The organism is Kineothrix sp. IPX-CK (genome assembly GCF_039134705.1).
GTDB classification, from domain to species: Bacteria; Bacillota; Clostridia; order Lachnospirales; family Lachnospiraceae; genus Kineothrix; species Kineothrix sedimenti.
In genome coordinates this window covers 2,364,532-2,825,904 of the sequence record NZ_CP146256.1, presented here as the reverse complement: position 1 = coordinate 2,825,904, position 461,373 = coordinate 2,364,532, and the positions used below count along the sequence as shown (strand labels likewise).

The 461,373-nt window shown below is 42.6% G+C and carries 427 protein-coding genes, 5 tRNA genes, 3 rRNA genes, 1 other RNA gene, 8 pseudogenes and 2 other annotated features (2 of these 446 cut by a window edge); of the genes and pseudogenes, 341 read left to right on the top strand and 103 right to left on the bottom strand.

What is annotated here, in order from left to right; translation table 11 throughout:
* From V6984_RS13630 to V6984_RS13620, 3 genes are all read left to right on the top strand, one after another.
* A protein-coding gene (locus V6984_RS13630; protein ID WP_342756167.1) for a 2-isopropylmalate synthase crosses the window boundary here: on the top strand, nt 1-693 show its 3' portion. The gene continues 720 nt to the left of window position 1, outside the view; only the last 693 of its 1,413 coding nucleotides appear in the window; the start codon falls outside the window, past its left edge; it ends in the stop codon at nt 691-693.
* Nucleotides 694-732: 39 nt separating this feature from the next.
* Entirely contained in the window at nt 733-1,428 is a 696-nt protein-coding gene (locus V6984_RS13625; RefSeq protein ID WP_342756166.1) for a GntR family transcriptional regulator, read from the top strand.
* A 120-nt stretch (nt 1,429-1,548) separates the two neighbouring features.
* A complete protein-coding gene (locus tag V6984_RS13620) occupies nt 1,549-2,754 on the top strand; it encodes an NADP-dependent isocitrate dehydrogenase (protein ID WP_342756165.1) in 1,206 nt (401 codons plus the stop codon).
* A gap of 75 nt (nt 2,755-2,829) precedes the next feature.
* Here V6984_RS13620 and V6984_RS13615 read toward each other — a convergent pair whose 3' ends face one another.
* Nucleotides 2,830-4,743 (bottom strand): ABC-F family ATP-binding cassette domain-containing protein, encoded by a 1,914-nt coding sequence (locus tag V6984_RS13615; RefSeq protein ID WP_342756164.1) that lies wholly within the window; start codon nt 4,741-4,743, stop codon nt 2,830-2,832.
* Between the two features lie 281 nt (nt 4,744-5,024).
* Here V6984_RS13615 and V6984_RS13610 point away from each other — a divergent pair, with 281 nt between their 5' ends.
* From V6984_RS13610 to gltA, 17 genes are all read left to right on the top strand, one after another.
* The gene (locus V6984_RS13610; RefSeq protein ID WP_342756163.1) at nt 5,025-5,669 is read left to right on the top strand and encodes a redox-sensing transcriptional repressor Rex; all 645 of its coding nucleotides are present in this window, start codon (nt 5,025-5,027) and stop codon (nt 5,667-5,669) included.
* Between the two features lie 11 nt (nt 5,670-5,680).
* A complete protein-coding gene (locus V6984_RS13605; RefSeq protein WP_342756162.1) occupies nt 5,681-6,373 on the top strand; it encodes a hypothetical protein in 693 nt (230 codons plus the stop codon).
* A gap of 116 nt (nt 6,374-6,489) precedes the next feature.
* On the top strand, nt 6,490-8,055 hold the full coding sequence (locus V6984_RS13600) for an NAD(P)H-hydrate dehydratase (RefSeq protein WP_342756161.1): 1,566 nt from the start codon (nt 6,490-6,492) through the stop codon (nt 8,053-8,055).
* Nucleotides 8,055-9,269, top strand: coding sequence for an alanine racemase (gene alr, locus V6984_RS13595; RefSeq protein ID WP_342760007.1), 1,215 nt, complete (start codon nt 8,055-8,057; stop codon nt 9,267-9,269). Before V6984_RS13600 ends, alr begins: the two co-directional genes overlap by 1 nt.
* An 84-nt stretch (nt 9,270-9,353) precedes the next feature.
* Nucleotides 9,354-9,695, top strand: coding sequence for a type II toxin-antitoxin system PemK/MazF family toxin (locus tag V6984_RS13590; protein ID WP_342756160.1), 342 nt, complete (start codon nt 9,354-9,356; stop codon nt 9,693-9,695).
* An 85-nt stretch (nt 9,696-9,780) separates the two neighbouring features.
* On the top strand, nt 9,781-11,178 hold the full coding sequence (locus V6984_RS13585; protein WP_342756159.1) for a hemolysin family protein: 1,398 nt from the start codon (nt 9,781-9,783) through the stop codon (nt 11,176-11,178).
* On the top strand, nt 11,179-11,907 hold the full coding sequence (locus V6984_RS13580; protein WP_342756158.1) for a YebC/PmpR family DNA-binding transcriptional regulator: 729 nt from the start codon (nt 11,179-11,181) through the stop codon (nt 11,905-11,907).
* A gap of 63 nt (nt 11,908-11,970) precedes the next feature.
* Nucleotides 11,971-12,741 (top strand): CFI-box-CTERM domain-containing protein, encoded by a 771-nt coding sequence (locus V6984_RS13575; protein WP_342756157.1) that lies wholly within the window; start codon nt 11,971-11,973, stop codon nt 12,739-12,741.
* Between the two features lie 25 nt (nt 12,742-12,766).
* Entirely contained in the window at nt 12,767-14,050 is a 1,284-nt protein-coding gene (locus V6984_RS13570) for an O-acetylhomoserine aminocarboxypropyltransferase/cysteine synthase family protein (protein WP_342756156.1), read from the top strand.
* A 58-nt stretch (nt 14,051-14,108) separates the two neighbouring features.
* Nucleotides 14,109-15,737 (top strand): glycosyltransferase family 39 protein, encoded by a 1,629-nt coding sequence (locus V6984_RS13565; protein WP_342756155.1) that lies wholly within the window; start codon nt 14,109-14,111, stop codon nt 15,735-15,737.
* A 209-nt stretch (nt 15,738-15,946) separates the two neighbouring features.
* The gene (locus tag V6984_RS13560) at nt 15,947-16,714 is read left to right on the top strand and encodes a ClpP family protease (RefSeq protein ID WP_342756154.1); all 768 of its coding nucleotides are present in this window, start codon (nt 15,947-15,949) and stop codon (nt 16,712-16,714) included.
* A 73-nt stretch (nt 16,715-16,787) separates the two neighbouring features.
* Nucleotides 16,788-19,412, top strand: coding sequence for a DNA translocase FtsK (locus V6984_RS13555; protein ID WP_342756153.1), 2,625 nt, complete (start codon nt 16,788-16,790; stop codon nt 19,410-19,412).
* A gap of 35 nt (nt 19,413-19,447) precedes the next feature.
* Nucleotides 19,448-21,118 carry a formate--tetrahydrofolate ligase gene (locus V6984_RS13550; RefSeq protein WP_342756152.1) on the top strand — a complete coding sequence of 557 codons (1,671 nt, stop codon included), beginning with the start codon at nt 19,448-19,450 and terminating at the stop codon, nt 21,116-21,118.
* A gap of 43 nt (nt 21,119-21,161) precedes the next feature.
* A complete protein-coding gene (folD, locus tag V6984_RS13545; RefSeq protein ID WP_342756151.1) occupies nt 21,162-22,010 on the top strand; it encodes a bifunctional methylenetetrahydrofolate dehydrogenase/methenyltetrahydrofolate cyclohydrolase FolD in 849 nt (282 codons plus the stop codon).
* Nucleotides 22,011-22,024: 14 nt separating this feature from the next.
* Nucleotides 22,025-23,488: a chitobiase/beta-hexosaminidase C-terminal domain-containing protein gene (locus tag V6984_RS13540; protein WP_342756150.1), complete on the top strand. Its 1,464-nt coding sequence runs from the start codon at nt 22,025-22,027 to the stop codon at nt 23,486-23,488.
* Between the two features lie 81 nt (nt 23,489-23,569).
* Nucleotides 23,570-24,457: a sulfide/dihydroorotate dehydrogenase-like FAD/NAD-binding protein gene (locus tag V6984_RS13535; RefSeq protein ID WP_342756149.1), complete on the top strand. Its 888-nt coding sequence runs from the start codon at nt 23,570-23,572 to the stop codon at nt 24,455-24,457.
* 48 nt (nt 24,458-24,505) lie between these two features.
* The gene (gene gltA / locus V6984_RS13530) at nt 24,506-25,894 is read left to right on the top strand and encodes an NADPH-dependent glutamate synthase (RefSeq protein ID WP_425324261.1); all 1,389 of its coding nucleotides are present in this window, start codon (nt 24,506-24,508) and stop codon (nt 25,892-25,894) included.
* 129 nt (nt 25,895-26,023) lie between these two features.
* On the opposite strand, the gene V6984_RS13525 is transcribed toward gltA, so the two are convergent.
* Together V6984_RS13525 and V6984_RS22350 are read right to left on the bottom strand one after the other, a co-directional pair.
* Nucleotides 26,024-27,160: a sodium ion-translocating decarboxylase subunit beta gene (locus tag V6984_RS13525; protein WP_425324210.1), complete on the bottom strand. Its 1,137-nt coding sequence runs from the start codon at nt 27,158-27,160 to the stop codon at nt 26,024-26,026.
* A gap of 55 nt (nt 27,161-27,215) precedes the next feature.
* Nucleotides 27,216-27,329: an OadG family protein gene (locus V6984_RS22350; RefSeq protein ID WP_425324260.1), complete on the bottom strand. Its 114-nt coding sequence runs from the start codon at nt 27,327-27,329 to the stop codon at nt 27,216-27,218.
* An 89-nt stretch (nt 27,330-27,418) separates the two neighbouring features.
* Nucleotides 27,419-27,471 (bottom strand) — a sequence feature (sodium ion sensor (DUF1646 type); this cis-regulatory element may regulate processes involved in with the transportation of sodium ions).
* A gap of 307 nt (nt 27,472-27,778) precedes the next feature.
* On the opposite strand from V6984_RS22350, the gene V6984_RS13520 reads away from it, so the two are divergent.
* The 17 genes from V6984_RS13520 to V6984_RS13440 all read left to right on the top strand — a co-directional run bounded on the left by V6984_RS13520 (nt 27,779) and on the right by V6984_RS13440 (nt 43,532).
* Nucleotides 27,779-28,054: a Dabb family protein gene (locus V6984_RS13520; RefSeq protein ID WP_342756147.1), complete on the top strand. Its 276-nt coding sequence runs from the start codon at nt 27,779-27,781 to the stop codon at nt 28,052-28,054.
* Between the two features lie 12 nt (nt 28,055-28,066).
* A complete protein-coding gene (locus V6984_RS13515; RefSeq protein WP_342756146.1) occupies nt 28,067-29,134 on the top strand; it encodes a hypothetical protein in 1,068 nt (355 codons plus the stop codon).
* A 36-nt stretch (nt 29,135-29,170) separates the two neighbouring features.
* Nucleotides 29,171-30,004 (top strand): hypothetical protein, encoded by an 834-nt coding sequence (locus V6984_RS13510; RefSeq protein ID WP_342756145.1) that lies wholly within the window; start codon nt 29,171-29,173, stop codon nt 30,002-30,004.
* A 14-nt stretch (nt 30,005-30,018) separates the two neighbouring features.
* Nucleotides 30,019-30,498 carry a 23S rRNA (pseudouridine(1915)-N(3))-methyltransferase RlmH gene (rlmH, locus tag V6984_RS13505; RefSeq protein WP_342756144.1) on the top strand — a complete coding sequence of 160 codons (480 nt, stop codon included), beginning with the start codon at nt 30,019-30,021 and terminating at the stop codon, nt 30,496-30,498.
* 45 nt (nt 30,499-30,543) lie between these two features.
* Nucleotides 30,544-31,848, top strand: coding sequence for a pyrimidine-nucleoside phosphorylase (locus tag V6984_RS13500; protein ID WP_342756143.1), 1,305 nt, complete (start codon nt 30,544-30,546; stop codon nt 31,846-31,848).
* Nucleotides 31,849-31,904: 56 nt separating this feature from the next.
* Nucleotides 31,905-32,177 carry a YabP/YqfC family sporulation protein gene (locus tag V6984_RS13495; RefSeq protein ID WP_035315448.1) on the top strand — a complete coding sequence of 91 codons (273 nt, stop codon included), beginning with the start codon at nt 31,905-31,907 and terminating at the stop codon, nt 32,175-32,177.
* Between the two features lie 52 nt (nt 32,178-32,229).
* Complete coding sequence (locus V6984_RS13490) at nt 32,230-33,492, top strand: sporulation protein YqfD (protein ID WP_342756142.1); 1,263 nt, start codon at nt 32,230-32,232, stop codon at nt 33,490-33,492.
* Nucleotides 33,493-33,517: 25 nt separating this feature from the next.
* Nucleotides 33,518-34,549 (top strand): PhoH family protein, encoded by a 1,032-nt coding sequence (locus V6984_RS13485; RefSeq protein ID WP_342756141.1) that lies wholly within the window; start codon nt 33,518-33,520, stop codon nt 34,547-34,549.
* The gene (locus V6984_RS13480; RefSeq protein WP_342756140.1) at nt 34,536-35,723 is read left to right on the top strand and encodes a hypothetical protein; all 1,188 of its coding nucleotides are present in this window, start codon (nt 34,536-34,538) and stop codon (nt 35,721-35,723) included. The genes V6984_RS13485 and V6984_RS13480 overlap by 14 nt, the downstream gene beginning before the upstream one ends.
* Nucleotides 35,707-36,207, top strand: a complete 501-nt coding sequence (ybeY, locus tag V6984_RS13475) for an rRNA maturation RNase YbeY (RefSeq protein WP_342756139.1) — start codon at nt 35,707-35,709, stop codon at nt 36,205-36,207. The genes V6984_RS13480 and ybeY overlap by 17 nt, the downstream gene beginning before the upstream one ends.
* A gap of 43 nt (nt 36,208-36,250) precedes the next feature.
* Nucleotides 36,251-37,915, top strand: a complete 1,665-nt coding sequence (locus tag V6984_RS13470) for an oligosaccharide flippase family protein (protein ID WP_342756138.1) — start codon at nt 36,251-36,253, stop codon at nt 37,913-37,915.
* 70 nt (nt 37,916-37,985) lie between these two features.
* A complete protein-coding gene (locus V6984_RS13465) occupies nt 37,986-38,618 on the top strand; it encodes a hypothetical protein (RefSeq protein WP_342756137.1) in 633 nt (210 codons plus the stop codon).
* Between the two features lie 193 nt (nt 38,619-38,811).
* Nucleotides 38,812-40,095 (top strand): NAD(P)/FAD-dependent oxidoreductase, encoded by a 1,284-nt coding sequence (locus tag V6984_RS13460; RefSeq protein WP_342756136.1) that lies wholly within the window; start codon nt 38,812-38,814, stop codon nt 40,093-40,095.
* A 9-nt stretch (nt 40,096-40,104) separates the two neighbouring features.
* Nucleotides 40,105-41,730, top strand: coding sequence for an NAD(P)/FAD-dependent oxidoreductase (locus tag V6984_RS13455; protein ID WP_342756135.1), 1,626 nt, complete (start codon nt 40,105-40,107; stop codon nt 41,728-41,730).
* Nucleotides 41,731-41,769: 39 nt separating this feature from the next.
* On the top strand, nt 41,770-42,687 hold the full coding sequence (gene proB, locus V6984_RS13450; RefSeq protein ID WP_342756134.1) for a glutamate 5-kinase: 918 nt from the start codon (nt 41,770-41,772) through the stop codon (nt 42,685-42,687).
* Nucleotides 42,688-42,766: 79 nt separating this feature from the next.
* Nucleotides 42,767-42,985 carry a DUF896 domain-containing protein gene (locus tag V6984_RS13445; RefSeq protein WP_342756133.1) on the top strand — a complete coding sequence of 73 codons (219 nt, stop codon included), beginning with the start codon at nt 42,767-42,769 and terminating at the stop codon, nt 42,983-42,985.
* Nucleotides 42,963-43,532 (top strand): 5-formyltetrahydrofolate cyclo-ligase, encoded by a 570-nt coding sequence (locus tag V6984_RS13440; protein ID WP_342756132.1) that lies wholly within the window; start codon nt 42,963-42,965, stop codon nt 43,530-43,532. The genes V6984_RS13445 and V6984_RS13440 overlap by 23 nt, the downstream gene beginning before the upstream one ends.
* Before the next feature lie 17 nt (nt 43,533-43,549).
* Here the strand turns inward: V6984_RS13440 and V6984_RS13435 are convergent, their stop codons facing one another.
* Nucleotides 43,550-43,906, bottom strand: coding sequence for a helix-turn-helix transcriptional regulator (locus V6984_RS13435; RefSeq protein ID WP_342756131.1), 357 nt, complete (start codon nt 43,904-43,906; stop codon nt 43,550-43,552).
* 268 nt (nt 43,907-44,174) lie between these two features.
* Here V6984_RS13435 and V6984_RS13430 point away from each other — a divergent pair, with 268 nt between their 5' ends.
* The 5 genes from V6984_RS13430 to V6984_RS13410 all read left to right on the top strand — a co-directional run bounded on the left by V6984_RS13430 (nt 44,175) and on the right by V6984_RS13410 (nt 48,003).
* Entirely contained in the window at nt 44,175-45,422 is a 1,248-nt protein-coding gene (locus tag V6984_RS13430) for a glutamate-5-semialdehyde dehydrogenase (protein ID WP_342756130.1), read from the top strand.
* A gap of 38 nt (nt 45,423-45,460) precedes the next feature.
* The gene (locus V6984_RS13425; protein ID WP_342756129.1) at nt 45,461-46,027 is read left to right on the top strand and encodes a flavodoxin family protein; all 567 of its coding nucleotides are present in this window, start codon (nt 45,461-45,463) and stop codon (nt 46,025-46,027) included.
* A gap of 676 nt (nt 46,028-46,703) precedes the next feature.
* Nucleotides 46,704-47,162, top strand: a complete 459-nt coding sequence (locus V6984_RS13420; protein WP_342756128.1) for a GNAT family N-acetyltransferase — start codon at nt 46,704-46,706, stop codon at nt 47,160-47,162.
* 69 nt (nt 47,163-47,231) lie between these two features.
* Nucleotides 47,232-47,717 carry a MerR family transcriptional regulator gene (locus V6984_RS13415; protein ID WP_342756127.1) on the top strand — a complete coding sequence of 162 codons (486 nt, stop codon included), beginning with the start codon at nt 47,232-47,234 and terminating at the stop codon, nt 47,715-47,717.
* 37 nt (nt 47,718-47,754) lie between these two features.
* On the top strand, nt 47,755-48,003 hold the full coding sequence (locus V6984_RS13410) for a GyrI-like domain-containing protein (RefSeq protein WP_342756126.1): 249 nt from the start codon (nt 47,755-47,757) through the stop codon (nt 48,001-48,003).
* Nucleotides 48,004-48,074: 71 nt separating this feature from the next.
* On the opposite strand, the pseudogene V6984_RS13405 reads toward V6984_RS13410, so the two are convergent.
* The 4 genes and pseudogenes from V6984_RS13405 to V6984_RS13390 all read right to left on the bottom strand — a co-directional run.
* A pseudogene (locus V6984_RS13405) lies at nt 48,075-49,743 on the bottom strand (ABC transporter permease); the annotation flags it as partial.
* Between the two features lie 224 nt (nt 49,744-49,967).
* Nucleotides 49,968-50,795: an ABC transporter permease gene (locus V6984_RS13400; RefSeq protein ID WP_342756125.1), complete on the bottom strand. Its 828-nt coding sequence runs from the start codon at nt 50,793-50,795 to the stop codon at nt 49,968-49,970.
* Entirely contained in the window at nt 50,785-51,858 is a 1,074-nt protein-coding gene (locus tag V6984_RS13395; protein WP_342756124.1) for an ABC transporter ATP-binding protein, read from the bottom strand. The genes V6984_RS13400 and V6984_RS13395 overlap by 11 nt, the downstream gene beginning before the upstream one ends.
* Nucleotides 51,859-51,884: 26 nt before the next feature.
* On the bottom strand, nt 51,885-52,427 hold the full coding sequence (locus V6984_RS13390; RefSeq protein WP_342756123.1) for a helix-turn-helix domain-containing protein: 543 nt from the start codon (nt 52,425-52,427) through the stop codon (nt 51,885-51,887).
* 546 nt (nt 52,428-52,973) lie between these two features.
* Here V6984_RS13390 and V6984_RS13385 point away from each other — a divergent pair.
* From V6984_RS13385 to V6984_RS13340, 10 genes are all read left to right on the top strand, one after another.
* Nucleotides 52,974-54,041, top strand: coding sequence for a lactonase family protein (locus V6984_RS13385; RefSeq protein ID WP_342756122.1), 1,068 nt, complete (start codon nt 52,974-52,976; stop codon nt 54,039-54,041).
* A gap of 213 nt (nt 54,042-54,254) precedes the next feature.
* Nucleotides 54,255-55,340 carry a M15 family metallopeptidase gene (locus V6984_RS13380; RefSeq protein WP_342756121.1) on the top strand — a complete coding sequence of 362 codons (1,086 nt, stop codon included), beginning with the start codon at nt 54,255-54,257 and terminating at the stop codon, nt 55,338-55,340.
* Between the two features lie 27 nt (nt 55,341-55,367).
* Nucleotides 55,368-56,498, top strand: a complete 1,131-nt coding sequence (tgt, locus tag V6984_RS13375) for a tRNA guanosine(34) transglycosylase Tgt (protein ID WP_342756120.1) — start codon at nt 55,368-55,370, stop codon at nt 56,496-56,498.
* Nucleotides 56,499-56,678: 180 nt separating this feature from the next.
* Nucleotides 56,679-56,987, top strand: a complete 309-nt coding sequence (gene yajC, locus V6984_RS13370; protein WP_342756119.1) for a preprotein translocase subunit YajC — start codon at nt 56,679-56,681, stop codon at nt 56,985-56,987.
* Nucleotides 56,988-57,199: 212 nt separating this feature from the next.
* Nucleotides 57,200-58,285 (top strand): 3-isopropylmalate dehydrogenase, encoded by a 1,086-nt coding sequence (leuB, locus tag V6984_RS13365; RefSeq protein WP_342756118.1) that lies wholly within the window; start codon nt 57,200-57,202, stop codon nt 58,283-58,285.
* A 63-nt stretch (nt 58,286-58,348) separates the two neighbouring features.
* Entirely contained in the window at nt 58,349-60,019 is a 1,671-nt protein-coding gene (ilvD, locus tag V6984_RS13360) for a dihydroxy-acid dehydratase (protein WP_342756117.1), read from the top strand.
* 26 nt (nt 60,020-60,045) lie between these two features.
* Nucleotides 60,046-61,725: a biosynthetic-type acetolactate synthase large subunit gene (gene ilvB / locus V6984_RS13355; RefSeq protein ID WP_342756116.1), complete on the top strand. Its 1,680-nt coding sequence runs from the start codon at nt 60,046-60,048 to the stop codon at nt 61,723-61,725.
* Nucleotides 61,722-63,137 (top strand): L,D-transpeptidase family protein, encoded by a 1,416-nt coding sequence (locus V6984_RS13350; protein ID WP_342756115.1) that lies wholly within the window; start codon nt 61,722-61,724, stop codon nt 63,135-63,137. The genes ilvB and V6984_RS13350 overlap by 4 nt, the downstream gene beginning before the upstream one ends.
* A 230-nt stretch (nt 63,138-63,367) precedes the next feature.
* The gene (gene serC, locus V6984_RS13345; RefSeq protein ID WP_342756114.1) at nt 63,368-64,453 is read left to right on the top strand and encodes a 3-phosphoserine/phosphohydroxythreonine transaminase; all 1,086 of its coding nucleotides are present in this window, start codon (nt 63,368-63,370) and stop codon (nt 64,451-64,453) included.
* 55 nt (nt 64,454-64,508) lie between these two features.
* A complete protein-coding gene (locus V6984_RS13340; RefSeq protein WP_342756113.1) occupies nt 64,509-65,672 on the top strand; it encodes a phosphoglycerate dehydrogenase in 1,164 nt (387 codons plus the stop codon).
* A gap of 158 nt (nt 65,673-65,830) precedes the next feature.
* On the opposite strand, the gene V6984_RS13335 is transcribed toward V6984_RS13340, so the two are convergent.
* Complete coding sequence (locus tag V6984_RS13335) at nt 65,831-66,115, bottom strand: hypothetical protein (protein ID WP_342756112.1); 285 nt, start codon at nt 66,113-66,115, stop codon at nt 65,831-65,833.
* Between the two features lie 115 nt (nt 66,116-66,230).
* Here V6984_RS13335 and V6984_RS13330 point away from each other — a divergent pair, with 115 nt between their 5' ends.
* The 11 genes from V6984_RS13330 (at nt 66,231) to V6984_RS13280 (ending at nt 79,983) form a co-directional block, all read left to right on the top strand.
* Nucleotides 66,231-67,466, top strand: a complete 1,236-nt coding sequence (locus tag V6984_RS13330) for a DUF1015 domain-containing protein (RefSeq protein ID WP_342756111.1) — start codon at nt 66,231-66,233, stop codon at nt 67,464-67,466.
* Between the two features lie 38 nt (nt 67,467-67,504).
* Nucleotides 67,505-70,009 carry a 1,4-alpha-glucan branching protein GlgB gene (glgB, locus tag V6984_RS13325; RefSeq protein ID WP_342756110.1) on the top strand — a complete coding sequence of 835 codons (2,505 nt, stop codon included), beginning with the start codon at nt 67,505-67,507 and terminating at the stop codon, nt 70,007-70,009.
* A 15-nt stretch (nt 70,010-70,024) separates the two neighbouring features.
* Nucleotides 70,025-70,927, top strand: coding sequence for a mechanosensitive ion channel family protein (locus V6984_RS13320; protein WP_342756109.1), 903 nt, complete (start codon nt 70,025-70,027; stop codon nt 70,925-70,927).
* A 105-nt stretch (nt 70,928-71,032) separates the two neighbouring features.
* A tRNA-Thr gene (locus V6984_RS13315) sits at nt 71,033-71,105 on the top strand.
* A gap of 80 nt (nt 71,106-71,185) precedes the next feature.
* Complete coding sequence (locus V6984_RS13310) at nt 71,186-72,541, top strand: MATE family efflux transporter (RefSeq protein WP_342756108.1); 1,356 nt, start codon at nt 71,186-71,188, stop codon at nt 72,539-72,541.
* A gap of 207 nt (nt 72,542-72,748) precedes the next feature.
* The gene (locus V6984_RS13305; RefSeq protein ID WP_342756107.1) at nt 72,749-73,117 is read left to right on the top strand and encodes a Fur family transcriptional regulator; all 369 of its coding nucleotides are present in this window, start codon (nt 72,749-72,751) and stop codon (nt 73,115-73,117) included.
* A 526-nt stretch (nt 73,118-73,643) separates the two neighbouring features.
* Entirely contained in the window at nt 73,644-74,681 is a 1,038-nt protein-coding gene (locus tag V6984_RS13300) for a metal ABC transporter substrate-binding protein (RefSeq protein WP_342756106.1), read from the top strand.
* 9 nt (nt 74,682-74,690) lie between these two features.
* Complete coding sequence (locus V6984_RS13295) at nt 74,691-75,464, top strand: metal ABC transporter ATP-binding protein (RefSeq protein WP_342756105.1); 774 nt, start codon at nt 74,691-74,693, stop codon at nt 75,462-75,464.
* Complete coding sequence (locus V6984_RS13290; RefSeq protein WP_342756104.1) at nt 75,457-76,302, top strand: metal ABC transporter permease; 846 nt, start codon at nt 75,457-75,459, stop codon at nt 76,300-76,302. Before V6984_RS13295 ends, V6984_RS13290 begins: the two co-directional genes overlap by 8 nt.
* A 28-nt stretch (nt 76,303-76,330) precedes the next feature.
* Complete coding sequence (locus tag V6984_RS13285) at nt 76,331-76,972, top strand: hypothetical protein (protein WP_342756103.1); 642 nt, start codon at nt 76,331-76,333, stop codon at nt 76,970-76,972.
* A gap of 206 nt (nt 76,973-77,178) precedes the next feature.
* The gene (locus V6984_RS13280; protein WP_342756102.1) at nt 77,179-79,983 is read left to right on the top strand and encodes a glycoside hydrolase family 3 protein; all 2,805 of its coding nucleotides are present in this window, start codon (nt 77,179-77,181) and stop codon (nt 79,981-79,983) included.
* A gap of 144 nt (nt 79,984-80,127) precedes the next feature.
* Here V6984_RS13280 and V6984_RS13275 read toward each other — a convergent pair whose 3' ends face one another.
* Nucleotides 80,128-81,306: a cation diffusion facilitator family transporter gene (locus V6984_RS13275; RefSeq protein ID WP_342756101.1), complete on the bottom strand. Its 1,179-nt coding sequence runs from the start codon at nt 81,304-81,306 to the stop codon at nt 80,128-80,130.
* A gap of 395 nt (nt 81,307-81,701) precedes the next feature.
* Here V6984_RS13275 and gpmI point away from each other — a divergent pair, with 395 nt between their 5' ends.
* From gpmI to V6984_RS13175, 20 genes and pseudogenes are all read left to right on the top strand, one after another.
* Nucleotides 81,702-83,246 (top strand): 2,3-bisphosphoglycerate-independent phosphoglycerate mutase, encoded by a 1,545-nt coding sequence (gene gpmI, locus V6984_RS13270; protein ID WP_342756100.1) that lies wholly within the window; start codon nt 81,702-81,704, stop codon nt 83,244-83,246.
* Nucleotides 83,247-83,305: 59 nt separating this feature from the next.
* Entirely contained in the window at nt 83,306-83,989 is a 684-nt protein-coding gene (locus V6984_RS13265; protein WP_342756099.1) for a DUF554 domain-containing protein, read from the top strand.
* A 261-nt stretch (nt 83,990-84,250) separates the two neighbouring features.
* Nucleotides 84,251-84,634, top strand: coding sequence for a GntR family transcriptional regulator (locus V6984_RS13260; RefSeq protein WP_342756098.1), 384 nt, complete (start codon nt 84,251-84,253; stop codon nt 84,632-84,634).
* A gap of 28 nt (nt 84,635-84,662) precedes the next feature.
* Nucleotides 84,663-85,568: an ABC transporter ATP-binding protein gene (locus V6984_RS13255; protein WP_342756097.1), complete on the top strand. Its 906-nt coding sequence runs from the start codon at nt 84,663-84,665 to the stop codon at nt 85,566-85,568.
* Complete coding sequence (locus tag V6984_RS13250) at nt 85,540-87,669, top strand: hypothetical protein (protein ID WP_342756096.1); 2,130 nt, start codon at nt 85,540-85,542, stop codon at nt 87,667-87,669. The genes V6984_RS13255 and V6984_RS13250 overlap by 29 nt, the downstream gene beginning before the upstream one ends.
* 160 nt (nt 87,670-87,829) lie before the next feature.
* Nucleotides 87,830-89,134 carry a phosphopyruvate hydratase gene (gene eno / locus V6984_RS13245; RefSeq protein ID WP_342756095.1) on the top strand — a complete coding sequence of 435 codons (1,305 nt, stop codon included), beginning with the start codon at nt 87,830-87,832 and terminating at the stop codon, nt 89,132-89,134.
* A 146-nt stretch (nt 89,135-89,280) separates the two neighbouring features.
* Nucleotides 89,281-89,802 carry an isochorismatase family cysteine hydrolase gene (locus tag V6984_RS13240; RefSeq protein ID WP_342760005.1) on the top strand — a complete coding sequence of 174 codons (522 nt, stop codon included), beginning with the start codon at nt 89,281-89,283 and terminating at the stop codon, nt 89,800-89,802.
* A gap of 113 nt (nt 89,803-89,915) precedes the next feature.
* Complete coding sequence (gene secG, locus V6984_RS13235) at nt 89,916-90,155, top strand: preprotein translocase subunit SecG (RefSeq protein WP_342756094.1); 240 nt, start codon at nt 89,916-89,918, stop codon at nt 90,153-90,155.
* Nucleotides 90,156-90,332: 177 nt separating this feature from the next.
* Nucleotides 90,333-92,438 carry a ribonuclease R gene (gene rnr / locus V6984_RS13230; protein ID WP_425324259.1) on the top strand — a complete coding sequence of 702 codons (2,106 nt, stop codon included), beginning with the start codon at nt 90,333-90,335 and terminating at the stop codon, nt 92,436-92,438.
* Nucleotides 92,404-92,871 (top strand): SsrA-binding protein SmpB, encoded by a 468-nt coding sequence (smpB, locus tag V6984_RS13225; protein WP_342756092.1) that lies wholly within the window; start codon nt 92,404-92,406, stop codon nt 92,869-92,871. The genes rnr and smpB overlap by 35 nt, the downstream gene beginning before the upstream one ends.
* A 195-nt stretch (nt 92,872-93,066) precedes the next feature.
* Nucleotides 93,067-93,416, top strand: a transfer-messenger RNA (tmRNA) gene (gene ssrA, locus V6984_RS13220).
* 250 nt (nt 93,417-93,666) lie between these two features.
* Nucleotides 93,667-94,962, top strand: a complete 1,296-nt coding sequence (locus V6984_RS13215) for a TrkH family potassium uptake protein (protein WP_342756091.1) — start codon at nt 93,667-93,669, stop codon at nt 94,960-94,962.
* Between the two features lie 10 nt (nt 94,963-94,972).
* A complete protein-coding gene (locus tag V6984_RS13210; protein ID WP_342756090.1) occupies nt 94,973-95,644 on the top strand; it encodes a potassium channel family protein in 672 nt (223 codons plus the stop codon).
* A gap of 303 nt (nt 95,645-95,947) precedes the next feature.
* Nucleotides 95,948-96,727: pseudogene (locus V6984_RS13205) on the top strand (SDR family NAD(P)-dependent oxidoreductase).
* Nucleotides 96,728-96,887: 160 nt separating this feature from the next.
* The gene (locus V6984_RS13200; RefSeq protein WP_342756089.1) at nt 96,888-97,079 is read left to right on the top strand and encodes a hypothetical protein; all 192 of its coding nucleotides are present in this window, start codon (nt 96,888-96,890) and stop codon (nt 97,077-97,079) included.
* A 114-nt stretch (nt 97,080-97,193) separates the two neighbouring features.
* Nucleotides 97,194-98,009, top strand: coding sequence for an alpha/beta hydrolase (locus tag V6984_RS13195; RefSeq protein WP_342756088.1), 816 nt, complete (start codon nt 97,194-97,196; stop codon nt 98,007-98,009).
* 344 nt (nt 98,010-98,353) lie between these two features.
* Nucleotides 98,354-98,554, top strand: a complete 201-nt coding sequence (locus V6984_RS13190) for a cold-shock protein (RefSeq protein ID WP_342756087.1) — start codon at nt 98,354-98,356, stop codon at nt 98,552-98,554.
* 457 nt (nt 98,555-99,011) lie between these two features.
* Complete coding sequence (locus tag V6984_RS13185; RefSeq protein ID WP_342756086.1) at nt 99,012-100,883, top strand: glycoside hydrolase family 3 protein; 1,872 nt, start codon at nt 99,012-99,014, stop codon at nt 100,881-100,883.
* 47 nt (nt 100,884-100,930) lie between these two features.
* Nucleotides 100,931-101,443: a DinB family protein gene (locus V6984_RS13180; RefSeq protein ID WP_342756085.1), complete on the top strand. Its 513-nt coding sequence runs from the start codon at nt 100,931-100,933 to the stop codon at nt 101,441-101,443.
* A gap of 35 nt (nt 101,444-101,478) precedes the next feature.
* Nucleotides 101,479-101,970 carry a GNAT family N-acetyltransferase gene (locus tag V6984_RS13175; RefSeq protein WP_342756084.1) on the top strand — a complete coding sequence of 164 codons (492 nt, stop codon included), beginning with the start codon at nt 101,479-101,481 and terminating at the stop codon, nt 101,968-101,970.
* A gap of 129 nt (nt 101,971-102,099) precedes the next feature.
* On the opposite strand, the gene V6984_RS13170 is transcribed toward V6984_RS13175, so the two are convergent.
* Nucleotides 102,100-103,239: an alpha/beta hydrolase gene (locus tag V6984_RS13170; RefSeq protein ID WP_342756083.1), complete on the bottom strand. Its 1,140-nt coding sequence runs from the start codon at nt 103,237-103,239 to the stop codon at nt 102,100-102,102.
* 195 nt (nt 103,240-103,434) lie between these two features.
* Between V6984_RS13170 and ygiD the strand changes: the two genes are divergently transcribed.
* A complete protein-coding gene (ygiD, locus tag V6984_RS13165; protein WP_342756082.1) occupies nt 103,435-104,196 on the top strand; it encodes a 4,5-DOPA dioxygenase extradiol in 762 nt (253 codons plus the stop codon).
* 95 nt (nt 104,197-104,291) lie between these two features.
* Here the strand turns inward: ygiD and V6984_RS13160 are convergent, their stop codons facing one another.
* The 5 genes from V6984_RS13160 to V6984_RS13140 all read right to left on the bottom strand — a co-directional run bounded on the left by V6984_RS13160 (nt 104,292) and on the right by V6984_RS13140 (nt 108,235).
* The gene (locus V6984_RS13160) at nt 104,292-105,806 is read right to left on the bottom strand and encodes a catalase (protein ID WP_342756081.1); all 1,515 of its coding nucleotides are present in this window, start codon (nt 105,804-105,806) and stop codon (nt 104,292-104,294) included.
* 81 nt (nt 105,807-105,887) lie between these two features.
* Complete coding sequence (locus V6984_RS13155; protein ID WP_342756080.1) at nt 105,888-106,544, bottom strand: hypothetical protein; 657 nt, start codon at nt 106,542-106,544, stop codon at nt 105,888-105,890.
* Nucleotides 106,544-106,918, bottom strand: a complete 375-nt coding sequence (locus tag V6984_RS13150) for a YbaN family protein (RefSeq protein ID WP_342756079.1) — start codon at nt 106,916-106,918, stop codon at nt 106,544-106,546. Before V6984_RS13150 ends, V6984_RS13155 begins: the two co-directional genes overlap by 1 nt.
* A gap of 6 nt (nt 106,919-106,924) precedes the next feature.
* Nucleotides 106,925-107,209: a DUF4491 family protein gene (locus V6984_RS13145; protein ID WP_342756078.1), complete on the bottom strand. Its 285-nt coding sequence runs from the start codon at nt 107,207-107,209 to the stop codon at nt 106,925-106,927.
* Nucleotides 107,210-107,470: 261 nt separating this feature from the next.
* Nucleotides 107,471-108,235 (bottom strand): glucose 1-dehydrogenase, encoded by a 765-nt coding sequence (locus tag V6984_RS13140; RefSeq protein ID WP_342756077.1) that lies wholly within the window; start codon nt 108,233-108,235, stop codon nt 107,471-107,473.
* 243 nt (nt 108,236-108,478) lie between these two features.
* On the opposite strand from V6984_RS13140, the gene V6984_RS13135 reads away from it, so the two are divergent.
* The 28 genes from V6984_RS13135 to V6984_RS13000 all read left to right on the top strand — a co-directional run bounded on the left by V6984_RS13135 (nt 108,479) and on the right by V6984_RS13000 (nt 138,197).
* Nucleotides 108,479-109,162, top strand: a complete 684-nt coding sequence (locus V6984_RS13135; RefSeq protein ID WP_342756076.1) for a response regulator transcription factor — start codon at nt 108,479-108,481, stop codon at nt 109,160-109,162.
* Entirely contained in the window at nt 109,159-110,076 is a 918-nt protein-coding gene (locus V6984_RS13130) for a HAMP domain-containing sensor histidine kinase (RefSeq protein ID WP_342756075.1), read from the top strand. Before V6984_RS13135 ends, V6984_RS13130 begins: the two co-directional genes overlap by 4 nt.
* Nucleotides 110,077-110,548: 472 nt before the next feature.
* Entirely contained in the window at nt 110,549-111,226 is a 678-nt protein-coding gene (locus tag V6984_RS13125) for an ABC transporter ATP-binding protein (RefSeq protein WP_342756074.1), read from the top strand.
* Nucleotides 111,223-113,889 carry an ABC transporter permease gene (locus tag V6984_RS13120; protein ID WP_342756073.1) on the top strand — a complete coding sequence of 889 codons (2,667 nt, stop codon included), beginning with the start codon at nt 111,223-111,225 and terminating at the stop codon, nt 113,887-113,889. The genes V6984_RS13125 and V6984_RS13120 overlap by 4 nt, the downstream gene beginning before the upstream one ends.
* 147 nt (nt 113,890-114,036) lie before the next feature.
* A complete protein-coding gene (locus V6984_RS13115) occupies nt 114,037-114,912 on the top strand; it encodes a hypothetical protein (RefSeq protein WP_342756072.1) in 876 nt (291 codons plus the stop codon).
* Between the two features lie 318 nt (nt 114,913-115,230).
* Entirely contained in the window at nt 115,231-116,964 is a 1,734-nt protein-coding gene (locus tag V6984_RS13110) for a methyl-accepting chemotaxis protein (RefSeq protein ID WP_342756071.1), read from the top strand.
* Nucleotides 116,965-117,107: 143 nt separating this feature from the next.
* Nucleotides 117,108-117,785 carry a response regulator transcription factor gene (locus V6984_RS13105; RefSeq protein WP_342756070.1) on the top strand — a complete coding sequence of 226 codons (678 nt, stop codon included), beginning with the start codon at nt 117,108-117,110 and terminating at the stop codon, nt 117,783-117,785.
* 27 nt (nt 117,786-117,812) lie between these two features.
* On the top strand, nt 117,813-119,279 hold the full coding sequence (locus V6984_RS13100; RefSeq protein WP_342756069.1) for a HAMP domain-containing sensor histidine kinase: 1,467 nt from the start codon (nt 117,813-117,815) through the stop codon (nt 119,277-119,279).
* A gap of 50 nt (nt 119,280-119,329) precedes the next feature.
* Entirely contained in the window at nt 119,330-120,130 is an 801-nt protein-coding gene (locus V6984_RS13095) for a hypothetical protein (RefSeq protein WP_342756068.1), read from the top strand.
* Nucleotides 120,131-120,651: 521 nt separating this feature from the next.
* A 16S ribosomal RNA gene (locus tag V6984_RS13090) occupies nt 120,652-122,183 on the top strand.
* Between the two features lie 282 nt (nt 122,184-122,465).
* Nucleotides 122,466-122,583, top strand: a 5S ribosomal RNA gene (gene rrf / locus V6984_RS13085).
* Nucleotides 122,584-122,690: 107 nt separating this feature from the next.
* A tRNA-Ile gene (locus tag V6984_RS13080) sits at nt 122,691-122,764 on the top strand.
* A gap of 33 nt (nt 122,765-122,797) precedes the next feature.
* Nucleotides 122,798-122,870 (top strand) — tRNA-Ala (locus tag V6984_RS13075).
* A gap of 342 nt (nt 122,871-123,212) precedes the next feature.
* A 23S ribosomal RNA gene (locus V6984_RS13070) occupies nt 123,213-126,131 on the top strand.
* Together the 16S, 23S and 5S rRNA genes with 2 tRNA genes alongside form the textbook arrangement of a ribosomal RNA operon.
* 445 nt (nt 126,132-126,576) lie before the next feature.
* On the top strand, nt 126,577-127,482 hold the full coding sequence (locus V6984_RS13065) for a chemotaxis protein (RefSeq protein ID WP_342756067.1): 906 nt from the start codon (nt 126,577-126,579) through the stop codon (nt 127,480-127,482).
* 151 nt (nt 127,483-127,633) lie between these two features.
* Nucleotides 127,634-128,428 (top strand): hypothetical protein, encoded by a 795-nt coding sequence (locus V6984_RS13060; protein ID WP_342756066.1) that lies wholly within the window; start codon nt 127,634-127,636, stop codon nt 128,426-128,428.
* 79 nt (nt 128,429-128,507) lie between these two features.
* Nucleotides 128,508-130,427 (top strand): hypothetical protein, encoded by a 1,920-nt coding sequence (locus V6984_RS13055; RefSeq protein ID WP_342756065.1) that lies wholly within the window; start codon nt 128,508-128,510, stop codon nt 130,425-130,427.
* 22 nt (nt 130,428-130,449) lie between these two features.
* Nucleotides 130,450-131,070: an imidazole glycerol phosphate synthase subunit HisH gene (gene hisH, locus V6984_RS13050; protein WP_342756064.1), complete on the top strand. Its 621-nt coding sequence runs from the start codon at nt 130,450-130,452 to the stop codon at nt 131,068-131,070.
* The gene (gene hisF, locus V6984_RS13045; RefSeq protein WP_342756063.1) at nt 131,071-131,832 is read left to right on the top strand and encodes an imidazole glycerol phosphate synthase subunit HisF; all 762 of its coding nucleotides are present in this window, start codon (nt 131,071-131,073) and stop codon (nt 131,830-131,832) included.
* Nucleotides 131,833-131,918: 86 nt separating this feature from the next.
* Nucleotides 131,919-132,596 (top strand): uracil-DNA glycosylase, encoded by a 678-nt coding sequence (locus V6984_RS13040; protein ID WP_342756062.1) that lies wholly within the window; start codon nt 131,919-131,921, stop codon nt 132,594-132,596.
* Nucleotides 132,597-132,871: 275 nt separating this feature from the next.
* Complete coding sequence (locus V6984_RS13035; protein ID WP_342756061.1) at nt 132,872-133,588, top strand: TrmB family transcriptional regulator; 717 nt, start codon at nt 132,872-132,874, stop codon at nt 133,586-133,588.
* A complete protein-coding gene (locus V6984_RS13030) occupies nt 133,581-134,858 on the top strand; it encodes a diaminopimelate decarboxylase (RefSeq protein WP_342756060.1) in 1,278 nt (425 codons plus the stop codon). The genes V6984_RS13035 and V6984_RS13030 overlap by 8 nt, the downstream gene beginning before the upstream one ends.
* 67 nt (nt 134,859-134,925) lie before the next feature.
* Nucleotides 134,926-135,008: transfer RNA gene (locus tag V6984_RS13025), tRNA-Leu, on the top strand.
* A 111-nt stretch (nt 135,009-135,119) separates the two neighbouring features.
* Nucleotides 135,120-135,602, top strand: a complete 483-nt coding sequence (locus V6984_RS13020; protein ID WP_342756059.1) for a DUF2975 domain-containing protein — start codon at nt 135,120-135,122, stop codon at nt 135,600-135,602.
* A 10-nt stretch (nt 135,603-135,612) separates the two neighbouring features.
* Nucleotides 135,613-135,819: a helix-turn-helix transcriptional regulator gene (locus V6984_RS13015; protein ID WP_342756058.1), complete on the top strand. Its 207-nt coding sequence runs from the start codon at nt 135,613-135,615 to the stop codon at nt 135,817-135,819.
* Between the two features lie 10 nt (nt 135,820-135,829).
* Nucleotides 135,830-136,318, top strand: coding sequence for a DUF2975 domain-containing protein (locus tag V6984_RS13010; protein ID WP_342756057.1), 489 nt, complete (start codon nt 135,830-135,832; stop codon nt 136,316-136,318).
* 151 nt (nt 136,319-136,469) lie between these two features.
* Nucleotides 136,470-137,312 (top strand): serine protease, encoded by an 843-nt coding sequence (locus V6984_RS13005; RefSeq protein ID WP_342756056.1) that lies wholly within the window; start codon nt 136,470-136,472, stop codon nt 137,310-137,312.
* A gap of 228 nt (nt 137,313-137,540) precedes the next feature.
* The gene (locus tag V6984_RS13000; RefSeq protein ID WP_342756055.1) at nt 137,541-138,197 is read left to right on the top strand and encodes a helix-turn-helix transcriptional regulator; all 657 of its coding nucleotides are present in this window, start codon (nt 137,541-137,543) and stop codon (nt 138,195-138,197) included.
* A gap of 407 nt (nt 138,198-138,604) precedes the next feature.
* Here the strand turns inward: V6984_RS13000 and V6984_RS12995 are convergent, their stop codons facing one another.
* Complete coding sequence (locus V6984_RS12995; protein ID WP_342756054.1) at nt 138,605-139,201, bottom strand: TetR/AcrR family transcriptional regulator; 597 nt, start codon at nt 139,199-139,201, stop codon at nt 138,605-138,607.
* Between the two features lie 148 nt (nt 139,202-139,349).
* Between V6984_RS12995 and V6984_RS12990 the strand changes: the two genes are divergently transcribed.
* From V6984_RS12990 to V6984_RS12960, 7 genes and pseudogenes are all read left to right on the top strand, one after another.
* Entirely contained in the window at nt 139,350-140,156 is an 807-nt protein-coding gene (locus tag V6984_RS12990) for an alpha/beta hydrolase (RefSeq protein ID WP_342756053.1), read from the top strand.
* Between the two features lie 213 nt (nt 140,157-140,369).
* Nucleotides 140,370-140,930, top strand: a complete 561-nt coding sequence (locus tag V6984_RS12985) for a hypothetical protein (protein WP_342756052.1) — start codon at nt 140,370-140,372, stop codon at nt 140,928-140,930.
* 168 nt (nt 140,931-141,098) lie between these two features.
* Nucleotides 141,099-141,651: pseudogene (locus tag V6984_RS12980) on the top strand (sodium/proton-translocating pyrophosphatase).
* Nucleotides 141,642-142,127: a GNAT family N-acetyltransferase gene (locus V6984_RS12975; RefSeq protein WP_342756051.1), complete on the top strand. Its 486-nt coding sequence runs from the start codon at nt 141,642-141,644 to the stop codon at nt 142,125-142,127. The pseudogene V6984_RS12980 and the gene V6984_RS12975 overlap by 10 nt, the downstream one beginning before the upstream one ends.
* A gap of 265 nt (nt 142,128-142,392) precedes the next feature.
* Complete coding sequence (gene ahpC, locus V6984_RS12970) at nt 142,393-142,956, top strand: alkyl hydroperoxide reductase subunit C (RefSeq protein ID WP_342756050.1); 564 nt, start codon at nt 142,393-142,395, stop codon at nt 142,954-142,956.
* An 11-nt stretch (nt 142,957-142,967) separates the two neighbouring features.
* Nucleotides 142,968-144,497: an alkyl hydroperoxide reductase subunit F gene (ahpF, locus tag V6984_RS12965; protein WP_342756049.1), complete on the top strand. Its 1,530-nt coding sequence runs from the start codon at nt 142,968-142,970 to the stop codon at nt 144,495-144,497.
* Between the two features lie 162 nt (nt 144,498-144,659).
* Nucleotides 144,660-145,958: a LysM peptidoglycan-binding domain-containing protein gene (locus V6984_RS12960; protein WP_342756048.1), complete on the top strand. Its 1,299-nt coding sequence runs from the start codon at nt 144,660-144,662 to the stop codon at nt 145,956-145,958.
* A gap of 123 nt (nt 145,959-146,081) precedes the next feature.
* On the opposite strand, the gene V6984_RS12955 is transcribed toward V6984_RS12960, so the two are convergent.
* The gene (locus tag V6984_RS12955; protein ID WP_342756047.1) at nt 146,082-147,929 is read right to left on the bottom strand and encodes an APC family permease; all 1,848 of its coding nucleotides are present in this window, start codon (nt 147,927-147,929) and stop codon (nt 146,082-146,084) included.
* A gap of 567 nt (nt 147,930-148,496) precedes the next feature.
* Here V6984_RS12955 and V6984_RS12950 point away from each other — a divergent pair.
* The 27 genes from V6984_RS12950 (at nt 148,497) to V6984_RS12820 (ending at nt 183,692) form a co-directional block, all read left to right on the top strand.
* Nucleotides 148,497-149,339, top strand: a complete 843-nt coding sequence (locus V6984_RS12950) for a PRD domain-containing protein (protein WP_342756046.1) — start codon at nt 148,497-148,499, stop codon at nt 149,337-149,339.
* 42 nt (nt 149,340-149,381) lie between these two features.
* Nucleotides 149,382-149,864 (top strand): PTS glucose transporter subunit IIA, encoded by a 483-nt coding sequence (locus tag V6984_RS12945; RefSeq protein WP_342756045.1) that lies wholly within the window; start codon nt 149,382-149,384, stop codon nt 149,862-149,864.
* Between the two features lie 69 nt (nt 149,865-149,933).
* Nucleotides 149,934-150,191: an HPr family phosphocarrier protein gene (locus V6984_RS12940; protein ID WP_342756044.1), complete on the top strand. Its 258-nt coding sequence runs from the start codon at nt 149,934-149,936 to the stop codon at nt 150,189-150,191.
* 96 nt (nt 150,192-150,287) lie between these two features.
* A complete protein-coding gene (gene nagE, locus V6984_RS12935) occupies nt 150,288-151,736 on the top strand; it encodes an N-acetylglucosamine-specific PTS transporter subunit IIBC (RefSeq protein WP_342756043.1) in 1,449 nt (482 codons plus the stop codon).
* Nucleotides 151,737-151,994: 258 nt separating this feature from the next.
* Nucleotides 151,995-152,723, top strand: coding sequence for a glucosamine-6-phosphate deaminase (gene nagB, locus V6984_RS12930; protein ID WP_342756042.1), 729 nt, complete (start codon nt 151,995-151,997; stop codon nt 152,721-152,723).
* Between the two features lie 29 nt (nt 152,724-152,752).
* Nucleotides 152,753-153,889 (top strand): N-acetylglucosamine-6-phosphate deacetylase, encoded by a 1,137-nt coding sequence (gene nagA / locus V6984_RS12925; protein ID WP_342756041.1) that lies wholly within the window; start codon nt 152,753-152,755, stop codon nt 153,887-153,889.
* A gap of 194 nt (nt 153,890-154,083) precedes the next feature.
* Nucleotides 154,084-154,407, top strand: a complete 324-nt coding sequence (locus V6984_RS12920; RefSeq protein ID WP_342756040.1) for a zf-HC2 domain-containing protein — start codon at nt 154,084-154,086, stop codon at nt 154,405-154,407.
* 33 nt (nt 154,408-154,440) lie between these two features.
* Nucleotides 154,441-157,089 carry a DNA polymerase I gene (gene polA, locus V6984_RS12915; RefSeq protein ID WP_342756039.1) on the top strand — a complete coding sequence of 883 codons (2,649 nt, stop codon included), beginning with the start codon at nt 154,441-154,443 and terminating at the stop codon, nt 157,087-157,089.
* Complete coding sequence (coaE, locus tag V6984_RS12910) at nt 157,076-157,696, top strand: dephospho-CoA kinase (RefSeq protein WP_342756038.1); 621 nt, start codon at nt 157,076-157,078, stop codon at nt 157,694-157,696. The genes polA and coaE overlap by 14 nt, the downstream gene beginning before the upstream one ends.
* Complete coding sequence (locus V6984_RS12905) at nt 157,693-159,864, top strand: cell division protein FtsA (protein ID WP_342760004.1); 2,172 nt, start codon at nt 157,693-157,695, stop codon at nt 159,862-159,864. The genes coaE and V6984_RS12905 overlap by 4 nt, the downstream gene beginning before the upstream one ends.
* A gap of 70 nt (nt 159,865-159,934) precedes the next feature.
* Entirely contained in the window at nt 159,935-160,732 is a 798-nt protein-coding gene (locus V6984_RS12900) for an MBL fold metallo-hydrolase (protein ID WP_342756037.1), read from the top strand.
* Nucleotides 160,733-160,744: 12 nt separating this feature from the next.
* A complete protein-coding gene (locus V6984_RS12895; RefSeq protein ID WP_342756036.1) occupies nt 160,745-161,017 on the top strand; it encodes an ACT domain-containing protein in 273 nt (90 codons plus the stop codon).
* A gap of 19 nt (nt 161,018-161,036) precedes the next feature.
* Nucleotides 161,037-162,401 carry a PFL family protein gene (locus V6984_RS12890; RefSeq protein ID WP_342756035.1) on the top strand — a complete coding sequence of 455 codons (1,365 nt, stop codon included), beginning with the start codon at nt 161,037-161,039 and terminating at the stop codon, nt 162,399-162,401.
* Between the two features lie 205 nt (nt 162,402-162,606).
* Entirely contained in the window at nt 162,607-164,367 is a 1,761-nt protein-coding gene (locus V6984_RS12885; protein ID WP_342756034.1) for a glycoside hydrolase family 13 protein, read from the top strand.
* Between the two features lie 221 nt (nt 164,368-164,588).
* Nucleotides 164,589-167,126: an ABC transporter substrate-binding protein gene (locus tag V6984_RS12880; RefSeq protein ID WP_342756033.1), complete on the top strand. Its 2,538-nt coding sequence runs from the start codon at nt 164,589-164,591 to the stop codon at nt 167,124-167,126.
* A gap of 30 nt (nt 167,127-167,156) precedes the next feature.
* Complete coding sequence (locus tag V6984_RS12875; protein ID WP_342756032.1) at nt 167,157-169,433, top strand: extracellular solute-binding protein; 2,277 nt, start codon at nt 167,157-167,159, stop codon at nt 169,431-169,433.
* A gap of 14 nt (nt 169,434-169,447) precedes the next feature.
* Nucleotides 169,448-170,371: a sugar ABC transporter permease gene (locus tag V6984_RS12870; RefSeq protein WP_342756031.1), complete on the top strand. Its 924-nt coding sequence runs from the start codon at nt 169,448-169,450 to the stop codon at nt 170,369-170,371.
* Entirely contained in the window at nt 170,368-171,330 is a 963-nt protein-coding gene (locus tag V6984_RS12865) for a carbohydrate ABC transporter permease (RefSeq protein ID WP_342756030.1), read from the top strand. The genes V6984_RS12870 and V6984_RS12865 overlap by 4 nt, the downstream gene beginning before the upstream one ends.
* Before the next feature lie 14 nt (nt 171,331-171,344).
* Nucleotides 171,345-173,333 (top strand): biotin/lipoyl-binding protein, encoded by a 1,989-nt coding sequence (locus tag V6984_RS12860; RefSeq protein WP_342756029.1) that lies wholly within the window; start codon nt 171,345-171,347, stop codon nt 173,331-173,333.
* Nucleotides 173,334-173,369: 36 nt separating this feature from the next.
* Nucleotides 173,370-174,449, top strand: coding sequence for an ABC transporter permease (locus V6984_RS12855; RefSeq protein WP_342756028.1), 1,080 nt, complete (start codon nt 173,370-173,372; stop codon nt 174,447-174,449).
* Nucleotides 174,450-174,484: 35 nt separating this feature from the next.
* Entirely contained in the window at nt 174,485-176,740 is a 2,256-nt protein-coding gene (locus V6984_RS12850; protein ID WP_342756027.1) for an ABC transporter substrate-binding protein, read from the top strand.
* A 33-nt stretch (nt 176,741-176,773) separates the two neighbouring features.
* Nucleotides 176,774-178,549 (top strand): bifunctional homocysteine S-methyltransferase/methylenetetrahydrofolate reductase, encoded by a 1,776-nt coding sequence (locus V6984_RS12845; protein WP_342756026.1) that lies wholly within the window; start codon nt 176,774-176,776, stop codon nt 178,547-178,549.
* Between the two features lie 88 nt (nt 178,550-178,637).
* Nucleotides 178,638-178,877 (top strand): HPr family phosphocarrier protein, encoded by a 240-nt coding sequence (locus tag V6984_RS12840; protein ID WP_342756025.1) that lies wholly within the window; start codon nt 178,638-178,640, stop codon nt 178,875-178,877.
* A gap of 23 nt (nt 178,878-178,900) precedes the next feature.
* A tRNA-Gly gene (locus tag V6984_RS12835) sits at nt 178,901-178,971 on the top strand.
* A 272-nt stretch (nt 178,972-179,243) separates the two neighbouring features.
* Nucleotides 179,244-179,705 carry a MarR family winged helix-turn-helix transcriptional regulator gene (locus V6984_RS12830; RefSeq protein ID WP_342756024.1) on the top strand — a complete coding sequence of 154 codons (462 nt, stop codon included), beginning with the start codon at nt 179,244-179,246 and terminating at the stop codon, nt 179,703-179,705.
* Nucleotides 179,698-181,848, top strand: a complete 2,151-nt coding sequence (locus V6984_RS12825; RefSeq protein WP_342756023.1) for an ABC transporter ATP-binding protein — start codon at nt 179,698-179,700, stop codon at nt 181,846-181,848. Before V6984_RS12830 ends, V6984_RS12825 begins: the two co-directional genes overlap by 8 nt.
* Entirely contained in the window at nt 181,848-183,692 is a 1,845-nt protein-coding gene (locus tag V6984_RS12820) for an ABC transporter ATP-binding protein (protein ID WP_342756022.1), read from the top strand. The genes V6984_RS12825 and V6984_RS12820 overlap by 1 nt, the downstream gene beginning before the upstream one ends.
* 24 nt (nt 183,693-183,716) lie before the next feature.
* On the opposite strand, the gene V6984_RS12815 is transcribed toward V6984_RS12820, so the two are convergent.
* On the bottom strand, nt 183,717-184,970 hold the full coding sequence (locus V6984_RS12815) for a nucleotidyltransferase (RefSeq protein ID WP_342756021.1): 1,254 nt from the start codon (nt 184,968-184,970) through the stop codon (nt 183,717-183,719).
* A gap of 226 nt (nt 184,971-185,196) precedes the next feature.
* Between V6984_RS12815 and pta the strand changes: the two genes are divergently transcribed.
* The 37 genes and pseudogenes from pta (at nt 185,197) to V6984_RS12635 (ending at nt 220,506) form a co-directional block, all read left to right on the top strand.
* Complete coding sequence (pta, locus tag V6984_RS12810) at nt 185,197-186,198, top strand: phosphate acetyltransferase (RefSeq protein WP_342756020.1); 1,002 nt, start codon at nt 185,197-185,199, stop codon at nt 186,196-186,198.
* A gap of 143 nt (nt 186,199-186,341) precedes the next feature.
* A complete protein-coding gene (locus V6984_RS12805; RefSeq protein ID WP_342756019.1) occupies nt 186,342-187,538 on the top strand; it encodes an acetate kinase in 1,197 nt (398 codons plus the stop codon).
* 81 nt (nt 187,539-187,619) lie between these two features.
* Nucleotides 187,620-188,144, top strand: coding sequence for a DUF177 domain-containing protein (locus tag V6984_RS12800; protein WP_342756018.1), 525 nt, complete (start codon nt 187,620-187,622; stop codon nt 188,142-188,144).
* A 2-nt stretch (nt 188,145-188,146) separates the two neighbouring features.
* Nucleotides 188,147-188,326 carry a 50S ribosomal protein L32 gene (gene rpmF, locus V6984_RS12795; RefSeq protein ID WP_031389896.1) on the top strand — a complete coding sequence of 60 codons (180 nt, stop codon included), beginning with the start codon at nt 188,147-188,149 and terminating at the stop codon, nt 188,324-188,326.
* Between the two features lie 188 nt (nt 188,327-188,514).
* Entirely contained in the window at nt 188,515-189,528 is a 1,014-nt protein-coding gene (gene plsX / locus V6984_RS12790; RefSeq protein ID WP_342756017.1) for a phosphate acyltransferase PlsX, read from the top strand.
* Between the two features lie 15 nt (nt 189,529-189,543).
* Entirely contained in the window at nt 189,544-189,774 is a 231-nt protein-coding gene (gene acpP, locus V6984_RS12785; RefSeq protein WP_342756016.1) for an acyl carrier protein, read from the top strand.
* A gap of 63 nt (nt 189,775-189,837) precedes the next feature.
* Nucleotides 189,838-190,527: a ribonuclease III gene (gene rnc / locus V6984_RS12780; RefSeq protein WP_342756015.1), complete on the top strand. Its 690-nt coding sequence runs from the start codon at nt 189,838-189,840 to the stop codon at nt 190,525-190,527.
* A gap of 21 nt (nt 190,528-190,548) precedes the next feature.
* Nucleotides 190,549-194,109 (top strand): chromosome segregation protein SMC, encoded by a 3,561-nt coding sequence (smc, locus tag V6984_RS12775; RefSeq protein WP_342756014.1) that lies wholly within the window; start codon nt 190,549-190,551, stop codon nt 194,107-194,109.
* A gap of 26 nt (nt 194,110-194,135) precedes the next feature.
* Nucleotides 194,136-195,062: a signal recognition particle-docking protein FtsY gene (ftsY, locus tag V6984_RS12770; RefSeq protein ID WP_342756013.1), complete on the top strand. Its 927-nt coding sequence runs from the start codon at nt 194,136-194,138 to the stop codon at nt 195,060-195,062.
* 70 nt (nt 195,063-195,132) lie between these two features.
* The gene (gene ilvA, locus V6984_RS12765; protein WP_342760003.1) at nt 195,133-196,344 is read left to right on the top strand and encodes a threonine ammonia-lyase; all 1,212 of its coding nucleotides are present in this window, start codon (nt 195,133-195,135) and stop codon (nt 196,342-196,344) included.
* A gap of 617 nt (nt 196,345-196,961) precedes the next feature.
* Nucleotides 196,962-197,981 carry a YitT family protein gene (locus tag V6984_RS12760; protein WP_342756012.1) on the top strand — a complete coding sequence of 340 codons (1,020 nt, stop codon included), beginning with the start codon at nt 196,962-196,964 and terminating at the stop codon, nt 197,979-197,981.
* A 148-nt stretch (nt 197,982-198,129) separates the two neighbouring features.
* A complete protein-coding gene (locus V6984_RS12755; RefSeq protein WP_342756011.1) occupies nt 198,130-199,215 on the top strand; it encodes a glycoside hydrolase family 25 protein in 1,086 nt (361 codons plus the stop codon).
* Nucleotides 199,208-200,056: an AraC family transcriptional regulator gene (locus V6984_RS12750; RefSeq protein ID WP_342756010.1), complete on the top strand. Its 849-nt coding sequence runs from the start codon at nt 199,208-199,210 to the stop codon at nt 200,054-200,056. Before V6984_RS12755 ends, V6984_RS12750 begins: the two co-directional genes overlap by 8 nt.
* 98 nt (nt 200,057-200,154) lie before the next feature.
* Nucleotides 200,155-200,496, top strand: coding sequence for a YlxM family DNA-binding protein (ylxM, locus tag V6984_RS12745; protein ID WP_342756009.1), 342 nt, complete (start codon nt 200,155-200,157; stop codon nt 200,494-200,496).
* Between the two features lie 10 nt (nt 200,497-200,506).
* Nucleotides 200,507-201,865, top strand: coding sequence for a signal recognition particle protein (ffh, locus tag V6984_RS12740; protein WP_342756008.1), 1,359 nt, complete (start codon nt 200,507-200,509; stop codon nt 201,863-201,865).
* 33 nt (nt 201,866-201,898) lie between these two features.
* Entirely contained in the window at nt 201,899-202,144 is a 246-nt protein-coding gene (gene rpsP, locus V6984_RS12735) for a 30S ribosomal protein S16 (protein WP_342756007.1), read from the top strand.
* Between the two features lie 25 nt (nt 202,145-202,169).
* On the top strand, nt 202,170-202,397 hold the full coding sequence (locus V6984_RS12730) for a KH domain-containing protein (RefSeq protein WP_342756006.1): 228 nt from the start codon (nt 202,170-202,172) through the stop codon (nt 202,395-202,397).
* A 292-nt stretch (nt 202,398-202,689) separates the two neighbouring features.
* Entirely contained in the window at nt 202,690-203,202 is a 513-nt protein-coding gene (gene rimM, locus V6984_RS12725; protein ID WP_342756005.1) for a ribosome maturation factor RimM, read from the top strand.
* A gap of 59 nt (nt 203,203-203,261) precedes the next feature.
* Nucleotides 203,262-203,987 (top strand): annotated as a pseudogene (gene trmD / locus V6984_RS22345) (tRNA (guanosine(37)-N1)-methyltransferase TrmD); the annotation flags it as partial.
* A 12-nt stretch (nt 203,988-203,999) separates the two neighbouring features.
* Nucleotides 204,000-204,683 carry a GNAT family N-acetyltransferase gene (locus tag V6984_RS22340; protein ID WP_425324258.1) on the top strand — a complete coding sequence of 228 codons (684 nt, stop codon included), beginning with the start codon at nt 204,000-204,002 and terminating at the stop codon, nt 204,681-204,683.
* Nucleotides 204,684-204,877: 194 nt separating this feature from the next.
* Nucleotides 204,878-205,360, top strand: a complete 483-nt coding sequence (locus V6984_RS12715) for an RNA polymerase sigma factor (RefSeq protein ID WP_342756003.1) — start codon at nt 204,878-204,880, stop codon at nt 205,358-205,360.
* Between the two features lie 23 nt (nt 205,361-205,383).
* Nucleotides 205,384-205,896, top strand: coding sequence for a zf-HC2 domain-containing protein (locus V6984_RS12710; protein WP_342756002.1), 513 nt, complete (start codon nt 205,384-205,386; stop codon nt 205,894-205,896).
* A gap of 164 nt (nt 205,897-206,060) precedes the next feature.
* A complete protein-coding gene (gene iorA / locus V6984_RS12705; protein ID WP_342760002.1) occupies nt 206,061-207,800 on the top strand; it encodes an indolepyruvate ferredoxin oxidoreductase subunit alpha in 1,740 nt (579 codons plus the stop codon).
* Between the two features lie 16 nt (nt 207,801-207,816).
* Nucleotides 207,817-208,386 (top strand): indolepyruvate oxidoreductase subunit beta, encoded by a 570-nt coding sequence (locus V6984_RS12700; RefSeq protein ID WP_342756001.1) that lies wholly within the window; start codon nt 207,817-207,819, stop codon nt 208,384-208,386.
* Between the two features lie 34 nt (nt 208,387-208,420).
* Complete coding sequence (locus V6984_RS12695) at nt 208,421-209,719, top strand: phenylacetate--CoA ligase (protein ID WP_342760001.1); 1,299 nt, start codon at nt 208,421-208,423, stop codon at nt 209,717-209,719.
* A gap of 39 nt (nt 209,720-209,758) precedes the next feature.
* A complete protein-coding gene (locus V6984_RS12690; protein ID WP_342756000.1) occupies nt 209,759-210,193 on the top strand; it encodes an amino acid-binding protein in 435 nt (144 codons plus the stop codon).
* Nucleotides 210,194-210,343: 150 nt separating this feature from the next.
* Complete coding sequence (rplS, locus tag V6984_RS12685; protein ID WP_342755999.1) at nt 210,344-210,691, top strand: 50S ribosomal protein L19; 348 nt, start codon at nt 210,344-210,346, stop codon at nt 210,689-210,691.
* 125 nt (nt 210,692-210,816) lie between these two features.
* Nucleotides 210,817-211,398, top strand: a complete 582-nt coding sequence (lepB, locus tag V6984_RS12680; RefSeq protein WP_342755998.1) for a signal peptidase I — start codon at nt 210,817-210,819, stop codon at nt 211,396-211,398.
* A 30-nt stretch (nt 211,399-211,428) separates the two neighbouring features.
* The gene (gene ylqF, locus V6984_RS12675; protein ID WP_342755997.1) at nt 211,429-212,271 is read left to right on the top strand and encodes a ribosome biogenesis GTPase YlqF; all 843 of its coding nucleotides are present in this window, start codon (nt 211,429-211,431) and stop codon (nt 212,269-212,271) included.
* Between the two features lie 64 nt (nt 212,272-212,335).
* The gene (lepB, locus tag V6984_RS12670; RefSeq protein ID WP_342755996.1) at nt 212,336-212,875 is read left to right on the top strand and encodes a signal peptidase I; all 540 of its coding nucleotides are present in this window, start codon (nt 212,336-212,338) and stop codon (nt 212,873-212,875) included.
* Nucleotides 212,876-212,891: 16 nt separating this feature from the next.
* Complete coding sequence (locus V6984_RS12665) at nt 212,892-213,656, top strand: ribonuclease HII (RefSeq protein WP_342755995.1); 765 nt, start codon at nt 212,892-212,894, stop codon at nt 213,654-213,656.
* 33 nt (nt 213,657-213,689) lie between these two features.
* Nucleotides 213,690-215,516: a flagellar hook-length control protein FliK gene (locus V6984_RS12660; protein WP_342755994.1), complete on the top strand. Its 1,827-nt coding sequence runs from the start codon at nt 213,690-213,692 to the stop codon at nt 215,514-215,516.
* Between the two features lie 18 nt (nt 215,517-215,534).
* Nucleotides 215,535-215,840: an EscU/YscU/HrcU family type III secretion system export apparatus switch protein gene (locus V6984_RS12655; protein ID WP_342755993.1), complete on the top strand. Its 306-nt coding sequence runs from the start codon at nt 215,535-215,537 to the stop codon at nt 215,838-215,840.
* Between the two features lie 10 nt (nt 215,841-215,850).
* Nucleotides 215,851-216,219: a YraN family protein gene (locus tag V6984_RS12650; RefSeq protein ID WP_342755992.1), complete on the top strand. Its 369-nt coding sequence runs from the start codon at nt 215,851-215,853 to the stop codon at nt 216,217-216,219.
* 77 nt (nt 216,220-216,296) lie between these two features.
* A complete protein-coding gene (gene pgeF / locus V6984_RS12645) occupies nt 216,297-217,148 on the top strand; it encodes a peptidoglycan editing factor PgeF (RefSeq protein WP_342755991.1) in 852 nt (283 codons plus the stop codon).
* A 73-nt stretch (nt 217,149-217,221) separates the two neighbouring features.
* Complete coding sequence (locus V6984_RS12640; protein WP_342755990.1) at nt 217,222-217,914, top strand: response regulator transcription factor; 693 nt, start codon at nt 217,222-217,224, stop codon at nt 217,912-217,914.
* Nucleotides 217,915-217,986: 72 nt separating this feature from the next.
* The gene (locus V6984_RS12635; protein WP_342755989.1) at nt 217,987-220,506 is read left to right on the top strand and encodes a HAMP domain-containing sensor histidine kinase; all 2,520 of its coding nucleotides are present in this window, start codon (nt 217,987-217,989) and stop codon (nt 220,504-220,506) included.
* An 83-nt stretch (nt 220,507-220,589) separates the two neighbouring features.
* Here V6984_RS12635 and V6984_RS12630 read toward each other — a convergent pair whose 3' ends face one another.
* Nucleotides 220,590-221,777 carry a ribose-phosphate pyrophosphokinase gene (locus V6984_RS12630; protein WP_342755988.1) on the bottom strand — a complete coding sequence of 396 codons (1,188 nt, stop codon included), beginning with the start codon at nt 221,775-221,777 and terminating at the stop codon, nt 220,590-220,592.
* A gap of 111 nt (nt 221,778-221,888) precedes the next feature.
* Here V6984_RS12630 and V6984_RS12625 point away from each other — a divergent pair, with 111 nt between their 5' ends.
* From V6984_RS12625 to V6984_RS12515, 23 genes are all read left to right on the top strand, one after another.
* Nucleotides 221,889-223,220 carry a DUF512 domain-containing protein gene (locus V6984_RS12625; protein WP_342755987.1) on the top strand — a complete coding sequence of 444 codons (1,332 nt, stop codon included), beginning with the start codon at nt 221,889-221,891 and terminating at the stop codon, nt 223,218-223,220.
* Nucleotides 223,221-223,284: 64 nt separating this feature from the next.
* Entirely contained in the window at nt 223,285-224,622 is a 1,338-nt protein-coding gene (gene der, locus V6984_RS12620; RefSeq protein WP_342755986.1) for a ribosome biogenesis GTPase Der, read from the top strand.
* Between the two features lies 1 nt (nt 224,623).
* Nucleotides 224,624-225,265, top strand: a complete 642-nt coding sequence (gene plsY, locus V6984_RS12615) for a glycerol-3-phosphate 1-O-acyltransferase PlsY (protein ID WP_342755985.1) — start codon at nt 224,624-224,626, stop codon at nt 225,263-225,265.
* 21 nt (nt 225,266-225,286) lie between these two features.
* The gene (locus V6984_RS12610; RefSeq protein ID WP_342755984.1) at nt 225,287-226,300 is read left to right on the top strand and encodes an NAD(P)H-dependent glycerol-3-phosphate dehydrogenase; all 1,014 of its coding nucleotides are present in this window, start codon (nt 225,287-225,289) and stop codon (nt 226,298-226,300) included.
* Between the two features lie 3 nt (nt 226,301-226,303).
* Nucleotides 226,304-227,125: a MoxR family ATPase gene (locus tag V6984_RS12605; RefSeq protein WP_342755983.1), complete on the top strand. Its 822-nt coding sequence runs from the start codon at nt 226,304-226,306 to the stop codon at nt 227,123-227,125.
* Nucleotides 227,126-227,177: 52 nt separating this feature from the next.
* Nucleotides 227,178-228,380, top strand: a complete 1,203-nt coding sequence (locus V6984_RS12600; protein WP_342755982.1) for a VWA containing CoxE family protein — start codon at nt 227,178-227,180, stop codon at nt 228,378-228,380.
* 36 nt (nt 228,381-228,416) lie between these two features.
* Nucleotides 228,417-229,814, top strand: coding sequence for a sodium:alanine symporter family protein (locus tag V6984_RS12595; protein WP_342755981.1), 1,398 nt, complete (start codon nt 228,417-228,419; stop codon nt 229,812-229,814).
* A gap of 74 nt (nt 229,815-229,888) precedes the next feature.
* Nucleotides 229,889-230,174, top strand: a binding site (T-box leader).
* Nucleotides 230,175-230,422: 248 nt separating this feature from the next.
* Nucleotides 230,423-231,649 carry a tyrosine--tRNA ligase gene (gene tyrS, locus V6984_RS12590; RefSeq protein ID WP_342755980.1) on the top strand — a complete coding sequence of 409 codons (1,227 nt, stop codon included), beginning with the start codon at nt 230,423-230,425 and terminating at the stop codon, nt 231,647-231,649.
* 66 nt (nt 231,650-231,715) lie between these two features.
* A complete protein-coding gene (spoIVA, locus tag V6984_RS12585; protein WP_342755979.1) occupies nt 231,716-233,197 on the top strand; it encodes a stage IV sporulation protein A in 1,482 nt (493 codons plus the stop codon).
* A 250-nt stretch (nt 233,198-233,447) separates the two neighbouring features.
* Nucleotides 233,448-234,269 (top strand): purine-nucleoside phosphorylase, encoded by an 822-nt coding sequence (locus tag V6984_RS12580; protein WP_342755978.1) that lies wholly within the window; start codon nt 233,448-233,450, stop codon nt 234,267-234,269.
* 60 nt (nt 234,270-234,329) lie between these two features.
* The gene (locus tag V6984_RS12575; protein WP_342760000.1) at nt 234,330-234,740 is read left to right on the top strand and encodes a cytidine deaminase; all 411 of its coding nucleotides are present in this window, start codon (nt 234,330-234,332) and stop codon (nt 234,738-234,740) included.
* Between the two features lie 32 nt (nt 234,741-234,772).
* Nucleotides 234,773-236,071 carry an amidohydrolase gene (locus V6984_RS12570; RefSeq protein ID WP_342755977.1) on the top strand — a complete coding sequence of 433 codons (1,299 nt, stop codon included), beginning with the start codon at nt 234,773-234,775 and terminating at the stop codon, nt 236,069-236,071.
* Nucleotides 236,072-236,112: 41 nt separating this feature from the next.
* A complete protein-coding gene (locus tag V6984_RS12565; RefSeq protein ID WP_342755976.1) occupies nt 236,113-236,838 on the top strand; it encodes an MBL fold metallo-hydrolase in 726 nt (241 codons plus the stop codon).
* The gene (locus V6984_RS12560) at nt 236,826-238,568 is read left to right on the top strand and encodes a MutS-related protein (protein ID WP_342755975.1); all 1,743 of its coding nucleotides are present in this window, start codon (nt 236,826-236,828) and stop codon (nt 238,566-238,568) included. Before V6984_RS12565 ends, V6984_RS12560 begins: the two co-directional genes overlap by 13 nt.
* A gap of 28 nt (nt 238,569-238,596) precedes the next feature.
* Nucleotides 238,597-239,079 carry a ribonuclease HI gene (gene rnhA / locus V6984_RS12555; protein WP_342755974.1) on the top strand — a complete coding sequence of 161 codons (483 nt, stop codon included), beginning with the start codon at nt 238,597-238,599 and terminating at the stop codon, nt 239,077-239,079.
* A gap of 43 nt (nt 239,080-239,122) precedes the next feature.
* Nucleotides 239,123-239,821, top strand: coding sequence for a YjjG family noncanonical pyrimidine nucleotidase (locus tag V6984_RS12550; RefSeq protein ID WP_342755973.1), 699 nt, complete (start codon nt 239,123-239,125; stop codon nt 239,819-239,821).
* 1 nt (nt 239,822) lies between these two features.
* Nucleotides 239,823-240,818 (top strand): WYL domain-containing protein, encoded by a 996-nt coding sequence (locus V6984_RS12545; protein WP_342755972.1) that lies wholly within the window; start codon nt 239,823-239,825, stop codon nt 240,816-240,818.
* Nucleotides 240,819-240,897: 79 nt separating this feature from the next.
* Complete coding sequence (locus V6984_RS12540) at nt 240,898-242,070, top strand: pyridoxal phosphate-dependent aminotransferase (protein WP_342755971.1); 1,173 nt, start codon at nt 240,898-240,900, stop codon at nt 242,068-242,070.
* Nucleotides 242,071-242,347: 277 nt separating this feature from the next.
* Nucleotides 242,348-244,531, top strand: a complete 2,184-nt coding sequence (gene nrdD, locus V6984_RS12535; RefSeq protein ID WP_342755970.1) for an anaerobic ribonucleoside-triphosphate reductase — start codon at nt 242,348-242,350, stop codon at nt 244,529-244,531.
* A gap of 2 nt (nt 244,532-244,533) precedes the next feature.
* Complete coding sequence (gene nrdG, locus V6984_RS12530) at nt 244,534-245,046, top strand: anaerobic ribonucleoside-triphosphate reductase activating protein (RefSeq protein WP_342755969.1); 513 nt, start codon at nt 244,534-244,536, stop codon at nt 245,044-245,046.
* A 40-nt stretch (nt 245,047-245,086) separates the two neighbouring features.
* The gene (locus V6984_RS12525; protein WP_342755968.1) at nt 245,087-245,521 is read left to right on the top strand and encodes a deoxyuridine 5'-triphosphate nucleotidohydrolase; all 435 of its coding nucleotides are present in this window, start codon (nt 245,087-245,089) and stop codon (nt 245,519-245,521) included.
* A gap of 152 nt (nt 245,522-245,673) precedes the next feature.
* Nucleotides 245,674-247,080, top strand: a complete 1,407-nt coding sequence (locus V6984_RS12520; RefSeq protein WP_342759999.1) for a spore germination protein — start codon at nt 245,674-245,676, stop codon at nt 247,078-247,080.
* A 75-nt stretch (nt 247,081-247,155) separates the two neighbouring features.
* A complete protein-coding gene (locus V6984_RS12515; protein WP_342755967.1) occupies nt 247,156-248,025 on the top strand; it encodes a DegV family protein in 870 nt (289 codons plus the stop codon).
* Between the two features lie 85 nt (nt 248,026-248,110).
* Here V6984_RS12515 and V6984_RS12510 read toward each other — a convergent pair whose 3' ends face one another.
* From V6984_RS12510 to V6984_RS12495, 4 genes are all read right to left on the bottom strand, one after another.
* Nucleotides 248,111-249,913: a M56 family metallopeptidase gene (locus V6984_RS12510; RefSeq protein ID WP_342755966.1), complete on the bottom strand. Its 1,803-nt coding sequence runs from the start codon at nt 249,911-249,913 to the stop codon at nt 248,111-248,113.
* A 2-nt stretch (nt 249,914-249,915) separates the two neighbouring features.
* Nucleotides 249,916-250,278: a BlaI/MecI/CopY family transcriptional regulator gene (locus V6984_RS12505; protein ID WP_342755965.1), complete on the bottom strand. Its 363-nt coding sequence runs from the start codon at nt 250,276-250,278 to the stop codon at nt 249,916-249,918.
* A 268-nt stretch (nt 250,279-250,546) separates the two neighbouring features.
* Nucleotides 250,547-251,380, bottom strand: a complete 834-nt coding sequence (locus V6984_RS12500) for a CAP domain-containing protein (protein ID WP_342755964.1) — start codon at nt 251,378-251,380, stop codon at nt 250,547-250,549.
* Nucleotides 251,381-252,036: 656 nt separating this feature from the next.
* Complete coding sequence (locus V6984_RS12495) at nt 252,037-252,225, bottom strand: hypothetical protein (protein WP_342755963.1); 189 nt, start codon at nt 252,223-252,225, stop codon at nt 252,037-252,039.
* A 192-nt stretch (nt 252,226-252,417) separates the two neighbouring features.
* Between V6984_RS12495 and V6984_RS12490 the strand changes: the two genes are divergently transcribed.
* The 8 genes from V6984_RS12490 (at nt 252,418) to V6984_RS12455 (ending at nt 263,904) form a co-directional block, all read left to right on the top strand.
* Nucleotides 252,418-252,933 carry a ferritin gene (locus tag V6984_RS12490; RefSeq protein WP_342755962.1) on the top strand — a complete coding sequence of 172 codons (516 nt, stop codon included), beginning with the start codon at nt 252,418-252,420 and terminating at the stop codon, nt 252,931-252,933.
* A 221-nt stretch (nt 252,934-253,154) separates the two neighbouring features.
* On the top strand, nt 253,155-254,321 hold the full coding sequence (locus tag V6984_RS12485; protein ID WP_342759998.1) for a glycosyl hydrolase family 8: 1,167 nt from the start codon (nt 253,155-253,157) through the stop codon (nt 254,319-254,321).
* Between the two features lie 17 nt (nt 254,322-254,338).
* Nucleotides 254,339-256,111 (top strand): sensor histidine kinase, encoded by a 1,773-nt coding sequence (locus tag V6984_RS12480; RefSeq protein WP_342755961.1) that lies wholly within the window; start codon nt 254,339-254,341, stop codon nt 256,109-256,111.
* A gap of 65 nt (nt 256,112-256,176) precedes the next feature.
* Nucleotides 256,177-257,781: a response regulator gene (locus tag V6984_RS12475; protein ID WP_342755960.1), complete on the top strand. Its 1,605-nt coding sequence runs from the start codon at nt 256,177-256,179 to the stop codon at nt 257,779-257,781.
* 133 nt (nt 257,782-257,914) lie between these two features.
* Entirely contained in the window at nt 257,915-259,630 is a 1,716-nt protein-coding gene (locus V6984_RS12470; RefSeq protein ID WP_342755959.1) for a sugar ABC transporter substrate-binding protein, read from the top strand.
* A gap of 128 nt (nt 259,631-259,758) precedes the next feature.
* Nucleotides 259,759-260,700: an ABC transporter permease gene (locus V6984_RS12465; RefSeq protein WP_342755958.1), complete on the top strand. Its 942-nt coding sequence runs from the start codon at nt 259,759-259,761 to the stop codon at nt 260,698-260,700.
* Nucleotides 260,701-260,712: 12 nt separating this feature from the next.
* A complete protein-coding gene (locus tag V6984_RS12460; protein ID WP_342755957.1) occupies nt 260,713-261,600 on the top strand; it encodes a carbohydrate ABC transporter permease in 888 nt (295 codons plus the stop codon).
* A 507-nt stretch (nt 261,601-262,107) separates the two neighbouring features.
* The gene (locus V6984_RS12455) at nt 262,108-263,904 is read left to right on the top strand and encodes a phosphoenolpyruvate carboxykinase (GTP) (protein WP_342755956.1); all 1,797 of its coding nucleotides are present in this window, start codon (nt 262,108-262,110) and stop codon (nt 263,902-263,904) included.
* Between the two features lie 683 nt (nt 263,905-264,587).
* On the opposite strand, the gene V6984_RS12450 is transcribed toward V6984_RS12455, so the two are convergent.
* The 6 genes from V6984_RS12450 to istA (V6984_RS12425) all read right to left on the bottom strand — a co-directional run bounded on the left by V6984_RS12450 (nt 264,588) and on the right by istA (V6984_RS12425) (nt 270,109).
* A complete protein-coding gene (locus tag V6984_RS12450; protein WP_342755955.1) occupies nt 264,588-264,860 on the bottom strand; it encodes a hypothetical protein in 273 nt (90 codons plus the stop codon).
* A 219-nt stretch (nt 264,861-265,079) separates the two neighbouring features.
* Nucleotides 265,080-265,847: an ATP-binding protein gene (locus V6984_RS12445; protein WP_306720410.1), complete on the bottom strand. Its 768-nt coding sequence runs from the start codon at nt 265,845-265,847 to the stop codon at nt 265,080-265,082.
* Nucleotides 265,848-266,137: 290 nt separating this feature from the next.
* Nucleotides 266,138-266,329 carry a hypothetical protein gene (locus tag V6984_RS12440; RefSeq protein ID WP_342755954.1) on the bottom strand — a complete coding sequence of 64 codons (192 nt, stop codon included), beginning with the start codon at nt 266,327-266,329 and terminating at the stop codon, nt 266,138-266,140.
* A gap of 1 nt (nt 266,330) precedes the next feature.
* Nucleotides 266,331-267,167 carry an IS21-like element helper ATPase IstB gene (gene istB, locus V6984_RS12435; RefSeq protein ID WP_342755953.1) on the bottom strand — a complete coding sequence of 279 codons (837 nt, stop codon included), beginning with the start codon at nt 267,165-267,167 and terminating at the stop codon, nt 266,331-266,333.
* Nucleotides 267,160-268,641: an IS21 family transposase gene (gene istA / locus V6984_RS12430; protein ID WP_425324244.1), complete on the bottom strand. Its 1,482-nt coding sequence runs from the start codon at nt 268,639-268,641 to the stop codon at nt 267,160-267,162. The genes istB and istA (V6984_RS12430) overlap by 8 nt, the downstream gene beginning before the upstream one ends.
* A 139-nt stretch (nt 268,642-268,780) precedes the next feature.
* The gene (istA, locus tag V6984_RS12425; protein ID WP_342755951.1) at nt 268,781-270,109 is read right to left on the bottom strand and encodes an IS21 family transposase; all 1,329 of its coding nucleotides are present in this window, start codon (nt 270,107-270,109) and stop codon (nt 268,781-268,783) included.
* A gap of 275 nt (nt 270,110-270,384) precedes the next feature.
* On the opposite strand from istA (V6984_RS12425), the gene V6984_RS12420 reads away from it, so the two are divergent.
* From V6984_RS12420 to V6984_RS12405, 4 genes are all read left to right on the top strand, one after another.
* Nucleotides 270,385-270,969: a DJ-1/PfpI family protein gene (locus V6984_RS12420; protein ID WP_342755950.1), complete on the top strand. Its 585-nt coding sequence runs from the start codon at nt 270,385-270,387 to the stop codon at nt 270,967-270,969.
* A 201-nt stretch (nt 270,970-271,170) separates the two neighbouring features.
* On the top strand, nt 271,171-271,470 hold the full coding sequence (locus tag V6984_RS12415; protein WP_342755949.1) for a hypothetical protein: 300 nt from the start codon (nt 271,171-271,173) through the stop codon (nt 271,468-271,470).
* A 563-nt stretch (nt 271,471-272,033) separates the two neighbouring features.
* Nucleotides 272,034-272,279 carry a hypothetical protein gene (locus V6984_RS12410; RefSeq protein ID WP_342755948.1) on the top strand — a complete coding sequence of 82 codons (246 nt, stop codon included), beginning with the start codon at nt 272,034-272,036 and terminating at the stop codon, nt 272,277-272,279.
* Between the two features lie 841 nt (nt 272,280-273,120).
* Nucleotides 273,121-273,576 (top strand): GNAT family N-acetyltransferase, encoded by a 456-nt coding sequence (locus tag V6984_RS12405; RefSeq protein WP_342755947.1) that lies wholly within the window; start codon nt 273,121-273,123, stop codon nt 273,574-273,576.
* 367 nt (nt 273,577-273,943) lie between these two features.
* Here the strand turns inward: V6984_RS12405 and V6984_RS12400 are convergent.
* Together V6984_RS12400 and V6984_RS12395 are read right to left on the bottom strand one after the other, a co-directional pair.
* Nucleotides 273,944-274,036: pseudogene (locus V6984_RS12400) on the bottom strand (manganese catalase family protein); the annotation flags it as partial.
* A 626-nt stretch (nt 274,037-274,662) separates the two neighbouring features.
* The gene (locus V6984_RS12395; protein ID WP_342755946.1) at nt 274,663-274,935 is read right to left on the bottom strand and encodes a hypothetical protein; all 273 of its coding nucleotides are present in this window, start codon (nt 274,933-274,935) and stop codon (nt 274,663-274,665) included.
* A 188-nt stretch (nt 274,936-275,123) separates the two neighbouring features.
* On the opposite strand from V6984_RS12395, the gene V6984_RS12390 reads away from it, so the two are divergent.
* From V6984_RS12390 to V6984_RS12365, 6 genes are all read left to right on the top strand, one after another.
* On the top strand, nt 275,124-275,708 hold the full coding sequence (locus V6984_RS12390; protein WP_342755945.1) for a DJ-1/PfpI family protein: 585 nt from the start codon (nt 275,124-275,126) through the stop codon (nt 275,706-275,708).
* A gap of 198 nt (nt 275,709-275,906) precedes the next feature.
* The gene (locus V6984_RS12385) at nt 275,907-276,287 is read left to right on the top strand and encodes a hypothetical protein (RefSeq protein ID WP_425324209.1); all 381 of its coding nucleotides are present in this window, start codon (nt 275,907-275,909) and stop codon (nt 276,285-276,287) included.
* Between the two features lie 189 nt (nt 276,288-276,476).
* Nucleotides 276,477-277,265 (top strand): AAA family ATPase, encoded by a 789-nt coding sequence (locus tag V6984_RS12380; protein WP_342755944.1) that lies wholly within the window; start codon nt 276,477-276,479, stop codon nt 277,263-277,265.
* Nucleotides 277,266-277,272: 7 nt separating this feature from the next.
* Nucleotides 277,273-278,280 (top strand): hypothetical protein, encoded by a 1,008-nt coding sequence (locus V6984_RS12375; protein ID WP_342755943.1) that lies wholly within the window; start codon nt 277,273-277,275, stop codon nt 278,278-278,280.
* Nucleotides 278,281-278,302: 22 nt separating this feature from the next.
* On the top strand, nt 278,303-278,836 hold the full coding sequence (locus tag V6984_RS12370) for a DUF2786 domain-containing protein (RefSeq protein ID WP_342755942.1): 534 nt from the start codon (nt 278,303-278,305) through the stop codon (nt 278,834-278,836).
* A gap of 118 nt (nt 278,837-278,954) precedes the next feature.
* Nucleotides 278,955-279,137, top strand: coding sequence for a hypothetical protein (locus tag V6984_RS12365; RefSeq protein WP_342755941.1), 183 nt, complete (start codon nt 278,955-278,957; stop codon nt 279,135-279,137).
* Between the two features lie 57 nt (nt 279,138-279,194).
* Here V6984_RS12365 and V6984_RS12360 read toward each other — a convergent pair whose 3' ends face one another.
* Nucleotides 279,195-279,374 carry a hypothetical protein gene (locus tag V6984_RS12360; protein ID WP_342755940.1) on the bottom strand — a complete coding sequence of 60 codons (180 nt, stop codon included), beginning with the start codon at nt 279,372-279,374 and terminating at the stop codon, nt 279,195-279,197.
* Nucleotides 279,375-279,456: 82 nt separating this feature from the next.
* Between V6984_RS12360 and V6984_RS12355 the strand changes: the two genes are divergently transcribed.
* A complete protein-coding gene (locus tag V6984_RS12355) occupies nt 279,457-280,167 on the top strand; it encodes a DNA methyltransferase (RefSeq protein WP_342755939.1) in 711 nt (236 codons plus the stop codon).
* Between the two features lie 186 nt (nt 280,168-280,353).
* A complete protein-coding gene (locus V6984_RS12350; protein ID WP_342755938.1) occupies nt 280,354-280,812 on the top strand; it encodes an HNH endonuclease signature motif containing protein in 459 nt (152 codons plus the stop codon).
* Nucleotides 280,813-280,864: 52 nt separating this feature from the next.
* Here the strand turns inward: V6984_RS12350 and V6984_RS12345 are convergent, their stop codons facing one another.
* Nucleotides 280,865-281,329, bottom strand: a complete 465-nt coding sequence (locus V6984_RS12345; RefSeq protein WP_425324208.1) for a TspO/MBR family protein — start codon at nt 281,327-281,329, stop codon at nt 280,865-280,867.
* Between the two features lie 716 nt (nt 281,330-282,045).
* Between V6984_RS12345 and V6984_RS12340 the strand changes: the two genes are divergently transcribed.
* The 36 genes and pseudogenes from V6984_RS12340 to V6984_RS12160 all read left to right on the top strand — a co-directional run bounded on the left by V6984_RS12340 (nt 282,046) and on the right by V6984_RS12160 (nt 325,391).
* Complete coding sequence (locus V6984_RS12340) at nt 282,046-282,240, top strand: hypothetical protein (protein ID WP_342755937.1); 195 nt, start codon at nt 282,046-282,048, stop codon at nt 282,238-282,240.
* A 13-nt stretch (nt 282,241-282,253) separates the two neighbouring features.
* A complete protein-coding gene (locus tag V6984_RS12335; RefSeq protein WP_342755936.1) occupies nt 282,254-282,820 on the top strand; it encodes a hypothetical protein in 567 nt (188 codons plus the stop codon).
* 198 nt (nt 282,821-283,018) lie between these two features.
* The gene (locus V6984_RS12330) at nt 283,019-284,095 is read left to right on the top strand and encodes a replication initiator protein A (protein WP_342755935.1); all 1,077 of its coding nucleotides are present in this window, start codon (nt 283,019-283,021) and stop codon (nt 284,093-284,095) included.
* Between the two features lie 84 nt (nt 284,096-284,179).
* Nucleotides 284,180-284,713 carry a hypothetical protein gene (locus V6984_RS12325; RefSeq protein WP_342755934.1) on the top strand — a complete coding sequence of 178 codons (534 nt, stop codon included), beginning with the start codon at nt 284,180-284,182 and terminating at the stop codon, nt 284,711-284,713.
* A gap of 32 nt (nt 284,714-284,745) precedes the next feature.
* Nucleotides 284,746-285,105, top strand: a complete 360-nt coding sequence (locus tag V6984_RS12320; protein ID WP_342755933.1) for an HNH endonuclease signature motif containing protein — start codon at nt 284,746-284,748, stop codon at nt 285,103-285,105.
* 132 nt (nt 285,106-285,237) lie between these two features.
* Nucleotides 285,238-285,429 (top strand): hypothetical protein, encoded by a 192-nt coding sequence (locus V6984_RS12315; protein ID WP_342755932.1) that lies wholly within the window; start codon nt 285,238-285,240, stop codon nt 285,427-285,429.
* 160 nt (nt 285,430-285,589) lie between these two features.
* Nucleotides 285,590-285,772 carry a hypothetical protein gene (locus V6984_RS12310; RefSeq protein WP_342755931.1) on the top strand — a complete coding sequence of 61 codons (183 nt, stop codon included), beginning with the start codon at nt 285,590-285,592 and terminating at the stop codon, nt 285,770-285,772.
* Between the two features lie 65 nt (nt 285,773-285,837).
* Nucleotides 285,838-286,443, top strand: a complete 606-nt coding sequence (locus V6984_RS12305) for a DUF3801 domain-containing protein (protein WP_342755930.1) — start codon at nt 285,838-285,840, stop codon at nt 286,441-286,443.
* A gap of 161 nt (nt 286,444-286,604) precedes the next feature.
* On the top strand, nt 286,605-288,248 hold the full coding sequence (locus V6984_RS12300; RefSeq protein ID WP_342755929.1) for a VirD4-like conjugal transfer protein, CD1115 family: 1,644 nt from the start codon (nt 286,605-286,607) through the stop codon (nt 288,246-288,248).
* 139 nt (nt 288,249-288,387) lie between these two features.
* Nucleotides 288,388-288,606 (top strand): Maff2 family mobile element protein, encoded by a 219-nt coding sequence (locus V6984_RS12295; protein WP_342755928.1) that lies wholly within the window; start codon nt 288,388-288,390, stop codon nt 288,604-288,606.
* 13 nt (nt 288,607-288,619) lie between these two features.
* Nucleotides 288,620-289,507, top strand: a complete 888-nt coding sequence (locus tag V6984_RS12290) for a VirB6/TrbL-like conjugal transfer protein, CD1112 family (RefSeq protein ID WP_342755927.1) — start codon at nt 288,620-288,622, stop codon at nt 289,505-289,507.
* Nucleotides 289,508-289,552: 45 nt separating this feature from the next.
* Entirely contained in the window at nt 289,553-292,423 is a 2,871-nt protein-coding gene (locus V6984_RS12285) for a VirB4-like conjugal transfer ATPase, CD1110 family (protein WP_342755926.1), read from the top strand.
* A gap of 46 nt (nt 292,424-292,469) precedes the next feature.
* Nucleotides 292,470-294,611, top strand: coding sequence for a CD1108 family mobile element protein (locus V6984_RS12280; RefSeq protein ID WP_342755925.1), 2,142 nt, complete (start codon nt 292,470-292,472; stop codon nt 294,609-294,611).
* Nucleotides 294,612-294,663: 52 nt separating this feature from the next.
* On the top strand, nt 294,664-294,945 hold the full coding sequence (locus V6984_RS12275) for a hypothetical protein (protein WP_342755924.1): 282 nt from the start codon (nt 294,664-294,666) through the stop codon (nt 294,943-294,945).
* Nucleotides 294,935-295,732 (top strand): hypothetical protein, encoded by a 798-nt coding sequence (locus tag V6984_RS12270; protein WP_342755923.1) that lies wholly within the window; start codon nt 294,935-294,937, stop codon nt 295,730-295,732. The genes V6984_RS12275 and V6984_RS12270 overlap by 11 nt, the downstream gene beginning before the upstream one ends.
* A complete protein-coding gene (locus V6984_RS12265; protein WP_342755922.1) occupies nt 295,720-297,120 on the top strand; it encodes a hypothetical protein in 1,401 nt (466 codons plus the stop codon). Before V6984_RS12270 ends, V6984_RS12265 begins: the two co-directional genes overlap by 13 nt.
* A gap of 15 nt (nt 297,121-297,135) precedes the next feature.
* Nucleotides 297,136-298,197: a CD1107 family mobile element protein gene (locus V6984_RS12260; RefSeq protein WP_342755921.1), complete on the top strand. Its 1,062-nt coding sequence runs from the start codon at nt 297,136-297,138 to the stop codon at nt 298,195-298,197.
* Nucleotides 298,194-300,401: a hypothetical protein gene (locus V6984_RS12255; protein ID WP_342755920.1), complete on the top strand. Its 2,208-nt coding sequence runs from the start codon at nt 298,194-298,196 to the stop codon at nt 300,399-300,401. The genes V6984_RS12260 and V6984_RS12255 overlap by 4 nt, the downstream gene beginning before the upstream one ends.
* Nucleotides 300,402-300,445: 44 nt before the next feature.
* The gene (locus V6984_RS12250; protein WP_342755919.1) at nt 300,446-301,267 is read left to right on the top strand and encodes a hypothetical protein; all 822 of its coding nucleotides are present in this window, start codon (nt 300,446-300,448) and stop codon (nt 301,265-301,267) included.
* Nucleotides 301,268-301,461: 194 nt separating this feature from the next.
* Entirely contained in the window at nt 301,462-301,551 is a 90-nt protein-coding gene (locus V6984_RS12245; protein ID WP_342755918.1) for a putative holin-like toxin, read from the top strand.
* Between the two features lie 255 nt (nt 301,552-301,806).
* Nucleotides 301,807-303,525: an AAA family ATPase gene (locus V6984_RS12240; protein WP_342755917.1), complete on the top strand. Its 1,719-nt coding sequence runs from the start codon at nt 301,807-301,809 to the stop codon at nt 303,523-303,525.
* A 115-nt stretch (nt 303,526-303,640) separates the two neighbouring features.
* A complete protein-coding gene (locus V6984_RS12230; protein WP_425324207.1) occupies nt 303,641-310,282 on the top strand; it encodes a DEAD/DEAH box helicase family protein in 6,642 nt (2,213 codons plus the stop codon).
* 56 nt (nt 310,283-310,338) lie between these two features.
* Nucleotides 310,339-310,689: a MobC family plasmid mobilization relaxosome protein gene (locus V6984_RS12225; protein WP_342755915.1), complete on the top strand. Its 351-nt coding sequence runs from the start codon at nt 310,339-310,341 to the stop codon at nt 310,687-310,689.
* 48 nt (nt 310,690-310,737) lie between these two features.
* Nucleotides 310,738-311,136 carry a hypothetical protein gene (locus tag V6984_RS12220; protein WP_342755914.1) on the top strand — a complete coding sequence of 133 codons (399 nt, stop codon included), beginning with the start codon at nt 310,738-310,740 and terminating at the stop codon, nt 311,134-311,136.
* Nucleotides 311,133-311,909 carry a Fic family protein gene (locus tag V6984_RS12215; RefSeq protein ID WP_342755913.1) on the top strand — a complete coding sequence of 259 codons (777 nt, stop codon included), beginning with the start codon at nt 311,133-311,135 and terminating at the stop codon, nt 311,907-311,909. The genes V6984_RS12220 and V6984_RS12215 overlap by 4 nt, the downstream gene beginning before the upstream one ends.
* Nucleotides 311,910-311,982: 73 nt before the next feature.
* Nucleotides 311,983-313,416 (top strand): relaxase/mobilization nuclease domain-containing protein, encoded by a 1,434-nt coding sequence (locus tag V6984_RS12210; protein ID WP_342755912.1) that lies wholly within the window; start codon nt 311,983-311,985, stop codon nt 313,414-313,416.
* Nucleotides 313,417-314,079: 663 nt separating this feature from the next.
* Nucleotides 314,080-316,092 (top strand): hypothetical protein, encoded by a 2,013-nt coding sequence (locus tag V6984_RS12205; RefSeq protein WP_342755911.1) that lies wholly within the window; start codon nt 314,080-314,082, stop codon nt 316,090-316,092.
* 364 nt (nt 316,093-316,456) lie between these two features.
* Entirely contained in the window at nt 316,457-317,455 is a 999-nt protein-coding gene (locus V6984_RS12200; protein WP_342755910.1) for an ATP-binding protein, read from the top strand.
* 18 nt (nt 317,456-317,473) lie between these two features.
* A complete protein-coding gene (locus tag V6984_RS12195) occupies nt 317,474-320,029 on the top strand; it encodes a S8 family peptidase (RefSeq protein ID WP_342755909.1) in 2,556 nt (851 codons plus the stop codon).
* Nucleotides 320,030-320,166: 137 nt separating this feature from the next.
* Nucleotides 320,167-320,535 (top strand): annotated as a pseudogene (locus V6984_RS22335) (DNA polymerase IV); the annotation flags it as partial.
* Nucleotides 320,536-320,961: 426 nt separating this feature from the next.
* Entirely contained in the window at nt 320,962-322,008 is a 1,047-nt protein-coding gene (locus V6984_RS12185) for a toll/interleukin-1 receptor domain-containing protein (RefSeq protein ID WP_342755908.1), read from the top strand.
* On the top strand, nt 321,998-322,450 hold the full coding sequence (locus V6984_RS12180; RefSeq protein ID WP_342755907.1) for a hypothetical protein: 453 nt from the start codon (nt 321,998-322,000) through the stop codon (nt 322,448-322,450). Before V6984_RS12185 ends, V6984_RS12180 begins: the two co-directional genes overlap by 11 nt.
* Nucleotides 322,451-322,528: 78 nt before the next feature.
* Nucleotides 322,529-323,113: an SOS response-associated peptidase gene (locus V6984_RS12175; RefSeq protein WP_342755906.1), complete on the top strand. Its 585-nt coding sequence runs from the start codon at nt 322,529-322,531 to the stop codon at nt 323,111-323,113.
* 141 nt (nt 323,114-323,254) lie between these two features.
* Complete coding sequence (locus V6984_RS12170; RefSeq protein ID WP_342755905.1) at nt 323,255-323,635, top strand: nuclear transport factor 2 family protein; 381 nt, start codon at nt 323,255-323,257, stop codon at nt 323,633-323,635.
* A gap of 169 nt (nt 323,636-323,804) precedes the next feature.
* Nucleotides 323,805-325,067 carry a DNA polymerase IV gene (locus V6984_RS12165; RefSeq protein WP_342755904.1) on the top strand — a complete coding sequence of 421 codons (1,263 nt, stop codon included), beginning with the start codon at nt 323,805-323,807 and terminating at the stop codon, nt 325,065-325,067.
* Nucleotides 325,068-325,079: 12 nt separating this feature from the next.
* Nucleotides 325,080-325,391 (top strand): hypothetical protein, encoded by a 312-nt coding sequence (locus V6984_RS12160; protein WP_342755903.1) that lies wholly within the window; start codon nt 325,080-325,082, stop codon nt 325,389-325,391.
* Nucleotides 325,392-325,444: 53 nt separating this feature from the next.
* On the opposite strand, the gene V6984_RS12155 is transcribed toward V6984_RS12160, so the two are convergent.
* From V6984_RS12155 to V6984_RS12145, 3 genes are all read right to left on the bottom strand, one after another.
* A complete protein-coding gene (locus V6984_RS12155; RefSeq protein ID WP_342755902.1) occupies nt 325,445-326,269 on the bottom strand; it encodes a J domain-containing protein in 825 nt (274 codons plus the stop codon).
* Between the two features lie 17 nt (nt 326,270-326,286).
* Complete coding sequence (locus V6984_RS12150; protein WP_342755901.1) at nt 326,287-326,466, bottom strand: helix-turn-helix domain-containing protein; 180 nt, start codon at nt 326,464-326,466, stop codon at nt 326,287-326,289.
* Between the two features lie 140 nt (nt 326,467-326,606).
* Nucleotides 326,607-326,930 carry a helix-turn-helix transcriptional regulator gene (locus V6984_RS12145; RefSeq protein ID WP_342755900.1) on the bottom strand — a complete coding sequence of 108 codons (324 nt, stop codon included), beginning with the start codon at nt 326,928-326,930 and terminating at the stop codon, nt 326,607-326,609.
* 210 nt (nt 326,931-327,140) lie between these two features.
* Here V6984_RS12145 and V6984_RS12140 point away from each other — a divergent pair, with 210 nt between their 5' ends.
* The 4 genes from V6984_RS12140 to V6984_RS12125 all read left to right on the top strand — a co-directional run bounded on the left by V6984_RS12140 (nt 327,141) and on the right by V6984_RS12125 (nt 329,924).
* Nucleotides 327,141-327,287 carry a helix-turn-helix transcriptional regulator gene (locus tag V6984_RS12140; protein ID WP_342755899.1) on the top strand — a complete coding sequence of 49 codons (147 nt, stop codon included), beginning with the start codon at nt 327,141-327,143 and terminating at the stop codon, nt 327,285-327,287.
* 11 nt (nt 327,288-327,298) lie between these two features.
* Nucleotides 327,299-327,661, top strand: a complete 363-nt coding sequence (locus V6984_RS12135) for a hypothetical protein (RefSeq protein ID WP_342755898.1) — start codon at nt 327,299-327,301, stop codon at nt 327,659-327,661.
* A 517-nt stretch (nt 327,662-328,178) separates the two neighbouring features.
* Nucleotides 328,179-328,343, top strand: a complete 165-nt coding sequence (locus V6984_RS12130) for a hypothetical protein (RefSeq protein ID WP_342755897.1) — start codon at nt 328,179-328,181, stop codon at nt 328,341-328,343.
* A gap of 75 nt (nt 328,344-328,418) precedes the next feature.
* Entirely contained in the window at nt 328,419-329,924 is a 1,506-nt protein-coding gene (locus V6984_RS12125) for a recombinase family protein (protein ID WP_342755896.1), read from the top strand.
* Between the two features lie 42 nt (nt 329,925-329,966).
* Here the strand turns inward: V6984_RS12125 and V6984_RS12120 are convergent.
* The 3 genes and pseudogenes from V6984_RS12120 to V6984_RS12110 all read right to left on the bottom strand — a co-directional run.
* A pseudogene (locus V6984_RS12120) lies at nt 329,967-330,500 on the bottom strand (manganese catalase family protein); the annotation flags it as partial.
* Nucleotides 330,501-330,503: 3 nt separating this feature from the next.
* A complete protein-coding gene (locus V6984_RS12115) occupies nt 330,504-330,773 on the bottom strand; it encodes a spore coat protein CotJB (RefSeq protein ID WP_342755895.1) in 270 nt (89 codons plus the stop codon).
* Nucleotides 330,770-330,940 (bottom strand): spore coat associated protein CotJA, encoded by a 171-nt coding sequence (locus tag V6984_RS12110; protein WP_342755894.1) that lies wholly within the window; start codon nt 330,938-330,940, stop codon nt 330,770-330,772. The genes V6984_RS12115 and V6984_RS12110 overlap by 4 nt, the downstream gene beginning before the upstream one ends.
* Nucleotides 330,941-331,114: 174 nt before the next feature.
* Between V6984_RS12110 and V6984_RS12105 the strand changes: the two genes are divergently transcribed.
* The 5 genes from V6984_RS12105 (at nt 331,115) to V6984_RS12085 (ending at nt 336,204) form a co-directional block, all read left to right on the top strand.
* The gene (locus tag V6984_RS12105) at nt 331,115-332,188 is read left to right on the top strand and encodes an ABC transporter ATP-binding protein (RefSeq protein WP_342755893.1); all 1,074 of its coding nucleotides are present in this window, start codon (nt 331,115-331,117) and stop codon (nt 332,186-332,188) included.
* Nucleotides 332,172-334,280, top strand: a complete 2,109-nt coding sequence (locus tag V6984_RS12100; protein ID WP_342755892.1) for a Gldg family protein — start codon at nt 332,172-332,174, stop codon at nt 334,278-334,280. The genes V6984_RS12105 and V6984_RS12100 overlap by 17 nt, the downstream gene beginning before the upstream one ends.
* A complete protein-coding gene (locus V6984_RS12095) occupies nt 334,256-334,882 on the top strand; it encodes a DUF4340 domain-containing protein (protein WP_342755891.1) in 627 nt (208 codons plus the stop codon). Before V6984_RS12100 ends, V6984_RS12095 begins: the two co-directional genes overlap by 25 nt.
* 247 nt (nt 334,883-335,129) lie before the next feature.
* Nucleotides 335,130-336,041 (top strand): DUF2268 domain-containing protein, encoded by a 912-nt coding sequence (locus V6984_RS12090; protein WP_342755890.1) that lies wholly within the window; start codon nt 335,130-335,132, stop codon nt 336,039-336,041.
* Nucleotides 336,034-336,204, top strand: coding sequence for a hypothetical protein (locus V6984_RS12085; RefSeq protein WP_342755889.1), 171 nt, complete (start codon nt 336,034-336,036; stop codon nt 336,202-336,204). The genes V6984_RS12090 and V6984_RS12085 overlap by 8 nt, the downstream gene beginning before the upstream one ends.
* A 110-nt stretch (nt 336,205-336,314) precedes the next feature.
* Here the strand turns inward: V6984_RS12085 and V6984_RS22330 are convergent, their stop codons facing one another.
* From V6984_RS22330 to V6984_RS22325, 3 genes are all read right to left on the bottom strand, one after another.
* Nucleotides 336,315-336,578, bottom strand: coding sequence for a hypothetical protein (locus V6984_RS22330; RefSeq protein ID WP_425324206.1), 264 nt, complete (start codon nt 336,576-336,578; stop codon nt 336,315-336,317).
* A gap of 51 nt (nt 336,579-336,629) precedes the next feature.
* On the bottom strand, nt 336,630-336,773 hold the full coding sequence (locus V6984_RS12080) for a hypothetical protein (RefSeq protein WP_342755888.1): 144 nt from the start codon (nt 336,771-336,773) through the stop codon (nt 336,630-336,632).
* A gap of 214 nt (nt 336,774-336,987) precedes the next feature.
* Entirely contained in the window at nt 336,988-337,179 is a 192-nt protein-coding gene (locus tag V6984_RS22325; protein ID WP_425324257.1) for a hypothetical protein, read from the bottom strand.
* Between the two features lie 207 nt (nt 337,180-337,386).
* On the opposite strand from V6984_RS22325, the pseudogene V6984_RS12075 reads away from it, so the two are divergent.
* The 4 genes and pseudogenes from V6984_RS12075 to V6984_RS12060 all read left to right on the top strand — a co-directional run bounded on the left by V6984_RS12075 (nt 337,387) and on the right by V6984_RS12060 (nt 342,798).
* Nucleotides 337,387-337,736: pseudogene (locus tag V6984_RS12075) on the top strand (nucleoside recognition domain-containing protein).
* 188 nt (nt 337,737-337,924) lie between these two features.
* Complete coding sequence (locus tag V6984_RS12070) at nt 337,925-339,400, top strand: 4Fe-4S dicluster domain-containing protein (RefSeq protein ID WP_342755887.1); 1,476 nt, start codon at nt 337,925-337,927, stop codon at nt 339,398-339,400.
* 79 nt (nt 339,401-339,479) lie between these two features.
* Nucleotides 339,480-340,934, top strand: coding sequence for a glutamate--tRNA ligase (gene gltX / locus V6984_RS12065; RefSeq protein ID WP_342755886.1), 1,455 nt, complete (start codon nt 339,480-339,482; stop codon nt 340,932-340,934).
* The gene (locus tag V6984_RS12060) at nt 340,927-342,798 is read left to right on the top strand and encodes an ATP-dependent helicase (RefSeq protein WP_342755885.1); all 1,872 of its coding nucleotides are present in this window, start codon (nt 340,927-340,929) and stop codon (nt 342,796-342,798) included. The genes gltX and V6984_RS12060 overlap by 8 nt, the downstream gene beginning before the upstream one ends.
* 65 nt (nt 342,799-342,863) lie before the next feature.
* Here the strand turns inward: V6984_RS12060 and V6984_RS12055 are convergent, their stop codons facing one another.
* Nucleotides 342,864-343,199, bottom strand: coding sequence for a DUF1292 domain-containing protein (locus V6984_RS12055; protein ID WP_342755884.1), 336 nt, complete (start codon nt 343,197-343,199; stop codon nt 342,864-342,866).
* Between the two features lie 185 nt (nt 343,200-343,384).
* On the opposite strand from V6984_RS12055, the gene V6984_RS12050 reads away from it, so the two are divergent.
* From V6984_RS12050 to V6984_RS11885, 35 genes are all read left to right on the top strand, one after another.
* On the top strand, nt 343,385-345,313 hold the full coding sequence (locus V6984_RS12050; RefSeq protein ID WP_342755883.1) for a hypothetical protein: 1,929 nt from the start codon (nt 343,385-343,387) through the stop codon (nt 345,311-345,313).
* A 33-nt stretch (nt 345,314-345,346) separates the two neighbouring features.
* Complete coding sequence (locus V6984_RS12045) at nt 345,347-345,922, top strand: DUF5662 family protein (protein WP_342755882.1); 576 nt, start codon at nt 345,347-345,349, stop codon at nt 345,920-345,922.
* A gap of 64 nt (nt 345,923-345,986) precedes the next feature.
* On the top strand, nt 345,987-346,313 hold the full coding sequence (locus V6984_RS12040; protein ID WP_342755881.1) for a hypothetical protein: 327 nt from the start codon (nt 345,987-345,989) through the stop codon (nt 346,311-346,313).
* Nucleotides 346,314-346,577: 264 nt separating this feature from the next.
* A complete protein-coding gene (locus tag V6984_RS12035) occupies nt 346,578-347,282 on the top strand; it encodes a LytTR family DNA-binding domain-containing protein (protein ID WP_342755880.1) in 705 nt (234 codons plus the stop codon).
* Nucleotides 347,283-347,293: 11 nt separating this feature from the next.
* Nucleotides 347,294-348,613: a sensor histidine kinase gene (locus tag V6984_RS12030; protein WP_342755879.1), complete on the top strand. Its 1,320-nt coding sequence runs from the start codon at nt 347,294-347,296 to the stop codon at nt 348,611-348,613.
* Nucleotides 348,614-349,240: 627 nt separating this feature from the next.
* Entirely contained in the window at nt 349,241-350,245 is a 1,005-nt protein-coding gene (trpS, locus tag V6984_RS12025) for a tryptophan--tRNA ligase (RefSeq protein ID WP_342755878.1), read from the top strand.
* 24 nt (nt 350,246-350,269) lie between these two features.
* On the top strand, nt 350,270-351,016 hold the full coding sequence (locus tag V6984_RS12020) for a hypothetical protein (protein ID WP_342755877.1): 747 nt from the start codon (nt 350,270-350,272) through the stop codon (nt 351,014-351,016).
* 12 nt (nt 351,017-351,028) lie between these two features.
* Nucleotides 351,029-351,640, top strand: a complete 612-nt coding sequence (locus V6984_RS12015; RefSeq protein WP_342755876.1) for a histidine kinase N-terminal 7TM domain-containing protein — start codon at nt 351,029-351,031, stop codon at nt 351,638-351,640.
* A 31-nt stretch (nt 351,641-351,671) separates the two neighbouring features.
* Complete coding sequence (locus V6984_RS12010; protein WP_342755875.1) at nt 351,672-352,046, top strand: sensor histidine kinase; 375 nt, start codon at nt 351,672-351,674, stop codon at nt 352,044-352,046.
* Between the two features lie 5 nt (nt 352,047-352,051).
* Nucleotides 352,052-352,288: a hypothetical protein gene (locus tag V6984_RS12005; RefSeq protein WP_342755874.1), complete on the top strand. Its 237-nt coding sequence runs from the start codon at nt 352,052-352,054 to the stop codon at nt 352,286-352,288.
* A complete protein-coding gene (locus tag V6984_RS22320) occupies nt 352,285-352,461 on the top strand; it encodes a response regulator (RefSeq protein ID WP_425324256.1) in 177 nt (58 codons plus the stop codon). Before V6984_RS12005 ends, V6984_RS22320 begins: the two co-directional genes overlap by 4 nt.
* A gap of 81 nt (nt 352,462-352,542) precedes the next feature.
* Nucleotides 352,543-353,955 (top strand): tRNA (N6-isopentenyl adenosine(37)-C2)-methylthiotransferase MiaB, encoded by a 1,413-nt coding sequence (gene miaB, locus V6984_RS12000; RefSeq protein ID WP_342755873.1) that lies wholly within the window; start codon nt 352,543-352,545, stop codon nt 353,953-353,955.
* Between the two features lie 156 nt (nt 353,956-354,111).
* Nucleotides 354,112-356,757, top strand: coding sequence for a DNA mismatch repair protein MutS (gene mutS / locus V6984_RS11995; protein ID WP_342755872.1), 2,646 nt, complete (start codon nt 354,112-354,114; stop codon nt 356,755-356,757).
* 30 nt (nt 356,758-356,787) lie between these two features.
* Nucleotides 356,788-358,845, top strand: a complete 2,058-nt coding sequence (gene mutL, locus V6984_RS11990; protein ID WP_342755871.1) for a DNA mismatch repair endonuclease MutL — start codon at nt 356,788-356,790, stop codon at nt 358,843-358,845.
* Between the two features lie 39 nt (nt 358,846-358,884).
* A complete protein-coding gene (gene miaA / locus V6984_RS11985) occupies nt 358,885-359,841 on the top strand; it encodes a tRNA (adenosine(37)-N6)-dimethylallyltransferase MiaA (RefSeq protein ID WP_342755870.1) in 957 nt (318 codons plus the stop codon).
* Nucleotides 359,834-361,150, top strand: coding sequence for an aminotransferase class I/II-fold pyridoxal phosphate-dependent enzyme (locus tag V6984_RS11980; RefSeq protein WP_342755869.1), 1,317 nt, complete (start codon nt 359,834-359,836; stop codon nt 361,148-361,150). The genes miaA and V6984_RS11980 overlap by 8 nt, the downstream gene beginning before the upstream one ends.
* Before the next feature lie 156 nt (nt 361,151-361,306).
* Entirely contained in the window at nt 361,307-361,546 is a 240-nt protein-coding gene (locus tag V6984_RS11975; RefSeq protein WP_342755868.1) for a DUF4321 domain-containing protein, read from the top strand.
* 70 nt (nt 361,547-361,616) lie between these two features.
* On the top strand, nt 361,617-362,336 hold the full coding sequence (gene radC, locus V6984_RS11970) for a RadC family protein (protein WP_342755867.1): 720 nt from the start codon (nt 361,617-361,619) through the stop codon (nt 362,334-362,336).
* Between the two features lie 16 nt (nt 362,337-362,352).
* Entirely contained in the window at nt 362,353-363,363 is a 1,011-nt protein-coding gene (gene mreB / locus V6984_RS11965) for a rod shape-determining protein (RefSeq protein ID WP_342755866.1), read from the top strand.
* Nucleotides 363,360-364,226, top strand: coding sequence for a rod shape-determining protein MreC (mreC, locus tag V6984_RS11960; protein WP_342755865.1), 867 nt, complete (start codon nt 363,360-363,362; stop codon nt 364,224-364,226). Before mreB ends, mreC begins: the two co-directional genes overlap by 4 nt.
* Before the next feature lie 36 nt (nt 364,227-364,262).
* A complete protein-coding gene (mreD, locus tag V6984_RS11955; RefSeq protein ID WP_342755864.1) occupies nt 364,263-364,781 on the top strand; it encodes a rod shape-determining protein MreD in 519 nt (172 codons plus the stop codon).
* Between the two features lie 91 nt (nt 364,782-364,872).
* Nucleotides 364,873-367,656 carry a penicillin-binding transpeptidase domain-containing protein gene (locus V6984_RS11950; protein ID WP_342755863.1) on the top strand — a complete coding sequence of 928 codons (2,784 nt, stop codon included), beginning with the start codon at nt 364,873-364,875 and terminating at the stop codon, nt 367,654-367,656.
* 47 nt (nt 367,657-367,703) lie between these two features.
* On the top strand, nt 367,704-368,396 hold the full coding sequence (locus tag V6984_RS11945) for a septum site-determining protein MinC (RefSeq protein WP_342755862.1): 693 nt from the start codon (nt 367,704-367,706) through the stop codon (nt 368,394-368,396).
* A gap of 77 nt (nt 368,397-368,473) precedes the next feature.
* On the top strand, nt 368,474-369,265 hold the full coding sequence (minD, locus tag V6984_RS11940) for a septum site-determining protein MinD (RefSeq protein ID WP_342755861.1): 792 nt from the start codon (nt 368,474-368,476) through the stop codon (nt 369,263-369,265).
* Between the two features lie 12 nt (nt 369,266-369,277).
* A complete protein-coding gene (gene minE, locus V6984_RS11935) occupies nt 369,278-369,541 on the top strand; it encodes a cell division topological specificity factor MinE (RefSeq protein WP_031389990.1) in 264 nt (87 codons plus the stop codon).
* 47 nt (nt 369,542-369,588) lie between these two features.
* Nucleotides 369,589-370,698, top strand: a complete 1,110-nt coding sequence (locus tag V6984_RS11930) for an FtsW/RodA/SpoVE family cell cycle protein (protein ID WP_342755860.1) — start codon at nt 369,589-369,591, stop codon at nt 370,696-370,698.
* Nucleotides 370,699-370,717: 19 nt separating this feature from the next.
* The gene (gene mgsA / locus V6984_RS11925) at nt 370,718-371,113 is read left to right on the top strand and encodes a methylglyoxal synthase (RefSeq protein WP_342755859.1); all 396 of its coding nucleotides are present in this window, start codon (nt 370,718-370,720) and stop codon (nt 371,111-371,113) included.
* Between the two features lie 13 nt (nt 371,114-371,126).
* Complete coding sequence (locus tag V6984_RS11920) at nt 371,127-372,083, top strand: D-alanyl-D-alanine carboxypeptidase family protein (RefSeq protein WP_342755858.1); 957 nt, start codon at nt 371,127-371,129, stop codon at nt 372,081-372,083.
* A 90-nt stretch (nt 372,084-372,173) separates the two neighbouring features.
* Entirely contained in the window at nt 372,174-372,593 is a 420-nt protein-coding gene (locus V6984_RS11915; RefSeq protein WP_342755857.1) for a twitching motility protein PilT, read from the top strand.
* 114 nt (nt 372,594-372,707) lie between these two features.
* The gene (locus V6984_RS11910) at nt 372,708-374,105 is read left to right on the top strand and encodes an HlyD family efflux transporter periplasmic adaptor subunit (RefSeq protein WP_342755856.1); all 1,398 of its coding nucleotides are present in this window, start codon (nt 372,708-372,710) and stop codon (nt 374,103-374,105) included.
* A gap of 84 nt (nt 374,106-374,189) precedes the next feature.
* Nucleotides 374,190-374,936 carry a YggS family pyridoxal phosphate-dependent enzyme gene (locus tag V6984_RS11905; RefSeq protein ID WP_342755855.1) on the top strand — a complete coding sequence of 249 codons (747 nt, stop codon included), beginning with the start codon at nt 374,190-374,192 and terminating at the stop codon, nt 374,934-374,936.
* Between the two features lie 12 nt (nt 374,937-374,948).
* Nucleotides 374,949-375,449 carry a cell division protein SepF gene (locus tag V6984_RS11900; protein ID WP_342755854.1) on the top strand — a complete coding sequence of 167 codons (501 nt, stop codon included), beginning with the start codon at nt 374,949-374,951 and terminating at the stop codon, nt 375,447-375,449.
* Nucleotides 375,450-375,511: 62 nt separating this feature from the next.
* Nucleotides 375,512-376,621: a 3-dehydroquinate synthase gene (aroB, locus tag V6984_RS11895; protein ID WP_342755853.1), complete on the top strand. Its 1,110-nt coding sequence runs from the start codon at nt 375,512-375,514 to the stop codon at nt 376,619-376,621.
* Nucleotides 376,622-376,676: 55 nt separating this feature from the next.
* Nucleotides 376,677-377,204: a signal peptidase II gene (gene lspA / locus V6984_RS11890; protein WP_342755852.1), complete on the top strand. Its 528-nt coding sequence runs from the start codon at nt 376,677-376,679 to the stop codon at nt 377,202-377,204.
* Nucleotides 377,205-378,128: an RluA family pseudouridine synthase gene (locus tag V6984_RS11885; protein WP_342755851.1), complete on the top strand. Its 924-nt coding sequence runs from the start codon at nt 377,205-377,207 to the stop codon at nt 378,126-378,128. It begins immediately after the preceding gene.
* On the opposite strand, the gene V6984_RS11880 is transcribed toward V6984_RS11885, so the two are convergent.
* Both V6984_RS11880 and V6984_RS11875 read right to left on the bottom strand, forming a co-directional pair.
* A complete protein-coding gene (locus tag V6984_RS11880; RefSeq protein ID WP_342755850.1) occupies nt 378,098-379,015 on the bottom strand; it encodes a DMT family transporter in 918 nt (305 codons plus the stop codon). The genes V6984_RS11885 and V6984_RS11880 overlap by 31 nt on opposite strands.
* A gap of 29 nt (nt 379,016-379,044) precedes the next feature.
* A complete protein-coding gene (locus V6984_RS11875) occupies nt 379,045-379,872 on the bottom strand; it encodes an AraC family transcriptional regulator (RefSeq protein ID WP_342759994.1) in 828 nt (275 codons plus the stop codon).
* Between the two features lie 286 nt (nt 379,873-380,158).
* Here V6984_RS11875 and V6984_RS11870 point away from each other — a divergent pair, with 286 nt between their 5' ends.
* Together V6984_RS11870 and V6984_RS11865 are read left to right on the top strand one after the other, a co-directional pair.
* Complete coding sequence (locus V6984_RS11870) at nt 380,159-380,791, top strand: cytidylate kinase-like family protein (protein ID WP_342755849.1); 633 nt, start codon at nt 380,159-380,161, stop codon at nt 380,789-380,791.
* A 284-nt stretch (nt 380,792-381,075) separates the two neighbouring features.
* The gene (locus V6984_RS11865; protein WP_342755848.1) at nt 381,076-381,840 is read left to right on the top strand and encodes a DUF2087 domain-containing protein; all 765 of its coding nucleotides are present in this window, start codon (nt 381,076-381,078) and stop codon (nt 381,838-381,840) included.
* A gap of 40 nt (nt 381,841-381,880) precedes the next feature.
* Here the strand turns inward: V6984_RS11865 and V6984_RS11860 are convergent, their stop codons facing one another.
* From V6984_RS11860 to V6984_RS11850, 3 genes are all read right to left on the bottom strand, one after another.
* Complete coding sequence (locus V6984_RS11860) at nt 381,881-383,653, bottom strand: glycosyltransferase (protein WP_342755847.1); 1,773 nt, start codon at nt 383,651-383,653, stop codon at nt 381,881-381,883.
* A gap of 98 nt (nt 383,654-383,751) precedes the next feature.
* The gene (locus tag V6984_RS11855) at nt 383,752-384,429 is read right to left on the bottom strand and encodes a DUF6385 domain-containing protein (protein WP_342755846.1); all 678 of its coding nucleotides are present in this window, start codon (nt 384,427-384,429) and stop codon (nt 383,752-383,754) included.
* 61 nt (nt 384,430-384,490) lie between these two features.
* A complete protein-coding gene (locus V6984_RS11850; RefSeq protein WP_342755845.1) occupies nt 384,491-385,195 on the bottom strand; it encodes a DUF6385 domain-containing protein in 705 nt (234 codons plus the stop codon).
* 290 nt (nt 385,196-385,485) lie between these two features.
* Here V6984_RS11850 and V6984_RS11845 point away from each other — a divergent pair, with 290 nt between their 5' ends.
* The 17 genes from V6984_RS11845 to V6984_RS11765 all read left to right on the top strand — a co-directional run bounded on the left by V6984_RS11845 (nt 385,486) and on the right by V6984_RS11765 (nt 403,666).
* Nucleotides 385,486-386,952, top strand: a complete 1,467-nt coding sequence (locus V6984_RS11845) for an NADP-dependent glyceraldehyde-3-phosphate dehydrogenase (RefSeq protein WP_342755844.1) — start codon at nt 385,486-385,488, stop codon at nt 386,950-386,952.
* 156 nt (nt 386,953-387,108) lie between these two features.
* Nucleotides 387,109-387,450 (top strand): AraC family transcriptional regulator, encoded by a 342-nt coding sequence (locus V6984_RS11840; protein ID WP_342755843.1) that lies wholly within the window; start codon nt 387,109-387,111, stop codon nt 387,448-387,450.
* A 42-nt stretch (nt 387,451-387,492) separates the two neighbouring features.
* A complete protein-coding gene (locus V6984_RS11835) occupies nt 387,493-388,368 on the top strand; it encodes a methionyl aminopeptidase (RefSeq protein WP_342755842.1) in 876 nt (291 codons plus the stop codon).
* A 14-nt stretch (nt 388,369-388,382) separates the two neighbouring features.
* Complete coding sequence (locus tag V6984_RS11830) at nt 388,383-388,922, top strand: nitroreductase family protein (RefSeq protein WP_342755841.1); 540 nt, start codon at nt 388,383-388,385, stop codon at nt 388,920-388,922.
* Nucleotides 388,923-389,077: 155 nt separating this feature from the next.
* A complete protein-coding gene (locus V6984_RS11825) occupies nt 389,078-389,833 on the top strand; it encodes an AraC family transcriptional regulator (protein ID WP_342755840.1) in 756 nt (251 codons plus the stop codon).
* A 165-nt stretch (nt 389,834-389,998) separates the two neighbouring features.
* A complete protein-coding gene (locus V6984_RS11820) occupies nt 389,999-391,141 on the top strand; it encodes an iron-containing alcohol dehydrogenase (protein ID WP_342755839.1) in 1,143 nt (380 codons plus the stop codon).
* Nucleotides 391,142-391,293: 152 nt separating this feature from the next.
* Complete coding sequence (locus tag V6984_RS11815) at nt 391,294-392,616, top strand: aminotransferase class III-fold pyridoxal phosphate-dependent enzyme (RefSeq protein ID WP_342755838.1); 1,323 nt, start codon at nt 391,294-391,296, stop codon at nt 392,614-392,616.
* A 139-nt stretch (nt 392,617-392,755) separates the two neighbouring features.
* Nucleotides 392,756-393,712 carry a transporter substrate-binding domain-containing protein gene (locus tag V6984_RS11810; RefSeq protein WP_342755837.1) on the top strand — a complete coding sequence of 319 codons (957 nt, stop codon included), beginning with the start codon at nt 392,756-392,758 and terminating at the stop codon, nt 393,710-393,712.
* An 89-nt stretch (nt 393,713-393,801) separates the two neighbouring features.
* Nucleotides 393,802-394,545, top strand: a complete 744-nt coding sequence (locus tag V6984_RS11805; RefSeq protein ID WP_342755836.1) for an amino acid ABC transporter permease — start codon at nt 393,802-393,804, stop codon at nt 394,543-394,545.
* Nucleotides 394,546-394,555: 10 nt separating this feature from the next.
* Entirely contained in the window at nt 394,556-395,308 is a 753-nt protein-coding gene (locus V6984_RS11800) for an amino acid ABC transporter ATP-binding protein (RefSeq protein WP_342755835.1), read from the top strand.
* A 60-nt stretch (nt 395,309-395,368) separates the two neighbouring features.
* Nucleotides 395,369-395,998 carry a cytidylate kinase-like family protein gene (locus tag V6984_RS11795; RefSeq protein ID WP_342755834.1) on the top strand — a complete coding sequence of 210 codons (630 nt, stop codon included), beginning with the start codon at nt 395,369-395,371 and terminating at the stop codon, nt 395,996-395,998.
* Between the two features lie 105 nt (nt 395,999-396,103).
* Complete coding sequence (locus V6984_RS11790) at nt 396,104-396,766, top strand: helix-turn-helix domain-containing protein (protein WP_342755833.1); 663 nt, start codon at nt 396,104-396,106, stop codon at nt 396,764-396,766.
* Between the two features lie 81 nt (nt 396,767-396,847).
* On the top strand, nt 396,848-397,756 hold the full coding sequence (locus tag V6984_RS11785; protein ID WP_342755832.1) for a DUF4097 family beta strand repeat-containing protein: 909 nt from the start codon (nt 396,848-396,850) through the stop codon (nt 397,754-397,756).
* A 36-nt stretch (nt 397,757-397,792) separates the two neighbouring features.
* Complete coding sequence (locus V6984_RS11780) at nt 397,793-399,700, top strand: VTT domain-containing protein (protein ID WP_342755831.1); 1,908 nt, start codon at nt 397,793-397,795, stop codon at nt 399,698-399,700.
* A gap of 214 nt (nt 399,701-399,914) precedes the next feature.
* The gene (locus V6984_RS11775) at nt 399,915-401,132 is read left to right on the top strand and encodes an ABC transporter permease (protein WP_342755830.1); all 1,218 of its coding nucleotides are present in this window, start codon (nt 399,915-399,917) and stop codon (nt 401,130-401,132) included.
* 16 nt (nt 401,133-401,148) lie between these two features.
* Nucleotides 401,149-401,829, top strand: a complete 681-nt coding sequence (locus tag V6984_RS11770; RefSeq protein WP_342755829.1) for an ABC transporter ATP-binding protein — start codon at nt 401,149-401,151, stop codon at nt 401,827-401,829.
* On the top strand, nt 401,822-403,666 hold the full coding sequence (locus V6984_RS11765; protein ID WP_342755828.1) for a hypothetical protein: 1,845 nt from the start codon (nt 401,822-401,824) through the stop codon (nt 403,664-403,666). Before V6984_RS11770 ends, V6984_RS11765 begins: the two co-directional genes overlap by 8 nt.
* Before the next feature lie 21 nt (nt 403,667-403,687).
* On the opposite strand, the gene V6984_RS11760 is transcribed toward V6984_RS11765, so the two are convergent.
* The 3 genes from V6984_RS11760 to V6984_RS11750 are packed head-to-tail and all read right to left on the bottom strand — an operon-like array spanning nt 403,688 to nt 405,428.
* Nucleotides 403,688-404,449: a CPBP family glutamic-type intramembrane protease gene (locus V6984_RS11760; protein WP_342755827.1), complete on the bottom strand. Its 762-nt coding sequence runs from the start codon at nt 404,447-404,449 to the stop codon at nt 403,688-403,690.
* A 48-nt stretch (nt 404,450-404,497) separates the two neighbouring features.
* On the bottom strand, nt 404,498-405,148 hold the full coding sequence (locus tag V6984_RS11755) for an SdpI family protein (RefSeq protein WP_342755826.1): 651 nt from the start codon (nt 405,146-405,148) through the stop codon (nt 404,498-404,500).
* A complete protein-coding gene (locus tag V6984_RS11750; RefSeq protein WP_342755825.1) occupies nt 405,141-405,428 on the bottom strand; it encodes an autorepressor SdpR family transcription factor in 288 nt (95 codons plus the stop codon). Before V6984_RS11750 ends, V6984_RS11755 begins: the two co-directional genes overlap by 8 nt.
* A gap of 287 nt (nt 405,429-405,715) precedes the next feature.
* Here V6984_RS11750 and V6984_RS11745 point away from each other — a divergent pair, with 287 nt between their 5' ends.
* The 4 genes from V6984_RS11745 (at nt 405,716) to V6984_RS11730 (ending at nt 408,987) form a co-directional block, all read left to right on the top strand.
* The gene (locus V6984_RS11745) at nt 405,716-406,210 is read left to right on the top strand and encodes a MarR family transcriptional regulator (RefSeq protein WP_342755824.1); all 495 of its coding nucleotides are present in this window, start codon (nt 405,716-405,718) and stop codon (nt 406,208-406,210) included.
* A 91-nt stretch (nt 406,211-406,301) separates the two neighbouring features.
* Nucleotides 406,302-407,477 (top strand): ArsA family ATPase, encoded by a 1,176-nt coding sequence (locus tag V6984_RS11740; RefSeq protein WP_342755823.1) that lies wholly within the window; start codon nt 406,302-406,304, stop codon nt 407,475-407,477.
* 55 nt (nt 407,478-407,532) lie between these two features.
* Nucleotides 407,533-407,757, top strand: a complete 225-nt coding sequence (locus V6984_RS11735) for a hypothetical protein (protein WP_342755822.1) — start codon at nt 407,533-407,535, stop codon at nt 407,755-407,757.
* Nucleotides 407,758-407,826: 69 nt separating this feature from the next.
* Entirely contained in the window at nt 407,827-408,987 is a 1,161-nt protein-coding gene (locus V6984_RS11730; RefSeq protein ID WP_342755821.1) for an ArsA family ATPase, read from the top strand.
* Nucleotides 408,988-409,047: 60 nt separating this feature from the next.
* On the opposite strand, the gene V6984_RS11725 is transcribed toward V6984_RS11730, so the two are convergent.
* From V6984_RS11725 to V6984_RS11715, 3 genes are read right to left on the bottom strand one after another with little or no spacing between them, the layout of a single operon-like run.
* Nucleotides 409,048-409,281: a hypothetical protein gene (locus V6984_RS11725; protein ID WP_342755820.1), complete on the bottom strand. Its 234-nt coding sequence runs from the start codon at nt 409,279-409,281 to the stop codon at nt 409,048-409,050.
* Nucleotides 409,282-409,313: 32 nt separating this feature from the next.
* Nucleotides 409,314-409,760 carry a D-aminoacyl-tRNA deacylase gene (gene dtd, locus V6984_RS11720; RefSeq protein WP_342755819.1) on the bottom strand — a complete coding sequence of 149 codons (447 nt, stop codon included), beginning with the start codon at nt 409,758-409,760 and terminating at the stop codon, nt 409,314-409,316.
* Between the two features lie 2 nt (nt 409,761-409,762).
* Nucleotides 409,763-411,094 carry an AI-2E family transporter gene (locus tag V6984_RS11715; protein WP_342755818.1) on the bottom strand — a complete coding sequence of 444 codons (1,332 nt, stop codon included), beginning with the start codon at nt 411,092-411,094 and terminating at the stop codon, nt 409,763-409,765.
* Nucleotides 411,095-411,350: 256 nt separating this feature from the next.
* Here V6984_RS11715 and V6984_RS11710 point away from each other — a divergent pair, with 256 nt between their 5' ends.
* Entirely contained in the window at nt 411,351-412,403 is a 1,053-nt protein-coding gene (locus V6984_RS11710) for a tyrosine-type recombinase/integrase (protein WP_342755817.1), read from the top strand.
* A 13-nt stretch (nt 412,404-412,416) separates the two neighbouring features.
* On the opposite strand, the gene V6984_RS11705 is transcribed toward V6984_RS11710, so the two are convergent.
* The 10 genes from V6984_RS11705 to V6984_RS11660 form a co-directional block, all read right to left on the bottom strand.
* Nucleotides 412,417-412,758, bottom strand: a complete 342-nt coding sequence (locus tag V6984_RS11705) for a nitroreductase family protein (RefSeq protein WP_342759993.1) — start codon at nt 412,756-412,758, stop codon at nt 412,417-412,419.
* Between the two features lie 2 nt (nt 412,759-412,760).
* On the bottom strand, nt 412,761-412,904 hold the full coding sequence (locus V6984_RS11700) for a hypothetical protein (protein WP_342755816.1): 144 nt from the start codon (nt 412,902-412,904) through the stop codon (nt 412,761-412,763).
* Nucleotides 412,905-413,107: 203 nt separating this feature from the next.
* On the bottom strand, nt 413,108-413,833 hold the full coding sequence (locus V6984_RS11695) for a pentapeptide repeat-containing protein (RefSeq protein WP_342755815.1): 726 nt from the start codon (nt 413,831-413,833) through the stop codon (nt 413,108-413,110).
* Nucleotides 413,834-413,987: 154 nt separating this feature from the next.
* Nucleotides 413,988-414,506, bottom strand: a complete 519-nt coding sequence (locus tag V6984_RS11690) for a methyltransferase family protein (protein WP_342755814.1) — start codon at nt 414,504-414,506, stop codon at nt 413,988-413,990.
* Between the two features lie 12 nt (nt 414,507-414,518).
* A complete protein-coding gene (locus V6984_RS11685; RefSeq protein ID WP_342755813.1) occupies nt 414,519-415,064 on the bottom strand; it encodes a DUF1697 domain-containing protein in 546 nt (181 codons plus the stop codon).
* 420 nt (nt 415,065-415,484) lie between these two features.
* A complete protein-coding gene (locus V6984_RS11680; RefSeq protein ID WP_342755812.1) occupies nt 415,485-416,201 on the bottom strand; it encodes an ABC transporter permease in 717 nt (238 codons plus the stop codon).
* The gene (locus tag V6984_RS11675) at nt 416,198-417,013 is read right to left on the bottom strand and encodes an ABC transporter ATP-binding protein (protein ID WP_342755811.1); all 816 of its coding nucleotides are present in this window, start codon (nt 417,011-417,013) and stop codon (nt 416,198-416,200) included. The genes V6984_RS11680 and V6984_RS11675 overlap by 4 nt, the downstream gene beginning before the upstream one ends.
* Nucleotides 417,013-417,813, bottom strand: a complete 801-nt coding sequence (locus V6984_RS11670) for a MerR family transcriptional regulator (RefSeq protein WP_342755810.1) — start codon at nt 417,811-417,813, stop codon at nt 417,013-417,015. Before V6984_RS11670 ends, V6984_RS11675 begins: the two co-directional genes overlap by 1 nt.
* 163 nt (nt 417,814-417,976) lie before the next feature.
* Nucleotides 417,977-418,924: a hypothetical protein gene (locus V6984_RS11665; protein ID WP_342755809.1), complete on the bottom strand. Its 948-nt coding sequence runs from the start codon at nt 418,922-418,924 to the stop codon at nt 417,977-417,979.
* A 270-nt stretch (nt 418,925-419,194) separates the two neighbouring features.
* Nucleotides 419,195-419,566 (bottom strand): LysM peptidoglycan-binding domain-containing protein, encoded by a 372-nt coding sequence (locus V6984_RS11660; RefSeq protein ID WP_342755808.1) that lies wholly within the window; start codon nt 419,564-419,566, stop codon nt 419,195-419,197.
* 306 nt (nt 419,567-419,872) lie between these two features.
* Between V6984_RS11660 and lexA the strand changes: the two genes are divergently transcribed.
* Complete coding sequence (gene lexA, locus V6984_RS11655; RefSeq protein ID WP_342755807.1) at nt 419,873-420,490, top strand: transcriptional repressor LexA; 618 nt, start codon at nt 419,873-419,875, stop codon at nt 420,488-420,490.
* A gap of 169 nt (nt 420,491-420,659) precedes the next feature.
* A complete protein-coding gene (locus V6984_RS11650; protein WP_342755806.1) occupies nt 420,660-421,427 on the top strand; it encodes a GNAT family N-acetyltransferase in 768 nt (255 codons plus the stop codon).
* A gap of 64 nt (nt 421,428-421,491) precedes the next feature.
* Here the strand turns inward: V6984_RS11650 and V6984_RS11645 are convergent, their stop codons facing one another.
* The 6 genes from V6984_RS11645 to V6984_RS11620 form a co-directional block, all read right to left on the bottom strand.
* Complete coding sequence (locus V6984_RS11645) at nt 421,492-422,133, bottom strand: cytidylate kinase-like family protein (RefSeq protein ID WP_342755805.1); 642 nt, start codon at nt 422,131-422,133, stop codon at nt 421,492-421,494.
* A 15-nt stretch (nt 422,134-422,148) separates the two neighbouring features.
* Nucleotides 422,149-422,862 carry an ABC transporter ATP-binding protein gene (locus V6984_RS11640; RefSeq protein WP_342755804.1) on the bottom strand — a complete coding sequence of 238 codons (714 nt, stop codon included), beginning with the start codon at nt 422,860-422,862 and terminating at the stop codon, nt 422,149-422,151.
* Nucleotides 422,863-422,877: 15 nt separating this feature from the next.
* A complete protein-coding gene (locus V6984_RS11635; RefSeq protein WP_342755803.1) occupies nt 422,878-423,636 on the bottom strand; it encodes an ABC transporter ATP-binding protein in 759 nt (252 codons plus the stop codon).
* Nucleotides 423,637-423,638: 2 nt separating this feature from the next.
* On the bottom strand, nt 423,639-424,730 hold the full coding sequence (locus V6984_RS11630) for a branched-chain amino acid ABC transporter permease (RefSeq protein WP_342755802.1): 1,092 nt from the start codon (nt 424,728-424,730) through the stop codon (nt 423,639-423,641).
* Nucleotides 424,731-424,739: 9 nt separating this feature from the next.
* On the bottom strand, nt 424,740-425,624 hold the full coding sequence (locus V6984_RS11625; protein WP_342755801.1) for a branched-chain amino acid ABC transporter permease: 885 nt from the start codon (nt 425,622-425,624) through the stop codon (nt 424,740-424,742).
* A 146-nt stretch (nt 425,625-425,770) separates the two neighbouring features.
* Entirely contained in the window at nt 425,771-427,018 is a 1,248-nt protein-coding gene (locus V6984_RS11620; RefSeq protein WP_342755800.1) for an ABC transporter substrate-binding protein, read from the bottom strand.
* Between the two features lie 216 nt (nt 427,019-427,234).
* Here V6984_RS11620 and V6984_RS11615 point away from each other — a divergent pair, with 216 nt between their 5' ends.
* Nucleotides 427,235-427,447 (top strand): DUF378 domain-containing protein, encoded by a 213-nt coding sequence (locus V6984_RS11615; RefSeq protein WP_031390030.1) that lies wholly within the window; start codon nt 427,235-427,237, stop codon nt 427,445-427,447.
* Between the two features lie 66 nt (nt 427,448-427,513).
* Here V6984_RS11615 and V6984_RS11610 read toward each other — a convergent pair whose 3' ends face one another.
* The 15 genes from V6984_RS11610 to V6984_RS11540 all read right to left on the bottom strand — a co-directional run bounded on the left by V6984_RS11610 (nt 427,514) and on the right by V6984_RS11540 (nt 439,090).
* On the bottom strand, nt 427,514-428,899 hold the full coding sequence (locus V6984_RS11610; RefSeq protein ID WP_342755799.1) for an MATE family efflux transporter: 1,386 nt from the start codon (nt 428,897-428,899) through the stop codon (nt 427,514-427,516).
* 26 nt (nt 428,900-428,925) lie between these two features.
* Nucleotides 428,926-429,291 (bottom strand): ribosome silencing factor, encoded by a 366-nt coding sequence (gene rsfS, locus V6984_RS11605; RefSeq protein ID WP_342755798.1) that lies wholly within the window; start codon nt 429,289-429,291, stop codon nt 428,926-428,928.
* Nucleotides 429,284-429,898, bottom strand: a complete 615-nt coding sequence (gene yqeK, locus V6984_RS11600) for a bis(5'-nucleosyl)-tetraphosphatase (symmetrical) YqeK (RefSeq protein WP_342755797.1) — start codon at nt 429,896-429,898, stop codon at nt 429,284-429,286. Before yqeK ends, rsfS begins: the two co-directional genes overlap by 8 nt.
* 41 nt (nt 429,899-429,939) lie before the next feature.
* Nucleotides 429,940-430,557, bottom strand: coding sequence for a nicotinate-nucleotide adenylyltransferase (gene nadD, locus V6984_RS11595; RefSeq protein ID WP_342755796.1), 618 nt, complete (start codon nt 430,555-430,557; stop codon nt 429,940-429,942).
* Between the two features lie 29 nt (nt 430,558-430,586).
* Nucleotides 430,587-430,877, bottom strand: coding sequence for a ribosome assembly RNA-binding protein YhbY (gene yhbY, locus V6984_RS11590; protein WP_342755795.1), 291 nt, complete (start codon nt 430,875-430,877; stop codon nt 430,587-430,589).
* 17 nt (nt 430,878-430,894) lie between these two features.
* Nucleotides 430,895-432,178, bottom strand: a complete 1,284-nt coding sequence (gene obgE / locus V6984_RS11585; RefSeq protein WP_342755794.1) for a GTPase ObgE — start codon at nt 432,176-432,178, stop codon at nt 430,895-430,897.
* Between the two features lie 67 nt (nt 432,179-432,245).
* A complete protein-coding gene (gene rpmA, locus V6984_RS11580; protein WP_031390037.1) occupies nt 432,246-432,530 on the bottom strand; it encodes a 50S ribosomal protein L27 in 285 nt (94 codons plus the stop codon).
* Nucleotides 432,531-432,534: 4 nt separating this feature from the next.
* Nucleotides 432,535-432,864: a ribosomal-processing cysteine protease Prp gene (locus V6984_RS11575; RefSeq protein WP_342755793.1), complete on the bottom strand. Its 330-nt coding sequence runs from the start codon at nt 432,862-432,864 to the stop codon at nt 432,535-432,537.
* A gap of 6 nt (nt 432,865-432,870) precedes the next feature.
* Nucleotides 432,871-433,176: a 50S ribosomal protein L21 gene (gene rplU / locus V6984_RS11570; RefSeq protein ID WP_342755792.1), complete on the bottom strand. Its 306-nt coding sequence runs from the start codon at nt 433,174-433,176 to the stop codon at nt 432,871-432,873.
* 151 nt (nt 433,177-433,327) lie between these two features.
* A complete protein-coding gene (locus V6984_RS11565) occupies nt 433,328-433,894 on the bottom strand; it encodes an NUDIX hydrolase (protein ID WP_342755791.1) in 567 nt (188 codons plus the stop codon).
* Between the two features lie 48 nt (nt 433,895-433,942).
* The gene (locus V6984_RS11560; protein WP_342755790.1) at nt 433,943-435,139 is read right to left on the bottom strand and encodes a ribonuclease E/G; all 1,197 of its coding nucleotides are present in this window, start codon (nt 435,137-435,139) and stop codon (nt 433,943-433,945) included.
* A complete protein-coding gene (locus V6984_RS11555; RefSeq protein WP_342755789.1) occupies nt 435,139-435,855 on the bottom strand; it encodes a TIGR03936 family radical SAM-associated protein in 717 nt (238 codons plus the stop codon). Before V6984_RS11555 ends, V6984_RS11560 begins: the two co-directional genes overlap by 1 nt.
* Nucleotides 435,839-437,710 (bottom strand): TIGR03960 family B12-binding radical SAM protein, encoded by a 1,872-nt coding sequence (locus V6984_RS11550; protein ID WP_342755788.1) that lies wholly within the window; start codon nt 437,708-437,710, stop codon nt 435,839-435,841. The genes V6984_RS11555 and V6984_RS11550 overlap by 17 nt, the downstream gene beginning before the upstream one ends.
* A 61-nt stretch (nt 437,711-437,771) precedes the next feature.
* A complete protein-coding gene (locus tag V6984_RS11545; RefSeq protein WP_342755787.1) occupies nt 437,772-438,119 on the bottom strand; it encodes a hypothetical protein in 348 nt (115 codons plus the stop codon).
* A gap of 155 nt (nt 438,120-438,274) precedes the next feature.
* On the bottom strand, nt 438,275-439,090 hold the full coding sequence (locus V6984_RS11540; RefSeq protein ID WP_342755786.1) for a polysaccharide deacetylase family protein: 816 nt from the start codon (nt 439,088-439,090) through the stop codon (nt 438,275-438,277).
* A gap of 220 nt (nt 439,091-439,310) precedes the next feature.
* Between V6984_RS11540 and V6984_RS11535 the strand changes: the two genes are divergently transcribed.
* Nucleotides 439,311-441,104: a heme NO-binding domain-containing protein gene (locus tag V6984_RS11535; protein WP_342755785.1), complete on the top strand. Its 1,794-nt coding sequence runs from the start codon at nt 439,311-439,313 to the stop codon at nt 441,102-441,104.
* A gap of 273 nt (nt 441,105-441,377) precedes the next feature.
* Entirely contained in the window at nt 441,378-442,796 is a 1,419-nt protein-coding gene (locus V6984_RS11530) for an NCS2 family permease (RefSeq protein WP_342755784.1), read from the top strand.
* 149 nt (nt 442,797-442,945) lie between these two features.
* On the opposite strand, the gene hisIE is transcribed toward V6984_RS11530, so the two are convergent.
* The 9 genes from hisIE to V6984_RS11485 form a co-directional block, all read right to left on the bottom strand.
* Entirely contained in the window at nt 442,946-444,241 is a 1,296-nt protein-coding gene (gene hisIE, locus V6984_RS11525; RefSeq protein WP_342755783.1) for a bifunctional phosphoribosyl-AMP cyclohydrolase/phosphoribosyl-ATP diphosphatase HisIE, read from the bottom strand.
* Between the two features lie 18 nt (nt 444,242-444,259).
* Nucleotides 444,260-444,847, bottom strand: coding sequence for an imidazoleglycerol-phosphate dehydratase HisB (gene hisB / locus V6984_RS11520; RefSeq protein WP_342759992.1), 588 nt, complete (start codon nt 444,845-444,847; stop codon nt 444,260-444,262).
* Between the two features lie 29 nt (nt 444,848-444,876).
* Nucleotides 444,877-446,169 carry a histidinol dehydrogenase gene (gene hisD, locus V6984_RS11515; protein WP_342755782.1) on the bottom strand — a complete coding sequence of 431 codons (1,293 nt, stop codon included), beginning with the start codon at nt 446,167-446,169 and terminating at the stop codon, nt 444,877-444,879.
* Between the two features lie 50 nt (nt 446,170-446,219).
* Nucleotides 446,220-446,876, bottom strand: a complete 657-nt coding sequence (hisG, locus tag V6984_RS11510; protein WP_342755781.1) for an ATP phosphoribosyltransferase — start codon at nt 446,874-446,876, stop codon at nt 446,220-446,222.
* Nucleotides 446,873-448,006 (bottom strand): ATP phosphoribosyltransferase regulatory subunit, encoded by a 1,134-nt coding sequence (gene hisZ, locus V6984_RS11505; RefSeq protein ID WP_342755780.1) that lies wholly within the window; start codon nt 448,004-448,006, stop codon nt 446,873-446,875. The genes hisG and hisZ overlap by 4 nt, the downstream gene beginning before the upstream one ends.
* 116 nt (nt 448,007-448,122) lie before the next feature.
* Complete coding sequence (locus V6984_RS11500) at nt 448,123-448,656, bottom strand: Holliday junction resolvase RecU (protein WP_342755779.1); 534 nt, start codon at nt 448,654-448,656, stop codon at nt 448,123-448,125.
* Nucleotides 448,657-448,687: 31 nt separating this feature from the next.
* Nucleotides 448,688-449,704, bottom strand: a complete 1,017-nt coding sequence (locus V6984_RS11495; RefSeq protein WP_342755778.1) for an RluA family pseudouridine synthase — start codon at nt 449,702-449,704, stop codon at nt 448,688-448,690.
* Nucleotides 449,705-449,778: 74 nt separating this feature from the next.
* Nucleotides 449,779-450,549, bottom strand: a complete 771-nt coding sequence (locus tag V6984_RS11490) for an SDR family NAD(P)-dependent oxidoreductase (RefSeq protein ID WP_342755777.1) — start codon at nt 450,547-450,549, stop codon at nt 449,779-449,781.
* Nucleotides 450,550-450,597: 48 nt separating this feature from the next.
* Nucleotides 450,598-452,568: a YgiQ family radical SAM protein gene (locus tag V6984_RS11485; RefSeq protein ID WP_342759991.1), complete on the bottom strand. Its 1,971-nt coding sequence runs from the start codon at nt 452,566-452,568 to the stop codon at nt 450,598-450,600.
* 300 nt (nt 452,569-452,868) lie between these two features.
* Here V6984_RS11485 and V6984_RS11480 point away from each other — a divergent pair, with 300 nt between their 5' ends.
* Nucleotides 452,869-454,074 carry an IS110 family transposase gene (locus V6984_RS11480; RefSeq protein WP_342759963.1) on the top strand — a complete coding sequence of 402 codons (1,206 nt, stop codon included), beginning with the start codon at nt 452,869-452,871 and terminating at the stop codon, nt 454,072-454,074.
* A gap of 142 nt (nt 454,075-454,216) precedes the next feature.
* Here the strand turns inward: V6984_RS11480 and V6984_RS11475 are convergent, their stop codons facing one another.
* From V6984_RS11475 to V6984_RS11445, 7 genes are all read right to left on the bottom strand, one after another.
* Nucleotides 454,217-454,870 carry an HAD family phosphatase gene (locus V6984_RS11475; protein ID WP_342759990.1) on the bottom strand — a complete coding sequence of 218 codons (654 nt, stop codon included), beginning with the start codon at nt 454,868-454,870 and terminating at the stop codon, nt 454,217-454,219.
* Between the two features lie 212 nt (nt 454,871-455,082).
* Complete coding sequence (cax, locus tag V6984_RS11470) at nt 455,083-456,129, bottom strand: calcium/proton exchanger (protein WP_342755776.1); 1,047 nt, start codon at nt 456,127-456,129, stop codon at nt 455,083-455,085.
* A 348-nt stretch (nt 456,130-456,477) separates the two neighbouring features.
* A complete protein-coding gene (locus V6984_RS11465) occupies nt 456,478-456,897 on the bottom strand; it encodes a transcriptional repressor (RefSeq protein WP_425324255.1) in 420 nt (139 codons plus the stop codon).
* A gap of 85 nt (nt 456,898-456,982) precedes the next feature.
* Nucleotides 456,983-457,123, bottom strand: coding sequence for a FeoB-associated Cys-rich membrane protein (locus V6984_RS11460; RefSeq protein ID WP_342755774.1), 141 nt, complete (start codon nt 457,121-457,123; stop codon nt 456,983-456,985).
* A 65-nt stretch (nt 457,124-457,188) separates the two neighbouring features.
* Nucleotides 457,189-459,372, bottom strand: coding sequence for a ferrous iron transport protein B (gene feoB / locus V6984_RS11455; protein WP_342755773.1), 2,184 nt, complete (start codon nt 459,370-459,372; stop codon nt 457,189-457,191).
* Nucleotides 459,373-459,464: 92 nt separating this feature from the next.
* The gene (locus tag V6984_RS11450; RefSeq protein ID WP_342755772.1) at nt 459,465-459,686 is read right to left on the bottom strand and encodes a ferrous iron transport protein A; all 222 of its coding nucleotides are present in this window, start codon (nt 459,684-459,686) and stop codon (nt 459,465-459,467) included.
* A 35-nt stretch (nt 459,687-459,721) separates the two neighbouring features.
* Nucleotides 459,722-459,934 (bottom strand): FeoA family protein, encoded by a 213-nt coding sequence (locus V6984_RS11445; RefSeq protein WP_031390062.1) that lies wholly within the window; start codon nt 459,932-459,934, stop codon nt 459,722-459,724.
* A gap of 232 nt (nt 459,935-460,166) precedes the next feature.
* On the opposite strand from V6984_RS11445, the gene V6984_RS11440 reads away from it, so the two are divergent.
* Nucleotides 460,167-460,526 carry a metal-dependent transcriptional regulator gene (locus tag V6984_RS11440; RefSeq protein ID WP_342755771.1) on the top strand — a complete coding sequence of 120 codons (360 nt, stop codon included), beginning with the start codon at nt 460,167-460,169 and terminating at the stop codon, nt 460,524-460,526.
* A gap of 113 nt (nt 460,527-460,639) precedes the next feature.
* Here the strand turns inward: V6984_RS11440 and eno (V6984_RS11435) are convergent, their stop codons facing one another.
* On the bottom strand, nt 460,640-461,373 hold the 3' portion of the coding sequence (eno, locus tag V6984_RS11435; RefSeq protein ID WP_342755770.1) for a phosphopyruvate hydratase. The gene runs 550 nt beyond the window's last position; 734 of the gene's 1,284 nt are visible here — the last part of the coding sequence; its start codon lies off the right edge, out of view; its stop codon occupies nt 460,640-460,642.

Sequence of the window (461,373 nt, the reverse complement as noted above, 5' to 3'; positions counted from 1 at the left end):
TATGGTGTAAACTATGCGGGGGCAGTAATACCCAGAAGCGTGCAAGGTATCATCTATGCGATTCATACACATGCGGGCGTTCCGCATGCGCTGATCGAATGGCACGGACACAACGACTTTTATAAAGCGGTAGCAAATTCTACTACAGCATGGCTGTACGGATGTGCGGGCGTGAATACGTCGTTGTTTGGTATTGGCGAGCGTACCGGCAACACTCCGTTAGAAGCGATGGTATTCGAGTATGCACAGCTGAAAGGTACCTTAGACGGCATGGATACAACTGTTATCACGGAACTGGCGGATTATTTCGAGAAAGAAATCGGATACGAGATACCTCCGAGAACGCCGTTTGTCGGTAAGAATTTTAACGTTACCAGAGCAGGCATCCATGCGGACGGTTTACTCAAAAATGAAGAAATATATAATATATTTGATACGGAGAAGTTTTTAAACAGGCCAGTGCTCTGTGCGGTAAGCGATACCTCCGGTCTGGCGGGAATCGCTCACTGGATGAATACGTATTTCAAGCTGCACGATGATAAGCAGGTGGATAAGAACTCCGTGCTGGTGCAGGAAGTGAAGAAGTGGGTGGATGAAGAATATGCCGGCGGACGGATTACGGTGCTGACGGACGAAGAGTTGATCGACCAAATCAATGCGGCATGTGAAAAACTGAACCTTACAATCGGCTGATAAATTGTTTATAAGCTACGAGAAAGGCATGGTTAAAGAATGGCAGGTTATGATGTAAAGCAGGAGGTCACTGATAAGTATTCCTTGAGGGGACGGGTATTCAATAAAATACGGGAAGATATATTAAACGGAAAATATAAAGACCACGAGGAACTTAAAGAAATAGCTATCGGTGAGGAGCTGGGAGTAAGCAGGACTCCGGTGAGGGAGGCGTTCCGCCAGCTGGAGCTGGAGGGACTGATTCAGATTGTACCGAACAAGGGAGCTTACGTTACCGGAATTACTGCTAAGGATGTCCAGGATATTTATATGATTCGTTCTCTTTTGGAGGGGCTTTGCGCCAAATGGGCAACAGAAAACATTACCAAGGAACAGCTTGAGGAGCTGGAGGAGAATGTATATCTGGCCGATTTTCATGCGTCAAAAGGGCATCTGGATCAGATGGCAGATTTAGATAACCGCTTTCATCATATTTTATATGAGGCATGTAACAGCAAGCAGTTAGAACGCTTGCTCGTTGACTTTCACGAATATGTGCTGAGGGTCAGGAAGAAGACGTTGACCAACGGGGGAAGAGGAAAGACCTCCAATAACGAGCACAGGAGCATTATGGAAGCGATTAAGGAGAAGGATAAGGACAAGGCGCAGGAGCTTGCGAACAGGCATATCATCAATGCTTATGACAATATGGTAAAGAACGGACTGTACAATATCTACGGCACCAGTGAAAATTGACGGGACAAGGATGCCGGCAGATAGTAAGATAACAGGTGGAAAGATTAGTGTACCGTCCCGTTCATAATCAGCATAGCTAAAGATGAACTAGACAGCACATTAGATATAAGGAGTGTAGGAATGGACAAGATTAAAATGGTAACTCCCCTTGTAGAAATGGACGGGGACGAGATGACGAGAATCCTCTGGCAGATCATTAAAGAGGAGCTTCTGCTTCCCTTCATCGATTTGAAGACGGAGTACTACGACCTTGGTTTGGAACACCGCAATGAAACAGACGATCAGGTAACGGTGGATTCTGCGGAAGCTACAAAGAAATACGGAGTGGCGGTAAAGTGTGCAACGATTACTCCCAATGCGGCCAGAATGACAGAATACCAGCTGAAAGAAATGTGGAAAAGCCCTAACGGAACGATTCGTTCTATTTTGGATGGTACGGTATTTCGTGCACCTATTGTAGTAAAAGGCATCGAGCCTTGTGTAAAGAACTGGGAGGAGCCCATTACCATAGCGCGTCATGCGTATGGCGATATTTATAAAAATGTAGAAATGAAGATACCGGGAGCAGGTAAAGCGGAGTTAGTCTTTACGGCTGTCGATGGAACGGTAACGAGTGAAGTGATTCATGATTTTAAAGGCGAAGGCGTTTTACAGGGCGTACATAATACGGATGCTTCCATAGCAAGCTTTGCGAAGGCGTGTTTTAACTATGCGCTCGATACGAAACAGGACCTTTGGTTCGGAGCAAAGGATACAATTTCGAAAAAATATGATCATGATTTCAAGGATATTTTTCAGGAAATATATGAAAAGGAATATAAAGAGAAATTTGAATCGGCAGGAATCGAATATTTTTACAGTCTAATTGACGATATCGTAGCCCGCGTTATGAAGGCTAAAGGCGGATTTATATGGGCGTGCAAGAATTATGATGGTGATGTGATGAGCGATATGGTATCCTCGGCATTCGGTTCTCTTGCTATGATGACCTCCGTACTCGTATCTCCAACCGGAGTATACGAATACGAAGCGGCTCACGGTACGGTGCAAAGACATTATTACAAGCATTTAAAGGGGGAAGAGACATCCACCAATTCCGTAGCGACTATTTTCGCATGGACGGGAGCGCTCAGGAAAAGAGGAGAGCTGGACGGAACAAGGGAACTGGTAACTTTTGCAGATAAGCTGGAGAGAGCGACTCTTTCCACCATCGAAGAGGGTAAGATGACGAAGGATCTTGCGCTGATTACGACGCTTAAGGACGTAACGGTGTTAAACAGCGGGGACTTTATCAAAGCGGTTCGAAAGACATACGAAGCTATGTAATTGCAAAAAGGACGATAAAAGCCGGCATGCCTTGTTGTTGAGTGAAGCATGCTGGCTTTTTTATACACGATACAATCAGTCCTCGGACTCAAGTTCCTCCCAGCGGTTCAGCAGGCCTTCGATTTCCGCAGAGATGCTTTCCTTTTCCCTGGAAAGCTCTTGAAGCTTGACTACGTTCGTACAGACATCAGGAAGAACCATGAGCTCATCGATTTCGGCCTCGCGGTTTTCCAAAACCTCAATTCTGTATTCGATGCGTTTCAGCTCGTTTTCTTTTCTGCGCTGCTTCGCCTGCTGTTCTTTTTGCTCCTTCCAATCCTGCTTGGAGACGGAATTGTTCTCCATAGAAGGTGAAGGAGAGACGGCAGCGTATGCGGAGGATAGCTGAGGCTTCTTTTCCAAATAATAGTCGTAGTTTCCCAGATAGTTGATGAGTGTGCCGTTTGCCAGTTCCAGAATACGGGAGGCGGTTCTGTTGATGAAATAACGGTCATGGGATACGTAGAGAACCGTGCCCGTATAGTTATTTATGGCGTCCTCTAAAATCTCCTTGGAAGCAATGTCCAAATGGTTGGTAGGCTCGTCGAGGATGAGGAAATTAGATTCCGAAAGCATTAATTTAGCAAGAGAAACCCGACCTCTTTCTCCGCCGCTCAAGTCACAGATACGCTTGAACACATCATCGCCGGTAAAAAGAAAGGCAGCGAGAGTATTTCGGATTTCCGTATTGTTTAGGGTCGAATAATCGTCGGAAATTTCCTCGAATAAAGTCTTTTCCTTATGCAGCACGTTGTGCTCCTGATCATAATAGCCGATGTGAACGTTGCTGCCGGTTTTAATGGTGCCGGAATCGGCAGGGACCAGACCGTTAATGATTTTCAGGATAGTGGTTTTTCCCGTACCGTTATCGCCGATGACAGCAACATGCTCCCCGCGCTTTATATCGAAACTGATGTCACGAAACAGCGAGAGAGGGCCGAAGGCTTTGGAGAGGTTCTCTCCGTGAAGAACGTCGTTGCCGCTTATATATTTGGGCTCTAAGCGGATGTTCATATCCGTAGGAGCTTCCGTGGGCTTTTCCAGAACCTCGATTTTATCTAACATCTTTTCACGGCTTTCGGCGCGTTTAATGGATTTTTCGCGGTTGAATGACTTTAACTTCTGGATGACTTCCTCCTGGTGCCGGATTTCCTGCTGCTGGTTCATGTAAGCTTTCAGGGCGGCGGTGCGAATCAACTCCTTTTTCACAGCATAATCGCTGTAATTGCCGGAAAATACGGAGGCTTTTGTCTGGTCGATTTCAATGATTTTATTGGAAATACGATCGAGAAAATAGCGGTCGTGGGATACGATGATAACCGCACCTTTATAGTTTAATAGATAAGTTTCCAGCCATGTAATGGAAGACATATCCAAGTGGTTGGTGGGCTCATCCAGCATGATCAAATCCGGCTTTAATAAAAGAAGTTTGCCCAGGGCAACACGTGTCTTCTGTCCTCCGGAGAGGGTGGAGACTGATTTGGTAAAATCGCTTTCCGCAAAGCCTAAGCCTTTTAAGACTCCGATGAGTTCACTGCGATATGCATAGCCGCCGCCCTGCTCGAACTGATGGGTGAGCAGAGAATAGGATTCCATCAACTTTTCCAATTCTGTTCCGGAGGAAGCCTTCATTTGCAGTTCCGTCTGACGGAGCTGTGACTCGATAAGAATCAGCTCCTTTTTGACAGATAAGAGCTCGTCATAAATCGTGCCGCCGCTGTCTACAGACTGATGCTGGGACAGATAGCCGAAGGTTTTATCCTTGGAAAAAACGACAATACCCTCGTCGGCTGTCATTTCTCCGACGATGATCCTAAGAAGCGTGGTTTTTCCTGCTCCGTTAATGCCGACGATTGCGGCCTTATCATAGTCTTCTATGTGAAAGGATATGTTTTTTAATATGCTTTTTTCATTGAATGCTTTGCTAATATTTTGACAAGATAATATCATGTTTATACTCCTCAAACAAAAACTGCCTGATAGAAACGGCAGAATATATTTATTACTGTCCACACAGTAGCTTAACACTTGCTGTTAAGCTGCGTAAGAACGTGGTTCAAGAGATGATTTCTGCTTCGCGAAGCGAATTTAAATGCAGAAATCATGCGTTACTGCGAACGAAGTGAACAGCAACATTTATTTTACATAGGATAAAAGACTCTGTCAATTCATTGACATTATTTTATCAGTTTTATATAATAAGAGATAATTATCGAATAGGGGGAAGTGTAGTGGAAGAAAAAGAAATTTCTCAAGCTGTAATAAGCCGTCTACCCAGATATTTTAGATATCTGAGCGAACTTAAGTATGCGGGAATCGAAAGAGTTTCTTCGCAGGAGCTAAGCGATATCATGAAGGTGACCGCTTCGCAGATTAGACAGGATTTTAATAATTTCGGTGGATTTGGACAGCAGGGATATGGATATAACGTTGAATTTCTCCATAATGAAATCGGAAAAATACTAGGATTGGACAGAACACATCATCTGATTATTATCGGAGCAGGGAATCTTGGACAAGCACTTGCCAATTATGTGAACTTCGAGAGGAGAGGCTTTTTGTTCCGTGGGCTTTTCGACAACAATCCCGATCTTCACGGCAAGAAGATACGAGGGATTGAGGTGCAGCCCATGGAGAGCATGGAGATGTTCGTCAAAGATAACGATATAGATATAGCAGTTCTTACCATACCGAAGACAGAGGCGGTTACGGTGGCGGAGCAGCTTGTGAATTACGGTATCAAGGGTATCTGGAATTTTGCTCATGTGGATTTGAATGTGCCGGAGAATATTCAGGTGGAAAATGTCCATCTGTCGGACAGTCTGATGAAGCTGTCTTATAATATCAGCCGGTTTGAATTGGATAATACGAAATAGGGGTGAAGGGTATGGCACGTTCAGAGGACGTATACAAGGTGGCGTTAGCGGGAAAGGAAATTCCGCTTTTAACGCTGGATAATAAATGGCATCAGCTTTTTACACAAGCGCAGACTGAGATTTCAGGGGAGATCAAGCGCAACGAGGAAAAGCTGAACGAACTGGTCAAGAGGCAGGGCAAGCTGAATACTGAGTCTAAGGAAATCAGACGACTGAAGAAGAAGCTGATGGGAGAGATCATGGAGATGGCAGAGTCATTGGGAGACAATCCCGACGCCAAAACAGAGAAGAAAATGGATGAGAACAGGCGCCTTATCAATGACTGTAATGAGAAGCTGGAGGCTTATCAGGAGGAACTGCGCACTTTGCCCGAAGAAATAAACAATGTAAACTATATGCTCATGCTTGATACTATGGATGTCTGCTATAAGAAAATTGCGCAGAATACAAGGGAAATTGAAGCGATAGGCGAATGGGTGAAGAACGTCCGTGTAGAGATCAAAAAGAATCTCGTCCATAAAGAGGAAAGTGAGAAAGCGAATTTTGATTTATATTCCTATATGCATGATATTTTTGGGGCAGATGTAATCGAGATCTTTGACATGAAATATAATCCGGAAGAAAGAAAAAAGGCTCAGGAAGAACGGGCGGCGAAGAAGGAAGCCGCTTCTCCTAAGACCATTATAGTAGATAAGGGAGAATAAACGGCAAACGAGAATGCGTCAGAACGAATGTTTTTGGCGCATTTATGCTTAATCAGGCAGGTATGTCTGCATATAAAAGGAGCACTGGTATAAGGTTGAAAGGAGCATTGGTATATATGGAAAAAAAGTATTTCGTATCCTCAGCAGAAATGAAAAAATACGACAGAGCCACCATAAATGACTTCCAAGTACCATCTTTAGTGCTTATGGAACGTGCCGCTCTGGAGACGGTAGGAGAAATCGAGAAGAGATTCGGAAAAGGGAGCAGGGTTCTGGTTGTCTCGGGCACGGGAAATAATGGCGGAGACGGTATTGCAGTCGGACGGATTCTTATGCAGCGGGGATATGAGGTGGACTTTGTCCTTATAGGGGCGGAAGAAAAATACAGCGAGGAGACAAGACATCAGTTAGTCATTATCGCAAAATATGGATGTACTTTGAAAAGCAAAATCGAAAGTATGGAATATGATATAATTATAGATGCGTTATTTGGAATCGGATTGTCTAGAAACGTGGAAGGAATATATAAAAAATGTATCGAGACGATGAACAGTATAAGCGGCTTCATCGTCTCTGTAGATATTCCGTCCGGAATAAACGCCGATACGGGTGCAGTGATGAATGCGGCGGTGAAAGCGGATATCACCGTTACCTTCGCGTTTGAAAAACTGGGGCATATCCTGTATCCGGGCTGCGAATACTGTGGTGAAGTGCTTTGTAAGGATATCGGGATTACGAAGGAGAGCTTTCGCGGGGAAGAAGGCCCCCGGGTATATTCCTATGCCGACCGTTATAGGGAGCAGGCGGCGGCACTTATGCCGGCAAGAAGCCGGGGAGGAAATAAGGGAACCTTCGGCAAGGCGTTGGTAATCGCAGGAAGCAGAAATATGAGCGGAGCCTGCGAGCTGTGCGCAAGGAGCGCTTATCGAATCGGTGCAGGCATGGTTAAGGTGGTTACCCCGGAGGAGAATCGGGAAATCATACAGAAAAATCTGCCGGAAGCGCTGCTTTCTACTTACACAGATGCGGAGAAGACTGAGTCATGGAAGGAATTTTTACAGGACTTAAAAGAAAGTATGAAATGGGCGGATTGTATCGTGATCGGGCCGGGAATAGGCAAGAGCGGCACGGCCAGCATACTGTTTAAATATGTTGTGAAGGAATCTGCAAAGCCTCTGGTCATCGATGCGGACGGACTGAATCTTCTGGCTGAGTCGGAAGAGCTGCAGGAGCTCCTGCGGACTTTGTCGCTAAAGGAAAGCAGGCAGATTATCGTAACTCCTCATGTGGCGGAATTCGCCAGGCTTTACGGTTGCAGACCGGAGGAGGTAAAGAAGGATATTATAAGCAAGACCAAAGAACTGGCCGATAGATTATGCTGTACTGTGGTATGCAAGGATGCGAGAACGGCAGTGGCTGATTACATGAAAAGGGATGTTTACTTAAACGCCACGGGCAATGACGGTATGGCTACTGCGGGTTCCGGAGATGTGCTGGCAGGCATTATCGGCGGACTTCTGACACAGGGGGTAAGGTGCAGGGAGGCTGCGGAGGCAGGAGTCTTTCTTCACGGGAGACTGGGCGATCTGGCGGCAGAGAGGACCGGGCGGTACGCGGTGATGGCAGGAGACTTAACGGAGCAGCTAAAGTACATTTTAAGCGATGAAGGGAAACGAAGATGATAGAAAAGTACAGCAGGGTTTATGCGTCAGTGGATCTGGACGCCATACATTCCAACATGAATCATATGAAGGCGAATATTGAGCCTGAGACGAAAATAGTAAGCGTCATCAAAGCGGACGGATACGGTCACGGAGCAGTGCCGATCGCGAGAGAGCTGGAACCGCTTGACTATATCTTTGGATTCGCCACGGCAACGGTGGAAGAGGCTTTGATACTGCGCCACAGCGGGATTACCAAGCCGATTTTAATATTGGGATATACGTTTCCTTATTGCTATGAGGAAATGATAAAAGAAAAAATTACCCCGGCGGTGTTCCGCTGCGATACGTTGGAGGAGCTTTCGCTCAGCGTTCGGAAAATAAAGAAAGAAGCGGAGGAGGCCGGCCGAATACTTGATGATGTTCGCATTAAGATTCATATCAAGGTGGATACCGGAATGTCAAGAATTGGGGTATCTCCTGATGAGGAGGGCCTTATGTTGGTGAAAAAGGCGCTTTCCATGCCGGAGATCGAGGTGGAAGGAATCTTTACACACTTTGCCAGAGCAGACGAAGCCGATAAAACGGCGGCGAAACGGCAAATGAACACGTTCAGGACTTTTGTAGAAAAAGTTAAGAAGGAAACCGGATATCAGATACCGGTATGTCATTGCTCCAACAGTGCGGGAATCATTGGACTAAGGGAAGCAAATATGAATGTTGTCCGTGCCGGGGTGACCACATACGGACTATGGCCGTCGGGCGAGGTGGAAAGGAATATTGTCCGCCTGACACCCGCGATGGAGCTTAAGAGCCGTATCGTATATATCAAGCAGCTGGAAGCTGGAGCGGCGATAAGTTACGGTGGAACCTTTATAACGAAGAGAACAACAAAGGCAGCAACTATACCGGTAGGGTATGGAGATGGTTATCCAAGGGGATTATCCAATAAAGGATATATTTTGGTGCGCGGACAGCGGGCGCCGATTATCGGGCGCATTTGCATGGACCAATTTATGGTGGATGTAACGGATATTCCGGAAGTGACTGAGGGTGACGAGGTGACCTTGATAGGAAGGGACGGAGGGGAGAGCATCACGATGGAGCTTATAGGAGAGCTGTCAGGTAGATTTAACTATGAACTCGCCTGCTTAATCGGCAAAAGAGTACCAAGAATTTATTTGAAAGAGGGAAAGGTCGTGTTAACGAGGGATTATTTTCTCGATTTTGAGTAACAATTGAATACCTTCGGATAAACTGGCAATAATGTAACCTATAAAAGGTTTGCCATATAGAAGTTTAAATGAAGGGTGAGAACTATGAAGCGTGGAGACATATATTATGCGGACTTGCGGCCGGTGATTGGTTCAGAACAGGGCGGAGTGAGACCGGTACTTATCATACAGAACGATATAGGGAATAAGTATAGTCCCACTGTAATCTGTGCGGCGATTACATCCAAGATGAATAAGGCGAAGCTGCCTACACATATTGAACTGAATGCAGAGAGATGTGATATGATGAAAGACTCGGTCATCTTGCTAGAACAGCTAAGGACGATAGACAAGAAAAGACTGAAAGACAAGGTGTGTCATTTGGACGATGAAGTTATGAATAAAGTGAACGAAGGACTTCTTATCAGCCTCGATTTGAATACATAAGAAAGGGCTTAAACTTGACGATAAGAAAGTAAAATGATATAGTTTAGTGTGATATTTTATGAAGTACAAAAGGAGATGGAATGTTATGGATGATGCTGGGCCTACTGCCAGTATAATTATTTTTGTCGTATTATTATTGATCGATATGTTTTTTTATGGATTCGGTTCGGCAATTCACTGTCTGAATATAAAGGATGTGGAAAAGAGAGCGAAAGAGGATAAGGACAAATTGTCCTCTGACAAAAGGGCTAGACGTCTTTGGTCTATTATGGAGGCTCCTGCGAAGTATGTGAACACGGTGCAGCTGGTATCCATATTGATACACATCCTCATGGGAAGTTTTTTCCTGAAAATATGGATACGTGGCATAAGCCGGTTTATGGACGCTTCTCTGGGATTGGAATCGCCGGGGATATATTTGCTTGGAGCAATCTTAATGACGGCAGCTTTGATCTACATATTGCTGACCTTCGGCGTGCTGCTTCCTAAGAGGCTGGGAGCGAGATATCCTGAGAAATGGGCATATTTATGTATCAATCTTGTCTATTATGTGACAGGGGCGCTATCCCCCTTTACAGGTCTGGCAACGGTAACGGCCGATGGTATACTGCGTTTGTTCGGGCTGAAGGCGGATAAGGATGTAAGCGACGTGACGGAAGAAGAAATCATATCCATGGTGAATGAAGGTCACGAACAGGGCGTTCTGCAGGCGACGGAAGCGGAAATGATTACAAATATTTTCGAATTCGGCGATAAAGAGGCGCAGGATATTATGACACACAGAAAGAATATTGTCGCGGTAGAGGGCACTATGTCCTTAAAAGAAGCGATAAGCTTCATGATGGATGCCCATAACAGCAGATTTCCGGTATATGAAGACAATATCGATCATATTATCGGAATCGTTCATATGCGGGATGCGATGAGACTGCATAATTCCCGTGCAAAGGCGAATATTCCAATTAAGGAAATCAAAGGGCTTTTGCGGGCACCGGTATTCATTCCGGGCACGAAAAACATCGACGGGCTGTTTCAGATGATGCAATCCACAAAGACGCAGATGGTCATAATTGTGGACGAGTACGGGCAGACGTCGGGGCTGCTTGCGATGGAGGACATCCTGGAAGAAATCGTGGGGAACATCCTGGATGAATACGACGAGGACGAGGAATATATAGAAGAGACGGACAATGAAGACGAGTACATCATAGACGGGCAGACTCCTTTAGAGGAATTGGAGGATCTGTTCGATATTTCCTTCGAAGAGGAGGAATTCGATACGCTGAACGGCTTTATGATTTCTAAGTTGGACAAGATTCCGGAAGAGGGCGAAGCGTTTGATATAGATGTCGGAGGCTATAATTTTAGAATATTGTCTGTGGAAAGCAAGATGATTTTAAGTGTTCTGGTAACGAAAATAAAGGAGCCGGAGCAGGAAGTTGTTTTTGAAGATGATGAAAAGGGAAAAAAGGAGAAAAGTTAAATGTCAGGACATTCAAAGTTTGCAAATATAAAGCATAAGAAGGAAAAGAACGACGCGGCGAAAGGAAAGATTTTTACCATTCTTGGAAGAGAAATTGCAGTAGCAGTAAAGGAGGGAGGCCCGGACCCGTCGAACAACTTTAAACTGTCGCAGGTTATTGCAAAAGCGAAGGCAAATAATATGCCTAACGATACGATCGACAGAGGAATTAAAAAGGCTGCCGGAGATGTGGGAAATGTAAACTATAAATACGTTACTTATGAAGGCTACGGTCCTAACGGCATTGCGATTATCGTAGATGCCCTCACCGACAACCAGAATCGTACGGCAGCTAATATAAGAAATGCGTTTACGAAGGGGCAGGGAAATATCGGAACACCGGGATGTGTATCATTCATGTTCGATCAAAAGGGACAGATTATTATTGATAAAGAGGAATGTGAGATGGAAGCGGACGATCTCATGATGATTGCCCTCGATGCGGGGGCGGAGGATTTCTCCGAAGAAGAGGACAGTTACGAGATATTGACGGATCCGGACAGTTTCGATGCGGTGAACAAGGCGCTTGCGGAAGCAGGAGTCACAATGATATCCGCTGAAGTGACCATGATACCTCAAAACTATGTGGACCTTACAGATGAAACTGCCCTTAAGAATCTTCAAAAGACCTTGGACCTTCTCGACGAAGACGATGATGTACAGGCTGTTTATCACAACTGGAACGAATAATGTTACAGTTTAGCCAATGGCTGAACTGTTACCGAATAATTGCTGTAAAGAGGATAGAAAAGTATGAATGAAATGCTGAAAAATATAGCACCGCTTTTTGAAGAGATGGAAGTCCAGATCCGTGGATTTAAAAAGGATACATATGGAGATTTGCTGAACACATATCTGGAGAAGAACCATGATTTTTTTGAGGAACTGAATCAGATGCTCGTTTCCGAAGATGAGGAAGATGCCATAGGAAAATTTGCGGATTTTCTCGTTTCCTATGTGGCAGGTGTTCTGGATGAAGAGAAGAATAAGGTCAAAAAAAGCAATCGACAGTTAAACTTTAACATGTTCATGGCGGTTTATTTCATGCCTGCCGTTTTGGAAGGAAAGCAGTTGAAGGCACAGCTCCTTACAGATACCATATGCGAAAGATGGGCAGCCAGGTTCAAAGGAAACAATATAAAGACTGCGGATGCAGCCAGCATTCAAGCGGGCTTTAAGAGCAAGCTATGTTATGTGACTACTGCCGTATGCAGAAGTCTGAACAAGCCGGAGGATTGTTATGAGCTGAATCTTTTAAGAGATTATAGAGACAATTATCTTGCACTGACTGAAAATGGAGAGTCGTTGGTAAACAGATATTATGATATTGCGCCTACCATCGTAAAGAGAATCGACAAATCTGCCGATGCGGAGGGAAAATACCGTTATATATGGGAGAGATATTTAAAACTGTGTATCGCTTATATCGAAATGGGCGAGAAGGAACAGTGCGGCAGAGAATATATAAAAATGATGGAAGAATTGCAGGAACAATATATAATAACGGCGAAAGATAAGAAATAGATGATGCAGTACGGGAGGGTATAAAATGAGCGGCGAATACGCAAAGGAAACGATATGTATCCAATCAGGATGGAAGCCTAAGAACGGAGAGCCCAGAATACTGCCAATCTATCAAAGCACTACATATAAATACGAAAGCTCTGAGCAGATGGGAAGGCTGTTTGATTTGGAGGAAAGTGGTTTCTTCTATTCAAGGCTGCAGAATCCTACCAACGAATTCGTAGCTCAGAAAATCTGCGAGCTGGAAGGCGGTGTAGCGGCTATGCTGACATCCTCCGGCCAGGCGGCGAACTATTATGCGATATTCAATATATGTGAGGCTGGATCTCACATAGTACTTTCTTCCAAGGTTTATGGAGGAACATTTAACCTTTTGACCGTTACCATGAAAAAGATGGGTATCGAATGCACTGTGGTAGATCCCGATGCTTCGGAAGAGGAGTTAAATCAGGCATTTAAGGAGAATACGAGGTGCGTGCTGGCAGAAACGATTGCCAATCCGGCTTTGGTTGTTTTGGACATCGAGAAATTTGCCCGCTTGGCGCATTCTCATCAGGTTCCTTTGATTATAGATAATACATTTGCTACCCCAATTAACTGTAACCCGTTTCAGTGGGGGGCGGATATCGTGACTCATTCCACGACCAAATATATGGATGGACATGCCATGTGCCTGGGCGGGGCGATTGTGGACTCCGGTAATTTCGATTGGAGCAAGTATCCGGACAAATATCCCGGACTCTGTCAGCCGGATGAGTCCTATCACGGTATCACATATACCGAGAAGTTCGGCAAGCTGGCGTATATTACTAAGGCGACTTCGCAGCTCATGCGCGACTTGGGGTCTGCCCAGTCTCCGCAGAACTCCTTTTTACTGAATATAGGGCTGGAAACGCTGCATCTTAGAGTCCCCAGACATTGTGAGAACGCCCGGAAGGTGGCCGAGTACCTGGAAAGGCATGAAAAGGTGGCCTGGGTAAATTATCCGGGACTTAAAGGAAACAAATATTATGAGCTGGCACAGAAGTACATGCCGAAGGGAACCTGCGGCGTCATCTCCTTTGGGCCAAAGGGCGGACGCAGCGCAGCTTCGGGAATGATGGATCACCTGAAGCTGGCAGCTATTGTGACTCATGTGGCGGATGCCAGAACCTGCGTGCTGCATCCTGCCAGTCATACCCATAGACAGATGACGGATGCTCAGCTTGTGGAATCGGGAGTTGCTCCTGATTTGATTCGTTTCTCGGTAGGAATCGAAAATGCGGACGATATTATAGCGGATTTGGAACAGGCGCTTAGGAAAATATAAGGAATACCTTTTTAGCGGAAAGTATAAAATGGTATAAACCGTAAGGAAACGAAAGAACATGAAGATGAAGAAAACATGGTTTAGTTATCTGCTATGGTTGCTTTATATGGCGATAACAGGTGTTTTGCTCGCGACCTGCATAATTACTATAAGCATATATACGTGGGGGATGAGCAATTATTTGGCGGCAGGGTGTGTGTGCCTGCTTTTTGCCGGCGTGGTCGGACTGTGGTTTGCCGGATCAAAGATAGTGGCATATGCGGCCGAAAGGATACCGAAGGATAAGCATTTTGCAAATATGTGGGAATGTTTTCTTGCTATGTGTATATTTGCCGGTGCTGTTTTATATCGTATTTATTATCTGCTGCATGCCGGCGGGACTGTGGAGCGGAATATGTTTTATGAGATGGCGCAGGTGACGGACGGCGGAGGAATCCCCAATATCACTCACGGCGCTTCCTATGTATATACGACGCTTTTGTCCGCTGTATTTTCTTTTATGGGAAATAAGGCGGAGGCAGGAGTGTGGTTACAGCTCGTTTTGCAGCTGCTTTCGATGTTTCTTCTTTATTTTGGGATACGATTGTTGTCGGGCAGGGTAACGGCTCTTTGTGCGGTAGCGTTCATGGCGGTTTCTCCGGCGTTCATGGAGAATATGTTCAGCCTTACCCCTCAAGGTTTATATCTCCTTTTATATGCGGCAGGGCTTTGGCTGACGGGGTTATATATGCGCGGACTGGTAAAGGGCGGCTACACAAAGAAGAGGAGTTATTTCGCTTTTTTGCTGTTAGGAATTTACATAGGAATAATATCCTATCTAGATATTTTGGGAATTACTCTTTTCTTTTTTGCAGGCATGGGCTTCGTGGTGATAAAAGAAACAAGAAGGACTTCGAAGGAAAGAAAAAATATTAGAGTAGGAATACAATTTGCCGTAATCCTTGCATCGGCATTGTTTGCGGCAGCGGGGCTTACCTGGCTGGATGGGATATATTCGGGGCAGAGCTTTATGGATATTGCATCGGCATGGGGTTTACAGTATGGAAATAACATCCGTCCCCGCTATTTAATTCCGGCACCGGATGCTCAGCCGGTGGTCGGCACGGTCATTTGTTTTATTGCGGCGCTTGGTGCAGTAGGATTTTTGATGCGCAAACGTCAACGGCTGGACGCATGGGTACTGTTTCTCGCTGCGCTTACTGCTATAAGCTTTTCCGGAATCGGACGGATGGATTACGGAATTTTTGCAGTCGTTATATGGGGGACATTAGCGGGACTGGGACTTTGCTCTATGGGAGTAGAAGCGGAAGAAAAAGCGGCGGCTTCTCCGGCAGGAAAGATGCAGATTAACGACATAGAGGTTGAAGATATACAGATAGATGATGCGCCGGAAAGTGATACACAAGTACAAGCGGCACAGGCGAAAGATTTACAGAAAAGTGATGTGCAAGCAGAAGCCGTACTGGAAGAAACTGTGCGGGAAAATGACATACTTTTAGGACCTGAAGATGCAAATAAGGAAGTTGTAAGCAGAGAAGAAGTTAAGAAAGAAATAAAATTTATAGAAAATCCGATGCCCCTTCCGAAAAAGCATGTAAAGAAGGATATGGATTATGCCGTAGAGGTTTCACCCGAACAGATGGATTACGATATTTCCGCTAAGGAAAATGATGATTTTGATATTTGATTAATAGTTTTACTGATTTCCAGACCGCTTTTCGTCCCTGGCATATGCCGGATCGAAAGCGGTCTTATTTATTTAATAGGAAAGAACTCCTATTTTGTGCTATCGAAGAGCCTGGCCGCAAGAGTTATGTGAAGAACACTTTTGTTCTATGTATAAAAAAATGAATTCCATGCAAACTAAGGACAGAAATTGTAAAACTGGAGGCAACCATGGGAAATCAAAAGTCAAAGGATATCGAAAAGGAAGAAAAAGATGTGGACAAAAAGGCGGAGAGTGAAAAGCACCGCGATGAAAGGATCGAAAGGAGCGGTCAGCTCACGCTGGATAAAAATGATAAGAAGCATAAGATCCATCTGATTACTATTATTGGAGAAATAGAAGGACATGACAATCTGAACGGCACCTCCAAAACGACCAAATATGAGCACATTTTACCTGAACTGGCAGCAATTGAGGATAGCAACGAAATCGACGGAGTATTAGTTCTGCTCAATACGATGGGAGGAGATGTTGAGGCGGGCTTGGCTATAGCGGAGATGATAGCCTCTTTGAGCAAACCTAGCGTATCTCTGGTCTTGGGAGGAAGTCATTCCATCGGCGTACCGATTTCGGTGAGCACCAATTATTCTTATATAGTTCCCACAGGAACGATGGTCATTCATCCTGTGAGGATGAACGGGATGGTCATCGGCGTGCCTCAAACCTTCGATTATTTCAAACAGATTCAAAACCGGATAACCGGATTCGTATGCAGCCATTGCAGAATCAGCAAATCTAGGTTCGAGGAGCTGATGATGGAGACCGGAGTGCTGACAAAGGATGTAGGGACAATTCTCGTCGGACAGGAAGCGGTGAACGAAGGAATTATCAACGAGGTGGGCGGAGTAAAGGAGGCTATGGAGCATTTGCACAGCATCATTGATAAAGAAAAAAGCAAAAACGCCGATAAGGCCGAGAATAAAAAAAGAAATGTATGAGGATGACAACTTTCATTTTAGATGCTATACTATATAAGTTCAGTAAATTACGCAGGCTTAGGGGGCATATAGTATGGCATCCGGACAAGGAAATAGAAAGGGAAACGCTAAGAAAAGCTATTCCCGCAATACGTCTTCGCGAAAACGAAAGGCGACGAATTCAAAATCCTCCAGACAAAGTGAACCTATGGACAGCGCGATTAAAAATGAAGTAATACTGATAGGTGTGTTTGCGCTGGCAGTCTTTTTATTTTTGTGTAATTTCGGTGTCGTCGGCGTATTCGGAGACTCTATCAGCAGCATGCTGTTCGGTCTCTTCGGGTTGACGGCTTACATAGCGCCGGTGGTGCTGTTCTTAACCGTTGCCTTCGGCATTTCCAATCGGGGAAATAGGATTGCGACGAGAAAATTAGTGGCGGCGGTACTTCTTTTTCTCTTAATCGGTATGTCCTGCGATTTATTCGCAGGAGCATGGACACAGGATTCGCTTTATAACGTAAAGGAAATATATGAAAGATGCAGTGAAAGCAAGAACGGCGGAGGAGTAATAGCGGGAACACTTACCTTTCTTAGCTATCATTTTTTGTCCATGGTGGGCACAGCGCTTATGCTCATTGTGTTGGCAGTAATCTGTCTGGTCATACTTACGGAGAAATCTCTGGTGGGCAGTATGCGAAGCGGCGGGCAGAGAGTATATGAGAGGACGAAGGAAGACGCTTATGTAAGAAAAGCGCGGGTCCAGGAAAGACGGGCCAGGCAGGAAGAGCTGCGAAGGATGAAGGAAGAAGAACGCAGACTTCGTGCGCAGGAGAGCGAGGACGAGAAGATTCTGCGTATGGATAAAAAGGTTACCGGTGTTATGCTGGATACGGCGCTTGCCTCCAAGGAAGAGGAGCTGGAAAAGGAAGGCGCTCTCAGCGACGATATTCATGAAATTACATGGACGGATTTCGATACTAACGATATAAAAGAGGTGGATGTGACCGTGAAGAATTCCGGTGAAAACGTTCACGCCATCGATTTCGACAAAATACATATTACTTCGGCACAGCAAATGGATATGTTCGAGGAAGAGGATGAGGAAGAAATGCCTCCGGAGCCGGTACGGGTTTCGTCTGGTGTGACAGACCCGCTTCGAGCTACGGATTCAGTGAAAAAAGACGACATATCTCAGAATATGGAGAGCATTATAAAGGCGCAGGAAAAGGGCGGCGTGAAAAAGTATGTCTTTCCCCCGCTTAAGCTTCTGCAAAAAGGGGCCTCCAAAGGGACTGCTGATTCCGCCGTCCAATTGAAGGAGACGGCGATGCATTTGCAGCAGACTTTGGCTACCTTCGGCGTAAAGGTTACTATTACCGACATCAGTCAGGGGCCGGCGGTAACCAGATATGAAATGCAGCCCGAGCAGGGCGTAAAGGTAAGCAGAATCGTAGGGCTTTCGGACGACATAAAGCTTAATCTGGCAGCCACGGACATCCGAATCGAGGCACCGATTCCCGGAAAAGCGGCGGTGGGCATAGAAGTGCCTAACAAAGAAAACTCGGCGGTAGCGCTCAGAGATTTATTGGAATCGAAGGAGTTCAAGGAATTCCCCTCTAAGCTGGCATTTGCGGTGGGTAAGGATATCGGCGGCAAGACGGTGGTTGCGGATATCGCGAGGATGCCTCATATGCTTATCGCGGGAGCGACCGGTTCCGGTAAGTCAGTCTGCATCAATACACTTATCATGAGCATTTTATATAAGGCTCATCCCGATGAGGTCAAGCTCATTATGGTGGACCCCAAGGTTGTAGAGCTTAGCGTGTATAACGGGATTCCCCATCTGCTCATTCCGGTGGTGACTGATCCGAAGAAAGCGGCGGCGGCGCTTCACTGGGGTGTTGCGGAGATGACTGAAAGATATAAGCAGTTTGCGGATTACAACGTACGTGATTTAAAGGGCTTTAACAGAGCCGCAGAAGAAAGAAGGGCAAGGGGAGAGGCGGATGCACCTGCTCCAATGCCTCAAATTGTGATTATTGTAGACGAGCTTGCGGATCTTATGATGGTGGCGCCCGGTGAAGTGGAGGAATCTATCTGCCGATTGGCACAGCTTGCGAGGGCGGCGGGTATTCATCTGATCATAGCGACGCAGCGGCCTTCGGTAGACGTTATTACCGGTCTGATTAAAGCGAATATGCCAAGCCGTGTGGCATTTGCTGTATCCAGCGGCGTGGATTCCCGTACTATTTTGGATATGAACGGCGCGGAGAAGCTGTTAGGAAAGGGGGATATGCTCTTTTATCCTCAGGGGTATCCCAAGCCGGCGAGAATACAAGGCGCCTTTGTCTCGGACAAAGAGGTGTCGGATGTGGTGGATTACTTGAAAAATCAGGCGATTGGCAATATTTACAGCGAAGATGTGGAAGAGAAGATACAAAATATGGGTTCGGCAAGCCAGGGTTCTGCCGGCGCAGGAGAAGACGGCACGAGCAGCAGAGATCAATATTTTGTAGAGGCAGGAAGATTTATTATCGACAAGGACAAGGCTTCTATCGGAATGTTGCAAAGAGTTTTTAAAATCGGCTTTAACCGGGCGGCACGCATTATGGATCAACTGTGCGATGCGGGTGTTGTAGGCGAAGAGGAAGGCACCAAGCCGAGGAAAGTGTTGATGAGCATGGAAGAGTTCGAACAGCTTATCGAAGAAGAGATATAGGCGTATGGCTCATAAGGAAAGGATAGGTCATCGGGATGAAAACTGATATTCAAATAGCGCAGGAGGCCGTTATGAAGCCTATCGCAGAGGTGGCGGCAGGATTACATATCGATGCGGAGGAATTGGAACTATACGGAAAATATAAAGCGAAGATTTCCGACGAATACTTGGAAAAGATAAAGGGCAATCCGGACGGAAAGCTCATACTGGTAACAGCAATTAATCCCACGCCTGCGGGGGAAGGAAAGACTACTACCAGCGTAGGATTAGGTCAGGCCTTTGGAAAGCTGGGTGAAAAGGCGATTATCGCCCTTAGAGAGCCGTCTCTAGGCCCCTGCTTCGGAGTAAAAGGCGGCGCCGCAGGCGGCGGTTATGCGCAGGTAGTTCCCATGGAGGATTTAAATCTTCATTTTACGGGAGATTTTCATGCCATAACTTCTGCGAATAATCTTTTGGCGGCGATGCTGGACAACCATATCCAGCAGGGGAATGAACTTGGCATCGACACGAGACAGGTGGTCTGGAAGAGATGTCTGGATATGAACGACAGAGTACTTAGAAATATAGTAGTGGGCCTTGGAAGCAAGGCGGACGGAACGGTGAGAGAGGATCATTTTGTTATTACGGTGGCTTCGGAAATCATGGCGGTGCTCTGCCTTGCGTCCGATATGGAGGATTTAAAGGCGCGGCTTGGAAGAATGGTGGTTGCTTATAACTTTTCGGGTGAGCCGGTGACGGCGGAGGCTTTGCAAGCCACGGGAGCGATGGCAGCTTTGCTTAAGGATGCCCTAAAGCCTAATCTCATTCAGACGTTGGAACATACACCGGCGCTCATTCACGGAGGACCTTTTGCCAATATCGCTCACGGCTGCAATTCTGTAAGAGCTACGAGAGCGGCGCTCAAGATGGCGGATTATGTTATTACGGAAGCGGGGTTCGGAGCGGATTTAGGAGCCGAGAAGTTCTTTGACATTAAATGTAGAATGGCGGGATTAAAGCCGGATGCGGTCGTGCTGGTTGCGACGGTCCGTGCGCTTAAATACAATGGCGGTGTTGCCAAGGCAGATCTGAACGGAGAAAATCTGGCCGCTTTAGAAAAAGGTGTCATCAATTTGGAAAAGCATATAGAGAATCTGCAAAAATACGGAGTGCCTGTAGTGGTGACCCTGAATTCCTTCATTACGGATACTCAGGCGGAGATTTCTTATGTGAAGAGATTTTGTGAAGAGAGGGACTGCGAATTCGCCATTTCCGAAGTATGGGAAAAGGGCGGTGAGGGCGGTGTCGCTCTTGCGAAAAAGGTAATCGAAACCCTGCGCACGAAGGAAAGTAATTTTAAAGTACTGTATGAGGACGAGCTGCCCCTTGAAGGGAAAATCGAAGCAGTGGCAAGGGAGATATACGGTGCGAAGGATGTGAGTTATTCTCCTGCTGCGGTAAAGCAGTTAGAAAAGCTGGGACAGTTGGGTTTCGGAAAGTTTCCGGTATGTATGGCTAAGACCCAGTATTCCTTATCGGACGATCCGGTTCTTCTTGGAAGGCCGGAGGGCTTCACGCTGAATGTGCGTGAGGTCTATGTATCGGCGGGAGCCGGATTCGTGGTAGTACTTACCGGAGCGGTAATGACGATGCCGGGACTGCCGTGTTCACCTGCGGCCTGCCGCATCGATGTGACGAAGGATGGAATGATTACGGGATTGTTCTAAATTAGAAGCTTGGAATTTGGAGAGAAGAAAGGCAAAGATGCATATGACACAGATAATTGATGGAAAATCGATTTCAGCACAGATAAAAGATGAATTAAAAACAAAAGTGGCAGCGATGAAGGCGGGAGGAAAGCAGGTGACTCTGGCAGTCATTCAGGTGGGAAACGATCCCGCTTCCAGTGTCTATGTAGGAAATAAGAAAAAAGCCTGCGAATACATAGGAATTAAATCCCTGGCCTACGAACTGCCGGAGGAAACCTCGGAGAAGGAGTTGCTTTCTCTTATAGACGAGCTTAACAAAAAAGCGGATGTAAACGGCATTCTCGTACAGCTGCCGCTGCCGGAGCATATCGATGAGGATAAGGTGATTTCTGCCATTAGCCCTAAAAAGGATGTAGATGGCTTTCATCCTCAGAGCGTTGGCGCTTTATGTATCGGACAGCCCGGCTTTGTGTCGTGTACGCCGGCGGGAATTATTCAGCTTCTTAAGCGTTCGGGAATTGAAATAGCAGGAAAGGAATGTGTGATAATCGGAAGGAGCAATATTGTGGGAAAGCCCATGGCGATTTTAATGCTTCGCGAAAATGCCACAGTAACGGTAACACATTCCAGGACAAAAGATTTGAAAGAGGTAGCCAAGCGTGCCGATATTTTGATCGTAGCGATTGGAAAGCCGAAGATGATAACAAAGGAATATGTAAAAGAAGGAGCCGTGGTCATCGACGTAGGCATCCACCGCGATGAAAACAATAAATTGTGTGGGGATGTGGACTATGAAGATGTAGCGGCAGTTTGCAGCTGGGTTACGCCTGTTCCGGGAGGAGTGGGACCTATGACGATCGCGATGCTGATGAATAACTGCGTGGAGTCTGCGGAACTAGAGGCGAAGTAGAAAGGTATTTGCTTATGAAATGTCCAAAATGCGGATATGAGCTGGCAGAAGGTTATTTATATTGCGATAATTGCGGGGAAGAAATCAGAATCGTACCAGATTTCGAGCCCGAAATCGAACAAGAAATAAATGAGACTTTATCCACGCTTTTTGTCGAACTGGCAAAAGAAGAAATGCCCGAAATACCAATGGATGAAGATAAGATAAAGGAAAGCAAAAAGGAAGAGCCTTTAGGCGAACTGCAAAATAAGCCGGGACGCGGACGGAAGATAGGTATGTTACTGACAGCGGTCATTGCCAGCCTGATATTGTGTGTGACAGGATATTCCATGTACTGTAGCTATTCGGTTCCTTATCAGTTGGCAAAGGCAAAGGAATATGCGGAGCAGGGGAAATATACGCAGGCAATCGGATATCTGGAGAAGGTACACGATTTGGAAGCGGATAATGCTGATGTCATGTTTCTGATGGCAGATTATTATTATATTCAGGAAAAATATGATTTTGCGGTATATACGCTGCAGCAGATCATAGAAGAAGCGGATTTATACAAGGAAGTAGATTTGGAAGACGCTTACGACAAAATCATATCCATATACAAAACGCAGGAGAATTATCAGGCAATTAACGAATTGCTGCTTTCCTGTCCCGATGAAAATATCGTCAATACGTTTCAAAGGTATATTGCTAAGCCGCCGGAATTCAGCTATGTAGAAGGAAATTACGAGGAGGTCATCCCTCTTAAGCTGAGTGCAAACACTTCCGGGAAGATTTATTATACCCTGGACGGCGAAGAACCGGATGCGGATAGTGACGTATATACGGCCCCGATTTTTCTGGAGACCGGGGATTATACAGTAAAGGCCTATTTTGTCAATGATTACGGAATTAAGAGCGATGTGGTGAGCAACACCTACCGGATTGATCTGGTAGAACCTGCGGCACCGGAGGTTTCGGTTTACAGCGGAGACTATTATGAGCCTAATATGATCGAGGTGAGTGCGGCGGAGGACTGCCGCATCTATTATACTACGGACAGCACGGATCCTACCGAGGACAGTCTGTTGTATACATCGGCGATTCCGATGCCCCTTGGCAAATCTGTGTATAAGTTCATTGCTCTAAGCCCCGAGGGCGTGGCAAGTGATGTCATCATGCGTACATATAAGCTGACGTTGAATACGGAAATATCCACGGATATTGCTATTATGAATGTAGTGCATGCTTTGATGCGTGCGGACGTGCTTTTGGATGAACAGGGAAGTCTGCGCGGAATGAGCGGACATAACGCTTACAAGTTCGGCGCGGTATCGAGAATTGACGGTGGAGATTATTATGTTGTTTATGAGTATTACGAAGATGCTCCGGGGATGCAGACGAAGACTGACAGAATCTATGGAGTGAATATTCAGGACGGAAGTGTTTTCCGTATTACCTATGATGACGCTGGGAAAATTATACTAATACCTTTGGAATAAAAGCATTGCACTTTGTGAGTTTTTCCAGTATCATTATTAAGATAGCTTTCATACAGTAAAGTGCTATACAGGAGGGATAAGATGTACAAGATTTTAGAAGCAAGAGAGCTGACTACCAATATTTATCTCATGGAAGTTGAGGCGAGACGTGTTGCGAAAAGATGTCAGCCGGGACAATTTGTTATTGTCAGAATGGATGCAGAAGGGGAAAGAATACCGCTTACAATTTGCGATTACAACAGAGAAAGAGGGTCGGTCACCATTGTTTTCCAGACTGTGGGAGCAGGCACTAAGAAAATGGGAGAATTGAAAGCAGGAGACAGTCTTCATGATTTTGTGGGACCGTTAGGATGTCCTTCCGAGCTCGTAGATGAGCCGGTTGAGGAACTGAAGGAAAAGAGTATATTGTTCGTTGCCGGAGGCGTGGGAACGGCACCGGTTTATCCTCAGGTGAAATGGCTGCAGAAACGTGGAGTGAATGCGGATGTCATAGTGGGTGCGAAGACGAAAGATATTATTATTTTGGAAAAAGAGATGGAAGCGGTTGCCGGAAATCTCTATATAACGACGGATGACGGGTCTTACGGAAGAAGCGGCATGGTTACGCAGACGATCAAAGATCTGGTAGAGGAAGGAAAGCATTACGACGTATGTATTGCGATCGGACCGATGATTATGATGAAGTTCGTATGCAAGATGACGGAGGAATTAGGCATTCCTACGGTTGTGAGCTTGAACCCTATTATGGTGGACGGTACCGGAATGTGCGGCGCATGCCGTGTGACAGTAGGCGGAGAAGTGAAGTTCGCCTGCGTGGACGGACCGGAATTCGACGGACACAAGGTAGACTTCGATCAGGCGATGAAGCGTCAGCAGCTATATCAGACGATTGAGGGCAGAGCTCTGCTGAAGGAGCAGGAGGGCGCCACTCATCATGGCGGATGCGGTAACTGCACCGACAACAATTAGCAGCAGGTACGTAAGTAGGATTGCGAATAGAGAAATGGAACGGAGGATATTATGGACGTATTGAAGAAGGTTCCTGTACGCGAACAGGATGCAAAGGTGCGCGCGACCAACTTTGAGGAAGTGTGCTTTGGATATAATGAAGAAGAAGCGAGAGAAGAAGCGCTAAGATGTATTAACTGCAAGAATGCGAGATGTATCGTAGGATGTCCCGTATCGATTAATATTCCCGCTTTTATAGAGAAAGTTAAGGATGGGGATGTGGAGGCAGCATACCACATCATCAATGAGTCGTCTTCCCTTCCGGCGGTATGCGGTCGCGTATGCCCGCAGGAGAGTCAGTGTGAAGGCGTATGTATCAGAGGAATCAAGGGTGAGCCCGTATCTATTGGCAAATTGGAGCGTTTTGTTGCGGACTGGGCTTGTGAAAAAGGAGTGAAACCGGAAGCTGCTAAGGAGAAGAACGGTAAAAAGGTAGCGGTCATCGGTTCCGGCCCGGCAGGACTTACCTGCGCAGGAGATTTGGCGAAGTTAGGGTATGATGTCACCATCTTCGAGGCGCTGCACGAGCCGGGCGGCGTGCTCGTATACGGCATTCCTGAATTCCGTCTGCCTAAGGAAAAGGTTGTGGCGAAGGAAATCGAGAACGTAAAATCTCTCGGCGTAAAAATAGAGACCAACGTGGTGGTAGGAAAAGCTGTTACCATTGATGAGCTTATGGATGAAGAGGGATTTGACGCAGTATTTATCGGTTCCGGCGCGGGGCTTCCCAAGTTCATGGGAATTCCGGGCGAGCAAGCCAACGGCGTATTCTCCGCCAATGAATATCTGACGAGAAGCAATTTGATGAAAGCGTTTCAGGAGGACTCTACTACACCGATTATGAAGGGGAATAAGGTGGCAGTAGTAGGCGGCGGAAACGTAGCCATGGACGCAGCCAGAACGGCACTCAGACTGGGTGCCGAGGTACATGTAGTATACAGAAGAAGCGAGGAGGAGCTTCCTGCCAGAGTGGAGGAAGTGCATCACGCGAAGGAGGAAGGAATCATTTTCGACCTTCTGACCAATCCCGTAGAAATTCTTACCAATGAAAAGGGTTGGGTAAACGGTATCAAATGTGTAAAGATGGAGTTGGGTGAGCCCGATGAGTCCGGCAGAAGAAGGCCGGTGGTGAAACCTGATTCCGAATTTATCATTGAGGTTGACACGGTAATCATGTCTCTTGGAACTTCTCCCAATCCGCTTATTTCCTCCACTACAGAAGGTTTGGAGACAAATAAGTGGAAATGTATTGTTGCGGATGAGAATTCCGGCAAGACTACAAAGGAAGGCGTGTACGCAGGCGGTGATGCCGTAACAGGGGCAGCAACCGTTATTCTGGCGATGGGAGCGGGTAAGGCAGCAGCCAAAGGAATCGATGAATATTTAAGAAATAAATAGTTGTGTGTAAGATTGATTAGGCAAAATAAAGCATGAAAGATCCCCGGACCGTGAAAATCGTTGTCCGGGGATTTTTATATAAATCATTTACTTTTATTCAATATATCTGGCTGGTTTAATATTCAAGAATCAGCCGAACAGAGAAAGTAAAATACCAGCAGCCACTGCCGACCCAATTACACCGGAAACATTTGGACCAATGGCGTGCATTAGAAGGAAATTGCTGGGATTGGCTTTTTGGCCTTCCAGCTGAGAAATTCGTGCGGCCATTGGAACTGCTGAAACACCTGCCGATCCAATTAAAGGATTGATTTTTCCCTTTGTCAGAAAGCACATAAGTTTGCCGATTAAGAGTCCGCCTATCGTACTGAAAGCAAAGGCAACCAGACCAAGTGCGATAATTCCCAAGGTTCCAGGTTTTAAAAATTCACTGCCTGTGGCAGTTGCGCCTACGGTAAGACCGAGAAAAATGGTTACTATATTGATCAATGCATTCTGAGCCGTATCGGAAAGCCTATCTACTACACCGGATTCTTTGAAAAGATTTCCAAGCATGAGCATGCCGATTAGCGGGGCAACAGAGGGTAACAACAGAATGCAAAGAACTGATACTAAAATGGGAAAACATACTTTTTCCAGCTTGGATACTTTTCTAAGCTGATCCATCTTGATAACACGTTCTTTTTCTGTGGTAAGAAGTCTCATAAGAGGGGGTTGGATTATAGGGATCAGTGCCATGTAAGAATAGGCGGCAACCGCAATGGGGGCCAAGAGATGAGGCGCTAATCTCGTCGTAAGATAAATTGCTGTAGGGCCGTCCGCGCCTCCGATAATGCCGATAGATGCCGCTTCTGCGGGAGTAAATCCTAAAAGACCTGCGACTACGAAAGCAATCGCAATGCCAAACTGCGCACCTGCTCCGATAAGCATACTGCTCGGTCTTGCAATCAACGGCCCGAAATCCGTCATTGCTCCTATCCCGAGAAAAATTAGGGAAGGATATATTCCCATTTTAACTCCCTGATATAAGTAATAAAGAAGTCCCGCAGTTTCCCCGGTGACAGAGCCATCACTCATAAGGCCGGTCAAAGGCAGATTGGCTAACAGCATACCAAATGCGATTGGGAGCAGCAGAAGCGGCTCAAACTTTTTAGCAATGGCAAGATAAATCAGTATGAATGATACAAGAATCATAATAATCGACTGCCAGGTGAGTGACATAAAACCTGAATCGTTCCATAAATTAATAAGTGAATCTACAAACATAATTTCCTCCTAAATTGATATCCGTATTGGTGTTATATGTAAGGTGAAGCAGGATTCACCTTTCAGGAACATTTACATTATGTGTGGGATTTTGGATTTTTCCGATTATATGGGAAAACAGCGATATCAATCCCCATAATATAAAAAGTACAGAAAATACGAGCACCATGCAGAATAATGCAGTCAATACACTTTGAATAAAAGACATAAATTCACCTCCTTGATATTATAAAGTAAAAAAGGTGGGGAGCTTTGAAAAGCTCTCCACCCAACAAGCTTGATATCTTGAACAGTCTGTTTAACTGCCAACCGGATTCTAATCTATATATTTTTTCGACCAAGTTGATGTTAACATAAGGGGTAGAAGCTGTCAACTATTTTATCTATATTTTGTACATCGGATTATCTATATTATGTACCGGCTAAAATGTTTTCTGTAAAGCATATATTATTCATAATAGATAAAGCCTTATATAATTCTTAATAAACTATTAAAAAAATTATTGCTTACCATTCATTATTACTGTGGTATAATTGCATAGTAGTGTTAGGAAATAAAAACCAAAAGTAAACGGAGGCTGAGACGACAAAATGGTACATCATATTGTATTTTGGAATTTGAATGAAGAATTATCCGAGAAGGAAAAAAAGGAGGCAGCAAAAGCTGTTAAGAAGCAGTTAGAGGGTGTAAAATCCGAGGTGTCGGGAGTACTTTCCCTGGAAGTAGTGATCGATGAACTGCCTTCGAGCAATAGGGATATAGCGTTGATTTCTGCTTTTGAATCGGTGGAGGCCTTGAATGCTTATCAGAAACATCCGGCACATGTTAAAGCGGCTTCGTATGTGGGAAGCGTTACATACAATAGGTCATGTTTTGATTATGAAGAGAGATAAGAGAGGTTAAATGTGAAGGATAGCAGCAATAAAGTGAAGTTAATAACGATAGGAATTGCAGTGGTGCTCATCGTTATCATCTGCGGCATCAGCTTTATCGTACACGAAATCGACAGACGGGAAATGCTGGACACGAACAGTAAGCTTCAGACGGATATTATGGAATATGCCAATAGTACGCAGGGTAAAGATGCGCAGAATATTGATGATTCCGAGATAAAGGAGCAGGAAGAGGAGAGCGAAACGGAAGGCGAAGAAGCAACTGGGGAGCCGGCTGTGGTGATAGAGGAAGATGAGGACATCCCGGAGGAAAGCATTATTGATGAGGAGCAGGCCGCTGGAAGAGACAATGGGAAGACAACCGCGAAATGGCAGAAGGAGGCTTCTGAGAATTTATCCACAGTAGAAATCGATATGTCCAGACAGATGTCTGAAATGAGGGGATATTGGGAAGACGGAAATATGGAGGCGGTGGAGGATCTGGCATATCTGCCCAGATATAGAGCCGCGTCACAGAAGCTTTCCGGCTCCGTTAAGTATTATTATTTCGGAGATACGGATGAAAATAACCGACCAAGCGGTAAAGGACTTGCAATATATGCTGATAATCAGTATTATTATGGTGAGTGGAAAAATGGCGTCAGAAGCGGAGACGGAATGTGGATCAAGTATTATGTGTACGATCAGAACGTAAAAGCGAAGGATAGTTTGTATTTGCAGCATAGCTATTCTGGAAGCTGGAGCAATGACCTGCCGAATGGAGAAGGTGCTGAGCACTATGATTTCATTGTGGAAAACATGGAGGCGAACGTAGGCTACAACCGAAATTTTATAGGCAATTTTAAGGATGGTCTTTATGACGGGGAGATTTATATTACCAATTACTATAAAGACAATAACATCAAAGAGTGGAGCGGTACGGCGAAGAACGGCGTATGGCAGTCCTTGGGCGAGAAAGATAAGAAAGGACAGTATCCGGTAATCGTTGAATTGACAGATAAAGACAACTATCAATGGGTAACCGAAAAAGAGAACGTAAATCAAGGGGTAAACGGATTGATATCCGCGGCGAAACAATAATTTGCCGGACAAAAAAAGAGTGCGGGAGGGGTAACAATGCCTTGGTGTCCGAAATGTAAAAACGAATATAGAGAAGGCGTAACGGTATGCGCCGATTGCGGGGTAGAGCTTAAAGACACGTTAGAAGGAAGTGTGGACGAGCCTCTTACCTTTGGAGAGAAGGAGCAGATGGAGAGGCTGAAAGAATTTCTGCATTTTAACCAGATAAAGTCGGCATATACATCCTTCGATTTGAAAGATGAGGTGTACGAGCTGTTCGTAAGCGGTGAGGAACGGCGTAAAGCGGCGCTTGCAGTCGATGTGTTTTTTAAAGAGGAAAAGGAAAAAGAGAAAGCGGAAGGGGGAGAGCCCGCCGCAGACGGCGATGTGGTGCCGCTTTCCTTAACCGGTCGGGGGAAAGGGGTTTACCAAAATAGTGCCAAGAAGGCGGAGGAGAATCGTTCTTCTGCGTATTTGCTGTTGATTCTGGGAAGCGTTGGGCTGATCGCGATTATCCTGATTTTTGCAGGAATTATTCCGGTATCCATCAATATCATGAACCGGTATATGATCTGCGGTGTGATGGGTGTTCTATTCGTGTTGTTCGTGGTGATGGGAGTCGTATCCATGAAGTCCTCGAAGATACTGGCGCAAAAGGCGGAATCGGAAAACAATCTGACCAGCGAAATCACGAAATGGTGTTCGGAGAACCTGACTGCAGAAAGCGTGGATGCAGGACTTTTTGAGGACGTGGAAGAAGAAAGTGAGGAAAGCCGGTATTTCAAACGGGTGGATAAGATGAAGAAGCAGATCTCCTATCAGTTTATGAATTTGGACGAAGGCTTTTTGGATTCCTTTACCGACGATTATTATCAGAATATTTTCGAATAGGATTCCGAGGATCTATGAAAATAACGATTATAGCAGTAGGAAAAGTAAAAGAGAAATATTATCGGGACGCAGTTTATGAATATGCGAAGCGGCTTAACAAGTACTGCCGTTTTGAAGTGATAGAGGTGGACGACGAGAAAACGCCTGACAAAGCGAGCGAAGCCGTGGAGGAGCAGATCAGGGAGAAGGAATCCGAACGCATTATGAAATATATAAAGGATGATGCATATGTCATTACTTTGGAGATTCGCGGGAACAAATTGGATTCGGTGGCTTTTGCCGATAAGCTGAATAAGCTCGCTGTTTATGGGAGAAGCCATATACAGTTTGTCATAGGCGGCTCGCTCGGACTATATAAGAAAGTATCTGACCGTGCGGATGAGAAACTCAGCTTTTCGGATATGACATTTCCGCATCAGCTCATGCGCGTGATATTGGCGGAGCAGATATATAGGGCTTACCGCATTATAAGCGGGGAACCCTATCATAAATAAAAAGCTATGATACGCTTGGTACGAAAAAGGAGAAGCCGGAAAGCTATGAGAATGTATGATTTGATCATGAAGAAAAGAAACGGGGGCAAGCTGGCCAAAGAGGAAATCGAATATATGGTAGGCGGTTTTACCGATGGGCAGATTCCTGATTACCAAATGTCCGCGATGATGATGGCGATTTACTTTGTAGGTATGGATAAGGAAGAGACCCTGCACCTTACGATGGCAATGGCTAACAGCGGCGATATGCTGGATTTATCCCTAATTGAAGGAATCAAGGTGGATAAGCACAGTACGGGAGGGGTGGGAGACAAGACCTCTCTTGCTTTGACGCCCATGGTTGCGGCTTGCGGCATCAAAGTGGCCAAAATGAGCGGACGGGGTTTAGGACATACCGGAGGGACCATTGACAAGCTGGAGAGTTTTGAAGGATTTTCAACGGGGATTTCGGAGCGTCAGTTTATTGATAATGTGAACAAAATAGGCATCGCTATTATGGGGCAGACTGCAGATCTGGCTCCTGCGGATAAGAAGCTGTATGGCCTTCGGGATGTGACGGCTACGGTGGATAACATGTCCTTGATTGCCAGTTCCATTATGAGCAAGAAGCTGGCATCGGGTGCGGATGCGATCGTGTTGGATGTAAAAACGGGAAGCGGCGCATTTATGAAGGAGGAGAAGGATGCCTTTTCTTTGGCGAAGGAGATGGTGGAGCTCGGCAAAAATGCGGGCAGAAAAGCGGTAGCGGTTGTGTCCGATATGGACCAGCCGCTTGGATATGCGGTGGGAAACTCTCTGGAGGTGAAGGAGGCAATCGATACTCTGAAAGGAAATGGTCCTGCGGATTTCCTGGAGCTATGTCTGACGCTTGGTTCTTATATGGTCGAGCTTGGCGGTCTCGCGGCGGATGAAAAGGATGCAAGGAAGATGCTCGAGCAGACCATCGCAGACGGTTCGGCGCTGAAGAAGCTTGCACAGTTCATAGAGGCACAGGGCGGAGACCCGAAAGCGGTATACGAATCCGATTTACTTCCCAAGGCAGATTTCGTAGAGGAAATTGCTTCTCCCAGAGAAGGATATATTAAAAAAATCGTATGCGATGAAATCGGCATCTGCTCGCTCATTTTAGGAGGGGGCAGAGAGACGAAGGAAAGCGACATCGATTTGGCGGTAGGGCTTGTACTTAAGAAAAAGGCAGGGGATTATGTGAAAGCGGGAGAATCTCTTGCAGTTATTCATGGAAATGACAGGGAGAAGATGGAGGCGGCGAAGGTGCGTTTCATAAACGCCTATTCCTTCTCTGAGAAGCCGGTAGAGAAGCAACCGTTCATTAAAGGTATTATTAGATAAAATGAAACATATATTATTCCATGATGAGAAACCATAAGCAAAGCGGAAAGCAAAAATTGGAAAGAAAAAAAGAAGTCATTGTGGAGTCTCTCAAGCTACCGAAGGATTCTGTGCTTGGAGCTTCCATAGTAACGATAACGGGAAATACGGATGCCTTTGTGGAAAACTACAGAGGCATCTTGGAGTATTCCGAGGAATTGATCCTGTTGCAGGGCAAGACCTGTCAGATCAGCATTATAGGCAAGAGAATGTCCATCGATTATTATACCAATGAAGATATGAAGATAAGCGGATATATCGAATGTATCCGTTACCATAATTCCTACTGACGATGAAACGGCACCGGCGGCAATATAAAAGAATGAGGGAGTTATCGCGTATATGCTTCAGCTGATACAATATTTAAAAGGATATGTCTGTATTAAGGTATGGGGATATTCCCCGGAACGGTTTATGAATTTGTGCAGTAATCACGATATATTTCTATGGAATATCGTAAACCATGGAGATTATTACACGATGTGCATTACCATAAGCGGATTTCGTATGCTGAAATCCATCGTAAAAAAGACAGGAACAAGGGTAGCCATACAAAAGCGTTGTGGACTACCTTTTTTTGTGCCGAAAATGAAGAAAAGAAAGATATTCCTGTTCGGGCTTTTGGGAAGTATCGTCTTTTGGATATGGATGTCCACCTTCATATGGGCAGTAGACCTAAATGGGAATCATACCATTACTGACGACATATTCTTTGACTTTCTGGAAACGAATAATATATACGTTGGCATGAAGCGTAAAAATGTAGACATAGAAGAGCTGGAGAAGAAAATCAGGCAGGACTTTGAAATCGTCACGTGGACCTCTGCTAAAATCGAGGGAACGCGGCTGGAAATTCAGATAAAAGAAAACGAGGTAGATACGAAAGAGAACGATGAGGAGGATGACAACCCGTTCGGTTCGGATCTGGTGGCGGAGAACGATGGTGTCATTGTCAGCATGGTGACGAGAAAGGGTATCCCCAAGGTGGCGGTGCAGACAGAAATTAAAAAAGGAGATGTTCTTGTCTCGGGCAGCGTGCCGGTATATAACGAGGACGCTACTGTTAAGAAATACCAGTATTATAAAGCAGATGCAGATATTTTTATTCAAAGAACGCTGCAGGAAAAGGAAGAGCTGCCCCTCACATATGAACAGAAAAATTATACGGGGGAAATTAAAAAGGAATATTTTATGTCCGTACTTACGAAGGATATCGTTTTTCGAATAGGAAAGGTGAAATATGTAAAATATGATAAGGTGACGGATAAAAAGCAGGTAAAACTACTGGAAAACTTTTATCTGCCCCTCTATTATGGAAGCAGTATAAATAGAGAATACGTATTGGAAAATAATATTTATGAAAAAGAAGAGATAAAAAGTATTTTTTCTGAGAAATTAGAGAAATTTATCGGAAGTTTAGAGGAAAAAGGGGTTCAAATAATCGAAAAAAATGTTACAATAAGTAAGAAAAACAAAAAATGGCAGATGGATATGAATTTTCAAATTGTAGAGAAGACGGGAAAGAGCGTTCCTATCGTGCCTGAAGCGACCCAGCCGGAGGGTGAAACGCCTGAGGACGAGACGACAAACGAGGTTTTGGATTAGATAGGAAGAGGCAGAGGATTTGTGCATGGAACATTATGAGAGCCGGATGGAATTACCGGTGGAGCATATGCGTAATATATTCGGGAATTATGATAATTATATTAAGAAGATAGAAAATGATTTTCATGTAACGATTATAGACAGAGATGGAGCGGTCAAGGTATCCGGCGGCGAGAAAGACGTAAGAAAAGCGGAAAGTATCGTAAAGCAGCTGATTGAATTATCGAAGAGAGGAAATATAATCCAGGAACAGAATGTGGATTATGCAATAACGATGGGAATGGAAGATAAAGAAGATGTACTGATAGAAATGGATAACGACTGCATATGCCATACGGTGAGCGGAAAGCCCATCAAGCCGAAGACTCTTGGGCAGAAGCAATATGTGGATGCTATCCGCAATAACATGATTGTATTCGGCCTTGGCCCCGCTGGAACGGGCAAGACTTATCTGGCTATGGCAATGGCTATTACAGCCTTTAAGAACGAAGAGGTTAGCCGCATCATATTAACCCGTCCGGCCATAGAGGCGGGGGAGAAGCTGGGCTTTCTTCCTGGAGATTTGCAGAGCAAGGTGGATCCTTATTTAAGGCCTCTGTACGACGCATTGTATCAGATTATGGGAGCGGAAAGCTTTGCGAAGAATATGGAAAAGGGGCTGATAGAGGTAGCACCTCTCGCCTACATGAGGGGACGGACACTGGATAACGCCTATATCATTTTGGACGAAGCGCAGAACACTACACCGGCTCAGATGAAGATGTTTCTGACGAGAATCGGCTTTGGTTCCAAGGTAATCATAACGGGTGACGCTTCTCAGAAGGACTTAGCACCGGGGGATAAATCAGGGCTCGATGTGGCGGTAAGGGTGCTTTCCAAAATAAATGACATCGCCTTCTGCAATCTGACCAGCAGAGACGTGGTAAGGCATCCGCTTGTACAGAAAATCGTAAAGGCGTATGAGGACTTCGAAAAGGTAGCGGAACGTGGTAAGGCAAAAGACAGCGGTATGCGTGAAAAGCGGGGAAATAGGAACAGCGGGTATGGAAGAAAATAAAAAGACAAAAGGGTTTGTCCTCATATTTTTTCTGGTGGGAATTGTAACGGCGGGGGCCGGATATTTTTATGGTAAAGAATATTTAGAGGTGGCCCGCAACGTGATCTTATCACTGCTGGGGATGGGAACCATTTTATATTTACTGGAATACGAAGGGCAGACTAAGGGACTTGACTATGATAATGCAGAGCATAAGGAACGCTTTTTTCTGATGTTTTTCATATCGTTGCTTTGTGCGGTGGTATTTCCTCTTATTCCTGCGGCAGGCTGGCCTTATCTGGCGATTTTTATCGTGCTTTCCTTATTCAGCGATTCTCTTGTGGGACTCGTGGCGGGAGCGCTGCTTTTAATGATTACGCTCATGCATGGAAATGGAACGGGAATTGCCGACTTTTTTATATATTTTATCACAGGAGCGGCAGGAATCATTCTTTTCAGACAGTTGGACGAGACTTATAAAGTAGGGGCGAGGGTGTTTTTGTCTCTGCTTACCTTGTTCGTAGCGCTGAGTGCAGGTTATGTCCTTTTGGTAAATGAGGTTTTTTCTCCGCAGTTGTTTTTGATACCGGTCATAAATTTTTTCATGAACCTTCTTCTCATCATGGTGATTTTGAAATATTTCAGCTTTGCCGTAATACATAAATACAGAGAGCGGTATATGGATTTGAACGATCAGGAGTGCCCTTTACTCTCTTCTTTGAAGGAGGAGAACATAGAAGAGTATTTTCATGCGGTACATACGGCATATTTGTGCGATCAGGCAGCAAAGCGGCTGGGGTTAGATGAAGTTCTTTTGAAGGCGGGAGGATATTACCATCGCATCGGAGTACTGAAAGGGGAAAACACGTGGGAAAATATAGAAGAAATCTGCAAAGAATATAAGTTCCCTCCGAAGCTTGCGATGCTGCTTAGAGAATATAATCATAAAGAGGAAGTACTGGTATCTAAGGAAGCTGTGGTACTGAAGCTTTCGGATACGGTAATTTCTGTAGTGGGGAGCATGTTTAAGAAGGATGCGAATGTTATTCTCAATTATCCGCTTTTGATGGATGCCATATTCCGAAAGAAGATAGAAAGCAGTGTGCTGGACGGAAGTGAAATTACCATGCAGGAAATGAACCGGATAAAAAAGGTATTTTTGGAGGAAAAATTATATTATGACTTCTTACGTTGAAAATGAAACGGATGTGATCTTTACTTTTCCGGTGGAAGAGACGGTGAATCGAGTAATGGAGGCGGTATTAGACAGTGAGGGCTGTCCCTATGAAGCCTCCGTAAGTGTTCTTCTTACCGATGATGAAGGGATTCGCATGTTCAATAAGGAATATAGGAATATGGACAAGGCCACGGACGTACTTTCTTTTCCGAACGTGTCTTATGAGGAACCGTCTATGTTCGACGGACTGGAGGATGAGGAGGCGGACTGCTTCGACCCCGACAGCGGCGAACTGGTCTTGGGGGATATTATCATCTCAGTGGACAAGGTAAGGTCACAGGCCGAAAGCTATGGGCACAGTGAGTTTCGGGAATTTGCTTTTTTAGTAGTACACAGTATGTTCCATCTGTGCGGCTACGACCATATGGAGGAAGAAGAGGCTGCCGTTATGGAGAAAAAGCAGAAGACAATAATGGATATTCTTAATATTACGAGAGACTAGAAAACAGGATTTATGAAAGAAAAAAGATAGAGGAACGGCAGACATGAAACATTTACCTAAACGTAAAAGCGGCGAGATGAAAAGCAAAGAGCGGAAAAAAAAGCGGGAGTGGATAACAACGATAGGGCTGGTCGCCTACTTAATTGGATTGCTCATGCGTATACCGCTTGGCCGCATAATAGGAGATAAGGGAATCGGTTTTTTTGCGGCCGGAATGGAAGTATTTATTATAAGCACTATAATATTGTCGTACGGTTTGTCGAAAACGGTAACTATTTCAATTAAGTACAGGATCAAGAGAGAAATGTATAGAAGCGCCGGAAGGGTGTTTCGAAGCGCTTTGTTTTTAGCGGTCATATCCGGAGCGGTGGCGGCTTGCGGAATCTTCTTTTTCTCCACAGGGATCGCGCAGGTGGTCGTACTTGAGGACATGAGCTACTTGGCGATTGCAGCGGCAGCTCCCGCGGTATTCCTGGCGGCGGTTATGGGCGTATTGAAGGGATATTTTCAGGGAATGGGCACAATGATGCCTACCGTACATTCCAAGCTGCTTGAGAAGGTAATTATGTGCGCATCCAGCCTGATTCTGGGAGCTGTATTGTATACTTATGGGCTTAAGGTAGCCGCCTTGCTTAAAAATGGAGAATATGCGTCGGCCTATGGGGCGTTCGGAGCTTCTTTGGGAATCGGGATAGCCTGCTTGTTCGGTACGCTGCATTTGCTCTTTATCTATGCAGTTTATTCGGGCAGTTTCAAACAGCAGATAGGAAAAGATGGAGGAAAGTATGCGGAATCGAGAGCGGAGATATTGATCATGCTCATTACCACCTCACTGCCTTATACCATATGCGCATTGCTTTATAGTATGAATTATCTGGTGGACCAAAGGCTGTTTAATTATGCGATGAACATAAAGGGACAAGGATCTCTTAGGGTTCTTCACTGGGGAATATACTACGGAAAATATAGTGTAGTGATAGGCGGTGCGGCGATATTGTGTACGCTTTCGGTGATAGGAGCAGTTCCGAGAATTGCACAGCTTTTTGACAGGCAGGATTATCGGGCAGTACAAGAGGAAATGGGAAGAAATATTCATCAGTTGGCCGTGATATCCATTCCTTGTGCCGTTCTTATAGCGGTGCTGGCGGAACCGATTGCAGAACTCCTTTTTATAGAAGAGATTAAGACGGCGGTCAAGCTGATTCAGGCAGGAACCGCAGTGGTTGTTCTGTTTTCCTTCACTTATTTTCTTGCCGGGATATTACAGCGTATACGAAAGATCCAGATCGTCATCCTGGGAGGGCTTGCCGCATTTATTTTGCATTTAATAGTGACGGTGCTGCTGCTTGGAAACACCGGGCTCGGTATAACGGCAGTGGTATGCGGCAATATTGTTTTTTACTTAACGGCATGCGGCGTGTGTTTCTTCGGCGTGACAAGATATATGAAATATTCTCAGGAATGGCTTCGTACTTTTGCGATAACGTTGATTGCAGCAGGAGTATCGGGACTTATCGGAATGCTGCTCAACAAAGCGCTGCTATCCCTTGCGGGAGCAGCAGCTACGTTGATAATTGGTGTGGTAGCATGCTTTATTGTCTATAATGTCCTGCTCATTGTGTTAAGAGGTGTGCGCAAAGAGGAGCTTAACGAAATGCCCGGAGGAAAGCTGATAGTATCCATAGCGGCAAGGGTGCGTTTGATGTGATGAATTGAATGGAATAAAGGAATAAGATTGAAGAATTTGGCTGATACTGTTTACAAAGGAGAAATGCGAAATGAAATTTGTAAAACGTATCAGTCTTTTTTTTATCATACCTATGGGAATGTTTTCATTCGGGTTTTATTCCCATATGAAATTGGAGGAGACTTTTTATCCGAAGAAATTCGAAGCCGAACTGGTAAAGCAAAAAAATGTCGAGGTTCAGGAGGAGCCGCAGGTGATACCTACCGCAGTGGGGGAGGAACAAATCATAAGTGCGGATACTCAGTATATTATAGAAGAGGTAGATTTGAAAAAGGATACCTCCGTGGAAACGAAGTGGAAGGTGCCGGAGAAATATATCGGGATGAACAGAGAACGCTTCGTGAAGGAAATGGAGCTATATCAGCAGTCTCCTTCCCTGACGGATCAGGAGCTGGGCTTTGTAAGCGTGGAAGTAGTCTCCTTTTCCAAAGCGAAGGTGGTCATCCGCAAAAATTATATATACAAGGAAGTGAGCACCAGCTTTTATCTGGTAAATGAGAAAAATTTCGTGGTAGTTTATTGCGACGATCTGCGTACGGTATACATGAACACTAACATTTCGCTTGATTCGCTGCCGGATGATCTGAAGCAGGAAATTATAAAGAAGAGATATGTAGCTACGGAGGAAGAACTGTATAATTTTCTGGAGTCTTATTCCAGTTAATGATAAAAAATATTATAACCAGCATTTTGCGGTGTAAGGTCTAATGATTACAGACTTTACACCGTTTATATATTTATTGTATTCAAAAGGGCATAAAGCTTTTCACGGCCATAACAGGAACCGAATATCGGTGTAATGCTAACAGGGCTTGCAATAATGAAGCTGAAATGAGATTGTTAAGCTAAGAAAATTGATGTATAATAGGAATGCAGCGAAATGGCCGGAGAGGTATGGTAAGGTGAAGAAGATAGCGATAATCGGAGGAGGAGCTTCCGGGATGATGGCTGCCATAACGGCAGCGCAGTGTGGAGCTCAGGTGACGATTTTTGAAAAGAATGACCGGATAGGTAAGAAAATACTAGCTACGGGAAACGGGAAATGTAATTATTCCAACAGAGATTTTCGTATGGAGCATTATTACGGAACGTACAGGGATAGACTGCCGCAGCTTTTTGAGCAGTTCTCCGTGGCGGATGCTGTTTCGTTTTTTCATGAGGCGGGGATGCTTAGCAAAGAAAGAAACGGGTATTTATACCCGTTGTCGGAGCAGGCTTCGACGGTATTGGACATCCTCAGGCTTAAGCTTAAGCAGCTGGGAGTCAGGACGGAAGTCTCCGCAGAGGTAAAAAGCCTGCAAAAAAGCGGCAAAGATGGAATGTTTGTCATAGAGGCGGAAGGAAGAACGGAAAAGTTTCATTCGGCAGTTCTGGCTTGCGGAGGATGTGCGGCCCCGAAAACGGGCTCAGACGGAAGCGGTTACCGTCTGGCGGTCGGTATTGGACACCATCTGATAGATACGGTACCGGCATTGGTGCAGCTTAAGTGCAGGGAGGATTTGTTTAAGATGGCAGCAGGAGTCCGGTGTGACGCTTTATTGAAGCTGGGCCAGGAGACCTCTCCTGTTCAGGAAGAGAGAGGCGAAGTGCAGTTTACGGACTATGGAATTTCGGGTATTCCGGTTTTCCAGTTAAGCCGGACTGCGGCATATATGCTGAAGGAGAAAAAAGAAGTTCCCGTTTATATAGATTTCTTTCCTGATAGCGGAGACGAGGAATATGAGAAACTCTGCCGGATGAGAATTGATGATTGTGAAGGAAAGACTGCAGAAGAATTTCTGCTTGGAATGGCAAATAAAAAGATAAATATGGCTATGCTTAAGCTTAAGGGAATAAAACCCTCTGAGGAGTCTGCACGGATAGGGAAAGAGGCTTTGAAGAAGCTGCTCTATTCCTATAGAAGGCTGTGCGTGCATGTGATGAGCACCAATTCTTTCGAGAATGCGCAAGTAAGTGCGGGAGGAGTGGATATGCGGGAAGTTACACTGCAAATGGAGTCCGTATTCGTTCCGGGGCTGTACTTTGCAGGGGAGCTTCTGGATGTGGATGGAAGATGCGGAGGCTACAACCTGCAATGGGCGTGGACAAGCGGATATATTGCGGGCAAAAATGCGGCTATGCAGAATATTAAGAAACAATAGGATGGGAAAATGATTCGTATCAACCAATTAAAGCTCTCTCCCGGACATACGGAAGGCGAACTTAGAGATAAAATAAGAAGGATGTTGAGGCTGCCCGAAGGGGAGAGCTTTTGTTATGAAATTGTAAGACAGTCCATTGATGCGCGGAAAAAGCCGGATATCTATTACAGCTATACGGTAGATGTGAGACTGCAAAAGGAACAGTCGGCAGCTAAGAGGAGCAGGAGCGATCAGGTGAGCGTTGTATCCCCTGTTCAGTATCGGTTTCCACCGTGTGGGCAGAGACGGCTGAAGCATCGCCCCATCGTCATAGGAACCGGACCGGCAGGTTTATTCTGCGGCTATATGCTTGCCCGGCACGGATATAACCCCATTTTGCTGGAGCGGGGCAAGGATGTGGATTCCCGAAAAAAAGAGGTGGACAGATACTGGGAAGGCGGCAGTCTGAATCCGGAATGCAATGTGCAGTTCGGCGAAGGGGGGGCAGGAACCTTTTCGGACGGAAAGCTGAATACCTTGGTAAAGGATAAGGATGGCCTGAATAAGGAGGTGCTTTCTATTTTTGCGGCAGCAGGTGCGCAGGAGTCGATTCTATATGACGGAAAGCCACATATCGGAACAGATATTCTTATGGACGTGGTCAAAAATATACGTCAGGCAATCGTCGATAACGGAGGAGAAGTACGGTTCGATACAAAGGTATCGGATATTGTGGTGTCGGATGATAGGATACGTGCGGTCATTACGGAATCCGGAGGGGAATTCCTGCGGCTGGAGGCGGAGGCTGTAGTGTTCGCCATAGGTCACAGCGCCAGAGATACGTTCGATATGCTGTATAAACGGCAGATTCCCATGGAGGCGAAGTCCTTTGCGGTAGGAGTGAGGGTGGAGCATCCTCAGAAAATGATTGACGTTTCCCAATACGGGGAAGGAGAGCATAAGCTGCCGCCCGCTTCCTATAAGCTGACGGCACGGACGAAGGAAGGAAGAGGAGTATATTCTTTTTGTATGTGCCCCGGCGGTTATGTAGTGAACGCTTCCTCGGAGGAAGGACGACTGGCGGTAAACGGAATGAGCTACAGCGAAAGAAACGGTAAAAATGCCAACAGTGCAATTATCGTCTCTGTTACGCCGGAGGATTACGAAAGTCAGCATCCCCTTGCTGGGATAGCCTTTCAGCGAAGACTGGAAGAAAGAGCCTTTGCTTTAGGACAAGGGAAGGTTCCGGTGGAATATTACGGCAATTTCAAAGCCCATACGAAGAAGGAAGAAAAAACGCCTGCAATAGAGGGCGGGTATCCGCCACAGATAAAGGGGCAGTGGAAATTTGCTGAAGTGCACGACATCATGCCAGAGTCCTTAAATCGGGCGTTTGTGGAGGGGATGGAGCAGTTTGAGCGTATCATTCCCGGCTATGCGCAGGACAGCGTACTGCTGTCAGGTGTTGAGAGCCGTACTTCCTCTCCGGTACGAATCACCAGAGGAGGAAATGGACAATCGGTCATAAGCGGTCTATATCCGTGTGGAGAAGGAGCAGGCTATGCGGGCGGCATCATGTCGGCGGCTATGGACGGAATAAAGATTGCGGAGCACATTGCGAGAGAATATATGCCATTTGAGAATAAAAAGAAATAATTTATTAAATTAAGGATAGGCGGAGGAAATAAAGATCCCATGGAGACGAAGAAGAAAGTGGAAGAAACAAAAGACGGCGCAGACATAAAGCGCTTCAGGGAGAGAATAAAGGATAAGAAGAGGATCGTAGTGAAGATAGGTTCCTCCTCCTTACAGCATCCGGAAACGGGAGATTTGGATTATACCAAGCTGGATGTTCTCGTAAGGGAACTCTGTGATATGCGCAACAGGGGAAAAGACGTTGTGCTGGTTACCTCCGGTGCTATCGCGGTAGGAAAAAAAGCAGTACATATCAAGGATATAAAGAATACGGGAGAAGACAGCCCGATCGCGGTAAAGCAGGCGTGTGCAGCGGTAGGCCAGGCGAGACTTATGATGACATACCAGAAGATATTTGCGGAATATAATCAGGTGGCAGCGCAAATACTTATGACAAAGAATACGATAGTAGATAATTTGAACCGTTACAATGCTCACAATACTTTTTCCGAACTGTTCAAATTGGGAGTCATTCCTATTGTGAACGAAAATGACACGGTAGCCACGTATGAGATAGAAATCGGCGATAACGATACGTTGTCGGCTATCGTAGCAGCTTTGGTGGATGCGGACCTTTTGATACTGCTTTCCGACATCGACGGCTTATATACGGATGATCCGAGACGGAATAAGAATGCGCAGTTTGTCGAGGTGGTAGAGGAACTTACCGACGAGCTGATGGATATGGGAAAGGCTTCTACGGGGAGCAGCGTTGGAACGGGCGGAATGAATACGAAATTGATTGCGGCGAAGATTGCTACCAGTTCCAACATCGATATGATTATCGCCAACAGCAAGGATATTAAGGTGCTGCATCGTATCTTGGACGGGAAAAATATAGGTACCTTATTTGTTGGGAACAAAGAGACCTATTTCGATTTGCCGGAATTTGTAGCTAATATGCATACCACCGACTGACGAGGTCGGATAAGTCCTTGTCATTTGATGATAATGAATGAAAACGTATGAAACGAAAGGTTAACATAATATGGAAAACATGGACAAAAAAATTGCCCGAATCAATGAATTGTACCGTAAATCACAGGCAGAGGGATTGACTGAGGAAGAAAAAGGGGAGCAGGCGAGCCTTCGCAGCGAATATATAGCCAATGTAAGGGCCAATCTTCGCGGACAGCTGAATAATATCAATATTCAGGAGAAGGATGGCTCCATTACGAATTTGGGAGAAAAGCATGGAAACAAAAAGACACATTAGAAAGAGTGTACTTAAGCTAAGAGATGAGCTGCCACAGAGCACCAGACAGTCTATGAGCCGCCGGATTATAGGAAGCCTTATGGATACTGACGCTTATAAAGCGGCGGAGGCTATTCTATCCTATGTGAACTTTAAAAGCGAAGTGGAGACGGAACTGCTGATTGCAGAGGCGCTAAAATGCGGGAAAAAGGTTTACTGTCCCAGAATAGATGAAGAGGATATGGATTTTTACCGTATTACGAGTATGGATGATTTGTCGGAGGGCTATAAAGGAATACGGGAGCCCGTACCGGAAGGGGAAAGACTCTTAAGCGGCAGGGACATCAGCCTGCAGAAATGTCTGATGATTATGCCGGGAAGTGTCTTCGATAAAGAGAGAAACCGGATTGGGTACGGCAAAGGATATTATGACAGGTATCTGGAGAGATACCCGCAGCTTCCAACCATTGCTGTATGTTTTGAATGCCAGATTGTGGAGCATGTTCCGGCAGAGGAATACGACAGAAAGCCTGCTATGATACTGACGGAGGAAGCAATATATACATAAATTCTCTGCAGCCGGTTTTATTTATGTTTCGTCTGGGTATTACCAAGATAGGAAAGATACTTGACAACTTCCTGACGATTTGCCTTATTCAGTTTTTCCAGATTGTTAATGACCTCTTTTAAGGAAATGTCATGTACATATTTGGAGTTCAAATCGTAGGAGCCGACGTACCCGGGTTCCACGCCGAGAATATAATCGGCGCTGACTTTATAGAGCTTAGCCAGATTGATGACATGACGGGAGGGAAGCTCGCGCTTATCCAGTTCATAATAAGAATAAGCCTGCTGGGATATGCCCAGATAATCGGCTACCTGCCTCTGTTTGAGATGATTGTTTTCTCTTAAGCTCTTTATCATAACACTTACGTCTGCCATATGAATACCCCTACTTCGTTTTGTTGTGGAAATAATAGCATACGACATAAAATAGTATGTGGAATAACCACGAAATTATGTTGATAAATGTAGTTTTACAACATAATGTTGTAAAAAATAACAAATTTAAATGCAAAAATAATGCGTTATCGGGAACGGAGTGAACAGTAACGGCAAGTGAAATAAAAACGTGGTTGAAATAAATGGAATTTTCTTATATAATTAATAAAATTTCAGACAATGAAAAACCGAAAGAGAGGGCTTATAGATGACGGATTTAGAAAGCATGGGACAAAGAGCGGCGGCGGCGAAATTCGAGCTGCAAAGGCTCTCTGCGGAGAAGAAAAATGAAGCGCTTAGTAAGGCGGCGGAGGAATTGCTCGCTGATACGAAGCATATTTTAGAGGAAAATAAAAGAGATATTATAAAAGGCGAGAAAAATGGCATGCACCCCGGTATGATAGACAGACTTCGCCTGACAGAGGATAGAATAAAAGGGATGGCAGAGGGGCTGAATCAGATTATCGCGCTGGATGATCCCGTAGGCGAAGTATTGGAGGCTTTTACCCGACCCAACGGCCTGCACATTCATAAGCGCAGGGTTCCCTTGGGAGTCATCGGAATTATATATGAATCCAGACCTAACGTGACAGCAGATGCTTTCGGGCTTTGTTTCAAGGCTGGCAATGCGGTCATTTTAAAAGGGGGAAGCGACGCTGTTTGCTCGAATATAGCGATAACGGCTGCCATAAGAAGGGCGCTTAGCGCCTGCAGCGTATGCGAGGATGCCATTCAGCTCATTGAGAGTACGGACAGAGAAGTGACGGCACAGTTCATGAAGCTGAACCGTTATGTGGATGTACTCATTCCCAGAGGCAGTTCTGGACTGATTCAGAGCGTTGTTACCAACAGCACTATTCCGGTAATCGAGACAGGGACGGGAAACTGCCATATTTTTGTGGATGAAACCGCAGACCTCGAAAAGGCGCTTCCTATTATTATCAATGCGAAGACGCAGCGTATCGGCGTATGCAACGCCTGCGAGTCGCTGCTCGTTCATGAGGCGGTGAAAGAAAACTTCCTTCCTGCGTTAGCGAAGGCTTTTAGGGAGCATTCGGTGGAAATGCGTGCTGATGAGCAGATAAGGGAAATTATAACGGATGCGATTCCCGCCACAGATGAGGATTACGGCACGGAGTATCTGGACTATATCATTTCCATGAAGACGGTGTCCTCTGTGGACGAGGCGATTGCTCATATTAATAAGTATGGCACCAGGCATTCCGAGGCGATTCTTACTCAGAATAAAGAAAATGCAGATAAATTTTTACGGGAAGTGGATGCAGCCTGCGTTTATGTAAATGCTTCCACACGGTTCAGCGATGGCTTTGAATTCGGTTTTGGAGCGGAAATAGGAATCAGCAATCAGAAGCTTCATGCCAGAGGCCCTATGGGACTTAAGGAGCTGACTTCCTATAAATATACGATTGAAGGTGACGGGCAGGTACGCCCTTAAGTGCTCGGTTCATAGAGCATTGTAAAAGGAGGACTTGTGTGAAGGCATTTTGTATTATTGGAAGTCCAAGAAATAATGGAACGACCGCTTGTGTGGTCGATAAAATTATTGAAGGAATGAAACAAAACGAAATAGACGTAGAAAAAACTGTATTAGGCCAAATGGACATACATTATTGCACGGGCTGTAAATCATGCTATACAAGTAAAACCTGTAAACAGCATGATGACATGGATGTAATAATAAAACGTTTATTTGAAGCTGATATTATATTAATTGCATCTCCATCTTATTGGGGAGATGTTACAGGTCAATTGAAAGTGTTTTTTGACAGATCTACGCCATTATGTGATGCTAATGGAGGTACCTTGGTTCCAAAAGGTAAGGTGGGAATTTCAGTTGCAGTCAGGACGGGACAGAGGGTAGAGGAAAATTTGCATATCATCCATACAATCGAGCATTATTTCTGCCATTTAGGAATAAAGCCGATTAAAAGTTTTACCGTAGAGGGTGTACCTTATAAAGAGAATTTTGAATTCAGACAAGATAAAGTCGAAGAAGCATATACTATAGGTACTGATATTTTAAACTATTTAGAAATATAAAGGAGTAGGAAGCATGTTGGAATTATTATTTATTCAAAACTGCACCTCACGAATAATCCAGGCTGTCCTGTATGCTGTGTAGTAGAGTTAACATTACTTGCTCTAATTCTGATCTTTGGCGGATTACCGATTAGTAACGAAAAGACTGATTACTATATTACCGACACGTTCTGCGGTGCAGGTATCGGCTTTGTACTTACAGGAATAGTACAATTTATCCGTTCTGTAAAAAAAGATCATAACGTAGAAGTCTCTGCGAAATAATTGACTGGCTTCCGGAAGCTATAAGCAACGCATATATAAACATAACTGATAAGGAGAAAATCATGACATTGTTGGGTGCCAAAAAAAGATAAATGAATTTATATACAAAAAAGGTATAAGTTCAAGAATTGATGTTAGAGTAATGGATCTCACTTCAGAAGTGGGAGAGTTGTCAAAGGAAGTATTAACAGGCAGTGACTATGGCAGGAACCCTTTTCCGCTACAAAGGGCTGAAAAAATGAACTGGGTGATGTTCTATTTGCCCTTATTTGCATTGCGAATGGAACAAGGTGTTGATTTAGAAATTTGCTTGAAAAAACACTCGAAAAGCTAGAACAAAGATTTACCGCAAAGGTTGATTTAAGTTCGGGAAGATAGACTGGTATTTATGATCAATATTGGAGGAGTATTTATGATTTTAAAAATAGCTGATAAACAAGATTTGTGTGCCATTCTTAACCTTCAATACCTTGCGTATCAGAGTGAAGCGATGCTGTGTAATAATCCTAAAATACCACCACTTACACAAACTTTGCAAGAGGTAGAACAGGAATTTATAAAGGGGATTTTTTTGAAGGCTTTAAATGAAAAAGACGAAATAGTGGGATCTGTACGCGCATATTCTGCAAACGGCACCTTGTACATTGGTAAGCTTATTGTTCGCCCGGATTTACAGGGGCAAGGCATCGGCACGATACTTTTAAAGGAAATGGAAGGAAGGTTTCCGCATAAAAGGTACGAGTTATTCACAAGTTCAAAAAGTGCACGTAATATTAAGTTATATGAGCGGTTAGGATATTTGGCATTTAAGGAACAGGAAATTACGACGGATTTAAAATTTATTTACTTGGAAAAATGGACTCCGTCTTAGTAAAAAGGCAGTAGTCTTTCGCCCAACATTGGAAATATAAAGAGTGTTCAAGAAATTATTGGTCCCTACTTGACAGCATCTTACAATGAAATCGGACTGCTGGTACCGGCTACCATAGACGCCTTTACGGGATACCGGTATTACAGCGAAGCGCAGCTTCCGTTAGCAGAACGAATCCGTGTGTTAAGAAATATGGGGTTTGGACTTGCCGTCATCCAGGAGATTCTGGAAAAATTTGATGATGCATATGAAATGGAAAAATTTTTGCAGATAAAGCGAAGGGAGCTAGAGGAAGAGGAAAATGTCATGAGACAGCGGATTTTACTTCTTGACAATGCGATAAATTGGCTGAGAAAAGATGGTAATTTTATGGATTATACAGTATCGTTAAAGACATTGCCTGAAAGATATGTGGCCAGCATACGTCAGATTATCCCCAGCTATGACAGTGAAGGAATGCTCTGGGGGATGCTCGGAGAGGAGGGCGGTCCTCAGGATATTCAGGCGGACAACCCGTGCTACGGCATGGCAATCTTTCCTGATGGGGGGTTATAAAGAGAAGGATGTGGATGTGTAGATCCAGATTTCCGTAGTGGGGAAATATAAAGATACGGAGCATGTGAAGTTCAAGACAGTAAATTCTGTTCAGATAGCTTCCGCTACATATAAGGGAAGTTATGAGCAGATTACGAGGGTAAATGAAGCGGTAGCCCATTGGATACTGGAAAACGGATATGATTTTGACGGAGTGTCCTTTTGCATTTATCATGTGAGTCCGCACGATGCGGCGACAGATGATGATTTGGTCACGGAGGTCTGCTATCCGGTAAAGAAAAAATAGTCATATAATTCAATAACAAAAAAGCGGGTTCAGTTTTGAATCCGCTTTTTCTAAATATAAAACATATTTTAGTTCGATTTTACTTCTTTCCACAGATTGTTATAAACAGCATCGCCGTCATCTCCCAAGTACTGGAAGGTTTCCAGATTGGAATATTGAGATAAATCAGGAAACGCGATAGGAGAGTTTTTAATTTCTTCATCTTCGATAAGCTCTCTTGCAGCATCGTTGGGAGTAGAATAAGTAATATATTCGAAGTTTTTCAATGCAATATCCGGGCGGCACATGAAATCGATGAATTTTTCCGCATTTTCTTTATTCTGAGAATTCTTCGTCACTACCCAAGAGTCGATCCATACGTTAGTACCTTCTTTGGGAATTACATATTCCAAATCAGGATTCTCGCGCTGTGTGAAAATTGCTTCGCCGGAGTAGATGACCCCGATAGCCGCTTCGCCTCCGATCATTTTGTCACGAACCTGATCGATGACATATGCCTGAACGAGGGGCTTCTGTTCGATTAAGGAATTTTTTGCCGCATCCAACTCGGCGGCATCCGTGGAATTCATGGAATAACCGTTTAATTTGAGAGCTACCATAAATGCGTCGCGGACAGAATCCTGCATTAAAATATTGTCCTTATATTTTTCGTTCCATAATATGCTCCAGCTGTCCACAGGTTCATCTACCATGGTCTTGTTGTAGAGAATGCCTACGGTTCCCCAGCAATAGGGAACGGAATATTTGTTTTCGGGATCGAACTGCCTTGCCTGCTCCCAATATTGCTCTCCGATGTTGGCTTTTGCGTTAGGCATATTATCGAAGTTCAGCTCAGCTAACAAATCGTTTTCGATCATTTTCTGAATCATATAATCAGAAGGGCAGATAACGTCGTATTCGGAGGCTCCTGCTTCGATTTTGGGATACATGATCTCGTTAGTCTCGAACTCGTCATAGACAACTTTGATTCCGGTTTCTTCTTCGAACATATCCAATACATCAGGGTCCATATATTCGCCCCAGTTGTATACGATAACCTCACCGTTTGCACCGGAGGAACCGGTGCCGCAGCCTGCGAGAGATAAGAGAACTGCCGTAGACATACATAAAATAGATAAGTGTTTTTTCATTGCGGTAATATCCTCCTTAGATGTTAATTTATTGTTACTATGAAGCCATAGGCCAAAGAGTAACGATTCATGTTTTTTCTTTCGGTGCTTTATTGACAAGGAACAGAAGCAGCAGTACCGTTACAAAAATAATAGTAGACAACGCGTACATCTCCGGTTTGATTCCTTTTTTTACTTCGGTATAAATCTTGGTGGACAGAGTATCGACACCGGCACCTTTGGTAAAGTGCGTGATGATGAAATCGTCCAGGGACATAGTGAAAGCCATCAAAAATCCGGACAATACCCCGGGCAGTATATCGGGAAAGACCACCTTGAAAAAAGCCCGTATGGGAGATGCGCCCAAATCCAGGGCAGCCTCATAGGTACTGGGACTTATCTGTTTCATTCGCGGCATGACACACAGGATCACATAAGGAATGTTGAAGGTAATATGGGCCAGCAGAATCGTTCCCAATCCGAATTTAAGCCCTAAGCTGATAAAGAGCAGCATAAGGGAAATACCTGTAACGATATCCGCGTTCAGCATGGGAATATTGGTAACACCCATGATAATTGTGCGGTTTCTCTTGCTCATGTCATTGATAGCTATGCAGGCGATTGTTCCGATGATAACGGCAATGAAAGAGGATACGAAGGCGATCAGAAGAGTGTTCCAGAGGGCCTGCATAATTTCCCTGTTTTCAAAAAGGGAAAAATACCATTTAGTCGTAAATCCTCCCCATTTCGCCCTCGTGCGGCTGGCGTTAAAGGACAGTACCATAAGCGTAGCGATAGGAGCGTAGAGAAAAATAAAGATTAAAGCGATATATATCTTCTTTGCAGTTGTTCTGATCATAGTGCGGAGCCCTCCCCATCTTTATCGAAGATAGCGGAAGCGACCATATTGACGATGATAAAGATCATGAGCACAATGGAAAGTCCGCTTCCCAGATGCCAGTTACCCGCCTGCGTAAAGGATTCTTCAATTACGTTGCCGATGAGAAGAATCTTGCTTCCGCCTAAAAGGTTGCTGATGACGAAGGTCGTAAGCGCCGGGATGAACACCATGGTGATTCCGCTGATGACGCCCGGAACCGACAGAGGAAATGTGATCTTGAAAAAGGTCTGCAATTTGTTAGCTCCCAAGTCCTTGGCTGCATTGATAACGTTGGAGTCTATTTTAACTAATGCGTTATAAAGGGGCAGCACCATAAAGGGCAGAAAGTTATAGACCATGCCAAGCACAATGGCGTAGGGCGTATTTATAATATTTAAGGACGGCAGATGAAGAATTGCCAGTACGTTGTTGATGACGCCCGTCTTTTCTAAAAGGGTCTGCCACGCGAGAGTACGGAGTAAAAAGTTCATCCACATGGGAAGAATAAAAATGAGAACGATGAAGCTGTGCTGGTTCACGTTCATATTTGCCAGAATCATTGCCAGAGGATAAGCGATGAAAAAGCATATCACAGTGCTGATAAGGGATAATCCCAATGAGAGCCAGAGAGCTTTTGCATGCTCCGCGGACATAATCTCCGTCACATTTTCCAAAGTGAAAGTACCGGTCTTATCGGTCAGACCATAGTAAAACACCATACACAAGGGAACGATAATAAAAATAACAGCCCATGCGATGTAGGGGGAGGATAAAAGCCTTTGGGATGATTTGCTATTCTTCAACGCCTACCGCCTCCTCGTCTTCCGATGCCGGTTTGTTCATGATCTGGATGTTGAACGGATCCACCTTAATGCCTACCGGCGTACCAACAGGAAACATACCGGTAGAATGAACCAGCCATTCGAACCCGTTTGCGGTAACCTCCATTTCGTAATGAACACCTTTAAATATCAAATGAGTGACAGTCCCCTGAATCGTACCTTCCTCCGGCTTGGTAAGCTCCACATCCTCAGGACGAATAACCACATCCACCGGTTTGTTATGGCCGAAGCCCGTATCCACGCAGGCAAATTTCGCTCCGAGAATTGACACCAGCTTATCCTCTAACATCATCGAGGCGATGATGTTGCTGTCTCCGATAAAGTCGGCAACAAAGGCGTTTTCCGGCTCATTGTAGATCGTTTCTGGTGTTCCGATCTGCTGGATATAGCCCTGATTCATAACAACGATGGTATCTGACATGGTAAGGGCTTCCTCCTGATCGTGAGTAACGTAAATAAAGGTAATCCCTAATTCGTTCTTCAAACGGATCAGCTCATACTGCATATCCTGGCGAAGCTTCAAATCCAATGCGCCCAGAGGCTCATCCAAAAGCAGCACCTTGGGTTCATTTACGATGGCGCGTGCGATGGCGATACGCTGCTGCTGGCCGCCGCTTAAAGAATCGGGCATACGCTTTTCATAGCCTTCAAGATTTACCAGTTTTAGGGCATACTTAATTTTATCATCAATATAGTTTTTACTTTTATTCTTGATTTTAAGCCCGAAAGCAATATTTTCGGCAATATTTATATGGGTAAAAAGCGCATATTTTTGAAATACGGTATTAAGCTGGCGCTTGTTGGGGGGAGTGTTCGTGATATCCTGCCCGTCAAAAACGACTCTGCCCTTATCCGGGGTAATAAAACCGCCGAGTATGCGCAAAGTAGTAGTTTTCCCGCATCCGCTCGGACCGAGCAGAGTGAGAAATTCGTTCTCGTGAATATTCAGATGCAGCTCATCCAAGACCATTTCTCCATCAAAGGATTTCGATATATCGATTAGATTAATTAATTCTTTATTCATAGAAGAGATCCTCCGGTACGTAAAAGTTAAAAACTGGGCGGAGAGCTGATCCACAGGATGACTGCTCCGGTTTTATTATTTGCTGTAATATAATGTGTCGTATTCGGTGTGAAGTAAAAAGTTTCCCCTTTTTTGGCACGAATTGTTTTCTTTCCCAGGGTAATGGCGATACTTCCGGATAAAACGTAGCCGAATTCCTCCCCTTCATGAGGGTTATCCGGATATGTGGAACCGCCCGGAGCCAGGGTCAGGCGAATCGGTTCCATATTGTTCTTCTGGGCATTGGGAATAATCCACTCAATTTTGTTGCCAAGTTCTTCATCGACTTTTTCGAAGTAATCCGTATCGTGAAAAACAATCTGTTCCTCTTGCGGATTCTCCGAGAAAAACTCCTGTAAATCCGTTCCAAGACATTGCAAAATATCCATAAGGGTAGCGATAGAAGGAGAGGTCAGATCACGCTCGAGCTGCGAAATAAATCCCTTCGACAACTCACAACGCGCTCCAAGTTCTTCCTGCGTCAGCCCTTTCTGTATTCGTAGTTCCTTTAATTTGTTTCCTATTTCCATATTTTACCGCTTTTTTTCGTGATGTGTCCGTTCCTTTTGTAAAGAAAAGGTAAACACAAAGTTTACTGATACTAAACAAACGCTGATAACAATTATACTAGGAGTTAATGCATTGTCAATAGGTAAAATTAAGATTTTACATTTGTAATTTCAAAACAAATTCAAACAGCCCCGTGCAGAAATTACTTTATAATGTAGTTAACAAAAAATAAGGGCTGTGGTATAATGTCCGAAAAGGGCAGAGTCGGGTAATCGTTCCCTCAGCTCAATTATCGTGCTTGCACGGATAATTGAGCTGAGGGAACGATTACCCGACGAGCGAAGCGAACTCAAAAACGTAGTTTTTGAGTCTCTGCCCGCCTATCGGTATCCGAAATATAACCTCTTACATAGGATTAATCTTACGTAGGATCAATTCTTACGTAGGCGCAATATTTACGTAAGATCAATCCTTACGTAAGATCTCTCTTTACGAAACCCAAGGATACAATAAGGCGGCGCTCAAGTTCAAATATCCCAATAGCACAGTACAAGGAGAATAATCTCATGGAAAACGAAAAATACGTTGCATACGTCTCTACCTACACTACCGGAATAGGAGACAAGCATGGAATAAAAATTTATGACGTGGATATGAAGCAGGGAAGGATGACGGAAAAGGATCAGGTAGAAATCAGCAACTCTTCCTATATTACAATCTCTCACAACCAGAAGTATCTCTATTCTATTACCGACTTCGGAGTAGAAGCCTATAAAATACTGGAAAACGGAGAACTTTCTCTCATTAACTTCGAATCGATCAATGGCATGAGAGGCTGCTATCTGTCCACCGATTATTGTGACGAATACCTCTTCGTGGCAGGCTATCACGACGGCAAGATTACGGTGCTCAGGCTGAAGGAAAACGGTGGCATCGGCGGTATAACCGATGAAGTGTTCCACAAAGGTTTAGGAAGCGTCGCGGAGAGAAATTTCCGCCCCCATGTCAACTGTGTGAAGATGACAAGAGACAACAAGTATTTGTGTGCGGCTGACCTTGGAATGGATCATGTCAAGGTATATGTGTTGGATAGAGAGAAAGGAACGCTGAAGCTTGCGGATGTTATCAGAAGCGACCAGGAGTCGGCACCGAGGCACTTGAAGTTTTCCAAGGACGGAAGATTTCTTTATATCGTACACGAGCTGAAAAACTGCGTGGATGTCTACAGCTATGAAGTGAAAAACGGCAACCCGTATTTCGAAAGGATTCAGGAGATTTCTACCTTAAACGATTATCATGCGAGCAATTCTGCGGCCAGCGCCCTTAATTTTTCTGTGGATTTCAAATATCTGGTCAGCTCCAATGCGGGAGACAACAGCGTGGTCATTTATAAGATAGATGCAGATACCGGACTGCTTACAAAGGTGTTCTGCCTTCCGGTGAGCGGAGATTATCCGAAGGATGCAGCTCTTTTTCCGGATAACAAGAATCTGGTCTCTCTCAACCATGAATCCGACAGTATGACATTCTTTAAGGTGGACTTGAAAAAGGGACTGCTCATCATGAACGGACCGGAGATAAAGGTTGAACAGCCCAACTGCATCATATTCCATAAGCTGGGTAACTTTATGTAAATATTATTCCCTCTCGCTGCAGAAAGAAGCGAAAATCGCTATCAGGTCGGAGAACATCTCCAAAATCGGGAAAATAGAGGGTTTATTTTGAAAAAATAGTGTACAAATAAAATAAATGTGTTATCATATATTGTAGAAATTTATGTTAATTTGTAAATTTTTACAAATGTTATGTAAATCCTCAAATTCGTGCGGTGGAGATGTGAGCATCTTATGGAGAATGAATTTAGAGAAAAAGTACGACAAATTTTTCTTAAAGTAGTCAAAAAAAATAAGTATTTAAAAGAGCCGATGCTGTTTTGTATGACAATAGTGTTGATGGGTTATTATGCCTTACGGCACCTTGAGGATAACGGAAAACGATATGCAGGCATAGGCTTTGTTATCATATTTTTTCTGCTCAACAGCAGTTTTGCCTTTCCTATTGTGGCAGGCATGAGTGGTTTTGTTTCTTCGGGAGCCATCGAAGCGAAGACGGAAATGGCAGATTCGTCATCAGCTGTCGTTGCGGAGGAAAGCGGTGCAGTTTTAGCCAAGGAGCCGGCGGCAGAGAATGAAATGGAGATTTTGGACGATGAGGACGTGATGGACGATTATGAGGACGCAGAGCATCACGGACTGGAGGACGAAGACCAGTATACGTTAGATGAGATTTTGGAAGAAAATAAAGATTACCGGACAGAGGCCGGCTTGGCGACAGACGGGCAGCCCGGAGAAGAAGCCACTTTTTCTGCAGATGACTGGAGGCTCGTGCTCATCAACAAGCAGCATCCCATACCGGAGGGCTATCATTTCGAACTGGTGACAATAAAGGGCTGTATGCAGTGTGACGGAAGGATTAAGGAGGATCTTCTCGCCATGCTCCAAGGAGCGAAGAACGACGGAGTCAATCTCGTTATTCGTTCTCCGTATCGGGATATGAGCAGGCAGGAGTATCTTTTCAACCGCAAAATCAAGGTCTATATGCAAAATGGAATGTCTTATATGGAAGCTTATAAGACCGTATCCCAGACGGTAACCGTGCCGGGAGCCAGCGAGCATCAGATCGGTCTGGCCATAGATATTACCAGCGATAATTATGCGGCGCTGGACGCAGGCTTTGGAGATACACAGGCCGGAGAATGGCTGGCAAAGTACGGCTGCGAGTATGGCTTTATACTTCGTTATCCATTGGGGAAAGAATATATTACCGGTATAGAATACGAGCCTTGGCATTTCCGTTATGTAGGCAAAGAAGCAGCGGAGATCATTATGGAAAAAGGGATTACCCTTGAAGAATTTGTGGAAAGCTATTTATGAATATTGTAAAGAAAGCGAAAGATCGTTATGTATAAATTGATCAAGCAGGAGGGCAGAGCCAAAAGAGGCGAGCTGCACACTGTGCACGGAGTTATTCAGACCCCGGTATTTATGAATGTTGGAACTGCTGCTGCGATAAAAGGAGCGGTGGCTTCGGACGACTTAGAAGGAATAAAGACGCAGGTAGAGCTGTCTAACACCTATCATTTGCACGTCAGGCCCGGGGACGAAGTGATAAAGAAGATGGGCGGGCTGCACAAGTTCATGTCATGGGACAAACCCATTTTGACTGATTCGGGCGGATTTCAAGTATTTTCACTGGCTTCCTTAAGGAAAATCAAAGAAGAGGGCGTTTATTTTCAGTCCCACATCGACGGTCGGAAGATATTTATGGGGCCGGAGGAAAGCATGAGAATACAGTCTAATTTGGCGTCCACCATAGCGATGGCCTTCGACGAATGCCCCTCCAGCAAGGCAGAACGCAAATATGTGCAGGCTTCGGTGGAGAGAACAACCAGATGGCTGGAACGCTGCCTGAGAGAGCTGAGTCGTCTGAATGCGGCAGAAGGGACCATTAATAAGAAGCAAATGCTGTTTGGGATCAATCAGGGAGCCATTTTTCCGGATATTCGGATAGAGCATGCCAAGATTCTTTCCCAGATGGAGCTGGACGGATTTGCCGTGGGCGGACTTGCCGTGGGTGAGAGTCATGATGAAATGTATTATATATTGGAAGAAACGGTTCCGTACCTTCCGGCGGATAAGCCTACTTACTTAATGGGAGTAGGGACACCTGCCAATATTCTCGAAAGCGTGGAGCGGGGAGTGGACTTTTTTGACTGTGTATATCCGAGTAGAAACGGACGGCACGGACATTTATATACGAACCAGGGTAAAATTAATTTATTTAATGCGAAATATGAGCTGGATGAGCGTCCGATCGAAGAGGGCTGCGGCTGTCCGGCCTGCCGCAGATATTCCAGAGGCTATATCAGACATCTGTTAAAGGCGAAGGAAATGCTGGGAATGCGGCTTTGTGTGCTTCATAACCTCTATTTCTATAATACGATGATGGAAGAAATCAGGAACGCTCTCGATGAAGGCAATTTTGCGGCATATAAGAAAAGGAAACTGGAAGGAATGTCTGCGTCACTGTGAAGCTGCGCATCCTGCACTGAGTGCTTTTATTTCATAGGAAACCGAAACTTTACTACTGCAACGTAACAAGCTCTTTCTTATGAAATAAAAAATATATAAAACTACTTGTTTTATATATTGAATTTGTGTATGATACTTTGTAGTAAACGATGAAAGAAGAGATATTAGGAGGAATTACGAATGGGTATTTTGTTAACAGATGCGGCAGGCGGTACGGGAGCCGGTATGATTATGGTTGTTTATATCGTATTGATTGTTGGTTTCATTTATTTTTTCATGCTTCGTCCCCAGAAGAAGGAGCAGAAGAAAATGTCCGCGATGCTGTCTTCTCTTGAGATAGGCGATAGCATACTGACCAACAGCGGTTTTTATGGTATAGTGATTGACATTACGGAAGATACGGTTATCGTAGAATTCGGAAATAACAAAAATTGCCGTATACCGATGCAGAAATCTGCGATTTCCGCGGTGGAAAAACCGGAGGCGTAAAAGCACCTGTTTTTAAGTAAAGGATGGATGATATATTTTAATAAAAAACGAAGAGATCATAATAATCTCTTCGTTTTTTTCTAAAATGTACCGGCGGATTTTCCTATATTTTATAACGGGGTTGAAATTTGCTATATTTTAATATATTATGAAGTGAGTAGGCTTTTGTACTGTACTACGGCAAAGAATGAAATCAAGGGAGTGGAATTGGTATGGAATTGAAGATTACATGTATTCCCGGCGATGGTATTGGACCGGAAATCGTAAGAGAAGCAAGGAAAGTGCTCGACAGCGTCGCGAAGAGTTACGGGCATCGAATACAATATACGGATATATTGATGGGAGGGGCTTCCATAGATGTGCACGGTATTCCGCTTACGGAGGAAGCTGTGGAAACAGCGAAGGCTGCCGATGCGGTGCTTATGGGTTCCATAGGCGGCGATACGACGACATCCCCCTGGTATAAACTGCCGCCTAATCTGCGGCCGGAAGCCGGACTTCTTGCCATTCGGAAGGCACTTAATCTTTTCGCCAATTTAAGACCGGCCATTTTATATGAAGAGCTCGCGAAGGCATGTCCCCTTAGGGAAGAAATCAGTGCACAGGGCTTTGATATGTTGATTATGAGAGAACTTACCGGAGGCCTTTACTTCGGAGATAGAAAGACTATAGAAGAAAACGGGATTCGAAAAGCGACAGATACTCTTGTCTATGATGAGAATGAAATACGCCGCATTGCGATTAAGGGCTTCGATATCGCGAAGAAAAGGAGTAAAAAGGTAACCAGCGTGGATAAGGCTAACGTGCTGGATTCCTCCAGACTTTGGAGAAGTGTGGTGGAGGAGGTTGCTAAGAACTATCCGGACGTGACCTTGGAGCATATGCTGGTGGACAACTGTGCGATGCAGCTTGTAAAGGATCCGGCACAATTCGATGTAATACTTACGGAGAACATGTTCGGTGATATTCTTTCGGACGAGGCAAGCATGGTAACCGGCTCTATCGGCATGCTGGCGTCGGCGTCCCTGAATGATACGAAATTCGGTCTCTATGAGCCCAGTCATGGTTCTGCCCCGGATATTGCGGGAAAAGACATCGCGAATCCTATCGCTACCGTCTTGTCGGCGGCAATGATGCTCCGATTTACCTTCGACCTGGATAAAGAAGCAGATGCCGTAGAAGCGGCGGTGAAGCATGTGTTGAAAGAAGGATACCGCACGGCAGATATTATGTCGGAGGGCTGTAAAAAAGTATCGTGCACGCAGATGGGTAATCTGCTGGTGGAAAGAATTGGCTAAAGATATATAGACGATGATTATAATAATATTGAAATAATAGAAATTAAGACAGGAGAGACGAATATGAGAAGTGATTCCGTTAAGGCGGGTACCCAGCAGGCACCGCACAGAAGTTTGTTCAATGCACTCGGCTATACCGAGGAGGAAAGAAGACGTCCGATGATCGGTATTGTAAGCTCTTATAATGAAATCGTTCCGGGACATATGAATCTGGATAAAATAGTGGAGGCTGTTAAGATGGGAGTGGCGATGGCGGGAGGAATGCCGGTGGTATTTCCGGCAATCGCAGTTTGCGACGGCATTGCTATGGGGCACATCGGCATGAAATATTCCCTTGTTACGAGAGACCTGATAGCGGACAGCACCGAGGCCGTAGCGATGGCTCACGGCTTTGACGGGCTGGTTATGGTACCCAACTGTGACAAGAATGTTCCCGGCCTTTTGATGGCGGCGGCAAGAATCAATATCCCTACAGTATTCGTTTCCGGCGGACCGATGCTGGCAGGACGGGTAAAGGGAGAAAAAAAGAGCCTTTCCGCTATGTTCGAAGCAGTAGGAAGCGTTGCGGCAGGAACGATGTCGATGGAAGAACTTTGCGAATTCGAGGAGAAGGTTTGCCCTACCTGCGGCTCCTGCTCCGGCATGTATACGGCCAATTCCATGAATTGTCTGACCGAAGTGCTGGGCATGGGACTGAAAGGCAACGGTACGATTCCGGCCGTTTATTCCGAGAGGATCCGTCTGGCGAAGCATGCCGGCATGAAGATCATGGAGCTTGTAGAAAGGGATATCAAGCCCCGCGACATCATGACGGAGAAAGCTTTTACCAATGCGCTTCGCATGGACATGGCACTTGGCTGTTCCACCAACTCTATGCTGCATTTACCCGCAATCGCGCATGAAGCTGGAGTAGATCTGAATGTGGATATCGCCAATAAGCTTTCGGAAGAGACGCCGAATCTTTGTCATCTTGCTCCGGCAGGCCCTACCTACATGGAGGACTTGAACGAGGCAGGCGGCGTTTATGCGGTGATGAACGAACTTAATAAGAAGAACCTTTTATATACGGATTTGATCACGGCTACCGGAAAGACTGTAGGTGAAAATATCACAGGATGTATCAATAAGGATCCTGAGGTTATTCGCCCCATCGATAACCCTTACAGCAAGACCGGCGGCATCGCTGTGCTCAAAGGAAATCTGGCGCCGGATTCCTGTGTGGTGAAGCGTTCGGCAGTAGTGGCGGAAATGATGGTGCACGAAGGCCCTGCCAGAGTATTCGACTGCGAAGAAGACGCTATTGATGCGATCAAAGGAGGCAAAATCGTCGCAGGCGATGTTGTAGTTATCCGCTATGAAGGCCCTAAGGGAGGACCGGGGATGCGCGAGATGTTAAATCCCACCTCTGCAATCGCAGGTATGGGACTGGGCTCCAGCGTGGCGCTCATCACGGACGGCCGTTTTTCAGGAGCGTCCAGAGGCGCTTCCATTGGCCATGTATCTCCGGAGGCAGCGGTAGGAGGACCTATTGCGCTTGTCAGGGAAGGTGATATCATCAGTATCAATATACCGGCTAATACGATAGATATGAAAGTTTCCGACGAGGAGCTTGCGGGAAGAAAAGCCCTTTGGCAGCCGAGAGAACCTAAGATAACAACGGGATATCTGGCGCGTTACAGGGAAATGGTAACCAGCGGCAATAGAGGCGCAATTTTGGAGATCCCAAGAAAATAGAATCCGGTCATATGGAGGAGAGACAAATGCAGCTTACAGGTGCGGAAATCGTAGTAGAATGTTTGAAGGAACAAGGAGTAGATACCGTTTTCGGTTATCCGGGCGGGACTATTTTGAATGTATATGACGCGTTATACAAGCATAGTAATGAAATCAGACATATTTTGACCTCTCACGAGCAGGGGGCGGCACATGCGGCGGACGGCTATGCAAGAGCCACCGGAAAGACAGGCGTATGTCTGGCTACCAGCGGTCCGGGCGCTACCAATCTGGTAACGGGAATTGCGACGGCACAGATGGATTCCGTGCCTATGGTGGCTATTACATGTAACGTGACGCTTCCCTGTCTCGGAAAGGATTCCTTTCAGGAAGTGGATATCGCGGGCGTGACGATGCCGATTACGAAGCACGGCTATATTGTGAAGGATATAACTATATTGGCGGATACGCTGCGCAAGGCGTTCCGCATTGCGAAAAGCGGCAGGCCGGGACCGGTATTGGTAGACATTACGAAAGATGTGACCGCGATGCTCGGGGAATATGAGCCGGCAGTACCGGAACCTGAACAGCTTCCTAAAAGCTACACGCAGGAGGATATTGAGAGGGTATTACAGCTCATAAAGGAAGCGAAAAAGCCATATATATATGTAGGCGGCGGAACGATTATTTCAGATGCTTTTCCGGAGGTAATGGAATTTGCGAAGAAGCTGGATGCGCCGGTTTGCGACACCCTTATGGGCAAGGGGGCTTTTGATGGAAATGACCCTCTTTATACCGGAATGATAGGAATGCATGGAACGAAGACCTCGAATCTGGGAGTCAGCAGCTGCGATTTACTGGTAGCTCTGGGTGCGAGATTTTCAGACCGGGTGGTAGGTGATCCGAAGAAGTTCGCAAGCAATGCAAAGATTGTGCAGATAGATATCGATGCGGCGGAAATCAATAAGAATATCAAGACGGAGGCCTCCATCGTAGGTGATTTAAAAGAAGTGCTTTCCATTGTTAATAAGCAGATGCCTCAGATGGAACACATGGAGTGGGTTGCTTATATAAAGGATCTAAAAGAAAAATATCCATTGAATTATAATAAGGAAGGTTTGTCCTGCCCCTTCGTCATGGAGGAGCTGGACCGTATTACAAAAGGAGATGCGATTATCAGTACGGATGTAGGACAGCATCAGATGTGGGCATCTCAGTATTATAAGTACACCAGGCCGCGTACTTTCATAAGCTCTGGAGGATTGGGAACGATGGGCTACGGCCTCGGAGCATGTATCGGTGCGAAGGTGGGAATGCCGGATAAGATTTGTGTGAACATTGCAGGAGACGGATGCTTTCGCATGAACATGAATGAACTGGCTACGGCCAGCCGATACGACATTCCTATTATCCAGATCGTGATCAACAATCATGTTCTGGGTATGGTTCGTCAGTGGCAGACTTTGTTTTACGAGGGACGTTATTCCCAAACCGTTCTGAAAGATAAGGTGGACTTCTGTATGGTAGCGAGAGGACTGGGCTGCGAAGCGATTCGTGTAACCAGCAAGGAGGAAGTTGGACCGGCAATCGAAAAGGCGATTTCCCTTAAGAAGCCGGTACTCATCGAGTGTATTATCCAAGAGGATGATAAGGTATTCCCCATGGTTCCGGCAGGCTCTGCTATCGACGAAGTGTTTGATGAGAAGGACTTGGCAAAATCGAAATGAGGAAATCTGGTGCGAATAAGAAGGCGGCAAGGGGAATCACAGCCGCACTGCTGACCGTTATTTTTCTGCTTCTGGCTTCTTATGTGGGCCTGGCGGAATATTATAAAGGCGGCTTCAGCTACGGTACGTGGATTAACGGTATCTACTGTACCGGAAAAACGGTGGAAGAAGTGAACGAGGAACTGTTAAAAAGCTGTTCCTATGAGGGTTTGCATATTTTTGACAAGGAGGGGTATTCCTATGAAATTTCTGCGAAGGACATCGGCTTTGCCTTTGACTTCGAGGAGGCACTGCGGACTTACCTGAACAAGCAAAACCCTTACCTTTGGATCGATAACCTCCTGGTATCCAAGGAGCGTACGCTGATCCCCGTTATTTCTTATGATCCGGAACAGTTGGAAAAGACGCTTCTTCGTATCTCTATTTTCGCTGACGAAACGGAGAAGGTGAATAGGGATGTTTATATCATTAAGACCTATCAGGGTTATGAACTGGTCGATGAACGGGCCGGAGTGCTGAATAAGCAAAAGGCCAAGGAGGTCATAGAAACAGCTCTTAACAGCTTTTCACAGGAAGTATATCTGGAAGAGCAGGGTTGTTATGAGGACTTACCTCTTACGCAGCAGATGAGCGAGAACCTCTCTTTATGGGAGAAGATAAAGGAGTTTCAGTCCTGTCTCATCATATATAAGTTCGGAGATGAGCAGGTACCGATAGATGCATCTGTAGTCTGTGACTGGATTGCGGCAAAAGAGGACGGAAGCTTTTTTCTGAACGATGAGGGCAATTTGGAAGCTGACGATGCCAGGATAGAGGAATTTGTTGAGCGCCTTGCGGATGAATATGATACGGTAGGAGGAATCAGGCACTTCAAAGCGACCAGAGGAGAGACCGTAACGGTGGAGGGCGGCATCTATGGCAATAAATTAGACCGGAGGGCGGAGAAGGAATATCTAAAAAAGGCTTTCCGGGATAAATCGAGTGAGATACATACACCTCAGTATGTGCAGAAGGCATGGCAGCAGGGGAAAGACGACATTGGCACGACCTATATTGAGATAGATATGACGAAGCAGATGATGTATTATTATAAAGAGGGCAGACTGGAAATAGAGACGGCAGTGGTCACCGGCAATACAGGAAGAAGGATGGGAACGCCATCAGGAGTGAACTACGTATATGCGAAACAGGAAAACCGCACCTTACGGGGACCGGGATATGCAGCTCATGTGAACTTCTGGATGCCCGTAAAGGGGAACATCGGAATACACGATGCGTCGTGGAGAAGCGAATACGGCGGGGAAATCTATCAAACGAACGGTTCCCATGGCTGCATCAATACCCCATATGACAAAATGAGTGAGCTGTATGAAACGGCGGAGGTAGGAACGCCCGTAGTCATGTTCTATTAATTTTACAAGAATCGTCGCTTATATAAACTTGCATAAATATGCAAATATGATCTAACTTGCGGTTGACGAATATAGGCAATAAATGTAAAATGATTTGTGACTGTTCAGCCTTAAGTTATTCAGCGCCAGAATGTGGATTTACACACATTTTGTGTGCATCGCGAAGCGGTGGATGTGAAGGCACTGAGCAGTTATAATGATTTTTATGTATAAAATAGGAGGATGGAGAAGTGTCCAGAGTTTATAATTTTTCAGCAGGTCCGGCAGTGCTACCTGAAGAAGTATTAAAAGAGGCTGCAGATGAAATGTTAGATTACAGAGGAACAGGAATGTCCGTGATGGAGATGAGTCACCGTTCCAAGCCCTATGATACGATTATCAAGGAGGCGGAGGCAGATCTGCGCGAGCTTATGAATATACCGGATAATTATAAGGTATTATTTTTGCAGGGCGGTGCGAGCCAGCAGTTTGCCATGATTCCCATGAACCTGATGAAGAATAGGAAAGCGGCATATATTCTTACGGGACAGTGGGCGAAGAAGGCTTATCAGGAAGGCAAGATATACGGAGAAGCGATAGAAGTAGCTTCTTCCGCAGACAAGATGTTTTCCTATATTCCCGATTGTTCCGATCTGGACATACCCGAGGATGTAGATTATGTATACATATGCGAGAATAACACTATCTACGGAACGAAATTCAAGACTCTTCCCAATACAAAAGGGCATACGCTAGTGGCCGACGTATCCTCTTGCTTTTTGTCCGAGCCTGTGGATGTGACAAAATATGGTGTGATTTACGGCGGAGTACAGAAGAATGTAGGACCTGCGGGAGTTGTCATCGTGATCATCAGAGAAGATTTGATTACGGAGGACTGCTTACCCGGTACGCCTACCATGTTAAAATACAAGATTCATGCGGACGAAGGCTCCCTTTACAATACTCCTCCGGCATATGGCATCTATATTTGCGGAAAAGTGTTTAAGTGGCTGAAAAAGCAGGGCGGCTTGAGTGCGATGAAGGAATATAACGAAAAGAAGGCGAAGGTTCTTTACGATTTCCTCGATGAAAGCAAATTGTTCAAAGGAACCGTGAGAAAGGAAGACCGTTCACTGATGAATGTTCCTTTTGTGACCGGGAACGAGGAGCTTGACGCTAAATTTATAAAAGAATCTAAGGAAGCCGGATTCGAGAACTTAAAGGGACATAGAAGTGTGGGCGGTATGCGCGCCAGCATTTACAATGCTATGCCTATCGAAGGCGTGGAAAAGCTTGTGGAGTTTATGAAAGCCTTCGAAGAAAAAAATGCTCGATAACGCCGGAAGTGTAGCGACGTATCGATAAAACGAGGATGAGAGGAAGGATGTAGAGATGTTTAAATATCATTGCCTGAATCCGATTGCAGATATCGGATTGAACAAATTTACGGGGAATTATGAAAAAACGGAAAATGTAAACGAGGCCGACGGAATCTTGGTCCGCAGTGCTGCCATGCATGATATGGAACTGCCCGATAAGCTGTTGGCGGTGGCGAGAGCAGGTGCGGGAGTGAACAATATTCCATTAGATAAATGTGCGGAAAAGGGTATTGTCGTATTTAATACGCCGGGTGCCAATGCCAACGGTGTAAAAGAGTTGGTAATAGCAGGCATGCTTTTGGCTTCCCGCGATATCGTAGCAGGCATCAACTGGGTGGAAGCCAATAAAGATGACAAGAACATCGCAAAAACGGCGGAAAAAGTAAAAAAGAATTTTGCCGGTACTGAAATTCAGGATAAAAGGCTGGGACTGATCGGTCTGGGCGCTATCGGCATCAAGGTTGCCAACGTGGCAAGGCATTTGGGCATGGAGGTGTACGGCTATGATCCTTATTTATCCGTAGATGCGGCATGGAATTTGAGCCGGGATGTAAAACACGTTCTGAACGTGGATGAGATTTATGAAAACTGCGATTTTATTTCCATACATGTGCCGCTAGTGGAGAGTACGAGAGGAATGCTCAATAAGGATGCGATTTCGAAGATGAAGGACGGAGTTGTCCTGCTCAATTTTGCGAGAGATCTGCTTGCTAATGAAGCAGATGTCATCCAAGGAATAAAGTCCGGCAAGGTGCGCAGGTACGTAACAGATTTCCCGAATACGATTACGGCCGGACAAGAAGGATGTATCGTTGTTCCTCATCTGGGTGCGTCTACGGAGGAATCCGAGGATAACTGCGCGAAGATGGCGGTTAAGGAAATGATGGATTACTTAGAAAATGGTAATGTCATAAACAGCGTGAACTATCCCGACTGTGATATGGGCATATGTACTCAGGCTGGCCGTGTGGCGATTTTCCATAAGAATAAGGCAAATATGATTACGAGATTTACTGCTTGTTTTGGGGATGAGGGCATCAATATTACCGATATGATGAACAAGTCCAAGGGAGAAGTTGCGTATACGATGATCGATTTGGAAAATGCTGCGACCGGGGAGATGGTAGATAAACTGAAGGCAATTGATGGAGTATTCCGTGTGCGTGTAGTTAAATAAACGTTACTATTCATCTTTCGGATACAACTCCGGCAATAATAAAAAGAAAAGGATATTTCTGGCCTGCGGCCCTCTGAACGGGGAGCGGGTCGGAAATATCCTTTTTGTTGCAGCTAGGGCATGTCTGAAAACTCATTGCACCGTTCTGAACGCCCTGGTTATTTGAGAGAGTTTGCAACGTTGGAAAAACCACTCATACCGTCTTCTTCAAGCTCTGATTTAAGATTGGCTTCTGCCTGAACGCCTGCTTGGCTGGCGAGGTCCATATACAGGATAAATACGTCCTCAAGGGCCATGCTTTTTTCCTTTGCAATTTGTTCCATTATCGGCTTTAAAGCCTCTAGCTGAGTGGAGATTTTTATCTTCTGTGGATCGATATCTCCCAAAACCTCTTCGGCATATTTGCTGATTCTTTCCCATATGTCAATGTGTTCAACAGTCATTTTATTTCCTCCATTTACTCTTTACTGACTTTTATTTTATCACTTGATGCTTGTGCTGCATAGGTTAATTTGTTAGAATAATTGTATATAAAACAATACTTGTGAGGATAAAAGAATGGCAGAGATAAAACCCTTTAAAGCGATAAGGCCGAAAAGTGGGCTGGAGGAGCATATAGCGGCTCTTCCCTATGACGTATATAACAGAGAAGAGGCGAAGCGGGAAGTGGAGAGGGAGCCACTTTCTTTTTTGAGAGTGGATCGTGCGGAGACTCAATTTGGCAGTGAGGTGGATACTTATGCTGATTGTGTTTATGAGAAGGCACATGATTTGTTGTGGAAGATGGTAGAGGATGGCGAGCTTGTGGAAGAGGAGAAAGACTGTTACTATGTGTATGAGCTGGTAATGGAAGGACGATCGCAGATAGGAATTGTGGCTTGCGCGTCGGTGGACGACTACCTTTCCCATAAGATAAAGAAGCATGAGAATACGAGAGAGGATAAGGAGATAGACCGCATCCGCCATGTGGATACGTGTAAGGCACAGACGGGCCCTATCTTCCTGGCTTATCGTTCCCATCCCGTTATTCGGGAGGAAATAAAAAGAGCGAGGGAGAGTGCTCCCCTTTACAGCTTTACTGCGGTTGATGGTATCGCGCATAAGGCGTGGAAAATAGAGGATGAGGAAGCAGTAGGCAGAATTAGGGGAGCATTCGAAGATGTAGAAAGCATTTATATCGCTGACGGACATCATCGCTGTGCTTCTGCGGTAAAGGTTTCTCTTAAAAGAAGGGCAGAGAATCCGGATTATTCGGGCGAGGAGGAATTTAATTATTTTCTTTCGGTCTTATTTTCCGATGATCAGCTTATGATTATGGACTATAACCGCGTAGTTATGGATTTAAATGGGCTTAGTGCCGAAGAATATTTGGAAAAAACAGGACAGTATTTTCACATTGAGAAGCGCGGGGAGGCTCCCTATAAGCCTGAAGAAAAGGGGACTTTCGGCATGTATCTGGAAGATGTATGGTATAAGCTTAAGGCAAAGGAACCATATAGTGGTGAAGACCCGGTAGCGGCTTTGGATGTTACTGTCATTCAGAACAGCCTGTTGTGTCCCGTGCTGGGAATAGGCGATGCGAAGACAGATAAAAGAATCGATTTCGTAGGGGGGATCCGTGGGATGGAGGAACTGGAGCGAAGAGTACATACCGATGCGAAGGTGGCATTTTCCATGTGCCCCACTTCTATCGGAGAATTGTTTGCGGTATCCGACGCGGGCATGCTGATGCCTCCCAAGTCCACCTGGTTTGAGCCCAAACTCAGGAGCGGCCTGTTTATTCATAAAATTTGACGGAAGAAAGATTAACGTGAAAGCGAGGCATGGTGTCTATGAACAATAAACTGTATAAGCTAATGAACTGGCCGAAAATAGAAGCTGTAATTTATTCGGAGTCGGATAATCCCCACGAGATTCTGGGAGCACATGCTGTAGGGAATCATACGCTTGTTCAGGCATTTTTTCCCGGGGCAAAGAGTGTTCTTCTTGAAGACAAAAAGGATAAGAAGAGCTATGAAATGGAGATGGCCGATGACGAGGGCTTTTTTGCGGCGCTGATACCGGGAAAGATACCCATGCAGTATGAATATATCGTAGAGGATAAAACTGGAAATTTAAAGAGGGTGAAGGACGCTTATAACTTTGCTCCTCAGATAGAAAAAAGGGATATGGATAAATTCGCGGCGGGTATTCATTATACCATTTATGAAAAGCTGGGAGCACATCCGAAGAGATTAGATGGAATAAATGGTGTTTATTTTGCCGTATGGGCACCGGGAGCGGTGCGAGTGAGTGCGGTGGGAGATTTCAATGATTGGGACGGAAGAGTCCATCAGATGCGAAGGCTTGGAGATTCCGGTATTTTTGAAATATTTGTTCCCGACGCGAAAGAAGGGCAGAATTACAAATATGAATTAAAAATAAAGGGTGGCCTGACTTATTTAAAGGCGGACCCTTACGCCTTCGGGCAGCAGCTTCGTCCCGATACGGCGTCCGTGATCCGGGAGGGCATGGGCTCTGAAAAGGGAACGTTCCAATGGGAGGACGACCGGTGGCTTGAGGAGAGGAAGGAAAGGCAAGGGCAGGATAAGCCCATCAGCATTTATGAGCTGTATCTTGGTTCCTTTAGGGTAGGAGAGGAAGGGGGCTATCTGAATTATAAGGAGCTGGCGCCTCTTATCATCGATTACGTGAAGCAGATGGGGTATACTCATATCGAGCTCATGCCGGTAATGGAACATCCCCTCGACGGTTCGTGGGGGTATCAGGTGATCGGATATTATTCACCCACCGCCAGATACGGGAACAATGAGGACTTTATGTATTTTATGAACGAAATGCACAAGGCTGGCATCGGCGTGATTCTAGATTGGGTTCCGGCACATTTCCCGAGAGATATTCACGGGCTTTCCAATTTTGACGGTACCTGTCTCTATGAGCATCAGGACCCAAGAAGAGGAGCCCATCCCCATTGGGGAACGCTCATCTATAATTATGGCAGGCCGCAGGTGTCCAATTATCTGATCGCTAATGCCCTGTTTTGGATAGAACGATATCATGCGGACGGCATCCGGATGGATGCGGTGGCTTCCATGCTATATCTGGATTACGGAAAGAATGACGGGGAGTGGATTCCCAATATTTACGGAGGACACGAGAATCTGGAAGCAATAGAATTTTTAAAGCATTTGAATTCCATCGTGAAAAAAAGAGATGACGGAGTGCTGATGATAGCGGAGGAATCCACCGCGTGGCCTAAAGTAACGGGTGAGGTGGAGGATAATGGACTTGGCTTCGACATAAAATGGAATATGGGATGGATGAACGACTATCTGGGTTATATCGCTTACGATCCATATTTTAGGGTTCACCACCACAATGAACTCACCTTCAGTATGATTTATGCTTACAGCGAAAAGTTTATGCTTGTGTTCTCCCATGATGAAGTTGTGCATGGAAAGGCCACAATAATAGGAAAAATGCCCGGAGAGCTTAAGGATAAGTTTGCCAACCTGAGGCTGACCTATGCCTATATGATGGCTCATCCCGGTAAAAAGCTTTTGTTCATGGGGCAGGATATTGCTGAATTCGATGAATGGAACGAGAAGCGAGAGGTAGAATGGGGGCTGCTGCAGTATGATAATCATAAAGGTATTCAAAATTTAGTAAAGGCCTTAAATGAGCTGTATAGAAATTATCCTGCATTCTACAAGTATGATACTTCATGGGATGGTTTCGAATGGATTAACTGCATTTCCTCGAGTGACTGCATGCTCGTCTTCATGCGTAAGACGGATATGCCTGAGGACACCTTGGTAGTGGTGGCTAATTTCGCCAATGTGCATAAGGAATTTACTATCGGTGTTTCCCTTGAAGGGAAATATAAAGAGATATTGAATACAGACGATTTGATCTTCGGCGGAGAGGGTATGGTCAATGAGGGATTAATCTGTTCGGAGCAGGAGGAATTCGACGGCAAACCCTATTCCATCCAAGTAATAAGTGCGCAGCTGTCATTAAGTGTGTTCAGCTATATTTCTTATACGCCGGAAGAGAAGAAGGACGCGACGAGGAGAAAAGAAGAGAAAATCCGTAAGGAAAAAGCGGCGGCCCTTAAAAGGGAGCGTCAGGAGAGGATAGCCGCTCTGGAAAAAGAACGTCAGGAAAAGCAGGCGGAGGCCGAAAGGGCCTTAGAGGAGGCCGAGGAAGCCAAGGCGCGTGCTAAGAGGATGTTGAAAGCGGCGGAAGAAGTGCGTCTGGAAGCGGAAAGAGTTCTTAGTGAGGGCAAAGGGCAGGCCGCTTCCGAGGAGACGACATCAGGAAAGAGAAATAGGTAGGAAATGCATATGTATATGGATTATTTGAAGATCTTGACATCTTTTACGACAGAGGAGACCATCAACATAGGTCTGATTGAGAAATACCTTCAGGAACTGCCGGAAAAGGCATTACACTTGGGCACCAGAGTGCTTCTCTCCATTGTATTTCTGCTTGTGGGAATACAGCTTATTAAGCTGATCCGCAAGCTCATAAAGAAGTCGCTGCGGAGGGGGAGTGTGGATATCGGCGTAGTCCAGTTTATCGATTCCTTCTTAAAGGTGTCCCTGTACGCTGTGCTGGTCATAACCATAGCATCGGGCTTCGGGCTTGATGCAGCGAGTATACTGGCACTGTTAGGTTCGGCCGGCGTGGCTATCGGTCTCGCCATTCAGGGAAGCCTGTCCAATTTTGTGGGAGGCGTGCTTATTTTATTGCTGAAGCCTTTTAAGGTGGGAGACTATATCAAAGAAGACTCCAAGGGAAATGAGGGCGTCGTAAAGGAAATAGAATTGTTCTATACGAAACTCACCACTGTGGATAACAAAGTGATCGTACTTCCGAACGGGACGCTTGCTAATTCCAGTCTGACGAATGTAACTGCATGCGATAACCGCAGAATGGATATTATTGTAAAAATATCCTATGATGCGGACATTAGAAAGGCGAAAGAGGTATTGCAGAAGGTTTTGGATGAAGATGAGGCGGTCTTAAAAGCGGAAGAGCATTTTGTCTATATTGATGAGCTGGGAGACTCCAGCGTAAATGTAGGAATAAGATGCTGGTTTTCAATGGACGATTTCTGGCCTGGAAAGTGGCGGATAACGGAAATGGTCAAATATGCACTGGATGAAGCAGGCATCAGTATACCTTCTTCTCAGATGGACGTGTATTTGAAGGAGGAAATCACCTCCAAGAGTGAGCTGAAAAAACAATAGAAAAAAGTCGTAAAAACAAAAAGAATCAAAAATGGATAATTTTATCTTGCCAAAAATGTAAATAGCCTTTATAATAGCATTTGTCGGTATCGCAGGTACCGGATTGCTTCCGTGGCTCAGCTGGTAGAGCGACGCATTCGTAATGCGTAGGTCAGGGGTTCGAATCCCCTCGGGAGCTTGGATTAAGAAATCCAGGAACAGGCATATTTCTCAGATGAGAGGTATGCTTTTTTCTATGGAGTTGGCAGGTGATAAACAATGAAGTTTAAATTTTCAAGTCAAAATTTGGAGCAGCGAAGAGATCTGATATTGAGGGGAAATGTAGTTTCTACGATTTTAATGTTATCTCTTCCCTCGCTTATGATGGGCTTAGTACAGTCGCTGATACCGGTTATTGACGGGCTGTTTTTAAATAATCTGGTAGGTACCACGGCCGCCAGCGCCGTAACCTATTGTACTCCGGTGGTAAATATGACTACGGCTCTTTCGCAGGGACTCAGCGTTGCAGGGATGGCGATTATCGGTCAGTCCAACGGCAGAGGCGATTTTAAAGAGAGCAGGAACACTACGATACAGTTGATTATTTTCGCTTTTATACTGGGAGTTGTGCTGGCGCCGCTGCTGGTAGTAGTTGCTTTTGGGTTGTCCGGTCATGTAAATCAGGAAATTGCACATGATGTATTCGTATACATATCCTTAAATGCGCTCGTTATCCCCTTTTCTTTTTTGGAAGCAATCTATAACGCCATTAAAAATGCCAATGGCAGGCCGGAAGATTCCTTTATACGTATGATTATTATGCTGATTCTCAAGATCGTGTTCAACACTTTCTTTATCTACGTATTGCATTGGGGGCTTGTGGGCTCAGTGATCGCATCTTTGGTTTCTAATGTTTTGATCACCTTCTGGATGTTTTATGAACTGTTTCTTAAGAAAAACGGCGACAGATTGGAAATGAGGGGATTTCATTTCAACCACAGAATCATCAAGAAGCTGCTTTATATTGGCTTTCCTTCCATGCTTTCGAGCCTGATGCTTAACTTTGGATTCTTTCTGATTAACAACGAGGTAGAGAAATACGGTTCCATTGTGCTGAACGGGCAGGGGATTGCGAATAACATTACCGCAGTCTGCTTTATTCTTCCGTCTTCCTTCGCCTCGGCAGTCACAACTATGGTAAGCATGAATGTAGGAGCAAAGCAGGTAAGGAGAGCGAAGTATTCCTGTCTGATCGGCTGTATTGTCAGCGCCATAACTGCGGCTGCGCTTATTGCCGTAGTCGTACCGTTGTCTTCGTATTTGACGATATTGTTTACCAGAGAAGCACAGGTGGTTGAGGTGGCGAACAAAGCGCTTCACATCTATACATATTCTGTCATAGGCTTTGGGGTCTGTATGGTGGAGCAGGGAGCCTTCATCGGTCTGGGCAAGACGAAGATTACTCTTGTAATGAGTATTTTGAGAATATGGCTGCTGCGCTATATTTTCATACTCGCCACAGAATCGTATTTAAGCTATTATTCCGTATTCTGGGGAAATCTTTTTTCTAATTATATGGCCGCTCTCATTACTACCATACTGATATTTAGAGTGAGCTGGGAGTCAGATATTTAGAGGCTCGCAGCTTTGCCTCTTCAACAAATACGCGCACAAATTGATATACTAAGCTTATGGCCTTACGGCAGCAGAATATGCAAACCATTTACGCGAGCGCTTGACAAAATAAGATAATAAACATATAATTTTAAAATGCGAAAGATTTGCATTTTGAGGTAAAGAGCCATGCAAAAAAATTATAATACGAAATGTAAAACCGCAATTATGGAGTATCTACAGGATAATAAGGAACATGGCTTTTGTGCTGCTGATATATATTCTTATATGAAGAAGAATGATATATTGGTAAATCTGGCTACTATATACAGAAACCTGGATAAGCTGACCGATAGGGGAATGGTGCTGAAATATAAAACGGCTGAGAATGAGAGCAGCTTGTATCAATATGCAGAACCGCGTGCAAACTGTCTTTCACATATTCATATGCAGTGCAGAGGCTGCGGTAAGATTCTCCACTTGGAATGTGATTTTATGAGTGAGATTACGGAGCATTTACTGGAACATCATGGATTTAAATTGGAATGTGCGGGTTCAGTATTAATAGGATCATGTAACGAATGTACCATCGATTGATTTAGGAATGGAGGCAGAATGATGAAGACAAGAAATAGAGTATTTTCTATAATTTGTACTCTGGCTTTATTGATTTGCCTGATTTTTTCTTATGAATATATTGTTTCCAACACACAGCACAATTGTTCCGGTAAGGACTGTACTGTATGTATACAGTTAGAGGCGGCTGTGCACTTTATTTCAAACATAAAGATTCTTCCGATCCTATCGTTTATTGCGATAGTTCTTTGCGTATTCACGCGAATTTACGCAGTTGCAGAAAGGTCCGTCTGCGTAAAAAACACCCTTGTTTTACTGAAGGTAGAATTACTGAATTGACTCCATAAGGAAGAGAAACCTCACCAAGATAGCTTGGTGTTATTTGTGTATCGATTTTTTAGCGTGTGCCAAAGCACACAGATAGGAGTTAGTGTGAAAAATGGATTTTTCACACCATAATTTATTATGCTTGCAAATATTGTACCTAATATGTGCGAGCACATATGGACCAAAGTTTGCAGGCTTTGAGAAAGGCATGGTAATTATTATGAAAAACAATAAAATATTGATGGTTAGTTTGGCTATTATACTAAGCATGGGGCTTATTTCAGGCTGTGGTAACAAAGCGGTCGAGAGCCAGGCAACAGCAAAAAGTAAGCTTAGCGTGGTATGTACTACCTTTCCTTCCTATGACTGGGCAAAGGAGATTATGGGAGAAAAGACGGAAGATTTTGATCTGACACTTTTGCTGGATAACGGGGTGGACTTGCACAGCTATCAGCCTACGGCAGAGGATATCGCTAAGATAGCTGAGTGTGATTTATTCATTTATGTAGGAGGCGAATCGGATGAGTGGGTAGAGGATGCCTTAAAAGAGGCAACGAATAAGGATATGCGGGTAATCGACCTGATGGACGCACTTGGAAGTGAGGTAAAAGAAGAGGAACTTGTTGAAGGAATGGAAGAGGAAGAGCATGAGCACGAAGGCGAGGACGAACATGACGATGAAGGCGAGGATGCACATGACCATGAAGAGGCCGAAGAGGTTGAATATGATGAACATGTATGGCTTTCGCTTAAAAATACACAAGCCCTGGTTGAAGTAATTGAGGGTACACTCTCCGAAATTGACAGCGGTAATGCAGAAATTTATAAGAACAATAGTAACAATTATATAACAGAACTGAAAGCTTTGGATGATGAATACGAAGCAGCTGTCCTCTCGGCAAAAACGAATACGGTGCTGTTCGGCGACCGTTTTCCTTTCCGATATCTGGTAGATGATTATGGGCTGGATTATTATGCAGCATTTGTCGGATGCAGTGCGGAGACAGAAGCCAGCTTTGAAACGATCGCTTTTCTGGCGGGTAAGGTAGACGAATTGAAATTGCCTGCAATCCTCGTGATTGAAAATTCCGATGAAAAAATCTCAGAAGCGATTAAGAGCAACACGGCAGGTAAGGACCAGAAGATATTGGTGATGAATTCCCTGCAGTCAGTTACAAATTCAGATATAGAAGCTGGTTTTTCGTATGTTTCTGCGATGAAGGATAACTTGGAAATATTGAAGCAAGCTTTGAATTAGGAGGATACTATGGCTTATATCGCCTGTGAGGATTTGATGCTCGGCTATGACGGGAATGTAATAGCTAAGAATATTCGATTTGAAGTAAATAAAGAAGATTATTTATGTATTGTGGGAGAAAACGGAGCCGGAAAAAGTACGCTGATAAAAACTCTTCTGCATTTAATGGAGCCGTTAGGCGGAAAATTCATCATAGGAGACGGATTAAAGCCCTATGAAATCGGCTATCTCCCGCAGCAGACAGCGGTGCAGAAAGATTTTCCGGCATCTGTATGGGAAATTGTTTTGTCGGGTACTCTGCCCAAATGCGGGATAAGGCCGTTTTATGGAAAAGCGCAGAAACAGCTTGCGGAAGAACACATGAAAAGTATGGCTGTATGGGAACTTCGAAAGCAATGCTATCGTAATTTGTCCGGCGGACAGCAGCAGCGTGTATTGCTGGCGCGTGCGCTATGTGCTACGACGAAGGTGCTGCTGTTGGATGAGCCGGTTACCGGACTGGATCCGAAGATGGCGGCGGAATTTTACCGCATCATACAGCAATTGAATTCAGACGGCATTGCCGTTATTATGGTATCTCATGATATTCAGGCGGCAATCCGTTATGCCAGCCATATCCTGCATGTAGAAAGGGAGGGGTCGTTCTTTGGAAGTAAAGAGGAATATTTAAAGAGTGATGAATGGAAGGGATTCCAGTATGCGGGAGGGGAGGTTGAAAGAAAAGCGCTTTCAGCTATTGATTCCACGTCCGCTAAAGCGGACAGGGGGTATGAGGATGAATGATATTATTTTGAAGCTGCAGTATTATATGGATTATCCGTTTGTGCGTTATGCGCTGATCGTAGGGACACTGATCGCTTTATGCTCCTCGCTGCTCGGGGTAACTCTTGTCCTGAAAAGATTTTCCTTTATAGGAGACGGATTATCCCATGTGGCGTTCGGAGCAATGGCAGTCGCGACGATTTTCAAGTTGTCAAACGATACGATATTTGTTATGCCGGTTACAATTGCTACCGCCGTTTTACTTTTAAGAACAGGACAGAATACGAAAATCAAAGGAGATGCGGCGATAGCGATGTTATCTGTCGGCTCGCTTGCTATCGGATATTTAATCATGAATCTTTTTTCCACATCCGCAAATATATCGGGGGATGTATGCAGCACCTTGTTCGGGTCGACGTCTATATTGACATTGACCAAAGGGGAAGTCTGGATATGTGTGATAATGTCTATACTGGTGGTGGCTTTATTCTGTTTCTTCTATAATAAAATATTTACGGTTACCTTCGATGAAAGCTTTGCAAAAGCGACAGGGACAAATGCCGATGGCTATAATCTTCTCATTGCGGTGGTGACTGCGATTATCATTGTTCTGGCGATGAATCTGGTAGGCTCTCTGCTCATATCGGCGCTGGTTATATTTCCGGCGTTGTCGGCGATGCGGATGATTCGGAATTTTAAAGGTGTGGTTATCTGTTCCGCGGTCATCTCTGTTGGCTGTGCCGTAGTTGGGATGCTTATATCGATACTGTTTTCGACTCCGGTTGGATCTACGATAGTAGTTGCGGATATTGCAGTGTTCTTCGGGAGCTGTGTCATAGGAAAAATATTGAGGAGATAGTAGAGTTGAAGGGAGCATGGTTATAAAAATGAGATTCAGAAAATATTTGATTTTAGTAATGGGCACACTGATTTGCTTGAGTGGATGCTCGGGGAATACAGATAAATTATCAGGCGGAAAAAATAATGTCGATAAAGTGCTTGAGGAGCAGGTAAGTGCTGTGGATGATGTTCCGGAGGCGGAACAGAGCAGGCAAACGGAAGAAACAGCGGATGCGGCAAAAGATGTAACAAAGGACACGGAACAGCAGGAGAGCAGTCAGGAAAAAGATACGGAAGAACTGACGCAGGAACCAGCAAATGATCAAGAGAACATTGACTATGATCTGACCGCCATGGGAAGCGATATGGTATATGCCACCGTATACCAGCTGATGATAAATCCTGAAGAATATGTAGGCAAAACAATAAAGATGGAGGGGACATATTATGCTACATACTATGAGCCTACCGCTAAGTACTACCATTATGTAATCATACAGGATGCGACTGCGTGCTGTGCGCAGGGATTAGAATTTATCTGGGAGGATGGAAGTCATGCTTACCCTGAGGAATACCCGGAGGATGAGGCTGACGTGACGGTAACCGGAATTTTTGAGACCTATACGGAGGAGGGAGACGAGAACCTTTACTGCCGGCTGAAGGATGCATCTTTAGAAATTGGTAAATAATGACCTATAAATATAGTTATTACCTTGAATAATAATGTTATAAAAGTCAATATCGGCCTAAAAATAAGTCATAATAGAAGATAGTACATCGAATGAGGCTATGGTACTATGAGATAGAAAAATGAAGTCGATGTATTTTAGCGAAGCGGAGATGGTATAACGCTTTGCCCAAGACTATTTGATAGCATAAAGAAAGAGGTAATAAAATGAACGGCAAGATATTTGACTTGAATGAATATGCAGCGAAGGCCAGAGAAGCAGCGGCCGAAGGAATCGTAATGCTTAAAAATGACGACCATCTGCTCCCGCTTTCAAAGGGGATGAAAGTTGCAATCTTCGGAAGGTCACAGTTTCACTATTACAAAAGCGGAACGGGCTCAGGAGGAATGGTAAATACGAGATATGTCACCGGAATATTGGAGGCGCTGGAGGCAGAAAAATGCTTTGTGGTAAATCCGAGGGTAAAAGAGGTTTATGAGAGCTGGATTGAGGAGCATCCCTTTGAGGTGGGCGATGGTTGGGCGAAGGAACCATGGTTTCAGGAAGAGATGCCTTTTAAGCCCGGTTTCGTGGAAGCAGCCAGTGAGGATTCGGACGCAGCTATCGTCGTAATCGGGCGCACGGCGGGAGAAGATCAGGATAACAAGGCAGAGGAAGGAAGCTATCTTCTTACAAAGACGGAATTAAATATGATAAGCGACGTGTGCAGAGTATTCAAACACACTATTGTCTTATTGAACGTAGGAAATATCATCGATATGAAATGGGTAGAGGAAAGCAATCCTTCATCGGTGCTGTATGTATGGCAGGGAGGACAAGAGGGGGGAAGCGGAATCGCAGACGTTCTTAGCGGTAAGGTAACGCCTTCCGGCAGGCTTACGGACACGATTGCAAGAAATATCGAGGATTATCCGTCTACCGTCAATTATGGAGATGATAAGCTCAATTTTTATGCGGAGGACATTTATGTAGGATACCGGTACTTCGAAACCTTCGCGAAAGAAAAGGTGCTTTATCCCTTCGGGTTCGGTATGTCCTATACCTCCTTTGAAAGAAAGCTTAAGAAACTGGAGGAGACGAAGGATCGGGTCGATGTTCTGGTGGAGGTTACGAATACCGGAAAATATACGGGAAAAGAAGTTGTTCAAGTGTATTGTGAGGCGCCCCAGGGCAGACTTGGAAAGCCGTCCAGGGTATTGTGCGGATTTACCAAAACTCAGAGTCTAAGCCCGGAGGAAAGCGTTGTAGTCAAAATTTCCTGTCCTAAATATTTGTTTTCCTCCTATGATGACAGTGGAGCCACGGGACATAGATACAGCTATGTATTGGAGGCAGGAAGTTATAGTATTTATATAGGCGGAGATGTAAGGCAGGCGGAATACGCAGGAAGTATCGATGTAGCGGAGCTCATCGTGATAGAAGCCCTGAAGGAGGCGATGGCGCCTTCTGTATCATACCGGAGAATGAAGCCCGCAGCAGAAGAAAACGGACAGCTTTCTGTGACGTATGAAAAGGCGCCTACAGGTACTATGGATCCTATGAAAAGAAGAGGCGGAAACCTCCCGGGGGAAATCGCTTATACAGGTGATAAAGGATTAAAATTGGAAGATGTTTCCGAAGGAAGGGCTTCGATGGAGGATTTTATCGCACAGCTTTCGGATGAAGATTTGTGCTGTATTGTGAGGGGAGAGGGAATGTGTTCCCCTAAGGTAACATCGGGTACAGCGGGAGCTTTTGGCGGTGTCACAGAACGCCTGGCAGCTTTCGGCATCCCGTTGGGATGTTGTGCGGACGGCCCCAGCGGAATACGCCTGGATAGCGGAATATATGCTTTCGCTATGCCAAACGGTACTTGTCTCGCATGCTCCTTTAACGAAGAACTGCTGAAGGAACTATATGAGTTTGAGGGCTTGGAGCTTCGCAAGAATAATATCGACACTTTACTCGGCCCGGGAATGAACATCCATAGGAACCCTTTGAACGGGCGAAACTTCGAATATTTTTCGGAGGACCCTCTGGTAACAGGGAAAATGGCAGCTGCTCAGCTAAAGGGCATGGACAAATACGGAGTAACGGGAACGATAAAGCATTTTGCATGCAATAATCAGGAGCATAGCCGGAATGAAGCAGAAGCGATAGTTTCGGAAAGAGCTTTAAGAGAGATATATCTAAAGGGCTTCGAAATTGCGGTAAAGGAAGGCGGTGCCTACAGTATCATGAGTACCTATGGCCCGGTAAACGGCTTCTGGACGGCCACCAATTACGACCTTTTGACGACTATTCTGCGCGGAGAATGGAGATTTCAGGGAATCGTCATGACTGACTGGTGGGCGAAAGGAAATGAACCCGGCGGGCCGGCAGACGCGAAAAATACTTCGGCAATGGTACGCTGCCAGAACGATTTGTTCATGGTAACGACGAATTCAGAGAAAAATGCACTGCAGGATAATTCTATGGAAGGTATCTTAAATGGAAAAACGACGAGAGCGGAGTTCCAGAGAAGTGCTATAAATATATGCGGTGCGCTCATGCATATGCCTGCTTTTTTGCGAAGCAGGGGAATAGAGACGGAATTGGATAAGCAGCTGAAGGAATGCATAGAGGAGGATGAAAAGGAACAGCTCGACATGAGGATTCTTACGGTGGAGAAGGAAGCTGAAATTCCGTCGGAGTGGATTGATACCCAAAAGGGAAAGAGCACATTGCTGCAGGTGGTTCTGGCGGAAGGGGACGCGTCCAGACTTTCTTTCTCTTGCAGAGTTCCATCGGCAGGAGAACTCTCCCAGATACCTCTTTCTATTTTTCGGGATAAACAGTTATTAAAGACGATTACACTGACCGGTAAGGATAGTGAATGGAGAACGGAAGTGCTCGATTTGGAACCTGCTTTTTGCAGCACATACTTTTTGAAATTCTATTTCGGACAGAGTGGGATGGAAATTAAGGAGTGCAAGATCGAGGAAGTTTATGAAGGCAGCCAACGATTGACAAGAGTACACACGGTGGTATAAGCCTTTGTCAATCGATGGTACATTTATTTGGAGCAGATAAGAGAGAATGAGGATGCCCCTTGCTATGAGTTTGAGATTCATAGCTTGAGAACATCCTCATTTAATTTGTTATAGTGAAGTGCGCTGCCCGCTGTTTATGATCTGCTATAGGGCATTTGAGCTGTAAGCTTTATCGACCTGCATCACTGCAATATATGTCTCGTCGATGAGGCGGATTTGCTCGCTGATATAATTGGTGATTTCTTCATCGCTCTTCTTATAATGAAAGGGAACAACGATATCGAAAATAATATTTGTGTGGGTTGGGCCTTTTACTACCCGAAAATCATGAAAACAAACTTCCGGATAGGCCGTAGCAATTATTTCTGAAATGCGGCTTTTTAAGGCGTTGGTCTGTTCATCTTCCGTGACGACAGGGTCCATATGTATGACTGCTTCACAGTGCAGCTCGTCGTGCAGCCTATGCTCGATATTATCGATCGTATCGTGGAGCATAAGGATATCACCGTCTGCAGGGACCTCCGCATGCAGAGAGAGCATGACTCGGCCGGGACCGTAATCATGTACGATCATATCATGAATGCCGAGAATATGTTCATAGCTCATGACGATTGTTTCCACATTTTTTACGAAATCCGGGTGCGGGGGCTGACCCAATAGAGGACTGACGGTCTCCTTCGCCGCACAATAGCCCGCATAGAGGATGAAAAGGGCGACTATGACGCCGCAGTATCCGTCGATTTTAAGACCGGTAAATTTGCCAACCAAAGAAGCGATAAGAACCACTGTGGTAGCCATGGTATCGCTTAAGCTGTCCATGGCAGTAGCGCTCATGGCTGTACTGTCTATTTTCTTGCTTATACTTTTGTTATAAAAAGACATATAGAGCTTCACGCCGATGGAGACGATCAGAATGATTACAGTAATCAGACTGAATTCCACCGCCTGCGGATGAAAAATTTTATCAATAGAGGAACGGGCAAGTTCAAAGGCCATGATCAAAATGGCAATGGAAACGAGAAGTCCGGACAAATATTCAATGCGTCCATGACCGAACGGGTGGTTAGGGTCCGGCTTTTGTCCCGCCATTTTAAAACCGATGAGGGTAATCAAAGAAGACCCTGCATCGGATAAATTGTTGAAGGCATCCGCCGTTACCGCAATGGAATTACTGATGATTCCTGCGAGGAATTTGCCCATAAAAAGCAGTATATTAAGAACGATTCCTACCGTGCCGCACAGGATGCCGTATGCCTGACGAACCCGGGGAGACGAAGTATTCTCTCTATCCTTAATGAATATTTTTGCAAGTAATGATACCATAAACCTTCTCCTGAAAAATGATGGACTAATAGTATTTATTTTATCTCTTTTTCCTATAAATGACAAATACTTTGTGGCGATATCAGTGTATGCACTTCGTGAATTAGCCCATTCCTTATTTACAATCGCGGGAAAAACATGTATAATTGCAGACGGATTGAACATAAATAGATGCATTCATAATATATATGCTATGTATAAAAAATTATGATAGATTTTAAGGCAATTCTATTAGCTTTACAATTACAATCTATAAAGGCAAAAAGCCATAAATGTTATAAACTGCAAGAGGAACAGAATACAAAGATAATGAATTGCGAAAGTAACGATTTATACACGGGTAATTTATAATATTATGAAATTGCTTTCGCAATTTAAGAAAAGGAGAATGAAAAATGAGTAAAAAACCAACAGTTTTGATGATTTTAGACGGCTACGGATTGAATGAGAGAACAGATGGAAACGCCGTAGCGGAAGCGAATACACCAGTTATGGATAAGCTGATGAAGGAATATCCCTTTGTAAAGGGCTATGCCAGCGGTATGGCAGTAGGACTTCCGGAGGGACAGATGGGTAACTCCGAGGTAGGGCACCTCAATATGGGAGCAGGACGTATCGTATATCAGGAACTTACCAGAATCACGAAAGAAATCCAGGAAGGAATTTTCTTTGAGAATCCTGCCCTTTTGAAAGCGATAAAGAATTGTAAGGACAATGATTCTGCTCTTCACATGTTCGGTCTCGTTTCCGACGGCGGAGTGCACAGCCATAATACACATATTTACGGAATCCTTGAGCTTGCCAAGAGAAACGGGCTGTCCAAGGTATACGTACATTGCTTCCTGGACGGAAGAGATACGCCTCCGGAAAGCGGTAAGAACTTTGTAGAGCAGTTAGAAGAGAAGATGAAAGAAATTGGCGTAGGCGAGGTCGCTTCCGTATCGGGGCGTTACTATGCAATGGACAGAGATAATAACTACGACAGAGTGAAGCTGGCATACGATGTGCTTACAAAGGGGGAAGGTTTAACGTCAGCAGGTGGTCCTGCGGCTATTCAGGAATCCTATGACAGAAGAGAGACGGATGAGTTCGTAAAACCTACGGTTGTTGTAAAGAACGGTGCTCCGGTAGCTGTCATTAAGGATAAGGATTCAGTGATATTCTTCAACTTCAGACCGGACCGTGCCAGAGAGATTACGAGATGCTTCTGCGATGACGAATTTACGGCATTTGACAGAGGCGCGAGGGTGGATACCACCTTTGTATGCTTTTCCGATTATGACCCGACGATACCTAATAAAGAAGTAGCTTTCCATAAAATTGCAGTAACGAACACCTTCGGAGAGTGGCTTGCGGCAAACCATATGACGCAGGCGAGAATTGCGGAGACAGAGAAATATGCTCACGTTACCTTTTTCTTTAACGGCGGTGTGGAGACACCCAACGAAGGAGAGGACAGAATTCTTGTAAATTCTCCTAAAGATGTAGCCACCTACGATTTGAAGCCTCAGATGAGTGCGTATGAGGTATGCGATAAACTGGTAGGTGCGATCAAATCTGACAAATACGATGTGATTGTTATCAATTTTGCCAACCCTGATATGGTAGGACATACGGGCGTGGAGTCTGCGGCTATAAAGGCCATAGAGGCAGTGGATGAATGCGTAGGCAAGGCAGTAGACGCGATAAAGGAAGTGGGCGGAGCCATGTTTATCTGTGCTGACCACGGCAATGCGGAACAGCTTGTGGACTATGTGACAGGAGAGCCGTTTACCGCACACACCATTAATCCGGTACCTTTCATTCTCGTAAACTATGACGAGGCTTATACATTGAGAGAGGGCGGATGTCTTGCTGACATCATCCCGACGATGATCGAGATGATGGGAATGAAGCAGCCTCAGGAAATGACCGGGAAGTCCTTGCTGTTAAAAAAATAAGGTCATTGACAACGAATGGAAATTAAAAAAGGATAATACAACCGGAAAAGAGCGGCAAGATGTTAGGAACGATAGTAAATGCTGCGGCCATCGTAGCCGGCGCAATAATCGGTATAGCGTTAAAGAAGGGACTGCCTGAGAGAATGGCGGATACCTTAATGAAGGGGGTCGGGCTGTGTACTATGTTTCTCGGCATCAGCGGCTCTCTGCAAGGAGAGAATTCCTTGATTCTTATTCTGTCCATGGTAATTGGAACTTTAATCGGGGAAGGAATCGACTTGGAGGATAAGGTTGGCCGGCTTGGCTTATGGGTGGAAGGAAGAGTAAAGAAGAGTCAGGATGGAAAGGTATCGATTGCGGAAGGCTTTGTGACAGCCAGCTTGCTTTTCTGTGTGGGAGCGATGGCGATTGTCGGCTCTTTGCAGAGCGGACTCATGGGTCATCACGAGATGCTTTTTGGAAAATCCATTCTCGATTTTATCGTAGCAGTAGTATTTTCCTCTACGTTGGGAATAGGCGTTGCCTTTTCCGCCGGGCTGGTCTTTCTTTATCAGGGGTCCATTACCCTGCTCGCCCAGTGGATATCTCCTTATCTGACGGATATGGTAATTGCTGAGATGACCTGCGTGGGTTCCGTAGTTATGATCGGACTGGGTCTGAATATTATTGGGATCACGAAGCTGAGAGTGATGAACTATGTGCCCGCGATCTTCATTCCGATTATTCTTTGCAGATTTATATAAAATATTATTAAAGATCAGTTTCTAAATAACGAAGTATGTGAAAGCCCTGGGAAGTTCGAAAAATGAGCCTCCCGGGGCTTTTTATGTAATAGGATTAGGGTGTCAAAGGGCCCTTTTTAAAAATATTAGAGTCAATATGCCCAAAACACAGCTTTGTTCTTGTGAAATGCATAGTTCTCTTGACAACATGTAAATAATTGTATATCATGTGTATTAGTAGTGATAGTACAGTTGAAACACTGAGAAGCAAAGAAACAGTGGATGCAGCAGAAGGAAGGTGGATATATGATAATCCTGGATTACAAGGATGCCAGACCTATATATGAACAGATAGTGGAGAAGTTCAAGCTGTTGATTTTAAAAGGAATCCTGCAGAAGGATGAGCAGATGCCCTCTGTCAGAAGCCTTGCGGTGGAACTCGCAATCAATCCCAATACGATACAAAAAGCCTATATGGAGCTGGAGCGGCAGGGATATATTTACACGATAAAGGGCAGAGGTAACTTTGTAGCGGAGAATGAGAATCTTCTCGACGAGAGAAGAGAAGAACTGAAAATGAGGATGTTTATTTTATACAAGGAGGGCAAGGAGCTCGGCATGACGAAAGCCGACTTTATAGACGGCCTTCGTGAAATAAAAGAGTGAGAGCCTGACGGGCAGACAGGAGGAGAAGATGATTGAAATAAATAGTGTCAGCAAAGCCTTCGAAGACATTCTGGCAGTGGATGATGTCAGCGTGACGATGAAGGAAGATACTGTATTCGGCCTGATAGGAACCAATGGGGCGGGAAAAAGTACGGTACTGCGAATGATTGCAGGAGTTTTGAAAGCGGATAAGGGAACGATTTCGGTGGACGGTATGTCGGTATACGATAATATAGGAGCCAAGGAAAGAGTATTTTTTATCGCGGACGAACCATATTTCTTTGCTAATTCCAATGCGATGGATATGGAAAAATATTTTTCTACTATATATAAAGAATTTAATGGAAGTGATTTTTATACATATATGGAGAACTTCGGACTTGACAAGAAAAGGAAGATAAACACTTTTTCTAAGGGAATGAAAAAGCAGCTCGCTCTGCTATGCGGTATCTGTTCCCGGTCGAAATACCTGTTATGTGACGAGACCTTCGACGGCCTGGACCCGGTAATGCGGCAGGGAATAAAGAGTATTTTCGCGAAGGAGATGGAGAGCAGAGGACTTACTCCCGTCATTGCTTCCCACAATTTAAGGGAGCTTGAGGACATTTGCGACCACGTGGGACTTTTGCATAAGGGAGGTGTGCTTTTATCCAAGGATTTGGAGGACATGAAATGCAACATCCAGAAGGTCCAATGTGTATTTAAGGATGAAGGAGCGGAGCGGAAAGGGCTGGAAGGCCTTCAGATTATGAAGGAAGAAAAGCGAGGCTCTTTGTATACGCTTACGGTAAGAGGAAACAGAGAGGAAATCATTTCTCACTTTTCTACTGTGGATACGATATTTTTTGAGGCGCTTCCTCTTTCCTTAGAGGAGATATTTATCAGCGAGACGGAGGTGGTAGGTTATGATATCAAAAAACTCATTCTTAGCTAGTATGGTGGAAAACAATAAAAGGCGCGCGTGGGTGTGGGTTACATCCGTGTTGTTTTGGTTCTTTTACTATCCGGTTGCTATGCAGATGATTATGAGCCGGAAAAAAGGGCACAACATTATAGATAAACTGACGGGAACAGCTGCCAGAAACAGACTGGCAGAGGCGGCAGGCGATTGGCTTAGGGCGGATGGCGTGGTCGTTTTATTCGTGAGCATATTCGCAGTGATATGCGCTATTCAGGGATTTTCTTACCTATACAGCAGAAAAAAAGTGGATTTATATCATAGTGTGCCGGTATCCAAGGGACGCAGATTTGCAATCATATACATCAACGGAGTGCTGATATTTTTTATCCCTTATCTTTTGAATCTTCTGCTTGCGGTGGCGGTGGCGGGAGCGAACGGCGGCATGAACTTTGCGAATGCAAGGGCGGCGGTGATTTCCCTATTTATGAATCTTATATTATTTTTGGGTACGTATGGGCTTACTATTATAGCGGTTATGATGACGGGCAGCATTATTATGACCTTGTTTGGTACAGCAATTTTTCTTCTTTATGAAGTGGCGGTAAGGCTATTGGTGTCTGAATACCAAAGTGAATTTTTTGAATACTTTTCTTACAATTCCTATAGTTATATTGGTACCATTAAGGCATTTACTTCACCGCTTGGGTATCATCAAAATGCGGTGGATGCGATATATACGTATATCGGCGGTGCAGGGCTGTCCTTTGCCTCGACGGTGTTTCCTATAATGCAATGCCTGCTGGCGGCTGTATTTTTTGGACTCATCGCTTACTTTTGTTATAGAAAGCGTCCTTCTGAGGCGGCCGGAAAGACTATGGCATTTCCTATGTCGAAGGGTATTGTGAAGATTTTCCTTACGGTCCCCGTTACGCTGTTTGCGGGCCTGATCGTATTGGAAACGGTAGGTACGGGATACGAAGGGCAAAACTGTACGGTACTTCTACTGTTCGTTATGACGGCAGCGGCGATTATAAGCTGCTGTGCAATCGAAGTTGTTTATGAATTTGATATCCGTGCAGCTTTAAGGAAAAAATATCAGATATTAATCACAGGTGTGTGTACTGCGGCGATTTATTGCATCTTCCAGTTCGATCTTATCGGCTTTGATGCATGGGTACCAGACCCGAATAAGCTGGAAGAGGCAGACATTATGATTTCGTCTATAGCATACAGGCAGTCTTATTTGAATAATAATCTTGAAGGTATTTCCAGTATGGAGCATTATTTAAATGAGCAGGGCCTGACGGATATTGCTACTATCAGTGAGCTGTCAGAGAAGAAGCTGCATAGAGAAGATATGAAGGACGAAGGCTCCTATATTTGGCTTGAGGTGGCCTACCAGATGAAGGGCGGAAAGACTGTATGGAGGGAGTTCGCGGTAAGTGCCAAGGAAGAGGATGTTTTAAATAGGGTAATCGGTAATTCTCAGTTCAAAAAAGCGGCTTATCAGATTTATGACGATTCTATTTTCGATAAAATAAAAGAGAAGGACTCTTTCCAGATTACTTATAATACAGGAATTAACGTGGAGAACCTTTCACCTGAGGAAACGGATACTATCAGGCAGCTCTATATAAAGGACCTGAATAATTCCAATTACTCCACACTGAAAAATGAGTTTGCCTGCGGCCAGTTGACATTTAGTGTTAAAACGAATAGTTACGGTATTTCTTATTTCTTATATGATATCTATCCGTCTTATACGAATATCATCGGTTATCTGAGTGAGAAGGGATTGTATGAAAAAATGACTTTAAAGCCGGAGGATATCGCCAGCCTTACGGTTACGAATTACCATAACGAAATGTATGATAAAAGTTCGAATAATGGAGGAGAGGATTGGTCGGTTACCAAGACGTATTCCGAGCAGGAGCAGATTGACGAGCTGGCACCGGCGCTTCATCCGGCAAGCTTTGACTATAGCTTTAATAGCAGAATATCCAATGATTATTATGTGATTGTACAGCTCAAAAGCGGAGCGACGAGCTCCGGTTATTACCGCGGGGACAACGGCTTTTATTTCAACGCAGAAAAGGTTCCTGAATGGTTGAAGAAGGACACCTCCTATGAGTGAAGGACAGACGGCACATTCGTGTACTTTAACGGATGCGGCATGATAAAGCATAAAATATATAATGAATAAAAAATACTCATAGGAATGATTTTCTAACATTGGGAAATAAATATAAAGACATGGTTATCAAAATTGCTTATAAAAAGGAGAGTCTGCTATCATGAATTTATATTTAAGAATTACCGATGTACATGGAAGAGAAATTTTGGATTCCAGAGGAAATCCCACAGTGGAGGCGGAAGTGACCGTAGAAGGAAGCATAGTAGGTCGCGCCGCTGTTCCCTCGGGAGCCAGCACCGGACGTTTCGAGGCGGTGGAGTTAAGAGACGGAGAGACCAGATATTTCGGACTGGGTGTGCGCAAGGCGGTAAAGAACATCAATACAAAGCTAAAAGAGGCTCTGATAGGACAAAATGTCATGGATCAGGGCCTTATTGACCGTATATTAATAGAAACAGATGGGACGGACAACAAAGAGAATCTGGGCGCTAACGCCACATTGGGCGTATCCATGGCCTGCGCGCGGGCTGCGGCGGAGGCTCTGGAAATGCCTTTATATCGTTACCTCGGAGGCGGGCATACGAGACTTCTTCCGGTGCCTATGATGAACATTTTAAACGGCGGCAAACATGCGGCAAATACGGTGGACTTCCAGGAGTTTATGATTATGCCTGTTCAGGCGGAGAACTTTGCGGACGGACTTCGCATCTGTGCGGAAATCTATCATAACTTAAAAAAGATACTGGAACACAAAGGGCTTTCCACCGGAGTGGGAGATGAAGGAGGCTTCGCGCCGGATCTTCCGGATGCAAAGGCAGTTCTTGAACTGATTGTGGAAGCGATTGAAGTGAGCAAATATGTTCCCGGGCAAGATATTAAAATAGCGCTGGACGTAGCCAGCAGTGAACTCTATAACGAGAAGACGGGAATGTATCATTTTCCGGGTGAAAGCAAGCTGCTTGGCAGCGAGGTAGTAAGAGATACTTCCGAGATGATTTCTTATTATGAAGAGCTGATAGAAAAATTTCCGATTATATCCATCGAGGACGGACTTGCGGAGGATGACTGGGATGGATGGAAGGAGCTGACAAAGCGCCTGGGAGATAATATTCAGTTGGTAGGAGACGACCTGTTCGTAACGAATACGAAGAGACTGGATGCCGGAATTAAACTGGAAGTGGCTAATGCCATTTTGGTAAAAGTAAACCAGATCGGTACAGTATCGGAGGCTTTGGAGGCTATCGAGATGGCCCATAAAAATGCCTACCGCGCAGTGATATCCCATCGCTCCGGCGAGACGGAAGACACCTTTATCGCGGATCTTGCGGTAGCGGTGAATGCAGGGCAGATCAAGACCGGAGCACCCTGCCGTTCAGACAGAGTGGCGAAGTACAATCAGCTTCTTCGCATCGAAGAGGAGTTAGGAAACGTAGCTGCATATAAAGAACCCTTTAATAAAATTTGATGCTTTTGTATCTCCATATAATAAGATGAGCTCAGGAGTTGGCGGTTTATATGAAATTATTATGGAATTTGCCGGCAATAAATGTTATAATGCAAATCGGATACAAGCCGGATATTAAATGGGGATATAGGAGCGGACGAGGGAAGATGAAAAAAATATTAGTGGTAATCGATATGCAGAATGATTTTATAGACGGAACGCTGGGGACAAGGGAGGCTCAGGCGATTATAGAGAATGTGATCGCTAAGATTCATGATTATCCGACAGACTGTATTTATGCGACGAGAGATACTCATGAAGAAAACTACCTGGAGACCTCTGAGGGCAGATATCTTCCGGTAAAACATTGTATCGCAGGAACGAAGGGCTGGGAAATACGCAAGGAAGTGGCGGAAGCAATGCCCAAGGCCATCGTGATAGACAAGCCGTCTTTCGGTTCTTCAGAGCTTTGCGAAAGGTTGTATGAAGAGTCTGGGAAGGAAGAAATAGAGATAGAATTAGTAGGGCTGTGCACGGACATCTGCGTGGTGACAAATGCCCTGCTTTTAAAAACCAGGCTGCCGGAGACAAAAGTCAGTGTGGATGCCTCCTGTTGTGCGGGTGTGACAGTGGAAAGCCATGAAGCGGCGTTAACTACAATGAAGATGTGTCAGGTGGAAGTCGATTAAAGCCTAAAGCTTCCCGGTATTGATGGCTGAGTATTACAAAAAATTTTAAAAGTGCTTGAAAATATTACCTGTGTATGATAAACTGAAATCTGCGTGTACTAGGAGGTGTAAAAATGGAAATTTTGAGAACAATTTTGTTAATAATTTTTATTATAATATGCTTGGCTTTGGTTATATTAGTATTGATGCAGGAAGGTAAATCAGCAGGTTTAGGAGCTATCAGCGGTGCGGCGGAGACGTACTGGGGTAAGAATAAGGGACGTTCTATGGAAGGAACTCTCGTCAAAGTTACCAAGTACCTGGCAGTCGGTTTTATTCTATTGGCAGCAATCTTGAATCTTAATGTATTTTAAGAAGGATTACCAAAGCGCTCTTGCATAATACAAGGGCGCTTTTTTGTAATAGTAAAGTACTCCTGTTACAGGAAACGGATGCGCGGGCTTCCATAGACGAAATCGGAGAGGAACATCGTGGAAAAGGAATTATATAATAAAAGAAAAAATTTGATATGTGAGTTGATTCAGGATGAGATGTATGTTCCCATGAAAGAAAAGGAAATGGCAGCGTTCATGCAAGTTGCGAAAGAGGACAGAGCAGAATTTCACAAAGTTCTTGATGAACTCCTGGCGGAAGGCAAGATAGGCATTACTTCTAAAGGAAAATATACAAAACCTGATGAAAACATTGTGACGGGAACCTTTATCAGCAATGCTAAGGGCTTCGGCTTTGTGGAGGTGGAAGGAAGAACGGAGGATTTGTTCATTCCCGAGACAAGGACCGGTGATGCTTTTCACAAGGATACCGTTCAGGCAAGGCTTCTTCCGGGACAGAGAGGAAAACGGCAGGAGGCTGAGGTCATCAAGGTGCTCGGTCATGGAACGACGCAGATTGTCGGTACTTTCCAGAAATCTAAGAATTTCGGTTTCGTAATACCGGACAATATAAAACTTGCGTCGGATATCTTCATTCCGTTGGAGCGCTCCAAGGGAGCAGTAGATGGTCATAAAGTGGTGGCGGAAATCACCGATTACGGCAACGAGCAGAAGAATAAGAAACCGGAAGGAAAAGTCGTAGAAATACTGGGGCATATCAACGATCCCGGCGTGGATATATTATCTATTGTAAAGAACTTCGAATTGCCCATAGGTTTTGAGGAGAAGGTTTTAAATCAAGCTCAAAGGGTATCTCCAGAGGTGTTGGATACCGACAGAGAGGGCAGAGAAGATTTAAGAAATGTGCAGATGGTAACGATAGACGGAGAAGATGCGAAGGACTTGGACGATGCTGTCAGCGTGTCTAGAATGGGAGAGAATTATTTGTTAGGCGTTCATATCGCAGATGTGACGAACTATGTGCAGGAGAATTCGGCTCTCGACAGAGAAGCGCTAAAGCGCGGAACAAGCGTTTATTTGGTAGATCGCGTTATTCCCATGCTGCCTCATGTTCTGTCCAACGGTATATGCTCATTGAATCAGGGCGTAGACAGACTGGCGCTGAGCTGCCTGATGACGGTAAGCCCCAAAGGAGAAGTAATTGATTACCGCATTGTGGAGTCCGTAATATGTGTAGATCGGCGAATGACCTATACCAGTGTAAAAAAGATACTGGAGGATAAGGACGAAGCAGAGCGCAGGGAGTATGAAGCATTCGTTCCCATGTTCGAACTTATGGAGGAGTTGGCGGGAATACTGAGGGCGAAGAGAAAAAAACGAGGTTCCATAGATTTCGATTTCCCGGAGACGAAGATCATACTGGATAAAGAGGGGCATCCCTTGGAGATTAAGCCTTACGAGCGGAATACTGCGACGAAAATCATTGAGGATTTTATGCTTCTGGCCAACGAAACGGTGGCGCAGCATTTTTACTGGCTGGAGCTACCCTTCGTATATAGGATACATGATAACCCGGATCCGGAAAAAATCATGCAGTTAAGCGTGTTCATCAGCAACTTCGGTTATGGAATCAAGACCTCTAAGGAGGAAGTGCATCCTAAAGAAATTCAAAAGCTTCTTGGGAAGATAGAGGGAACGCCGGAGGAGGCATTGATTAGCAGACTCACCTTACGGAGCATGAAGCAGGCGAAATATTCTGTGGAATGTACCGGACATTTCGGGTTGGCCTGTCAGTATTATTGTCACTTTACGTCTCCTATCCGAAGATATCCGGACTTGCAGATCCATAGAATTATTAAGGAGCAACTCAGAGGGCGTTTGAAGGAGAACCGTATTCTGCATTATAACGAGATACTTCCCGCAGTGGCAGATCGTTCCTCCAAGATGGAGAGACGTGCGGATGAGGCAGAAAGAGAGACTGACAAATTAAAGAAGACGGAATATATGGAAAAGCATATCGGAGAACGCTTCGAGGGAGTGATTTCCGGTATCACAAGCTGGGGTATTTATGTGGAGCTTCCCAATACCGTAGAGGGGCTTATACACGTTTCATCGCTGATGGGAGATTATTTCTATTACGATGAGGTGAATTATGAGATGGTAGGAAGAGACTTTGGCAAGAAGTATAAATTGGGAGAGAGGATCGCGATAATCGTGGAGGGCACCGACCGTTTTGCGAGAACCGTGGATTTTGTAGAGGATGATGATTATGGCGAAAGAAGCGATGAAGCTGGTCGCGAATAATAAAAAAGCATATCACGATTATTTTATAGAAGAAAAGTACGAGGCGGGGGTCGTTCTTCATGGCACGGAAGTAAAGTCCATGCGTATGGGAAAGTGCAGCATTAAGGAGGCCTTTATCCGCATTGAGAACGGGGAGATGTTCGCCTATGGAATGCACGTGAGTCCCTATGAAAAGGGAAATATTTTCAATAAGGATCCGCTTCGGGTGAAGAAGCTGTTGCTCCATAAGCAGGAGATCAGTAGGCTCACCGGTCAAATTGCCGAAAAGGGTTATACTCTCATTCCCCTTCAGGTATACTTCAAGGATGGCTTGGCGAAGGTGGAAATCGGACTTGCAAAAGGTAAGAAGCTCTATGACAAGAGACAGGATATCGCCCAAAAGGACCAAAGAAGAGAAGTGGAAAAAGAAATGAAAATAAAGCTGCGGGGATAATCTGGATAAAAAGTTTGTCTAAAATAAGTTTAATGAATAAATTGGAATAAAATAGTATTAAAAGGAAATAGGATTAAATAAAAATAAAAACAATAAAATAAATTTGTTTGGATTGAATGTTACTTAAAATTGCTTTATAATAATATTAAAGAACCGAAACATCTTATGATGTTACACCGGCAAATAACTGAATAAGGGATAGTAAAGGTTTCGACAGGGGTCTTGCAGCTGGAGAAGCTATCCGCAGGCGATGCGTCAAATCGCAAAAATAAATATAAACGCTGAAGACAATTTAGCATACGCTGCCTAATGGCAGCTGTCCGACTTAGTGCACCTATACATTAAGAACCGGGCATCGACTATGTAGGAAACGACACGGGCAAAGCTTTGAGCCCGCGGGCGTATTATGAAGCTACTGAATACACCGGGGTGTCAATTTCCTGATGTAGGAGGGAATGTGGGGTAACCCGAAATAATTGACTATGATAGTAGAAGGACAGGGAATGGGTCTTTGGACGCGGGTTCGACTCCCGCCTATTCCATTTGAAATACTGACAGAAAGGTAATATCCTCTTTCAATGAAAACCGCTTTATGCGGTTTATTTTTTTGCAATCTTTCTTGCTTTTGCAGCCGTATCCGGCTGCCTTTGCAATTTCATGGCCAACGTCTTAATGCAGTATTAATGCCATCGTCGAAACCTTAAGCCAATGCTTATACCATAAATGGTATATTAATAACGCTCCATATAAGATGGAAAAGAGAAGCTTTATTCATAATACAGAAGAGGGAGTGTGATGCTATTGATAACAAGATGGTTAAATCCGGGCAGGTTTTTAGTTTTGGGATTTGCTTCTGTAATCCTGCTTGGAACGATATTGCTGCTTTTGCCTATTTCTGCGAACCCTGGCGTTACGATCCACCCTATAGACGCGCTGTTCACTTCCACAAGTGCTGTTTGTGTGACAGGACTCGTTGTCGTCGACACGGCAGATAACTTCAGTGTGTTTGGACGAACTATAGTTGCACTATTGATTCAAACCGGAGGACTGGGCATTACTTCTATCGGTGTTACATTCATTTTAGTAGCAGGGAAAAAGATTGGGCTCAGAGAGCGCGTTCTTGTGAAGGAAGCTTTAAACCTGGATACTCTTAAAGGCATAGTACAGTTGGTAAAGTCCGTTATGCTTGTGACGTTATGCTTTGAAGTTGTTGGAATGGCTCTTAGTTATATTGTGTTTTTACAGGACTATCCCCCCTTGTCGGCATTAGGAATCAGTGCCTTTCATTCCATAGCGGCTTTCAACAACTCCGGGTTTGATATCCTTGGCGGATATCAGAATCTGATTCCCTATCGAGACAATGTGTTGCTGAACCTGACGACCTGCGGACTGGTCATCTTCGGTGGTTTAGGGTTTTATGTCATTCGGGAGATACTATATAAGCGTTCTCTGCGAGACCTGAGCATGAATACAAAAATCGTTCTGACGATGACGGTATCATTGCTGGCTATTGGTACGGTCCTATTGAAACTTACGGACGATGTAACATGGTTAGGCGCCTTTTTTCAAAGTACTTCCGCAAGAACAGCAGGCTTCAGCACATACGCACCTGGAGAATTTACCTCTGCGGGACAATTTGTTTTGATTATCTTAATGTTTATCGGCGCATCGCCGGGTTCAACGGGTGGCGGTATAAAAACAACAACCGCATTTACTCTGCTGAAAAGCCTCTTTGCGTTTGCCGCCAAGCGGGATTGTACGGCTTTCCGGAGAAAAATCCCAAATGAAAGCATCATGAAGGCTTTTACCGTTACGATTCTGGCGATGATCGTTGTATGCGTCATGACTTTTCTGATTTGCATTATTGAGCCGCAGTTCACCTTCATGCAGGTTTTCTTTGAAGTCGTGTCGGGATTTGGCACAGTCGGTTTGTCAACTGGCATTACACCAGATTTGGCAGACATCAGCAAAATCCTTTTATGCCTGACCATGTTTATCGGTCGGCTCGGGCCGCTCACCATGGCGTGTATATGGGTGTACCAGCCCTCATCCAACCTTTCTTACGTGGAAGAAAGAGTAACTATAGGATAGGAGAATAATTATGCCGGGTTATAAATCGAGTATCGCTTTCGGAGTTATAGGACTGGGCCGTTTCGGATATGCCCTTGCGAAGACACTTTCCGACAATGGGAAAGAAGTATTAGTGCTTGATAACAACGAGAGCAAAGTCAAACAAATTCAAGACAAAGTACAGCAAGCCTTTGTGATTGACCAACTGGATAAACCAACGTTGGAGGAGGCCGGAATACAGAATTGTGGCACGGTCATTGTGTGTATTGGAGAACATATTGAAGCCAGTATCCTGACAACGCTCAATGTGATTGAACTGGGTGTTCCTCGTGTCATTGCAAAGGCAATCAGTGCAGAGCACGGAAGGGTATTGCAAAAGATAGGAGCGGAGGTGGTTTATCCGGAGAGGGAACGCGCTATTCGTCTTGCGAATTCACTGACAACGCCAAGGGTATTAGACTATATTGACCTCTCAAATCAATATTCGATTTCAGAGATCAGGTTGACCGAAAAGCTGCATGGAAAAACCATTTTTGAACTGAACTTTCGTAAAAAGTTCGGCCTTAATATTATTGCGATTGTCAGAGGGAATGAAACCATTATTGAGATTACACCTGACCTTCAATTGACAACAAATGATTGGGTCGCCGTTGTGGGTACAAAAGATAGCATTATAAAATTTGAACGGTATTTGACATCATGATACTGTGTAAAAAGGGGTATTCATTTCACTACTAACTACGAAATATTTAGTTAGTAGTTTTTTATGCAGCGAGCAAATATGACCATGGGCAATATCTATATTTGAGAGGAAGCTAATTTCATTGATGGTGCTGTGAAGGTGAACGATGACTTAAATAATTTGGAAGAGTTTAAATTGAATAGAATGGTAGAAGATGCTGACAGAGCAAACAAAACGATGGAGAAACTCTCAATCAGGAATACTTGAGTATTTACCAGTCACATGATCATATTGATTATTTTTTAACAAAGTGATATAATAATCATGCATTTCACTATACACATAAATAGGAGGATTGTCATGAGGTTAAAGAATAAGGTGGCTGTCATTACAGGAGCCAGTGCAGGAATGGGAAGGGCAATGGCTTTACGCTTTGCCGCAGAAGGTGCAACTGTTATTGCTGTAGCAAGACGCAAAGAGCGCTTGGAAGCTATTGCTCAAGAAGCTGAGTGCAATGGTAACATAATAGTTGCCAAGGTAGGAGACGTGTCGAACCAACAGCAGATGGAATAGATGATGGATGATGTTGTAGCAGAATATGGTCGTATTGATGTCTTGATTAACAATGCAGGTATTATGGATGAAATGACAGATGAAATGTGGCATCATATAATTGATGTGAATTTGACAGGTCCTTTTGTCCTTTGCCGTAAAGCAGTAAAACAGATGCTCAAACAGGGCTATGGCAATATTATTAATATTGCTTCTGTCGGCGGACTTCAGGGTTCGCGTGCAGGCGCGGCATATACTTCATCAAAATTTGCTTTGGTCGGGTTAACAAAAAATATTGGATTTATGTATGCACAAAAAGGAATTCGATGCAATGCAATTTGTCCTGGCGGCGTTTCCACAGAGATTAGTGAGGCGGGTATCCGCAATCCGGATCCCTTTGGCTTGGAACGTGCAATGGCAGGAATTGGAACTAATCCGCGTAATGGTGACCCTGAGGAGCTTGCCGCAGCTGCAGTATTCCTTGCATCAGATGAATCGAGTTTTGTCAATGGGACAACTCTTGTAGTTGATGGTGGCATGACAGCATATTAATAAATGAGTCTTTCAATTGATCCAGATCACCTTTCATTTTGGAACGGCGGTCTGGATTTCTTTTTGTACAAATATAGAAGAAAATTACATTTCATGATAAAATAAAAACCATATTGATTCAATATGAGAATCATGGATTAGGGGAAAGGGATGATATATTATGGTTAGAGCAATACCCAAAAGTACATTTTCTATAGTGATGAAAAATGGTGTTGATGTGATATTTATTAAAGGAAGGGAGTATACATACAAACAGTTTTCAAACAGTTTTGCTATCAAAGGGGAAAATGGAACCGCTAAATTGTCGGTCGAAGATGTTAAACATCTGTTTAGTATTAAGGAAGAAAATTGAGTTGGGATAAACACATTCCTGACAGTTAAAATAGTTTCTGATAACAACAAACTCTTCATTAGATTAGTAGCATATGAATATAATTAATTAAATGTACCATCAAGGAGCATAATTATGGGTTTTTATGTTACTACGGGAGATAATGTAAGAATATATGTAGAGGATCTTAATCCGGGATGTAAAAAGACTATTTTATTTATACATGGATGGCCTGGAGATCACAATTTGTTTGAGTACCAGTTTAATCAAATTCCGAAACTGGGTTACAGATGTATTGGAATAGACATAAGGGGGTTTGGTGAGTCTGATAGACCGTTTCAAGGTTACGATTATGCCACTTTGTCAGATGATGTGAGATATATTGTGGAGGCTTTGCGCCTGCATGACTTTACTTTGGCGGGACATTCTACTGGAGGATCAATTTCAGTAAAGTATATGGGGCGGCATAAAGGTTACGGAGTGTCTAAATTGGCACTTTTTGCTGCAGCCGCGCCAAGCTTAATAAAACTCCCCGATTTTCCTTATGGAGTGGATAAAGAAGCTATCACGCAAATGATCAAAGATACCTATAACGACCGTCCACAAATGCTACAGAATTTTGGAAATAATTTTTTCTTTCAACATATTACGGAAGCTTTTTCAGACTGGTTTTTTCAAATGGGGCTTCGGGCCGCAGGCTGGGCAACCGCTTCTGTTGAAGAAACTTGGATTAAAGAAGTATTATTCACTGATTTAGAATCCATTCGTGTGCCTACTTTGATTATTCATGGAACACATGATAAGATCGTTCCGTTTGAATTAGGTGAGGTACAAAATAAAATGATACCCAATTCCAAGCTGGTACCATTTGAATTATCAGGCCATGCGACTTTCTATGACGAGAAAGATAAATTCAATGAGGTTTTAGTGAATTTTATTGAAAATTGTTGAGAGTGAGATTGATATTCTGTTTTATAATTCAAATTTTCAATTAGTAAAAATATCTGACAAAATGTAGCGCAGCAAAAAAAGCTGCGCCATTCTGTTGATTACCGTTGTTTTTTGTTATTATAGTTTTGCCTCACGGCAGGGCAATTTTGTCGTTTCAACATATTTAACCGAAATGCTTTTTTTCACTTGACTTTTATTTTTTTCTGTGATATCTTGTAATTGTATTTTTAATAAAGTTTTGATTTCACATATTTTTTGTAAGTCATTATTGTATTGATGATTCACAAAAAATATGTGATTTTTTTAATTTTATAAAGTATATAAAAAATAAGGAGGTATCTTTTATGAATAAAGGTACAGTAAAATGGTTCAACGGACAAAAAGGATTTGGTTTCATCACTGACGAGCAGGGAGGCGATGTATTTGTACATTACTCAGGACTTACGATGGATGGATATAAGACATTGGATGAGGGTCAATCCGTAGTATTTGATGTTACAAAAGGTGCTCGTGGATTACAGGCAGTTAATGTTCGTCCGGCATAAAGAATCATTATAGAAAGACCACTTATCAGGCAGTTTTCTATAAGATAGCATAACGACAATATGTTTATGGACACCGCCAGGTGAGATGTATAAGAAAGCAAGCATAACGTTCAATCTGAACGATATGCTTGCTTTTATTTTCATTCATAGGAAAGACCTTGTTATGTTACGGTAGTAAAGCTTCGGTTTCCTATGAATGAAACAAAAAGCACTCGTGCAGGATGCGCAGCTTGGCGCGCGTCAAGCACACCTTTGATCTCATATAGAGTTTGGCAAAATAGTGTTAATTAAAAGATTGCCGTAATAGAATAATTTATGTAAAATAGTCGTAACAGCATTCACTCCTTTCATGTGTTTAATAAAATGAATTAATAAATATTAGCGGAAGAAAGAGGGACAAGAAGGGAGAAGTGCATGAACAAATAATAAATGTAGAAAAACAAAGGGGGAATTTTATATGAAGCGAAAGAGAGGAGCAATAAAAGTAATATTACTATGTGCCCTTCTGACTGCTTTGGCCGGATGCGGCACAGAAACAGAATCGGCGGCAAATGTGCAAAAAGATACTGAAAGCGTTCCTGTTCCCAGGGAAGAGGAAAGTGCAAGTATTTCTAAGGAGTCGTTGGACGAAATTATGATGCGGCTCACCACCGGGCAAAAAGCAGCACAGATGGTTCAGGGAGCTGTTTATAGCATTACAGAAGAGGATATGAGGAAATACGATTACGGTAGTGTGCTTTCTACCTTTGGTGTACCGATGGAGGCACAGGAATGGCGCGAAATTATTCTCGGCCTCCAGAAAAACGCATTGGAATCTGAAGCAGGAATTCCTTATATTTACGGCAATGACGCCGTGCACGGAGTAAATACCTGCGCGGGAACGGTTGTATTTCCTCATAATATCGGTATAGGAGCCGCTAACGATGAAGCGCTGACTTATCAGATGGGGCTGGCGGTAGCGGACGAAACAAGGCTTGCGGGAGTACTTTGGACATTTTCGCCTTGTGTTGCGGCTGCCGAAGATCCAAGGTGGGGCAGAACTTATGAAAGCTATTCTACCGAATCGGAGCTTATTAAAAAAATGGCAAGTTCTTTTTCCAAGGGCTTGATTGACGGAGGTGCACTTCCCTGCGCAAAACATTTTCTGGGAGACGGCAATACGACTTATGGCAGCGGTGAGAATTCGGACGAGACTTACCGCCTGATTGACAGGGGAAATGCACAGATGTCTGAGGCGGAGATACAGGAACAACTGGATATCTACCAAGCGATGATCGACAGTGGTGTAAAAACGATAATGATCAGTCACAGCAGCTTAAACGGTATAAAAATGCATGAAAATGAGAAATATATCATGATGCTGAAGGAAGAAATGGGATTTGACGGATTTATCGTAAGTGATTGGAATTCTATACATAATATTTCAGGGGGAAATCTGAAAGAACAGACAATCGCTGCAGTCAATGCCGGAATCGATATGCTGATGGAGGATACCTCGTATGAGGAATGCCGCAAGTATATTGTGGAGGGGGTCGAGAACGGAAATATCCCCAGGGAAAGATTTGAAGATGCGGTAAGAAGAATTATATCCGTGAAAATGGAACTTGGTATTTTTGATGATCCTATGATGGAGAATCAAAATACCCGTAAGGACCGAGCGGGTACGGAGGAGTATCGGGAACTGGCCAGAACATTGGTGGAGGAAAGCCTTGTTCTGTTAAAAAATGAAGAGGAATTACTGCCTTTAAAAAAGGGAACACGGATTTTTGTTACAGGCCCGGCAGCGGATGATACAGGTGTCCAGTGCGGCGGCTGGACGGTAAGCTGGCAGGGAGGAACTGACGCGGATAAAAACAAGAAATGGATTCCTGAAGGAAAATCAATTTTAGACGGTCTCAAAGCTCTTGCTGAGGAATATGAATTTACCGTGATAACGGATGAAAGTCAGGCATCGCAGGCAGATGTAACACTTCTATGTCTGGGAGAAAGGCCCTATGCGGAATGGGAAGGTGATAGTGAGGATATCAGTATTACAGGTAAGCTTGCGCTTGCGGGAAACAAGAAAGCGATTGAACTTGCGGATAGTCTTGGACTTCCGACAATTACCCTGCTTGTTGCGGGAAGAAATGTAATGATCGGGGAATATTTAGACCATTGGGATGCGGCAGTTATATGCTACCTGCCGGGAAGTGAAGGGGACGGGATTGCGAATGTTCTAAGCGGCAAGAAAAGTTTTCAGGGAACCTTACCGATGCCATACTATTCAGAAACCGGGGCGATCGGAACTGAGGAGGTTCTTTTTCCGGTCGGTTATGGTTTGCAATATTGACTATGATTAAGGCGATTACAGCTAATAATTGAAAGAGGAGATTTTGAATGAAAAGATTGGTTACGGAAGCGATGAGGAATCAGTTTGATTCCACCCTTCATATGGCGAATGTACTAATGAAAGTTTGTCCTGATGAGATATGGTCATCGTCCTATCATGAAGTACCTTTTTGGCAGCAGGTCTTCCACTATGTTTATTTTGTCGATTTTTGGATGAGGGAACGATATGATGAAAGTGAGTGGCGTACGAAGATTTTCGATGATGCTTATACTACGGACCTGTATGAGGGCAGCTTTGAAGGACTGTATATTTCGCGGGAAGAAATGCTGGAATATCTGGAAGCGATCCAAGCAAAAACATCGCATATATTTGACAGCCTGGACGATGAGAAATTAGGCTGTCCGGTTTACGGTGAAAATCCGCAATATACTTATGCAGATGTCATTACGGGACAAATAAGGCATATTATGTATAATATCGGTTATCTCAACGGTATATTACGACAGCTTGGAATGCCGGAATCGGATTGGTATTCTTACAACGAGCCGGAAGGCTCCTGAATAACATATGGAAAAATCGGATTGGAGACAAAAGAATGGGTATTGCGGTTAGAGAATTTACGAAAGAGGATATTCCGGCTATGCTTGGAATCTGGAACGAAGTGGTGGAGGAAGGAGTGGCTTTTCCCCAGATGGAGCTTCTCGATGAGCGGACAGGTATGGAATTTTTTGAAGCGCAGTCCTTTACGGGGATAGCGGTAGAGGAGGAGACGGATAGTGTGGTCGGTCTTTATATCCTGCATCCCAACAATATCGGCAGGTGCGGGCACATTTCCAACGCCAGTTATGCGGTAAAAGGCGGACAGCGTGGGAAGAAAATCGGAGAGATACTCGTATCCCACTGTATTGGGAAGGCGAGGGAAATCGGATTCCGGATATTACAGTTCAATGCTGTGGTAATTACCAATACTCGTGCCATTCACTTGTATGAAAAGCTGGGTTTTGTCAAGCTCGGTGTGATTCCTGAGGGATTTCTTATGAAGGACGGAAGCTATCAGGACATCGTTCCCCATTATTATAGATTGTGATTCTGACCATTTGAAAGGAAGTTAAGAAGCGGTCTGAATCTCGTTGATAAATTTGGTGTGTTTTGGTGGACAGCAATTAAAAAAAACTGCTCCGAAAAAAGTAAATACTTTTATCCGGAGCAGTTTTTATTATTCGTTAAAATTCAAAGAGCTGGAAAAGAAAGGAACGAAGTATGTCCCGATATAGTCCTCCGGAATAGTATGTCCCATCTGCAGTTCTATCAGTGGTTCATCGAATCCGTTTTCTTCTAATAATTCACAGAAGTATTTAGCACCATCCAGCATCAAAGGATACGGGTCCTGAGCGCCATATATAATCTGTATGTTATTAAGAGGTTTATTTAGTGCCAAATAGTCACTTATTTTTTGGTCTAGATGACCAAAACCGTCCAGCCATTTTTCGCATAAGGCATTATCCTCTGGAGAGCCGTCTAAAACGGGTACATTATAAAGGGATTCTGCTTTTGGGTCAGGAGCAAAAGCCCGACCGTAAGCTGTTAAAAAGTCTGGAGTAGCATTCCACCCATTCAAGGCTTCCGGCAAATCTTCATCTTTTAATAAGCCTGGACTGATAGCCTGAACGCAGGAAAAAATATCGGGATGCCGAAGTGTTAAATTAATACATGAAAATCCTCCGCTGGAAAATCCAGCAGCTCCTCTGGAGGAGGCATCTGCAATCGTACGGTAGTTTTCATCCACAAAAGGAACAATCTCCGTAGTTACGTAATCCTCCCAGAGGCCGGTGACCTCTGAATTCACATAGAAAGAGAAATTGTCTCTGACTGTCCGACCGTCCACCTCAACAACGATTAATTCCTTATCCGGGTCTGCCTGCATATATTGAGCAAAAGCCTCCCAATCCCTGTAAAAGGTATGTGGAGTTAAGCCTAACCCGTGAAAAAAGTAAACCACGGGATAACGCTTTTCGCTGTCATAATAACTGGCAGGAAGATATATGTTCAGTGTTTTGTCAGGATTGCTTCCGTCAACTGCATTTTTAAGCAGCTCAGAAGAATACTTAATGGTTAAACGATACTCGGCTGCCGGAAGTTTTACCGGCGGTAATTCAGGTTCGGCCTCCTCGACGGTGGAACTTTCAGCGATTGGTTCGTCGATCGGCTCGGATGCAGTGGCTTCTTCGGTAGCTGGAAGTGCAGAGACTTCCTCCGCGGCTGCACTATCAGTCTGTGACGCGGATTGGTTTTGACAGCCGGTGAAGAAAAAAGTAAACAAGATACAGCTTAATAATACGGTAAACCTACATTTCATATGTTTCCTCCTTTTAATATAGTGTGTTTTGTTTATCCTATTATAATATAAATAATGAATATTGAAAATAAATGAATGCTTTTACGCGATAATTTTTTATCGCTATTTCAAGTGAAAGATGATTCTGGATATAAAATGATAGATATGCTATACTCAATGCAAGAAAAGAAAGAAGGGGTGACAAATATGAGTCGAATGCCAACATTGTTTGTAGGACATGGTTCTCCTATGAATGCGATCGAGGAGAATCAATTTGTGGAGGAATGGAAGCATATTGGAAGCCGGATTCCCGAGCCGAAAGCGATTTTAGCGGTTTCGGCACATTGGTATACTAAGGATACCCGGATTATGACAGAAGAAACGGCTAGTACGATTTACGATATGTATGGATTTCCGAAGGAGCTTTATGAAATTGTCTACAATGCCAAGGGAGCTCCGCATTTCGCCCGGCTGGCGAAATCTATGATCAGCGCGGATGTTGTAGAAGATAATTCCTGGGGTTATGACCACGGAACATGGTCTGTTCTCCACAGAATGTATCCGGAGGCGGATATCCCTGTATTTCAGCTTAGCGTGGATAGAAATGCGACTGTAGAGCAGCATTATAAGATCGGACAGGAGCTGTCCGGACTCAGAGAGCAGGGGGTATTGATATTCGGAAGCGGGAACGTAGTCCATAATCTGTCGAGAGTCAATTGGGAGATGGAGGGCGGCTATTCCTGGGCGGAAGAGTTCGACGATTACATTATAGAGAATATTCTGGCGCGAAGGGACGAGGCTGTGCTTGATTATGAGAAGGCGGGAAGCAGCGCACAGTTGGCATTTCCTATTCTGGATCACTTCGCACCGCTTCTGTATGTGCTCGGAGCAGCAAAGGAAGAGGATGAGATAACCGTATTCAATAAGGCCTGCGTTTTGGGAAGCCTATCCATGACGGGATATTTGTTTGAATCATAAGTGTGGGAAAAGGAGGATGCCCCTTAAGTCATTTTATGACTTCGGGGACACCCTCCTGTCTTTATTCAGCGTGTTTTAATGAAAGCTATAGAAGCTTACATTTCGGGAGAGATCGTAGCATTGATCAGGCCGTTGTTGTCCAGTTTGGACAGCTCCTTTACTTTTTCGATGTCGAGTCCCATCGCTTCTGTTATTCGTTCACCATACTCGGTATCTGCCAGATAGCAGTGTACGGCATGGCGGTATTTAATATTATTGGTAACGGGGGCAATGTCGGCAGCAGTATTTTCAATGAGAAGCTGCTTTTTATCTTCTGTAAGAATCCTCCACAGATTGCCTCCGGCACGGAAGTTATCGTCTGTAGGGTCATCTTTGGGATCGTAACGCCACATAGCTCCTTCGATATCCAAAGGCGGCTCCGACACTTCAGGCTGAGCCGTCCAGTAGCCGTAGCTGTTGGGAGAGTAAGCGGGAGCACCGCCATAATTACCGTCTGTGCGCATCGCACCGTCCCGGTGATACTCGTTGACCTCAACCCGGGCACGGTTAACCGGAATATGGTTGTGGTTCACGCCAAGGCGGTAACGCTGTGCATCGCCGTAAGCGAACAGACGGCCCTGCAGGAAGCGGTCGGGAGAAAATCCGATGCCGGGTACTACATGGGCGGGGGTAAATGCAGCCTGCTCCACCTCTGCGAAATAATTTTCAGGATTCCTGTTAAGCTCCAGTATGCCGACCTCGATCAAAGGAAATTCCTTATGCGGCCAGATTTTTGTAATGTCGAAGGGATTCTCGTAGTGATTTTGGGCCTGTTCTTCCGTCATGATTTGTACATACATCGTCCAGCGAGGATAATCGCCTTTTTCAATGGATTCGAAAAGGTCCTTTCCATGGTATTCCCGGTCCATGCCATTGATTTTTTCGGCCTCCTCATTGGTAAGACACTTGATTCCCTGTTTGGTATGCAGATGGAATTTGCACCATACCCTTTTGTTTTCTGCGTTATAGAAGCTGAAGGTATGTTCGCCGAAAACGTGCATATGGCGGAAGGAAGCAGGAATTCCGCGATCGGACATGACGATGGTGCGCTGGTGGAAGGTTTCCGGTAGAAGCGTCCAGAAATCCCAGTTGTTCTGCGCGCTGCGCCTGCCGGTACGAGGATCTCTTTTCACGGCGCGGTTCAAGTCGGAAAAGTTATGTACATCGCGGATGAAGAAAGTAGGAGTATTATTTCCGACCAAGTCCCAATTTCCTTCTTCGGTATAGAATTTGCAGGCAAAGCCTCTGATGTCTCTTTCGCAGTCGGCAGCGCCCCGTTCTCCGGCAACGGTAGAGAAACGGACGAAAACGTCAGTTTTATGTCCGGGCTGCAATACCTTGGCTTTGGTAAATTCGGAGATGTCGCCCGTAACCGTAAAGTCGCCGTAAGCGCCCCACCCCTTTGCATGCATGCGGCGTTCGGGAATGACCTCACGGTTAAAATGAGCCATTTTTTCCAATAGCCATACATCCTGCATTACCACGGGACCGCGAGGGCCGACGGTGATGGCGTTTTCGTTATCGGGAATCGGTGCGCCGACCTCGTTTGTTAATTTCTTATACTGTTCCATAGTTTCGCTCCTTTCGATATTGATTTTTGTATGATCAGCCGCATAGGTTCATGCGTTTGATTTCATGGGGAGGCATATGGCTTAGAACTTCAAGCACATGAGTAGTATCCATAGATAGCAGCAGGTTTTTGGCAGCATCAGCATGCCGAGCTTTGAGTTCTCATTGGACCACAGCACTACAGGGAGATAGAAGCCGAAGCTTAAGGCAATAGCAAGCCACATACTGCCTGCCGCAGGAACAACGCCCACGTGAATGGCAAAGAGCAGGGCGACAGCTATACCCAGAAGAAAAAAGGGAATATTCCGGTAAATGCCAAAGCGTACCGGAGGGTAGCGGTCCGTCCAACGATTCTGCGGAAGCAGACAAAGCAGTATCCGAAGGATGGCGAGTATGTAAACAGGGAGCGACAGAAGAAACGACGCATCCGGCAGAAACAGCAAGAGACCGATTTGCCATAGAAAAAGATAAAATACAGTCATCGTGATTGAAGTGATGAGTTTGCCGATTCCCAGCGCCTTTGTGAGGCGCTCTTCTTTACCGGTAAGGATAGCGCAGATGCGGGGCAGGAGATGAAAGCTGTCCCCGATTGCCAGCACAAGAGCCATACTTCCTGCAAGAATACGGACCGATGAATTGCCGGTACGCAGAAGGTAAATACCAATAGTAAAAGCGGATAACAAATAAAAAATATCGAAGGGAGCCTCTATTCGTCCGAACACTCGTTTTTTCTTTTGCATTATTTTCTATCTCCTTTTGGCTTGGCAATCCAGAGAATGTGTATCGTTACACAGCTTCCCACGACAATGAGAAGAAGGGTGAGCCAAAGCCGTCCGATGAGGAACATGGACACGAGCAACATTCCCCAGAGGAAAACGAGGCTCTTGATCACAGTCCTGCGAGGCAGGCCGTTCCCTTTTTGATAGTTTTCGATATATTCCCGGAAAAAGGGAATCCGAAGAATCCTCTCCCTAAGTTTCGGAGTACCGGTTAAACAGGCTGCTCCTAACAAAACAAAAGGTGTGGTAGGCAAGATCGGCAGAAAAACTCCGATTAGCCCCAATGCCAGAAAAAGAAAACCTAATGCAGTCAACAGAATGATGCGGATGCGCATGGGCAGCTACTCCTTTTTATCGTGTTCTTTTTTTATATGCTTAGGGTTTGCAGGAAACCATCCTTTGCGAACTCTCTCGGCCTGCTCTTTAAGTTCGATTACCGACCAAAGCATGGCGCATCCCAATACTGCAAGAGATCCGGATAAAATGATTTGCGAAAGGAATAAAGAGGATATGCAGCATATTAACCCGAGAATGAGAAATACGGGCCATATACGAATAACTATAGGGTGAAACAAGCCAATGATTAAAAAGGCTATAATACCGATAATAATGCCAGACCAATGCATAAGTATCCTCCTCATTATTAATATTAAGAGTCATTACTGTTAATATAAATTTACCTAAATGAGTTTAATTTATCAATAAATAAATATATTTTGACAAAAAATGCGAAATTCTAATTATTTACTATTTGAATTGTATTTATAAATTTGAAAAAGTATGCAATGCAGATTTTGCGATTTTTAATGAAGAAGCGGCGCGCCACAACTGAATTCAGCCGTGATGCACCGCTCCCTATCCATAATATCTGTATATAAGTAAAGATTCTAAATGGATGTCCATCCGCCGTCTATCGTCAAAAGCTGTCCTGTCGTATAGCTGGAAGCATCGGAAGCGAAATAAACGATAGCTCCGTCCAGTTCTCCGGCTCTTCCGGCTCTTCCCATAGGGCAGTAAGCCTTGATTACCTGCTTGAAATCCTCGCTTTCTACAAAGCTATCGGTAAGCTCGGAAGGAAAATAAGCAGGCCCGATAGCATTGACCGTAATATTATATGGTGCCCATTCATTCGCCAATTCCTTTGTAAGCATGGCTACTGCGCCCTTGGAAGCGCAATAGGAACTGATCTTAAGGCCCGGCATAGCTACTGTACTGTGGATAGAGCCGAGATTGATGATTTTACCATATTTACGTGCAACCATCCCTCTTCCGAATTCCCTGCTCACATAATAAACGCTGTTGAGATTCAGGTCGATGACTCGTTTCCATTCGTCGTCCGTCTGCTCTTCGGCGGCTACAGAGCCTCCGGTACCGGCATTGTTTACAAGAATATCCACCTTGCCGAAGAAATTTTCAATTTGTGCGACAGATCGTTTAAGCTCGTCCATCTTTGTGACATCACATGGAACGGAGAGACAGCGAACGCCTAACTGCTCGATTTCCTTCTGCACATCCGTAAGCTTTTCTGCTCTTCTGGCCATCAGTGCCACATCGGCGCCCTGCCTTGCCAGGGCTTTGGCAAACTGTACGCCCAGTCCTGAGGAGGCCCCCGTAATTACTGCGGTTTTTCCAGTTAAATCGAATAGACTCATAAGATCCTTCCTTTCTTTTCATTTGCTGCAGAGTTAATAGTAGCCGGGTAGGCTGAAAAAGCTTTCCCTATAACATAACTATGGCCTTGGGGGCAGGATAAGTCAAGAGTAAAGCGTCGATAAAAAATATCGATAGAAGTTTTTTCAATGTGTTATACTATATGTATATTGGAAAATCATGCCCATGAAATAGAGAAAAAGAAGGAGTTTTTATTTGAGAAAATGTATGTTAGAGGGAAGAATATGAAGAATATACTGATCATTGAAGACGACCGTGTCTTGAGCAACGGTATTTCGTTGACGCTAAAAAGCGAGGAATATCATATTGAACAGAGCTTCGACTTGAATTCTGCGAGGCAAGCACTTTTAAAGGAGCATTTCGAGCTTTTGATTTTAGATATTAACCTGCCGGATGGCAATGGACTGGATTTTTTAAAGGAATTCAGACAAATGCAGGAGGCAAAGGTGATTTTACTGACAGCAAACGACATGGAGACCGATATCGTCCTGGGACTTGAAATGGGAGCGGACGATTATATCACTAAGCCATTTTCTCTGGCTGTGCTGCGGGCGCGGGTAAACAGTCAGCTCAGGTACAGGTCGCAGCGCATGGGCGAAGTAGTGATTGTGTCTTCCTTCCGCTTTGATTTCGAAAGAATGGAGTATTGCAAGGGCGGTACGTCTATTGAACTGAGCAAAACGGAACAGAAACTTTTGCGCATTCTTGTGCTGAATCGCGGCAAGATCCTTTCACGATCCGAGCTGGTAGATCGCATATGGACGGACGGAGCGGAATACGTGGATGAAAATGCTCTTTCCGTTACAATTAAGCGCCTGAGGGATAAGGTGGAGGAGGATTCCTCGAAACCTCAATATATCAAAACAGTGTATGGAATCGGGTATATTTGGGAGGATAATGGAAAATGAATAAATGGTTTCTTTTTTTGTTAGTTCTTTCGCTCGTATTTTTTGCGCTTTCCCTCGTATTGGCTGTTTATACGGCTCATAAAAATACGAAAATAATGAATCGGTTAAGATCTATGCTGGATATGGCAGGAAACGGAACTTTTTCGGAATCTGTTTTTGACGAAAGTCTCCTTTCAGCCGTGGAGGAGAAAATGGCGGACTATTTATCGTCATCGGAGGTATCCGCTAAGAATCTGGCGCAGGAAAGGGATAAGATTAAAGCCCTCATCGCGGATATTTCCCACCAGACAAAAACACCTATCTCTAATATCCTGCTTTATTCTCAGCTGTTGAAGGAGCAGGAGCTGCCGGAGGAAAGCATGCCCTGCGTAGAGGCGCTGAGTGCACAAGCACAAAAATTAGCCTTTTTAATCGATTCACTCATTAAAACTTCCCGTTTGGAATCGGGAGTCTTTGTCCTTTGTCCTAAAATGCAGGAGGTGGAGCCCCTTTTTAATAAAGTGCTTGCACAGGCTTTTTCACAGGCGAAGGAAAAGGGGGTGCTGCTCACGGTGGAAGAAACGGAGGGCGCTGCCTGCTTCGATTTGAAATGGACGGCGGAGGCACTTTATAACATCGTGGATAATGCGATTAAGTATACGCCGGGCGGAGGCCGGGTACGGCTTAGTACGGCGCGGTACGAGCTTTTTTTTCGAATAGATGTAAGCGACAACGGCATAGGCATTGCAGAAGAGGAACAGTCCTCAATATTTGGTCGTTTTTACCGTTCTGCTGCAGTCCATGATATCGATGGAGTGGGAATCGGTCTTTATTTGGCAAGACAGATCATTGCAGGACAGGGAGGTTATCTGAAAGTAAAGTCTTTGCTGGAAGAAGGAAGTACTTTTTCTGTATTTTTGCCAATGGGACAGTAAAATCTTTCAAAACTGTTAGATTCTTATATCGGCTGGAAAGATTGTGGAAAGATTGTTGTGGTATAGTCTGTATTGTAGAAATACGATACGGACTTTTTTATGTAATAGGATTAGGTTGTCAAAAGGTCCTTTTGCGAACGTCTCTAGGCAATATGCTCAAAACAAAAAGACTCCTGCGCCGAATTCCAATATATAAGAAGTTCTAATTCTCAGTCTATTCGCGCCAAACATGCCAGAAAACAAAAAACTCGCTGCGCTCAAACAGTTTTGTTTTCTGTTATGGCTCAAATATCCAGAGAAAGAACTTCTAAATATTTACATAGGCGCAGTCGTTCTTTTTGTTTTGGTCATATTGACCAGAATGTATTTATAAAGGATCTTTTGACACCCTAATTGTAATAGGAAAGTGCTCCTATTACATAAAAATGGATGCACAGTTTTTGTTCTATATCGAAAGGAGTAAATATAAAGGATGACAATATTAGAAACGCGGAACTTGAGAAAAATTTATGGCAGCGGAGAGATGGAGGTACATGCGCTGGATGGCGTGGACTTCCGTGTGGAAAAGGGAGAATTCGTGGCGGTGGTGGGAACCTCCGGCAGCGGCAAGTCCACACTGCTCCACATGCTTGGAGGGCTGGACAGACCTACCTCCGGAAGTGTGACGGTGGACGGCAAGGATATTTTTACGCTGAAAGATGAAGAACTTACGATCTTCAGGAGACGAAAAATTGGATTCGTGTTTCAGAATTATAATCTTGTACCGGTATTGAATGTTTATGAGAACATTCTCCTGCCCGTTCAGCTGGACGGGAATGTGCCGGACCAGGATTATGTGACCAGTATTATCGATACTCTTGGGCTTAGCTCCAAGCTTCAGAACTTGTCCAATAACCTCTCTGGAGGGCAGCAGCAGCGTGTTGCCATTGCCAGAGCTCTGGCGGCAAAGCCTGCGATTATTCTGGCCGACGAACCCACCGGCAATCTGGATAGCCGTACCAGCCAGGATGTTATGGGCTTATTGAAGGTAACCAGCCAAAAATTCAGTCAGACCATTGTGATCATAACCCATAACGAAGAAATTGCGCAGATGTGTGACCGGATCATCCGAATTGAAGATGGAAAAATCATAGGCGGTGTTCGGGTATGATGAAGGTGAAAAATAAAAAAACAATTTTTAGTTTGTCTTTAAAAACCTTAAGAGCAAATTATACGAGAAATATTATTGCGGTGGCGGCGATAGTGCTGACGACAGTATTATTCACCTCACTGTTTACCATTGCCATGTCAATTAACCATTCTTTTCAGCAGGCGAACTTCCGTCAGGCGGGTGGATGGAGCCACGGGACATTCAAGTATATGACCAGAGAGCAGTTCGAGGAGATAAAAAGCGATCCTCTCATTAAGCAGTACGGGTTGCGTCGTTTTGCAGGAATGGCGGAAAGCGAACCTTTCCTTAAATCTCATGTGGAAATTGGATACAGCGACGCAAAGCAGGCACACTGGATGTACTGCGACCCGGCAGAAGGCCGGCTGCCTGCCGAGAACAGCAATGAAGCCGCCACCGATACACGTGTGCTGGAATTGCTTGGTATCGAGCCGGTATTGGGAAACGAGTTTACCATGACTTTTGATGTGGACGGTACTGAGGTAACGGAAACCTTTGTACTGAGCGGCTGGTGGGAATATGACGAGGCGATTATCGCAAACCATGTTCTTATCCCCCACAGCCGCGCACAGGCTATCTATGATAACATTGGAATAGGAAGCGGCATAGGCGATGACGGCATGACAGGCTCATGGAATCTGGACGTTATGCTGGGCAGTTCACTGCACATTGAACAGGATATGAACAAAATCCTTGCCGGTCACGGTTATCAGACAGAAAGCCGCTCGGCGGAGGATAGGGATAACTATATTGCAATAGGTGTAAACTGGGGCTACACCGGCTCACAGCTTGCTGATAATATGGATTTCATCACCGTTGTTGCAATCGTGGGGCTTCTGTTGATCATTACCTTTACGGGTTATCTGATCATTTATAACGTATTTCAGATTTCAGTTTCAAATGATATCCGTTTCTATGGACTGCTGAAAACCATCGGCACCACCGGACGGCAGATCAGGCGCATCATCAGGCATCAGGCACTTTTGCTGTCTCTGTTCGGGATTCCCTTTGGACTGCTGATTGGCTATGGCGTGGGAGTTCGGCTGACACCTGTGATTTTGTCCCAGCTCAACGGTGTCGTACAGGATGCGGTATCGGCAAGTCCGCTGATTTTTATTGGCTCTGCACTTTTTGCGTTGGTTACAGTGATGATTTCCTGCCGCAGACCGGGGAGAATGGCGGCAAAAGTATCGCCTATAGAGGCGGTTCGCTACACCGAGGGGACGGCGAGTAAAAAAGCGATACGCGAGTCGCAGTCAGGTGCGTCTCTGCTCAAAATGGCATGGGCAAATCTGGGGCGAAGCCGGGGAAAGACAACCGTCACCGTTGTTTCCCTTTCTCTGGCAGCTTTGCTGCTCAACATGACGGTTACTTTTACGAATGGTTTTGATATGGATAAATATCTGTCCGATATGGTTTCAGATTTTATCGTGGCGGATGCGGGATATTTTCAGACAGGAGCACTTTGGAGTGCCGACAGGGCACTGCCCGAAGTTGCCATCTCCAGTCTGGAAACCCGGCCGGGCGTGGAATCAGGAGGGCGGGTCTACGGCATGACCGGGCCGGCAGAAGAATTTGTCACCGAGGATTATTATCGAGCCATGTATGGGGCGTGGAATGATCAGGAAACTCTGGACTACCTTGTTGCCGCTGCGGATAAAAATGATGCAGGGCTGTTAGCTGACCGGGTGCAGCTTTACGGTATGGAGCAATATACGCTCGATAAGCTGACAGTACTGGAGGGTGATTTGTCCAGGCTCTATGAGCCGGGAGGACGTTATGTTGCGGCAGTCTATTCCGAGGATGACTACGGCAATCCCCTGATGGATTCTCATTGGGCAAAGCTTGGCGATAATATAACGTTGCGTTATGTGGAAGAGTACGAATATTACGACCCGGATACGGGCGAAATTCTTGATTTTGAAAATATTACCGATGATCAGAATTATTACTACCGGGCAAAAGTGTATCAGAATGTTGAGTATGAGGTGGCGGCACTGGTCATTGTGCCGAACTCCCTCAGCTACCGCTATTATGGCGCAGATGAGTTTGTTATGAACGAACGGACGTTTATTCAAGACAGCGATACCAGTAATGTGATGTATTATGCCTGCGATGTCAAGGATGAAAGCATTGACGGCATGGAGGCCTTTTTATCCGATTTGACCAATAATAGGATGCCACAGTTCGATTATGAGAGCAAGGCGACATATGCTGCGGAGTTCGATTCCTTTCGGAATATGTTCCTGATGCTCGGAGGTATTCTGAGCTTTATTGTCGGGCTTGTAGGAGTACTCAATTTTCTCAACGCAATTTTGACCGGAATTCTCACACGGCGCAGGGAGCTTGCGATGCTTCAGTCCATCGGCATGACCGGCAGGCAACTGAAAGCCATGCTGATTTGGGAGGGACTGTATTATGCTTTGGGTGCAGTCGCCGTATCGCTCATGCTCAGTCTCGCTGCTGGCCCCTTGTTATCCAGAGTATTGGAGAATACATTTTGGTTCTTTACCTATCGGTTTACTGTTTTACCCATATTGGCGCTTGCGCCGATCTTTACAGCGCTGGGTATTGCAGCGCCGCTGGTTGTGTATTGCACTGTCGCCAGACGCTCTGTTGTCGAACGGCTGCGTGAAACGGAATAGCTGATGATATATTTTTTAAAACACATTGAGATTTGAAAGTCTGTATGATATATTACAAATTAGGATATGAAGTAAAAAATACTGGTAAGAATAAGGGAAAATAAGAAACAAACGAATGAATGAAAGGGTTTGAAAAGGAGAGGAGTTATGAAAAGCAAAATAGGCAGCGTTGTATTAATTTCTTTGGGGATTTTGCTGGCAGGGTGTGGTAAAGAGACGGAGGAAATAGGCGAGGAGACAGTAACAACGGTGGAGGAAAGCGTTGCGGCCAATTTGACTGAAGACGATAGGGAAGATTTGGCAGAGAGTCAGGAAGCGGAGGAGCCGGAAACGGTTTCGACAATAATCGAGATAGAAAATCCCTCATGGGATTATTATATCGAAGGAGAAGCGGTGTCTGTTACTTCACCTTTAAAGCTTGTTAAGCTTACGGAAGAGGCGAATGAGATTACGGATACAGAAAAGTGGTTTGCCGAAAACGATTTAAGTCTGACGGAAGTGGGAGACGAGAGATACTTCTGTGAGATCAATTCTCCTTATGACAGTGAGGAGCGCAGTATCCAGGTAACAGACAGAGAAAGCGGCGAAAGCTTTACGGTTGATCTCGAAGGGTTTAGGTATGCGGACGATTTTTCGGAAGCTGACGAATCTTTTGTGGAGCAGATCATACGTTATGCAAAGGCTGAGAATGGCGTTTTATATTTTTCAGTCGGACATCTGACCTATGCCGGGTTCTCTCCTCATAATGCCTATGTAGCAGCAGTTGATTTGACGGAGAAAAAGCTTTTGTGGAAGAGTGAACCGCTTGTAAGCAATGCGAATAACTTTGTGATTGCGGGGGATGTGCTGCTTTGCGGCTATGGGTTTACGTCGGAGCCGGATTATTTGTATCAGCTGGATTTGACGTCTGGGAAAGTGATTGAGGAAATTCCTTTAAAGTCTATGGCAGATTATCTTATTTTGAAGGATAATATTTTGTATGTAAGAACATATAATACGGATTATACGTTTCAGGTGGAGTAAGCAGGCAGGAGTGAACTTTTAGCTGCCGCAGCACCGGATAAAGGCTCCTCCGGCCTGCGAAACATCGCAGTAAGTTGTGGCTGCTTCGTGTTTCTCTGTTAGGAAATAATAATCAGGTAATAAAAGAATAGGGTAAATAAAAAAACTGCTACCGTCTGGTAAGCAGTTTTTTTATATAAAGAAGGGAAATATTATGAGGAAGATAATAGAAAATTATATCTTTATATACATCAAAATGATATAATATTACTAATAATATTTTTAAAATACGTAAGATGCTTCGGATTTATGAGGTATAAGGAAGGGGTGTGAATTATTATGAATTCACAAAAAACAAAGGAAGGTTCCGCTGTGCGGAATGGAAACCTAAGAGTAGGCGTGCTCAGTTCAATACGGACAAAGATAGTACTATTGCTGATAGGAGCTATTATACTGACAACAGGTATCTATCTGTGGACAATCATCCCTCTGATAAAAAGCGATTATTCGGCGGTAACTCATAACTACATGAACGATGTAGCGAATTCCTATGGGGAAATGCTGGATTTGGCGATGAACGGAGGGGAAGATATTTTAAATGCGGATAATATGAAGGAGCTCATAGGTGATATTTCGATTAACGATATAAGCTCGAGCTATGCATATGCCGTGAATGCGGAAGGAATTATGCTTTATCATCCTACGGCGGAGAAGATCGGTCAGCCGGTGGAAAATGAAGTAGTGAGTAATCTGGTCACACAGCTGGCAAAGGGAGAGGTTCCTGAGCCGGATGTAGTAGCTTATGAATTCAATGGAGTTATGAAATATGCAGCCTATTACATAGGCACGGATGCGAAATATATTCTGGTTATTACCACGGATGAAGACGAGATTTTTGCTCCAATTAACGACATTATAGAAAGATGCATTTATACCGGAATTGCCATATTGATTGCAATCTCGATTTTGGGCTTTTTTGTAACTGATTTTACGGTAAAGCCCATCAATCGAATCACCTCCGTTATTGCGAAGCTGTCGGATATGGATTTTACGGAGAACGATTACCAGATAAAGTTAAACAAACGAAGGGATGAAACCGGAAGTATGAGCCGGGCGATTTCCAGCCTGAGGGAACAGCTTAGGGAAATGGTATCGGAGATAAAGCAGCTTAGCGAAGAGATTTTCCGCTCTGCGGATACCTTGAGCGCAGGAGCAAAGAATACGGCGGAGACTATGGGGGAAGTGGAAAAGACCGTTGCAGAAATTGCTCAGGGGGCTACCTCCCATGCGCAGGAAACGCAAAGGGCAACGGAAAACGTTATCCTCATGGGCAGTATGGTAGAGGAAACGAATGCGCAAGTCGAGGGCTTGAAGGGCAATGCGGAGTCGATGAGAAGTTCCAGCGACGAAGCGGTGAATATCTTAGGGCATTTGGAGGAAATCAATAAGAAAACGCAGGATTCCATCGATACAATTTATGAACAGACGAATACCACTAACGAATCGGCTGTTAAAATACGTGAGGCCACAGCTATTATTACATCGATTGCCGAAGAAACTAATCTGTTGTCTTTAAATGCGTCCATCGAAGCGGCGAGGGCAGGCGAACAGGGCCGGGGCTTTGCAGTGGTAGCAGCTCAGATACAGAAGTTGGCGGAGCAGTCGGATGAATCGGCAAGGCAGATAGAGATGATCGTAAGTTCCCTTATCAGCGATTCGCAGGATGCGGTAGAGACGATGAATTCGGTAAAAGAGGTCATCGGTCAGCAGAGTGAAAATGTCAATAAGACAAATGATGTCTTCAAGCAGGTCAAAACGGGCATAAGCAATTCGGCAGTCGGAGTGACGGCTATTGCCGACAGAACAAAGCAATTGGACGAAGCGCGTGTAAGCGTTGTGGATATTGTGCAGAACCTGACGGCTATTGCGGAGGAAAATGCGGCCAGCACGGAGGAAACCTCCGCGTCGGTAACAGAGGTAAGTGCTATAATTGGTGACATTTCTGATAATGCGGAACGGTTGAAGGAGATTTCCGATAAACTGGAAGAGCATATGGAAATATTCAAACTATAAAATATACATATTTTAACAACAAAGGGAGGTGAAGGCTTCCCTTTGTTATATTATAATAATATATGATATAAAAAGTGCTTCACAATTTTTACATATTTATTGGTTATACTGAGAAATAATGAATAGGAAGGAACGGCGATATTATGGACAAGCTGAAAATTTTGGTTGTAGATGATGAAAGCAGAATGAGGAAGTTAGTCAAAGATTTTCTTGTTAAAAATAATTATGATGTGATAGAGGCGGAGGACGGAAGTGACGCTCTCGATATTTTTTTTGAACAGAAGGATATTGCGCTCATCATTCTGGATGTTATGATGCCTAAGATGGATGGCTGGGAAGTGTGCCGGGAAGTGAGAGAATATTCTAAAGTCCCTATCATTATGCTTACGGCAAAAGCGGATGAGCGGGATGAATTGCAGGGGTTCCAGCTGGGAGTGGATGAATATATTTCAAAGCCCTTCAGTCCTAAGATACTGGTGGCGAGAGTAGAAGCTATTTTACGCCGGACCAATCAGACGAATACGGATGAAGTCATGGAGGCCGGCGGTATTCAGATGAACAAGGCCGCACACATCGTTATAATCGATAATAAAGCGATAGATTTAAGCTATAAGGAATTTGAGCTCCTCGCTTACTTTATGGAAAACAGAGGTATAGCTCTTTCCAGAGAAAAGATTTTAAATAATGTCTGGAACTATGATTATTTCGGCGATGCGCGGACAATTGATACCCATGTAAAAAAGCTGAGAAGCAAGATGGGGGAGAAGGGCGATTTGATAAAAACGATATGGGGAATGGGTTATAAATTCGAAACGGAGTGAAAAAGCAGTTAAGGCGGAATGATAAAAATGAAATATTCTATTAAAAGACAGTTTGCGATAATTTTTATCGGATTGATGACAGCTACTATATTGTTGTGCTGGTTTATTAACAGTACATTTTTGGGAGAATATTATCTGAATAATAAGATGAATGCGCTCAAAAATGCATATTCCGTAATTAATAAGGCGGCCAGTGCAGGGAATATTTTGACTGAAGAATTCGGAATACAGATACAGAGAATTGCCGAAAAATATAATATCAATCTAATCGTACTGGATGCGGATTCCCAGACGAGGATAACCTTCAGCAGTGACCCCGAGACCATGAGCAGACGCTTATGGGACAATTTTTTTAATTCAGGCAGTAATAACAGCATTGTCTTGGAGGAAAACAGTCTTTATTCGGTACAAAGGATGACCGATTCCAGAACGATGACAGAATATATAGAAATGTGGGGCGTTTTGGATAACGGCAATATCTTTCTTCTCCGCAGCGCCTTGGAGGGAATACAGGACAGCGTATCCATTGCCAATCGTTTTCTTGCCTATGTAGGTATAGGTGCGGCGGTGGTCAGCGGAATCGTTATTTTAATGGTATCCAGAAAGGTAACCGAGCCTATATTGGAGCTGGCGGACATCTCGGAACGGATGATACATCTCGATTTCGATGCCAAATATTATGGAAAGAGCAAGACGGAAATTGCATTGCTGGGAAATAATATTAACGAGCTGTCAAATACTCTTGAAGCCACGATTTCAGAATTAAAGACGGCTAATAATGAATTACAGAAGGATATAGAGAAGAAAAATGAAATAGATGAAATGCGCAAGGAATTTTTGGCCAATGTTTCCCATGAGCTGAAAACTCCCATAGCTTTAATACAAGGCTACGCGGAGGGACTGAAGGAAGGAATAAACGACGATGCGGAAAGCCGGGAATTTTACTGTGATGTAATTATCGATGAGTCCGCCAAGATGAATACGATGGTCAAAAAGCTCCTTACGCTGAACCAGCTGGAATTCGGCAATGACGTAGTATCAATGGAGCGGTTTGATATAGCAGCGTTAATAAGAACCTATATCCAGTCGGCGGAAATATTGACCAGACAAAAGGAAATATCGGTGTATTTCCATGAACAGGAATCCGTTTTCGTATGGGGGGATGAATTCAAGACGGAGGAAGTATTTGCAAATTATTTCAGCAATGCCATGAACCATGTGGCGGGTGAAAAGATCATCGATATAAAGCTGAATAAAATGGAGGACAAGGTTCGAATTTCTGTTTTTAATACAGGAGAGCAGATTCCGCAGGACAGCCTTTCACATTTATGGGAAAAATTCTATAAGGTAGATAAGGCCAGGACGCGGGCGTATGGAGGAAGCGGAGTGGGCTTATCAATCGTAAAGGCTATTATGGAATCCATGAATCAGGAATGCGGTGTAATGAATTACGATAATGGTGTAGAATTTTGGTTCGAATTAGCAGCGAGATAAACAAGAGGGCTTTTCAGAATCTGCAAAATGATGTATAATAGGAGCAATATGTGAGCTTGTATATACATAAGCAGATGGGAGTTAACATGAGAAGAGGGAAAAAGATAGGAATTGTTTTAGTGGCTGCGATGTCTTTGATGCTGACGGCCTGTGGAGAATCCGTTCCCGAAATGACGGAAGAAGAAAATGCGCAGGTGGTGGAATATGCGGCGGGATTATTGTTGAAATATGATCAGAATTATGAAAACAGACTGGTAGAAGAGGAACCGGAAGCGGCGGGAAAAACTTCGGAAAAAGAGAGGGCGGAAAGCGGCGAGATAGAACAAGAGCCTCAAGTACTTCAGAAAGAAACTTGGACGGCGAATACATCAGCTGTTGAAGCGAATAATAGTGATCAGGGTTTTTGTGGAATACAAGGTGTGGAAGTAAAATATATTAACTATGAATTAACGGATGTTTATCCGGATGAAAATGTTGAAGAAGCATCTTATGCCATGAGTGCCGAAAGCGGATATAAATTTTTGGTTCTCAACTTTGAAATGAAGAATACAACTCAGCAGGATATAGATGTGAACATGGCTTCTACCGGGGCCAAATTCAAAATATCTGTTAACGGCGGACAACCGGAATATGCGTTGACTACAATACTTCTCAATGACCTATCTACTTTTATGGGAACGATAGGTGTGGGAGATACGAAGGATCTTGTTTTGGTAGGAGAAGTCTCAGAGCAGGAAGCAAATGCCATATGGTCTGTTGCTTTGGCGCTAGGGGAGGAGTCTTTGACCGACCCTGTTGCTTCGGATGTTTCAGCCGATGCTACAGATTCAGCCGTAGCTAATGCTGACTAAGTAACAGAAAAATAAAATAATCATATATATAATAAGTATATATAGCGGCAAAATTATTTTGCAATTATTAGTGACAGACTACTTTGTTGATAGAACATGATGGTCTGTCATTGTTTTTCGGGATCTTATCGTAATTTGTATTTTGCAAAATCCGCATAAAATGGGCTTTTTTGTATAATGTTCAAAAAATTTGTAAAATTTGTTAGATTTATGATTGACATTTGTATTTAGGAATGATATACTCATTTTCGTTGCCGACGAAGAATGACAGAGCGGCAGCGGGCAGAACCTTGACAAATAAACAGTAATGCAACCCTGAAAATTCTTAAATGAGAGCATGCCCCGGAAGGGGAACATGCAGTATCATGAATGAAAATTCAGAGAACGGCATCCGAAAGGATGCAACCTAAAAAACAGTAAAAGTCGTAACGGGAAGAGGAAGCTCGTAAAGAGCGGAGAAAACCCGGAATGACTACGGGAAAAGATTAGCCAAAGTTAATCTTGGATCGGAGAGAACTTTTGAACATGAGAGTTTGATCCTGGCTCAGGATGAACGCTGGCGGCGTGCCTAACACATGCAAGTCGAACGGAGTAATTAAGCGGAAGTCTTCGGATGGAAGCTTAGGTACTTAGTGGCGGACGGGTGAGTAACGCGTGGGCAACCTGCCCTGTACCGGGGGATAACACTTAGAAATAGGTGCTAATACCGCATAAGCGCACGGTCTCGCATGAGACAGTGTGAAAAACTCCGGTGGTACAGGATGGACCCGCGTCTGATTAGCTAGTTGGTGGGGTAGAGGCCTACCAAGGCGACGATCAGTAGCCGGCCTGAGAGGGTGACCGGCCACATTGGGACTGAGACACGGCCCAAACTCCTACGGGAGGCAGCAGTGGGGAATATTGCACAATGGGGGAAACCCTGATGCAGCGACGCCGCGTGAGTGAAGAAGTATTTCGGTATGTAAAGCTCTATCAGCAGGGAAGAAAATGACGGTACCTGACTAAGAAGCCCCGGCTAACTACGTGCCAGCAGCCGCGGTAATACGTAGGGGGCAAGCGTTATCCGGATTTACTGGGTGTAAAGGGAGCGTAGACGGCAGGGCAAGTCTGAAGTGAAAGCCCGGGGCTCAACCCCGGGACTGCTTTGGAAACTGTCCGGCTGGAGTGCAGGAGAGGTAAGTGGAATTCCTAGTGTAGCGGTGAAATGCGTAGATATTAGGAGGAACACCAGTGGCGAAGGCGGCTTACTGGACTGTAACTGACGTTGAGGCTCGAAAGCGTGGGGAGCAAACAGGATTAGATACCCTGGTAGTCCACGCCGTAAACGATGATTACTAGGTGTCGGGGGTTATTAAACCTTCGGTGCCGCAGCAAACGCAATAAGTAATCCACCTGGGGAGTACGTTCGCAAGAATGAAACTCAAAGGAATTGACGGGGACCCGCACAAGCGGTGGAGCATGTGGTTTAATTCGAAGCAACGCGAAGAACCTTACCAAGTCTTGACATCCTGGTGACGTAGGAGTAACATCCTATTCCCTTCGGGGCACCAGAGACAGGTGGTGCATGGTTGTCGTCAGCTCGTGTCGTGAGATGTTGGGTTAAGTCCCGCAACGAGCGCAACCCTTATCTTTAGTAGCCAGCAGTAAGATGGGAACTCTAGAGAGACTGCCGGGGATAACCCGGAGGAAGGTGGGGATGACGTCAAATCATCATGCCCCTTATGATTTGGGCTACACACGTGCTACAATGGCGTGAACAGAGGGAAGCGAAGGGGTGACCTGGAGCAAATCCCAAAAAACACGTCTCAGTTCGGATTGTAGTCTGCAACTCGACTACATGAAGCTGGAATCGCTAGTAATCGCGAATCAGAATGTCGCGGTGAATACGTTCCCGGGTCTTGTACACACCGCCCGTCACACCATGGGAGTCGGAAATGCCCGAAGTCTGTGACCTAACCCGCAAGGGGAGGAGCAGCCGAAGGCAGGTCTGATAACTGGGGTGAAGTCGTAACAAGGTAGCCGTATCGGAAGGTGCGGCTGGATCACCTCCTTTCTAAGGAAGAAGAAGTAGGGGTTGTATTACTGTTTAGCTGTTAAGGAAAGGTATTGCCTGTTAAAAAGACAGGGAATAGCAAAGAAGGAACATGTGGAAAGGGTTCGCCCTGAGAGATGTGTACCTTCTGGAAGGATTGCACCTTGAGGCATAGCCTCTCGGTCGCGTCGAAGACGCTAATAGATTTAAGCAAAAAAGTCTGGGAAAACGAGTTCTCCCATCCATTTGTCCTTAAATCTGCAATCCCGATCTGATTTTAATCAGATTTATCAGCACGAAGATTCTGGTGGCGATGCGCTTAGGGGAGACACCCGTTCTCATCCCGAACACGAAGGTTAAGACTTAAGCGGCCGATGGTACTATGCTGGAGACGGCATGGGAGAGCAGGTGGCTGCCAGATAAAAACAAGTAAAAGACACTTGTAGCAAGTAAAAGACACTTGTAACAAGTAAAAAACACTTGTAAAAAGAAGAAAGAGCAAAGTGAAGGCTGTAAAGACTTGACTTTGGGCTTATAGCTCAGCCGGTTAGAGCGCACGCCTGATAAGCGTGAGGTCGGTGGTTCGAGTCCACTTAAGCCCACTGGCGGAATGCACGACTGTGGCTGCCAGAAACGGGGGCATAGCTCAGTTGGGAGAGCACCTGCCTTGCAAGCAGGGGGTCGAGAGTTCGAATCTCTCTGTCTCCATCGTCGAGGAACTGGAACGAGCAGAATACGCTCGTAACAAGTAAGATCCAGGAAAGCGACGAAAAGGGAAGGAAGCAAGCATTGTTCCGTACCGGAAAAGAACCGTACCTTGAAAACCGAATACCGAAAAACAATCAAGTATCAAAGACATCCGAGGTCCATCCGAAAGGATGGGCAACAAGTGAAGGACACTTGTAAAAGTGAAGGACACTTGTATTTATAAATGTTAGAGACAAAAGTCTGACGAAAGTCAGGCGCTGAACGAGTAAAAAACACTCGTACGAGCGAAAGCTCGCAGACAGCAGACCAGCCTGCGTTCCTCACGCTAGAGGGACGAGAACAGGTTAAGCAAGAAAGAGCACAGGGTGGATGCCTTGGCACTGAGAGCCGAAGAAAGACGTGATAAGCTGCGAAAAGCTGCGGGGAGGAGCAAATATCCTATGATCCGCAGATATCTGAATGGGGAGACCCACATAAGAAGACCTTATGTATCCTTGCGTGAATCCATAGCGTAAGGAAGGGAACCCGGTGAACTGAAACATCTAAGTAGCCGGAGGAGAAGAAAACAACAGTGATTTCCGAAGTAGCGGCGAGCGAACCGGAAGGAGCCCAAACCGGAGTGCGTGCACTCCGGGGTTCGGACCGCATCAACTGATTCAGGAAAGGTAACGGAATGGTCCTGGAAAGACCAGCCAGAGAGGGTGAGAGCCCCGTACGTGAAACCAGACCAGACAGAGCGGTATCCAGAGTACCACGAGACACGAGAAACCTTGTGGGAAAGAGCGGGGACCACCCCGTAAGGCTAAATACTCCTCAGTGACCGATAGCGCATAGTACTGTGAAGGAAAGGTGAAAAGGACCCCGGGAGGGGAGTGAAAGAGAACCTGAAACCCTGTGTTTACAAGCTGTGGGACCACGTTAAGGTGGGACCGCGTACTTTTTGTAGAACGGTCCGGCGAGTTGTGCATACTGGCAAGGTTAAGCACTTAAGGTGTGGAGCCGAAGGGAAACCGAGCCTTAATAGGGCGCAAAACCAACTATGTTGGTTGAGTCAGTATGTGCAGACCCGAAACCGGGTGATCTATCCATGTCCAGGTTGAAGTTGCCGTAAAAGGCAATGGAGGACCGAACGCACATCCGTTGAAAAGGGTGGCGATGAGGTGTGGATAGGGGAGAAATTCCAATCGAACCCGGAGATAGCTGGTTCTCCTCGAAATAGCTTTAGGGCTAGCCTCATAAAGAGTCTTGCGGAGGTAGAGCACTGAATACCCTAGGGGGCGTCAAAGCTTACCGAAGGTTATCAAACTCCGAATGCCGTGAAGATGTTATATGGGAGTCAGACTGCACGAGATAAGTTGGGCAGTCAAAAGGGAAAGAGCCCAGACCTACAGCTAAGGTCCCAAAGTGCGTGTTAAGTGGAAAAGGATGTGGGATTTCAAAGACAACTAGGATGTTGGCTCAGAAGCAGCCACACATTCAAAGAGTGCGTAATAGCTCACTAGTCGAGAGGTCCTGCGCCGAAAATGTCCGGGGCTGAAACACGACACCGAAGCTTAGGAATCATACATTCGTATGATTGGTAGAGGAGCATTGCTGATGCAGGGAAGCGGTACCGTAAGGAGCCGTGGAGCGTCAGGAAGAGAGAATGCCGGAATGAGTAGCGAGAAAGAGGTGAGAATCCTCTTGGCCGAATATCCAAGGATTCCAGAGTAAAGCTGATCTGCTCTGGGTAAGTCGGGGCCTAAGGCGAGGCAGAAATGCGTAGCCGATGGACAACAGGTGGAGATTCCTGTACTGCATAATGACAGAACTGTAGGGACGCATGTGGAGCGCATGAGCCGGGAAAGGAAAGACCGGTGCAAGCGAGGTAGGAGAGGAAGAGGCAAATCCCTTTCTCAATCCAAAGGCGTGAAGCGGAGCGAAATAAAGTAGCGAAGCATGCAAGCCATGTGCCAAGAAAAGCTGCTATTGTTCATTATGTACCCGTACCGTAAACCGACACAGGTGGATGAGGAGAGAATCCTAAGGCCGGCGGGAGAAGCATTGTCAAGGAACTCGGCAAAATGACCCCGTAACTTCGGGAGAAGGGGTGCCCCAGAAATGGGGCCGCAGAGAATAGGCTCAAGCAACTGTTTAGCAAAAACACAGGTCTATGCAAAACCGAAAGGTGAAGTATATGGGCTGACGCCTGCCCGGTGCTGGAAGGTTAAGAGGAGAGGTCAGGGCAACCGAAGCCTTGAATTTAAGCCCCAGTAAACGGCGGCCGTAACTATAACGGTCCTAAGGTAGCGAAATTCCTTGTCGGGTAAGTTCCGACCCGCACGAAAGGCGTAATGATTTGAGCGCTGTCTCGACAATGCACCCGGTGAAATTGAAGTACCAGTGAAGATGCTGGTTACCTGCGCCAGGACGGAAAGACCCCATGGAGCTTTACTCCAGCTTGATACTGGGATTCGATGCTGTATGTACAGGATAGGTGGGAGGCAATGAAGTGGAGACGCCAGTCTCCATGGAGCCAATGTTGGGATACCACCCTTGCAGTATTGGATTTCTAACCGAGGGCCATGAATCTGGTCCCGGGACAATGTCTGGCGGGGAGTTTGACTGGGGCGGTCGCCTCCGAAAGGGTATCGGAGGCGCTCAAAGGTTCCCTCAGAATGGTCGGAAACCATTCGCAGAGTGCAAAGGCATAAGGGAGCTTGACTGCGACACCGACGGGTGGAGCAGGTAGGAAACTAGGACTTAGTGATCCGGTGGTATAACGTGGGATTGCCATCGCTCAACGGATAAAAGCTACCCTGGGGATAACAGGCTTATCACTCCCAAGAGTTCACATCGACGGAGTGGTTTGGCACCTCGATGTCGGCTCATCGCATCCTGGGGCTGTAGTAGGTCCCAAGGGTTGGGCTGTTCGCCCATTAAAGCGGTACGCGAGCTGGGTTCAGAACGTCGTGAGACAGTTCGGTCCCTATCCGGCGCAGGCGTAGGATATCTGAGAGGAGCTGTCCTTAGTACGAGAGGACCGGGATGGACGGACCGCTGGTGTATCTGTTAGGTACCAGACCTATGGCAGAGTAGCCAAGTCCGGCAGGGATAAACGCTGAAGGCATCTAAGCGTGAAGCCCCCCTCAAGATGAGATATCCCATACAAAGCTTGCTTTGTATTAAGACCCCTTGGAGAGTACGAGGTAGATAGGCTTAAGGTGGAAGCGCAGCAATGCGTGGAGCTGATAAGTACTAATCGGTCGAGGGCTTATCCTTGTAAGGCTGGTTAATGAGTAATGAGTAATGAGTAGAAAACACTCATAAGACGCTCATAAGAGACAGGAAAGAAACGGATGGAAGAGATAGGAGAGAGTGACAGGTGAACAACACCTGTAGTAGGTGGATTTCCGAAAGGGAAGAAGCCTGTTGGTATTCGGTTTTGAGGGTATGGCCCCTTATAAATAATGATAATATTCAGTGAAAATAGAGACTATCACATCATATATGTGGTAGTTTTTTGTCATATGAAAAAGTTAACTTTTAAAGAATAAGTTTATTGTGAAAAAACGGCGAAAAAAATTTGTCGCTTCTGGTAAAAAATCAGAAAATATAAATAAAATGGTATTTAATTGTATTTTTTTTAGGAAATGTATGTTATAATTAGTCCAAGTTAATGTGCTTTAGGAAAAATTGATTAATAAATGTCGTGAGGTGGATGAATATGGATACAAATATTCTGCTGGAAAATGGAACAAATGAGTTGGAAGTTTTAGAATTCGTACTGGAAGGACAGCATTATGGAATAAATGTTGCTAAAATAAGAGAAATTATTCCTTATCAGGAAGTTACGCCGGTTCCAAATGCTCATCCGAGTATTGAAGGAATCTTTATGCCGCGTGATACGATGATAACGGCAATCAGTTTGAGAAATTGCCTTCAGATGAGGGAATATAATAATGAAGAATTGAACAGTTCTTTATTTATAGTGACGAATTTCAACAAACTCGACATTGCATTTCATGTAGATGCCGTTATGGGTATACATAGAGTTTCTTGGAATCAGATTATCAAGCCGGGAACTACCGTTTCTACCAGTGAAGATGGGATTTCTACGGGAATTATTAAGATTAACGGTAAATTGATAATCATTTTGGATTTCGAAAAGATTGTTACCGATATCAACCCTGAGACGGGATTGAAGATGTCTGAAATAGATGAGTTGGGACATCGATCACAGCGCAATGTGCCAATTTTGATTGCGGAAGATTCACCGCTTCTTAACAAACTGATTGTGGATTCTTTGAAGCAGGCAGGATATGTTAATCTCATCCATACAGAGAACGGAAAGCAGGCATATGATGTAATTACCGCATGCAAAGAAGACGGTACGTTGAACCAGCATGTGCAGTGTATTATTACGGATATAGAGATGCCGGTAATGGACGGACATCGTCTGACGAAATTGATAAAAGAAGATGAGTCTACAAAGAACATTCCTGTTATTATTTTCTCCTCTTTGGTGAATGAAGAGATGAAGAGAAAGGGCGAGGCCCTCGGTGCGGATGCACAGTTGTCTAAGCCTGAAATCGGCAACTTGGTTAGTGTGATTGACGGGTTAGTTAAATAAGATCATATTAATGATACATACCATCGTTTGACAGGGTCACACACGGCGTTTAAGACCTTGTCAAACGATGGTAATATGGGATTAAAAAGAGCGGGATTAATTCCTCGCTCTTTTTTTGAAGTATCTTTGAAGGAATGAAAGGAATTACCGGATGGAAGATATAAAGAGGATTGCGGCGGATAGCATAAATAATGCGGATATGGTGCTTGTAGGTATCGGTGAAGAATTTGGGATGAGCCTTTTAAGGATGGAGGAAAATCTCCAATATAAACGTTTTTTGGATCGGATAGAGGAGATAGAAGAGTATGGCTGGCTGGTTCCATATGTAGAAAAGCTGTATTTGCGGGAGCATAAGGATGAGAAAATAATGAAGGCTTATAACAAGCTTGGAAAGCTTTTAGAGGGAAAAAACCATTACATTGTCTCCACATGTACGGACGATTGTATTTATGATGCCGGATTTAAGGAAGACAGGATTGTAACGCCTTGTGGTGGATACCGTTTTATGCAGTGTGAGGACAACTGCATAGGCGGGATAGAGGAACCGGATGAGGTACTTTTGGACCAGATATATCGCAGCATTAAAACAGGAGAAGAAATAGCAGAAATAAAAAAGCCGGTTTGCATAAAGTGTAAAAAGAAACTTGTATTTAATAACGTAAATACGGATCATTATGCAGAAGAGGGCTACTTGGATAAGTGGGATCATTATACGAAATGGCTTCAGGGAACAGTGAACAGAAAGCTTTGTGTTATAGAGTTGGGCGTAGGTATGCAGTTTCCGACGGTAATTCGTTGGCCCTTTGAAAAAATAGTATTTTTTAATCAAAAGTCCAATTTATTTCGAATACATAGTAGATTATATCAGCTGACAGAGGAAATTAAAGAAAGAGGATTCTCCTTGAAAGAAAATTCGACAGATTTTATCATAAATTGGTTTGTCTAATGGAGATATGTATGATAAACTATGAAAGGAAGTATCAATAATAAGAGTATATAATATAGAAGAAATGTGAGGGTGTTTCATGAGTTCAGATGAAGAATTTTTGGATGACTTGCTTAAGTCCATCATGGAAAATGAAGACAATCCTTCAGGGGCGGAAGATGAGGCGGATACGGAAGCAATGACAGAAGATACGCAGGAGAATGCGCCAACTGATGGGGATTTGGTAGTTGAGGATGACTTTTTTTTAAATGATTTTGCTATTCAGGAACCTGATATCGACGATATAGATATGGAGCACATGAATCTGGAGGAAGATTCAGAGGAAGAAGTAGATATAGATTCTTCGGATGTATCTGATATTTTGTCAGCTGATGAAATCAGTGCAATGTTTACAGGTATAGAGGAGGCTCCCAACGAAGAAGGAATTGAAGAGTCGGAGGTTTCTTTTGGAGAAAATTCGTTTATTGAAGGGGCTGACGAAGGAGAAATGTTTGGCGGTGAGGAAGCAGATAACCCTGATGCGGCCGACGTTAACCTAAATGGAATAGGCCCTTTATTGGGAGACGATAATGAGGAAATGGAAGCAGATGATATGCTGGCTTTGTTAGAAAGCATGTCTGCGGAAATGGGCGAAGAGGAGGCACTTGCCGCAGGAGCAGTTCCTGTAGTTGCTGAGGAAGCTTCAGAAGAAGGCGGCAAGAAAAAAAAGGGAGGGTTCTCTAAGTTTTTCGGTAAAAAGAAAAAGGTTGAAGAAGAGAAAGCGTCAGACGAAAAAGAATTTGATGCGATAGAAGTAGAACCAACCGAAGAAAGTGAAGATGATTCGGCATGGGCGTCCATAGGTGAATCGGTTAAGAAAAAGCAAGGATTTTTTGCTAAGGCGCTGTCGTTTTTGACAGAATCTGATGAGGATGCAAATGAGGCTGAAAAGTTAAAGACAACGCATGGAATAAATCCTTCGGATGAAAACCGTAATATCTTAGAGGAGCTGGACGCTGAGGACAGAAAGAAAAAGAAGAAGAAAGCGAAGGGCAAAAAGGAAGAAGCTTCGGAAGACGGTGAGGCAGATGACAAAAAAGAGAAAGAAAAGAAGAAAAAAGAGAAGAAACCTAAGCCGGTAAAGGAAGAAGCTGCAGAACCTGTAAGTTTTAAAAAACCGAGAAAAAGGGTGTCGGGGAAGAATATTGTGATTATTACGGCACTATGTCTGACGCTCTCTGCTCTTATAATCGTTATTGTAAGTGTTGTTCCCGATTTCTTCGAAAAAAGAACGGCACGGGCTGCCTATTATAAAGCGGACTACGCGCAGTCGTATGATTTATTATATGGTAAAAAGCTGGAAGAGAGCGATACAATCATTTATAATAAATCGAAGATAATAATGAGTTTGAACCGCAAGCTTTCCTCATATCATAACTATATGAGCATGGGAAAAGAGGTGGAAGCTTTGGATGCACTGATGATGGGCGTGGAAAAATATCCTGAGATCATTACAGAAGCAAAGGATTATAACGCGACGCAGGAAGTAGATGCAGTATATTCGACGATTCTGAATATTTTGAGCGATAAATATGATTTGTCGGAGGCAGTGGCCAAAGTCATCATAGATTATGATGATTTAACCTATACGAGAAAGCTGGAATCTATTGTATATAAGACTCCTTTTATATTGCCGGAGGAGGAGGAAAGCAACGAGGCGGTTTCAGCGGATATTCTTCCTGAGGAACAGGATATTATAGAAGAAAGTGCTCTTCCGGAACAAGCGCCTGCTGTGCAGGAAGTGTCAGATTCTTCAGATTCGGATTTTTCAAATGAGGTAGCACCGGACGAGGAACAGCAGCCGTCTGATACTGCGGATAGCGCACAAAATATCAATGATTCTACGGTACAGGAGCAGGCTGGTGAGATTCCCGCTCAGATTACGGAATCTTCAGGAAGTCAGGGACAACTGATTCAGGGCGTTAAACAGCCGTTGGAGTTCCAGATAAACGGAAATTAATGTCGATAGGAAGTGACAGAATATGGTAGCGATAATTGATTATGATGCAGGTAATATTAAGAGTGTGGAGAAGGCGCTTTTCTCCCTAAGCGAAGATGCGGTGGTTACCAGAGAGAGGGACAGGATTCTTATGGCTGACCGGATAATTTTGCCGGGAGTCGGTTCTTTTGGCGAGGCTATGAAGCGGATTCGCGGATATGGCCTGGAGGAAGTGATAAAGGAAGCGGTGGAGGAAAAGATTCCTTTTCTTGGCATTTGTCTTGGACTTCAGTTATTATTTGAAAGAAGCGAGGAAAGTGAAGGGATAAGCGGACTCGGAATTTTGGAGGGAGAAATCGTGAAGATTCCTCCAAAGGAAGGTCTGAAAGTTCCGCAAATAGGGTGGAATTCCTTGAACTATCCGAACAAAGGTAAACTTTTCGAAGGAATACCGGAGAACTCCTATGTATATTTTGTGCATTCGTATTACTTAAGAGCAAAAGACGACAGTATTGTTATGGCGACAACTGAATACGGTGAGCAGCTGCACGTTTCGGTGCAGAAGGACAACGTTTTTGCTTGTCAGTTCCATCCGGAAAAGAGCTCGGATGTAGGACTGCATATTCTGAATAATTTCATACATATTCAAAAGGAGGGAGAATAGATGTATACAAAGCGTATTATCCCTTGCTTGGATGTGCATAACGGAAGAGTTGTAAAAGGGGTCAATTTCGTAAACCTTAAGGACGCGGGTGATCCGGTGGAAATTGGTGAAGCTTATGATAAGGCGGGGGCGGATGAATTGGTTTTTTTGGATATCACAGCGTCCTCCGATGCCAGAGCTACCGTCGTGGATATGGTGAGGAGGGTCGCAGAACGTGTATTTATTCCCTTTACGGTCGGCGGCGGCATTCGTACGGTGGAAGATTTCAAAGCTATTCTCAGAGAGGGTGCGGACAAGATATCTATTAACTCTTCGGCAATAAACAATCCTTCACTTATCAGCGAGGCAGCGGATAAATTCGGAAGCCAATGTGTGGTAGTAGCCATCGATGCGAGAAGGCGGACGGACGGTTCCGGATGGAATATATATAAAAACGGCGGTCGCATAGACGTAGGTATGGATGCGGTGGAGTGGGCGGTGAAAGCGTATGAATTAGGCGCAGGAGAGATATTGCTTACGAGCATGGATTGTGATGGAACGAAGAACGGCTATGATATCGAGCTTACGAGTACGATTGCAAATAGTATTCCTATTCCGGTCATCGCCTCCGGCGGAGCAGGATGTGAAGAAGATTTTTACGCAGCGCTGACAGAAGGAAAAGCGGAAGCTGCTCTTGCGGCGTCGCTGTTTCACTACAAAGAGCTGGAGATCGATCAGGTGAAGAAATACTTGCAGCAAAAAGGCGTATCGGTAAGGCTATAGGGGTTTGCATTTAGAATGTGTAATAACATTTACATAATTATTATTGAATTCTGAAATATTTAGTAGTAAAGGAGCGAGTTATAGACATGGCTATGATTCAGAATGACTGGCTGGACTCTTTGAAACCGGAGTTTTCCAAGCCTTATTATAAACAGTTGTTTCAATTCGTTCAGAACGAATATAGTAAGACGGTCATTTATCCGCCCGCAGAGGATATTTTCAATGCGTTTCATTTTACACCGCTTCAGGATGTTAAAGTAGTTCTGCTTGGACAGGATCCTTATCATAACGAGCGTCAGGCACATGGATTGAGTTTTTCCGTTTTACCGGAGCAGAAGGATATTCCGCCTTCATTGCAGAATATTTATCAGGAGCTTCATGAGGATTTGGGGTGTTACATTCCGAATAACGGGTATTTGAAAAAGTGGGCGGAGCAAGGTGTTCTGCTCTTGAATGCGGTACTGACCGTTCGGGCACATCAGGCGAATTCTCACCAGGGAAAAGGCTGGGAGAAGTTTACAGATGCGGTAATAGAGGCTGTGAACGTGCAGGATAGACCTATTGTTTTCTTTTTGTGGGGAAGACCTGCCCAGAACAAGGCTCCTATGCTGACCAATCCGAAGCATTTAATTCTTAAGGCGCCGCATCCTAGTCCGTTGTCGGCGTATCGTGGATTCTTTGGATGCAGACATTTTAGTCAGGCTAATGAATTTCTGAAGGAAAACGGGATGGAGCCAATTGATTGGCAGATTGAAAATATATAATAAATGTGCGGTGAAAAATTAATATTTATACAGTGCTGGTAAAGACTCGGAGCCTTAAGAAAAGCTTCGAGCCTTTTTTGTATGGATATATTGGCGAGTGAGGAAGTCCAAAACTGAGAAAAAATATCAATATTAGAATAGTGATTGACAAATCATATATACCGATATATAGTATTCCTATAAAGAAACACTATATATCGGTATATATAAAAAATTAAAGTAAATTAATTAAGTAATATCGGACTGTGCTGAGGATACAATAAGGGGAAGAGAAGATGGATGAGACAGGTATATTAGAGCGGATGATGTTATTCGGGTTGACGAGAGTAGAGGCCAGTATTTATATTTGTCTTTTTAAAAGTGGTGAGCTTACCGGATATGAGGTGGCTAAGCAGACGGGGATTTCCAGATCCAATGTCTATAGTGGGTTATCCGGCTTAGTGGATAAAGGGGCAGCTTATCTCATAGAAGGCAAATCCAGTAAATATGTAGCTGTTTCGATAGAGGAATTCTGTGAAAATAAAATAAGAAATATGAAGAGAGACAAGGAATTCCTAATGAGAAACATGCCGGTGGTGGCGGCTGTCGAAGAGGGATATATTACGATTGAAGGAGCCAAAAATATACGGGATAAGATTCTTACGATGTTAGAAAATGCAAAGCAGCGTATTTATCTATCCGCACCGGAAAGTTTTATTCAGAGTATTAAACCGGAGCTTTTGGAAATTGTCCATAGGAAAATAAAGCTTGTACTCATTACCGATAAGGATGTCGGTATGGGTGAAACGATACAATATCTTACGGATAAAAAGGAAAACCAGATTCGCCTTATTATAGATTCCCTCTTTGTGCTGACAGGAGACATCGAGGGTGAGAAGTCAGATACCTGCTTATATTCAGGCCAGAAGAACTTTGTAAATGTTTTTAAGGAATCACTTAGAAATGAAATAAAATTGATTGAACTTACCGGAGGAGAAAAGAAAGATGAGTAAAAAAACGTTTGTAACAAAAGAATTGATAGAAGAAATTGTAAAAAAATATCCTACCCCCTTTCATATTTATGATGAAAAGGGTATAAGAGAAAATGCTCAGGCAGTAAAAGAGGCTTTTGCGTGGAATGAAGGATTCAAAGAATATTTTGCAGTAAAGGCTACTCCTACTCCTTATCTTATACAGATATTGAGAGAGTATGGATGTGGATGTGACTGTTCCTCTATGACGGAACTCATGCTGAGCAAAGCGATAGGCGTGACCGGAGCTGATATTATGTTTTCTTCCAACGATACACCTGCGGAGGAATATGAATATGCTGCGAAGCTGGGAGCTATTATTAATTTGGATGATATAACACATATCGAATTCCTGGAGGAGACGATTGGCAAGCTGCCGGAGACCATGAGCTGCCGTTACAATCCGGGAGGGGTGTTCGTCATGAGCAATGGCATTATGGATAATCCTGGAGATTCGAAATATGGTTTTACAACGGAGCAGATGTTCGAAGGTTTTCGGATATTGAAGGCAAAGGGAGTAAAGAACTTCGGTATCCATGCGTTTCTTGCAAGCAATACGGTAACAAATGAATATTATCCGATACTGGCGAAACAGTTATTTGAAATTGCAGTTCAGTTGGAAAAGGAGACAGGAGCGGACATTAAGTTTATCAATCTGTCGGGCGGTGTTGGTATTCCTTATCAGCCGGATCAGGAAGAAAATGATATTCGTGAAATCGGTGAGGGTGTACGCAAAGTATACGAAGAGGTTCTCGTTCCGGCAGGTATGGGGGACATAGCCCTTTATACGGAAATGGGGCGTTTTATGATGGGGCCTTATGGAGCTTTGGTTACGCAGGCTATTCATGAGAAGCACACCCATAAGGAATTCATCGGCGTGGATGCTTGTGCGGTGAACCTGATGAGACCCGCTATGTATGGTTCCTATCATCATATCACCGTTCTGGGCAAGGAGGAAGAGGCGTGTGACTATAAATATGACATAACGGGCTCGCTGTGTGAAAACAACGATAAGTTTGCTATTGACCGCATGCTTCCTAAGATTGACATGGGAGATTATATAGTCATACATGATACGGGAGCCCATGGATATGCGATGGGATACAATTATAACGGGAAGCTAAGGTCGGCGGAGCTGCTGTTAAAAGAGGACGGAAATGCAGAACTGATAAGAAGAGCGGAAACTCCGAAGGATTATTTTGCGACTTTTGACGGACTGGATATTTATAGTAAATTAGAAGAAGAATTTTAAAAAATATGCTTGTCAATAACGGCCGAGTGTGGTATTATAAATTTCGGCTGTTAAATATTGACGGCATGCCGGTGTGGCGGAATGGCAGACGCACCAGACTCAAAATCTGGCGATGGCAACATCGTACGAGTTCAAGTCTCGTCACCGGCAGTAAATCAAAACATCAATATTGATACAATGTTGACGAGTCGAAAAGTCCAGTAATACTGGGCTTTTTTGCTGTCCCCGGATAAAAATCGTCCGTTTCGGGAAGCCGGTAAAATGAAACGCTGTTCGATCATTATCTTGCGGTTAGCCGTCATTGTTGCCGGGGTTGCAATTCTAGCGCTATGCTACGGTGGAACATGGGCGGTAACTACGGCATGGGATTCTAATCCGAACCATCATGCTGTAATGGGAGCAATGTTAGGCGGTTTATACTTAACCGTGATACCTTTTTATATCATGCTTTATCAAACAATGAAGCTGTTAAGTTACATTGATTCCAACCGCGCTTTTTCGGAGTTATCAGTCGAGGCATTAAAAAAAATTATGATCTGCGCTATAGCAACCTTTGCCGTATGTATGCTGGGCGGGCTGCCGTTCTTATACTACTGGGCGGAAATGGATGATGCACCGGGGCTTATAATTATCGGCATGGCAATAGCCGGTGGCGCATTTGTGGTCGCTGTATTTGCCTCCGTCTTAAAGCGTCTTTTGCAAGATGCCATTAACATCAAATCGGAAAACGATTTGACGATTTGAGGTGAAAAATATGGCGATTATAGTTAATGTTGATGTTATGTTGGCAAAAAGAAAAATGAGTGTCACAGAGCTTTCAGAGGGCGTTGGAATAACAATGGCTAACCTTTCGATATTGAAAAACGGAAAAGCAAGAGCAATCCGATTTTCAACTTTGGAAGCTATTTGCAGAGAATTAGATTGTCAACCCGGCGATATTTTAGAATATAAGAAAGATTGAGGTGCTTTTTATGAAGCGAGGTTCAACCATCATCATGCGGTGTTCTGTCATCATTGCAGGAATTATTATGATTGCTATATGCAGCGTTATGGCATGGATAACATTCACAGAAGGTAAGTCTGCTACAGCATATCATGTGGACTATGTGTTGGTTATCCTTATCATCGGAACCTATATAGCTGCGATACCCTACTTCATCGCGCTACGTCAGACTCTAAAACTGTTAGATTATATTGATACCAACCGTGCTTTCACAGAATTGTCAGTTAAGGCACTAAAGACCGTAGAGCATTGTGCCATCGCGGATTTTATCATTTGTATAGCGGGCGGTGCACCTTTCTTTTGGATGCTGGGGCGGAGTGATGGTAATCCGGGAATGGTGTTTTTGGGGCTGATTCCGGCTGGTGTTGCGTTTATAATTGCTGTGTTTGCTTCTCTTCTAAAGCATCTTTTGAGTGATGCTATTGCTGCAAAATCCGAAAACGATTTGACGATTTGAGGTGAATAATATGTTGATTATTGCAGCGTTGATGTAATGCTGGAAGCAACATCGTACGAGTTCAAGTCTTCTCACCGGCGGCAAAAGGCAAGCTGCTGATTATTTATATAATGCGGATAATATGCAATGCAAGGAGGGAGCGAAAGTAGCTGTGGAAAAAAGATTATCAAAGAAAAGCAAAAAGAAAATAAGCATTGTAAGCATTGTAATTAGTGCTGTTGTATGTATCTCCATTATAGGAAGTTCTTTTTTATATGATTACATATGTCGTACCAGAAAGAATGTAGATTTCGAAGAAATAATTAATTATGAGGTGAAATCCTCAACTTTGTATATTGTTAGTGAAACTGCAACAATATCAGAAAACGCCGAATCATTTAGCTATGGCGCTGGATTTGGTGGCGTGGTTTTTTCTGAGGCCGATGGAGTATATTATGCACTTACGGCTCTGCACGCCGTAGACAACAAGCCGGCACACTTATATGTTCTCTCTTATGATGATTTAACATATAATGAACGCATTGCACAGCAGGAACAACATATAGGGTTAAGAGACTATTATAAGACTTTACCTATAGCAGAAGTGGTTTATTCTGATGAGGAGTATGATCTTGCTATCCTTAAATTTAGTTGCAGTGATTCTTTGGGAATATTAAATATTGCCTCAAACACCCCGGCTTTTAAAGATCAAGTTGCGATTTTTAGCAGTCCATTGAATGAAGGAAGAAATGAAATCACTTATGGTACGATTATTTCAAAAAAACCAGTCAAATTTGGCGATGCAAACGGAGAGAATCAGCGATTAGTAATCAGAACATCCGCCTATGATAATTTTGGTAGTAGTGGAAGTGTTTTATTAAATAAGCAATTAGAAATAGCGGGGATTGTTTTAGGCGGTGGCCGTGATATCTTTGATAATTTCAGATATTCTTTGGTAATGCCTGCAAATGAGATAAATGATTTCATAACAACTTGGTATTCAAGTAAAAAGTAACTATTAGGCTGAAACAGATACAGAATTGTATCTATTTCAGCCTGATTTTTGTGTTATACTAAATAAAGAGATTTTAATTTCGTATTATTTATATAATATGAGGTGTCAGATAAATAGGAATTTGTAGCAATGTTACGATAAGTAACAGTACAGTTTCGGTGCGTATATGGTCTGTTTAGGTCCTTCGCTGTATACTGTCATAAATAATTCCGAAAAGAGGATGTGCACATGACAATAGGTGATAAAATTAAATTATTAAGAACTGAAAAGGGAATTACACAGGAAGCACTGGCAGAAAATTTGAATGTATCTCGTTCTGCTATTGCAAAATGGGAAACAAATAGTGGAGTTCCAGAAGTGAGTAACCTTAAAATAATATCAAAGCTATTTGATATAAGTGTTGATGAATTGATAGATGATACAAAAATAATAAAAACAACTGAGTCTAAGGATGATAAAATATTTGATTATAGTGAATACGCAGGAAAATATTATGATATTGAACTAATTGGATGGAATGACGGGGTATTTGATAGTATTATTATTGGAGAAGATGAAGAATTTCTTTTTTACCAAAAGTCAGAACAAAATAGACCTGTGTTCGGAATGATTGGGAAAAAATATATTTTGTCAGTGAAAGTATCAAAACAATCTAAGCTTCCACATGATGATATTAGTTCAATAAATAGAAACTATTTTTGTGGAAAGCATGTATGCGTTGAATTAGCTTCTAGAGAAGGATTTATAAAAGGATTTTTTGACTTTCGCAATGATGATTATCTTGACGTTATTGTCAATTCCTTTTCTGAATCAAAAGTTCTATTAAAGTTTGGTAAGGATGTAAATATCAATGCTATTTCGAAAATAGAAGAAGTAGTTTCTTGAAATGAAAATCTCAGTTTATCGTAAAGCATAACGCGAAATTGACAAATTCTAATTTATCGGCAGCCTTAAATGCCTGTTATGAGCATAATGAGAACGAAATGTTCGCATTTATTTTGACCGAATGACACAAAGAAAAGGACATCTTTTGATACAATGAAAGCCACCTATCACGGGTGGCTTTCATTGTATCTATGCCCGAAGAAGCTCGTAAATATGGGAATTTGCGGTGCTGATGCCTTTTACGGCGAAATGGCGCAGCATAGCACGGCCAGCCTTTTTTTGTTATGATCGTCGAAAGTACCGTCTTTTTTCGGATACGCTGCTCTTGCTGGAGTAACTACTACCGTAGTTGCAGGCTTGATATTCTCCCGAGCTTCCGAAACCGGAGTATTCAGTTTGGGCCAAAATCATTCTTTCTTTGTACGGTTTCCAACGACGCCATGCAAAAATACGGATAAAAGTTCTTCATATATTCGTTTCTTTTTGTCTTCCGTCTGGAGGGAGCCTAACTGCTTCATTGCATTGGTTCCAAAAACATTAAGATAAATGAGCAAGGTTTCAGCCGAATAGCTTTTATTAAAATATCCACATTCATACCCTTGTTCAATAAAGCGCAGCATGTGTGGAGTTATCTTTTGCTCATATTCAAGTGTTATATCCCGAAGTTTTTCGGAAATAGCATCATCCCAAAATGAAGATATCGCAGCAGGACTTTTTTGCATGGGCGCGAAAAATGCTTGCTCAATTTTTTCTGCAAAAGGCAGGTCGCTGTCTATAACGTCAATAAAAGATTGAAGCAGTTCATTATAATAGTGCTCAAGAGCACAACGAGCCAGATTTTCTTTGCTATTAAAATATTTATATATGGTCACTTGGGATGCGCAGGCTTTGGCGGAAATTTCAGTAATGCTTACCTTCTGGATACCTCGCGCGGAGAATAATTCTACAGCAGCTTCCAAAATTTTGTGTTTTTTTTCCTGGGTTCTTTTTTCAAAACCATTCATTTATATCACCTCTATAAATTAAAGGATACTGCAAATTATGAACTATTTCAACATGAATATTTCATTTCTACTTGCGCCTGCGGGATAACCTATGTTACCATATTAATGAACTATTTATGATCAAATATTTCATTATTTGGAGGTGTCTATGGAAAAGCACATAAACAGGGAAGGCTGCAGAATAACCTATGAGTATTTACCGGGAAGCCATGCTATCTCCATTATTTTAGTACACGGATATGGACTGCATCGTACCATGTGGGAGCCGCAAGTCGGATTTTTGCAGAAAAAGGGCTATCCCGTCATTAACATTGATGTTCGTGGCCACGGAAACTCCAGACCTACCGGTGAATTCAGCGTAAAACTGGCAGCGGAGGATATTCGAGCTATAATAGACATGGAAAGTCTGGAACAGTATTTGCTATGCGGGCTTTCGATGGGGGCTTTTGTAGTACAGGAATATGCTTTTCTTTTCGGAGGTGCTACGGGTTATATGCTGACAGGGGTCACGCCTTTATGCATTCCTTATCCCAAATGGGAAAAGACATTGCTTGCATACTCCGGCCCAATTATGAGGTTTTTCTACACATGGGCAGGGTTGAAAAAAGCTATGTCAAAAGGAAGCACCTATACAAAACCAGCATTACTGCGTGTCGGCCAGATGTTTGAGGAAATAGAAAAGCAGGAATTTCTTGTTTCTTGGCAGGGTTTCTCCACCTGTCTGCACGAAGAATCGTTTAAGTTTGATGCGCCGCTTCTTGTGGCGGCCGGTGAGCAGGATACAAGAGGAACCATACAAAAACACCTCTCAGATTGGCAAACGCATTATCCGGGCTGTGTAGTAAAAACCCTTCCGAACGCAGGACATGTAGCAAATCTGGATCAGCCAGAGCAATTCAATAAAATACTGCTTTCTTTTATAAATGATTGCGAGTCAGCAAGATCACATTCGTAATATTGTTTTGGAAGAGTATCGGTAAAAGCGCCTCTGTTATCTTTGGTGAGAATATCGCCCAAATGTTTATGCATAAGGACGCGGATATCCCACTGAAAACCATTGAGGGCTGCCAAAGAAATAACGCCAGATTGTATTAAATTTTGTCTGTTTCTTTTTGCTTTTTATCGAATGTCACAATATAATAAGTATAATGCATTCAGGAGGTTGACGATGGATAATGTTTTAGAATTTTCCAATAGAGAAGCGTTTAGGGACTGGTTGGATAAACACAGTGCCGATAACGGTGGAATATGGTTACTTTTTGGCAAAAAGGGCGGACCAGTGACACTTTTAGCCAGCGAAGCATTGGAAGAAGCTCTTTGCTTTGGATGGATAGATGGGCAGATGCAAAGCCTTGACGATACTAAATACAAGAAATATTTTGCTCGTCGTACAGCTAAAAGCAATTGGTCTGATAAGAACAAAAAGTTGGCACAATCCCTTATTGAACAAGGAAGAATGACCCAACGAGGCATGGATGCCATTGAAAATGCTAAGAAAAACGGTACATGGGATTTATCCGGACGCGTTAGTATCTGCGATGAGCAAATACAGGCATTCAAGCAGATCATCCGGCAATATGAACCTGCATATGCCAATTTGTTAGCTATGCCCTTGTCCATACAGAAGACATATACAGGCTTTTATCTTGACGCAAAAACTGATAAAACACGCCAAACTCGATTAGAAAAAATCATTGATAGACTTAATAAGAATTTAAAACCGATGTAAGGGTTACATTCCAATTTGGCAGTAGGCCAAGAACCTGATTATGGATTTTCTGAACGAAGCAGGTCTGTTGTTGATATAAATATTTGTATATCTTTCTTTACATTTATCAACAGAATGGTATAAAATGTTTTTTGGGGCTATAGGAATGAAGTGATTTTTTAAAATGAAATGGGGGGGATACTTATGAACATGATTTTTCTAGGAGTTACATTGGTAGGTGTTATCGCATTAATTGTTGCTGTTTTCATAGCCAGATGGATCAACAAAAATGATCAGGGCAGCCAACATATGCGTGAAATCGCATCCTATATCCATCAAGGTGCGATGACCTTCCTGATGCGTGAGTACCGCACGATCGGTATATTTGCGGTAGTGATGTTCTTAGTTCTTTTCTTTGCTGTGAATTGGCAGACAGCGACGTTGTTTTTGCTTGGGGCATCTTTCTCGCGCGGCTTTGGGACTTGGTGTTGTCCTTTCTCTTTTAGGTGTTGAGACACCGCAGCAAATAGAGTACATTTCTGGGTTTGGCCTCGGAGCAACGTCTATGTCGCTGTTTGGGCGAGTGGGCGGAGGTATTTTTACCAAAGCTGCCGATGTGGGCGCCGACCTTTTTGACAGCTATGTTGGCGCGATTATCTCAGCCATTCTTTTGGCTACTATGCTTAAAAACGCAGCCGGAGAGAGTATGCTTTCAGGAGGTATTGCATTATTATGGAACTAAAAAAGCTAAAATATAAAAGAGCACAATTTGATAATATTGATACGCTGTTAAATATTATTCATAGATGCATGAAGGAAGTAAATTATAAGGATTATACAATTGAGCAGTTCCAAAAATATCTTGCAGCGTTTACACAAGAGTGGTTAAAAGATATAATTGAGAATCGTCACTATTATGAGGTCTGGTATGAAAATAAGATAATAGCCTGCGGAGGAGTAAGCAGAGATTATAGTCAAGAAAATCAGAGCTATTTTACGGCTATTTTTGTTAACCCCGATTACCGTGGTTTGGGAGTGGGAAAGAAGTTGATTTATTATTTGGAATCTGATGAATGGTGCCAGGATAGTACTCTGATAGAAGTGCCGTCATCAAAAAGCTCGCATGGTTTTTATCATAAATTAGGATATGAATACAAAAATATTCCACCGATTTTCAACGAAGAGGATGGTTCAACAATAATGTATAAAAATAAATAAGGTATGAGCCGGCCTGTGTGAACCGGTCCGAAATGTAAGGAAAACTACTAACTATGAAATATTAAGTTAGTAGTTTTTTTGTAGTATAGATACAATTTAAGTATACAAAAAATAATTATATAAAATTACTTGACAATTAAAAAGCATTGCTATATATTGGGATTATGATTATAGGAATCATTACTATTATTGATTCGAAAGTATCATTAATCAATTTAAAGTTTTAAACCAATTGACAATATTAAATAACAGGAGGTAAATGATTATGTCATTAGTAGGAAAAGAGGTATTACCATTTAAGGCAAAGGCTTATCACAACGGGGAATTTATAGACGTCTCAGAAGAGAATTTCAAAGGCAAATGGAGCATTGTTTGCTTTTATCCGGCGGACTTCACTTTTGTATGTCCGACAGAGTTAGAAGATCTGCAGAATAACTATGAAGAATTCAAGAAACTGGGAACTGAGGTTTATTCTGTTTCCACAGATACACATTTTACTCATAAGGCATGGCATGACCATTCAGAAGCTATCAGCAAGTTGACATATGTTATGATCGGAGACCCTTCCCATGAAATCAGCCGTAATTTTGATGTTTTAATTGAGGCGGACGGATTGGCAGACAGAGGAACTTTCCTTATTGATCCGGATGGAGTGATTCAGTCGGTAGAAATCAATGCAGGAAATATTGGACGGGATGCGAGCATTCTGATTAATAAGCTCAAAGCGGCTCAGTATGTAAGAAAGAATCCGAATGAAGTGTGCCCGGCAAAATGGAAAGAAGGCGGAGCTACATTGAAGCCGAGTCTTGATTTAGTAGGAAAAATCTAAGGAGCAGGTATATGATGCTAGATGATGAAATTAGAGGCCAATTGGCGGAGTATTTGAAGCTTTTGGAAAATGATGTGCTGATTAAAGTCAGTGCAGGTTCTGATGATGCATCCAAGGATATGATATCTTTAATCGATGAGCTGGCCGCCATGTCTTCTAGAATAAAGAAGGAGCAGGCGACGCTTTCCAGAACCCCGAGTTTCAGTATCAACAGGGTGGGAGCAGACAGTGGGGTTTCCTTTGCGGGAATTCCTTTGGGCCATGAGTTTACGTCGTTAGTTCTGGCACTTTTGCAAGTGAGCGGAAGAGCCCCTAAAGTGGATGAAGAGTTAATTGAAAGAGTGAAGAAACTCGAGGGTGAATACCATTTCGAAACTTATATCAGCTTAAGCTGTCATAACTGTCCGGAGGTGGTACAGGCACTGAATGTAATGAGTATCCTGAATCCGGGAATCAGCCATACGATGGTTGACGGCGCTGTATTCAAAGAAGAGGTGGAGAGCAAGGATATTTTGGCCGTGCCGACCATTTATTTAAATGGTGAAGAATTTGGCGGCGGACGAATGACATTAGAAGAAATTCTTGAGAAATTAGGAAGTTCTTCCGATGTTTCCGCATTCGAGGAAAAGGATCCCTTTGATGTGCTTGTTGTCGGAAGTGGTCCGGCAGGAGCCAGTGCGGCAATTTATGCGGCGAGAAAAGGTATCCGGACAGGAATTGTTGCCGAACGCTTTGGCGGTCAGGTGAGAGAGACCTTGGGAATAGAAAACTTGATCAGTGTGGAATACACAGAAGGTCCTGAGTTCGGTGATACCTTGGAACGCCATGTGAGAAAATATGATGTAGATATTATAAGTTCCAAACGAGTAAAGAGTTTGGAAAGAAAAGAACTATTAGAGGTTACACTGGAAAATGGAGCTGTTTTGAAAAGCAAGACAATTATTCTTTCCACAGGCGCCCGTTGGAGAAATGTGGGAGTACCGGGAGAAGAGAAGTTCAAGAATAAAGGCGTTGCTTATTGTCCACATTGTGATGGTCCTCTTTTCAAAGATAAGAGGGTAGCAGTGATCGGAGGAGGCAATTCGGGTATCGAGGCAGCAATTGATCTGGCAGGTATCGCTTCTCATGTAACGGTTCTCGAATTTATGCCCGAACTGAAAGCAGATGCTATTCTTCAGAAACGTCTTTACAGTCTGCCCAATGTGACTGTTGTGAAGAATGTTCAGACAAAGGAAATTACCGGAGACCAGAAGGTGAACGGAATGACTTATGCAGATCGTGATACAGGGGAAGAACACCATGTAGAACTAGAGGGCGTATTTGTTCAGATTGGTTTGGTAGCTAATACAGAGTGGCTGGGTGATACGGTAGAACGCAACCGAATAGGAGAAATTATCGTGGATAACCACAATGCCACAAGCCTTCCCGGAGTGTTTGCGGCAGGAGATTGTACCGATAGTGCATACAAACAGATTATCATTGCGATGGGTTCCGGAGCGACCGCAGCCTTAAGTGCATTTGATTATTTAATAAGAAGTTAGTCAGAGGGTGTCACAAAATCACTGAAATAAAGTGATGGAGCGACACTCTCCTTTTATCCATCCGCACCTTTTTCAATGCTGTAGCAATAATATATACCATAATGTCATGAACAGGTATGAGTAGCATATAATAGAATTAATAAGACTCTTTGAGAGAAGTTTATGATTATACACGTTGTTCAATCCGGTGAAACTATCTATTCAATCGCAGAATACTACAAAATACCCGTTGATAGATTAATCTTAGAAAACGGAATCACTAACTTTGACAATTTAGCAATAGGACAAACCATTGTGATTGTTCAGCCGGAAATACTCTATACTGTCAAACCCGGCGATACTTTGGTTGGAATTGCGGAACAGTATGGTGTTTTGCCAATGGAATTATTAAGAAATAATCCCTATCTTGCAGATAGAGAAATTTTGTACGCCGGTGAAACCATTGTTATAAGTTATCAGACCAATAGGACGCGGACAATTGCGACTAGCGGTTATACTTTTCCTTATATTGATAAATCTGTTTTGATAAAAACGCTTCCTTTTCTATCTTATCTAACTATATTTAATTATAGGGCTATGAGGGGAGGAGAAATTATTGCCAGTGATGATGAAACTGAATTAATTCAGTTAGCGAAAGCCTATGGTGTTGCGCCCATGATGTTTGTTTCCACTATTACGGAAGAGGGAGTAGCCAGCATTGAAGTTTCTTATGATATTTTAAATAATCCTTCTGTACAGGACCGCCTTATTTATACTGCTCTTGATATACTGAAAACGAAAGGTTATTACGGTATTAATGTCTATGTCGATAACATCACCTATGACAACCTAAATAGCATTGTTGAATATTTGGAAAGAGCTTCCCGGATCTTTCACTCGGAAGGCTACAGAATAGTTATAACTATATCACCAATTTCAAATCTTAACACCCCCGGCACTAAGTTTGAAAGAATAGATTATTCAAAATTATCTGAATATGTAGATGGAATTATATTGGCTTCCTATGATTGGGCAAGGTCGTATAGCTATCCAAGCTCAATTTTTCCGGTGAATGTTTTGATAGAATTATTAGATTATATGGTCAGCATTATTCCCACTGAAAAGTTCTTCTTTCTGGGAATTACTACACAGGGCTATGATTGGACTCTTCCCTATGTTCCCGGTGCCACAGCAGCTACCGTAATATCCAATAATGATGCGATACAAATGGCGGCAGACGACAATATACCGATACAATTTAATGAAGCAGCGCAGTCGCCTTACTTTTATTATGTAGATAATAATGGGACTCTACATGTGGTTTGGTTTAAGGATGCGAGAAGTTTTGATGCGCGAGCCAGGCTGGTAGATGAATATAATCTTCAAGGGCTGTCTCTTTGGACTATTATGAGATTCGATGCCCAACTTTGGCTTATTATCAATACCCAATATTATATAGAGAAACGTTTGGGAGTGAGCTGATAACTAATGCAATATCAATGGTTCACGCCCAATATAAAAAAGACGATACTACTTGCGGTGTATCGTCTTTAATTATGATTATTGAGACGTTTTATGCTGAACAAGCCGCCGTCACTTTACGTATTAATTATTATCCAGAACAAAAGGTATGTTGATTACTGCTATATGTCTGTCGCGCAGAAGCTTTTTCCTTATGACGAAAGCTGTTTGATTGTGCAGAAGGTTCTGCCATGATTTTCTTACGATAAACTGCGGTATTACTACTGTAATCATATCTCCGGGGCTGGAGGCGTGTTCCTCCGACTCGATGTACTGGATTAAGGGGTTGACCACCTCTCTGTAAGGAGAGTATTTAACGATAAGAGGAATGGGAATTCCGCATTCCTTCCACTTTTCTTTAATATTCCTCGCACTGTCCTTGTCGATGGAGACATGGAAAATAACGATATTTTGGTCGTCTGACAAAAATCTGGCATAGTTAATCGCCTTTAAGGAAGCCTTGTTCAGAGACCCCACGATGACGATCATATGTTTCTTCACGTTCAGAGTATTGATTTCCGTCTGCACCTGCGTCGGATCCAGACGGAGCTGCCTGGCGATGTTAGTGTAGTGATAATTGATTGTCTTCATACCGATCACGAGAATGAAGATGAGCACTATAGTGATCCACGCGCCTTCTAACATCTTGCTGTACAAAATGCTTATAACGGTAGCCACGGTCATAACTGCACCCAGGCCGTTGATAACGATTTTATAAATCCTGCCCGGGACGTTGCTTTTTGCCCATTTAAAAAGCATTCCTATTTGAGACAGCGTAAAGGAGATGAACACGCCGATGGCATAAAGAGGGACCAGTCCATGAGTATCTGCATGGTAAATCACCACAAGAAAAGCCGCCGCCGCACTTAGTGCAAGAATGCCGTTGGAATATCCCAATCGGCTTCCGCGCATTGCAAACTGCCTGGGTGCGTAACCGTCGGTAGCAATCAGAGACAAGAGCATGGGAAGCCCTGCATAAGAGGTATTGGCAGCCATTACTAATATAGTAGCGGTAGCGATCTGCAGGATATAAAACCATACGCCGTTTCCGAATACCTGAGTGGCTATCTGTGAAAGTACGGTTATGCTGTTGTTGGGGACCGCATGATAAAGGGTGGACAGATAAGCGGTTCCGCCGAAGATGATCAGGACGAATAAGGCGAGAAGCCCCAACACTCTTTTCGCATTTTTCTGGGCGGGTTCGGTGAAGTTCGGTATGGCGTTGCTGACCGCTTCGACACCGGTAAGGCCGGAACAACCTGCCGCAAAAGCACGGATGATCAGGAAAAAGGTCACATCTCCTACTGCTTCAGGAATCGGAAAAGAAGATTGGGGAACGTAGCCCAGCACATACACTTTGAAAAGTCCGGTTACAATCATAATCAGCATGGAAGCGATGAAGATATAAGTAGGCATGGCAAATATTTTAGCGGATTCACGAACCCCTCTTAAATTACCTAATGTCATCAGGAAAATGAGGAAAAGAGTGACTCCTACATTATAAGGAAGCAGGGCGGGGATTGCGGAAGTAATGGCCGCAGTTCCCGCAGAGGTACTGACCGCCACGGTCAAAATATAGCCGATAATCAAAGAAGCGGCAGCTAATAAACCCGGTTTTTCTCCCAGATTTTCTTTTGCTACAGTATACGAGCCTCCGCCGCGGGGATAGCTGTCAATTGTTTGGAGATAGGAAAAGACCAGAATGAGGAGCAGAAGGATAATAATGATAGCCGTAAAAAACATATACCTATAAGCGGCAAGTCCCACTACGAGAACTAATATCCATAAGATTTCTTCAACAGCGTAAGCAACGGAAGAGATGGCATCGCTGGCCATAATAGGCAGCCCCCAAAATACATCCAATTTTTCACTTTGCAGCTCCTTATTATGAAGGGGCTTGCCAATTACGATTTCTTTGATCTTTTTAAACATAAGATGCACTCCTAATTACAGCTTACGAATCGTAGATGAATTTCGGCGGTTCATGAAGTTGTTTCGATTTTATTTTTTCTATACTATATTTTTGCATATCATCTGTCAAGAGGAAAAAGAAACAAGTTTTTTAAGACAGATTTTGACTGAGTTTTCCTATATCTTTCCCCAAAAATAAGAGAATAAAGCATATTGTGTGTAAATACCATCGTTTGACAAGGTCACACACGGTCGGATAAGTACAAATTTTCCTGATTCAGGGCGTGTAAGACCTTGTCAAATGATGGTAGGGAAGCAAGGACAGCGGAGGCTGATAATTAATCGGAAATATGTGCAATATGTACATAATAAAACGGAGATAAATGTATGTTATAAACAAAAATGCCAAAAGTTTATTTCAACTGCTTGACATCTTTACGGTAAGTTGCTATCATGTACACATACAAGTTGATAGAGAAAACATTGGATTGTTACTGTTAAGCAGGCAAAACCAGATTTTATAAGTTAATCGAACAGAGTAGGATTAATTTATAGGGTTTGGTTTTTTTTATGTAACGGGAAATGGATATGAGAATAGAGAAGGTAATTAACAATAATGTCATCTCATCCAGAGACAGTGAAGGCAGTGAGCTGGTTGTTATGGGCTGCGGTATCGGCTTCGGAAAAAAAGAGGGGCAGAATATTGATGAAAGCAAAGTTGAGAAGATTTTCAAGCTGGAGAATAAGGATAGCTTGGAACGCTTCAAAGCGCTGTTAACAAAGCTGCCGCTGGAATACATTCAAGTTTCGGATGAAATTATTTCCTATGCGAAAGAGGCGCTTGGAAAAGAGCTGAATGAGAACGTATATCTTACCCTTACGGATCATATCGGTTTTGCTATCGACAGATTCAAGGAGGGCATGCTTTTTACGAATGCCTTATTTGAAGAAATAAAGATGTTTTATCCCAATGAATATACGGTAGGCTGCCACGCCCTTTATCTTATAGAGAAGAAGACCGGGATAAAGCTGTTGGAGGACGAAGCAGCGTCCATAGCGATTCATATAGTAAATGCCGAATTTAATTCGGCGATCAGCACAACTTTTACCCTGACCCAGATGATGCGCGACATGATGGAAATCATAGAAAAAGAGATACCCGCTTGTAAAGCTCAGTCTTATCAGCCGGATAAACTGGCCATTAACTTCAAATACTTGGTACATAGAATGCTGACAGAGCTTCCGGAGCAGTGTGAGGGAGACGAGGTACTCTTCGATTTCGTCAGAAACCACTGTGAAGGGGAATACCGGCTGATCCATAAGGTAAACAGTTTTATCAAAGAGAAATATAACTGCTCCATGACGGAGGAAGAAAGCATATATCTGACGTTAAATGTAAAGCGGATCAACGATTTATATGCAGAGAATTAAAAGAATAATCGTAATTGACGAGAAAAAATCAGGAGGAAAAATATGGGATTATTCGATGCGTTTAAGAAGAAGGATGTTGTGATTTCATCGCCGATGAAGGGAAGGTGCGTAAGCATTAAAGCGGTGAGCGACCCTACTTTCAGCGAAGAGATATTGGGGAAAGGTGTAGCTATCGTGCCTAAGGACGGCAAGGTATATGCTCCGGCAGACGGAGTGATCACGACCATATTTCCTACGGGTCATGCGGTGGGTATGACGACCAATGACGGGGTGGAGCTTCTTATTCATGTAGGACTGGATACGGTAGCCTTAAAAGGAGAAGGTTTCCGCATTATCGGAAAGGATGAACAAAAGGTAAAAAAAGGGGATTTGCTTATAGAAGCGGATCTGGAGAAGATTAAATCGGCAGGATACGACGTAATTACGCCGGTGGTAGTATGTAATACGGACGAATACTCGGAGATTCTGGGACGTACGGATACGGAAGTGAATGCGGGCGATGAGCTTTTGAATATTAAGAAGTGATAGTAAAGATTAGGATTACTATATAGAGGAACAAAAATATTTTATAAAATCGAAGGGAGAACATAAAAAGTGAAGGAATTTAAGTATACGATCAAAGATGAACTGGGCATCCATGCGAGGCCAGCCGGATTGCTCGTTAAGCTGGCAACGCCTTTTCAGAGTAAGATTACAGTAGATACGGGGGCTAAGGCTGCGGATGCAAAAAAGATAATGGCGCTTATGGGCGCGGGTGCGAAAAAAGGAACGGTAGTTACCTGCCGCGCGGAAGGTCCTGACGAAGCGGAAGCTGTTACAGCGCTTAAAAAGTTCTTTGAGGAAAATTTATAATTTTGTATTCTAGGGATGCATCCCATGGAATAGATGAAATGAATCGAGTCCTGCGGCCGGGGCATGGCTCACACAAAACAAGGGGGTACTTTATTTATGATGAAATATTTACAAAAGCTTGGTAAGTCATTGATGCTTCCGGTAGCTTGTCTGCCGGTTGCAGGTATCATGTTAGGCCTTGGTTATTGGATCGACCCGTCAGGCTGGGGCGGCAATAACGTAATAGCTGCTTTTCTTTGTAAAGCAGGTTCTGCGCTTATAGACAACATGGCAATTCTGTTCGTTATTGGTGTTGCTGTTGGAATGTCCGATGACGGTGACGGTACATCCGCACTTGCGGGTATTGTTTCTTACCTTATGGTTAAGACCTTATTATCTCCCGGAGCTGTTGAGATGTTTACTGGCGCGGAAGCGAATGCAGCGTTTTCCAAGATCGACGGCAACCAGTTTATCGGTATATTGACCGGTTTGATCGGTGCTACGTGCTACAATAAATTCAAGAGTACGAAATTGCCGGATGCGCTGTCGTTCTTCAGCGGCAAACGAAGTGTAGCGATTGTTACGGCCGCGATTACCATTGTAGCAAGCTTGATTTTGTTCTTTATTTGGCCGGTTCTTTACGGCGGTTTGGTAGCGTTTGGTACGGCTATTGCCAGCACGGGCGCAATCGGTGTTGGTCTCTATGGTTTCTTCAACAGATTGCTGATTCCGTTTGGTCTGCACCACGCGCTGAACTCCGTATTCTGGTTCGATGCGATCGGTATTGCCGACCTTTACAAATTCTGGGGATTGGGCGGATACGACACATCTCAAGCTGTAATCGGAGAGACTGGACAGTATATGACAGGTTTCTTCCCCGTTATGATGTTCGGTATTCCGGCAGGTGCTCTGGCTATGTATCATACGGCTAAAACAAATAAGAGAAAGGTTGCAGCCGGCTTACTCGGCGCGGCGGCTCTCTGTTCCTTCTTAACTGGTGTAACGGAACCTTTCGAATTTGCGTTCATGTTCTTATCACCTGTGCTTTACGTTGTACATGCGCTTTTAACAGGTATCGTTTGTGCGATTACCGCGCTCCTTCCTGTTAGGGCAGGCTTTACCTTCAGCGGTGGTTTTATTGACTGGGTGCTCTGCGCGAAGCTTCCGGCAGCTCTCAATACATGGATGATTATTCCTATCGGTTTGGTTGTTGCTGTAGTTTACTATGCGGTATTCCGTTTTGTAATTGTGAAATTGGATCTCAAGACTCCCGGCAGAGAAGATGATGATGCCGAAGCGGAGAAGCGAGTTGTTCTTTCTAACGACAACTTCACGGAAGTTGCCCAGATCGTCTTAGAGGGTCTTGGAGGAAAAGAGAATGTTACATCTCTCGATAACTGCGTAACCAGACTTCGGCTGGAAATCAAAGATTACACGAAAGTGGATGAGAAGAAAATCAAGTCTGCAGGAGTTGCGGGCGTGATGAGACCGAGCAAGACATCCGTTCAGGTTATCGTAGGTACCAAAGTACAGTTTGTTGCGGATGAAATGAAAAAAATGTTATAAGTGACAAGATTGAGAAATAATCCATATGATTGTATTCCCGGCATATCGGAAGCCCCGTGTTCTATACGGGCTTCCGATATTAAACTGTAAAGAGGTTTTTAATAAAGCAAGAAAAGAAAAAAGGTGACAAAAAAAGATATAGGAATCTGTCTGTGAATGATATATACTATGGATGATGTCTAAGGACGGACTTTTGAACAAATTCTATATGTTCAAAAGGGTGCTTTAAGCGTGTGAGGCACGCAGATAGGAGTAGAAGTGAATATAGTTAGGGCAAAAGATTATAAAGACATGAGCAAGAAGGCTGCGAGTGTTATCTCTTCGCAGGTCATTATGAAACCGAACTGTGTTTTAGGTCTGGCAACTGGATCTACGCCGATTGGGACCTATGAAAAGTTAGTGGAGTGGTATAACGGCGGGAATTTGGATTTTTCCAAAGTAGTTTCTGTGAATTTGGATGAATATAAGGGACTTACGAGAGAGAATGATCAAAGCTATTATTATTTTATGAACGATCATCTTTTCAGTAAGATAAATATAAAGAAAGAAAATACGCACCTTCCTGACGGAACGGAGCCGGACAGCGATAAAGCGTGCAGCGATTACGACAAAGTGATTGAGGCGGCAGGAGGAATTGACTTGCAGCTTCTAGGACTTGGACATAACGGACATATCGGCTTCAATGAGCCCGCAGATGAATTTATTCCCAATACACATTGTGTGGATTTGACGTCCTCTACCATTGAGGCCAATCAGAGATTCTTTGCTTCCTATGATGATGTGCCGAAGCAGGCTTACACTATGGGAATCAGGACAATCATGCTCGCGAAGAAGGTGTTAGTCGTGGTCAGCGGAGAAGATAAGGCAGCGATAGTCAGAGATGCCTTTTTTGGCCCGATTACGCCTGAGGTACAGGCATCTGTATTACAGCTTCATCCCGACGTTACGCTGGTTGCGGACGATGCGGCATTGTCACTTATAAAATAGGAAGATATAGAAAGGAGCTTGAGAGACATATGATTATTAAAAATGCTAATGTTTTTACGGAAGAAGGTAAATTTGTAAAGCAGGATATTTATATTAAAGACGGCCGGTTCGTAGAAAGCGAGATGCAGGCTGGTGCGGATGAGGTGATAGATGCGCAGGGCTGCATTGCTGTTCCGGGACTTACGGACATTCATTTTCATGGCTGTGTAGGCTATGATTTCTGTGACGGAACGAAGGAAGCGATTACGAAGATTGCGGAATATGAAGCATCAATAGGTGTTACCTCTATTGTACCGGCGACCATGACCTTGGGAGAGGAGATACTGACAGGTATCTGCAAGACGGCAGCAGAATACAGAAAGACTAGTAAAAATGATAAGGCTGCAGATTTGTGCGGAATCAATATGGAAGGTCCTTTCCTCGCAGAGAGCAAGAAGGGAGCGCAGAACAGCGCTTATCTCCACACGCCGGACGAGGGAATGTACGACCGTTTGAACGAAGCGGCCGACCATATGGTGAAGCTGGTGGCTATCGCTCCTGAAATAGAGGGCGCGATGGAATTCATTCAGTCGAAAAAGGGTGAGGTGGTGCTGTCCACTGCTCATACGGCAGCGGATTATGAAACGGCTCTGGAAGCCTTTGAAAAGGGAGCGACCCATGTGACTCATTTGTATAATGCGATGAATCCTTATACTCACAGAGCGCCCGGACTGATCGGTGCGGCTACGGATGCGGGAGCGGAGGTTGAGCTTATCTGCGACGGAGTGCATGTTCACCCTGCCGTTGTCCGCAACACTTTTAAGATGTTCGGAGAGGATAAGGTAATCTTGATCAGCGACAGCATGATGGCTACCGGTCTGGATGACGGCGATTATAGCCTCGGAGGGCAGGCGGTAAAGGTCGTAGGCAATCTGGCAACATTAGCGGACGGGACTATCGCTGGTTCCGCTACCAATTTGATGGATTGCGTAAGAACAGCGGTTCTCAAGATGCGTATTCCGTTAGAGACAGCGATTAAATGCGCAGCGGTCAACCCTGCTAAGAGCGTGGGAATATATGACGAATATGGCAGTATAACTCCCGGAAAGGTTGCCAATGTTGTTTTGCTTAAGAAGGATGACCTCGCTTTGGACTCTGTTATTCTGCGCGGGAACAAATTATCATAAGGTGTGACGATATTTTGGATGCGGAACGGATAAAACCGTCCGCATCCTTTTTGAATTAATTTATTCGGAGCACTTTTAAAATCCGTTATTTTAGTGTATAGTACATTATGTATGAATATATTATAGGAAAATATATCATATATAGTGTACGGCGAGCTGCTGTACGGCACATAATAAAGCTATGAGGAATGGGCATGAATTGTAAGGATATAGATAAAATGATACCGGCATTTTTAAATAAGGAATTGAGCGGCAGAGAATTGAACGATTTCATGGAGCACATTTCCAAATGTCCGGAATGCAAAGAGGAACTCAGCATACAGTTTCTCGTATTGGAAGGCATGGCCAGCCTCCAGGATGGAAGTACCTTTGATTTGCAGAAGAAGCTGGACAAGCAGTTGGAAGAAGCGAGAAGGAAGCTCAAAATCAGAAAAGGCATACATTTTTTGGTATACGGGTTGGAGATTCTGGCGATTATAACGATGATAACGATCATAGTACTGATAATGATATTATAAATAATTTATGGATACCGGGGAGATAGAAAGCGTATGAGCAAAATAGTTTTGATAGACGGACATAGTATTTTGAACCGGGCATTTTACGGAGTGCCCGACTTGAGCAACGCCGAGGGACTGCATACGAATGCGGTTTATGGCTTCCTCAATATCATGTTCAAGATTCTGGAGGAGGAGAATCCGCAGTATCTGGCGGTGGCTTTCGATGTCAAGGAACCTACCTTCCGCCACGAAATATATAAAGAATATAAAGGAACGAGAAAACCGATGCCGGCGGAGCTGCATGAGCAGGTGCCGGTGCTTAAGGATGTACTTAAGGCCATGGGGATCAAGATCATGGAGAAGCCGGGATTAGAGGCAGACGATATCTTAGGAACTCTTGCCAGACGTTCGGAGAAGGAGGGCATGGAAGTCGCCCTTATTTCGGGGGATAGGGATCTGCTTCAAATAGCCTCCGAGCATATCAAGATCAGGATTCCCAAGACAAAGGGAGGAAAGACGGAGATTGAGGATTACTACGCGGCGGACGTAAAGGCCAGGTATCAGGTAAGCCCTTTGCAGTTCATCGATTTAAAAGCGCTGATGGGAGATGCATCCGATAACATACCGGGAGTTCCCAAGGTAGGAGAAAAAACGGCTACGGAGCTGATGGTGCAATTTGGTTCCCTGGAGGGAATCTACGAGCACATCGAAGAAGTGACGAAGAAGGCAGTCAAGGAATCGCTCATAAACAATAAGGAGCTTGCAGATCTGAGCAGGATTCTGGCGGCCATTAACGTGGATGGCGATGTGGAATTTTCTTATGAAGATGCTGAGGTTCATGATTTTTATACGGAAGAGGCATATAAGCAATTCAAACGGCTGGAGTTCAAGAATTTGCTCAGCCGCTTTGAAAAAGGGCCTCTCGATAACAAGCAGGCGGATTACTTTAAAGAAATTACTGACCTTGCCCAAGCGGAGGAGGTTTTTGAACGGGCTCTTAAGCTGGGAGAAGGAAGGCATGCAGCCTTTGATGTCGTGGAGGATAGCGGTAAAGAGGAGGATTTCGTAGGACTTTGCTTTGCACTGGATGAAAAGGAGGTCTTTTTTATAAAGGCGGAGGGCTTCCTTACGAAAAAATATATGACGGACAAGCTGTCTGGCCTTGCCGGCAAGGTAAAGCTTGTTACTTATGATGTGAAAAATAAATATGCTTATCTTAGGACGGACAGGACGGAGGGGCTGTTTGATATATTGATTGCGGCTTATTTGCTGAATCCTCTGAAAAACGATTACGATCCTGAGGATATCGCCAATGAGCATCTGGGACTTATGATTCCTTCCAGGGCTCAATTGTTTGGAAAAGAACGCTTGAAGAAGGCCGCGCAGGATAGGGCGAAAGAGCTCACGGAGTATGCATGCTTTCTTGCTTATGTGGAATACATGGCAGCATCTGTATTGGAGAAGAAGCTGGCTGAGACAGGAATGGATAAGCTGATGCATGAGATAGAGATGCCCTTATCTTATGTGCTCCATGATATGGAGAAAGAGGGCATCAGAGTAATGCCTGAGGAGCTGAAACGGTACGGGGATGCGCTGAACGGGCGTATCGAAGAGTTGGAAACGGATATTCACAAGCAGGCGGGGAGCGATTTCAACATTAATTCACCCAAGCAGCTTGGAGAGATATTGTTTGAAAAGCTGGGTATGCCCGGCGGGAAAAAGACAAAAACGGGATATTCCACGGCAGCGGACGTGCTGGATAAGCTTGCGCCGGATTATCCTATTGTAGCGGATATATTGGAATACAGAGGTCTGACGAAATTGAAGTCCACCTATGCGGATGGCTTGGCGGTGTATATCGGAGAAGGTAATCGTATACACAGCACCTTTAACCAGACGATTACCGCCACCGGACGAATCAGTTCTACGGAGCCGAATTTGCAGAATATACCGATGCGTATGGAGCTGGGAAGGCTGATAAGGAAGGTGTTCGTTCCAAAGGAAGGTTTCGTGTTTACCGATGCGGATTATTCCCAGATAGAGCTTCGTGTGCTGGCCCATATGTCAGGGGACGACCAGTTGATAGAAGCCTATCGTATGGATGAGGACATCCACAGGATTACGGCATCGAAGGTGTTTCATACTCCCTTTGAGGAAGTGACGGATCTGCAGAGGCGCAATGCCAAGGCGGTAAACTTTGGAATCGTATACGGCATCAGCTCCTTCGGTCTCAGTCAGGATCTTAGTATTTCCAGAAAAGAAGCGGCGGAATATATCGAGCAGTACTTTGCCACCTATCCCGGCGTGAAGAAGTTTCTCGACAAGCTGGTGGAAGATGCGAAAAAGAATGGCTATGTAACTACGATGTTCGGACGAAGAAGGCCGGTGCCGGAGCTTTCTTCCAGCAATTTCATGCAGCGTTCCTTCGGCGAAAGGGTAGCGATGAATTCCCCTATACAGGGCACCGCGGCAGACATCATTAAAGTGGCAATGATACGGGTGTGGAAACGGCTGAAAGAGGAGAATCTTCGCTCGAAGCTCATTTTGCAAGTGCACGATGAGCTGTTAGTGGAGACTGCTTCGGACGAGCTTTCTAAGGTGGAGCATATTCTGAAGGAAGAAATGCGTGCGGCTGCAGATTTGGCAGTTGTATTGGAAACGGATATGCACACGGGAGAGAATTGGTATGAAGCCAAATAAGATTAGGATTATCGGCATTACCGGAGGAGTGGGTTCCGGGAAGACGGAAGTTTTATCCTATATAAAAGATAAGTATAACTGCACTGTTATTTTTGCAGACGAAGTAGCACATAAGGTGCAGGAGCCGGGGCAGGACTGCTATGGAGAGCTGATAGCGCTTTTGGGAGCGGATGTCTTAGCGGAGGATGGGCGAATCGACAGGACTAGGATGGCGGAGAAAATCTTTGCAGACGGCAATCTTTTAAAAGGGGTAAACCAAATCGTACATCCAGCAGTAAAAAGATATATTTTAGATGAAATAGACAGGGAAAAAGGGGAAGGGAAAATAGACTTCCTATTCATAGAAGCCGCATTGCTGATCGAGGACGGCTATGTGAATATCGCGGACGAGCTATGGTACGTCTTCGCATCGGAGGATGTTCGAAGAGAGCGACTGAAGAGCTCGCGTTCCTACAGCGATGCGAAGATAGATGGAATTCTTGGTAATCAGCTTTCGGAAGAAGAATATAAGAAGCATTGCAAGGTATGGATCGATAACGGTGGCAGTAAGCATAATACCTATGAGCAGATCGATAAGAAATTGGAGGAATACCTGTGGCAGAGATGAACAAGGAACACTCAATGAAAAAGTATCCGGGACAGATGGTTTTTGGCTTAGATATCGGAACGAGAAGCATTGTCGGTACGGTAGGGTACCGCAATAACGATCGTTTTTACGCTGTGGCACAGCGCATGAAGGAGCATGAGACCCGGGCCATGATGGACGGGCAGATTCACGATATACATAAGGTGGGAGAGACGATAGCAGCCGTGAAAGAGGAGCTTGAGGCGGCTACCGGGCGCAAGCTGACGGAGGCATGTATTGCGGCAGCAGGCCGTGTGCTCCGTACGGTGAATGTGACGGCGGACTGCGAATTTGGCAGCGATAAGGAAGTCACAAGGGAGGACATTTATGCCCTTTCCACCATGGGCGTGGAGAAGGCATACGGGGAGTTCCAGGCCTTAAACGATACGGATATAAAATTCTACTGCGTAGGATATTCGGTGGTCCGCTATTACATTAACCATTACCCGATCTCTAATCCGGAGGGGCATAAGGCGAAGGTGATCAGCGCGGATATGATTGCGACATTTCTGCCGGACGATGTGGTGGATGGCCTTTATAAAGCGGTGGGAATTGCAGGATTGAATGTGGCGAATATGACATTAGAGCCTATCGCGGCAATCCAGGTGGCGATTCCCGAGATGTATCGGATGCTCAATATCGCTTTGGTGGATGTGGGTGCCGGAACATCGGATATTTCGATTACGAAGGATGGAAGTATTATTGCCTTCGGTATGATTCCCATGGCAGGAGATGCTTTGACCGAGACGATAGCACGTCATTGTCTGGTAGATTTCGGTACTGCCGAGCAGATAAAGCGCAGTGCGGGAGAGCTTGAGATTATTACTTATAAGGATATTATGGGACTTGAGCAGACGATTTCCAAAGCGGAGGTTTTAGAAGTGGTGAATCCCGTCATTAAAGAAATGGCTCTGCAAATATCCGACAAGATCAAGGAATTGAACGGTGGAAAGGCAGTCAGTGCAGTATTCGTCGTAGGCGGGGGCGGAAAGATGGAGGGGTATACGGATACCCTTGCCGAGGATTTGGGCATACAGAAGGAAAGAGTCGCCGTGCGCGGAGAGGAAGTCATGCAGAAGATAGAGTTTCTGGAGGAGAATGTGAAGAAGGATTCCCTTCTGGTAACTCCTATCGGTATCTGTTTAAGCTTTTATGAGCAAAGTAATAACTTCATTTTTGTGGATTTTAACGGAGAGAGAGTAAAGCTTTACGATAATAATATGCTGTCCGTAGCGGATGCCGCTATTCAGGCGGAATTTTCCAATGAAGGCCTTTTTCCGAGGAGGGGGAAGGAGCTGAACTTTACAGTTGGCCAAAAGGCGAGGATCGTCAGGGGACAGTTGGGTGAAGCGGCGGTAATAAGGGTGAACGGGGAGGTGGCGGACATCCATACGCCTGTTCACGGCGGAGATAAGATAGAGGTGATAGCATCGACTGCAGGCGAACCGGCGGCCATGGAGCTGGGAGCGCTGAACGAGTTTGGCGATGTTATATGCGTAACAGTCAACGAAAAAAGGATCGAGCTGCCCAAATTTGCCAGCGTAAACGGTGAGCTCCAGTCAAAGTTCTATGATATCAAGGAAAACGATATTATCGAGCTGCTTAATTATTATACGGTGAGACAGATCGCAGAATTCATGGATGTCATTATCGACAAGAAAATGAATTTGTATGTAAATAATAAACTGGCTAATATGGACACCTTGGTATATGAGAACTTTTCGGTTATATGGACGATGGAGACACTTAAGCTTTCGGATGTGGAGCAGGATATGGAAGAAGACGGAGAGGAAATATATGATAGGGAGAACTCCGATGGAGAAGTGTATGCTGGCGAAGCATATGAAGAGGTGGAAGCCGCAGGGGAAGATCCGGCAGCGGAAAAGGCTTCCCGTCAGGTGCCTCTAAGCCCTGAAGGAGAGCCGGTACAGACGGTGGAAAATACGGTAATCGCTGTAATCGTAAACGGTAAACCCGTAGCGCTGACGGGAAAGAGCGCCTATGTATATGTGGATGTTTTTTCTCACATCGATTTCGATTTATCCAAGCCTCAAGGATCAGCGGTGATTACCATGCTGAACGGGCGGGAAGCCAGGTACATGGAACCGCTTCAGAACGGCGACACGGTGGAGATATATTGGAAAAAGTAGAGACTTTGGAATGAAAGTATTGTGCCTGCATTTCAACATTTGAGGGCATTGGAAAGGCGTGGAGATTAATATGCGGTTATGTAGTATAGCCAGCGGGAGCAGCGGAAACTGTATCTATGTGGGTTCCGATACGACCCATCTGCTGGTGGATGTGGGAATCAGTGGTAAAAGGACAAAAGAAGGGCTGCAAAAGATGGGAGTGAAGCCGGAGGAGTTAGACGGAATATTCATTACCCATGAGCATAACGACCATATTAACGGCTTGGGCGTAATGGCGAGAAAGTATGGAATTCCCGTTTACGGAACAAGGGGAACGCTTCAGGCGATAAAGGAGATGTCTTCGGTAGGACAAATCGATGAGTCGTTGTTTCAGGAAATCGAGGCGGATACTAAGATTACGGTAAAGGATATGGTATTGAATCCCATGCGGATATCCCATGATGCGGCTGAACCGGTGGCGTACCGTATCAGCCACGGAAAGCAGAGACTCGGTATTATTACCGACCTGGGTTGCTATAACGACTATACGGTGGAATGCTTAAAGGGAATGAACGCCCTTTTAATGGAAGCGAATCATGATGTGAATATGCTTCAGGTAGGTCCTTATCCGTATTATCTGAAAAAGAGAATATTGGGCGACAGAGGCCATTTGTCCAATGAGCTTTGCGGCAGGCTTCTTTCCCGGATATTGAATGATAATCTGCAAACGATTATTTTGGGACATCTGAGCAAGGAAAATAATCTGCCGGAGCTGGCATACGAAGCCGTAAGGGTGGAAATTGCCATGGCGGATAATGAGTACAAGGTCAATGATTTTCCGATTCGTGTGGCCAGCAGGAGCGAAGTGTCGGAAATGGTTGTAATATGAGGAGGAAAAATTATGAAGAGAACAATTATTACGGTAGTAGGTAAGGACACAGTGGGCATCATAGCGAAGGTATGTACATATCTTGCAGAGAACGATATTAATATCTTAGATATTTCCCAGACGATTGTTCAGGGATATTTCAATATGATGATGATTGTTGATACCAATCAGACCAGCAGGCATTTCGGAGATATCGTGGACGAGCTGGCCGCTCTCGGCGAGGAAATCGGCGTTATCATCAAATGCCAGAAGGAAGAAATCTTCGACACCATGCACAGAATATAGAGAAAAGAGGGAAGGACCTATGATTAATATATTTGAAGTCGCGGAAACGAACCAGATGATAGAAAAAGAGAATCTGGATGTTAGGACAATTACCCTCGGTATCAGCCTGTTGGACTGTATCGATTCCGATTTAAACAAACTGAATGAAAAGGTATACCATAAAATTTATGATGCAGCGAAAGACTTGGTGAAAACCGGCGAAGAAATCTCCAGAGAGTTCGGCATTCCCATTGTAAATAAAAGGATCTCCGTAACGCCTGTCGCGCTTATCGGCGGTGCGGCATGCCGGACGACGGAGGACTTTGCTTCCATAGCGAGAACTCTGGATAAAGTAGCGCATGAGGTGGGAGTGAATTTCATCGGCGGTTATTCCGCACAGGTTTCTAAGGGGATGACTCCGGCGGACAAGCTTTTGATTGAATCCATTCCGCTTGCTCTTTCCACCACGGAGAGGGTGTGCAGTTCCATCAACTTAGGCTCGACCAAGACCGGCATCAATATGGATGCGGTAAAGCTTATGGGCGAGATTATATTACAGACTGCAGAATATACGAAGGAAGACGACTCTTTGGGCTGTGCGAAGCTTGTTGTATTTTGCAATGCGCCGGATGACAATCCGTTCATGGCGGGCGCGTTCCACGGAGTGACGGAGGCGGATAAGATTATCAATGTAGGTGTCAGCGGACCGGGAGTTGTGAAGACCGCACTGAGCAAGGTGCGGGGCGAGAACTTCGAGGTGTTGTGCGAGACGATTAAAAAGACTGCTTTTAAGGTGACGAGAGTGGGGCAGCTCGTCGCGCAGGAGGCATCCAGGCGATTGAATGTTCCTTTTGGCATCGTGGACCTGTCGTTAGCCCCCACTCCGGCGGTAGGAGACAGTGTAGCAGAGATTTTGTGCGAGATAGGACTGGAATATGCGGGTGCGCCTGGAACGACGGCTGCGCTGGCGCTTTTGAACGATCAGGTGAAGAAGGGCGGTGTCATGGCCTCTTCTTATGTGGGGGGCTTAAGCGGAGCGTTTATTCCGGTCAGCGAGGATCAGGGAATGATCGATGCGGTGATTGCAGGAGCTCTTTCCATAGAGAAGCTTGAGGCTATGACATGCGTATGCTCCGTAGGCTTGGATATGATAGCCATTCCCGGAGATACGAAGGCAACGACTATTTCCGGTATTATTGCAGACGAGATGGCTATCGGCATGATCAACCAGAAAACCACGGCGGTACGCCTTATTCCGGTCATCGGAAAAGGGGTGGGAGAGACGGTGGAATTCGGCGGCTTGTTAGGATATGCGCCGATTATGCCGGTCAACAAGTTCTCCTGCGATGATTTTATTAACCGGGGAGGAAGAATACCGGCGCCAATTCATAGCTTTAAAAATTAGCAGTGGTATTAGGATAGGTGCTGATGTAAAGCTGATATAAGTATCAACATAAATATTGGAGGCTGTGCTTTCGGAATGATTTCATCCGGCAGTACAGCCTGTTTGCTGTTTCGAATTGACATTTTTCATTTGTAATAGTATTATCGTATTAGAGATTTTGGAAAACGTTTTCCAAACAACTTTTCAAATACAGGAGGATAATAAAATGGACTTTAATGCGGTGTATCATAGAGCTAACGACAATTATTGCTACCCTTTGAATGAGAATCAACTCATCATTAATATTAAGACGGGATATGATGTGAAATATGTGAATATTGTGCACGGTGATCCTTTTAAGTCGGGAATACTTGGCGGTGGTGAAAATTGGACGGGGGAGGCAGCGAACATCCCTTTTAAAAAGAGACTGAAGAACCAGCTTTGGTGGACAACGACGGTTGAGCCTGAATATAAACGGCTGAAATATTACTTCGAGCTGATAACGGAAAAAGAGAAGTGGTACTATTTCGAGGATGGCTTTATGAGCGAAGATCAGATGAATCTGGAGGGAAGGAGCAGACAATGTTTTGTATTTCCGTGGATGAATCCCGGAGATATTCCGGTAACGCCTGCCTGGGTGAACGATACGATCTGGTATCAGATTTTTCCGGAGCGCTTCTGTAACGGAGATACGTCGTTGAATACCGAGGAAATGCTGCCTTGGAGGAATAAGGGCAGTGTGAGAAACGACGAATTTTTTGGAGGAGATATTCAGGGAATTATCAATAAGCTGGATTATTTGAAGGAGCTTGGGATCTCCGGCCTATATTTGACACCTATCAATGAATCCCCTTCCTCCCATAAATATGACACTACTGATTATAAGAGGATAGACCCTAATTTCGGCACGGAGGAGACCTTTATGCGTCTGGTAGAGGAAGCACATGAAAAGGGGATTCGAATTATGCTGGACGGGGTATTTAACCATTGCGGGAAATATTTTGCTCCGTGGCAGGATGTCGTTGAGAAGGGAATGGAATCGGAATATTATGACTGGTTCATGATTAACGAATGGCCTTTCGGGCATAGCAAAGGAGCAGCCGTAGCGGGACAATATTACAGTTTTGCATTTTTTGATAATATGCCCAAGCTCAATACCAACAATCCCAGGGTAAGGAAATATCTGTTAGAGGTATGTGAAATGTGGGTGAAGAAATATCATGTGGACGGCATTAGACTGGATGTAGCCAATGAAATATCCCATGTGTTCTGTAAGGAACTGCGGACTCGGATGAAGGCGATAAAGCCGGACATCTATATTTTGGGTGAAATCTGGCATGACGCCATGCCTTGGCTTAGAGGGGATGAATTCGATGCGGTGATGAATTATCCGCTGGGAGAGAGCATCAAGGACTTTTGGATAGATAAAGGACTTACGAAGGAGGACTTCGAATATACGATTAACAGATGTTATACGGGATACATGCAGCAGACGAATGATGTGCTCTTCAATTTGCTGGATTCCCACGATACGAGGCGGCTTCGCTCGGAAGTTAAGAATCTGGATGAATATTTCCAGCAGCTTGCAGTGCTTTTTACCATGCCGGGAAGTCCATGTATATATTATGGAACAGAAATAGCCATGGAGGGAGGACATGATCCGGATTGCAGAAGATGTATGCCTTGGGAAAGTATCGAGGCGGGAGAATACAATGATAGAATTGGAATCATCAGACAGCTCATCCATTTGCGAAAGGAGGAGCCTTTACTGAGAAACAGAAATTTCCATTTTCCCAACAAAATTTCCAATCCCCGCATTATCGAATTTCTGAAAGTGGAATGGGCAGACAGGTATGTGGAGGTCATCATCAACTGTGAAGAGGAAGACATCGAGATTCCAGGAAAAGGGAGGATTCTTTTCGAAAGATACTATATTGACAACGTTCTCTTAAAAAATGGAATTTTAATTAGAAAAATAGAAAACTAGCTATTTTCCCTTTCTTTTTTACCTGGAAAAATTGTTTTGGTGTCAAGATATAACTGCGGCTTCAGAAATTATTAAGAAGTGTCAGGTTGTACTGGCGTGGATACTATGATATTCTATATGTAGTGTTTTTCTCACATACAATTATGTAAATTGTGGTTTACTTATAAAATTAAAAGAGCGGTACGAGATGTGCAGGATATGGAAAGGATATGGAGAGTATTATGAAGGGTGTAAGGGATTGTAGGAACAAGAGGATAATAGCTGCGTCGGCGGCGTTTTTTGCCTGCCTTTATCTGGCAGGCTGCGGAGGCAGCGCAGAGAATACTACGGCACAGAAGGAATTCGTATATGTACCTGAATATCAGGAAATAGACAATGGACAAAGCGGCGCGGAGAGTATAACCGTTATCGGCGATACCATTTACTATCTGGGAAGCGAATATGATGATACGACGCAGAAATCTACTTCATATTTGTACGAGCTCAAGATTGGAGCTGAGGAACCTGTTAAAAAGCCGCTGAATTTAGACGGAGATTCGAGCATTTCGAGAATGAGTGCGGATTCCGAGGGCGGCTTGCAGGCAATTGTAGTCACCTATCTGTATGACGAAGAGGGATTATCTGGGGAGGAAGCAGATGGTACTGAGGCTGAGGCGCAGGATGAAGCTGCAGGCGAAGACGGGAATGTAAGCGGAACTGCGGAGGAAGAATCTGCGGATGATGAAGCAGCGGCAAGTGATGGGGATGAGATTGCAAGCGGTGAAGATGCTGCAGACGAAACCGACGATACGGATGGGGAAGGAGCTTCCTCGGCTAGCGTTACTTCTACGAGTGTATCGCATTCCGGCGGCGGTAGTGTAGTAGTTTCCTCAGCGGAATCCACCAGCGTGATATCTGCAGACGATTATCAGGCACCCGTTTCCCAGAAGACGGAAATCTGCAAGCTTTCTGTGGACGGTACAATCATTTCGTCAGTGGACGTGAGTAGTATATTTGAAGATGAAAATACATATGTACAGTACTTGGAGACGGATAAGGACGGGAATATATATCTGGCCTATGACCAAGGGGTATGGGTGCTGGATAAGGATGGCAAGGAGCTGTTCACGGTAGAGGTGGAAAACTGGATCAATAATATGTTCTCTACCAAAGATGGAACTGTGATGCTGGTATATTACGGTCAGGAAAATATGGAGATTCACCCTATTGATCTGGTGAAAAAAGGTGTAGGAGAGGCGCAGAATAATATGATGGTTTCCTCCTTCAGCAACTATATTTTCGCCAAAGGTGTACAGGATGATGTTGTGTTCAGCTCAGATAATTTCCTGTATTCTTATAATATGGGGGACGAGGCACCGACAGAAATACTCAATTGGATAGATTGTGACATTAACAGCAGCGATCTGATTGCCTTCGCTATGCTGGAGGACGGCAGGGTATTAGCTGTTACTTCCTACTGGACGGAGGACTCGAATACAATTGAACTGGCCTTTCTTACCAAGAAGAAGGGAAGCGAGGTGCCGGAGAAGAAAATCATCACCTACAGCACAATGTATCTTGGCTATGATACCCGCAAACAGGTTATCGATTTTAATAAGAAAAATCAGGAATACCGAATCGAAATAAAAGAATACATGCAGATGAATGACGATTACGAGGCGGGACTTACGCAGATGAATTCGGATATCGTCAGCGGGAATATGCCTGATATCATAGACGTTTCCAATGGTACCACGCAGCAATATGCGACTAAGGGGCTTTTGGAGGATTTGTATCCTTATCTCGACAATGATGCCGAGTTAAAGAGGGAGAATTATCTGCCGAATATACTGAAGGCGTATGAGGTAGATGGAAAGCTTTATACGATTTCGCCGTTTTTTACTATAAATACGGTAATCGCGAAGAAATCAGTGGTAGGGGACCGAAGCAGCATTACTCTGGACGAACTTATAAACATGGTAAAAGAGCTGCCTGATAATGTAGAGTTATATGATTATGGGACAAAGAGTACGGTTCTCATGTACAATATTATGATGAATATGGACCAATATGTGGATTGGAACACCGGCGAATGCAAATTTAACGGAGATGATTTTGTAAAAGCGCTTGAATTCGCCAATTATTTTGATTTGGAATTCGATTACGACAGAATGGGAGGAAATACCGCGGGGAGGCTGCAAAGCGGAGAGCTTCTTATGTTAAATACCGGAATCAGCGGAATAACGGATTACCAGATGTATGAAGCGATGTTCGGAGAACCTGTCGCGTTTATCGGGTATCCTACGAACAAGGATAATGGTTCTTTTATTTCCGGTTCAGGAGCTTCTCTGGCAATGAGCTCCAAGTCGAAAAACAAAGACGGGGTATGGCAGTTTATCCGCACGATGCTTACGGAAGATGCTCAACAGCAAACGGATGGTTATGGTTTCCCGATTATGAAATCTGCGTTGGAGCTGATGTTTGAGGATGCAATGGAACAGGAATATTACGAAGATGTTGACGGCAATAAAGTGAAACAGATGAAAACATCATGGGGGTATGACGATTTTAATGTAGATATTTATGCAGCTACCCAGGAGCAGGCGGATATAGTAAGAGGCCTGATAGAGGGCGTGGATAGCTTGTATCAATATAATGAACAGATTACAGCCATTGTGGATGAAGAGGCGGCTGCCTTTTTCGAAGGACAGAAGAACTCAAAAGAAGTGGCGGATATCATACAGAGCAGGGTGCAGATTTACGTTAATGAAAACAGATAATGACAGCTGTTTGAAAGGGGAAATAATTAAGTGAGTAAGGGTAGAAAAGCAGGGATATTAGGCCTGGCGGCAGTGCTGGCTTTGCAGCTTGCAGGCTGCGGTAAGACAAATGAGGTTCAGGAAACCGCAGGAACTCAGGATAAGGATTACATATACGTAGCGGATTACCGTACTTTGGAAGCAGAGGGCTATACGACGGGAAGTATGATATTCGGTGAAGATGAAAAGGTTTATTTTGCCGGAAGCAGCGAGGACGGCACCACTCAGTTATTTTCTATGGACATCGGGACGGAAGGAAATACTCCCGAGCAGGTGCCTGTTGAGCTTGAAGCAGATGCTTTCATTTCCGCTATCGGTACCGACAGTGAGGGTAATCTCATACTGGGATTAGTAAAATATATGTCTGCGGCAGCAGACGAGGAGGCAGTGACAGAAGATGCGGCTGCCGGAGTGGAAAGTGTAGAAATAAGAAAAATATCCCAGGACGGACGAATGCTGGAATCAGTGGATGTCATGAACTCGCTTGGAAAAGTGAAGGACTTGTATATCCAGCATATACTGGAAGACAAAGACGGCAACTATTACGTGAATGCCAATCAGAGCATATATGTATTAAAGCCTTCGGGTGAGATGCTTTGTGAGCTTCCGGTGGGCACCTATATTGAGAATCTTTTTCGAATGAGGGATGGAACGGTGGTTGTCGGCTTTTATGGTGACACCGACTGGCGTCTGCAGGCAGTGGATCTTTCGGGAAAAACACTTAAAGATTTGAACAGCAGTATATCCTTCGGCTACGGTACCTATCAAGCGGGAGCGGATACCGATATACTTTACACGCGGGAGACGAAACTGTACACATGCAATATCAGCGACACGGAGCCGACGGAGGTTCTGGATTGGCTGGAAAGTGACGTTAACAGCACCAGCCTGCGAGGCGTGAAACAGCTTAAGGATGGAAGAATTGCTGCTTTATCAGTAGACTTTATGTCCGAGCAGAGCAAGCCGGAGCTGATTGTTGTTACGAAAAAAGAACGATCCGAAGTTCCTGAAAAGGCGACACTGACCTATGGAACAGTAATGGTTCCCTATTATCTCTCCAATGATATCGCTGCATTTAATAAACAAAGCGATAAATACCGGATTGAAGTAAAACAGTATGGAGACGACAGCATGGACTATGATGAACGTGTCGCTCTTCTGGCAGCAGATTTGGCCAGCGGTCAAGGGCCGGATCTGATCGATATGGTATACAGCTTTACTTCTTTAGACAAACTTATTTCCATGGGAGCGTTGGAGGATATTACGTCTTACCTGGAAAATGATACGGTAATAAACAAAGAGGATTATTTTGAAAATGTGTTATATACTTATGCACGGGACGGTAAATTATATGCAATCATACCTTGGTTCGGAATAAATACTCTTGTGGGCAAGGTCTCCGATGTAGGCGACAAAAGAACATGGACTGTGGATGATATGATAAAGCTGATAGATTCCAAGCCTGCCGATACCCAGATACTGGATTATAATACAAAGAATTCGGTATTGCAGCTTCTATGCTCCATGAACATGGAAGAATTCGTGGATGAGGAGACTGGAGCATGCGACTTTACCGGAGAGGAATTTAAACGGATTATGGAATTTTCCAACCGTTTTCCGAAAGAAATAAGTGAAGAGCCTGATTCCAGTCAATTTGACAGAATAAGAAACGGACAATTGCTTTTAATGGAAGAAAACCTTACCTCTGTCCAGCAATTTCAAATATATGAACATATATTCGGAGAGGAAATTAACGTAATCGGTTATCCTACCATAAACGATTACGGTTCCATAATAAAATCAAATGGAACCACAGCAGGAATGAATGTAAACTCTAAAAACAAAGAGGGCGCATGGGAATTTCTGAAGTTTAATCTGACCAAAGAAAGGCAGGAAAACATACAGTCGGCAAACGGCGGTTTTCCTACCATGAAGGCGGCGCTTGAAAAACAGTTTGCAAAAGACATGGAAGCGGAATATTATGAAGATACGGACGGTACGCAGAAGGAGAAATCCAAATCGACGTGGACTTATGGTTCCGGGACAGATAATGTCACGGTGGATGTATACGCAGCTTCTAAAGAGCAGGTCGACAGAGTGCGGGAAATCATAGAACGCTCCGTTGGACTGGATGGAACAGAAAGCGAGGAAATGCTTTCGATCATAAGCGAGGAAGCACAATCCTATTTTGAAGGGCAGAAGAGTGCGGACGATGCGGCAGCTCTGATTCAGAACCGTTTACAGACATACATTAATGAGACGAGATAGAAGGTAATTATATTGTGAGAAAGGAATTAAAAGCTCCGAAAAATAAAAAAAAGAAAAATATAAATAGCCTGCGTAAAAAGGGCGAAAGAGGAAAACGCATATCCTGCGTTTTCCTGTCTCCAAGCATATTAGGTGTATTGGTGTTTTTTGTTGTGCCCTTTTTAGTGGTCATTTATTATTCTGTGGTGGACAATCCGATCAACCACAGCTTCGTATTTCTGGATAATTTCAGGAATGTATTTAATAACGGGGCATTCCGGCAGGCAGCCGCCAACACGATGAAGTTTTCGCTGATTGCAGTTCCGCTTGCTGTTGTGCTGGCGCTGGGACTGGCATTGCTTCTCGACAGCAAGATACCGTTTCGGAGTCAGTTTCGGACATTTTTCCTGACGCCGATGATGGTTCCCATCGCGTCTATTGTTTTGATCTGGCAGGTACTGTTTCACTATAACGGCATGGTGAACGATGTCATAGGCTTGTTCGGAGCGGGTAAAATCGACTGGCTGAAATCGGACTACGCCCAGATCGTCATTATTGTTTTATTTCTGTGGAAGAATCTGGGATATAACATGATTTTGTTTATGGCTGCGTTAAGCAGCATACCTAAAGATATTCTCGAGGTGGCTGTACTGGAAAGCGCTAAGCCGAGGCAGATTTTCTTTTATATTAAGCTGAGGTATTTATCCTCAACACTATTATTTGTGACCATTATGTCGCTTATCAATTCCTTTAAGGTATTTAGGGAAATATATCTATTGACGGGCAGTTATCCTTATAATACGTTATATATGATGCAGCATTTTATGAATAATACGTTCGGTTCGCTAGACTATCAGAAATTGTCGGCAGCGGCTATTATGATGTCCATTGTAATGGTAATTTTGATTGGAATTCTCTTCCTTACGGAAAATTATTTCGGAAAGGATGTGGAAGGATGACATTTAGAAAAAGTGTATTAAAGGGAACCGGAACGGCATTAAGCGACCGCGTATTTATCAAAAAAAAGAAAAAGAAAAAGAGAAGGACCTTCGAAAAGAGAGCGATGGCAACGATAATCGCCGCTTTCTTCGCGATACTTTTTCTTATGCCGATCATACTTACGGTAACGAATTCCTTCATGTCGGCGTCGGAAATATCTTCTAATTACGGACAAGTATTTTCTACCACCGATACCGGAGGAAAAACTTATATTTCGGAAAAGGTAAACTTAAAATTTATTCCGGATATTGTGTCCTTCAGTCAGTATATCACGGTTCTCCTTAAGAGCCCTGATTATTTATTCAAGTTTTGGAATTCCGTCATTTTGGTAGTTCCTATCGTCGGTTTCCAATTGCTGGTGGCAGCCTTGGCTTCGTATGGTTTTACCAGATACAGGGGCAGACTAAAAGAAATAATATTTTTTGTTTATATCATATTGATGCTGATGCCCTATCAGGTTACCCTGGTGCCTAACTATTTGGTGTCGGGCTGGCTGAATATCATTGATACGAGGTGGGCGATATGGCTGCCGGGCATTTTTTCTCCATTTGCAGTATATCTGCTGACCAAATTCATGCGCAGGATTCCGGTGTCGGTAATAGAAGCGGCGCAGATTGACGGAGCCGGGGAATGGCAGATATTCAGACGGATATGTATGCCTCTTTGCAAGGGCTGTATGTGCTCCATTGCAATTTTAATTTTTATAGACTATTGGAATATGGTGGAACAACCCCTCATATTGCTTTCAGATGAAGCGATGCACCCGTTATCCGTATTTCTCTCGAAAATCAATGCGGGAGAAATAGGACTGGCATTTGCCGTCGCTACGATATACATGGTACCTACGCTTTTGGTGTTCCTATACGGAGAGGATTATTTGGTAGAGGGAATCACTTATCAGGGCGGAATTAAGGGATAGGAGGAGATATTTTAATGAATGAGAATTCAAACGCTACAAAAAGAAGGGAATGGGTAAAGAATGCGGCAATTATATTTTTGTCCGCAATGCTTGTGCTGACATTCTTTTCCAATACGATTATGAACTATTCCCTGCCGGAGGTAGCCACGGAGTATGTACAGAGCGGGACGATCGCGGCTAAGGTAAGGGGGACAGGAAATATAGAGGCCACCGACCCTTATAATGTGTCGATAAATGAAAGTCGCGTAATTTCCAGTGTTGCGGTGAAAAAAGGAGATGAAGTAAAAAAGGGCGATGTTTTATTTTATCTGGAAGATAAGGAAAGCACTGAACTTGCTGATGCTCAGAAGGAATTAAATACATTGATGCTAACCTATCAGATAGCGGTAATTACGGAGAGCTTGGGAGTTGGTACAGTAAAGAATATTGAGAGTGATGATACACTTACATTAACCCAGAAACAGCAGAAACTTCAAGCGGCAATGGCGGCTTTGGATACAGCGCAAGCTGAATACGATACCGCTACTTTAAAAGTGGCGGAAATAAATAAGCAGCTGGGGTATATCGGGAATACGGTAGTGGATACTACGAACGAAAAAAATGCGGTATCGAATGCGCAGAAAGAAGTTACCAGTGCTGGGCAGGCTTTAGCAGATGCACAGGCAAAAGCGACAAAAGCAACTGCAGATGTAACGATTGCTGAAAATAATCTGACTGCAAAGAAAGCAGAATTAACGAGTCTTACATCGGAAAGAGATTCCCTACAGACTTTAAAGAATACATTAGATAATTATGCTGATAACAAATTAGTCGCAGATAAAAACCTCGCAGACCTTAAAGCTGCTTTTGACAGTTGGTATACAGCAAATCCAAATGCTGGGGCTACGGAGGTAGCCGAGCAGAAGAAGTCTGTAGATGAAGCTGGCGATGCAGTTAAGGAGTTAGAGGCGTCATACAATTCGGCGCAGACGGCTTATCCTACTGCTGGCGGAGATGCAAGATTAGCTACGCTTAATGGAGGCGTAACAGAAGAGGGAAGTATAGCAAAAAAACAAAGCGAAGTATCGGAAGCAGAGCGTAATGTAACGGAAGCAAAGAAACATGCTTCAGAAGTGAATAAAGAAGTTGCAAGTAAACAAAATGAACAAGATAACAAGAGTACTGCAAAAGCAAACGCAGACCAAGCCCTTACGGATAAGCAAAACAGCGTTGATACCACAATTGATAAAGCCAATGCTTCTAATCAATTATTAGAGGCGCAGGAGGCGCAGACAAAAGCGGAGACCTCTTTAAATAAGGCTAAGGAAGATATGACTCAGATACAGAAAGAGCTACTGGCAGAGATTAATCTGGAATCACAAAATGAATCGATTAAATTGCAGGAAGAGAAAGTTAAAAAACTGGAAGAAAATGCAGTAGGTGCAACAATAGATGCTCCGGTAGATGGAATCGTTACAACATTAAACCGCGTTGCGGGTGAAAAGACACAGCCGGAAGAAGCTCTTGCAGTTATTCAGGTAGCAGGCAAAGGCTTCACTCTTTCCTTCTCCGCCACTACAGAGCAGGCGAAGAAGCTTTCAGTCGGTGATATTGCGGAGGTACAGAATTCTTGGTATTATGACGATATAAAAGCGACGCTGGTATCTATTAAACCGGATCAGACCGATCCGGCGCAGAAAAAGCAGCTGACATTCAATGTAGAAGGTGATGTGCAGGCTGGCCAGGCGTTGAGTCTGGCGGTGGGACAAAAGAGCGCCAACTATGAGCTGGTGGTGCCTAATAGTGCTATCAGGGAGGACAAGAACGGCAAGTTCATACTGATTGTGGAATCGAAGAGCAGTCCTCTTGGCAACCGTTATATTGCCACGAGAATCGATGTGGAGGTACTGGCCTCTGACGATACGCATACGGCGATTTCTGCAGGGCTTTATGGCTATGAATATGTAATAACGACAGCGACGAAGCCGGTAGAAGCAGGAAAACAGGTTCGTCTGACGGATTAAGCTAACGGAGAGCGCGTAATAACGCGTTGATGGGATATGAGAAAAATTTTGAGGAATTTTACAATAAAACAAATAATTGTGGTTTTATCCGTGGTGCTGTGCCTGCTCATATGGGCGGGTATCAGCGTATTTGCCACGGTGAAAAAGCAGGAGCTTCTAGATCAGAATGCTGCGGCGAGGTGGTCGGAAGAGAGCGATTCGGCTCAGATAAGCTGCTTTTTTGCCGCAGGGACGAATGTGGATAAGAACAGTGTTATGACCTTTGAGCACTCGCTGGATGCCGCGCTCAAAGAGGCTTCCATAACAGCACCCAGTGAAAGTGCAAGACTGTGGGCGGACGCTTACAGTGTGCAAGGCAAGGTCACTTTGACGAATGGTAAAACAACATTAGAGGCTAATACGGTGGGTGTCGGAGGAGATTTCTTCCTGTTTCATCCGTTGCAGCTTATTAACGGTTCCTATTTCTCGGGAAGCGACTTAATGCACGACAGGATACTTATCGACGAGGATGCGGCGTGGCAGCTATTCGGTTCTAACGATGTGACCGGAATGGAGGTAAGGATCGGCGGAACGCCTCACTATATTGCCGGTGTAATCAAAAGGGAGCAGGGCAGGCTGAACGAAGCGGCGGGACTGGACAAAACTTTAGTTTACATTTCCTATGAAACCATGGAGGCACAAGGGATCGTAACAGGAATTAACACGTATGAAATCGTAATGCCCGACCCGGTCAGCGGATTCGCTTACGCCAAGGTTAAGGAAAAGTTCGGGATTGACGAGGTAAGCATGCAGGTAGTGGAGAATTCGGCAAGATACGGACTAAAGTCGTTGTTTACTGTGATTGCAGAATTCAGCACGCGTTCCATGAATTCATATGCTATCGGATATCCCTACTGGGAAAATGTGGCTCGGGGATGGGAGGATATTTTTGCCGTTCTGTTAGTCTTACAGGTATTGTTCCTTTTGATTCCAGCCTTTATAATAATTGTAACTGTTATTATACTTTGGAAGAGAAAAGAATGGACGTGGAGAGACGTATGGCGTGTTCTTACGGATTGGAAGGACACAGTGGCGGAGCGGTTTCGTAAAGAAAAAAGTAAGTGGAAATATTTCTAAGAATATGCAATACCATTAAAGAGGAGGAGACGGTTATGAAGAAGATAGTCATAGGTTTATTGGCAGGTATAATGGTATTGTCGCTGGCGGCCTGCGGAGGAAGCGGAAACACACAGGAGGAAAAGAATTCCAAGGAACATGTGTACAAGGCGGAAGAGGTTGCCTTGAATGATATAGAGGATAAGAATTCCATCGGTAATTTTTTCCTGCGGGGAGACAGATTATATGTAGTCGGGTATAACTGGCTGGAAAACGGAAGGGAGACCTATATCGTAAGCCAGAATCTGGATGGCTCGGATTCCGTGAAGGCGACGATCTCTCTTGCGGAGAATCAGTCCCTGAACTACTTGACGGTAGACGAATCGGGGAATTTTTACGGAGTTATGGATGAATATTTCGAGGATTCCAGCGATCCGGATAATTATGTATATGAAGATAATTATTTTCTGGTTAAGCTGGATGCAGAGGGAAACGAGTTGTGGAAGCAGCCCTTGACGAGTGACTCTGCGAACGATTATTACTACGTAAGCTGGATGAAGCTTTTAAACGACGGACGAATTGCGATTATGGATAGTTCCAACAAGATCACTTTGTACGATTTGCAGGGACAGCAGCAAAAGAGCGTGGATATGAAGGAAGAGGAGAGCATGGGAGATGCGATACAGATAGCGGACGGCAGTCTCCTGATCCTTTCCTATGGTTCGCAGAACAATCAGTATGGGTTGAGAAGACTGGATGTGGATACCGGTAAGCTTTCAGAGGAGGAGTATTTCCTTCCGGGTATTTCTTCATCATACACTTATTATCCGGGCGTAGGCTACGACCTTATGCTCGTGGATAACTACGGCGTCAGCGGATATAATCTGGGTGACGAAAGCGTGACGGAGCTGATGAATTTTATCGATTCCGATATAAATACCTCTTACATTTACAGCTTGGTGGCGGTAAGCGATAAGGAATTCTACGGTACGATAAACGACAACCTTACGGGAAGTACTATGCTGATGAAGTTCACTAAGGTGGACCCGAAGGATGTTGTGGATAAGAAGATCCTGACATTGGCCTGCAACGGGCTTAGCTGGGAGGTTCGCAATCAAGTCGTGCAGTTTAATAAAACCAATGAGCAGTATCGCATTCGGATAACGGATTATACTCAGTATAATACGGATGAGGACTATACGAGAGGCGCTACAAAACTAAATACCGACATCGCTTCGGGCAATGTGCCGGATATCCTTATAATGGACACCAGCCTTCCGGCAGAAAGCTATATTTCCAAAGGGCTGTTCGAGGATCTGTATCCATATATTGATAAAGATGAGGAGTTAAAACGCGACGATTATTTCCAGAACGTACTCACAGCGTATGAAACCGATGGCAAACTGTATCAGCTGGTGCCGAGCTTCACTATTTTTACCGTGATAGGAAAGACTGCGGATGTAGGAGCGGAGCCGGGCTGGACCATGGAGGATCTGAATGCGCTCATGGCTACGAAGCCCGAAGGAACACAGGTATTTGCCGGTGAGATTAGGGGAAGCGTATTGAATTACAGCATTCAAATGGCAGGAAGTCAGTTCATTGACTGGAATACAGGTGAGTGCAAGTTTGGTTCCGATGCCTTTATTTCCTTATTGGAATTTTTGAACCAATTTCCTGAGCAGTATGATGTTTCCTATTACACGGACGAATACTGGAGGAATTATGACAGCCTGTGGAGAAGCGGCGAGGTGCTGTTAAACATTAGCTATATGGATGGATTTTCCAGTTATAATTATATGAAAAAAGGAACCTATGGAGAGGACATTACCCTTATAGGCTTCCCTTCAGCCGATGGAAAGGGCTCGGCAATCATGCCGAATATGGACATTGTCATGTCGTCGAAATCAAAGAACAAGGACGGCGTATGGCAGTTTATGAGATATTTTCTGACCGATGACTTTCAAAATACGATCGAATATGGCTGGCCGCTTAGTTTGAAGCGCGTTGATGCGCTGGCTGAGAAGGCGAAGCAGAAGCAAACCTATGAGGATGAGAACGGAAATTTTGTTGAGTATGACCAGACCTATACCGTAGGTGGCATGGATATACCGATTACTCCTATGACCCAGGAGGAAATCGACGAAGTGCTGGCAGTTGTGAAGACAATAGATAAGCCTTATGCCTATGATCAGAACCTTATTAACATTATTTCAGAGGAGGCCGCACCTTATTTTGCAGGACAAAAGAGCGCCAAGGAAGTAGCGGACATCATCCAAAGCAGAGCACAGATATACGTAAATGAAAATAGGTGATCGATTATTATAAATATACCGCGGAGAAAAGATATGAAGATTCAACAGTACTTGCAGAATGAGAAAATAATATGTGACGGCGCTTTCGGAACCTATTTCGCGGCCATTGCGGAGGATGAGATGCTTCCTGAGAAGGCTAATGCACTGTGTCCTGAGCTTGTAAAAAGGATACATGAGAGCTATTTGGAGGCAGGAGCGGCCCTTATCAGGACCAATACCTTTGCCTCCAACAGGGTCAGCCTTCAGTGCGATAGCCTGGAAGTGGCTGAAAATATCCGTTCGGCCTGGAAAAATGCACTGGAAGCGATTTCTGCAAGCGGCAGGACACTTGGAGAGGACTGCTTTCTGGCAGGCGACATCGGCCCCATTCCCATGGATTCAGGAACGCCGGAAGAGGAGATATTCAGCGAATATAAGCTTATTTGTGATACCTTTTTATCTGAAGGTGCGGAGATTCTCTTATTTGAAACCTTTTCAGAACTGGATAGAATACTTCCCGTTATCGAGGCGATAAAAAAGGAGCGGGAGGTATTCATTATCGTGCAGTTCTGTGTGAATCAGCACGGTTACAGCAACGCGGGAATCAGTGCGGGAAGATTGCTTCGGGAAGCGGCAGATGTGGAACAGATAGACGCGGTAGGGCTTAACTGCGGTGTCGGCCCGGGACATTTATATACGATCCTGGATAAGATAAGGCTTCCGGAAGGAAAATATATTACGGCATTGCCAAATGCAGGCTATCCCAAGCTTATAAAGAACCGTATGATATTCAGGGACAATGCGGAATATTTTGCTCGCAAGATGAAGGAGGTTTCTCTGAAAGGAGCGGATATTCTGGGCGGCTGCTGCGGAACGAATCCGGAATATATCCGTCTGTTGAAGGAAGCGGTGGATCTTCATCAAAGGGAAAAGGAAGCGGCGGGCCGCGGAGCGGAAGAAGTGAAGATACAGCAGGTTGACAGCAGCTTTTGGAAGGGAAAAAGAAAAGGAGAAAAGCTGATTGCGGTTGAGATTTCGCCGCCGCCGGGAGCGGACGATGAAAAGGTGATGGAGGCAGCCTTTTTTCTGAAGGAGCATAATGCGGATGTGATTACATTTCCTGACTCTCCTTCCGGCAGGACCCGGGCGGATTCCATACTCATGAGCATGAAGGTGGCGCAGGAAACGGGGCTTTGCGTGATGCCCCACATATGCTGCCGGGATAAGAATGCGATTGCCATGCGCTCACAGCTTCTTGGTGCTTATATAAACGGGATAAGGAACATGCTTGTGATTACCGGAGATCCGGTGCCGACATTGATCAGGCAGGAGGTAAAGAGCGTGTTCAATTTCGATTCCGTAGGGTTGATGAAAATCGTAAACGAGCTGAATCAGGAGGAATTTGCAAAGGATCCGGTGACATTTGGAGGGGCCTTGAATCACAACCGGCCGAATCTGGAGGTGGAAGTCGGAAGAGTGAAAAAGAAGATGGCACAGGGAGCCGGATTCTTTCTGACCCAGCCCGTATTTACGCTTGAGGAAGCTGAGAAGCTTCGATATATTAAGGATCAGACGAAAGCCAGGATTCTTTGCGGCATCATGCCTCTGGTAAGCCTTAGAAACGCCCAGTTCATCAGGAATGAGATGGCGGGAATCAATGTGACGGAGGAGGTCATTGCCCGTTTCCATCATGGAATGACGAGAGAAGAAGGCGAGAGTACCGGTGTGGAAATTGCGAAAGAGGTTATCGGTTTTACGGAGGATTTTGTAGACGGATATTATTTTTCCATACCCTTTAACAGAGTATATCTGGTAGAAAAGATTTTTTAAAAATAGGACTGTACAAAATGTGTTTTGGCTAGTACAATAGTAATGTTATAGGAAATGAAAGAATAGGATTAGAGGAGAGGTCGTTTGGATGAAAAGCTTTAGAATCAGACTGCAGTCCATCGAGGAGGTCAAGAAATTTGTCAGCATCATGGCGCAGTTTAACGGCTATTTCGATTTGATTTCCGGGAAGTATATCGTAGATGCGAAGTCAGTGATGGGAATTTTCAGCATGGATTTGTCCAGGACCTTGGAGCTTCGCATACTGGAGACGAATGAGCAGGAAAGTGCCATTCGGTGTGCGCTGGAACATTATATAGTGAATGAGTGAAGAATGCTCATGGAATAAGCTTTGCAGATATGGTTCATCGGTAGAACGCCGGCTTCCCAAGCCGGAGAGACGGGTTCGACTCCCGCTATCTGCTTTTTTTATTGTCAATCGATAGCAGTCTATAAACGTGATAAAAAGGTTGCTTACAGGGAAGGATATAAGAGCTTGAGAAACGGCTGGCTCATATCTTTCCTTTTTTATTTTCCTTTATACTCTTTTAATAATTTTTTTATTGAATAGCGGCGTAAACAAGAGTATTATGTTAAATGCTAAATACATAACAAGGTTAAGAATTATATGCGTTAAGTATTTGCGTTTTTGAATGAGGGCAAGGTTTACAGACTTTGAAAGGGGTGCAGTTGTAAAATGAATCTGAATGAAATACAGGAGGACTTAATAAGGACGGTAAACCGGTTCCGGAAGATGAGATACGAATTCCTTTTTCACGATATATCTAAGAGGGAATTCGAAATGCTGATGGTGATGGAACGCTTCTTGAGGGAAAACGACGACAGAAAAGGGATATACGTATGGGAGCTGGCAAAGGCTCTTCACATATCTTCTCCGGCAGTATCGAAAATGATAAGAGCATTGGAGGAACGGGGATATGCAGGGCGCGATGTGGATAAGGAGGACAGAAGGAATACGTACGTATATGTGACCGATAAAGGAAAGGAAGCCGGAAAGAAGAGCAAGGAAAAAATGGACAAAATCATGCGCAGAGTCGTGATACGCATGGGCGAAAAGAATATGAAAGAATTTATCACGTTATGCAATTTGTTAGAGGATATTATGGAAGAGGAGTTAAAAGGAGACAGTCATGTTTAAAATATTAAAATATTTAGGCGAGTCTAAAGCGTCGGTGGTGATAATCATAGCTCTTTTGGTGCTGCAGGCGTACTGTGATCTGACCTTGCCGCAGTATACGGCGGATATCGTGGACGTAGGGATAGGTCAGGGAGGCATTGACCATGTGGCGCCTGAGGAAATAAGAGGGGAAACCTTAGAAAATATAAGTCTGTTCATGCCTGAGAACGAGGCAGAGTTCATGATGTCTTCTTACAGTGAGAATGAGGATGGCAATTATGAGCTGAATACGGCGGATATTCAGACTGTGGAGACGCTGGATGAGAGCATGGCGATGCCGATGGCGATGTTAACGGCGCTTTCTCAATCGAAGGAAATGGATATCGATACTTTGAAGGCTATGATAGAAGGCGGCATGATGAGTAAGGAACAGGTGCTGGAATACCGGAGCAAAGCGATGGAAGCTTATGCGGACATGGGAGATACTGCTGTTTCTCAGATGGCGGTGAATTTCGTGAAGGCGGAATATGAGGCTATGGGCTCAGACGGCGCAGCGGTACAGACCCATTATCTGCTGAGCAAGGGAGGAAAGATGCTTGGACTTTCCGTAGTGATGATGATTACGGCAATTTTATCCAGCCTTCTTGCCTCCAGAGTCTCTGCGAAGATAGGAATGACGCTGAGAGGAAGGGTATTCCATAAGGTAATCTCCTTCTCCAATGCGGAAATGGAGAAATTCTCCACGGCTTCCCTGATTACGAGAAGCACGAACGATATTCAGCAGGTGCAGATGGTCTCAGTCCTGTTGCTTCGCATGGTGATGTACGCTCCAATTATAGGAATCGGCGGCGTAATCAAGGTCGCCAGCACGAGAACCGGGATGGGATGGATTATCGGAGTGGCGGTAGCGGCAATTACCGTACTGGTAGCAGTATTGATGATTGTGGCGATGCCTAAGTTCAAGATTATGCAGACTCTTATCGATAGATTGAACCTCGTTTCCAGAGAGATACTGACGGGCGTTCCGGTTATCCGCGCTTTCGGGAGAGAAGAGTTCGAGGAGGAGCGTTTCGATGAGGCCAATGTGAAGCTCATGAAAAACCAGCTGTTCACCAGCCGGGTCATGACCTTTATGATGCCGCTCATGATGATGATTATGAACGGAATTACCGTTATGATCGTATGGTTCGGAGCTCATGGCATCGATATGGGCAATCTTCAGGTGGGTGATTTGCTGGCGTTTATTACTTATACGATGCAGATCGTTATGGCATTTCTGATGATAACGATGATTTCTGTCATGCTTCCCCGCGCGGGAGTAGCTGCAGAACGTATTGAGGAGGTCATTCATACGGAAACGGCGATTCACGATAAGGAAGCTGTGAAGGATAATGAAGCGGGAGAATTAAGGGGCAGGCTTTCCTTTGAGTATGTATCCTTTAAATATCCGGGAGCAGATGAGAATGCTCTTTCAAACATCGATTTTACGGCTGAACCGGGTAAGACTACCGCGATTATAGGAAGTACCGGCTGCGGCAAATCTACGCTGATCAATCTCATTCCGCGGTTTTATGATGTGACGGAGGGAAGAATCACGATAGACGGTATAGACATTAGAGATATATCCCAGCATAAGCTAAGAAGTCAGCTGGGATATGTTCCGCAGAAGGGTGTACTTTTCTCCGGTGACATCGAATCCAATATTAAGTTCGCGGGAGATACCATAACCGATGAAGAGATGGTGGAAGCAGCCGCGATTGCGCAGGCTCAGGAATTTATAGACAGCAAGCCGGAAGCTTATAAGAGCGAGATTTCCCAGGGCGGAACCAACGTATCGGGAGGGCAGAAGCAAAGGCTGTCCATCGCCAGAGCAATCGTAAAGCGTCCTAAAATCTGTCTTTTCGACGATAGTTTTTCCGCTCTGGACTATAAGACGGATGTGGTGCTTAGAAAGGCTCTGCATGAAAAGCTTACGGAGTCGGCAGTCATTATCGTAGCACAGCGGATCAGCACGATACTGCATGCGGATCAGATTATCGTATTGGATGACGGAAAAATAACGGGAATCGGAACACATGAGGAATTGCTGGATTCCTGTGAGACATATCAGGAAATTGCCAAGGCACAGCTGTCTGAAGCGGAGTTAAGAGGAGGGACCTTGTAATGAGCGAGAATAATTCAAAGCCTCAAAGAAGGATGCGTGGTCCCGGCGGAGGGATGATGCCGGGAGAAAAGGCGAAAGACTTTAAAGGAACTACCCGGAAGATTTTGCAATATATGGGGGCTTATAAATACGGACTATTGGCCGTTGTAATTTTTGCTATAGGAGGCACCGCATTCAATATCATAGGACCTAAGATAACGAGTAGGGCGATAACGGAAACTTTTAACGGTGTTATGGCAAAGGTTGCGGGAACGGGAGGAATCGATTTCGAGAAAATCGCCCGTATTTTGCTTCTGTTACTCGGTCTCTATGCGATCAGCGCGCTGCTGTCATTTATACAAGGGATAATCATGACGGGAATTTCCCAGAAGCTGAGTTATCGGTTCCGAAAAGAAATTTCCCAGAAAATTGACCGTATGCCTATGAAGTATTTCGAGTCCAAGACGGTAGGGGAGGTATTATCGAGAATTACCAACGATGTGGATACCCTGGGACAGAGCTTGAACCAGAGCGTGACACAGCTTATCACCTCGGTAACGACGATTATCGGTATTCTTATTATGATGCTCAGCATCAGCCCGGTTATGACACTGATTGCTTTCGTCATTCTTCCGGTATCGGGAGTGCTCATCGGAGGGGTGGTGAAATTTTCACAGAAATATTTCGTGGCTCAACAGAAATATTTGGGCAAAATTAACGGACAGGTGGAGGAAATTTACAGCGGTCACAATATCGTGAAGGCTTTTAACAGAGAGGAGCAGGCGCTGAAGGAATTCAATGAAACCAACACCATTTTGTACCAGTCGGCCTGGAAATCCCAGTTTTTTTCCGGAATGATGCAGCCTATCATGAATTTCGTAGGAAATCTGGGATATGTAGCGGTGGCGGTGAGCGGAAGTTTGCTGGTAGTAAAAGGAACTATTGAAATCGGAGACATTCAGGCATTCATACAATATGTCAGAAATTTCACGCAGCCGATTACTCAGGTGGCGCAGGTATCCAACATGCTTCAGTCTATGGCGGCGGCAGCGGAAAGGGTGTTTGAATTCTTAGGTGAAGAAGAGGAAGAGCAGCAAAAGGAGAATGCGGTAAGCCTTAAAAACGTAGAAGGCAGCGTAAGCTTTGAGCATGTGCGTTTTGGCTATAAGCCGGACAAAATCATTATCCACGATTTCAGCAGCGAGGTTAAATCGGGGCAAAAAGTAGCAATAGTAGGCCCTACCGGCGCGGGTAAGACAACAATGGTTAAGCTTTTGATGCGTTTTTATGATGTGAACGGCGGAAAGATACGCGTAGATGGCCATGATATAACGGAGATTGAGAGAAGCGAGCTGAGAAAGGCCTTTGGCATGGTGCTTCAGGATACGTGGCTGTTTAAAGGAACGATTATGGAGAATATCCGGTATGGCAGGCTGGATGCTACGGACGAGGAGGTCATTGCGGCAGCGAAAGCAGCTCATGCCCATCACTTTATCCAGACTTTGCCCGGCGGCTATGATATGGAGCTTAACGAGGAAGCCAGTAACGTATCGCAGGGACAAAAGCAGCTTCTTACGATTGCCAGAGCAATCCTTGCAAATAATAAAATTATGATTTTGGATGAGGCCACGAGCTCTGTGGATATGAGAACAGAGGCTCGTATCCAGAAGGCAATGAACAACCTGATGAAAGGAAGAACCAGCTTCGTCATCGCTCACCGTTTATCGACGATACGGGATGCAGATGTGATATTGGTAATGAAGGACGGCGATATCATCGAGCAGGGTAATCACGAGGAGCTGTTAGAAAAGAACGGCTTCTATTCGGAATTGTATAAATCTCAATTCGAGGAGATAACGGCATAATAATGGAAGAAAAAGAACGGATGGTTAGAGGACAACCATCCGTTTTTCATATTCGTTCACAAAAGGGGTGCCGAATTTATCGGAGACTGCCGAACCGTAAATGTGGGATGCCTGAATTTCCTTTTGAAGCATGGAAAGTCCGGTTTCAGTAAGCGAGGAGGAAGTGTCAGCCAGCTTTGAAACGAGAGGAACGCGGGAACGGGTTTTTATTTCGTGCAAAAGCTCCGCGGCATCCTTTTTTAATCCCAGGATTCTGGCATAATGAATGCAGCCGGTTTCGACATAATGTGTAAACTCTCTTTTTTTCACATCCAGAAGGATATGAAGAAGGCAGCGGCTTATGCGGGAATATGTCATATCCTTTGATTTTAAAAGCTCGCAGAACTGCTCAAAGCTTTCATAGCGGTAAAGATTCTTTTTTATTTTATCGGACAGATCGGGAAGCACATCCACGTACTGCGTATAGCCAACGTTTTCCTCCAAAAGCAGTTTATATTTTAATAGAAGTGAAAAATCATCGCTCTTTACGGGAAAGCTTTTCAGATAGGCGGCACATAACAGCTCGTATACCGATTCCGGAACATGTTCTCTGATACGAGAGAGCCCGCACCCATTGTCGATGGATTGCCTGATAGCGGAGGCAGAGCTTTTCGGAGGGGTTTCTTCATATATGCCGGTCAGGAGCAGGTCGTCATGATAGCCGGCGCCTTCCCTTTGTATGGTATAAGGTTGTATAGAACTTGTACGTTTCTCTATGGCTTTTATATATTCGATGCCGAGAATGTTGTTGGGGGAAACGATCGCTTCGGCACAGGCAGGGTCCGGAAGGCAGGCGGTAAGCGCAATGCTTCGTGCCTTGGGAAAGGAAAGCCCTTTTTTGAGACTTTCTTGTAAGATGCTCCGGTAAAGGACAGGCTCCTCCAAAAGGGTGGAGGCGATTTTGGAAAGGACATGGATAGCTCCGCATTCGCTTCCGAAGCATAAAGAGTCCACAACCCCCAGCTTATCCAAAAGTGTAACGGCGCCCATGGCGAAATATTCGGCGCTTCCGGCAGCATAAAAAAGCGGAAGCTCCAAGACCAGGTCTGCGCCGTTTTCCAGAGCCATTGTTGTCCGGGCGTATTTATCGATAACGGCAGGGACGCCTCGCTGTGTATAGTCTCCGCTGATAACAGCCACGAGAAAGTCGCAGCCCGTCAGCTCCTTTGTTTTTTCTATATGATATTTGTGTCCGTTGTGAAAGGGATTATATTCTACAATGATGCCTGCAGTCTTCATATCGGCTCCTCAAATGCTCCATGGATTTATTTATAAATAGTATCATGAAATGCCTGTTAGTTCAATGAAAAGGCTTTGTACTCAATTTAGCACAATATTTGCAAGATTTCATACAATTTTTCGCTTGTATGGATTATATAAATCTTGTATAATTTTTTTGTATACAAGATTTAGTGATAATGGGGGAATTTGTTTTATCAGGTTACTCGAAAGGAGAAATAGGATTATGGCCTATATTGACATTATTAAGGAAAAAGCGAGAAGCGACAGAAAGACGATCGTCCTGCCGGAGACCACGGACAAAAGAACTCTGATAGCGGCGTCTAGTATTATATCTGAGGGAATTGCTGATATCATTATGATAGGTGACGAAGAAAAAATTATGGACGGTGCCGGCTGGCTGGAGGTAGAGCTTGGGGGAGCTAAGATTGTGAATCCGGAAAAAACGCCGAAACTGGAAGAATATATCGAACTATTGTATGAACTGAGAAAGTCCAAGGGAATGACGATGGAGAAGGCGAGGGAGCTTATCCTGAAGGATTATCTGACCTTTGGAGTTATGATGGTAAAAGCTAACGATGCGGATGGCATGGTTGCGGGAGCGTGTCATGCTACGGCGGATACTCTGCGTCCTGCATTGCAGATTTTGAAAACGGCACCGGGAGTGAAGCTCGTATCGGGATTCTTTATTCTGGATGTGCCGGATTGTGAGTACGGCGACAACGGAACCTTCTTATTTGCTGACTGCGGGCTCAATCAGGACCCTACGGCACAAGAGCTTGCTGCGATTGCAGATTCCAGCGCTACGAGCTTTAAGCAGCTTGTGGGAACGGAGCCGATAATCGCTATGCTGTCCCATTCCACAAAGGGCAGCGCGAAGCACCCGCTTGTGGATAAGGTGGTAGAGGCTACGAAGATTGCAAAGGAGAATTATCCTCATCTCATATTGGACGGAGAGCTGCAGACAGATGCGGCATTGGTGCCTCAGGTGGCGAAATCGAAAGCTCCGGGCAGCCCGGTGGCAGGTAAGGCCAACGTTCTTATTTTCCCTAATCTGGACAGCGGAAATATCGGCTATAAGCTTGTACAGAGGCTGGCGAAGGCGGAGGCATACGGCCCGATGCTTCAGGGAATCGCCAGACCGGTAAACGATTTATCCCGCGGATGTTCGTGGCAGGACATTGTAGGTGTTGTGGCGCTGACGGCGGTGCAGGCTCAGCTCGCGTAATTTGGCGATAAAATTATAAATAAAGATAAAATCTCAGAAGATATAAGGTTGAAAGAATTAATTCTTTCAGCCGGAGTTTTGTGCTTAAGGTGTGCAGGTACACCCGCACAAAGTCTCCAGACTTTGAAAGGAGCATGGGTATAATGAATATTTTAGTAATAAACTGCGGCAGCTCTTCTCTTAAGTTTCAGTTGATCAACGCTGCTGATGAGAAGCTGATTGCAAAGGGACTTTGCGAAAGAATAGGAATAGAAGGAAGCCAGTTGGTGTATACGCCTACCGGAGGCGAAAAAGTGAAGACGGTAACTCCGATGAAGGACCATACACAGGCGATAAGGCTTGTGCTGAACGCTTTGACGGACGATAAGGCCGGCGTTGTAAAAAGCCTTCAGGAAATTGGCGCGGTGGGACACCGTATTGTACACGGAGGAGAGAAGTTCGCTGCTTCTACTATCATTACTGATGAAGTGATTGAAGCCATTAAAGAGTGCAATGAGCTGGCGCCTTTGCACAATCCGGCTAATCTTGTGGGTATTGACGCATGCAGAGAGCTTATGCCGTCGACACCTATGGTAGCCGTATTCGATACCGCTTTCCATCAGACTATGCCCGAAGAGGCGTATATGTATGCTATTCCCTACGGATATTATCAGAAATACAAGGTGAGAAGATACGGATTTCACGGTACCAGCCATTCTTATGTATCCCATAGGGCGGCAGCGCTTTTAGGAAAAAGCTATGAGGATTTGAAGATTATCGTATGTCATCTGGGAAACGGAGCCAGCGTGTCGGCGGTAAAGAATGGAAAATGTGTGGATACTTCCATGGGACTTACACCGCTTGAGGGCTTAATCATGGGAACACGTTCGGGCGATATCGACCCGGCTATCATTGAATTTATCGCTCATAAAGAGGAAAAGAATATTGATCAGATTATGGATATCCTCAATAAGGAGTCCGGAGTGTTAGGGCTTTCCGGCGGATTGTCCTCCGATTTCAGGGACTTGGTAGCAGGGTATGAAAAAGGGGATGAAGCTTCCGTGCGCACGATGAAGGCTTTCGCCTACAGAGTGGCGAAATATATCGGTGCTTATACGGCGGCGATGAACGGCGTGGACGCCATCTGTTTTACGGCTGGATTCGGAGAGAACAGCGGATTCATTCGAAACCTCGTTTGCGATTATCTGGGCTTTCTAGGAATCGTCCTGGACGAGCAGGCGAATAAGGCACAGGGGGAAGAAACTGTAGTTTCTACGGAGGATTCCAGAACGAAGGTACTTGCCATTCCTACCAATGAAGAACTGGCAATAGCGAGAGAAACGTTTGCACTGGTAAAATAACGAAATAACTATTGACAAAAAAGTATCCGATATGTATAATTGACAAAGTGTGAAAATGATTATTTTCATAAGGAGTCAGCTATGTTAATGAACCTAACTGATGTTTTAACATCCGAAGGAAAAGCGGTGGAGAAACAGGTGGACATGGATATAGCGGAGTTGAATTGCCGTCTCGGCGATTTCCCCGTAATCCGGAAGACGCCTTTGACACTTACTTTGACCAATCTTGGAACGAACAAAGCGTCTATTGAGGGGAAGATGGAACTTACATTTGCCATAAGCTGTGACAGATGTCTGAAGTCTGTTAATCAGAAGGTGATACTCGACTTTATGCGGACGGTGGAAGGACCGGACGAATATAAGGAAGACATACAGGACGATGACCAGAATTTCATGGAAGGTTACCAGCTTAATGTAGACGACTTAATTAAGAATGAGTGTTTTATGAACTTGCCGACGAAGGTCTTATGTAAACCGGACTGCAAAGGAATCTGCATGAAGTGCGGGAAAGACTTGAATGTGGAAACATGCGATTGTGATACGTTTGTACCCGATCCGAGAATGGCAAGGATAAAAGATATCTTTGATGCAAATAAGGAGGTGTAACAATGTCTATTTGTCCCAAGAATAAATCTTCCAAAGGTAGAAGAGATAAGAGAAGAGCGAACTGGAAAATGAGCGCTCCTACATTGGTGAAATGCAGCAAATGCGGTGCTCTTATGATGCCCCACAGAGTATGCAAGAAATGTGGCTCTTACAACAAAAAAGAAATTATTGCAGTAGATTAATGAATGAAAAGCTGAGGTTTTCCTGAGATATTGGGAAGGCCTTTTTTCATGTGATAGGAAAAAGAGCTTATTACGTGAAAAACGGATATAACTATATGTATTGAAATAAAAATATTTTGTACATGAAAAACAGCTTGATTTTTATATATGGGTTTAGTATATTAAAGAAAGATATTAGGAGGTTGCATATGTCAGAGTTAGTGAAAGTTGCTGTCGATGCGATGGGCGGAGACAATGCACCGGTAGAAATCGTAAAAGGTGCGGTCGAAGCGGTAAAGGAGAGCAGCAAGGTTAAGGTCTATCTGGTGGGAATAGAGGATAGGATTAGAGACGAGCTGAAAAAGTACACTTACCCTTCGGAGCAGGTGGAAATTGTAAATGCGACGGAGGTTATCGAGACGGCAGAGCCGCCGGTCATGGCAATCCGCAAGAAGAAGGATTCTTCCATCGTGAAAGCCCTTCAACTGGTGAAGGAAGGAACCTGCGACGCATACATATCCGCAGGAAGTACCGGAGCGACGCTGGTCGGAGGACAGGTTATTGTGGGCCGGCTAAGCGGAGTGGAGAGACCGCCGTTAGCACCTCTTATACCGACGGAAAAGGGTGCAGCGCTTTTGATAGACTGCGGAGCTAATGTGGATGCGAGATCTTCCCATCTCGTGCAGTTTGCAAAAATGGGAAGCGTATATATGGAAAGCGTTATGGGAATTAAGAATCCCAAGGTTGCAATCGTTAATATCGGAGCCGAGGAGGATAAAGGAAACGCTCTTGTTAAGGAAACCTTTCCTCTGCTCAAGAGCTGTCCGGATATCAACTTTATCGGAAGCATTGAAGCAAGGGATATTCCGGCGGGTTATGCGGATGTCATCATATGCGAGGCATTCGTGGGAAATGTGATTCTGAAATTGTACGAAGGGGTGGGCGGAACGCTCATCAAGAAGGTAAAGGCCGGAATGATGTCTTCCCTTCGGAGCAAAATAGGTGCATTTTTGGTAAAGCCTGCATTAAAGGAGACTTTGAAGACCTTCGATTTGGAGCAATACGGAGGCGCACCGCTTTTGGGACTTAAGGGACTGGTGGTAAAGACACATGGCAGTTCAAAAGCAGTGGAAATCAAAAATTCTGTTCTTCAATGTATCACATTTAGCGAGCAGAAGATTAATGATAAAATAAAAGAAAAAATTACTCTTGAGAATGAATAAGAAAGGGCTGTTATCATGGAATTTGAAAAGTTAAAAAAAGTCATTGCCGAGGTGCTCAACGTGGACCCGGAGGAAATTACGCTGGAAACTACTTTTGCGGATGATTTAGGAGCCGATTCCTTGGATGTATTCCAGATTATTATGGGAATTGAAGAAGAATTTGACATTGAGATTCCTGCGGAAGAGGCTGAAAAGATTAGTACGGTTGAAGAGGCGGTTGAGTTAATCAAGAACGCTATGAATTAGTAACTATGTAGAGTATCGAAAGCCCTATCTCAAGGGCTTTTTCGATGTTTATGGGGGAATGTGATGTTAACGGAAAATGATATAAATGAGTTGGAAGGAAAAATAGGATATTGCTTCACGGATAAGGAACTGCTAAAGCAGGCGCTTACCCATAGCTCCTTTGCCAACGAACAAAAAATCAAGAGGGCGAAGGACTATGAGCGTCTGGAGTTTTTGGGAGATGCGGTATTGGAGTTGGTAACCAGTGACTTTTTGTACCAAAGGCATCCTAAAATGCCGGAAGGGCAGCTTACGAAGAAACGTTCTGCGCTTGTATGTGGTCCGGCGCTGGCTTTTTGTGCGGCCGATGTTGAAATCGGCGGCTATATACAGCTTGGCAGAGGAGAAGAATCTACGGGCGGAAGAGGACGCGATTCCATTACCGCGGATGTTATGGAAGCCATTATCGGTGCCATATATTTGGATGGAGGGTATGAGGCGTCGAGTGTTTTCATTCATCGCTTCATATTATCTGATTTGGAAAATAAGGAATTGTTTTATGACAGTAAGACTTTGCTTCAGGAAGAAGTGCAGAAGGACAGCAAGGGAACGCTGCGATATGAGCTCGTCAGCGAGACGGGACCCGATCACAACAAGAGGTTCGTTATTGAAGCGAGGGTGAACGGGAAGATTCTGGGAAGAGGTGTCGGAAAAACGAAAAAGGCGGCGGAGCAGCAGGCGGCATATGAGGCGCTTCTGGCATGCAAAGTTTAAAAAGGGGTAATGGGAGTAACTATGTATTTAAAAAGTATTGAGATACAAGGGTTTAAATCATTTGCGAATAAAATTAATTTTAAGTTTCACAATGGAATAACCGGAATCGTAGGGCCAAACGGAAGCGGAAAGAGTAACGTAGCCGATGCGGTGCGCTGGGTATTGGGAGAACAGCGCATTAAGCAGCTTCGCGGTGCGTCCATGCAAGATGTCATTTTTTCGGGGACGGAGCTTAGAAAACCGTTAGGATATGCTTATGTGGCCATTACGCTGGACAACTCGGATCATCAGCTCACAGTCGACTATGACGAGGTAACGGTGGCCAGAAGAATATACCGCTCGGGAGAGAGCGAATACATGTTAAACGGCACACCCTGCCGTTTAAAAGACGTGAATGAATTGTTTTACGACACTGGTATAGGAAAAGAGGGCTATTCCATCATCGGGCAGGGCCAGATTGATAAGATTCTGAGCGGAAAGCCGGAAGATCGAAGAGAGCTTTTCGATGAAGCGGCGGGCATTGTAAAATTTAAACGCCGTAAATTTGCGGCACAGAAGAAACTCGAGGATGAAAAGCAGAATCTGCTGCGCGTGAAAGACATTCTGTCGGAGCTTGAAAAGCAGACAGGGCCGCTTGAAAAACAGTCCGAAATCGCTAAAATTTATTTAAAGAAAAAAGAAGAATTGAAGACGTTGGATGTGAATGTGTTCCTTTTGGAAAACAACCGCATCAAAGAACAGCTTTTGGCTGTAGAGCAAAAATATGACATTGCAGGCGGAGATTTGCAGGAGACCACGGAGAGATACGAAGGCATCAAGGGGGAATATGAGCAGATTCAGGGCCAGATAGAGATGCTTGACGAGGCTATTGAGTCGGCACGTACGCAGCTTACGGACACCGGACTTCTGCGCGGCAAGCTGGAGGGCGAAATCAATGTCTTAAAGGAACAGATCAATTCTGCCAAAGGAAACGAGGGGCATCTTCGTTCCCGACTGGAAACCGTGCAGAAAGAAATCGATGCTAAAAACATAGACAAAGAAGCTATCTTAAAAAATAAAAGTGAAATCGACGGGAAGCTTGCCGAAATTGAAAAAATAAGAGATGACGCGAGATTTCTGCTGAATGAAGTACAGAGCCAGATCGAGGAGCTGAATAACCATATAGAGGCCGGCAAGAATACGATTATCGATGCTCTGAACGGCCGGGCTACCATCAAGTCCAAAATCGGTCGCTACGATACGATGCTGGAGCAGGCCAATATACGCAAGGCCGAATTGAATTCCAGATTGCTGCGGGCAAAATCGGACGAGGAGAAGCAGGAAGAGACCATTAAGCTGCTTCAGGAGGAGTTTGAGAACATCAACGAAGAAATCCGTCGGTTGAATGATTCCCAGACGGTCATCGAGGAGCGTCTTAGCGGCATGCATGACGAGCTTTCCGCCAAGGATCAAAGACTTCGGGATACACAGGTAGTCTATCACCAAGAGAAATCCAAGATGGAAGCGTTAGTCAATCTGACGGAGAGATATGAAGGCTACGGCGGCAGCGTAAAGCGCGTTATGGAATGCAAAGACGAAGAAAAAGGCATTATCGGTGTGGTAGCCGATATAATTAAAGTGGATAAGAAGTATGAAACCGCGATAGAGACCGCTTTGGGCGGCAATATTCAGAATATTGTCACAGAAGATGAAGAGACGGCAAAACGGATGATTGGCATGCTAAAGACGCATAAGGCCGGGCGTGCGACCTTCTTACCTCTTACCAGCATTAAGGACCCGCAGGAATTTAAGAACCCGGAGGCACTGAAGGAAAAGGGCGTTATCGGCATGGCGGACGAACTTGTGCAGACGGATAAGAAGTATAAAGATGTGGCGAAGTCCATGCTTGGACGTATCGTAGTAGTAGATCACGTGGATAACGCTGTTAAAATAGCGAAAAAGTATAGTTACGGCATTCGAATGGTTACGATTGAGGGCGAGCTTCTTGTGCCGGGCGGTGCTATCAGCGGCGGTGCATTTAAAAACAACAGCAATCTTCTCGGGCGCAGACGGGAGATGGAGGAACTGAACGCCAGGATCAAAAAGCATCTGGAAGAAATCGATCTGCTGCTGGAGGATATCGAGAAAACAAAAGAGCTTAGAAATAAGCTGCGCATGGAATTGGAGGATACCAAATCCAGATTGCAGGAGGAATTCATCAAGCAGAATACGGCGCGAATGAATGTTATAAAGGCACAGGAGAGGAAGAGCGAGGCGGAGGAAGGCTTTGGAGAGCTGAAAACCGAGGAGAAGGAGATCGAGAACCAGATTTTGGAGATCAAATCCAGCAAAGAGGGCATTTTGAAGGAACTGGAGGAATCGGAAAATCTGGAAAAACAGGTGGAACTCCAGATCAACGAATTCCAGAAGGAATTGGAGGAGCAAAGGCTGAAGGAATCCGAGCAGTCGAAAGTAGTGGCGGAGCACGATGTGGGAGTGGAAAAGCTGCTGCAGCAGCAAGGCTTTCACAAGCAAAACGTGGACCGTATCGATAGCGAAATCGCTCGTTTTATGTCCGAGCTTATGGAAATCAAGGATGGTCTTGAAAGAAATGAGAAGGACATAGAGAGAAAAGCGCAGAGCATCGTCGAAATCGAAAAAACGATTGTGGCTTCCAATACCTCAAGAAGCGATGCGGAAGTGAAACTTAAAGATGATATCACGAAGAAAGAGGAGCTATCTGCGAAGCAGAAAAACTTTTTTGCTGCAAGAGAAGAGCTTTCTGAGAGGATGTCGGCTCTGGATAAAGAGGTATACCGTTTAAGTGCTCAGAAGGAGAAATTGGAGGAATCCATCGAAAGTCAGATCAACTATATGTGGGATGAATATGAAATCACTCTTTCGGACGCAGCTTCCCTTAGAGATGAGGAAATGACGGACCTTTCAGCGATGAAAAAGGAAATTACATCGTTAAAGGACGGAATCCGCAAGTTGGGCGACGTTAACGTCAATGCCATCGAAGATTATAAGAATTTGATGGAGCGATATTTGTTCTTAAAGACTCAGCATGATGATTTGGTAGAGGCGGAGAAAACCTTAGTAGATATTATCGAAGAGCTGGACACTGCCATGCGAGGGCAGTTCAATGAGAAATTTGCCGAAATCGCCAAGGAATTCGACAAAGTATTCAAGGAGCTTTTCGGAGGCGGAAAAGGAACTCTGGAGCTGATGGAGGACGAAGATATTCTTGAGGCAGGAATACGCATTATCGCCCAGCCCCCTGGAAAGAAGCTGCAGAATATGATGCAGCTTTCAGGAGGGGAAAAGGCACTGACAGCGATTGCATTGCTTTTTGCTATTCAGAATCTTAAGCCGTCCCCGTTTTGTCTGTTGGATGAAATTGAAGCGGCTCTGGATGAAAATAATGTGGCCAGATTTGCCAAATATTTACATAAATTAACAAAATACACGCAATTTATTGTAATTACCCATAGGCGTGGTACAATGGAAAAGGCGGATCGTCTGTACGGCATTACGATGCAGGAAAAAGGCGTGTCAACACTGGTAAGCGTTAACTTGATCGATAAGGATCTTGACGATTAACATTCAACATTCATAGAGGAGGACGCATGAGCGAGGAAAAGAAAGGCTTTTTTGGAAGGCTTAAGGATGGACTTACCAAGACCAGAGACAATATTGTGAATGGGATTGACTCCGTTTTTAATGGATTTTCCGCTATTGATGAGGATTTTTACGAGGAATTGGAAGAAATTCTGATTATGGGAGATATCGGTGTCAACGCTACGAATGCCATTATAGAAAAGCTTCGCGAGCAGGTAAAAGAAAATCATATCAAGCAACCGTCGGAGTGTAAGGAATTCCTGATACAAAGCATCAAAGAGCAGATGAAGGTAGGAGAGACAGCGTACGATTTCGAGCAAAAGCAGTCGGTCATTCTTGTAATTGGTGTGAACGGTGTCGGAAAGACCACCTCTGTGGGAAAGCTGGCAGGCATATTGAAGGACCAGGGAAGAAAGGTTCTTCTTGCAGCGGCGGATACCTTTCGTGCGGCGGCGGGGGAACAGCTTACGGAATGGGCGAACCGCGCCGGAGTGGATATTATCGGAGGCTCAGAGGGCTCGGATCCTGCCAGCGTTATTTTCGACGCGGTGAATGCGGCGAAGGCGAGACATGTAGATGTGCTTTTATGTGATACGGCAGGACGTCTTCACAATAAGAAGAATTTGATGGAAGAGTTAAAAAAAATGAACCGGATTATCGATAAGGAATTTCCCGGAGTTCATAGGGAGAATCTGGTCGTGCTCGACGGAACCACCGGACAGAACGCGCTTGCGCAGGCGCGCGATTTCGGTGAGGTCGCCGATCTGACAGGTATTATTCTCACCAAAATGGATGGGACGGCAAAGGGCGGAATCGCGGTAGCCATTCAGTCGGAGTTGAATATCCCTGTGAAATATATCGGAGTGGGCGAGACCATAGAAGATTTGCAGAAGTTTGATTCCGACCAGTTCGTAAACGCACTCTTCGATATATAAAACGCACTCGAAACGGATAATATGATGAAATAGTAAGACGGATGGAGGATGAGGTAAGTTGGACGAGAAAATGCTGACACTTGATAAGTTTGAAGAAGCTTCCGAGGTAGTAAAAAGGGTGACGCAGGAAACGAAGCTGGTTTACAGCGATTACCTGAGCACTCAGACAGAAAACAAAGTGTACTTAAAGCCGGAAAACATGCAGTTTACCGGAGCATATAAGGTGAGAGGCGCCTATTACAAAATAAGCACCTTATCCGAAGAAGAACGGAGCAGGGGGCTGATCACCGCTTCCGCAGGCAACCACGCGCAGGGAGTTGCCTATGCGGCAAAATGCAACGATGTGAGAGCGGTTATCGTCATGCCGACTACCACACCTCTTATCAAGGTAAACAGAACGAAGAGTTATGGTGCGGAAGTAGTTCTTTTTGGAGATGTTTACGATGAAGCTTGTGCCCGTGCTTATGAACTGGCGGAGGAGAAGGGATATACCTTTATCCATCCCTTCGATGATTTGGCGATAGCGACAGGGCAGGGAACCGTGGCGATGGAAATCTTCAAGGAACTTCCGCTGGTAGATTACATATTAGTTCCTATAGGCGGCGGAGGACTGGCCACCGGCGTATCCACTCTCGCCAAGCTTCTCAATCCGAAGATCAAGGTAATCGGGGTAGAACCGGCCGGAGCAAATTGCATGCAGGCTTCCTTGAAGGAAGGTAAGGTTGTCACCCTAGACCACGTGAACACGATTGCGGACGGAACGGCGGTGAAGACGCCGGGAAGCAAGATTTTCCCTTATCTGTCTGAAAATCTGGATGATGTTATTGCAGTGGAGGATGAGGAGCTGGTAGTCGCTTTTCTCGATATGGTGGAAAACCATAAGATGATAGTGGAGAACTCGGGACTTCTTACCGTAGCAGCTTTGAAGCATCTGCCGGTAAAAAATATGAGAATCGTCTCCATCTTAAGCGGCGGCAATATGGATGTGATTACGATGTCTTCGGTAGTGCAGCAGGGCTTGATACTCCGGGACAGAATCTTTACCGTATCGGTATTGCTTCCGGATAAGCCGGGAGAGCTTAGCCGTGTATCGGATGTAATCGCGAAGCAAAACGGTAATGTTATCAAGCTGGAGCACAACCAGTTCGTTTCCATTAACAGAAATGCAGCAGTGGAGCTTAGGATTACACTTGAGGCGTTTGGTCCTGAGCATAAAAAACAGATTATAGTGGCGCTTCATCAAAATGGATATAAACCCAAGGCAGTCCGTACGATTATGTAAATATGAATAAAATGGTGAGAACGCATCATCGGATACTCGATGCGTTCTTTTTTTGCCAAATGAAGAATCCTCAAACTGAAGAACAAAAGTGTGCTCCGCACACTCTAGCGGCCCAATACTCCAACTGCACAGCTTTTGTTCCCGCGCGTAGCTGCGCATCGTACCCGAAGGGCTTTTTATGTAATAGGAGCATTTTCCTATTACGATTAGGGTGTCAAAAGGTCCTTTTGCGAACGTCTCTAGGCAATATGCTCAAAACAAAAAGACTCCTGCGCCGAATTCCAATATATAAGAAGTTCTAATTCTCAGCCTATTCGCGCCAAACATACCAGAAAACAAAAAACTCGCTGCGCTCAAACAGATTTGTTTTCTGTTATGGCTCAAATATCCAGAGAAAGAACTTCTAAATATTTACATAGGCGCAGTCATTCTTTTTGTATTGGTCATATTGACCAGAATGTATTTATAAAGGACCTTTTGACACCCTAATCCTATTACATGAATAAGTAAGACTCGTAAGAAGAGGTCCGGTATGGTAGAATAGAAATTGGAGTAATGGAAATATTTATCAAAGAGAATTGCTATGATGATTGGTGTGGAGAGGCAGGAAGAAGATCATGGATAAAAAAAAGGGGATTCCGCTTGAGAAGATAGAAAAGGAAGCGATAAGGAAGGATATGGATAGAGAGAAAGAGGAAAAAAGAGAGAAGGAAAGGGAAGAGGAAGATAAGTATATTCTGGAGATAGAGCAGGAATATGAGAAGCGGCGGGAAGAAGAGAAGACAGTAAAACAACGCATTCTGGATTATATTGTCATCACGTTGGCTTCTGTGGTGTATGCGGTGGGAGTCAGCCAGTTTATCGACCCAAACAATCTTGCTCCCGGAGGAGTGACGGGCATCGCCATTATTTTGAATCGCATCGTACCGATGGAAACCGGTACCCTTATTTTGATTATTAATATACCGATTATCCTATTGGGGATGTGGAAATTCGGAATAAGGTTCATTATTTCAACCTTTTATGCGATTGCAGCCACATCACTTTTTACGAATCTTCTGGCACCTTTTGGAGCGGCGACGGATGACCTGCTGTTAGCTGCACTTGCCGGAAGTGTGCTGATCGCTGTTTCTATGGGTATTATTTTTAAGAGGGGAGCGACTACCGGAGGGACGGATATCATTATAAAATGTTTAAGACTAAGGTATCCGCATTTGAAGATGGGGATGTTGTTTTTCTTAACGGATGTGGGTGTAGTAGTGGCTTCCGCCTTCGTATTTCAGGATATCGATTCCGCACTTTATGCCGGAATCGCCGTGGTCGTTACGTCCATGATGCTGGATGTAGTTCTTTATGGCAGAGATGAGGCGAAATTGATTTATGTCATCAGCGATTCCTCCGCCAAGATTACGGACAGGCTTTTGGAAGATCTCGGTATCGGCGTTACACATTTGAACGGGCAGGGGGCATACAGCGGGAAGGATAAGCAGGTCATCATGTGTGTATCAAAAAAAACGCTGGCACCGAGAATCGAGGAAATCGTAAGGGAAGAAGATCCGGATGCATTTATGATAGTGACCAGTGCGACGGAAATATTTGGAGAAGGATATAAAAGTTATTTCAGCGAAAAGATTTGAACAGTATTTATCATGTATGATAGAATATAGAAATAAGATACTAATGAAATCTGTCATTGACAGTCAATAATCTGACCAGCATGGGGCTGCAATTTGAGTCCGGGGAATCAGATGGGAGAAGCGGGGAACAGATAATTTGGATACGGGAATGGGAAACAGAAGGAGACGAAGGAAAAAAACGAGAAAAAACGGAGGCATGTTGCTGTCCATAATTTTATGTATCATTGCTTTGGGAGGCTTGACTGGCTGCCTTTACCTTTCGGTAAAAAACCATGGTCTCGAGGGAGAGGTCAGCGAGGCATTAGCTTATATCGACGAGGTCAATTCCATTACCACCTATACGGAGGAGGAATTGAAAACGAAGATGGAGGAAGCGGCTTCACAGGCATCGTCGGAAAAGGAAGAGGAAATTCTGAATGAAATGAAAGGCAGGATGGAAAGCGGAGACGGAACCACCGCTATGCTTAAGTATTTTTATCCGGAAGAAATTGTAGTGGCATCGGATGGGAGATATTACTTTTTCGATATTTTAGATACGATAAAGCATCACTCTTACAATGAAGAGCAGTTCATTATGGATGAGGATGAGACGCTTCAATATATTGAAAATGACGAAGTGGTTTCGCGAAAGGGAATCGATGTTTCCAAATACCAGACCTCTATTGATTGGGAAAAGGTGGCACAGGATGATGTGGAATATGCTTTTATCCGTCTCGGGATAAGAGGCTCCACGGAAGGAAAGCTGGCTCTGGATGATACCTTCGAAGACAATGTGGAGGCGGCATTGGAAAATAAAATCGACGTAGGCGTATACTTCTTTACACAGGCGCTGAACGAAGCGGAAGCGGTGGAGGAAGCTGAATTTGTCTTGGAGAATATCGCAGATTATGATATTTCATATCCTATCGTGCTGGATGTGGAGGATATCGAGGTGAAGAATCCAAGAACGAAGGATATGACAATGCAGGATTGGACGAATGTGTGCATCGCCTTTTGCGAAAGGATTAAAGAGGCCGGATATACGCCGATGATATATGGTAACTTGAAAACGTTTATGCTCATGTTGGATTTGACGCAGCTGGAGGAATACGATAAGTGGTTCGCATATTACAGCACTCCGCTGTATTTTCCTTATGAATTTTCCATGTGGCAGTATACCTCGACGGGCAGTGTAGACGGAATCAAGGGCGACGTTGACCTGAATATAAGTATGAAGGATTGGAAGCATGAATGATGTAACAAGAGCATATGAAAAAACGGGCTATCTGAACAAGCGTTATAAATTCTTTCACTTGAAAGATTTAGACAGCAGGAAATTCGATTACCATTACCATGATTTCGATAAGATAATATACTTTTTAGGCGGTAAGGCAGATTATATGATAGAGGGCAAGAAATACCTGTTAGAGCCTCACGATTTCATCTTTGTCAATCGAAATGAAATACATAAGCCTATAGTAGATTTTTCTGTACCCTATGAGCGCATGATATTGTATATCGACCATGGCTTTATCGAAGGATATGCAAAAGAAGATTATGATCTGAGCGAATGCTTCGAGCGGACCTTTAAGGAGAAGACCAATGTGGTCCGTTTCCCGGCGGTGGCTACCAGAGCGCTATATGAGACGCTCTGTCGGATGGAGGAAAACGATAAGGCTTCCAGCTATGCGGGAGAACTGTATGGAGAGCTTCTTTTCCTTGAGTTCATGGTTCAGATGAACAGGGCATGCCTGGAAAACGAATTCGCCTATCATCATACGGCGAAATATAATAAAAAAATAATAGATATCATTCAGTATATTAATAAGAATTTATCGGAGGAGCTGTCTATTGATGACTTATCCGAAAGGTTTTATATGAGCAAATATCATATGATGCGCCAGTTCAAAGAGGAAACGGGATATTCCATTCATCAATACACCTTGGAGAAGCGGATCGTGGCGGCTCGGTCCATGCTTTTGAATGGAGTTTCAGCAACGGTTGCCGCTATGGAATGCGGATTCAAGGATTACTCGACCTTTGCCCGGGCTTTCAAGAAAAAGCTGGGCAGTATACCGTCGAAAATAAAGGAGTAAAGGTGTCAAGAAAAAACACTTGACACCTTTGTTCCTTTATAGTATGATAAGCAATGTGTTCGAGGAAGGCATTTCTTCGGGCGCATGGGAGAACCGTTATGGAAAAAATTGTAGCACAAGGTTTGTTATATGATTTTTATGGAGAATTATTGACGGAGCACCAGCGTAAGATTTACGAGGCTGCCGTGTATAATGATTTGTCTCTCAGCGAAATCGCGCAGGAGCAGGGAATCAGCAGACAGGGAGTGCACGATTTGATAAAAAGATGCGATAATACTTTGGAGGGATACGAAAGGAAGCTGCATCTTGTGGAACGTTTTAACCGGATCAAATCTAAAGTGAAGTGTATCGATGAGCTCACGGAGAATGAAAAAGTGAGCCACGAGCAGCTCAGAAGAGAAATCAAGAAATTATCGGACGAGATACTGGAAGCTTTATAGGAGGTAGTCTATGGCATTTGAAAGTTTAACGGACAAATTGCAAAACGTATTCAAAAATTTAAGAAGCAAAGGCCGTTTGACTGAGGAGGATGTGAAGGCCGCCTTAAAAGAAGTAAAGATGGCATTACTGGAAGCGGATGTTAACTTCAAGGTAGTGAAGCAGTTTGTAAAAGCCGTTGAAGAACGCGCGGTCGGCGTTGACGTAATGAATGGTCTCAATCCCGGCCAAATGGTTATAAAGATAGTAAACGAAGAAATGGTAGCATTGATGGGCTCCGAAACGACGGAGATCCAGATGCAGCCCGGCAAATCGATAACCGTTATTATGATGTGCGGCCTTCAGGGCGCTGGTAAGACCACCACAACAGCCAAGATTGCCGGCAAATTGAAGTTGAAGGGTAAGAAGCCCCTGCTGGTAGCCTGCGACATTTACCGTCCTGCGGCAATTAAGCAGTTACAGATAAACGGAGAAAAACAGGAAGTGGATGTCTTTTCCATGGGTGAGCACCATGATCCTGTGGATATCGCCAAGGCTTCTATGGAGCATGCAGGTAAAAACGGACATAATGTAGTAATTCTCGATACGGCAGGACGCCTTCATATCGATGAGGATATGATGACGGAGCTTCAGAATATAAAGGCTAACGTAGAAGTGCATCAGACGCTTCTCGTAGTGGATGCCATGACCGGACAGGATGCCGTGAATGTGGCGAAGGAGTTCGATGAAAAAATCAGCATCGACGGTGTTGTTTTATCGAAGATGGACGGCGATACGCGAGGTGGTGCCGCACTTTCTGTAAAAGCGGTGACGGGCAAGCCTATTCTCTATGTAGGTATGGGAGAAAAACTTTCCGATTTGGAGCAGTTTTATCCAGACCGAATGGCAAGCCGTATTTTGGGAATGGGAGATGTGCTTACTCTCATCGACAAGGTTCAGTCCAATCTCGATATCGATGAAGACAAAGAAAAAGAAATGGCTGCCCGGATGAAAAAGGGTAAGTTCGATTTCAACGATTATCTGGAAAGCATGAAGCAGATGAAGAAGATGGGCGGTCTTTCCAGCATTCTCGGAATGATGCCGGGTATGGGAAAGCAGCTTGGCGATGTGGAGTCTATGGTGGATGAAAAGCAGCTTTCGAGAATGGAAGCGATTGTGCTCAGCATGACACCTACGGAGAGGGAGAACCCCAAGCTTTTGAACCTGAGCAGAAAGAGCCGTATTGCAAGAGGTGCAGGCGTAGATATCGCGGTAGTAAACCGTTTTGTAAAGCAGTTTGAGCAGTCACAGAAAATGATGAAGCAGCTGCCCGGCATGATGGGTGGCAAAAAAGGACGAGGTATGTTCGGCGGTATGAAATTTCCGTTTTAACATATAAAAATTAATTTTGCGGAGGTGAAAAACATGGCAGTTAAAATCAGATTAAGAAGAATGGGTCAGAAGAAAGCTCCTTTCTATAGAATCATCGTAGCAGATTCCAGATCCCCCAGAGATGGAAAATTCATCGAGGAAATCGGAACGTATGATCCTAGCACAGATCCGAGCACATTCAAAGTAAACGAGGAGCTGGCTAAGAAATGGCTGGCAAATGGAGCTCAACCCACAGAAGTTGTTAACAAGATTTTCAAATTGGCAGGTATTGCGAAATAGGACCGGTCGCTTTTGGAGGTGGACTATGAAGGAATTAGTTGAAGTAATTGCAAAAGCACTTGTTGACAGTCCGGATGAGGTTGTTGTAACGGAGAAGACGGAAGGCAAGAATGTAGTTGTCGAACTTCACGTTGCCCAGTCCGATATGGGAAAAATAATCGGCAAACAAGGAAGGATTGCGAAAGCGATTCGTTCTGTTGTGAAGGCAGCGTCATCCAAAGACAATAAGAGAGTGGATGTAGAAATCGTTTAAACCGATTGGGAGAATGAGGATGGAGAAGTATGGGCCATCCTCATTTTGGCATGTGTTGTAGTGTGGATTTTGTTAGGTTGCGAGAGCCTTTCTTTGGCAGCTTTGTTTTCTTTTCCGACGCGCGGGGTCCTTGTTTTTTGTGGTTTCATTAAGAAAACCTGAGCTTTGTGCTGACGGAAACGAACCCAAACTGCCGAAGTAAGGCTCCCGCTACGTAACGAAGCGGAGATATGTGAAGGATATTGACTGCGGCCCAAAGTTTGCAGGCTTTGAGAAAGGCATGGTGATTAGTATGGAAGAGAAGTTGAGAGTTGGGGTTATTGCTTCGACGCATGGGATCAGGGGAGAGGTTAAGATTTTTCCCACGACGGATGATTTGGAGAGGTTTAAGTCGTTGAAGCAAGTTGTTTTAGATACGGGTAAGGAAGAAGTGGAACTGGAGATTGAAGGAGTTAAGTTTTTTAAGAAATTTGCGATCGTGAAATTCAAGGGGATTGATAATATTAATGATATTGAGAAGTATAAGGGGAAGGAGCTGTATGTGACCAGGGAGAATGCCCAGAGGCTTCGCAGGAATGAGTATTATATTGCGGATTTGATTGGGATGAAGGTGGTAGAGGATAGTGAGAGGTTTTTGGGAGAGCTTTCGGATGTGATTAAGACGGGGGCGAATGATGTTTATGTGGTGAAGATGGAGAATGGAAAAGAGCTTTTGATTCCGGCAATTAAGCAATGCGTATTGGATGTGGATATGGAGAAGGGTGAGATGAAGGTGCATTTGCTGGAGGGGCTTTTAGAAGAATAGAGGCAGCCCCTTAACCGAAGGCTGCACAGTAACGAATAGAGGAAGGGATGGAGGATGTCATGAATTTTCATGTCTTGACACTGTTTCCGGAGATGATTTCGCAGGGAGGGCAGACCAGTATTCTGGGGCGTGCCATAAAAAACGGGTGTATTTCCATTCAGCCGGTAGATATTAGAGATTATACGGAAAACAAGCATAAGAAGGTGGATGATTATCCATATGGAGGCGGAGCCGGTATGCTTATGCAGGCGCAGCCTGTTTATGATGCATATTTGTCGGTGAAGGAAGGGATAGAAGCGGAGAAGGTCAGGGTGATTTATTTGACTCCACAGGGGAAGCGATTTGATCAGAAGATGGCTAAGGAGCTTTCAAAGGAACAGGATCTGATCTTCCTTTGCGGGCATTATGAGGGAATCGATGAGCGGGTTTTGGAGGAGATCGTTACTGATTATGTGTCTGTGGGCGATTATGTGCTGACAGGAGGAGAGCTTCCGGCGATGGTGATGATCGATGCGGTATCCAGGCTTGTTCCCGGAGTACTGAATAATGAGACTTCAGCGGATTTCGAGACCTTTCATAATGATTTGCTGGAATATCCTCAATATTCCAGACCGGAGGAATGGAAGGAAAAACGCGTGCCTCCTGTTCTCTTGTCCGGGGATCATATGAAAATTGCGGCTTGGAGAAAGGAACAGTCTATACTTAGAACGGTGCAGAGACGGCCGGATCTGTATGAAAAATATGAGTTGAAACAGCGTGTTATCGAAAGGCTGTTAAAGAAGAATAAGTTTCTATATATGGATATGATAGAAAGCCTTCGGCGGGGCAGAGGAGAGTTTATATATAATGAAGAGGGCGGCGTCACGGTATGGGATGCAGATGCCGATGTCTATATGCTGGCGGCATTTGAAGAAGCTCCCGCGAAAGAAATGGTAAAGGAACTGCCTTATGAAAAGGGAATGAGGCAAATCATCGTTCATCAGGAATTCTTGCTTAGGAAGATTAAAGAACGATTCCGGATAGAAGAAATAATGCCTGTCAAACATGCCGTCTATACGCAGAAGGTTCCTCTTTTCATTCCAAAAGACATAGAAATCAGGCCGCTTGGAATAGAATATTTGGAAGAGGTCACCGGGCACTATCATATGGTTTCCGAAGATTATATAAGCGAGCAGCTTCTTGGAGGGAAACTGGCAGGGGCTTTTGTGGAAGGAAGACTGGCAGGATTTGCAGGGGAGCATAAGGAAGGAAGTTTAGGAATACTGGAGGTTTACGAAAAATACAGACGAAGGGGCCTGGCTGCTTCGTTGGAAGCATATATGATAAACCGCCATCTGGCAAATGGATTTACTCCTTATGGAGATGTGCTGACGGATAATGAGGCATCGCTGCGTCTTCAGGAGAAATTAGGGCTTTGCATATCTAAGGATGAGCTTTACTGGGTAATCGCCGAGGAACGGTGTAACGAAAGCCATGTTTGAACTGTCTAATTATGTAAGAACATATAAACAGTGATTCCGTACCGGGATAAATGTGAAAAGAAATTCTAAGCTGATAAAATACATCATCTAAGAATTTCTAAAGCTTCACACAGAAGAAGCATCTTTAGGTCTTCTTCAGGGATGTTTGTGTCGTAGCGCGGAATGTCTATAAGGTTGCAACAGGATAGTATGAGATGGAAAACGATATAAGTGTTTTATACAAGGAATATCATAAAGATTTATACGGATATATCTATATGATAACTTTAAATTCCTTTGATACGGAAGACATTTTACATAATGTGTTTCTAAAGGCGATGAAAGGGTTGGAGACCTTTAGGGGGGACTGCTCGTTAAAGACATGGCTTTTTACTATTGCCCGAAATGAATGTCTGAACTACATGGAGAAGAATAAGAGAGAAGTGCAAATGGAGGATATCAATATTTCCATTGGAGTAGGCGATTTTGAGGATAAACTGGTCCAAAGGGAGTCTGTTCATCGTATCCTTCAGTATATCAGATCCAGAGAGGAGCCAGTCAGGAGCCTGTTAATTTTGCGTTTGATAGAGGAAAGATCATTTGTGGAAATCGGAAGAATTCTCGATAAAACGGATGTGTGGTGTCGTATAACTTTTTTTTCGGACAAAAAAGATACTTATAGAGTTACTGGAAAATAATGACGAAGCGGAGGGCGAGCGGGATGAAGGATGAAAAATGTGCAATTGTGGAAGATTTACTTCCGGCGTATACAGAAGCCTTGACTAGTGAGCAAGTCAACGATTTTGTAGAAGAACATTTAAAAACCTGTGAGGTGTGCAGTGAGGTTTACAGGAAGATGCAGGCGGATATCCGGATTGTTCCCGTTTCGCAGAAACCCGATAAAAAGACATTGTGGTATTTAAACGGTGCCAGAGTTTGGTATTTGCTCTGTCCGTTACTCGCGTTTATTTTTACTTTTTATGGATGGAAAACGGTTTTTCATATATATGAAGGACTGTTAGCGTTGCTTTGCGCCGTTTTTTTCGCTTCCGAGTTTTTCCATAGAGGTACGTGGTGGGATGAGGAGTGTGCGGATTTGCAGGAGGAAGCGAGAGAAGGTGCAAAGAAGAAATGGGGAGGTTTTTATGTAAGGCCGCTTTTTTGGGGGATTCCGGCGCTTTTGGTAATCATAGTGGTACAGTTGCCACGAATCGTTGAATATATTATGGGATAACGATATTTGCTCTTGTATATTTAAGTAGAAATAAAGGGATATATGTGTTAAAATAAAAACACTGTAGGATTTTAACGCTCTACAACAGTAAAAGAGAGTCGAATATGCAGACTATACAAATATGGGAAGAAAAGATTAGTGAAGCGAGGAAGGAAGAACAGCAAATGGCGGAAAAAAAGATCATGTTAGGAAATGAGGCGATTGCCAGAGGGGCTTACGAGGCAGGGGTGAAAGTGTCTGCGGCTTATCCGGGAACGCCGAGTACGGAAATCAGTGAGAACATCGTGAACTACGATGAAATATATGCCGAATGGTCTCCGAACGAGAAGGTTGCGATGGAAGTGGCGATAGGAGCTTCTATCAGCGGCGTGCGTGCGATGGCATCTATGAAGCATGTGGGTGTGAACGTGGCCAGCGACCCGCTGTATACCGCTGCTTACAGCGGAGTGAACGGAGGTCTTGTTCTCGTTGCTGCCGATGATCCGGGACTATACAGCTCACAGAACGAACAGGATACGAGATGTGTGGCGAGAGCTGCACAGGTGCCGGTGCTGGAGCCTTCCGACAGTCAGGAAGCGAAAGACTTCGTGAAGTTCGCATTCGAAATCAGTGAAGAATATGATACGCCGGTAATTGTAAGGACTACTACCAGATTGGCCCACTCCCAGGGAATGGTTACTTTGTTGGAGAGAAACGATGTGCCGGATAAAGAATATGAAAGAAATATAAGCAAATTCGTCATGATGCCAGGGATGGCAAAGGCGAGACATATCATCGTGGAACAGCGGATGGACGCTATTGCGGAGGATGGATGTACTTTTCCGGTAAACCGTATGGAGATGGGAGACACCTCCGTAGGATTTATTACCAGTGGTATTCCTTATCAATATGTTAAGGAAGTGTGTCCGGAAGCCTCCGTATTGAAGTTGGGACTAGTGCATCCGCTCCCTCGGAAATTAATCGAAGAGTTCGCCTCTAAGGTTGATAAATTATACATATTTGAAGAACTGGAGCCGGTCATCGAGGAGCAGGTGAAGTCGTGGGGCATCGAGGTCATAGGCAAGGAAGTCTTCACAAAGCAGGGCGAATATAGTTCAAATATGCTGCGCCGTATCATTCTTGCGAATAAAGTCGAAGAAAGGAAGCCGGAACAGGTTCCGGCACGTCCTCCCATTCTCTGTCCGGGATGTCCGCATAGAAGCGTATTTTCCGTTATGAAGAAATTAAAGCTTCACGGAGCGGGAGACATTGGATGCTATACCCTCGGAGCGGTGGCTCCTCTTGGTGTTATCGATACGACGATTTGCATGGGTGCGAGTATTTCCTCCCTTCATGGAATGGAAAAGGCAAAAGGCAAAGACTATGTGAAGAACTGGGTGGCTGTTATCGGAGATTCTACCTTTATGCACACCGGCGTCAATTCCCTGATGAACATGGTTTATAATCAAGGGACAGGAACGGTTTTGATCTTGGATAATTCCACTACAGGAATGACAGGACATCAGGATCATGCGGCTACCGGTAAGACCTTGAAGGGCGCGAAGGTTCCTTCTATCAATATTTATCACTTGTGCAAGGCTATCGGTATCGAGCATGTGAGAGAAATCAATGCTTTCGATCTGCCTTCTCTGGAAAATGCTTTCAAGGAAGAGACTGCAAGGGATGAAATATCGGTGATTATAACAAAGTCCCCCTGCGTGCTGTTGAAGGGCAACGTATTTCCCGACAAATGTGTACCGTTGCCGGCGAAATGTAAAAAATGCGGCGCATGCCTGAAGCCGGGCTGCCCGGCTCTTACGAAAAATGAAAACGGCACCATTTCCATCGACGAAACGATGTGCAACGGTTGTGGCTTATGTATGCAGCTTTGCCCCTTCGGAGCAATTGAGAAGCAGGCGAAATAGAGAGGAGAGGACTGAAATGATGACAAAAAGTATTATGATAGTGGGTGTAGGCGGACAAGGGACTCTTCTGACCAGCCGTATTCTGGGAGGAATTATTCAGGAAGCGGGATATGATGTAAAATTATCGGAGGTACACGGAATGGCACAGAGAGGCGGCAGCGTTGTAACCTTTGTAAGATATGGGGAAAAGGTGTGGGAGCCTATCGTTGAGGAAGGTCAAGCGGATGTATTGATCGCGTTTGAGCGCCTGGAAGCTCTTCGATATGCACATTTTTTAAAGAAGGACGGAGTGCTGGTTATCAACGACTGGAGAATCGATCCGATTACTGTCGTTACAGGAGCGGCGCAGTATCCGGAGGATATTATTGAGAATTTGAGCAAGGACTACAAGGTATATACGGTAAACGCGATGGAGGAGGCGATAAAACTCGGCAATTCCAAAGCATTTAATGTAATCGTACTGGGACTTTCGGCAAAGCATATGGAATTCGCGAAGGAAGACTGGCTTAAGGTAATTGAAAGAACGGTGCCGCCTAAGACAGTTGATATTAACGAAAAGGCGTTTTTGATCGGATACGAAGGGTAGCATAATAAATATACGATGGGAGAGGGCGGACATGATGATTTGGAATGAAGCAAAAGAATGTATGAGCAGGGATGAGAAAATCGTTCTTCAGGGGGCGAGGCTGGTAAAGACGGTGGACAGAGTATATCACAGCGTACCGTTTTACCGGAAGAAGATGCAGAATATCGGTATTGAGCCGGGAGATATTCGGGATATCACGGACTTGGAGAAGCTTCCGTTTACGACGAAAGCGGATTTGCGGGAGAATTACCCCTTTGGGCTGTTCGCGGTTCCTCAGTCGGAAATAGTCAGAATTCACGCTTCCAGCGGGACTACCGGAAAAGCGACTGTAGTAGGGTATACGAGAAGGGATCTGGATATTTGGAGCGAATGCGTGGCGAGGGCGTTTACGATGGCTGGAGTATCCAAGGACGATATTATCCAAGTGGCTTACGGTTACGGACTTTTTACCGGTGGCTTGGGCGCTCATAATGGTGCTGAGAAATTGGGAGCCACGGTAGTGCCCATGTCCACCGGCAATACGAAGAAGCTGACTACGATGATGATCGACTTCGGCGCTACGGCAATTGCCTGCACTCCTTCCTATCTTCTCCATATCGCGGAGACATTGGAGGAGAACGGTGAACTTGATATGATCAAGCTTAAAGTTGCTATTTGCGGTGCGGAGCCATGGACGGAAAACATGCGTAAGCAGATAGAAGCGAAGCTGAATATCCACGCGCACGACATTTACGGGCTGTCGGAGATTATGGGGCCGGGAGTGGCCTGCGATTGCGAATACCACAAAGGTCTCCACGTATATGACGATCATTTCCTTCCCGAGGTCATCGACCCGGATACGCTTTTGGCTGTAGCGGAGGGAGAACTGGGTGAGCTTGTCTTTACTACGATTACGAAGGAAGGAATTCCCCTTTTGAGATACCGCACCAGAGATTTGACCAGTATAAGCTACGAAACTTGCGAATGCGGAAGAACGCTGCCGCGTATTAGCCGGTTCAAGGGACGCTCCGACGATATGCTGATCATCCGGGGAGTGAATGTTTTCCCCTCTCAGGTGGAAGCGGCTCTTTTGGAGATGGGAGAGACCAGCCCCCACTATATGATGATCGTGGATAGAGCAAATAATCTGGACACTTTGGAGGTTCAGGTAGAAGTGAACGAGAGGTTCTTTTCCGATGAAATCAAGGAGCTTGAGAAGCTGACGAAGAAGATAGAGCATGCGCTCCAGCAGGCACTTGGCATTGCGGCGAAAGTGAAGCTGGTGGAGCCTAAAAGCATCGAAAGAAGTATGGGAAAAGCAGTACGTGTCATAGATAAGAGGAAGCTGGTATAAAGTTTTTCAGGCGGCTTGGACGCAGATTGGAGGGGTTTTATGTTTATTAAGCAATTGTCAGTTTTTTTGGAAAACAGAGAGGGACGTTTGGAGGATGTGCTTCAGGTACTTAAGGATAATGAAGTGAACATTATATCCTTAAGCCTTGCGGATACAGAAAAGTTCGGTATGCTCCGTTTGTTGGTGAGCAGCCCGGAGGCGGCACATAACGCATTGAAGAGGAACGGTTTTTCTTCCAGGCTTACGGATGTGCTGGCTATCAGGATTTCTCATCGTGTCGGCATGCTTCAGGAGCTGTTAGAGCCTATTTGTGATGCACATATCAATATTGAATATATGTATGCGTTGTCCACGGGACGGGATGACGCCTCTATGGTTTTAAAGACCTCGGACTTGGCGTTTGCAGAAAAAACTTTGCGTGCAAAGGGAGTGGAAATTATTGCTCCCGAAGAAATCACAGATATGCAGTCTTGAAAAATAGCTTGCATTTTATATGCGGTTATGCTAAAGTATTCATGTTGCGAAAATGGGATGGTCCTCTGTTATCATAGCCGCATAAGTTGTGGCTTTGCAAAGTGCAGCTTTGTGTATATTAAGAACATCTAAATAATAAGGAGGCACACGATGAGTAATATTATAAGAGAAATCGAAGCGGAACAATTAAAAGAATCCGTACCGGAGTTTAACGTAGGCGATACGGTAAAAGTATACGGTAAAATCAAAGAGGGTAACCGTGAGAGAATCCAGATTTTCGAAGGTACCGTTTTGAAAATGCAGGGAGGAAGCAACAGAGCGACCTTCACAGTAAGAAAGAATTCCAACGGTATCGGCGTTGAGAAGACTTGGCCTTTACATTCTCCTAATGTAGAAAAGGTAGAAGTAGTAAGAAGAGGTAAAGTAAGAAGAGCAAAACTGAACTACTTGAGAGACCGCGTAGGTAAGAAGGCAAAAGTAAAAGAATTAGTAAAATAATGACGATGTAATAAAGAGCAATTATCAGCGTGTAATTGCTCTTTATTGTTTTTTATTGTATACTATATCATGGTATTACTACAAGCAAAGCGTTTTACTCTGGTATAATGAACGGAAACAGGAAGATGAGAAGAAGCAAGGGCCTTAGCTTTTATGAGAAAAAGAAACGTGTAAGCCTTCATATGGTGAGGGAGATTTTCGGCATGGTGTTCGGCACTTTTGCCGCTGTTTTGCTTGCCGCCGTTTTCGTATTCAGCGTGGGAATGCGGACTAATGTCATCGGTGTATCCATGGAGCCGACGTTGTATAACGGACAACAGATACTGGTTAACCGTTTCGGTTACAAGCTTACTTCGCCGAAGAAGGGCGACGTCATTGTATTCCTGCCAAACGGCAATCAAAACGCTCACTATTACATAAAGCGTGTTGTAGCGCTGCCGGGTGAGACTGTGCAGATTATTGAAGGACAGCTTTATGTGGATGGAGTTCCCGAGGACAACGAGACCTACGATAAGATGGAGGATGCGGGAATTGTGGAAAATGAAATTGTTTTAAAAAATGACGAATATTTTGTTTTGGGTGATAACAGAAATATAAGCGAAGACAGCCGTTCGGGAAATATCGGCCCTGTGAATAGAGATACCATCTATGGGAAAGCATGGTTTCATATGGGCACAGAGAACGAGGGAATGGGACTTATACAATAATAGTTTAGAATAGAATTAGGAGTTAAAAATATGAATTATCAGTGGTACCCGGGGCATATGACCAAGGCGAAGAGAATGATGCAGGAAGACATCAAGCTGATAGATTTGGTGATCGAGCTGGTCGATGCCAGGATTCCTCTCAGCAGCCGTAATCCCGATATCGACGAATTGGGAAAAAATAAAGCAAGATTGATCCTTCTTAACAAATCGGATCTGGCAGACCCGAAATACAATAGGCTTTGGTCGGAATATTTTAAGGAAAAAGGCTTTCATGTGCTGGAGATCAATTCCAAAAACGGCACAGGAGTAAAAGCGATACAAGGCGTCGTGCAGGAAGCCTGCAAGGAAAAAATAGAAAGGGACAGAAAAAGAGGTATCATCAACAGACCCGTTCGGGCTATGGTGGTAGGAATACCGAATGTAGGGAAATCGACGTTTATCAATACATTTGCAGGAAAGGCGTGTACGAAGACGGGAAACAAGCCGGGTGTTACAAAAGGGAAGCAGTGGATTCGCTTGAACAAAGGAATCGAGCTTCTGGACACGCCGGGCATCCTATGGCCCAAGTTCGAGGATCAGGCGGTAGGGATGAAGCTTGCTTTCATTGGTTCTATGAACGACGAGGTCTTGCATATTGATGAATTATCCTTGGATTTGATACACTTTTTGCAGGAGAAATATGACGGAGTCTTGAAAAAACGCTACGAAGTGGAGCCGGTCGGAAATACGTCGGATATACTTCGTGAGATTTGCGTTGCAAGACACTGTTATCTGAAGGGCGAGGAGCCGGATTTGCAAAGAGCTGCCGCTATTGTGGTGGAGGATTTCAGAAGCGGAAGGCTGGGAAGAATTACGCTGGAATTTCCGGAATGATTTTGAGAAATACTATTAAAATAAGCTGACATAATATGCCGGTTTGGAAGGGCATGGTTTAAGAATGAAGAGGATGTTAAAAGAAATATTGAGTACCAGCGTCTATCTGCTTGTGGTGCTTTGTCTGACCTATGTGGTGATTCATTTCATTGGACAGAGGACGCAGGTGATCGGAAGCTCTATGGAGACGACCCTTAGCGACAACGATAATTTGATCGTGGATAAGATCACTTACCGTTTCAACGATCCTAAGAGATTCGATATCGTGGTATTTCCGTTCCAGTATGCGAAGGAGACCTTCTATATTAAGAGGATTATCGGTTTGCCGGGAGAGACAGTCTATATCGATGAAGGCGGTGTTATTTATATCGATGGCGAAGCTCTTGAAGAACATTACGGAAAGGAAGTCATTCTGGATGCCGGACGGGCGAAGGAACCGGTCACCTTGGGAGAGAACGAGTATTTCGTGATGGGCGATAATAGAAATAACAGTTCAGACAGCAGAGATCCGGCGGTGGGCAATGTTTCCAGAGACGACATCATAGGAAGGGCGTGGATCCGCATCTGGCCTTTGAAGGATTTAGGTATCTTAAAACATCAATAAAGACGGAGATGAAACAGTGGAAGTAAAAACAAATGATATAAAGAAGATTTTTCAGGCAGCCGAGATTGAAAAGCTGCCTGAATTAATAGAAAGTTATTCTTCCGATAAGAGAAAAGCGGTACAAATGATAGTTATTTCGGCGAAGAAGAAACTGGAAGTTTTACATAAGGAAGAAGAAAGAATGGAGCAAATGTTTCGGTATGAAAAAAAATACTGCGATTTTGCTTATATATGCGGCATCGATGAAGTGGGTCGAGGTCCTTTAGCGGGGCCGGTTGTGGCAGGCGCAGTAATTTTGCCAAAAGATTGTGACATTTTATATCTTAATGATTCCAAACAATTATCCGAAAAAAAGAGAGAAGAGTTATATGACATTATCATGAAGGAAGCCGTTGCTGCGGGACTGGGCTATGTGGCGCCGGAGCGAATCGATGAGATCAATATACTGCAGGCGACTTATGAGGCGATGCGTCAGGCTATAGGCAACCTTTCGGTCAAACCTGATTTATTGTTAAACGATGCGGTGACGATTCCGCTTGTGGATATCAGGCAGGTCCCTATCATCAAAGGAGATGCGAAGAGTGCATCTATTGCCGCAGCGAGTATTATCGCAAAAGTAACGAGGGACAGGCTGATGGTACAGTATGACAGTGTTTTTCCCGAGTACGGATTTGCCTCCAATAAGGGTTATGGAGCGCAGAATCATGTGGAAGCATTGAAAGAGTATGGTCCTTGCCCGATACATAGGCGTTCTTTCATAAAAAATATAATTCCTGTTTAAACCATATGTTTTTATCGATAGGGAGGTATTGTTTTGAACTTAGCCGGTTTATTTCAACCCCAATACGGAAACAAAAGCTCTGGCAGCCGTTCGGATTCGGTGAGAGCTCCGATAAGTGTGACAGCTTCAGGAAATTATCAAACTCAGCAGGTGATCAAGAACCTGTCGCCGGGGCAGACGATTCAAGGGGAAATCGTGAGCAGGAACGGCAGTGAGGTGCAGATCCGGGTGGACAAGGATGTGGTCATCACTGCGAGACTGGATAAGGACATCAGCCTTGTGGTAGGGCAGAATGTGACCTTCGAGGTGAAAAACCAGTCCGGCCAGCAGCTGGCTTTAAGGCCGCTTTATGAAAATCTATCACAGAATCCCAATGTGCTTAAGGCATTGGAGGCCGCCAAGCTGCCTGTAACGGATGAACTGATGCGCATGGTTTCTTCCATGATGGAACAGGGAATGTCTATCGATAAAAATGCGCTTTTGGACATGGGAAAGCTGGTATCTGCCAATCCGGGAGTTAATCCTGAGACGATTGTGGGGCTACGAAGCCTGAATCTTCCCGTGACGCCGGAAAACATAGAACAGTTTGAAAATTATCAGAATTACAGACATCAGATATTAAGCAGCGTAACGGATTTTTTGTCGGAGCTTCCTGCGGCGTTCCAGACGATGGCGGCGGGAGGGCAAGCCGACGCGGCCGTTAATTTATATAAGCAGGTATTACAGTTATTTACAGGGCCATCCATCCAGGGAGCAATGCAAAATGCGGCGCAAAGCGATGAAAACGGGAAGAGTATGGTTATCGATGCGTCTAAAATAACAGCGGGTATGCCGGAGACGGCACAGGCCGCAGGAAAGGAAAGCATACTGAATGCTGCTCAGAATCAGGCGGAAGGTAAGATGGCGGAAACTATTATCCGTATGGTAGACGGAGAAGGTGATGTAAAGACAGCTAATCCGGACGGAACGGCTGTAAGTAAGGGAACCGAGGCTTTTGCTCCTCAAGGGAGGGGAGATAGCCTGCAGGGTTATACGCTACTTTCGGAGGTACTGGGACAGGATGGAAGAAATACACTGTTAAATTTATTAGAAGGGATGGGCTTTTCGAAACAGCAGCTTTTACAGGTGGCGGACGGAAGCATGCCGGTAAAGCAGCTATTGCAGGACGTAAGTACGATGCTGTCGGCAAGCGGACAGGCGGTAAGCCGGGAGAGTATCATCAATTTATTTGGAAGTAAGGTATACAATCAGCTGCTTAGCAATGAGGTCTTGCAGCAATGGCTGCTAAAGCCTTCGGATGTAGGGCAGAAGAACACCGTGGAGGATTTTTATGGAAGACTTAGAGAACAGTCGGCGCGGCTTACGGAGGCCCTTAGTCAGATCTCGAAGGATATTCCTTTGGCAAAGAGCCTTTCGACCATACAGAGTAATTTAGAATTTATGAACCAGCTCAATCAGGCGTTCAATTATATCCAGCTTCCGATGAAGATGAGCGGGGGAAATGCTCATGGAGATTTATATGTCTATACTAATAGACGAAATGCTCCGAAGGAGGATGAAAGCGTTAGCGCGCTTTTACATCTGGATATGCAGTATTTGGGAACGATAGACATTTATGTGAAGATGAAAGAGAAGAATGTCAGTACAAAATTTTATTTACAGGACGAGCAAACCATAGACTTTATTGCAGACCATATTCATATTCTGAATGAGAGGCTTTCGCAGAGAGGCTATATCATGAATGCAGAAATGGTAATGAGCAAGGAAGAGAAGAAGGAAATGGACGTCATTGATGCTATGAGTACGGAGGAAAAGCGGGAAAATATTTTAGCGCAGTATTCTTTTGATGTAAGAGCTTAGAAAGGAGCGGTTATAAATATGAAGCCGTATGAAAAGGGAAAGGAAAAGCCGAAGCAGGCTATCGCCTTAGCTTACGACCCGGATGACGAAGCGCCGCGAATCATTGCCGGCGGCCAGGGAGAGCTGGCGGAGAGGATTATCGAGCGTGCAAAGGAGGCTGATATTCCTATTCATAAAGACGACAAGCTGGCGGATACCCTGTCCAGATTAGAAATCGGAGATATGATACCGCCCGAGTTGTATGAAGTTGTGGCGGAGATTCTTGTATTTGTGGATGCTATGGATAAGCTTAAGGTGAAGCTGGATAAGGACAGGTCGCGATAGGAGATGGGTATTGAATAATAGGGGAGTGGGGACTCAGTACGAAACGCTTGCAAGCATGTATTTAGAGGAGCACGGTTTTAAGGTCTTGGAGAAAAATTTCAGAAGCAGGGACGGAGAAATCGATATTGTCGGGCGCGATGGAGAATTTCTTGTGTTCGTAGAAGTGAAATATAGGGCGACGGAACAAAAAGGAATGCCGGAGGAGGCTGTGGGGGCTGCGAAACAGGGCAGGATATGCCGGACGGCGGATTATTATCGATTTGTGCATCGTTATTCGGAGGATGAGCCGGTGAGGTATGATGTAATTGGGATAAGCGGGGGTGAAGAAGTTCGTATAAGGTGGTATAAAGATGCATTTCCGCATGTTTATAGGAGGTAGGGAGGAATGTAAAGAAACGATGGTAATAATGTGGAATTGGAGATATAGGAATATCTTGAAAATGGAGAATACAGGATATGGAGATTAAGAGAACTGGCAGCGGGGAGGTTGTCAGGAGGAATTGGTTGGGAGAGATGGAGTATTTGACTTTTCCCAGGCTTGAGGAGACGGGGATAGTGAGCCATTTGTTTTCTACCCGGGTAGGCGGAGTTAGTAAGGGGATCTTTGCTTCGATGAATTTAAGCTATACGAGGGGGGATGATAAGGCTGCGGTGGATGAGAATTTTGTCAGGGTGGCCAGAGTACTGGGAAGAAGGACAGAGGATTTTGTCTTTTCGGATCAGACTCATACGACAAATATTAAGAGGGTGACGGTAAAGGACAGAGGGAAAGGACTTGTTCGGGAGAAGGACTATGCGGATGTGGATGGTCTGATTACGGACGAGCCGGGAATTGTGCTGTCTACTTTTTACGCGGATTGTGTACCTCTGTTTTTTGTGGATACCGTCCATAGAGCCATCGGACTTTCCCACTCAGGGTGGAGGGGGACTGTCAGCAGGATGGGGGAGCGTACTCTTGAGGAGATGAAACAGGCGTTTGGAACAGAGGCAAAGAATGTGACGGCGGCTATCGGTCCGTCTATTTGCGGTAACTGCTATGAGGTGGATGCGGATGTGGCGGAGCAGTTTGCGGCAGCTTTTGAAGGCAGGACATTAAATGATATACTGATTGAGAAGGAAGACGGGAAGTATTTGCTCGATTTGTGGAGGGCGAATTTTTATATACTTACGCAGGCAGGAGTTCCTGAGGAGAAGATATCTGTCACTGATATATGTACCTGCTGTAATCCGGAATACCTTTTTTCACATAGGGCCAGCAAAGGGAAAAGAGGGAATCTTGGTGCCTTTTTGTGCCTGCGTCCGACTTAAGAAAATCTTAAACAATTTCCTATATGTCCCTTAAAAAATATATGGTTATATGAAGAACGGAGAGGATTTTACTATGGCGAATGTATTAGTTTGCGACGACGATAAAGCGATCGTGGACGCGATTGAAATTTATCTTATGCAGGAGGGCTATCATGTGCTGAAGGCATATGATGGAGAGCAGGCGATCAAGGTTCTGAAAGAGAATAATGTACATCTGCTTATTATCGATATTATGATGCCTAAGCTGGATGGGATCCATGCTACTTTAAAAATAAGAGAATACAGCAGTATACCCATTATCATTTTATCCGCCAAGTCGGAGGATGCGGATAAGATTCTGGGACTCAATATCGGTGCGGACGATTATGTGACGAAGCCCTTCAATCCCCTTGAACTGGTGGCAAGGGTAAAGTCTAATCTGCGCCGCTACACGACGTTGGGGAATCTGAACAGAGAAAATAATGCGTTGTTCAGTGTAGGCGGTCTATGCATCAACGACGATACCAAAGAGGTAACTGTGGATGGGGACGGCGTGAAGCTGACGCCGATAGAATACAATATTTTGCTGCTTTTGGTGAAAAATCAGGGAAGGGTGTTTTCCATCGATCAGATTTATGAAAGTATATGGAATGAGGAAGCCATCGGCGCCGACAATACGGTAGCCGTTCATATAAGACACATTAGGGAAAAAATAGAAATCAATCCTAAGGAGCCGCGTTATTTAAAGGTAGTTTGGGGCGTAGGCTACAAAATTGAAAAGCAATGATTTCTGGTGTACATACTTGGTGCAGTTTATCCAAAGGCTGAACTGTAACGCCGAATATGGAAGGGAGTTAGGATGAAGAAAAAGGTACCGGGGAAGAAGCTTGGAGGACTTTTACATATACTCCAGCATATTTTAATCGTTTCTGCGGCGATAGCCGTTTTGGTAGTGGTGACGGGCTCCAGTGTAATGATCAAGGGTGTGGACGGCAATTACAGTTACAGCATGGATGCGGATGAAAAGGGAAAGGTGTATGAGGATTCCTTTTTATTCAACTATATATTCGGAAGAGGCATTGCGGATGTAGCCCGCATGGGTGCAGTCAGAAGTCAGATGGAGACGGACGGCAGATTCAGCGGGGACAAAGAAATCGATGTGGCTACGTTCTATTACCGTTTTGAAGGGGTGCCGGATAGATATGTGACAGCGAAATACCGCTTGGAGGATTTGATCAAATGGGCACAGTACGGCTTCGAGCATCAAGAACAGTGGATGACCGGAGAACAGGTTGATGAGTTTCTGAACCGCATGACTACCTATACTCAGATCGACTACAGTCTCGGTAACCTTCAGGGAAATATCGTCACTCCTTTTAACTCCGATATCGAGGAGAATACGGATGTGTACAGTGTATCGGCAAACGGGCTGGAGGATGGTGAGAGCTTTTATAGGGACGATACAAGTGCTACAATTCTGGTTAACCGTTATCAGACCGTGGAAGGAAAGAATATAGAGGATTATACCGGAACGTGGGGAGATTATTATGATTTGTGCAGCTATGTGGAGAGCACAGCTTCTGAATTGAATTCCAATTATCAGGATTATTTCACATACAATGATTTTTATGATTTGGAGAATTCTAATCTTAGATATTATATTATCAAAACTATCGGAGACCGTCAGGAGGTTTATACCAATCTCGAGGCAGCCGGCTTGTCGGAAAAGGAAGTTGCGCAGGAGTTTTCCCGCTATGGGAGGTTTTTGTATTTCAGTCCCGCCGATATGGAATATACTACGAATACGCTGGTAAAGGAAGAGACGGTGCGGCATGTGTTCAATTCCTACGAATATGCCTATCCGGAAACGATAAAGGTCTGGATAGGCGTGGATACCGAATATCCGGTAAGCGATGTGTATATTCAGGGATTGAATGGATATACCGGTTATATACCTTATTACTGGCAGCTAATCGGCTTCGCGGCGGCCGCTCTCGTTCTCTATCTGGCGCTGTTTATCTTTTTGACAGCTGTAGCGGGGCGTGTCAGAGACGAGAATGGAAATGTTGTCATCCGGTTGCAGAAAATTGATTTTATTCCTACGGAGCTTTCGGTGCTTGGTACGATTGTTTTATTAGGAGGCATTATTATAGCGCTCACATATGTCTATGATTCCATGTCCTTTGAATACTATTACACTACGTGGTTCAAAGTGGCGGCCGGTGCGATAGTGCTGATTTGCGAACTATTGTTCACCGAATTTTATTACAGCATGGTGCGCAGGCTGAAGGCGGATAATCTATGGGCGGAGAGCCTCACCTGCAAGGGCATTGCGAAGGGGAAAAAGGTTGTTTGGAATCTATATGACAATGGAACGGTCATCATAAAGACTTGGGTTCCTTATGCGGTGTTTTTGGCGGTGAATCTTTTGCTTTTTATGCTTGGAGCAAAAGGAATCGTTGTGGCATTATGTGCCGATGCGGCTTTTGGCATTCTCGTTTACCGCAATGCGAAAAGCAGGCAGCGAATCGTAGAAGCTATCAAAAAGATAAAGGACGGCGATTTGAAATTCAAGGTGGATGAAACGGGTCTCCATGGCGATAATTTGGTATTGGCGCAGGCGGTAAACAGTATCGGAGAGGGAATCCGTACGGCTGTGGAAACGAGTATGAAGGATGAGAGGTTAAAGGCGGATTTGATTACTAACGTATCTCACGATATTAAGACACCCCTTACATCTATCATCAATTACGTAGACTTGATTAAGAGAGAGAATATTGAAAATGAGAAAGTGAAAGGATATGTGGAGGTTCTGGATTCCAAGTCCCAGCGTCTGAAGCAGCTCACTGACGATTTGGTAGAAGCTTCTAAGATTTCTTCCGGCAATATTTCTCTGGAATGGGAAAGGATCAATCTCGTGGAGCTGGTGAATCAGACGATTGGGGAATTCTCGGAGAAATTCGAACAAAAGCACTTAACTCCTGTTCTGAATACGCCGGGAAATATGATGTATATAGAGGCGGACAGCAGAAGAATATGGAGGGTCGTGGAGAACCTGCTCAATAACATTTTTAAGTACGCGCTGGAGGGTACGAGAATATATATGGACATAACGGAACGGACAGGCGAAGAGGGGGAGAAATATGTGGAATTCGCGATTAAAAATATTTCTGCACAGCCCCTTAACATCAATGCGGATGAATTGACCGAGCGCTTTATCAGAGGTGATGTGGCAAGAAGCACAGAGGGAAGCGGTTTAGGCTTATCCATTGCTAAGAACCTGACGGAAGCGCAGAATGGAAAATTTGAAATACAGTTGGACGGAGATTTATTTAAGGTGATTTTAACGTTCCCGTTATTAAATGATGTATCATTATAAGAAATATTAAAATAACTAAAAAAACCCCTGTTTCATAAGCTGATACAGGGGTTTTTCGTTGCCGTCATTTTTAATTACAGCAGTTACAGAAGCAATTCTTCGCGGTTGTTGTATTTGAAAAGCAGTTCTTGAATCTTTTCCGTAGGAGTGTGCACATTAGACATAGAGGAGTCATGATTCATAAAGTCGATAATTGAGGCTAAAAATTTGCTCATATCCGCTTCCACGTAATAGGGTCTGCTTAACAGCTCCGGCGGCTGATAGGTGAGGTTGGTCGTAACGATCTTGTCGAAATAGCACTTTTCATAAGCCTCGTCAAAGGCGTCCAGTCCGTCGGTAAATAAGCCAAAAGTACAGCAAATGAATACCCGCTTCGCATTCATGGATTTGAGCTGCTTTGCGGTATCGATCATGCTTCCTCCGGAGGAAATCATGTCGTCGATGATAATCACATCTTTTCCGTCAATATTTTCCCCTAAAAACTCATGGGCCACGATAGGATTTTTGCCGTTTACGATGGTAGAGTAGTCACGCCGCTTATAGAACATGCCGGTATCCACGCCCAAAACATTAGCAAAATATACGGCACGGTCGAGCGCCCCCTCGTCGGGGCTGATAACAATCGTATGGTATTTATCGATGATGAGGTCCTCCTCCGTTCGCAGGAGAGCCCTTACAAACTGGTAAGGCGGCGTAAAATTGTCGAAACCTGAAAGAGGAGCTGCATTTTGCACGCGGGGGTCATGAGCGTCGAAGGTAATGAAGTTGGATACGCCCATATTGGTTAGTTCCTCGATAGCATAGGCGCAGTCCAGGGACTCGCGACCGTTTCTCTTATGTTGTCTGCCCTCGTAAAGGAAGGGCATTATGACGTTAATACGATGGGCTTTTCCGTTTGCAGCGGAAATAAGCCTCTTTAAGTCCTGATAATGATCGTCGGGAGACTTGTGGTTGATATAACCGTTCATTTTATAGGTAACGCTATGATTGCAGACATCGGTAATGATGAATAAATCTTTGCCGCGAATCGATTCGTTTAAAACGGCTTTTCCTTCTCCGGAGCCGAAGCGCGGACATACCGCATTTGTTAAATAATTGTGCTCGGTATATCCTTGAAATGCCGGATCGTTTTTCGCAAGATTATTTACACTCCGGCGAAACTCTACGAGATAACGGTTGACACTGTCTGCGAGCTTTAACGCAGAATCAGCAGCCATAATTTTTAATGGGGCAACCGGGATGGCCGATTCAAGTTCACGTAAATTAGGCATGATAACCTCCAATTGTGCTTTTATAAAATAAATCCTATCCTATTTTATAGCATTCCGGTAGTGACACGTCAAGGAAATTCTAGTAGAATAAGTAGATAAAGGAGTAAATGGATGAAAGAAAACAGACATATCGTTAAAAATGTTCTTGCGGGAAGCATCGCGCAGGAAATGGAAATAGAGCCCGGAGATGAGCTTCTTGCAATAAACGGAGAGAGCATTAAGGATATTTTTGATTATCAGTATTTGATTCAGGATGAATATATAGAAGTTTTGGTAAAAAAGAAGAACGCAGAGGAATGGCTGCTGGAAATTGATAAGGACTATGAAGAAGATATTGGAATAGAATTTGAAAACGGACTTATGGATGATTACCGCTCCTGCAGCAATAAATGTATCTTTTGTTTCATAGACCAGATGCCGCAGGGGATGAGGGAAACTTTATATTTTAAGGATGACGATTCGAGGCTGTCCTTTTTACAGGGTAATTATGTGACCCTGACTAACATGACTGAGCATGATATCGAGAGGATTATTAAATATCATCTCTCACCTATCAACATTTCCTTCCATACGACCAACCCCAAGCTCCGCTGCAGGATGCTGAATAACCGTTTTGCAGGAGAAGCGTTAAAAAAGACGGACAGGCTCTATGAGGCTGGAATTGTGATGAACGGACAAATCGTCCTGTGCAAAGGAGTAAATGACGGCAAGGAGCTTGAAAGGAGCATTTCCGATCTCTCCAAGTATCTGCCGTATTTGGAGAGCGTATCCGTAGTGCCGGTGGGGCTTTCCAGGTATAGGAAGGGGTTGTACCCTCTGGAGCCTTTTACCAAAGAGGATGCGAAGGAGGTCATTGCCCTCGTCAGGAAATGGCAGGAAGAGCTATATCCGGAATACGGTAAACATTTCATCCATGCCAGCGATGAATGGTATATTCTGGCAGAGGAGGGGCTGCCGCCGGAGGAGTGCTACGACGGTTATCTGCAGCTTGAAAACGGAGTGGGAATGCTGAGACTTCTTCTGACGGAATTCGAAGAAGCGTTAGCAAAAGAAGGGAAATCTAAGCATAGGGATGGCGTTAAAAAGCAAAAAATATCCCTTGCTACCGGCGTTTTAGCATATCCGTATATTGCAGAAATGTCGAAAGCAATGGAAGAAGCCTTTCCCTTTCTGGAGGCCCGGGTATATCCCATTACCAATGAATTTTTTGGGGAAAGAATCACCGTTTCAGGACTTCTTACCGGTCAGGATATAAAAAAGCAGCTTACCGGTCAGGAATTGGGTGAGAGGCTGCTTTTACCGCAGAATGTACTGCGCAGCGGAGAGCAGGTTTTTTTGGACGATATGACGGTGGCTGACTTGGAAAGGGCTTTACAAGTAAAGATAGATATTGTAAAATCAAGCGGACGCGACTTTGTAGATGCTCTGCTGAACATTGGTTAGAACGTCTGCGGGGTGCAGGCAAGCCCGGCATCCGGCCGGACTGGAAGGAGCAAGGTTAATAAAAATGGGAAAAAGAAAAACCAAGCCTATCGTGGCTGTAGTAGGAAGGCCGAATGTAGGTAAATCTACACTGTTTAACGTGTTGGCTGGAGAAATGATTTCAATTGTAAAGGATACACCGGGAATTACCCGGGATAGGATATATGCGGATGTCTCATGGCTGGATATGTCATTTACACTAATCGATACGGGCGGTATTGAGCCGGACAGTAATGACGTTATACTGTCTCAGATGAGAGAGCAGGCAGAAATAGCTATCGAGACTGCGGATGTCATTCTTTTTATGGTGGACGTTAAGCAAGGATTGGTGGATGCGGACGCGAAGGTGGCAGACATGCTCAGAAGGTCGAAAAAACCTATCGTGCTCGTGGTAAATAAAGTGGATCATGCGGAAAAGTACATGGCGGATGTATATGAGTTCTATAATATGGGAATCGGTGATCCGCATCCGATTTCTGCAGCAAACCGTACAGGAATCGGTGATATGCTTGATGTGGTGACTTCCTATTTCGACAAGAACGTTTCGGAGGAGGAAGAGGATGATCGCATCAAGGTAGCCATCGTAGGAAAGCCTAATGTAGGAAAATCCTCCATTATTAACAGACTGGTAGGAGAAAACCGCGTTATCGTATCGGATATTGCCGGAACGACGAGGGATGCTATCGATACGGATATAAGGTATAACGGCAGAGATTATGTCTTTATCGATACGGCAGGGCTTCGGAAGAAGAATAAGATAAAAGAAGAGCTGGAGCGATATATGATCGTCCGTACGGTCAGCGCTGTGGAGAGGGCGGATATTGCGGTATTAGTCATCGATGCGGTGGAGGGCGTGACGGAGCAGGACGCCAAGATTGCAGGCATTGCCCATGAAAGAGGCAAGGCAGTTATCATCGCCGTAAACAAATGGGACGCCATTGAAAAGGACAACAAGACATTAAATAAATTTACCAATAAGGTAAGAGAGGTATTGTCTTTCATGTCTTATGCGGAAATCATCTTTATTTCCGCCGTGACAGGACAGAGGCTTCCGAAGCTTTATGAGACTATCGATATCGTAAATGAGAACCATTCTATGCGAATTTCTACCGGCGTGCTGAATGAAATCATGGCGGAGGCGGTAGCGTTACAGCAGCCTCCTTCGGATAAGGGAAAGCGTCTTCGCCTGTATTATATCACTCAGGTGGCGGTAAAGCCCCCTACTTTTGTTATTTTTGTAAACGACAAAGAACTGATGCACTTCTCCTACACTCGTTATATCGAGAACAAAATAAGGGAAGCATTCGGATTTAAGGGGACGCCTTTAAAATTTATTATAAGAGAGAGAAAGGAAAATCAGTGAAGTGGAACGAATCGTATGTTTAGCAATCGGATATTTGTTCGGACTGTTTCAGACAGCCTATATTTACGGTAAAATGAAAGGCATCGACATAAGGCAGCACGGCAGCGGAAATGCGGGAACGACCAACACCTTAAGGGTGCTTGGAACGAAGGCGGGTCTGATTGTCTTTGCAGGGGATGTGGTCAAATGTATTTTTGCGGTAGCAATCTGTACGCTCTTATTTGAAAAATCCCATCCGGATATGGTATATCTGCTGAAGATATATGCGGCGGCAGGGGCTATACTGGGACATAATTTTCCTTTTTACTTGAACTTCAAAGGAGGAAAGGGAATCGCGGCAACGGCGGGACTTATTTTATCCTTTCATCCGACCTTCTTACCGGTGGGCGTAATCATGTTTTTCGGCGCGTTTCTGCTCACTCATTATGTATCCTTGGGCTCTCTTCTGGTATATGCTGCATTCATCATTCAGATTGTAGTATCCGGTCAGTTAGGGCTGTTTGGGGGTATGACACAGGCGGAACTGATTGAAATGTATGGGATTGCTTTATTTTTAACGATAATGGCATACTATAAGCATTGGGAAAACATAAAGCGTCTTATAAAAGGGGAAGAGAGAAAAACATATCTTTTTAAAAAATAATAATATGTAGGAGGAAGAGGGATGGCGGACGTAAGCATAATCGGGGCAGGAAGCTGGGGAACAGCACTGGCAGTATTGCTGCATAAAAACGGACATAAGGTTACTATATGGTCTATCGTAGAGCAGGAAATCGAGATGCTGAGAGAAAAGCATGAGCATAAGGATAAGCTGCCCGGAGTGAAGCTGCCGGATGATATGGTATTTACCACGGACTTGGAAGCTGCGATAAATGGAAAGGAGGTCCTCGTGCTGGCGGTTCCTTCTCCTTATACGAGGAGCACTTCCCGTATGATGAAGGAATATGTTGCCGAGGGACAAATTATCGTGGATGTGGCGAAGGGTATTGAGGAGAATACCCTTATGACGCTGTCTCAGATTATCGAGGAAGAGATCCCTCAGGCTACCGTAGCCGTGTTGTCCGGCCCTTCCCATGCAGAGGAGGTAGGACGGGGGATTCCCACGACTATCGTGGTAGGAGCGCATAAAAAAGAAACGGCAGAATATTTGCAGAATCTATTTATGAATGAAGTGTTCCGCGTGTATATCAGTCCTGATGTGCTTGGTATTGAGCTTGGTGCTGCGTTGAAGAACGTCGTAGCTCTTGCTGCAGGTATCGCAGACGGTCTGGGTTATGGAGATAATACGAAGGCGGCTCTCATTACCAGAGGGATCACGGAGATTTCCAGGCTCGGTATGGCAATGGGAGGACGTTTTGAAACCTTCAGCGGTTTGACCGGAATCGGTGATCTGATCGTTACCTGTGCTTCTATGCACTCCAGAAACCGCAGAGCAGGTATTTTGATAGGTAAGGGATATACCATGGAGGAAGCCATGGAGGAAGTGAAGATGGTAGTAGAGGGTGTTTATTCCGCAAAAGCGGCGATTGCTCTCGCTCAGAAATACGATGTCCAGCTTCCGATTATAGAGCAGGTAAATGAGGTGCTCTTTAGCGGCAAGCCTGCGGACGCAGCAGTAAAGGAACTGATGATTAGAGATAAGAAGCTGGAAATCGCTTTTTCAGAAGGATGGGAGTAAAAGATGATTGAGCAGAACAAAGGATTTGCCGGCACGTCGGAATATGTTGCTTCCGAGCAGTTGATGGCCAGCGTGAACGTGGCTGTAGCGCTGCAAAAGCCTCTCCTCATCAAAGGAGAGCCGGGAACCGGCAAGACAATGCTTGCTGAGGCGGTAGCGAAGTCATTAGGCAGGAAATTGATCATATGGAATATTAAGTCCACCACGAAGGCCCAGGAAGGCTTGTATGTGTACGATACCATTCAAAGGCTTTATGACGGACAGTTCGGTGAAGAGGGGGTAGACGACATCGCCCGCTATATTAAGCTGGGGAAGCTGGGAGAGGCATTCGAAAGCGAGGAGCAGGCAGTACTTTTAATCGATGAAATCGATAAAGCGGATTTGGAGTTTCCTAACGATCTGCTATGGGAACTTGACCAGATGGAGTTCTATATTCACGAGACGAAGCGGACCGTCAAGGCTAAACAAAGGCCTATTGTAATCATTACCTCCAATGCGGAAAAAGAGCTTCCCGATGCATTTTTAAGAAGGTGCATCTTTCACTATATCGATTTCCCCGATGAGGAGCTGATGGAGGAAATCGTGAAAACTCATTTTCCCGATATCGAGGATAATTTGCTGAAAAATGCGATGGAAGTATTTTACTGGCTCCGTTCCATAAAGGACATCCGCAAAAAGCCCAGCACTTCGGAGCTCATCGACTGGATTAATGCCCTTCAGATAGGCGGCATCCCGTTAGATACATTGAAAAGCAGACTGCCCTTTATTGGAGTTATGGTAAAAAAGGACGAGGATTTGCAGACGGTAAGGGAAAGAGTGAATTAGGACAGAAACTAGTACTTACAGAACGTCGTACTAGGCCTTATGGGAGAACAATATGTTTGGCAGATTCTTTGATACGTTAAAGGCTAAGGGACTGAATATTACACTGAGCGAATGGCTGACCTTGCAGGAGGCGCTGGATAAAGGTCTCTGTAACAGCAGCCTTACGCAGTTTTATTATATTGCGAGAATGATTCTCGTAAAAAGCGAGACGGAGTACGATAAATTCGACCTCGCTTTTGAAGAATGCTTTAAAGGAATAAAGTCGGAGGACGAAGTGACCGCGAGCATGCTCAGGTGGCTGGACAAGCCGGAAATGAGTGAGCTTTTGCACGAAGAAGAAAAGCACTGGATGAATCAGGGGGAAGACCTTCAAATAGACAAGGACGACGTGGAAGAAAAGTTCAAACAGCGTCTGAAGGATCAGGACAGCGAGCACAACGGCGGAAGTTATTGGATCGGTACGATGGGCAAGACCTCCTTTGGCAATACGGGAGGAAACGTGGGCGGAGTCCGGGTTGGAGGCACTACCGGTTACCAGTCGGCATTTCAGGTGATCGGTGCAAGAAAATACAGAGATTTTCGCGATGATAAGGTTATTGAGAACAGACAGTTCCAATTGGCTCTTAGAAAGCTCAGACATTTTTCCACCAGGCTGGACATTCCGAAGACGGAACTGGATATCGACGGAACCGTCCATAAGACATGCAATAATGGAGGCTGTCTGCAGATCGTTATGGATAAGCCGAGAAAAAATGCGGTGAAGCTGCTGCTTTTAATGGATTCGGGCGGAACGATGATTCCCTATACCACCTTATTGAACGAACTGTTCCAGTCCGTGCATAAGTCCAACCATTATATGGATGTGAAGACCTATTATTTTCACAACTGTATTTACAGCAAGCTGTATAAGACGCCGGAATGCGAGAACGGAGACTGGATAGATACGGAATGGATGTTCCGTAATCTGGACAGCGACTATAAAGTGATTATCGTGGGAGATGCCGCCATGGCGCCGGAGGAGCTTTATTCTACATCCGGCAACTACAGAGGTCCCAACGGGGGATTATCCGGTATGGACTGGCTGTTGCTCATGAAAAAGAATTATAAGAAAATAGTGTGGATGAATCCGAAGATGGCTCCCGGAGAAGCACCGTGGAGAGAAGCGGAAACTGTAATAAAAAATTTATTCCCAATGTATAAATTGACCGTGGATGGCCTCAATCAGGCAATGATGCGCTTAGTGGTAAATAAATGACGTAAAATAAAAAACCTGTTTTGAGGGAGGACTAAAATGTTAGACATAATAAAATGGCTTAATACCAACATTATTTGGGGGATTCCTATGCTCATATTAATGTTGGGAACCGGAATCTTTCTGACGATTCGCACCAGGGGGATGATTTTTACCCGTTTTGGAACGGTGATGGGAAATACTCTGAAAACCATTTTTAAAAAGAAGGAAACTGAGGAGCACGGAACAATTACTCCTTTTCAGGCAGTGTGCACCGCGCTGGCGGCGACGGTAGGAACGGGCAATATCGTAGGTATTGCCATCGCTATCAGTATAGGCGGACCTGGAGCCATTTTCTGGATGTGGGTATGTGCCGTACTTGGTATGGTAACGAAGTTCTGTGAGACCACCCTGGCGGTGGCTTACCGTGAGAAAAATGAAAAGGGACGGTATGTAGGCGGTCCTATGTATTATATCAGCAAGGCACTTGGATGGAAGAAGACAGCCGTCGCTTTTTGTGCGTTTGCCGTACTGGCTTCCTTCGGAGTAGGAAATATGGTGCAGGCTAATGCCGTATCCGGCAGTCTGGATACGATGTTCCATGTGCCTACCTATGCTACCGGAATCGTGCTGGCCGCTTTGGTGGGTCTTGTCATTATCGGAGGCATCAAGAGAATTTCCGGTGTTGCGGAATTTCTTGTACCCTTTATGGCGGGAATGTATATTATCGCCGCAGTAATCGTATTGATTATAAATGCGGCTAAGATTCCGGCAGCGTTAGCAATGATCGTGACGGATGCGTTTACAGGAACGTCGATGATAGGTGGATTTGCAGGCAGTACCATGCTGTATGCTGCACGCATCGGTGTGGCGAGAGGGGTATTTACCAACGAAGCGGGCTTGGGAAGCGCGCCTATCGCACATGCCAGTGCCGATACGGATCATCCGGCCCGTCAAGGGTGCTGGGGAGCCTTCGAGGTTTTTTTTGATACGATTGTGATGTGTACAGTGACGGCGTTAGTCGTTATTACAAGCGGCTTATGGCACGATGAGAGCATGGACGGCAATGCCATTTCCCTCGCAGCATTCCAGAACGTTATTCCGGGCGGCGGCCATATCGTGTCCGTCGGTATTGCACTGTTCGCTTTCGCTACGATAATCGCGTGGTATTACTATGCGGAAAAGGCGCTTGAATATATTGCAGGTTTTAAAGTCGTTTTCTTTTACAGGGTGATTTTCGTGATCTTCGTGTTCGTCGGCTGCGTGGTGGAAGTGGATATCGTATGGGAACTTGCGGACTTGTTCAATGGAATGATGGCGATTCCCAACCTGATAGCGCTGATAGCGCTTAGCCCGACTATTGTAAAGCTTGCGCAGGATTTCTTCGCCGATCCGAAGACAATCCGTCCGAAGGGAAATACCTTTTCAGAAATGCTTCAGCTCAAGGACAAAAAATAAAAACTGTGTGACCTTGTTAATTGATGGTATTGACATTTACATAAAAGTAAGATACAATGCAGATAATTTAAGAACAAAAGGCTATGAACAGAACAAGTAGCAAGCGATGATAACTTACAGAAAGTGACCGGTTGATGAGAGGTGCAAGGGAAATTGCTTACGAATACATCTGGGAGCTGCATGGCAGAAGGAAATCAGAGAAGAGTTTTCAAAGGGATTTCTTGTAGGCCATGACGTGTTTCCCCGCGTTATGGAGGAGGAGTATCGTTAAAAAATATTTTAACCGTACTTGCGGAGGTGGACAACGCGAGTTGTCGGCAAATTTAGGTGGTACCACGAGTTTAAGACCTCGTCCTATGTGTTTATAGGATGGGGTCTCTTTGCGCGATAAGCAGAGTCGGATACAAATTTTATATTGCGCCATGCTCGCATGAGCACAATATAAAATTTGTATCCGACGAGCAACGCGAACTCGGAAGCGAAGCTTTCGAGTCTGCTGAAAGCCACACTTTCCGGGCCGCTGAAAGCCACACTTTCGAGTCTGCTTATTCGGTGAAATGGTTCCCGCCTTATCCGCCAAGGAAGCGGAACTGAAAGGAGAAATAAAAATGACTATTTTTGACGAACTGAAGGCGAGAGGACTTCTCGCACAGCTTACGGATGAAGAGGAAATCAAGGAACTGATCAACAATGGGAAGGCCACTTTCTATATTGGCTTCGATCCAACCGCCGACAGCCTCCATGTAGGTCACTTTATGGCACTTTGCCTTATGAAAAGACTGCAGATGGCGGGCAACAAACCTATTGCGCTTATCGGAGGAGGAACCGGTATGATAGGAGATCCTACCGGAAGAAGCGATATGCGAACGATGATGACGCCGGAGATTATCCAGCATAACTGTGACTGTTTCAAGGTACAGATGAGCAAATTCATCGACTTTTCCGAGGGAAAAGCGCTTATGGTAAACAACGCCGACTGGCTGATGGAGCTTAACTACATCGAGTTGCTGAGAGAGGTGGGCGCACATTTCAGCGTGAACCGCATGCTTACCGCAGAATGTTACAAGCAGCGTATGGAGAAGGGGCTTAGCTTCCTGGAATTTAATTATATGATTATGCAAAGCTACGATTTCTATGTATTGTACCAGAAATACGGCTGTAACATGCAGTTCGGCGGGGATGATCAGTGGAGCAACATGCTGGGAGGAACGGAACTGATCAGGCGTAAATTAGGCAAGGATGCATATGCTATGACGATTACCCTGCTTCTTAATTCTGAAGGCAATAAGATGGGCAAGACGCAGAAGGGGGCCGTATGGCTGGATCCCAATAAGACGCCTCCTTATGAATTCTTCCAGTACTGGAGAAACATTGCCGATGCGGATGTCCTAAAATGTATCCGCATGCTGACATTCCTTCCGCTGGAGCAGATTGACGAAATGGATAAATGGGAGGGCAGCGAACTGAACAGGGCAAAAGAAATTCTTGCTTATGAGCTGACAAAGATGATACATGGAGAAGAGGAAGCAAATAAGGCGTTAGAAAGCGCAAAGGCCTTATTTACAAGCGGAAACGCAGCGGATATGCCTACGGCGGAGCTTGAGGACAAAGATTTTGAAGAAGACAAGATTGATATTCTTTCCATGCTGGTAGCTTCCGGTCTCGTGGCCTCCCGCTCCGAGGGGCGCCGTGCGGTGGAGCAGGGCGGAGTGACTGTGGACGGAGAGAAGGTTGCGGATATCAAGGCTGCTTTTGAAAAGGAACGGCTTGCAGGCGAAGGGCTAATCCTAAAGCGCGGTAAGAAGAGCTTTAAAAAGGTTATTTACAAAAATTAAATAAGAATAATGTTTTTTCCCCTTGCATATATTGTAACAGCAAATATGGAAGGGGAAACTTTTTTTATGGACGCTTCACATACACATAATTTATACAAAGATATACAATTTAGAACCGGAGGAGAAATCTACATAGGGGTGGTGGGACCGGTCAGGACCGGTAAGTCTACGTTTATCAAACGTTTTATGGATATTATGGTTTTACCCTATATGACAGACGAACATGAAAAGACAAGGGCACAGGATGAGCTGCCGCAAAGCTCCGGCGGGAAAACAATTACCACTACGGAGCCGAAGTTTATTCCTAAGGAGGCCGCAAAGATTTCCCTTGGCGAGGACATCAATGTTAATGTCCGCCTGATCGACTGCGTAGGCTATATGGTGGAAGGCGCCAGCGGCCATATGGAGGAAGATATAGAGCGGATGGTAAAGACGCCTTGGTCGACGGAGGAGATCCCCTTTACGCAGGCGGCGGAAATCGGCACGCGCAAGGTAATTAACGATCATTCGACCATAGGCATCGTCGTAACCTGCGATGGCAGCTTCGGAGAGCTTCCGAGAGAAAATTACTTACCGGCTGAAGAGAGGACTATCCAGGAGCTTAAAAGAATACATAAGCCCTTTATCGTATTAGTAAATACGGAGAAGCCATATTCGGAAAGCGCCATCAAACTTGCGGAGGAAGTGGGCAGGAAATATCAGGTCAGCGCAATGCCCGTAAACTGCGAGCAGTTGAAAAAAGAAGATATTAATGGAATTATGGAAAAAATACTATATGAATTCCCGCTTACTATGGTGGAATTCTACATGCCCAAGTGGGTGGAGATGCTTCCAAATACCCATAGGATGAAGGCCGACATCATAGGGAAGATAAGAGAGCTTATAGGGCAGGTTGGTTGTGTAAAGGACGTGGTATCCGGAGGAATTCAGATAGAAAGTGACTATCTGCGTAAATGCAAGGTGGAGGGAATCGATATGGCTACCGGCTGCGTAACGGTGGCGGTGGATGTGGACGATTCGTTCTATTACGAAATGCTGAGCGACTTGGTCGGGGAAAATATCACCAGCGAATACCAGCTGTTGTCCGTACTGAGGGAAATGGCAAAGATGAAGACAGAATATGTAAAGGTCCTTCATGCAGTGGATTCGGTCAGGGGTAAAGGCTATGGAGTGGTAACGCCCGAAAGAAACGAAATCACCTTGGATAAACCGGAAATCATCCGTCATGGAAATAAGTTCGGCGTAAAAATCAAAGCGGAAAGTCCCAGCATCCATATGATACGGGCGAATATTGAAACGGAGATATCTCCTATCGTTGGAACTGAGGAGCAGGCGCAGGATCTGATCCGGTATATCTCCGACGCGGGCACCAGTGAAGAGGGAATGTGGGAAACCAATATCTTCGGTAAGACGGTGGAACAGCTTGTAAATGACGGCATCACTGGGAAGATTGCGATGATTGGAGAAGAGAGTCAAGTAAAGCTTCAGGAAACCATGCAGAAAATAGTGAACGACAGCAATGGTGGAATGGTCTGCATCATCATATAAGGAACGGGCAAAAGATATTTGCAGGGAAAATTTCATAGGGTAACTGTTTTGCCACAGCGGCAAGGCAGTTACTTTTTTATGTAATAGGAAAGTGATCCTATTACATAAAAGCCCTTTGGGTAAGATGCGCAGCTGCATATGTACAAATTATGGAACTCGTGTTATATTTATTTCATCGACATTTTACAAAATAAAAGGTAATTATTACTTCTGAAAAGCACAATAATATAAAAAGACGGGGGTATATGGAATGAGTGCAAGCTATGACAAATTGATGAAATGCTTTGAAAGTCTTAAGGAGAGAGTGGATTTCAAGCCGAGGGTAGCTATCGTGCTGGGATCCGGACTGGGGGATTTTGCCGATACTATTGCAGTGGAGGCAGAACTTTCCTACAGCGAGATAGAAGACTTTCCGGTATCTACCGTTCCGGGACATGCCGGTAAATTTATTTTTGGATATGTAGGTGATGTTCCGGTAGTATGCATGAAAGGGAGAGTACATTTTTATGAAGGTTATCCAATATCGGACGTGGTGCTCCCCATTCGCCTGATGAAACTGATGGGTGCGGAGATTTTGTTTCTGACCAATGCTTCCGGCGGTGTGAACTATGATTTTAAAGCGGGAGACTTGATGCTTATAACCGATCAGATTTCCTGCTTTGCTCCGAATCCGTTAATTGGGCCCAATATAGAAGCGTTAGGAACCCGTTTCCCTGATATGAGCACTGTTTACGATAAAGATTTGCAAGATATTTTAAGGGAAGCTGCCAAGGAGAGCGGAGTGCCTATGAAAGAGGGTGTTTACGTTCAGCTTACGGGTCCTTCTTTCGAGTCTCCTGCGGAAATACGCATGATGCGCACTTTAGGAGGAGATGCGGTAGGAATGAGCACTGTGGTGGAAGCGATCGTGGCGAATCATATGGGCATGCGGATCTGCGGAATATCCTGCGTGTGCAATCTTGCTGCGGGCATGACGGAGAATCCCTTGACCCACGAGGAGGTCCAGGAGGCGGCAGACAAGGCGGCACCGTTATTTACCAAGCTGGTGTCGGAGAGTGTGAAAAGGTTCTAGAATATAAGCATAAAGTTTTCATGCAAATGGAGGATTTCAAGTAAAGTGACAGATAAAGAAATGAGAGAAACTCTGATAAAGGAAGCACTGGAGGCCAGGAAGATGGCTTATGTGCCTTATTCACATTTTATGGTGGGAGCTGCGCTTCTTACGAAGGAAGGACGGATATATCATGGCTGCAATATAGAAAATGCTGCTTATGGGCCTACGAACTGCGCAGAGCGCACCGCTTTTTTTAAGGCGGTAAGCGAAGGGGAAAGAGCCTTTGCTGCAATTGCCGTTGCAGGAGCGCCGGAAGGGGAGGAGATAACCGGATATGCAGCACCTTGCGGCGTATGCAGGCAAGTAATGGCTGAATTCTGCAGACCGGATAGCTTCGAAATCATCGTAGCCAAATCTCCGGAGGATTATTATGTGAAGACATTGGAAGAGCTGTTGCCGGAGAATTTCGGGCCGGCTAATTTGAAGTAATAGACATTCATAAGAAAGGAGTCCGTACCGCAATGAATATTCGTTTTTATAATGCTAGAATATTGACAATGGAGGAGAACGCGCCTATTTTCGAGGGAGAAGTATGGGTTAGCGATGAGAAGATTATTTATGTAGGCGATGGGCTGAATATGGACGAGTTTTATCGTCAGAGAAACATTACATGTATGATTTGGGATGAAGAAATCGACTGCGAAAGAAATCTGCTGATGCCGGGCTTTAAAAATGCCCATACCCATTCAGGGATGACCCTTCTTCGCTCCTTTGCGGACGATCTTCCGCTGCACGAGTGGCTGAATAAGCAGGTGTTTCCGATAGAGGCTAAGATGACGCAGGAGGATATTTATCATTTGACCAAACTGGCGGTGTTAGAATATCTGACCAGTGGGATCACCTCCATTTTCGATATGTACTTAACGCCAGGATCAGTAGCGGAGGCCTGCAGTGATACGGGTATGCGGTGTGTGCTGACGGGAGCTGTTAACAATTTCAGTCAATCGGTGGAAGAGATGGAGAAATGGTACACGGAGCTGAACGGCAAAGATCCGTTAATTAGCTTTCTTCCCGGCTTTCATGCGGAATATACCTGCTCTAAAGAGCTGATGGAAGACATTGCCTCTATGTCGAAGCGTCTGAAGGCGCCGGTTTACATACATCTGTCTGAGACGCAGGAGGAAGTTGCAGGCTGTGTGGAACGTTACGGTATGACACCCGGAATGTTCCTGGATTCTCTCGGGATGTTCGAGCATGGCGGCGGAGCTTATCACTGTGTGTATCTGACCGGGGAAGAAATCACCCTTTTTCAGAAAAAGAATATACATGTCATTACGAATCCGGGCTCCAATACGAAGCTCGCCAGCGGAATCGCGCCTATTAACGATTTTCTGAAGGCTGGACTCAATATCGCCATAGGAACGGACGGGCCGGCCAGCAACAATTGTCTCGATATGTTCCGGGAGATGTTTCTCGTTACCGGTCTCGCAAAGCTTCGGGAAAAGGACGCTTCAGCGGTAGATGCTATGGAGGTTTTGAAGATGGCTACGGTAAACGGAGCTAAGGCGATGCATCTGGAGAACGCCGATGTATTGGCGCAGGACAAACTGGCAGATATCATCATGATCGATTTGTTCCAGCCCAATATGCAGCCCGTCAATAATATTGCGAAAAATATCGTATACAGTGCAAGTAAGCAGAATGTTAAAATGACGATGATCCACGGGCGTATTCTTTACCGGAACGGAGAATTTCTTCTAAAGGATGAGCCCCTGGCTATTTATGAAAAAGCTAATGAAATTATAAATCGTTTAAGATAAATAGAGAATGAAGCAAGAAAAATGGGAAGTGAAGAAAAGGTATGAAGGTAACTTATATTTATCACAGCGGATTTTCCGTTGAACTGGAACAATGCGTATTGCTGTTTGACTATTATATCGGAAAGCTGCCGGAGTGGGAGCCGGAAAAGCCGGTATATGTTTTTGTGTCACATAAGCACAAGGACCATTTTAGTCTGAAAATTTTTGACTTGGTCAGTCGATATAAAAACATACATTTTTTCCTTGGCAGTGACGTGAAGCTTAGCGAGAGCTATTTGGACAGAAATCATGTGGATCTCTCCGCAAGGAAGAAAATAACTAACGTAGGAAAGAATAAAACCATACGATTCGATGATATAGAGATACGCACGCTTCGCTCTACGGATACAGGAGTAGCTTTTATTGTGTGTGTGGATGGAAAGTGTATTTATCATGCAGGGGATTTGAATTGGTGGCATTGGGAGGGAGAGCCGTCTCCCTTCAATGAAGATATGGAGAAAAATTATAAGAGGGAAATTGACAGCATAAGAGGCATGAGCTTTGACGCTGCCTTTGTACCCTTGGATCCAAGGCTTGAGGCTGCTTATGGCTGGGGAATGGATTATTTCCTTGAAAATACAAAGGCGAAGATGGTTTTTCCAATACATATGTGGGAAGAATACGGTTATATCGGCAAATACAAAAAAACAAGGGTTGGTGCCTCATACAGCAATTGCATTGCGGATATAAGCGCGCCGGGACAGGAATTCGATTTATGGAATATTTAATTTTTGCCTTGACTGTATTAGCTTTTATTGTGCTGATCATGTTCAAGGGGCTTTTGGATGACAGGAAGAGACGGGCTGATTTTATCGTATGGCTTCGGAATAATTACGGTGTTCTTCCTAAGAGGGAAGAGATTAAGCAAGAGGAATTTCAGAGGATTTCCTGCTATTTCAGAAGGCATGAGGCGGAGGAGTTTCATGTCGATGATATTACTTGGAACGATTTGAATATGGATAGTGTCTTTAAAAAGATGAATTATGCGTATTCCGCGGCGGGAGAGGAATATTTGTATTATCTTCTGCGAACTCCTGCTCAGGATACGGACAGAATAGAGCGGATGGAGAAGCATATTCGTTTTTTTATGGAGCACGAAGAGGAGAGAATAAAGTTTCAAGTCTTTTTTGCGAAGCTTGGACGGACAGGAAAACATTCCATCTATGATTATCTGAACTATTTGGATTTATTGGGAGCAAGAAGTAACTGGAAGCATTATTTGGGCGACTTGGGAATCGTGCTTTCTATTCTTATCATGTTTTTCTCCGTGCCGGCAGGAGTGGTGCTTCTTATATTCTTTATTTGCAGGAACATCATCGCATATTTTAAGATCAAGAATGAAATCGAGCCGTATATTACCAGCTTCGGCTACATACTGAGGCTGCTTCGGAGCGTAGATGATATCATAAGGCTTTCTTCCGAGGGTTTTGAGGAGGAAATGGAAGAACTGAAAGCTTGCCGGAAGAAAATGAGCAGGTTCAAATCGGGCTCTTATATTATCATGTCCTCCGCCAGAATGAGCGCGTCCGGCAATCCTATAGAGGTTCTGTTAGACTATGTCCGCATGACCTTTCATCTGGACCTGATCAAATTCAACAATATGCTGGTGGAGGTGAGGAAGAATATCACCGCCATCGACAGGATGCTTACCATCAGCGGCTATATGGAGGCGACTATTGCCGTGGGGGCGTATCGAACCTCATTGGGAGAGGCTTACTGTCTGCCTGAACTAAACGACTATGAGGGGCTGTATATAGAGAATATGTATCATCCCTTAATCGATAATCCGGTAAAAAACAGTATATCTACGAAGCGGGGAGTCCTGCTTACCGGTTCCAACGCGTCGGGTAAATCTACCTTTTTAAAAACGGTCTCTCTGAACGCTATTCTGGCCCAGACGATACATACTTGTCTGGCAGACAGCTATAGCGGCAGCCCCTACCGCATCATGTCTTCTATGGCCCTTCGGGATGATTTGTCCGGCGGGGAGAGCTACTATATTGTAGAGATAAAGTCCTTGAAGCGCATATTGAACCAGGCAGCGCCGTCTGGCAGCCGCCAGGCGCAGGCGGACTTGCCCTCGGCTCATTGCGTTAATGGGAATAAAGTGCTTTGCTTTGTGGATGAGGTGCTGCGGGGAACGAATACGGTAGAGCGTATTGCGGCTTCTGCGCAGATATTAAAGAGCCTAGCCAGGGAAAATGTCATCTGCTTTGCAGCCACTCACGACATAGAGCTGACCCATCTGCTTGAGAACGACTACAGCAATTATCATTTCGAAGAAGAAATAAAAGGAGATGATATAGAATTTAATTACAGGCTTATGGATGGACGGGCCACCACCCGCAATGCTATCAAGCTTCTGCGCGTTATGGGTTATGATGAGGAGATTATTCAAAATGCGGAGAATCTGGCGGAAGAATTCATAGTAAAGGGTGTTTGGAAAGCTCACGTATAGGCTGCCTGAAAGGATATGGACAATAAAAATGAAAGTAAAGATATATACGGACGGGTCTGCGAGAGGGAACCCGGAAGGGCCGGGGGGCTATGGAACCGTCCTGCAGTATGTGGATGGTAAGGGAACTTTGCATGAGCGGGAATATTCGGCGGGCTATAAGAAGACCACCAATAACCGGATGGAGCTGATGGCGGTAATCGTGGGTCTGGAGGCCCTGAATAAGCCTTGTGAGGTAGAAGTCATATCGGACTCCAAATATGTTACCGATGCCTTCAACCAGCATTGGATGGAGGGGTGGCTTAAGAAGAACTGGAAGACCAGCGGGAATAAGCCGGTGAAAAATGTGGATTTGTGGAAACGCCTGCTGGAGGCAAAAAAACAGCATCAGGTGGAGTTTACATGGGTGAAAGGGCATGACGGACATCCGGAAAACGAGAGATGTGATACATTGGCGACGGCGGCGGCGGATGGGGATGAATTGCTTGAGGATTTTGTGCAGGAGCCGCAATGAGAGAGCATTTGCACAGACACATCCTGGTGAGAAAGAGGTGGATATGGGTAAATTTGAAATTATATTGTGGGATGTGGATCAGACCTTACTGGATTTTAGACGTTCTGAAAGCTATGCTGTCAGGCATTGTTTCGAGCTGTTCGGGCTGGAGGTAACGGACGAAATCGTTGCCTTGTATTCAGGAATCAACGAAAGCTTCTGGAAACGCATCGAAAAAGGAGAAATTGCCAAAAAGGAAGCTTTGATTGAGCGGTTTCGTACGCTGTTTGCGCAAATTGGAGTAACCGGAGTGGAGCCGGAGGAATTCCAGAAACATTATGCGGATGCGTTAGGCAGCGTATATTACTATCAGGACGATTCCTATGAGCTGGTGAAGCTGCTAAAAGGGCAGTACAGACAATATCTTGTAACCAATGGGATTACTCATACTCAGAGAAAAAAATTAAAACTTTCAGGACTTGATGAATTGGTAGAGGATATTTTCGTGTCGGAGGAAATAGGAGTTCCTAAGCCTCAGAAGGAATATTTCGACAGGTGCTTCTCGCGCATTCAGGACTTCGATAAAGAAAAAACGATTATCGTAGGAGATTCCCTAAGCAGCGATATGCTGGGCGGCAACAATGCGGGACTTGTTACTTGCTGGTATAATCCCGGAGGGCTTAAGAACGACTCTGAAGTTAGGATCGACTATGAAATTAATAATTTACAGGATATTATATCCGTTTTGAATGAGGAGCCGTAGGATGCCCAAATCATCGGATCAGAAATTAAAGCTTTTATATATAATAAAAATTTTGAGCGAACAGACGGATGAAGAGCACATGATGTCCATGAAGGTGTTGATTGATGAGCTGGAAAAATACGGTATTACGGCCGAAAGGAAGTCTATTTACAGCGATATTTCCCTGCTTGTGAAGTTCGGATATAACATCGTTTACACTAAAGTAAAGCGAGGCGGAGGATATTTCCTGGCCGAGAGGGAATTCGAACTTCCGGAGTTAAAGCTTTTGGTGGACGCCGTCCAGTCGTCCAAGTTCATCACAGTCAAAAAGTCGAGAGAACTGATTGAAAAGCTGGAACGGCTTGCGGGTCAGTATGACGCCGGACAGCTTCAGCGCCAGGTTTATGTAGCAGGTCGCATCAAAGCGGAAAACGAAAGCATCTATTACAATATTGATCATATACATAGGGCCATTCAGGAGGATATTCAGATTTCCTTTCAGTATTTGGACTGGACGCTGGAAAAGAAGCTGAAGCCCCGGAAAGAAGGCGTTAAATACCGCATCAGTCCATGGGCCCTGACATGGCAGGATGAGAATTACTATCTGATAGCCTATGACAAGTATGCGGATAAAATCAAGCATTACCGGGTGGACAAAATGGGCGGGATCGAGCTGTTGCCTGACGAGCCGAGGGAAGGGATAAGTTCCTTTAAGCGTTTCGATATAGGGGCGTATACGAATAAGACCTTCGGCATGTTCAGCGGCGAGGAGGTAACCGTCGCCTTGCAGATGCCCGACAGGATGCTGGGAGTTGTCATCGATAGATTCGGAAAAGAAGTGGATTTGAAAAAGACAAGAAAGAGTAATTTTTCGGTAAGGGTAAAGGTGGCTGTCAGCGAGCAGTTCTTTGGCTGGGTCACGGGACTTGGAACGGAGGTTAAGCTCCTTTCTCCCAAATCGGTGGTAGTACGTTATGAAGAATATCTGAAAAAAATCATAGAACAATATGAAAGGTAGGAGACCGGATAATGTTATTTTGCTACTGGGAACGGAGTGAATAGTAACATTATTTCGGCCTTTCAATGAGTGATAAAACATGGAGATTACATTTGCGGCGAGGATGAAGGACTTTGAAGAAGGAATTTTTCAAGTATTAAATGAGAAGAAGAATGAATTTCTTGCGCAGGGACATAAGGTATATAACCTATCGGTGGGAACTCCCGATTTTAAACCGGCAAAGCACATTAGGGATGCAGTGGCGCAGGCCGCAGCGGGTCCGGACAATTATAAATACTCTCTTGTGGATCTACCGCGATTGACTGATGCAGTCATGGGACGTTTTGAGAGGCGCTATGGCGTAGAGCTTAAGGAAGAGGAAATTATGTCCGTTTACGGTTCACAGGAGGGAATCACTCATATTGGCCTGACTTTATGCGATGCGGGAGATGTGGTGTTAGTTCCCAATCCGGGCTATCCCATATTCTCAATCGGACCTGCTCTTTCCGGTGCTAAGCTGGTTCCTTATGATTTATATGAAGAGAACGGTTACCTTCCTGATTTAGAGGGAATGGACAAGGAACTTCTTAGAAAAACGAAATTTATGATCGTTTCCTATCCGCTGAATCCGATTTGCAAGACAGCTCCTGAAAGCTTTTATGAACGCCTCATCCCCTGGGCGAAGGAGAATAATATCGTCATTATTCATGACAACGCTTATTCCGATATCATATACGACGGAAGGGAGGGGATTTCGATTCTGTCAATACCCGGAGCAAAGGAGGTCTGTGCAGAGTTCTATTCGCTGTCCAAGTCCTATAACTATACTGGTGCCAGAATGGGTTTTTTGGTAGGGAATAAGGAAATAGTGGCTCATTTTAAAAGACTTCGCTCACAGATTGATTACGGAACCTTTCTTCCGGTGCAGTACGGTGCTATTGCAGCATTGAACGGACCAGACGATATGATAAAAGAGCAGTGCAGGGAATATCAGAGGCGCAGGGATGCACTCTGCGGAGGACTTCGTTCCATCGGCTGGAACATCCCCGACAGCGAAGGTACTATGTTCGCCTGGGGAGCCATACCCGAGGGATATGAGGATGATACGGAGTTCGTCATGCAGCTTTTTGAGAAGTCAGGTGTGCTCTGCACTCCGGGGAGCAGTTTCGGCACTCTTGGCGAGGGGCATGTCAGATTTGCCCTTACCATACCGGTGGAAGAAATAGTAGAAGCGGTAAGGTCGGTAGAACGTTCAGGTATGATTGTAAAATAAATAATAATACAATTTTTTTAAAGCGGGTCAAAAAAAGAATGGTTATTTGATACAAAATACCCCTTCTTTTTTTGTTAAATTTTCTCCGGTACAAACATTGACACATATAGTTTAGTATTTTATACTATGTATACCACAAAATATTGGATGGATTTACATATTTGTTACCATATATAGTGAGAATGGATATGTATACGCATTGCGGGCATTCTAACTGGGGTCATGCACGCTATGCGTATTTTACACCAAGAGGGGAAAATGATAGGAGGTCATAAGAATGAGTAAGGATAACTCAGCAGGAAACGCAATCGATTACGGAAAACAATTCAAGCTGGAGAGGAACGTAAAGGTCATTAAAAAGGACGGAAGCTTAGAAGCATTTAACGTACAGAAGGTAGTCGATGCGGTAGGAAAGAGCGCGTACCGCGCCTTAACAAAATTTACAGAGGAAGAAAAGAAGCATATTTGTCAATATGTGATAGATAAAGTCATGGACTTGGGACAGGATGAAATCCCTATCCCGATTATGCACAATATTGTGGAAAGCGCCTTGGAAGAGGTAAAGCCGATCGTTGCCAAGAGCTACCGCGATTACCGCAACTATAAGCAGGATTTCGTGAGGATGATGGATGATGTATACAAGAAGAGCCAATCTATCATGTATGTGGGAGACAAGGAGAACGCTAATACGGACAGCGCCTTGGTATCCACGAAGAGAAGCCTTATTTTCAATCAGTTCAATAAAGAACTATATCAGAAATTTTTCATGACCACAGAGGAAATTCAGGCTTGCCGGGACGGCTATATTTATGTGCATGACATGTCTGCCCGCCGGGATACGATGAACTGTTGTCTGTTCGATGTAGCCAACGTCCTGACCGGCGGCTTCGAAATGGGAAACATATGGTACAACGAACCCAAGTCTCTGGACGTGGCTTTCGACGTTATCGGCGATATCGTGCTCAGCGCCGCGAGCCAGCAGTATGGTGGCTTTACTGTTCCCGAAGTGGATAAGATACTGGAACCTTATGCGGAGAAGACTTACCAGAAAAGTATTGAGAAATATAAGAAGTTAGGCATTGATCCTGAAACAGCAGAATCTGAGGCTTATGCCGACGTCCTGAGAGAATTCGAGCAGGGCTTCCAGGGTTGGGAATATAAGTTCAACACGGTTGCCAGCAGCCGTGGGGACTATCCCTTTATCACGGTGACGGCGGGAATCGGTACCGGACGTTTTGCGAAAATGGCTACGATTTGTATGCTGAATGTTAGAAGAAGAGGACAGGGCAAGAAGGAATGCAAAAAGCCGGTGCTCTTCCCGAAAATTGTATTTTTATATGATGAGAATCTGCACGGCAAGGGAAAGCCCCTTGAGGATGTCTTCGAAGCGGGAGTAAAATGCTCTGCTAAGACGATGTATCCCGATTGGCTGAGCCTTACCGGAAAGGGCTATATAGCCAGTATGTATAAGCAGTATGGAAAGGTGATTTCACCTATGGGCTGCCGTGCCTTTTTATCACCTTGGTACGAAAGAGGAGGCATGCACCCTGCGGATGACAAGGACGCTCCTGTTTTTGTGGGCCGCTTCAATGTCGGTGCGGTTTCTCTGCACCTTCCTATGATTCTCGCCAAAGCGAGACAGGAGAGCAAGGATTTTTACGAGGTGCTGGATTATTATCTGAATCTGATCCGCCAGCTCCATATACGTACGTACGCATATCTTGGGGAAATGCGGGCTTCTACCAATCCCCTGGCATACTGTGAGGGCGGTTTCCTCGGTGGAAAATTAAAGCTGATGGATAAAATCAAGCCTATTTTAAAATCTGCTACGGCCAGCTTCGGCATTACGGCGTTTAACGAATTGCAGGAGCTGTATAATGGAAAGTCCCTGGTGGAGGACGGCCAGTTCGCACTGGAGGTTTTAGAGCACATCAATCAAAAGATTAATGAATTCAAGCAGGCGGATGGAAACCTGTATGCTATTTACGGTACCCCGGCGGAAAATCTGTGCGGACTTCAGGTAAAGCAGTTTAGAGCGAAATATGGAATCATTGAAGGCGTATCGGATAAGGAATACGTATCCAACAGCTTCCATTGTCATGTGTCTGAGGACATTACACCTATCGAGAAGCAGGATTTGGAATACCGTTTCTGGGAGCTGGCAAACGGCGGCAAGATTCAATATGTGAAATATCCTATCGACTACAATATGGAAGCGATTAAGACTTTGATCCGCCGGGCGATGGATATGGGATTTTATGAGGGTGTTAATTTATCTCTCGCTTACTGCGATGACTGCGGCCATCAGGAGCTGGAAATGGATGTCTGCCCGGTATGCGGAGGTAAGAATCTGACGAAAATTGAACGAATGAACGGTTATTTGTCGTATTCCCGCGTACATGGTGACACGAGGCTGAATGAGGCAAAAATGGCAGAAATTGCAGAAAGGAAGAGCATGTAATAATGAGGTATCACAATATTACCAAGGACGATATGTTAAACGGGGACGGTCTGCGGGTTGTTTTGTGGGTGTCGGGCTGCTCTCATTGCTGCAAGGAATGTCATAATCCTATTACATGGGATCCGGATGGAGGGCTTTTATTCGACGAAGCAGCGAAGCAGGAAGTTTTTGCACAGCTGAATAAGTCATATATTTCCGGCATTACCTTTTCGGGAGGAGATCCTCTGCATGCGGCCAATCGCTTGGATGTCCGCAATCTGATGAAGGAAATCAAGGAGAAATATCCTGATAAGACCATATGGCTTTACACGGGAGATTTGTGGGAAGATATTTTTCATTATCCGCTGCTCCAATTTGTAGATGTGCTGGTGGATGGAGAATTTATGGTAGATTTGAAAGATCCGAAGCTTTTATGGAAGGGGAGCAGCAATCAGAGAGTAATCGACGTGCAGCAATCCTTAAGGCAAACGGATTCAAAAGTACCGGTTCTCCACTGCAGCAATTATTTACAGTAAGGTCATTTGAATATGATAGGACGATGGGAGAAAACAACGCGTGAAGACGATAAAAATTAAATATTTCACAGATAAAATTGAAAAACTGACATACATCGAAGGGAAATCTGACTGGATTGACCTTCGGGCTGCTGAAGACGTGTACATAAAGGCGGGGGAATTTAAGCTGATTCCCCTTGGCGTGGCAATGGAGCTTCCGAAAGGTTATGAGGCGCACATCGTTCCGAGAAGCAGTACTTTTAAGAATTTTGGCATTATCCAGACCAATCATCAAGGAGTGGTGGACTGTTCTTACTGCGGAGACAACGATCAGTGGTTCATGCCGGCTTATGCCTTAAGAGATACGCATATTTCTGTAAATGACAGAATCTGCCAGTTCCGTATCATGGAGAATCAGCCCCGTCTTTGTTTCGAAGAGAAAGAATCCTTGGAAAACGAGGACCGAGGCGGCATCGGAAGTACCGGAAAACAGTAATAAATTGTTGTTTTGAATAAGAAGCTCTTTCCAAGACATAATAAAATGAGAACGCGGGCACCGCACATTTTATGGTGAAATGGAAGGAGTTTTTTATGGAGACGGAGTCAAAGGGAACGAGAAGCGGCGGGGAACAGATAAAGCAAGAAAAAATGTGGCCCTCTTTAAAAGAAAATATGAAGTATCTAAATGACGAGCTGGGAGTCGGAGAAAATTATGATATCGTATACCGGGTCGTACAAGTTGGTGGGAGAGAAGCCTGTATTTATTTTATCGATGGTTTCTGCAAGGATGAAATCATGCAGAAGCTTTTACAATTATTTATGGCTATGAAGCCGGAGGAAATGCCGGATAATGCCCATGAAATGTCCAAGAAAAACATACCCTATGTGGAAGTGGATCTGAAAACGGATTGGGAACAGATTATTTATTTCATCATGTCCGGGATTTTCGCACTTTTTATCGACGGCTATGAGCAATGTCTTTTGATCGATTCGAGGACTTATCCGGCCAGAAGTGTATCGGAACCGGAAAAGGACAAATCGCTCAGGGGTTCGAAGGACGGCTTTGTCGAAACACTTGTATCCAATACGGCCTTAATCCGCAGGCGCATCAGAAGTACAGACCTTCGAATGGAGATATTTTCTGCGGGAGAAGCATCTAAGACAGACATTGTTCTCTGTTATATGGCGGCAAGGGTGGACCACGATTTTTTGGAGGAGCTGAAAACGAAGATCAGGCGCATACAAGTGGATGCCCTTACGATGAATCAGGAAAGTCTTGCCGAATGCCTTTTCGACAAAAAGTGGTTCAATCCTTTTCCGAAGTTCAAATTTACAGAGCGTCCCGATACCGCTTCGGCGCAGATATTGGAGGGAGATATCGTTATCCTTGTGGATAATTCGCCCTCTGCCATGATTACGCCCACCTCAATATTTGATATCGTGGAGGAGGCGGATGATTATTATTTTCCTCCGATAACGGGCTCATATCTTCGCTTGACCAGGCTGCTGATTGCGATATTGACCTATTTCGTGACGCCTACCTTTTTGCTGCTTATGGCGCATTCAGATTGGATTCCCAATAATTTTCAGTTCATTTCAGTAAAGGAAACCATGAACCTTCCATTGATATGGCAGTTTCTCATCTTGGAGCTGGCCATAGACGGGCTCCGGTTGGCGGCGGTCAATACTCCGAATATGCTGAGCACACCACTGAGCGTTATGGCAGCCCTTGTCTTGGGAGAGTTCTCGGTGAAAAGCGGATGGTTCAACAGCGAGGTCATGCTGTATATGGCATTTGTGGCGATTGCCGGCTATACCCAGCCAAACTATGAGTTGAGCTATGCGCTGAAATTTATGCGTATATTGAATCTGATATTGACTCAGTTATTTGGCATCTATGGTTATATTGCAGCGCTTATCGTATTTGTGATTGCTATCGTATCGAATAAAACGGTTTCGGGGAAGAGCTATGTGTATCCGCTGATTCCCTTTAATCCGAAACAATTGTGCAAAAGGCTGCTGCGTTACAGGCTGCCTCATTCCGAAAAACAATAAATTGAATTTTCGTACGAGGAATGATAGAATAGAACAATATAAGAAGAATATAGATAGGATAAGGAGGAATGGGGATTGTATGATTTCAAAATTATAACAAATACTACGGCCGATTTGCCGCTAAGCTATATTGAGGAAAACGGTTTAGGACTGATGATTTTTAACTATACGATAATGGGAGAGACCTATAGCAGAGGACATGAGCTGGATTGGAAGGAATTCTATGAGCTCATGAGAGCGGGAAATATGACGACCACCTCCCAAGTCAATCCGGAGGAATGCAGGGAATATTTCGAGGAATATTTAAAGGAGACGAAGCAGCTGCTTTATTTGTGTTTTTCTTCAGGACTCAGCGGAACCTATGGCAGCGCCTGCCTTGCGGCAGAAATGGTAATGGAGGAGCATCCCGACTGTAAAATCGTTGTGGTAGATACAAAGTGCGCCTCTATGGGAGAAGGTTTGCTTGTCCATAAGGCAGTTCAGCTTAAAAAAGCAGGAAAAACGATGGAGGAAACTGTCGATTGGGTTGAGGAAAATATTCCTCACCTGATACATATTTTTACGGTGGACGATTTAAATCATTTATATCGCGGTGGCCGGGTGAGCAAGACGGCGGCAATCGTGGGAACGATGGTAGGAGTCAAGCCGGTGCTTCATGTAGACGATGAAGGGCATTTGATTCCGCTTTCTAAAGTGCGTGGGCGTAAGAAATCCCTGAATGCGCTGGTCGATTTCATGGAGGAAAAAATGGGGAGCTATAGGGGCGAAAATGATATCGTTTTCATCAGCCACGGAGATGCGTTAGAGGATGCTGAATTCGTCAGGGATGAGGTGAAGGCCAGATTTGGAATAGGTAGCTTTATGATTAATCATATCGGCCCTACTGTCGGTGCTCATTCAGGCCCCGGAACGATCGCTCTTTTCTTTATGGGTGAGGTTAGATAACACGGATAGAATATTCATGGACGTTAAATAGGGGGCTGTCGCACTAGCTAAAAATATTTAGCTGGGCGATAGCCCTCTTTTTCTGCTAATCTTGTGTATCAGTAATATATTCACTGGCCTCTTTATCATTAGATCTTGTCTTCGGAACCCATATCCCATCTTTGCCAAACGGTTTTATCATTGTTATTTCCACATTTATGCCGTCCTCTTTAAAGTAAATTACAACCTGCGATACTGTATTCTCCGCATTAGTATCCGCCGTTACCTTTACTTTATCCGGATCGTCCAGAAGATTAAGAAGTCGGATAGCAGCTCTGTCAGGCTCAAACAATTCTGTATATACTGGCGTTTCCGAAGATAATGCATTCTGATTCAATATTTCTCCGGCTCCATTATACTGATAATCCATCATCCTTGTGATAACGCCTTCCGGGTTTGCTAAAGTAAACTCTTTTGCTGTATAAATATTATCCAGATATAAGAGTTCTTCATCGATAACTGTATAGATACCGTCCTCTATCGTATATTTTATAGTTTCTCTCCAAACAGTCACATGAGGTTCCGATGTCCATGCATAGTAGATAATCTCTGCTTTGTCCTCATCCAAGGACTCAATATGATAATCATTTTCCGTAAACATCGGCCACGGGCTTGAAAAGCCAAAGGAATAATAACCCTCTCCAACAATCAGCAAATCCTTGCTCAACGCAGACTGCACATCGTCCGATATATGCTCAGCAATATAATTTCCATCTCTTTGGCAGAATGCTTTTCCCCAGGCCTCCACAAATTGCTTTGCTTCATTTACAGCCTCTTTATTCGAGTCATCTGAATTTAAATCCTCTGAGCCCGATTCATCCGTATCGAAGCTTTTGCCCGTATTGTCCGCGTCTGAGATCTCCGTTGCGGAGTCTGGCGCATTCAGGCTATTGTTCTGGGCGTCCTTTGACTCCAGTGGATTCGTCAAAAAGCATACTCCAACTATGATACACGAAATAATAGCTGCAAGCATTATCCAAAGCGTTGGCTTTTTATAGCTTAGTACTGATTTAATTCTTGCTTTTATACTATTTTCACCAAATGCCAGCGGACATGCGGCAATCGATTTTCTTGTGATGCTGCAGGAAAGAAGTGTGCTGGAATATGCCTTTTTCTCTGAAGGATTCATCTCTTTGATTACACGTTCATCACAAGCGAATTCTATATCCCGGCAAAGCAACATATACGCCAGCCAAATGAAAGGGTTAAACCAATATATTCCAAGCAATAAAAATCCGATTGGCTTAATCCAGTGGTCGCAGTGCCTTATATGAGAGTTTTCATGTAAAATTACGTAAGAAAGCTGCTCATTATCCAGATAGCAAGGAATATATATATGTGGATGAAACAATCCCAAAATGAAAGGAGAATCCACCAACTCGCTTTGCCGGATATTGTCTCTTAAATGAATTGCCGTACATACCCTTTTCCTTAAGTTCACCCAGCTCATAACAGTATACAAAAATATTATAAGCATTCCTATAATCCAGGCAACAGCTGCCATAAAGATTACTACCTGCAACGGATTAACGCTGGCTTCCGGAGAGGGAGCTATCGTATCTGCTATAATGGAACTGTCTGCTGTTTCAGTAATTGCATTTTTCGTATCGGTCACCGTTGTATCAGAAAAATATATTCTTTCCGCCTTGACTGCTTCTGTATTCGGAATAAGACTTACTGCGCTTTCTATGGAAAATGGACAAATTAATCGAATTCCTACCAAAAGCCAAAGAAATCGGCGCATGGATTTCGGTGCTCCATATAAGATTCCTCGCAATACGATAACCGCAAGGATCATCCAGCTGGCGGAAATACTCATATTTAATAATTTAAGAAATAATATTTCCATACTTATTCCGCTCCATATGAATCGAGCATTTGCCGGAGCTCGTCGACATCTTTTTCTGATAATTTCTTTCTCTTTGTAAATGCTGCAATAAATGCCGGTATTGAACCTTCAAATGTCTTTTCTACCAGCTCATCAATTTCTGAGGCTTGAACGTCACTCTTCGATACAACGCTTGTAACAACGGCATTTTCACTCTTTACGATCCCCCGATCGCTCAATCTTCTTATTACAGTATAAGTTGTCGCTTTCTTCCATCCCAACCGTTCCTCGCAAAGCTTTACCAGCTCAGTGCTTTTTATCGGCTCATGCTCCCACAGTAGCAGACAAAATCGATATTCACTTTCAAATACTTTTGACTTTTCCATACAATGCCTCCTTAGTCTAATCTGTTAAACCCACGAACAGTCTATCACGTTAGACCTTTTGTGTCAATTATTCCTGAAAGTTATATATTACCAATTATATATTTACAGTATCGTAATAAACGAAATAAAAAGCAGTTTTGCATTTTGGCATAGAAAAGGAGCTGTGCACGGATTACTTAGTGCGACAGCCCCTTTGAAATCAGGAAACATATGCAAAAGGAATATCTTTGATTTTTTATAGTTAAATTTGTTGTGGTGAACGCTCTTCTTAGTAGGTAAACAACTGTGACCAATAAGGGGTATTGCCGTTCAAATAATAGCCTACGCCGATAGAGGTGTAGCTCTTATTTAAGATATTCGCTCTGTGGCCTTCGGAGTTCATCCATGCAGTTACTACATCTTCAGGAGTAGCTTGTCCCCATGCGATGTTTTCACCAGCGCCGCGATAGCTGATTCCGTTTTCTTTAAGAACGGATGAGAAGGCGCTTCCGTTAGGTCTCGTGTGAGAGAAGGACTGTGTTGTTTCTTGCGCACGAATCTGCGCTGCAGCGTTCAATTCGTCGGTCATTGTAAGGGCTGAAAGGCCTACTTTTGCTCTTTCGGCATTTACTAAGTCTACGACCTGCTCTACATAGCTTTTATTGGTACTGGTGTCTGTACCGGTGTTGGTATCGGGAGTAGTTGTACCTGTTCCGGGGGTACTCGTATCGGGTGTGGTTGTACCGTTACCGGAATTATTATTGGTATCAGGAGTAGTTGTGCCGGTATCCGGAGTATTGGTATCGGGAGTAGTTGTGCCGGTTCCCGGGGTATTGGTGTCAGGAGTGGTAGTACCGGTATCCGGGGTGTTCGTGCTTGGAGTGGTAGGGCAGTTGGTATTTGCATTGGATGACTGTAAGTAATCTTTAATGGAATCGGTATTGACGCCCATTCCGCTCAGTACGGATTCCAGATTGGATGAATTGCTTACGATTACTTGCTGGGTGGGGCAGTTGCTATTCAATTGGCTTTGGAGCTGGCTTATATTTACGGGACATTGTCCTGAGAAACTGCCTCCTCCGATAAGTGTTGTTGCTACGAGTATGCCTGGTAATAAGGTCATTATTATTTCCTCACTTTCTTTCTTCGAGATGAAATGTTTCATGCGTATTACGTAAATGTTACAAATATGTTACAAGAAGATACTATCATAAAAAATTTTTGATTACAATGGAAGTTCATGGAAGAGATGGAAATGCGTTGGGATGAGGTTGGATTGTGTCGTGAAATGGAATCTCATGAGGTGGAATACAAATAGATAGGGGAGGGGGTGAAAAATAATATTATGGTAGAGGTTGCTTTTATGACCAGGCAGATGATAAGCTGCTTATGTATTTTAAAAGCCGCCAAATGGAATCTTTATGGTGTACTTTCCTATTATGATTAGGGTGTCAAAAGGTCCTTTTGCAAACGTCTCAAGTCAATATGCTCAAAACAAAAAGACTCCTGCTCCGAATTCCAATATATAAGAAGTTCTAATTCTCAGTCTATTCGCGCCAAACATACCAGAAAACAAAAAACTCGCTGCGCTCAAACAGTGTTGTTTTCTGTTCTGGCACAAATATCCAGAGAAAGAACTTCTAAATATTTACATAGGCGCAGTCGTTCTTTTTGTTTTGGTCATATTGACCGGAATGTATTTATAAAGGACCTTTTGACACCCTAATCCTATTATGCAAGAAACCGCCGATATAATACCGGCGATTCCCTGAACAAGTATTAGCAGCAATCACATTTATTTTTGCCGCCAAAGCCGCCAAAGCCACCAAAGCCGCAGCCGCCACAGCAGCAGAGTAAAAGAATTAATATCAGACAACTACTATCGATGCCAAAGTCGTTACAGCGGTCACAGCGCCGATTACAGTCACAGCCTCTGTTGGGCCCGCAGGTTGCAGTTAAATCACTCATTATTTTTATTCCTAAAATTCATCTTTTTATATTATTATTCGATAAAATTTATTTTGTTACAATAATAAGGTTTTCCAGAGGTTGGACTTACTGCCGAAATTTTCCGGTTGTTATTGAATATTCGAATTTTAAGTGTTAATATTTATATAATAGCTTTTGACAGCCAGAAAGAGAAAATAGGAGGTAAGGTATATGCTTAACAAGGAAATTTCATCAAAGATAACGGAACAGATAAATTATGAATTATTTTCAGCTTATTTGTATCTGGATATTTCCAACTATTATGCGGACAACAATTTGAACGGTTTCGCGAACTGGTTTAAGATTCAGGCACAGGAAGAACGCGACCATGCCATGCTTTTTATGGATTATTTGTTGAATAACAGCGAGAAGGTGGTTCTTAAGGATATAAAGGCGCCTAATGCTTCCTACAGTGATTTCAGACAGCCTGCGGTTGCGGCCTTTGAACATGAGCTGAAGGTAACAGAGAAGATCCACGATATTTACGGTGCTGCATATGAGCTGAAGGATTATAGGACCATGCAGTTTTTGGATTGGTTCATTAAGGAACAGAATGAGGAAGAGAAGAATGCTGAGGAGAATATAAAGAAGTATGATTTGTTCGGCGGTGATGCAAAGGGACTTTATTTGTTGGATTCCGAACTGGGAACGCGTGTATACAGTGCGCCGTCGCTGGTGCTAACATAATTATTATTTATTTTTATAAAACGAAATTAGGAGGCGAAAGCCTCCTTTTTTTGCTGTATAGAATTCCAGCATTCGTATTTCAGCAAAAATTGAGAACAAATAGGCATTATTAGCAGAGACTTATGAGAAGCCTTGAGGGTACAATGACATCAGGAATGGATGAAAGGGGCACGGTCTTAGGCCGTGCAAACAATTATTGTACAGCGAAAGGAAAAACAGGTATGAACACATTTGAGACAAAGACCTACCGCAATCTGTTTCTGGAAAGTGGTAAATCGAAGGAAATCATTTCCCAAAGGCTTTCGGAAATCTGGAATACTTTCTTCTATGGCAGCGAAGAGGAGAAAATATATCATCTTGCAGGGAATGATATGGGGTATCTGGAGGACACCGGTAATCACGATGTCAGGACGGAGGGAATGTCCTATGGTATGATGATCTGTGTGCAGATGGACAAGAAAGAGGAATTTGACAGACTGTGGAAATGGGCATGTACCTACATGTGGATGGAGGAAGGTGAAAACGAAGGGTACTTCGCTTGGTCATGTACTACAGACGGAAAGAAGAATTCTATTGGTCCGGCACCTGACGGAGAAGAATTTTTTGCTCTGGCACTTTTCTTTGCATCTCATAGATGGGGAGAGGGATATGGAATCTTCGCATATGCAAAACAAGCGAGGAAGATTTTGAGTGCCTGCCTCCACAAGGGACAAAACGGCAGATCAGGAACTCCCATGTGGAATCTCAGCAATAAACAGATTTTATTCGTACCCGGAGTCGATTTTACGGATCCTTCGTACCATCTGCCTCACTTTTATGAGCTGTTTGCTTTATGGGCAGAGGAAGAGGACAGACTTTTCTGGAAAGAGGCTGCGGCCGTCAGTCGGGAGTACTTGAAGATGGCCTGTCATAAAAAAACCGGTATGAATGCGGAATATGCAGAATTTGACGGAAGACCGATGAGCAGGTTTTTGCCATGGACCGTAGATCGTCATGACTGGTTTTACAGTGATGCCTATAGAACTGTGGCCAATATCGGGCTGGATTTTGAATGGTTCGGAGTAACGAAAGGACAGGAAAAAGCGGCGCCAAGATTGCAGCATTTTCTGGGAGAAGTGAGGAAGGAGGATCCTTACCGGATATATGAGGTGAACGGCACCTGTTTAGAAGGAACGGCACTTCATCCGGTAGGGCTGTTAGCGGCTACCGCGCAGGGCTCTCTGGCAGTTATAGGGAGCTCCGCGGATAAGGCGGAAATTGCGCAGGCATGGAGCTTTGTGGAAAGGCTGTGGAATGAGCCTTTGCGCCGGGGAGACAGAAGGTATTATGACAATTGTCTTTATTTCTTCGCCTTTTTGGCACTGAGCGGGAATTATCGTATCTGGTAATGGATTAGGAGGGACGTATGGCAAGACTGTGGAATTATATCCAGAATAGGATGAATGACTTCAATGTGAAGAAAAAACTGATGATTGTTTATGTCTGCTGTGTGCTTCTTCCTTTATTTGCCACGGACAGTGCTGTTTTGGCTATTCTTCTTCAGGGGGAGTCGAGGGAGCAGGGGCTTTTGATGAAGAATATCGCCAGTGCAGTGCAGTTCGATTTGTCTTATACCTTGGAAGAAGCCGTGAACATGACAAAGAGCATATACGTAAACAGGACCGTCAACGATTTTCTGGGTAAGGAGTATGAATCGGGATTCGATTATTATGCGGCGAATCAGGAGCTTTTGAAAGCTGTTTTTTCTGAATCGAGCTGGGGTACCGGAAGTGCCAGCATGGTCTTGTTTACCGACAACGAAACAATTGTTAACGGAGGTCACTTTTACCGCTTGTCCTCGGCTGAAGAAGAGGAATGGTATCGGAAGCTGAAGGATTCGGGGCAGGATATGATTCTTCATTTCTATTATGTGGGAGACGATAATCCCTCCACCAACACCAAGAGAAGAATTTCCCTCGTGCGGAAGCTGAATTACTTTAAGGATTCAGATAGAGAAAAACTGGTGCGGATCGACCTGGATTATAACACTCTGGTTAGAAAAATAACGAATATGAAATACAGCATGGCTGTCTATGTATGCATCGATGACAAAATATTGTTTTCCAACGACGGACATTCCAGCTATACTCAGAATTTCGAGCATTTGACGGGGAAGGAAAAAATCGGCTATGAGTCACAGTGGAATCTGTACGGAGAAGACATCCGAATCCTCGTTATGCAACCAACCAATACCATTTCGAGGCAGATTTGGAACCACTTTCCTCTCGTTTTGTTCCTGCTGGCGATAAATATTGCTCTGCCATGGCTGCTGACCTATATCATCAATAACTCCTTTACCAGCAGGCTGAGAGAGTTGAGCCAAGCCTTTGACGAGGTGGAGGCGGAAAGCTTAAAGGAGATAAAGGATATCAAAGGGAAGGACGAAATCGGAAGTTTGATGAAGAATTATAACCGGATGGTAAGAAGGAGTCAGGAACTCATTAAGACGGTGTACAAGGACAGGCTGGAGCGTCAGGAAATGGACATTTCCAGACAAAATGCGGAGCTGCTCGCTCTGCACAGCCAGATCAATCCTCATTTTTTATTTAATGTGCTGGAGAGCATCCGCATGCACAGCATTCTGAAAAAAGAGGAGGAGACGGCGGGAATGATAGAGCGACTGGCGACCCTGGAGAGACAAAATGTAAATTGGACCTCAGATTTTGTGTCAATAGAGGATGAGATTAAATTCATCGAAGCATACCTGGAGCTGCAAAAGTATCGGTTTGGAGAACGGATCTCCTATGAAATTGCTATAGCGCCGGGGTGTGAGAATTACTCTCTTCCCAAGCTTACTCTTGTTACCTTTGTGGAGAATGCATGTGTCCATGGTGTGGAAAATAAGGCATCAGCCTGTTGGATTTATGTAAGAGTGTTTGAAAAAGAGGACTCGCTGTATTTGGAGGTAGAGGATACCGGCGAAGGAATGGACGAAGGACAGGTCAAGGACTTGGAGGAAAAAATGGGCAGCTGCAGCATAGAGACTATTAAAGAAAACGAGCATGTAGGAATTATAAATGCCTGTCTGCGGCTCAAGATGGTAACGGAAGGAAAAGCGCAGTTCAATCTGGAAAGTGAAAAAGGGATTGGCACCTGCATACTGATCAAGGTACCGGTCGATGCGCTTAAGCGGAGTTAGAAGGGTAATACGGCGAAGCCGGCGAATGAAATGCAGGAGAAAGGGATAAGGAGGCAGAAAGTGGGATGAATCTGAAAGTAATGTTAGTGGATGACGAGCCTTTTATTCTGCAAGGGCTTTCAGTTCTTGTTGATTGGGAGGCGGAGGGGTATGAAATAGCAAAGACTGCGGCCAACGGGAGAGAAGCCCTTGAATTTCTCCTGCATAACCGGGTGGACCTGATTATTGCGGATATCCGTATGCCCGTAATGACCGGGATAGAGCTTCTTAGGGAAATTCGGGAAAAGAACATTTCCGGAGCGCAGTTCATTATACTTAGTGGCTATAACGATTTCCAATATGCTCAGAAAGCCCTGAGGTATTCCTGCATGGACTATATTTTAAAGCCTGTGCAGAGGGAAAGCCTGCTTCTTCTTTTACGGCAGGCCGTCAAGGAAAAGGAAATTGTGGTACAAAAGGAAGTCAATCTTAAAAAGATGGAGAAAGCCCGTCTTGCTCAGAATCTGATGGGACTTCTCCGTGGGAAGTGCGGTCAGGATACTCTGGATTATATCACCAGTCTATGGGGCGAACAGAAGGGAATGCGCTATGTACATATCTGCTTTGACAACATCGCCGTCCTGGAAGAGATGTCAGATGAGGAACTTCGAACCATGAAGAAGCGCTTATTTCAAAACTGCCTTGATTATTTAGGCAATGACGGCGACCATTTCTTTGAGGATATGCCGGGTTTCGAGGAAGACTATGAAATCGGCTTTGTATATTGCGATGATATGGCTATGAGGTTAGGGATGAGCACGGAGCTCTTTCTGGAGAAACTGCAAAAAAAAGCAGAAGAAGAGGAATTTCGCGTTCCTGTTATTCTCCTTGTGGGGAAACGGGTGGAGGATCTTGGAAAAATCTCACATTCCTACAGCTCCTCCTGTGTGCTGCGTTCCTTTAAAAGTTTCCGTATGAAAAAGAGCATTTATTATTATGAGGAAGAGGTTCAGGTCAATCATGGGAAATTCCTTCTTTGCAAGCAGAATTTAGATCGCCTGATCTTATCGGTAGAGCAGAATGACAGGGCGGAGATCAACAGCAGCGTGGATGACTTGTTTCTGGAAATGGAATCCATGGGAATGATGAAGGAGTTGATTTCCATGAATACCAATTATCTTCTTTTTCAGCTCATTCATTTGGCGGTGGAGCAGGATGAGTCGGTGAATCAGGAAGAGGTCATGCTCTATATCAGCGAGAACGTGTTCGACGCGGATGTTACCAGAGGCGGAAGAGCTCATCTGAGACGGTTCGCCTGCGAGTATGCGGATTATCTGATTCAACTTCGCAAGAATGTTTCCAGAGGAGTACTTCTCGACGTAGAGAGGGAAATAAAGGAGCGCTTTGCAGAGAATCTGACCTTAAGGGAACTGAGTCAGAAGTATTTTGTCAACAGTTCGTATCTGGGACAGATTTTCAGGAAGAAATACGGACAGTCCTTTAAGGATTATCTCGGAAGTTACCGGATCAGCGAGGCCGCCCAGCAGCTATTAAAGACGGACAAAAAAATCAGCCGGATAGCAGAGGAGGTAGGCTATCATGATACGGATTACTTCATTAATAAATTTATTGAACTGAAAGGGTGCACGCCGTCAAGGTACCGTAAGAACGCCGGAGACACGGGAGGGTGACTGGTAAAGATACCGGATGAGTTCACGCAGGAAAACTAGAATTTATCCGGTTTTTTTATGAAGTTACTCCGGTTGTATAAATATTAAAAAAATATAAAATAAAAATATCAAAAATAAATAAGGGAGGTTTACAATGAAAAAAAGAATAACGGCACTTTTATTGGGAGTTGTTATGACTGCATCATTACTTGCGGGCTGCGGAAGCGGTTCCGGCGAAACGAGCCAGACGTCGGCATCAGACGAGGTGGGAGCAGAGCAAGGCGGTGAGGATACGGAGGCGGCGAGCGGCGATATCAAAGATTTCACCATGTTCGTCGCAATGCCTGGCGCTGAAATCAACGACGGAAACGAGATTCAGGAAATAATTGCACAGAAGACTGGCGTAAGGGTGAAGGAAACCTGGCTGACGGGCCAGACCGATGCGGAAGCGGTGGGCACTATCATTGCGGGCGGCGAATATCCTGATTTCATCAACGGCGGAGAAGCAATGAAATCGCTGTACGATGCGGGAGCTTTGGTAGCGTGGGACGATTATCTGGAGAAGTATCCTAATCTGAAGGAAATGTACAGTGACGAGGAATGGGATAAATTCCGCCAGGATGACGGACACATTTACTGGGCAAATGTATTTCAGAATACATATGGTGAGGATAAGTCCACCACACATAACGATGAGGCCTTCTGGGTTCAGGCTAAGGTTCTGGAATGGGCAGGATATCCGGAAATTAAGACCTTGGATCAGTATTTCGAATTGCTGGATTCCTATGCGGAAGCAAATCCCACTATGGAGGATGGAACCTCTTATATTCCTTATACCATGCTCTGTGAGGACTGGAGATATTTCTGTATTGAAAATGCACCTCAGTTTTTGGACGGCTATCCCAATGACGGTTCAGTTATCGTAGATGTAGATAATATGAAGATTGTGGATTACAATACGACCGACACGGCGGTGAAGTATTTCGGCAAACTTAATGAAGAATACAATGCGGGAAACATTGATCCGGAATTTGCCACCCAGACCTATGACGAATATATCGCGAAACTTTCTACAGGGCGCGTGCTCGGTATGTGTGATCAGTGGTGGGATTTTGCTTATACGGTAAACGATGTATTCAAACAGCAGGGACTGGATGAGCAGGGCTGCAACTATGTACCCCTCGGCCTCACCATAGAAGAGGGAATGGAGAATCAGTGGCATTCTTATGGTGATACCTTGAATAATTCCAGCGGCATTGCAGTAACCACAAGTTGTGAAGACATTGATGCGGCGTTCCAGTTTATGAATGACTTGCTGAGTCAGGAAATTCATGATCTTCGCTTCTGGGGAGTGGAAGGTACAGACTATATGGTTGATGATGACGGTTTATATTACAGAACGGAAGAAATGAGAGTGAATGCGGCGGATACGGAATACAAGGCGTCTCACCTTTGTACGTATTCTTATTTCCCGCAGTGGCTTGGAACTAGCAGGGATGGCAAGAATGCGATGCAGACCACACAGCAGACTTCTGAGTTTTTCGACAGCCTGGCGGAGCCTCTCGTAAAGTGCTTCGAGGCATATGGGGTTACCAGCTATGTAGAAATGATCGGTTCCGCAAAAGTAGATGTTGGCCCATGGTATCCGATGTATTCCTTCTCCAATTCGCTGACAACAGAGACTCCCGGAGGTGTAGCATGGACGAAAATGGGCGAGGTAAAGCACGAATGGCTGCCTAAGATAGTTATGGCGGGAGATTTCCAGTCCACATGGTCGGAATATATGGATAAATACAACGCTACAAATCCTCAGGATTTCCTTAGTGAGATGCAGGCGGAATTAGACAGAAGAGTGTCGGCAACAGAGTAACGGATGTTGAATGAAGCAGTATGAAAAAAGGCAGCCATGGTTGCTTAAGGTAACTATGGCTGCCTTTTAATAATCAGGATTACACTTTTGATCTGAAAAGACAAATATAAATACGAGGAGGAGAAGAAATGGCTCGCAGAGCAAGAACGAAGACACCGACTGTCCAAATCACATGGAAAGAAGTAAAACGCCAGAAATTTCTCTTATTCTGGGCAGCCGTCTTTGTAGTGTATGGCGTTATTTTCTATTATCTGCCGTTAGGCGGCTGGATTATGGCGTTCCAGAATTATAAGCCAAAGGACGGTTTTTTGCATTCCCAATTTGTAGGATTGGATAAATTCAAGTTTTTATTTACGGATGACGGCTTTCTTAAGGTAATCAGAAATACTCTGGCAATGGGCGTCATCAACCTGATAGCGACATTTGTTATGGCGATTCTTTTCGCTATACTGTTAAATGAAATTCGCTCCAAATTCGGAAAAAAGACAGTACAGACGATTTCGTACTTACCCCACTTTCTTTCGTGGATTATCGTAACGGGCATTTTGCACGACGCCTTATCTACGAACGGTATCATTAACGAAGTGCTGATGAAACTGCATATCATAGATTCGACCATTAATTTCTTCGCCCATTCATCCTATTTTTGGCCGATTGTTGCCTTCGCCAACGTATGGAAGGAGACCGGATGGAATGCCATTATTTATCTGGCGGCCATCGTATCCATAGACCCCTGCCTCTATGAGGCGGCTTCCATAGACGGCGCGGGCAGATGGGCCAAAATTAAATATATCACCATGCCGGGCATCAAGTCCACTATCATGATCCTGCTTCTTATAAATGTAGGCAATGTGCTGAACGCAGGCTTCGAGGTACAGTATTTGCTGGGAAACGGACTGGTGAAGAGCGTTTCGGAAACTATCGACATCTATGTTTTGAAATGGGGTATCAGTCAAAATGACTATTCACTCGGTACCGCAGCCGGAATTTTTAAGAGCGTGGTCAGCATCATTCTGATTGTGATTGCCAATGAGATGGCCAAGCGAGCCGGCGAAGAGCGGTTATTCTAAGGAGGTAGGAGCATGAAAAAGAAAAAGTCATCTTTGGCAGATAAAATATTCGTAGTATTTAATACGCTGTTCATGGTGTCGTTTGTGATAATTACGCTTTATCCGGTACTCAATACTCTGGCGGTTTCCTTTAACGACGGAATCGATACGGTAAGGGGAGGCATTTATCTATGGCCGAGAAAGTTTACGCTGAAAAATTACATTACCGTGCTGCATAAGCAAAACATGCTTACAGGAGCTTATATAACGGTGCTCAGAACCGTTGTAGGAACGATAACTGCTTTGGCAGCAAATGCGCTGCTGGCATTTATCGTAAGCAGAAAGAGGTTTTTGTTTAAATCCCAGCTTTCACTGTTCTGGGTAATCACCATGTATGTGAACGGAGGAATGATTCCCATTTTTCTCTTATATAAGAACCTCAACCTGACCGGAACTTTCTGGGTATACGTGGTTCCCGGAATGGTCAGCGCTTTCAATATGCTGGTAATGAGGACCTATATGCTGGGGCTGCCGGATTCTCTGGAGGAGTCCGCGCAGTTAGACGGTGCTGGTTATATGACTATTTTCCTGAGAATCGTCTCTCCTTTATGTAAACCGGTGTATGCTACCATCGCCCTGTTCGTGGCAGTGGGACAGTGGAACTCATGGTTCGACGCCATGTTGTATAACCGTATGAAAGATGAGTACACGACGCTGCAGTACGAGCTGATGAAGCTGTTGACTTCCGTCATGCAGCAGAGTGGAAGCGCAGACACGATGAAGAATGCGGCCAATGCCATTACCCCTACCTCTATACGTGCGTCAGCCACCATTTTGACCATGCTGCCGATTATCTGTCTGTATCCTTTCCTGCAAAGGTACTTCGTCGCGGGATTAACGATCGGCGGGGTGAAAGAATAAGAAAGAAATAGAGAAAGTATAGGAAAAAGAGGTATAGGATAAAAAGAATGCCTGATAAGATAACACTACATTCGGTTTTAAGGGTGTAGTGTTATTATATTTGCCGCCGCTTGTACATACATAATGACATCGGATTGTTATCGTTTTGTACAAAAGAGGTTTGACAAACAAGCAGGTATATTGTACAATTTCAATAAAGTAAAGGTGGCGGCCAGTATTTGTCGATTCGAATTCTTATTTCAGTTTTGAATGGATAAATATGGGTCTTTTGTTTTGTGATTTTGTAAAAAAGATGAGGAAAATAAAAGAAAACATTAAAAATAAAATTTTTGAAAAATTTTATGATATCTATAGCATTTTTTCATCATTTTCATTATAATAGCTAATGGAATGTATACATGTATTCCCTGCAGGAATCCATAGTTATTTTAAGACATCGGAAATAAGCTCCTGTTTATGTCACAATACATTATTTAATAAGGAGCAAAATATAAAAAGGAGATCAATATGACAGAGAACAAGAAGTTATTAGCATGGGTTAAAGAAATGGCCGACATGTGCCAGCCGGATCAGATTTACTGGTGTGACGGATCCGAAGAAGAGAATGAACGCCTTCTGCAGATGATGGTTGACAGCGGTATGGCAATCAAGTTGAATCAGGAGAAACGTCCCGGATGCTATTTGTTCAGAAGCGATGCTTCGGACGTAGCGCGTGTTGAGGACAGAACATTCATCGCTTCCAAGACAAAAGACGAAGCAGGTGTTACAAACAACTGGGTTGAACCCGATGAATTGAAGTCTACGATGAAAGGCTTATATACAGGCTGCATGAAGGGAAGAACGATGTATGTTATTCCTTATTCCATGGGACCGGTAGGCTCACCCATATCCAAGATCGGTATCGAACTTACGGACAGTGCATACGTAGTTGTTAATATGCGTATTATGACCCGTATCGGAACAAAAGTTTTAGAAGCTCTCGGTGACGGAGAATTCGTTCCTTGTTTACATTCTGTTGGCGCACCTCTTGCCGAAGGACAAGCAGATTCCGCTTGGCCGTGCGCACCCATTGAAAACAAATACATCAGCCATTTCCCGGAAGAAAGACTTATTTGGTCTTATGGCTCAGGCTACGGCGGAAATGCTCTTTTAGGTAAAAAATGTTTTGCACTTAGAATCGCTTCCGTACTCGCTCGCGATGAAGGATGGCTTGCAGAGCATATGTTAATTCTCAAACTTACAAGTCCTGAAGGCAAGACGAAATATGTCTGCGGTGCTTTCCCCAGTGCATGTGGAAAGACCAATCTCGCTATGCTTGTTCCTACGATTCCGGGCTGGAAAGTTGAAACTGTCGGAGACGATATCGCATGGATGAAATTCGGTAAAGACGGACGCCTGTATGCAATCAATCCTGAAGCTGGTTTCTTCGGAGTTGCTCCTGGAACCTCTTTTGATTCTAACCCGAACGCAATGCACAGCATCGAGAAGAATACGATCTTCACGAACGTAGCCCTTACCGATGACGGCGATGTATGGTGGGAAGGCATCGGAACACCGGCTCCTGCTCATCTGATCGACTGGAAGGGCAATGACTGGACTCCCGATTCCGAGACTCCGGCAGCTCATCCCAACGCTCGTTTTACAGCTCCTGCTTATCAGTGTCCGTCCATCGCTTCCGATTGGGAAGACCCGGCAGGCGTTCCGATTTCCGCTATCTTGATCGGTGGTCGTCGTCCTAAGACGATTCCGCTTATCCATGAAAGCTTCGATTGGAAGCACGGTGTGTTCATGGGCTCTATTATGGGTTCCGAAATCACTGCAGCAGCTATTTCCAACAATATCGGCCAGGTTCGCCGCGATCCTTTCGCGATGCTTCCTTTCTTCGGTTACAACGTATGCAAATACTTACAGCATTGGTTAAGCATCGGTGAGAAATCCAGCGAAGACAAGCTTCCTAAAATCTTCTACGTTAACTGGTTCCGTAAGGATCAGGACGGCAAATGGTTGTGGCCTGGTTTCGGCGAAAACAGCCGCGTTCTGAAATGGATCTTCGAAAGAACTGAGGGAACTGGAAAAGCTGTTAAGACTCCTATCGGCTTTATGCCTGAGAAGGGTGCGCTTGATGTTTCCGGACTTGAGGGCGTAAGCGAAGCTGATATGACAGAACTCCTGAAGGTGGATAAGGATGAGTGGCTGAACGAAGTTGTTTCCATCAAAGAGCATTATGAGAAGTTTAACGGTGAAATGCCGAAGGAATTGTACGCTCAGCTCGAGGCTCTTGAGAAGAGATTAAACGAAGCATAAGTTTATCTGGCAGTAGAATAAAGCAGTAATATAAAAACATAAATCGGATTTCAGGCTTTTGAGGCTGAAATCCGATTTTTTAGGTCCTGTATTTCACTCTTTATCTTAGGTGATAAAAGGCTTCATAAACAGATGTTGTTGATTATCTAAACAGAGGCTTGCCTTAGTTAAAACCTGCAATGCTTATAGTTTTTCCAATTAAAAACGAAACAAATGTCCCGATAGAGACAATGAGGCTGTCGATATCGGATATAGCATCAAAGAGAAATGGCGGAGTTATTGCAAAATGGTAATACAAGTTAGTGAAAATATCTTTGAGAGAACCAATAAATAGCATTATAAAAAAGGAAACTATCGCTAACGCGAGGCTTTTTATAGTATTAATGTTACCGAAGCGTCGTACAGTGGTTCTTCCCATACAAAAACCGATAATGAATACTCCACAGTAAATATAGATGTAAATTATTAGAAAGCCTAAATAAGCCAGTGGTTCATTATACTTTGGGAGTAAGTAAAATGCAACAAAGTATGCCAGAACTATACAAAAAGAATATACGATAAACGGCATATATGCCTTTAAAATTTTTTGCATACTGCGATCCTTTCATTATAGTTAATACAATAATAATATTCAAATTGTAGCAGGTAGATAATTAAAAGTCATAATGAAATTGATAATTGGTTTATTTAGAAATCTTCTTATAGAAGTCATATGCAAACAATAATGTACCTAAACCACCTAACGCTAAAATATTACCACCAATAATCTGATAACTTTTTGTAACTGAGGCTGCTATCATATACATTCTCTCTGTATCCATAGAACCGCCATTTGCATTTACTGCGGCATTAGCAGCATCCCAACCATAGGCGCTTGCATTAACTAAGACAAATATACCTATAGCAATAAGAAAAATCATAATTGCCAAGGTGATGAGCATTACTTTCTTTTTCAATTTTTAACCCTTTCAATAAACTGTTGTGTAAGTAACTATACTATATCATTTTATTGATTAGTATTCAATTTTAAATTAGATTCAAATAGTTTATCTACATTGATAATTTAATATTGATGGTTAGTAAGTATGGTGATATTGCATATTCCAGCCAAACAGCATAACCGTCCCGAAGGGACGGCATGCTATTCCGCTTCAAACTGCACGTTGTAGATTTTGTTACTTTCTCATGTCTCTTCCATTGCACTCAAGGCGGTACGCCTTAGATGTCATCCTGCTTAAGCAGGCATCCGCATAGGTGTTATCTTTGAAGAGGTCCCACCACTTGATGACGGGAAGCTGAGATACAATCATTGTTGCCTTTTTACAATCTCTTGTTTCAATGATTTCAAAGAGGTCACGGCACTTATCCATGCTTAGTTCCATAAGACCGAAATCATCAATTACCAGCAAGTCATAAGCTGCCATCTGATTTGTATAATCGTAGGCATGACCAAGTTGACGTGCCTTTTCACTTTCTAGAAGAAGTGCATTGGCTCTGATATATTTTACTGTTCGTAGCTGTTGTAAAGCGGTAATGCATAGTGCATTCGCGATATAAGTTTTGCCTGCCCCAGCGCTACCAGTAATCAATAGATTTTTAGGTTCGTCAATCCATTCACATTTTTGTAGTAACTCAATGGTGTGAGTATCCAGCATACGATCTGATTCGTAAAGACCAGAATCAAAGTCTGCAGTCGGATATTTCAAGGACGCTTTCTTAAGTAGCTTGTTGAACTTTGTGTTCTGACGCTGATCCCATTCATAGTGAATAATCTCAGATATACGGGTATGAAAGTCCTCGAGTGCCGTGTTGGGGTTAAGGAACTGCTTCTCCAATGCCTCCGACATGTGGGACAGGCGGAGTTTAAATAGTTTGTCCAATAACAGATTTTCATCAGTGCTTAGCTTGTCATTGTATGTATAGTTTTTTTGTGTATAAGCCATAATTCTCACCTTACTTATAGAAGCCCTTTCCTCGGATGTTTTCGTGTTCAGGAAGAACTCCTGGACTAATCGGATTGCTTTGCATTCGACTTAATACCTGCTTAAATGTTTTGTAACGGCAGGAGTTCATTTGAATACACTGACGTGCTGTTTCTTCTACGATTCCATGCGGCATTTCTTTTTGTGATTGTCAATAAAAAAGTCCCAAAAATAGCGGAGAAAATTCCCCACTTTATTTACCCGGGAAAAAGCACCGCTATGGATGCTTTTTCCAGTTTTTTACTGTCTTTTTACACCATGGGTAATACGCCATGCCATAATTCATAATCAGGAATTGCGATATCATTCTTCATAAGCAATAATTCCAGCTCTTTATTACGCTGTTTGAGCAGTTCAGCTTTTCTTTGCTCATCATCAAGCATATCTCTCAGTATATCCGCCGCTTCTATCGCTTCGTTTCGTGTCAGCCTGTTTTCTTTCATCTCATAAATCCCCGCTTTCTTCGGTCTCTTCCATTTCGCTCAAACCTTCCTTTGTTCCATTTCCTGAACTCTCTTTTTTCGGTCTGCCCCGCCGTTTCACAGCGCTGATCCGTTCCCGTTCTTTCATCCGGTAGCTTTCACCTTCTATAGTTATAAAGCTGCAGTGGTGCACAAAACGGTCAAGAATGGCCGTTGCCAGTACCGGGTCAAAAAGAATGCTCCCCCATTCATCAAACTGCTTATTGGAAGTAATGATGGTAGAGGCTGTCTCGTATCTTTTGGAAATCACTTCATAAAGATCGTCCACATTTGTCTGGCCCAGCTTCTTGAGCCCAAACTCATCAATTACCAGCAGATCCGGTGAAATGTATTTCTTCAGTTTCTGGCGGAAAGAGTTGTCCGCACGGGATATGTATAAATCCTCCATCATTTCCGAAAGCGTGGTGAACAGCACCGTGTACCCCTGTTCAATCGCTTTTATGCCAAGTGCGATGGAGAGATGAGTCTTACCGGTTCCGGGAAGTCCGATAAAAGCTATATTTTCTTTTTTCCGGATAAACTCGCAGGTCCCAAGGGCATAGATGACCTGACGGTTCAGGCAGGGCTGCCATGAAAAGTTGAATTCTTCCATTGTTTTATGCTGGGGCATGCGCGAACGCTTCATCCGATCGTTACGTCTGTTTCTTGAGCGGTTAAGATTTTCATCATTTATGAGCAGTTCAAGAAATTCGATATAGGACATCTGTTCCTTTGCTGCCTGTTGGGCCCGCATATCCGCTGTTTGGAGAATTCCGGCAAGATGGAGCTTTTTTATCTTTTCCTGTAAGGAATCATTCATGGGAGATCACCCCCAGTCCTGTCATTTGACGGTAATCCGACAGTTTCCTGATTTTGCTTCTTCCTTCCATGGACAGTTCCTGTTCATCCTCCAGTGGAAGATGGTACAGACCGCTTTCACAGATCTTTTTTACTGCCCGGTAGGTAATGTTTCCATAATGGCATGCCCTTTGGCAGGCCTTGTCTACGGCATCCTCCCCATATTTTTTTCGGAGTGCCAGGATACCGGAAATGCTCCGGTAATGATGGCACTGGTACATCTCCGTATCCTTAAATGCTTCCAGAAATGCCAGCGCGCCTGTCCCCACCTGTGCCATTTTTTCGCGATAGCTTGACAAAAGCTCCTCCTGTGTTATTGTTTTGGTAGATGGGTAATGACTCTTATCCGTCACATGTTCGCCCTTTGCATTCCCGCACAGACTGTGGAGGGCGATCTCTTTTCCGGCATGGTAGATTTTCAATAAATGATTCACTTCGATGACATCCACTTCCATTCCGATATAAGTGTAAGGCACGGAATAATAATTGCCGTCATGAACGATATGGCAGTCTGTCCTTACGGTGGCGGCCCCGGATTTTGAAAAGAGAAAGTCCTGCGCAGGAAGCGGCTTTAAATATGCTTTTTCTGTCTCAAGATATACGGTTTCCGGTTTTCGGCTTGTAGTCCCGTGTATCCGACGGTTTGCCGTTTCTTTCAGCCATGACAGGAGAAACCGCTTTGCTTCTTCGATTTCTTTAAAATCCCGTCCCTTAAAGCAGTTTTCTTTTACGTATCTCACGTTCGATTCTACTTTCCCTTTATCGGTTGGTGTGTATACCCGGCACGGATTGGGAAGGAAGCCATAGTGCCCGGCAAAAGCGGCATAGGTGCGCTGCACGGTCGGCTCATAAAAGTCTGCCTCAACGATAGCAGCCTTTAAGTTGTCGATCTTTACGGTCTGGGGAACTCCGCCAAAGTACCGGAATGCCTCTGTGTGGCACCGGATGAAGGTCTGCACGCTCTGATCCAGAGTAACAGCAACGTACATGTAGCGGGAGTAGCTCAAAGACATGACAAAGATCCATGCTTTGCGCGGTGTTCCATTTACTCTCAAGGTTCCGATATAACCGAAATCTACCTGTGCCTCTTCGCCCGGCAGGGAATGCAGCACCATGTAGGCGTGAGGCTGGGATTTCCTTATTTTTTTCACATAATCGCGCAGGGTGGTATAACCGCAGGCAACGCCGAACTCTTTTTGCAGATCCTGGTGGATGCGGGTAATGGACAATTCCTTGGATAACTGGATTTCTATGTATTCCTTGTATTCATCCAGCATGGACGGCCAGGTTCCCTCCTGTGTTTCCTGTGGCAGCTCCTTTCCCTGCGTTTCTTCTCTGAGCACTTTGCGTACTGTTTTTCTGTCAATGCTAAGCATCTTCCCAATCTGGGTTTTGTTGTATCCTTTCTGATACAGAGTCATGATTGTAGTTTTCATGTCTACCTCCAGCATAATAAAATTTTCCTCCTTATGGGGAGAGTCCTTTGTTACGCTTTCAGTATAACTTGGTCTTTACGTTAGGCATAACAAGGTGGGGAATTTTCTCCGCCAAAAGTGGGTATTTTTATTATGCCATTCACAGCATTTCTTTTACCGTATGAAGAAGCCCAGCACACGCATTATAGGCTTGTTCCTCGTGTTTAGAAGCTTTCAGTAGCCTATCAATGCATTCTTCCATGTTAGGTCCGAATACTGAAGCCCAGCGCCTATAGTAAGCACCATCCTTTTCATTGACTTCCTTGTAGTAAAGGTGTTCCGGTCTCATATGACTATCTTCTGTGATGTATTTGGGAAAGTCCTTGTAAGACCGTTTGTGTTTGCAGATCAATCTGTTGTATCCATCGCAGATACGGATTTCTGATGCTGTTGCCTTTATAATTGCAGGTTTTCCACAATGGGTATACACTACTGAATAGTAGTGATCGTCATACTCGATGTGGTAATTATCAGGAATTCTTGTGACTGTTTTGTAATCGCATACCGTGAAGCATCCGCCTGGCAGTGGTTTCATACACGGTTTGTCGTACTTTACAAATGCGTCGGCTCTTGAGTAATTCTTGTTTTGAAATTTCCTAGAGTTGAGGGTCGCTACTATTTTTTGTATGTCAGCGTTCAACTCTTCCAAAGAGATATAAATGTTCTCTTTGAGTTTTTCTACAAGATGGGTTTCAAGATAGCGCACGTGATTCTCCACGGTAGGTTTCCCTTTCGGTTTTCGAGGCGGTGGAGGGAGTACGATCGTATCGTAGAAATCTTCCAGATCAGAATAAGCAGACTGTAAAATCAGCTCATCCTTGGTATGCTTTGTAACAGCAGCTTTTAAATTGTCAGGAACAAGATACTTAGGTATCCCTTCATAGAATTGAAGTGCATGAACCGTTCCTGTCGAGAAGCTTTGCAACTTTTCATCTAAGAATGCTTCCGCATAGATATAGCTGCTAAGTCCCATCGTGGTTACGAATAAATGTACCTTCCGTATTTCGCCGGTTTCTGGATCCATTAATAGCTCTGGTTGGTCACCGACCCAATCGATGTACATTTTTTCTCCGGGAACGCGTTCCACTGCCATCTTGACATCACGCTTTCCAAAGTTTTGTTCTACGAAGCGGTTATAAAGTTCGTAGAACTGGGATTGTTCGTATCCATCAGGATGTTCCTGTTTGTATTCCATCCAACAGTAAGATACATTCACCTTACTTCCTTTGGAATGAATACGATTGAAATAGTGCTGGAATTCTGGTAGTTGGATGTCTTTGCGTTGTAGGTTCTCGGGTGGATAAAACAGCATCTCAACCTCAGGTGGTTCCATGGATTTTAGTTGCTCCAGGGCGAAACCCGAAGCATTGTAACGTTTTAGAATAAGCTGCACCGTTCCGGAGCCGATATGATATCGGTCTTGGATCACACTGATTGAGCACTTATTCTGGCGCATTTGAATCACGCAAATAATAGTGTTGTAGTCTTGCATTTGCATGCCTCCTTTCGTAGTTTGTTTTATGACTACGAAAGAACTATAACACGTTGAAAATATTTATGCAGTTAAAGCGGAAAGGCGTGCAGAACCGGTCGGAAGTGCCATGCAGTTGCTATCGGAATCGGCATGCAGATTGACCGGAATATGCAGGTGATATTCTATTCATTAAGATGATTTATATAATTGAGAAGAAAAGGAGCATTCCTATGGATGTAAATATCTTATTGTTTCCTGATTTTGAAACATTGGATGCTTTTGGTCCGGTTGAAGTGTTGGGAAGTATTGAGCAATACAAGCTACGTTATATTTCAGTTTCAGGTGGAACGATTACAAGCAGACAGGGTATCAGGGTATTAACAGAGAGTATTAAAGATGCTGATTCTTACGGAATTCTATTGATTCCGGGCGGGCGAGGAACACGCTCTTTAGTGAATGATATTAAGTTTATTGAAAAACTATCAGATATGGTTATAAAATCAAAGTATTGTCTTTCGGTCTGCACAGGTTCTGCGTTACTTGCGAAAACGGGACTTTTGGATAATAAAGAGGCTACATCAAATAAAAAGGCTTTTGAATGGGTTAAATCAATCAACACGGATGTTTTATGGATTGAAAAAGCCAGATGGGTTGCGGATCAAAAATACTACACATCTTCCGGTGTGTCTGCTGGAATAGATATGGCATTAGGTTTTGTGGCCGAAAGATTCGGTATGAATGAGGCGCAGAAAATTGCTGAACAGATTGAATATATTTGGAATTCTGATCCAAATAATGATCCATTCGCAGTATGAATATAATGAGAAGTCAATAAAAATTGAATGAGTAATAAAACTACTGACTATCAGTATTAAGCTGGTAGTTTTTATTTGCAGAAATTTTGTTAATAAATTAGTGTTAACAAATTGCTGAACATTGATAACTTAATATTGATAGTTGGTAGAAATACCTGTATCCTAAATTTATGAATTCAGAATTTGTCGGGGATATATTTAGTGAAAAAAAGAATTATACTTATTGTTTCTTTGATATTTATTATTATCGCAAGACTATTTTTCTGGAATAATGGCGGTGATGTTAGCAGTGTTAAGAGAACAGTTACAATATCAGAAGTTTATAGCGAAAAAGATATAAATGATGCGATGGATATCGTTGTAATGCAGATGAGCCTATTATTTTATTTTCAAGTTTTGATGTTGATTCTTCCGGTGGAGATTGTGGCTTTAACCCTGATGATACATATTCAAACTGGCAATGAACTACTAACTATAAAATATTTTATATTGCTAATCTAGTCAAGAAAACTGAAAGTAGGTAAGTTCAACGTTACGATTTTACGCAACGCTCAAAGATAAGTATTGTTTGCTCTATAGTTGCATTAACGTTTGACCTTAAAAAACCAACCATAGTACTTGTGGCGCTTTTGCCAACCTCATTAACTACAAAGGAGTGAAGTTTTCAACCCTGGAGAGCGTATTGACTTAATAGCCCTTGTATTTGTGAATCTGAAATTGTCCCATCTGAATTATTGGTTATGACTTCAACTTTGTATTCTATCACGCTGTAACTTAATTTCGTCCGATTTTAACACTCGTTTATGATTAAAATCATAGAAACAATTGAAACAAACTTCCAATAAAGAAACAATGGTTTGATATGATTTTATCATTACATGCTTAAAATTAATAAAATTGTATGGAAAAGCATAAATAAAGTAGGCGAATTTGTTAGCTAAAAATTGTAAATAAATTGGTTTAATTGTTCCTACATAATTGAATATTGATAGCTGGTAAAATATGTATTAGAATATACTAAAAGAAGACTAAGGCTATATATACAACATCATGGGAGGAGTATAATGAAAAGAAAATTAATAGCATTATTGACAATTTTGGGGGCATTGAGCACTATAAGGGTAATATGGAGTTGTATTAGCTATTCTAATAGAAATTCTGTTTCGATAATTGGCGGAGCAGACGGACCGACATCCATTTTTCTTGCAGCTAAAATTGGTAATAGTGCTACAATATATATCGTACCAGGATTATTATTTATAATTGCATTGATAATCTTTAGTATTTCATTTTTTAAAAATAAAAAATAATTTTAACAGAGCTTGTGCTCATATTACTAACTATCAATATTTGTATTGTTAGTTTTTGGTTATAAAAAAAAGAAATCAGGGTTTACGTTCTGCTCTTTATAGATGCTGCGGCAACGTAAAAGGGAAAGAAATGGTTGTTTTCTGCTATAAATCATAATTAGTTATATTTTGCAATCGCAATTAATATAGATGAGTACGGGCACCTTCTAAACAATCCGTACAAAAAAGAGTGGCTGTGTAGCTGCCCTTTTTTATTGGGAGGATAAAATCATTTGCTTTATCAAATAAAATATATCACGTAACTGTAAGCCATAGTATGCCTGCTGTTTTTCAGACAGCAGGAGAAAGGGGCTGTGCTTGCAAGAATGGTGCAAAGATTCTTTATGGATTGCTCTTGGAGCGTATGAATCTGTCAAGAAAGAATAAATAGCTTGATGAAGATAGGAAAATTTATGTAATTTACACTAGATAGTATAACAGAAGATTCCAGAGTATCAAAAACAATAGCAGTAAGATTCATGCAAGAATTAGAAAAATTTGGTTTTATCGAAAAAAAAGATGATCAAATCAGGCTGCTTTGATTTATGTTAAGAACTTCATTTTATTAAATGAAGAGGAAGAGGTGTCATCAGATAAAATACCGGAAATACAAGGAGGTCCAGATAATAACAGTAGTGAAAATGATATTGTGAAAATAATTCAAAAAAATAAAATACGAAAAAATTGTTGCTTTAAATGACATATATCAATAATTTAAGATTGTAAACTTAATATTGATAATTAGTAAATATGATGTTATTCTACTCATGAAGATTTTTTATATTAGGTGGAAGGTGTTAAAATGAACAATATTATACTTATAGATGTAACTGCAAATAATTGGAAAGAAATTTGTTGTCTGAATTCAGGCAAAGAGGGAAGAGAGTTTGTTGCAAGCAATTCCGTTTCTATCGCGCAGTCTGTTTTCGAAAATGGCTGGAAAATAAAGGGCATACAAGCAGATGATATTTTGATTGGTTTTACGATGTATGGATTTAGTGATGAATTGAAAGCGTATGAATTATGCCGCTTTATGATTGACCAGCATTTTCAAGGAAACGGATACGGCAAGCGTGCTTTGCAAGTAATTATAGCCGAAATGTTTAATACATATCAATGTGATAAAATCTATCTCAGTACTGCACCCAATAATCTTAGGGGAAAGCATATTTATGAAAACGCAGGGTTTATATCGGAAGGGGAAACATGTGGTGAAGGTGATGATATTGAAGAAATTTTTTATTTGAGGCGTTATTGAGCATAGTTGCATTATAGGGAAATATCATTGAAACTACTGTATCAAATGCTTTTACATATAAAAAAGAGAGTTTGAGCAGATGTAATATGGTAGCTAAAAGGTAATATACTACTTGTTACAACCAAAGAGGTATAAAAATGTATATCGAAACAAAACGATTAATCATGCGAATGTATCATCAGGATAGCGTATTATTGTTATGGCATCTGTAATCCGCTATATTACGTCTAACGTCCCTGTTTGGAACACATACATAGTGGCTATAATCATGTTTTATATAATTACATGAAAGGTTTTCAAAAAAGGAGAGAGATTAAAATCGGATTTCAGGCTTTTGAGGCTGAAATCCGATTTTTTAGGTTCTGTATTAATTTTTACACCTATCGAACGCAGGGTTAAACGCATAAAAGTTCTTCGAATCCAGATTATCCTGAACAATTCTGAGACCTTCACCGAAACGTAGTTATACAAACGCAATTTATTAATAGATAGTCACTCTTTATCCTGGGTAATAAAAGGCTCCATAAACAGATGTCGTTGATTATTTAAACAGAAGCTTGCTTGTTTGAGTTAAAACCTACAATGCTTATAGTTTCTCCAATTAAAAACGAAACAAATGTCCCAATAGAGACAATAAGGCTGTCGATATCGGATATAGCATCAAAGAGAAATGGCGGAGTTATTGGAAAATGGTAATACAAGTTAGTGAAAATATCTTTGAGAGAACCAATAAATAGCATTATAAAAAAGGATACTATCGCTAACGCGAGGCTTTTTATAGTATTAATGTTACCGAGGCGTCGTACAGTGATTCTTCCCATACAAAAACCGATAATGAATACTCCACAGTAAATATAGATGTAAATTACTAGAAAGCCTAAATAAGCCAGTGGTTCATTATACTTTGGGAGTAAGTAAAATGCAACAAAGTATGCCAGAATGATACAAAAAGAATATGCGATAAACGGGATATATGCCTTTAAGATTTTTTGCACACTGCGATCCTTTCATTATAGTTAATACAATAATAAAATTTAAATTGTAGCAGATAGATAATTAAAAGTCATAATGAAATTGATAATTAGTTTATTTAGAAATTTGCTTATAGAAGCCATATGCAAACAATAATGTACCTAAACCACCTAACGCTAAAATACTACCACCAATAATCTGATAACTTTTTGTAGCTGAGGCCGCTATCATATACATTCTCTCTGTATCCATAGAACCGCCATTTGCATTTACTGCGGCGTTAGCAGCATCCCAACCATAGGCGCTTGCATTAACTAAGACAAATATACCTATAGCAATAAGAAATATCATAATTGCCAAGGTGATGAGCATTACTTTCTTTTTCAATTTTTAACCCTTTCAATAAACTGTTGTGTAAGTAACTATACTATATCATTTTATTGATTAGTATTCAATTTTAAATTAGATTCAAATAGTTTATCTACATTGATAATTTAATATTGATGGTTAGTAAGTATGGTGATATTCTATTCATTAAGATGATTTATATAATTGAGAAGATAAGGAGCATTCCTATGGATGTAAATATCTTATTGTTTCCTGATTTTGAAACATTGGATGCTTTTGGTCCGGCTGAAGTGTTGGGAAGTATTGAGCAATACAAGCTACGTTATATTTCAGTTTCAGGTGGAACGATTACAAGCAGACAGGGTATCAGAGTATTAACAGAGAGTATTGAAGATGCCGATTCTTACGGAATTCTATTGATTCCGGGCGGACGAGGAACACGCTCTTTAGTGAATGATATTAAGTTTATTGAAAAACTATCAGAAATGATTATAAAATCAAAGTATTGTCTTTCGGTCTGCACAGGTTCTGCGTTACTTGCGAAAACGGGACTTTTGAATAATAGAAAGGCTACATCAAATAAAAAGGCTTTTGAATGGGTTAAATCAATCAACACGGATGTTTTATGGATTGAAAAAGCCAGATGGGTTGCGGATCAAAAATACTACACATCTTCCGGTGTGTCTGCTGGAATAGATATGGCATTAGGTTTTGTGGCCGAAAGATTCGGTATGAATGAGGCGCAGAAAATTGCTGAACAGATTGAATATATTTGGAACTCTGATCCAAATAATGATCCATTTGCAGTATGAATATAATGAGAAGCCAATAAAAATCGAATGAGTAATATAACTACTGACTATCAGTATTAAGCTGGTAGTTTTTATTTGCAGAAATTTTGTCTATAAATTAGTGTTAACAAATTGCTGAACATTGATAACTTAATATTGATAGTTGGTAGGAATTACAGTATTCTGATTATATAATTAAATTATGAGGAGGGTAGATGAATGCATCTGTTTTCAATATTTGGGGCCATATTATTTAGCTTAGTAGCAATATTGACATTATTAGTAACTTTAGGATTACCCTTGGGAGAATTTACACTAGGTGGCAAGTATAAAATTTTGCCAGTTAAAATGAGAGCGATGAGTGGCATTTCATTTATTCTTCAACTTGTGGCGGTATTTACGATTCTTTATGCAGGAGATATCATTCAGCTGCCATTTCCATTAAAATCGGCAAAAGTAATTTGTATTGTTTTTGCAATATACTTATTGCTTAATACGGGTATGAATTTTCTCTCCAATAGTAAAAAAGAAAAATATTTTATGACGCCGTTAGCGCTGATTAGTTCAATATGCTTTTTTGTTACGGCATTTTCAAGTTAATCGTTAACACAGAAAAATGAATCAACTACTAACTCTGAAATATTAGGTTAGTAGTTTTTTGATACAGAAATATAGTTATACAAACGCAAATTATTAATAGATAGTTACTCTTTATCTCAGGTAATAAAAGGCTTCAATGAAGTCTTTTTTTTATACACAAATTTATTTTATATTAAGGAGGAATATAAAATGGGTAGAATTATTGCGATTGCGAATCAAAAGGGTGGAGTAGGAAAAACCACGACATGCATTAGTTTAGGTGTTGGTCTTGCGAGGAAAAAGAAGAGAGTCTTGCTCATAGACTTTGACCCGCAGGGGAACTCAACGCAATCTTTGGGCTATAATCCGGACATGCTCGAAGTTACTGTAAGTGACGTGCTCGACAGAGTCATAGAAAAGGATTACACAATAGCCAATGATTATGGAATCATTCACAGCCAGGAAGGTATTGATATTCTCCCGGCCAACATAGAACTGGCAACTATGGAAATGAAGTTGCTGGCTGTCTATATAGGCAGAGAAAAGATCCTCGACAAATATATTCAAATGATCTCTGATAATTACGATTATATATTATTGGACTGTAAACCGAGTCTGGACATTATCACCTTAAATGCACTTACGGCAGCCGATAGCGTACTGATACCAGTCCAGGCGCAGTTCTACAGTGTAAAGGGCTTAGAGCAGCTTCTTAATACCATTAATCAGGTCGTAACGGGAGGATTGAATACAAGACTGACAATTGAAGGTATTCTGCTAACACTTGCAAATCCTCAGACGAATAACTTCAAAGAAATTAAAAAGGTAGTAGAAGGAGCCTATGGGCAGCATATAAATGTTTATCACACGCATATTCCCAGGGCAGTAACAGCAGAGGAAGCCCCGGCATCCGGAAAAAGCATCTATCTTTATGACGGAACAGGAAAAGTGGCGGCTGCCTATGAACAGTTCACGCAAGAATTTATAAAGGAGGCATAGTCACAGGATGAGTAGAAAAATGCCTTCGGTGGAAGTGAATAATTACACTTCCATTTTCACCAGTCCAATCTTTAAGGACCAGAACGGAGAATGGTATCGGGATGTAGGATATGAGGATTCATTGGATATCATTCGCGACAACTTTCATGGAGTAAGAAAATCCTTCGTTGCCATTGGTTATTATCTAAAGCATATCAAAGAGAATGAGCTATACAAAGAGGGGAATTATCAAAATATATGGGAATGTGCCAAGGAAGAGTTTGGTCTATCACAGCCTGCAGCAAGCAATTATATGCAGATGAATGATGCATTTTCAGTAAATGGAGATACTCCGCTATTAGACGAGAAATATGCTGGCTTTAATAAATCGCAGCTCCAAGAAATGCTTGCGCTTCCTGACGAGATTAAGGAAGAAATCAAACCGGAGCAGACAGTAGTTGAAATTAGAAAAATTGCAAGGGAAGAAAAAAAGGTTAAAGAACCTTCGGAAGCAGAAATACAAAAATTTTATGATATCCATGCTAAGAACTATGACGATAACAGAAGTAATTTAAAGGAACTGCTTATACAATACTTGGGTAAGGGACACTCTGGTGGAAATAGTGGTGGATTAAATTATCAATGCTCTCCGCGTGGAGTTAAGATTGGAAGGGCAGAGGAAATCACATGGGCGCATCTGATTAAGTTAATTAATCTATATATTTCGCTGAAAGTAAAATCGCAGCCGGAACCGGAGAATATTGTGGAACCGGACAGCAATGTAGATCAGCAGCTTCCAGGACAGATGAGCGTTCAGGATTATCCAGAGATATTACCTGACAGTTCTCCGGTTAAAATGGTAGCTGATAGTACACAAAGAATGGATGATTGTGAGTGCATCTACTGTCATCATGTATTTGATGGTAGAGAAGCTTGTAATGGCAATATGGATAACAGTGTTGTGGAATGCCCAAAATGTGGTAAAGAAATGGGGGTTAGCTTATCTATCGAGTATTTATGTTATTCGATAAACTAAAACTTTACTACTGGAGGTTAAAATGAATGAAAAGATACTACAGCGCCTCAAAAAGTTACAAGCATTGGCAGAACGTGGTGTGGGCGGGGAAAAATCAACGGCGCAAGCCATGCTGGATAAGCTGTTAGCAAAGAACGGCATAGAGACACTGGAAGAGCTAGAAACAGAAGAGGTAGAGTATTTTTTATTCAGCTACAAAGGAAAGCATGAGATTACACTACTTAAGCAATGCATGTATAAGGTTATCGGAGCGGCGGCGGGGCGGGAGTATTATAAAAGTCATGGAACACGACAGAAAATAGGTATTTACTGCACCAAAGCCCAAAAGATAGAGATAGAACTTGAATTTGAGTTTTACCGCAATGTCTTTTATGAAGAATTAGACAATTTTATGTGCGCTTTTATCCAAGCTCAAAAGATATTCCCGACAGACGCACCACGAAGGGATATTGATATAACAGAGCTGACACCAGAGGACTTAAGCCGCATGGCAATGCAAGACGCTATAAAAAAGAGAACCAGAGCGGCAATGATAGAAACTTCAAGTAATCCATAAATTAGGTTACTTAAATTAGAAGTTAATAGGTAATGCGCCCGGCGTCGGCCGGCATTACATACCGCAGGAGGCGGGACTGGCTTCTGCCGCTGCCTTCTGCAAAAAGGAGGGAACATAAATGTGTGTATTAAGATATAACAACTTTTGCGCTGCCTGTGCTGGAAGCCGAAAGGAAGATGATCGGATAGTATGTGTAGATGAGCGAGGTGTATATTTTGGGCTGCCGGTGGAATGTGTTCTTTTGGCTCCGTGTTTTAAACTTAAGATCAGGAGGATGGTTGAAGTTCAGAAGAAACAATAATAGCAATCAAAATCAACACATAATTGCGGTCCCGGAGAATTATGTACCGAGAGTGCATTAATCCTCTCTCGGGCCTTCCTCCTCTTCTTTGTTGGGAAGCGGTGACGAATCTGGATAGTCGTCGTATTGTAGGTCGGTTGTAAGAGTCCCAGGGGTTTTAAAACTTTGTTTGGGCTGTGTGCCCTCCCAGGAACCGTCAGGCGTGGTTGGTATAGATTTATTTTTAGTTGATTTCATGCGTTTGACCTCCTTTATGTAATTAGTATGTGTAGAGAGAAAAAAATTATTAATTAAATTAGTAGTTAGAGGAGATAAGGGAGTGTTAGATTTTGGATATTATAACATGGACTGTAGGGATGGAATGAGAGAATTTCCAGATAAGTATTTTGATCTTGCAATAGTGGATCCAGTGTATGGAGATGTAAAAGTAGGCGGGTATATGAATGGAAAGTCTCAGGGAGGAGTAGGTCCACACCCCGAATATGATTACTCCATCTGGAATCAGGAAAAAACAGACCAAAAGTATTTTGATGAATTGTTTCGTGTAAGCAAGAATCAGATTATATTTGGCGGTAACTATTTCGCTGAGGAAATAGGTAAAAATAGCTCATGTTGGATTGTATGGGATAAATGTAATGGAACTACGAACTGGGCCGATTGCGAATTAGCATGGACTTCTTTCAACTCTGCAGTAAGAATGTTTAAGTTTATGTGGAATGGAATGTTACAAGGAAAGTCTATTGAGCATGGAGATATTATGCAAGGCAATAAGGCATTAAATGAAAAAAGGATCCACCCGACACAAAAACCAGTAGCATTATACAAGTGGATCCTAAATAACTTTTGTCAGCCAGGTTGGAAATTACTTGATACCCATACGGGCAGCGCAAGTAGCTTGATAGCATTTTATGATTTGGGGTATGACTTCGTAGCTTTTGAAAAAGAAAAAGGTTATTACGACTTATCTTCAAAAAGACTAAATGAGCATAAATCACAGATAACATTATTTGATATTGGAATGGACAGGTAATTAATAAAGTTATTGACGACATTATTTTTCATACCATGTATGGACAAGATAGTGCGCAAAGAGCAAAAGTCAGCATAATAAAAGCGTTAGGTAATGCTATCTAATTTAGAATTTAACACAGAAAGGATTTGTAATTTATGAAAAAATGTAACGTGTGTGGAACAATGCTTCCGTGTGTTAATAAATATGGAGTATGCAAGGAATGTGATGAACAACTCAATGATTGTTTTAATAAATGCAAAAACCCATGCAGAACAAAAGAAGAACAAAAAACGAACTTTGATAAGTGGAAACCAGATTGGGATAAGGATTAACCTGAGATTTAAGAGAGGAGAACAGATGGCCGTTGAAATTAAAGTGATAAAAAGACGAAAGTTATCTAAAGCAGAGAGGACAGAAATACATAATAAATATGATGGACACTGTGCCTATTGTGGCTGTGAGATTGATTTTAGCAAGATGCAGGTGGATCATGCAAAGCCGCTAAGAATAGGCGGAACGGACACTATGGACAACATGATGCCAGCTTGCAGGAGTTGTAATTCTTACAAAACAACTTTTGACGTGGAAGGCTTCAGAAATTATGAGAAGAATAAATGGCTTTATGAGAAAGCGCCAAAAGAAGCGGCTGATCTATTTATATAGCTGAGTTAACCGGCTGGGCTTGGTATTATTTTTCCAACCGGTTAATAACTAACTAATTCATCTTATAAATTACATAGTTTAGATATGCAGCAAATATACACCATATTAGATATGGAATTTGTAGATACGCTGCTATTGGACTGATTTTGTAGAAAAGCTGAATCATTTTAACTATTAATAATATTAATATAAGCAACCATATAAAAGCAAATAAGTATTGAGAGAGACCAAAAAATATGATGCTCCAACAAAAGTTAAAGAACAGTTGAAGTGCGTATACATATAATGCTTTGGTGGTATTTGGATTTCCCGAAATGTATATTATGTATGATGAAATTCCCATTAAAATATAAAGTATAGTCCAAACAATGGAGAAGAGATTAGCCGGAGGACTAAAAGCTGGCTTATTTAATGAGTAGTACATTGACATATTACCACTAATAAGTGCTGATAATGAGCCAATAGCCAAAGGAATAAGTATAAAAATAATTAATGCGCTTCTATTCTGCATTTTCATAAATGTACCATAATTATTTTTTATCAATATATGAAATTGTTTTAATATATATGCATTTGCTATTACATTTAACTTTTCCTATATGAAAAATATTACTTGTAAAAATTGCCTTACCACTATAGCTAATGTTAATTGTTCATCAGCAGAAAGGAAATAAAAATGAAGGTACCTTATGATTTAAGAAGTTATTTGCTAACTGATAATTTTAAAGAAAAGCAAGAAATAAAATGGTTGATTTTCAAAATGTTTTGTAAATTATTATATATAGTAATTATGATAATAATAGTAGTAATGGAAATAAAGTGTATTATGATAATAATTTAGAAAGAGGTGATTTCGTGAAATGTACACTTGATAGGGATATTAATAAATGTCCTTTTTACAGAAGTGAAAAATTCGAATGTGATAACCCCCAAAAGTGTTCTTTTCAGGAAAATATGCAAAAGAATAGTGAAGGATATGTAAGAGAGCCGCGTTGGTATGAGCAATACTATAAAGGGAAGGAGTAAAATGAATATTTTAGGAACAAATGAGGTCGATGTTGCCCTTCATGGGCTAAATTTATTATACAAGCGAAAACCAACGTTATAATAAAATAATGGTTTGAAACTGCTATAAGAGCATTGTCAGGTAGGCGATCAACGTGAAAAATTGATATACCCGGATAAGAAGTATTTGAGGGAGATATAATCGAGAGCTACTTAGGAGGACAAATAGTGGCAGACAACATGATTATAAAATATGGTGTTTACCAAGCATATTGTCTAGTAGATAAGTGCTATATGGATAGTGTTGGTTTTTACGCGGCGGGAAAGGGACTCCCAGATATGCCTATAAGCTCGCTAGAGGATTATGCGAAAGTAATAGGCAATATCACAGATAATCTGGAACTTATTGATTGGCAGGATTAGAGGAGGTAAATGAGTGTATCAGAAAATTGAACTTTATGACGATAGAATAAAAAATATGAAGTATTCTACACTCTTTTTAATAATATTATGGTTAATGGGAATCAGTCTAATAGCAGCGGTATTCTTAGGTGTGGCTAATAAGGTAATAACTATTTCTCCTTATACTTTTATATTTTTGTTTCACGCAGTTGCAATACTTTCAGTGGTCTGGCTGGGTGTTTCTCGATGGATTAGTAATATAGTAAGCAGACTAATATCAGATATAAGAAGATTTCTTGCAAAAGAAAAATTAAAGAAATCTCCAAATGATGAAATATTATGGAAGAAATTTGACATAGATAGTTTAAATAAGAAGGGAATGAACTTCTATAATAAACGGGTAATGGTTGATATATTTGGCAATGACATAAGAAAACCTAATGAGCTAGTATTTGGAAGATCGATGCCCGGGGGAAAGAAAAATAAAATCGTTCCTTTTAAAGAATTTAAGTTTAAATATATCCCTTCCAACTGGACATCTATTAAGAGATACATAAATGTAGAAGGAAAAGAAATGGTTGTTTTCTGGTATGATTTATAATTAGCTATATTTTGCAATCGCATAAAATATAGATGTGTACGGGTACCTCCTAAATAACCCGTACAAAAAAGGGTGGCTGTGCAGCTGCCCTTTTTTAGTGGGAGGAATAAAGTCGTGTGCTTTACCAAATAAAATATATCACATAACTGTAAGCCATAGTGTGCCTGCTGTCTTTTCAGACAGCAGGTGAAAGGAGCTGTGCTTGCGAGAAAGGGGGAAAGAATATTGTTTACAAACGATTTGGCCTTTAGTTACTTTGTAGGGGATGAAAGCGAACAATTTTCTTTTGTAAAAGTTCCGAAGTTATTTTTTACAGACTCCAGGTTTGAGGAGTTATCATATGGTGCAAAGATTCTTTATGGATTGCTCTTGGATCGTATGAGTCTGTCAAGAAAGAATAAATGGCTTGATGAAAGTAGGAGAGTCTATGTAATTTACACTATTGATAGTATAACAGAAGATTTTAGAGTATCAAAAACAATAGCGGTAAGATTCATGCAAGAATTAGAAAAATTTGGTCTTATTGAAAAGAAAAGACGACCAAATCAGGCAGCTATGATTTATGTTAAGAACTTCATTTTAACAAATGAAGAGGAAGAGGTGTTATCAGATAAAATGCCGGAGATACAAGGATGTCCAGAATCTGGAAGTCCTGAATCCGGAAGTCCAGAAAATAGAAATCCGGAAGTCCAGAATCTGGAAGTCCATAATATGGAATTCCCTAAAACGCCGCAACTACAAGGAAGTCCTAAATATGGAAGTCCGGAAAATGGAATTCCGGAAGTCCATAATATGGAATCTAATAAGACTAATATAGATGATGATGTAAATTATATATCATCATCTAATAACAGTAGGGAAGAAGATATTAGGAAAATAATTCAAGAAAAAATAAATTACGAAAATATTGTTGCATCCAGCCAATATGATTTAGAGATTGTTGATCTGGTTGTTCATTGCCTTGCTAATTTATTTCTATTATCAAAAGAGAGTCACAAAATTGATAATGTTCAAATGCCGGCGGAGAAGGTTCAACAGACAATATATGCTAAGTTATCAGAGAGAAGCTTTCGGCAAGTACTGGACAACATATCTGCTAACGGATCGGGAACGATCTATAACATGCAAAACTATGTGACTACTTGTTTTTATAAATTACAAACTGTTCCAAAGGGGTCAGCGAAGATACAGAGCGATGCTTTTTCATTTAATGGATTTAAGCAGCATGATTATGATTTTGAAGAATTAGAAAAAGAATTATTAAAAATTAGATAACAATTATAGAAGATTAAAATATTCGATATCGAATATTTTGCCAAACTTCTGATTTTAAGTTTTTATGAAAGAAAGGTAAACTATATGAATGTAATAATCAGCATTAACCCGCCATACACCCAAATGATTTTTAGTGGATATAAATTGCATGAATTTAGAAAAAAGGTTATTAAGGGTATGGATGTGGGGTATCCTCTTGAAGACATTAAAGCATATATTTATGAAACAAAGAATAAAGGTGGGTGCGGAAAAGTAGTTGGAGAAGTTGACGTTCTTGGCTCATACAAACTTCATTATAGAGTCAGAAAGAAAATGGATACTGAACTTGTAAACGAAAGATTTGCTTTTATTAAGGATCTATACTTAAGGTGGTGTGAAATTAAAGGAATTGCCCCCAATATGAATGAAGGATGGTTTAAATCTAAAAAGTTTTATGCTTACCAACAGGAAATAGGCTTTTTTGGTGATAATGATTGTCTTAGTTGCAATTATGCATTAATTCTCCATAATCATCAAAAATATAAAAATGCTAAAGAGATATTGGAGTATTCAAATTTAAAAGGCTTACCTTTACAAAGGCCGCCTCAAAATATGCTTAGAGTTTTAACACAAAATTAAAAGTTTACCGCAGTAGCGGTGGAAAGGAAATCATGGGCAATACCGAAGTAAAGAGAAAAGCAATCCCTAAAAGAATTCGAATAAAGGTCTATGAAAAATATAATGGTCATTGTGCCTATTGTGGCTGTGAGATGGAGCTTGGTGAAATGCAAGTTGATCACGTGCAATCTTTATACTGGTATGGTGGTGCAGATAATATGAGTAATTACATGCCAGCGTGTAGAGAGTGTAATTTTTATAAAAGTACTTTAACTTTGGAAAAATTTAGGGAACAGATAATAACTATCCCTGAACGTTTGGAGAAAGAATTTACATATCGCTTATCAAAGAAATATGGAATTATCAAGGAAACTCATATACCGATTAAATTTTATTATGAGACGGTAAATTAGTTAGTAAGCTTATGAACATTGAAAACTTAATATTGATAGTTGGTAGAAATTCCTGTATCCTAAATGTATAAATCAGAATTGGTTTACCAATTGTAACTTAGATTATTTATATTTGGGAGAGGAGTTGTTGCTATGGAAAATTTATCGAAAGAGAAATTAGAGAGAACGATTGAAACAATTAAGTCATTCAAAAAAATGATAGTAGAAATAGGCTCAAAAGAAGCAGTCGTAAGCCATTTAGTAAACGAAACAGGCTTGTCGGAAGAGGAGTGCGAAATTGCATTTGATATTTATAATAATATAAAACTTCCGGACGATGTATAAGCATTATGTAAAATTGACAAAATTCAAGTTATTGGATGATTATTAAAAAAACTACTAACTATTAATATTTAGGTTGGTAGTTTTTTTGTGCGGAAAACTGAGACTTAATTAATTTAAAGCGAAAATATTCGATATCGAATATTTTTATGGAGGATAGCGCATGAAATGGTCAGATAAGCTGGATTACAAGATAAGAGGATATATTTCAAGTAAATCAAAGGATTTACGGAGTCTTGCATATAAATATATGTCTATAGATGAGATTATTTTATATGAAAGGAATTTGTATTTCAGTATGAGAGAGGAGGGTAGTTCAGGAGGGGAGGTATTGCCAGATGACTAATAGAATAAGAGCACCAAATATGCAATTTTAGTTTAGAAATATGACTTAGTGGAAAGGAGAAACATATGCCAAGCTTAGCAGATGATACGGCATCACAACTGGTCAATAAGTTACCAGGAGCCACAGTAAAAACAGTGAAAGCCGGGAAAACAACTATCAAAGGTAGCTGGAAGGGAATCTGTTTGACCTTTAAAATGGGAAAGTTTGGCCTTAAGGGAATTATAAAGGCCATGAAAAAGTTCTTAGATATGACGCATGAGGGCCAACAGTATTCTTCTAAGAATATTTCAATGAAAGCGCTACAGGAAAAAGGTAATGTAGTTGGAATTGAAGTGCCTATCATGCAGGGAGTTATGAAGCCTCTTGACAAATTGTGCAGGAAATACGGAATAAAATATACCGCCATGTATGATAAATCGAAAAATGAGTATTACATGTTTTTTAATGCAAAGAATACAGATATTGTTAATACCTTTTTCAAAAAGGCAACCGAAGAATATTTTGTAAATGAAGCGAAAAAAGAAAAGGCCGCTGAAAACGGAAAGGATGCGTCTGCAAGTAGTCGCAGTTCGGTAAGAGGTAAAATAAACTTTTTTCGTGATTGGGTTAAAAAGCATAATGAAAGCCGGGAAAAGATGAAAGGTAAACACCGGGAAGAGAGATCACTATGATAGAAAAGTTGATTAACCCGTTCATAGTATATAAAAAAAATATATTAATTGGTATTATCCCTTATATCCTTTTTGGAGTACTGATAACCAGAATCTTAGAACTTTATCGCTTATGTGGAAGCGATATAATTATTTTCACTGAGAATATAAAGTATATTTATATGACATTTCCAAGATGGAATAGAGAGGAATTGCTTTATGGGTTACTTGCTGCTATATTCTTGAAATTTTATATATACAGCCGCAACCTTGATAAAAAGACCTTCAGGCCGGGAGAAGAATATGGGTCTGCCAGATGGGGAACGCCGGAAGACATTGAACCCTACATAGATAAGGATTTCTCTAATAATATGATTTTCTCACAGACGGAATTTTTATCAATGAATCCTAAGATGGACGATTTTGAATTGAACCGTAACAAGAACGTGCTCGGTGTTGGAGGCACTGGTACGGGAAAGACATACAAGCTTGTAAAGCCGGCATTGATGCAAGCATATGCCAGTTATGTTGTTACAGATCCCAAGGGGACATTATTGCCGCAAACGGGATACCTCTTTGAAAAGCTGGGATATAATATCAAAGTAATTGATGTAAAGGACTTTTCAAATTCCATGCACTATAATCCTTTTGCATATCTAAGAAAAGAAGAGGATGTACTAACGTTGGCTAATGTTCTGTACCAAAATTTGAAAGGAGAACAGGCAGGGCCGCCATTAGATCCGACGTGGGATAATGGCGCTATACTTTGTTTAAGTGCATTTATTTCTTATATATGGAAAGAAGCTCCGGTAGAAGAACAGAATGTATCAACTATAATGGAAATGTTCTTAGCCTGCGAGATCCGCGAAGATGATGAGAACTTTAAAAATGCTATTGACCTATTATTTGAGGACTTGGAAAAAGAGCAGCCAAACCATTTTTCTGTCAGACAATGGAAAACTTTTCAGATCGCAGCCGGCAAGACGGCAAAGAGTATATTGATAACGCTCGGTGCCATGATGTCGCCGCTTAATATGGATAAGGTCAGAGATCTTATGGCGTATGATGATTTACAATTTGATACCTTTGGGGACCCTGGACAGAAAACAATTCTTTATTGCATTATGTCTGATACAGACAAGACGTTTAATTTTATCCTTGCTATTTTGTTCACACAAATGTTTAATGTCCTTTGTAATGTCGCGGATATCCAGTATGGAGGAGAAATGCCTACTCCGATACAATTTATCATCGATGAATTTGCAAATATCGGTAAAATACCTCAGTGGGAAATTTTAATAGCCACAATACGAAGCCGGTTGATCAGTGCCATGATGTTCGTACAGACCAAATCACAGTTAAAAGCTATATATAAAGACCATGCAGAAACAATCATAGGTAACTGTGATACGACAATCTTTCTGGGCGGCAAGGAAAAAACGACACTGAAAGACTTGGAGGAATCGTTAGGAGAACAGACCATTGACTTGTTCAATGAGTCAGAAACCTATAGCCAGACACGCAGCTCTGGAAGAAACTTTAATAAGGTGGCAAGAAAGCTCAAATCGGTGTTTGAACTAAATGTAATGCCGAGAAATAAGTGTATTGTAGAAATATCAGGCCTGCCGCCATTTTACTCTGATAAGTACGATACAAAATCTCATCCGAGATATAAGTATTTATCTGATTACAATAAAAAGAATAAATTTGACTGGAAGGAGTATGAAAGGAGGAGAATTCAAAAAGAGTTGGCATTTGAACCCGGAAGTCTAAAAATGTATAAAAACGATGTTTATACAACTATTCCATTGGGCGATGTGTCTTGATTAAAATATTCGATATCGAATATTTTAAAATATCGAAGCATTACAACTGAAACTAAATAGCAACTAATTGTGTACGCTTCAAGATATGCTGTCTTGAAGTTTTTTTATTGCTAAAAACAAATTAAAGGAGAATAAAATTATGGAGTTTTTTACGGAAGTCATTAATGTTATGAAATTGCTTGTGTGTGGATTCGGAGCTGGAATGGCAGTGATAGGAGGCATAAACTTTGCAAGTGGACACAGCCAGCATAACGCATCCAAGAAAGAGGATGGAATGGGTCAGCTAATGGGCGGAGGAGGAATTTTTCTCATTGGAATACTTCTTGTACCGAAGTTGGCTGAGTTCTTCTCGATTTAAGGTGGTGTTCTGAATGGCAAATGTAGTTACAGACAGTAAAAGTACCTGGTTTGCGTCAATGGTAGAAGATATAGAAAAGGCAGTAAGAGATAAACTGATTGAAAGCTGCACCGGCATTTATAATTCTTTGTTTACTAACATGAACAATAAAATGAACGAAGCCGGAGGAATTATCAGCCAGTCACCTTCGCAGTGGTCGGGGGGTACGGTAGATTTGATACAGAATCTTTCCGAAACTGTAATCTTTCCGATCGCGGGAATCATTATTACTTATGTTTTTTGTTATGAATTGATTCAGTTAGTTTCTGACTCTAACAGCATGAAAATCATTACGCCGAAAGAGCTTATCATGGTCTTGCTTAAAGCGTTTGTGGCACTTTTGGTTTTAAGTAACAGCTTTCGAATCGTTATGGCATTTTTTGAATTGGGTAATTACGCGACCAGAAAGATGTCGCGGGTACCTGACGTAGATGTGGGCAATACAGTTGATATCAGCGATATGCTGGCCAGTGAAAGTATTCCGGGATTGATTGGTGCGGTTATTCTTCTTGGCATCGCATGGCTGATCACCTATATATTGGCTATTGCAATCTATGTAGCTATCAATGCATGGTTCCTGGAAATATTTATTTATTCTTCAGCAGCCTCCATCCCGTTTGCTACTTTTCTTAACAAGGAATGGGGACAGATGGGATATAACTATACCCGTAAAATTATGGCATTGGCATTTCAAAGCTTTTTCATGCTGCTCTGCTTAATGATTTATAGTTCCCGATTGAGCGATGTGGCAAATGGGGATTTAACCCAGAAACTCATTGAGATAGTGGGGGGCGGTGCTGTGTTAGTATTTACTTTATTTAAGTGCGGAAATATATCTGCATCAGTATTTAATGCACATTAAATATTCGATATCGAATATTTTGTGTGAAAGAAAGGAGGTTTATCATTGCCTTATGTTGAAATGACTAAAGACTTTTCCGAAGTAAAAAAAACGGTAGCATTCGGGCTGACGATCAGGCAGCTCATTTTTTTTGTGGCTGCCGGCGCACTTGGGATAGCAGCGTACATATATACTAAAGATAAAATAGGTACAACCAACGCCGCTATACTTATGTTTATTATTATGGTCCCTGAGTTCTTTGCTGCACAATATACAAAGGACGGCTTACCGTTTGAGAAGCATCTTAAATATTTTATTGAGACACGTTTTATTAGAAATAAAGAGCGTCCATATAAAACAATGAATCTATATGACTGTATGAGGTTGCAGGAGGAATTGAATAAGGAGGTAGAAAGAATTTTGCTCAAAAATGGGAATACAACCATAAAGGAAATAAAAGATAACCCTAATGCTAAGCTTGGGAAAAACAGCCCGTTAAACAAAACGGGAAAAATAGTAGTACCGAGTCATGGACCCATCGATAGAAGAACTAAAAGAGAGCTGGAAAAAGCGGTAAAAAAGGCCAAGAGAAACGGAAAAATACCGGAATCTGCACAGCAAACGATTCCGTACGAAATACCGTATGCAGATGGTATCTTTGAATCTACACCGGGTTATTTTACCAAAACAATTGCCTTTGATGATGTTACTTATCAGCTTTTAGACAGGGAAGATAAGAACCAGATCTTTGAGAGCTGGTGCGATCTTATCAATTATTTTGATTCCACCATTCATTTTCAATTCAGCTATTATAATCAGGAAATTGATAAAGATGAATACGCAAAGGATTTTAAAATCCCTCTGCAGGGAGATGATTATGATCTGATTAGAAAAGAGTATTCGGATATGCTGCTCGGGCAATTGGCAAAAGGAACTAATGATATCCGCAAGGAACGATATTTAACCTACGGTGTAAAGGTAGATACTTATAAAGATGCGAAGATCCGGCTGGGAAAGGTTACAACGGCGGTGCAGAAAAGCCTTATGAAGTTTAATTGCAAGTCAAAGGAACTTGATGGATATGAACGGCTGAAGCTCCTGCATCAAATATTCCATCCCGGAACAAAAGAAAAGTTTCTTTGGAACTGGGATATGCCGGTAAAAACAGGTTTATCCAGCAAGGACTTTATTGCGCCGAGTTCCTTTGATTTTAAATTCGGTCCCAAGTTAGATGCCAGCAGATATTTCCGTGTCGGTGATCGTATGGGGGCTGCGTACTATATTAAAATTATGGCATCTGATATGGAAGACCGGGTTATTGCTGACTTGCTGGCCCTTAACCGTAACATGATGATTAATTTGCATGGGGACGTTTATGAACAGGGAAAAGCGCTTACGCTTGTAAAAGAAGAGCTGTCAGATATACAGCAGATGAAAGTGAGGGAGCAAAAAAAGGCAGTGCAGGGTGGTTATGACATGGACATCCTACCTCCAGATCTTGTTATGTATGAAGAGGCAGCCGCAAAGCTGACACAAGACCTGCAAAAGCGCAATGAAAGGCTCATGAATACAACAATAACCGTGATATTAACGGGCAAGAATAAAAAGGATATTGATGAATTTGAATTTGAGTGTAACGGTGTACTTGCTCCTTATCAGTGTAGCTTGGTAAAACTGGACAATAGGCAGGAACAGGGGTATATGTCGGCTCTTCCGCTTGGAAATAATAGTATTGAGATAAAGCGGAGCTTTACGACAACAAACAAAGCAATTTTCATACCTTTCACAACCTCAGAATTATTTACAAAATACGGGCAGTATTACGGCATTAATGCTTTATCTAACAACATTATTTCCGCAAGCAGAAAGTATCTGATGAATCCCAACGGATTGGTCTTTGGAAAACCTGGTTCGGGGAAGACTTTTTTTGTGAAAAGAGAAATTTTGGATGTTTTCTTAAGAACAAAGGATGATAGGATGATTATTGATCCGGAAGGTGAGTATAAATTTCTGGTTCGTCTCTTGGGTGGTCAGGTTATAAAAATTTCTTTGAATTCGCAATATTATATCAACCCGATGCACATCAATCTTTCTTTACTTAATAAGGAAGACAAAGAATATGATCCGATTCTGGCAAAATCAAATTTTGTCATCTCATTCTGTGAATTAATTTTAGGAAATAAATCAACTTTAACCAAAAAAGAAATAAGTGTCATTGATAGCTGCTGTCAGAAAATTTATTCTGAGTTTGCTCTTAATCCAGTACCGGAAAAAATGCCGATTTTGGAAGATTTATATAATGAACTTATGAGGCAGACTGGCAGGGCGAAGCAGGTAGGGGAAGATTTAGCAATGGCGCTGGAACGCTATGTTACCGGTTCCCTTTCTTATTTCAATCACCGTACCAATGTGGACATCGACAACCGGCTGGTTTGTTTTGATTTAAAGGAAATTGACAAGAATCAGAGAGATTTGGCCATGCTTATCATCACTGAAAGTATATGGGACAGAGTCGCAGAGAACCGAAAGAAAAAAGCATATACATGGGTAGATATTGATGAATTCCATGTGTTGTTGCGTAATCCTATGACAGCCGCATATATGGTGGATATATGGAAGCGGTTTCGTAAATGGGGCGGTATTCCAACCGGCATAACGCAGAACGTCAAGGATCTATTTAAAAGCCCTGAAATACAGAATATTCTTGATACAACAGACTTTATTGCTATGTTAAACCAGGCAGGAGATGATGCAAGAATCTTGGCGGATCATTTAGATATATCGGAAGATGAGATGGGATACATAAAAACCGGCGAGCAGGGAAAAGGACTGCTATTTGCAGGGAATACAAAAATCCCCTTTACCGATGAGTTCCCCTGGAATACTTTGGCTTATAAGGTTATGACCACAAAACCGGAGGAAGCATTAGTATCTTAAAATATTCGATATCGAATATTTAGGAGAAATAAAGAGGAGGAAGATAATGCCGGATTATGAAATAAATGCTCAGGATAAGATTGTACAAAAGATGTCCAGGGATGGACTTGTGCAGGAAAATCTTGTAACCGGCGAGCAGGAAAATGTCAGCTCTAAAAAAGCGGATTTTGAATATAACGCTTTAAAGGGTGCAGAAAAAGCAATCAATGTGACTGCGGATTTTCATGATTTTAGAAAGCAATATTCTTCCTCTGGTTCGGAGGAGCCGGAGGAAGATACTTCTGAAAGCGATTCAACGTATAAAAGCTCCTATGAACAAGAAAGAACAGAAACGCATCAGAAAACCAAGGATGGAAAGAAGACGGAATCTGAAGATCAAAATACAAATGAGAGGAAGTTCAATCGGCAAAAAGGAAAATCTTCTAGTCAATCTGAGGAAAATGTCAATGATAAAGATTCTAATTATAAATTTATCCGTGATGTAAAGCAGATTGGAGTAACAGAGGAAGAACCATTTAAAAATAAATATGCGAAAAAGCTTGAAAAATATGATAAGAAAATATTTAAAGCTGATGCTAAGGTAGAAAAACGGAAAAAAAAGCTTCCGGGGCAATATCGGCTCAAGTTTGAAAAAGTATATAGTATAAATGAAAAAGATGAAATTAAAATTGAAGGAAGGCTTAAGTTTAGCAAAGAGAGATATTCAAAAAAGCAATATAATTCTATAAAAACTAATAAGCGTTTTAAAAGGCAGGCCCTACATGAGACAACTAAAAGTGCAGGATGGCGTAGTTGGTCACAAATCCGAAGGGATAACCGTGATGAGGTTCATGAATCAGAATTGGATAATGTAAAAAGTGCATGGCATAAAGGGAAAAGACAGCTTAAGAAGTCTCAAAAAATTATAGAAAAATATAGAAATCCTTATGCAAAGCTTGACCGCGCTAATAGTAAAGCAAGCTATTATAGACTTAGGCGTGATGAAATCGAATATAAAGGACTGCCTAAGGAGCAGAAGCAACTTCAAAAGCAGCTTCAGAAGAAAAAATACAAGAAAGCAGCTATACAAAAGAGCATGGAACAGGGAGGACAACGAGTTCTCAGACACCGCAACTTATTTACCCGAGCTAAAGATGCTATTGTAAGGCTGGTAAAAGCCGTAAAAACCTTCTTTACTCTAGCCAGTTCTCTTTTGACGATTATAATTATTATTTTTTCACTCATAATAGGAATCTTTATTCTTGCCTTTCTTGCAATCGGAATGGGCGGTGAAGCCATTATTAAAAGCACCTATCAGGCGGGATACGATCAAATATCGGACTGTACCGCATATATGAAAAAGCTGGAAACAGATTTGGAAGAGAGAATCAGCAAAATTGAGACAGAAGAATATCCCGATTGCTACGAATATATCTATAATTTAGGTGATATCAATCATAATCCGATTGAGCTTATTAGTTATCTGGCTGCAAAATATGTAGAGTTTGATTTGGAAAAATGCCAGGAAGAGATAGATTCCATATTTGAGGAAATGTATACCCTCACCATAGAAATAAAAGAGGAACCGAGGGAGCGTGCCATGCGGGATGAATACGGAGAAATCATCTATGATTCCGAAGGAAATCCGGTAATGGAAACTTTTATGGCCAGAATCTGTTACATAACGCTTGAAGTCAAGCCCTTGGAAGATATTATCAATGAACGCTTAGATACTGACCAGAAGGAATCCTTTGACACGTATATGCTTTCCAGCGGCGGACAGCAGGTATACGCAAACTGTCTGCCCGATGATTGGGGTTCCCTGATCAGCAGTAAGTTTGGCGAACGTATACATCCGGTAACAGGTGAACGTTCCTTTCATACCGGAATTGATATAGCAGTTCCCGAAGGGACGTCTTTATATTCTTCTTGTGCGGGAACGGTAACAACATCGGCTTACAGCGATACGGCCGGAAATTATATCATTGTCACAATGGATAACGGATGGAGCATTAAATATATGCACCTTTCATCCAGAGAAGTGACAGCGGGAGATACCGTTCTGCGGGGACAATTCCTGGGAGAAACAGGAAATACGGGGAGGAGCACTGGAGCACACTTACATCTTGAAGTAAGGGATGCGAATGATAATCCCATAGATCCCACTTTTATGATTCCCAGCAGCTCGGTAGTCATTGAGAATAAATAAGACAAGTTAAAATATTCGATATCGAATATTTTAAGTAAAGAGGAGGATGTTAATGCAGAATATTGAAAGAATTGAAAAGCTGTATGAAAAAGAAATGGAGGCAGCGGAAAAGCATAAGTTATTATATGAAAATCACAAGAAAAAAGCCTCTGACTATAAGGAACAATGGGAAATAGCAAGAGGTCTTGATATCCAGAAGCGGATTAATCGTCAGAATTTGAGTGGAGAAGAATTTGATAAATTCATGGAATTAATCTCATCACAAAAAACAATCATTGAAGCATTAAAGCTTGTTGACAGACAGAAAGGAGATCAAACAACAAATGAAACGTAAGCGAAAATGGTTTATTGTTTTTGCCGGTATCATCTGTATCGCATTACTGGGAAGTGTGGGGTATGATGCTTATAAAAAGAATTTTACGAAAAGTGTGGATGAGGTAAGCGCTTCTTTGCCAGAGGTTGATTCTGCCGGGGAACAAGAGGAAATTGTAAATGAAGTTAAAGTTCCGGATGAAGTTCCTAATGCTGAAACTGAAGGTAAGGATAATCAAAAAACTTTGCTTCCGGAAGCAGAGCTTCCAGAGCCAGAGAGTTTGGAGCCGATCATTACCGAACCGGTAATCCCGAAAGATATTTATGTTCTCCCGGGACAGGAAGGGGAAATAAAATGTTATTTTCCTGATGCAGTAGAATATATTTGGGAATATTACAATGAGTCAGAAAAAGACTGGAAATCTGCCAGCGATAATCCAGATATTCATTTGACCGGAGATACGGATGAATTTAACCGTAGTATCAGTACGCTAATAATTAAAGGAGATGAGAATGACGGATTATTAGCCAGATGCCAAGTGTCCCTTCCGGACAAAGAGGAGGAAAGCATTTATCAAGCATCTTTTAATGTTCTTCCCTTTACAGCCTCGGATATAAAAAATATAAGCATTGATACGTATCACGCGGAAGCTGGTACTTATATCAGCACACAAGATATTCCGGTGGTAATAACTAAAAATGATGATAGTACGTCAACAATAACGGGCCTTAGCAGCCTGTTTTTTTGTGCTCCAAGGATGTCTCCAGTGATACTGAAAAAAATGGAGAAATCACAGTGGAAACGATAAAGACTACTACCATAGAAAAAGAATATCATCTGGTTACTGCCGGCGAGAATAAAACTTTGCTCCGGTATCGCGGTACGGAACCGGGAAAGGATGCGGAGGCTGTTATTGAAGGAACAGACAGCCTTCCTCCGGAAGTTACGGTGTCATTGAGTGATTACCCTGTCAGCCGTGAAGAGATAGAAGAAACTTCGATAACTGCCAATATTACAGCGGCTGATAATTATACGCCTTTAACAAAGCTTTCATATGCCATGCTGCCTTCCGGGCAGGAGCCGGAAGAGAAGGATTTTAACAAGAGCAGTAAAAAGGTGATACAGACAAAAGAAAATGAAACGTGGACTGTTTTTGTTAAGGATGAAGTTGGGAACATTGGAACAACAGATGTAGAAATCATCCTCGTGGATCAAAAAGCTCCTGTCATAGAATCGCTCACACTCAGCAATCAGGAAGATGGATGGTATCAGGAAAACAAAATAATTGTTACTGCCAGTGATAAAACCGCTATGAAATACTGTTATCTTTGCGAAGAATACAGCATGGAAAGCGGGTGGGTGGATGCGTCTGAATATGAAATTAATCAAAACGGCACATGGAAAGTAAAAGTAAAAGATGCTGCCGGGAATGAAAGCGAAAAGGAGATTGTCGTTACCAATGTGGACGCAACTCCTCCCGTTATTTTGAGTGTGGAACCGAAGAAACAGAAATTAGAGGAGAGTGCAGTCAATAACGGAACATTGGAAGACCGGGTAAGTGTTACCGTTAACGGTGCTACTGTAAAAGATACCGATTCAGTGGGCCTGGCCAGTACAACGGGGAGTAATAGCGTGAGTTATACTACAACGCCTATCTCTGGAATAACGTCTGGTACTAATACGCTCGGAAGTAGTTTAGGAAGTACAAGCATAAATAGTGCGGTGAAAGGTGAAAAAGGAGAAAAAGGCGAAAAGGGAGCTGCGGGAGCTACAGGAACCGCGGGAGCAAACGGAAAGGATGGCACCAGTTATTATATGCACGTTAAATATGCGGAAAATGCAACTGGAGCAAATATGTCTGATGCGCCTACTGACAGCAGTAAATACATCGGGGTGTATACCGGGACCTCTTCCTACGCCCCCTCATCTGCAAGTAGCTATAGATGGAGTCAGTACAAGGGGAGCAGCAGCCAGCTCTATATACGTTACTCGGATCATCCGGACGGAAGTAACATGACTGAGCTGCCTACAGAAACAAGTACTTATATAGGTATCTGTAGCACAACGGAAACCGCTGCTCCTAATGATTCATCCTATTATACATGGAGCATATACAAAGACTTATCGGCTATTACAGGATTGCAGGAGCAAATTGACAATCTACAGGAACAGATCAATAAACTGAAAACCCCATAGATAGGAAAGGACAGTATGAAGAGTATAAAAATATTCATGATATGCAGCGTGATGCTGTTAGGTACTTATTTATTTTCTTTACAAGCGGAAGCGGCTGAGGTCGCAGAAGCTAATAATAATTTAACGACTATTACAGTAGGAGCATCGGATGATGAATCGGGCAGTTTGATGTATGCGATTGATTCGGATGACCCGAACGCATTCGGATCATCTAATGAATTTGTTGTAGAATCCGGGAGCAGCCATGTTGTGTATGTAAAAGATGCTGCCGGAAATATATCCAGTCAGGTGGTTTCGGCACCAATAGAAAAAGTGGGAATAGAGGTAACCATAGGACAAGACGGTACGGATACGGCAGTAGCCACGGCAAGCGCCGGAAAAACAGTTGGCGAAGCCGCGGAAAAGGGAGGTGGAACAGTTGGTGAGACAACCATAACAGATGGAAGCAGCTCCGCAGAGAAAATATTTTATACCATAACCACTAAAAATGAAAACGTATTTTACATGGTAATCGATAATACTCGTTCGCAGGACAATGTGTATCTGCTCAATCAGGTAACAGAAGAGGATTTATTAGCATTAACAGAGGGAGCAGATGCTAAGAAGACCAAAGAGACATTATTTGGCAGTTCAGCGGATGAGAATACGGAAACAGTGTCAAATACGGAAGTGCAGGAAGCAGAGTCAAAGAAGGAAACGCAGGACAAAAAGAGCGATCTGCCAATTATTATTCTTGTTGTAGTAATTGTTGGCGGCGTTTATTACTATCTGAAAATCTACAAGCCCAAAAAAGCGGAAGAAATGGATCTGGCTGATGCAATGGATATTGATGAATTTGAGACAGAAGAGGAGTCGGAAGGAGATGAGATTGTCTTTGAAGAAGAGGAAGCAAAAAACAGGTTGCTAAGGAAAATTACCGATGAAGCGATGGAAGGAGAAATTGTAGACCTTTCAGTAAAAAATTCCTTAACGGAGGAAGATGAGATATTTTTAAATAAAAGGATTGAGGACTTTGAAACAGAAATTGCAACTGCTGATAATGATGAAACAAACACTAACTTGGAGGAGGATGAATGATGAAGAGCATAAAAATACCTGGTTTCTTAAAAAGTGGTAAAAATATTGCTGCTGGAATTGCAGTGTTAGCAGCCCTGGGCGGCAGTATCTTATATTATGTATGGCCAGATCAAATGACAGTGGAAACTGGAAGTTATTCTCTTGAAGAACGGCAAGCAATTGCCGATGAGGTAAAAGATTATCTTGTGGAATATGTCGTTTCCGATGGTTTCGTCAGCGAGGTAGGAGAATCCGAAGATTTAAAGACGTTACTCGCCGAAAAAATAGCTGCAGGGGAAATTGTATTATTAAATGAAGGTCAGATAGATGAGATTGCTCAGTATGCGGTAGATAATTACAATGCCCTGCTTGGCAGTAATATTGATTCTCTAACCGATGAGCAAATCAAAGCTCTTGAAGAGAGCATCCGTAATAATATTGCCGTTACTATTGGCGATACAGCAGAATCAAAGGAAGAGGATGTCAATACAATGACTGGTGGTGTAAGCACCATCATAATAAAAAACATCATGGCACAACTTGACAAGATGAATGAATCCATTGAGCAGCTTCAAAGTGACCTAACTAAAATCAAAGAAAATATCGCGTTAGGTGCTTCCTTTACTGACATTTCTTCATCGATAGGAGAACTGGAAGAACGGCTCGAATATGTGAAGGAGAATTTAAGCGAAGAAGACCAGGCACTCGCAAGTGATATCAGCGATATTGAAGAGGATTTGAGGACCCTTCATGTAAATGTTGATGAAACGGCAACGGTTGTTGTCCAGTTGGAATCTACGATGGATGATCTTACAAAAAGCAATTTGGATTCCCTAAATGTACAAATTAGTGATACTTTGTCAGCAATCGATAAAATAAATAAGGATTATCAGAGCATATTGGACAAGATTAGTAACCTGCAGTCTTCCATGAGTTCAAAAGATACAGAATTATCGAATATTGCCAAGGATGCAGCTAGTAAAGTGAATGACTTATCCGGATTACTTACAGCTCTGCAGAAAGAGTTGAGCAATTATAAAAGTGCTACGGATAAGGCATTAAAAAATGTGCAGGATTCGCAGACGGTGTTAGATAAAAATTTATCTGGCTATAAAGATACAACAAATAAATCTCTAGTAGATTTATTTACGGGGCAGGAGTCAACGGATAAAAAATTGTCTGATTATAAAAATGAGACGAATACATCTCTTACTGATCTGCAAAATGAGCAGACCACAACGAATAAAAATTTGTCCGATTATCAGGATATTACCGATGCGGATATTACTAATATTTACAGTATTATCAATAGTCTGCAGACAGCGCAGAACACGAATGAAACAGATCTAACAGAAATCAAGAACAAACTAAAAAGCCTCGATGACCAAATGACACAGGTTTTTACATCTGTCAGTAGCGGTAAGGCATCTCTAGCATCCGCGCTCACTGACAAGGGAGTATCAACGGATGCAGTGGCAACATTTAATACGTTAACGGATAACATAAAAGGCATCGGAACAAATGCCAATGCGGTATCTACATCCTTATTGACAGGATATACCGCATATGTAGGCAATAAATACATATCTGGCAGCATGGCGAATCAAGGAGCGGTTAATGCCGCTTTAAACTGCGGACAAAGCTATAGTATACCGTCAGGCTATCATACCGGCTCTGGAAAAATAACCGCTAATAGTCTGGAGAGTCAGACGCAGGCTACGGCTACCGCTAATAATTTAAGTGCAGGTGTTACCAGTTGGGTAAATGGCCGGTTAATCACTGGTAATGGAGCGGATAACCAGGCTTCTTATAATCAAGGATATAATGACGGTATGCAAAATGCTGTTCCTACGGTAATTACACACTTAGATTCTTCATATACTTCTCAATCTTTTTCTTATGATGATAATGGAGGGTCTTCGACGACGAGCCATAAGTGGAAGCAATATAACAACCTGATTTTTGATATAAAATCAGTGTATGCAGACTATACCGCCCTTACAGCAGATAATTTTTATTTTTGTATAACCGCATCGGAAACAGAACATTACATAACGGCCGGATGCAACATAGGTGACCCCAAGCCATTTACTATGGAAAAAGTATATGACCCTTCAACCGGACAGCTCACAATTAAAAATGTAGATGGCGCTTCCTATGAACAAGGTAATGACCCCGGCAGAATATCCTTTTCGATAACGGGATTTGAGCTGATAATATTATAAAGTGGAGTAAATTGATTAATAATATAATAACAGGAGGAATCTGTATGGACAGTACTAAATTAAAATGGTGTAATGACGTTCTAGGAAGTGTTGATGATGCCATACAGCGTATCAAAGAGGGAACTTTCAATCGTAAGCAACAATATTTGCTAATGGAGGTTACTGGAGATTTGATTAATGCTCTGGAAGATTCGGAAACATACAAAGAATTAGTTACACTGTTAAATAAAATTCAAGAGGAATTTGAAGTTCCTCAGATTATGGACATTAACTCGGACAGAATAATCGAAATAAAAGAAAAAATGGCAATACAGCTTAATGAAGTTGAAAAAATCAATTATATTCAAACAGCCCTTCAGCTTGATGTACAGAGTATAATGCCTCTATTAGAGCAAATCCGTCAAAAACAAGAGGAGGTTCGACTGTCTTTTCAAAAAGCGGTAGATATTGATTTTGTCTTACATGGTAAAGTAAGTGAAATAACAGCAGGGGCGCTGGAAGCTTTTCATTTCGATGTGAATGGTGATAAGGAAGTCGTTACAGTAGCTGAGCTGCCACAAGTGGATAAAACGCAGGTAATTGATAATAAAAAATATAAGCAATATCTAAAGATCCCTCCTCAAGGGAAAAAGCAATTTCAAGAAACAGTAACTTATCTGAATGAAAATGGTGCCAAGTTTGATGGGGTAGTAAAGAAGTGGTATATAACAGAAGAGGCAGATAAAGGAAAGTTCACTTGCTTTTTGGATAAAGCATCAGTAATCGGTAAGCTGTCCGAAAAGAAAAAAACAACCAGTGAAAATAATGCGGACATTACTTCGCAAAAAGGAACTCAGGGAATGAACTATAGGGAAGGAGTAAAATAGATATGCTTGGTTGGTAGCAGAAAAAAGGGAATAGTGGGAGAAGAGGAGACAACAGGAATGGACAAATACTAATTGCGTTCTATAGAAATTATTGATAAAATAGTAACGGAGTAACCGTGTACAGGGTTGGTTATCAGCCTTCCGGATTTCAGTATTCCAATTAAGGAATATACGAAAGAAGGGAGGTGATGCAGATGGATACATATGACGTCTTGACATTATTGTTTTTAGGCGGTACGTTTCTCATTGCTTTACTTACCTATTCCGATAGGAATAACAAGTAAAAAAATGCCTACCCTGTCTGCGGCAGGATAGGCGGCTCTCGTTGAGAGCTAATTAACATTCATCCGGAAGCATCCACCTTGTGGGCGGTTACTCTTCTTGATTAAAATATAGCACGTCGTTGCCGAGAAGTAAAGAGAAAAATGGAGTTAAAAATATTCGATATCGAATATTTTTCGCAATGAATCTAATAAAGTCATCGAGAATGAAAGAAGCTTACAGGCTTCTTTTTTTAACCACAAAACTGGGAGGGAAAAATGGATTTCAAAAATTTTGTAAAAGAACATGGTTTAATGTTGAAAAAAATTGAGAAAGAAAAAAATGTATCTGTAGTTATCAATGCATTTGGAGGACCAGGGGCGGGAAAATCCACAGCTAGTCTTGGAATAGCGGAAGAATTAAAAAAGCTAGGCTATGCGGCAGAATACATTCCGGAATACGCAAAAGAGCTTGTGTGGGATGAGGATTGGAATATGCTGGATGGCGCGGAAGAGCATCAGTTTGCTATCCTTCAGGAACAAATAAAAAGAATTGACCGCCTGATTGGTAAGGTTGATTTTATTATTACCGATGCGCCAATTCTACTTAATCAGATCTATCACAAAAATCTGACACCAGAATATGAACAGATGCTGAGGGAGTTATTTGGGCAGTATGATAACTTTAATTTTATAGTTCAGCGTAATGCGGAAAACTTTGAAAAAATTGGTAGAATCCATGACTTGGAGGAAAGTCTGAAAAAAGATAATGAAATTGAAAATATGTTGGATAGATATGGGCTTTACTATGGGATTTACAGCCATGATTCAGTAAATAAAGTTATTTCAAATGTAATCAAAACATATAAGAAATGGTTAGCGGAAAGAGAAGCACGTCTGGTTGAAAAGTCTTATAAAGGAATTGTATATGTAGATAAGCATGGCGAGGGGAAGGATACAGAAACCCTTTATGGAAACAGTGCACAAGACATTCTCACCACTCTTCGGGAAAAGAACAAAAGTCTTCTAAAAGAAACCCAATATATTAATGTTTACATCGGAGAACTAAATATAGACAAGAATATGTATGATAATTTTGCCAAATATGAGATCGCAAGCGGCAAAAATATTACGCCTATTTATTTAAATATTCCCCACATTTCTGATCGTAAGGAATTTAAAGCATTGGCTAAAACCTTGTCGGAAAACGGTGCAAAATATAATAAGTTTAAAAATAAATTCTATATAACACGAGATTGTGATCTTAATAAATTCGCAGAATTCTTACCTGTTACCGGCTATTATGCAGAACAAGAGGCTTATCGCCAGCAAAGCAGGAATGAGCTGGATTATAGAATCTTCGTGGGAAATGAGATGTATGATAATAGAGCCACGATTTATTATAATTCCGATGAGGAAGCCATTGACATATTTGGTGATGATTATGGAGTACATTTTCCAACACTTAGTGAAGGTGAAACGAAAGAGATAATTGAACGCTTTGTTCTGCCCGATTTAAAGGATGTTAAGAACTCAAATGAGGAAATAATCGAATATAATGGAAAAATGTATTCTACGGGGCAATATGAGGTTATTAAGCGGGCCTTGAAGGATCTCATGACATATGAGCAAATAGAGGTATTCGCTGATCCTGGATTAAAGAATGATTTAATGGAAGAATTAAGATTTGCTTTAAAGGATGGCTTAAATATAGATCAAGTAATCTATATAAAAAATAGTTGTTCTGAGCAGTGGCAAATGGATTTCATGAGATATGGCCTGCAGCATGGAGTACCAGTGGAAAAACTGCAGCCTGTTATACAAGATACTACTTTTAATTCCATGAAAGACTGGACAACAAAAAGAAATGAGATAGATAAGCTGAAAAAGGAGTTATGTAAAAAGCCTTCTCTACTTTCAAAGATTGAAAGCAAGAAGAAAGCGCTGCCCGTAGCAGATAAGTCCTTAAATGTGAGAGAACATGAATCCGTAAAGTAAAGTAACCTATGAGAAAGAAAAATTAGAGGTAAATATAATGCAAAAGAAATATGAATATATCACTAGATTAGCAGAAAATACCGCTAAACAACTAACAAATACAGAAATAAGCTGGATGGAGTTTCTTGACTTCGCAGCAAAATTATACAAATATCCATTTTCTGAACAAATCCTTATTTATGCCCAAAGGCCGGATGCGACTGCTTGTGCTTCTCTGGAACAATGGAATGAAATAATGCATTGTTGGGTGAATAAGGGCTCAAAAGGCATAGCTTTGATTGATGAAGAATCAGATAGTGGAAACGGGCTGAAATATGTCTTTGATATATCCGATGTGCATAAGGCGAGGGGAATCGGGCGTTATCCCTATCTGTGGATTATGCGGGAAGATCATAAGGGGGTGGTCGTAAATCAGCTTGAAAAAACTTATGGGAGTACCAACGGAACAAATATCTTCGAGGACCGATTAATTGAGATTGCAGATCATATAACTGAAGAATTTTATGATGATATTATTTCACAAGTGAATTATGTGAGCGAAGGCAGATTTTTTGAGAAGCTTGACGAGCAGAACGCAGTACTTCGGATAAAAGAAACTTTATCTTCCAACATTGCTTATATGCTGCTGTCAAGGTGCGGTGCTGATATGGAGAAGTACAGGACGGCGCTTGACTTTAGCCATATCCATAATTTTAATACTGTAGAAACTCTATCTGTTATCGGCAGTGCCACCACCGATCTATCAAAACCTATTCTTATAGAAATTGGAAGGGCTATAAGAGCGTATGAAAGAGAAATTACAGTTCGGGATAGGCAAGAAGGAAATTTCAAAGAAATAATACTTGAAAATGAGTCTGATATGTACTATAATGCTTTAAAGCGTAAAAGCGAAATGGAGCCGGCACAAAGTGAATATTCTCATGTAAAAAGGAGCGATGAATATGAAGTTGAAATACGAGGAGAACGGGGATTACCTAATACCTCAGATTATGTTGGACGAGCAGCCGGAGGGAACACTGACCAAATACGGACTCCTGCGCAAGAATTATCTGAAGGAGAACAAGAAGGGGATTTATACGGGGCTGTTACTGAATGGAAATCTCATGAGCCACTTGCTTACGCTGCAGGAACAAGCAGAAGAGAGAATGGAACTTCTGACAGAGCAGATGAAAGTGAGAGAGGGCGTGACAGAGCAGCTCAAAGCAACAGATCAGATGTTATGGGTGCAGAAGATGAACAACATCAGACACTCAGCGGAGGAAATCGTACTGACGGAACTGATATACAACTAAATACAGCGGGGAGTGAGCCGGGCGATGATACATCGTCCGGTTTTTCTCTTACTGATTATGAGCGTGGTATTTTGCGTTATGATAAGTTTTTGATACATAAACGCCCAGAGATTGCCGGGTATCTGCTAACTGAGCTAGATGAAGCAAAACAGCGGGATTATTTAAAAAGATGCTATAAGTTGGAGGAATACACCGAATTTTATATCGGTATCAAAAAACAGCGTGCCGGGTACCGGGCAGATACTGATGGAATCACTATGTGGATGGGAAATTATTTGAGCCGGACAGCAGAAACCAGGGCATCATGGGAGGAAGTGCGAAACAAGGTCTGCTCCTTTATTGAGAAGGGCACGTACCTTGCTCCTAGAGAGAATATCTCACAGGAGGAATATCAGCAGCTTAGCCTTTTTCCAAGTGTAGAGGAACAGGTGGAGATTATTTTGGCGGCGGAAGCAAGTAAAAAATATACGCCTCCCGATATTTTTTCTGTTCAAGAGCAGGATGTTGACTTACTAAGACCGTATCCGGAAACAGAAACGGCACCGGCGGAGAAAGAAATTTTAAAAATAGATAAAGCGAGTGCGGTTAATTTCCGAATTACCTATGAAAGAAGTGAGCAAAATTCAGAAAACAAAAAGCTAGGATTCTCCCCAAAAGAAAAGTATAAGCAGAACATTGCAGCAATTCGCGTTTTAGACCAGATTGAGAGTGAGCACCGACTTGCAACAACACAAGAACAAGAAATTTTATCCCGCTATGTGGGGTGGGGGGGTCTTGCCGATGTCTTTGACGAAACTAAAGCAGGGTGGGCAAATGAATACCAGGAACTAAAAAGCATATTGTCTTTGGAAGAATATGCATCGGCAAGGGGAAGCACCTTGAATGCCCACTACACAAGTCCTGCTATTATTAAAGGTATTTATCATGTAATGGATAGAATGGGATTTGAAAAGGGAAATATTTTAGAACCGGCAATGGGCATAGGCAATTTTTTTGGCATGCTGCCAGAGAAAATGAAAGCTAGCGGGTTGTACGGAGTGGAGCTCGACAGCATAACAGGGCGTATTGCAAGGCAGCTTTATCCGCATGCTGACATTAAGATAATCGGCTTTGAAAAGACTGAATTCCCTAATGATTTCTTTGATGTAGCAATCGGAAATATCCCTTTTGGTCAGTATAAAGTGGCTGATAGGGTATATGATAAGCATAATTTCCTAATTCACGATTATTTTTTTGCGAAAACATTAGAAAAAGTTAGGCCGGGTGGCATACTTGCTTTCATCACATCGAAGGGAACAATGGATAAGCAAAGTCCGGCTGTGCGTAAATACCTTGCACAGAGGGCGGAATTATTGGGCGCAATACGGCTTCCAAACAACGCATTTAAAGAAAATGCGGGAACCGAGGTCACATCAGATCTTATCTTTCTTAAGAAGCGAGACCGGATAATCGACCATGAGCCAGATTGGGTACATTTATCGGAGAACGAAGATAGTATTGTTATGAATGACTATTTTGTGGAACACCCGGAAATGATTCTGGGGAAAATGGAAATGATCTCCGGTCCTTACGGAATGGAGGCAACCTGCACCCCGGATGCAGATATTCCATTTGTAGAACAGCTTTATAATGCAGTGGAGCAGATTAAGGGAACCATAGATACCATAGAGCTTGATGAGTTTGACGATGAGCTGGCAAGAGAGAGTTTACCTGCAGATCCGAATGTGCAGAACTACAGTTACACAATTGTAGGAAAAAGAGCATACTACCGGGAAAATTCAATAATGAAACCTGTGGAAGTGTCTGAGTCGATGGAACAACGGATTATTAGAATGGTAGGTTTAAGGGAATGTACGCAGGAGCTTATTTATCTGCAATTAAATGATTTTCCAGATTCTATGATAAAAAGTAAGCAAACAGAGCTAAATAAACTATATGATGTCTTTTCAAAAGAATATGGGTTAATAAATTCTCAGACCAATAAAAGAGCATTTAATCAAGACTCCAGTTATTGCTTACTTTGTTCATTGGAGAAGCTAGATGAAGAAGGAAACTTCAACGGCAAAGCGGATATGTTCACCAAGCGCACCATAAAAAAACAGGTAGTAGTTACTCAGGTAGATACCGCAAGTGAAGCTCTGGCCGTATCCCTTTCTGAAAAGGCAAAGGTTGATTTAGCCTTTATGGCTTCATTAACGGAAAAAAACGAAGAAGATATAACAAAGGAGCTTGCCGGAGTAATTTTTTTAAATCCAGTAACGGATAAATGGGTAACTGCAGACGAATATCTTAGTGGGAATGTTAGGGAGAAAATGGAAGTTGCAAAAACTTTCGCTGAAAATAACCCTACATATGGCATAAATGTAGCTTCTTTGGAAAAGGTTCAGCCTAAAGAGTTAGATGCATCAGAAATTGAGGTGCGTATCGGGGCAACGTGGATTGCTCCGGAATATCTTGTGGATTTTATGCGGGAAACTTTTGAAACGCCTAATTATCTGTTTGATCGTAATGTTGTTGGAGTACAGTATTCCGATGTAACTGGACAGTGGAATATCAAAGGAAAAAATGCTGACAGAGGCAATGCCCTTACGAATGTCACTTACGGAACCGGCAGGAAAAATGCTTATGAAATATTAGAAGATTCCTTAAATCTTCGTGATAGTAGGATATTTGATATCGTTATAGAGGATGGAAAGGAAAAGCGGGTATTAAACAAAAAGGAAACCATGCTTTCAAGTCAAAAGCAGGAAGCAATCAGAGAAGTCTTTAAGGATTGGGTATTCAAAGAACCGGTTAGAAGACAGACTTTGTGTGATAAATACAATGTACTGTTTAACTCTACTCGTCCGAGGGAATACGACGGAAGCCATTTGAAATTTCCTGGTATGACTCCGGATATTATCCTAAAACCACACCAGAAAAATGCAGTGGCGCATGTTCTATACGGAGATAATACGCTGCTTGCCCACTGTGTAGGAGCAGGAAAGACTTTTGAAATGACCGCTGCGGCAATGGAGAGTAAGCGTCTTGGATTGTGCCAAAAAAGCCTTTTTGTAGTGCCAAACCATTTAACAGAGCAGTGGGCAAGTGATTTTTTGCGGTTATATCCCGGGGCTAATATACTTGCTGCCACGAAGAAAGACTTTGAACCAGCTAACCGTAAGAAGTTCTGTTCTAGAATTGCAACCGGAGATTATGATGCGGTTATTATCGGGCATTCACAGTTTGAAAAAATTCCCCTTTCTACAGAACGGCAGATAGCCATTGTGGAGAATCAGATCCGCGAGATTGAAATGGCAATTGAAGCGGTCAAGGATGCAAAAGGAGAGCGCTATACTATTAAGCAGATGGAAAAGACGAAGAAATCACTATCTGCCCGTTTATGCCGCTTAAACGATGCTACAAGGAAGGATAATGTGGTTACATTTGAGCAGTTGGGTGTAGACAGGCTGTTTGTAGATGAAAGCCATAACTACAAAAATCTGTTTCTTTACACTAAAATGCGAAACGTGGCGGGTATTGCGCAGACAGAAGCACAAAAATCATCGGATATGTTTGCGAAGTGTCAGTATTTAGATGAACTGACGGGTGGAAAGGGTATTACTTTTGCCACTGGAACACCAATCAGCAATAGTATGACAGAGTTATACACCAATATGCGTTATCTCCAATACCATACCTTACAGAAAATGGGACTTGGACATTTTGACAGTTGGGCGGCGGCCTTTGGGGAAACACAGACCGTTATAGAGCTTGCTCCGGAGGGAACGGGATACCGGGCAAAGACAAGGTTTGCAAAATTCTTTAATCTGCCGGAATTAATATCTCTGTTCAAGGAAAGTGCAGACATTCAAACGCCGGATATGTTAAATTTACCAATACCCAAGGCGGAGTATATCAATGAAGTATTAAAACCTAGCGATTACCAGAAGGATATGGTGAAGTCTCTTGCGGAACGTGCGGAAAAAGTACGTGACCGGCAGGTGGAACCTCATGTTGACAATATGCTCAAAATTACTAATGACGGAAGAAAATTGGCATTAGACCAGCGGCTCATCAACGACATGCTGCCCGATGAGGAACAATCAAAATCTTCGGTATGTGTGGAAAATAGCTATCGTATATGGGAAGAGAGTAAAGAGGATAAGTCAGCACAGATTCTTTTCTGTGATTTATCTACTCCAAAAGGTGGTGGTAGTTTTAATGTGTATGAGAATATAAGGAATAAGCTGATAGAAAAAGGTGTACCAAAAGAGGATATTTCTTTTATTCATGAAGCCAATACGGAAATACGAAAAGCGGAGTTGTTCGCAAAAGTAAGAAGCGGGCAGGTTCGCTTTTTACTTGGCTCTACCCAGAAGATGGGAGCAGGAACGAATGTCCAGGATAGACTGATTGCTTTGCACCACCTGGATGTGCCTTGGCGGCCGTCAGATATTGAACAGCAGGAGGGAAGAATTTTACGCCAGGGCAATCTGAATCCTAAAGTCAAGATTTTCCGCTATGTGACAGAAGGAACCTTTGACAGTTACTCTTGGCAGCTTATTGAAAACAAGCAGAAATTCATTGGACAGATTATGACGAGTAAAAGCCCGGTTCGAAGCTGTGAGGACATTGACGAAGCTGCACTTACCTATGCGGAGGTTAAGGCCCTAGCAACAGGAAATCCCTACATCAAGGAGAAAATGGACTTGGACATACAGGTGTCAAGGCTGAAGCTTCTAAAGGCGAACCATACCAGTCAGCGTTATCGTCTGGAGGACAATATTGCAAAGAATTATCCACAGCAGATTACTACATTAAAGGAGAGATTGGCCGGATATCAGTTGGATATAAAGACTTATCAGCAGAATAGACCGGTAGATAAGGACAGTTTTTCAATGTTGATTGGAGGCAAAACATATAACGACAAAAAAGAAGCCGGAACTGCTCTCATTTCTATATGCAAAGAGATAAAGGAGACTAATGCAGCGGTCGCGATAGGGGAATACCTCGGTTTAAAAATGAATGTTGTATTTGATTCCTTCTATGCAAAGTATACGGTTTGCCTAAAGGGAAAACTTACTCATGATGTGGAAGTTGGCAGCGATCCGCTTGGAAATGTTCAGAGGTTAAACAATGCACTGGATTCTATGGCGAATAAGGAATCTGATTTGAGACAGGTACTTGATAATGTTGAGCATCAGCTTGATACAGCTAAAATGGAAGTAAATAAACCTTTTGCACAAGAAATCGATTTAAACGAAAAAATATCACGTTTAAATGAGCTAAATGCTATTCTAAATATGGATAAGACAGAAAATTTTGACGTGGATATTGATGTCGCTGAGGAATGTAATGAAGAGAGCATTATATCGAACCTGGGGAGCGAGTCTATAATTAGTAAACTGAATCAAAAAAAACAGCAAGTCGAATTATATGCACCTCAGTTATCAAAGGAAAAGGGTATGGAAAAATATTGTTAAATAATGTAAATAAGGGAGCGTCTGCTCCCTTATTTTTTTATCAGGAGAGTGGTTATATGTATGAATTTAGAGTGAGAGATAAACAAGTGAAATTTCGATGCACAGAGGCAGAGCGACAAGCAATTGAAGAAAGAATCAGGGTTAGTGGAAGTCATGACTTAAGTTCATATTTAAGAAAAATGGCAATAGACGGATATATTATTAATGTCGATTACAAAGACCTGAAGGACTTGATCTATGAAATAAATAAGATAGGTATAAATATTAATCAGATTGCGCATCACGTCAATTCGGAGCATTTGGTCTATCAGAAAGATATGGATCACATTCAAAAGGATTTGGACGCAATATGGCAGTTGCTTCGAAGCAAATTAATGCATATTGAAAACAATATTGTAAAAATTTAACTAAATAAGGTATACTATACATAGAAGTAGAAAGAGGGTGAAAAGTATATGAAAGAAGCCGTAGTTGATTATACGTCTATTTCTCAAAGAAATTTTGTGAGTGAGCTTGAGCATAGGCTTAAAGACTCTATAGATAATGATTCATTCCTTCATTATTTGATAGACGAAATTTCTCTAGAAGATTTATATGAACAGAAACAATATGAGAAGCTTTATTATACTGTTGCCTTAGTTAATTACCTGGACTGTATTGATGAAGAAATGAAGCTGGAATATGTTAAAAAATATGCGGATGGAATGTTAGATAAATTAACATTCCCTTATGGTGTCGAAATATACTGTAAAGTGGTTGAAAGTGATGCAATAAAGAAAGAGCTTATTAAAAAAGCTATTCCTGAATTCCTAAAATATAATTTAGTTATAACTGAGATTGGAGGTTCAGTATGAGTATAACGGAATTTATTAGAAACAACAAAGAATATTTTGAGGATTTTATTACCAGGAGTACTTATCATTCCAATGCCATTGAAGGAAATACTTTATCCTACGCAGATACTTATGCCATTATATTTAATGATAATGATTTTAAAGTTTCTGCTAAGCCGCGTGAGATATATGAAGCAATTAATCATAAGTATGCAATTGATTATGTTTTAGATCACTTGGATGATGATTTAACCGAGAAATTGATTAAAGAAATTGCAATTATTATAAACAAGAATATTAATGAGATTAGCGGTTATCGTAAAGTATCAGTACGTATTCAGGGAGCGGAGCATATACCGCCGGCAGCGTTCGAGCTACCTCAAAAGATGATGTATTTTGTTTATAACTATAATCATGTGGAATATCCGGATATCTTTGAAAAAATAGCTGATGGGCATATACAAATGGAACGTATACATCCGTTTGAAGATGGCAACGGCCGGACCGGACGCCTGCTTGTGAACTATGAATTTCTCAAGAATGGAATGGCTCCGATTGTCATTCCGAAGGATGAAAGAGGAAAATACTTTTCCTTTCTTTCCAATTCTGATTCGAAAGGATTGAGGCAATTTTTTAGAGAACTAGAAGAGAAAGAAATTGAACATATGAAAAAGTTTGTTGAAATGCAAAAAAGCACATCAGGAAAAATAGAAATAAATAAAGTTATCAGTGATATTCAATCTCGATTAAATGTAAAAGATGATAATGCTCATAATAATGAAAGGATGATTTAATATCTGTAAAATAAGTAGATGGAAAGGGAGGAATCTCTTTCCCTTTTTTTTATGTAGTCAATCGGAGGAATTTATGGCAATATCAAAAATAAAAGCAATTAAGAATACATTAAAAAAAGCAATTGATTATATTACTAATCCTGATAAAACCGAAAATGGAACGCTGGTGTCAACCTATGGCTGTAGCTTGAAAACTGCCGATGTAGAAATGAACATGACCGCACGAAAAGGCAGCCAGAACGGCAATAGAATCGCTTACCATTTGATGCAGTCTTTTGATCCGGAGGATGATATAACACCGGAAGACGCTCATAGAATGGGAATGGAATTTGCACAAAATGTGTTAGGGGGAAAATACGAATTTGTAATTGCAACTCATGTAGATAAAGATCACTTACATAACCATATTATTTTTAATGCCACTGATTATATTTATCATAAAAAATATCATATAAACTTCTGGGAACATAATAGAATCCGTAAAGAAAACGATAAAATATGCCGCGAGAATGGATGCTCCGTAATAGAAGAAACCTCAGGTATTAGAGGTAAAAGCAGATATGAATATGAGCAGTCGAAGGAAGGAAATAGCTGGAAAGATAAATTAAAAACGGCCATTGATAAAGCTATTATTAAAGCAAATAGCTTTGAAGAATTCATACAAATTATGGAGCTGGAAGGATATGAAATTAAGAGAGGAAAACATATCGCTTTTCGCGCCCCAGAACAGAATCGTTTCACACGTGCTAAAAAAATTGGAGATTTTTACTCAGAGGAGATGATTAAAAAGCGAATTGAAAATAAGGAATTTTATGAGAAGAAAAACGAGAAAAAAGCTTCTTCCACAAAAGAACAGTCCACCCCTAAAAGAAGAAAAGGATATAAGAGAAATAGGGATAGTGTAAATTTGATTGTCGATATATCCAAATGTCTAAAAGCTCAGGAATCGGTGGGCTATAAGAGAGCGGTTATGAGAGGAAATATGGGAAGCCTTGCAGAGACAATGAGTTATCTGCAAAAAAATAATCTAAGAACAATTGAACAATTGGAAGATAAAATAAATGATGTCTCAAAGGTGCAGAAAGATAATAATAATTCTTTAAAGGAAATGAAAAAAGAAATGCAAAGCTTATCTGAAAAAATTAAGTTTACTCAGAATTATTTTAATTATGGTAAGCTTGCAAGACAGGCCAAAAAGGAATTACCGGGCAGTGCTTTTTTAAAAGAACATGAACAAGAAATTATCCTTTATTATGCAGCCGAATATTATATGAAGCGTGAAGGAATAAACACACGAGAAATAAATCTTAAGGGAATGTTTGATGATTATAAGCAATTAAAAATGAAGCATGATATGCTATCAAAAGAAAATATTTCTATAAGAAAAATTTTGAAAGAACTGTATGTGATACAGAAAAATATAGAAGCGACACTTAATATAAAATTAAAAGTGGAGAGGGAGGAAACTAAAAAAAAGCAGGATAAAAATAAAGATATCAGCTTATGAAATCTGGCCGGTGGACGTGGTGCCATCGGCTTTATTTTTTTTGCTTTTCTCATCGGATTTTACATTCGTAAAATACGAAATCAGGGGTTTGGGGGCAGAGCCACCAACAAGCATTTTGTATAATTTTCGCGCCGCCGAAAATTGTACAAAAGTGCGCGAGTGGGTACCCACTTGCGATGCTTGCTATTCTCTGTTTCCGGGGGGAAACAGAGGCTTTTACGCGCCCGGTAGGGGCGCATTCGCGGCTTTAATGCCGCGCCCTCCGTACCGGAGTACGGTAGCCGTATCAAAGATACGGGAAAACAAATGCGAAAATCGCATTTGGAAAGCGCGGCAAATACTGACGCGAAAAATCCGCACCGTGGAGGTGCGGCCGGCGCACAAAATATTACAGATAAACATGAAATTGTATGTTAATAAGTTTTTTTAAATTTATACTATAGTTGATACAATGTTTTTTCCATGGTAAAATAATTAATATAATAATGTAAATTAACAATGATGAATATGAAAAAATGAGTAAAGATGAACAGGATTTTTATTCATTGCAAGGGTTTAAACAAATATTCAAATGTGAGAAAGAAGTAGGAAATAATCTTATAATATGTATTATAGGCAAATGAAAAAATGCTGTAAAAAATAGAAACTATAAGGGGAAAGAAAATGAACATACGTGAGAAAAATTATAGTAAAGAGGCCTCTTACTGTGTAAGAGTAGGGATAAAGAAAGGATTGAAAATTTGCGGAGCGGAACAAGAAATTAGAGTTGTAAATGAATTATCTAAATATTTTGCGATTACATTTTCAAAAGCAGGTGTTTTTAAAACCACAAACTATGTGTTTGATTTTTTACAACCAGGACAGGAGTTAAGAGAATTCTATAATCTGTACAATGAAGTGTTGTTACTTTTTTCGCCATATAAAGAATTTGAGGCAAGAACACTGGATTTTGTTGATAAAACATTAGAAGAGTATGATAATAGACTTGATAAAGTATGCGTTTTTTTAGTAAGTAATGATATCAATATTGAAACAAAAATTAGAGGTATAAACTCAATTAATAAAGATGCAAGAATAATAGTGCCTTTTACATATAATGAAATATTGAAAAAAGGATTAACAAAAAATTATATCAGTGATAAACTTAGAAATTATTTTTATAATCGTGATTTGTTTGCATTAGAGTCTCCTTTAAAAACAGAAGCATATTTTTATGGTCGTACAAAATTGGTACAAGAATTATTTGATAAATATTTACTAGGTGAACAAAGCGGACTATTTGGGTTGAGAAAAACAGGAAAAACCTCTGTTCTATATTCGTTAGAAAGGCAAATTATTTCTCGAAAAGGGTTTTCTTTATATATTGATTGTCAAAATCCGGGGGTTTACTTATGCAGATGGAACGAACTCTTAGCAAAAATCATTAAAGATATTGCAAAAAAATATGAAATAGAAACTGTAGTAGTGAACGAATCTGAGAGATATATCGATAGAAATGCAGCAATATCTTTTGAGGAAGATATATTTCAAATACATAAGTTACTTAGGAATACAAGGATACTACTAATGTTCGATGAAATAGAACATATTTGTTTTACAACAGCTGAAGATATGAATTGGAAAACAGGTAGAGATTTTTATATGTTTTGGCAAACTATTAGATCGGTTTTTCAAAAAGCGCCAGAGTGTTTCACATTTGTCTTAGCAGGTGTTAATCCGCTATGCATAGAAAGTTCATATATATTGGACGTTGAAAACCCAATATTTGATATGGTTAGTATTAAATATTTAGAATTATTTAATTTAGATAATGTAAAAGATATGATAGAACATATTGGAAAGTACATGGGATTAAGATTTGATGAAGAAATATATACTAAATTAACAGAGGATTATGGGGGACATCCTTTCTTAATTAGACATATATGTAGTTTGATTAATAAGGAAGCATCTGCAATGCGACCATGTATCATATCAAAATATGAGTATGATGCAAAAAAAGAGGAATATGATAGTAAGATAGTGCATTATGTTGAAATGGTATTAAGTGTTTTGAAAAATTGGTATCCTAAAGAATATGAATTATTGGAAATACTCGCGGTTGATGGTAATGAGATTTTTAAAAAGAATATCGATTATCGTGAGAAAGAAATAAATCATTTAATAGGATATGGAATCATAAAAGAGATTAATAAAAATTATTATATAACGATAAATGCTGTGTCGTTGTATATAGACAAGATGCACAAAATTAAAGGTAAACCAACAAGTAAGGAAGAAACTTGGACGAAAATATCATTAAGGAGAAATAAACTTGAAGAAAGTCTAAGAAAATTAATGCAACTTCAAATAGCTGCTCAGTATGGAAGTAAAAAAACCAAAAGTAAATTATTGGAAGTTATAGAATCATCAAAGAGATCTTTATTGGAAGACAAAGAAATTAATGATATAATTACAAATCATTTTTTCTTATTAGATGTAAAAAAAGTAATTCTGAAAAATTGGTCATTATTTGAGAAAATATTTATTGATAAATCTAAGTTTGATTCATTTCTTGATATTGTTAATAAACATAGGGTTGATGCGCATGCAAAAACTATTGAAGAGTCAGATATGTTAATGTTAACATATGCATTTAATTGGTTTGATGAGTGCCTTAAAGAATTGCCGTTATAGAATATTAATGATAGCCCTCAGCAACCCTAAGTAATACACCTACAAGTAAATACTATCACTCTGAAGGCTAGTAATAATCCATTTCCTTTCCCACATTCTCTTTTCAAAGAGATAATTATAAGGTTGCTGTATATTTTTGCTAAGCTGTTGTAATGACATTGCATAATTTCATAGTATGAAATATAATACCTATATTAACGATATAGGTTGCATACGCACAAGGCTCTGAATAAGAAGACATGTATGCGGTTTGGACGAATTTTTAAAAGTAATAATTCAATTATCGGTAGCTATAATAATGTGATTTTTAATAAGCTAGCAGTTTATGGAGATTATTCGGTAATTGAAGAAAGGAAAGTTTAAAATGACAGCAGAACTATATAAAAGATTATTCAAAGCTATTTTTTCAGAAGATATTATGTCTTTAAAAAAAATTGCTGATCAAATCATTTTGAAAGAGCGAGAAATAAACCATGAAGTTTTGGCAGATTCCCTTGAGAGGATAAAATATTCTGAAAAGCCAAAAAAAACAAACGGATTTTCACAATATGTGAATAGTAAACCAACTGGAACGATGAGTGGTTTACCGACTACTAAGCGCAATAATATGCAATTGGTATCTTTTGTTCCAAGAGAACAACTAAAACACCATATGATACTAAATGAGAAGATTGAGTATAGATTATTCTGTATCGAAAAGGAGTATGCTGCTAAAGATAGACTTGCTAAATTTAATTTGATGCCCAAAAAAAAAATACTGCTTTATGGTGAACCTGGATGTGGGAAGACAATGGCGGCAGAGAGGATTGCTTGGAATTTAGGATTGCCATTACTTAAAGTTCGTTTTGATTCATTACTTTCTTCATATTTTGGTGAATCAGCATCAAATCTAAGAACGGTTTTTGATTATTGTAAAGAAGAGCCAGCTGTTTTGTTGCTTGATGAGTGTGATTTTATTGCAAAATCACGGACTACAGGTCAGGACGTAGGTGAGGCACCTAGAATAGTAAATATGTTATTAACATTACTGGATGAATATAATTCGTCAGGATTAGTCATAGCTACTACTAATTTGAGAGTTTCTTTAGATGAGGCACTTTTTCGAAGGTTTGATGATATAATTGAAATGCCAAGGCCAACTAAGGTTGAAATCGAGAAATTATTGAAAACAACATTATCAGCAATAAAAACCAATAATAAAATTGATTGGTCTTTTATTGCTGATAAATTAAATGGGCATTCCGCTGCAAGTGTGGTTTCGGTAGCACAGAATGCTGCTAAAAAATGTGTCTTAGATGGTTCGATAGAGGTAGAACAAGAACATCTTATGGATATAATTAGTAGTAATTTATTTAAATGTTAAAACAAAGGGGGATAAGTAATGCCAGCAAAAGATAAGTTTCAACATCTACCGTTGCCTTTTATTGCACAGGGGAAACCATTTATAAGAGGAATGGGTCAGCCTGATCCTAGAACAAATGAAAACAAGGAAAATAGAAGTAGTCATGGTGCAGCTATTAAAAGAAAAGCTAGTCAAATATCGTATTTTTGGAAAGAGCGACAACAAGAAAGGTTGGAGGAAGAATTACCAGAAATTAGAACGGGTATTCCCATATTGCTGGAAATTGATCCAAGTCAAGATATTGAATTTCTTAAAAATTTAGGATTTGAAGTTATTTCCGAATTAGAGAATGGTTATGTAATTGTATCAAATGGTGACGATGAGTTTGCCGTTTTAAATAAAAAAGTTAATGATTTTATAAATGAAGTATCAAAGAATTGTAATACTCCTGCTCGAATCTATGCATTCCATGAAGATAAAGAGAGATTCGAAAAAATCTGTGGTAAAAGATTGTTAGATTCGCTAGATAAAATATTAGAAGAAGATATTTGCCTTTATGATGTAAGTATAAGCTGTTCAGGGAACGTATTTCAGTTGGAGAGGGCACCACAGCAACTTGAAGGGCAAACAGAAAAAGAATATCAAGAAAGTAGGATTTACAAAAACTGGCTAAAAAAATATGAGGCAGCATATGATGAATGGGATGAGTTGATTTATACACGCCAAGAGGACTTTATGCGATTTATCGATGCATATGGTGGCAATTTAGTGGATTCATTTATTGAAGGGATAGCGGGGATTTCAGCTTTTCCTGATAGTTTTTCAACTCGTATAAGTATTAATGGCAAATGCTTGAAAGATTTATTGTATAATTATTCTCCTATATATGAAATTGAATTGGTCGGAGAGTTGGATATTGTAAGTAATCAGGGTGCACCTTTGCCAGTTAACAATGATGATATACAAATAATACCTCCTGATGAAGATGCACCAATTGTTACAGTTATTGATAGTGGTATACAAGAAAGCCATAGATATATTGAACCGGCGATTCTTGCAGAGGATTCCTTATGTTTTGTGGCAGGAACAGATTCAGTAGCGGATGAAGTTGATAATGGTGGCCATGGGACAAGAGTGGCTGGAGCTATATTATATCCTGTAGAAATACCCAAAACAGGTGAATATCAATTGCCATGTTTTATTCGTAATATGCGAGTTCTTAATGAAGATAATGTACATTCTTTCAAAACAAATATTTTTCCTCCACTATTGATTAAAAAAGCAGTAGACAAATATTATTTGGAGGCCAAGAAGAAAAGTAAAATATTCAACCACTCAATAGCTGAAATAGGAGCATGTGAAATAAAGCATATGTCACCATGGGCGTCAGAGATAGATATGCAAAGTTATGAGAATGACATATTATTTATCCAAGCAGCAGGCAACATTCCGCACATGAATATTAGACAGTTTTTAGACGAAGGGATTGAATATCCCAAGTATTTCTTTGATGATAGATCTAGAATTGCAAATCCAGCTCAGAGTTTACAGGCTTTGACTGTAGGGGCAATTTCATTGGTTTCGTATGAAGATGAAGACCAGCAGAGTATTGCAAACATAAATGAACCGTCTGCTTTTACTAGGATTGGTTCAGGAATCTGGAATTCAGTAAAGCCAGATGTTGTTGAGTGGGGAGGAGATTGGATTAAAAGCAAGGAAGGAAATCGATTGAGCCTAGTCCCAGAGGTATGTCCTGAATTACTAAGAACTTCTCCAGAAGGTCCAGCATACGATCGAGATACTATTGGAACATCTTTTTCAACGCCCAAGGTTTCATTTATGGCAGCGGAAATTCAGAAACTTTTCCCTAAATCTCCAGCATTGTTATACAGAGCATTAATAGCACAGTCAGCGGAATTACCTATATCAAATGGAAGGAAATTTGGGGATGTAAAAGATATTGTTAGATTGGTTGGATATGGATTTCCAAATTTAGTTAAAGCAACTCGAAATGATGAATATAGAGTAACTCTTATTACAGAAGAATTATTTGAAATTTATGAAGGCCAAGCACACATTTTTAAAGTTCCGATTCCAAAGGAATTGGCAGAGATTGGTGATGATTATAAGATTAAGCTGTCTGTTACTTTATCTTATGCTGCTAAGCCGAGAAATACTCGCAGAACACATTCTAGATATTTATCAACATGGTTGGATTGGCGGTGTAGTAAAAAAGGAGAAGACAGCCAGGCCTTTAGTAAAAGAATATTCGAGACGGATGCGACTGTTGATGATGACGGCAATTTCGAATGGTTTATAGGGGAAAGACGTGATTGGGGGCGCGCAAAAGACTTTACAAGATCTTTTAATACACTTCAAAAAGATTGGGCCATAATTCGCTCTAATGAGTTGACAGAAGCATTTTGTGTTGCTGTTAGAGGTCGTAAGGGATGGGATTCGAATATACCAGCGAAATATGTCTTAGTTGTAACTTTTGAAGCAATAGAAGAAGACATAGAAATATATGAACCAATTAGAAATCTTATTGAAATTGAATTGCAACAAATTGAAGAAGAAATTAGACTTAACAATTAGGTTGGAAGCGTTTGGAGAGCGAGGCATTATGTATAAAGTGCTTCGCTCTCTTTGACTAGCTATATAATCTGATGCCATGGTCAGATGAACTTCCGCAAGAATGCAGGAAACCACGTCATTCATAAAAAGCGGCATTTATTTTAGCGTTAGGCGAATGTTTCTACGTTTACGACTGTGAGGCGGTTTTTAGATTAAAACACTTACTCACAAAAGTTGACCTCCGCGAGATTCCGTCTGCAGATGGCGGCGATATGAGTCAAAGGCATGGAATCGTACTTGTGAAATCTATACCGGCAAAATAATTTAAGATACAGACGGGTGAGTCTGTTCCAAATGCTTTAAAAAAATTTCCCAATCTTATTCTTATGCCGCCGAATTATAATTTATATTCATAATCTTCAAAGGCCTTTTTGAATATTTAACACGAGTATACGCCGATAGTTGAGCAATATAGTATAGATGAGGCTTACATGGACATGACCGGAACACAGTCCTTATGGGGAGATCGGTAGGTAGCCGCATCAAAGATACGGGCAAACAAATGCAAGAAACGCATTTATAAGCGCGATAAAGATTGCTGCGGAAATTTCGCACCGTGAGGGTGCGGATGGCGCGCTCAAATTCCTATGAACAAAGTTTTCCAAGTCATAAAAATATTTAAAAATACATATTACGAAGTTAATATTATTATATGAGTATAGCTCTTTTTTTATAAATGTGATAATATATTGTAAAATGTATGTAAAGGGGAGCTCTATAATGAAAGTAGTAGAAGTATTACTATTTGTAATTTCACATTTTCTATAATATTCCCCAAATGAATTCCCTAAAACAAGTTTTTTAATATAATAATGTCATTGACTACTATTTACCGGTTCTAAGTTTAGGATTTAAAACTAAATATCTATATATAAGAAAAAGGGGAATAAAAGATGACCGAAAGAAAAGCTGGATCAATAAGTAGAGGTAAGCAAAACAGAATTTTTATTAGTTGGTCGGGAAAAAATAGCAAAATAATTGCCAAAGAACTAAAAAATGTTTTTGAAAATAAAATTTTCGCAGGAACTGGATTAACTTGTTTTGTTTCGGATGTCGATATAGCATCTGGAACGGATTGGTGGGACAAAATTAAGGGAGAACTGAAGACTTGTAGATTGGGAATACTTTGTATCACAAAAGAAAATATTAGAGCACCTTGGATTTTTTTTGAAGCAGGAGCCATGGTGGCTCGGGAAATCCCTACAATACCACTATTAGTTAATTGTAATATAAACGCTCTTGACGGCTCACCTTTAAAAGGTAAACAATGCATAGATTTTCATGACCAACAGAAGTTTATTAAGATGGTAACTGATATTAATGTTCAGATGGCATTGATGTCGATACCATCGTTTCAGATGGATTCAATTTCAAAAGATGGATATGAAAGCCTTAAGACAGAACTTTCTTCAGTTATAAAAGAATTGAAAGATATACGAGTCTTTAATGCTAAGTATGTTTACCCTAGTCAGATAACAACAGTAAAGACAAGAACTGTTTTTATTAGTGCTCCAATGGCAAGCATTGACGATAATGAATATACGAATTTAAGAGAGTATATATTAAGTCTTAAAGAAGTACTTATTAGCATAGGGTTCTCTGATGTGAAATGCCCAATAATTAATATAGATACTCCGTCTTCTTTCGATGGAAATACTAAGGCAATAAGAGAAAATTTTATTGATCTTAAACAAGTAGATTGTATATTAGTTATCTATCCACAAAAATTACCATCAAGTACTCTGGTAGAGGTGGGATATGGAATTGCATTGAGTAAAAAATTGGTGATATTTCATAAGGATGGCTTACCGTACATTCTTAAGAGGGCCGGGGAAACAATTGGACACGTAAAAACTTTTGACTTTAAAAATTACTCCGATATTAGTAAAATTATAAAATCAAATGGGATGGCTATTTTTGAAGGGGAGAATGATGAGTAAGTTAAAAATATTTCTATCGGCACCAATATCGGCATTTAATGATGAAAAAAAATATGAAGATTACAGAAATTTATTATTTAGACTTATAATTTTTTTACGTGAGAATTACGACGTGTATTCTGAAATTGAGCAAATTTCAGGTCTGAGCTGTTATGACGAGCCTGGAAAGTCAGCAATGCAGGACTTTCAGCGTATTTTAGAGTCGAACATATTTATGTTACATCATCCCGCACGTATGCAAACTAGTGCTTTAATAGAATTGGGATATGCCTTTGCGGAAGGGAAAAAAATTATTCTAATTGGAGAACCTAAAAACCTGCCTTATTTGGCATTGGGTTTGGCTGCAAGTAGTTCTATGGTAAGGATTGTTTCCTCTTCTGAACTAAATAATCAAATATTAGAAGAAATTATGAGTGCAATAAATGATTTAGAGAGTCTGTAAAAGTTTTTCTTTAAATAAGATTGGAATGCTAATAAGACGTTAAAATTAGATGAAGTAAATTATATAAGGTAATTTGGTATGTGTGGAAGATATTATATTGATGACGAAATGGTAAATGAAATAGAGAAGATCGTACGCCAGGTGAATGATAAACTACACCATAAAGGCGATGTTTATCCAACCAACACGATACCGGTAATCCATGGCAGCAAAGAATCCCAGTCTGTTGAGCTTTCTAATATGACGTGGGGATTTCCTAAGTTTAATGAAAAAGGGGTAATCATTAACGCCAGATGCGAAACCGTAAAAGAGAAAAGGACATTTAGGGATTCTGTCCGGCAGCGGCGCTGCATTATCCCCGCCTCCGGATTTTATGAATGGGATAAGGAAAAGAATAAGGTCCGTTTTGAACGAAGAGACAGCAGCATTCTTTATATGGCCGGAGTATGGAAATCATATGAAGATGCCAAACGGTTTGTCATACTAACCACGCAGGCCAATGAGTCCGTCCGGGAGGTCCATGAGCGTATGCCCCTTCTGCTTGAAAAGAACGAGTTAGAAAACTGGATACTTGAAAGTGATTTTTTTGATTTTATATTGCTTAAAAAGTTGCCTCAACTCAAGCAAATCCGAGAATATGAGCAGTCAAAATTGTCTTTTTAAAGATGCTGTAAAATAATGCGAAAAATTAACACTTATAAACGGAGCAAATATTATAAATTATAATAAGGAGACAGTATTTGTTGTGCTTTACCGTATACTTTGAAATAGTTAATTAAGATTTTAAATCTGGGAGGAAAGTGCTTGAGTAATAAAAACATTGAAGAACTTGTATTTAAAAAAGAATATGACATGTGGAAAGCTGCAAGTAACCAGGATGAGGGGGCATTTAAAAAGCTGGTTGCAGATGATGCCATCATGATATGTGGCGGGTATCGGTGTCTTGGTGCTGAGTATGCCGAATTTATTAAGGATTTTAAAATAAATGGATATAAAATAAAAAATGAAGAAGTTATATTTTCAAGCGAAGAGGCTATACAGATACATTATGTTATTGATGTGAAATCTGAATTACCAGAAGCCGCTGAATTAAGTGGAGTTTTTCACGTTGTATCACTTTGGAGAATGAAGAATGACTTATGGAAACTCTGTTTTAATATGGATTCGAGAATTTTGGATATTTGAAAGTGGTTTTTCTGATTTTATCTTGCAAAAAAAGTTACCCCGATTCAAGCAGATCCGAGAATATGAGCAGTCAATATTGTCTTTTTAAAAGATGCTGTAAAATAATGCGAAAAATTACCACTTGTAAACAGAACAAATGTTCTGTACAATATACAAAGAGGTGGTAATCATGGAAAGAATCATTTTTCATATTGACGTAAATTCCGCCTTCCTATCCTGGGAGGCGGTTTTTCGATTAAAACACTTACTCGCAAAAGATGATCTTCGCGAGATTCCGTCTGCAGTTGGCGGCGATATAAGTCAAAGGCATGGAATCATACTTGCGAAATCGATACCGGCAAAGAAATTTAAGATAAAGACGGGTGAGTCTATTCCGGAAGCCTTGAAAAAATGTCCTAATCTTATTCTCGTGCAGCCAAACTATAACTTATATGAACAGTCCTCAAAAGCCTTTTTGAATATTTTACACGAGTATACACCGGTAGTTGAGCAATACAGTATCGATGAGGCCTTTATGGATATGACCGGTACACAGTCTTTATGGGGAGAGCCGGTGGCTGTGGCAAACAAGATAAAGGACCAGATCCGGGAGGAACTGGGATTTACCGTCAACATCGGAGTGTCGACCAACAAGCTCTTGGCGAAAATGGCGGGGGACTTTCGGAAACCCGATTTGGTGCATACACTTTTCCCGGATGAGATACCCAATAAAATGTGGCCGTTGCCGGTATCGGATTTGTTCTTTGTAGGAAGGGCAACCAACAAGAAGCTGCTGAATTTAGGGATCACCACGATAGGGAAATTAGCTCATGCCGATCTTGATATGCTCCGTTGTCATTTTAAGAAGCATGGGGAAGTAATATGGGCGTTCGCAAATGGAATTGATACGTCAATTGTGGAAGAGACAAGGCCGGATAATAAAGGGTATGGAAACAGCACGACTATTTCTTTTGATGCAAGAGATACTGAAACAGCAAAAAAAGTACTGCTGTCTTTAGCGGAGACTGTCGGTACCAGACTTCGAAGCGACTGGGTTAAGGCCGGGGTGGTGTCTGTTGGAATAAAGGATTTTGAATTTCATTATGTTGGCCATCAAATGGTTCTGGATACTCCCACCAATATAACCGCTGAAATATATAGATACGCATGTAAACTCTTTGATGAATTGTGGGATGGCAGCCCCATCAGGCATTTAGGCATCCATACATCCAGGATCGTACCAGGGGATGATCCCCGGCAGCTTTCGTTTTTTAATTGCTTCGATTATGAGAAGCAGGAAAAATTAGACACTGCAATTGACAGCATACGTCTAAAGTATGGTATTGACGCGGTAAAAAGGGCATCCTTTATAAGATCTCCGATAGATCACATGTCAGGGGGAATTTCGAGGGAGAAGCGGACCGTAGATTATAGCAAAATAGATATCAGGTAGAGGTGATTTATTATGTCGACTTTTGGCATAGGTATAAACGCGCATATGACCGATGCAGGAGTTATCCATGGAAGACAATTTGAAGTAGCGTGTGATTGCTGGTTTACGAGCAAATGTACTTCCCGTCCTATGGTGGTCAAGTTTGAGGGAGAGGACGGAGAAATACAAACCATTAAGAATATACAGGTCATTGTAAGTGAAAATAAGAACTATTCCGGGATACCCTCGATAGAATATCTATGTAAAGCAATTATTGGAGGGATCATGCAGGAATTTAAATTGATTTTTTTCCCTGCTGAATGCAGATGGTTGATGGTAATATGAAAAAGGGAGCCAGGCATGGGCTCCCTTGATAGACGTTGCGTGTATGCATAATACTAGCTATATTCTGAAATTAACTTATTATATTCTTTTTGAATCTGCTGTGTAATAGAAGTATCGCCGGCGCTGTTATCGGGATGATATATTTTAAGCAGATCACGATAACGCTTCTTTAACCCCTCTGAATCACTAACCCCTTTGAACCAATCAGGAGAAGGCGGATTAGAAGAAGGCGTTCTCATTTCTTCTTCTACAGCTTTACCATTAAGAATCCTTTTATAATATCTGTTACAGTCCATTGTTACTGGTATATCTCGATTTTTTATCCACCAAGTCTTAAAAGAGAAGAATAATTCATTAGGATTTGTGTCTTGAAACATGTATAGCGTTGTTTTCAGTGAGTATATATAACTATTCCAGTCTTTATTAAAATAATAATTATCCTCTTCATTTAAACAATAACTTTGAATATAAGCATACTCTTTTGAATCTTTAAGATCGGGATATACGGCATAAATGTCTTTGCAATATTTTAAGATTGCTTTTTGTAATTTTCGGCTTTTGCGGGTTTTTAAGTTATATATCATATCGGAAAATAAATTAAACCAAAAGAAATCAGGCTTAAATATACGGATAATTGCCTCAGTCAAAGACAAGACACTAAAGATAACAATTAAAGCGCCGAAAATGAGCCATAAGATAATAGTTAAATCCCTTGTAAATATCATCTGATAGATTTTACTATCCGGATAAGACCATATAAAAACAGTTGCAACAAACCAGCATAAAGGATAGATCAGCCTGGTCTTTAAAAGAATATAGTAAATAATTCTTAGAACGAAAAGTATAATATCAAATAATATTTCGAAAATGAATCCCATAAAATAATCCCCCTCAATTATAGTAAATCATAAGGATTTACATTCAATGCTTTTGATATTTTTAATCCATTTGAAAAACTTGGCTCTCTTACACAGGCTCTATAACTATCAATTGTTCTTTTTGATATTCCAGTTTCGATAGAAAGCCATTCTGACGTTTTTTCAAATTTATTTAAATAGTAATTAAGCTTAACCATAGCAAGCACCTCTTTATTTATTATATCATAAAAAAGTGGTTGCTACAATAGTAGTATGAGGATGGAATAAACTTTAATAAACATAACAATATTTGTGTGAAAATAATTGTTATTCAATTAAGATAATTAAAATAAAGTATTTAAATTTTCATTTTTTTACTTTGTGCAATATAGCCTTTTACAAATCCGATACATTCGGAACGTTCAGAAACTGGAATTTCAGAATATAATTTTAGCCATTTAAGTTCATCTTCAGTAAGGTGCTTTTTTGAAATATCAAGAAGTAAATAATCTGTTGTAACGTTAAATATTTGTGCTAGTTTAATTATTGTAGATGCATCTGGTTGCCTTCGTTTTTGTTCGTACATCCCCACAGTACTAGTGGATATAGCCAATATATCAGCTAAATCTTTTTGAGACATATTTTTCTCTTGTCGTAATAGTTTAATTTTATCCCCAATCATCCTACACCTCCCTATTTACTGATAGTATCAAACAGAATGACAATAAATCCACATAACACACGAATAGTGTGAATAACATTTAAAATATGCTTTACAGCACACGTAAAGTGTGATATATTAGCGATGTACACACATTACGTGTGGGAATAATCGGGCGGGTATTATTAAATGAGACGACAAAACCTAATAAATTTTAGAAAAAGTAAACATATGACAATAAGAGAAATGGCCAGATCTTTGGGGGTATCAAAATCATATTATGAAAAAATAGAATATGGAGAAAGAAGCCCTAGTTATAATTTCATGCGCAAATTTAAAGATGAATACCCTAATGCTAACGTAGATTTTATTTTATAAAGGAGTATGCTTTGAAAAAAATATATACTAAATGGAATATTTTGGATTACATATTTTTTATAATGGACCAATTAGTAAATCTTGCTATAGAATATAAAACCGAACCAGATGTAGAATGTATGATTGAAGCAGAGACTAAGTATCTAAAAGCTGAGAATAATTCATTGAAGGAATTACAATATCCTAAAAAAGTAATTAAAGATGAGAGGAATTATTGTTGTCCAAATTCTAAGTGTAAAAAAGAAATTTCATCTGTTTTGATAGAAAAGTACAAGATTAAATTTTGTCCAGAATGTGGTCAGAGAATTTATTATCTTACGACATCTCGCCGCGTGGATAACGAAGCGGAAGAATGCCAGAGGTTAAGTAGTTAATAAAAGGCTTTTGATTTCTTCATAGAATCTAGGTCTTATTATTATAGAAGCGATCTTTGAAAAAAACATGATAAGTGGTGATTATCATGTCATATAAAGACCGGAAACGTCTGTTTATGTGGAGCTTAAATAGAAGTAACGCCATAATCCGAATATAGAGTATATCTTATGAGGGGAGCGGTAACTGTTCTATTAACTATTTCGTGGTGAGAAATGGAGCGATGAGGCATAAAGCAGTAATAATGATACTCCCTTATAGCCACAGTCCGAGCGTTAAGAGCGTCGCAGGCAATGGATAGGGCCGCATGAGAACCATGCGGGAGATAAGATTCTCGTGGAGCAGACCAACTGCCGCCGGCAAGAAAATAGTGAATTTAATGTGATGTATGTTCATTCATCACAAACCCCTTTAAAATGCTGATGCACGTCCCCCTTACGTGCATCACATTAAGTTCATTATCATGTAATAGGACAAAACAGAAAAAGAATAAGATATTGTAAACAAGGAGGCCGATTTATGGAACAGACAATACTTTTATCTAAGGAAGAAAATATGAGCAATAAGCTGCCATTTACGATTGTCAACAAGAAGCCAGTATTTTCTGCCGACGAAGAACTAAAAAATAGAAAATATGTCGAAAAGGAACTGTATGAAGTTTATAGAAAGTACAGTAATCATTGATTCAAAATAGGAGAATAAGGTATAATGTCATAGATAAAGAGTGACTGTCCTTACCGTTTATAAAGGAGGTTTAAGGTGTATCCTATTGATGCATTATACGCCAGACAGTCATTAGACAAAAAAGATAGTATATCCATCGAAAGCCAACTTGACTTTTGCAGATACGAAACCCATGGGAACGAATATGAAACTTTTGTCGATAAAGGGTTTAGCGGCAAGAATACCAACCGTCCTGATTTTGAAAGATTGATAAAAGCCATAAAAGAAGGAAAGATAAAAAGAGTAATTGTTTACAAACTTGACCGTATAAGCCGTTCTATTCTGGATTTTTCCAATATGATGGAGCTGTTTCAGAAGTACAATGTTGAGTTTGTTTCTTCCACAGAAAAGTTTGACACTTCTACGCCAATGGGACGTGCAATGTTAAATATCTGTATCGTTTTCGCCCAGCTTGAGAGAGAAACGATACAAAAGCGAGTTACGGATGCTTACTATTCAAAGAGCCATAGGGGATATTATATGGGCGGCCGTATTCCCTATGGCTTTAGGCTTGAAGAGACTAGTATTGACGGCGTTCTCACTTCCAGATTCATTCCCGATCCGGAAGAAGCGAACAGAGTTAAAATGATATTTGATATGTACGCAAATCAGGACGCAACGTTGGGAGATATCTTTAGACGACTTATAAGTGATGGATCTGGAGATGATAAAAAGTGGTGTACGGCAAGAATCAGTGATATTATAAGAAATCCGATCTATGTAAGAGCAGATATTGATATTTATAACTTTTTTCTAAGTCAGGGTACTAACATCATAAGTGAGGCAGCTTGCTTTATAGGTTCCAACGGCGCTTTTTTGTATAAAGGCAAGGATAAGGATAGGAGAAAGCAATCGGATCTGACTGACCGGGATTTAGTGCTTGCCCCGCATGAAGGTATCATTGATTCGGAAACATGGCTTAAATGCCGTTGGAAGCTATTAAACAACAATCAATGTGCCCGTACAAAAAAAGGGAAACGTTCCTGGCTGACCGGAAAAGTAAAATGCAAAAAATGTGGTTATGCTTATATTGTTACAAAATCCAATACTACCGGATTACGTTACCTGCAGTGTTCTGGAATGAGATATAATATTAGATGTAAGGGGAGTGAGCAGACGATTTATGCTCATATCTTTGAAAATCACATCTATAATGAAATGAAAGAGGAGCTTAAAAAGTTCCAGTATTTGTCAAATGAAATCGAGAAGTCCGGGAACGTATCTTATAGTAAGTATAAAATGGAAATGCTGGAAATGGACAAGGAAATAGAAGCCTTGCTCAATAAGGTCTCTGAGGCATCAACTACGTTAATGCAATATATCAATATGCGTATAGATCAACTGGATGCCGAAAAGAAAAAGCTGCAGGAGAAGATCATTTCCTTATCTGCCAATAAACCAATAAATAATTTGGAGAAGATAAATAATCATATTGAAATTTGGGATGAATTGAGTATAGAAGATAAACAGAAGATTGCTGATATTCTCATTAAAGTCATTTACATAGATAATGATACGATTTCTATTGAATGGAACATATGATACTTCTCTAAAACCAAAGCAAATTTTTTTATTTATATATGTACGCTTTGCTTCACCGAAACGCTGAAAATGTACGATTTCTCTTGCACGCAGGAAACGGATTGGTTCACAAACTTCCTGATCGTGAATGAGACGTAAAATGTTGTCGTATGTGGAACGCGCTTTCTGCTCTGCAGCCATATCTTCTACTAAATCAGTAATAGGGTCCCCCTTCGATTGGAATTGATTAGCATTAAAGGGTACTCCGCCTGCGGCCTGCGGCCAGATTCCTACGGTATGATCTACATAATAATTAGCGAAGCCGGAGTTTTCTATTTCTTCCATAGAGAGGTTTTTCGTTAATTGGTGAACAATGGTAGCCACCATTTCCAGATGGGCTAATTCCTCCGTACCGATGTCGGTAAGTAGTCCGGCCACTTCATTATAGGGCATGGCATATCTCTGTGAAAGATAACGCATGGAAGCGCCCATTTCTCCGTCAGGCCCACCGTACTGGCTTATGATAACTTGGGCAAGTTTTGCATTGGGCTGGGTGATCTTTACCGGAAACTGTAATCTTTTTTCATAACTCCACATATACTAACATCCTCCTTCCCAAGGCATAGGCTGTAATGCCCATTTCCACTCTTTACTGCTATTATCCGCAACGGAAAGCGAAAGAGGCCCGAATTTGTTCGAATAATCCCTCATCATCTGGTTTTTTAGACGCATATAATGATTGAAGTATTCCATAGCTTCCCTGTCCGTAGGGTGAGTGTCCAGATATAATGTCATCTCAACGGCAACGAAATCCACCACACCGATATTATGCAGCATGTTTTCCTGCTCTGTGCTCATTTTTGGATTCATTTTACGCATCTCCTTCCTGTAAAAGGTTTTGCTAACTCCGGAAAAACAGTGCCAATACAGTAGGCTTTATCCAAATCATCATAAATTTGCGTAAGATTCTGCCACGGTACATATGCCATAGCTACCGGAAAACGGTCCAAATATTCATTAAAATTATAATCCTGCATAATACTCCTTTCATAAGTTTAGAATATTTTTAATACATTATATGATAGGGATATTTTGGGGTGTTAATATCTTCACATTTTTTTCACATAATCTAAAGAAAATAAACACAATTTAATATTACATTAGTAGAAGAAAACTGTCTGTGAATTCAGGCGGACAAGGAGGATATTATTTTGATTGAGGTTGAGAACTTAGTAAAAAAGTATGGAGGGCATACCGCTGTAGACCACCTGAGCTTTCATGTGGAAAAGGGACAAATCTACGGTTTCTTAGGACCTAACGGCGCAGGGAAATCTACGACAATGAATATCATGACCGGCTATCTGGCGGCTACCGAGGGGAGCGTTAAGATTAACGGTTACGATATTCTCACAAATCCGGAGGAGGCAAAAAGGTGCATCGGTTATCTGCCTGAATTTCCTCCGCTTTATCCTGAAATGACCGTACATGAATATTTGAAATTCGTAGCGGAACTTAAAAAGATTTCTAAAGAAGAGAGAAAGAAACAAATAGAAGAAGTCATGGATATGACAATGATATCAGATGTCTCCAAGAGGCTCATTAAGAACCTTTCTAAGGGGTATAAACAGCGTGTCGGCCTAGCGCAGGCAATTCTGGGATATCCTGAGGTAATCATACTGGATGAGCCGACGGTAGGTCTGGACCCGAAGCAGATCATTGAGATCAGAGATTTGATCCGCAGGCTTGGAGAAAATCATACTGTAATCCTAAGCTCCCATATTTTATCCGAGGTGAGTGCGGTTTGTGACCATATCATGATTATTTCTAAGGGTAAGCTGGTGGCAAGCGATTCGCCGGAGGGCTTACAAAAGTTAAAAACCGGAACGGCAGATTTGAATATAACAGTACTTGGCAATAAAGAAGAAATTCAATTAGTGCTTGGAAATATCACCGGTATAAAAGAGATTGCATACATAGAAAACGAAGATGCCGTGGAGATTTCTATCACGACTCCCTCGGATGTGGACATCAGCCGCGAGGCGGGAACTGCCTTGGCAGAGAACGAGCTTCCGGTAATCGCTATGAGCAGACAGGCTGAGACCTTGGAGGATATTTTTCTGCAGCTTACTTCGTCAGAGGAAAGCAAGGATGCGGGAAGAGCAAGTGATGAGGAAGAAAACGATACCGAAATCGATGAAAACGATAATAAGGAACAACATGAAGAGATTAAAGTAACTGCTGAAGCGGAAGAAGAGGGGGAGAACGAAGATGACGGCAATATTTAAAAGGGAGTTTAAATCTTATTTTCAATCCTTTATCGGATGCTTGTTCATCGGCATTATTTTATGTATTACCGGTATTTATGTAACGGTATATAACCTGCTTAGCGGCTATCCGAAGATTTCATACGCACTTTCCGGCATTATATTTATTTTCATTATCAGTGTACCGATTCTGACGATGAGAATACTTGCTGAGGAGAGGAGACAGAAGACGGATCAGCTTATTTTGACAGCACCCATATCGGTAGGCAAAATTGTAGCGGGTAAGTTTTTTGCTCTTGGGGCGGTATTTACTATTCCTGTCCTTATCATATGTATATACCCGATCGTTCTGAGCGTATTCGGAACGGTGTCCTTTTTGGAAGCCTATGTATCCATTTTTGCATTTTATCTGTACGGACTTACCTGTATCGCGATCGGTATTTTTATTTCCTCTTTGACGGAAAGTCAGGTAATCGCCGCAGTTATTTCCTTTGCTGTATTATTTCTGGGCTATGTAATGGCAGGAATATGTAATATGATTTCAACAACAGGAAATCTTCTTACGAAGATACTCAGAGCCTTCGACCTGATATCGCGTTTTGACAATATGGTGGAGGGAACTTTCAATTTAAAGAGCGCGGTATATTATGTCACGATTATTTTACTGGCACTTTTTTTGACCACTCAGTCTATCCAGAAGAGACGCTACAGTGTATCGGTAAAGAGCTTGAAAATAGGGGCGTACAGTTCCGCCATGGTGGTAATATCCATTGCTGCTGCAGTGGTCTTGAATCTATTTGTTTCGGAGATCCCGACTAAATATACGGCTTTTGACGTAACGGCGAATAAGCTGTTTTCACTGTCGGATGAAACGAAGGACTTGCTTGGAAAAGTAGAGGAGGACGTAACGATTTATGTTTTGTCCAATGAAAGCTCACAGGATACGACTTTGAAAAAGACGCTGGAGCAGTACGAGCAGCTTTCCGGCCATATAAATATTTCTTATGTGGACCCGCTTGTTAATCCGAAGTTCTATACACAGTATACAGATGCTTCCGTATCGAGAAATAGTTTGATCGTAGTCAGCGATAAAAGAAATAAGGTAGTGGATTACAGTTCTGTTTTCGAAACAAGCATGGATTATACGACCTATGAAACGACGATAACAGGCTATGACGGAGAGGGTCAGATTACAAGCGCTATTTCCTATGTGACCAGCGATAATATGCCGAAAATGTACGTATTGGAGGGACATGGTGAGCTGGCTTTTGAGACAGATTTTAATGATACGATAGCAAAGGCGAATATCGATTACGAATCCATTAATCTGTTGCAGTATGACAGCATTCCGGAAGATGCAGAAGGAATCATTATCAATGCGCCTACGTCTGATTTTTCCGAGGACGATACGAACAAGGTGTTGAATTATTTGCAAAAGGGCGGAAATGCGCTGATCATCAGTACATGGACGGATGCGGACATGACGAATTTCTACAAGATTCTGGACTATTACAGCGTAGGTGTAGCGGATGGCCTGGTATTAGAGGGAGCCGAGGGCGCTTATTATCAAAGTCCTTTCTACATATTGCCTACGGTGGAATCGGACACGGTTACCAGTTCTGCCAGCGATTCGTATATATTTGCACCTTATGCACAGGGATTCCTTTTGCCGGAAGATACGGGGGATGATTTATCTCTTACACCTCTTCTTTCCACTAGTGACGAAGCTTATGCAAGAGCGGACGTGAACGGAACGACGGATTATTCGAAACAGGAGGGCGACGTGGATGGTCCCTTTACCTTGGGAGTAAAAGCAGTAAAGACAAACGGTGAGACGCAGTCCACAGCAGTCATTTATTCCAGCGAAAATTTGTTTACGGATGCGGCAGATTCAATGGTATCCGGTGCGAATATGAAGTTGTTTGCCGGATCACTTGGTGAAATGACGGAGGAAACGGAAGGAATCGCCATTCCGGTTAAAAGCTATGAAGAAAGTTATTTGACTATCCCGCAGTCTTATATTATTTTACTAGGCCTTTTGGTTACAGTAATTATGCCGTTAGCAGTTCTGGCAGGAGGATTCGTCGTTTGGTTAAAGCGAAGAAAGGCATAGGATATATCATGAAAAAACAGAAAATACAATTGACAGTCATTCTGATTCTTCTTATTGCAACAGCTGCCGCATATGCCGGAGTGAAATATTATAATAACAATCATACGGAGGAAGAAGAGACGGCATCATATACTATAACGCAGGACGATGCGTCTTCCGTAAAGGAACTTTCCCTGACAAACGATAACGGGGAGCTTTCCTTTACGAAGGAGGGCGATGTTTGGTATGAGAACAGCGATAAAACAGTGAGCATAGATGCAGGTGCGCTGGAAAATATTATTGAAGAGGCGGTTTCCGTTACCAGCGAGGATGTGATTGAAAATGTGGAGGATATGTCTCAGTACGGTCTGGACAATCCTGAGATTACGGTAACCTATACTACAGAGAACGGAAATATTACATTGGAAATAGGGGATTATAATTCCGCTGTGTCTAAATATTACGTTTGCGTGAAGGGGGAGAACATGGTTTATACCATGGATAGCACTGCGAGAGATTCTTTTACGAAAAGTCTGGATGATTTGAAGACCGTTGAGACGGAAACGCTGGATAGTGAAAGTACCGAGGCGGACGGAGAAAGCTTTGAGACGGATGGGGAATAGAAATATTCTAGAGGTCCCATTATTGTTAAGAAAAAGATATTTGAATATAGATATCCCATGTATAGGCGTTTGGTACATGGGATATTTTTGTTTAGGCATGATTGAAGTGCGAGCGAAAAAGCCATTATCATAAGTCTGACTTACTTTGGAATGTATACAAGCAATATTTTTTGCAAGACCACTTGACCCTGTCGTTGCGTCATAGCGTATAGAAAAATATAGATATAGCAGAAATGGAGTTTATGATATGGAAATTAGAAGCGTCCGTTCGGATGAAATTTACAAGAAGATATTAACCTCACCGTCAGATAAAAAAGATGATATTTATCGGTACGAGTTAATGAAGCCCTTTGAATTCAAGTGGTCTTGCTACAATATTCCTTTGAAAGCCCCGCAAAAAGATGGATATGATGTGATTATGGCAAGTAGTATGTTAGGCTTCTTAACACCAACCAAAGTGAATGATGCTCAAAGCGAAAGCATTGAATTGCTTTCTGAAAATCAGTTTTGGGACAAGTGTCAAGAATCTATTGAAGTTTCTATAAACGCTTTTGTGAATGCGGGTATTGAACTTCCAGTCAAAAGCTATCTTTTTACGATATTGCTTTCTGACCCGGAAAGTCCATATACAATCTTGAACGAAGGATATTGCGGAGACGGTGGAATACCCGGTTACATTTTTGGTTCCTTAATTCCGAATACCTACACCCTGAACCGTATGCCTGTTGCGCTTGCACATGAGTCTAATCATAACGTCCGTTTCCAATTTGAAAAATGGAGAAATGATATATCACTGGCAGGAATGATGGTCAACGAAGGATTGGCGGAAAACTTTGCTGTGTCAATCTATGGTGAGGAAATGGTTGGCCCATGGGTTGCAAAAACAGATGCAGATACGCTCAATGGATATATAAAGCCTATCATCAAAGAGGGACTTGAAGTAACAGGACTGGAAAATTTGACAGCGTATCTTTATGGTGATGAAATGGCGAATATGCAAGGCTATTTTCCTGTAGGTCTGCCATATTGTGCCGGGTATGCCTGCGGCTACCACATGATAAAGCATTATTTGAAGAAAACAGGAAGAACCATTATTGAAGCAACTTTAACACCTGCGGAAGAAATTCTTAGAGAGATTGAGGATTTTTGGGATGAATAAGGACGAGATAATGACTGTAAATAGTGTTGCAAAAATGGAATTAATTGAACTTATTGATAAGGCTTTAAAAGGAGAAAGCATAATAAATTTATCGGAATTTGTAAATCAAGCAATCATAATTTACTGTAATAACAATACAGACAATAAAAATCGAATAATTTGAGCATATCATTCATCTATGTATGGGAAAGGAATTGGCAGCGCACAGGATGCGTAAAAAAGGAATAGAAAAAGGTAGAAAAGACGGTCGGTATCCGATGTTAAACCGCCTTGCTAATAGGCAGGGCTTGTAGCGCTCTCTAAAAAAGTAATAGTTTTTGTTTCGCAGTTTAACTCGACGGTAATGCCATAAGGGATTATAGTTACGGGTTTGGCGTGATCAAAGTTTACGTTGTAAAATATGGGTAAATCATACAGGCGCTCCTCTGAAATGATTACTTGCGTAATTACAGTTTTGTATTCTTCATAATATACTTCACCCTGAGGCTTTCCGATAATGATTCCTTTCAGAACGTTTAGGATGCCTTGGGCCGCCATGTTTCGAAGGGTCCATTTAATGAAATCAGGAGAGGGTTTATGTTCACTTGTTTAAATAAACAGGATGGCGTTTGTCCATTCGTTAATAGATGGCCAGATTTTTGTCCCATTAGCCATGATAAAAACGTCGATACAGTCTCCGGGCAGGTGTCCTTGAACGATTCCTTTTCCGCTGATGATTTCGTAGCCACGCAAATCTTTTTTAATACGTGCACCGTATTTACATTGTTTTCACTCCACGAGATGTGATCATCAGTCCATTCGGAGCTTGGAAGAAGAGGGTATCGTATCTGATCGCCGAATAAGATGTCGATTATAGCGGATTTAGTATAGTCGAACATTTTTACATATTCTCCGAATTCGCATAGAATTGAAGGGCCATAGAAGGAAATGAGGCCGGCTTTGTACATCATGAAATGGTTAATTGTTGTGTCGGAATAGCCCATGAAGATTTGTCTTCAAAGGCATCCATTAAATCTTTAGCGCGTAGTTCTGGATGGTTTGCTATGAAGTTGCTTCCTTTTAGAGAGTGAGGCATGGAAATGACTTGTAAGCCAAAGTCATGTTCCAAGCGTTGTTTCGCGATGTAGTATTTGTGGATGAATTGGGGATCACCCAGTCCGCCCCATGAGAGACTGACGATAGCGATTTTGTCGCCTATTTTTAGTCTTGTTGATTCTTCCAGAGCGCTTTATAACTATTCTTTGCGTTCATCGGGGAATTATTGGAGTCTGATATATGTTGACACTAATGGAGGGGAAGAATATAATTCTGGAGGAAGGGGAATTAGTGAGAATCAATCTCAAATGTGGATAAAGAGGTGGGCAGAATACTTACTTTTGTCCCCAATATATTCATATTGTTCATGGCCTTGACTATTTTGGTAGCTAAGGTTATCAATATTATGCAAAAGGTATACAGAGCGGGTGCAGGACTTGGAATGTGGCAAATCGTTGTAGCGTTAATTGCCGGTATTTCAGCAAAAGAGGTGGTGGTATCCAGCTTCGCAGTATTGTTTGGCGTAACCAATGCCTATTCGCTGATGATCTTCTGCCTTTTATACGGACCCTGCATCGCTACGGTGACGACCATAAAAAAGAAAGCGGTTCCTGGAAATTTACATTTAAGACGGTAATTGTTCAATTGACCTTCGCATAGCTTGTTTCCGTGATCGTATTCCGGACAGGAAGCTTGTTTTTTTAGAGATACATTCCCTCAAATACGGAAAAAGTTGTAGGAAATGCCTTGATTTCCTCTTAGGTTTATGTAAAAATAATATTTGCTGATAATGACAAAATGTTAACAATATCGGCAAGCTTAGGAGAGATAAAGACGAGGAGGGCGCTATGAGAGGTATCGATACACAAGTGCGAAAAATTCGTAGACGCATATTTAAAGAGGTTGCAAATCTGGCATATCATTCGAAGGATTTGATCAATGATGTGGAGGCGCTGCCATATAAAATTGTAGATTATGATGAGTCTCCCTATGGAAGCGTATATAGGGAACGGGCTGTCGTGGGAGAGAGAATCAGGCTCGCCATGGGACTTTCCCTAAGATCTGAGAACGTTCCGGTACACGTCACCCAAGGGTTGGCGGAGAGTGATATCGATGAGAAATATTATGAACCGCCGCTGATGCAAGTCATTCCTTCCGCCTGCAATGCATGTCCGGAGAATCGTTATGAGGTGACGGATAAATGTATGGGCTGTCTTGCCCATCCCTGCAGAGAGGTATGTCCCAAAGGTGCTGTATCCATGAAGGACGGAAAGTCTATCATCGATCAGGAAAAATGCATTAAATGCGGCAAGTGCAAGACGGTTTGTCCTTATGATGCTATTTCACATCAGATAAGGCCGTGTCTGTCTGCCTGCGGAGTGAATGCGATAAAAAACGACACGAGGGGAAGAGCGATAATCGACAATGATTTGTGCGTATCCTGCGGGCAATGTATGGTAAATTGTCCCTTCGGTGCGATTGCTGATAAATCGCAGGTATTCCAACTGATTAGGGCTTTGCAGTCTGGACGGAAAATCATAGCTCAGGTGGCTCCGGCCTTTGTCGGACAGTTTGGAGCGAAAGTGACACCTGACAGAATCAAGACAGCTTTGAAAGAGCTTGGTTTTTATGACGTATATGAGACGGCCATAGGAGCCGATATGGGAGCCATGGCGGAAGCCGAGCATTATGTTCATGCGGTGACTACGGGAGAACTGCCGTTCCTGCTGACCTCCTGCTGTCCCTCATGGTCGGTGCTGGCTAAGAAATTTTTCCCGGAGACTATCGATAAAATATCCAACGAGCTGACACCTATGGTGGCTACAGCCCGCAAGATAAAGGAGGACCATCCGGATGCAAGTGTAGTATTCATCGGACCTTGCGCCTCGAAAAAGCTGGAGGCTTCCAGAAGAACCGTCCGTTCGGACGTAGATTTCGTCATTACCTTTGAAGAGCTTTCCGGAATGTTTGAAGCAAAGGAAATTGTGTTAACTAATGTAGAGGTATCGGATAAGCTGGAAGACGCTACGGGAGCAGGACGAGGTTACGGTGTCGCAGGCGGAGTGGCCAGCGCTATCGAGGAATGCATCCGGGAATATTATCCCGATGTGGAGGTGCGCATTGAACATGCGGAAAGCCTTGCGGAGTGTAAAAAGATGCTTATGCTGGCTAAAGCGGGCAAGAAGGACGGCTGTCTGATTGAGGGCATGGCATGTCCGGGAGGCTGTATTGCCGGAGCGGGAACCAATATCGCAATTCCTCAGGCGGCGAGAGAAGTAGCGGGCTTCAAGGCTGCGGCGGCGAAGAAGATACCCGATATGTAAAAATAAAGGATGAAAACAAGGAAGTCAATGAGTACAAAACACTCACTGAACAGTTACAAGAAAGCAGAGGAATAAATAAATGTCCAAAATAAGAACACGGTATGCGCCCAGCCCTACGGGACGCATGCACGTAGGCAATTTAAGAACGGCGCTATACGCTTATCTCATAGCAAAGCATGAGGGCGGAGATTTCATTTTGAGGATCGAAGATACGGATCAGGAGCGCTTCGTAGAGGGCGCAGTGGAAATCATCTACCGTACTTTGGAAAAAACGGGGCTTTTACACGATGAAGGCCCGGATAAGGACGGCGGAGTGGGACCTTATGTTCAGAGCAAGAGGCAATCGAAGGGAATCTATTTGGAATATGCGAAAAAGCTGATTGAAAAAGGAGAGGCTTATTATTGCTTCTGCGATAAAGAAAGGCTGGCGACCCTTACCCAGACTGTTGCCGGAAAAGAAATCAACATTTACGATAAGCACTGCCTGCATCTATCTAAGGAGGAAGTGGAAGCGAAGTTAGCTTCGGGTATTCCCTATGTGATCAGACAGAACAACCCTACCGAAGGGACGACCACCTTTCATGATGAAATCTATGGAGATATTTCGGTTGACAATGTAGAACTGGACGACATGGTTTTGATCAAATCCGACGGCTATCCTACCTATAACTTTGCAAATGTGGTAGATGACCATTTAATGGGAATTACGCATGTGGTGAGAGGAAATGAATATCTTTCTTCTTCTCCGAAATATAACCGCCTTTATGACGCCTTTGGCTGGGAGGTTCCGGTATATGTCCATTGTCCGTTGATTACGGACGAAGAGCATCACAAGCTTTCCAAACGCTGCGGGCATTCTTCTTATGAGGATTTGATCGGGCAGGGTTTTTTGTCGGAGGCTATCGTTAACTTTGTGGCACTTCTCGGCTGGAGCCCGGAGGGCAACGAAGAGCTTTTCTCCCTTGAAGAGCTGGTAAAAGTATTCAATTACAAACATTTATCCAAATCGCCCGCTGTTTTTGATTATACCAAATTAAAATGGATGAACGGCGAATATATGAAGGCAATGGAGTTCGATAAGTTCTATGAAATGGCAGAGCCTTATTTAAAGGAAGCGCTAACGAAAGATCTGGACTTGAAGGCAATCGCACAGATGGTCAAGACAAGAATCGAAATATTCCCTGACATAAAGGAAATGGTAGATTTCTTTGAAGAGCTTCCGGCATATGAGACGGCGATGTATGTTCATAAGAAAATGAAGACCACGGAAGAATCCTCTCTGGAGGTATTAGAAGAAATGCTTCCTATCATTGAAGCACAGGATGTATTCGATAACGATTCCCTTTATCAGATGATTGTTTCCTACGTGGAGAAAAAAGGCTGTAAAAACGGCTATGCGATGTGGCCGATCAGAACCGCCGTATCCGGCAAACAGATGACACCTGCCGGAGCGACGGAAATCATGGAAATTCTAGGGAAAGAGGAATCCATAAGCCGCATTAAGAAGGGCATCCAGTTATTGAAGAATGTCTGATCAAAGAAGCAATAGGGCACAGGCCCAAGCCATAGAGCACGCTTCCGGTCCCATGCAGGTTCTCGCGGGACCGGGAAGCGGCAAAACCTATCTTACTATTCGCCGGATTCGTCATCTGATTCGGCATCACGGGATTTCTCCCCACAAAATTCTCGTTATTACTTTTACAAAGGCTGCGGCACAGGAGATGAAGGAACGCTTCTTAGTACTTACCGGGCATGCTTATCCGGAGGTTCACTTCGGAACCTTTCATTCCGTATATTATCATATATTGAGGCAGTCGGGAAATTCGGACTTAAAGCTGGCATCGGCGGCAGATAAACATAAATATTTAACACATATTCTTCGTATGATAAAAAGCGGGGAAGAAAACAATGCAGAGCTTTACCAAAATCTGCTGAAGGCTATAAGCGCCGTTAAAAACCTTTCTACGATTTCCGGAGCATCAGAAATAATAAGGAATCACGGCGAAGAGCTGCAACAGCAATTTCCATATATATACGAAGAATATTGCCGTATCATGGAGGATGAGCGCAAGATAGATTTCGACGACATGATTCTTCTGTGCGATAAGCTTCTTACACACAATTCCGACGTTCTTACCTTCTGGCAAAATGCATTTTTTCACATCATGATCGATGAATTTCAAGACATCTCCCCTTTGCAGTATCAGATCATACGCCGTCTGTCACTTCCGCAGAACAACCTGTTTATCGTGGGAGATGACGATCAGTCTATATATGGTTTTCGAGGTGCAGGACCGGATATTATGAGGCAGTTTATGAGCGATTATGGAGAGGCCAGGCAGCTTACTCTGGGCATTAATTATAGGTGTACCGAGGAGATTGTGGAAGCGGCGCAAATAGTCATTGAGGATAATAAGAACCGCTTTGCCAAGGAACTTACAGCAAATAAAAGGAGAGAAGGAAAGAAGAAGGAGGCAGTAAAAATCTCTTCCTTTGCGGATAAGGAAGAGGAGCATAAATATCTTATGGAGAGGCTGAAGGAAATGACTAAAGAAGAGCTGTCCCAAAGTGCCGTCATTTACCGCACCAATGCGGAGGCAGGTGCGCTGTCCAGAGAACTTGCTGCCTGCAATATCCCTTTTTATGCAAAGAATAATATTGAAAATATTTTTGAAACACCTATAGCACAGGATCTCTTTTCCTACCTTTCCTTTGCGGAAGCTATTTTCAAAAAGGGAAAAGGCGGGAGTGCAGGTGGTCTGCGGGGAGATTTTTATCGCATTATGAATAAGCCGTCCAGATATATCCAAAGACAGGCGGCAGGGGAGCCTGTGGTTACCGAGAGATTATTACTGGATTATTATAATAAGAAGCCGCATATGCAGGAAACGGTGCGGAAGCTTTGGTCGGATTTAAGTATGCTTTCGGCCCTGCGCCCCTATCTTGCTGTGGATTATATTCGGAAGAATATGGGATATGAGGAATATTTGTGCAGTGAGAAAGATAAAGAAAAAAAGGAAGAAATAATAGAGCTTTTGGCAGAACTGCAAAAATCGGCAGCAAACCTGCGCAGCTTCACGGAGTGGAAGGACTATGTACAGGAATATACATGCCTGCTTCATAAAAAAGAAAGTACAGAAAATAAAGTGCAGGAAGGAATCAAGCTACTTACCATGCATATGTCCAAAGGACTGGAATATACGAGGGTCTATCTTCCGGACATAAGAAAGGGAGCGATACCGAATCGAAAAGCACTTTCACCAGAGGCTGTTGAGGAGGAACGGAGGCTTTTCTATGTAGCTATGACCAGAGCGAAGGAATATTTAGAAATATTGTATTATGGGGAACCATCCCCTTTTATCGGGAAATTAAAAGAGACTCTCCAAGCAAGAGCCTGATTACAGCGCCTTTGGCCAGAGAGTCTCATATTACCATTATGATTATTTCAATAAAAATATAACGGTTATTCTACAAATTCATCGAATTCCACATTGTCAAGATATTCGTCAAAAGCGTCGGCAACCATTTCATATTCGTCATCGTCTTCGATATATAAAAGCTCCGGCTCGGCATTAACGTCGTTCTTATCTTCGAAATAGCGGTAGAACCACACTTCTCCGTCTGTATTTTGTCCGTTTTCATCCAGCGGCAAAAGTACGATATAATCTTTTCCCTGCGATTCCAGAATTGTCACAACTGCGCAGACAACATGGGTGCCGTCCTCCAAGTCGAGTTCAACGGTCATTTCCTCATCGTTTAATTCTTCAGTCTCTGTCCGGTTATTCAATTCTTTGTCCATAGAAACTCCTTTCCCCTACCGGTAGTTATTTTACTGATCATGTTCCTATTGTACTAGCGAGTAGAACATTAATCAATAATTTTTCTGTATTTTTACACATAAAAAATTTTTTATGGTATACTTTAAGGGCGATGCAGTAAAAGCATACGAAAAATGACTGCGGATATTAACGGATGGAGGAGAACATGTATACAATCGACAACACGACAATCGGCAGACCATATCCGTTAGGTGTGACAACAGAGCATGACCATACTTATTTTTCGGTGGCTATGAAGAAAGGGAAGGATTGCGGCATCATATTATATGATAGGAAGACGAAGGAATCGTGCAGGCATCCTTTCGATGTGCGGGGTAAGTCCGGCTCTATTTTCAGCATGGGAATCGAGAATCTCGATATCGAAAGATACGAATATAATTTCTATGACGGAGAGTATGTTTTTACGGATCCCTATGCAAAGATAATTTACGGGCATGAAAAATGGGGAAAGTACGGCGATCATATAAGAGGCGGTTTTCTTTGCGAAGCTTACGACTGGGAGGGCGATAAGTCCTTAAAATATCCATATGAAAGTAGTATTTTGTACTGTCTCAATGTGAGGGCCTTTACAAGGCATAGATCATCGGGAGTAGCTCATAAGGGAACTTATCGGGGAATCATAGAGAAAATCCCCCATTTAAAAGAGATTGGCATTACAGCGGTGGAGTTGATGCCCGCCTATGAGTTCGATGAGACGGAAAGACATAGACTTCCTACTGCCGAGGCATCCATGGAGGAGATGGTAAAGAATAAATTCGCTCCGCCTCAGGAGAGTGAGAAGAAGGAAAAGTACAATTGCTGGGGATATATAGAGGGATTTTATTTTGCACCTAAGGCTGCCTTCAGTTCCAATGGGGATGCGGTTTCTGAGTTTAAGGATATGGTAAAGGAGTTGCATAGGAACGGTATTGAGGTAATTATGCAATTTTATTTTCCGGATTCAGTAAATCAGGGAGTGATCTTAGAGGCATTAAGATACTGGGTGTTGGAATATCACATTGACGGTATTCATTTAAAGGGAGAAAGGCTTCCGGTACGCGCTGTCGCCTCGGATCCGCTCTTTACGGAAACTAAATTATTCTATGATAATTTTCCTTATGAAGAAATATATGGAGAGGAAGAAGTACCGGAATTCCGCAATCTGGCCTCCTATAATGATGATTATATGTATACGGCCCGCCGTTTTCTAAAGGGCGACGACAATATGCTGGGATGTTTTCTGGAATTACAGCGTAAAAATCCTGCCCGCCATGGCGTGATAAATTATGTGACTAATTATTACGGCTTTACACTATCGGATATGGTCTCCTACGAGAAGAAGCATAACGAGGAAAATGGCGAAGGAGGCAGAGACGGCAATGACAACAACTTTACATGGAACTGCGGAACGGAAGGTACGACGAGGAAAAAGGACATACTTAAGCTGCGGGAAAGGCAGATGAAAAACGTACTCGTCATGCTCTTTACCTCTCAGGGAACGCCCCTCATATACAGCGGCGATGAATTCGGAAATACCCGGTATGGAAATAATAACCCTTATTGTCAGGACAACGAGACCGGCTTTGTGAAATGGAACAGTACCGGTTCCGGACAGAGCATTTTTTCCTGTATGAAGAGCCTGATTTCCCTTAAGAAGGAGCATCCGGTGCTTAGAAATGAACAGGAACCCAAGCTTCTTGATTATATCGGCTGCGGTTATCCCGATGTCTCTTATCATGGAGAGGAAGCGTGGCGCCCTGAGCTTAGCGGCTACAGCCGTTACGCCGGAATCATGTACTGTGGCTGCTACGGTAAATTAGATAAGAAAGAGGACGACAATTTCTTTTATATCGCATATAATATGCACTGGCTTCCTCACGATTTCGCACTTCCCAAGCTTCCCAAGGGCATGGAATGGCAATTGCTTGCAGATACGGGAAGGGAAAGCGGGGATATGTTTTTATCGGAGTCTTTAGCCGAGGCGGAAGAACAGCCCAGGGCCGAGGTGAAGCCCCGCACGGTTCATATATATATTTCAAAACAGAAGAAAGGACAGAAGCCTGAAAAAAGGCAATATGTGAGGACTGCATTTTAATCCGGCACAGACAGTCTTTTGTAGGTGAACAATATGAAAATCTGGAAGCATTTTAAAACGATAACTTATCATAAATATCTCGTGTTGAAAGGCTGCTTTAAGGTGGGGCTTTATTGGCAGGGACTAACACATGATTTATCCAAATACAGCCCCACGGAATTCTTAGTTGGTGCGAAGTACTATCAGGGGGACAGAAGTCCGAACAATGCGGAGAGAGAAGACATTGGCTATTCCGCCGCATGGCTGCACCATAAGGGAAGGAACAAGCATCATTACGAGTACTGGCTGGATTACAGCACAAAGAATATTCCCGGAGGTATGGCTCCGGCGCCCATGCCGGAACGCTATATCGTGGAAATGCTCATGGACCGCATAGCTGCATGCAAGGTGTACCGAAAGGGCAATTATACTGACCATGCCCCTTTGGAATATTACCTTTCGGGCAAAGACCCGGCTCCCCTTCATGAGAAGACGAAGGAACTGCTGGAAAGGCTTTTGCATATGCTGGCGAAAGAGGGAGAAAAAAAGACTTTCTCTTATATAAAAAAAGAGGTGTTGAAAAAGCGCGGACATGTGTTGCAGGCGGAATCGCAGCAAAAAAGTGGATAAGAAATAAGTAACCCTTTATGAGATATCACATAAGATAAAGCATACCATAAAGGAGTTGAAGAATATGAATTGTCTTATTTTGTTAATTTTACTTTTATGCTGCGGCAATAACGATATAGGCTGGGGGAACAATTCGGGCTGCGGAAATGATTTAGGCTGCGGCAACAATTCAGGCTGGGGCGACAACTCAGGCTGTCGAAATAACAATACATGCGGATGCAGTACCCCGGATAACAATCAAGGAACCGGCGGACGCAGCCGGGGACCTGAACAAAGATATGACGGCAGACAAATGATGAATGAACCTTATGTCGATGATGTACGCAGAGACAGAGACAGGGGTTTTAATTCGTTTCCTTCACCGGGGAATACATGTGGATGTGAAGAATAATTTTGTGTAATAGTTTTAGGATAAAATCCGGGGCTTTGTCCCGGATTTTTTTATATAATTTAGGAAAGTACGTCCTATAAGATAAAAGCCCTTCGGGCAGGATGCGCAAGCTTTTGTTCTTTTTACTTTAATGTACAGGCTCAATATGACTACATATATTTGTTGTAAAAGCGGCATAAATACGGAAAAAGCTGCCCCGAAACTTGTCAATAAAGAAGAGTGGTTGTAAAATATTACCAGTAAATGGAAATAGGATGGCGCGGGATGCTAATGATAAAAATAGGTATTTGCGACGATGAAAAATTGATAACGGAGAGACTGGAGCGAATGATCGGAGAATGCTTGCGGGAAATCGGGCAGGACTATGAAATATATACGTTTCTCTCGGGAAGCGGACTGCTTGAAAAAGTGCAAGAGCTGGATGCGGTTTTCCTGGATGTCATCATGCCGGTTTTGAATGGCTATGAAACCGGGAAGCAGATAAACAAGCTCAATCCGGGCTGCCGTATCATTATGGCGACAGGAGAAACCGAGCATTTTGAGGAAGCCTTTAAGATAAACGCGGTTTGGTATTTGCGGAAGCCTTTCCATAAGGAGGGGATCATGGAGGCTTTGACGAGGGTGATTAATTTATCCCTTGGGATGAAAAGTGTCGAGGTGTATAAGGAGCGGAACAAGTACCAGATTCTTCAAAGGAATATAAAATACATACGGGCGTATAACAGCTATACGGAGTATTTTGCGGGAAACGAAATATTCAGAAAAGAAGTATCCCTAAAGGGAGCAGAAAATGAACTGGATATGCGCTTGTTTTTTAGGATCGATAAAAAATATATCGTAAATATCCTTTGGATAGATAAATATAAAGATGAAAAAATATGGATAGACAGAAATGAATTTATACTTTCGCGAAGGAGAAAGAGCAGCTTTTATAAAGCATATTTGCTGTATCAAGCGGAATATACGTGAGGATAGATGATATGAAGATATTTTGTCTGCTGTTGATTATTTTTATTACGGAGCTGCTTAAGTATGGAATATGGTTCTGTGGAGTTTATTCTTTGAAGATAAAACGTCTTTGGATAGGAGCGGCGGCGGTAACAGGCTTTGCGGTGTTCACATTGCTTGGGGTTGTGGATGAGAATACATTGCTATTATGGTGGAGTACTCTCTCTATCATAGCATATATATTTGTTTTGGATTGTGATAAAGGAGAGAAGGCACTGAACATTTTCAGAGCCGGATTTCTAATAATATGTATGGGAGAAATAGTCGGAGGAATCATTTCGCCTTTTTCAGCAGGACAAAATATTCCTTTTGCCGAAGAAAAAATCATATATTTAATTAATAATAGTATAGTAATTGTATTAATAAGTATAGCCGCTGTAATAAAGAAAAAAGTTAAATTGCCTGATAATGAAAAATGGAAAAAAATCTATAAGTTTATAATATATGTTTCCGTTTTTGTAATGGGGATGGCTATATTTTTGACTATTGCCGGGTTTCAAACTATCTCCAGATATACTCCCAATGAAAAGATTATTTTGTTTTCAAAGGTTATATCGATTATTTCTTTTGTAAGTGTTGCATGCCTTATTTTAATTATGATCTATATTGATAATGAAAATAAAACTATAAAGAAGTATCTGGAAACGGATGCTTTGCTTTTAGAAACACAAAGAAACCTGTATAAGGCTATGCTGGCTAAAAACGAGGAGACAAGGAGGTTCCGACACGATATACAGAGTCATCTTATATGCCTGAACGAACTGGCTCATCGCGGAGATGTTTCCAAGGTGAAGGATTATGTGTCGGGAATGGAAGGCCAGCTTCTTGAAATTAAGAACATAACTTATTCGGTTGGAAATGATGTTATTGACGCGGTACTTAATTATTATATTTCCTTGCTTGATAAAGAGGTTAAGGTCGACGTGAACGGTAAATGTCCCGATAATATAAGGATAAATAGGGTAGAGCTTTGCACCATCGTGTCAAATCTTACTCAGAATGCGGTTGAGGCGTTGAATAAAACGGAATGCAATGAGCGCTATTTGAAAATAGTTGTTGCCAATAACAATAATTATATGAAGTTCGAGGTAATAAACAGTGCGCCGGAGGCAGATAAAAAAGAAACGTTAGTAAATGGGTTAATGGCCACTACGAAAGCGGATAAGGAAAATCATGGTATCGGAATGCGAAACGTGAAAGAAACCGTAGAAAAGAATGGCGGAGATTTTAGAATAAACGTTGGAAATGGTGAGTTCGTGGTAAAAGTGACGATACCATATGACGATAAATAGAGTACCCAATAAAAAGATTGATAAAGTGTTTAATAAATGTACCGATAATGTAGTTATGTAACCGTTAAACGAGAAATGGTTGAAAATGTCATACCCATATGATATTTTGTTGAAAAAGGAGGTATGATGCGATGTATACAGTATTGAGTGTGTTCGGCAACTTTTGGAATTGGTTATTGGGTGGGGGTAATTAATTTATATTTTTGACAGTATGGGAGCATTTAAAAAAGCGGTTTGCTTTGCTGTCAAAGTATAAGAGCTTGCAGGATTTTACTGGAATGGGACCGAAAGAGAGCTTTCCAACGTTTTCTATTTTCGTCGATATATGTTCCTTTGAGAGATGCAGACATCATTGAGAGGGCAAAAGGGGAATTATATATATGCGTTATCGAGTGGATCGATATCGACGAAAAGTCCGGTTCCGGTGAAATGGACAAGCTTTTTTGAATCACTGTCTGCAGTGTCCGATGGGACGCATGCAGGCGGTTTTTTTGTATCCAAATTTTCGGGTTTATCAAACTCATAAAATCTACGGTTCGTCCGCCCTTGCCTTGACGAAATGGAGTACCAATGCTAAACTTATTACATTCAAAAAATGTTACATTCTAAAATTTGGAGGCAATCATCATGATAGACGGCAAAAAGATACTTTTCAGCGGAATGCAGGCGACGGGAACCTTGACTCTCGGTAACTATTTGGGAGCACTTAAAAACTGGGTAACCTTAAGCGACGAGTACGAATGCTTTTATTCCGTTGTAGACTTACATTCCATAACGGTCAGACAAGACCCTGCAGAGCTTAGAAAAAGGGCTAGAAATTTATTGACCTTATATATTGCGGCAGGTCTCGATCCTAAGAAAAACTGTATTTATTATCAGTCGCACGTGTCGGGCCATGCGGAGCTTTCGTGGATATTAAACTGCTTTACCTATATGGGTGAACTTAACCGAATGACACAGTTTAAGGATAAATCATCCAAGCATGCGGACAATATCAACGCCGGACTTTTCACCTATCCGGTACTCATGGCGGCAGACATTCTCTTATATCAGGCTGACGTAGTTCCCGTAGGTAAAGATCAGCTTCAACATTTAGAGATTACAAGAGATATCGCTCAGAGGTTTAACGCCATATACGGCGATGTGTTTACGATACCGGAGCCTTATATCGGAAAAGCCGGAGCGAAAATCATGAGTTTACAGGACCCGGAAAAAAAGATGTCGAAGTCGGATGAAAATCCCAATGCGAGCATTTATCTTATGGATGACCCGGATACGATTATCCGCAAGTTCAAGAGGGCTGTGACAGATTCCGAGGGGGCGGTGAGGTATCGTGAGGAACAGCCCGGCATTAAGAATCTGATTGATATTTACTGCTCCTGCACCGGAAAGACTCCGGAGGAGACGGAGAGAGAATTTGATGGTAAAGGCTATGGCGATTTCAAGCTTGCGGTAGGAGAATCGGTAGTGGGCGTGTTAAAGCCCGTTCAGGATCGATTTGCAGAGCTGATCCAGGATAAATCCTATATCGATGGAATTATAAAAGAAAATGCGGATAAGGCCGGCTATTATTCGACGAAGACCTTGCGAAAGGTTCAGAAGAAGGTTGGTTTTCCTGAGAAAATCAAATAAAATAAAGTTAAGTAAAAAGCGAATATGAATGAAAAACGTTTTGAAGAGGCTAAAAGCAAAATTATAGGCATACAGAGAAATCGTGGTGGAATCGGTACCCTGCAGGAAAAGACTGTGCATGCGGTGCTTAAGAACTATTATGCGCCGGATGTGGAGATGCATGAGGTTTCTCTTTGCAATTATGTGGCGGATATTTATACGGGAAATGAAATCATCGAAATTCAAAACGGTAATTTTTATAAAATCCGCACCAAACTGGAGGTATTTCTTGAAGAGTATCCGGTCACTGTGGTTTATCCCATTCCCCATACGAAGTGGCTCATATGGATTGATGAGACGACAGGAGAGCTTTCCAGGAAGAGAAAAAGCCCGGCGACGGGAAGTGCATACCTGGCTTTCAAAGAGTTATACAGAATTAAACCATATCTGAAAAATGCGAATTTGAAATTTTGCTTTCCGATAATGGATGTGGAGGAGTACCGGTTATTAAACGGATGGAGCAAGGATAAGAAAAAGGGCTCCTGCCGCTATGACAGAATTCCGGTGGCTCTTTTCGATGAAGTGGTTATCGAAAGACGGGAGGACTACCTTCAGTTTCTTCCTTATGAGCTTCCAGGGGAGTTCACCTCGTCCGATTTGGCAAAAAGCGCGAAGATTCCGTCACAAACGGCTAATCTCGTTTTGAATATCCTTCTTTTCATGGAGGTGGTGGAGCGGATTGGCAAAAAAAGCCGCTCCTATTTATACAGGATTGCGGAGGGTTTGGGCTAAAGAGGAAAAAGCATGGGGAATATATTGGTTATAGTTCAGCTATTAGGTTCATTTGCAGCGTTTGCGCTGATCATACTTGTTTATAGAGCAAAGTCCTCCGAGCCGCAGAAGGTTCTTTTGGCAGGAACGATTTTTGTCTATATCAATATGCTGGGTTATTATTTCGAATTGACCTCGAAAACAGTAGAAACCGCGATTCTCGGTATTAAGTTCGTGTGCATTTACAGTCCGCAGAAGAGCTATCGTTTTTGGAAGTTTTTTTATCTGATCAATAATTTGTTCATCTTATTTCTTGTCCTGACCTATCCCAATCATACGTTATACTACAAAGGCATAAGTATGCGCATTGAAGGAGGCATTACCTATGTGGATATGGAATACGGTATTTTTTATTACTGGTGGGTTATTTCCTCCGGCATGTTAGGCCTGTTGGTGGTCTACATAGCAAGTTGTGCCTATATGGGATATAAGAGCAAGAACCATCCGGAATACGCGCGGATCATTGCGGCCTCTGCCATAGCCACGCTGTCCTGGCCACTGAACATATTTCATGTGTTCGGAGATTATGATATCGGGCCGATGACGCTCCTTCCTTTAAAAAAACGGGGATGGATTTTCACGTGATGGGCGTTATTATCAGTGGAAGAGAAAGGCTATGTTCGACGGCAAAAAGCGGCTTTTAGGCGAGATTGTCCGCATCGTTGATCATACCGAGACCTACGAACATACCAACAAGCTGCTGGAGCTGAAAAACGATGCGGAAAAAGCGAACAGGGCAAAGAGCATGTTCTTAACGAATATGAGCCACGAAATACGCACGCCGCTCAACGCTATCGTGGGTATGGACGAGCTTATTTTACGGGAGAGCACTTCGGAGAACATAAATGAATATGCTGGAAATATAAGGGAAGCAGGACGGGCGCTTCTTGCCCTCATCAACGATGTACTGGATATTTCCAAGATAGAATCGGGTAAATTGGAGGTAAAGGCGGATCAGTACGAAATGAAATTATTACGAAGGAACTGGTGAACCTTATGGGCGGAAGCCTGAGTGTTGAAAGCGTTTATGGCGAGGGCAGTACCTTTCGCTTTGAGATTCCGCAGGGAATACCGAATAAGCTTCAGGCTTCCGCTCCGATAGGAAAGCTTAAGCTGCAAAATGTAAACAATACATCTCCCCACAAGTCCGCTTATCTATTTACGGCACCTGAAGCGAGGGCTCTTGTCGTGGATGATAACGCCGTCAATATTACCGTAGTGCGGGGCTTCTGAAAAGATGTGAAATTCAGACGGATGATGCGCTCAGCGGACCGGAATGTCTGGACAAAGTGAGCAAAAGTCATTATGATATAATATTGATGGATCACATGATGCCGGGAATGGATGGAATCGAGACCTTTAAGAAAATCAGGCAGATGAAACTTATCCAAGCCCATCAGCATTGACGAGCTATACCGCCAGCTGATGGAATACCTTCCAGCGTCCATGATAATCCGTCAGAAGGAAGAAGAGGAGTAAGGATTTTTATGACAACACAAACAGAAACTGCCCGTCAGTTTTTATTTATCGAAAAAGCAAAGGAGCATGTAGATGAACTGGCGAAGAAGCTGGGCCGCAGACCTCTCTGCAACGTAACTACGTTCGGCTGCCAGATGAATGCCAGAGACTCGGAAAAGCTGGCAGGCATATTAGAGCAGGTGGGCTACGAGCTGATAGAGTCTGAGGACGCCGATCTCGTAATCTACAATACATGTACGGTCAGAGACAATGCCAACCAAAGAGTATATGGGCGACTGGGATTCCTAAATAGTATGAAGCAGAAAAAGCCCCATATGAAAATCGCCCTCTGCGGCTGCATGATGCAGGAGGACGTAGTCATTGAAAAGATCAAGAAGAGCTACCGGTTCGTGGATTTGATTTTCGGTACCCACAATATTTTTAAGTTTGCAGAGCTTTTATGTACTATGTTCGAATCCGAGGATATGGTAATCGATATATGGAAGGATACTGATCAGATTGTTGAGGATTTACCGGTAGAGCGCAAATATCCGTTCAAATCAGGTATCAATATCATGTTTGGCTGCAATAACTTCTGCAGTTACTGTATCGTGCCTTATGTGAGAGGACGCGAGCGCAGCCGCAGTCCTAAGGATATTATAAAGGAAATAGAAAGCATTGCGGCGGACGGTGTGGTAGAGATTATGCTGTTAGGTCAGAATGTGAACTCTTACGGCAGGACATTAGAGGAGCCTATGAGTTTCGCAGATCTTCTGCGCGAGGTGGAAAAGGTAGAAGGAATCGAGAGAATCCGCTTTATGACCTCTCATCCTAAGGATTTGTCGGAAGATCTGATTCAGGTCATGAAGGAATCGAAGAAGATATGCCGTCATCTTCATCTGCCGCTTCAATCCGGTTCCACCAGTATCCTGGCGGCTATGAACCGCAGCTACACCAAGGAGCAGTATCTTGCCATTGCCGAGAGGATCCGGAAAGAAATCCCTGATATGTCTATTACCACGGACATCATGGTAGGTTTTCCGGGAGAGACCCTCGAGGATGTGGAGGAGACCATCGATGTTGTAAAGAGGGTGCAGTACGACAACGCTTTTACCTTTATCTATTCCAAGCGGACCGGAACTCCGGCTGCGGCCATGGATAATCAGGTGTCGCAGAAGGTGGTGAAGGAGGGCTTCGACAAGCTTTTGAAGGTAGTTCAGGATACTGCGAAAGAGCGCACCAAGCTTCTGCAGGGACAGATTCAGACTGCGCTTGTGGAAGAGGTGAATGAGCAGAATGATTCTCTCGTTACAGGAAGGCTTTCCAATAACACTATCGTACATTTTCCCGGAGACGCGTCTCTTATCGGCAGGATAGTGAAGGTAAAGCTAAAGGAATGTCATGGCTTTTATTATGCCGGTGAAATGCTGCAGGAAGTTTAAAGCACACTTACATTTGAATAGAATCCGCGCTTGAAATGATAGATACTATCAATAGCGGTCGATTTACAACCCCTACATTTTGTGGTATATTAAAGACGGGTGTACATATGGAGTATGCCCGTTTATTCAATTACAGAGGAACAGAGGAGAGGAACAGTGGCGGAATTAACTCCTATGATGCAGCAATATATGGAAACGAAGGAAGAATACAAGGACTGTATTCTTTTTTACCGACTCGGCGATTTCTATGAGATGTTTTTCGAGGACGCGCTGACCGCATCGAAAGAGCTGGAAATTACATTGACCGGAAAGAACTGCGGACAGGAGGAACGTGCACCGATGTGCGGAATTCCTTATCATGCGGTAGACGGATATTTGAATAAGCTGGTTTCCAAGGGATACAAGGTGGCCATCTGCGAGCAGATGGAGGATCCGAAGTTCGCAAAGGGGCTCGTGAAACGAGAGGTAGTCCGCATCGTTACACCGGGTACGAACTTGAACATGCAGGCGTTGGAAGAGACGCAGAACAACTATCTGATGTGTATTTCCTATTTTCCGGGCAAAATAGGTATCTCCATTGCCGATGTGACCACCGGCGATTATTACCTGACGGAAGTGGAGGACCTGCGCAGGCTTTCAGATGAAATCAATAAATATATGCCTTCGGAAATCATTTGCAACGACGCCTTTTTAGTCAGTGGTGCCGATGTGGAGGACTTAAAAAACAGGTTGGGCATTACCCTATATTCGCTGGATTCGCATTATTTTGATGATGATGGATGTAAAAAATGCCTGATGCGGCATTTCCGCGTTCAGGTCCTGACGGGACTGGGTATTGAGGATTTCCCTGTAGGAATGATAGCGGCCGGAGCGCTTTTGCAGTACCTTTATGAGACGCAAAGAACTTCCTTGGCCCATTTCACTCATTTATATCCCTATCTTACGAGTAAATATATGCTTTTGGACAGCTCCACCAGACGCAATCTGGAGCTGACGGAGACCTTACGGGAAAAGCAGAAAAGAGGGTCTCTTTTGTGGGTGTTAGATAAGACGAAGACTGCCATGGGAGCCAGAACGCTCAGAAGTTATATCGAACAGCCTTTGATCGATGCCGTGAGCATTGCCGCACGTCAGGATGCTATCGAGGTGCTGTGTGATAATGCCGTGTCCAGAGATGAAATCAGAGAATATTTGAATCCGATTTATGATTTGGAGAGGCTTCTTGGCAAAGTCAGCTATAAAACCGCCAATCCCAGAGATTTGACCGCCTTTCGTAATTCTCTCGAAATGCTGCCCCATATAAAGACCGTTTTGCACGATCTCGACAGCCAGCTTTTGCAGGGTATCGACAAAGATATCGACGGCTTGGAGGATATTTGCCGCCTTATAGAAAATGCGATCGTGGACGAGCCTCCTATCGCCATAAAGGAAGGTGGAATTATAAAAGAGGGTTTTGACGAGACGATAGACAGCTTGCGGAGAGCCAAGACGGAAGGTAAAAACTGGCTTGCGAAGCTGGAAAATGATGATAAGGAGCGTACGGGAATCAAAAACCTGCGCATCAAATACAACAAAGTATTCGGCTATTATTTCGAGGTGACGAATTCTTACTTAGGGATGGTGCCGGACGACTACATAAGAAAGCAGACGCTTTCCAATGCTGAAAGGTACACTACCCCCCGGCTGAAGGAGCTGGAGGACACGATTTTAAATGCGGAGGATAAATTATTCGCTTTGGAATATGATATATTCTGCAAGGTGAGAGATACTATCGCTGAAGAAATCGAGAGAATCCAGAAGACGGCAAAGGCGGTGGCGGCGTTGGACGTATTCGCGTCACTTTCGCTGACGGCGGAACGAAACAAATATGTACGCCCGAAAATAAATGAAAAGGGCATCATCGACATTAGGGACGGCAGACATCCGGTGGTGGAGAAGATGATTGTTAACGATATGTTCATCTCCAACGATACTTATCTGGATAATAATAAAAACTGTATTTCCGTCATTACGGGGCCGAATATGGCAGGAAAGTCTACCTATATGAGACAGGCTGCCCTTATCGTACTGATGGCGCAGATCGGAAGTTTTGTGCCCGCTTCTGCGGCGAATATCGGCATTGTGGATCGGATTTTTACGAGAGTGGGTGCCTCCGACGATTTGGCCAGCGGACAAAGTACCTTTATGGTGGAGATGAACGAGGTGGCGAATATTTTGCGAAACGCCACGCCGGACAGCCTGTTGGTGCTGGACGAAATCGGCAGAGGAACATCTACTTTCGATGGGCTCAGTATCGCTTGGGCGGTGATCGAGCATATCAGCAATCGAAAATATCTGGGAGCAAAGACTCTTTTTGCCACCCATTACCACGAACTGACCGAGTTGGAAGGGAAGATGAGCAATGTGAACAATTACTGTATCGCCGTGAAGGAGAAAGGGGATGATATCGTCTTTCTTCGTAAGATCATAAAGGGCGGAGCGGATAAGAGTTACGGCATTCAGGTCGCCAAGCTGGCAGGCGTTCCCGACATGGTAATCGACAGAGCAAAAGAAATCGTGGAGCAGCTCAGCGATAACGACATTACGGAAAAGGTGCAGAATATTGCAATCGATAATAAAACAGATAAAAAGACGGCAAAGAAATATGACGAGGTAGATTTGGAGCAGATTTCCCTATTCGATACGGTAAGCGATGAAGATGTGATTAAGGAATTGAAAGAGGTAGATGTTACCAATCTAACGCCTTTAGATGCACTGAATACTTTGTACCGATTGCAGAGCAAGCTAAAGAACCGCTGGTAAACGCAGGAAGGGACGGAAAGGGTAGAAAACATGGCACAGATAAACGTATTAAGCAAAGACACGATAGATAAAATAGCCGCCGGCGAGGTTGTGGAACGCCCCGCCAGCGTGGTGAAGGAACTATTGGAAAATGCGATAGATGCAGGCGCCACGGTAATCACGGTGGAAATCAAGGAGGGGGGCATCTCGTTGATTCGTGTGACCGATAACGGTTCAGGCATCGACAAGAGCGAGGTTCCGAAGGCCTTTTTAAGACATGCCACCAGCAAAATCAATACGGTGGAGGATCTGCTGCATATCGTAAGCCTCGGCTTTCGAGGAGAAGCACTGTCCAGCATCGCTGCCGTATCGAAGCTCGAGCTGATTACGAAGACGAAGAATGAGCTTACCGGAATACGTTATTCGATAGAGGGCGGCTTGGAAAAAGAGGCGGAAGAGGTGGGCGCTCCGGACGGTACAACGATTCTCGTGAGAAATCTCTTTTTCAACACTCCCGTGCGGAAGAAATTCCTAAAGCAGCCACAGACTGAGGGTGGTTATGTTTCCGATTTGATGGAGCATATGGCGATGTCTAATCCCGGAGTTTCTTTCAAATATATCAATAACGGACAGACTCGCTTTTACACTTCGGGAAACGGCAATCTGCAGGAAATCATCTACCGGATTTACGGCAAGGATATTTCCTCTTCACTGATTCCTGTGGATATCTCGGAAAGCGGCATTCATATGTCAGGTTTTATAGGGAAGCCGGAAATCAACAGAGCGAACAGAAGCTTTGAAATCTACTTTGTTAACGGTCGTTTTATAAAGAGCGGTATCATCGGCAAAGCGATTGAAGAAGGCTATAAAAAATATGTAATGCAGCACAAGTTTCCTTTTGTAGTCCTTCACCTTCAGATCGATTCTCAGGAAATGGACGTGAATGTGCATCCTACCAAAATGGAGGTCAGGTTCACGAACCAGATGAAGCTCTATGACTTTATTTCCGAACATATTACAAAGAGCCTTCATGAAACGGAGCTGATTCCAGCCGTCATATTGGAGGAGAGGAAGAAGGAAGCTCCGGAGATAATTCCTGCGGGTGCAATTCCTGAGCCTTTTGAGGCGAAACGGTTGTACGGGGGCAGGGGAGAAGGCTTTGCAAGTGCAGAAAGTCTGATAAACGCAGGAATTCTCACGAAAAACGAGAGCCTTGTAAAAGCAGAAGATGCCGTGAGAGAAGAGAATACTTACGGAGATGCACGCGAAGAAAATACCGATACAGAAAGCGATTTTTTTGTCGAAAACCGAATTATGCCGAAAAAAGAAGAAACACAGCAGATGGAGGATAAAATGAAGGATGTCCTGCAGAATCCTCCGGCGGGTCGGATAATAGGAACGGAAAACCGTTCGGATATTCAAGAGAATGCAAAGAATCATGCAAATATCATAAAAGCAGGCGAGCATATTTTTGTCGAAAAACCGACACAGCTCAACTTGTTCGAAGAAAAAATGCTGACTAGGGAAGCCAGGACACAGTACCGCATTATGGGACAGATATTTGATACCTACTGGCTTGTTGCATTCTCGGATAAGCTGTTTATCATTGACCAGCACGCAGCTCACGAAAAGGTGAAATACGAGAAGTTCATAAGGGGGTTGGAGGAATGTCAGGTACAATCTCAGCTTTTAGAGCCGCCTGTTATCGTAACTTTATCAGGCAGGGAGGAAAGTGTTCTGAAAGAATATGAAGTATCCTTTGCGGATATGGGATTTGAAATAGAGCTTTTTGGCGGCAACGAGTATGCCATCAGAAGCGTACCTACGGAACTGTACGGCTGCAGTGAGAGCAGGTTTTTCACTGAAATGCTGGATGAGTTGGCTGAGGGAGCACCTAAGGGGACTCCGGCAGTGATTAATAGGAGAATCGCAACTATGGCGTGCAAGGCGGCGGTAAAGGGAAATATGTCCTTTAGTATTATGGAAATGGAGGCCCTGATCGATGAACTGCTGGCTTTGGAGGATCCTTATCATTGCCCTCACGGAAGGCCTACCATTATATCTATGAGCAAATATGAATTAGAGAAGAAATTTAAAAGAATTGTTTGATGTTTATAATGAGTATATATACTCATGAGGAAATAACTTATGACAGATGCAAAAAAGCCTCTCATTATTTTGACAGGTCCCACGGCTGTGGGGAAGACGGCGATATCCATCGAGTTGGCGAAAAAAGTGGGCGGAGAAATTATCTCCGCCGATTCCATGCAGGTATATAAGCGTATGGACGTGGGCTCTGCGAAAATACGTCCGGAGGAAATGCAGGGTATTCCTCATCATATGGTGGATATTTTAGAGCCGGAGGAAGAGTTTAATGTAGTGCTTTTCCAGAAGTACGTGAAAGAGTGCATGAAAGGCATTTATGAGCGGGGAAGGATTCCCCTTTTAGTGGGTGGAACCGGATTTTATATCCAGTCGATTCTCTACGATATCGATTTTACGGATAATGAGGAAAATACTGTATACCGAAGAGAATTAGAAGCGCTTGCGGAGGAAAGAGGAAACGCGTTCCTTCATGAGATGCTTGAGAAGGTGGATAAAAGAGCCGCTGAGGCCATTCATGAAAATAACGTGAAGCGTGTTATCCGTGCTTTAGAATTTCATATGCTCACCGGCGAGAAAATATCGGAGCATAATGAAGAGCAAAGAGAGAAGAAGTCTGCTTATTTATCCCGTTATTTCGTCTTGAATGACTTAAGAAGCCTTCTCTATGAGAAAATAGATGAACGTGTTGACAAGATGCTTCGGGATGGGTTGGTGGAAGAGGTCGAATGCCTGAAAAAAGAAGGCTGCACCGGGAATATGGTATCCATGCAGGGCCTCGGGTACAAGGAGATATTGAGTTATCTGGCCGGAGAAATCGATTTGGAAAGGGCCGTTTACCTGATTAAACGGGATACGAGGCATTTTGCCAAGAGACAGCTCACATGGTTTCGTCGGGAAAAAGACGTTATTTGGATAAATAAGAATGAGTTTGCCTACGACGGCGAAGCGATTCTTAATTATATGCTGATGAAATGCGAGGAGATACGAAAACATGTCTGAAAATATAGAAGTGCCTAACAATAATGAAATTTATAAGACTCTCGGCATAACAGAGAAAGTATACGCTTTCGGAGAAAAAGTATGGGTGGAGTTGTCCGGCCGCTTTGCGCAGATAGACCGCGTTGCCGAATACAATCAGCTAAAGGTGATAAATGCCATGCAGGAGGCGAAGGTAAGCGAAGCCTGCCTGCTTGGGACCACGGGATATGGATATAACGATTTGGGAAGGGATACTTTAGAGACAGTGTATGCTAAGCTGTTCCATACCCAGGACGCCTTAGTGCGCCCTCAGATTACCTGCGGGACCCATGCGCTGGCGCTGGCGCTTATGAGCAACCTGCGTCCGGGAGAAGAACTTCTTTCCCCGGTTGGAAAGCCTTATGATACCTTGGAGGAAGTTATCGGCATTCGTCCTTCCAGAGGCTCTCTGGCAGAATATGGGGTCTCTTACAGGCAAGTGGATTTGCTTTCTGACGGAGCCTTTGATTATGAGAATATTAAAAAGGCAATAAACGATAAAACAAAGCTCGTTACCATACAGCGCTCCAAAGGATATCAGACAAGACCTACTCTTTCGGTAGAGCGGATCGGAGAGCTGATTTCCTTTATCAAAAATATCAAGCCGGATGTTATCTGCATGGTAGACAACTGTTATGGAGAATTCGTTGAGACCATAGAGCCCTCCGATGCAGGGGCGGATATGGTGGTCGGCTCTCTCATTAAGAATCCGGGAGGCGGGTTAGCACCTACCGGCGGCTATATTGCGGGAAAAAGAGAGTGTGTGGAAAATGCGGCGTGCCGTCTCACCTCTCCCGGGCTTTCCAAGGAAGTGGGAGCCTCCCTCGGCATACTGCCTTCTTTTTACCAGGGCCTTTTTCTGGCACCTACGGTTACGGCAAGCGCATTGAAGGGAGCTGTTTTTGCTGCGAATCTCTACGAGCGCTTAGGTTTTGCGGTGGTACCGGACGGTTCCCAGAGCCGCCACGATATCATTCAGGCGGTTACCTTCGGTTCCCCGGAGGGCGTGATTTCTTTCTGCAAGGGCGTCCAGAGCGCTGCGCCGGTGGACAGCTTCGTTACGCCTGAGCCATGGGATATGCCGGGCTATGACAGTCAGGTGATCATGGCTGCGGGAGCCTTCGTATCCGGCTCCTCCATTGAGCTGTCCGCGGACGGACCGATCAAGCCTCCTTATGCGGTATACTTTCAGGGAGGTCTTACATGGCCCCACGCCAAATTCGGCATACTGAAAACCATACAGCGGCTAATGGATGACGGGGTGATTTCCGCCGAAAAAATAGCCGGGTGAACATTTTGATATTTCATTTGGAATTTTGTCGTATTTCGTAAAGAAATACATTTATTTAAAGAAAAGTTAAGAAAAAAAAATTGGAATTTTATGTACATGAAAAGCGATGTGTGATATTATGAATATTAGTTATGCTATTGAATATGGAGGCATTATATGCGAAAGAAAAATAATTGGACTTGCTTTCTGCTAATCCTCGCAGGTATTGTTCTCGGCGGGTTCATTGGAAGCCTTTTCCCGGGTTCATGGGTTAATTTCGGACAGACCTTCGGTCTTACCAGCCCTTTTATTTTGGATTTGGGAATATTGAGCGTCACCTTCGGCCTCACGATAAAAATAACGATAGGAAGCATCATCGGTATTTTTGCCGCCATTGTTATTTATCGCTTTATATGAGCTTATGAGTATATCTTACTTATGAATGTATTCGACTCATTGTCATCTTTTCCTTTTGCCCGGAGAGCGCTTGGGAAAGAAGTGTGTTATGAACAGCAATCGTCTATTGCAGACAACAGTTACGAACGTGGAAATGCCCTATGAGAAATTCATGCGCTTAGGCGCCTGCGTCTTGACGGAAGCCGAGCTTCTTGCCATAATTATTCGAACGGGTACTGCGGACAACTCCCCGGTGGAGCTGGGGAAACAAGTGCTGGCTCTTCCCTCCGTCAAGGAGAATGGGCTGTGCGGGCTTCATCATGTAACGGTAAAGGAGCTTATGAGTATTAAAGGAATCGGCGAAGTGAAGGCAGTAAAGATAAAATGCCTTGCGGAGCTTTCCATGCGCATGGCTATGTCCAGAGCCGGAGATAAGCTGCAGTTTTTGAATCCCTCCTCAGTTGCCGAATATTACATGGAAAAGCTGAGGCACGAGAAGAAGGAGAAGGTAATTTTGCTTCTTTTGGATAATCGTTCCTGCCTTTTGGAGGAATGCCTTTTATCCATAGGGACGGTGAACACCTCCCTGCTTTCTCCGAGAGAGGTATTTTTAGCGGCACTGAAGGCAGAAGCCGTCCACATTATGCTTCTGCACAATCATCCCAGCGGAGATCCGGCCCCTAGCAGGCAGGATGTTCTCATTACGGACAAAGTGAAGAAGATTGGCAGCATGATCGATATCGTCCTGCTGGACCACATCATCATCGGAGATAACAAATATATGAGCTTCAAGGAAGCCGGTTTACTATAGAAAGGGGTTTGTCGCTTTGGGAAACAACGCATTCGGTATTGACTTGGGAACGAGCAATATCAAAATCTACAACAAGAGCGATGACAATGTCATAATAGAAAAAAATATGATTGCCATCGAGAATAAGAACACTCTTTTTGCTTACGGAAATTCTGCTTTTGAAATGTACGAGAAGGCACCTGCCAACATCCATATTTCTTATCCGCTTAGCAACGGCGTAATCGCTGATATTAAAAACATGCAGACTTTGATAAAATATTTTATCGGAGATCTGACAAAGGGTAATGTAAAGCCCGCCGATTATTATATCGCGGTGCCCACTGATGTTACGGAAGTGGAAAAGAGGGCTTTTTACGATTTAATTAAAGATGCCAATGTAAAATCGCGAAAGATTATGGTGGTAGAGAAAGCGGTGGCCGACGGACTCGGCATGGACATCGACGTAAAGAACTCGCAGGGTGTGCTCGTAGTGAATGTAGGCTATGATACGACAGAGATCTCCATACTTTCTTTAGGAGGAATCGTTCTGAGCAGATTGATCAAGGTGGGCGGACAGAAATTTGACGATGCCATCCGCGCTGCGATACGCCGTGAATTCAGCTTGATTATCGGTGGAAAGACGGCAGAAAATGTGAAGATCGCCTTGAAGGATTTGGAGAAGGCACAGAAGGACGCAGTAGTATATGGCAGAGATATCGTTACAGGGCTTCCGGTGGAGCGCGAGATTCCGACTACCCTTGTGGATGAATCCCTGAAGGAAAACTTTAATACGATTATTGATAATGTAAAAGTCATTTTGGAAAGAACTCCCCCCGAACTTGCAGCGGATATCTATAAACACGGAATCTATCTGACTGGAGGTGCTTCGCAGGTAAGTCATCTGGCAGAGCTTATGAGTAACGGCACCGGACTTAAGGTTCAGGTCTCCGAAAGCCCCATGACGAGCGTAGCGCTGGGATTTGCGAAAATCATTAAAGAAGATAATTATAAATCGGTAGCATATGCGATTGAAGGAATGAGCAAATGAGTCCAATCATAAAAAAAAGAGGAGAGAAGTTTACGTTACCAAGTAAATATCTCCTTTTTATTTTAACAATTCTCTGTGCAGGAACTATTATCCTCACATTCAATACGAATATTTTCAGCGGCCCCTTAAATACAGTGGTGGGTTATGTTATTGTACCTTTTGAACAGGGAATCAGTTCGGTGGGAAAATGGCTGTCGAACCGCACTGAGGAGCTTCAGCAAATTAGGGAACTGCTTAGCGAGAACGAGGAGCTGAAGGCCCAGATTGACCAGCTTACCATCGATAATACGGAGCTTCAGCAGGACAGGTACGAGCTTACCAATCTAAGAGAGCTGTATAAACTGGGCTCTCAATATGAGGGCTACGAGAAAATCGGAGCCAGAATTATCGCAAGAGATGCGGGTAACTGGTTCCATTCCTTCGTTATCGACAAAGGAGAACAGGACGGCATTGCGGTGGACATGAATGTGATGGCTGCAGGAGGTCTGGTGGGACGCATCGTGGATGTAGGGCCTAATTGGGCCAAGGTGTCCTCGATTATTGCGGACAATTCCAATGTCAGCGGGCAGGTGCTTGCCACGGCGGACAATCTGATCGTATCCGGTGATTTGGAGCTGTATGCAGCTGGCGTGATTCGCTTCGAACAGCTCGTTGACAGCGCGGACAAGGTGGTAGAGGGCGATAAGATCGTCACCTCCAATATAAGCGATAAATATCTGCCTAATATTTTAATCGGTTATATCAGCACACTGAATGTAGATTCTAACAATATCACGAAATCAGGTCTTCTCACTCCGGCTGTGGACTTCGAGCATTTGGAGGAGGTACTCGTCATATTGGAGCTTAAGCAGACAGTAAATTAACAAGTATTTTTAAAGACGAAGAAAGGAGATGAGCACATGAAAAGAACGATAGTGATGGCGTTATTGATTTTCGTCTGTTTTTTACTGCAATGTACGGTATTCCCGTCCTTAGCTTTTGGCGGAATCGTTCCTAACCTGTTGATTGTGCTCACTGCGTCTTTCGGCTTTATGAGAGGAGAACGGAGCGGGCTTTTCATCGGATTTTTCAGCGGTCTTTTCATCGATGTGTTCTTCGGGGAAGTAATCGGCTTCTACGCTCTGCTCTATATGTACATAGGATATACTAACGGGAAATTCAACCGTATTTTTTATCCGGAGGATATAAAGCTTCCGATCGTGCTCATTATCGGAAGCGATTTGTTTTATGGCCTGATGTGCTATACTCTGCTGTTTTTAATGAGAGCGAGATTCAATATAGGCTATTATTTCAGGCATATTATATTGCCTGAGATCGTTTATACGATCGTTATTACGATCGTTTTATATCCCGTAATACTTTGGATAAACCGCAAGTTGGAAACCAGCGAGAAAAGAGGTGCGAAGAAATTTGTTTAACCGCTTTCAACATCTAAAAGAAAACTTACTGAATGCTGTAAATATACGCTTACTCATACTATCCGCCCTATTCATCGCACTGGGGGCGTTAATGGTTTACCGAGTCTTCGATCTTCAAATCGTAAAGGGAGAAACCTATCTGAACGATTTCAGACTCAAGACAACGAAGACAAAAAGCCTTGCCAGTACGCGGGGAAATATTTATGACAGAGAAGGAAATTACCTGGCTTATAATGAACTGGCTTATAACGTGACTATTGAAGACGTCTATGAGTCGGGAAGAACGAAAAATGCCAATTTAAACGATACGATTTACCGGCTGATTCAGATGATTGAGAAAAATGGAGATAGTGTAGTCAACGATTTCAATATTATTCTCGACAACGACGGCAATTATGCTTTTGCGGTGGAGGACAGACAGCTCATGCGCTTTCTGGCAGATGTTTACGGCTATACCACCATCGATGAGATGATGGAAAAAGGCTACAAGTATGCGACCAAGACTGCGGCAGAGGTAGTAAACGATTTGTGCAAGACCGAACGCTTCGGAATCGGTACCTATACGGATCCCGATGACAGCAAGTCCTTTGTATCAGGGATGGGATATACTAAGGAAGAGATATTAAAGATTCTGACGATTCGCTATGCACTAAGCACAAACAGCTTTCAGAAATATATCGCTACAACAGTGGCATATAACGTAAGCGAGGAAACGGTAGCGGTGGTCATGGAAAACACCGACGAGCTGGACGGTGTGGATGTGGCCGAAGATACGGTGAGAAAGTATGTGGACAGCGTTTATTTTTCCCAGATCATCGGTTACACGGGCAAGGTGTCGCAGGAGGAGCTTAATACTCTGCAGGAGCAGAACAGCAAGTATGATCTGAACGATACCGTAGGAAAGTCCGGTATCGAATATTCCATGGAGGCACAGCTTCAGGGAACTAAGGGCTCTGAGGACGTGGTGGTGGACAATATGGGAAAGGTTATCGAGACCAGCAATCGGGTGGAACCAATTGCGGGCAACGATTTGTTCCTTACGATCGATAAAGATTTGCAAGAGACGGTTTACGATATTCTGGAATCCAAGCTGGCCAGCATACTTCTTACGAAGATACGCAATATCAAAGAATACCAGCCGGGGGAAAATTCCTCCAGCAGTGATATTCTCATCCCCATCGACGACGTATATTTCGCATTGCTTAACAATAACGTCATAGATATGAACAATTTCTCGAACAAGACAGCGGGAGAAAATGAGAAGGCTGTATATGAAAGCTTCCTTGTCAAGAAGGATGCGGTGGTGAATACTTTGCGCCAGGAGCTTACGGAGACGAAGACAACGTATAACAATCTGTCTTTGGAGTATCAGGTTTATGAAAGTTTCATTACCTCGATGCTGAATTCTAACTCGGTAATTATGGAATCTGAAATTGATAAGTCTGACCCCACATATAAAGCATGGGCTACGGATGAGGTCATCAGCTTGAACGAATACCTTAATTATGTGATTTCCAAGAACTGGGTGGATGTAACGAAGCTTGACTTGGATAGTCAGTATTCCAATTCCGATGAAATATATGCTCAGCTGTTAGAGTATATTTTCGAAAATATCGATAACAATTCGGGATTTAATAAAAAGATATATAAGTATATGATACGTAATAACGATATTTCTGGAAGACAGATTTGCAGCATTCTACTGGAGCAGAAGTTGGTAGAAGTGGAGGAGGAGGAGCTGGAGCGGTTTAATTCGGGCCTTCTTTCGCCTTATGATTTCATGCTGGAGCGTATAGGAAATCTGGATATCACTCCGGCTCAGCTGGCCCTTGATCCGCATTCCGCTTCGTCGGTGGTGACAGATGTCAATACCGGAGAGGTGCTGGCCCTTGTTTCCTATCCCGGATATGATAATAACCGAATGGCGAACGGCGTAGATGCGGACTATTTCTCCTCTCTGCTAAACGACTTGTCCACACCGATGATCAATTATGCCACTTACCAAAAGACGGCCCCCGGTTCCACCTTTAAAATGGTGACGGCCACTGCCGGGCTCATGGAGGGCGTTATCAATACTTCCAGCACTATTGTGTGTACCGGTACCTTCGATAAAATCGATCCGCCGCCTCACTGCTGGATATGGCCGAGAGGCAGCCACGGTTCGCTGAACGTAGCGGGGGGCATTAAGAATTCCTGCAACAGCTTTTTCTATGAGGTAGGCTATAGGCTTGGAACTTTGGGTGACAGATACCTTCCCGATCTGGGCCTCCAAAAGCTGACACAATATGCGGATCTGTACGGGCTGACAGAGACCTCCGGTGTGGAAATAGAAGAATCCCAGCCACAAGTATCCGACGAAGACGCGGTTCGTTCCGCCATCGGACAAGGTACGAATAACTACACCACTGTCGGACTTGCGCGATACGTTACAACGGTCGCAAACAGTGGAACGTGTTATAATTTAACATTATTGGACAAATTGACAGATCACAATAAAAATACTTTGGAGGATTATTCCGCCGAAGTGCGCAATACTATCGATATGGATGCATCCTATTGGGACAGCATTCATTCCGGCATGCGCGCGGTTGTGGAGGCGAAGAGCTATTACAGCGGCCTGGGTGTGAATGTTGCCGGAAAAACCGGTACCGCACAGGAAAGCAAGAGCCGTCCTAACCATGCTTTGTTCGTATGCTATGCTCCTTATGAGAATCCCGAAATCGCTATTGCGACGAGAGTGGCCAACGGATATACGTCGGATTATGCGGCGCAGATAGCAAAAGATGTCATTCAGTATTACTATGATCTGGTGGACGAAGAAGATATAACTGGTACTGCCGAGGCTCTTACCGGAGGCAGCATCAATACGGATTAATCAAAAAGGAATGTGTTTCGACGCAGGAATTGCGGCGTCGAAGCGGAATGGAGATCATAATGAGAAATGCTGTAATTATTAAGAGCTTTCAAAACGGGATATCGGTCTATCTGGATCCGATGCTTTCTTTTGAGGAGCTTTTGAATGAAATCGCCTTTAAGTTCAAGGAGTCCAACCATTTTTTTAAAGATGCAAAAATGGCTATTTCATTGGAAGGAAGGCATTTATCGGAGGAGGAGGAGCGGTACGTACTGGATACTATAATTACTAATTCGGATTTACATATTGTCTGCCTCGTAGGAAAGGATGAGGAGACTAACCAGAATTATTTAAGGGCTTTGCAGCAATTAGAATATCGAAACAGCGAGCAGGAAAACGACGGCCATTTTTACCGGGGGACCTTGAGAAACGGTCAGATATTGGAGACCGAATCGAGTATCGTCGTGCTGGGAGACGTTTATCCCGGCAGCGCTATCATTTCCACGAAGGACATTGTTATCCTGGGAGGACTTTTCGGCAAGGCTTATGCCGGAGGAAGCGGAAATGAAGGACATTTTGTAGTTGCGCTTGAAATGTCGCCGGAGAAATTAAAAATCGGCGATTTCAAATATAAAAATAACGATAAACAGATAAAATGGCCTATTAAACAGAAGGTACAGCCGAAAATTGCTTACGTGAAAAACAACAGAGTAGTGATGGAATCTATAACAAAAGAATTACTGAGCGACCTTACACTATAATAATGGGTAATAGGTAAGGATTATTGTCCGCCCGGACAGGCTTAGTGGACGAAATTATTCATCTTGGAGGAATCGGTATGAGTGAAGTAATTGTCGTCACATCAGGAAAAGGCGGGGTAGGAAAGACCACCACCTCTGCAAACGTAGGAACGGGTTTGGCAGCCATGGGAAAGAAAGTGGTCCTCATCGATACGGATATCGGGCTCAGGAATCTTGATGTCGTCATGGGACTGGAGAACCGGATTGTATATAATCTGGTGGATGTTATCGAAGGAAAGTGCAGGGTAAAGCAGGCGCTCATCAAGGACAAGCGTCACCAGAGCCTGTATCTTATGCCCTCCGCCCAGACGAAGGATAAGACTGCAGTCACTCCTCAGCAGATGATAAAAATGATTCATCAGCTGAAGGAGCAGTTCGATTATATCATTCTGGATTGTCCGGCCGGAATCGAACAAGGCTTTCAAAACGCCATAGCCGGCGCAGACAGGGCACTTGTGGTGACCACACCGGAGGTCTCGGCTATTAGGGACGCCGACAGAATTATCGGTCTTTTGGAGGCCAACGAATTCAAACAAATCGACTTAATTATCAACAGAATACGGTACGATATGGTAAAGAGAGGAGATATGATGAGCGCAGCGGACGTTGTGGACATCCTTTCCATTCCTCTTATTGGTATTGTACCGGACGATGAAAATGTAGTGATAGCTACCAATCAGGGAGAACCTCTTGTAGGAAATGATACTATGGCAGGGCGCGCGTATCAGAACATATGCGAACGTGTACTCGGCAAAGAAATCCCTTTTATCGATTTCGAGAAGACGATTTCTTTCTGGACAAGAGTAACTGGTATATTTCACAAAAATTAAGGAGGAGTTTTGATGGGATTCGGAAATTTTTTTAAGAGGAAGAGTTCCCGGGAAATAGCCAAGGATAGATTGAAAATATTATTGATATCCGACCGGGTAAACTGCTCTCCGGAAATGATGGACATGATAAAAACGGACATCGCAAAGGTCATTTCAAAATACATGAAAATCGATGCAAAAAGCATGGAAATACAAATCACGAAAACGGGAACAAAGGGGCGCATGAAGACTCCGTCTTTATATGCCAACATTCCGATTATTGACGTGAATAAATAAAAAAGCGGCCTCAAAATAAAAAGCGGCTTAACTTGGAGGGAAAAAAGATGCTGAAACAATACAGAATACGGGATTATGACTTTAAGCTTATTATCTTGGTGATTTCCCTCACTGTTATTGGTATTTTAGCCGTGGGCAGTGCAAAAGAATCAGTGCAGAAAACGCAGATTGCCGGATTTATACTCGGTTTATTTCTCATGGTCGTAATTTCTCTTTTTGATTATTCTGTGCTGCTTAAGCTGTACTGGCTCTGTTATCTGGCCAATATCGTCCTTCTCGTGCTGGTTGCCGTGATGGGCGAGCTGGTAAACGGCGCCCAGCGATGGGTGGAACTGTTCGGAATTCAGTTTCAGCCGTCGGAAACTGCGAAAATTTTGTTGATTCTGTTTTACGCACAGTTTATAATGAGACATAGGGAAAAATTGAACACCTTCAAAAACATTGCAATATGCTGCCTGCTCATACTTCCCCCGTTGTTTTTAATTTACGAGCAGCCGAATTTATCAACTACGATAGTGCTTGCTGTAGTATTTTGTGTTATTATGTTTGTAGGCGGTGTTCATTGGAAGCTGGTGGCCGGAATATTGGCAGTTACGGTTCCTGCGTTTATCATAGTAATGACCATCGTCCTTCAGCCGGATCAGGATCTGATTCAAGACTATCAGCAGACGCGTATCCTCGCGTGGCTGTATCCGGAGGAGTATGCCACGACGGAGGCTTATCAGCAGTTGAATTCCATTATGGCGATTGGTTCCGGACAGCTTCATGGAAAAGGATATAACACGAACGTTATCAGCTCTGTTAAAAACGGCAATTTCATTTCGGAGCCTCAGACGGACTTTATCTTTGCGGTAATCGGAGAGGAATTTGGCTTCATAGGTACCTGTACTGTAATCGTACTCATCATTCTCATCACCTTGGAATGTATTCTGGTGGCGCGCAGGTCGAAAGATGTCGCCGGTGCCATTATAGCTTCCGGAATGGCCGGACTGATTGGTTTCCAAGGTTTCCTGAATATAGGCGTAACAACGGGACTGCTTCCGAATACGGGAGTCACGCTTCCCTTTGTAAGCTACGGGCTGACGTCCTTAGTCAGCTTGTATATAGGGATCGGTTTCGTTTTAAACGTTGGTTTACAATGTAAAAATAAATATTAACATAAGAGAGGGTATAACTATGAACATTGCACTGATTGCACACGATGCAAAAAAGAAATTGATGCAGAATTTTTGTATTGCTTACAAAGGGATTTTAAGCAAGAACGAACTTTTTGCAACGGGAACGACAGGGAGACTGATTGAAGAGGTTACGAATCTGAACGTGCATAAATTTCTGGCAGGTCATCTGGGGGGTGAACAGCAGATAGGTGCACAAATTGAGCACAATGAAATGGATCTCGTTATTTTTCTCCGCGATCCGCTGACTCCTAAGCCTCATGAGCCTGACGTTAATAATGTAGTACGTTTATGTGATGTTTACAACATTCCGTTGGCGACTAATCTGGCTTCGGCAGAACTACTGATAAAATCGCTGGATAGAGGAGATTTAGAGTGGCGTGAGATGTATAGATAACAGAATTTTTTGTTTGAGTATAAGTACAGTTTTATTAGGAAGCATTCTTACCGGCTGCGGCAGCACGCCTTATGAAATGGCGTATTCGCCCGACTATCCGGTAAGCAGCTACCGCATTTCCGTTTCGGAAGAAGCTGTGGATACTGCTACGCCTTTCGCGGCGGATTTATGTGTTGTGGATGGAGATATTGTTGCAGAGGACCTGGATCTTAGTCAGGTCAGCTCCGCAGCACTTTTTTCCTTGTCTACCAATGAGACCATTTTAGCGAAAAACGTATACGAGAAGCTGGCGCCAGCCAGCCTGACCAAAATCATGACTGCTCTGGTAGCGTTGAAATACGGCTCTCCCGACGAAGTTCTGGCTGCCTCCGCCAATGTAAAGATTACGGAATCAGGCGCCCAGACCGTGGGAATAAAGGAAGGGGACAAGATGACACTGACGCAGGCGCTCCATCTGCTTCTCATCAACTCCGCAAACGATGCTGCGGTAATGATTGCGGAGGGCGTGGGTGGTTCTGTGGAGGGCTTTAGCGAACTGATGAATCAGGAAGCGAAGGAGATAGGAGCCACGAACAGCAATTTTGTGAATCCTCACGGGCTTACTGCGGACAATCATTACGTGACGGCTTATGACATGTATCTGATTTTTAATGCAGCCCTGGAATATAATCTGATCAATGAAATTATTTCCATGCCGTCCTATACAACCGTGTACAAGGACAAGAACGGAAACGATAAAGAGATTTCTGTAAATACAACGAATCTTTACCTTCAGGGGGAGAAGAACGCTCCTGATGCGATAACGGTTATCGGCGGAAAGACGGGGACTACTAATGCGGCAGGACACTGTCTGATTATTCTCTCCAGGGATTCTACGGGTAAGCCATATATTTCCGTAATTCTGCGCGCAGACGATAAGGATATTCTTTACCAGGATATGACTGATTTGTTGAGCGAAATAAAGAATTAACAGTTGTTTTTTAATATAATATAAACTATAATATAAATAGGCCTATTAATAAGTTTTTATGGGCCGAATTTACTATAGGAGGGTTCACCAATGGTTCAATTAATAGTAGGCAATAAGGGAAAAGGTAAGACAAAACATTTACTGGATAAGGTAAATGCCGAGGTGAAAACAGCATCGGGAAATATTACATATTTAGACAAAAGTACAAAGCATATGTATGAATTGAACAACAAGATTCGTTTAATTAACGTAATGGATTATATGATCACTAACAGCGATGAGTTTCTTGGATTTATCTGTGGTATTATATCTCAGGATCACGATCTACAACAGATGTATTTCGACAGCTTCCTGAAGATAGCTTGTCTGGAAGGCAAGGACACCCTTCCTGCAATTGAAAAATTAGAAAAAATTGGAGAATCGTTTGGCGTAGATTTCGTTTTGAGTATTTCATTAGATGAACATGAATTGCCTGAAGTTATGAAATCAAAGGTTATTGTAGCTCTTTAATTATAGTAGTTTTAAATCAGGAAAGTATTGTGGATTCGTTTTACTGATTTTAATTGGCCTCGGATACCTTGCCGGGGCCTTTCCTTTGCAAAGCAAAGCCTGGGAGGTCTTGGATTGAACAATCAGAATTCCAATAAGGTAACAAAATATAGAAAGCCGCTCAATCTTAATATAGGGATGATAATTTTTGCTGTTATTTTCATTTATATCATCATTTGTACCTTCATGTATTTTACCTCCAAGCATGTCGTTGCTTATGAGGTCAAGGCGGGTGCTCTATCTATCAATAATATATACAAGGCGGTGGCGCTCAGGGACGAGACGGTGGTGATGGCCGACGATGCCGGATATGTGAATTATTTTGCCAGAGAGGGAGCGAGAGTGGCGGCGGGCGACCTCGTTTATGCCGTGGATGAGTCTGGCAAACTCTCCGATTATATCAACGCCAACTCTTCGGGAGAAAACTCTTTGTCCAAGGCGGATTTGTCAGAATTGAAGACGGAAATCGTAGGATTTTCCAGCACCTTCGATCCGAAAAGTTTTGCAGCGGCTTATGACTTTAAATACAGTATGCAGGGGACTGTCCTGAAGCTGGCCAATTATAATATCTTGGAGAGCATAGATGCCATTCAGACTTCAGGGCTGGAGGGGCTGGTAAAGCAGTGTATTTCGCCTGCGGCAGGTATTGTCGTCTATTCCACGGATGGGTATGAGGCGCTGACCTTAGAGCAGATGACCGAGGCGTTGTATTCACAAGAGAACTACGAAAAAAAACAGTTAATAGGCAATGAATTGATTGCGGCGGGTGACCCTGTTTATAAATTATCCACAAGCGAAGACTGGTCGCTAGTTATCCAGGTCGATAAGGACAGAGAAGCGGAGCTTCTCGAAGCGGAATACGTAAAGGTAAAATTCTTAAAAAACCAGGAAACGTCCTGGGGCAAGGTGGACTCTTATACAAATGAAGACGGCGATATTTTTGTCAAGCTCGCCTTCACCAATTCTATGATCACGTTCTGTACGGATCGTTTTGTAGATATTGAGCTCATTCTGGAAGACGAATCGGGATTAAAGGTTCCCAATTCCGCTATAGTGGAAAAGGAATTTTTCATTGTACCCAAGAGCTTCGTTACAAAAGGCGGAAACAGTAGTTCCTATGGAGTGTTGAGAGAAGCTTACACGGAGGACGGAACAGCTACGACGGAGTTTGTGGAGACTACGATTTACAATGAAGAGGATGAGGAATATTATGTGGATGATTCCACCCTTCGAATAGGGGATTATCTTATAATTCCTGAAGGTACGGAGAAATATGCGGTGAGCAAGAGAGGAAGCCTGATTGGGGTATATAACATCAATAAGGGATATGCTGATTTCAAGCAGGTCAATATTTTATACAGCAATGATGAATATTCCGTTGTGCAGTCCAATACGGCATATGGACTGAATGTGTACGACTATATCGTCTTGGATGCGGCGACGGTGAGTGAGGATGAATTGATATATGAATAATGGGTGCCTGTAGAAAACAACTGCGCTGATAGGTGGGAGGATTCTTTAGCTTTAAATTATGGTGGTGTAGGAAAGGAGATAGGTATGGGTGAGGATAAAGATAAGGTGTGTACTGAGAAGAGTGGCATCGGTTATGGTTATATTGCCGATAATATAAAGGTGGTAGAGAACAATATTCTTAGTGCCTGCAAGCGTTCTGATCGGAATATCGAGGAAGTGATGCTTATAGCGGTCAGCAAGACGATGCCGGTGGAGGCACTGAAAGCGGCGTATGAGTGTGGATGCAGGGACTTTGGGGAGAATAAGGTGCAGGAACTGGTGGACAAGTATGAGCAGATGCCGAAGGATATCAGATGGCATATGATTGGGCATCTTCAGCGGAATAAGGTGAAGTATATTGTTGATAAGGCTTATCTTATTCATGGGGTGGATTCTTTGAGGCTGGCGGAAGAAATAAGTAAGGAAGCGGTGAAGAAGAATGTTACCGCTCATATTCTTATAGAGGTAAATGCTGCGCAGGAGGATACCAAGTTCGGGGTGAGCATTGATGAGACTGCTGGGCTTCTTGAAAATATTTCCAGGCTGCCGTCGATAGAAGTCGAAGGCTTGATGATGATAGCGCCATATGTTGAAAATTCGGAAGAAAACAGACAATACTTTGTAAGCTTACGCCAATTATCTGTTGACATAATGAAAAAAAACAATGATAATGTTAATATGAATGTTTTGTCGATGGGGATGACTGGAGATTACGAAGTCGCGATTGAAGAGGGCGCGACTTATGTTCGAGTTGGGACAGGCATATTTGGCGAAAGGAATTATAACAGTTAAGGAGATATTACGATGGGAGTAATGGATAAATTTTTAAACTATATGAAGTTGAATGATGAAGATGAGGATTATTATGATGAGGATTATTATGATGATTCCGACGAGCACCAGTCTTCTAAAAAGACGGTAGTTCCCAAGGAAGAATCTCCGATATTAGAGGATGTCTCTGCTAAAAAGTCTTCGCCCAAGATCACTCCAATGGCAAGACAGCCGAGGAAGATGATAGGCGCAGGCATGGAGGTGTGCGTAATCAAACCTACTTCCGTGGAGGATGCGAGGGAGATTACAGAGACATTGTTAGCCAACAGAACGGTAGTGCTTAATCTGGAAGGCCTGGACGTGGATATCGCTCAGCGGATCATTGATTTCACCTCCGGTTCCTGCTTCGCGATGAGCGGCAACCTGCAGAAAATATCTCACTACATATTCATCATTACTCCAGCGAGCGTAGATATTTCAGGAGACTTTCAAGAGCTGTTATCAGGAGCTTTCGATGTACCTATTAATAAATAAAGTTGAAAACTTCCCTTTTTATCAGGGAAGTTTTTATATAATGTAAGCCGGAGGAAAAATGTATGGCCCAGAGATTGACCATAAATTATGAAAAAAAGCCTTGTTATGATATTGTATTTTCGCAGACCTTTGACGAGTTTGCTTTTGAACTGGAAGAGCTTGGAACTGGGAACAGGCGGCTCTGCATTGTGACGGACTCTTCGGTGGAGGCCTTATATGCACAGACTATCTTGGATTTAATAAAGGATAAATGTAAGAAAGCTGTAGTTTTTTCTTTCCCTGCGGGAGAACAGAACAAGACGCTGGATACGGTGAAGAAAGCCTATACCTTTCTTATTGAAGAAGAGTTCGATAGAAAGGATTTGCTCATCGCATTGGGCGGCGGCGTTGTCGGAGACCTGACCGGCTTCACTGCAGCAACTTATTTGCGCGGAATCGATTTCATACAGATTCCGACCACGCTCTTGGCACAAGCGGACAGCAGCATCGGCGGAAAGACCGGTGTCGATTTTGACGGGTACAAGAACATGGTGGGAGCTTTTCATATGCCCAAGCTGGTTTATATGAATGTTTCTGCGCTTAAGACCCTGGAGGAACGGCAATATTACTCTGGTTTTGCTGAAATTATGAAACATGGTTTGATTCGCGACCATATTTTTTATGAGTGGCTGCTTAATAACATGTATGAGATATGCGAGAGAGAGCCTTCCGTCTTGGAGGAGATGGTAATTAAGAGCTGTTCCATCAAAAAAGCGGTGGTGGAAAAGGACCCGAAGGAGATGGGAGACAGGGCTCTCCTTAACTTCGGACATACGATTGGACATGCTATAGAAAAAGCGAAAAATTTTGAGCTTTACCATGGGGAATGCGTCGCCTTAGGATGTGTGGCGGCAGCTTTCATTTCATGGAAGCACGAGCTTTTGTCTATGGAGGAGTATTATGAAATCAGGGATATGTTCGTGCCCTTCAATTTACCGATTTCCATAGAAGACATCGATTCGCAGGAAATAACGGCCCTTACAAAATCAGATAAAAAGATGGACGCTGGTAAGATTAAATTTGTCCTTCTCAAAAAAGTAGGAAAAGCCGTTATCGATATGAGTGTCACGGAGGAAGATATTAAAGCGGCGGTAGAGGAAATCAGCTTTAACGAAGAGGATATGTCTGAATAATAATTGATAAGTACGCATAAATACTTATCGATTCAAAGAAACGTGAGGATTTTTCATGAGTAAGTCAAAGAAAAAATTGCTTGTCTTCGATGTATTTCTTTTAAGCGTGCTGATTGCCACGGATCAGCTTTCCAAATACTTTGCAGTCCTTAAATTAAGGCACCAGCCAGCTTACAGTGTGATTGAAGGCATCTTGGAATTCAATTATCTGGAGAACAGGGGCGCAGCGTTTGGGCTTTTGCAAAATCAAAAGGTTTTGTTTCTATTTGTCGGAATCATATTTTTATGTACAATCGTTTATATTCTTTATAAGACTCCTGGCGGCCGCCGGTATACGTTTTTGCATATTCTTCTCGTGACGATTGCGGGAGGTGCGGCAGGAAATATGATAGATCGTATCCGTTTGGATTATGTGGTGGATTTTATTTATTTCGTATGTATCAATTTTCCCATATTTAATGTAGCTGATATGTATGTGACAATGGCCTCGGTAGTGCTTTTTATATTATTGCTTTTTTATTATAAGGAAGAGGACTTAAATTTCCTCAATTTCAAACAAAATAAGTACAGGGAACTGAAATAGATGATTCAAGACAGCGGTCAGCTTTGTTTTCAAATAAACGAGGATATGGGAGATGAGAGGATTGATAAGTGCTTAAGCGTGCTTATCGATTCTTTGTCGCGCTCTTATATACAAAAGCTGTTAAAGGATGAAAAGATCACAGTAAATGGTATCGTCGTCAAAGCGAATTACAAGGTGAAGGTCGACGATGAAATACGCTTTGATGTGCCGCCTGCCGAGGAGCCTGATATACTGCCGGAGGATATTCCGCTGGATATTCTCTATGAGGATGCGGATGTTCTCGTTGTGAATAAACCCAAGGGCATGGTCGTCCATCCTGCGGCAGGACATTACAACAATACTTTGGTAAATGCGGTCATGTTTCATTGCCATGGAGAGCTTTCCGGTATTAACGGTGTGATGCGTCCGGGCATTGTTCATAGAATTGACCGGGATACTACCGGTTCCGTTATCATTTGCAAGAACGACTTTTCTCATAACCACATCGCATGCCAGCTTAAAGAACATTCTATCGTAAGAAAATATCACGCCATTTGTTATGGGGTGATAAAGGAGGAGGAAGGTTCCGTAAATGCTCCCGTGGGAAGACATCCTACCGACCGCAAGAGAATGGCCGTTAATGAAAAAAACGGGAAGTATGCTGTTACTCACTATAAGGTATTAAAAAGATTCAATGGATATACTTATATCGAATGTATGTTGGAGACCGGAAGAACCCATCAGATCCGCGTCCATATGGCCAGCATAGGACATCCTCTGCTGGGGGACGAGGTGTACGCCGGCAACCGGAAATCGCCTTTTAAGCTGGAGGGACAGTGCCTTCATGCGAAAACGCTTGGATTTGTTCATCCGCGAAGCTTAAAGTATATCGAAACGAATGCACCATTGCCTGATTATTTTACGCATTTACTTGAAATTCTATAGAAAAATAGTGTTTTTCTTTCAGATATGAATAGTCCGGCCAATGTAAGTAACGTTCCGCAAGCGGCAATCCATGTGATTATTTCATTTAATACAAGAATCGATGTGATTACGGTAATAGCTGGAACCATGTAAATGTAAATGCTCGTTTTTATTGCTCCTAACAGCTTAACTGCCGTATTCCATGTAACAAAGCAAAGGGCCGATGCTCCTAATCCAAGGAATAAAATATTGAATACAATAATAGGCTGTGTGAACTTTTCTATTTTCCATTCAAAAGGGAATACAAAAAGAGCAGGAAGCATAAAAAGTATTCCGTAAAGAAATATTCTTCGGGTAGTCTGTATTGTGTTATACCCGAATTGGCTGATTTTTCTTGTAAGTATTGAATAAAGTGCCCATACAAGAGCTGCAATTACCGCTAACAGATCTCCGACCGGATTCAGTTTCAAAATCATGCTTCCGTTAAAATTGATAAGGATAATTCCTATCATAGCAATAACGAATCCAATAAAGAAGTTTATCCTTAGCTTCTCATTACCCAAAAAACGATGGGAAAGTAGTGCCGTGAAAAACGGTGCAATAGAAATAATCACTCCGACATTGGATGCAAGCGTATAGGTCAAAGCAATATTTTCCAAGAGGAAATAAAGCGTAACCCCGCATAAGCCTGCACTGGCAAAAAAGATTTCCTGTCTTATTCTTGTCCATTTTAACCTATATGGAAAAACTACTGTTAATGCGATCAGTCCTATGGCGAAACGGTAAAATAATATTTCAATGGGAGTAAAGCTTACGAGTAATATTTTTGTTGATATAAAAGTTGTTCCCCATATTAAAACTGTAATGGCGGCCAAAAGATGTCCGGCAATTTCTTTGTTCGTTCTCATATATTATTTATGTGCTCCTCGCTTAAGGTCTAGTCTCTGTTTTCCTTAAATATATCCCCATATTGTTTTGGAGTAAGTCCGATTAGTTTCTTGAAAAATTTTGTGAAATGGCTTTGATCTGCAAAACCTGTCTGTAAGGCGGCATCCATGGGATCTATGCCTTCTTCCAGCAGCTTTTTTGCTTCGCTTATCCGGATAGTTTCAAGATATTGGTATGGTGTGACTCCTCTTTGCTTTGTAAAGTTTCTTAGCAAAGTGTATTTGTTTAAATTGGACAGCCTGCTTAAATCATCTAATGTTATTAATTCGGTATAATGGTTTTCCATATAATAGCAGGACTCTTGAATTTCCGCACTTACTTCTGTGCGTTTTTCTTTTTCGGGTCCGGTGAATTCTGTAATTAGCTGTTCAATGAGGAAAAAGAAAATTTCCTCCTTTTCAAAATCTTTCCTCTGCTCCATAATCAATCCATGAAGCTCGCGTAAAGACGGGACGATTTCACTATGGTATGCCACCGTAGTGGTAAACTGGGGAAGATAGTCCATACCGGTAATTTGTACGGCTGTTTCCCTCATTATATTCTCATTGATATTGATGCTTCTCCAGTCGAGAGGTTTATCATCAATTTGTTGGCAGGTATGATTATCTAATGGATTAAATAGCAACAAATCACCTGCTCCTATAGTGTAATCTTTATTCTTACAGGATAGATGCCGACTCCCTCCTTCCACAAAACCGATTACATAGTATTCATGGAAGTGATTTGGGAATTTTTGCATTATTCCGTTGAATTGATGTGCTTCAATTTTTAATTCATTATCGTAACGCACTAAGCGTTGTTCCCGGTCTGTCATAATATTATCCTCCTATGTATTTCGTATAGATTGTAGCACAACTTGATGATTTCTTCTTGTATAATATTGACTTTTTAATTTGTGTTTTTATGCAGTCAATTTCAGATAATGAGGTAAAATGAATAATAGTTGACATAAAATAATTATGTAAACTCAAGGTGATTTGCACAAATAAAACGTGTTAAAATTGTATATTTATTGAATTTTTAGAGTCAATTATATATAATATATATAATAATTATAATCTTAGCCTTATCGTTGATTATATCAATAGCAATAGAATGGAGGAATGAGTATGGATACAATTATTACGATCGCGAGACAATTCGGCTCAGCAGGAAGAGAAATAGGGGAGCAGGTAGCAAAATGTTTTAATATTCCTTGCTATGATAAGGAGCTGCTCACAAGGGCAGCGCAAGAAAGCGGTTTTTGTGAAGAAATGATCCAGACACACGATGAAAGGCCGACGAATTCCTTCCTTTATAATTTGGTTATGGATACATATTCGTTTGGCTATAATGCATCTTCTTTCGTGGATATGCCAATCAGTCATAAGGTATTTCTCGCCCAATTCAATACGATTAAAAAGATTGCCGACGAAGGCCCCTGCATTATTGTCGGCCGCTGTGCAGATTATGCTCTCAGCGATTACAAGAACTGCGTTCACTTATTTATTTACGGTGATGAAGAGACTAAGGTAAAACGTATTATGAATAAATATAATTTAACAGAAGCAAAAGCGAAGGATATGATGGCGAAAAAGGATAAACAGCGTCAGAGCTATTATAATTATTATTCTTCAAAGAAATGGGGCCGCGCAGACAGCTATGATCTGTGTATTAACAGCAGCGTACTGGGAGTCGAAGGGACTACCAACCTGATTGTTCAGTTTGTTGAAGATTTCGAAAGCAGAAAAAGATAAAAAGAAGCGATATAAAATTTTTAATAAGGTAAGGGAAGCCGTTACGGCTTCCCTTATTTTGCGATTTGCGCTATATTCCGGCCCCATGAGATAATGTTCTTCAAGTGAATGATGTGATTTATAATATCCTTCAGGTAGTTTCTTATGATATTTCAGACTGCACCTTTTTATAAACGATTCAAAATAATGTTTGCTTATATATAGACATTATGTAAATATAGTTGTATAATTATAAAATATAAGATTAATAATCATAAATATGAAGGTTAGGAGGAGCGCAAGCTGTGGAAGAGAAGTATTGTATTTGGAATTCAAGCATAGAAGAGATTGTGTCAGGCTATAAGGAAGAGAGAGGTTTCTATACATGTACTCTGTGCGGCAGAAAATTTAAAAAGGGCTCAATCTTTACGATAAACGAGAATTTATATGATGCCTTCGGTGCGGTTAACGAACATCGAGCGACAGAGCATGGCTTTACAGTAGATTATATATTGGAGCAAAGTCCTTCCTCTAGCGGAATATCGGAGGTACAGCAGCAAGTGTTGAAATTGATGTCCGAAGGAAAAGACGATAAAGTGATTTCTCAAAGCGTCGGGATCGCCCCTTCTACAGTAAGAAATCATCGTTTTAAACTGAGAGAAAAGGAAAAACAGGCGAAAGTCTTTCTCTCTCTTATGAATTCACTGGAAGAGAAGACGAATCGTTCCATAGATCAATCGGATATTGGTATCATCGAAGAGCTTCACGCCGCCGCAACGATGATTGATGACAGATACAATATTACCGATGTGGAGAGAGAAAAGACAATTAGGGCTTATATGGATGAAACCGGCGCCATCAAGCAATTTCCTGCAAAGGAAAAAAAGAAGATTATTGTTTTGAGGGAAATTGCAAATAACTTTAGGCCGGAGCAGGAATACAGTGAAGCTGAAGTAAACAGAATCCTGGAAAGAATTTATGACGATTTTTCAACGATACGGCGGGCATTAATCGAATACGGATTTCTGGACCGGTCTGCTGATTGCAGCGTGTATCGGGTAAGAGGTTAAGCAAATCAATCGTCCATAAAGATTATTTCCATAAAAATCATTATAGAATAAATTCTTTGTTTAATATCGAAACGGCTGTTGAATTAATACAGTCCAGCTCCTTAACGGATCTCAGGATAGTCTTAACTGCCATATCATGGTAATTATTGTGATAATAGACCTCTGCCAAAGCCAACAGAGCTTCGTCTCCTTCTACAAGGTTGAGGATGCTCAAAACGTCCTCAAATACCTGGTATTCATTTGTCGATAGAACAATTGATAATACCGACGCAATTGTTGAAAGGGATTCTTTCTCCAGCGGTTCGCCATGTGCTTCTATAAAAGCCAAATATATTATGCGTTCGGTCTTTTCTTCCACCGTGCGGGCTATACTGAGAAAGTCGTCCTTTAGTTGTCTGCAAAGTACACAGCAAGCCGTCATATATTCAAACGAGCGGCTTCTTGCATTAGGCAGTATTCCTTTTAACGTATCGGAAGCTATACATTCGGCAAACGACTTAAATGCCTTTTCATATTCTTTATTGCAGAACAACAGCCTTCCTCTGAGAAAATATATATCTGCATCCAAGTTTCCGTCTTCGTTCATATACTCTTCAAATTCGCTTCGGGCCTGCTCAGGCATTCTTTCATTGAGCAGAACATCGGTAGTGACCATTACATTGGCCTTAAAACGGTGATCGGCATAGAGATTACGCAGGTTCTCGGCGACACGGTCTCTATCGGCCAATATTTTGTTTAAGACTTTGCCGATTTCATATATTACATGATATTTTTTTCCGTTCGCACGCATTGCTTTCATGTAGCAATCCAACGATTTATTGTAATCATCCATAAGGAAATAGATTTCTGCCATTTCAATTAAAGGCCTGAAATTAGAGGTTTCATTAAAAAAGTGCAGTGTGGGAGGAGGTTCACCCATAGAAAGACATTTATTGAAACTATCCAGAGCCAAAGTAAAACGTTTCATTTTTTTGAGTATGATTCCACGGAGATATTCCATATCCGTACAGGCAGGATAACAGCGAAGGCCATCAGCAAGAACCGTTAGGCTTTCTTCATTCCGTTTCATGTTGTGCAGGCAGGTGGCACGTCTGTATATCAGATGTGGTGAATATGCCATAGAAATATCTTTGTGCTGATCTGCTTTTTCGAAGTAGTCAAGTGCCTTTGTGTAATCCTCCAAACTCATATATTCATTGCCCATATTGAATAGATGAAAAGCATCATTGGGATTTTTGTCCAGCATCGTCTGCAAGATGGGAATGTTGCGGTTGTGTTTTTTTAATCCGGCGTTGGATTTCAGATACCCATAATGCTTAAGTCTTAACTCGGAAATTTCCAAAAACGGTTTTTTTTCGGTTTGATTAAAAGTCAGCTGCTCATGGATTGCGCCTTCATAGTGGAAGCATCCATTTTTAAATAAACGTAAACCTATATGTGTATTAAAGATTTCCTCGGATTTTTCATCTGTAAAGTTATGAAACAATATAGATATTCCATCGGCAGTTGTGGTTTCCAGAAGTGCTATCAGTTTTGGCAAATCTTCTGGATATAGAACTTCGTCGGCATCCAAAACCAGAATAAAATCACATGTTGCCTGCTGCAGGGAAAAGTTGCGGGCATCGGCAAAATTATCATCCCATTCATAATGAAAAATTTGCGGGTGAAACCGCTGTATACAGGCAAGAGTGTTATCTGTGGAACCTGTATCTACTACAATTACCTCGGATACAGCCTGGAATACGCTTTCAATACACTGTTCTATATATTTTTCTCCATTTTTTACGATAATGCAAAGACTTAATGTTTTCATATTTATATCCATGCTCCTTTCAACCTTCTTACTCACATGCAAATGTGATATAAGCCACGGAGCAACACTCCGTGGCTCTTTTCAAATCATACATTCTTTTAAGCCTGGCCGTTATAATAAGCCGTAAAGGTTGCAAGGGTTCCGGCGTCATAGCTGATCTGAGCATACTGCGCAAATGTTTCTACGACCATGATGGTATACGATCCACCTGCGACTAATACGTCATCATATTTTACGTCATCGAAATAAATCACTCCGTCAGGACTGATTTGAAGGGTTACAGTAATGGCGTTTGTTCCCGTATTGTTGACGAACATGGTGGCGGTTCTCAATTGCGAGATATCTGTCGCGGCAAGTGCAATACCTGTTGAGGATGCACCATTGTGAGGGTCGGTTGCCGAGAAGAACTCATTACCCTGAACCAAAACTGTCAAATTGGAATTGGCAATGGTAATCGGGTTAGCAACCGTCACATCGCCGGCCACGGTAAGCAGGGCATTAGTGATGGTTACGTCACCCTCGACCGAAATTTCACCGTTTACAGTCAGGCTGCCGTTGGCAATGGTGATCGGGTTAGCGATTGTTACATCGCCGGCCACGGTGAGCAGGGCATTGGTGATGGTTACGTCACCTGCCACCGTCATGGAAGCGGAGGCGACAAGTAGTTCGCCTGCCGAATTTAGTTGCAAGAGTTGTAATGTCCCGGTACCTTGGTTATAGCCATATACGCTGGATAATAACTGGCTGGCAGTTGTATTAAAAACTAGATTGTTCATAATTTTCCTCCAAGGTTATTTCCTCATAAAAGAGGATAATACATAATATGCAGGACATATATTAGTGGTTCGTCAGCTGCGTTTGGAACCACATGCGCAGAGCAATTTGCTTATGCTCCGAATGGGCGGCCATACGTGTAAATTTCGAGAATTTATAGGGAATAATATCCACTGTTTCTTCCGGTCTGATTATCAGCTGCTGCGGATCGTTTACAGAACGGACACGATCCGGACTATATTGAAGATAAATCGCAATATCATTACATCCGGCGTTTTGAGCAAAAAAAGTAATTGTTTGAGAGTAAGCGGTACAAAACCACGGCGATTGGATATTATGGTTGTAACCTGAAAGAAAAATCTCCTTATCAAAGAAGGGATTACATTCACAGTTTGGGTAGATTGTATCCTTGTGGTAAGTAATCATCAGTCTTGGATTTTGAAGCTGTTTTTTAATAGTAATCCCCCAATTGGGAATATATTCCGATACTAACATTTTAACATTTTCACTTATATCTGCTATAACATTGCCGGATTGTCCATAAGTCCTTGCCCCTTTTAAGGAATCATTTAGAAACTCGTAATCTTCTTCGGATAAGGAATCATTTATAAAAACCTCCACTGGTTTTTCGGCAGCATCTCCGCAATAGTTGTTACTCAAAATATATGCCTTGTCGATTCTTTCGGGTGTTTTAACGTCATTAAGGTCAAAATAAAGTAAAGTAAAATCTTGTCTATTGATAACTGATAATGGTATCATATTATTCATTGTTAACTTTACCTCTTACAATTTTTCAATTTGAATCACATCGATGAGAATAAGTCTATAACAGTATATTCAATAAATCGAGCTCATGTCACATTTGGTTACATTTTGCACTTGATTGAATTGTTGGATAAAAGTGCATGACATCAACCTTAAGGCATATAGTAACTTTTCGGTACTATCTTACTAATTAGTGCCTTATTGACATAAATTAACTATATGTTAGAATATCTTTTAACTATTAACATATTCATTTATAACTTTTTGCAAGGTGAATGACAGGAGGAAATAAAATGATGACTTTAATCAAGGATGATAATAATCTATATAGAAATCTCATAAATGGTGAATGGGTTGAGAGTAAAGACGGTAAGTATATTACTGTAACATCCCCTATTGATAATTCAGTTATTGGAAGTGTACCTGCAATGACAAAAAATGAGGTGGATTTGGCGGTACAAGCGGCAAAGGAAGCGCAGAAGGACTGGAAGCATGTGACAATAGATGAAAAAGCGGAAATTTTGTATCATGCAGCTGATATTCTTCTGAAAAACAAGGAGGAACTGGCCGGCCTCATGGTAAAAGAAATAGCAAAAGACAGAAAGAGCGGTCTTTCCGAAGTGGAAAGAACGGCCGATTTCATCAAGTTTACGGCAGATACCGCCAAGAATATTTCCGGCGAAAGCATTCCGGGGGATAGTTTTCCGGGGGGAAAAACAAATAAAGTTTCGATTGTAAGAAGAGAACCTCTTGGAGTTGTTTTAGCGATCTCTCCATTTAACTATCCTGTGAATTTGGCTGCATCTAAGATTGCGCCAGGATTGATGGCTGGGAATTCTGTTATTTTAAAACCGGCAACTCAAGGCAGCTTATGCGGACTATATTTAGCAAGAGCTTTTCAGGAAGCGGGAGTTCCTGACGGGGTTTTAAATACTGTTACCGGAAAAGGCAGTGAAATAGGAGATTATATCACTACTCATCCGGGAATTAATTTTATTAATTTTACCGGCAGTACAGAAGTTGGGCAGCATATTTCACAAATAACTAATATGGTACCGCTGTTGATGGAACTTGGCGGAAAGGATGCCGCTATTGTTTTGGAAGACGCGGATTTAGATTTGACAGCCAATAATATTGTTGCGGGAGGGTATTCTTATTCCGGTCAAAGATGTACTGCAGTTAAGCGAATTTTAGCAGTAGATCAAATAGCAGATCAATTGGTAGAAAAGATAATGTCTAAGATGGAAAAGTTAGCCTATGGGAATCCATTAGAAAAGGATGTTGATATTGTACCATTAATCAGTTCGAAGGCAGCGGATTTTGTATGTGAATTGATAGATGATGCGAAAGAAAAAGGTGCTAAGCTGCTCGTTGGAGGGAACAGAGAAGGAAATATTATCACTCCGACTTTGTTCGATTACGTTACGACTGACATGAGAATTGCCTGGGAAGAACCATTTGGTCCTGTGCTTCCGATCATACGTGTGAAAGATAAAGACGAGGCAATAGAGATAGCAAATGCATCCGAATACGGACTTCAATCTGCAGTGTTTACGCAGAATATCAATGATGCCTTTTATGTGGCAGACAAATTAGAGGTAGGCACTGTTCAAGTGAATAACAAAACGGAAAGAGGTCCCGATCACTTCCCGTTTCTTGGAGTAAAAGCTTCCGGGATTGGTACGCAGGGAATTCGTTATTCCATTGAGTCTATGTCCAGACCTAAGGTAACTGTCATTAATTTGCCGCATCAGGAATAGCGTATTATATATTTTTAAGACTTTTTATAATTAGAGGCATTCTTAACTCTTGCTGTATTCAAATTATGGAGATTATCGATATATTATTTCATATGTGCAACTTATATCATGTAATTGTCTGCTGAAATTGATATACTGTAAAAAGGAGTGAAGCAAATGTCTGTACAAACAATAGAAACAATGGCAAAGTGGGTAGAAAATAACATAACGGAAAATCCGAGTCTGCAGGATATGTCATCATATGTTGGATATTCGCCGTATTACTGCTCTACGAAGTTTCGGGAGCACATGGGTATGACATATAAACAGTTTCTTGCTCAATGTAAATTAAAAGGTGCCGCTTATGATCTTTGCGTAACCAATGACAAAATAATTGATATTGCGTTCCGATACGGATACTCGTCATCTGAATCGTTTGCCAGAGCTTTTTCTAAAGCGTTTCAATGTTCGCCGCGCCAATATCGGAATGCTTTCGGTTTTCTGCCGGATTCCCTTTAGGGCATATTGCTCCCTCCGAATTTATAGATGTGAGGAGATAAAATGTCTGATAAATTTGGAAGAAATGATCTCTGCTGGTGTGGCAGCGGTCGGAAATATAAGAAATGTCATGGCCCTATTGAAGAGCAAATTGAAATTTACCGCTTAAAGGGATGTGAAGTACCTCATCGGAAATTGCTTAAAACAAAACAGCAGATTGAAGGTATGCGGGAAAGCAGCAAACGAAACATCGCTTTGCTGGATTTTATTACAAATTATGTGGCTGATGGAGTCACTACGGAAGAACTTGACCGGCTCATCTTTGAGAAAACCAAGGAATTGGGAGGAGTTCCGGCAACACTTAATTACAACGGTTACCCCAAGAGCGTGTGTATCTCGATCAATGATGTTGTGTGTCATGGTATACCCTCTGATCGTATATTATTGCGAAACGGGGATATTGTAAATATTGATGTGTCTACAATTTTCAATGGTTTTTTTTCGGATTCTTCACGCATGTTTTGCATTGGTGATGTTTCTGCCGGGAAACAAAAACTGGTTGATGTTGCGAAAGAGTGTGTGGAGCTTGGCATTGAACAAGTAAAACCGTGGGGATTTCTTGGAGATGTTGGGCAAGCGGTTCATGACCATGCAAGGGGAAATGGGTATTCTGTTGTTAGAGAAATCGGAGGCCATGGTATTGGTCTGCAATTTCACGAAGAACCCTGGGTCGGTTATGTAACAAAGAAAGGAACTGGAATGCTCTTAGTTCCGGGGCTTGTTTTTACGGTAGAACCTATGATAAATATGGGAAAATCCAATATAGTAACGGATAAATCTGATAATTGGACTGTTCGTACCGCTGACGGGAAGCCTTCTGCTCAATGGGAAAAAACAGTATTAGTTACCGAGACCGGTTATGAGGTGTTGACATATTAGTAAAGGAGATTACCATGTTAGAACAAATAGAAAGCAGAAGGAGCATCCGTAAATATCTTAATAAAAAAGTTGAAAAAGTGAAGCTTGTCCAAATATTAGAAAGCGCCAGATTGGCACCATCCGGAAGCAATACGCAGCCTTGGGTGTTCATTGTAGTTGAATCAGAGGAAATGAAAGAGAAATTATCAAATGCTGATCACCAACAACAGTGGATGATGACAGCCCCTGTATTTGTCGTGTGTGTAGCGGATATTCGTTGTCGTATTTCGGAAGGTATCAGCGTAAGGCTGGATGAGAACAGTCCTGAACCGGAGCTCAAGCAAATTATCAGGGATACAGCCATTGCGATGGAGCATATTTTGCTTGAAGCGGAGCATTTAGGATTGGCAACGTGCTGGACGGCATGGTTTGAACAAGATGATGTCAGATCTATCTTGAATATTCCGGAAGATAAATATGTGTGCGGAATAATTACGCTGGGATATGGTGATGAAACACCAAAGCAGAGGCCAAGGAAAGAGTTGGAAGAAATCGTCCGGTATGAAAGATGGTGATGAATCCTTTAGAAATATTTTGTTATTGACATATTAAAAATAATATGATATAAAATTTTCAAGCAAGGGCGTTAAAATAAACGTTCTTGCTTTTTTATTTTCATTAAATTGATAAGTATATCCTATTATCAGAATTTTTCTAAGGAGTGATGCTTATGAAAATGAAGACATTTTGCATTAAGCGCAATATCAATTATCAGGAAGTGATCGCAAACGGTAATTTGTTTGAAAAATTCTATGAAATTGATAATCCGTGTAATGATAAATTAATTACCATACCGGATGGAAGCATTGACATTCAATGCCTATGGAGAAATAACAAGCTGAAGGTATTGATAGTAGGAAGTTTTCGTGAAGGAGGAACCTCTCTTCTTACAGAATATGACAAATGCTTTGGCGGAAGATTGATCAGAGGGGTTGTTCCGTCATGCTTTAAAGGGTTTATGGAGGATATTATCAGCAACAGAATTCCTATAGAATCTTTTCTCAGGATACCGGAGATGGAGGATATGATAAGCTTTGATTTACCCTTGGAGCAAAAGGCGGATTGTATGTTATCCCTGCTTGAAAATGCAATGATAACCAATGAGAACATCATTACCAAACATATTATTAATAAGATTGAAAAAGAGCACGGAAATGTAATTATAGGTGATATGGTTGAAACCTTAGGGTACAGTCACCGTTATACAAACCGCGTCTTTAAAAGCAACGTGGGTTTGTCCATTAAGAATTATGCCAATATTGTTCGTTTACAGGAAAGTTTACGATATATCAGACTTCAAAGAGAAGATGATATCTACAGTAAATTGGGATATTATGATCAAGCTCACTTTATTCACGACTTTAAGAAGTTTTCTTCATTTACACCGAATGCTATGAAAAAAATACAGGATATAAATTTTGTATAATATTTTAAAAATCGGATTAGCCGATTTTTTACAATTACTTTTATAAAAACAATTATATTATGATTCTATAAAAAGAAAAGGAGCAATGTCTTACAGATGATATTGCTCTTTTTCGCACTATTACAAAGACCATACAAGCAGCTGGCAGAAAGGAAGACAATAGGTATGAAGAAAATTGTATTTACCAAAACGGCACTGATCACGGGAAGAGATGCACTTGATTATTTGAGAAATATAGAGTATAAAAAGGCGGTTATTGTAACCGGCGGTCAATCCATGGTAAGAACAGGTGTCATCGATAGAGTAAAAGCGATTATGCATAGAGAAGCATGTGAGGTTGTTTTATACAGTGGAATCAGTAAAAATCCCACAACCAGACAGGTGGAAGAAGGCGTTGCATTTTTTCATAAAGAAAAACCGGATGTCGTATTGGCGCTCGGCGGAGGATCTGCGATTGATGCCGCAAAAGTTATGCTTCTTTTCTATGAGCATCCGGAAATAACCTGGGATACTGTATTTTCTATGTCTCTTGAGGATAAAAATTTAAAAACTAAATTGATAGCCATACCTTCCACATCAGGAACAGCATCAGAAGTAACACAAGTCAGCGTTATTACATTGGAAGAACAACAGTTCAAATTAGCGATTAAAACCGAACATATAAGACCGGATATTGCCATATTGGATCCGAATCTTCCTGTAACATTACCCGCTCATATCGTTGCTGAAACAGGAATGGATGCCTTAACCCATGCACTGGAAGCATACATAAACAAAAATGGAAATGATTTCACGGATGCCCTTGCTAAGGAAGCTATTGAAGGTATCATGGAATGGCTGCCAATTTCGTATAAAGAAGGAACTGTGCAAAGCAGAGAAAAAATCCATAATTTCCAATGTATGGCCGGTATGGCATTTTCCAATGCGGGACTTGGTATGGTACACGGCGTGTCACATGCTTTTGGGGGGAAATATAATCTTGCACACGGACTTGTTAATGCCATAATTCTTCCGTACTCAATGAATTATAATAAAAAGGATGCAGAGGTTGCTGCTAAGTACACAAAATTATCCCGTATACTGGAAAAGGATATTATAGAAGGTGTTAAGCAAATGAATCGCGAACTGGATATTCCAGCATGCATTGCAGATATTGGAATCACAGAAGAAGAGTTTAAGAGAGATTTTCATGAGATTTTGCAAAATTCCATGAAGGGAGCAACAGTTGTTAATCCAATTAAAGTATCTCCGGAAGATATGGAAAAATTTATTAATTGCGTGTATTTCGGCATAAAGGTTACGTTTTAGCCGGGCTTGTTTTATATATTAGGGCTACTTTTTACAATAACCAGAGAAAAACCAATGCTAATATGACTTAAATAGGCAGGGCATAACAGCCAAAAAAGAAAAGCCATTAGAGACATAGTTATTAAGGCTTACCATAAATGCAGGAGGATACCATGAATAGAGAGGAAATATTTAATGATTCTAAAAAATATACTGTTTTCACCTGGGTAGCACAAGAGAAATTTAAACCGCTGGTAATAGAAAAAGCGGAAGGTATCTATATGTGGGACTATGACGGAATCCGATATATGGATTTAAGTTCACAATTAGTTAACGTTAACATTGGCTTTAACAATGAGAATATTATTAAAGCCATCCAGGAGCAAGCGGCAGCTTTACCGTATATTGCACCAAAGCATACCTATGATAAGAGGGCCGAACTGGGAAAAATAATAATCGAAGAAATCGCACCCCCCAATATGGAAAAAGTTTTATTTACACTAGGAGGTGCCGATGCGAACGAATATGCGATACGGCTTGCAAAAGCTTTTACCGGCAAAGATAAAGTGTTTTCAAAATATGAATCCTATCACGGTTCCACCTATGGAGCAGCCAATTTAACAGGTGAGGCGGAACGCTCTTCACCGTTTCCTACCATTTCAGGATTCATTAAATTCCAACCTCCGCACTTATATACTTATGACATTCAGTTCTCAACAGAAGAAGAAGCAACAAAACATTTTCTGAGTCGGTTAGAATATCAGATTATTATGGAAGGTTCCGACAGTATTGCAGCTTTGTTTATAGAATCGGTTACCGGAAGTAACGGAACTTATCTGTACCCGAAGGGGTATTTGAAAGGAGTTCGTAAACTCTGTGATAAATATGAGATTGTAATGGTGTGTGACGAAGTTATGGCAGGTTTTTTAAGATGTGGTGAGTGGTTTGCCTGTCAGGCAGAGGGAATAGAACCGGATATCATTACTTTTGCAAAAGGAGTTAATAGCGGATATGCACCTTTGGGAGGAGTAATAATCAATAAAAAAATTGCAGACTATTTTGATGTGCATGCACTTCCAAGCGGACTGACCTATAATTCGCATGCGCTTGGAGTCGCGGCCGCTATAGCGTGCATCAGAGAGTACCAGAGGCTGGATATTAAAACTAATGTTCAGACATTGGCCGGAAAATTTGCTCAGGGGATGGAAAAATTAAAAGAAAAACACTTGGCGATCGGTGATGTCAGATATATTGGATTGTTTGGTGCGATAGAGTTTGTGACCGATAGGGAGAAGCATACGAGTATGCTAAAGGGCAAGGACGGAAAGCCGTTTTTATCCCAAATGATCGCGAATCTATATAAATTCGGACTCGCAACCTTCGGACATGGAGCGACAATCATGATAGCTCCTCCGCTTATCATTACAGAAGTACAGTTGGAAGAAATGTTTGGTGCATTAGAGGAAGCATTAACATTTGCGGATGAGCAATTATAGAAATGTGAAATAAAAAAAAGACAAGGGAGTCATGCAGGAGAAATTATTCTTACCTGCAGGGCTCCCTGTTTTAATTAAAAAGTTTTACTGATCGTTATTGAAAAATATCGATACATCTAATTTTGAAAGGAGAAAAATTATGAAAAAAAGGACTTTGGCAATTTTATTTGCAACAATTATGAGTATTAGTGTGATGAGTGGATGCGCAGCATCTTCATCTAAAGAAACGACAGCAGCAGCGGAGAAGGAGACGACAACCGAAGAAACGGAAAGCACGGAGGAAACGGCTGCTTCAGATGGTCCTTATGCGGCGGCAACAGAGTTAACAGGCGGTGTATTAAGAGTGGGAATGGAATGTGCATATGCACCGTTTAACTGGACACAGTCTACTGCCGCCGTTGATGCAGACGGTTGGGAAGCGGTTCCCATATTCGGTACAAGTGATTATGGATTTGGTTATGATGTTATGTTTGCACAAAAAATAGCAGATGAAATGGGATGGACATTAGAGGTACATAAGATTGAATGGTCAAGTATTGTCCTTGGAATGCAGTCAGGTGATTATGATTGCATTATCGCCGGAATGGTTTATACGGAAGAAAGAGATAAAACAGTAGACTTTACCAGGGCATATTACAATAGAGATAACGTTATGGTGGTAGCGGCAGACGGACCTTATGCAAATGCAACGGGCTTGTCGGATTTTGATGGCTGTTCGGCTGTTACGCAGATTAATACATCATGGGCAGACTATGTGACCCAGATTCCGAATGTGAAAGCAGGAACCTTCCCTGAAACAACATCCGAAGTAATCATGCAGGTTGCAACAGGTGCGGCTGACTGTGCTGTATTAGATTATCCAACTGCTTATTCTGCAGCATTAAGTAATACCGCTGTTAAGGTCATTAAGCTGGCGGATGATAATGACTTTACTACACCGGAAGGTATGTCTGAGGCTGTTTCGGTAGCCGTAGACGAAGGAAATACCGTATTAAAGGATGCCATCGAAACCGCAATGGATGCCATCGGATGGGATCAGGCTGATATGGATGAATATATGGACCTGGGAATTATGGTACAGCCTTTAAGTAACTAAAAATTGAATAACGGAATTCAGGTGAGGACTAAAGGGGTCTGCATATTGCAGACCCTTGGCCTGTGAAAAGGATATAGGAGGTCTATGGTATGGATAAAGGTTTTGCTGGATGGGTGATATATATATGGAACGAATATTGGCCGTTTTTTTTAAAAGGAACCATTGTTACGTTAGAAGTTGCTATACTGGGAACCATATTAGGATTCTTATTAGGATTTTTGATTGGAATACTTCAGTCCGCACCTATTGTAAAAAATGATAATGTATTCAAAAAAACAGTATTTCGATTATTGTTATTACTAAGTCGTATTTATGTTGAAATATTCAGAAGTACACCAATGATGGTTCAGGGCATGGTAATATTCTATGGACTTAAATCCTTCGGTCCGGGGTTATCGTCATTTTGGGCAGCGGTACTGGTAACCATGTTAAATACAGGAGCTTATATGTCTGAAACCGTAAGAGGCGGGATCATTTCTATTGATTATGGACAGCAGGAGGGGGCAAAGGCTTTAGGAATGAGTCATGTTGCCACTATGTATTCCGTAATATTGCCGCAGGCATTTCGTAATATAATACCGGAAATGGTTAATATGTATCTTACGAATCTAAAAATGACATCTGTTTTAAACGTTATTAATGTGGCAGAATTGTATTTTGTTACAAAGACAGCAGCCGGTACTTATTACAGATACTTTGAAGCTTATATTATTTGTGGCCTTATCTATTTTGTACTCTGTACATTATTTACCAGAGTTTTTTCTGTTTTGGAAAAGAAACTGGATGGAAAGAAGAATTATGAACTGGCAGTAGAATACATGGAAGCAGAATAGGAGGGTTAGTATGAAGGAGCCAATTATTAATGTTGAGCATTTGGTAAAGTCATTTGGTAACCATGAGGTATTAAAAGATCTGCATTTTTCAATCTCCAAAGGCGAAGTGGTTTGTGTGATCGGTTCGTCCGGTTCCGGGAAATCGACTTTATTGAGGTGCATTAACGGATTGGAATCATTAACTTCCGGTACAATCCATTTTCAGGGAGAGTCGGTTGGCCGCGGAGAAAAGGAATTAAATAAGTTCAGAGCTAATGTTGGCATGGTATTTCAATCGTTTAACTTATTTAACAATATGACAGTATTGCAAAATTGTATGGTTGGAACCAGAAAAGTACTAAAGCTTAACCCAAAAGAATCAAAGGAGCGCGCTATAAAACACTTGAAACAAGTAGGAATGGCACCTTATATAAATGCGAAACCAGCCCAGTTATCCGGCGGACAAAAACAAAGAGTGGCTATCGCGAGAGCGCTTACTATGCAGCCGCAGGTTCTGCTTTTTGATGAACCGACTTCTGCACTTGATCCGGAAATGGTTGGCGAAGTACTTCAGGTAATGAAAAAACTCGCAAGTGAAGGATTGACCATGGTAATCGTCACTCATGAAATGTCGTTTGCAAAGGACGTATCGACCAGAACAATATTTATGGATGAAGGGTATATTGTAGAAGATGATATACCTGAGAATCTATTTGAGAATCCTAAGAATCCAAGAATGAGAGAGTTTTTAAGCAGATACATCGGAGATGGTAAGAATTCATAAGATGTATCTGTCAGATGATAAGTGAAATTAGATTTGTAAACGAAAGGAAGTGTTACATATATGGAGACTTATGCAATTACTGTAGCGAGAGGATTTGGAAGCGGCGGAAAAGAAGTTGCTTCTAAAATTGCAAAAGAACTGGGAATTCATTGTTATGAGAATAGAATTCTTACACTTGCATCGCAGCTCAGCGGATTGGATGAGCAATTGTTTTCGGAAGTAAATGAAAAAATGCGAGGCAAGAAGTTTTCCGGTCTATTAAAAGGTCTGCCGAAAACAGGGAATCCTAATCCGGCTGCGGTTGACTTTGTATCGGATGAACGGTTATTCGAGTTTCAAAAAGAAATAATAGAGAATCTTGTTCAATCGGAGTCCTGTGTCATTGTAGGAAAATGCGCAGATTGGGTTTTAAAGGATTATGACAATGTAATCAGTGTGTACATTGAGGCACCGCGTTCCTTTTGCGTAAAGAGAATCATGGAAAAGATGAATGTTAGTGAAGAAACGGCCCATGCTTCCATAGAAAAAACAGATAAGTACCGGGCAGATTATTATTCGCATTATACCGGAGGGAATTATTGGACTAATCCGGTCAATTATGATCTGACATTGAATAGCGAACGGGTAGGAATAGAAAATTGTGTTCGTGTTATAAAAGAGTACATACAAATTAAATTCCCGTCATTATAATAAATAGATATATAAAATCTAGTTCACATTTATTTTTGTTGACAATCGTACAATTGTAGTATACCATAAAAATGAACGATTCGTTCAACAAAAGGATGGGAAGCAATGGACACAAGAATTCAATCAATTCTGGAGGCCGCAACGCTATTATTTTTACGTCAAGGTTATGCCGGAACGCAGATTAGTCACATAGCAGGTGCGATAGGTGTTTCTGTCGGAACCATTTATCATGATTTTGCAGGAAAAAAGGAGATCATGCACTTTGTTTTGAAATGCACGATTGATCCGGACTTCATAAATAAAGATTTTGAAAGACCTATTACAGATAATTTGTTTTCAGATGTGGAAAATGAAATTGCATCTTTGTTTGAACGGTCACAAAATGACTTTGCAAAACACCTTGAAGACGACGCTCCAGGTTATCGCTTTGAAGATTTGATTTCAGACGCATTTGATATTCTTGCCCGGTATGCGGTCGGCTGTTTATTTATTGAAAAGAATCAATTTGAATTCCCGTTTCTGGCTGAACATTATAAGACATACCGCAGGAAATTTCTCGATACAATGTCAAGGTACTTAACAATTTTCGTTAACAATGGAACAGTACGTACCCTTGATCATTTGAAATTAACCACGACCCTTATTATTGAAATTCTTACTTGGTGGGCGATGGATAGACGGTATACATCTTTTGAAACTTCAGATATTCCTTTGGAATTGGCAAAAAAAATCTGCATGGACAATATCCTGTCTGCATACAAAAGATAAATTAGCGGGGCATGTAAGCCTCCTAATTTTTGCAGAGAATATGAATGAACAATTCATTTATTTAAAGTGAGGTAAGTGAAGATGAAAAAAGCAATTACATTAGGCATGTTTCTTATTCTAAATTTATTCGTATTTGCCGGCTGTTCCAATTCTAAGTCCGCTCAAATGACGAATGAACTTCGATTTTCTCTTAAAGGAATATCGTCTCTGACGCTTTCCTACGATGAAGAAAAAATTACTATCTTTGAAAGTGACAGTGACGCTCTGGTAATCAAAGAATACATGACGGAAAACAAAAGCAGCTATTATGCCAAGGTAACGGAGGGTAATGAAAGTATTTATATAAGCGAAGGGGGCAAACCATTTTTTAAGGACGGATTTTCCCGATATATTGAAGTTTATTTGCCGGAATCATACCGTGAAAATCTTACGGTTACTTCCACGAACGGGGATATTGATTTTTCCGGCATGAATTTGGATTTATCTATGCTCCGTGTTGATAATTCGTCCGGGAATATCAGATTGGATAATGCGGTTGCTTCTAATATCCATTTATCTTCTACCAGCGGGACTTTATATTTAGGAAACATTGAGGCAAATCAAATCAGTCTGGAAACAACAAGCGGCAGCGTGATCTGTACAAAATTAAACGGAAATGTAATATATACCTCTACAAGCGGAAGTGCAGATATAAAGTCCGCGATTGGTTCCGGTAACTATAAAGCCAACAATTCCGGCGACCTGAATGTCGTGTATACCGAAGTAAATGGCGATCTTTCTTTCTTCAATAAAAATGATAATATTACTTTAACGTTACCGAAAAATTTGGAGTTCGAATTTCAAGCCACGACCAAAAACGGTTCAGTATCTACGAACTTTCAACAAGACGTTACCGTCAATGGGCATACAACAAGCGGGAGCGTTGGCAGTAATCCGACCATAACCGTTAAGGTAGAAACAAACAACGGGGATATAGAAGTAACGCAATGAAATGAGAAACAAATTCGGGGAGAGGAGAGTAGGCTTATGGATAAAAAGGCTCGTAGACATGTGGTTGCCTGCTGTATTTTATTTATCGGCCTTGTCATTGGGGTGACAATCATCTTGCTGCCTTACTTTCAGCGATTATCAGAACCTGAATATCAGGCAGAGATACAAAACTGGATAAACGAGATAGGCGGTGCAGGTATCCTGCTGATTCTGGCAGTACAGATAGTTCAAGTCATAATCGCTTTTATTCCCGGTGAGCCTGTGGAAGTCATGGCTGGCGCTTTGTATGGTACTGTTCCCGGTCTATTGATTTGCCTTGCCGGTTGTGTTTTTGCTTCCGCTTTCATTTTTTCATTATCGAAGCGGTTCGGTAAGAAGCTGCTGTATCACTTGTTCGGCGAAGAAAAAGTGTTGAGCTGGAAATGGCTTCAAGATGGCCATAAAAGTGAAATTGTGACGTTTATTCTGTTTCTTATCCCGGGCACACCAAAAGATATGCTCACATATATCGTAGGAGTAACCGAAATGAGCGCAGGGAAATTTATAGGCATATCAACTTTTGCACGTATTCCGTCTGTTTTATCCTCAACCATGATTGGTTCTACAATACGTCAGGGCGATTGGAAATTGTCTTTGAGTGTTTTCGTTATTACAGGGCTTATAGGTATTGCGGGAATCGGCTTCAAGGACAAAGTAATAGATTTTTGCCGCAGGAAAATAAACGGGGGACATAGCAATAAGACAAAATGTGAAAGTTTGGATTATGTTGAAGCAGTTCATAGCGACAAAGTGTATCCGTTGATGTATTGCCGAATGGCGATTCAAGGAAATCTCGACATTGAAAAATTGAAAGATGCGGTTAATCTATCCAGTCAATATGTCCCTGAGATTCTTTATACGTATGACTTTAAGAGAGCTGTCTTTGTTAATCGGGATTTAACTGTTGAAAATGTACTTATTCTTGACCGTTTCGGATTAGAAGAAGATTTTTGGTGGGATTTAAGTAAAAATGCCCAGCTACAAATCGTCTTTTCTAAGGAAGAAAAGCAAAGTAATATCGTTATCGCAATGAGCCATATTCTGACTGATGGGGTAGGTTTTTTACAATATCTCTATTTGCTAGCGTCACTTTACAATGACATCCCTTCGGATAAAAGATTACATAACACAAGGGATATTTCTCTTTTTTTAAAAAATATTCGTGTTGGATCGCCAACAGAGCAAACAAAATATGGCATGCGGATTAATGCAGTTCCCTTGCGGGCTTTTAACAATGGTACGCAGTCATTCTGTTTGAATAGTACAATTGATTCGGATGATCTGAATACCATTCATGTAAAAGCAAAGAAAAGCGGCGCAACACTCAACCATGTTTTTATAACAGCATATGCCCGTGTCATAGCCCGTTTACAAAACACAGATAAGGTGATTTTATCGTGTCCGGCTGATTTACGTAGATTTCAGCCGCATCAGGATAATCTGACCGTAGCAAATATGACCGGGATATATAAGAGAATCATTCTGGAAATAAATGAACAGATTACGTTCAGCGAAACCTTATCACAGACTTGCATCGAAATGGCTCTCCAAAAAGAACGTTGCCGCTGCTTTGAAAGTATTCGGCTGCTTAACTTTGCATTTCATAAAACACCGCGTTTTATATTAAAGAAAGCAATTAAAAAGAGCTATCATTTGTTTCCTGTTTCTTATACCAATATAGGAATAATCGACCATGAAAAGCTATATTTTCGAGACTGCTATATTAAAAAATGTTATTTGACGGGCACTTATCGGCTTTCCCCTGACTTTCAGCTTTCTATCAGTACATTTCGAAACCTATGCACATTAAATTGCACCTTGATTGGAGAAGCCGGTGACGAGAGAATAGGTCAATCCATCTTAGAACAAATAAAAAAAGAATTATTGGAGTGGATACAGGAATAGGAGCGGAGAGTCTATTGGTGATTGGAATTAGAGAAAAACATATAATAATGTAAAAAATATTAGATTGAATTTAATCGAAATGTACAACATATATGGTTATAATTTTATATATAAACAATATTATAATTCAATGCAGACAATATTATAGAAGATTTTATGTAAAAGGATATTTGTATTTAGTGTATCCGTTTGAAAAAATAAAAGGATGTGATGTATGTTTTACCTACATATGGTTTTATGCAACTTAAAACGAAATAAATGGAAAGGCATAAGTACAGCAAGTATCTGTATATTTGTTTTCATTTTACTAAATTTATATTTAACTTATATTTATAATTGCAGGATGCAATTGAATGAGCTACCCAACATCAGTCCTATATATTGCAGTATTTTTAACCTTAATGGTTCATCACAAGTAGGACTTGAAATTTCTGAAGACTTGATAAAAAAACTTGAGAATAGTACTAAAGTAAAGAATGTTGATTTTTCAATTCGTATGGTGGCAGGAATAGGGGATTTTCCCATAGAAGACTGGAACAAAAAGCTTAATTTGAATGTTGCCGGCGTTAATTCCATAACCGCAGTTTCCGGTATCTCATTAGATGATATTCATATGGAAGATGATGTTGTAAATTTTTTTACTTCGTCGTATCCTACCTGTATTATCAATAAGTCTATAATGGAAAAAAATCAATTAAGGATAGGAGATACCGTTACACTGAATTTATATTATCAATACTATGATGAAAAAGAATACTTACATTATGCGCCGCTTGAGCTCTTATCACTGGAAATCATCGGTACAATGGATTTGTTTAACACCAATACACTACAATTGCCCCCAGACATTCTAATCCCTTTTGAGACAGTTCGAGAAGTATTTCATCGGAATAAAATTGATTTCTATGTTGATTCTGCTTCTTTTTATGTTGCGGATCCATTGCAGCTAAATGCTTTTAAAGATGAAATGAAATCCTTTGGGCTTTTAGAAAGCGTTCCCACTGCAAAGCTTAGCTATGACGGAATTGCATTAACAGTACGGGATACTACGTTTCGAACATTGGCCAGTCAATTACGTCAAAGTATAGATGCGTTAGAAGGATTCTTTCCATTTATATCAACCATTGTAATATTCATCGGTTATATTACTAGTTTTCTTTTGCTTAACAGCAGGCAAAAAGAATATGCACTTATGAGGGCGTTAGGTGCCGGAAGGGGAAAATGTTTTTTAATATTCTTTTTGGAACAATTCTTTCTGATAATATTAGGAGCGTTTATAGGCGGTGGGACAGCGAACCTGATATTAAAAGGAACACTAGAAGTTGTAACTACGGGGAACATCTTTTTGTTCAGCTATTTTTTAGGATGCATGGTCGCCTTGTGGAGAATTGGAAAAACTAGCGTAATAGAAGCATTGTTTTGTACAGAATAGTCAGGAGTTGAAGCTAATGGAAATTATAAAAGCTGAAAATGTAGGATATGTTTACAAGACCAAATATCAGAAAATTGAAGCGGTAAAGAATATGACCTGTTCCTTTGAAACAGGTAAAATATATTCCATAGTTGGAGAATCCGGAAGCGGAAAGAGTACTTTTTTATCACTTCTGGCAGGATTGGACTTACCTAGCTCCGGTGCTCTTTATATACAAGGAGAGGACATCCGTTCCATCGATCGGGATAAATATCGGATGGAAAAGGCATCCGTAGTTTATCAACTGTTTCATTTGTTTCCATTATTAACAGCACTGGAAAATGTAATGTTTCCAATGACATTAAAAGGTGTGCCCATCAAAGAAGCAAAAGCGAAAGCAAAGGAGCTGATAATTAAAGTAGGACTAGGGGAAAAAATATTAAAACAGTTCCCTCAGATGATGAGCGGAGGAGAGCAGCAAAGAGTAGCCATTGCCAGAGCAATGGCATCGGGCGGAAATATTTTACTGGCAGATGAACCGACCGGTAATCTCGATACGAAGAATGAAGTACATATTGTAAATTTGTTAAAGGCTTTAGCCCATGAGGAAAATTATTCGGTCATAGTCGTTACTCATAATCCGAAAGTTGCATCAGAAACAGATATGATATTACGTATGCAAGACGGAATACTGATCGAGGTGCAAAAAAATGATTAGAAACAGTATCAAACAAATATTGCGGATGCCGATCAGAAGTTTCTCGTTCTTGCTTCTGATTGCTGCTTCCGGTATGTTTCTTACACTGGGTGCCGTGCTTTGGATCATCAACAACTCAGTTATTAATACTTATGAGGATACTTTTATTACCATAGGAACCGTGGAACAAAAAGCATTATCCATCAATACCACTACCAGATGGAATGCGGAGAAAAAGGACTATGATCTACGACAGCAGCCGGTATATTCGCGCTTGCTTCCTATCTCTATGCTATCTTTTGAAGGAGCTAATTATATCCATGAACCGGAAAAACGATCATACTATGGCTCATATGCCCCTAATTATACTTTATTTCGTACGAATGAAAGTTATATTGAATTATTGATTGCGGAAGTAACGCCCTTAGAAGACTGTATTCCAGATGAATCCGTAAGAGTAAAGATTAACAAACTGTTTTTTGGTAATGCCTCGTTAGAGGGTACAACGATTTGGTTCTGCAACCATCGTAATGAAACTCCCCTGCCTTTGGAAAAAGGGAAAAATTATGCTGTTATCATAAATTTGTCGGCATGGGCACATGGTTCCCGTTTTGAGAAGTCAGGGGATGCAGCTTTACGACTCCTTGAATATGGTCCAAATTCTATATACATAGAAGAATATGAATCGGACGGTACCCTTAAAAAAGACCCATTGGAAGATGAAAAGAATAATTCTTCTCCTTACTATGAAGTAACAGAAGGATTTTATGACAGTGATATTGGAAAAAGGCTGTTAAGTCTGGCGAAAGGTTACGACATGTCATATAAGACTCTGCCTGTTACCGGAACCAATTCCACGACTCTTTTAATGCCATTTTATAGTGGAGATGCTTATATTAGTCAGGGAAGAGATATCTTAGGAGAAGAATACGAGGATGGAAAAAAGGTGTGTCTTATCTCTGATGTTTTTGCAAAAAATAATAATCTTACAGTAGGAAAACAAGTTAACTTACAACTTTATTGTACGAATAGTCAGTATTCTGCAGGACGAGATGCTATTTATCGATCTAACGGGGCAGAAGGAGAAGTCTATTCTGTTTTTGAAGACAGCTGGTATACCGTTGTCGGTATCTATACGGCGACTCTGGGAAACAGCCAGATGAACTATAATATGGGGGGAGATGAAGTGGTTGTCCCAATGAAATCTATTGAGAATCCGGCAACCAATATCATAAAGTATGGTCCGATGAAGGGATATAATACCTCTTTTCAAATACCAAATGGTAGTATAGATGATTTTCTGGCCGAATGGGAGAAATATAATACAGATGAACTCGAAATCACCTTTTATGATATGGGATATTCACAGATTAAATCAGGACTTGAGAATATGAAGCTTATGTCTCTTGTGCTTTTAATCATTGGATTATTTATGATTATTTTTCTCATGCTGTTTTATAGTCATTTGTTTATTGGCTATCAAAAAGTGCGAACAGCAATTGAACGCTGCCTGGGAGTAACAAAGAAAAATGCCAGAAGGTCTATACTTTTTGGTATCATACTTTTACTTTTTCTTGGAAGCACCATTGGCTGTGGTATGGGTGGCTTTTTATCAAGACATATTTCCGCTGAAAGTTTAAATCATATCTATTATGATTCCAGTTATAGTAATATAGCGGAGGCGGAAGTAAAAGAAAACATCTTGGAGGAAGATGAAAATACACTGGTAGTAGTTATCACGATTCTAGTATCTATTACAGTTATTAACTTGCTGGGAATGGTAATTTCTATCTATAGAATCAACCAAAACTTAAAAATAAAACCTATGAAGCTGCTTAGTGAAAAAAGGAATCAATAAGTTAAAGATTTCGTGATATTTTCATATAAACAGCAGCCATATTATTTTGGAGACTATATGGACGCCCGCATGGGCAAACATAGCATAGTGTATTCCATATTTGTGGTACAGGCCTCCAAAGACAAGTCCTAAACCACCATTATACAGGAAGCAGCGAAAAACAATGATGGGTGTAAGTGTGCCAAAGGTACTGATAGTTGCGGGCAGATGACCCGCCGCAAATAAAGCAGCGGCAAGGATATTGGCCACGATAAAAACGCTTTGAGTAATATGTGCCTTATCATGTTTTCGGACAAATATCTTCCACAGCAGAAATGCGAAAAGCGACATCAAAAACAGACGCATCAATACTTCTTCCACGACGCCTCCATAAAAAATAGATGATATAAAACTTGCTGGTGTGACTTGTATTTCGTATGTTTCCGCAAGGCCGGGTATTGTTTGACCAAACAACCAATAGTCCAAACCGAATAATATGCCGGATATCAGAGTAGCAATGGCAGTAGATAAAAGCGGTTTCTTCTCGAACTTGAACGGTCGCATTAACCCGGTTTTATCCGAAAGTATATATCCGAAAAAACCACATATTGAGGTAAATATCACAGCCTGCAATGCACCCGAAAAAAGGAGTGCCATGTAGCCGTCGGATGCGGAAATTAGCTCTTGGCGCACTGTTGACCCATAACTGTTCATGGTGTAAATAATGGTGAAAACTCCGCCGATGGCCGCGATTGGAACCATCGTCGCTGCAAATCGCAAAGGATTCTTTATTTTCTTTAACATAAGGGGACCTCATCCATTCCGTAATTACTTTGAGGGGTTTACTACTAATTAATTGGATTCACGCCTGTATAGTGAATATGAATAGAACACCGGGATAAGTGCCAGCGCTGCAATAACAATAATATCAACAGATATATAGGCAAACGTTTTTTTTAACAGGAAATTGGAGATAATCAGCAGCGCCCCGCAAACAATATACAGGTACCCGGCTAATCTATGAGTCTTATTCCAGTTGGCTGTGTCATTCAGTGTCCAGGGCAGTTTAATTCCCATGAAATTATTTTGACGGCTTTTGGGGAGATAGTTGCCGATAACGATCAGCAACAGTCCTACTAGCAGCGAACTGACCATAGCTATCGGGATATCGGTTCCCATAGCAATGAACAGCATGATAGGCACTGATATTACTGACAATGCCGGAGCGAGCCATGTGAGTATTTGCTCACCGGCCTTGGCCCGTAACTGACTTTCGCCTTTAGGATCACCCATCAGGCGCATTTTAGATAACAGCAGATTGATAATGAGAAAAACTATCGGCATACCAAATGCTGCAATCGCTTTATGAACATAGTTGTCGGCTACACTGGCAACATTCCAGTGAATTGCGATTTTGCCGGGCAGGCTGGTATACACAACCGCCGAGAAAATCATCGGCAACAAGCAAAGTAATGATGTAATCCAAGTGCGCTTTTTATTCATGTTCAGTTCCTCCTTCATCTTTACCGCCAAACTGCGAAAACCAAACCATGATTTCCTCAAATACGGACAGGTTCAGTTCATAATAAATGAAATTCTTATACTTCGTTTCAAAGATGAGCCCGGCTTTTTTGAGTTGTGATAAATGATAGGATACAGTTGCGCTTGTCATATCGAAATGTCCTGCAATATCCCCGGCAGACATGCGTCCGCCTTTAAGTATAACAAGGATTTCTCTGCGGACCGGATCGGAGAGCGCTTTAAATGTTTCCGGAAAACCCAAATCATCACCTCCAAAAAACTAATTAGATAGATTTCTAATTAGATGATAACACAGGCGCACAGCCCCGTCAACAACTATTTTGAAAACCATCTAAATAGTTGTTGTGTAAATCTACTTAATACCTGAATTAATCAGGCTTTTGGACATGCCTTTTATCCTAAACCTTAAATGATACTTTACCCTAATGTTTTAGTAAAAATAAAGTATAAAAATCTCTTGACAAACAAATACTTCGAGAGTAGAATTAAAATAGTTCGAAAGAAGAAATATTTTGAGGGAGTGGAATAATGGAACAAGACCTTCACAATCTGGAAGATATCATTTTTCAATATATTGATAAAATTAAGCTGCTAATTTCAGCCCAAACCTGGCAGAATATTCTCTTGGATTGCTCCAAGAATGAACTTTTTATCCTTCTTTTACTTTATCGGCAGGATGAGATTAACATGACTCAGGTTGCTGAGTATATTGATGTTCCGCTCAATACTGCGACAGGAATCGTAACCCGCATGGAAAAGAAGGGAATTGTTGTTCGGGAGAGAAGTCCTGAGGATAAGAGAATTGTGACCATTCGTTTAACGAACGAGGGGAAGGAATGTATTCAAAGAATCATGAAAGAATTCCTGCATTACGGACAGGTGATACTTAACAATTATACGGCAGAGGAAGTGCAGTTAATATTTAAAATGATTGACAAAGGAATTTATATACTTATGGATGAATATAAGCAAAGGGAAAAAGCAGAGCAAAGAACAAAAATCAGAAAAATACAAATTGATTAGAAAAAAGCTGTCGTAATATTCGGCAGCTAAAATCATAACAAATACTTCGAAAGAAGAACTATTCGGAGGCCGAATTAAGGAGATGACTACTATGAGCAGAATATTAATTTTTACAGGAAAAGGCGGAGTAGGAAAGACTTCGGTTGCAGCGGCTCATGCCAGAAAATCGGAGAAAGAGAATAAGAAGACGTTGCTTGTCAGTACGGATATGGCCCATAATCTCAGCGATTTATTTGATATGTCTTTTGGCAGGGAAACGAGCGAGATATCCAAATATTTGGATGTGCTGGAGATTGATCCGAATTATGTTATGGAGCATGATTTTAAGAATATCATGACGGCCTTCATGAATATGATTGCACCACCGGACAGGAACGGCAGCGCGCAAGAGGATGTTGTTATGCTTCCGGGAATGGAAGAACTGTTCTCGCTGCTGAAAATACTTGATATCTATGAAAGCGGCAAATATGAACGTATTATTGTGGACTGTGCGCCTACGGGAGAAACACTGTCTTTGCTTAAGTTTCCGGAGCTTATGTCCTGGTATATGGAGAAGTTTTTCCCTGTCGGCAAGCTGGCGATACGGGTTCTTTCCCCAATATCAAAAAAGATGTTTGAGGTAGAGCTGCCGGATAAGGCAGCGATGAGTGACATTGAGCGGCTATATGTGAGGCTGATTCAACTGCAGGAATTATTAAAGGATGACGATGTGACCTCGATACGATTGGTAACCATTCCCGAAAAGATGGTCGTAGAGGAGACAAAGCGCAATTATATGTATATGAATCTCTATAATTTTAATGTGGATGGAGTGTTTATTAATCGCATTCTGCCAGGTGATATCGGTAATCCGTTTTTTGATAAGTGGTTAGACATTCAGAAGAAATATATTGAGGAAATTGAGAATGTATTCAGCGACCGGGCGGTCTATTATATCCGCTGGTATGATACGGATTTATGCGGTCTGGAGGCGATTGATCAGTTATGTGAGGAGGTTCTTGACCAGCCCGAGTTATTTGAAATCAGGAAGAATCAACCGGGAGAAATGTACGAAGCAACAGAAGAGGGATACCGTCTCAGTTTATATCTCCCCTGTATTAAAAAGGAGGATATTGACCTGCGCCAGTCAGGAACGGACTTAATCATTAAGATCGGTAATTTCAAAAGAAATATTCCGATACCGAACTCCCTGAGAAATTATCGCATTATATCAGCAAAAGCAGAAGAACAGATATTAAATATCCGATTTGTAAAAGAGGTCGATTAAAATAATAAAGCTATGGAATTTTATGGTGTGTCAGGCACGCAGATAGGAGCAGCATATGAAAAGAGAATTTATCGATAAAATGAAAGAAGCTAAAAAGTTGGAAAAGGAAGCCTATATGCTTATCCTGCCAGCGAACGTACGCGGTCATGTTGAAGTAATTGAGAAGGAAATGAAAGCAATGTTTCTGGAGTGTATAGCAGAATGCATTGTGGGTAAAAAGGAGGATGAAAAGAACGGCGGAGCAGACCAAGGCAAGGTCCAAAAGGTTGATATTAGTTAACAAAAGCATATAACATACTTTTTGTTTATGATTAGATTTGAACTGCCATGCGGCAGAAATGGAGGCATTATGAGAATAATATTATATACCGGTAAAGGTGGCGTTGGCAAAACCAGCATTGCGGCTGCCACCGCCTGCAAGATTGCACGCAGCGGTAAAAAAGTATTGATTATGAGCACGGATCAGGCGCATAGCCTTGGAGATTCCTTTGAGCAAAAACTTAACAATAAACCGGTTATGGTTTCGGATCATTTATATGCGATGGAGATAGATGCTGTAGCAGAAAGTGAAGAGGCCTGGGGGAATATGCAAAGCTATATAAAGCAGATTCTGACCTCGCGCTCCCAGAGCGGTCTGGAAGCGGAAGAATTGCTGGTATTTCCCGGACTGGAAGAATTATTTTCATTGTTAAAGATACTTGATTACTATGAAAAGGGGGATTACGACGTTCTTATTGTAGATTGTGCACCAACCGGTGAGACACTTTCCCTGCTTAAATTCCCGGAGATGTTCGGAGGCTTTATAGAGAAGGTGCTTCCGATGAAACGCAAAGCAGCTAAAATAGGAGGACCACTGATTGAAAAATTAGCAAAAGTACCTATGCCAAAGGATGATGTATTTGATGATATTGACGCATTAACAGCACGATTGGGAGCGTTGCAGAAGCTTATGAGCAATAAGGAGATAGTCAGTCTGAGAATCGTTACGACACCGGAGAAAATTGTAATTAAAGAGGCGAAACGAAATTATACCTGTCTTCATATGTATAATTATAATGTTGATGCAATCATTATAAACCGGATCTATCCGGGTAAGGCATTGGAAGGTTATTTTAATCATTGGGTAAAGCTTCAAGAGGAAGGGATTACGGAGATAGAAGAAAGCTTTCATAAGCTTCCGATTTTCAGACTGGAGCTGCAGCAGAAGGAAATCAGATCCTTGCCGGTGCTTGAAGAGGTTGCCTGGATACTGTATCAGGATCAGGAGCCAACCGCGGTATTTGCTAAAGAAAAGATATTTACGGTTCATAAATGTGAGGAAGGCTACCGCATGGAAATTAATCTTCCTTTTGCTGATAAACAGGAAATGGATTTAAATCAAAAGGGCGGAGAATTGATCTTAAGCATTAAAAACGAAAGACGGCGTTTTTTATTACCCGACAGTATAAAAAGCAAAGAAATACAGTCGGCCAAATATGAAGATGGTAAATTAAAGTTATTCCTTATTTAAACAGTTAACTAAAAAGAACCAGACGAATAACTATTCGCAAAAGACAAGTTTAACGAATAGTTATTCGTCTTTTTCGCGGAAATCTTCAGTGCTGTTATATTTGGTTACATAATTGTTATATTCCAAAGATTTACGGCGTTTTTCAATTGCCTCACGGTGTTCTCTATAAGTTCTATGCGTACCCCCAATATTGAGATCATCTATTTTTTTTCTATTACGTTTTGTTCCTTTGGAATATACGAGAAAATACATTATGATAACAATACCTGCGATTAATAATGCTGTCGACATCATATTAAAACCTCCTTATGATTATTTGCGGTCATCTATAATTCTTCTGAATCTAATATTATGGTAAAAGGCCCATCGTTAACGAGGGAAACCTTCATGTCAGCGCCGAATTCTCCTGACTGCACGCAGGTAATTTCTTTCCGGCATTTTTTCAGAACATATTCATATAATGAATTGGCCATGTCAGGAGCACCTGCACGAATAAAGGAAGGTCTGTTCCCTTTTTTGCAATCTGCATATAATGTAAATTGTGAAATAATTAACAATTCCCCGTATACCGTTTTTATATCCAGATTGGTCTTTCCATTCTCGTCCTCAAAAATTCGTAAACCAATCAGTTTATTGACCATCTTATCAGCGATCACCTCCGTATCCGCCTGGCTGACGCCTACAAAAACGAGAAATCCCTCTTCTATTTTTCCGATTACCGTATTTTCTACTTCTACTTCTGCTTTTTTTACTCTTTGCACAATAAAACGCATGATTAATCTTCCTTCTCAACTTCATCCTTAGGTTCATTTTTCTCAGTTTGAGCTTCGTCTGTATTCTGCCCGGATTTTGAAAAGGTTCCCTTCTCCGGTTCATAAGGAATGAAAACGCCGTCCTCGATCGAGCCGACATCCATATAATCATTGGTTTTAACCGGCATCTTCTTTTTGAGGAGCATCTGGTTGATCAAAGAACGTATGCCTGCATAGATGATTGCGAAAATAGGCACACCGGCAATCATGCCAAGGATTCCGAACATTCCGCCGAATAAGGTAATAGAAAAGATTACCCAGAAACCGGATAAGCCAGTGGAATCCCCCAGAATTTTAGGCTCCAGTATATTTCCGTCAACTTGCTGAAGAATCAGGATGAATATGATGAAATAAAGGCATTGAAGAGGATTTACCATTAAAATCAATAACGCACTGGGAATTGCCCCCAAATAGGGTCCAAAAAAGGGAATAATATTCGTAGTTCCAACAATTACGCTTATTAAAACGGAATATGGTGTTCCCATTAAGGTCGTTCCTGCAAAACATACGAGACCTACCATAACGGAATCGATAATCTTGCCGACAATATATCCACTGAAGGTCTTGTGGGTAAAACGTACGTCGGTAATTACCGCGTTGGCCGTCTTGGTTTCGAACAATGCATAGGCTATCTTCTTTGCTTGTCCCGCAAACAATTCCTTACTGTACAGAATATATATGGAAATAATAAAGCCGATGATCAAATTCCAAAGTTGCATCAAAAAGCCCAAAAAGCTTAAAGAAATGCTTTTTAGAATCCCGTTCATCTGAGGAATCAGATTATGGTTCAAATAATTGGTCATTTCCTCGGAATATTGGTCGAATAAATCCGTTACTACTTTTTCAATATCAGGATTATCGGCCAGAAGCTTGGTCGTCCAGACGGTAAGATTATTGATATAAATAGGAAACTGAAAAATAATGCTTTGGATACTTCTTATTAACTGCGGAATGACCATTGCGAAAAATCCATATAACACCACGGTAACTATAGTCACCGTGATCAGAATGGAAAATCCTCTGATTCTTTTTGAGTTCTTTTTATTTATATTAATTTTGCCTCTGATACATAAAGGAATAATTATTTTTTTCTCTATCGCATTTAAAACGGGGGTCAATAAGTATGCCAAAAGAAAGCCGTCCAGGACAGGCATTGCTATTCGTGCAACGGTGTGAAAACCGATTGAGATATTTGCGCCATGGAACAATAAATAATAGAAACAAATCGCGGCAGCAATGACGATAAATGCCGTTACCCCCCAATAAAAGTACTTTTTATCAATACGAAATTTCATGAATCTCTATTTTTACTCCTTCTTAAGCCGTACTAATTTTTCATAATATCGACGATATTAATTCGGCATATTAATTTTTGTTAAATCGATATTATAATTATACCATTAATCCGGCATGTTGTATCGCCAAATCTAAAAAAATAGGTAAATTAGATGAAATTATAAAAAAAAATGATATAATACTATTAAATCCGCAAGGAACATAGACCATGAAATTACGGTCTTAAGATATGAAAGGATGGCCGATTTTATTAATATGGAAAGCAAAAAGAATTATCACGATGAACAGAATAAACTGAATACGACTCGCATGAGAAATGTTCTTTCTGAGCTGCCACCCTTCTGCAAACAATTTTTCAGAGGAATCGAAAACAATACCTCCTCTAAGACACGGCTTGCATACGCGTATGACTTGCGGGTGTTTTTCGAGTATATGCACGAAAATAACAGCTATTGCAAAAAAATGGAAATCAAGGACTTCCCGCTGTCTATGCTGGATGACATTACCAGAGAAGATATAGAGGAATATCTGGAATACATAAGCTTTTATCAAAAGGACGATAAGGAAATCACTAATGAGGAGCGCGGGAAGGCACGTAAACTGGCTTCTTTAAGGAGTTTTTACAATTATTTCTATCAATCCGAGCTCATAAGAAATAATCCGGCAGTTCTCGTTCCTATGCCCAAGCTTCATGAAAAGGAAATCATACGTCTTGATGCAGACGAAGTAGCGGTGCTGCTGGATCAGGTGGAGGACGGCACCAAGCTTACCAAAAGTCAATTGAAATACCACGAAAAAACAAAGGTTAGAGACACTGCCCTGCTCACTCTCCTGCTCGGCACGGGCATTCGTGTGTCCGAGTGCGTAGGCCTCGACTTGGAAGACGTTGATTTTAAAAATAACGGTATTAAAATCCGGCGCAAAGGCGGTTATGAAACGGTCGTTTATTTCGGGGACGAGGTGGAGGAGTCACTTAGAAGCTATTTGGAGCAAAGGCATCACACTATTCCCCTCTCCGGTCATGAAAATGCTTTGTTTCTATCCATGCAGAACCGCAGAATCACTGTCCGCGCCGTCGAAAATCTGGTTAAAAAATACGCGTCCACGGTGACGACACTTAAGAAAATAACTCCGCATAAGCTTCGAAGCACCTATGGAACCTCTCTTTACCGTGAAACCGGAGATATTTATCTGGTGGCTGATGTTCTCGGCCATAAGGACGTCAATACGACGAGAAAGCATTATGCCGCGCTGGAGGACGAGCGCAGGCGCAAGGCGGCAAAAGCCGTCAAATTGCGGGAACCATAATTTCATATTATGATTATTTTTTAGGATAGAAAATACCTCCGTTACCTATTTCGAAATGTTTTTTTGCAATACCTAAGTCGATAAGGTCCATTGAATAGTCATCCGCAATCTGCGCGCTTAAGATGTTGTTTTCATATTTAAACGTTACTTTTTGTGTGTTTTTAGCACTTGGAGCAAGTAATACGGCTTTCATTCCTTCTTGTACCCATTGAGGCAAAGGCTGATTGCTTATAATTCTTTCTTCTATGTTCTTTATTTTTCGGTGTGAAATCGACCGCATCATTTTTTCTTTTAATAAGGGTGCAGCCACTTTGCCTACTAAAACAACACAGGTTAATTCCTCGTTGTCATCAATAATTAATTCTTCCTTATCAAAAGTACCGCCAACCCAACAGGATTCAGTTCGCTAATAAGAGAAACGATTTCCCCCTTTTCCGGATCTGTAATCGGCTCGCTTTCAAATGTTCTCCGTGAAACTCTTTTTTCTATTGCACTGCGCATGAAACTACCTCCATATTATTCTGATATTTGTGTTCATAAGAACTTTGTTAATATTACAGCTTTATTGCTCTTGTCAATAAATATTGTGGAAAATATTCACTCAATATACCGCTGCTATCCCAATCTTCTCTCGAATTCCTTTTTTGGCTTTTATATATAATTCCTCCGGCACAAAGCCGATAAAAATGTTTGTGTTTAATTTTTTATTTTTTCCAAGTTGCCGGACGAGACAGATATGATGGGATCTTTGTGTTTAAATTCCCCTTTGTGGAATTTATCTGCATTTGTGTTAAAAAGATACTCTCACTCAAATCGGTATTTTTCAAATTTGCATCACGCATATCCGTGCCTAAAAAATTAGTCTTCTTTAAACTGCACTCCTCAAGGTTCGCTGCAATCATCAGTGACATGCTGAAATCTCTTTTATCAAGATTCGCTCTTTTAAAATCCTGTCCCAAATATTCTGTACGGTGCTTTCCTTTGGAAGAGTTGCCCAAAACTAAGGCAGTTATTTGTTTCAAAACATCATTCACTTTCGTCCTATATTTAGTGACGTTCAGTTCCGGGAGGTCATCTAATGAAGCACTGAGCATTTGTTCATTCTCAATAATAAGTGCGTCTATCGTCGCTTTTAAATTCTTATCTGAAGTCAAAGTAAATGCTTCCATAAGATACCACAGCATCTGGTGCAACTGAAATACAAGCTCAAATACATTAAAGATTCTGTTTGCCTGCCGGGTGTCGGTTTTCCATGTGTCCGGATAACAAATCTTAGTTGTTTTCTGTCCTGCACCAAAGCAATCATAAGCCAAACAGCCTTTATAATTTTGATCGCCTAGTTTGGAATGTATTTCGCAGCGAAAATCTGACGCCAAGTGCCTGCATGGTTTTCCGGCTTCTTTGTCCATAGGAAAACCATCTGTCTTCATACAATATAAAGCGACACAACACAGGCCTTTGCATTCCTTACAATCAATTTTTAAGGCTGTCATCATATTTGAATATTTGTTATCAAGTATATTATTTGTCATGATATTCCTATCTTGGAAATTAAACTCTTCTTTCCCGATCTACATCCTTATCTTAAATATAACGCCTCACTTTTTCCATATAATTTATGTACTCTTCTCCAAATTCTTTAACGCACCATCTTTCTTCGGAAAGAATAATCCAATGCGCCGATATCTGAAAAATGATTACTAACGCAAACAGGATGAGCGATTGCGTAAGTAAAACACAACCTAAGAAATAAATAAAATATGACACATATATGGGATTGCGGGAAACACGATAAAGCCCTTTTAGATTTATTCCATTCTTTGCAGGCTTTGCAAAATTTAATATGGACACGATGCACAATAAGATTCCGAAACTATATACGACTGAACCGGAATAAAACCATATTGAATCGATATTTATCCTGAGGAAACACAAATATAGGAATAAAAATATGGTTGAAATTTGATAAAACCAGAAAGCAGTCTTCTCTTTTCCGATCAGAGGCGGAAAAAAGGCGGCACGTTTTAACGATTCTTTATTTGACGACCATAAGAGCCCGTATCTTATCAGCACAAGTGGAATTAAAAGTAGAAATCCGCTCATTTTATCTCCTTCTTACTGCTTCTCCAAAAGCTGTAATAATTTTTTAGCAGTATTCGCATTTCTTATCGTAATACTATTATATGCAGGCTTGCCTACAATTTTTGACCATCTCGTTCTGGAGAATGTATCAATTGGCGCAGACCAGAAAATTACTTGTCCGTAATAACCAACTTGCTCATACTCCGGTTTAGCGATGCCGACCTGCTCTATTATTTCTGCCGCGGTAGCAGGTGGTATCACAAAAATTGCGTTGTGCTTTGATTGTGTATCATTATCCCACCAAGTTGGTGCATGGCGCAGAGCGGCAGATATATCTTCCGCAGATATGATCGTAACAATTATATTTAAATTAAATTTATCCGCTATCGCCGCTTCACAATTTTTTCTAATTTCACCTTCATCATTATTATAACTGGAAAAAATAACATTTCCACTATTGATATAGGTAACAACATCCTTATATCCGTTATCTTCAAACATCATTTTCAGCTCCGGCATTGATATTTTGTTTTTGCCGCCAACATTTATACCGCGCAATAATGCAATATATTTTTGCATAGGTTTATCCTTTCTCAGCTTATTATCATATAAATAATATTTAAACATTTTTAATTTAATTTTATCATATGGTCAGGAATATATCAAATAACGATATCTATATGCAGAAGCCACTGTTGATCCGGATACAGATCAACCATATCTGGAGGCTATTATTACTGCCAATGGTACACCGATTTTTGGAGATACTACTACTTTTTTCAAGATATTTAATAGAAGCGGTTCAACATTTGTCGTCCAGGCCGCGCTGACAGCAGGAGATGAAATAGGAGTGAGTATAAGTACAGATTTTCCTGTTTTAGGCTATTTGAATCGCTCTTTAACTATTGTTCAATTAAGTGATTAATTGATTTTAAGTGAAATAAAAAAGCGTAGGTTCTGGACTATGATTAGTCCGTGAACCTATGCTTTTTTGTACTCTCACGTTTTTTGCAGCCTTTTCAACAAAAGAACGCATAGTATAGCTGCGGTTAAAAGGATAGTTATCAAAGGCCACAGGCTGCCAAAATGAAAAATATCGTCCGCCATCATATCATATCCCCAAGTCGCAGGAAATATTTTTCCCGCGATCTTAAAAAATCCAGGCAGTAAAGCAACAGGGAACATAATCCCCGACAACATAATGGATGGCAGAAATATTACTTGTGAGATCATTGTGAGTTTTGATTGATTTTTTACCGATAATCCTAAGACACATCCAATACTTAACGATGCCGCAATAAAAACTGCCAGTGAGCCAAAATACAACGGAAAGCTTGCCGGTGGTGCTGCGTCAAAAGCAATGGGAGCCACGATATATATGATAGCACACATGATTAACAGATGGATAAACGCTGATAAGAACATCGAAATCAGGCCAAGATACAACGGTACCCCATTGGCCTTGTATACTTTCTTAATATCGCTTCCATAAATCTCTACAAGGGAAGGCGGCAGGCCTATCAGCGCGCCGGTTGATACGCCCAGCACAGTCATAGATTGTATAAGCGTATTCTTAGCCTCGGGGTTTATGGATGTGAATATCCCTCCCATAACAGCGAAGAATAAAAGCGGAACCACATAACAAGTAATCAACAACGATTTACTCCGTATATCCAATTTCCATTGCAATGTTACTCCGTACAAAAACGCACTCATTCGCTCTTCCCCCTTGCTATGTTGATAAAATGCTGTTCAAGCGTTCCTCTGTCTATTTTAATATCTGTCACGGCAATTCCCCGCTGCTTGAAATCTTCAAGCAAAGTCAGCATGGTATCCCCGATGTTATCGGATTCAAAGTTCTCTTCTCCCTGCTCGGTCTTAATATGAAGAATATAACGTTTGCCTACTTTTGAGGTCAATTCTGCAACCGTACCCCAAAAAACAATATTGCCGTCATTCAGAATGGCGATGCGGTCACATAGGCTTTCTACCTCCGCCATATCGTGACTTGCTAAAATAATCGTCTTTCCCTGACTTTTCAATTTCCGGATTTGGTCATGGAGCGATATTCTGCCTTCCACATCGAGTCCGGCAGTAGGTTCATCAAGGAACACAATATCCGGATTGCCTATTAAGGCAAGGGCAAGGTGCAACCGCCGCTTTTGCCCCGTTGACAAATCTGTGTACAGAGTTTTCGCAAGTTCGTTAATCCCAAGGGTGCTGAGCATAGAGTGATCTATTTTTGTCTTATTCCACTTTGCAAATAACCTTACAGCTTCCATCGGCCTAATATAATCAGGGAGAGACGCCGATTGCAGTTGAATCCCCCTCCGTCCATTCACCACGATACTGCCGCCATCATATTTTCGTAAGCCTTCAATACATTCGAGGGCCGTGGTCTTGCCTGCGCCGTTCACTCCAAGCAATGCAAAAATTTCACCTTTCTCTACATTGAAATTTAAGCCTTTTAGTACCGTATGATCACCATAATTTTTCTTTAGCCTGTCAATTTGTAATGCATAATTCATTATTTTACACTCTCCTCAAACGGATTATAGCCTAATGCAGTGAAATAGGCTCCTAAAGCCGGCTCGATAAATGAGCTGGCAATTGCTTGTTTTTGATTCCATTCGTTGTCAGGACCATTAATGCTTTCTGTTTCCATAAGTTTTGACAACATATTCATATCACCGCCCGTAAAGTCTATAAGCATTTCCCAAAATTCTTTGGCGAGATCCTGGCCTTTCTCGCTTTCGGGTGGTATGCTGTCTTTTTGAAGTCGTATTGCTTCGCTTTGCAGGCGAGTGAAGGCCTCCATCATCGCGGCGCCGCTATCCATATCGAAGCGGTTGCGGAAATGGTCAAGGGTCTTATCATCGAAATGCTTGATAAGCCAGTAGGACTCATTTTTCATTTGCAGATTAACGATAATATCAGCATATTTCTTAAAGTCCACAAATTGCATCTGCAGTACTTCCGCTTGCAGCGTTTCGATTTCTTTGAGGGAAGCCGACAGTGCTTCCATTTTCTGACGGATGCCGGCGGCTTGTTCTGTAAGTGCATCCGCAACATCAGCGGGAGTATCAAGAGTAATCAGACGATTTTTTATATCATCCAATGAAAATCCCAGATGTTTCAGCGACAGAATCTGATAGAGTTTAATTACATCCTTATCCGTATAAAGCCTGCGGCCTCCTGCGCTCTCTGAAGATGGTGAAAGCAGCCCTTCTTTGTCATAGTATTGTAAGGTGCGGACAGTAACTCCCATTTTTCTTCCGACCTCACCGACCGTCATGTATCCTTCCGGTATCGCTTTATATTTTTCCATGTCTAGAACCTCCTGTTTATATTATAATTCATTACGTTACGTCACATGCAAGATGTTTTTGTGATTTCTATACTATTTTTTGTATGAGTGATAAGTGTTCTGTATGTGACCACAATTCAACCTATAAAAAAGAATCATGCCCAATATAAGGACATGATTCTTTTCACTTCTTCATATTCGTTCTTATAATTAAATCATTCAGTCCTGCTTTTTCACCTTCAAGCTCTTTAGCAACAGAATTGAACATGGATGTTAATCGATTCAATACGCTTTCGATTTGACTTTTAATATTCTGTACCTGTGTTTGAGATTGTTTTATTTTATCTAGTACCGCCCAATCTGCAAATAGTCCGTCAAAGAAATAGTCTGCAAAGCATAAAAAGCTATCAATGCTGACCTGCATATCCGCGTGAATCGTTATGTCAGTCAGCTCTGTCTTAAAACGGTGCAACTGTACCTGCAGGTATTCGACCTGTTTCTGAGCTTCATCCAGATGGCCATGCTTTGCCATATCCGTAAGCAGTCCGCCTCCTAGCAAATCCCATGTCCCCCAGCCTTCAGCGCTGCCAAGGCTGGCGAGAATGCGGTTTGTGATACTGAGTGCAGTCTCACCGGCAATTAAAGCCTCTTTGATTTCGTTCATTTGATTCTCCAGATAAGTAATGCGTTCCTCCGTCCGGAAGATCTTGACAGCTTCTTGGGACCCGATGGCCTTAATAGCATCCGCCTTATCTTTCAACATTTTTTCATATTGCTGTTCGCATCCACGCAGCTGAATAAGCTCTGTCTCGTTGTGCCGAATATCTTCCTCCACTGCAAAAAGCTCACGCGCAATGACATCATATTTCACTCTGGCAGCATAAGCTTCCTCTCGCTCTTTATTCAATTTTTCATCTTTCTTTCCGATCACAGCATAGAAAAAAGCTGTTAAGCTGCGGCCTTCCAAATGTTCAACATCAGCCTGCGCGTCTAACTTACTCTTTCGAAGCTCATCGGCCCTAGTACTGAGCACCTCATGCTGCGTGTATAATTCCTTCAGTTTGGATTCCTTTCGCTTTTTCTGCATTGTCTGCTGTTGGAGAAGTTGTAACTGTTCATCATAATATGCCATAATGGTGCCTTCTTTCTATATGTTTGAATTTTTGTCGCCAGCTCGGCGGAAAACGGTAAATGACATCTGAATTCATTAAAAGCAATATAGCACAAGCCTATGTTTTTTTCAATTCCATTTCTGGATGAAGCGTAAAAAACCCGCCTAAGAATGAAACCATAGGCGGGCTATAAAATCTTTTGTAAGACTTATATTAATGCAAAAACTTATATAATGTTAAATTTCTTATAAATATTATAAGAAATCATATATAAAAAGGATTACTGAATATTATAGGGAGTCATTAATAAATTCCGAAGAATAATAAGGAATGATAAGATAATTTCCTGCAACAATTTTATCATCTCTCAGTCCATTTATCTTTATTAATTCATTCACATAGCTTTCTGCTGATGAATAATTGCCATCCATATTCTCGGAAGCGATGGACATCAGCGTATCGCCGCGTTGTATGATGATGCTTTTGTAATATTTGTATTCAATATCATCAGAGCTAGATTTTGCGTTGGATAAAAAAGCGTTGACCCCAAAGGATAAAGTTGCTACAAGAAAAAATGTCATTGCAAATAAAAATATATTCTTTCTCCTCTGGCGCTTCCTTCTCAATTTATTGTTTAAAATTCTTCTTTCGCTTTTACTCATTTGTAACCACGCTCCTTTCTCACTTTTTATTCCGAGCTAAAAATTATCATTTTATATGCAAACTGTCGGATATATACCCTGGGCAAAGCCCTTTCTATTGGATTAAACACGAACAAATGTTTCGAATATTTGTTCTATAAGCGAATTATATCGAACAAATATTCTGATGTCAAGCTTTTTATACAAATAAATCGAACAAATATTTGGAATATATGTTTGCTTTTTTGCTTTTGTTATGCTATACTGAATCCAATAAAATAAATTTTATCGATAAAGATACTATTTCGAAGAAACGGGAGGTCCAATATGGGGTATGGTAAGATTACAAATAAACAAAAAGAAATTTTAGAATATATAAAGGAAATCATTTTAACTAGAGGTTATCCTCCGGCTGTTCGCGAGATTTGCGAAGCGGTCAACTTGAAATCCACTTCATCGGTACACTCGCACTTGGAAACCTTGGAGAAAAACGGATATATTAGAAGAGATCCTACGAAGCCGCGTGCGATCGAGATATGTGACGACAGCTTTCAAATGGTTCGGACAGAAATGGTCAGCCTTCCGGTTATCGGTCAGGTGGCGGCTGGACAGCCGATTTTAGCAGAGGAAAATATTGAGAGCTACTTTCCTGTTCCGGCGGATCTCGTACCCTCCGGAGAATCGTTCGTCTTAAAGGTAAAAGGAGATTCCATGATAAATGTAGGTATTTACAATGGCGATCAGATTTTCGTCAATTCCTGCAATTCCGCTTCAAACGGTGAGATGATCGTGGCTCTTGTAGAGGATTCTGCTACTGTTAAGACCTTTTATAAGGAAAATGGTCATATCCGTTTACAGCCGGAAAATGATTTTATGGACCCTATTATTGTGGATGATTGTCAGATTTTAGGTAAGGTATTCGGTGTGTTCCGTTTAATGAAATAAATAACCGACAGTAAAATAAGAACGTTTTGTGAAGACGGCAGTTCCTTCGCAAGGCGTTCTTTGTTTTTATAAGAAGACTTGGAATACAATAGAAAATCAATTAAGAATGTGGTACGATAGATATGGAAAAGTAACGAATGGTTTAACATTAAACCGAAAGGAACTATTTATGACAAATCATGAAATCCTGCAAATTGCAATGCAGCAATCGGCGATAGATAGCTATTGTCAAACTGATGATTTCCTTAGTACAGAAAATAAGGTCGTTATTTCCGGAAGACAAGCCGCCGCCAGGAAATATTTAGAACTGCCCTTTTACTGTGATTTGACTTCATATGGAAATAATATCGTCGCGTCTGTATCGGAGAGCCTGGTTGAAATTGTAAAAAACTATATAGATAAATATCCTGCCGAACATTGCTTTGAAACGCCGAATCTGCTCGTTTTGATCGAAAAGCTTAAACCATTTGATTTAAATATTTGTTTTATGGCAGAATACTTTTTGCCGGATATAAGTATTATTAAACCACTTGCGTGTAAATATCAACTAAAAGTCATGCAGCCAATGGATTTTGACGACTGTTATTTACCTGAATGGAGCAATGCACTTTGTGAGAATCGAAAGCCTCTGGATGTATTAGCCGTGGGGGCATTCGAGAATGAAAAACTGGTTGGTCTTGCAGGATGTTCGGCAGATTGCGATACCATGTGGCAAATAGGCGTTGATGTGCTGCCGGAGTATAGACATCAGGGCATAGCATCATCTCTTACTAGTACCCTTGCAGTTGAAATCCTCGATAGAAAAAAGGTTCCCTTTTATTGTTGTGCATGGTCAAATATAAAATCGGCTAAAAATGCAATAAGAAGCGGATTCCTGCCAACATGGGTACAAATCACCGCAAAGAAAAATGACTTCATTGACCGGTTGAATAAATAAATTAAAATGGGGAGAGATTTATTCTAATCCCACCCCATTTTAATTTATAAATCATGAGACCTCATCAGTCATGAAACCTCACATCGATATACGACTTTATTTCCTCCACACATCGGTCGAAGCCTAGTTTAGAACTGTCCAGACATAAATCGTAATTTCTGGCATCCGTCCACTCTCTTCCCGTGTAATACTTATAATATTCTGCTCTGCTTTTATCTATTTTGGCTATGTATTTTTCTAATTCCTTAGATGACATACTGACTTTTTTAGCGGCCTGTTCCATACAATAATCCTTTGGAGCGTGGATAAAAACGCTTAATACGTTATCGTTGTCTTTTAACACATAATCAGCGCAACGTCCGATAATGACACAGGATTCATCCTCAGCAAGCTGCTTGATAATCTTTGCCTGATAATTAAATAAGTTGTTATCCGAGATAAAATCGTCGCTTTCCGGAGGAATCAGTTGTCCCGTATATACACTTTTGACTATCTTTAGCAGGTGGGTCATTTTTATCTTTTCATCAGCATTGACAAAAAGTCTTTCGTTTATGCCGCTTTCCTCTGATGCCAGCTTAAGCAGTTCCCTGTCGTAATAGTGGACGTTTAAATCTTTGGACAGCATTTCCCCTATGGTACGTCCGCCGCTCCCATACTGTCTTGCAATTGTTATAACCACTTTCGAATTACAGCGTGATTTATTCATAGCCTGCCTCCTAATTTACGCTTCGCCAAGATAAGCCTTTTTGATGGAATCATCGTTTAAAAGATTGCTTGCTTTTCCCTCCAGAACGATATCACCCGTTTCGAGCACGTAAGCACGGTCTGCGATGGAAAGTGCCTTCTTCGCATTCTGCTCCACCAAAAGAACCGTTGTACCGCTCTCGCTTACCTCTCTGATAATATCGAAAATCTCGTTCACAAAGATGGGCGATAGGCCCATGGAAGGTTCATCCATAAGAATAATTTTGGGATGTGACATAAGGGCTCTTCCCATAGCCAACATCTGCTGCTCTCCGCCGCTGAGTGTACCGGAAACCTGATTCTGGCGTTCCTCTAAGCGGGGAAACCTTTTATAAACAGCCTTTAATGTTTCTTCGATTTCGCTTTTATCTTTACGCGTATAAGCACCCATTTTCAGATTCTGAAGCACTGTAAGCTCTGAGAAAACTCGTCTTCCTTCGGGCACATGGGCCATTCCCATAGATACGATTTTATATCCGGGAACCTTCGTTATATCCTGCCCTTCAAAGGTAATGCTTCCTGCTTTTGGGGAAAGCAACCCGGTTATCGTATGGAGGATAGTCGTCTTGCCCGCGCCGTTGGCGCCGATCAAAGCGATGACCTCGCCCTCGTTTACGTCGAAGGAAATACCTCTGATGGCTCGAATTACGCCGTAATACACTTCCAAATCCCTGATTTCAAGCATTGCCATTTTACCTATCTCCTCCTATTCTCCAAGATATGCTGTAATTACTTGAGGATCGTTGAGCACCGTTCCTGTTTTACCTTGTGTAAGAACGCGGCCGAAATTGAGTACCGTAAGCTCTTCACAAATACCGGAAACTAATTTCATATCGTGCTCTATCAATAAAATGGTCATTTTGAATTCATCTCTTACAAAACGAATTGTGTCCATCAACTCTCCGGTTTCGTTCGGGTTCATACCTGCCGCAGGCTCATCGAGAAGCAATAGCTTTGGATTCGTTGCCAGCGCTCTGGCAATTTCTAATTTGCGCTGCTTTCCATAAGGGAGATTTGAAGCCAGATAATCGGCTTCCTTATCCAGGTCGAAGACCTTCAAAAGCTCCATAGCCCGCTCGTTCATCTCTTTTTCCACCCTGAAATAGGAAGGAAGCCTGAGAATTCCCTCTATTGCCGAATAATGATAATTGTTATGAAGTCCTGCTTTCACGTTATCCAATACCGATAACGCTTTAAAGAGCCGGATATTTTGAAATGTTCTGGCGATGCCGGCCTTATTGATATCCATGGTTTTTAAGCCTGTGATATCTTTATCATCCAATTTGATAATCCCTTCATTGGGTTTATATACACCTGTCAGGAGATTGAATACTGTAGTTTTTCCGGCGCCGTTAGGCCCGATAAGACCGTATAACTGCCCTTCCGTTACTTCGATATTAAAATCGTCCACCGCTCTCAGTCCGCCAAAAGAAATGGTTAAATTTTTTATTTCCAGTAATGCCATGGCTATTTAACCTCCTTTTCTTTGGAAAGCCTCTTAGGGAAATATTTCTCTCTCATGCGCTCTTTCCATTCAATCGCTTTCGGACTCCAGTTAAATAACATCATAGCGATCAATACAATCGCGTAAATGAGCATTCGATAATCACTTAAGCCTCTTAAAAGCTCCGGCAATAAGGTGAGTACGATTGCCGAAATGATAGAGCCTCTGATGTTCCCGATGCCGCCAAGTACTACGAACACAAGAATCATAATAGACATATTGTAGCCGAAATTCTTGGGAAGTGCGGTAAGTGTAGATAAATTGTGGGCATACAGTGCCCCTGCAACGCCTGCAATAGCCGCGGATATGGAAAACGCCATCAATTTATATTTTGTAATATTGATTCCGATGGATTCAGCAGCAATGCGGTTGTCGCGGATGGACATGATTGCCCGCCCGTCTCTCGAATGAATCAGATTCAATATGATAACCAAAGATAAGAATATCAGAAGAACTCCTACGGTAAAGCTGGCATCGTGGGGAGTTCCGGTAATACCCTGCGCACCGTTTACGATAATCTCTCCTTCCGCGTCCATATTCAGGGAAAGAAAATCCTTCATGGAGAAATGAAAGCCATTCTTATCTCTTCCTATATACATAACATTTACAAGGTTCTTAATGATTTCTCCGAAGGCTAAAGTAACGATAGCCAGATAGTCACCCTTCAGCCTAAGAACCGGGATACCGATTAAGATGCCGAAGATACCTGCCACAACAGCCCCGATAAAAAGAGCGATGATGAAACGCACTCCGTCCGGTATAGAGCCGTCCACACACTTCGAGAAAAATGCACCGGCAAAGGCACCTACGCACATGAAGCCGGCATGTCCCAAGCTAAGTTCACCTAAAATGCCTACAGTTAAATTAAGGGATATAGCTAACATCACATAGATGCAAAGAGGAACCAAAAGGCCTTCCATCAGACTGGATATATTGCCGGTAACTAATAATAGCTGAACTACAATATATAACACCAGTACTATTGCATAAGTGATAAAATTATTTTTTGTTATTTTGTTTAATTTTTTAGGATGTATCCTGGATATTTTATTCATGGCAGCACCTTACACTTTCTCCTGTATTTTCTTTCCTAAAATACCGGTAGGCTTTACGAGAAGGACGATGATCAATACTGCAAAAACAATAGCGTCCGCCATTTGAGAGGAAATATAAGCCTTTCCCAAAATCTCGATAATACCTAATAAAATACCGCCGATCATAGCGCCGGGAACGGAGCCGATTCCTCCGAATACTGCGGCAACAAACGCCTTAATACCGGGCATTGCCCCTGTATAGGGCGTCAGAGACGGATATGCGGAGCATAAGAGAACACCCGCTACAGCGGCTAACGCGGAGCCGATGGCGAAGGTAAGCGCTATCGTCTTGTTCACATTGATACCCATTAGAGATGCTGCGCCTTTATCTTCGGATACGGCTAACATCGCTTGTCCCGCTTTCGTCTTATTTATGAATAAGGTAAGCAAAATCATAACTACGATTCCTACCACAATGGTCACAATTGTTTCTCCTGAAATCACCATATTGCCATCCGCTAATTTCAGCGGGCTGATAGTAACTATAGAAGTAAAAGATTTAGTATTGGCTCCGAAAATGATCAATGCCAAGTTTTGGAGCAGGTAGCTGACGCCGATAGCTGTAATCAGAACAGCTAAGGGAGAAGCTGCATTACGAAGCGGTTTATACGCAACCCGTTCAATCGTTATACCGAATACGGTACAAACGATAATTGCAATTGCTAAGCCGAGAGCGGGCGGCAGGCTAAGGGTACTTACTATGGTAAATACGGTAAAAGCCCCCACCATAATTACATCGCCATGGGCAAAATTAAGCATCTTTGCAATGCCGTAAACCATCGTATAGCCAAGCGCAATAATCGCATATACACTGCCGAGACTGATGCCGTTGATTAAATAAGAAATAAAACTCATAAGAAACACCTCTTCGTATTTTTATACACCGTGAGATTAGATTATAACATTAATCGTCCATGCGCGCAAGGAAATGAAACAAAAACAAAGGGATACTAAAGCGCATTAGCTGCGCTTTATAGTATCCCTCTTTGGCTACTTCATTATTACATCGCTACGTATACGCCGTTTTCAATCTTAACAGCCTTGGGAGCCTTGTTCGGCTCGCCGGAAGCATCCCATGTCATGCCTACGCCGGTGAGACCGTCCAGAGTAATCTGAGTCATTGCCGTTTTCATAGCGTCGCATATTGCAGACGCATCCATATCGGGAGTGAGCCCTGCTTTTTCTGCCGCCGCCTTGATTGCATAAATTGCATCATAAGCATCTGCAGCGAACTGGTTCGGGGTATCCCCGAATTTTTCTTTGAAAGCTGCTACGAAATTCTGTGTCAGCTCATCCTCAGCATCTGCCGCAAAAGGTGTAAGGAGCATAACGCCCTCAGCCAGAGAAGTATCGAAGTTTTCAACATCGAGGATGCCGTCCAAGCCGTCGCAGCCGAAGAAAGTAGGTGCATAATTCATCGAGGCAGCCTGGGAAAGAATCAAGGATGCTTCTGTATAATATATGGGCAGGAATACAAGCTCTGCTCCGCTGTCCTTGGCTTTCTGAAGCTGTACGGAGAAATCAGTCTTGCTGTCCGCTGTGAAAGCTTCTGCGGAAACTATTTCAAAAGACTGACTTGCTGCTTCGGATACGAATTTCTGATAAATTCCAGAAGAATAAATATCGGAGCTGTCATAGATAACTGCAACCTTTGTCGCTACCGCATTCTCGCCGATATATTTAGCGGAAGCCATACCTTGGTTCGGGTCGGAGAAGCATACGCGGAACGCATTGTCATACTTGATCGCTTCTATTGAAGATCCGGAAGGAGTTAACTGGAACATATTGTCGGCTGAGGTCTTTTCAACGACAGCCACGCAGCATCCGCTGGTAACCGTTCCCATAAGTATCTGCATATTCCAGTCTTTCAGTGTATTATATGCATTTACAGATTTCTCGGGATCATTCTCATCGTCCTCGAACTTGAATTCTATCTGATAGCCGCCTATACCTCCGGCAGCATTTATTTCATCCACTGCGAGCTGAGCCGCATTCTGTACAGCCATACCGTATACGGCGGCTCCTCCTGTGGTGGGGCCAATTCCACCGATTTTAAATACACCGCCTGAGGCGCTCTCTTCCGTACTCTCAGCAGCTGTCGTATTCTCTTCTGCCGCTTCCGTACTCTCAGCAGCTGTCGTATCCGTATCCGTCGCAGCATCCGTACCTTCCGATGCCGTACTTCCACAACCGGCAAGCAAAGTCATAACCATAGCCGAAGCCATTGCAATACTCATAAACCTTTTCATATTTTTTCCTCCTCAAAAATATTTTTTGAATGTATACTAGTATACTATCATTTTCGAATAATCTTACTCTGAATAAAAATTTTTGTCAATGTTATTTTATACATTTTATGTAAATTAAACAAAATACGCGGAAAAGTTTGCATTAATATACATAAAAGAAAAGCGAATGGGGAAAATAAAACCGATACAAAAAAATTCTTGAATGGAGGTCTCATCATGAATAATAAAGTACTAGATTGCATCGCTTTGACTATTGTTATTATAGGAGCGATCAACTGGGGGCTCATCGGTTTTTTCAATTTCGATTTAGTTGCCCTTATATTCGGCAGTATGTCTTGGATATCAAGAATCATATATGCTTTGGTCGGAATCTGTGGTTTATATCTCATTACCTTTTATATGTATGTCGGAGGAACAAGGAGAGATTAAATCAGCAAAATTGCTTAGAAAAAACGGTGCTTCTTTTTGGGGAAGCACCGTTTTACATATGGAGCTTTATTTTTCAACTTCGATTATCTTCTGCATCCAGACCCCTTTTTTAACAAGAACAAAACCGATGATGCACTTGATAATGTCGACGAGCTGACAGATAAGATACAACGTTATGATATAGAGACCGGTATACCTTGTCAACACGAAAGCCAGGGGGATATTAACTACCCATACGTATACGCTGTCGAAAAAGAAAGTGATCCATGTTTTTCCTCCGGAGCGCAGGGTGAAATAGGTGGCATGCATAAAGGCGTATAAGGGCATGCACAAGGATGCGACAACGATAAAACGGGTAGCAAGCTGGCGTATTTCCGTCGTTGTATTGTATATCATAGGGAAAAATGGTGCAAAAAGGGACATGAGCAGACCGATTCCCACACAACTTACTACGGAGAAAAATATGAGTTTTCTGTCCGTATCCTTCGCTTCTTCCATCTTGCCGGCCCCCAGCAACTGTCCGACAATGATGCCTACAGAACTTCCCATGGCAATGAATACCACATTGAACACATTGGATATGGTAGAGGAAATATTAAATGCCGCTACCACGGAAAGCCCCCGTACCGAATAGCATTGAGTAAGCATCGCCTGGCCGCTGGCCCAGAGAATCTCGTTGACCATAAGAGGCGTTCCAAATACAGCAACTTTTCCTATAAGCTGTGCAGGTATATGGAAGCTTCGGTATGCACCCTTGATAAACTGGTACATTTCTCGGTGCTTATACGTCCAACCGGCAATGATTCCGAATTCCACAAAGCGTGCAATGGTGGTGGCGATTGCGGCGCCCTCCACTCCCAGAGCAGGCGCCCCGAATTTACCATAAATCAATATGTAATTCAAAATGAGATTGACAAACACTGCAGCAATACCTGCTTTCATCGGAATAACCGTTTCTCCTGTTTCGCGCAGAGTGGAAGCATATGCCTGAACGAAGGCGAAAGGCACTATTTCCAACATCATAATGCGCAAATACTGCTTCGCATATATTAGCGTGGCGTTAACGGCCCCGGAATCATTTGTCTCATGCAGATAGAGACCAATTAAGCGCTCACCGTAAAGTGAAAATACGGCAAGACCTATAACTGTTATTCCTAAACTGATCAGAATCTTTATGCGGAAGGTATCCCGCACCCCTTTATGATCGCCGCTTCCGAAAAATTGGGCCGTAAAAATACCTGCACCGGAGACGCCTCCGAAGATGCAGATATTGAATACGAATATGAGCTGATTGACTATTGCCACGCCGGACATTTGTTCCGTCCCTATTCGCCCGACCATAATATTGTCAAGCATACTGACAAAGTTTGTAATTCCGTTCTGAATCATAATAGGTATGGCGATTGCCAATACCATCATGTAAAACTTTTTATCTCCTATGAATCTTTTCATTGTTGTTCAATCCTTATTTATAATTCTCAGCTTTCCGTCACTTCTGATAAGCTTATCCGCTTTCCATCGCGCCAAATACGCTCTAAGTCGTAAAAAAGGCGGTTTTCCTTATCGAAAACATGCACGATGATGTCGCCGAAATCAAGCAGTACCCAGTTAGCGGTATCGTATCCTTCTATTTGCTTAAGGTTAAGTCCTGCTCTGCTAAGCTTTTCCTCTACGTTGTCGGAAAGAGCTTGTATCTGGCTTCTGTTTGTACCGCTCGCGATGATGAAATAATCGGCGATGATAGATACCTCACTGATATCGATGACGCGGATATCTTCCGCTTTTTTATCCTCTAACGCCTCGATGGCGAGTTTTGTCATTTTCTTGGATTCTTCTTTATTCATTCAGATTTCCTTCCTTTTTATTCATTTCTGCCCGATTTTTATAAAAGTCATAAGTCTTCTGTGTCATCGGGTCGATTTCTCCGTCAATGGTATTTAAATAAATGAGGGTATCTCCCAAAATACGAAGCAGCGCCTCGTCCAAATCGACAAATGCCAGCCTTCTGATTTCCGACAGATTAGGAGCTTGCTTTCTGCCCGGCTCGATATAATCGGATACATACACAATCTTTTCCAAAAGAGACATGTCAGGCCGTCCGGTAGTGTGGTTTAAAATGGCGTTTATCGTATCCGTATCGCGAATATTATATTTCTGCATAGCGATATAGCTTCCTACCTTCGCATGCAGCAAAAAAGGATTGTTCCTCTCGATATCGTTTACACTGATATTATGCTTTTCGCATATAGACAGTCTCTTTTCATTGCTTAAACATTTTGCACAGTCGTGAAGCATTCCAGCCGTCTGTGCCTTTATTATGTCGGCGTCGTAGCGCATAGCTAAGGCCGCCGCCGTATAGGCGACTCCTAAGGTGTGCTCGAAGCGCTTATCATCCAAGGTTCTTTCCATGGCTCTTCGAATTTTCTTTATATTGGAAGACTTAGATCGCATCCATTTCAACCTCCATTGTCTTAGGTGGATTTTCCTCTATTTTATTTATAGTATAAACGATTCTCATCCATGTAAGCAATCACTTTATCAGGAACCAGATAACGGACAGAGCGCTTTTCTTTCCTCCTGCAGCGAATATCGGTAGAGGAAATGGGAATTTCCTTCATTGGAAGAGGAAGGATGCAGGCGGCATATTTCTTCGTCAGGTACTCGATTTGCTCCGTAAGCTCCTGACGGCCCTTATCATCCCGTATTGCTGCAAGTATCGTGCAGCTTCCGAAAATGATCTGAGGTTCTCTCCAGTTTTCTATGTGAAACAGGCTGTCCGCTCCCACTATGAAATAAAACTCGGTATCCGGCTCCTCTTTCCGTAAAAGAAGGAGGGTTTCATAGGTGTAGGTATTCCCTTCCCTCTCCACCTCTATAGCAGACAACCTAAAGAAGGGGTTGTCCTCAATGGCAAGCCTTGTCATATCAAGGCGCATCCGCTTATCCGCTACATCCGTTTCTTCTTTCATATAAGAGCATCCGCTCGGTATAAAGAGTACTTCGTTAAGCCCGAGCTCTTCCTTTGCTGTTTCGGCAAGCAATAGATGGCCTATATGGATAGGATTGAAGGTGCCCCCCATAATTCCGGTTCTTTTTGTGCGGTTTTTCATAAAAACAGCATCTCCTTTCATACGTTAAGTCATGAAGGCAGAATAATTTTTTTGTGCTCTTTGCTTTCTTTATATAGTACTATTTTCTTGCCGATCACCTGGACCACTTGAGACTTGGTACGTTCTGCAAGAACCTCGGCAAGTGACTTCGGTTCATCCATGCAGTTTTTCAATACGGCAACCTTAATAAGCTCTCTCGTATTGAAGGCTTCCGCTACCGCCTCCGTTACCTCGGGCGACAAGCCGGACTTGCCGATTTGAAATATAGGGTCGATATTGCTCGCAAGGCTTTTCAAATAGCTTCTTTGTTTGCTTGTCATAATAAATTTCTCCTAATCTATTTGTAATAATCGAAGGAAAGTCCATACATGCGGACGGTATCGCCTTCTTTAATGCCAAGCGTTTCTAACTCTTCAAGAATTCCATTTTCCTTTAAGAAATTCTGGAAGAAGGTAAAACCTTTTTCGGATTCCAGGTTGGTATAACCTAACATTTTCTCGATACGGGGACCTTCTACTACATATTCATCCGCATCCTCATCATAAACCACCGTATATGGGTCGTTTCCGGAAGTCGTCTGGAACTCGGGGAAATATTCCTGCTCGAAAACCACAGGCTTATCGTCCATTTGAGTGAGGAGATTATTCACATAGTATAAGAGTTCTCTTACACCTTCTCCGCTTATGGCGGAAATAGGAAATACCTTTATACCCTTGGGCTCGAATTCATTCTTAATCTTATCTAAGGCATCCTCATCGTAAAGCATATCTATTTTGTTAGCGGCGATGACCTGCGGACGCTTGGCGATTTCAGGATTGTAGGCGTCCAATTCCTTGTCGATAGCATAAATATCGGCTACCGGATCTCTGCCCTCGGTAGATGCGGCATCAACGATATGAATAATAAGTTTGGTTCTCTCGATGTGACGGAGAAATTCATGCCCCAACCCTATTCCCTCGGAGGCTCCTTCTATGAGTCCCGGAATATCGGCGATGACAAAGCCCTTCGCATCCTCAAGATCCACGACACCCAGATTGGGATTTAACGTAGTAAAATGATAGTTGGCAATCTTCGGCCGGGCATTTGTCACTCTCGCTAAAAAGGTGGATTTTCCTACGTTGGGAAATCCTACAAGCCCCACATCTGCAATGACCTTCAGCTCTAACTGCAGTTCTAATTCCAAAGCAGCCTGTCCAGGCTGCGCATACTTAGGAACCTGCATCGTGCTGGTAGCATAATGCTGATTTCCGTTTCCGCCCCGTCCCCCTTTTAATAGGACGATACGTCTATTGTCTCCAGACATATCCGTGATGACTTTTCCGCTCTGGGCTTCCTTGATGACAGTGCCGTGAGGAATCTTAATGATGATATCCTGTCCATTTTTGCCGCGGCAGTTTTTCTTTCCGCCTTCTTCGCCGTTTTCGGCGCTGTATTTGCGAATGTGCCTGAAATCGGTAAGGGTATTAAGACCTTCATCCACCTCGAAGATTACACTTCCGCCGTCTCCGCCGTCTCCGCCGTCCGGCCCTCCGTTAGGAACATATTTTTCTCTTCGAAAGGAAACGTGTCCATCTCCGCCCTTTCCGCTCTTTATATATATTTTTGCTCTATCTGCAAACATTGTATTCCACCTCTGAATGATAAAACAGGCTTCAAACACTCAATATGTTTGAAGCCCGATTCGTTCGTTATTTTTCGACAGGATATACGGAAGCTTGTTTTTTATCTCTTCCTTTTCTTTCAAATCTAAGTACACCGTCCACTAATGCGAATAATGTGTCATCTCCGCCTCTACCTACGTTTACGCCGGGATGAATCTTAGTTCCGCGCTGTCTGTACAGAATATTTCCTGCTTTTACGAATTGTCCGTCAGCTCTTTTCGCACCAAGTCTTTTGGATTCGGAATCTCTACCGTTCTTGGTAGAACCAACACCCTTTTTGTGAGCGAAAAATTGAAGGTTCATATTTAACATGGTTTTACACCTCCTTGAATTTAAGTGATACATACTTTTTGCCATACCGTTTTTCAACGTCCGACAGTCCAAGTATCATGGAATCCATAAGGAGCTTTCCTTTTTCGGACAAACCTCCCTTAAAAAGGCAGTCGATATAGCCTGACTCTTCATCGGAAGAAACATCCATATCCTCCTTAGCCAGCTCTTCCATCGAATTGATGGTATTGATGACCAGCATGGATACAGCAGCACATACAATGTCTTTGCCGTTTCTTGCGAAGTCAGAATGTCCCTTGCAGGTAAATCCCTTATATTCTCCATTTACGTTTTTTTTAACAATAACCGTTGTCATAAAGCATTACGCGTTAATTTTATCGATCTTAACCTGAGTGTATGCTTGTCTATGACCATTTTTCTTATGATAACCGGTTTTTCTCTTATACTTGTAAACGATAACTTTCTTTCCTCTTCCCTGCTCCATTACTGTTGCAGTTACGGTGGAATTAGCTACGTCACCGGCAACCTTAAGCCCATTATCGCTGATAGCGACAACCTGATCAAATGTTACAGCACTTCCCGGCTCCATATCGAGTTTCTCAACTCTGATTACGTCACCTTCGGAAACCTTATACTGTTTTCCACCTGTGGCAATAATTGCGTACATATTGCACCTCCTAATAATTTACTCGCTAGGGTCGGCGGCCTCCTCAAAAAAGGACACACTTTGAGCCTATCTATGCGGCATACTTCGTTAGTTTATCATTCCATTTTCCTGATGTCAAGACATTTTAAAAATATCAATCATTTTTAAAATGTCAGAAATTTGAAAAATCTAGCACTTTAGTGAAAAAGTAGGCAATAACCTGTGCTCTGGAGCTGAATTCCTCTGTTTTCATAAGTTGTTCTACCTCCGCCTTCGTATAAAAGCCCGCTTCGATCATTTCGTTATCCGAGCTGTGATCCTCGAACCTGCCTTGCGCTTCCACGAATACGATGTGCGTCTTCATATCCGAAATGGCTACGGCAGCGTAGGAGGCAGGAAGAATATTGATAATTCGCTTTACGCCAAGTCCGGTTTCCTCAAACAGTTCTCTGGCGATGCACTCCTCTACAGTTTCTCCGTCCTCCAGCATTCCGGCACAGAGATTATAAATGCTCTTGTTGATACCCATGCGGAATTCCTTCAATAAAAGAAGCTTTCCTTCCTTTACGGCAACGATGGACAATCCGCTCACGTTGCTGCCTATGTCCTCCACACTGCCTAATTCCTTGCGGCTGACTATTTCGTATTTTTTCTCGCGACCGGCCTTGTTGAGATAGGTAAGCTCATAATTTTTTAAATATTTACCGTCTTTTACTTTTTCCATTTTAATGATTTTCATGTATTATCTTCCTCTTAATACCGAACTTGCTGCAGTTTCGGTCCTGATTTAAAGCTGTGAAAGCTGTTCCTTCAAAGGTTTGTTTATTTTCATACGGGTGATTTCCACCAGCCCAAGAACGGTCATATCCACTAGACTGGTCTTCACCGGGTCTTTTTTTAGCAAATCGCCGAAATGTGCCATTAGCCTGTCGCTATGTTCCCGCTTTCGCATATTGATAAAGTCGACTACGACGATGCCCGATATGTTTCGAAGGGTGAGTTGAAATGCTATTTCCCCGGCAGCTTCCATGTTAATGCGAAAAAAGGTTTCTTCATCCTCTTTTTTCGTGCTCACTTTTCCGGTATTTACGTCGATTACCGTCAGGGCTTCGGTAGGCTCGATGATAAGGTAACCGCCGGATTTAAGCCATACTTTCCTATCCAGTGCCTCCTTTAAACGAGTGTCCACGGAGTACAGCTTGTGAAGGGGGAGAAGTTCGTCCTTATATAGCCTTGCTCCACATATACGAAAGGCCGGATGCAGACGGGAATATTCTGTCACCTCTTCATAAATGTCCTTATCATCCGTTACGATTTCTTCGTATTGCCCTGCATAGGTATCCCGAAGCCGAAGGAGGTAATCCGAAGGCTTTTTATAAAGCAGGGAATAGCTTGTTCTATGAATGGACATTTCCGCCAGCTCCTTAAGCTGCGCTGTTAAGTCCTTCCATTCCTCCAGCAGGGGAGAATAATCCTCAAGCTCTTTAGCGTTCGTGCGGACAACAGTTCCGATACCTTTTGGAAGCAATGCAAACTCTTCTTTCAGAGCCTCTCCGATTCTCGCTTTAGCCTTAGCCGACAGCTTGGAGGAATATGCGATTCCCGGCTTTCCCATGGATACGACGCAGTATTTTCCGCTTAAGGAAAGGGCGCATGTGGCGACAGGCTGTTTTGTCTTCACCGCATCCTTGTTTATCTGCACCACAATATCATCTCCGGCAAGAATCCTCCCATCGTAACGCCTATTGGTAAGGATGGGGCTTTTTGCTTCGTTCAGGGCGAGAAAACAGGGTAAGCCCGGCTCTGATTCCACAAAGGCCGCATTGATATTGGCGGATATGTTTTTCACCTTTGCCACATATATATTGCCTACAAAACTGCCCTCTTCTTTCTCGGCATTCACAGAAAGCAGACGATTGCCATGAAAAAGCAGAGATATTATTTGATTGTTTCTTTTTATTATGACATATTTCTTATCATTCATTAAAATTCTTTACCTACCGTGTCCAATGGGATAAATGCCGGACAATCTTCCGTTCCTGTATTTGTAAAGGTATCCTCCCTCGTTATTTCCAGTGAGAAATCGGAAAGCGTATCGCCGTTTTCCGTTAAAAAGGCTTCGATGACCAGACCGGGCTTGATATTGCCCGAGCTGCTGGCGTCCACCATCATACGTATGGCTCCTCGGCCGTTTTTGTCTTTAACAGCTTCCAAGGCATAGATAGATGGCTTGATATCCATTTCTATTTCACTCTTTTTCGTTTTCTTTGTAACCGGGATGGATGTTCTGGAATAAAATACTTCCACCTGCTCTTCCCAATCGAAATCGGGCTCATACCCCTCTCTGAATCTCACGATATATTCCGCAGCAGCAACGCTGGCCATGGCGTTCATGGCGTCGTCGGGCAGCTTAGTGACGCTTATGATTTCCATTCCGGGGACCATGGCTTTATTCAGGCTGTCCTTAAGCTCCCCGGAAGAGGCAGAGGAAACTACTTCAATATCCATATATTCCCCATTGCTTGTCAAGCCTACTCCTAAGGGAGCCGCAAAGGACATGATTTGATGAGGGCTGAAGCCACCCGAATATGCAACATCAATGCCCGCGCGGCGGATAGCCTTCTGGAAATACCTCATCACGTCCAAATGGCCGATAAAACGCATGACGCCGGATTTGGCGAATTTAATTCTTACTTTCATAGCACACACCTCCTCCGAATACGGCAGCACCGCATCCGAGACACTGCATCCGGCAGTTGGGCGATATCGTTTCCTCCACCGCCTTGTCCCATTCTCTTTTCAGAAAGCTTTTGGTTACGCCGCAGTCGATGAAATCCCAAGGAAATACTTCATCGAAGGAACGTTCCCTCGTAGTATAAAAATCAATGTTTATACCACACTCCTTAAAGGTCTCCATCCACACGTCATTATGGAAATATTCGCTCCACGAATCAAAGAGGCAGCCTTTTTCGTAAGCCCTGCGGATGACGGCAGCAATTTTTCTGTCTCCTCTGGCAAAAACCCCCTCCATAACGCTTACATCCGCTTCGTGCCAGTTATATTTGATGCTCTTTTGATTGAGCTGTTCCCTGATGGAACTGCGGGTAAGATAAGCCTTTTCAATGAACTCCTCCTTAGTACACATCCTCGCCCACTGAAAGGGGGTAAAGGGCTTGGGGATAAAAAAGGAGGTGCTGGTAACGATCTGCACCCTGCCATTTTTTCGCTCCTCTTTGGGAACTATTTCGAAAAATGTGGCGGCTATTTTGTTGGATAGATCGGCAATGCCTCTTATATCTTCCTCTGTTTCCGTAGGAAGTCCAAGCATGAAATAAAGCTTTACTCTTGTCCAGCCTCCCTCGAAGGCCAAAGCTGATCCTTTCAGAATGACTTCCTCGGTCAACCCCTTGTTGATAACGTCTCTAAGCCTTTGACTTCCTGCTTCAGGGGCAAAAGTCAGGCTGCTCTTTCTTATATCCTGAACCTTACTCATCACATCCAGAGAAAAAGCGTCGATGCGAAGGGACGGCAGGGAAATGTTGATATATTTTTTTCCGCACTCCTCGATGAGGAAATCGATCAGCTCGGGAAGCTTGGAATAATCGCTGGAGCTTAGAGAGCTTAATGAAATTTCTTCATGTCCGGTATTTTTTAACATTTCTACCGCGTAGCCCTTCAGCACGTCCACATCGCGTTCCCGCACCGGACGGTAAAGTTGTCCTGCCTGACAGAATCGGCATCCCCTGATACATCCCCGTTGGATTTCTAAGACCACCCTGTCCTGGGTCGCCTTAATAAAAGGAACTACGGGTTTCATCGGATAAAAGGTATCGGAAACCGCCATTTCGATTTCCTTCTTCACGGTTTCGGGTATTCCTTCCTCCGTTGGTTTCATTTCAAGAATCGTACCATCCTCTTTATAATCGACTTCATAGAACATCGGCACATAAATACCGGAAAGCCTGGCCGCCCTTCTCAAGAATTCTATACGGCTTTCGCCCTTCTCTCTGGAATCTTTATATAAATCTATGAGTTCCCGGTACCTGGTCTCCCCTTCACCGATATAAAACATGTCGAAAAACTCAGCAATCGGTTCGGGATTATAGGTGCAGGGTCCTCCTCCTATTACGATGGGATGGTCTAAGGTCCTGTCCTTTGCTGAAAGGGGGATCTGGGATAGGTCGAGGATCTGCAAAATATTCGTATAGCACATCTCATACTGAATAGTGATTCCGAGAAAATCCATATTTTTTACCGGTTCCTGAGATTCCAACGCAAAAAGAGGGATATGTTCCTCCCTCATAATTTTATCCAAATCGACCCATGGGGAATAAACCCTTTCACACCATACGTCCTCAAAGCTGTTCAACATATCGTACAAAATCTGGATTCCCAAATGCGACATGCCGATTTCATATATATCCGGAAAGCACATCGCCATACGGACGGATACCGTATTCTTATCTTTTACCACCGCATTTACTTCGTTGCCGATATAGCGGGCCGGCTTCTCCACCTGCAGCAGTATTTCATCTTTTAACGCAAGCTTGCTCATAATACTCCTATCTCTTTATGAGTGTCCTTTACTCATTATGAGTGTTCTCTACTCATTGATATTATTTCACATCATTAAATAGAGTATAAGGGAAATTATGTTCAAAATCAAATACTACTTCATCCAGCCCCGTATCGAAATCCTTATTTATCTCTTCCTTCATCTGATTTGTACTAATGCCTGCGATGTTCCCTTCCTCGGCGTCTAGGAATAAAAAGCCCGCAAAAAGCAAGACGGCGATAACCAGCCGCAGTCTGAAGGAGGAAAAGGAAGTGTGGACCGCATTCTCCCTGCCATTTTCCAAAGCCTGAAGCTCATAATCCTTATTATCCTTATAATCGCCGTAATACCCTTTGGCATACAGCGGCAGTTCCTCCTGCTCATATTTCATATCCGTTCCGTACAGCATCCTTTCCCTACTCCTCATCCTCATTCTATTATCCTTGCTTTCTGTGCGTATCATCTGGACTAATTGTAGTTTTTGATCGCTAGAAATATTACCCATGCAGCTTCGTCCTAACCAGTTACTTAACAAAGACTATGCAGAAAAAAAACGAATTATTCTTATTCGTATAAATCCGACAAAGGCTTAAAGGTATACCCCATCGCCTCCCACTTCGTCAGAAGCTCATCCAGAATCTCCCCGTTCGTCTGTGAAGTGCTATGCATCAGAACGATAGCCCCCGGATGGATTCGCCCTACCAGTTTTGAAAAAGCTTCTTCCTTCGTGGGCTGCTTATCCTGATACCAGTCTACATAGGCCAGACTCCAGAAAAAAGTCTTATACCCCAGTTCCTTCGCCATCTTTAAATTTTCAACGCTATACTTTCCCTGCGGTGGCCTGTAATACATACTAAGCTCTTTCCCGGTTATCTGCTGAAACAAATCAGCAACCCCATCCATTTCCTTCCGAAAGGAATCCATATCCGAGATCTTAGACATATCCAGATGATGATAAGTATGATTCCCGACGCAATGCCCCTCGGTTACCATTCGCTTCACCAGTTCGGGAGCTGACTCCAAATAGTGGCCTACGATAAAAAAAGTAGCCGGTGCGTTATGTTTTTTCAACGCATCCAGAATAGGTGCAGTATTCCCGTTTTCATACCCGGCGTCAAAAGTAAGATAAATAACCTTTTCCCCCTTATCTCCTACGAAGTATGTATCATACTTCTTCAATTCCTCCGCGGAAGCTATTCCTGTAGGCTGTGTCTCGTCCCCATATCCGCCAAGTCCCCAGTTCTCACATTCTGCAAAACCTGTCGAGGCCGGTATTACCTTCTCCTTCACATAACCGAGCGCTCTTCCGATAAAAAACATTGAAATTAAAAATAGCAGCGCTAAGATTACCTTCTTATGAACCAATTGTTTAAGCCGCATATATTTTTCCCCAAAAATCTTTGTAACAATATATGGAATATTCACTTCATTTATGAGCCTGAAATATCTTCTTAAATCATCTGTCGGTTAAACAAAATATTCTTTGATATTTTCTCCTTTCTATAGTAAAATAAATTCAAATCATACAGCAATACCATGATCGTTTTTAATTATTAAATATAGAAAGAAATACGAAGAAATAACAAAGGAGAGATGTATTATGAAAGGTACTGTAGTTTCTACATGGATGGAATCCTGCCGCAAACTCTTTGGCGATCAAGTTGTTAACAGCGCATTAGAGCACTACCACTTATCCTCCGACCATATTTTTACTCCCATCGAAGACGTTGCCGATGATGTTGCTCTTGGGCTCGTAGACACGATTGGCAACAGTGTTGGGAAAAATCATCAGGAAATATGGGGTCTTATGGGTGAGGAAAATATTAAGACGTTCAGCCGCATTTATCCCGGCTTCTTCCGGCACGAAGGCGCTTATCAGTTTTTAAAATCCATGAATGACGTACATATTATCGTTATGCGCCGCTTTAAGGGCGCTGTTCCTCCTATTTTGGATCTGCAGCCTGTCTCTTCCAGAGAAACTCTTTTCATATATCGCTCCAAGCGTGGAATGGGCGACTATCTGGTAGGTTTGTTAAAAGGCGTTTCCAACTACTTCAAGGAAGATATTAAGACAGAGATTCTAAACAAGTCTGCTGACGAGATTCATTTGAAGCTGACCTTCGAAAAGGAAATACAGTATACAAAGAATTTCCGCTTTAATCAGATACTCTCCCTCGGTTTTTTGAAACGAAGCTCTCAAAAGCTTGCTTTACTCAACACGATTTTAATTGGTGCTGTCGGCTTCGTGCTCTTTGGAGACCCGGCAAAGTCTGCAATACTTGCAGTTTCCACCTGTGTAATCTGTCTGATTTCTTCTTATATTACCGGCAGACCTGCAAGGCTGATTGCATCGGAGCTTCATAACTTGGCTGACAGAACATTTTCGGAAAACGTAGAGCTCCATTCTATGGATGAGAACGAAAAGCTCATGGAAATTATTAACGACTTAAAGGCTGTGGTTCAGAAGGATTTTATCGAATTCAACGCTATCGTGGACGAGATGTACACCTTCAATAACTCGCTTTCCGGCATCGCTTCCACCATGCAGTCCACCTCCAATGATATTACCGATGTTCTGGATGAGGTTGCCGTAGCGGCGACGACGCAGGCAGAGGATACGGAGAACGTTGTTTCCGTATTGAACGAAAGCATCGGCAACATTACTCGTATCTCCGACGAAAGCCAGAAGAATAAATCTGAAATCGAAAATGCGGTGAACAGCATCGAAAACAGTTTCCTTAACGTAAAAAATACTGCGGAACAAATCAATCAGGTATTGGATAAATTTGGTAAGATAAAGGATAACAGCAATGAACTCCAAAATAACGCTGCTAACATTACGGAAATCGTATCTATTGTTTCCGGTATCGCGAAGCAGATTAATCTTCTCGCTTTGAACGCTTCTATCGAAGCAGCCAGAGCCGGAGAAGCCGGAAGAGGATTCACCGTTGTTGCCGAGGAGGTCCGCAAGCTTTCTGAAGAAACCAACAGCGCGGTGGAGGAAATCAACAATAATCTTACCAACTTTGTTTCCAGCGTAGGTGAAGTGGTTGTGGGCATCGATACCCAGTATGCCATTCTGGAGACAGAGAACACCTCCCTTATGGAAGCGGTGGCCACCTCCAATCATTCCAATGACAACTTAAAAGGAGTTTCAGGTCTTATGATTGAGACATCTCTCGATCTAAAAAAAGAGGCGGATCATATTTCTTCCCTGTTCGAAAGCATTCAGAATCTTGCAGCCATTGCCGAGGAGAATTCTGCTTCTACGGAAGAGGCAAGCTCTAATGTAGCTATATATGTGGATCAGATCAACGAGCTGACCAGACAGATTTCTGTCTTCGATTCCATGATCAAGGCATTCCAAGAAAATTTGAAGAAGTATAAAATATAAGAAAAGTTTATCTATAAAAGATTACCCTTATCCGACCGTGTTGACCTTGTCAAACGATGATAAGATGCAAAGGAGCAAAAAACTCACAAAACGGGTTTTTTGCTTTTTTATCTGAAATCTTAAAAATATATTAAAAATCTTAAAAAAATCTCAACAAAAAGATTGCATTTCTTTTCGCATTCGTATACGATATATTCTGTCAAACAATAAACTATGCCAAAGGCTGGAATATTGTTGCAAAGAAAACACACAATTTAAGCAAGGAGAATAACAATGGAGAAACTATTCAAACTGAAACAGAACAACACCAACGTACCTACGGAAGTTGTGGCCGGACTTACTACATTTTTTGCAATGGCGTATATTCTGTTCGTCAACCCGGCAATGCTTTCACAAACAGGCATTCCTTATGGCGCGGTATTTCTCGCAACCATCTTCGCTTCCGCTGCAGGTACTCTCGTTATGGCGCTTTTCGCCAACGTTCCTTATGCGCAGGCACCGGGAATGGGGCTTAACGCATTCTTTACCTATACCGTATGCTTCGGTCTGGGCTTCACATGGCAGCAAGCTCTCGCCATGGTATTTATCTGCGGTATCATTAATGTTATCATTACGGTTACCAAGATCCGTAAATCTATCATTAAAGCAATTCCTGTAAGTCTTCAGCACGCTATCGGCGGCGGTATCGGTATTTTCATCGCTTACATAGGAATTAAAAATGCCGGATTGCTGAGCTTTACCTCCGATCCTGGCAAAAATGTCGTTTTAGATAGCGGAACGGTCATTGCAGACTCCAGTATCGTTCCTGCTTTGGCAACCTTCAATACTCTTCCGATACTCCTTTCCTTGATTTCACTTATTTTAATGGTAGTACTCGTTATCAAGAAGGTTCCGGGAGCTATTTTTGTAAGTATCATTCTTTCCACTATAATCGGTGTGGTTATGGGAATCGTAGATTTAGGCCAGGTCGGCATCGCTTCCAACCTTGGAACTTCATTCTCAGAGCTTGGGACAACCTTTGGCGCTGCTTTCGGTGCAGAAGGAATGTTATCTCTTTTTTCGGATATCACGAAGCTTCCGCTGGTTCTCATGACGATTTTCGCATTCAGCCTTTCTGATACCTTTGATACGATAGGAACATTCATCGGTACGGGACGCCGTACAGGTATTTTCAGCGAGAAAGATCAGGCGGAAATGGACAGTTCCAGCGGCTTTAAGTCCAAAATGGATCGTGCATTGTTCGCAGACTCCATCGCTACTTCTATCGGCGCAGTTTTCGGTACCTCCAACACTACCACCTATGTGGAAAGTGCAGCGGGCATCGGTGCGGGAGGACGTACAGGTCTTACCGCTCTCGTAACGGCAATCATGTTCTTGCTCAGCATTTTCTTGGCTCCTGTTGTCGGCATCGTTCCCACTCAGGCTACTGCACCTGCCCTCATTATGGTCGGCGTTATGATGCTTTCCTCTTTTGCAAGCATCAAATGGGATGATCTGGCCGAAGCGGTTCCTGCGTTCTTCGCTGGCATCTTCATGGCTTTATGCTACAGCATTTCCTATGGTATTGCAACGGGCTTCATCTTCTATTGTATCGTAAAATGTCTGCGCGGCGAGGCTAAAAGCATTCATCCGATCCTTTGGGTGAGCACGGCGCTGTTCGTTTTGAACTTTGTAATACTTGCAATTATATAAAAGCTTGTAATAAAGATATAAATAAAATTTCAACAACGGGCAATTCTCAAAATGTGTTGTTCGTTGTTGAATAAAAAATCTCCGAACCGATATGCTCATATCAGTCCGGAGATTTTTAGATTATATTATAAATTTTAACTGTTTTCAAATTACCTTTTTGCCAGCTCTTCTGTAATTTCTTCCCAGGTCACTCCCTTTTCCGCCATCAGAACCATCATATGGTAGAGAAAATCTGAAATCTCATATTTGATTTCATTAGGATTGGGATTCTTGGAAGCTATGACTATTTCTGTGGCCTCTTCTCCCAGCTTCTTCAGTATCTTGTCGATTCCCTTCTCGAACAGATAATTGGTATAAGAACCTTCCTTCGGGTGAACCTTTCTGTCCATAATGACGTTCATAACAGCTTCAAACACTTTAAGAGGATTGGTTTCGTTATATTCCTTCTTCAATATCTCATTGAAAAAACAGGAATAACTTCCGGTATGACAGGCCGCTCCGATTTGAGAAACCTTTGCGAGAATCGTGTCCATATCGCAGTCAGCAGTCAGAGATTTGACATACTGGTAATGACCGCTTGTATCACCCTTTACCCACAACTCGTTCCTGCTGCGGCTGTAATAGGTCATCTTGCCGGTATGAACAGTAGCGTTATATGCTTCTTCATTCATATAAGCCACCATAAGAATTTGATCGGTCTTATAATCCTGAACAACAACGGTTATATGCCCGTCAGAATTCAACTTGAAATCAGACCACTGAAATGCTGCTTCTAAGACATTCACGCGAATCCCGTTACCTTGACAGAGGGATTTGATCGCGGGAAGCTCCTTGGCATTCTCGTTGATGGCATGGCCGGTAATACCGCATATTGAAGGCACAGAAAGGATCTCGATCAGCTTATCCAAGGAAACCTCAGGCAGGGATACGAGAATTTTTGTCGTCCCATCCCACTTTTGGACACTTTCCCTTATGGAGCTTTCCTTCAAAAGAATCAGCTCATCCACATAGTTTTCGATGGTTTCCTTGTTTCGAAGAAGTTCCTGTGTATCAATAAAGCACGCAGCAATTTTTTCTTTGCCGAATTTTAAGGATACTTCCTGCGTGATTTCAATATTTTCAGGCTTGGAATAATTTAAGGCTGCCTTCTTACAACCGGCATAAAGCAGCTTTTTAATATCCTCCATCCGGTGGATATTGCCCGCTCCCGTTACCGGCATCTCCGTATTCAGACATATTTCCTTTATAATATCCAGAGCTTCGTCATGTTCTGCATCCCCCTTCGACATATCGAAAACCAAAAGCTCGTCCGCATTGTTATCTCTATAAAACTTGGCAAGCTTCACCGGATTGGTGTCAAGAATCGTAATATCAGACAGATTTTTGACCGCATTGCCTTTATATAAATAAATGCAGGGAACTAATTTTTTATAATTGTCGCTCATGTATATGCTCCTTTTTTACTACAGACTGCCCTTAGTACTCAGTACATCCGTAATTCTTTCGTCTTTCATTACCGCCTCATCCAGGGCCTTGGCAAAGGATTTGAACATCGCTTCTATCATATGATGATTATTCTCACCCGACAGCATTTTTATGTGAAGATTCATTCCGGCAGAATAAGAAACTGCATAAAAAAACTCTTTTACCAGCTCTGTGGCCAGCCCTCCAACCATTTCAGCGGTAAATGTACAGTCGAAGTCAAAGTATGGTCGACCGCATAAGTCAATAGAACAAAGCGCCAGCGCGTCGTCCATAGGAAGGATAAAATAGCCGTAGCGCTTGATTCCAACCTTATCGCCCAGAGCATTCTTTATCGCCTGCCCTAAAACGATTCCGGTGTCTTCTACGGTGTGGTGTCCGTCTACGTTCAAATCTCCCGTTACCTTTACTTTCAAATCAAAAAAACCGTGCTTCGAAAAACCCTCAAGCATATGGTCAAAAAAACCGATTCCCGTATGGATTTCGCCTTTTCCTGTACCATCGAGGTTCAGGATGACTGAAATATCGGTTTCTTTCGTTTTACGTTCTACCGTCGTGCTTCTTGCCATAGTATTCGCCCCCGTTTCTTTTTTCTTCATTATTGTTCAAATCTTACTTTAATCGAGTTCGCGTGAGCAGTCAAGCCCTCACTTTCGGCAAACAGTTCGATATCCTCATGAACCTTTGAAAGCGCTTCCTTCGAATAAGAAATGATACTGGTTTTCTTCGTGAAGTCGTCTACGTTAAGAGGTGAGAAAAACTTTGCCGTACCGCTTGTGGGTAATATATGGTTTGGCCCCGCATAATAATCTCCCAAAGGCTCGGAGGAATATTCTCCAAGGAAAATTGCTCCCGCATTATTTATTTTAGTCATGATTTCGTAGGGATTCGCCGTTAAAATTTCCAAATGTTCCGAAGCGATTTCGTTAGCCGCGCCGATGGCATCCTCCATGGTATCCGCAAGAAGAATATAGCCGTAATTATCCAGCGATTTTTTGATGATTTCCGTTCTGGATAATTCCTCTGCCAACCGGTCAGCCTGTGCAGATACTTCCTTTGCCAGAGCTTCGTTCGTGGTAATAAGTATGGCGCTTGCCATTTCGTCGTGCTCCGCCTGCGACAATAAATCGGAGGCAACATAGAGCGGATTCGCCGTCTCATCCGCAATAATGAGAATTTCACTGGGGCCTGCTATAGAGTCTATGCTCACATAGCCAAAGCAGGCTTTTTTGGCGAGAGCCACATAAATATTACCGGGGCCGGTAATCTTATCCACCTTGGGAATAGAGTCGGTACCAAAGGCCATGGCTGCAATCGCCTGCGCTCCTCCTGCTTTATATATTTCATCCACGCCTGCGATATCTGCCGCGACCAAAGTCCCGGCGTATACCTTACCTTCTGCATCCGGAGGCGTTGTCATGATGATTCTCTTAACGCCCGCCACCTTGGCAGGAATGACGTTCATCAGTACACTGGAGGGATAAGCGGCCTTGCCGCCGGGCACGTATACCCCGGAAAATTCGATGGGGGTTATTTTCTGCCCGAGCATTGTACCATCCTCATTCATGTCGATCCAGCTGTTGTGAAGCTGCTTCTCGTGAAAAACACGAATGTTGTCCGCTGCCCTTTTCATTACCTCCACCAGCTTTTCATCCACTTTCTGATAGGCTTCTTTAATCTCCTCTTTCGTCACTCTTATATTGGAAGCGTCGATTTCACATTTATCAAAGCGTTTCGTGTATTCGAATACTGCTTCGTCTCCTCTTTCCCGAACGCTTGAGACAATGCCGGAGACTGCCGATTCGAACTGTCCGTAATTATTGGGACTGCGCTTTAACAATGTATTCAATAAATCTTTTTTTGATTCAGAGGTTAGCTTTAAAATTTTCATGTCTATAACCACATCCTTTCGATTCACCATATAAACGCTCGGAAACAGATTTAAACTGCCGAAATGTATGCCTTCAAATCGTTTATTAACTTCTTGATCCGCTCTGTCTCCATCTGCATGCTCACCTGATTGACAATCATTCTTGCGGAAAGCGGACAAATTTCCTCAAGAACCTGAAGCCCGTTCTCATCCAGCGTGGATCCGGTTTCTACAATGTCCACGATGACATCCGACAGCTTCACTATAGGGCCTAATTCCACCGAGCCGTTCAGCTTGATGATATCTACGGTCTGATGCTTTTTATTATAAAAATAGTCCTTGGCAATATTCGGATACTTACTGGCTACGCGGATTCTCTCGTGATGCTGAAGAAGCTCTTTTGCGCCGGCCGGCCCGCATACGCACATCCGGCACTTTCCAAAGCCCAGATCCAGAACTTCGTAAACACGTCTGTTTTCCTCCATGATGGTATCTTTTCCAACTACACCGATGTCTGCAGCACCGTACTCCACATAAGTGGGCACATCCGGTCCTTTGGAGAGAAAAAAGCGAAGCTTTAACTCCTCGTTGGCAAAAACAAGCTTTCTCGAATTCTTGTCCTTCATCTCCTCACAGGTAATTCCGATTTCTTCAAGCAGCTCTAACGTTTTATTTGCAAGTCTGCCCTTCCCCAAAGCGAAGGTCAAATATCTATCCTCTTTACTCATAGCACAACCTCCTCTTTCGTTTTCTGGGGACAAAGGACAGCCTTTTTCCCTTCTTTTCGAAGTTTTCCGGCCGCTTTCAGCGCTTCCTTGTAATTTTCGGAGGTATATTCTATAAGTTCGGCCCTTTGAGGAGTATGGACGCTTATATTCTGCCTGCTTAAAGCGGACATCAAATCATCGATAACGATCATAAAGCCGATAGCCGGCGCTTCTTTTCCGAAGCGTCCAAGGAGGGTATCGTATCTCCCGCCTGTCACGATGGCGTCTCCTACTCCGTAGGTATATGCCTTGAAGATTACTCCTGTATAATAATTATATCTGCTGAGCATGCCGAGATCAAAGGAGACATATTTCTCCACGCCGTATAAGCAAAGGGCCTCATACAGCCGCTCAAGGCGCTCAACGGCTGAAAGGGAGCAGCTGTTATGTACAAAAGATTTCGCCTGCGCAAGCGCATCCATAGAGCCGAACAAGTCCGTGACCTTTAAAAGGACTTCACGAAATTCAGGCTTAATATTTCGGTCTATCAAAAGCTCCTCCGCACCAAAGTAATTTTTGCCGGAAATGTATTCCCTAAGCTCAAGCTCCGTATCTTCATCCAATCCGGCTTCCATGCAGATTCCTTTGAAGTATTCTACATTTCCGATGCTTAGTTGGAAATCACGGATCCCCGTATCTAAGAGGGTCTCTATTATTAAGGCGGCCAACTCTGCATCTGCTTCCACTGAGGCGTCTCCGATGAGTTCCGCCCCCATCTGGGTTACCTCTTTAAGCTTGCCTTGCAGGCTGTTCGTATTTGTAAAGGTATTACCTGCATAGCAAAAACGAATGGGCACATTCTCATCCATAAAATACTTCGCAGCACAGCGCGCTATGGATGGAGTGAAATCCGGACGCAGAACGAGAGTCTCTCCTTCTTTATCGAAAAACTTATATAGTTCTCTGGAAGGCGTGGTACCAACCTCCTTGGAGAATACATCAAAAAATTCGAAGGTAGGCGTCTGGATATCTTCGTAGCCATAGCATCTTATCTTATCCAGAATCCATGTTTCCACCATCAGTTTTTTCGCATATTCTTCTCCGTATATGTCCCTGACCCCTTCCGGAGTATGTAACAGCTTTTTGTCCATAAACAGGCATTTCCTTTCCAATTTTGCTTTATCAAATTAAAGTGGTAATTAGGTAGCATACAAAACTATTGGTAGTATACCGTAAAACTATTGCCTTGTCAATGAAATGATGATTTCTACTCTCTATCCTCCAAATCCTTCTGAAGCATATCCAGATAAGGTACGAAGATGCCGTTCTTTTTCGGAAGTATATATTCGGGGTTGAGCTCCTCGAAGCGGAAGCTCTTTCTTCCGCCGCAAACCGCTCTTTCCCAGAAAAAGTTCAGCATTTCATAGGGAAGGTAATAGTAAAGATCCTTATGTGTGTAATAAATGATAAAAAAAGCGATGCCTCCCTGCTTCTCGAACTGCTTCATAAACTCCACCTGATGCTCATGTATGTTCTGAAGCGTGAAGGTATCCGCCGCACATTCCTTAGCGTCGAAGCATACGGGAATGCCCTGCACTACTCCGATATAATCCACCGTACTCTTCTGCTCGAAATAAGCGAGCGTAATATGCCGGCTTTCCTTATCGATAGCTATAGGAGTTATAGGGGTCGGAATTTTCTGAATCAGCGCCAGCCCGCTTTCCAAGTATCTTTCATTTGTTAAGTTGATCAGGTCCTCCAAAGTAGACCCTCTTAATCCTCTCGAATTCCATGTTCCCATCTCTACTCATGCTCCAAAGTCATCATATCTATTATTTATGTCCATTCCCCTCCAAGGTATAAAATACTTGGGGTGCTCTCGCTGTAAATATCCGCTTGCTGAGTTCGCTGAATTCTCCGTCCAGCTCAGGGAATTCCAGACGATATGCGTGGAGGAGCTGGCTCTTAATCTTATATTTTTTCTTATAACTGTCGTTGAAGTTCTTGTCTCCATATTTATAATCCCCCAAAAGAGGATGTCCTACACTGGCAAGATGAGCTCTGATCTGATGGGTTTTCCCTGTAATCAGTTCTACCTCTAACAGGGTCTTATCCTCGAAAATCTTAAGGGGTTCATATTTCGTTTTAATATAAGAAGATTTATCCTGAACGGGACTGGGACTTATTCTTACCGTATTTCGCTTCTCATCCTTGACCAAATAGCCTTCGATAAGAGAAGGCTCCGTTACTTTCCCCTTTACGTAAAGTCTATAAAATTTATGCAGGTCCCTGTTCTTTAACAGCTCACTCATCTTCTGGCTTCCGGGAAGCGTCTTCCCGCAGATTACCATGCCGCTGGTATTACGATCCAAACGATTGCATACTGAGGGTTTAAAGGTACGAAGTTCCTCCCTCCTAAGTTGTCCGTGATGAAGCATATATCCGATGAACCATTCGTTTAAGGATAAATCGACCGCCGCGGCTTTCTGGGTCAGTATTCCCTCCGGCTTATTGACAATCAGTATATGGTGATTGTCATAAATAATTTCAAGCTCCTTGTATTTATCGTATGCTGCTTTATATTCCGCCACTTCCTTATCAGAGAGCTCTTCTGAGAGCTGCGAAGGAATTCCTGACATCTTATTTAAGGTTTCCTCCGAGAGGAAGAAACGGATTTCGTCGCCAATTTCCAGTTTCTCGCCTCCGGATGCCTTTTTGCCGTTTAAAATAATATTTTTCTTACGCAGCATTTTATAAATAAAGCTTCCTTGCGCTTCCTTCAGATATTTATGCAAATATTTATCAAGACGTTGCCCGGCCTCGTTTTCCTTTATTAATACCTGCTTCATAACTATACTCCATGTATCTTAATATTGAACGTCTATGCTAAATCAGTCTTAATTCTGTTTATTTAAGCATGGAATTACTTTAGCAGATTCGTTATCCCTAACAGCCATGAATGAGGCATTATTTTTGAAAGGGCGTGAAATGTCTTTATAGGAAAGCTGCATACGGACAGCGCTTTTTTGTCATAGGAATCTAAAAGCGCCTTTTTTACAACCTTCTGCGAGCTGACCATTGTCCATTTTTTAATAGCCAGTGTAGAACCTGATTTTTCAGCAATATCAAAAAATTCCGTTTCCACCGGTCCCGGGCATACTGCCGTAACCCATATTTTTTTATACTTCAGCTCCTCTCTGAGGGCTCTGGAAAAACTAAGGACATAAGCTTTGCTGGCTGCATAAATAGCAAAATTCTTTTGAGGAAGGAATCCGGCACTTGATGCCATTTGGATAATTCGGCTGTTCTTTCTCATATATGGGATACAATAGTATGTCAGCTCCGTTAGCGCTTCACAGTTCACGGACAGCATCGCCAGCTGCTCGTCAATATCCAACGCTTCAAAGGGGCCCAGCAAACCGAAACCTGCGCTGTTAATGAGCATTCTGACTGTAACATCCTCAATTTCCAGAATCTTCTTAAAAGCTCGCATATCGTTTTTATCCGATACGTCCATGGGGATTATTTTTGTGGGAATATCAAGCAGCCGAGCCAGTTCCGTAAGGCGATCCTTCCGTCTCGCGATCAGCCAGAGTTCGTCCGTACTATGCAGGATTCCGTCCAGCTGCATAGCGAACTCCTGTCCCATTCCTGAAGATGCTCCCGTAATAATTACAATATTTTTTTTACCCATAAATACACCCCTTCTATTAGTTATTAACGCTTAACAAATACACTTCTCTTATTTTTTCTTGTGAACATTTCTGATCGTTGATTTCTTCTTCACGTTTTTGGCTGTAGTACTCCCCGGATTCGGATTACTGTTTTTTTCATGCCCCTTAAGGGTGTTATTCTTACGTTTATATGCGCCGCTTTTACCTGCCGGTGAATAAAGGTTTCCTTTTTCCTGCATCGTCTGTCTCGGGCGAATCAGGCATTTCTTATCGAAGCCGATCAAATCCTCTCTTCCGGCGGCAAGTAATGCTTCTCTCACGAGATCGTAATTTTTCGGATTACGGTATTGAATCAAAGCCCTCTGCATCGCCTTTTCATGGGGATTCTTGCAAACATAAACAATTTTTCCGTTGCGCGGGTCGATGCCCGTATAATACATGACGGTAGAGACGGTAGAGGGTGTTGGATAGAAATCCTGAACCTGCTCGGGCATATATCCCAGATCTCTCAAGTATTCCGCCAGCTCTACCGCTTCTTTCAGCGTAGAGCCCGGGTGGGAGGACATCAGATAGGGCACTAGAAACTGTTTTTTCCCCAGCCGTTCGTTAATCTTGTTGTATTTCTTCACAAAACGTTCGTATACTGCATTTTCCGGTTTTCCCATCTTGCTTAAGACTGCGTCGGAAATATGCTCCGGAGCCACCTTGAGCTGACCGCTGACATGATGCTCCACCAATTCCGTAAAAAAGGAATCGTCGCTGTCCGCCATCAGGTAATCGAAGCGTATGCCGGAGCGTATAAATACCTTTTTCATACCGGGTATTTTTCGAAGATTCCGCAGAAGATCAAGATAATCGCTGTGGTCTACCGTAAGGTTCTTACAGGGAGAAGGAAATAGGCATTGCTTTGTCTTGCATACACCGTGTATGAGCTGCTTTTCGCAGGAAGGATGCCTGAAATTGGCGGTCGGACCGCCTACATCATGGATGTATCCCTTGAAATCGGGCTCCTTTGCAAGCTCCTGTGCTTCCTTTACTATGGACTCATGGCTCCTCGCCTGAACGGTCCTCCCCTGATGAAAGGTAAGCGCACAGAAATTGCAGCCCCCAAAGCAGCCTCTATTGCTGATCAGGGAAAATTTTATCTCGGCAATTGCCGGCACACCGCCCTTTTCTTCGTAAGATGGATGATAAGTCCTTTGATAGGGCAAATCATAAACGTAGTCCATCTCCTCCTTGGTAAGAGGCTTTGCCGGAGGGTTCTGCACTACATATATGCCGTTTGGGTATCCTTCTATTAAGAACTTTCCCGTAAAGGGGTCAGTATTCTCATATTGGAGGGCAAAGCTGTCCGCATATTTCTTCTTGTCCGCTTTCATGGACTCGTAGGATGGAAGCTCTATTCCATCGTAAACTCCTGATATATCCTTTGTTTTATATACCGTTCCCTGAATAAAGGTAATGTCCTTTATATCGATTCCGCTGTTTAGGGCATCCGCGATTTCTACGATGGAATGTTCCCCCATACCGTAAGAAATCAAATCTGCCTGAGAATCTAGCAGAACGGAGCGCTTAAAGCTATCCGTCCAATAGTCATAATGGGCCAGCCTTCTCAAGCTGGCTTCGATTCCGCCGATAATAATGGGGACATCTTTATAAGTTCTGCGAATCAGATTGCCGTATACTGCAGTGGCATGATCCGGTCTTTTATAAGGCTCACCGCCTGGAGTATAGGCATCATTAGGCCGTCGTTTCTTAGATACATAATAATGGTTTACCATAGAATCCATGTTCCCTGCCGATATTAGGTAAGCCAGCCTCGGCTTCCCAAGTACTGTTATGCTTCTATTGTCCTTCCAATCAGGTTGGGCAATAATGCCTACGGAATAGCCGTTAGCCTCCAAAATACGGCCGATAACAGCGTGGCCGAAGGAAGGATGATCTACATAAGCATCTCCCGTCACATAGACGAAATCCAATTGTTCAATGCCCCGCTCTATTAAATCTTCTTTTGATATTGGTAAAAATCCGTTGGTCAAGTTCGTTCTCCTATCTACTACAATATATTTATGGTTAATATCCCTTACAGCCAGTAAGGAATTATCCATCTTGTTGCTTAAGCTGTTATAATGATGGAGCAATAGGTACATCGGCTTCCTTTCTTGGACTTCGCGTCCGTTGTTTAGACTGATGGCCAGCTCCTCATTTGCAGCATTCGTTTTATGCAGGTTGAACTGCCTCAGGCACGTTCGTGTCACACCACAGTAGATTGAATAGGTAATGAGTAAAACTGGTATCTATCCATTGCAATTATCTTAAGGAGTGACATATTTATGAACATGAACGCAGTAGGTATTGATGTTTCCAAGGGCAAGAGCATGATTGCCATTCTACGCCCTTATGGTGAGATAATCTACTCACCCTTTGAAATCCGCCACACCTCTGATGAAATCCGTTCCTTGATTGAACAGATTAAATCCATTGATGGTGATTCCCGTATTGTTATGGAGCACACTGGCCGTTATTACGAACCATTGGCTCGTGAGCTTTCCCATGCTAATCTGTTTGTAAGCGCTGTGAATCCCAAGCTCATTAAAGATTTTGGTGATAATTCTTTGCGCAAAGTCAAGTCTGATAAGGCGGATGCGGTTAAAATTGCCCGTTATGCTCTTGACAGTTGGACTGATTTGAAACAGTATAGTTTTATGGATGAAATAAGAAATCAACTTAAAACGATGAACCGCCAGTTCGGCTTCTACATGAAGCACAAAACTGCTATGAAGAACAACCTGATCGGCATCCTTGACCAGACCTATCCTGGTGTTAATACTTACTTTGACAGCCCTGCCCGTGATGATGGAAGCCAGAAGTGGGTTGATTTCGCCACTACATACTGGCATGCGGACTGTGTTCGTAAGCTGTCATTAAACGCTTTTATCGACCATTATCAAAAATGGTGTAAACGTAAAAAGTATAACTTCAGTAAGACAAAAGCGGAAGAAATCTATGGGGCAGCCAAGGAACTTGTTCCTGTACATCCAAAAGATGATTTAACCAAACTTATTGTTAAGCAAGCTATAGAGCAATTAAATACCGCTTCTAAAACGGTAGAGGAACTTCGCGCTCTGATGAACGAAACCGCTTCTAAACTGCCGGAATATCCCATTGTTATGGCTATGTGCGGCATTGGTCCGTCACTTGGCCCACAACTGATGGCCGAAATCGGCGATATCACACGTTTTACTCACAAGGGCTCCATTACTGCTTTTGCGGGCGTTGATCCCGGTGTGAATGAATCTGGTACTTATGAGCAAAAAAGTGTACCAACTTCAAAACGTGGTTCCTCGACCTTGCGCAAAACCCTATTTCAAGTCATGGACGTTCTGATAAAAACCAGACCACAGGATGATGCTGTCTATCGATTTCTGGACAAGAAACGTGCTCAGGGCAAGCCTTACTATGTGTACATGACAGCAGGTGCCAATAAGTTCCTGCGCATCTACTATGGAAGAGTAAAAGAATATTTAGCATCTCTCCCACAATAATTATCACACTCTTTCCTTTTTAGACCAGCGTATAGCGGTGGTCTATTTGTGATGCTTAAAATCCTGCATATAAATTATTTCACAAATTCTTCAATTTCCTATTGACTTTTTATTTGCAGGCTAAACATCTATCCTGAAGCCTTTAATAAAAGGAGGTAAGATTCGTATAGTCTTCAATATAATAATCAGCCAGCTCTTTTTTCTCCGCCCTTATCCCTTCGGAGTAGGTATCCTCTACGGCGCATACCTTCATTCCTGCCGCTTTACCCGCCAAGATTCCCGGAATAATGTCCTCGAATACGAGGCAACGAGAAGGATCCACCTTAAGAGCGTCCGCTACTGCCAGATAAATATCGGGGGCAGGCTTTCCTTTTTCTACGTCACAACCGGTCATAATGCAGTCGAAGTAGTTCTCCAACCCGTGTACGGCGGCTACGTTCATAGCCAGCTCTCTGGAATTGCTGGTTGCTATTCCTAATTTAATATTATTGGCCTTACAATAGGACAGAAAGGAATCCGCACCGTCTTTCAGAGGAACCTCGCAGCTATATTTATTCCATGCCATTTCATTCCAGTCATCTTTTATTTTTTGAACCGGATCAGGAATTTGAAAACGCTCCTTGAAAAAATAAGCGGTTTCACTAAAGCTCTTTCCTTCTATTTCATATTGCAGGTTATCGGGAAGTGCTATTCCAAATCGTCCCAAATACTCGATATCAATCTGCTCCCATATCCACATGGAGTCCACCAGTGAACCGTCCAAGTCGAAAATAACCGCATCTATATCCTTTAACATCATACTTCCTTTCCTTTACAACCGCGCTCTTCTTCAAATATGTTCTTACAAATTAAAGACTGAATTCATCCATTTATTTATCATAATATCATACCATATCTCAGGCAAATGCGCACGTGATACTTTTGCTGATTGCTGCTATGGATCCTGGCAATAAATAATAAAAAGGGCGGGGAATTAACCCCGCCCAAGCCACTTCAAAAGTTTATGATTTATAGAATAAAGAAACCGACCGCTGCGATGATGTAAACGGATATGAGCTTCAAGCCCTCCATCCAGTCTGTTCTTCCAGCCTTTACAATATGATTTACGATAAATACGCTGGCTGCAAACAAGAAGATTTCTTCTATCTTAAAGATAATGCTCATCGGTGTATCCGCTATGAAAAGGCTCATGATTACGGAAATCGGAATTACGAACAAAACTATCTGCAAACTGGAGCCTACTGCAATTTCTATAGAAATATCCATTTTGTTCTTCAATGCCATGATGATTGCGGTACTGTGCTCTGCCGCATTACCTACGATAGGAATCAGGATAATTCCGACAAACATCTCTGAAATACCGACTGCCGCCGTCATCGGCTCGATGCTGGAAACCAGGAGTTCGGATTCGATTGCAATTAAAATAGTAGCTATTGCAAGAACGGTAATACTGATCGGAAGACTCCACTCCGCCTCTTCATCCTCTTCCATACCCTCATATAGGTCATTCTGGCCTTTAAAGGAGTATACAACTCCTACTACATAGGTGCAAAGCATGATGACACTTGTAATAATACTAAAGTTCTCATACTTGGAAACGATGATGTTCTCGGATAGATCCGACATAAAAACCGCCGGCATAGCAAGCGCTACCACTGCAAAAAGCAACATGGTCGCCGTAGAACGACCTACCTTCGCATCGTATTTCAATACCTTGTGTTTAAGTCCGCCGGCTAAGATGCTGCAGCCCAAAACCAACAATATGTTTCCCAATACGGAGCCTGCCAAAGTAGCCTTTACCACTTCATACAATCCTGCACGGATTGAAAAGAAACTGATGATAAGCTCTGTGGCATTACCGAAGGTTGCATTTAAAAAACCGCCGGCCTTAGGACCTGTATAAACCGCGATTGACTCGGTAGCATTTCCCAAATAGCCCGCTAAAGGAATAATGGAAATACAAGTTAAAATGAACATAACTGTTGCGCTCCAGTTCATAAAATATCCTATAAAGGACAACGGAACGCAGATTAACAAAAATCTTAGATACTTCATACTTTTCGACCTCGCCTTACCTAATTTTTTTTAACTATGATGACTGCAATTAAGCGGTAAGGAAAATCTCATCCTTATCTCATTGCCAACGCGATAAATTATAACCTTGAAAAAAGATAAAATCAACAATATAAATTAAAATTAGCAAATTTTTAACACCAAATTTGTCTATTCTACCTTTTTCGACATTCAGGCACATTTGTAAACCGTATAAGTATATGATTTATCTTTCTTTTTTGATATCCCATTTGTAAGATATGTGTAAATACTTCATTTGATATCCTATAGCATATCCTGTCCTACGATTTTTTTCAGAACAAAATCTTATTATAGAAAAAACGGAATGAATTAACATTCCGCTTTTTCGCATTCACAAGGTTTTACAGTAATAGATTTAATTTTCTGGTTTGTCATATAACCGCAGGTAATAAGTCCTGCCTGAATGACCGAGTTCCATTTTTTCGCTGAAAGATGGTAGGTCGTATCGTCTTCTAACACCACTACGCAGGCATCCTCCATGGAGCAATGCTCCGAATATGATACCCTGTACATATTCTTCCGGCTGATCGCTCCGATTTCTTCCAGGATATTTACCATCCGATAAACGGTAGCAGTACCTATCTGGTTATCGATTTTTGCCGCCTTGTAGAAAATATCCTTGCAGCTTGAGCACTCGTTTTCCAAAATAATATCGATTAAAGTAAGTCGTTGTTTTGTAATTCTGCATCCTCTTTCCCGCAGGCTGTCAATAATCATCTCACGTTGCATCCGCGTCCTATGATAGCTTCTGGAATCAGGGATTTTTCTTTTTTCAGGATTGTTTCTGTCAACTGTCACTTACGTACCTCCATCTTTACTGCCCGCAATGGCCTCCGCAATGTTTACAGTCCGCACCGCATTGTATTGATTTGCCGTTCTTTTTATCGCGTATCATGCTCCCTATGGCGATGGCCGCCAAGCCGAGCACAATCGCGCCTACAATAATTGTTCCCATATATAGAACACTTCCTTTCTATAAATCTGAACCTCAAACGTAGGTACAAATTTTGTGAATAGGTTTTATTTTGCCTGAGCTAAGTTCTTCGTATTCAATTTAAGGGAGCTGCTTTCCTTATAAGGCCTGAACAGCAGATAAATAAACCCTATGAAGAACAGTAAGGCAACAACTGTTAATATACCGAAAGTACCAGTGGTTAAAAGCGTACCAAATTGGTAAACACACATAGCTACTACATACGCCAGGGAAGTCTGATATCCGATGGCGAACCAGAACCATTTCGTATTGTTCATTTCTCTCTTGATAGCTCCCATAGCTGCAAAGCAAGGTGCGCACAAAAGGTTGAACACGAGGAAGGAATATGCGGCTACTGCCGTCATGCTGCCTGCCAGAGTCCCCCAGATTTCCGTACCATCTTCAGCCACTTCCGCAAAGCCGAACAGAATACCAAAGGTTCCTACTACATTTTCTTTTGCGACCAGACCTGTAATCGCTGCAACTGTAGATTTCCAGTCACCCCAACCAAGAGGAATGAATATCCAGCTAATGGCATTTCCGATGCTTGCCAGGATACTATGGTCTATTTCCAAGTCCTCAAGCATTCTAAATTGTCCGTCTACCCAGCCAAAGAAGGTCGTAAACCATACTACGATAGTAGATAAAAGTATGATCGTTCCGGCTTTTTTGATAAAAGACCAGCCTCTCTCCCACATGCTTCTAAGTACATTTCCTACCGTAGGCATATGATAAGCAGGAAGCTCCATAACGAAAGGGGCAGGATCTCCTGCGAACATTTTGGTTTTCTTAAGGATGATGCCGGAGCAGATAATCGCAGCAATACCTACAAAGTAAGCGCTGGGAGCCACCCACCATGCCCCCTGAAACAAAGCACCTGCAATCAAGGCAATAATAGGAAGCTTCGCACCACAGGGAATGAATGTCGTGGTCATTATAGTCATTTTTCTGTCACGGTCGTTTTCTATCGTACGGGACGCCATAACGCCCGGAACGCCGCAGCCGGTTCCGATGAGCATAGGTATGAAAGACTTGCCGGAAAGTCCGAATTTGCGGAAAATTCTATCCATGATAAAAGCGACTCGCGCCATATATCCGCAAGCTTCCAAAAAGGCAAGAAAGATAAACAGCACTAACATCTGAGGTACAAAGCCGAGTACGGCACCCACACCGGCTACGATTCCGTCTAGAATCAGTCCCTGAAGCCAATCCGCACATCCTATCGCTGTTAGTGCAGAGTCAACAAGTACAGGGATTCCGGGGACTTCCAAGCCGAATAAGCTCCAACCTTCGCCGAATAATCCGTCATTCGCCCAATCGGTGGCCCATGTTCCTACCGTAGTAACGGACACATAATAAACAATAAACATTACCACAGCAAAAATAGGCAGGGCAAGGATACGATTCGTCACAATCCTGTCAATTTTATCAGAAATCGTCAGGCTGTCCTTTCTGCCCTTCGTATAGCACTCTCCGATGATGGATGAAATATAAACATATCTTTCATTGGTGATGATACTTTCCGTGTCGTCGTCAAGTATCTTCTCGATTTGCTCGATTTCCTTTGATACATCAGGTACCAGATTCATTTGGCTCCGTATTTTATCATCTTTTTCCAATAATTTTATAGCGAAGAAACGCTTTTGCTCTTTTGGAATATCACTCCCCAGCTTCTGCTCTATAGCTTCCAGAACGGTTTCCACCTCTGGTGCAAATTTGTGTACGGGTATAGCAATATTCTTCTGGTTCGCAACAGTCACAGCCTTCTGCGCCGCTTTTTCGATGCCGGTTCCCTTTAATGCGGAAATCTCTACCACATCGCAGCCAAGACTCTTGCTCAGCTTATCTATATGTATTCTATCGCCGTTTTTCTCTACGATATCCATCATATTTACGGCCATGATTACGGGAATCCCCAATTCCATAAGCTGTGTGGACAAATACAGGTTTCTTTCAATATTTGTTCCGTCTACAATATTGAGAATTGCATCCGGTCTTTCTCCGATCAGATAATTTCTTGCAACTACCTCTTCCAAAGTATAGGGAGAAAGAGAATAGATACCGGGAAGGTCCATAATGATAACATCCTTATGCCCTTTCAGTTTTCCTTCCTTTTTCTCTACCGTAACACCCGGCCAGTTTCCTACGAATTGATTGGAACCGGTCAGCGCATTAAATAATGTGGTTTTACCGCAGTTTGGATTACCTGCTAACGCAATCTTAATAGACATATTCTTCCTCTTTCTGCTTTACAGCAAATCATTATTCGTTTCGTTTAATATTTCTACCTCTCATTAGTCACCACTAACCTGTTAGTAAAAATTTATTCCACCGAAATCATCTCGGCATCAGCCTTACGCAAGGATAATTCATAGCCTCTCACCATAACCTCTACAGGGTCTCCAAGGGGAGCTACTTTTCTTACGAAAATATCCACGCCCTTCGTGATTCCCATATCCATGATACGCCTCTTTACGGGGCCTTCTCCCGTCAGCTTCATCACTTTTACCGTTTCGCCGCACGAAACATCCTTTAATGTCTTCATCGTTTCTCCTTCTCCCATCCTATTATTATGATATCTTAATTTACCATAATTTTAATCGCCATATCTTTGCCGATAGCAACTCTGGAATCCTTCACATTGACTATCATATTGCCGCCGATTTCAGATACTACGGTAACTATGCCGCCCGTTACAAAGCCGAGGTTTTCTAAAAATCTCCGAGTTTCTTCCTTGCCGCCGATTTTACGTATTACATTAGGTTCTCCTGCTTTTACCATTGTTAAGGGCATCGCTCATCCTTCTTTCTCGTTGTACTTTAAGTGATTTTGATAATTATTTTCATTACGTTCTTTCATAGTTAGTATATTCTAACTTAAAATGATTGTCAAGATTTTTATAAACACTTTTTATAATTTGCTGTTTTTGGTAACATATGCTATAATAATAGCAATTTGACAGGGGGGCCCGATATTTTATTTTCATCTTTTTTCATTGAATCTTATCAAAATTGAGGTAAAAATTATGCATATAAACGAATCAGCAGAAAACTATTTAGAAACTATTTTAATATTGAGCAAATCCCATCCAGTAGTACGTTCCGTGGACGTCGCCGAGGAACTGGGGTTCAAGAAGTCCAGCGTCAGTGTGGCGATGAAAAACCTGCGTGAAAAAGAATATATAACCGTATCCAAGGAAGGATTCATCCGGCTTACCACAGCGGGCCGGGAAATCGCCGATATAATATATGAACGCCACGAGCTGCTCTCCTCCTGGCTGGTGAAGCTTGGTGTGGATAAAAAGACCGCTGCCGACGACGCCTGTCGCATCGAGCATGTTATCAGTGCGGAAAGTTTTGAGGCAATCAAGAAGTATATTAAATAACCGCAGCATACGAACCACATAAAGTCATATAGGAACATAAAACAAAATAAAGGCCATAAGAAATCCGCACTCGCTTAAACGGGTGCGGATTTTCGTGTCCTGAAAATTATAAGTTAAAAAGCGTCGAAGCCAGGGTATACAGCGCTTGCTCCAAGTTCTTCCTCGATGCGCAGCAATTGATTATACTTTGCAACTCTTTCACTTCTGCTCGGTGCACCAGTCTTGATCTGGCAGGTGTTCAACGCTACAGCCAAATCAGCGATAGTCGTATCCTCTGTTTCTCCCGAACGATGGGAAGAAATTGCAGTATAGCCCGCCTTATGTGCCATTTTAATAGCTTCCAAGGTCTCCGATACGGAGCCGATTTGATTTAATTTAATAAGGATGGAGTTGCCACAGCCGAGGCCAATGCCTTTTTGGAGACGCTCGGTATTGGTCACGAACAAGTCGTCGCCTACCAACTGTACCTTATCTCCCAGTTCCTTGGTCATAATCTGCCAACCTTCCCAGTCCTCCTCGTCCAAACCATCTTCGATAGAATAGATAGGATATTTTTCGCAAAGCTCCTTCCAGTGAGCCACTAATTCTACGGAAGTAAACTTTTTGCCATTTTTGGGAAGTACATATTCCCCCTTTTTCTCACCCTTCCATTCGCTGGAAGCTGCGTCCATAGCCAGTACAAAATCTTTGCCCGGTTCGTAACCCGCCGCCTTTACTGCTTCCAGGATATACTCGATTGCTTCCTCATCGCTTGCGAGGTCGGGTGCGAATCCTCCTTCATCTCCCACGGAGGTAGCCAATCCCTTTTTCTTGAGCAATGACGCTAACGCATGGAATACCTCCGTAC

Bases quoted from the DNA above. Each gene is read 5' to 3' on its own strand.
- V6984_RS13625 (WP_342756166.1), top strand. From the start codon at position 733: ATGGCAGGTTATGATGTAAAGCAGGAGGTCACTGATAAGTATTCCTTG.
- V6984_RS13620 (WP_342756165.1), top strand. From the start codon at position 1,549: ATGGACAAGATTAAAATGGTAACTCCCCTTGTAGAAATGGACGGGGAC.
- V6984_RS13615 (WP_342756164.1), bottom strand. From the start codon at position 4,743: ATGATATTATCTTGTCAAAATATTAGCAAAGCATTCAATGAAAAAAGC.
- V6984_RS13605 (WP_342756162.1), top strand. From the start codon at position 5,681: ATGGCACGTTCAGAGGACGTATACAAGGTGGCGTTAGCGGGAAAGGAA.
- V6984_RS13600 (WP_342756161.1), top strand. From the start codon at position 6,490: ATGGAAAAAAAGTATTTCGTATCCTCAGCAGAAATGAAAAAATACGAC.
- V6984_RS13590 (WP_342756160.1), top strand. From the start codon at position 9,354: ATGAAGCGTGGAGACATATATTATGCGGACTTGCGGCCGGTGATTGGT.
- V6984_RS13585 (WP_342756159.1), top strand. From the start codon at position 9,781: ATGGATGATGCTGGGCCTACTGCCAGTATAATTATTTTTGTCGTATTA.
- V6984_RS13580 (WP_342756158.1), top strand. From the start codon at position 11,179: ATGTCAGGACATTCAAAGTTTGCAAATATAAAGCATAAGAAGGAAAAG.
- V6984_RS13575 (WP_342756157.1), top strand. From the start codon at position 11,971: ATGAATGAAATGCTGAAAAATATAGCACCGCTTTTTGAAGAGATGGAA.
- V6984_RS13570 (WP_342756156.1), top strand. From the start codon at position 12,767: ATGAGCGGCGAATACGCAAAGGAAACGATATGTATCCAATCAGGATGG.
- V6984_RS13565 (WP_342756155.1), top strand. From the start codon at position 14,109: ATGAAGATGAAGAAAACATGGTTTAGTTATCTGCTATGGTTGCTTTAT.
- V6984_RS13560 (WP_342756154.1), top strand. From the start codon at position 15,947: ATGGGAAATCAAAAGTCAAAGGATATCGAAAAGGAAGAAAAAGATGTG.
- V6984_RS13555 (WP_342756153.1), top strand. From the start codon at position 16,788: ATGGCATCCGGACAAGGAAATAGAAAGGGAAACGCTAAGAAAAGCTAT.
- V6984_RS13550 (WP_342756152.1), top strand. From the start codon at position 19,448: ATGAAAACTGATATTCAAATAGCGCAGGAGGCCGTTATGAAGCCTATC.
- folD (WP_342756151.1), top strand. From the start codon at position 21,162: ATGACACAGATAATTGATGGAAAATCGATTTCAGCACAGATAAAAGAT.
- V6984_RS13540 (WP_342756150.1), top strand. From the start codon at position 22,025: ATGAAATGTCCAAAATGCGGATATGAGCTGGCAGAAGGTTATTTATAT.
- V6984_RS13535 (WP_342756149.1), top strand. From the start codon at position 23,570: ATGTACAAGATTTTAGAAGCAAGAGAGCTGACTACCAATATTTATCTC.
- V6984_RS13525 (WP_425324210.1), bottom strand. From the start codon at position 27,160: ATGTTTGTAGATTCACTTATTAATTTATGGAACGATTCAGGTTTTATG.
- V6984_RS22350 (WP_425324260.1), bottom strand. From the start codon at position 27,329: ATGGTGCTCGTATTTTCTGTACTTTTTATATTATGGGGATTGATATCG.
- V6984_RS13510 (WP_342756145.1), top strand. From the start codon at position 29,171: ATGCCTTGGTGTCCGAAATGTAAAAACGAATATAGAGAAGGCGTAACG.
- rlmH (WP_342756144.1), top strand. From the start codon at position 30,019: ATGAAAATAACGATTATAGCAGTAGGAAAAGTAAAAGAGAAATATTAT.
- V6984_RS13500 (WP_342756143.1), top strand. From the start codon at position 30,544: ATGAGAATGTATGATTTGATCATGAAGAAAAGAAACGGGGGCAAGCTG.
- V6984_RS13490 (WP_342756142.1), top strand. From the start codon at position 32,230: ATGCTTCAGCTGATACAATATTTAAAAGGATATGTCTGTATTAAGGTA.
- V6984_RS13485 (WP_342756141.1), top strand. From the start codon at position 33,518: ATGGAACATTATGAGAGCCGGATGGAATTACCGGTGGAGCATATGCGT.
- V6984_RS13480 (WP_342756140.1), top strand. From the start codon at position 34,536: ATGGAAGAAAATAAAAAGACAAAAGGGTTTGTCCTCATATTTTTTCTG.
- ybeY (WP_342756139.1), top strand. From the start codon at position 35,707: ATGACTTCTTACGTTGAAAATGAAACGGATGTGATCTTTACTTTTCCG.
- V6984_RS13470 (WP_342756138.1), top strand. From the start codon at position 36,251: ATGAAACATTTACCTAAACGTAAAAGCGGCGAGATGAAAAGCAAAGAG.
- V6984_RS13465 (WP_342756137.1), top strand. From the start codon at position 37,986: ATGAAATTTGTAAAACGTATCAGTCTTTTTTTTATCATACCTATGGGA.
- V6984_RS13460 (WP_342756136.1), top strand. From the start codon at position 38,812: ATGTATAATAGGAATGCAGCGAAATGGCCGGAGAGGTATGGTAAGGTG.
- V6984_RS13455 (WP_342756135.1), top strand. From the start codon at position 40,105: ATGATTCGTATCAACCAATTAAAGCTCTCTCCCGGACATACGGAAGGC.
- proB (WP_342756134.1), top strand. From the start codon at position 41,770: ATGGAGACGAAGAAGAAAGTGGAAGAAACAAAAGACGGCGCAGACATA.
- V6984_RS13445 (WP_342756133.1), top strand. From the start codon at position 42,767: ATGGACAAAAAAATTGCCCGAATCAATGAATTGTACCGTAAATCACAG.
- V6984_RS13440 (WP_342756132.1), top strand. From the start codon at position 42,963: ATGGAAACAAAAAGACACATTAGAAAGAGTGTACTTAAGCTAAGAGAT.
- V6984_RS13435 (WP_342756131.1), bottom strand. From the start codon at position 43,906: ATGGCAGACGTAAGTGTTATGATAAAGAGCTTAAGAGAAAACAATCAT.
- V6984_RS13430 (WP_342756130.1), top strand. From the start codon at position 44,175: ATGACGGATTTAGAAAGCATGGGACAAAGAGCGGCGGCGGCGAAATTC.
- V6984_RS13420 (WP_342756128.1), top strand. From the start codon at position 46,704: ATGATTTTAAAAATAGCTGATAAACAAGATTTGTGTGCCATTCTTAAC.
- V6984_RS13395 (WP_342756124.1), bottom strand. From the start codon at position 51,858: ATGAATAAAGAATTAATTAATCTAATCGATATATCGAAATCCTTTGAT.
- V6984_RS13390 (WP_342756123.1), bottom strand. From the start codon at position 52,427: ATGGAAATAGGAAACAAATTAAAGGAACTACGAATACAGAAAGGGCTG.
- V6984_RS13385 (WP_342756122.1), top strand. From the start codon at position 52,974: ATGGAAAACGAAAAATACGTTGCATACGTCTCTACCTACACTACCGGA.
- V6984_RS13380 (WP_342756121.1), top strand. From the start codon at position 54,255: ATGGAGAATGAATTTAGAGAAAAAGTACGACAAATTTTTCTTAAAGTA.
- tgt (WP_342756120.1), top strand. From the start codon at position 55,368: ATGTATAAATTGATCAAGCAGGAGGGCAGAGCCAAAAGAGGCGAGCTG.
- yajC (WP_342756119.1), top strand. From the start codon at position 56,679: ATGGGTATTTTGTTAACAGATGCGGCAGGCGGTACGGGAGCCGGTATG.
- leuB (WP_342756118.1), top strand. From the start codon at position 57,200: ATGGAATTGAAGATTACATGTATTCCCGGCGATGGTATTGGACCGGAA.
- ilvD (WP_342756117.1), top strand. From the start codon at position 58,349: ATGAGAAGTGATTCCGTTAAGGCGGGTACCCAGCAGGCACCGCACAGA.
- ilvB (WP_342756116.1), top strand. From the start codon at position 60,046: ATGCAGCTTACAGGTGCGGAAATCGTAGTAGAATGTTTGAAGGAACAA.
- V6984_RS13350 (WP_342756115.1), top strand. From the start codon at position 61,722: ATGAGGAAATCTGGTGCGAATAAGAAGGCGGCAAGGGGAATCACAGCC.
- V6984_RS13340 (WP_342756113.1), top strand. From the start codon at position 64,509: ATGTTTAAATATCATTGCCTGAATCCGATTGCAGATATCGGATTGAAC.
- V6984_RS13335 (WP_342756112.1), bottom strand. From the start codon at position 66,115: ATGACTGTTGAACACATTGACATATGGGAAAGAATCAGCAAATATGCC.
- V6984_RS13330 (WP_342756111.1), top strand. From the start codon at position 66,231: ATGGCAGAGATAAAACCCTTTAAAGCGATAAGGCCGAAAAGTGGGCTG.
- glgB (WP_342756110.1), top strand. From the start codon at position 67,505: ATGAACAATAAACTGTATAAGCTAATGAACTGGCCGAAAATAGAAGCT.
- V6984_RS13320 (WP_342756109.1), top strand. From the start codon at position 70,025: ATGGATTATTTGAAGATCTTGACATCTTTTACGACAGAGGAGACCATC.
- V6984_RS13310 (WP_342756108.1), top strand. From the start codon at position 71,186: ATGAAGTTTAAATTTTCAAGTCAAAATTTGGAGCAGCGAAGAGATCTG.
- V6984_RS13305 (WP_342756107.1), top strand. From the start codon at position 72,749: ATGGAGTATCTACAGGATAATAAGGAACATGGCTTTTGTGCTGCTGAT.
- V6984_RS13300 (WP_342756106.1), top strand. From the start codon at position 73,644: ATGAAAAACAATAAAATATTGATGGTTAGTTTGGCTATTATACTAAGC.
- V6984_RS13295 (WP_342756105.1), top strand. From the start codon at position 74,691: ATGGCTTATATCGCCTGTGAGGATTTGATGCTCGGCTATGACGGGAAT.
- V6984_RS13290 (WP_342756104.1), top strand. From the start codon at position 75,457: ATGAATGATATTATTTTGAAGCTGCAGTATTATATGGATTATCCGTTT.
- V6984_RS13285 (WP_342756103.1), top strand. From the start codon at position 76,331: ATGAGATTCAGAAAATATTTGATTTTAGTAATGGGCACACTGATTTGC.
- V6984_RS13280 (WP_342756102.1), top strand. From the start codon at position 77,179: ATGAACGGCAAGATATTTGACTTGAATGAATATGCAGCGAAGGCCAGA.
- V6984_RS13275 (WP_342756101.1), bottom strand. From the start codon at position 81,306: ATGGTATCATTACTTGCAAAAATATTCATTAAGGATAGAGAGAATACT.
- gpmI (WP_342756100.1), top strand. From the start codon at position 81,702: ATGAGTAAAAAACCAACAGTTTTGATGATTTTAGACGGCTACGGATTG.
- V6984_RS13265 (WP_342756099.1), top strand. From the start codon at position 83,306: ATGTTAGGAACGATAGTAAATGCTGCGGCCATCGTAGCCGGCGCAATA.
- V6984_RS13260 (WP_342756098.1), top strand. From the start codon at position 84,251: ATGCAGCAGAAGGAAGGTGGATATATGATAATCCTGGATTACAAGGAT.
- V6984_RS13255 (WP_342756097.1), top strand. From the start codon at position 84,663: ATGATTGAAATAAATAGTGTCAGCAAAGCCTTCGAAGACATTCTGGCA.
- V6984_RS13250 (WP_342756096.1), top strand. From the start codon at position 85,540: ATGATATCAAAAAACTCATTCTTAGCTAGTATGGTGGAAAACAATAAA.
- eno (WP_342756095.1), top strand. From the start codon at position 87,830: ATGAATTTATATTTAAGAATTACCGATGTACATGGAAGAGAAATTTTG.
- V6984_RS13240 (WP_342760005.1), top strand. From the start codon at position 89,281: ATGAAAAAAATATTAGTGGTAATCGATATGCAGAATGATTTTATAGAC.
- secG (WP_342756094.1), top strand. From the start codon at position 89,916: ATGGAAATTTTGAGAACAATTTTGTTAATAATTTTTATTATAATATGC.
- rnr (WP_425324259.1), top strand. From the start codon at position 90,333: ATGTATGTTCCCATGAAAGAAAAGGAAATGGCAGCGTTCATGCAAGTT.
- smpB (WP_342756092.1), top strand. From the start codon at position 92,404: ATGGCGAAAGAAGCGATGAAGCTGGTCGCGAATAATAAAAAAGCATAT.
- V6984_RS13215 (WP_342756091.1), top strand. From the start codon at position 93,667: ATGCTATTGATAACAAGATGGTTAAATCCGGGCAGGTTTTTAGTTTTG.
- V6984_RS13210 (WP_342756090.1), top strand. From the start codon at position 94,973: ATGCCGGGTTATAAATCGAGTATCGCTTTCGGAGTTATAGGACTGGGC.
- V6984_RS13200 (WP_342756089.1), top strand. From the start codon at position 96,888: ATGGTTAGAGCAATACCCAAAAGTACATTTTCTATAGTGATGAAAAAT.
- V6984_RS13195 (WP_342756088.1), top strand. From the start codon at position 97,194: ATGGGTTTTTATGTTACTACGGGAGATAATGTAAGAATATATGTAGAG.
- V6984_RS13190 (WP_342756087.1), top strand. From the start codon at position 98,354: ATGAATAAAGGTACAGTAAAATGGTTCAACGGACAAAAAGGATTTGGT.
- V6984_RS13185 (WP_342756086.1), top strand. From the start codon at position 99,012: ATGAAGCGAAAGAGAGGAGCAATAAAAGTAATATTACTATGTGCCCTT.
- V6984_RS13180 (WP_342756085.1), top strand. From the start codon at position 100,931: ATGAAAAGATTGGTTACGGAAGCGATGAGGAATCAGTTTGATTCCACC.
- V6984_RS13175 (WP_342756084.1), top strand. From the start codon at position 101,479: ATGGGTATTGCGGTTAGAGAATTTACGAAAGAGGATATTCCGGCTATG.
- V6984_RS13170 (WP_342756083.1), bottom strand. From the start codon at position 103,239: ATGAAATGTAGGTTTACCGTATTATTAAGCTGTATCTTGTTTACTTTT.
- ygiD (WP_342756082.1), top strand. From the start codon at position 103,435: ATGCCAACATTGTTTGTAGGACATGGTTCTCCTATGAATGCGATCGAG.
- V6984_RS13160 (WP_342756081.1), bottom strand. From the start codon at position 105,806: ATGGAACAGTATAAGAAATTAACAAACGAGGTCGGCGCACCGATTCCC.
- V6984_RS13155 (WP_342756080.1), bottom strand. From the start codon at position 106,544: ATGCAAAAGAAAAAACGAGTGTTCGGACGAATAGAGGCTCCCTTCGAT.
- V6984_RS13150 (WP_342756079.1), bottom strand. From the start codon at position 106,918: ATGCGCATCCGCATCATTCTGTTGACTGCATTAGGTTTTCTTTTTCTG.
- V6984_RS13145 (WP_342756078.1), bottom strand. From the start codon at position 107,209: ATGCATTGGTCTGGCATTATTATCGGTATTATAGCCTTTTTAATCATT.
- V6984_RS13140 (WP_342756077.1), bottom strand. From the start codon at position 108,235: ATGAGTCTATTCGATTTAACTGGAAAAACCGCAGTAATTACGGGGGCC.
- V6984_RS13135 (WP_342756076.1), top strand. From the start codon at position 108,479: ATGAAGAATATACTGATCATTGAAGACGACCGTGTCTTGAGCAACGGT.
- V6984_RS13130 (WP_342756075.1), top strand. From the start codon at position 109,159: ATGAATAAATGGTTTCTTTTTTTGTTAGTTCTTTCGCTCGTATTTTTT.
- V6984_RS13125 (WP_342756074.1), top strand. From the start codon at position 110,549: ATGACAATATTAGAAACGCGGAACTTGAGAAAAATTTATGGCAGCGGA.
- V6984_RS13120 (WP_342756073.1), top strand. From the start codon at position 111,223: ATGATGAAGGTGAAAAATAAAAAAACAATTTTTAGTTTGTCTTTAAAA.
- V6984_RS13115 (WP_342756072.1), top strand. From the start codon at position 114,037: ATGAAAAGCAAAATAGGCAGCGTTGTATTAATTTCTTTGGGGATTTTG.
- V6984_RS13110 (WP_342756071.1), top strand. From the start codon at position 115,231: ATGAATTCACAAAAAACAAAGGAAGGTTCCGCTGTGCGGAATGGAAAC.
- V6984_RS13105 (WP_342756070.1), top strand. From the start codon at position 117,108: ATGGACAAGCTGAAAATTTTGGTTGTAGATGATGAAAGCAGAATGAGG.
- V6984_RS13100 (WP_342756069.1), top strand. From the start codon at position 117,813: ATGAAATATTCTATTAAAAGACAGTTTGCGATAATTTTTATCGGATTG.
- V6984_RS13065 (WP_342756067.1), top strand. From the start codon at position 126,577: ATGGATACAAATATTCTGCTGGAAAATGGAACAAATGAGTTGGAAGTT.
- V6984_RS13060 (WP_342756066.1), top strand. From the start codon at position 127,634: ATGGAAGATATAAAGAGGATTGCGGCGGATAGCATAAATAATGCGGAT.
- V6984_RS13055 (WP_342756065.1), top strand. From the start codon at position 128,508: ATGAGTTCAGATGAAGAATTTTTGGATGACTTGCTTAAGTCCATCATG.
- hisH (WP_342756064.1), top strand. From the start codon at position 130,450: ATGGTAGCGATAATTGATTATGATGCAGGTAATATTAAGAGTGTGGAG.
- hisF (WP_342756063.1), top strand. From the start codon at position 131,071: ATGTATACAAAGCGTATTATCCCTTGCTTGGATGTGCATAACGGAAGA.
- V6984_RS13040 (WP_342756062.1), top strand. From the start codon at position 131,919: ATGGCTATGATTCAGAATGACTGGCTGGACTCTTTGAAACCGGAGTTT.
- V6984_RS13035 (WP_342756061.1), top strand. From the start codon at position 132,872: ATGGATGAGACAGGTATATTAGAGCGGATGATGTTATTCGGGTTGACG.
- V6984_RS13030 (WP_342756060.1), top strand. From the start codon at position 133,581: ATGAGTAAAAAAACGTTTGTAACAAAAGAATTGATAGAAGAAATTGTA.
- V6984_RS13020 (WP_342756059.1), top strand. From the start codon at position 135,120: ATGAAACGCTGTTCGATCATTATCTTGCGGTTAGCCGTCATTGTTGCC.
- V6984_RS13015 (WP_342756058.1), top strand. From the start codon at position 135,613: ATGGCGATTATAGTTAATGTTGATGTTATGTTGGCAAAAAGAAAAATG.
- V6984_RS13010 (WP_342756057.1), top strand. From the start codon at position 135,830: ATGAAGCGAGGTTCAACCATCATCATGCGGTGTTCTGTCATCATTGCA.
- V6984_RS13000 (WP_342756055.1), top strand. From the start codon at position 137,541: ATGACAATAGGTGATAAAATTAAATTATTAAGAACTGAAAAGGGAATT.
- V6984_RS12995 (WP_342756054.1), bottom strand. From the start codon at position 139,201: ATGAATGGTTTTGAAAAAAGAACCCAGGAAAAAAAACACAAAATTTTG.
- V6984_RS12990 (WP_342756053.1), top strand. From the start codon at position 139,350: ATGGAAAAGCACATAAACAGGGAAGGCTGCAGAATAACCTATGAGTAT.
- V6984_RS12985 (WP_342756052.1), top strand. From the start codon at position 140,370: ATGGATAATGTTTTAGAATTTTCCAATAGAGAAGCGTTTAGGGACTGG.
- V6984_RS12975 (WP_342756051.1), top strand. From the start codon at position 141,642: ATGGAACTAAAAAAGCTAAAATATAAAAGAGCACAATTTGATAATATT.
- ahpC (WP_342756050.1), top strand. From the start codon at position 142,393: ATGTCATTAGTAGGAAAAGAGGTATTACCATTTAAGGCAAAGGCTTAT.
- ahpF (WP_342756049.1), top strand. From the start codon at position 142,968: ATGATGCTAGATGATGAAATTAGAGGCCAATTGGCGGAGTATTTGAAG.
- V6984_RS12960 (WP_342756048.1), top strand. From the start codon at position 144,660: ATGATTATACACGTTGTTCAATCCGGTGAAACTATCTATTCAATCGCA.
- V6984_RS12955 (WP_342756047.1), bottom strand. From the start codon at position 147,929: ATGTTTAAAAAGATCAAAGAAATCGTAATTGGCAAGCCCCTTCATAAT.
- V6984_RS12950 (WP_342756046.1), top strand. From the start codon at position 148,497: ATGAGAATAGAGAAGGTAATTAACAATAATGTCATCTCATCCAGAGAC.
- V6984_RS12945 (WP_342756045.1), top strand. From the start codon at position 149,382: ATGGGATTATTCGATGCGTTTAAGAAGAAGGATGTTGTGATTTCATCG.
- nagE (WP_342756043.1), top strand. From the start codon at position 150,288: ATGATGAAATATTTACAAAAGCTTGGTAAGTCATTGATGCTTCCGGTA.
- nagA (WP_342756041.1), top strand. From the start codon at position 152,753: ATGATTATTAAAAATGCTAATGTTTTTACGGAAGAAGGTAAATTTGTA.
- V6984_RS12920 (WP_342756040.1), top strand. From the start codon at position 154,084: ATGAATTGTAAGGATATAGATAAAATGATACCGGCATTTTTAAATAAG.
- polA (WP_342756039.1), top strand. From the start codon at position 154,441: ATGAGCAAAATAGTTTTGATAGACGGACATAGTATTTTGAACCGGGCA.
- coaE (WP_342756038.1), top strand. From the start codon at position 157,076: ATGAAGCCAAATAAGATTAGGATTATCGGCATTACCGGAGGAGTGGGT.
- V6984_RS12905 (WP_342760004.1), top strand. From the start codon at position 157,693: ATGAACAAGGAACACTCAATGAAAAAGTATCCGGGACAGATGGTTTTT.
- V6984_RS12900 (WP_342756037.1), top strand. From the start codon at position 159,935: ATGCGGTTATGTAGTATAGCCAGCGGGAGCAGCGGAAACTGTATCTAT.
- V6984_RS12895 (WP_342756036.1), top strand. From the start codon at position 160,745: ATGAAGAGAACAATTATTACGGTAGTAGGTAAGGACACAGTGGGCATC.
- V6984_RS12890 (WP_342756035.1), top strand. From the start codon at position 161,037: ATGATTAATATATTTGAAGTCGCGGAAACGAACCAGATGATAGAAAAA.
- V6984_RS12885 (WP_342756034.1), top strand. From the start codon at position 162,607: ATGGACTTTAATGCGGTGTATCATAGAGCTAACGACAATTATTGCTAC.
- V6984_RS12880 (WP_342756033.1), top strand. From the start codon at position 164,589: ATGAAGGGTGTAAGGGATTGTAGGAACAAGAGGATAATAGCTGCGTCG.
- V6984_RS12865 (WP_342756030.1), top strand. From the start codon at position 170,368: ATGACATTTAGAAAAAGTGTATTAAAGGGAACCGGAACGGCATTAAGC.
- V6984_RS12860 (WP_342756029.1), top strand. From the start codon at position 171,345: ATGAATGAGAATTCAAACGCTACAAAAAGAAGGGAATGGGTAAAGAAT.
- V6984_RS12855 (WP_342756028.1), top strand. From the start codon at position 173,370: ATGAGAAAAATTTTGAGGAATTTTACAATAAAACAAATAATTGTGGTT.
- V6984_RS12850 (WP_342756027.1), top strand. From the start codon at position 174,485: ATGAAGAAGATAGTCATAGGTTTATTGGCAGGTATAATGGTATTGTCG.
- V6984_RS12845 (WP_342756026.1), top strand. From the start codon at position 176,774: ATGAAGATTCAACAGTACTTGCAGAATGAGAAAATAATATGTGACGGC.
- V6984_RS12840 (WP_342756025.1), top strand. From the start codon at position 178,638: ATGAAAAGCTTTAGAATCAGACTGCAGTCCATCGAGGAGGTCAAGAAA.
- V6984_RS12830 (WP_342756024.1), top strand. From the start codon at position 179,244: ATGAATCTGAATGAAATACAGGAGGACTTAATAAGGACGGTAAACCGG.
- V6984_RS12825 (WP_342756023.1), top strand. From the start codon at position 179,698: ATGTTTAAAATATTAAAATATTTAGGCGAGTCTAAAGCGTCGGTGGTG.
- V6984_RS12820 (WP_342756022.1), top strand. From the start codon at position 181,848: ATGAGCGAGAATAATTCAAAGCCTCAAAGAAGGATGCGTGGTCCCGGC.
- V6984_RS12815 (WP_342756021.1), bottom strand. From the start codon at position 184,970: ATGAAGACTGCAGGCATCATTGTAGAATATAATCCCTTTCACAACGGA.
- pta (WP_342756020.1), top strand. From the start codon at position 185,197: ATGGCCTATATTGACATTATTAAGGAAAAAGCGAGAAGCGACAGAAAG.
- V6984_RS12805 (WP_342756019.1), top strand. From the start codon at position 186,342: ATGAATATTTTAGTAATAAACTGCGGCAGCTCTTCTCTTAAGTTTCAG.
- V6984_RS12800 (WP_342756018.1), top strand. From the start codon at position 187,620: ATGTTAATGAACCTAACTGATGTTTTAACATCCGAAGGAAAAGCGGTG.
- rpmF (WP_031389896.1), top strand. From the start codon at position 188,147: ATGTCTATTTGTCCCAAGAATAAATCTTCCAAAGGTAGAAGAGATAAG.
- plsX (WP_342756017.1), top strand. From the start codon at position 188,515: ATGTCAGAGTTAGTGAAAGTTGCTGTCGATGCGATGGGCGGAGACAAT.
- acpP (WP_342756016.1), top strand. From the start codon at position 189,544: ATGGAATTTGAAAAGTTAAAAAAAGTCATTGCCGAGGTGCTCAACGTG.
- rnc (WP_342756015.1), top strand. From the start codon at position 189,838: ATGTTAACGGAAAATGATATAAATGAGTTGGAAGGAAAAATAGGATAT.
- smc (WP_342756014.1), top strand. From the start codon at position 190,549: ATGTATTTAAAAAGTATTGAGATACAAGGGTTTAAATCATTTGCGAAT.
- ftsY (WP_342756013.1), top strand. From the start codon at position 194,136: ATGAGCGAGGAAAAGAAAGGCTTTTTTGGAAGGCTTAAGGATGGACTT.
- ilvA (WP_342760003.1), top strand. From the start codon at position 195,133: ATGCTGACACTTGATAAGTTTGAAGAAGCTTCCGAGGTAGTAAAAAGG.
- V6984_RS12760 (WP_342756012.1), top strand. From the start codon at position 196,962: ATGGATAAAAAAAAGGGGATTCCGCTTGAGAAGATAGAAAAGGAAGCG.
- V6984_RS12755 (WP_342756011.1), top strand. From the start codon at position 198,130: ATGGGAAACAGAAGGAGACGAAGGAAAAAAACGAGAAAAAACGGAGGC.
- V6984_RS12750 (WP_342756010.1), top strand. From the start codon at position 199,208: ATGAATGATGTAACAAGAGCATATGAAAAAACGGGCTATCTGAACAAG.
- ylxM (WP_342756009.1), top strand. From the start codon at position 200,155: ATGGAAAAAATTGTAGCACAAGGTTTGTTATATGATTTTTATGGAGAA.
- ffh (WP_342756008.1), top strand. From the start codon at position 200,507: ATGGCATTTGAAAGTTTAACGGACAAATTGCAAAACGTATTCAAAAAT.
- rpsP (WP_342756007.1), top strand. From the start codon at position 201,899: ATGGCAGTTAAAATCAGATTAAGAAGAATGGGTCAGAAGAAAGCTCCT.
- V6984_RS12730 (WP_342756006.1), top strand. From the start codon at position 202,170: ATGAAGGAATTAGTTGAAGTAATTGCAAAAGCACTTGTTGACAGTCCG.
- rimM (WP_342756005.1), top strand. From the start codon at position 202,690: ATGGAAGAGAAGTTGAGAGTTGGGGTTATTGCTTCGACGCATGGGATC.
- V6984_RS22340 (WP_425324258.1), top strand. From the start codon at position 204,000: ATGGATATGATAGAAAGCCTTCGGCGGGGCAGAGGAGAGTTTATATAT.
- V6984_RS12715 (WP_342756003.1), top strand. From the start codon at position 204,878: ATGGAAAACGATATAAGTGTTTTATACAAGGAATATCATAAAGATTTA.
- V6984_RS12710 (WP_342756002.1), top strand. From the start codon at position 205,384: ATGAAGGATGAAAAATGTGCAATTGTGGAAGATTTACTTCCGGCGTAT.
- iorA (WP_342760002.1), top strand. From the start codon at position 206,061: ATGGCGGAAAAAAAGATCATGTTAGGAAATGAGGCGATTGCCAGAGGG.
- V6984_RS12700 (WP_342756001.1), top strand. From the start codon at position 207,817: ATGATGACAAAAAGTATTATGATAGTGGGTGTAGGCGGACAAGGGACT.
- V6984_RS12695 (WP_342760001.1), top strand. From the start codon at position 208,421: ATGATTTGGAATGAAGCAAAAGAATGTATGAGCAGGGATGAGAAAATC.
- V6984_RS12690 (WP_342756000.1), top strand. From the start codon at position 209,759: ATGTTTATTAAGCAATTGTCAGTTTTTTTGGAAAACAGAGAGGGACGT.
- rplS (WP_342755999.1), top strand. From the start codon at position 210,344: ATGAGTAATATTATAAGAGAAATCGAAGCGGAACAATTAAAAGAATCC.
- lepB (WP_342755998.1), top strand. From the start codon at position 210,817: ATGAGAAGAAGCAAGGGCCTTAGCTTTTATGAGAAAAAGAAACGTGTA.
- ylqF (WP_342755997.1), top strand. From the start codon at position 211,429: ATGAATTATCAGTGGTACCCGGGGCATATGACCAAGGCGAAGAGAATG.
- lepB (WP_342755996.1), top strand. From the start codon at position 212,336: ATGAAGAGGATGTTAAAAGAAATATTGAGTACCAGCGTCTATCTGCTT.
- V6984_RS12655 (WP_342755993.1), top strand. From the start codon at position 215,535: ATGAAGCCGTATGAAAAGGGAAAGGAAAAGCCGAAGCAGGCTATCGCC.
- pgeF (WP_342755991.1), top strand. From the start codon at position 216,297: ATGGAGATTAAGAGAACTGGCAGCGGGGAGGTTGTCAGGAGGAATTGG.
- V6984_RS12640 (WP_342755990.1), top strand. From the start codon at position 217,222: ATGGCGAATGTATTAGTTTGCGACGACGATAAAGCGATCGTGGACGCG.
- V6984_RS12635 (WP_342755989.1), top strand. From the start codon at position 217,987: ATGAAGAAAAAGGTACCGGGGAAGAAGCTTGGAGGACTTTTACATATA.
- V6984_RS12630 (WP_342755988.1), bottom strand. From the start codon at position 221,777: ATGCCTAATTTACGTGAACTTGAATCGGCCATCCCGGTTGCCCCATTA.
- V6984_RS12625 (WP_342755987.1), top strand. From the start codon at position 221,889: ATGAAAGAAAACAGACATATCGTTAAAAATGTTCTTGCGGGAAGCATC.
- der (WP_342755986.1), top strand. From the start codon at position 223,285: ATGGGAAAAAGAAAAACCAAGCCTATCGTGGCTGTAGTAGGAAGGCCG.
- V6984_RS12610 (WP_342755984.1), top strand. From the start codon at position 225,287: ATGGCGGACGTAAGCATAATCGGGGCAGGAAGCTGGGGAACAGCACTG.
- V6984_RS12605 (WP_342755983.1), top strand. From the start codon at position 226,304: ATGATTGAGCAGAACAAAGGATTTGCCGGCACGTCGGAATATGTTGCT.
- V6984_RS12600 (WP_342755982.1), top strand. From the start codon at position 227,178: ATGTTTGGCAGATTCTTTGATACGTTAAAGGCTAAGGGACTGAATATT.
- V6984_RS12595 (WP_342755981.1), top strand. From the start codon at position 228,417: ATGTTAGACATAATAAAATGGCTTAATACCAACATTATTTGGGGGATT.
- tyrS (WP_342755980.1), top strand. From the start codon at position 230,423: ATGACTATTTTTGACGAACTGAAGGCGAGAGGACTTCTCGCACAGCTT.
- spoIVA (WP_342755979.1), top strand. From the start codon at position 231,716: ATGGACGCTTCACATACACATAATTTATACAAAGATATACAATTTAGA.
- V6984_RS12580 (WP_342755978.1), top strand. From the start codon at position 233,448: ATGAGTGCAAGCTATGACAAATTGATGAAATGCTTTGAAAGTCTTAAG.
- V6984_RS12575 (WP_342760000.1), top strand. From the start codon at position 234,330: ATGAGAGAAACTCTGATAAAGGAAGCACTGGAGGCCAGGAAGATGGCT.
- V6984_RS12570 (WP_342755977.1), top strand. From the start codon at position 234,773: ATGAATATTCGTTTTTATAATGCTAGAATATTGACAATGGAGGAGAAC.
- V6984_RS12565 (WP_342755976.1), top strand. From the start codon at position 236,113: ATGAAGGTAACTTATATTTATCACAGCGGATTTTCCGTTGAACTGGAA.
- V6984_RS12560 (WP_342755975.1), top strand. From the start codon at position 236,826: ATGGAATATTTAATTTTTGCCTTGACTGTATTAGCTTTTATTGTGCTG.
- rnhA (WP_342755974.1), top strand. From the start codon at position 238,597: ATGAAAGTAAAGATATATACGGACGGGTCTGCGAGAGGGAACCCGGAA.
- V6984_RS12550 (WP_342755973.1), top strand. From the start codon at position 239,123: ATGGGTAAATTTGAAATTATATTGTGGGATGTGGATCAGACCTTACTG.
- V6984_RS12545 (WP_342755972.1), top strand. From the start codon at position 239,823: ATGCCCAAATCATCGGATCAGAAATTAAAGCTTTTATATATAATAAAA.
- V6984_RS12540 (WP_342755971.1), top strand. From the start codon at position 240,898: ATGGAGATTACATTTGCGGCGAGGATGAAGGACTTTGAAGAAGGAATT.
- nrdD (WP_342755970.1), top strand. From the start codon at position 242,348: ATGAGTAAGGATAACTCAGCAGGAAACGCAATCGATTACGGAAAACAA.
- nrdG (WP_342755969.1), top strand. From the start codon at position 244,534: ATGAGGTATCACAATATTACCAAGGACGATATGTTAAACGGGGACGGT.
- V6984_RS12520 (WP_342759999.1), top strand. From the start codon at position 245,674: ATGTGGCCCTCTTTAAAAGAAAATATGAAGTATCTAAATGACGAGCTG.
- V6984_RS12510 (WP_342755966.1), bottom strand. From the start codon at position 249,913: ATGGAAATATTATTTCTTAAATTATTAAATATGAGTATTTCCGCCAGC.
- V6984_RS12505 (WP_342755965.1), bottom strand. From the start codon at position 250,278: ATGGAAAAGTCAAAAGTATTTGAAAGTGAATATCGATTTTGTCTGCTA.
- V6984_RS12500 (WP_342755964.1), bottom strand. From the start codon at position 251,380: ATGACCTTATTACCAGGCATACTCGTAGCAACAACACTTATCGGAGGA.
- V6984_RS12495 (WP_342755963.1), bottom strand. From the start codon at position 252,225: ATGAGTGATTTAACTGCAACCTGCGGGCCCAACAGAGGCTGTGACTGT.
- V6984_RS12490 (WP_342755962.1), top strand. From the start codon at position 252,418: ATGCTTAACAAGGAAATTTCATCAAAGATAACGGAACAGATAAATTAT.
- V6984_RS12485 (WP_342759998.1), top strand. From the start codon at position 253,155: ATGAACACATTTGAGACAAAGACCTACCGCAATCTGTTTCTGGAAAGT.
- V6984_RS12480 (WP_342755961.1), top strand. From the start codon at position 254,339: ATGGCAAGACTGTGGAATTATATCCAGAATAGGATGAATGACTTCAAT.
- V6984_RS12475 (WP_342755960.1), top strand. From the start codon at position 256,177: ATGAATCTGAAAGTAATGTTAGTGGATGACGAGCCTTTTATTCTGCAA.
- V6984_RS12470 (WP_342755959.1), top strand. From the start codon at position 257,915: ATGAAAAAAAGAATAACGGCACTTTTATTGGGAGTTGTTATGACTGCA.
- V6984_RS12465 (WP_342755958.1), top strand. From the start codon at position 259,759: ATGGCTCGCAGAGCAAGAACGAAGACACCGACTGTCCAAATCACATGG.
- V6984_RS12460 (WP_342755957.1), top strand. From the start codon at position 260,713: ATGAAAAAGAAAAAGTCATCTTTGGCAGATAAAATATTCGTAGTATTT.
- V6984_RS12455 (WP_342755956.1), top strand. From the start codon at position 262,108: ATGACAGAGAACAAGAAGTTATTAGCATGGGTTAAAGAAATGGCCGAC.
- V6984_RS12445 (WP_306720410.1), bottom strand. From the start codon at position 265,847: ATGGCTTATACACAAAAAAACTATACATACAATGACAAGCTAAGCACT.
- V6984_RS12440 (WP_342755954.1), bottom strand. From the start codon at position 266,329: ATGAAAGAAAACAGGCTGACACGAAACGAAGCGATAGAAGCGGCGGAT.
- istB (WP_342755953.1), bottom strand. From the start codon at position 267,167: ATGAATGATTCCTTACAGGAAAAGATAAAAAAGCTCCATCTTGCCGGA.
- istA (WP_425324244.1), bottom strand. From the start codon at position 268,641: ATGAAAACTACAATCATGACTCTGTATCAGAAAGGATACAACAAAACC.
- V6984_RS12420 (WP_342755950.1), top strand. From the start codon at position 270,385: ATGGATGTAAATATCTTATTGTTTCCTGATTTTGAAACATTGGATGCT.
- V6984_RS12410 (WP_342755948.1), top strand. From the start codon at position 272,034: ATGAAAAGAAAATTAATAGCATTATTGACAATTTTGGGGGCATTGAGC.
- V6984_RS12405 (WP_342755947.1), top strand. From the start codon at position 273,121: ATGAACAATATTATACTTATAGATGTAACTGCAAATAATTGGAAAGAA.
- V6984_RS12390 (WP_342755945.1), top strand. From the start codon at position 275,124: ATGGATGTAAATATCTTATTGTTTCCTGATTTTGAAACATTGGATGCT.
- V6984_RS12385 (WP_425324209.1), top strand. From the start codon at position 275,907: ATGCATCTGTTTTCAATATTTGGGGCCATATTATTTAGCTTAGTAGCA.
- V6984_RS12380 (WP_342755944.1), top strand. From the start codon at position 276,477: ATGGGTAGAATTATTGCGATTGCGAATCAAAAGGGTGGAGTAGGAAAA.
- V6984_RS12375 (WP_342755943.1), top strand. From the start codon at position 277,273: ATGAGTAGAAAAATGCCTTCGGTGGAAGTGAATAATTACACTTCCATT.
- V6984_RS12370 (WP_342755942.1), top strand. From the start codon at position 278,303: ATGAATGAAAAGATACTACAGCGCCTCAAAAAGTTACAAGCATTGGCA.
- V6984_RS12365 (WP_342755941.1), top strand. From the start codon at position 278,955: ATGTGTGTATTAAGATATAACAACTTTTGCGCTGCCTGTGCTGGAAGC.
- V6984_RS12360 (WP_342755940.1), bottom strand. From the start codon at position 279,374: ATGAAATCAACTAAAAATAAATCTATACCAACCACGCCTGACGGTTCC.
- V6984_RS12350 (WP_342755938.1), top strand. From the start codon at position 280,354: ATGGAGTATGCAAGGAATGTGATGAACAACTCAATGATTGTTTTAATA.
- V6984_RS12345 (WP_425324208.1), bottom strand. From the start codon at position 281,329: ATGAAAATGCAGAATAGAAGCGCATTAATTATTTTTATACTTATTCCT.
- V6984_RS12325 (WP_342755934.1), top strand. From the start codon at position 284,180: ATGAATGTAATAATCAGCATTAACCCGCCATACACCCAAATGATTTTT.
- V6984_RS12320 (WP_342755933.1), top strand. From the start codon at position 284,746: ATGGGCAATACCGAAGTAAAGAGAAAAGCAATCCCTAAAAGAATTCGA.
- V6984_RS12315 (WP_342755932.1), top strand. From the start codon at position 285,238: ATGGAAAATTTATCGAAAGAGAAATTAGAGAGAACGATTGAAACAATT.
- V6984_RS12310 (WP_342755931.1), top strand. From the start codon at position 285,590: ATGAAATGGTCAGATAAGCTGGATTACAAGATAAGAGGATATATTTCA.
- V6984_RS12305 (WP_342755930.1), top strand. From the start codon at position 285,838: ATGCCAAGCTTAGCAGATGATACGGCATCACAACTGGTCAATAAGTTA.
- V6984_RS12300 (WP_342755929.1), top strand. From the start codon at position 286,605: ATGACATTTCCAAGATGGAATAGAGAGGAATTGCTTTATGGGTTACTT.
- V6984_RS12295 (WP_342755928.1), top strand. From the start codon at position 288,388: ATGGAGTTTTTTACGGAAGTCATTAATGTTATGAAATTGCTTGTGTGT.
- V6984_RS12290 (WP_342755927.1), top strand. From the start codon at position 288,620: ATGGCAAATGTAGTTACAGACAGTAAAAGTACCTGGTTTGCGTCAATG.
- V6984_RS12280 (WP_342755925.1), top strand. From the start codon at position 292,470: ATGCCGGATTATGAAATAAATGCTCAGGATAAGATTGTACAAAAGATG.
- V6984_RS12275 (WP_342755924.1), top strand. From the start codon at position 294,664: ATGCAGAATATTGAAAGAATTGAAAAGCTGTATGAAAAAGAAATGGAG.
- V6984_RS12270 (WP_342755923.1), top strand. From the start codon at position 294,935: ATGAAACGTAAGCGAAAATGGTTTATTGTTTTTGCCGGTATCATCTGT.
- V6984_RS12260 (WP_342755921.1), top strand. From the start codon at position 297,136: ATGAAGAGTATAAAAATATTCATGATATGCAGCGTGATGCTGTTAGGT.
- V6984_RS12255 (WP_342755920.1), top strand. From the start codon at position 298,194: ATGATGAAGAGCATAAAAATACCTGGTTTCTTAAAAAGTGGTAAAAAT.
- V6984_RS12250 (WP_342755919.1), top strand. From the start codon at position 300,446: ATGGACAGTACTAAATTAAAATGGTGTAATGACGTTCTAGGAAGTGTT.
- V6984_RS12245 (WP_342755918.1), top strand. From the start codon at position 301,462: ATGGATACATATGACGTCTTGACATTATTGTTTTTAGGCGGTACGTTT.
- V6984_RS12240 (WP_342755917.1), top strand. From the start codon at position 301,807: ATGGATTTCAAAAATTTTGTAAAAGAACATGGTTTAATGTTGAAAAAA.
- V6984_RS12230 (WP_425324207.1), top strand. From the start codon at position 303,641: ATGGAGTTTCTTGACTTCGCAGCAAAATTATACAAATATCCATTTTCT.
- V6984_RS12225 (WP_342755915.1), top strand. From the start codon at position 310,339: ATGTATGAATTTAGAGTGAGAGATAAACAAGTGAAATTTCGATGCACA.
- V6984_RS12220 (WP_342755914.1), top strand. From the start codon at position 310,738: ATGAAAGAAGCCGTAGTTGATTATACGTCTATTTCTCAAAGAAATTTT.
- V6984_RS12215 (WP_342755913.1), top strand. From the start codon at position 311,133: ATGAGTATAACGGAATTTATTAGAAACAACAAAGAATATTTTGAGGAT.
- V6984_RS12210 (WP_342755912.1), top strand. From the start codon at position 311,983: ATGGCAATATCAAAAATAAAAGCAATTAAGAATACATTAAAAAAAGCA.
- V6984_RS12205 (WP_342755911.1), top strand. From the start codon at position 314,080: ATGAACATACGTGAGAAAAATTATAGTAAAGAGGCCTCTTACTGTGTA.
- V6984_RS12200 (WP_342755910.1), top strand. From the start codon at position 316,457: ATGACAGCAGAACTATATAAAAGATTATTCAAAGCTATTTTTTCAGAA.
- V6984_RS12195 (WP_342755909.1), top strand. From the start codon at position 317,474: ATGCCAGCAAAAGATAAGTTTCAACATCTACCGTTGCCTTTTATTGCA.
- V6984_RS12185 (WP_342755908.1), top strand. From the start codon at position 320,962: ATGACCGAAAGAAAAGCTGGATCAATAAGTAGAGGTAAGCAAAACAGA.
- V6984_RS12180 (WP_342755907.1), top strand. From the start codon at position 321,998: ATGATGAGTAAGTTAAAAATATTTCTATCGGCACCAATATCGGCATTT.
- V6984_RS12175 (WP_342755906.1), top strand. From the start codon at position 322,529: ATGTGTGGAAGATATTATATTGATGACGAAATGGTAAATGAAATAGAG.
- V6984_RS12165 (WP_342755904.1), top strand. From the start codon at position 323,805: ATGGAAAGAATCATTTTTCATATTGACGTAAATTCCGCCTTCCTATCC.
- V6984_RS12160 (WP_342755903.1), top strand. From the start codon at position 325,080: ATGTCGACTTTTGGCATAGGTATAAACGCGCATATGACCGATGCAGGA.
- V6984_RS12155 (WP_342755902.1), bottom strand. From the start codon at position 326,269: ATGGGATTCATTTTCGAAATATTATTTGATATTATACTTTTCGTTCTA.
- V6984_RS12150 (WP_342755901.1), bottom strand. From the start codon at position 326,466: ATGGTTAAGCTTAATTACTATTTAAATAAATTTGAAAAAACGTCAGAA.
- V6984_RS12145 (WP_342755900.1), bottom strand. From the start codon at position 326,930: ATGATTGGGGATAAAATTAAACTATTACGACAAGAGAAAAATATGTCT.
- V6984_RS12140 (WP_342755899.1), top strand. From the start codon at position 327,141: ATGACAATAAGAGAAATGGCCAGATCTTTGGGGGTATCAAAATCATAT.
- V6984_RS12130 (WP_342755897.1), top strand. From the start codon at position 328,179: ATGGAACAGACAATACTTTTATCTAAGGAAGAAAATATGAGCAATAAG.
- V6984_RS12115 (WP_342755895.1), bottom strand. From the start codon at position 330,773: ATGAATCCAAAAATGAGCACAGAGCAGGAAAACATGCTGCATAATATC.
- V6984_RS12110 (WP_342755894.1), bottom strand. From the start codon at position 330,940: ATGCAGGATTATAATTTTAATGAATATTTGGACCGTTTTCCGGTAGCT.
- V6984_RS12100 (WP_342755892.1), top strand. From the start codon at position 332,172: ATGACGGCAATATTTAAAAGGGAGTTTAAATCTTATTTTCAATCCTTT.
- V6984_RS12090 (WP_342755890.1), top strand. From the start codon at position 335,130: ATGGAAATTAGAAGCGTCCGTTCGGATGAAATTTACAAGAAGATATTA.
- V6984_RS12085 (WP_342755889.1), top strand. From the start codon at position 336,034: ATGAATAAGGACGAGATAATGACTGTAAATAGTGTTGCAAAAATGGAA.
- V6984_RS22330 (WP_425324206.1), bottom strand. From the start codon at position 336,578: ATGGCGGCCCAAGGCATCCTAAACGTTCTGAAAGGAATCATTATCGGA.
- V6984_RS12070 (WP_342755887.1), top strand. From the start codon at position 337,925: ATGAGAGGTATCGATACACAAGTGCGAAAAATTCGTAGACGCATATTT.
- gltX (WP_342755886.1), top strand. From the start codon at position 339,480: ATGTCCAAAATAAGAACACGGTATGCGCCCAGCCCTACGGGACGCATG.
- V6984_RS12060 (WP_342755885.1), top strand. From the start codon at position 340,927: ATGTCTGATCAAAGAAGCAATAGGGCACAGGCCCAAGCCATAGAGCAC.
- V6984_RS12055 (WP_342755884.1), bottom strand. From the start codon at position 343,199: ATGGACAAAGAATTGAATAACCGGACAGAGACTGAAGAATTAAACGAT.
- V6984_RS12050 (WP_342755883.1), top strand. From the start codon at position 343,385: ATGTATACAATCGACAACACGACAATCGGCAGACCATATCCGTTAGGT.
- V6984_RS12045 (WP_342755882.1), top strand. From the start codon at position 345,347: ATGAAAATCTGGAAGCATTTTAAAACGATAACTTATCATAAATATCTC.
- V6984_RS12040 (WP_342755881.1), top strand. From the start codon at position 345,987: ATGAATTGTCTTATTTTGTTAATTTTACTTTTATGCTGCGGCAATAAC.
- V6984_RS12035 (WP_342755880.1), top strand. From the start codon at position 346,578: ATGCTAATGATAAAAATAGGTATTTGCGACGATGAAAAATTGATAACG.
- V6984_RS12030 (WP_342755879.1), top strand. From the start codon at position 347,294: ATGAAGATATTTTGTCTGCTGTTGATTATTTTTATTACGGAGCTGCTT.
- trpS (WP_342755878.1), top strand. From the start codon at position 349,241: ATGATAGACGGCAAAAAGATACTTTTCAGCGGAATGCAGGCGACGGGA.
- V6984_RS12020 (WP_342755877.1), top strand. From the start codon at position 350,270: ATGAATGAAAAACGTTTTGAAGAGGCTAAAAGCAAAATTATAGGCATA.
- V6984_RS12015 (WP_342755876.1), top strand. From the start codon at position 351,029: ATGGGGAATATATTGGTTATAGTTCAGCTATTAGGTTCATTTGCAGCG.
- V6984_RS12010 (WP_342755875.1), top strand. From the start codon at position 351,672: ATGTTCGACGGCAAAAAGCGGCTTTTAGGCGAGATTGTCCGCATCGTT.
- V6984_RS12005 (WP_342755874.1), top strand. From the start codon at position 352,052: ATGGGCGGAAGCCTGAGTGTTGAAAGCGTTTATGGCGAGGGCAGTACC.
- miaB (WP_342755873.1), top strand. From the start codon at position 352,543: ATGACAACACAAACAGAAACTGCCCGTCAGTTTTTATTTATCGAAAAA.
- mutL (WP_342755871.1), top strand. From the start codon at position 356,788: ATGGCACAGATAAACGTATTAAGCAAAGACACGATAGATAAAATAGCC.
- miaA (WP_342755870.1), top strand. From the start codon at position 358,885: ATGACAGATGCAAAAAAGCCTCTCATTATTTTGACAGGTCCCACGGCT.
- V6984_RS11980 (WP_342755869.1), top strand. From the start codon at position 359,834: ATGTCTGAAAATATAGAAGTGCCTAACAATAATGAAATTTATAAGACT.
- V6984_RS11975 (WP_342755868.1), top strand. From the start codon at position 361,307: ATGCGAAAGAAAAATAATTGGACTTGCTTTCTGCTAATCCTCGCAGGT.
- mreC (WP_342755865.1), top strand. From the start codon at position 363,360: ATGAGTCCAATCATAAAAAAAAGAGGAGAGAAGTTTACGTTACCAAGT.
- mreD (WP_342755864.1), top strand. From the start codon at position 364,263: ATGAAAAGAACGATAGTGATGGCGTTATTGATTTTCGTCTGTTTTTTA.
- V6984_RS11950 (WP_342755863.1), top strand. From the start codon at position 364,873: ATGGTTTACCGAGTCTTCGATCTTCAAATCGTAAAGGGAGAAACCTAT.
- V6984_RS11945 (WP_342755862.1), top strand. From the start codon at position 367,704: ATGGAGATCATAATGAGAAATGCTGTAATTATTAAGAGCTTTCAAAAC.
- minD (WP_342755861.1), top strand. From the start codon at position 368,474: ATGAGTGAAGTAATTGTCGTCACATCAGGAAAAGGCGGGGTAGGAAAG.
- minE (WP_031389990.1), top strand. From the start codon at position 369,278: ATGGGATTCGGAAATTTTTTTAAGAGGAAGAGTTCCCGGGAAATAGCC.
- V6984_RS11930 (WP_342755860.1), top strand. From the start codon at position 369,589: ATGCTGAAACAATACAGAATACGGGATTATGACTTTAAGCTTATTATC.
- mgsA (WP_342755859.1), top strand. From the start codon at position 370,718: ATGAACATTGCACTGATTGCACACGATGCAAAAAAGAAATTGATGCAG.
- V6984_RS11915 (WP_342755857.1), top strand. From the start codon at position 372,174: ATGGTTCAATTAATAGTAGGCAATAAGGGAAAAGGTAAGACAAAACAT.
- V6984_RS11905 (WP_342755855.1), top strand. From the start codon at position 374,190: ATGGGTGAGGATAAAGATAAGGTGTGTACTGAGAAGAGTGGCATCGGT.
- V6984_RS11900 (WP_342755854.1), top strand. From the start codon at position 374,949: ATGGGAGTAATGGATAAATTTTTAAACTATATGAAGTTGAATGATGAA.
- aroB (WP_342755853.1), top strand. From the start codon at position 375,512: ATGGCCCAGAGATTGACCATAAATTATGAAAAAAAGCCTTGTTATGAT.
- lspA (WP_342755852.1), top strand. From the start codon at position 376,677: ATGAGTAAGTCAAAGAAAAAATTGCTTGTCTTCGATGTATTTCTTTTA.
- V6984_RS11885 (WP_342755851.1), top strand. From the start codon at position 377,205: ATGATTCAAGACAGCGGTCAGCTTTGTTTTCAAATAAACGAGGATATG.
- V6984_RS11880 (WP_342755850.1), bottom strand. From the start codon at position 379,015: ATGAGAACGAACAAAGAAATTGCCGGACATCTTTTGGCCGCCATTACA.
- V6984_RS11870 (WP_342755849.1), top strand. From the start codon at position 380,159: ATGAGTATGGATACAATTATTACGATCGCGAGACAATTCGGCTCAGCA.
- V6984_RS11860 (WP_342755847.1), bottom strand. From the start codon at position 383,653: ATGAAAACATTAAGTCTTTGCATTATCGTAAAAAATGGAGAAAAATAT.
- V6984_RS11855 (WP_342755846.1), bottom strand. From the start codon at position 384,429: ATGAACAATCTAGTTTTTAATACAACTGCCAGCCAGTTATTATCCAGC.
- V6984_RS11850 (WP_342755845.1), bottom strand. From the start codon at position 385,195: ATGAATAATATGATACCATTATCAGTTATCAATAGACAAGATTTTACT.
- V6984_RS11845 (WP_342755844.1), top strand. From the start codon at position 385,486: ATGATGACTTTAATCAAGGATGATAATAATCTATATAGAAATCTCATA.
- V6984_RS11840 (WP_342755843.1), top strand. From the start codon at position 387,109: ATGTCTGTACAAACAATAGAAACAATGGCAAAGTGGGTAGAAAATAAC.
- V6984_RS11835 (WP_342755842.1), top strand. From the start codon at position 387,493: ATGTCTGATAAATTTGGAAGAAATGATCTCTGCTGGTGTGGCAGCGGT.
- V6984_RS11830 (WP_342755841.1), top strand. From the start codon at position 388,383: ATGTTAGAACAAATAGAAAGCAGAAGGAGCATCCGTAAATATCTTAAT.
- V6984_RS11825 (WP_342755840.1), top strand. From the start codon at position 389,078: ATGAAAATGAAGACATTTTGCATTAAGCGCAATATCAATTATCAGGAA.
- V6984_RS11820 (WP_342755839.1), top strand. From the start codon at position 389,999: ATGAAGAAAATTGTATTTACCAAAACGGCACTGATCACGGGAAGAGAT.
- V6984_RS11815 (WP_342755838.1), top strand. From the start codon at position 391,294: ATGAATAGAGAGGAAATATTTAATGATTCTAAAAAATATACTGTTTTC.
- V6984_RS11810 (WP_342755837.1), top strand. From the start codon at position 392,756: ATGAAAAAAAGGACTTTGGCAATTTTATTTGCAACAATTATGAGTATT.
- V6984_RS11805 (WP_342755836.1), top strand. From the start codon at position 393,802: ATGGATAAAGGTTTTGCTGGATGGGTGATATATATATGGAACGAATAT.
- V6984_RS11800 (WP_342755835.1), top strand. From the start codon at position 394,556: ATGAAGGAGCCAATTATTAATGTTGAGCATTTGGTAAAGTCATTTGGT.
- V6984_RS11795 (WP_342755834.1), top strand. From the start codon at position 395,369: ATGGAGACTTATGCAATTACTGTAGCGAGAGGATTTGGAAGCGGCGGA.
- V6984_RS11790 (WP_342755833.1), top strand. From the start codon at position 396,104: ATGGACACAAGAATTCAATCAATTCTGGAGGCCGCAACGCTATTATTT.
- V6984_RS11785 (WP_342755832.1), top strand. From the start codon at position 396,848: ATGAAAAAAGCAATTACATTAGGCATGTTTCTTATTCTAAATTTATTC.
- V6984_RS11780 (WP_342755831.1), top strand. From the start codon at position 397,793: ATGGATAAAAAGGCTCGTAGACATGTGGTTGCCTGCTGTATTTTATTT.
- V6984_RS11775 (WP_342755830.1), top strand. From the start codon at position 399,915: ATGTTTTACCTACATATGGTTTTATGCAACTTAAAACGAAATAAATGG.
- V6984_RS11770 (WP_342755829.1), top strand. From the start codon at position 401,149: ATGGAAATTATAAAAGCTGAAAATGTAGGATATGTTTACAAGACCAAA.
- V6984_RS11765 (WP_342755828.1), top strand. From the start codon at position 401,822: ATGATTAGAAACAGTATCAAACAAATATTGCGGATGCCGATCAGAAGT.
- V6984_RS11760 (WP_342755827.1), bottom strand. From the start codon at position 404,449: ATGTTAAAGAAAATAAAGAATCCTTTGCGATTTGCAGCGACGATGGTT.
- V6984_RS11755 (WP_342755826.1), bottom strand. From the start codon at position 405,148: ATGAATAAAAAGCGCACTTGGATTACATCATTACTTTGCTTGTTGCCG.
- V6984_RS11745 (WP_342755824.1), top strand. From the start codon at position 405,716: ATGGAACAAGACCTTCACAATCTGGAAGATATCATTTTTCAATATATT.
- V6984_RS11740 (WP_342755823.1), top strand. From the start codon at position 406,302: ATGAGCAGAATATTAATTTTTACAGGAAAAGGCGGAGTAGGAAAGACT.
- V6984_RS11735 (WP_342755822.1), top strand. From the start codon at position 407,533: ATGAAAAGAGAATTTATCGATAAAATGAAAGAAGCTAAAAAGTTGGAA.
- V6984_RS11730 (WP_342755821.1), top strand. From the start codon at position 407,827: ATGAGAATAATATTATATACCGGTAAAGGTGGCGTTGGCAAAACCAGC.
- V6984_RS11725 (WP_342755820.1), bottom strand. From the start codon at position 409,281: ATGATGTCGACAGCATTATTAATCGCAGGTATTGTTATCATAATGTAT.
- dtd (WP_342755819.1), bottom strand. From the start codon at position 409,760: ATGCGTTTTATTGTGCAAAGAGTAAAAAAAGCAGAAGTAGAAGTAGAA.
- V6984_RS11715 (WP_342755818.1), bottom strand. From the start codon at position 411,094: ATGAAATTTCGTATTGATAAAAAGTACTTTTATTGGGGGGTAACGGCA.
- V6984_RS11710 (WP_342755817.1), top strand. From the start codon at position 411,351: ATGGAAAGCAAAAAGAATTATCACGATGAACAGAATAAACTGAATACG.
- V6984_RS11700 (WP_342755816.1), bottom strand. From the start codon at position 412,904: ATGCGCAGTGCAATAGAAAAAAGAGTTTCACGGAGAACATTTGAAAGC.
- V6984_RS11695 (WP_342755815.1), bottom strand. From the start codon at position 413,833: ATGAAGACAGATGGTTTTCCTATGGACAAAGAAGCCGGAAAACCATGC.
- V6984_RS11690 (WP_342755814.1), bottom strand. From the start codon at position 414,506: ATGAGCGGATTTCTACTTTTAATTCCACTTGTGCTGATAAGATACGGG.
- V6984_RS11685 (WP_342755813.1), bottom strand. From the start codon at position 415,064: ATGCAAAAATATATTGCATTATTGCGCGGTATAAATGTTGGCGGCAAA.
- V6984_RS11680 (WP_342755812.1), bottom strand. From the start codon at position 416,201: ATGAGTGCGTTTTTGTACGGAGTAACATTGCAATGGAAATTGGATATA.
- V6984_RS11675 (WP_342755811.1), bottom strand. From the start codon at position 417,013: ATGAATTATGCATTACAAATTGACAGGCTAAAGAAAAATTATGGTGAT.
- V6984_RS11670 (WP_342755810.1), bottom strand. From the start codon at position 417,813: ATGGAAAAATATAAAGCGATACCGGAAGGATACATGACGGTCGGTGAG.
- V6984_RS11665 (WP_342755809.1), bottom strand. From the start codon at position 418,924: ATGGCATATTATGATGAACAGTTACAACTTCTCCAACAGCAGACAATG.
- V6984_RS11660 (WP_342755808.1), bottom strand. From the start codon at position 419,566: ATGAGTAAAAGCGAAAGAAGAATTTTAAACAATAAATTGAGAAGGAAG.
- lexA (WP_342755807.1), top strand. From the start codon at position 419,873: ATGGGGTATGGTAAGATTACAAATAAACAAAAAGAAATTTTAGAATAT.
- V6984_RS11650 (WP_342755806.1), top strand. From the start codon at position 420,660: ATGACAAATCATGAAATCCTGCAAATTGCAATGCAGCAATCGGCGATA.
- V6984_RS11645 (WP_342755805.1), bottom strand. From the start codon at position 422,133: ATGAATAAATCACGCTGTAATTCGAAAGTGGTTATAACAATTGCAAGA.
- V6984_RS11640 (WP_342755804.1), bottom strand. From the start codon at position 422,862: ATGGCAATGCTTGAAATCAGGGATTTGGAAGTGTATTACGGCGTAATT.
- V6984_RS11635 (WP_342755803.1), bottom strand. From the start codon at position 423,636: ATGGCATTACTGGAAATAAAAAATTTAACCATTTCTTTTGGCGGACTG.
- V6984_RS11630 (WP_342755802.1), bottom strand. From the start codon at position 424,730: ATGAATAAAATATCCAGGATACATCCTAAAAAATTAAACAAAATAACA.
- V6984_RS11625 (WP_342755801.1), bottom strand. From the start codon at position 425,624: ATGAGTTTTATTTCTTATTTAATCAACGGCATCAGTCTCGGCAGTGTA.
- V6984_RS11620 (WP_342755800.1), bottom strand. From the start codon at position 427,018: ATGAAAAGGTTTATGAGTATTGCAATGGCTTCGGCTATGGTTATGACT.
- V6984_RS11615 (WP_031390030.1), top strand. From the start codon at position 427,235: ATGAATAATAAAGTACTAGATTGCATCGCTTTGACTATTGTTATTATA.
- V6984_RS11610 (WP_342755799.1), bottom strand. From the start codon at position 428,899: ATGAAAAGATTCATAGGAGATAAAAAGTTTTACATGATGGTATTGGCA.
- rsfS (WP_342755798.1), bottom strand. From the start codon at position 429,291: ATGAATAAAGAAGAATCCAAGAAAATGACAAAACTCGCCATCGAGGCG.
- yqeK (WP_342755797.1), bottom strand. From the start codon at position 429,898: ATGCGATCTAAGTCTTCCAATATAAAGAAAATTCGAAGAGCCATGGAA.
- nadD (WP_342755796.1), bottom strand. From the start codon at position 430,557: ATGAAAAACCGCACAAAAAGAACCGGAATTATGGGGGGCACCTTCAAT.
- yhbY (WP_342755795.1), bottom strand. From the start codon at position 430,877: ATGACAAGCAAACAAAGAAGCTATTTGAAAAGCCTTGCGAGCAATATC.
- obgE (WP_342755794.1), bottom strand. From the start codon at position 432,178: ATGTTTGCAGATAGAGCAAAAATATATATAAAGAGCGGAAAGGGCGGA.
- rpmA (WP_031390037.1), bottom strand. From the start codon at position 432,530: ATGTTAAATATGAACCTTCAATTTTTCGCTCACAAAAAGGGTGTTGGT.
- V6984_RS11575 (WP_342755793.1), bottom strand. From the start codon at position 432,864: ATGACAACGGTTATTGTTAAAAAAAACGTAAATGGAGAATATAAGGGA.
- rplU (WP_342755792.1), bottom strand. From the start codon at position 433,176: ATGTACGCAATTATTGCCACAGGTGGAAAACAGTATAAGGTTTCCGAA.
- V6984_RS11565 (WP_342755791.1), bottom strand. From the start codon at position 433,894: ATGAAAATCATTAAAATGGAAAAAGTAAAAGACGGTAAATATTTAAAA.
- V6984_RS11560 (WP_342755790.1), bottom strand. From the start codon at position 435,139: ATGAATGATAAGAAATATGTCATAATAAAAAGAAACAATCAAATAATA.
- V6984_RS11555 (WP_342755789.1), bottom strand. From the start codon at position 435,855: ATGAAAGTAAGAATTAAATTCGCCAAATCCGGCGTCATGCGTTTTATC.
- V6984_RS11550 (WP_342755788.1), bottom strand. From the start codon at position 437,710: ATGAGCAAGCTTGCGTTAAAAGATGAAATACTGCTGCAGGTGGAGAAG.
- V6984_RS11545 (WP_342755787.1), bottom strand. From the start codon at position 438,119: ATGCTGTACGGAACGGATATGAAATATGAGCAGGAGGAACTGCCGCTG.
- V6984_RS11540 (WP_342755786.1), bottom strand. From the start codon at position 439,090: ATGCGGCTTAAACAATTGGTTCATAAGAAGGTAATCTTAGCGCTGCTA.
- V6984_RS11535 (WP_342755785.1), top strand. From the start codon at position 439,311: ATGAAAGGTACTGTAGTTTCTACATGGATGGAATCCTGCCGCAAACTC.
- V6984_RS11530 (WP_342755784.1), top strand. From the start codon at position 441,378: ATGGAGAAACTATTCAAACTGAAACAGAACAACACCAACGTACCTACG.
- hisIE (WP_342755783.1), bottom strand. From the start codon at position 444,241: ATGAGCGACAATTATAAAAAATTAGTTCCCTGCATTTATTTATATAAA.
- hisB (WP_342759992.1), bottom strand. From the start codon at position 444,847: ATGGCAAGAAGCACGACGGTAGAACGTAAAACGAAAGAAACCGATATT.
- hisD (WP_342755782.1), bottom strand. From the start codon at position 446,169: ATGAAAATTTTAAAGCTAACCTCTGAATCAAAAAAAGATTTATTGAAT.
- hisG (WP_342755781.1), bottom strand. From the start codon at position 446,876: ATGAGTAAAGAGGATAGATATTTGACCTTCGCTTTGGGGAAGGGCAGA.
- hisZ (WP_342755780.1), bottom strand. From the start codon at position 448,006: ATGGACAAAAAGCTGTTACATACTCCGGAAGGGGTCAGGGACATATAC.
- V6984_RS11500 (WP_342755779.1), bottom strand. From the start codon at position 448,656: ATGGGAACATGGAATTCGAGAGGATTAAGAGGGTCTACTTTGGAGGAC.
- V6984_RS11495 (WP_342755778.1), bottom strand. From the start codon at position 449,704: ATGAAGCAGGTATTAATAAAGGAAAACGAGGCCGGGCAACGTCTTGAT.
- V6984_RS11490 (WP_342755777.1), bottom strand. From the start codon at position 450,549: ATGGGTAAAAAAAATATTGTAATTATTACGGGAGCATCTTCAGGAATG.
- V6984_RS11480 (WP_342759963.1), top strand. From the start codon at position 452,869: ATGAACGCAGTAGGTATTGATGTTTCCAAGGGCAAGAGCATGATTGCC.
- V6984_RS11475 (WP_342759990.1), bottom strand. From the start codon at position 454,870: ATGTTAAAGGATATAGATGCGGTTATTTTCGACTTGGACGGTTCACTG.
- cax (WP_342755776.1), bottom strand. From the start codon at position 456,129: ATGAAGTATCTAAGATTTTTGTTAATCTGCGTTCCGTTGTCCTTTATA.
- V6984_RS11465 (WP_425324255.1), bottom strand. From the start codon at position 456,897: ATGCAACGTGAGATGATTATTGACAGCCTGCGGGAAAGAGGATGCAGA.
- V6984_RS11460 (WP_342755774.1), bottom strand. From the start codon at position 457,123: ATGGGAACAATTATTGTAGGCGCGATTGTGCTCGGCTTGGCGGCCATC.
- feoB (WP_342755773.1), bottom strand. From the start codon at position 459,372: ATGTCTATTAAGATTGCGTTAGCAGGTAATCCAAACTGCGGTAAAACC.
- V6984_RS11450 (WP_342755772.1), bottom strand. From the start codon at position 459,686: ATGAAGACATTAAAGGATGTTTCGTGCGGCGAAACGGTAAAAGTGATG.
- V6984_RS11445 (WP_031390062.1), bottom strand. From the start codon at position 459,934: ATGCCCTTAACAATGGTAAAAGCAGGAGAACCTAATGTAATACGTAAA.
- V6984_RS11440 (WP_342755771.1), top strand. From the start codon at position 460,167: ATGCATATAAACGAATCAGCAGAAAACTATTTAGAAACTATTTTAATA.